The following is a 455839-nucleotide window of genomic DNA, read 5'->3' as shown; positions in this document are numbered from 1 at the left end:
GAGCGGCCGCCGACATCGCGCTGGCCGACATGCCGCCGTCCACGGCCACCGCGTTCAGCGCGCCGGTCTTGGAGGTCGACTTCTCCGTGTGGGTGGCGGCGATGGTGCGCAGGTAGTAGGTGGTCTTCAGGCCACGCAGCCATGCCAGCTTGTAGGTCTCGTCCAGCTTCTTGCCCGACGCGCCAGCCATGTAGATGTTCAGCGACTGCGCCTGGTCGATCCACTTCTGGCGGCGCGATGCGGCTTCCACCAGCCAGGTCGGCGACACTTCGAACGCGGTTGCATAAATGTCACGCAGGTCTTGCGGGATGCGGTCGATCTTGGCCAGCGAGCCGTCGAAGTACTTCAGGTCGGAGATCATCACCTCGTCCCACAGGTCGCGCGCCTTCAGGTCGCGCACCAGGTAGGCGTTGATCTCGGTGAACTCGCCCGACAGGTTGGACTTCACGTACAGGTTCTGGAAGGTCGGTTCGATGCAGGCCGACACGCCGATGATGTTCGAAATGGTCGCGGTCGGAGCGATCGCCACGCAGTTCGAGTTACGCATGCCGAACTTCTTGATACGGTCGCGCACCGGGGTCCAGTCCATCGCCGCCGAGGTATCCTGCTCCAGATAGCCGCCACGCTCGTCGGCCAGCAGCTTGATCGAGTCCTGCGGCAGGATGCCGCGGTCCCACAGCGAGCCTTTGTAGGACTGATAGTGGCCGCGTTCCTCGGCCAGCTCGGTCGAGGCCAGGTAGGCGTAGTAGCACACCGCTTCCATCGAGGTGTCGGCGAAGGACACGGCTTCGTTCGACGAGAACGGAATGCGCATCATGTGCAGGCAGTCCTGGAAGCCCATCACGCCCAGGCCCACCGGACGGTGACGCATATTGGCGTTGCGCGCCTTGTCGACGGCGTAGTAATTGATGTCGATCACATTGTCCAGCATGCGCATCGCGGTGCGGATGGTCTTCTTCAGCTTGACGTGATCGAGCTTGCCCTCCTTCATATGGGCCGGCATGTTGACCGAACCCAGGTTGCAGACGGCGATTTCGTCAGGACCGGTGTTGAGCGTGATCTCGGTGCACAGGTTGGAGCTGTGGACCATGCCCACGTGCGACTGCGGCGAACGGATGTTGCATGGGTCCTTGAAGGTGATCCATGGGTGGCCGGTTTCGAACAGCATCGACAGCATCTTGCGCCACAGGTCCAGCGCGGCGACCTTCTTGAACACGCGGATTTCGCCGGCGGCGGCCTTGGCTTCGTAGCCCAGGTAGGCTTTTTCGAAGGCCTTGCCGACCAGGTCGTGCAGGTCCGGGCAGTCCGACGGCGAGAACAGGGTCCAGTCGCCTTTTTCCATCACGCGCTTCATGAACATGTCCGGGATCCAGTTGGCGGTGTTCATGTCGTGGGTGCGGCGGCGGTCGTCGCCGGTGTTCTTGCGCAGGTCCAGGAACTCCTCGATGTCCATGTGCCAGGTTTCCAGGTAGGCGCACACCGCGCCCTTGCGCTTGCCGCCCTGGTTGACCGCGACGGCGGTGTCGTTGACCACTTTCAGGAACGGCACCACGCCCTGCGATTTGCCGTTGGTGCCCTTGATGTGGGCGCCCAGCGCGCGCACCGGGGTCCAGTCGTTACCCAGGCCGCCGGCGAATTTGGCCAGCAGGGCGTTTTCCTTGATGGCGTCATAGATGCCTTCTAGGTCGTCCGACACGGTGGTCAGGTAGCACGACGACAGCTGCGAACGCAGGGTGCCCGAGTTGAACAGGGTCGGGGTCGACGACATGAAGTCGAAGGTCGACAGCAGGTTGTAGAACTCGATGGCGCGCGCTTCGCGGTCCGATTCGTTCAGAGCCAGGCCCATGGCGACGCGCATGTAGAACGCCTGCGGCATCTCGATGCGGACGTCACGGACGTGCAGGAAGTAGCGGTCGTACAGGGTTTGCAGGCCGATGTAGCCGAACTGCAGATCGCGGTCGGCGACCAGCGCCTTGGCCAGGCGGGCCAGGTCGAACTCGGCCAGCTTGGTGTCCAGCAGTTCGTTGGTGATGCCCTTGGCGATGTATTGCGGGAAGTAGGTCACGTATTCGGCGGCCGCGGCGCCCTGCGCCACTTCCTTGCCGAAGACTTCCTTGCGGATCGTGTGCAGCAGGATACGGGCCGTCACTTGCGAGTAGGCCGGGTCTTTTTCCATCAGCGCGCGGGCGGCCAGGATGGCGGACTTGTGCAGCTCTTCGACCGGCACGCCGTCGTACAGGTTCTTCAGCGTCTCGGCCACGATGGCGTCGGCGTCGACGTGCTTTTCCAGGCCGATGCAGGCGGCGTTGATCAAGCCGGTGACGCGGTTCATGTCCAGCAGCTTGCGCTCGCCGTTTTCCAGCACGTGGATTTGCGGTGCGTTGATCGTGGCTGCGGCGCCTTGCGCTTCCTTGGCGGCGCGGCGCTCTTCCATATGCTTGGCGCGATACAGCACGTAGGCGCGGGCGACATCGTGTTCGCCGGAGCGCATCAGCGCCAGCTCAACCTGGTCCTGCACGTCTTCGATGTGGAAGGTGCCGCCCGATGGCTGGCGGCGCACCAGGGCGGTGACCACGCTGGAGGTCAGCTGTTCTACCAATTCGCGGATGCGCGCCGAGGCCGCGCCCTGGCCGCCGTTCACGGCCAGGAAGGCCTTAGTCACGGCGATCGCGATTTTCGACGGTTCAAACGCGACGACCGCGCCGTTACGGCGGATGATGCGGTAGTCACCGAGGTCGCTGGCGGCCGTGACCGGGCTGCTGGCGGTGCTCGCAGCGGCTGCTGGTACCAGCGCTGGATTGATGGTGATGTCTTGAGTAGATTGCATTTAAGCTCCCCGATAACAGCGTGCAGTCAGTGCTGCGCGACGTAATGTTGTATGAAAAAAGGCCAAAATGAAGCGACCTGCCAAACCTGCCTGGCCGGTTAAACTGCAATAAAATGGGTGGTGAACTGGCCTTGTCGGCTTATAAATAGTTTAAGAACCAGTGTCATGGGAACTACTATATCTAGTGATTAGTGCGAATCGATACACTGATTGTAGTGGTCAGATAATGGTAAGACAAGTGGAAATTTTGCCGTAAACGGCAATTTTTCTATTGACTTTGCGAAAGGCCTTTTGCGAAGCGTAGTCCGGCGCTAGCGCCCACTAACGCGGGCTCATCCGGTGCCTTTCGATTAAGCAGCGCCAGCCAGTTTTCACGGTACTTTTCCCAATCAAACAACGGTCCCGGATCGGTCTTCCGGCCCGGCGCGATGTGTTCGTGCCCCTGCACATCGGTCAGCCGATAGCGCGTTTGCAGCGCCACCGTCAGCGCCGCCAGCGCTTCATACTGGGCCAGCCCGAAGCCGCTGTCGTCGGTCCCTTCCAGCTCCACGCCGATCGAATAGTCGTTGCACTTCTCCCGTCCCCGGAAGGACGACACGCCCGCATGCCAGGCGCGCTCGTTAGCAGAAACATACTGCAGCACGCGGCCGTCGCGGCGGATGAAAAAGTGGCTCGACACCTTCAACCCCCGCAGGTCCGCGAACGAGGGGTCAGCATTATAGTCCAAACGGCCGGTAAACAGGTCGGACACGTGCGGGCCGCCGAAACGACCGCCCGGCAGCGAGATGTTATGGATCACCAGCAGCGTGATGTCGTCCGGGTCGGGACGGCAGTCGGCGTAAGGGCTGTCGTAGCGCAGCGCCGGCGTCCACCAGCCGTCCGGCCCCAATTCAGTCGCCAGTTCCGGCACCATCACGCCTCCGGCTCCTGGATGTTCAGCTTCTGCATCTGGTAGCGCAGCTGGCGGAAGCTGATGCCCAGCAGCTGGGCGGCCTGGGTGCGGTTGAACTGGGTCTGCGCCAGCGCCCGCAGGATGATGTCGCGCTCGATCTGGTTCAGGTAGTCGGGCAGGCTGCTGGGCAGCGCGTCGAGGTGCGGCAGCGCCAGCGCGCCGGCGGCGGGCGGCGCCTGCTCGGGCGACGGCGATGGCAGCGACGCCACGCCCGGCGCGGCGGCCTCGGTGGCGCCGAAGTGCGGCGCCGGCAGCATCGGCGTGGGCAGGGGCACGATGGCCTCGACCATGCGCGCGCCCTTCAGCGCCAGGTCCGCCACCTCGATCACGCCGTCGTTGGCGAAGGCCAGCGCCCGCTCCAGGATGTTTTCCAGCTCGCGCACATTGCCGGGGAAGGAGTAGGCGCGCAACGCATCGAGCACGCCCTCGCCCAGCCGCACCTGGTGTTCGAAGGTGCCCAGCCGCTCCAGGATGGCGCCGGTCAGCACGGCCAGGTCGTCGAGCCGTTCGCGCAGCGGCGGCAGACTCAGTTCGATCACGTTCAGGCGGTAGAACAGGTCCTGGCGGAAGCTGCCCTGCTCGACGCACTGCGCCAGGTTCTTGTGGGTGGCGCTGATGATGCGCACGTCGACCGGCTCCTCGGCGGTGGCGCCGATCTTGCGCACGCGCCGCTCCTGGATCGCCCGCAGCAGCTTGACCTGCATCGCCAGCGGCAGGTCGGCCACCTCGTCGAGCATCAGCGTGCCGCCGTTGGCCGCCTGGAAGAAGCCGTCCCGCTCATCGGCCGCGCCGGTGAAGGCGCCCTTGCGGTAGCCGAAGAACTCGGCCTCCATCAGCGCCTCGGGAATCGCGCCGCAGTTGACGGCGATGAAAGGCTTGCCCGCGCGCGAACTCTGGGCATGGATCTCGCGCGCCGCCAGCTCCTTGCCGCTGCCCGATTCGCCATTGATGGCGATCGGCGCCATCGAGCGCGCCAGCCGCGCGATCTGCGCGCGCAGCGCCTGGATCACGGCCGATTCGCCCTTCAGCCGGCTGGCCGGCGGCTCGGCGCCGGGCGCTTCGCCGGCCGGCGGCTCGGCGTTCAGCCGCAGCGCCGACTGCACCATCACCCGCAGCTGGTCCAGCGCCACCGGCTTGGAGATGTAGTCGAAGGCGCCGGCCTTGAGCGCGATGACGGCGTTGTCGGCGCTGCCGAAGGCCGTCACCACCGCGATCGGCGTGTTCTTATATGCGGCGCTCACTTCGCGCACCAGCTCCAGCCCCAGGCCGTCGGGCAGGCGCATGTCGGTCAGCACCAGCTGGTAGTCGCGTTCGGGCGTGGCCAGCAGGCCGCGCGCCTGCGCCAGCGTGGCGGCGCTGTCGACGTCCAGGCCCATTTTCAGCAGGGTCAGTTCCAGCAGTTCGCGCAGGTCGGCTTCATCGTCGACGACCAGCACGCGCGGCGCGCGTTGGGAACCTCTAGCACTCATCGAACAGCCTTTCTACGTCTGCGCCGGATGGGCGAAGGTGATCACAAAGCGCCCGCGCGAGCGGGGCGTCCCATCGGGGCTGGTTTTGATATCAAAACGATATTCGTAGTCCAGCCGCGCCTCGTTATTCAAACACAATTCGCGCGCCAGATACAGTCCCAGCCCGGTGCCCTTGCTGGATGTGGTGTAAAACGGTTCGAACAAATGGGCCCGCACTTCGGGCGAGATGCCGGGGCCATCGTCCTGCACGTGCAGCTCCATGCGCCGCGCCTTGTCGCTCAGCAGGTCCATGCGGATCGAGTCCGGCCCGCCGCTGGCGTAGCGCACCGCGTTGTTGAGCAGGTTGAGCACCACCTCGCGCAGGTGCAGCGCGTCGAAGCGCACCAGCGTGCCGGCCGGCGCCGAGGTGCCGATGATGTCCGGGGTCAGGCCGTGGGTCTCGACGAATTCGGTTTTCAGTTCGGCCAGGAAGACGTCCAGCGCCAGCGGCTCGCTGTGCGGCTGCACCTTGCGCGACAGCTGCAGAATGTCCTCGACCATGCGGTTGACCCGCGCCACGTTGTCGCCGACGATCTTCAGCAGCCGCAGGTGCACGGTGCTGTCGAGGTCCTCGCCCAGCAGCGCGGTGGCATGGCCGATGGCCGACAGCGGATTGCGCACCTCGTGCGCGATGCTGGCGGTGAGCCGCCCCATCGACGCCAGCTTCAGTTGCTGCGCCTGGTTTTCGATGCCGGTCACGTCCTGCAGAAAGATCACGCTGCGCTCGGTGCCCAGGCCGGCCGTGTTGACCGCCGCGAAGCGCACCTTCAGGTGCGCGGCCAGGTCGCGGCGCGCGCTCCATGCGGCCGTCACGTCCTGCAGCGCCGCCTCGGCATACGGCTTGATGGTGACGTAGGCGGTGCTGCGCGCGCCGTCGGCGCGCCACTCGGCATAGGCTTGCGCCAGCGGTGCCAGCGCGGCGGCGGCCGACAGCCGGAACTTCATCTCCGGGCCGAGCATGCCCAGCATCTGCTGCGCCGCCGGATTGCCGGCGAAGACCTGGCCGTCGGGATCGACCACCAGGATGCCGTCGCCGACGTTGGCCATCACCAGCTGGTTCACCGCCTGCTGCACGGTGATCTCCACGCCGCGCTGGATCGCCAGTTCCTCCTGGCCGATCAACTTGGCCGCCATGCGGTTGACCACGAACACCGCGGCGAAGAAGGCCGCGCCATACAGGCCCGCCTGCAGGTAGGGCTGGTCGCCGTCCAGCATGAACACATGCCAGGTCGATTCGGCCAGCATGAACAGCGCCACCAGCGCGGCGCAGAACAGCGACAGCATCAGCGGCGCCAGGATGGCCGAACCGGCCAGCGGGAACAGGTAGAGGATGGCCAGGCCGCTGCGCAAGCCGCCGCCGGCCAGGAACAGCAGCGAGATGATGGACAGGTCGCAGGCGATCTGCGACAGCAGCTGCAGCAGGAAGCGGCGCTGCCAGTACACCGCCGTCAGCGCGAACACGATCGCCAGGCCCAGGTAAATCAGGCAGATCTGCAGGTAAAGATAGGGGCCGGAGGCGCGCAGGCCGTGGTTGTCGAAGCTCAGGTAGACCAGCAGCACCAGCGCGATCACCACGCGGGTGGCGTTCAGCGTCTGCAGCGAGCGCCAGAAGGTTGCGCGCGATCCGGCCGACAGGGCTTGCAGGCGCGCGATCACGCGCGGGGTCCTATGCGCCCGGCAGCGTGGCGTGGGCCGCGCTGCAATAGTCGCGGCCGCGCGCCTGCACGGATTCCGATGCCGGATAGAAGATGCCGCAATGGGCGCATTGCAGCATGGCCTCGGCCTCGGCCTTGGCCTCGGCCACGACCTTTTCACGAGGCCGCGCGCCGCCGCCCGCAGGTTGCGGCGGTTCGCGGAACTGCTGCTGGTGGCGCTTCTGCGCCTCGCGGATCTTGCTGCGCACGGCGAAGATCACCAGGAACACCAACGCCAGCCAAAAGATAATACGGCTCATGCCCAACCCTTATGCAAAACCACTTCAAACACAAAACGGCTGCCGACATAGGCCAGCAGCAAGGTGGCGAAACCGGCCAAGGTGAAGCTCAGCGCGGTCTTGCCGCGCCAGCCGCGGAAACGGCGGCCCGCCAGCAGCGAGGCAAACAGCACCCACGACATCAGCGTAAACACCGATTTGTGGTCCCACTTGAGCGCCTGACCGAACAGCTGTTCCGAGAACACGATCCCCGACAATACCGTCAGGCTGAGCAAGGTGAAGCCGATGCCTATCATACGGAACAACAGCTTCTCCATGGTCAGCAGCGCCGGCAGCTGGTCCAGCGCGCCGGACAGGAAGCCCTTGCGCTCGGTGCCCGCGTGCAGGCGCTTTTCCTGCAGGGCCATCAACACCGCGTGGAAGGCGGCCACCGTCAGCGTGCTGTAGGCCAGCGTGGCGATGGCGATATGCCAGCCGAACAGGGGCGACTTGCCCTCCAGCGGAATCACGCTGCCGGGGAAGCCCACCTGCAGCGCCGCCGCCAGCGCCGCGTTCGGCATGACCAGGCGACGCAGGCCGTCCAGGCTGAAATTCTGGTTCTCTATCCAGTACGCGCCCACCGACACCCACAGCGCCGACGACAGCATGGCGGCGAAGCCGATGCGGATGGTGCCGGTGCCGGTGCCGGGCAGGCCCACCACCTCGGCCCACAGCCCGGCGCCGTGCAGCAGCCAGGCGGCGGCCGTCAGGCCGGAAATCAGCACGGCGCGGCGCGACGGCAGCGCCGCGCACAGGAGGTACAGCGCGATGGCTGCAAAGAGTAAGGAAGTCTGCATGTCCTTCAGTTTACACCATCGCTCAGTCGACGGCTGCCATGCGCAGCTCGTCGTTGTGATGGCGTTGCTGCTCTTCCATCACCAGTTGGCCCAGTTCGCGCTTGAGGGCGTTGAACTCGGCGGAGGCCGGATCGCGCAGGCGCGGCAGTTCCACCATCAGGTCGCGCTTGACGGTGCCGGGACGGTAGGTCATCACCACGATGCGGTCGGCCAGGTAAATGGCTTCCTCGATGCTGTGGGTGACGAAGATGATGGTCTTCTTCAGTTCGGCCCAGATGCGCAGCAACTCGTCCTGCAGGTTGCGGCGGGTCAGCGCGTCCAGCGCGCCGAACGGTTCGTCCATCAGCATGATCGGCGAGTCCAGCGCCAGCACGCGGGCGATGGCGACCCGCTGGCGCATGCCGCCCGACAGGTCTTTCGGGAACCGGTTGCGGAAGTCGGTCAGCGACAGCATCGCCAGCAGCTTGTCGACGATGGACTGGATCCCGGCCTTCGGCAGGCCCTTGATCTCCAGCCCGAAGGCGACGTTGTCGGCCACCGTCATCCACGGGAACAGCGCGTATTCCTGGAACACCATGCCGCGCTCCGGGCCGGGCGCCGTCACTTCCTTGCCGTCGGCGATGATGCGGCCGGAACTCGGCGGCGCGAAGCCGGCGATCGCGTTCAGCAAGGTCGACTTGCCGCAGCCCGAAGGCCCCAGCAGGCAGACGAACTGGCCCTGCGGGATCTCCAGCTCGATGTCCTTGAGCGCCACCAGCTGGCGCTCGGCGGTCTGGAATACCTTGCTGACCTTGGAGACAACGATGTGGGTAGCGCTCATTAGTTCTCCAGGCCGCGGTGCCAGCGCAGCAGATAGTTGTTCAGCTGGTTGACGGCGGTGTCGATAATCAGGCCGATCAGGCCGATGGTGATCATGCCGGCCATGATCTTGTCCGACCAGAAGTACTCGCGCGCCTCCAGGATGCGGAAGCCCAGGCCGTTGTTCACCGCGATCATCTCGGACACGATCACCACGATGAAGGCGGTGCCGATGCCGATCCGCACGCCCGACAATATATATGGCACGGCGGCCGGCAGGATCACCCGCAGGAACAGGGTGCTGCCGCTGGCGCCGAGGTTGCGCGCGGCGCGCAAATAGATGCTGTCGACCTGGCGCACGCCGGCGATGGTGTTCATCAGCACCGGGAAGAAGGCGCCCAGCACGATCAGGAAGATGGCCGGCGGATTGCCCAGGCCGAACCACAGGATGGACAGCGGGATGTAGGCGATGGGCGGAATCGGCCGCAGCAGCTGCATCAGCGGATTGAGCCAGGCGTACACGGTCTGGCTGGCGCCCATCACCAGGCCCAGCGGCAGCGCCAGCGCGGCGCCGATGGCGAAGCCGACCAGCACGCGGTACAGGCTGCCGAGGGCGTCGACGATCAGCTCGCCCGACACGGCCCACAGCAGCCAGCTGCCCTGCTCCGGGCTGTAGGGCTGGACCGGCAGCAGATAGGCGATCCAGCGCTCCAGCACCGCCAGCGGCGACGGCAGCATCTGCGGATTGACCCAGCCCTTCATCGACACCAGCTGCCAGATGCCGATCACCAGCGCCGGCACGATCAGGCCGACGCCGGCTTGCTTGGCGTTGAACTTGGCCATTTACTTGACGCCCAGGCTTTTCTTGGCGGCCTCCAGCAGGTCGGTCTTGACCCACTCCCTGGCGGCGGGCGGCTTGCTCATGCGGCCGACGCCGGTCTTGAACATGACGTCGGTAGTGATCTGGATGTGCTCGGGGGTGATGTCGTAGGAATACGGCGAGTTGCCGATGGCGTCGTTGAAATCGTCCTTGGTGATCTGGCCCTTGAACACGGTCTCGCGCACATACTTCTCGGCCACGGCCGGCTGCTCGATGAAGGTCCTGGTGGCTTCGACGAAGCAGCGCATGAACTTCTCGGCCAGCGGCCGCTTCTCTTTATAGAACTTCTCGGTCATCACCATGGTGCGCACCGGCTCGCCGATCGGGGTGTCGTAGGGCTTGAGGATCTCGTTGCCGTAGCCCTTGTTGATCGATTGCGAGGACTGCGGCTCGGAGTTCATCATGGCGTCGATGTTCTTGCCCAGCAGCGCCTGGTTCAGGTCGGCGTAGGCCAGGTAGATCAGCTGCACGTCCTTGCCCGGCTGGTCGGACGCGCTCAGGCCGGCCTGCTGCAGCTCGGCCAGCAGCAGCACCTCCTGGATGCCGCCGCGCGTGACGCCGACCTTCCTGCCCTTGAGGTCCTTGACGCTTTTCAGTTTGAGGTCGGCGCGGCCGACCAGGCGCGCTCCGCCCTTGGCGAAGCCGGCCACCACGAAGATGGGCGCGCCGCTGGCGCGGCCGGAGATGGCCGCCTCCGACGCGGTGGTGCCGACGTCGAGCTCACCGGCGATAATCCCCTGCATCACGTCCAGCCCCTTGGCGAACACCCGCTCCTCGACCTTGATGCCGCACTTGGGCGCGATCTCCTTGATATAGGAGACGGCGCCGTAGTGGGCGAACTTCAGGTTGCCGAGACGGACCACCTCCTGCGCCGACGCGGCGCCGGTGGCGGCCAGCATGGCGGCGATACTCAGAGCTTTGCCGATAGCGTTCAGATTCATCCATCTCTCCTGTCGTGTGTGGGGACGCTTGAAAGTGCAGATCATACCAAGCTACGGATGACTTGCCTATCGCCGTCAATCCTTCAGGTATTTGTCGTAAATGGCCCGGTAGCGCCCGCTCTTGTGCAGCTGCGCCAGGCCGGCGTTGAAGTCGTCGCGGATGGCGGCGTCGCGGAACACCGGGCGGTAGTCGCTAGGGTCGGCGCGGGTGAAGCTGTGCTCGTCCAGCGCCGGCATCACGAAGCCGGGCTGGCGCTGGCGCAGCTGGCGCGTGTAGTACTGGAAGATGATGCGGTCGCTCAGCACCACCTCGTAGCGGCCCAGCGCCAGCAGCTGCGGCTGCGCCTCCTGCCGGTTGCTCTCGACATAGTCGCGGCTGCGGACCAGCGTGCGCAGCCAGGCCGGGTAGCGCGCGGCCGCGCCGACAAAGGCGTTCACGCTGTGGCCCTGCAGGTCCTGCGGCTTGCGGATCTGCAGCTTGCGGCTGGCCAGCGTATAAAACACATTGTCGTAGATGACCGGCGCCGTGCCGTAGTGGCCGCCGTAGCGCGCCATGTCCTCGCCCACGTCCATCATGATGGCGTCGAGGGCGCCCGCCTTGAACGTCAGCGGAATGCGGCCCATGGGCAGGTAATGGGCCTGCAGCACATGGCCGCGGTAGGCCAGCGCCTCGCGCACCACCTCCACCTCGATGCCGGCGTCCTCGCGCACTAATATAAAGGGCGGCAGATTGTCGCCGAAGGCCATGCTGACGGTGGCGGCGCCGGCCGGCCCGGCCAGCGCCAGCATCGCGGAGAGGAAGAGGAGCGCTCTGTTCATGCGGCAAATGATAACAGGCTGTCGGCGCCCGCCGCCCGATGGGGTAAAATGACGGCCACTGTTCATTCCGGGTTCATCATGCTAGACAATCTTACCCAACGCCTTGCCAAGGTCGTTAAAACCATGCGCGGCGAGGCCCGCCTGACCGAAGCCAACACCGCCGAGATGCTGCGCGAAGTACGCCTGGCGCTGCTGGAGGCCGACGTCGCCCTGCCCGCCGTGCGCGAATTCATCGCCAAGGTCAAGGAAAAGGCCCTGGGCGAGGAAGTGATCTCCTCGCTGACGCCGGGCCAGGCCCTGGTCGGCGTGGTGCAGCGCGAGCTGGCCGCCATCATGGGCGCCGACCTCGGCCCCGAGGCCGCGCAGCTGAGCTTTGCCCAGCAGCCGCCCGCCATCATCCTGATGGCCGGCCTGCAGGGTGTGGGCAAGACCACCACCGTCGGCAAGCTGGCCAAGTACCTGAAGGAAGAAAAGAAAAAGAAAGTGCTGACCGTCTCGGCCGACGTCTACCGTCCGGCCGCGATCGCCCAGCTGCAATCGGTGACCAGCCAGGTCGGCGCCGACTTCTTCCCGTCCACCGCGCAGGACAAGCCGGTCGACATCGCGCTGGCCGCGCTGGACTGGGCGAAGAAACACTATCACGACGTGCTGATCATCGACACCGCCGGCCGCCTGGGCATCGACGAAGAGATGATGCAGGAAATCGCCGCCGTGCACGCGGCGGTCAAGCCGATCGAAACCCTGTTCGTGGTCGACGCCATGCTGGGCCAGGACGCGATCAACACCGCCAAGGCCTTCAACGACGCGCTGCCGCTGACCGGCATCGTGCTGACCAAGCTCGACGGCGACGCCCGCGGCGGCGCCGCGCTGTCGGTGCGCCACATCACCGGCAAGCCGATCAAGTTTGCCGGCGTGTCGGAAAAGCTGGACGGCCTGGAAGCGTTCGACCCGGCCCGCATGGCCAGCCGCGTGCTGGGCATGGGCGACATCATGGCGCTGGTGGAAGAGGCGCGCAAGGGCGTCGACACCAAGGCCGCGGCCGAACTGGCGGCCAAGGTCAAGTCCGGCGGCAAGTTCGACATGAACGACTTCAAGGCGCAGCTGGGTCAGATGAAGAAAATGGGCGGCATGGCCAGCTTGGTGGACAAGCTGCCGGCGCAGTTCCAGCAGGCCGCCGGCGGCGCCAACATGGACCAGGCCGACAAGCAGGTGCGGCGCATGGTCGGCATCATCGACTCGATGACGCCGCAGGAACGCGCCAAGCCCGAGCTGATCAAGGCCACCCGCAAGCGCCGCATCGCGGCCGGCGCCGGCGTGCAGGTGCAGGAAGTCAACCGCATGCTGACCCAGTTCGAGCAGATGCAGACCATGATGAAAAAGCTCTCGGGCGGCGGCATGATGAAGATGATGCGCTCGATGAAGGGCATGATGCCGGGCCTGCGCTAAGCTGGGGAAAAGCCTGCGTCACAGAGGGAAAAGCGCGCCGCCGCGGTGCGCCGCCCCGCGAAAGCCCGTGTTTACGTGGTGTTTCCGGGAAAAAACGCGAAAAACACTTGCATACTCGGTAAATCACCACCAATATTAGCCGGTGCGATCAATTGCGCAATTTTCCATGTGTTCGTTAAGGAGGCTCGAAGATGGCAACAGCCAAAAAAACCCCAGCAGCAGCACCAGCTAAGAAGGCTGCGGCCGCCAAACCGGCAGCCGCTAAGAAAGCAGCACCCGCAAAAGCAGCAGCCAAGCCAGCAGTGAAAAAAGCAGCCGCACCGGCCGCAGCGCGCAAACCGAACGCCGCCTTCATGAAAGCGATGACGCCATCGGCCACCTTGGCCGCCGTGGTAGGCGCCACCCCGCTGCCACGCACCGAAGTCACCAAAAAAGTCTGGGATTACATCAAGAAGCTCGACCTGCAGGATCCGGCCAACCGCCGCATGATCAATGCCGACGACAAGCTGAAAGCTGTGTTCGGCGGCAAAGCCCAAGTGTCCATGTTCGAAATGACCAAGCTCATTTCCGACCACCTGAAATAAGCGCAGCGGCCTGTCCAGCCGCGCCGGGATGCCGTCCTCGCTCACGCGATGACGGCATTTTTTATGTGCAAAAATGGGGTCAAGTCTGACATTCGGACACGGCCCCAGCCGTAGCGGCCGCTACGGCTGGGGCCGTGTCCGAATGTCAGACTTGACCCCATTTTCCTTCCAGTTGTTCCAGGCCGACAGCACGGCGTTCGGATATTCGGGCTTGCCGCGGCTGCCGTTGTAGCGGCCCAGCGCCAGGTAGAGGTTGCCCGACTCCATGTCGATGTACATGCGCAGGATGGCGCAGCCGTAGCGCAGATTGGTCTGCATATTAAACAGCGCGCTGCGGTTGCGGTCGCCGATCACATTGGTCCAGAACGGCATCACCTGCATATAGCCGCGCGCGCCCACCATCGACACCGCGTACTTGCGGTAGGCCGATTCCACCTGGATCAGGCCCAGCACCATGCCCGGCTCCAGCCCGGCGCGCCGCGCCTCGTACCACACGGTGGCCAGGAACTCGTTGCGGGTCTGCTCGTCGGGCAGCTTGCGCTTCAGGCGCGCCGACACCTGCGCCAGCCAGCCCTGGTAGCGCTGGCGTTCGGTCTCGGTGCGGAAGGTCGGCTGCGGCGGGGCCGCATCCTTGATGGCGTTCGACAGTGCCAGCCGAACCGAATCGGCCAGCGCTTCCTCCTTCTGGTTGCCGGCGTGGGCTGGCATCAGCACTAGCGCCAACAACCACCCACAAAGCCAGCTCCGTCGTTCTCGCGCACGCGGGAACCCATAGAACCTGTCCGCAGCAGCGAAGCATGGATTCCCGCTTTCGCGGCGGTCCGCCGCCGCGGAATGACGGCGGCTCACGATCACGCCGCCATTTTGCCTTTGATGAAGCTGACGATGTCGGCCACCGGCACGGCGGTCGCTTCGGTGTCGCGGCGGCCCTGGTATTCCAGGTTGCCTTCCTTCAGGCCGCGGTCGCCGATCACCACGCGGTGCGGCACGCCGATCAGCTCCCAGTCGGCGAACATGCCGCCCGGACGCAGGCCGCGGTCGTCGAGGATGACGTCGATGCCGGCCGCCTGCGCGTCGGCGTACAGCTTCTCGGTGGCTTCCTTGACCGCCTCGCTGCGGTCCATGCCCATCGGGCACAGCACCAGCTCGAACGGCGCCAGCGAGGTCGGCCAGATGATGCCCTTGTCGTCGAAGTTCTGCTCGATCGCCGCGCCCAGGATGCGGGTCACGCCAATGCCGTAGCAGCCCATCTGCAGTGGCGCCGGCTTGCCGTTCTCGTCGAGGAAGGTGGCCTTCATCGATTCCGAGTACGCCGTGCCCAGCTGGAACACGTGGCCCACCTCGATGCCGCGCTCGATCGCCAGCACGCCCTTGCCGTCCGGCGAGGCGTCGCCCGCCACCACGTTGCGCAGGTCGGCCACCAGGGTCGGCTCGGCCAGGTCGCGGCCCCAGTTGGCGCCGGTGTAGTGGAAGCCGGCGTCGTTGGCGCCGCACACGAAGTCCGCCATGTTGGCGACCGTGCGGTCGGCCACCACGGTGACCGGGGCCTTGGTGCCGATCGGGCCCAGGTAGCCGGGCACGCAGCCGTACACTTCCAGCAGCTCGGCCTCGGTCGAGAAGCGGTGCGCCGCCAGGCCCGGCACCTTGCCGACCTTGATTTCGTTCAGCTCGTGATCGCCGCGCAGCAACAACATGAAATACTGTTTAGCTACTTTACCGTCGGTCTCGGTCTCCACCGTCAGCGCGATGGTTTTCACCGTCTGCGACAGGTCCAGCTTGAGCAGCTGGGCCACCGTTTCGCACTTGGTGGCGTCCGGGGTCGAGGTCTTGGTCAGGGCCTGGGTCGCGGCCGGACGGGTGGCGGCCAGCGGCAGCGCCTCGGCCGCTTCCATGTTGGCGGCGTAGTCCGAGCTCTCGCAATACACGATGGCGTCCTCGCCGGTGCTGGCGATGACGTGGAATTCGTGCGAACCGGTGCCGCCGATGGCGCCGTTGTCGGCCGCCACCGCGCGGAACTTCAGGCCGAAGCGGGTGAAGATCGCCACATAGGCGTCAAACATGATCTGGTACGAGGCTTGCAGGCCGGCCAGGTCGCGGTCGAAGGAGTAGGCGTCCTTCATGGTGAACTCGCGGCCGCGCATCAGGCCGAAACGGGGACGGCGCTCGTCGCGGAACTTGGTCTGAATGTGGTAAAAATTCAACGGAAGCTGACGGTAGGATTTAATTTCCGACCGCACTACATCGGTGATCACTTCTTCCGAAGTGGGCTGGATGGCGAAATCGCGGCCGTGGCGATCCTTCACGCGCATCAGCTCCGGGCCCATCTTGTCCCAGCGTCCGGTCTCCTGCCACAGCTCGGCCGGCTGCACCAAAGGCATCAGCAGCTCAATGGCGGCGGCCTTGTTCATCTCTTCGCGGATGATGGCTTCGACTTTACGGATGACGCGCAGGCCCATCGGCATGTAGGTATAAATGCCCGAACCGAGGCGTTTGATCATACCGGCGCGCATCATTAACTGATGGCTGACGATCTCGGCGTCGGACGGCGCTTCTTTAAGCGTGGAAATAAAAAAACGTGAGGCGCGCATACGATGAATTCTTTTTAAAAAGAGAGAGTTATAATCAACCTAATTTTAAAGGATTAGCTGGCTGATGCGTCCATACTTTATACAAATGCGTTCAATTGATGCCTCTTCGGCCGTTTTCGTACCCCGAAAACCCAGCCGTAGCGCGGTTTTGTGGGCAAAAATATAAGCAGGGAGCTCGGTCGCAGAAAGTTTGAGGTGCAATATGCTCGATCGTGAAGGGTTTCGGCCCAACGTCGGCATCATCCTGCTAAACGCCCAGAACGAGGTGTGGTGGGGCAAGCGGGTGCGCGAGCACTCATGGCAATTTCCGCAAGGCGGCATCAAGTACGGAGAAACGCCGGAACAGGCGATGTATCGGGAGCTGGAAGAAGAGATCGGGTTACGGGCGGAGCATGTCAAAATCGTCGGCCGCACGCGCGACTGGTTGCGCTACGAGGTGCCCGACCACTTCATCAAGCGCGAGATTCGCGGCCACTACCGTGGCCAGAAGCAGATTTGGTTCCTGTTGCGCATGTGCGCGCGCGACAACGACGTCAACCTGCGCCTGACCGACCATCCGGAATTCGACGCCTGGCGCTGGCATGAATACTGGGTGCCGCTGGACGTGGTGATCGAATTCAAGCGCGACGTCTACCAGCGCGCCTTGCAGGAGCTGTCGCGCTTCCTGACCTGGCCGGCCAACGGCCACGACCGCCGGCACCACGGTTCGCGCTATCTGCGCCAGCCGCATCCGCCGCGGCCGAATCCGGAAGCGCCGGGCTCGACCTGCGGCACCGAGGCCCCGGCTCCGGCTGAAGCGGCCCCGGCCGCCGAGCCGCAAAAGAAGATCGGTTAAATGAAAACGGGACAGTCTGACTGTCCCGTTTTTTTTTGCGGCGCCGGCGTCAGACGATGCGGCAAGCCTCGTCGAACGCCAGGCGCGGCGCGCGCGGACGCAGCTTGGCGGGGTCGCCATAGCCGAGGTTGCACAGGAAGTTGGACTTGACCGTGCTGCCGGCAAAGAAAGCCTCATCCACCTTGGCGTTGTCGAAGCCGGACATCGGTCCGCAATCGAGGCCGATGGCGCGCGCCGCCAGGATCAGATAGCCGCCCTGCAGCGACGAGTTGCGGAAGGCGGTGGACTGGATCGCCGCGTCGTTGCCGGCGAACCAGGAGCGGGCGTCGACCGCCGGCGACAGCTGCGGCAGCTTTTCATAGAACTCCATGTCCATGCCGATGATGACGGTGACCGGCGCCGCCATGGTCTTGTCGGCGTTACCGGCCGACAGCGCCGGCCGCAGCCTGGCCTTGGCCTCGGGCGAGCGCACGAACACCAGCCGCGCCGGCGAGCCGTTGGCCGAGGTCGGCGCCCATTTCATCAGGTCGTACAGCAGCTCCAGCTGGGCGTCGCTGACTGCGCGGTCCAGCCAGCCGTTGTGGGTGCGGGCGTTGTAGAACAGGGTATCGAGGGCGGTTTGGTTGAGCATGGGCGATCCGTCAAGGTTAGGGAATTGCTATGATGGCAGGCGATCAGCGTACACATTTTAGCCAGCGGGTACAATGGCGGCATGTTTAATCCATCTTCCGACGACGTGCGCCGCTTCTTCTGCGAGACCTTCCGCAAGCAGCGCGCCAACGAAATCCTGACCCCGCTTGAAACCATGGCGGCCGACTGGGTGCGCCACCATCCCGAGTACCACGACGTGCTGAGCGACGTCGACGCCGCGCTGGCGCGCGACTACTCGGTCGAAGGCGCGCAAGCCAATCCGTTTTTGCATTTGTCGATGCACCTGTCGATCGACGAGCAGATCTCGATCGACCAGCCGCGCGGCATCCGCGACGCCGCCACCGCGCTCACGCTCAAGCTGGACGACGCCCACGCGGCGCAGCATGAAATCATGGAATGCCTGGGCGAGATGATCTGGAACGCCCAGCGCAACGGCATGCCGCCGGACGGCGACGCCTACATCGAAGCGATCAGGCGCCGCCTCAAATAACAATCGGGGGTCAAGTCTGACATTCGGACACGGCCTCTGCCGTAGCGCGCGCTACGGCAGAGGCCGTGTCCGAATGTCAGACTTGACCCCCGAGGTTTTAGCGGTGGACCGCCAGCGTGCCCGGCAGGCTGTGCAGGTAGGCCGCCAGGTCCTTGATGTCCTGGTTGCTCAGCGGCTTGACCTGGCCGGTCATGATGGCGTTGTTGCGGCCGTTGGCGCCGTCGCCGCGCTTGTAGGCGGTCAGCGCGTGCTCCAGGTAATCCTTGTGCTGGCCCGCCAGCTTCGGATAGCTCGGGTCGATCGGGGTGTTGAAATCCTTGCCGTGGCAGGCGAAGCAGCTGTATTTGTCGGCCAGCGCCTTGCCGGCGTCGATATTGCCGCCGGCGACGGCGGACAGGGAAACAGCGGAGCAGAACAGCGCGGTGATCAGTTTTTTCATGTCGTCGGTCCTCATTTCGCGGCGGTGGCGTTGACGGTCTGCTGCGAGTAGAACGCGGCGACGTCGGCGATGTCCTGGTCCGACAGGCTGCTGGCGATCCCCTTCATCGACGGATGCTTGCGGTCACCTTTTTGATACGCCTTCAACGCACTCTCGATGTACTTGGCCGACTGGCCGCCTATCATCGGCACCTGGAACACTTCCGGGAATGTGGCCTTGTAGCCGGGAATGCCGTGACAACCGATGCACATTTCTATCTTGGCCTTGGCGTTCTGGGCATTGCCCACGATGTCCGCCGCCGTGGCGAGTTGAGCAAGGCCTGCGAGCACGAGGAGTGCGGTGATTTTTTTCATGGTATTTGCAAGGTAAGTAATCGGATACTACCGCGGATGCAAAACTTGACTTTTGCACTATTAACCTGCGATTCTAACTCAAGACTTTACGCTACGCTACAGAGAATCATTGCCACAACAACACACTATCAAGCCCGCCCCGCCGAGCACCTCCTCTAACGAACTCCCCTATACTCTCGGCTATCCCCTTCTTTTTGAGACCGACTCGCATGCACGCCAAACAACGCTTTGAAGGTTCCGACCAGTACGTCGCGACCAATGACCTGAAACTGGCCGTGAATGCGGCTTTGACGCTGCAGCGCCCGCTGCTGATCAAGGGCGAGCCGGGCACCGGCAAGACCATGCTGGCCGAGGAAGTGGCAGCCGCGCTGAACATGCCGCTGATGCAGTGGCATATCAAATCCACCACCAAGGCGCAACAGGGCCTGTACGAATACGACGCAGTGTCGCGTTTGCGCGACTCCCAGCTCGGCGACGAGCGCGTGCGCGACATCCACAACTACATCGTCAAGGGCGTGCTGTGGCAGGCCTTCACCGCGCCCGAGCCGGTGGTGCTGCTGATCGACGAGATCGACAAGGCCGACATCGAGTTCCCCAACGACCTGCTGCGCGAGCTCGACCGCATGGAGTTCTACGTCTACGAAACCCGCGAGATGGTGCAGGCCAAACACCGCCCGCTGGTCATCATCACCTCCAACAACGAGAAGGAGCTGCCGGACGCCTTCCTGCGCCGCTGCTTCTTCCACTATATTAAGTTCCCGGACCGAGACACGATGGAACAGATCGTCGCCGTCCACTATCCGCAGCTGAAAAAGGAGCTGCTGGCGCAGGCGCTGCAGACCTTCTACGAGGTGCGGGAGGTGCCGGGCCTGAAGAAAAAACCGTCCACCTCGGAATTCCTCGACTGGCTCAAGCTGCTGCTGGCCGAGGACATCCCGGCCGAGGCGCTGCGCAGCAAGGACGCCAAGGCCATCGTGCCGCCACTGCACGGCGCCCTGCTCAAGAACGAGCAGGACGTGCACCTGTTCGAGCGCCTGGTGGCGATGAACCGGGCCAACCGATGATGAACCAGCTCGCCCGCCCCGCCGCCCCGATCGCCCCCGTCACGCTGGAACTGCACGGCGTGCGCCTGGAACCACTGGGCCCGCAGCACGCCGACGGCCTGCGCGCGGCCGCCCACGACGGCCAGCTGTGGACCCTGCGCGTGACCTCGGTGCCGGAGCCGGAACAGGTCGACGCCTACATCGCCACCGCGCTGGAGATGCGCCCGGCCCGGCTGGCGTTCGCCGTGGTCGACGTCGCCAGCGGCGCCGTCATCGGCACCACCAGCTACCACGACATCGTGCCGGCCATCGCCCGGCTGGAGATCGGTTACACCTGGTATGCGCGCAGCCATCAGCGCAGCCACGTCAACACCACCTGCAAGCTGCTGCTGATGACGCACGCCTTCGAAACCCTGGGCGCGGCGCTGGTGGGCCTGCGCACCGACAATTTCAACTTCGCCTCGCAGGCCGCGATCGAGCGGCTGGGCGCGAAGAAGGACGGCGTGCTGCGCCACCACGGCCTGCGCCGCGACGGCACCGTGCGCGACACCGTCATGTACAGCATCGCCGCCGGCGAGTGGCCCGAGATCAAGGCGCAGCTGCGCTACAAGCTGGCGCAGCACGGAACCCGCTGACATGCTGATCGATTTCTTCTTCGCCCTCAAGGACGCCAGGATCCCGGTCACGATCAAGGAGTTCCTGACCCTGCTGGAGGCGATGCAGCGCAACGTCATCGAGGCCTCGATGGACGACTTCTACTACCTGGCGCGCCTGACGCTGGTGAAGGACGAGGCCCACTTCGACAAGTTCGACCGCGCCTTCGCCCAGTACTTCAAGGGCATCAACGCCGCCTTCGAGAGCAACAGCGCGATCCCGCTGGACTGGCTGGTCAAGCGCATGCAGCGCGAGCTGAGCGAAGAGCAGAAGGCGCAGCTGGAGAAATTCGGCTACGACAAGCTGATGGACCGCCTCAACGAGCTGCTCAAGGAACAGAAGGAGCGCCACGAGGGCGGCAGCAAGTGGATAGGCACCGGTGGCACCTCGCCGTTCGGCAACGGCGGCACCAATCCCGAGGGCGTGCGCATCGGCGGCAAGGGCGGCAACCGCACCGCGGTCAAGGTGTGGGAGGCGCGCGCCTACAAGGACTACGACGGCGAACGCGAGATCGGCACGCGCAACATCAAGGTGGCGCTGCGGCGGCTGCGCAAGTTCGCGCGCCAGGGCGCCGAGGACGAACTGGCGCTGGACGCCACCATCCGCGCCACCGCCAACAACGCCGGCTACCTCGACATCAAGATGCAGCCCGAGCGCAAGAACAACATCAAGGTGCTGATGCTGTTCGACGTCGGCGGCACCATGGACGACCACATCGAGCGCACCGAGGAGCTGTTCTCGGCCGCCAGGACCGAGTTCAAGAACATGGAGTTCTTCTACTTCCACAACTGCGTCTACGACTATATGTGGAAGAACAACCGGCGCCGCAACTCGGAGCGCTTCCCGACCTGGGACATCCTGCGCAAATACCCGCCGGACACCAAGTTGATCTTCGTCGGCGACGCCACCATGAGCCCTTACGAGGTGCTGCAGCCGGGCGGCTCGGTCGAGTACAACAACCAGGAGGCGGGCAGCGCCTGGCTGGCGCGCTTCACCAACGCCTTCCCCAAGTTCGCCTGGCTCAATCCGGAGCCGGAGGGCGTGTGGCAGTACCGGCAATCGATCGCCATCATCCGCCAGTTGATGAACGATCGCATGTTCCCGCTGACCATGGACGGCCTGGAACGGGCCATGCGCACGCTGAGCAAATAAGCGCGCGACTAGCCGCGCGGCCTCAGGCCGGCAGCTGCAGGCGGTAGCCGACCGCCGTCTCGGTCAGCAGGTAGCGCGGCTGGGTGGGATCGGCCTCCAGCTTGTGGCGCAGGTGGCCCATGTAGATGCGCAGGTAATGGCCGTTCTCCGATTGCGACGGCCCCCACACGGCGCGCAGCAGCTGCGGGTTGCTCATCACGCGGCCGGCGTTGCTGACCAGGACCGCCAGCAGCCGGTACTCGGTCGGCGTCAGGTGCACATGCGCGCCGCCGCGCGTGACGCGGCGGTTCTGCAAATCCACCGCGACGTCGCCGAACTGGATCACTCCCGCGTGGTCGGCGGCCGGCTGGCGCTGGCGGCGCAGGGTGGCGCGCACCCGCGCCAGCAGCTCGCCCACGCCGAACGGCTTGGTCAGGTAGTCATCGGCGCCGGCGTCCAGCGCGCGGATCTTGTCGGCCTCGTTGACGCGCGCCGACAGCACGATCACCGGCACGCCGGACCACTTGCGCAAATCCGTCATGAAGTCGACGCCGTCGCCGTCCGGCAGGCCGAGGTCGAGCACCACCAGGTCGGGCTTGCGGGTGCCGGCGTCGATCAAGCCGCGCTGCAGCGTGGCCGCCTCGTGCACCTGCCAGCCTTCCTGCTCCAGCGCGGCGCGCACGAAGCGGCGGATCTGCGGTTCGTCCTCCACCAGCAGGGCGGTGGGCGGGGTGTCGGGTGTGGTCATCAGCTTCCTTCGGTTTCCGGTTCCGGCATGGCCGGCGGGGTGCCCAGCGCCAGCGTCATGACGAAGGCGGCGCCGCCCAGCGGCGACGGCGCGGCCTGTATCTTGCCGCCGTGCGCCTCGACGATGGCGCGGCAGATCGCCAGCCCCAGTCCCACGCCCGGCTTGGCCGACTCGCGCTCGCCACGGGTGAATTTCTCGAACACGGCTTCCTCGCGCCCGTGCGGCAGGCCGGGACCGTCATCATAGACCATGACGTCGATCCAGGCGCCGCGCAGTTCGGCGGCGATCTCGATGCGCGAGCCCGGCGGCGTGTACTTGGCGGCGTTCTCCAGCAGGTTGCACAGCACCCGCTCGATCAGCACGGCGTCAAAGCTGAGCAGCGGCAGCCCGGCCGGCAGCCGGGTGCGCACGGCGTGCCCCTGCAGCAGCGAGGCGCTGGCGCGCAGCGCGCTGCCGACCACCTCCTCCAGCGCCTGCCATTGCAGGTTGAACTTGATCTCGCCGCTCTGGATGCGCGCCATGTCGAGCAGGTTGGACACCAGTGCGCTCATGCGCAGCGCCTCGTCGTGCAGCAGCGCCGCCACCTCCAGCTGGGCCGGCGCCAGCGGCGGCCTGGAGCCGGCCAGCGATTCCGACAGGCCCACCAGCGAGGTCAATGGCGTGCGCAGGTCGTGCGACAGCGCCGCCAGCAGCGAGTTGCGCAGCCGCTCGGACTCCATGTTGACCAGCGCGTTCTGCGCCACCTCGATGTAGTGCACCCGCTCCAGCGCGATCGCGGCCAGCGCGGCGAAGGTGTCGAGCTGCTGGCGCTGTTCGGGGATCAGGATCCAGCGCCGCTGGCCCGGCTCGATCGCCAGCACGCCGCGGGTGCGCATCGGCGCCACCAGCGGCAGGTAGAAGATGCGGCTGGCCGGCAGGGTGTCGGTACCCAGGCCGGCGCTTTCGGCGCGGTCGAAGGCCCACTGGGCGATGCCGATGTCGAGCACCGTGCGGTGCACGCGGGCGCCGGCGTCGGCCTCGCGCGCGGCGGAAGGACGCGCCGGCGGCAGCAGGCGGCCGTCGGCGTCCGGCACCAGCAGCGTGGCGTGGGCGCGGAAAGCGCGCTGGATGAAGCCCTGGGTGATCTCGGAAATCTGCTCGGTCTGCAGCGCGCCGGAGAGCTCGCGGGCGAACTCGTACAGCGCGCGCGAGCGCTTCTCGCGGTGCGAGGCCACGCGCGCCTGGAAACGCAGGTCGGCCGTCAGGTGGCCGGTGATCAGGCCCACCGCCAGCATAACGACAAAGGTGACCAGGTACTGCAGGTCCGACACCGCGAAGGTGAAGCGCGGCGGCACGAAGAAGAAGTCGAAGCAGGCCACGCTGACGCAGGTGGCCAGTACCGACGGCCCGCGTCCGAAGCGCACCGCCACCAGCACCACCACCAGCAGGAACAGCATGGCGATGTTGGCCAGGTCGAGGTAGGCCAGCAAGGGCGTGGCCAGCAGCGCGGTGGCCACGCTGGCGCCGCTGGCGGCCACGTAGCCGAGCGTGCGCCTGCGCGCCAGCACCGGATCCGGCTCGCCGTCCGGGCCGCCGTCGGCGGCGCTGCCGGCGCTGGCGCCGTTGTCCGCGTTGCCGGCGTTGCGGCCGTTGCGCGCAGCCTCCTTGCTGGGCGCGCCGATCTCCACCAGGTCGATGTCCGGGCCGTAGCGCGCCAGCCGCTTGATGTGGGGCACGCGCCATGGCCAGGTCGGATGGGCGCGCCCCAGCACGATCTTCGACAGGTTGTGGCTGCGCGCATAGTCCACCGCGGCCCGCGCGATGTCGTGGCCAGACACCACGGCGGTGGTCGCGCCCAGGTCCTCGGCCAGCTTCAGCGTCTTGAGGATCTGTTCGCGCTGGGCGGCTGGCAGCCGTTGCAGCGACGGCGTTTCGATGTAGATCGCGTGCCAGCCGGTGCCCAGCTGGCTGGCCAGGCGCGCCGTGCTGCGCACCGTGTGCTCACCGCCCGGCCGCGGGCCGACGCAGGCCAGCAGCGCGGCGCCGGTCTTCCAGATGTCGCCGATCGACTGCTCGACGCGGTAGGCGCGCACATCGTCCTCGATGCGGTCGGCGGTGCGGCGCAGCGCCAGCTCGCGCAGCGCGATCAGGTTACCTTTTCGGAAAAAATTCTTCGAGGCGCGCTCGGCCTGCTGTTCCTGGTAGACCTTGCCGCCCTTGAGGCGCGCCAGCAGCTCGTCGGCCGGAATGTCGACCAGCACCACCTCGTCGGCTTCGTCGAACACCGTGTCGGGCACGGTCTCGCCGACGCGGATGCCGGTGATGCCGCCGACCACGTCGTTCAGGCTTTCCAGGTGCTGCACGTTGACCGTGGTGAGCACGTCGATGCCGGCGTCCAGCAGCTCCTCGACGTCCTGCCAGCGCTTGGGGTGGCGCGAGCCGGGCGCGTTGGTGTGCGCCAGTTCGTCCATCAGGATCAGCGGCGGCCGGCGCGCCAGCGCGCCATCGAGATCGAATTCAGCGAGCTGCCTGCCGCGATAGGCCACCTGCCTGGGCGGCAGCACGTCCAGTCCCGCCAGCATGGCCGCGGTCTCGCTGCGGCCATGGGTTTCCACCACGCCGACCAGCACCGGCTGGCCGTCCGCCTGCAGCTTGCGGGCGGCGGCCAGCATGGCGTAGGTCTTGCCGACGCCGGCCGAGGCGCCGAAGTAGATGCGCAGCTTGCCGCGCGCGGCGCGCCGCTCCTGCGCCTGCACCTGGGCCAGCAGCGCGTCGGGGTCGGGGCGCGGGCTATCGTTGGGGAACATGGACATCCGCCGATTCTACTGCTTCGGCACCGGTTTGGCCTGGTCCAGCGCCAGATTCAGTTCCAGCACGTTGACGCGCGGTTCGCCGAAGAAGCCGAAATACTGCTTCAACTGGTGGCGCTCGACCAGCGCCAGCACCTGCGCGACGCCGAGCTGGCGCGCGGCGGCGACGCGGCCGGCCTGGTAGCGCGCTGCGGCGACGCTGATTTCCGGATCCAGGCCGCTGCCCGACGCGGTCACCAGGTCGACCGGTATCGGCTGGGTGTTGGCCGGGTCGGCCGCCTTGAGCGCGGCGATGCGGCCCTTGACGGCCTCGATCTGGGCCGGATTGTTGGTGCCCAGGTTGGAGCCGCCGGAACCGGCGCCGTTGTTGGGCATCGGACCGGTGGCCGATGGTCGGCTCCAGAAGTACTGCGGCGAGGAGAAGGCCTGGCCGATCAGCGAGGAGCCGACCGCCTTGCCGCCGACTTCGACGATGCTGCCGGCCGCCTGCGCCGGGAAGGCGACTGCGGCGACGCCGGTGACGGCCAGTGGGTAAATGACACCGCAAAGCAGCGTCAGGGCGCCGAAGACAACCAGGGCGGGACGAATATGGGATGACATGACAACTCCAGAAAAATAGTTAGCCGGGAAACCGTCATTCCCGCGCAGGCGGGAATCCAGGCATTGCCTGAATTCCCTCCATGCCGAGCGTGCCCGGATGCTCGGCATGGGCTCCCGCCTGCGCGGGAGCGACGGGGTCACACGAGGTTGAACGCCGACAGCAGCAGGTCGATCGCCTTAATGCCGATGAACGGCAGGATGATGCCGCCGACGCCGTACACCAGCAGGTTGCGGCGCAACAGCGCGGTGGCGCCGATGGCGCGGTACTGCACGCCCTTGAGCGCCAGCGGAATCAGCGCGACGATAATCAGCGCGTTGAAGATCACCGCCGACATGATGGCCGACGACGGACTGGCCAGGTGCATGACGTCAAGCGCCTTCAATTGCGGATAGGTGCCGACAAACGCCGCCGGAATGATGGCGAAGTACTTGGCGATGTCGTTCGAGATCGAGAACGTGGTCAGCGAGCCGCGCGTCATCAGCATCTGCTTGCCGATTTCGACGATCTCCAGCAGCTTGGTCGGATTCGAATCCAGATCGACCATATTGCCGGCCTCCTTGGCGGCCTGGGTGCCGGAGTTCATCGCCACGGCGACGTCGGCCTGGGCCAGCGCCGGCGCGTCGTTGGTGCCGTCGCCGGTCATGGCCACCAGCCGGCCTTCGGACTGGTAGCTGCGGATCAGCTTAAGCTTGTCCTCCGGCGTGGCTTCGGCCAGGAAATCGTCCACGCCCGCCTCGGCGGCGATGGCGGCGGCGGTCAGCTTGTTATCGCCAGTGATCATCACGGTCTTGATGCCCATGCGGCGCAGCTCCGCGAAACGCTCCTTGATGCCGCCCTTGACGATGTCCTTCAGCTCGACCACGCCCATCACCCGGCCGCCGTCCACCACCACCAGCGGCGTGCTGCCGCGGCGCGACACATCGTCCACCGCGCGCGCCACCTCGGCCGGATAGGTCTGGCCGAGCGATTCGACGTACTGGCGCACGGTGTCGGCCGCGCCCTTGCGCACCGCACGTGCGGAACCCGGCTCGCCCAGGTCGATGCCGCTCATGCGGGTCTGCGCGGTGAACGGCACGAACACCGCATGCAGCGACGCCATCTCGCGCTCGCGGATGTTGAACTTCTGCTTGGCCAGCACCACGATGCTGCGGCCTTCCGGCGTTTCGTCGGCCAGAGAGGCCAGTTGCGCGACGTCGGCCAGCTGCTGTTCGGTCACGCCGGGCGCGGCGAAGAAGGCCGAGGCCTGGCGGTTGCCCAAGGTGATGGTGCCGGTTTTATCGAGCAGCAGCACGTCGACGTCGCCGGCCGCCTCCACCGCGCGGCCGGAGGTGGCGATCACGTTGGCCTGCATCATGCGGCTCATGCCGGCCACGCCGATGGCCGACAGCAGGCCGCCGATGGTGGTCGGGATCAGGCACACCAAGAGCGCGATCAGCACCGTGATGGTGATCGGCGTGCCGGCGCCGGCTGCTGCCACCGAGAACAGCGAGAACGGCAGCAGGGTCACGGTGACGATCAGGAACACGATGGTCAGCGCCACCAGCAGGATGGTCAGCGCGATCTCGTTCGGGGTCTTCTGGCGCTTGGCGCCCTCCACCATCGAGATCATGCGGTCGAGGAAGGTCTCGCCCGGATTGGCGGTGACCCTGACCACCAGCCAGTCCGACAGCACGCGAGTGCCGCCGGTGACGGACGAAAAATCGCCGCCCGATTCGCGTATCACCGGTGCCGATTCGCCGGTGATGGCGCTTTCGTCGACCGAGGCCACGCCTTCGATCACCTCACCGTCGATGGGGATCACGTCGCCCGCCTCGACCAGGATGTAATGTCCCTTGCGCAGATCGAGCGCCGGCTGCGGCATCCAGATGGTGCCATGCTTGGGGGTTACCAGCTTCTTGGCCGTGACGCTTTGCTTCAGGCTGCGCAGCGAGGCCGCCTGCGCCTTGCTGCGCCCCTCCGCCATCGCTTCGGCGAAATTGGCGAACAACACCGTGAACCACAGCCAGATGGCGGTGGCCAGGATGAAGCCCGGCCTCGCCTCGCCGGCGCCGGACAGCGACTGCAGGTACAGCGCGCTGGTGATGATGCTGCCGACGTAGACCACGAACATCACCGGGCTGCGCAACTGCGTACGCGGGTCAAGCTTGCGGAACGAATCGACGATGGCCGGCATCAGCAGCCCGGTATCGAACATCCGGAACTTGCTGGCGGGCGGAGTAATAGCTTGTGACATGTGGATTCCTTATTGAGCAAACAGCTGCAGGTGTTCGACCACGGGGCCGAGCGCCAGCGCCGGAACGTAATTGAGCACGCCGACCAGGGCGACCACGCCGCACAGCAGGCCGATGAACATCGGGCCGTGGGTAGGCATGGTGCCGGCGTTGGCCTCCAGCCGCTGCTTGCCGGCCAGCGAACCGGCGATCGCCAGAATCGGAACGATCACCGCGAAGCGGCCAAACCATATGGCCACGGCCAGCATGACGTTGTAGAACGGCGTGTTGGCGGACAGGCCGGCAAACGCGCTGCCGTTGTTGTTGGCGGCCGAACTGAAGGCGTACAGGATCTCCGAGAAGCCGTGCGCGCCGGGATTGGCGATGCCGGCCTTGCCGGCGTCGCACATGACGGCGATGGCGGTACCGGCCAACACCAGCGTCGGCGTGACCAGGATGGCGATCGACGTCATCTTCATTTCGTAGGCCTGGATCTTCTTGCCCAGGTATTCGGGCGTGCGGCCTATCATCAGGCCGGCGATGAACACCGCCATGATGGCGAAGATCAGCATGCCGTACAGGCCGGAGCCGACGCCGCCGAAGATCACCTCGCCGAACTGGATCAGCAGCATCGGGATCATGCCGCCGAGCGGCATGAAGGAATCGTGCATGGCGTTGACCGCGCCGCAGGAGGCGGCCGTGGTGACGGCCGCGAACAGGGCCGAGGCGCTGATGCCGAAGCGGGTCTCCTTACCCTCCATATTGCCGCCCGATTGCAGGGCGCTCATGGCCTGGTCGACGTGCAGCGTTTGCAGCACGGGGTGGGCCTGCTGCTCGGCGCCCAGCACGGCCACCGTGCAAGCCACGAACAGCACGGTCATCGCGCCCAGCACCGCCCAGCCCTGGCGCTGGTCGCCGACCATGCGGCCGAAGGCGAAGCACAGGCCGGCCGGGATCACGAAGATCGCCAGCATCTGCAGGAAGTTAGTCAGCGCGGTGGGGTTCTCGTACGGGTGGGCCGAGTTGGCGTTGAAGAAGCCGCCGCCGTTGGTGCCCAACATCTTGATCGCTTCCTGCGAGGCGACCGGGCCCATGGCGATGGTCTGCGTGGTGGCGGTCAGCGTTTCGGTGACTGGTTCGCCCTTGGCGTCCTTCAGCGGCTGGCCGTCGGCGCCCGCTTTGGGCTGGGTGTAGGTCACGGCGTCCAGCAGCTGCACATCCTTGTAGGCGGAGAAGTTCTGGATCACGCCCTGGCCGGTCATCACCACGGCCAGCACCAGCGACAGCGGCAGCAGCACATATAAGGTGGAACGGGTGACGTCGGCCCAGAAGTTACCGATCGATTTGGCGGAGCGCGACGAGAAGCCGCGGATCAGCGCATACGCCACGGCCATGCCGGTGGCGGCCGAGAAGAAGTTCTGGCAGGTCAGCACCAGCATCTGGGTCAGGTAGCTCATGGCCTGCTCGCCGCTGTAGCCCTGCCAGTTGGTGTTGGCGACGAAGCTGACGGCCGTGTTGAACGCCGAGTCGGGGCTGATATTGGCCATCGCCTGAGGATTGAGCGGCAGGAAGGCCTGCACGCGCTGCAGGGCATACACGGCCAGCGCGCCGACGCCGTTAAACAGCAGCAGCGCGATGGCGTAGGCTTTCCAGGATTGGCCTTCGGGTGCGCCGTCCTTGCCGGCGATGCCGGCGGCGCGGTACAGCAGGGTTTCGAATTTGGCCAGCCAGCCCATGCCGGGCACCGCGCCGCCGTTGCCGACGCGGGCCAGCAGCATGCCCAGCGGCCAGGCCAGCGCCAGCAGCGCGGCCAGGAAGGCCACCAGCAGTATGGTCGATTGCATGGTCATCACAGGTCCTCCGCTTTCAACAGGGCCACCACCAGGTACACCAGCAGGCCGGCTGCCGCGATCGCGCCGACCAGGTAGAAGAGGTTCATGGCCGGCCTCCCAGCTTGTCGCAGCCGATGGCAAATGCCACGGTCACGGCAAAAAAGACCACCAATGCGCCGATAAATACGATGTCCATCACACCCCTCACAGGTATTGTTTTGATACTGAGAAGGTTAGCGACCGGGGTCTAAAGATGGTGTAAAGACTTGGCGGCGGGGTGTAAACAAAGCGTAAAAATCGCCGGGGCGCGCCTGCTTCCAGTTGACTTTTGCCCCGCAAGGCCAGGCAGGGTCGGACCCCGTACGGGGTCCGACCCTTAAGCGGTACGGCCTGCGTATCGCTGAAAGCACACGGGTTCGCCGGTCAGAACACTTTGCTGATGGTCAGCTGCAGCGCGGTCTTGCCGAGGAATTTGCCGTTGGCCAGCGAAGCGTAGGCGGTCTTGTCGGCGTTGGTGCCAATTACTGCCAGCGCGCCGCTTACCACGCCGAAGTCCCTGGTGGCGCCGATCTTCCAGTCGCTGTAGCTGGCCGCGCCGTTGTGCTTGACGTTCTGGTGGCCGGCGTGCAGGTTGACCGTGTAGCCCTCGCCTACCTCGATGTTGGCGCCCAGGTCCAGATAACCGCTGTTCTTGCTGTCGACATAAGCAAACAGATTCGTCACCGAGTGCGAATACTTGATATAAGCCGGGCCATAACCCAGCTGACCATACACCTCGGTGGTGTTAGCGTTGGCCAGGCCACTGACATGCGACAGCCTGTTCGACGGATAAACATAGGTCAGCACGCCCACATCGTAGGACACGTCGGCCGTGACCTGCCCGCGTTGGCCGGCGTAGATATCCCACTCGATGTCGCCGCCACCTCCGCCGTCCTTGGTCCACTTGACGGTCGACAGCCAGGTGCCGGCATAGAAGCCGGTCGGGTTGTTGGTGTAGTCAAAGCCGCCTTGCAGGGCCGGTCTCAGGCGCGTCTGCGAAATGCCACGATGCGGTAGTCGCTGACCACTGCGGCGTTGAAACTGGTTTCATTGGCCGCCTTGGCGTAAGCGCGCGTGCCAGCAAAAGCAGCGACGACGGCTGCGGCGAGTATCAATTTCTTCATTTTGTGGCCCTTCTTCCAGTGGATGGATCAAGCGGCCAGCTTATCGACGGCGCCGTAAAAACGGCCTAAAAAGGCGGGCCGGCTCCGTAAACATCGTGTATAAATTGGCCCGCGCCGTTTTTTTGCCGCGATTACGCCCGGTTGAGGATAGAATACGCAAACGTCCGCATAAAACTGTACATAAACCCAGTATCGAAATTACAAGCTTGATCACGTATGGCCACTAAAAAACCAGTTTCCGACTACAGCGAAGCATCCATCCGGGTCCTCAAGGGCCTGGAACCCGTCAAGCAACGTCCGGGTATGTACACCCGCACCGAGAATCCGCTGCACATCATCCAGGAAGTGATCGACAACGCCTCGGACGAGGCACTGGGCGGTCATTGCAAAAACATTATCGTCACGCAGAACGCCGACGGCAGCATCACCGTCGAAGACGACGGCCGCGGCATCCCGGTCGGCCTGCATCCCGAAGAGGGCGTGCCGACGGTGGAAATCGTGTTCACCCGCCTGCACGCGGGCGGCAAATTCGACAAGGGTTCGGGCGGCGCCTACGCCTTCTCCGGCGGCCTGCACGGCGTCGGCGTGTCGGTCACCAACGCGCTGTCCAAGCGCCTGGAGATCACCGTCTGGCGCAAGGAGCCCGACGGCACCGGCCTGCACAAGCTGGCCTTCGAACACGGCGACGTGGTCGAGCCGCTGTCCTCCGTGGTCGCGCCGCGCGACGGCAAGAAGTCCGGCACCCGCGTCACAGCCTGGCCGGACGCCAAATATTTCGACTCCCCCGCCATCTCGCAGACCGAGTTGCAGCGCCTGTTGCGCTCCAAGGCCGTGCTGCTGCCGGGTGTGACCGTCACGCTGACCAACGCCAAGACCGGCGAATCGCAGACCTGGCAGTACAACGACGGCCTGCGCGGCTACCTGACCGAGGCGCTGGCCCAGGCCACCGACGGCGAGACCCTGATCCCGCTGTTCGAAGGCGCGCAGTTCGCCGGCCCGGACGCCGAAGGCTTCGCCGAGGGCGAAGGCGCGGCCTGGGTGGTGGCATGGACCGAGCAAGGCGCCGTGGTGCGCGAATCCTACGTCAACCTGATCCCCACGCCCAACGGCGGCACCCACGAATCGGGCCTGCGCGACGGCCTGTATGGCGCGGTGAAGAACTTCGTCGAGATGCACTCGCTGCTGCCCAAGGGCGTCAAGCTGCTGCCGGAGGACGTGTTCGCGCGCGTCTCCTTCGTGCTGTCGGCCAAGGTGCTGGACCCGCAGTTCCAGGGCCAGATCAAGGAGCGCCTCAATTCGCGCGACGCCGTGCGCCTGGTCTCGACCTATTCGAAGCCGGCGCTGGAGCTGTGGCTGAACCACCACGTCGACTACGGCAAGAAGCTGGCCGAATTGGTCATCAAGCAGGCGCAATCGCGTCTGCGCTCGCTGCAGAAGGTCGAGAAAAAGAAATCGTCCGGCGTGGCCGTCCTGCCGGGCAAGCTGACCGACTGCGAATCGACCGACGTCACCCGCACCGAACTGTTCCTGGTCGAGGGCGACTCGGCGGGCGGTTCGGCCAAGATGGGCCGCGACAAGGAATTCCAGGCCATCCTGCCGCTGCGCGGCAAGGTGCTCAACTCCTGGGAGACCGACCGTGACCGCCTGTTCGCCAACAACGAGATCCACGACATCTCGGTGGCGATCGGCGTCGATCCGCACAACGCGGACGCGGTGCCGGATCTGAGCGGTCTGCGCTACGGCAAAATCTGCATCCTGTCCGATGCGGACGTCGACGGCTCGCACATCCAGGTGCTGCTCCTGACGCTGTTCTTCAAGCACTTCCCCGGCCTGATCGCCAACGGGAATATCTGCATCGCCCGCCCGCCGCTGTTCCGCGTCGACGCGCCGGCGCGCGGCAAGAAGCCGATCCAGAAGCTGTACGCGCTCGACGCCGGCGAACTGGTGGCGATCGAGGACAAGCTGCGCAAGGACGGCCTGAAGGAAGGCGCCTGGTCGATCTCGCGCTTCAAGGGCCTGGGCGAGATGAACGCCGAACAGCTGTGGGAAACCACGATGAACCCGGACACCCGCCGCCTGCTGCCGGTGTCGCTGGGCGCCTACGCGCACGGCGAATCGTCGGCGCGCTTCAATATGCTGATGGGTAAAGGCGAAGCGGCCGCGCGCCGCGCCTGGATCGAAGAACACGGCAACGAAGCCGAAGCAGACATTTGACGCGTCGTTCCCGCGAAAGCGGGAATCCATACCGAGCCGGATTAGCCGCTCAGCATGGGTTCCCGCCTGCGCGGGAACGACGGGGAACCGATAACTAAAGCACCGCATATATCATGACTCAAGCAAATCTCTTTGACGAACCAGCGTCACCCGAAGCCGTCGGCAAGCAGGCCACGCCTGCGCAGCCAGCCCCACTCGCCCCATCGGCAGCGGCGCACAGCGCAGATGGCTGCGATGACGGCAGCAGCAACGACGGCAATGACAACGGCGGCGGTGGCGGCAACGGCGGCGGCGATGGCGGCGGTCCGCTGGGCGATGACGGCGACGGCGGCGACACGCTGACCCTGTCCACCTTCGCCGAACGCGCCTACCTCGACTACGCCATCTCGGTGGTCAAGGGCCGCGCGCTGCCGGACGTGTGCGACGGCCAGAAGCCGGTGCAGCGCCGCATCCTGTACGCGATGAACGAAATGGGCCTGAACAGCACCGCCAAGCCGCGCAAGTCCGCCACGGTGGTCGGCGACGTGCTGGGTAAGCTGCATCCGCACGGCGACCAGTCGGTATACGACGCCATGGTGCGCATGGCGCAGGACTTCTCGCTGCGCTACCCGCTGGTCGACGGCCAGGGCAACTTCGGCTCGCGCGACGGCGACGGCGCTGCGGCGATGCGATACACCGAAGCCCGATTGACGCCGATCGCCAAGGTGCTGCTGGACGAAATCAACCTCGGCACCGTGGAATTCCAGGCCAATTACGACGGCTCGACCGAAGAACCGTGCCTGCTGCCGGCGCGCCTGCCGATGGTGCTGCTGAACGGCGCCTCCGGCATCGCGGTCGGCCTGGCGACGGAAATCCCGTCGCACAACCTGGGCGAGGTGGCGCAGGCCGCCGTCGCCATGATCCGCAATCCGAAGATCTCGCACAGCGAATTGATGGCCATGATCCCCGGCCCGGACTTCCCGGGCGGCGGCCAGATCATCACCCCGCCGTCGCAGATCAGCGACATGTACGCATCCGGCCGCGGCAGCATGAAGGTGCGCGCCCGCTGGAAGATCGAGGAACTGGCGCGCGGCCAGTGGCAGGCGGTGGTCACCGAACTGCCGCCGGGCACCTCGTCGCAGAAGGTGCTCGAAGAGATCGAGGAGCTGACCAACCCCAAGATCAAGATGGGCAAGAAGGCGCTGTCGCCGGAACAGATGGCGCTCAAGTCGCTGATCCTCAATTCGCTCGACACCATCCGCGACGAATCGGGCCGCGCCGCGCCGGTGCGCCTGGTGTTCGAGCCGAAGTCGAAGAACCAGGACCAGACCGAATTCATGCTGCTGCTGCTGGCGCATACCTCGCTCGAATCGTCGGCCTCGATCAACCTGGTGATGATAGGCGGCGATGGCCGTCCGCGCCAGAAGGGCCTGACCGACATCCTGCAGGAGTGGATCGAATTCCGCTTCGCAACCGTCACCCGCCGCACGCAGTACAAGCTGGGCAAGGTCGACGCGCGCATCCACATCCTGGAAGGCCGCGAGACCATCCTGCTGAACATCGATGAAGTGATCCACATCATCCGCAATTCGGACGAACCGAAAGCGGCGCTGATGGAACGCTTCCGCCTGTCGGAGATCCAGGCCGAAGACATCCTGGAAATCCGCCTGCGCCAGCTGGCCCGCCTGGAAGCGATCAAGATCCAGCAGGAACTGGCCGAGCTGCGCAAGGAAAAAGGCCTGCTGCAGGACCTGCTCGACAACCCGTCGTCGATGAAGCGCGCCATCATCAAGGAAATCGACGCCGACGCCAAGACCTACGGCGACGCCCGCCGCACCCTGATCGAGGAAGCGCAGAAAGCCGTGGTCGAACAGAAGGTGGTGGACGAACCGGTCACCGTCATCATTTCGGAAAAAGGCTGGATACGCGCGCGCACCGGCATCGGCCACGACGCCGCGCAGTTCACCTTCAAGGCCGGCGACACGCTGTACGGCGCCTTCGAATGCCGCACGGTGGACAACCTGCTGGCCTTCGGCAGCAACGGCAAGGTGTATTCGGTGCCGGTAGCCGCCCTGCCGAACGCGCGCGGCGACGGCGTGCCGATCACCACCCTGATCGACCTGGCGCCGGGCGCCCGCATCCAGCACTACTTCGCCGGCACCGGAAGCACGCAGCTGCTGCTGGCCACCAGCGCCGGTTTCGGCTTCATCGCCAAGGCCGGCGACATGGTCAGCCGTATCAAGGGCGGCAAGGCCTTCATCACCTTGGAAGACGGCGACGTGCCGCTGCCGCCGGCGGTCATCGCCGACAGCGCCAGCGCGGTAGCCGTGTTGTCGGCCAATGCGCGCGTGCTGGTGTTCGGCATGGACGAGATGAAGGTGCTGACCAACGGCGGCCGCGGCGTGATCCTGATGGAGCTCGACGACAAGGAAACCCTGATCGCCGCCAAGCCTATCAGCCAGAAAGGCGTGATCGTGTCCGGCATCGGGCGTGGCGGCAAGGCGCAGGAAGAGCGTCTGTCCGCCTCGGCTCTGGCGGTCCACTTCGGCAAGCGCGCGCGCAAAGGCAAGGCGCTGGCGACCAGGATCAAGCCAACCTCGCTGACGCCGATCGTCTAAGATCGGTGCGCGAAAAAAAAGCCCGCTGGCTTCACGTCAGCGGGCTTTTTTCATGCTGCCTGCCGCTTAATGCTTGGCGGCGGCTTCTTTGACTTCGGCTGCCGTTTTGGCTTTGACGGCGTCGGTCTTGTTGGCGGCGATGGCTTTGTCGGCGGTCGCGTCAACGGTTTCCTTGATCGCCTTGGCGTCGGCTTTCACGGCCTTTTTGTTGGCCTTTTCTTCAGCCTTGGCGACTGCCTTGTCGCCCTTGGCTTCCGCCTTGGCTTTGTCTTCCGGATCGGCCTTGGCTACTTTTTCGTTGGCTTTGGCTTTTTCCACCTCGACGTGCGCAGCGGCGGTGTCATTGGTCTTGTTGGCTTTGGCAATGGCCTTGTCGGCCTTCTTGTCGGCCTTGACGTCGGCCTTCATTTCCTTCTGCTGCGCCTTGGCCACGTCCTTGTTGGCCTCATTTTCAGCCTTGACCACGGCCGGCGTCTGGGCCGGCGTGTTCTGGGCGTAGGCTGCGGTGGCGAACAGGCCGGCGATCAGGGTGGCGATTATCTTGTTCATGGTGATTCCTCTCAAAGTTCATCGGGATGCGTTGCTGGCATCCAGAATAGGTCGATGAGCTGAAGCACTCTGTACGGTATCGTACTTAACAAGAATTACTTGCCCGCCCCCGGGCGCGAGTACAAATCGATGATGGTGCCGATGGCGTCGGCGCAGACGGCGCAGAACTTCTCGCTGCGGTCGAACATAATGCACTGCATCTGCGGGCGGTAGTAGCCGCTGGCCTCATAGTTCGCACCCTCGAACGCACCCACCGTGTGGAAGTTCGGGTCCTTCGAGAACAGCGCGTTGGTCGATTCCAGGTCCTTGCGGAACAAGGCGCTCATCTCCGACTCCGGCCGGTTGGCCGCCCGCAGCGCGGCGCGCTCCTTCTGGTAGGCGCGCGACGCGGTTTCATACGTCTCCTTCGGCCATGGCGTCGGCAGCGGCGTGCCGTCCTTGACGAACTTCTTCCATTTCAGATTGGCCGGATCGCGCAGCGCGGTCGCATTCGGCTCCCAAGGCTCCTGGCGCGTGCCGTTCGACTGGTAGGCCACCGGCGAGGTGTAGTACTCGTCGGCCAAGCCGGCGAAGTGATGGCCGAATTCGTGCACGAACAGGTAGTTGGCCCAGTCGTTGTTGGCCGCCGCAGTGCTGAACTGGCCGAAGATGCCGCCGCCGCCGTAGGTCTCGTTGTTCACCAAAATCTCGATGAACTCATACGGCGCATACTGCGCCAGCTCGCGCAACGCGCGGTTGTCGGTGGTGAGCACATAACGCTCGCTGCCGAAGATGTCGTAGCGCGTGCCCAGCGGCGACGCGTGGTGCACGCCGGTCGAAGGACGCGACACGCCCGATTCCTCGGTCGGCAGCGCCAGCGCCCACACGTTGAAGTCCTTGGCGCGCTCCTTGAACGGCGAGGTGGCGAACAGGTGGTCGGCCAGCTTGCGCGCGGTCGCTTCGAACTTGGGCATGTCGGCCCTGGTGTAGCCATCGCCCAGGATCAGCAGGTCGACCTTGTCCGGCGACGGGCCGTTGACGCGGATGGCGATCGGCTTGGGCGCGGCCGCCATCGATGCGGGCGGCGTCTGCTTGCGCACCACGTCCATCGAGTCGGTGTCGACATCGGCGGTCCACACCACCGAGAAGGCGTTGCGGTCGTCGCGCTTCAGGATGCGCACACGCACCGGGCGGTCCGGCTTGGGAAAGCGCACCGACTCCTGGAAGCCGCGATTGGCGTGCGCCGCCTCGTCGGTGCTGCGCCATTCGGCGAACACGGTCGAAAAGCCGCGCGAGTACAGCAGCTCGCCGGTCTTGGCGTCCACCACCTCGACCATGTTGTTGCCGCGATTGGTGTCGTCGATGGTGCGGCGCATGTCGCCCGGCCACGGCAGCGGCTCGATCACCACGCGCTCCATCGCGTAGCTTTCGTTGAGCGCATTGCCGCTGTGGAGATAGTCGACACGGACGGTGGCCGGTTGCGCGGCCAGCGCGGGTACGGCGGCGACGGCCGATACGGCCGCGAAAGCAGCCAGCGCAAAGGATAAAAAGCGGCTCATGGTCATCCTGTGATCAAGTTACGGAGACCTCCATTGTAATCCGGGCAGGACACAGTGACGGGGGAGACCTGCACACTCCCTGCGTTGAAACCAGCTGTTTTTCCCGCCGGATTTTACTTATTTCTCCGGTTTTTACAGTGGCTGCCAAAAACAGTGGAAAGCTAGTTCTTCTGCACCAGCGACTGGCCGATGTCGAGCGGGCGGATGTCCAGCCGCATATTCAGGATCGAATAGCTCTGCGGCGCCGACGATGCATAGCCCACGCTGTCGCGCGTCTTGGAGAAGGTGAACTGGAAGCCCAGCTCCGGCAGCGGCGTATTGCGGCCGCTGGTGGCGATGCCGATCGCCTCGCTGCGGCGGTTGTTCATCAGGTTCTCCATCAGCTCGACCACCGCGTTCTTGCCCAGGATATCGGCCGAGAACACCGGCTCGCGCAGCATCGCCGCATGCGCCTTCAGCTTGCCGGCGGCCTTGGCCTCGGACAGTGTGAAGGTATGCGTGCCCAGGTCGTACTGGTCGCCCCGGTCCAGATAACTGATGACGGCATTGGAGACATTGAAGCCGGCGCTGGCCGGATCGGTGGTGGCGCGGGTCAGGTCGATCAGCAGCGCGCCCTTGTGGCCGACGATCTCCACCCGGCGCCGGCTGTCGACCACCATCGCCGTATTCTCGTCGATGCCCAGCCCGAACTTGTAGCCTTTCTTCAGCATGGCCGGGATCATGCGCGCGAAGCGGCCGCGCACCAACAGGTGCTGGTCGACGAACACGTCGTCGCCGATGAAGCCCAGCCCCGGCGCGATCTCCCTGCCCTCGGTCACGCCGCCGCGCAGGGTGGCGAACACCGTGTTCGGTGCGTAGAACATGGTGCTGCTCATGATGGCCGCGCCGGCGCTGCTGCCGGCCACCACGCCGCCATTGCGGTACAGCTCCCACACCGCGTCCAGCACCGCGCTGCGGCTGCCGTCCTCGCGCACCAGCGCCTGCGTGATGCGGGCCTGGTCGCCGCCGACGAAGAACACGCCGCCGGCGCCGCGCACCGCCGCCGCCAGTTCGGGGTCGTCGGCCGCCTTGCGGAAGTCGCTGTCGGCCAGCTTGACGGCCAGCGGCACCAGGAAGGCGTCGGCGCCGTACTGCCGCAGGAAGCCGACGATGGCCGCGCCCACCGGTGCCGGATCGGCGGCGGCCGACGGCAGCACCGCCACCCGCGCGCCCGGCCCGCCCGCCAGCTGAACGATGCGCTGCCAGACGTCGGCGTTATCCTGGCGCAGATTGCCGCCGATGATGACCAAGGAGCCCTTGGGAGCGGACGGCGGGGTGACGGAAGCGGCCAGCGCACCGCCCAGCGGCACGGCGAACATCAGCGCCGCCTGCAAACAATGCTTCAAGATTGACATCCGCATAACTCGCCTCGCTCAACCCCGCACGCCCTGGCCGACACGCATGCCGTACCACTTAGGGGTCGGCCCCCGGACGGGGTCCGACCCCGCCCGGCCCTGCGGGGTAAAAAAATGGGACGGCAAAGCCGTCCCACTCAATATACCCGATTTCGCGCCGCCGCTAGCGATAGCGGTACAGCGGCTGCTGCAGCTGGATGGGCCGGATATCCATGCGCAGCTTGAGCACCGAATACGCCTCCACCTCGGTCGAGCTGTAGCCGACACTGTTGATGGTTTTACTGAAGCGGAACTCGAAGCCCAGGTCCGGATAGGCGTCGCGCGGATTGCCGAAGGCGATGCCGATGGCTTCCTGCTGGGCGTTGTCGATCAGGTTGACCATCAGGTCCAGCACCGCGTTGTTGCCGAGGATGTCGTTGGTGAACACCGGCTCGCGCGTATCCGGCTGGTTGGGATCGAGCTTGTTGTCGGCCTTGTCCGGCGACGGCGTGAACTCGCGCGTGACCAGGTTGAACTTGTCGCCCCGGTCCAGGTAACTGATGGTGGCGTTGCTGATGTTGAAACCCTTAATGCCACGGTCCGTGATCGCCGCCGACAGGTCCAGCAGCAGCGCGCCGCTATAGCCGATGATCTCGACGTCGCGCCGGGCGTTGACCACCATCGCGCTGTTCTCGTCGATGCCCAGGCCGATCTGGTAGCCCTTCTTCAGCATCACCGGGATCATGCGGGCGAAGCGGCCGCGCACCAGCAGGTGCTGGTCGACGAACACGTCGTCGCCGATGAAGCCCAGGCCCGAGGCGATTTCATGACCCTCGTTGACGCCCTGCTTGAGCATGTCCAGGGTCGGCTTGGCGTCGTAGAACATGGTGGTGCTCATGATGGCCGCGCCGGCGCTGGAGCCGGCCACCACGCCGCCGTCGCGGTACACGTCCCACACCGCGTCCAGCGCGGCCGTGTGCTTGCCGTCCGGGCGCACCAGCGCCTTGGTGATGCGGGCCTGGTCGCCGCCGGTGAAGTAGATGCCGGTGGCCGAATGGATGGCCGCCACCACTTCCGGGTCTTCGGCCGCCTTGCGGTAGTCGCTGTTGGGCAGCGTCACGCCCAGCGGAATAAAGAAGGCCTGGGCGCCGTACTGATTGAGCTTGTTGACGGTGTTCTGGGCCGACTTCTCCGGGTTGATCGACGCCGAGCCGAACACGCCGATGCGCGCGCCCTTGCCGCCAGCCAGCTGCACGATGCGCTGCCAGACTTCGGCGTTGTCGGCCCGCAGGCCGCCGCCGATGATGACCAGGTTGCCCGCCGGCGGCGCCAGCACCGGTTTGGGCGGCGGCACCGCCTTGGCCGGCTTGCTGGACTTGGCCGGCGCCTGCGCCGCCTTGGCGGCAGACCCGGAACCAGCCACCTGCGCCGCGCACACGCCGCTGCCCGCCACGACCAGCAGCCATAGCATGACGAGACGCCGCAGCGTAAAACCTGTTAATTTCATGTTGCCCTTCCGATGAAAACCGGCGCCGCGCTCACGCGCGGCGCCGTCGATAATGCAGATGATACCAATCAATTACTGAATCCGGCTTAAAGCAGCATTACGTTACATTACTTGAAGGCGTAATTGGCGCTGGCATAGAAGCGGCGTCCGCGCGGATCGGTGTAGGTCGGATCATAGCCCGAGATGAAGAAGAAGGCCTGATTCGAGTACGGCGGCGCGGTGTTGAACAGGTTCTGCACCCCGGCGCGCAGCTTGAAGGCCTTGTTGACCTGCCAGGCGCCCGACAGGTCCCACAGCGAGTAGGCCTTCACATGGTTGGCCGCCACCACCGTGCCGTTATCGGTGTTGATCGCCGAGTTCTGGTCCTCATAGCCGCTCGAATAGGTGTTCGACAGGCTGGCCGAGTACGGGCCGAGGTCCCAGTCGAAGGTGACGGTATGGCGCCAGCGCTGCACCACGCCGTCGGTGACGAAGCGGCCCAGGTTGCTCAGGTAGGGATCGCCCACCGCGTTCTGGATCTTCGAATTGAGCACATAGGTGCCCGACAGGTGGCCGCCGAAGTTGCCGGCCCAGGTCTTCACGTCGCGGTAGTCCAGCGTCAGGTCCAGGCCCGTGGCCAGCTGCGCGCCACGGTTTTCCTTGTGCAGCTCGATGTAGTCTATCAGGCCGTCGTCCGTGCGATGCACCAGGTTGCCGTACTTGGCCAGGTTGCCGAGGATGACGTCGTCGCCGATCTCGCTGATCAGGTCGGTGCGCTTGATGTTCCAGTAGTCCAGCGTCATCGTCACCTGCTTGGACGGCTCGATCACCATGCCCAGCGAGTACTGGCGGCTGTGCTCAGGCTTGAGCTTGTCGTTCGAATAGCGGCGCGTGTTCCAGTTGTCGGCGCAGTCGGCCAGGCTGTTGTCCACCGTCGCGCAGTATTGCGGATCGGGCAGCGTGGCGGTGCTGCTGTAGATGGTCGGCCGGTACAGATCCGACATCGACGGCGCACGGAAGCCGCGTCCGGCCGAGCCGCGGAACAGCATGGTCTTGGTCGGCATGTAGCTCACGCCCACCTTCGGGCTGGCGGCGCCGCCGACCACCTGGTAATGGTCGTAGCGCGCCGACAGCTGCGCCTCCCACTGCTTGGTGAACGGCAGCAGCAGCTCGCCGTACACCGCCTGCACCGTGCGCTTGTCGCTGGTGGCGCGGCCGCCCTCGGGCGCGGCGTCGTTGTTGATGTTATCGCTCAGCAGCAGCGCCGACGGCGTGAAGTCGGTGCGCTCGTGGCGCACCTCGCCGCCCACCGCCAGCGCCGCCTCGCCGCCGGCCAGCGTGCCGACCGCGTGCGAGACCTTGAAGTCGACCGAGTCCATCACGCCGCGCGCATGGCGCACGTCGTCGTTGACCTGGATGGAGTTGAGCAGCGACACGCCGGCCGCGTCGGACGGGCCGAAGGGATTGATCACGCCGTCGTAGATGCCCTTGACCAGTTTGTCGTACAGCAGATAGCCGTGGGTGTCCTTGTCCTTGATGGTGTTGACGCTGTGGTTCAGCGCGACGTCGTAGTCAAAGCCGTTGGCGCTGCCGGTCAGGCCGACCACGAAGCGCTGGCTCTCGCTGGTCAACTCGCTGGTGCGGCGGCCGGCGTCGTTGAGGCGGATGCGCAGCTCGACATCGCCGACCACGTCGTCGTCCGCGCTGGCCTCGTCCGACGCCAGGTCGTACTTGGCCAGGCCCGGTATCTTCTTGTAGTTGATCGGCGCCCTCACGCGCGCCGTCGAGGCCACGTAGCTGGTCTTCGAGCGGCTCAGCGCGATCTCGGCAAACAGCTGGTTGTCGGGGTTCAGCTGCAGCACGCCGCGGCTCAGCAGGTTGACCTTGTCCGACTTCGGATACAGCTCGGTGTCGCCCATGTAGTTGTAGGTGCAGGCGTCGACCCCGCCGATACCGGCCGGCAGGTACAGATTGGCCGGCGCCGAGCAGCCCGGCACCGACAGGTTGATGGTGCGGTTGGTCAGCGGCTTGCCGTTCAGGGTGAAGCCGTTGTCGTTCAGGTAGTCGCGCTGGGCGCCGGTCAGGCGGATGTTGGCCGGCGAGGTATAGCCGGACAGCAGGTGCGGCAGGCGCTCCGGGATCTGCAGGTTGTTGATGAACTTGCGCTGCGAGGTGCTCAGCGCGTCGGTGCGCTGCACGTCCAGCACCGCAAACACATTGTAGCCCTCGCGGGTCAGGTCGCCGGTGCCGGCGGTCAGCGTGGCGGTGCGCTTGCCGGCGCCGCCCTCGTCGGTCTTGGCGCCGTAGGCGTTCAGCTCCAGGCCCTGGAAATCCTTGCGGGTGATGAAGTTGATCACGCCGCCGATGGCGTCGGTGCCGTACAGCGCCGAGGCGCCGTCCAGCAGCACCTCGACGCGCTGGATGGCGGCGGCCGGGATGTTGTTCAGGTCGACGCCGGTGTCGTCGCCGGGCGAGGCGAAGTTGGCCATGCGGCGGCCGTTGAGCAGCACCAGCGTGGACGAGGTGCCGATGCCGCGCAGGTTGGCGCTGTTGAAGCCGCGCTGGTCGTGGCCGTCGGTGATGCTGGCGCCGTCGGTCAGGCCGCCGACGTTGGCCGACACGCGCGCCATCAGCTCGGAGGCGGTGGTGACGCCGGCCTTCTCGATATCCTCGCGGGTGATCACCTGCACCGGCAGCGCGGTCTCCGACTCGATGCGGCGGATCGCCGAACCGGTGATCTCCACCTTCGGCATCGCTGCCGGATTGCCGGAGGTGGCCGGCGCGTCCTGCGCCAGCGCCGCCTGCCCCAGCAGGCCGGCTGCCACGCCCAGGCTCAGCGCCAGGCGCACCGCTCGCGCCATCGTGGAAACCCGCATGCTTTGTACATCACCCATGATTTTCTTTCAAAATGTTATATAAATGATTCTATTAAACAAACTGTACGCACATCGCCGGGAAAACTCAAGAAACCAGCCCTCCTTTCGCCGCGCGGCGATTTACTTTGTGAAAATAGTGCTACATACTCAATCTTTGTCGAAAAAGTCCTTCCTGCCATGCAAGTACACAAACATCCGCTGTCCGGACCGCACAGCAACGCCCACTTTGAACTGACCAGCCTGCATTTCGGCCGTCCCGGCGCCGGCAAGAAGGTCTACATCCAGGCCTCGCTGCACGCCGACGAGGTGCCCGGCATGCTGGTGGCGCAATACCTGCGCAAGGAGCTGGCCGCGCTGGAAGCGGCCGGCCGCATCGCCGGTGAAGTGATACTGGTGCCGGCCGCCAACCCGATCGGCCTGGCGCAGGCCATCCACGGCGCCGCCTTCGGCCGCTTCGACCTCACCACCGGCATCAACTTCAACCGCTCGTACAAGCACGTGGCGGACGACCTGAAAAAATCGCTGGACGGCCTGCTGGGCCAGGACGCCGACGCCAACGTGCGCCTGATCCGCGAGCATGCGCGCGCCTCGATCGCCGAATGGCAGCCGGCCACCGACGCCGACACGCTGAAGAAAGTCCTGATGACGATGGCCATCGACGCCGACATCGTGCTCGATCTGCACTGCGACAACGAGGCGGCGCTGCACATCTACGCCGGCACGCCGCTGGCCGAGGGTGTCGCGCCGCTGGCGGCCATCCTGGGCGCGCACGCGCTGCTGCTGGCCTACCAGGCCGGCGGCGAACCGTTCGACGAAGCCTGCAGCCGCCTGTGGTGGGACCTGGACCAGCACTTCGAAGGCCGCTATCCGATCCCCGCCGCCTGCCTGTCGACCACCGTCGAACTGCGCGGCGAAATGGAGGTGAGCTACGCCCTGGCCGAGCGGGACGCCGCCGGCCTGCTGCAATTCCTGACGTTGAAGGGTGTGCTGCAGGCGCCGGACGCCGCGGCCGCCGCAGCAGCGGCCGTGCTGCCCGCGCCGCTGTGCGCGGCCACGCCGCTGGAAGGCGTCGAGCCGCTGTACGCGCCGCACGCCGGCATCCTGGTCTACACCCGCGACCTGGGGGCGCGCGTGACGCCGGGCGACGCCGTGGCCGACCTGATCGACCCGGTCAGCGGCGAGACCACGGTGATACGCGCCGGCGTGGCCGGCGTGTTCTTCGCGCGCAGCGCGCACCGCCACGTGATCCGTGGCATGAACGTCGGCAAAGTCGCCGGCGCCCTGGCCTACCGTGCCGGCGATCTGCTGAGCCAATAAGATTGAACACGACATCCGATGACCACTAAAAAATTCAAGCTGCCGCACACCTTCGTCCTGCTGTTCATCATCCTGGCCCTGATCGCGGCGGCCACCTGGCTGGTCCCCGGCGGCAAATACGACACCCACCTGGTCAACGGCAAGCAGCTGATCGATCCGTCCAGCTTCCACTACATCGCCAGCGCGCCGCAGGGCGTGACGGCGTTGATGAAAGCGCCGATCAAGGGCTTCGTCGACGCCGCGCTGATCATCGGCTTCGTGCTGATCGTCGGCGGCGCCTTCGCCGTGCTGCAGAAGACCGAGGCGGTCGACTCGATGATCAAGTCGCTGGCGCGCGCGCACGACAGCTCGGTGTTCATCCAGAAGGCGCTGATCCCGGTGTTCGTCACCATGTTCTCGATCGGCGGCGCCACCTTCGGCATGAATGAAGAAGCCATACCGTTTATATTGATTTTCGTGCCGCTGGCGCTGGCGCTGGGCTACGACACCGTCACCGGCGTGTCGATCCCCTTCCTCGGCTCGCAGGTCGGCTTCTCGGCGGCGTTTCTGAACCCCTTCAACGTCGGCATCGCCCAGGGCATCGCCGGCGTGCCGGTGTTCTCCGGCTGGGCCTATCGTTTGATCGTATGGGTGATCGCCACCGCCATCACCATCGTGTTCCTGATGTGGTACGCGGCGCGCGTGAAGAAGACGCCGGAGCTGAGCCCGACCTACGCGCTGGACCTGGACAAGCGCCGCGAGCAGCCGCACGGCCTGGGCGAATTCCACGGCATGACCGGGCGCCACAAGCTGGTGCTGGCGATCTTCGTCGGCTCGCTGGCGGTCATGGTGGGCGGCGTGGTCGGCTACGACTGGTACATCGACGAAATCGCCGCGCTGTTCCTGACGATGGGCATCGTCATCGGCCTGGTGGGCAAGCTCGATTCGAACCAGATCGTTGAAGGCTTCATCCAGGGCGCGCGCGACCTGGTGGGCACGGCGCTGGTGATCGCGCTGGCGCGCGGCACCATGATCCTGGCGCGCGACGCCCACATCATCGACACCATGCTGCATGCGCTGATGCCGCTGGTGCAGTCGTCCAGCCCGATCTTCGCCGCGTGGAAGATGTTCGGCATCCAGACCGTGATCAACTTCTTCATCCACTCGGGCAGCGGCCAGGCCGCGCTGACGATGCCGATCATGGCGCCGCTGGCCGACCTGGTGGGCGTGACGCGGCAGACGGCGATTTTGGCGTTCCAGTTCGGCGAATTCACCACGCCGATGATCCCGACCTCCGGCATCACGGTCGGCGTACTGGCGCTGGCGCGCATCCCGTGGATCACCTGGGCCAGGTGGATGGTGCCGCTGCAGCTGATCTACGCCGCGCTGGCGCTGGCCCTGCTGGTGCCACCCTGCCTGATGAACTGGCAATAACGTCGCTCCCGCGAAAGCGGGAGTCCATGCTGAGCCAGCGTTCCATGGAGGGAGTTCATGCAGTGCATGGACTCCCGCCTGCGCGGGAGCGACGGTGGTCAGTTAGCGTAGATGTTGGGGAAATAGCGCTCCATCAGCGTCGCCGGCCGGGCCGGCGGCGTGAAGCCGAATTTTTCGTACAGGCCGTGCGCGTCGCCGGTCGCCAGCGTGAAGCGGCGCAGGCCCTGCAGGTCCGGGTGGCCCAGCACCGCTTCCATCAGCTGCTTGCTGTAACCCCGCCCCCTGAACTCCGGCAGCACGAACACGTCGACCAGGTTGGCGAAGGTGGCGCAGTCGGTCACCACCCGCGCAAAGCCTATCTGCCGCCCGTCCAGATAGGCGCCAAAGCACAGCGAATTGTCGATCGCCCGCTCCATCACCGCCAGCGGCATGCCGACCGCCCACGTCGACTGCTCGCTGATAAATTGATAAATCAGCGGCACGTCCAGATCCGCCTTGTTGGTGCTGATGTGCAGAGTCGTCATGATTTCGATGGCCAAAATAGTAATGTTGACATATTTTTGAGCAGCTTGCGGTTTATAATCGCTGCTGACATTAATTACCGCACACGCCTGCCCCACTATGACAGCACAACTTTCCAAAAAAAGCGAAGCCTGGTCGGCCCGTTTTAACGAACCCGTTTCGGACCTGGTCAAACGCTACACCGCCTCGGTCTTCTTCGACAAGCGCCTGGCCAAGGCCGACATCCAGGGCTCGCTGGCCCACGCCGAAATGCTGGCCGCGCAAGGCATCATCAGCGCCGCCGACCGCGCCGAGATCGAGCGCGGCATGGCGCAGATCTCCGCCGAGATCGAAGCCGGCCAGTTCGAATGGCTGCTGGACCTGGAAGACGTCCACCTGAATATCGAAAAACGCCTGACCGAGCTGGTAGGCGACGCCGGCAAGCGCCTGCACACCGGCCGCTCCCGCAACGACCAGGTGGCCACCGACATCCGCCTGTACGTGCGCTCGGCCATCGACGACGTGCTCGACCTGCTGGCCGCCCTGCGCGGCGCCCTGACCGACCTGGCCGAGAAAAACGCCGACACCATCATGCCCGGCTTCACCCACATGCAGGTGGCGCAGCCGATCACCTTCGGCCACCACATGCTGGCCTACGTCGAAATGTTCGGCCGCGACGCCGAGCGCATGGCCGACTGCCGCAAGCGCGTCAACCGCCTGCCGCTGGGCGCCGCCGCGCTGGCCGGCACCACCTTCCCGATCGACCGCGTGCGCGTGGCGCAGACGCTGGGCTTCGACGACGTCTGCCACAACTCGCTGGACGCCGTCTCGGACCGCGACTTCGCCATCGAGTTCACCGCCGCCGCCTCGCTGATCATGACCCACGTGTCGCGCATGTCCGAAGAGCTGGTGATCTGGATGAGCCCACGCGTGGGCTTCATCGACATCGCCGACCGCTTCTGCACCGGCTCGTCGATCATGCCGCAAAAGAAAAACCCGGACGTGCCGGAACTGGCGCGCGGTAAAACCGGCCGCGTGTACGGCCACCTGATGGGCCTTCTGACCCTGATGAAAGGCCAGCCGCTGGCCTACAACAAGGACAACCAGGAAGACAAGGAACCGCTGTTCGACACCGTCGACACCGTGGTCGACACGCTGCGCATTTTCGCCGACATGGCCGGCGGCATCAGCGTCAAGCCGGAGGCGATGCGCGCCGCCGCGCTGCAGGGCTACGCCACCGCGACCGACCTGGCCGACTACCTGGTCAAGAAAGGCCTGCCGTTCCGCGACGCCCACGAAGCCGTGGCCCGCGCCGTGCGCGCCTGCGACGACCTCAAGATCGACCTGTCCGAAATGTCGCTCGACCAGCTGCGCGCCTACTCCGCGCTGATCGACGACGACGTCTTCGCCGTGCTGACGCTGGAAGGCTCGGTGGCCGCGCGCGACCACGTCGGCGGCACCGCGCCCAACCAGGTGCGCAAGGCCATCGCCCGCGTGCGCGCGCAACTCGCCCAATAACCCACGTCGCTCCCGCGGAAGCGGGAGTCCATGCCGAGCATCCGCAGCCGCTCGGCATGGATTCCCGCCTGCGCGGGAATGACGGCTGCCCTGCCGACTCGGAGAGACAATATGGCGCGCCCGACGCTCACCTATCGCAAACCGCAACTGGGGCGCGACTACTGGGTCATGGACAATATCCTGCCGAACGCGCAGGAAGTGGCCCGGCGCTGCTTCGCCCGCGAGGACTGGGAGCTGGGCGCGCCGCACCGCCCCGAACCGTGGCCCGGCATGCGCAGCAAGGGCGCGCTGCTGCCGGACGAACTGGCGCAGGTGGAAGCCTGGGTCAAAAAGGTCACCGGCGCAAAAAAGCTGTGGCAGGAGGCCACGCCGCAAGGCAGCACCCTCAATCACAACTACGTGCAGCTGGTGGGCGGGATCGAATCCGGTCCGCGCCCGCACACCGATTCCTTAAAACTGTGCCGCTACGCCGCCGTGATCTACCTGTCGCCCGATCCGCTGCCGGCGGCCGGCACCTCGTTCTACCGCCTGCGCTACCCGGACGGCACCCTGGGCGGCAATTACTGCAGCCCGCCGCACGCCAACCTGCGCGAGGCGCTGGGCGTGACCAGCCTGCCGCCGCAGGCCTGGCATGAGGACCAGCGCGTCGACAACCAGTTCAACCGCATCCTGCTGTACCGCGCCAACCTGGTGCACTCGGCCAGCAGCTACTTCGGCTGCGACCACGACGACAAGCGCATGACCGCCGTGTTCTTCTGGATGGCCTGAACGCGCTTATTGCGTGACGATCTTCGACAAAACCGTGAACGCCGCGCCGGTCTGGTTCTGCTCCAGCAGGATGGTCAGCTCGGTGTAGGTGCAGATCATGTTGACCAGGTTGATCTTGTCCCAGGCCAGCTGCTTGAGGATGGCGTGATAGATGCCGGGTGTGCGGCTGGTGTCCGGATTCAGATGCAGCGTCACCGCGTTCAGGTTGTCCTGGCGCGCCAGCAGCCGCTCGCCGGCAAACACCTCCTCCACCATCGCCGTCAGCACGCGGCTGCAAATGACCATCACCTCGTTGACGCCGCGCGTGACCGTGACGAAGGAGCCGCGCATCGGCTCCGCCTTCGACAACAGCTGGCGGTGGCATTCGTTGATGCTGTCCGAATAGCGGTAGGTGTACTCGGTCAGCTCGGTGCGGGTGGTCAGCTCGCCGGTCTTCTGCGCCAGCGCGAGCGGCTGGTTGCTGGCCTGCGGCAGGCGCTCGGCCAGGCGGCGCAGCGCCATCACCACCGCCGCCTGGCCGACCGGCTTCCACATATCGCTTTCCAGCTGCGGCTGCAGCTGGCGCGCCAGCTCCGACAGGTTGATCAAATTGCGCCGCAAGCCTTCGATAAGGAAGGACGACTCCATGACGATGCGTTCTACTTTGGTAGCGATCGACAGCATACAAGCTCCCCTGTCCGCGCGCCGGCGGACAAAAACTGTACTGAATAGCAGGCGCTGGCCGCGCGACGCGCCTTGGTAGGCGTCCGGGCGGCGACGCGATCACGCTGCCGGCGCCCCGGATGGGGGCGCGGCGGCAGGCACGATGCGGCAAGCGGTGATTATTGGAGGTCGATGCTAAGTCGGTGGCGGCGCCGTGGTATGGGCGGCGCGCAGCGCGCGGGCGGAACTGACATTATGCGTTGGGTGTGCGGTCATCATTTTCTTCCTGTGGTTCCCGTTGCGCTTGTTACCAAGGGTCGTGCCCTGCGCTTTTTATAGGCCGGTCACGAACCATAATTCGAGCCGGCATCAACTAGTTTAATTCGCAATATTGGAACTTTGCAACCGCGATTTGCTGAAATTTTGGGCATAGTGTTGCGTAGCCGCCGAAAATAGAGGATGGGTTCTAGTTCGTTGCCGATATCAGACAAACCCTGCCTATCGTGCGCATTCATGCGGCTTACATCTGGTATGGCGCGTCCGGACGGACCGTTTGAGCACCGTGCGGCCGCCGCCGAAGGTGTCTCATTTCAGACATTTGTTTGCTCAGGTGACTAATTTCCAAAGTTTTTTGACTTCGTGATCGCGACAGGAATAGTGTCGCCCTACTCGCCGTTTTAGCCGCAAAAAAACGCCTGCCAGGTCAACCGCCGGTGCAGCGTCGGGAACGCCGAGGTGGCCACTATCCCGGCCAAGGCCGCACCTAGCGAAAACTCACAGACCCCATGGAGAAGAGATGAATTTACGTAAGACCCTACTTGCCGCATCCGTCGTCGCCGCACTGCCGATGATGGCCTCCAACGCAGCCCAGGCAGCGGCACAGCTGATGTCCGCCCCGGTAGCCCAGGCCTCTCCACAAGAGAGCGCAGGCCTGGTGGCCAAGCTCGCCGCGCTGGACAACCAACGCGGCCTGTCCGCCGACCATAGCTTCCGCATCGCCAGCCAGCACCCCGGCGTCGTCGGCGAGAAGATCACCCGCCTCGACCACACCTACAAAGGCCTGCGCGTGTTCGGTTCCGAATCGGTGGTGGTGACCAACAGCGCCGGCGACGTCATCAGCGAATCGGTGGCCGACCGCCGCGCCGCGCTGGGCGCCCCGGCCGCATCGAGCGGCGGCCGTTCGGCCACCGTCGCCCCGGCCGACTGGACCCCGACGCTGAGCGCCAGCGACGCCATCGCGCTGGTGGTCAAGGCTGTCGCGCCGAGCGGCACGCACCGCTGGGCGCCCAACGCCGAGCTGCTGATCTATCCGGTGATGAAATCGGTGCGCATCGCCTCGGCCCTGAACAAGTCGGAGGCGGCGCTCAACGCCATGGACCTGGAAGAAGTGGTCGACCACTATGAGCTGGCCTACTTCGTCAAGACGCGCATGGCCGACAAGGGCAAGCCGGTCTACTTCGACACCGTGGTCAACGCCAAGACCGGCGCCGTGATCGCCCAATGGAAGGCGCTGCAGACCGTGGTCGGCACCGGCAACAGCCAGTACAACGGCGTGGTGCCGATCCAGACCACACTGTCGGGCAGCACCTACAAGATGCTGGACTCCACGCGCGGCACCGGCGGCACCTACGGCGGCATGGCGATCACCGACGCCGCCCACAGCTCGGCCGACAATCCCAACGCCGGCGCCATCTACACCAACAGCACCAACACCTGGGGCGACGGCAAGCAGTACATCAACGGCGGCAGCGACACCAACGCCAACGGCCAGACCGCCGCGGTCAACGCGCTGTGGGGCCTGATGAACACCTACGACGGCCTGAAAAATGTGCTGGGCTGGCAGTCGCTGGACGGTAACAACACCGCCACCTACATCGCTGCCCACATCGACAACGCCTACGACAACGCCTTCTACGACGACGGTTGCAAGTGCATGTACATCGGCGACGGCTCCAGCTTCTACAGCCTCGGTTCGATCGACGTGATCGGCCACGAGATGTCGCACGGCGTCACCGCCTCGACCTCCAACCTGACCTACTCCGGCGAATCGGGCGGCTTGAACGAATCGAACTCGGACATCGGCGGCGAGATGATCGAGGCCTACGCCCGCAACGGCGGCACCGGCAACGTGATCCCGGCCACCGGCAACGACTGGATGATGGGCAAGGAGATCAGCAAAACCGGCCAGCCGCTGCGCTGGATGTACAAGCCGAGCAAGGACGGCAGCAGCCCGGACGCCTGGAGCACCACGCTGAAGAACCTGGACGTGCACTACACCAGCGGCCCTAACAACCGCATGTTCTACTTCCTGTCGCAAGGCTCGAACGCCAGCTCGACCAGCGACTACTACTCGAAATACCTGGTCAAGAGCCCGGCCGCCATGACCGGCATCGGCAACGACAAGGCGTTCCGCATCTGGTTCAAGGCCAACACCACCAAGTTCACCTCGTCGACCAACTACGCCGACGCCCGCACCAAGGTGCTGGCCGCCGCCACCGAGCTGTATGGCGCGGGTTCGAAGGAAGCCATCGCGGTGCAGCGCGCCTACGCGGCGATCAACGTCGGCGCCGACATCGACGAAACCGGCGCCACCGGCGGCGTGTCGATCACCACCCAGCCGTCCAACGTCAGCGTGGCTGCCGGCGCCACCGCCTCGTTCAGCGTCGGCGCGACCGGCGGAACCTCGCCGTACACCTACAAGTGGTACCGCAACGGCGCCGTCATCAGTGGCGCCACCTCGGCCACCTACTCGCTGACGGCGCAGACGGCCGACAACGGCGCAGTGTTCAACGCCGTGGTCAGCGACTCGTCGTCGCCGGTCAAGACCGCCACCTCCGGCAACGCCACGCTGACCGTCGGCTCCACCGGCGGCACCACCGAGCGCGTGACCAACGGCGGCTTCGAGTCCGGCGCCACCGGCTGGAGCGGCACCACCGGCGTGATCGGCAACTACAGCGGCCAGACCGCCTACGAAGGCACCATGTTCGCCTGGCTGGGCGGTAACGGCACCACCGCGTCCGAAACCATCACCCAGGCCGTGACCATCCCGTCGACCGCGACCTCGGCCACGCTGAACTTCGCGCTGCACATCGACACCGCTGAAACGGGCAGCACCGCCTACGACAAGCTGGTGGTGACCGTGAAGAACAGCTCCGGTTCGGTGCTGGGCACCCTGGCCACGTATTCGAATGTGAACGCGGCCAGCGGCTACCAGGTGCGCACCTTCAACATGCTCGCGTACAAAGGCCAGACCGTCACGCTGTCGTTCGCAATGAACGAGGACTCGTCGCTGCAAACGTCGTTCGTGGTGGACAAGGTCAGCCTGATCACCCAGTAAGGAGTGTGTAGACAGTCCCGCCTGACCCGACGGGGCTGTATTTGCCGGGGCGGCAGCCCATCGCCGCCTCGTTTTTTTTCGGTTGAGTGTTTAAGGCAGTACGCATGCAATGCAGTTCCATCTCCAAGTGCAGGGTGGGCCATCCGGCCCGCAAACCATAGCGATCGACGCCGCCAGCGAGGCTGACGCGATCCGCCAGGCGGCGCGCAACGGCTGGCGCGTGCTGGCCATCGGCAGTACCGGATCCACGGGTGCGGGGGCGCGCGCGCCCGCGCGCCTGAGCAAGCAGCCCTTCCCGCTGCTGCAATTCAGCCAGGAGCTACTGGCCCTGCTGGAAGCGGGCCTGAACCTGGGCGAAGCCATCGCCACCTTGCTCAACAAGGAAACCCGCGGCGGCGCGCGCGCCACCCTGGCCGCCATCCAGCGCTCGCTGCAACAGGGGAAAAGCTTCTCCGACACCCTGGCCGACTTCCCGGCCGTCTTCCCCGAACTGTATGTCGCCACCGTGCACGCGGCCGAGCGTTCCGGCAACCTGCCGGAGGCGCTGGCGCGCTTCGTCGGCTACCAGCTGCAGTTCGACGCCATCCGCAAGAAGCTGGTCTCGGCCGCGATCTACCCGACCATGCTGCTGGTGGTCGGCACACTGGTCACGCTGTTCCTGATGGGTTATGTGGTGCCGAAGTTCAGCGTGGTGTACGAAGGTTCGGGCCGCGAAATCCCATGGGCCTCGCAAATGCTGCTGTCGTTCGGCCAGACGCTGGCCGCGCATCCGTGGCTGAGCGCCGGCACGCTGGGCGGCGTGGTGCTGGGGGTGGCGTTCGGCCTCAGTAACGCCACCATGCGCCGCAAGCTGGCGCTGGCGGTGCTGCGCCTGCCGGTGCTGTCGGCCAAGGCCGCCGAGTTCCGCCTGGCGCGCTTCTACCGCGCGCTGTCGCTGCTGCTGCACGCCGGCATACCGCTGTCGAAGGCGCTGGCGATGAGCACCGCCATGCTGCTGCCGGAGCAGCAGGTGCAGCTGGTGCAGACGCGCCGCGCGGTGGAACAGGGGCTGCCGTTTTCCACCGCGCTGGAACAGAACGCGCTGGCCACGCCGGTGGCGCAGTCGCTGCTCAAGGTCGGCGAGAACACCGGCCGCCTGGGCGACATGCTGGAACGCTCGGCCAAGTTCCACGACGAGGAATTCGCGCGCTGGGTGGACTGGGCCTCGCGCCTGCTGGAACCTGTCTTGATGACGCTGATCGGCGTGGTGATCGGCGGCGTTGTCGTATTGATGTACATGCCGATCTTCGAATTGGCCGGGAGTCTGTCATGAACGCACGCGAACCGGCTGTCCTCAGCCCAGAGATGCTGCACAGCGCGCGCGCCGCCGCGATGGCGCAGGGCCGCCCGACGATGGCGGTGCTGCAGGAAGCCTGCGGCCTGACGCCGGAGGAACTGACCCGCCAGCTGGCCACCCTGTTCTGCTATCCGGCCTGGCCGATGAGCAGGCTGCAGGCCGCGTTGCCGGCCTTCGACCTGCTGTCCTACACCGACTGCGCGCAGCGCGATTGCGTGCTGCTGCGCGACGAGGAAATGTCGCCGGTGCTCGTCATCGGCAATCCCTTCGCCGAGGACACCCTGCAATGGGCCGGCTACGCCATCGGCTGCGCCTACAGCGTGGCGCTGGCCCATTCCGACGATCTGGCAGCCTACCTGGTGCAGCAGGAAAGCGTGCAGCAGGCCATGCAGGACATGATGGAAGACGGCAGCCACGGCGAGATGGCGGACCTGGACCAGACCATCGAGGACATCTCGCTGATCCGCATCAGCGAGGACAGCAGCCCGGTGGTCAAGCTGGTCAACTCCACCATCTACGACGCGCTGAAGTTCCAGGCCAGCGACATCCACCTCGAATGCGACGCCGCCAGCCTGGTCATCAAGTACCGCGTGGACGGCGTGCTGGTGCAGGCCGGCACGGTGCTGGGCCTGCAGATGGCCGAGCAGATCATCTCCCGCATCAAGGTACTGGCGGAGCTGGACATCGCCGAGCGCCGCGTGCCGCAGGACGGCCGCTTCAAGGTGCGCGTCAAGGGCAGCGAGATCGACTTCCGCGTCTCCATCATGCCCAACATCTTCGGCGAGGACGCGGTGCTGCGCCTGCTGGATCGGCGCGCGCTGACCGAGGCCGCCGCCGCCCTGCGGCTGGAAAGCTTGGGCCTGAACGACGACGCCATCGTGCAGATCCGCCGGCTGGCCGCCAAGCCGCACGGCATGCTGCTGGTGACCGGGCCGACCGGCTCCGGCAAGACCACCACGCTGTACGCCGCCATCACCGAGATCAACACGGGCCGCGACAAGATCGTCACCATCGAAGACCCGGTGGAGTACCGGCTGCCGCGCGTGCTGCAGATTCCCGTCAACGAGAAAAAGGGCCTGACCTTCGCGCGCGGCCTGCGCTCCATCCTGCGCCACGACCCGGACAAGATCATGATCGGCGAAATCCGCGACGACGAGACCGCGCAGATCGCGGTGCAGGCCTCGCTGACCGGCCACTTGGTGTTCACCACCGTCCACGCCAACAACGTGTTCGACGTGGTCGGCCGCTTCCTGCACATGGGCGTGGACCCGTACAGCTTCGCGGCGGCGCTCAACGGCATCGTCGCCCAGCGGCTGCTGCGCCTGAACTGCGAGCACTGCGCGGTGGACGTGGCGCCCGATCCGCAGGACCTGATCGACAGCGGCCTGGCCGCCGACGCCGTGCGCGACTGGCGCTTCAAGGCCGGCAGCGGCTGCGGCCATTGCCGCGGCACCGGCTACAAGGGCCGCAAGGCCGTGGCCGAAGTGCTGATACTGAACGACGCCATGCGCGAGATGATCTGCACCCGCGCCCCGGTCAGCCGCATGAAGGAGGAAGCGGCGACCATGGGCTTCCGGCTGGCGCGCAGCGCCGGGCTGGATCTGGTGCGGCAGGGAGAAACGACTTTACTGGAGCTGAACCGTGTCACTTATTGAACGTCTTGCCCTGCCCCTGCTGGCGCAGCGCCGCCTGCGCGTTCTGCTCGCGCCGCAGCAGCTGTTGTGCGTGATACGCAACGGCAGGCGGCTGGTGGAAGGCAGCGCGCAGCAAATCGCGGTCAACGGCGCCGGCGGCCACTGGCAGGCCGGCATCGATGCGCTGCGCGCGCTGTTGCAGCAGCCGGATATCGCGGCGGCCAGGCTGCCGCTGGAGATCAGCCTGTCGGGCCGCTGGAGCCAGCTGGTGCTGGCGCCGTGGAGCGACGCGCTGCTGTCCGAACCATCCGCCAGCCGCTTCCTGCAAACGCAGTTGGCGGCCCTGTACGGCGACAACGCGCGCGGCTGGAGCGTGGTCGGCGACGACGCGCCTTACGGCCATACACGCCTGGTCTGCGGCGTCGACAGCACGCTGCTGCAAGCGTTGAAGGATGTGGCCAGCGAATGCGGCCACGCCTGCCGCGCGATCGAACCGCTGCTGGGCACCGCCCTGCGCGCGCAGGAGCCGGCGCAACCGACGCGGCTACGCAAGGGCGCGGCAGCCACCACCGGAGCGCTGGCGCTGATCGAGCCTGGCCGCATCACCATGGCGGCGCTGCGCGACCAGCGCATCTTCGCCATCCAGTCGCAACCGGCCAGCGAGGCATGGCGGCTCGAACTGCCGCAAGCCTGGCAGCGCTGGACCCTGCGCGCGCCGGAACTGGCCGGCATCGAGCAGGTGGCCGTCACGGACCTGAGCGCGCTGCCGCCGACGGTTGCAGCCACGCCATCCACCGCCGCGCTGCATCTGGTGCCCGGCGCTCTACCCTCACGCTTCCACCTGACCACCAATCCGTTCGGCGACCAGGCCACCGTGGGCGCGACCGCAACGCGACAACCATCGCCCGTAGCAGCGCCGGAGGTGGCGGCATGACACGCCTGAACTTCCTGCCGCGCGCCGCGCAGCCGACCGGCTGGCGCCTTGCCCTGTTGGCTGTCGGCCTGCTGATGCTGCTGCCCGCCGCCGGCAACTGGATCTCGCAGCTGCAAACCGTCAAACGGCTGGAGGCCCGGCTGGAAGCACAATCGGCCGCCGCACAACCCGCGCGCTTGACGCGCCCCGCGCTGGCCCCCGCCCAGCAGCATGAGCTGGATCTGCAGGTCAAGGCGGTGGCCGAAGCGGTTCGTCAGCTCAACCTGCCGGTGACGCGGCTGATCAAGGCCATCGTCGCACCGGCCGACGTACGGGTGGCGCTGCTGGCACTGGACCTCAACGGCCAGCCGCCGCAGGACGGTGCCGACACCGCCGTCCCTTCCGGCGCGCTGAAGATCGCCGCCGAAGCGGAAACCGCGCAAGACATGATCAACTACCTGGCCTTCCTCAACCAGCAGCCGATGTTCCGCTCCGTGTACCTGGTCAAGCACGAGATGGCGGCCGGCGCCGGCGAACGGCCCTATCACTTTCAGCTGGAGGCCCAATGGCGCCAATGAAATCCGGCGCGCTGCCCAAGTTGAAGCTCGCGCCCAACCTCGCGCCGCGGCTGGCGTGGCAAGCGCGCCGCCTGTTGCGCCAGGCCGGTCCCGGAGCGGTGGCGGGCATCGCCTGCGCGCTGCTGGCCATGTTGGCGCAATGGCAGGCGACGCAACTCGACCAGCGCCAGGCCGCGTTGACGCGGCAGTTCAGCGCCGCCGCCCGCGCCGCCGCCATGCCGCACACGCCAGCGCCAACGGCAGCCGGCGGGGTCGCGGCTTTCTACGCCTACCTGCCCGCCCACGACGCCATCCCCGACCAGCTCAAGGAAATGGTGAAGGTGGCGCAGCAAAGCGGCATAACGCTGAATAAAGCGGACTACAAGCCTGAGCTGGACGCCAAGGCCGGCTTCCTGCGCTACCGCATCACGCTGCCGGTCAAGGCGGACTATGCGAGCGTGCAGACCTTCATCATCGGCGCGCTGCAAGCGCTGCCTACGCTGACGCTCGACTCGGTCGCCTTCAAGCGCGAGCAGATCGAGTCCGGCGAAATCGAGGCACGCATCCAGTTTGTGCTGCTGGTGCGGCAGGAGGCGCGGCGATGAGGAAAATCGTGATCGGCGCCGCCGCTGTCGCCACGCTGCTGGCCGCGTGGTTCGCGCCCGACCAGGACGGCGGCGTAGTCGGCCCCGCAGCCGCCACCACGCGCGACGTAGCGCCGGCCGCCGCCGTGCCGGTGTCAGCGCCCGTGGCCGTGGCCGCGCCGCCGGCCGACGCCGCCGGTGCGGACAGCATCGACCTGCAAATCCACCCGCGCGTCGCCGACGACGAGATGGGCAATGTCTTCGCCAAGCAAAGCTGGGCACCGGAGACGCCGAAGAAAATCATGATGGATCAAATGCAGGCGCAGCAAGCGGCGCAACAGGCCAGCGCGACATCCGGCCCGCCGGCCCTGCCCTTCCAGTTCATGGGCCGCTTCACGGACGAAGGCAAGACCGCCTACTTCCTGCAGGTCGACGGCCAGAACGTCGTCGCCCGTCCCGGCGAAAAAGTCAACGACAGCTACCTGCTCGACAGCGTCAGCGGCAACACGATGAACTTCATCTACCTGCCGCTCAACCAGAAACAAACCTTAGTCGTAGGGGACACCAATTGAAACCGACCGCCCACCGCCTGCACATCCTGGCCGTCACGCTGCTAATGAGCGCCTGCGCCGGCAGCCAGACCTTCAAGGAAGGCAATGCCCTGCTGGACGCAGGCCAGATCGATCAGGGCCTGGCCAAGCTAGAACAGGCTTCACGCGACGATCCGCACAACGCCGAATACCGCATCGTGCTGTTGAACCGCCGGCTCAAACTGGTCAACGCCATGAACAGCCAGGGCGACATGCTGCGCGCGAAAGGCCTGGCCGCAGAAGCGGGCGCGATGTACGAGCGCGCACTGGCGCTGGACCCAGCCAACCAGGTGGCGCGCCAGGGCAAGGCCGCTCTGGAGCAGGACCAACGCCAGCAAAAAATCACGGGTGAAGTGGAAGCGCTGGTCCAGCGCGGTGGCGACACCAACCTGGCGCAGGCGCAGGAACTGCTGCGGCCATTGCTGGTGGAACGTCCGAACCAGCGAGATCTGCTGCGCCTCAAGACCTTGGTCAGCGACGCCCAGACCCGCCTGCGCCCCGCCAGCGGGCGGCTGGCCATGGCCTACCGCAAGCCGGTCACGCTGGAGTTCCGCGACGCCCCCCTGCGCGCGGTGTTCGATTTCATCAGCAAGGTATCGGGCCTGAACTTCGTGTTCGACCGCGACGTCGATCCCAACCTGCGCGCCACCATCTCGGTGCGCGACACCAGCATCGAGGAGGCCATCGGCATGCTGTTGAGCGCCAACCAGCTGGAACAAAGCATCACCGGCGACCGCTCGATCACCATCTACCCCAACAATCCGCAGAAGCAGAAGGACTACCAGCAGCTGCTGGTGCGCAGCTTCTTCCTGGCGAATTCCGACGTGAAGACGGTGGCGTTCTCGCTCAAGACGTTGCTGAAGGCGCGCGACATCGTCACCGATGAACGCATCGGCACCATCATCATGCGCGACACGCCGGAGATGATACGCATGGCCGAACGCATCATCGCCGTGCAGGACGTGGCCGACCCCGAAGTGATGCTGGAAGTGGAAGTGCTGGAAGTGAAGCGCTCGCGCATCCAGGAGCTGGGCGTGCGCTGGCCCGACACCGTCGGCCTGACCCTGCTGGGCAGCGGCCAGTACGGCGCGCTCAACGTGGGCGACCTGCGCAAGATCAACGGCGGCACCATCGGCCTTGGCTTCGGCACCGTCACCATCAACGCCAACAAGAACGACACCGACAGCAATATCCTGGCCAATCCGCGCATCCGCGTGCGCAACAAGGACAAGGCCAAGGTGCTGATCGGCGACCGCGTGCCGGTCATCACCGTCACCACCAACAACGGCGTCAGCTCGGACAGCGTGAACTACGTGGACGTGGGCCTGAAGCTGGACGTGGAACCCAACGTCTACCTGGACGACGAAGTGGCGATCAAGATCAACCTGGAGGTCAGCAGCGTGGTCAAGGAGATCGTCAGCAAATCCGGCACCCAGGCCTACCAGATCGGCACCCGCAGCGCGGCCACCGTGCTGCGCCTGAAGGATGGCGAGACGCAGGTGCTGGCGGGCCTGATCAGCGACGAGGACCGCACCACAGCCAACAAGGTGCCCGGCGTTGGCGAGCTGCCGGTGCTGAGCCGTTTGTTCGGTACACAGAAAGACGATTCGACCCGCAGCGAGATCGTGCTGTCGATCACGCCGCGCGTGCTGCGCTCCATCCGCCGGCCGGAATTGTCGGCGGCGGAGTTCAACTCCGGCACCGAATCCGATATCGGCGGCCGCAGCCAGCTTGGGACCACGCTAGCCTCCGTGCCCGATACGGCGGCGGACATGGCGCCCACACAGCGCGACGCCGCGCCGGCCCTGGCGCCGGCCGGCTCCTCAATGAGCGGAACATCCGTGAGCGGGACATCCGGCATGACCGGGGGCGACATCCCGCCGGTACCGCCGGCCAAACCTGAACCGGTCAATCCCGTACCCTACACGCCGCCGAAGAAGGGCCAATAGCCATGCTGCGCAAGGCTCAACGCGGCTTCACCTTCATCGAGTTGATGATTACGCTGTCCATCCTCGCCACGCTGGCGATGGTGGCGGCGCCGATGGCGCAGGTGGCGCTGCAGCGCGAAAAGGAGCACCAGCTGCGCGCCGCGCTGATCGAGATCCGCGAAGCCATCGACGCCTACAAGCGCGCCGCCGACAACGGCCGCATCAAGCTGGCGATGGGCGAATCCGGCTATCCGAAAAAGCTGGAGGACCTGGTCACCGGCGTGCCGGACCAGCGCAGCCCGCGCAAGCAGAACATGTACTTCCTGCGCCGCATACCGCGCGATCCGTTCGCGCCGCCGGACGCCAACGGCAACGGCTTCGCCAGCAACGCCGCAAGTGGCGGCTGGGCGGTGCGCTCCTACGCCTCGCCGCCGGACAACCCGTCCGAAGGCGAGGACATATTCGACGTCAGCTCCCGCTCCGCCGTCATGGGGCTGAACGGCATCCCCCTCAAACAATGGTGACGCCATGAAGCGCAGAGGTTTCACGCTGGTCGAACTGCTGGTGGTGTTGGCGATCATCTCGCTGCTGCTCACCATCGCGCTGCCGCGTTATTTCAGCTCGGTCGACAAATCGAAGGAAGTGGCGCTGAAGGAGAACCTGCAAGTGCTCCGCAGCGGCATCGACAAATACTATGCCGACCGGGGCGAGTATCCCGCGGCGCTGGCGGACCTCGTCACGCAGCGCTACTTCCGCAAGGTGCCGATGGATCCGGTGACGGAATCGGCCACCACCTGGCAGCTGCTGCCCTCCGCAGATGCTGAAAAACCCGGCGTGGCCGACATCCGCAGCGGCGCCAAAGGAAAGACCCGTGATGGCATACCGTTCGAGCAGCTCTAGGCGGCAGCGCGGCTTCGCCTATCTGTGGACGCTGATGCTGGTGGCCTTCATAGGAGTCGGCCTGACCATCGCCGCCGACCTGTACGCGACCGCCATGCGGCGTGACAAGGAGCGCGAGCTGCTGTTCATCGGCCACGAGTTCCGCCACGCACTGGAGGCCTACAACAAGGCCAATGGCGCCGGCCAGTATCCACTGACACTGGATGAACTGCTGAAGGACCCGCGCTTCCCCAACGCCAAACGCCACTTGCGCCGCCTGTACAACGATCCGATCACCGGCAAGCCCGATTGGGCGCTGGTGCTGCAGCAGGGCCGCATCGTCGGCATCCGCTCGACCTCCAACCTGCGCCCTCTGAAACAAGAGAACTTCGACGACGACGACGCCGGCCTGGCCCAAAAGCCGCGCTACGCCGACTGGATATTCGCCTATCCGTATGACCTGTTCATCGTGCCGCAGAATGCGGAAGCCAAACGCTGACTTGTTGATCTTGGACAGAACCTCCCGCCCATCCGCGATCTAGCGTGATTCATCCGCCACGCGGAATCGGCGACATCATTCGATGTCAGCTGGAATGGTTGAAATTTGGAGGATGAGATGATCCTGCGTACACGCCTGCTCACCGTCACCACCGCCGTCGCCGCCGCGACGTCGCTGCTGACCGTCACCGCGACGCTCGCGGCAGACCAACTGATGGCCCCTCCGGTCGACACGCTCACGTCGCAGGACAGTTCCGGCCTGGTCGCGCAACTGGCGGCGATGGATGCCGCGGCCAGCGCGTCGCCGGACCTGGGCTTCCGCATCAGCAGCCTGCATCCTGGCGTGGCCGGACAGAAGATCGTCCGCGCCCAGCATACCTACAAAGGCTTGCGCGTGTTCGGCTCGGAGTCGGTGGTGGTCACCAACGCCGCCGGCAAGATCGTCAGCGTATCGAGCTCCGACCGGCGCGGCCAGCTGGCCGCCGGCCTGGCACCGTCCTCCATCAGCGACACGGTACCGACGCTGAGCGCCACCGACGCCATTACCGTATCGGCGAATTCCATCGCGCCGCGCGGCACCCACCGCTGGCCACCGAGCGCCGAGCTGGTGATCTATCCCATCGTGAAGACGGTACGCATGCCGTCAGCGGCGGGCAAGCCTGAATCCGAGCTCAATGCGCTGGACGTCGAAGAGGTGGTGGACAATTACCAGCTGGCCTACTACGTCAAGCTGCGCATGGCCGAAGACGGCAAGCCGGTCTACTACGACACCATCGTCAATGCCAAGACCGGCGCCATCATCGCGCAGTGGCAGGCGCTGAAAACGGTGGTCGGCACCGGCAACAGCCAGTTCAATGGCGTGGTGCCGATCAATACCTCGCAGTCCGGCAGCGGCTACCAGATGCTGGACGACACGCGCGGCATCGGCGGAAAATTCGGCGGCATGGCGATCACCAACGCCAACCACAGCTCCTCCAACAATCCCGATCCCGGCGCAATCTACAGCAACAGCGGCAATACCTGGGGCGACGGCAAGCAGTACATCGACGGCGGCAGCACCACCAACGCCAACGGCCAGACCGCCGCCGTCAACGCGCTGTGGGGCTTGATGAACACCTACGACGCCAACAAGAACGCGCTGGGCTGGCACTCGCTGGACGGGAACAACACCGCCACCTACATCGCCGCCCACGTCGACACGGCCTACGACAATGCCTTCTACGACGACAGCTGCAAGTGCATGTACATCGGCGACGGCTCCAGCTTCTACAGCCTGGGTTCCATCGACGTGATCGGCCACGAGATGTCGCACGGCGTTACCGCATCGACGGCGGACCTGACCTACTCCGGCGAATCGGGCGGCTTGAACGAATCGAACTCCGACATCGGCGGCGAAATGGTCGAGGCCTATGCGCGCGCGGGCGGCACCGGCGCCATGATCCCGGCCACCGGCAACGATTGGATGATGGGCAAGGAGATCAGCAAATCAGGCCAGCCGCTACGCTGGATGTACAAGCCGAGCAAGGACGGCCACAGTCCCGATGCCTGGAGCAGCTCCATCAAAAACCTGGACGTGCACTACTCCAGCGGGCCCAATAACCGCATGTACTACTTCCTGTCGCAGGGCTCCAGCGGCGATCCCGCTTCCGACTACTACAGCAAATACCTGGTCAAAAATCCCGCCGCGATGACCGGCGTGGGCAACGACAAGGCTTACCGGATCTGGTTCAAATCGCTGACCACCAAGTTCACCTCATCGACCAACTACGCCGACGCCCGCGCCAAGGTACTGGCGTCGGCGCAGGAGCTGTACGGGACAGGCTCGAAAGAGGCGATCGCCGTGCAGCGCGCCTATGCTGCGATCAACGTCGGTGCGGACGTCGACGAGACCACGACCGGCGGCGGTGCTACCGAGCGGGTGACCAACGGCGGCTTCGAGAACGGCAGCACGGGTTGGCACGGCAGCACCGGCGTGATCGGCAGCTTCGCCGATCAGCCGGCGTATGAAGGCACGCGCAACGCCTGGTTGGGCGGGAACGGCCGCACGGCGACCGAAACGCTGACCCAGGCGGTGACAATTCCAGCGGCCGCCACGTCGGCGGCGCTGAGCTTTGCGCTCCACATCGACACCGACGAAACCAAGCCTGCGGTTTTCGACCGGCTGGTAGTCACCATGAAGAGCAGCACAGGCGCGGTACTGCGCACGCTGGCCACCTGGTCCAATCTCGACGCCGCCGACGGCTACCAGGTCCGCAGCTACGACCTGATCGCCTACAAGGGCCAGACTGTGACACTGTCGTTCGCCATGCGGGAGGACCGCTCCAAACAGACCTCCTTCGTGCTCGACAAGGTCAGCCTGATAACGCAGTAATCAACGCAGGCTGACGAACACCGGGTTCGAATAGAACCACAGGCTGCGGTAGTTACGGTCGTTGATGTCGTTGAAGCGCGCCGTGTTGTCGGTGGTGCCGGTGCGCTGGTCCGCCAGCGGTTCGCCGTCCTGGGTCAGGCCGGCGACGTCGGTGCCGAGGTTGGTTCCGCGCAGGCGGTAGTACTGGTTCCTGTTGGCGGTGGTTTCGTAACTGATGCTGAAGTAGCCGTCCGCATCCACCTTCCAGTCCGCGCTGGTGAAGCGCTTCACCACGCGCGTGCTGGCGTTGGTGGCCACGCTGTAGGCGGCGCTTCCCGGCGTGGCCTTGGCGTTTACATCGCCGACGATCAGGTCGACATGATCGACCACCGGCTTAACGTTGGCGGCGGTGCCGCTGTCGACCGGCTTTTCGTAGTTGTTCTTGGCCGGCGACTTGAAGCGGATAGTGATCGTCAGCTTGTCGCCGCTGACGACCTTCAGTTCCCCGCCCATCTCCTTGCGGTCATCCTTGCTGGCCAGGTTGAAATCCAGCGCGTTGATCAAGTCTCCGTAGACCGAGAACATTTTGCCGGAGCGCAGACCTTGCAGCACGTCCTTGGCGGCGGGCTGGCCCTGGCCGCTGTTGAAGACGTAGTTCTTTGCATACTCGCCGGGGAAGTAGCCGCTGCTGTTGCCGCCAACGATTTTGAAGTGCGTGTCCGAATCGGTCAGGTTCCAGATGCGGCGACCTTCGCCGAGCAGAGCATCCCACGTGCCGCCTACCTTGGCGACGATGTAGTCAACGCCGCCGTAGGCGCGCAGCGGCGCGTTCTCCGGCGTGTAGGCGGCCGTGTAGCCGCCACGGTCCGGCTCCATCTGGTTTCCGACCATGCCTTCGATGGCGAACACGATGTTCGGCGCGATGTCATTGAAGCGGCGGAAGTCATCAATGGTGTAGCTGCCCTTGTTGCGCGATGGGTGGTTGACCACGGCGTAGCTGGTGTCCGGATAGTTGTCCTTCAACCAGCTGATGGCCTTCAGCGCGTCGTCGGCGGTGGCGTTGTAGCGCGTGGCGCCGTACTTGGTCTTCCACGCGGCGACATCAGCGGCGTCGAACAAAGCGGCATCGCGAGTGGTGAACAGGTATTCGAATTCCTTCATGCCCTTGGTGCTGGCGGCCAGTTTGTCGCTGCCCTCGAACAGGCCGATGCCGATGTGATCGTGGGTCGGCATATCCCATTCGAAGCCGGAGAAGATCAACTTGTCGGCGTAAGTGCCGGCCGCCTGCAAGGCCTGCACGCGCGGGATCTCGTAGCGCTCGACGCCGGTCGACAGCGGAATCGCCGCCGGCAGCGTCGCACCCTTCTCGTCGCGCGACGACAGGCGCAGGTGGTTACTGATCGCCATCCAGTCCAGGCCATAGGTGGTGAAGGCCTTGCCCAGCACCTTGTCCAGCGTCTGGCTCACATCGGTGTCGGGAGATTGCGTGGTATGGGTATGCAGGTCGCCGGCGATCCAGCGGCCGCTAGGCACCGGTGGCACGACGACGGCCGCTGGCTGGTCGCCGCCGCAGGCGACGGCGGTCAACAGGATGGCAATGGCGGTCGGAATCAGCAATTGGCGTGGACGAAAATGGGAGGCAAGCGACATGATAAATGAGTCCTGAAGTGGATGCGGAATTCGGCACACTAGCATTGGCGTATTACCTGCCTGTGACTTGGCGGCTAGCGTAAAACTGCTATGATCGTCGGCTGGCGCAGACCAGGATCCGCGCAGCCACGCAAATCAAACCAGGGATATAGAAATGACTATTGGCGGAAAAACCATGGAAGAGGCTTTGGCCTCGCTGTCCGACATGACCGTGGGCGCAGTCCCCATCGGCAAGGACGAACACCTCCAGCGCCTGGCGCGCGCGCAGGCTTACATGCGCGACCAGGGCATCGCGGCGATCTACGTCAACGCCGGCTCCAACATGACCTACTTCACCGGCACCAAGTGGCACGCCAGCGAGCGCATGGTCGGCGCCATCCTGCCGGCCAGCGGCGCGGTGGAGTACATCGCCCCCGCTTTCGAAGAGAGCACGCTGAAGGACTTCATGCTGGTCGAGGGTAACGTCAACACGTGGCACGAGCATGAGAGCCCATACCAGCTGTTCGTCGACACGCTCAAGCGCATGGGCATCGCGCCGGCGGCTGCGGGCGGCGTTGCGCCGCGCGTCGGCATCTGCGAGAGCGCATCCTTCTTCATCTACGACGGCATCCGTCCGCTGGCCGACGGCTACGCATTGGAAAACGCCAGCAAGGTCACGGCCCACTGCCGCACCCGCAAGTCCGCCAACGAGATCGCGCTGATGCAGCGCGCCAAGGACATGACGCTGGCCGTGCACGTGGCCACCGCCAGCATGCTGCGCGAAGGAATCACCACGGTCGAAGTGGAGGAGTTCATCAACCGCGCGCACCGCAAGGTCGGCGCTTCCGGTTCCTACTTCGTGATCGTGCTGTTTGGCGAGGCGACTGCTTATCCGCACGGCGTAAGCTATGTGCAAACGTTGCAATCGGGCGACACTGTGCTGATCGATACAGGCTGCAAACTGCACAACTACATTTCCGACATCACGCGCACCTATGTGTACGGCGACATCAGTGAGCGTCAGCGTTCGGTGTGGAACAGCGAGAAGGCGGCGCAGCTGGCGGCCTTCAATGCAGCGCAGCTGGGCGTACCGTGCGAGCAGGTAGACATGGCGGCGCGCCGTTCGCTGGAGGCGGACGGCTTCGGCCCCGGCTACAAGCTCCCTGGCCTGCCGCACCGCACCGGCCACGGCATCGGCCTCGATATCCACGAATGGCCGTATCTGGTCGGTGGCGACAAGACGCCGCTGGACGTGGGCATGTGCTTCTCGAACGAGCCGATGATCTGCATCCCCGGCGAATTCGGCGTGCGCCACGAGGACCATTTCTACATGACTGAAAATGGTCCGAAGTGGTTCACCGAACCCGCGCACAGCATCGACGATCCGTTCGGCCTGCGCAAATAAGGCAAAGGTGGCAGCGGTCTTTACTGCTGCCGCCGTTTCAGCGTTTGGTAGAAGTGCAGCGGTACGGTCACGGGGATCTCGTCGCCGTTCACGGCGCCGATGACGATGCGGTTGGAGTCCCAGCTTAGCCAGCGCGGGCCTTTGGGCTGGTAGATGCGCCCTTCCTGGCCTTCACCGGCAAGCACGAAGCCCGCCTGCTCGACGCGGCCAAGGAAGGCGATGCTGCCCGATGCCGTCACTGTGCCGCGCACCGGCAGCGAAAGGAACAACGACGGCAACATGCCACCCAAGCCGCCGAACACCACGTAAGGCAAGACGCCGGCCGGTCGCCACCATTCCAGCAATTGCACCGCCGCGAACAGGCAGACGATGATCCCCGACAGGATGGCCCAGTCGCGCGCGCTGCGCAGCGGGTTCATTCCGATCGAACGCCTGTTGATGGTACATGCCATGCCTGCCCTCCGTCGTTGTAAAGATAGCAGGCATTTTGCACCGGCGCTTGTGGAAAAGCCAGCCCTTGCCGGCTACCGCCAACTACCGCAGCGTTCAGCCGCGCTTCATTACCAAGGTCAGGATGTCGTAGCTGGCCACCAGTTCGTCATTCTGGTTGGTCACCTGCACATCCCACGCGACCACGCCCTGGCCAACGCCCTTGTCGTCGGTGCGGTTGCGGTCCACTTTGCGCTTGCAGGTCAGGCGCGCGCGGATGGTGTCGCCGATGGCCACCGGCGTGATGAAGCGCAGGTTGTCCAGGCCGTAGTTGGCCAGCACCGGACCGGGCGCCGGCGAGACGAACAGGCCGGCGGCGGCCGACAGCACGAAGTAGCCGTGCGCGATGCGCTTGCCGAACTGGGTGTCCCTGGCGGCGATGTCGTCGAAGTGCATGTAGAAGTAGTCGCCGGAGACCCCGCCGAAGTTGACGATGTCCGCTTCAGTCACGGTGCGGCGGTGCGTCAGCAGCGAGTCGCCCATTTTCAAATCTTCGAAGTAGCGGCGGAACGGATGGACTTCGCTTTCCTGCACTTTGGCGCCGCGCACGTATTCGCCGGTGACGGCGGCCAGCATGGTCGGCGAGCCTTGCACAGCGGCGCGCTGCAGGAAGTGGCGCACCGCGCGGATGCCGCCCAGTTCCTCGCCGCCGCCCGCGCGGCCAGGGCCGCCGTGCTTCAGCTGCGGCAGCGGCGAGCCGTGGCCGGTCGAATCAACCGACGCTTCGCGGTCCAGGATCAGCACGCGGCCGTGCGAGGCGGCGGCCATCGGCACGGCGTAGGCGGCGATGGCCGGCTCCTTGGTCACCAGCGTGGAAACCAGCGATCCCTTGCCGCGCGCGGCCAGCGCCAGCGCTTCGTCGATGCCGTTGTAGCTGATGATGGTGCTGACCGGGCCGAAGGCTTCGATGTCGTGCACGGCGTCGTTGCGCATGCCGTCGCGGCACAGCAGCAGCGTCGGCGAGAAGAAGGAGCCGTTGGCGACGCCGTCGCCCATCAGCTTGAAGCCGTCGCGTTCACTGAACAGCACCTCGTTGCCGCGCGCGAGCAGTTCGACGCGCTCGGCGACGTCGCGCTGCTGGTCCTTGGAGGCCAGCGCGCCCATGCGCACGCCCTCCACCGATGGGTCGCCGATGCTGACCTTGGCCAGGCGCTCGCGCAGGCGGGTGCCGACGGCGTCCACCATATTTTCCGGCACGATGATGCGGCGGATGGCGGTACATTTCTGGCCGGCCTTGCCGGTCATCTCGCGCGCCACCTCTTTGACGAACAAATCGAATTCGGCGTCGTCCGGCGTCACGTCCGGCGCCAGGATGGCGCAGTTGAGCGAGTCCGCTTCGGCGGTGAACGGCACCGAGTTGGCGATCAGGTTACGGTTGGTGCGCAGCTTGGCGGCGGTGTCGGCCGAACCGGTGAAGGTGACGACATCGGCGCCGCCCAAGCGGTCCAGCAGGTCGCCGGTGCCACCGATGACCAGTTGCAGCGCGCCTTCCGGCAGCAGGCCGGAATCGTTCATCATGCGCACCAGCGCTTCGGTCAGGTAGCTGGTGGCGGAGGCGGGCTTGCCGATGCACGGCATGGCGGCCAGGAAGCTCGGCGCGAACTTCTCCAGCAAGCCCCAGATCGGGAAGTTGAAGGCGTTGATGTGCACCGCCAGGCCGCCGCGCGGCACCAGGATGTGGGTGCCGGAGAAGCCGCCGTTCTTACCCAGCGCCATGGCCGGGCCTTCGTGCAGCACGTTCGACGACGGCAGCTCGCGGCTGCCCATGCTGGCGTAGGCGAACAGCGTGCCTGTGCCGCCTTCGATGTCGACCCAGCTGTCGGCGCGGGTGGCGCCGGTCAGGTGCGAGATCGCGTACAGCTCTTCCTTGCGGCTGGCCAGGTACAGCGCCAGCGCCTTCAGGCGCGCGGCGCGCTGCTGGAAGTCCATCTTCATCAACGCCGGCACGCCGGTCTTGCGGGCGTAGGTGACGGCTTCGTCGAAGTCGATCTTCTCGGCATGGGTGTGGTAGATCAGCGCGTTGTTCAAGGCGCTGTGCAGCGGCGCGGACGCTTCCGCGCCTATCCATCGGCCGCCGATCCAGCTTTGCAGGGTTGATGCCATGTTTATCTCCGTTCCTTATTTCGTTCGTTATGCTTGAGCGTTTTTATGCAGGTGCAGCGGCAGCGAGCTTTCCCACTCGATGCGCTTGCGGTCCGTTTCCACTTCGGTCAGCGCTTCCACTTCGCGCATGGTGTTCATGGAGCGTACCGCCAGTTCCTGGTACTGGCCGGTGCCCTCGGTCTTCCATTTGATCTCGTCGTCGCGCAGTTCGCGCGCCACCTTGGCCGGCGTGCCGACCACCAGGCTGCGCGGCGGCACCTGCATGCCGGCGCGGACAAAGCTCATCGCGGCGACAATGCTGTCGGCGCCGATGACGGCGTTGTCCATGACGACGCTGTTCATGCCGACCAGCGCGTTGCGGCCGATACGGCAGCCGTGCAGCACGGCGCCGTGGCCGATATGGCCGTCGCGTTCGACCACGGTGTCGCAGCCGGGGAAGCCGTGCATGACGCAGGTGTCCTGCAGGTTGGCGCCCTCTTCCAGGATCAGGCGGCCGAAGTCGCCGCGCAGCGCGGCCAACGGGCCGACGTAGCAACGCGGGCCGACGATGACGTCGCCAATCAGCACCGCGCTGGGATGCACGTAGGCGGTCGGGTGAACCACCGGGGTGACGCCGTTGATTTCGTAGACTTTGACCATATTCATTCCTCGTCGGAGTCATTCCCGCGCAGGCGGGAATCCATACTCAGCATGGACTCCCGCCTGCGCGGGAGCGACGTTATACGCGCTCGATTACCAGCGCTATCCCTTGTCCGACGCCGATGCACATGGTGCACAACGCGTAGCGGCCGCCGGTGCGTTCCAGCTGGTTCAGCGCCGCCAGCACCAGCCGCGCGCCGGATGCGCCCAGCGGATGGCCGATGGCGATGGCGCCGCCGTTCGGGTTGACGTGCGCCGCGTCGTCGGCCAGGCCGAGATCGCGCGTGACGGCCAGCCCCTGCGCGGCAAAGGCTTCGTTCAACTCGATGACATCCATCTGCTCGATGTTCAGGCCTACCTGCGCCAGCACCTTCTTCGATGCCGGCGACGGACCGAAGCCCATGATGCGCGGCGCCAGGCCGGCGGTCGCCATGCCCAGCACGCGGGCGCGCTTGCGCAGGCCGTACTGCTCGGCGGCGGCGGCCGACGCCAGCAGGATCGCGCACGCCCCGTCATTAACGCCGGAAGCGTTACCGGCGGTGACGCTGCCATCCGGCTTGACCACGCCTTTCAACTTGGCCAGCATCTCGACCGTGGTGTCCGGACGCGGATGCTCGTCGGTGTCGATGACCTTCGGATCACCTTTTTTCTGCACCAGCGTGACCGGCACGATTTCGTCCTTGAACACGCCGGCGGCATGCGCGGCGGCCCAGCGCTGCTGGCTGCGCACGGCAAACGCGTCCTGGTCGGCGCGGCTGATGCCGAATTCCTGGGCGACGTTTTCGGCCGTCTCCGGCATGCTGTCGATGCCATACTTGGCCTTCATCAGCGGATTGACGAAGCGCCAGCCGATGGTGGTGTCCTCGATCTTGGCAGCGCGCGAGAACGCGCTGTCGGCCTTGCCCATGACGAAAGGCGCGCGCGTCATGCTTTCGACGCCGCCGGCGATCACCAGCTGCGCCTCGCCGGCCTTGATGGAGCGCGCGGCGATGCCGACCGCGTCCAGGCTGGAGCCGCACAGGCGGTTGATGGTGTTGGCCGGTACATCGACCGGCAGCCCGGCCAGCAGCGCCGCCATGCGGCCGACGTTGCGGTTGTCCTCACCGGCGCCGTTGGCGCAGCCGTAGTAGACGTCATCGACCTTGGACCAGTCCACGCCGGGATTGCGGGCGATCAACGCGGCGATGGGCAGCGCGGCCAGGTCGTCGGCGCGCACGCCGCCGAGGGCGCCGCCGTAGCGACCGAATGGGGTACGGATGGCGTCACAGATGAAAGCGTCGTTCACGGAATCTCCTTAGGATTTAGGGCGCTGGTCGACCACACGGCGGGCCTTGCCCGTCAGCGTGCGTTCGATGCCGTTAGGCGCCAGCAGGCGTACCTTGGTGGTGACGCCGACATAGGTTTTGATGTGGTGCTCAAGCTCGCGCGACAGCGCCTCAACCTCGCTGTCAGCGACGCCGGGCCGCAACTCGGCCAGCACATCCAGCTTGTCGAGGTGGCCGTCGCGGCTGACCACCAGCTGGTATTGCGGCGCCAGTTTTGGCATCTTGAGTATCAGTTCTTCGATCTGCGACGGGAACACGTTCACGCCGCGAATGATCAGCATGTCGTCCGAGCGGCCGGTGATCTTGCCGATGCGACGCATCGAACGCGACGTGGCCGGCAGCAGCCGTGTGAGATCGCGCGTGCGGTAGCGGATGATGGGGAGTGCTTCCTTGCTCAGCGAGGTGAATACCAGTTCGCCCTCTTCGCCGTCCGGCAGCACTTCGCCGGTTTCGGGGTCGATGATCTCCGGGTAGAAATGGTCTTCCCAGATGACCGGGCCGTCCTTGCTCTCGATGCACTCACTGGCCACGCCGGGGCCCATCACTTCGGACAGGCCGTAGATGTCCACCGCGTCGATGCCGGCGCGCTGCTCGATCTCCTTGCGCATGGCGTCGGTCCACGGCTCGGCGCCGAAGATGCCGACCTTGAGCGAGCTGACTGCGGCATCAAGGCCCTGGCGCTGGAACTCCTCGATGATGTTCAACATATACGACGGCGTGACCATGATGATGGACGGCTTGAAGTCCTGGATCAGCTGCACCTGTTTTTCGGTCTGGCCGCCGGACATCGGGATCACCGTACAGCCCAGTCGTTCGGCGCCGTAGTGCGCACCGAGGCCGCCGGTGAACAGGCCGTAGCCGTAGGAGATATGCACCATGTCGCCGCGACGTCCACCAGCGGCGCGGATCGAACGCGCCACCACGTTGGCCCAGGTGTCGATGTCGTTCTGCGTGTAGCCGACCACGGTCGGTTTGCCGGTGGTGCCGCTGGAGGCGTGCACGCGCACCACCTGGTCCTGCGGCACGGCGAACATGCCGAACGGGTAGTTGTCGCGCAATTCCTTCTTGCCCGTGAAGGGGAACTTGGCCAGGTCGGCCAGCGTGTGCAGGTCGTCGGGATGGACACCGGCGGCGTCGAACACTGCGCGGTAGTGCGCGACGTTGTCATAGGCGTGCTTGAGCGACCACTTCATGCGCTGCAGTTGCAGCGCCTGCAGTTCGTCCTTGCTGGCGCGTTCGATCGGCTCCAGATCGGACGGCGCGGGGATGCGTTGAACCATCGGTATCTCCTCTTTACCCGGCGTGCTGCGGCACCGGCACGATATGGCCGCTGACGCGGTGCGATTTACCCCGGAACAGCGCAACGGTGCGGCCGTCCTGGTTGGTGACCTTGACGTCGTAGACGCCGCTCTTGCCGGCCAGCGCCTGCTCGCTCGCATCGGCGGTCAGCACGTCGTGCAGACGGGCCGGCGCGAGGTAGTCGATGGTGCAGGCGGCACCCACGGTGGTCAGGTTGTGGCTGTTGCAGGCGAAGGCGAAAGCACTGTCGGCCAACGTGAAGATGAAACCGCCGTGGCAGCTGCCATGACCGTTCAGCATGTCGGCGCGCACCGGCATCGACATGCGCGCGTGGCCGGGGGCGATGGCGTCGATCTTCATGCCCAGAGCTTGGGAGGCCGGATCGCTGTCGAACATGGCGGTGCCGACGGCTTGCGCCAGCGCCTGTGCTTCCTCGGCGTTGAGCGCGGGCGCGGCGGCCAGCGTGGCGGTCTTAGTCATGGAAACGCCCTCCCGAGGCTTGCTTGCGGCGCAGCAGCGGCGATACGCGGTAGCGGTCCTCGCCATAGCCTGCGGCCAGGTTGGACAGCACGGCGACGATCTGGCCGATGCCAACGGCGTCGGCCCAGGCCAGCGGGCCACGCGGATAATTGACGCCCTTCTGCATGGCGATGTCTGCGCCAAACGCATTGCACACACCCTGATTAACCGCGTCCGCCGCCTCATTGGCCAGCATGGCGACGGTGCGCATGACGGCCATGCCGGGCACATCGTCCAGCCGCGTGACGGTGAAGCCGGCCGCCTGGAACAGGCCGACCACGGCGTTGAAGGCCTCGGCCGAGCACTGGTCCGAGCAGCTGACGGCGATGCGCCTGGCGGTGGCGAAATCCAGCGCCAGGTCGAACAGCACCGTGTCCGGATGATGGCTGTCGTGCGCGCGCTGGGTGGCGCTGCGGCCGTCGGTCAGGTAGACGGCGGCGCCGTTGCAGTGGAAGGCCGGCGCGTCGTCGGTGCCGGCGGCGTGGCTGCGCGTTTCCGGCGTCTTGCGGTGCGAAACGTTGATGCCGGAGGCGCGCAGACGTGCAGCCAGCGCGTCGCAAACGGCGCCGCCGATCGCGTGCGACGGGCCGACCGCCGCACCCGGCTCGATGGTGTAGCTGACGAATTCCGGCTTCGGCTGCGCAGGCTCCGCCTGCGGTTGCGGCATTGCGGGGGCGGCATCGCCGTAGTGGTAGAAGCCACGGCCCGATTTACGGCCGAGGAAACCGGCGTTGACCATCTCCTGCTGCAGCACCGACGGCGTAAAGCGCGGATCGTTGAAGTAGGCGCCGAACACCGATTGCGTGACCGAGAAATTGACGTCGTGGCCGATCAGGTCCATCAGCTCGAAGGGGCCCATGCGGAAGCCGCCGCAATCGCGCATGACGGCGTCGATGGTGGCGGCGTCGGCGGCCTGCTCGTTGAGCAGGCGCCAGCCCTCCGCGTAAAACGGCCGCGCCACGCGGTTGACGATGAAGCCCGGCGTGGACTTGGCGTGCACCGGCTGCTTGCCCCACGCGGCGGCGGTGTCGTACACGGTCTGCGCGACGGCGGCATCGGTGGCCAGGCCGCTGATCACTTCGACCAGCGCCATCAAGGGCACCGGATTGAAGAAGTGCATGCCGACCAGCCGCGCCGGCATGCGCAGCCTGGCGGCGATGGCGGTGACGGAGATCGACGAGGTGTTGGTGGCGAGGATGCAGTCGTCGGCCACGATGGCTTCCAGGTCGGCGAACAGCCCACGCTTGACGTCGAGGTTTTCGACGATGGCTTCAACCACCAGCGCGGCATCGGCGATGTCGTTCAGCGTAATGGCCGCCTGCACGCGGGCGATGGAGGCGGCGCAGTCGATGGCGCTCATGCGCTCCTTGGCCACCAGCTTGTTCAGCGCAGCGGCGATGTCGGACATGGCTTTGGCGACGGCTTCCGGCCGGGTGTCGAACAACTTGACGGTGTAGCCGGCGACGGCCGCCACCTGGGCGATGCCGGCGCCCATGGCGCCGCTGCCGATGACGGCGACCGCGCGATCGGTGTGAAGAGCTGCCATCTTATTTCCCCTTGAATTGCGGTGCGCGCTTTTCCATGAAGGCGGCCACGCCTTCGCGGTAGTCGTCGCTGCGACCCAGTTCGCTCATCATTTCGCATTCCAGCGCCAGCTGCTGCTGCAGCGAATTGTGCGGGCTGCAGTGCAAGGCTTGTTTGGTGAAGGCCAGGCCCTTGGTCGGCGCGGTGGCGAAGTGGCGCGCCATGGCCTGCGTTTCGGTGGCCAGTTCGTCGTCCGGCACGGCCTTCCAGATCAGGCCCCAGGACTCGGCCTTCTCGGCGCTCAGTTTATCGCCCAACATGGCCAGGCCCATGGCGCGCGCGCTGCCGATCAAACGTGGCAGGAAGTAGGTGCCGCCGGTGTCGGGGATCAGGCCCAGTTTGCAGAACACCTCGACGAAGGACGCGGATTTGGCGGCCAGCACGATGTCGCAGGCCAGCGCGATGTTGGCGCCGGCGCCGGCGGCCACGCCGTTGACGGCGCAGATCACCGGCATCGGCAAGGCGCGCAGGGCCAGCACCAGCGGGGCGTAGTTCTTTTCCACCGAGTCGCCCAGGTCGACCGGGCGCGCGCCCGGCTCCACCGCGCGGTCCGACAAGTCCTGGCCGGCGCAGAAGCCGCGGCCGGCGCCGGTCAGCACCATCACGCGCACGCTCTTGTCGTGGCTGATCTTGTGCATGGCGTGGCGCACTTCCTCGTGCATGGCCTGGGTGAAGCTGTTGAGCTTATCGGGGCGGTTCAGCGTCAGCGTGGCGATGCCGTCGCTGATGTCGAAGAGGATGTTCTCGTAGTTCATGGCGTCTCCGGTGGGATGTCTTTATTCGGCCTGGTCGAAGTCGATGACGACCTTGTCGGTGATGGGAAAGCTCTGGCAGCTCAGCACATAGCCGCGCGCGATTTCGTAGTCTTCCAGCGCGTAGTTGACGTCCATGTCGACTTTACCTTCCAGCAGCTTGCAGCGGCAGGTCGAGCACACGCCGCCCTTGCAGGAGTAGCGCATGTCGATGCCGGCCTTGAGGCCCGCGTCGAGCAGCGATTCCTTGTCCTGGTCCATGGTGAAGCTGGTGGCGTTGCCGTCCAGGATAACGGTGACTTCGGTTTCCTGGCGTCCCGCCTGCGGGTCGACCGCGCGCGGCTTGTGCTGGTGCTTGGGGATGCTGGCGGCGAACAGCTCGATCTTGATCTGCGCCTTCGGCATGCCGGCTTCCTGCAGGGCCTCCGAGACGCCGAGCATCATGTCTTCCGGGCCGCAGATGAAGGCGACGTCGATGTCTTCCACCCACACCCAGTGTTTCAGGAATTGCGCGGCCTTCTCCTTGGTGATGCGGCCGTTGAACAATTCGATATCCTGCTGCTCACGGCTCATCACGTAGGCCAGCTTGAGGCGCTCCATATAGGTGTCCTTCAGGTCGGACAGCTCGTCCTTGAAGATCACCGACGACGAGGCGCGGTTGCCGTAGAAGAGCGTGAAGCGGCTGTGCGGCTCGGCCGCCAGCGTGGTCTTGATGATCGACAGGATGGGCGTGATGCCGCTGCCAGCGGCGAAGGCCAGGTAGTGCTTGCGATTGGCGGCGTCGAGCGGCACGTTGAAGTGGCCCATCGGCGGCATCACATCGAGCGTGACGCCGGGCTTGATGGTGTCGTTGGCCCAGCTGGAGAACAGCCCGCCCTGGGTGCGCTTGATGGCTACTCGCAGCGCGCCTTCCTGCACGGCGGAGCAGATCGAATACGAGCGGCGCACGTCTTCATCGCCGATCTGGGCGCGCAGCGTCAGGTGCTGGCCTTGCTGGAACTGGAAGCTGTCTCGCAGCTCGGGCGGCACGGCGAAGGTGACGGCGATGGTGTCGCGCGTTTCGTTGCGCACTTGCGAGACGGTCAGCGGGTGGAATTTGCTCATGATCTTTTTAGTGGCATTTGAAGTAGTCGAAGGGCTCGCGGCAGTCCAGGCATTTGTACAAGGCCTTGCAGGGCGTGGAGCCGAACTGGCTGGTGATTTCGGTGTGATTGGAGCCGCAGTTGGGGCAGGCCACCGTCAGGCGCGGCTGCGCGCGGCGCGAGATGGCGGCATGGGCGCCCGCTCCGGCGCGCAGGCCGCTGATGTCGATCACCTGCTGCGCCGGCGGGGCGATGCCGTAGCCTTGCAGCTTGGCCTTGCCCTCTTCGCTCATCCAGTCGGTGGTCCAGGCTGGGGAGAGCTGGTTTTGCAGGCGCACGTCTTGCAGGCCGTGTGCGTGCAGCGCGTCGGTGATGGCGTCGGCGATCACCTGCATGGCCGGGCAGCCGGAGTAGGTCGGCGTGATGGTGACGGTGCAGGCGCCGTCGGCTGCCAGCTGCACGTCGCGCACGATGCCCAGGTCGACGATCGAGATGACCGGGATTTCGGGGTCGGAGACCTCGGAGAGCCAGGCCCAGATTTGCTCGGCATGGGCTCCCGCGTGCGCGGGAGCGACGGTCTCGGAGGCGGTGGTCATCGCGGGCCTCTTACCAGGTGGCGCCGGGATAGGCGCGCTGCAGGAACTGCATCTCGGCCAGGATGTAGCCCAGGTGCTCGCTGTGGCGGCCTTGCTTGCCGCCGCTTTGCATCCAGGCGTCGGCCGGCGGCATGGTCAGCGTGGCTTCGGCCAGGATCTCGGCCACGTGCGCCAGCCATTGCGTGCGCAGGTCGACGGCGGCGGGCGCCACGCCTTCGGCCACCATCGCCTCGTCGATGGCGTCGTAGGCGAAGACTTCGCCGCTGTACATCCACAGTTCGTTCACGGCCGCCTGCGTCTTGGCGTGGCTGACGTCCGTGCCGTCGCCCAGGCGCACGATCAAGTCGCCGCTGCGGCGCAGGTGGTAGGTCACTTCCTTCAGCGATTTCTCGGCGATGGCGGCGATGCGCGTGTCGCTGCTTCGCGTCAGGCCGACGATCAGGAAGTAGTGCCAGGCGTCGAAGAAGAACTGTCGCACCATGGTGTCGGCGTAGTTGCCGTTCGGTTGCTCCAGCAGCAGGCAGTTCTTGAAGTCGTGGGCGTCGCGATGGTAGGCCAGCTTGTCCTCGTCGCGGCCGGCGCCTTCCAGCTCGCCCGCGTACTCGTACCACAGGCGGGTCTGGCCCAGCAGGTCCAGCGCGACGTTGGTCAGCGCCATGTCCTCTTCCAGCGCCGGGCCCTTGCCGCACAGCTGCGACAGTTGCTGGCTCAGGATCAGGGCATTGTCGCCCAGACGCAGTAAATAATTTACCTTGTTTTGCACGGTGAGCCTCGCTTACAGGTTCTTGACTTCTTCCGGCATCGGGAAGAAGGTCGGATGGCGGTACACCTTGCTGTTGGACGGTTCGAACAGCGCGCCCTTGTCGCCAGGGCTGCTGGCGACGATGTCCGCCGCGCGCACCACCCAGATGCTGACGCCTTCATTGCGGCGGGTGTAGACGTCGCGCGCGTTGTTGACTGCCATTTCGGCGTCCGGCGCATGCAGGCTGCCGACGTGTTTGTGCGCCAGCCCGTGCTGGCTGCGGATGAATACTTCCCACAGTGGCCATTCTTTGCTCATATCATCTCCTTGTCGTTCCCGCGCAGGCGGGAATCCATAGTACGTGGGCGGCTCGCAATCGGCATGAACTCCCGCTTGCGCGGGAGTGACGGCGATAGTCAGGCTGCTTTGGCGGTGGCGTGTTTATCGGCGTGCGCGACCAGCGCTTCGCGGAACCAGGCGCCGTCTTCCCAGGCCTTGACGCGGGTGCGCAGACGCTCGCGGTTGCACGGGCCGTTGCCCTTCAGGACGTTGTGGAACTCGCTCCAGTCGATGGCGCCGAATTCGTAGTGGCCGGTGTCGGCGTTGAACTTCAAATCCGGGTCGGGGATGGTCAGGCCCAGGTACTCGGCCTGGGGCACGGTCTGGTCAACCATGCGCTGGCGCAGTTCGTCGTTGGAGAACAGCTTGATGCGCCACTGCGCCGACTGCGCGCTGTTGACCGATTCCGCGTCGGACGGGCCGAACATCATCAGCGACGGCCACCACCAGCGGTTGAGCGCATCCTGCGCCATGGCCTTCTGCTCCGGCGTGCCGTTGGCCAGCGCCATCATGATGTCGTAGCCCTGTCGGGCGTGGAAGGATTCCTCCTTGCAGACGCGGATCATGGCGCGCGCATACGGGCCGTACGAGCAGCGGCACAGCGGGATCTGGTTGATGATGGCCGAGCCGTCGACCAGCCAGCCGATCGCGCCCATGTCGGCCCACGACAGGGTCGGGTAGTTGAAGATGCTGGAGTACTTGGCCTTGCCGCTGTGCAGGGCGGCCAGCAGCTCGTCGCGCGACACGCCCAGCGTCTCGGCGGCGCTGTACAGGTACAGGCCGTGGCCGGCCTCGTCCTGGATCTTGGCCAGCAGGATGGATTTGCGTTTCAGCGTAGGCGCGCGGGTCACCCAGTTACCCTCGGGCAGCTGGCCGACGATTTCCGAGTGCGCGTGCTGGGAAATCTGCCGGATCAGGGTCTTGCGGTAGGCGTCCGGCATCCAGTCCTTGGCCTCGATCCTGACGCCGTCGTCGATGCGGGCCTGGAAGGCGCGCTCGTCGGCGGCCATGTCGTCCGCCGTGCGGACCGTGCTCAGGCCCGTCTCCACCATTTGTGCATACATCGCTGTCTCCTCATCGCTGATGATCCATAATACGATACATATTTTGCTTTGACTACGTTTTTTTTGACTCAAATCATAAATCGGTATCCCATCGACAACGACGGTGAAATAAATGCTGCGCCGATGGTCAGGCAAAGTAAACTCTTGTTTGTGTGTATAGAAAGAGATGCCTGCCCATGAATTGCAACGACTGGATAACCGGATTTTTGGCCAGCGACCCGCCGCGCTCGAAGTCGCTGGTGGTGACCATCTTCGGCGACGCCATCGTGCCGCACGGGGGCATGGTGTGGCTGGGCAGCCTGATCGAGCTGCTGGCGCCGTTCGGCGTCAACGACCGGCTGCTGCGCACCTCGGTGTTCCGGCTGGCGCAGGAGGGTTGGCTGGGGGCGCAGCGCGACGGCCGCCGCAGCTCCTACGCGATCACGCCGCCGGCGATGGCGCGCTTCGTGCACGCCTACCGCCGCATCTACGCGCCGCTCAATGTACACTGGGACGGCAGCTGGACCCTGCTGCTCAACGGCGACGGCGCGCTCAACGCGGCCGAGCGCAGCGCGGTGCGCAAGGAGTTGCTGTGGGAAGGCTATAGCGTGATCGCGCCCGGCATCATGGGCCATCCGGCCGCCGACGGCCCTGCGCTCGACGAGCTGCTCAAGCGGCTGGGGGTGGCGGGCAAGCTGTTCGTGGTGCAGGGCAAGTCCATGCGCCAGGTCTGCGGGCGGCCGCTGAGCGAGCTGGTGGCCGACGGCTGGGATTTGAGCGGCGTGGCGCAGGGTTATCAACAATTTATCGCGCAGTTCGAGCCGCTGCTGGCGGCGGTGCAGGCGGCCGACGCGGAAGGCGGGCTGGCGCCGCAGCAGGCCTACATGGTGCGCACGCTGCTGATCCACGCCTACCGCCGGGTGCAGCTGCACGATCCGCAACTGCCGGTCGAGCTGCTGCCGACGCCGTGGCCGGGCGCGCTGGCCTACGAGCTGACGCGAGCCATCTACCTGGCCGTCTACGCGGCGGCCGAGCAGCACATCGACACCACGCTGCGCCGCGAGGATGCGGACGCCCCGGCCGCCGAGCCGGCCTTCTTCGACCGCTTCGGCGGGCTGGCTTAGCGCTGGCCCGGCGTCGGCGCGGCAACCAGCGGAAACGCGGCCGGGTCGCGCAGCGAGGCGACCGAGAGGTCGATGTCCAGCGTCGGCCAGTACAGGTGGTCTGGGCTGGGGCGCTGCACGTCCTCCAGCTGCGCCAGCGTGACGCCGGCGAACCAGGGAAAATCCACGTAGGCCGCGTACAGTTTTTCGTTGCCCAGATCGACCCAGAATCCGTGCGGCGAGATGTCGAGGATGCGGACGGTGGATGACTCATTGTGAGAAGTAGGTGCGCCAGACATTTTGCATCTCCTGTTGGTGCTCGGCGACAAACCGCGCAGCCGTTTGCAACTGCAGCGCCGACAGGCCGGTATGCCAGGCCAGCGCGACCTCCGGCTCCAGCCAGAATTTCGCCGTGCCGTCCGGGTGAGACACATGCACGTGCATCCGGGTTTCCTCGCGCGAGAAAAAGAAGTACCGGAAGCCGGCCTGGCGGAATAGTGTGGGGGTCATGGGGATTGTACTCCTGCGGCAGTCCCCTCAACTTAGCAAAGCCGGCACGGACGGCATTGCGCCGGCGCAGGCTGGGGGTCAAGTCTGACATTCGGACACGGCCTCTGCCGTAGCGGCCGCTACGGCAGAGGCCGTGTCCGAATGTCAGACTTGACCCCAGACGCTGTATCATGTCGCCACTGCGCCACAAGCGCAAACACACTTCTTACATAGAATTTACCGGGATTCAGCCATGTCTATCAAAATCAGCCAGCAATTCGACGCCGGCGCCATCGAGGTCCTGCGTGCCGACGATCCGGCCGCCATCGACCTCAACATCCGCAAGGACTCGCACGCCGACATCACGCAATGGTTTTATTTCCGCGTGCAGGGCGCGCAGGCCACGCCGCTGACGCTGCGCTTCCTTAACGCCGGCAGCGCCGCCTATCCGGACGGCTGGAAGGATTACCAGGCCGTCGCCAGCTACGACCGCGACAACTGGTTCCGCGTGCCGACCTCCTATGACGGCACCGTCATGACCATCAACCACACGCCGGAGTACGACAGCGTCTACTACGCCTATTTCGAGCCGTACTCCTGGGAGCGCCACCTGTCGCTGCTGGACAACGCGCAACTGTCGCCACTGGTCAAGCTGGTCGACCTGGGCAGCACCATCGACGGCCGCGACCTGAACATGCTGGTGATCGGCGATCCCGAAGCGGAGCAAAAGGTCTGGGTCATCGCCCGCCAGCATCCGGGCGAGACGATGGCCGAATGGTTTGTCGAAGGCATGGTCGAGGCGCTGCTGGACCCGGCCAATCCCTTCGGCCGCCAGTGCCTGAAGGAAGCGGTGTTCTACGTGGTGCCTAACATGAACCCGGACGGCTCGGTGCGCGGCAACCTGCGCACCAACGCGGCCGGCGCCAACCTCAACCGCGAGTGGCTGAAGCCGACCATGGAACGCAGCCCGGAAGTGTTCCTGGTCAAGAACAAGATGCTGGAAGTGGGCTGCGACCTGTGCCTGGACATCCACGGCGACGAGGGCCTGCCCTACGTGTTCGTGGCGGGCAGCGAGTCGCTGCCGGACTTCACACCGGACCAGGCCGAAGCGCAGCAATACTTCATCGACAATTTCCTGATCGCCAGCCCGGATTTCCAGGACGACCACGGCTACGGCGAAACACCGTACACCGACGAGACCCTGACCATGGGCTCGCCGCACATCACCCACGCCTTCGGCTGCCTGTCGCTGACGTTGGAGATGCCGTTCAAGGACAACGCCAACGATCCGGATCCGGACACCGGCTGGAACGGCGCCCGCAGCGCCGAGCTGGGCAAGGCGGTGTTGCAGCCTGTGCTGCAATCGCTGCTGGCGCAGCAGTAAGCCTTAGCTGAGCCCTTCCCTGCGGCGCGACAAAGTCGCCGCCGCAGGGAAAAATACACTGGACCTCATCGGCGCATCCGCGCGCCGCGACTGGAGGTTCAGCATGAATACCCTGACTTGGATACGCCGCGCCCTGTGGTTGATGGTGCTGCCGCTGTGCGCCTGCACCACGCCCTACCGCCCGCCGCAGCTGATGGATGCCGGCGCCACCTTCCCCGGCCTGATCGACCTGGCCGCGACCGCCGGCCGCAAGAGCGCCGATGTGCTGCTGGTGCACGGCATCTGCACCCACGACGCCAGCTGGGCCGGCGTGGTGGTGGCGCAACTGACGCAGTCGCTCACGAACGCCACCAGCAGCTCGTCCGCGCGCGCGGCGGGCGCAGGCGGCCCGCAGATTCAGATCGTCTCGTCCAACGTGGCGACGTCCGAAGGCAAGCTGCGCTTCGACGCATTGATCTGGTCGCCGCTGACGACGGGCCTCAAGCGCCAGTTGTGCTACGACCAGAGCGGCAAGTCATCCATCTGCGAAGGCGCGCCGCCGTTCGCGCCCACGCGCGCCCGCCTCAACGCGCGCTTCAAGGATGGTCTGATCGACGATTGCCTGCCTGACGCGCTGGTCTACCAGGGCGTGGCGCGCGACGACATCCAGCGCCGCATGCGCGATGCGATCCTGCAAGTGCTGGATGCGGGCGACGGCGCGCCCGATGTGCCGCTGGTGGTGATTTCGCATAGCATGGGCAGCAAGATCCTGTTCGACACCCTGCTGCGCATGACGGAGGAAGCGCCCGGCTCGCGCGCGGCGCTGGTGGCGCAGCGGGCGGTGGATCGCCTGCGCCTGCTGGTGATGGCGGCCAACCAGATTCCCTTGCTGTCGCTGGCCGATCAACAGGTCGCCGCGGCGCCGCTGATGCGGGGTGCGCCCGACAGTCTGCAACTGCTGCTGCAAAAACGGCTGACAGCAAACACCGCAGCCGCCGACAGGCGCCTGACCCTGGTGGCGTTCACCGATCCCAACGACCTGCTGTCGTACACGCTGCAAGCGGAAAAATATGCGCGCCAGGGCGTGACGGTCTACAACATCCTGGTCTCCAACGCGGACACCTACTTCGGCCTGCTGGAACGTCCCGACTACGCGCACCTGAACTACCTGACCAACCCGGACGTCGGCCGCCTGATCGCGTGCGGGCTGCCGTCAAGCGCGCTCTGCAAGCCGCAGTAGCGGGCGATCAGCCGCCGGCCACCACCATGTTTTCGATCAGGATGGAGCCGGTCTGCTTGGTGCCGCGCACCAGCACGTCCGCACCGACGGCGACGATCTGCGCCAGCATGTCCTTCATATTGCCGGCGATGGTGATCTCCTCCACCGGATACTGGATCACGCCGTTCTCGACCCAGTAGCCCGACGCGCCGCGCGAGTAGTCGCCGGTCACGTAGTTGGTGCCCTGCCCCATCAGCTCGGTCACCAGCAGGCCGGTGCCCATCTTGCGCAGCATGGCGGCGAAGTCGTCGCCCTTCTTGGTCAGCGACGAGGTCAGCGACAGGTTGTGCGAGCCGCCGGCGTTGCCGGTGGTCTTCATGCCCAGCTTGCGCGCCGAATAGGTCGACAGGAAATAACCCTGCACCACGCCATCCTTGACCACGTCGCGCTTGACGGTGCGCACGCCTTCCTCGTCGAACGGCGCCGAGCCGACGCCGCCGATCACATGCGGGTCTTCCTTGATCTGGATATGTTTCGGCAGCACCTGCTTGCCCAGCGAGTCCAGCAGGAAGCTGGACTTGCGGTACAGCGAGCCGCCCGAGGTCGCCTGCACAAAGGCCCCCAGCAGGCCGGCCGCCAGCGGCGCCTCGAACAGCACCGGGCAGGTGCGGGTATCGATGGTGCGCGCGTTCAGGCGCGCCAGCGCGCGCTCGGCCGCATAACGGCCGATCGCTTCCGGCGACGACATCTTCTTCGCGTCGCGCACCGAGGTGTACCAGTCATCGCGCTGCATCTTCGAGCCTTTGCCGGCGATCATCGCCACCGACAAAGTGTGGCGCGAATACGGATAGCCGCCGATGAAGCCGCGCGAGTTGGCCGCCACGAAGTGCGACTGCTGCACGTGCACGCCGGCACCTTCGGAATTGGTGACGCGCGGGTCGACCTCGAAGCCGGCCGCCTCGGCGCGCTGGGCCAGCGCCACCGCGTCGGCGGTCGAGATATCCCACGGATAGAACAGCTTCAGGTCGCGCGGCGCCAGTTCCAGCTGGTCGGCGTCGGCCAGGCCGGCGCAGTCGTCGTCCGAGGTGAAACGGGCGATGTTGTAGGCCGCCTCCACCGTCGCCTTCAGCGCGGACGGCGAAAAGTCCGAGGTGCTGGCGTTGCCGCGGCGCTGGCCGATGAACACCGTCACCCCCATGCCCTTGTCCTTGTTTTGCTCGATGGTCTCGATTTTGCTCTTGCGTACCGACACCGACAGGCCGCTGCCTTCGCTGATTTCAACGGCACAATCGGTGCCGCCCTGCTCCTTGGCGTACGCCAGCACATCGCGTGCGAGCTGCTTCAACTGGTCCTGGGTGTGGGTAAAATGGGTATCGCTCATGGGCTGTAATCTTCGGGTGGCCGCTAAAACAGGTATCATAGCAGTCGTTTACAGTTTACAGGTGCGGCCACGCGCCTGACAGAGAGTTAATATTATGGTAAATCCCAATCGCGGCAGCGGCGGCGTGGGCTTCAGCTCCACCGAATTCGAGCAAGAGTACGAACGTCCTTCCAAATCCGAGCTCAAGCGCCAGTCCGACGCCCTGCAGAAAATGGGCGAGACCCTGGTCGAGGCGGCGCGCGACCGCGTCAAGCGCGTCGCCATGCCCGAGGACGTGCGCGACGCCATCCTCGAATGCCAGCAGATCACCAACCACGAGGGCCGGCGCCGCGCGCTGCAATTCGTCGGCAAGAAGATGCGCACCCTGGACGAGGCCGAAGTGGCTGTGATCCAGCAGACCATCGACAGCTGGAAGGGCGCCTCCAAGTCCGAGACCGCCGCCATGCACGCGCTGGAACGCCGCCGCGACAAGCTGCTGGCCGACGACAAGGCGCTGACCGTGCTGCTGGCAGAGAATCCGGAACTGGACGTGCAGCACCTGCGCACCCTGATCCGCAACGCCCGCAAGGAACAGGCCGAGAGCAAGCCGCCTAAGGCCTACCGCGAGATCTTCCAGCTCCTCAAGCAGATCGAGTCCAAAAAGGGCAAGGCTGCCGCCGAGGTTGACGACGAAGACAGCGAGTCCGATGACGAGTAATGCAGACACCCTGGTGATCGGCCTGGTGTCGGTCTCCGACCGCGCCAGCGGCGGCGTCTACCAGGACCTGGGGCTGCCGGCCCTGCAGGACTGGCTGGCGCGCGCCCTGACCACCCCCTACCGTGTTGAAACCCGCCTGATCGCCGACGAACGGGCGCAGATCGAAGCCACGCTGACCGAACTGGTCGACGTCGCCCGCTGCCACCTGGTGCTGACCACCGGCGGCACCGGCCCGGCGCGGCGCGACGTCACGCCCGAAGCCACGCTGGCGATCGGCACCAAGGAGATGCCCGGCTTCGGCGAGCAGATGCGCCAGATCAGCCTGCACTTCGTGCCGACCGCCATCCTGTCGCGCCAGACCGCCGTGATCCGCGAAACCGCCGACCACGCGGCGCTGGTGCTGAACCTGCCCGGTCAGCCCAAGGCCATCGCCGAGACGCTGGGCGGCCTGAAGGACGCCGCCGGCGCCACGCTGGTGGGCGGCATCTTCGCCGCCGTGCCCTACTGCGTCGACCTGATCGGCGGCCCCTACATGGAAACCGACCCGGCCGTGTGCAAGGCCTTCCGCCCCAAATCCGCGCTACGCCCCCAACCCTGAGGACGCCCATGAGCACCCTGCTGCAAACCATCGAAAAAGAAACCGGCGCCAACCCGAGCGTGGCCATCATCTGGATGCACGGCCTGGGCGCCGACGCCAACGACTTTGTGCCCATGCTGCGCGAGCTGGACCTGCGCGGCCTGCCGCCGATCCGCTTCATCTTCCCCAACGCCGACACCATGCCGGTGACCATCAACAACGGCTACGTGATGCGGGCCTGGTACGACATCGTCGCCAGCGACCTGGGCCGCCAGGAAGACGAAGCCGGCCTGCGCGCCTCGCAAGCCAAGGTCGAGGCGCTGATCGAACGCGAGAAGGCGCGCGGCATCCCGGCCGGGCGCATCATCCTGGCCGGCTTCTCGCAAGGCTGCGCGATGACGCTGCAGACCGGCATGCGCCAGCAGGAGAAGCTGGCCGGCCTGATGTGCCTGTCGGGCTACGTGCCGATCGCCGCCAAGGCCGCCGCCGAGCACACCCAGGCCAGCCTGGCCACGCCGATCTTCATGGTGCACGGCCGCATGGACCCGGTGATCCCGGTAGCCCGCGCCGAACAGTCGCGCGACCTGCTCAAGCAGCTGGGCTATAACGTCGAATGGCACGACTACGCGATGCAGCACTCGCTGTGCCAGGAAGAAGTGGACCACATCAGCGCCTGGCTGAAGAAGGTGCTGGCCTAAGCCAGCGCCGCCGCCACCAGCGGTTCCAGTTCCGGCTGCGCGCGGTCGGAATTGGCCAGCTGGATCACCGACATGCGCAGTTGCGGCAGGCGCAGCAACAGCGTATTGAAACCCCACAGGCAGCCGCCATGGAACACCACGTCGTGCTCCTGGCGCCGCACCCACTCCAGACCGAAGCGGTAATCCGGCACCGTGCCGTCGGCCAGCGGCGACGGCTGCAACATCGCATGCAGCAAGCTGTCCGGCTCGGCCCACTGCCGGTGCCACGCGCGCTCCCACACCACCAGCTCCTGCGTGCTGGCGTACATGCCGCCGTCGCCCACCGTATTGGCATTGCCCAGATGCTGGCGGTAGCCGCCAGGCCGCTGCGGATCGGCTTCGTAGCTGCTGACCCGATGCGGCAACACGTTCTGGCGGTCGTCGTCAAAGCCCATGCGCGTGATCCCCAGCGGCAGCAGCAGCGTCTCGCGCAGGTAGCGCGCGGCCGGCATGCCGCTCAGGCGCTCGATCAGCGCCGCCAGCAGGATGTAGTTGCTGTTGCTGTAGCGATGCCCGGCGCCGCCGTCGACCGTGTCCATGCGCGCGATCACACGCAGGATGTCCGCGTTGTTGAAATAGTCCGCCTCGTGCCTGCCCGGCTGGCAGCGCAGGAACTGGAAGTAATCCGGAATTCCACTGCTGTGATTGAGCAGGCTGCGCAAGGCGAACGGCTGCTCGAAGCCGGCCAGCTCCGGCAGCAGCGCGCGCACATCGTCATCCAGCCCGATCTTCCCGGCGCGCACCAGCGCCAGCACGGCCGCCGCGGTGAACTGCTTGGACTCCGACGCCAGGTAATACGCCGACCGCGCCGACAACGGCACCGCCAGCTCCAGCGATGCCAGGCCATGGTGCAGCTCGAACGTCACCTCGCCATCGCGCACCACCAGCGCGCTGAAGCCCGGCCCGTCGGCGGGCAGCGTCGCCTGCAGGCGCAAAAAATATGCTCTCAGTTGATCCATCACTATCTCTTTGATCGTCAATCCGGCAGCGGCGCGGCCGCGGACGCCGGCACCGCCGTCTGCGCCGCGTTCATCACCATCGCCAGGAAGGTGTAGTAGCCGTTGATGCCCATCAGGTCCACCACCCCGTGCTCGCCGAAGGCCGCCAGCGCCGCCGCGTAGGTCTCGTCATCGACCCGCTGCCGCTGGTGCAGCTGCAGGCAGAAGTCGTGCACCAGCGCCTCGTCGGCCGCCATGCCGTCCGGCCGCCGGCGCGCCGCCACCGCCGCGATCACCTCATCCGCGATGCCGTACTGGCGCGCGATCGGCTCGTGGATCGCCCACTCCACCTGCTGGCTCCACTGGCGCGCCGTCACCAGGATCGCCAGCTCCGTCAGCCGCGTGCCGATCGCGCTGCGGTAGCGCAGGTACTCGCCCATGCGCTGCGCCGCCGCCATCAGCTCCGGGCTGCGGATCAGCGGCACGAACGGCCCGTACAAGGCCCCGCGCGGCCCGTCGATCACGGCTTGCGCCGCCACCTGCTGGGCCGCGCTCATGTCGGCAAACGGAATTGGTCCCAAACGGTCAATCATAAACAGTCACTCCTGCGGGCATACACGAAAATTATTCGCTCATGGTGCGGCATAGATCAATAGAACACAAGCCGATCACAGCTATCGTCTGCTCTTCGTCACCCCGACCGAAAGGACGCCATGAGCCACATCATCCACCGCAACCTGCGCCGCGCCCCGCCGCTGGCCGTCGGCGCCACCGGCCTGACGGTGCGCGACAGCCAGGGCCGCAGCTATCTCGACGCCAGCGGCGGCGCCGCTGTCTCCTCGTTGGGCCACGGCCATCCCGACGTGCTGGCCGCCATGCACGCCCAGATCGACCGCAACGCCTACGCCCACACGGCCTTCTTCAGCTGCGACGCCGCCGAGGAACTGGCCAGCCGCCTGGCCAACGATGCCCCCGGCGACCTCGATCACGTCTACCTGGTGTCGGGCGGTTCCGAGGCGATGGAGACCGCCCTCAAACTGGGACGCCAGTACTGGGTCGAAGCGGGCCAGCCGCAGCGCAGCCTGTTCATCGCGCGCCGCCAGAGCTACCACGGCAACACGCTGGGCGCGCTGGCCATCGGCGGCAATGAGTGGCGCCGCCGCCCGTTCGAGCCGCTGCTGATGGCGGTGCCGCGCGTCGCCCCCTGCTACGAGTACCGCGACCGCGCCGACGGCCAGAGCACCGCCGACTACACCGCCACCCTGCTGGCCGAAGTGGAGGCGACCATCCTCGAACACGGCCCGCAGAACATCATCGGCTTCGTGGCCGAGACGGTGGTGGGCGCCACCGCCGGCGCCGTGCCGCCCACGCCCGGCTACTTCCGCGGCGTGCGCAAGCTGTGCGACCAGTACGGCATCCTGCTGATCCTCGATGAAGTCATGTGCGGCATGGGCCGCACCGGCACGCTGTACGCGTTCGAACAGGAAGGCGTGCTGCCGGACCTGGTGGTGCTGGGCAAAGGCCTGGGCGCCGGCTACCAGCCGATCGGCGCCGTGCTGGCGCGCGCGCATGTGGTGCGGCGGCTGCGCGAAGGCAGCGGCGCCTTCCAGCACGGCCACACCTACATGGGCCACCCGGTGGCCGCCGCCGCCGCGCTGGCGGTGCAGAAGGTGATACAGCGGGATTGTCTGCTGGGCGCCGTCACGGTGCGCGGCGCCGCCTTCCGCCGCATGCTGCGCGAGGCGTTCGGCAACCATCCGCACGTGGGCGACATCCGCGGGCGCGGCATGCTGCTGGCGCTGGAGCTGGTGCGGGACCGCGACAGCAAGGAGCCCTTCGATCCGGCCTGCCAGCTGCATGCGGCGGTCAAGCAGCAGGCGATGGCCTGCGGCCTGATGGTCTATCCGATGGGCGGCACCATCGACGGCCGGCGCGGCGACCATATCCTGCTGGCGCCGCCGTTCATCGCCACCGAGGCCGAACTGGCGGAGATCACCAGCCGGCTGGCCGACGCCCTGGCGCGGGCGCTGGCCAGCGCCACCTGCACCCCGCCACCGTTAGAGGGGTCAGACCCCGTACGGGGTCTGACCCCGCGGCGGCTCGCCGTGCGGGTTTAGCGCGCCGTCCAGGCGATGACGTCCTGCTGCTGCTCGCCCAGGCCGGCGATGCCCAGCCGCAGGACGTCGCCTTTTTTCAGGAAGCGCTGCGGCTTGCGGCCCTGGCCCACGCCCGGCGGCGTACCGGTGGCGATCACGTCGCCCGGCTCCAGCGTCATGAACTTCGACAGGTAGCTGACAATCTGCGCCACCGAGAACACCATGGTGTCGGTGCAGCCGGTCTGCATGCGCTTGCCGTTCAGCTCCAGATACAGGTCCAGCTTCTGCACATCGTAGATGTCTTCCTGCGTCACCAGCCACGGGCCGACCGGGCCGAAGGTATCGCAGCCCTTGCCCTTGTCCCACTGCGGGCCGCGCTCCAGCTGGAACGAGCGCTCCGACACGTCGTTGACCACGCAATAGCCGGCCACGTATTTGAGCGCGTCCTCCTCGCTGACATACTGCGCGCGGGTGCCGATCACCACGCCCAGCTCCACTTCCCAGTCGGTCTTCTTCGAGCCTTGCGGCAGCATGATGGGATCGTCCGGGCCGGACAGGCAGGTGATCGCCTTCATGAACACCACCGGCTCCTTGGGAACCGGCATGCCCGATTCGGCCGCGTGGTCCGAGTAATTGAGGCCGATGCCGATGAATTTGCCCACGCGCGCCAGCGGCACGCCGTAGCGCGGATTGCCGCGCACCAGCGGCAGCGAGGCGTGCGGGATCTTCTCCAGCTTGCGCAGCGCCTTGGGCGCCAGCTGCGCCGCGTCGATGTCGGCGATCACGCCGGACAGGTCGCGCAGCTTGCCTTCGTCATCGATCAGGCCTGGTTTCTCTTTGCCGGGACGGCCGTAACGAACGAGTCTCATGGGGTTCCTAGGTTAAAAGCGGTGGGTCTGTGCCCGCCATTCTAACCGTAGCGCCCTTGCCTGAGCCATTTGTTGGCGATGATCTTGGTGCCGCTGACCACCGGCGCACCGCCGTGCAAGGTCTGCTTGTCCGGCTGGTGATTGAGGTCGGTGTTGAGGAACCACAGCGCGTTGCCCTTCTTCGGATACACCTCCAGCCCCAGGCCGGGGAACACCGTGCCGCCGCCCTGCTCCACGTCGCTCAGGTACAGGATGAAGGTGGCCAGGCGCTGGCCGCCACGCGCCAGGTGGCTGCGATGACCGCTGCTGTCCGGGTCCAGCCAGTCGTAATGCGGGCGGTACTCCTGCGTCACGCCGTACTTCTGCAGCTGGAACGGCTCGCTGCATTCGGCCGGCCAGTGCGCCAGCCCCGCCAGCCGCCGCTCGATGCGCTCGGCCACGTCGGCCTCGCCGCGCTGGATGAAGGCCATCTCGCTGGTGCGGCCCTCGTGCACCACGCTGGCGCCGTCGGCCTCGCCGGTCACGGTGGAGCGCGTGTAGCGCGTGCCGCAATGGGCGATGATGGCGTCGCACTCCTCGTCGCTGAGCACATTCCCCAGCAGGATGATCTGCGGCTGCTTCAGCACGAACAGCACTTCCACCACGCGGTCCGGCGCGGCGACCAGGTTGCGTTCCAGGTCGATGTACGGCATCTGCTGCGGCGCCACGAACACGCTGGCCTGCGGCGCCGGCGCATGCTCGGCCGCCGCGCGCAGCGCCAGCGCCTCGTCGATGGCGGCGCGCGCCACCGCCATGCTGTGCTGGCCGGAGGCCACCATGCTGTTGGCCATGTCCAGCGGGCTGCAGGCGCGCGCCAGGTTTTCCATGATCCAGTCCTGCCAGACGGCCGGCAGGGAGACAAAGACGGTGGTTGCAGTAGTCATCGTGCGATCGGAGGGCTGGTTGCCGGGCTGCCGGATTGGTGCTCGATTCTACCGGATTGCGCGCCCGCACCGCAGCGCCGCCGCGCGAATAACAACAGTCCGCGCAGCTGCAGCAGCACCAGCACCGCGAACGCCACCTGGTAGGCCTGCGCCGGATAGTGCCGCAGCACGTCCGGCCGCCAGCAGCCAAGCAGCAGCCCGAAGCCCGCCTGCACCGCGAACGCGCCCAGGAAGATCAACAGGTTCAGGCAGGTGGCGCCGCGCCCGGTCAGCGCGGCCGGCAGGCTTTGCGCGACGATCGCATACTCGATGCCGGTGACCGTGCCCACCAGCGTAAACAACACCGACAGCGGCTGGTAGCTGGGCGCCCAGTTGCACACAAAGCCCAGTTGCACCGCGATGAACAGCGCCACCCCGGCCGCCGCCACGCTGACCGGCGCCACGCCGCGCCGGCCGGCCCATTCGGTGATCATGCCGACCGCGATGGCGCCGAAGATCACCGCCGCCATGCCCAGGTACAGCAGGTAGGCCACCGCCGCCTCGGAGTAGCCGGCGACGTCGGTCAGCCAGCGGCCGATCCACAAGCCCTGGATGCCGAAGAACACCATGTGCGGCACCAGCACCAGCTGCGCCACCTCGCGGAAGGCCGGATGGTTCAGCACCTCGCGCAGCACCGTCAGGCTAGCCGGCCGCGCGGCGCCGGCAGACGCTGCGGCGGGCGGCGTGGCCGGCGCCACCAGCCGTATCAGCAGCGCCAGCGCGGCCGCCATCGCGGCCAGGCCGACAAACAGGCCGCGCCAGTCGGTGTAGTGCAGCGCCAGCCGCACCGGCAAGGTGGCCGACGCCGCGCCCAGGCCACCCGCCGCGATCAGGTAACCCTGCACCGACGGCAGCCGCGCCGGCGCGATCCAGGTCGATACCGCCTTCACCGCCGACATGAAGCAGCCGCCCAGCCCCAGCCCGATCAACGCGCGCGCCACCAGCAGCTGGGCGAAACCGTGGCCGCCGGAGAAGGCCAGCGCGCCCAGCGCCGCCAGCAGCAGCATGGGCGGCTGCACCCGCGCCGGCCCCCAGCGGTCCAGCGCCATGCCGACCGGCAGCTGCGCCAGCGCGAACGCCAGGAAGAAGGCGCTGGTCAGCAGGCCAAGCTGGCCGGGGCTCAGCGCCAGCGCCGCCATCAGCTGCGGCGCCAGCGTCGCGTTGACGGTGCGGATCAGGCTAGACAGGTAGTGGCCCAGCGCGAACGGCAGGAACACCAGCACGAACACCGCGCGGCCGGACATGGCCGCACCTACGCGGGACTGCGCGCGCCGCAGCCGGCCGCGCTGACGACCGCCGCGCCGCCGCGCTGCGCCTCGTCCTGGCGCGCCGGCATCAGCGGGATCACCTTGCGCTGGCCCGGCGGCTCGGCGCCGTACTCGCTGCGGCTGCCGCCCTCCTCCTCGAAGAAGAACTTGTCCTTGCCGAAGGCCGGCTTGAGCTCGTCCATCCAGGTGGCCTGCGGATCGAACCTGGCGTAGAACGGCTTGCGCACCCAGTCGGCGTTGCGGGCCTGCAGGAACTGCAAGGCAAACACCTTCTCGCCGCCGATGGTGACGATACCGTCGATCACCACCTTGCCGGGGAAGGCGCTCATCGACGGCCCGCGCACCGTGCGCGACAGGCCCGACACCATCTGGTAGGCCTGCTGGAAGATCTCGTGCGCGCGCGCCAGCGGCAGCTGGAAGTACTCGCGCGGGCCGGTGTCGCGCTCGACGAACATATAGTAGGGGATGGCGCCCAGCCGCACGCCGGTCTGCCACAACTCGGCCCAGCTGCGCGGGTCCTCGTTGATGTGGCGGATCAGCGGCCCCTGCATGCGCAGCGTGGCGCCGGTGCCGACGATGCGCTTGACCGCCTGCTGCGCGATCGCCGGCCGCAGCTCCACCGCGTGGTTGTAGTGGCCCATGATGGCCATGTTCTTGCCGCTGCCGACCACCCGCTCGAACAGGCGCAGCAGGTCGTCGGCGTCGCGGTCGGTGACGAAGCGCTGCGGCCAGTAGGCCACCGACTTGGTGCCGATGCGGATGTTCTGGATGTGCGCCAGGTCCGGCGCCAGCAGCGGCTCGATGTACGCCTCCAGCGAGCGCGTGTTCATGATCAGCGGATCGCCGCCGGTGATCAGCACATCGGTCACCTCGGGGTGCAGGCGCAGGTAGTCGGCCAGCTGGTGCGACTCCCTGGCGTCGAACTTCATGTCGTCCATGCCGACGAACTGCGGCCAGCGGAAGCAGAAGGTGCAGTAGGCGTGGCAGGTCTGGCCGGCGCTGGGGAAGAACAGCACCGTCTCCTTGTACTTGTGCTGCAGGCCCTTGAGCGGGGCGTCGTTCACGCGCGGCACGTTGTGCGTCATCTGCCCGGCCGGATGGGGGTTCATGCGCAGGCGGATGCGCCGCACCAGCTCCGTCAGCGCCTGCTGGTTGGCGCGGCCCAGCACCAGCTCGCGCAGCTGCGCGTAGTCGTCCGGCGCCAGCATGTCGCGGTGCGGGAAGGTCAGGCGGAAGATCGGATCGTCCGGGATGTTGCTCCAGTCGATCAGGTGGTCCATCACGTATTCATTGGTGCGGAACGGCAGCACGTGCGACACCACCTGCACCGCTTCCTGCAAATCGGGCGTCAGCCATTCCCACTGGCGGGAATTGGGGATGGTCTGGCGGATGAAGGGCTTGAACTTGGGCGCCTGGGCGGCGGCGCTATTCCAGGACGCTATCGGGGTAGAGGTCATCGCAGGTTCCTATCGCAATAAAAGGGGAAGGGGGGGAGCGGAAACTGCATGCTAGGCCGCCCGCCGGAACTGTGATTGCCGCAAATCAACTGACGCACGGAAATAGATTTTCCCTTGACGCCGGCGGCGTGCAAAATTGCCATACGGCCAGAACTTGCGGCAGCGCAATCCTCGCCCTCCACGCCGGCGTACAGTTCATGAGAGCAAGCCTGCCCGCCCCCACCACAAGGAACCGCCATGAGACACAACGCCCTGCTGGCCGCCGTCGCCGTCGCCGCCGCCCTGCTGCACGCCCCCGCCTTCGCCGCCGAGCCCATCGAAAAGGACGCCATCGCCATCGTGGAGAAGAGCGCCGCCTTCCTCAAGGCCCACGGCAAGGACGAATTGATCAGGAAGGTCGCCGCCAAGGATCCGGAATTCGTGCAGGGTTCGCTGTACGTCGACCTGCGCGACCTCGGCACCGGCGTCGTGCTGGCGCACCCCTTCAACCCCTCCATCGTCGGCAAGGACCTGACCGACGTGCCCGACGCCAGCGGCAAGAAATACCGCCGCGAGATCATCGAGCTGGCCGCCAAAAAAGGCCACGGCTGGGTCGACTACCAGTACAAGAATCCCGGCAGCGGCAAGATCGAACCCAAGACCACCTACATCCTGCGCGTCGGCGACGTGGTGCTGGAAGCGGGCATCTACAAAAAATAGCGGCGGGAGAGCACCATGCTGAGCAAACTGCGTATCGGTCCCAAACTGCTGCTGGCGCCCGGCCTGGTGCTGCTGCTGCTGGTCGTCACGGCCGCCGCCGCCTACTACGGCATGGTGCGGCAGAACGCCTCGCTGGAAAACCTGGTGCAGGTGCGCGCGGCCCGCCTCAGGACCGCCGCCGACGTCACCGGCGAAACCCGCTATGCCCACGCCCACATCTACCAGCTGCTGGCCTGGGTCAACGGCAGCTTCTCCCAGCCCCGGCTGGAGGCGCTGGCCAGGCAGATCAAGGCCGGCCACGCCAACATCGAGACCCAGCTGCGCCAGCTGGGCACGCAGGCCACGGCCGACGACAACGCCGCCGAGCGCAAGATCGTCGAGCAGACGCTGCAATCGCTGACCGCCTACCGCAAGGCCGTGCAGGACACCATGGAGATGGCCAGCATCGACCAGAGCATCGCCACCAACGCCATGGCCCACGGCGAAAAACAATTCCTGCTGCTGAACGAACAGCTGGCGCAGCTGTCGGCGCTGGAAAAAACCCTCAGCGAGCAGGCCTACGCGCGCGCGCGGGACGAGTTCCACACCCTCGGCACCAGCATGGCGGTGATGGTGCTGCTGTCGATCGCCTTGTCGATGGGGGTGACGATGGCGGTGCGCGGCGCCATGCTGCACGACATCCGCGCCATCGCCGACGTGGTGGTGGCGCTGGAGGCCGGCCGCCTGGTGGCCGGCCGCGGCGACAACCACGGCCGCGACGAGATCGCCGACACCGCCCGCATGCTGGACCACACCATGCACAAGCTGACCCGGATCCTGAGCGCCATCCTGGCGTCGGTGCAGGCGATCGACTGCGCCGCCCACGAAATCGCCAGCGGCAACCTCGACCTGTCGACCCGCACCGAGATGCAGGCCGGCTCGCTGGAGGAAACCGCCAGCGCCATGGCCAGCCTGACCAAGGCGGTGCAGGACAACGCCGCCGGCGCCCAGCAGGCCTGCCGGCTGGCGGCCGGCGCCGCCGACCTGGCCCGGCACGGCGGCGCCGCCGTGCACCAGGCGGTGCAGACCATGGCCTCGATCCGCGCCAGCTCGCGCCAGATCGTCGACATCATCGGCGTGATCGACAGCATCTCCTTCCAGACCAACATCCTGGCGCTCAACGCGGCCGTGGAAGCGGCGCGCGCCGGCGAACAGGGCCGCGGCTTCGCGGTGGTCGCCAGCGAGGTGCGCACGCTGGCGCAGCGCTCGGCCGCCGCCGCCAGGGAGATCAAGGCGCTGATCGCGGCCTCGGTGGCCACCATCGACAGCGGCAGCACCTCGGTGCACCAGGCCGGCGAGCGCATGGAGGCCATCGTCGAGTCGGTGCAGCAGGTCAACGACGTCATCGCCCGCATCAGCAAGGCCAGCGCCGAGCAGGCCCAGGGCATCGCCGAGGTCAACCAGGCGGTCGGTCAGATGGACGATGTGACGCAGCAGAACGCCGCGCTGGTGGAACAGGCGGCCGCCGCCGCCGCCAGCCTGCAGGAGCAGGCGGTGCAGCTGTCGCAGGCGGTGTCGGTGTTCAAGGTGGAGGCGCCGTCAGCGCATGGGCTTGCTCAAAAAGCGCGAGCCGGCCAGGCCGAAGCGCCACGGCAGCTCCATCGCCTTGCTGATGCCGATGCGCGGGCCGGCTAGCACGGCGACCCCGGCCCGCTCCGGCGCCAGCAGGGCGAACGGCGGCGCGTCCAGCGCCAGGTTGTTGTGCGCGCGCGTGACGCCCAGCGCCTGGCACAGCCGCCCCGGCCCCGAGCACAGCAGGCGCTCGTCGTCCAGCCCGCGCCGCTCGCGCATCTGCGCCAGCCCGGCCAGCGGCTCCAGCGCGCGGATCAGCACGCCGGCGCCGTGGCCCTCCTCGCGGCAGACGAAATTCAGGCACCAGTGCAAGCCGTGCGAGCGGTACACATAGCTGCGTCCCGGCGGCCCGAACATGGAAAAATTGCGCGGCGTCGGACCGTTGAAGCTGTGCGCGGCCGGCTCGGTGCGGTCGTAGGCCTCGGTCTCGACGATGCGCCCGCCCACGCCGTCCACCAGCAGGGTGACGCCGATCAGCTGCCGCGCCACCTCGGCCGAGGGCGCGCTGAAATCTATGCCGGCCAGATGTGTGTCCATGGCCGTATTGTAAATGCCAATCTGGCCTGGAAGCTCACGAAATCCGTGACAAATGATTATCGAATCGCCCCGTCAGGCGGGAATTAGCGACAAAATATGGCGGCCCCGGCAGAAATTCAGGATAAATTCATGCCCGCCGCCCGCGCTTGCGGCGATAATCAGGGTAAGCATGCCCAGCATGCGTGAGCGCACTGGTTTATAGTGCAGCATTGCATCGCCACCCGTAGCCCCTGAAGAACACAATGACGACAGTTGCAGCCCCAGCCATGCCAGTTGAAAACGCGGTGGAAGAAGCGCTGATGCGCTCCATCCGTATTCCTCCACGGCCCAGCCTGCTCGTCGACCTGCAGCGCGAGCTGGCCCAGCCGGATCCGTCGCCCCGCCGCATCGCCCGCATCATCGGCAACGACGTCGGCATGTCCGGCGCCCTGCTCAAGCTGGCCAACTCGCCGTTCTTCGGCGCCGCGCGCAAGGCCAAGTCGGTCGAACAGGGCATCAATTTCCTCGGCATCAACCAGTGCGCGGCCCTGCTGACCGGGCTGCTGGCGCGCCAGGCCATCGACGGCAAGGAAGCCGACCTGAACGCGTTCTGGGAGATCTCGGCGCGCCGCGCCCAGGCCGTGGTGTTCTTCTCGCGCAAGCTGCGCATCGCCCCGCCGGACATCGCCCACACCTTCGGCCTGTTCTGCGACATCGGCGTGCCGCTGCTGATGAACCGCTTCGCCGACTACGCCGCCACCTACGCCGACGCCTGCGACGACGCCGGGCAAGCCTTCACCGACATCGAGGATAATCGCTACAGCACCAACCACGCCGCCATCGGCTGCCTGCTGGCGCGCAACTGGGGGCTGTCGCCGGACGTCTCGTGGGCCATCCTGCTGCACCACGACTACCGCGTGCTGGACGACCCGGCCACCGACGACGCCGTGCGCTCGCTGGTGGCGCTGGCGCTGCTGGCGGAAAAAGGCATCGCCCGCTTCCACGGCGCCAACCTGTCCTACGAATGGGAAAAGGGCGGCGACCAGGCCTGCCGCCACCTCGGCCTGTCCGAGGATGAAACCGCCGACCTGCTGGACGAACTGCACGAAGCCTTCCACACCGAACGATAAGCGAACCATCAGAAACATGCCTAAAAATAAGCGCCCCGTACCGCGCAAATCCGCGAACTCCCCGGAACTGAAAGACGAGCAGCAAACCACCGAACTGTGCGCCCTGGCCCTGGACCTGGCCGACGGCGAGTTCAACGACGACATCGTGGCCGACAGCACCCGCGCCGAGCTGGCCCAGAAAGCGCTGGACTTCCAGCGCCTGCTACGCAAGCTGCTCAACCAGGGCAAGGACGAGGTGCTGTACGGCGCCATCGAACTGGCGCGCGACGAATCGCGCGACGGCTACCGCTACCTGCGCAACGCGGTCGAGGAAGGCGCGGCCAGCCTGATCCTGCGCCGCGAAGGCGCGCCCGAGATGGAGATCGACGCCTTCGCCATTCCGGTGTTCGTCCACAGCCAGGGCGGCCTCGACCCGGCCTTCGATTTCCAGGACGCCGCCGCCTACGAAGCCCTGCTCGACAGCTTCACCGACGCCGGCCTGGAAAGCAAGAACGCCAAGGTGGTGCTGGTCAGCCACGCCTACGACCTCGACCAATTCGAACGCGTCACCTACGGCCAGCTGCACGCCATGGTGCGCGAGGCGGCGCAGTCGCTGACCGAGAAAAAGATCGCCGCCGCGCCGGCGCTGGAGCGCAGCATGGCGGCCGGCTGGTCGGCCACCGGCTTCGGCGCGGACGACGCCGCCGTCGAGCTGCGCTTCCTGCTGGGCTTCGCGATGAAGCGCGCCGACGACGCCTTCTACAAGGTGCCGGCCAGCGAGAAGGCGGCCGACGCCTACTTCGCCCAGCGCGCCGGGCGCTACCAGAAATGGACCGAGCAGCACGCGCCGCTGGTGGCGCGCTGCCTGGGCCGCGGCCGCGGCGCGGACAACGCGCTGCGCCTGAACTTCCTGTACCAGGACCTGTTCTTCGGCGCCCGCGCCCAGGGCCAGGCCGAGTACGCGATGCTGCAACTGCTGTCCACGCTCAACCAGGCGATGGCCGGCCGCGCGCCGGACGCGCTGAACGCCGTCATCGCGCCGTCCGACGTCGACGACGAGATGGTGCTGCGGGTCCAGCTGCGCGACGGCGAGGCCGTGCTGGCCAGCGCCGACAAGCCGCTCGACCTCGGCGCCGACCTGGAGCTGGAGGTCGACGACCTGCGCGACGCGCTGGCCAGCATCGGCATCGGCGCGCTGCAGGTGGCGCTGCGCTTTGACGCCGACGGCCAGCCGCTGGAGCTGCGCCCGCTGGCTTGAACTTGCCGCAAATTCCCGTTTGACATAGCCCCACGAGCCGAGGATACTTTCCTCAAGCGGAACCCAGAATCCGCTGCCTGGTGCGGCGCCGGCTTGTGCTCCGCAGCAAAGGGAGACTCGTCATGAAAGCATGGGCCCTGACCGTGTGCGCCGCGCTGCTGTGCGGTTGCGCCGGGCCGTCGCTGACGCCGCGCGCGGCCGCGCCGATGGTATTCCACGATCAACTGTTCCAGCCGCCGGCGACGCCGGTCGACACTGCCCACGTGTTCGCCGTCAGCCCGGCGATGCGCGACTACCTGAGCCGTGAAATCGGCCACAACCTGGCGCACAAGGATCCCCGCCGCGAGCTGTTCGACGCCCTGTACCGCAGGGACAAGCTGCAGCTCGAATACGATTCGGCCATGACCCGCGACGCCGCGCAAACCTTCGAGGCGCGCGCCGGCAACTGCCTGTCGCTGGCCATCATGACGGCCGCGCTGGCGCACGAGCTCAACCTCGTGGTGCAGTTCCAGCAGGTCGAGGTCGAGGAAAGCTGGAGCCGCGCCGGCGACCTGTATTTCGCCAGCAACCACGTCAACCTGGCGCTGGGCCGGCCGCGCCTGTCGCACGGCGACATCTACAGCGTCGACCTGTCGAACGCGCTGACGGTGGACTTCATCCCCATTCCGCCCAAGGCGCGCGAAAACGCCAAGCCGCTGGAAGAGCAGACCATCCTCGCCATGTACCTGAACAACCGCGCCGCCGAGCTGCTGTCGCAGGGCAAGCTGGACGACGCCTACTGGTCGGCCCGCAAGGCGGTCGAGCAGGACCCGGGCTTCCTGAACGCCTACAACACGCTGGCCGTGGTCTACCAGCACCACGGCAACGTGGCCGACGCCGAGCGGGCGCTGCGCTACGCGCTGTCGCAGGCGCCGGACAACACCATCTTCCTGTCCAACCTGGTGCAGTCGCTGGCCGTCCAGCCCGGCCCGGACAAGCAGGCCGAGGCGGACCGGCTGCGCATCCGCCTGGCCCAGCTGGAACCCGACCCGCCCTTCCATTTCTTCAACCTGGGCCAGGCCGCCATGCAGGCCGGCGACTACCGCCGCGCGCGCGACCTGTTCGCGCGCGAGGTGGAGCGGGCGCCGGACTACCACGAGTTCCACTTCTGGCTGGCGCTGGCCAATTACCAGCTGGGCAATCTGCGCGAAGCGGACATCCACATGGTCAAGGCCCTAGCCAACAGCACCACGCGTGGCGACCACGACCTGTATTCGGCCAAGCTGGACCGCATCCGCGCCTATGAGGCGCACGCGGCGGGCAAATAGGCGTGCGCGATGGTATTCTGGCCGGGGCGCGGCCCCGGCCCGGCGCTTGACACATAGTTGCAAACACGCAACAATGCAAAATGTGTAAATCAAGCTGTGCTTACCCAAGGATACCGCCATGCTGAGACCCAGGTCCGTCTACCTTCTGCCACTCCTGCTGGCCGCGCTGCTGACCGGATGCGGCGGTGGCGGCGGCGGCAGCAGCGCCGATCCCGGCACCCCGGCCGTCTCGCCCGCCCTCAGCTTCAACCCCGACACCGTCCGCGGCAACATCAACGCCGGCACCTCGCTCACCCTCAACATCATCGCCACCGTGGCCAGGCCGGCCGACTTCGCCAACGCCAGCAGCGTGCTCGCCAGCGTGGTCGACAGCAACGGCGTGCTGCTGCCCAACGCCCAGCTGATACGCGACAGCGACACTCAGTACCACGCCGTGCTGCAAACCTCGCCGTCGCTGGCGGCCGGCAGCTACACCGGCAGCTTCACCGTGCGCCTGTGCCGCGACAGCGGCTGCGCCGCGCAATTCCCCGGCTCGCCGATGCTGCTGCCCTACAACCTGCAGGTGGTGCCGGTCGGCCAGCTGAGCTTTAGCGCCACGCCGGCCGTCGCGCTCGGCGGCACCGCCCACCTGGGCGCGGCCGCGCCGGCCGCGATCAACGTCGCCATCAGCAGCGAGGGCCGCAGCTGGACCGCCACCAGCGGCGCCGCCTGGCTCAAGCCCGGCGCCGCCAGCGGCAACGGCAGCGGCACGCTCAGCGTCGCCTTCGATCCGACCGGCCTGGCGGTGGGCGACTACAGCACCACGCTGACCATCAGCGCCAGCGACGGCCAGAGCGCCGTGCTGCCGGCCACGCTGTCGGTCCAGCCCAGCGGCCTGGTCACCGCCGGCAGCGTCACCTTCAACGCCATCAACGGCGCCCCGGTGCCCAACCAGGTGATCACGCTCGACACCGACGACCAGAGCAGCGCCAGCTGGAGCGCCACGGCCAACGGCGCGTGGCTGCGCATCTCGCCCACCAGCGGCATCACGCCGGCCACCGCGGTGCTGACGGTCGATCCCACCGTCGGCACGCTGGCCAGCGCCAGCTACAGCGGCAGCGTCGCCCTGAGCGCCACCGGCCAGGCCGGCCGCAGCCTGCCGGTCACGCTCAACCTGAGCCCGGCCACGCTGAGCGCATCGCTCAACAGCATCACCCTGGGCGGCCCCTACGGCCGCGATTTCAGCGCCAGCCCGAGCCTGGCGCTGAGCCTGAACACCGTCACCAACGCCTGGCCCTGGTCGTTCGGCACCCTGCCCGGCTGGGCCTCCGCCAGCGTCCTCGGCGGCAACGTCAACCAAGGCGCCAGCAACGTCGCCTTCAGCGCGCTGCCGGCCAACGCCGGCGTCGGCGTCACCTCGGCGCTGGTCAACGCCACCGCCCGCGTCAACGGCGACCGCGTGGTCGCGCCGGTGCTGCTGACGATTAACAAGGACCAGCACAAGCTGCTGCCGTCGGAGACCGGGGTCGCCTTCAGCGGCACGCCGGGCTGGAGCAGGCTGACCCGCACCCTGACCGTGCGCGACAACTACGGCAGCTTCGGCGGCATGAGCGCCGCCTCCAGCCAGAGCTGGCTGACGGCCGGCGTCAACGGCAGCAACCTGATCCTGACGGCCGACCCGACCACGCTGGGCGCGAACACGCTGAGCATCGCCACCGTCACGCTGACCCCGTTCGACACCGACGCCAGCGCGCCCGAGCCGATCCGCGTGGCGCTGTGGAAAGGCACGCGCACGCCGCAGGCCAACACCAGCACCGCGCTGACCTACACCAACGTGATCACCGATCCGATCCGGCCCTACGCCTACGCGCACAACGGCGGCGCCTACATCGACATCTACAACCTCTACAGCGGACAGAAGACCGGCACCATCACCGGCCTGGGCGCCAGCCTGGGCGACATGGCCACCAGCGCCAACGGCGACTACCTGTACCTGCTGAACCTGAGCAGCCACTCGCTGGTCACCATCGACCTCAACACCCAGGCGGTGCTGTCGCAGCAGGCGGTCGACGCCGACCAGTCGACCCGCCTCAAGGTGATACGCCCGAACGGCGTGGAAATGCTGGTGCTGAGCAACGGCGCGGCCTACCTGACGTCCAGCGGCGCCCGCCTCAGCCTGCCGCTGGCCGGCGGCGGCACGCTGGCCGCCAGCGGCGACGGCAACCGCCTGCTGCAGCAGGCCGAGAACGCCGCAGTAGTGGCCATCACCACGCTCAGCGTCGACTATGCCGCCCTCAACGGCGGCACCCTGTATCCGGCCAAGGTTCCGGCCGCCAGCCACGCCAACACCGGCACCCTGGGCCAGGACATCGCGGTCAGCCAGGACGGCACGCGGATCTACACCGCCAGCAGCACGCCCAAGCTGTGCAGCATTCTCAATCCGGTCGACCTGGGGGTGCTGGGCTACCTGGCGGCCGGCGACGGCACGCCCAACAACGTCAAGCTGGGCAGCGACGGCCGCATCTATTGCGGCGCCGCCGTCAAGGCGGCCATCAGCGATGTGTGGATGTACGACACCAGCGGCAAGCTGCTCAACCAGTTCAAGCTGTCCAGCGGCAGGCTGCTGCTGCCGCGCCAGCTGGCGGTGTCGGGCGACGGCCTGCTGTTGATCGGCATTACCGACGATGGCGTGGCCACCATCGTCCCGGTCGGGCCGTAGGCAGCCTCAGTAGCCGGTGCTGCGGCCGGCGATGACCGGCAGGTCGTCGTCGGTGGTCATGGCCCAGATCAGGCGGGCGATGGTCTCCGAGGCGATCACCGTGTGGTGGTTACCCTGCGCCATCAGCTTTTCGCGGATCTCGCGCCGCACGGCGGGGATGCCGGTCAGGTCGAACAGGATGTCGACACCGCTGCCCAGGGCGACGATCTGGTCCAGCGTCACCACCTTCAGGCCGGCGTCCAGCGCCAGCTGGCGGCCCGGCGTGTCGCCGCTTTCAGCCACGGCCACCAACTCCACGCCGCGCTCGCGGCGGCCCAGCATATTGCGCAGGAAAGCCGAGCCGATACGGCCCAGTCCGACGATGGCGATTTTCTGATTATCCATGTTGTCCCCAGCTAAGTTGAACTGCCTGAATTGAACTGCGATCGATACCCCTGTCAAAACTGTGTTAAAAGAAAGTATATTTAAAGCAAGCATAACCACGCTCCCCCGACAAGGCAAGCCGCATGCAACGCAACGACCAGCTGGACCACATTTTTTGGCACACCCTGACCGGCGCCCACGCCCGCCACGCCGCCGGCAGCGGCGGCGCGCGCCGCTACACCCAGGGCTTCTCCCCCATCGTCGCCTTCGCCGAGCCGGCGCGGCCGGACTTCGCCGCGCTGGCCGCGGTGTGCGCGCCGGGCGAGCCGTTTTACTGCGACAGCTGGCACGGCGCCGCCCCGCCCGGCTGGAAGATCGAGGCCGAGAGCACCATGTTCCGCATGGTCTGGCAAGGCGCCACGCCGGCCGCCGAGCCGGCGCCGGAAGCCCGGCAGCTGGGTCCGCAGCACGCGGCGCAGGCGCTGGAGCTGGCCCTGCTGTGCAAACCGGGCCCGTTCGGCATCCGCACCATCGAGCTGGGCGACTACTTCGGCTACTTCGACGGCGAGCGGCTGATGGCGATGGCCGGCGAACGCCTGCGGGCGCCGGGCCTGTGCGAGATCAGCGGCGTCTGCACCCACCCCGACTACCAGGGCCGGGGCCTGGCCAAACAACTGATACGCAAGCTGATCCGCCACCACGCGCGGCGCGGCGACACCTCCTTCCTGCACGTCATGCGCAGCAATGACGCGCACCAACTCTACCTGCGCATGGGCTTCGAGGATTACCTGGAGTCGGTGGTGCGGGTGATCTCGCGCGAGGAACCCTGAGATGCAGGCCTTGATCATCATCGACATGCAACAAGGCATGGCCAGCCCCGAAGCCGGCGTGCGCAACAACCCCGACGCCGAGCGCAACATCGCCGCCCTGCTGGACGCCTGGCGCGCGGCCGGCGCGCCCGTGGTCCACGTGCGCCACATGTCGCGCACGCCGGGTTCGCCGTTCTGGCCGGGCCAGCCGGGCGCCGAATTCCAGCCGCGCCTGGCGCCGCTGGCGCACGAACACGTGGTGGAAAAGAATGTGCCGGACTGCTTCGTCAACAGCGGGCTGGAGCGCTGGCTGCGGGTGCGCGGCATCGATCGCGTGGTGCTGGTGGGCGTGAGCACCAACAACTCGGTGGAAGCCAGCGCCCGCAGCGCCGGCAACCTCGGCTTCGCCACCCGGGTGGTGGCCGACGCCTGCTACGCCTACGCCAGGAACGACTACGCGGGCGCGCCCCGCAGCGCGGACGATGTACACTACATGGCATTGTCCAACCTCGATGGCGAATACGCCGCCATCGTCGACACCGCCTCCCTGCTGGGCACGTTCAAGGATAGCTAGCCATGCGCATCGCCATCGTCTCCGACATCCACGGCAACCTTGCCGCCCTGGAAGCGGTGGTGGCCGACATCCGCCACCAGGGCGTGGACGCGGTCGTCAACCTGGGCGACAGCCTGTCCGGCCCGCTGCTGCCGCTGGAGACCGCGCGCTTCCTGATGATGCAGGACTGGACCCACCTGGCCGGCAACCACGAGCGGCAGATCCTCGAGCTGCACCCCGGCTCCGGCGCGTCCGACGCCTACGCCCGCGCGCAGCTGACGCCGCGCGAGCTGGCGTGGATCGCCGCGCTGCAGCCGGCGCTGCAATACAACGAAGACGTGTTCCTGTGCCACGGCACGCCGACCAGCGACCTCACCGGCCTGCTGGAAACGGCCGACCGCCACGCCGGCGCCGCCGACATCGAACAGCGCCTCGGCCAGGTCGACGCCAGCCTGGTCGCCTGCGGCCACACGCACGTGCCGCGCAGCGTGCGCAGCGCGCGCGGACAGCTGATCGTCAATCCCGGCAGCGTCGGCCAGCCGGCGTATGCCGACGACCATCCCTACCCGCACGTCATCGAATCGGGCTCGCCCGACGCCCGCTACGCCATCGTCGAGCGCCGCCAGCAGCAATGGCAGGCGCAGCTGATCAACGTCCCCTACGACTACCGCGGCATGGCCGAACTGGCCTGCGCCAACGGCCGCGAAGACTGGGCCGTCGCGCTGATGACCGGCTATATGTCGGCCAAACAATAGGGCTGGGCAGATAATCGTGCGTGCGGGCGCGGCCAGAAGCGCGGCGATGGAAAAGCCCGCTGACAGTTGACGCCACGCCAGGACTTATGAAGATCGATCCCGCCATTGACACCTTGCTCGTAAAGCCGCCAAAGAAGTTCAAATATGCGGGACGCATCGTGGCTTTCGACCACAAACACCGCCATCCATCAGATCAAGGAGTGCCATATGAGTTCAAGGATGCACAGCAACTCATCAACGATTTCTTTGCTGACGTGGACCGCATACTGCAGGAGGTGAGAAGGTGATGAAACCAATTTTTATTGGCATCTTGTCGCAAGAGAAAATTCGCGAGCGCGTGCTCGCGATCGCACGCGGCAATTACAAACCGAAGCCGAACGAGCCCAAAGTCTGGTTCACCTCGATGAAATCGCTGGCGGAAGTCCTGAGCGATGAAAACCGGGCGTTGCTTCACGTGATTATGGAAACACAACCCGAATCCATCTCGGCATTGGCAGAGGCAACTGGCCGTAAACCAAGCAACCTGTCGCGCACACTGAAAACAATGTCCAACTACGGCATCGTGGAGTTGAGACGAGAGCGGAATCAAGTGCGCCCTGTGGCTAAAGCGACCGAGTTCCGCATTGTCGCTCATTGAATCTTTGGAGGAACCTGCTTCCGTTCAACTTGACACCCGGGTCGAATGCAGCGGCTGCTAACCTAGACGGGCGCGCTCCAGCGCTGGCCGATCTGGCGTACCGCTTCGGCCACGCCATTCTCGTGTCCCATCGCCTGGGCGATCGCTTGCGCGCGGACGGTCATGGCGGGCGTGCCGCGCAGCTGGCGGATTTGGGCCGCCAGCCTGGCAGGGCTCGCGCTGCGGCGCTTGAATGGCTTGCCGGCGATGCCCAGCCTATGCAACTCGCGCCCCCAGTGCTCCTGTTCGCTGATATGGGCGATCACCAGCGACGGCACGCCGGCCAGCGTGGCGGACTGCGTCGTGCCCGCGCCGCCATGATGCAGCACGGCGCAGCAGTGCGGGAAGATCTGCTGGTGCGGCGCGGTCGCGATGTAAAGGATCTGCTGGTCGGACCGGAAGCCGCAGGCCTCCCAGGCGTGGCATTGGATGATCGCACGACTGCCGGCCAGGCGCGCAGCCGCCGTCAGCAAGCGCAGCGCCTCAGTCTGGCCGGGCAGGTCCGCGGGCATCCAGCTGCCGAGGGTCATGTAGACCGGCGCGTCGCCGGCGCTCAGGAAGCTGGACAACGACACCGGCAAGGCGCCTTCCAGCTCGCAGTTCGGCCGGTCCAGAAAACCGCAGACCTGGATCGAGTCGGGCCAGTCCGGCTGGCGCGGGCAGATTTGCGGACTGACCGCGACCAGCGCAAGATCACGCGACACCCAGACTTCGGAAACCAGATCGCGCAGCGGCGGCATGCCGAGTTGTTTGCGCAGCCGGTCCGGATAATGCCGCAGCGTTCGATTGAGCATGGCCTTCGTCAGCCACCAGAACAGGCGATTGCCCGGCTTGCCCAGCATCCGCAAGCCGAGTGGATGCTGGTAGTCGCTGGGAACGGCCGCGTGCGTCAACAGCACGCTGACATAGGGCAGGCCCGCATGCTCCGCCGCGATCTGCAAAGGATGCATGAAGTAGTGACCGATCAGCAGGTCCGATTCGGCGCACAGGCTGCGGGCCGCTTCAAACATTGCGTCCTCGGCCGGAGCGAAGGCCATGCGCAGCAGGGCCGCCATCTGCTTCATGGGATCGCGGATCGTGTAGGCGGCATGGCCGATCTGCTCCGCCTCCTCGGCGCTGAACGCCAGCGAGTGCACGGTGATCTTCGCGCCTTGCGCCGAACGGACTCCTTCGTAAAGGCCCGCCTGCAGGCAGCAGATGACGAGATGGACCTCGTGCCCCGCCGCTTGCAGGCCATCGGCCAGGGCGAGGAAGGGACGGATATCGCCGTGCGAGCCCCAGGTCAGCATGCCTATCTTCATGGTTCAGCCTATTCGTTTTGAGAAAATTATAACGCCCCTTGCAGACAGGCGCCGAGCTGCCGCCACACATCGAGCTTGCGTTCAAAGCCTATGGTAGGAGCGGGGTCCCGAAGAAGCCGATAGCCCTCAAATGCGGCAACGAGCCTGCTGATGCCATGGTTCGCTTCATGCCGATGCAGAAACCAGCAAAAGCAATTATTATTTCGGACACCGAATTGAAGGCAACAGTGTCCACATCAAACTCCTATCTTCCACTATGCTTGGCTCCCTCGTCGATAATGTGCTGACCCGTATTTCAAAGCTACAGCCGAAGCGTCGGAATAGCGACGCCCTGCCAACCTTTCATGTCGTGACTTCCGTGGGGGCCGTTCGTGTGTACGATTCCGGGTCCACCAAGCCGTGCGTGGTTCTTGTGCCGGATGGCCCCAACGTCATCGAACACTGTGAAGTCCTGATCGACCTGCTCGTGCCACACTTTCGGGTGGTGTGCTTCGATATGCCCGGCTTTGGTTTCTCCTTTCCGCGTTTCTTCTACCGGCATTCCTTGGTTCAGGGCGCCAACGCCGTGTTAGGCGTTCTGGACAGGCTGGGAATCGATACTGCCACATTGGCGTTCAGCTGCGCCAACGGCTTCTATGCTCTGCAGGCGGCACGCATCGCGCCGGAGCGTATTACGGGGCTGGTCCTTTCTCAGACGCCCTCGCTGACCGCAATGCAGGCATGGACTTATCGGAACGTACCACGACCGCTGCGTGTTCCTGTCATCGGGCAGGTGGCCGCTTGGCTATTCCGGCGGCAGGCCGCACATCGCTGGTACGGCCGCGCGCTGCCGCAAACGACAGACCCGCAGTTCTTTAGGAAGACGGCGCATGAGGCACTTTCCGGCGGCGGGTGTTTCTGTTTGGCAGGGGTGGTCCAAGGGTTGATGCGCGAGAGCGGCGCGGCGCTAAATGCCATTGAAGTACCGTGCACGATCATTTGGGGAACAAAGGACCACTCCCATCGGGACACTGATCCGGACTCGCTTCGTGGACACATCCCACAGGCTGAGATCATCCACTTTGAAGACTGTGGGCATTTCCCCGATATCGAACAACCTGAACGTTACGCGTCGATTCTAACCGCTCGGATTGCACGATCCACCTGACTGGAGCTCGGTTCGCTGGTGCCGCCGGCTGCGTCCAATTATGCTGTACTACCAGACCGTTCGGTATTTTCAGCGCTCCACCGAGGCACTTAGCTGTTCCAGTCCGCGTCGCGCAACAGTGCCCAGCGTCCCAGTTTGCTGGCGTAGGCAAGTGTATACGCGGGACTGCTGGACGGCAGGTCAATCAAGCGCCAGCGCTGTTCATGCATGACTAACTGCTTGCGCCCGAGTCGGGACGCGGTTCCACCATTGAAGGCGATGACGCGGATGTTAGGAAAGTTCGCTAGCAGAGCAAGCAGATCGTTGTCATTGCGGTTGCGAATGTTGCTGTCAAGGCTACCACTGCGGTGCGCTTGGGCCACGACGTCCCACAAGCCAATGCCATGCGCGAGCAAGGTAGCCAGGCGAGTGCCGTAATCCATGCCGCGCAGGTCGGCGTTGATCACTGCGCCCGCCAGCTCCCAGAATTTGTTTTGGCGATGTCCGTAATACTGCTGCATATCCAGCGATTTGTCGCCCGGCAGGCTGCCCAGCACGAGCAAGCGCGTGCGCGCATCCACTACAGGCGCAAAGCAACGCTTCGTCATCAAGGGCAATTCCGCATCGGCGGGAGCGCGTCGGAAATCGCGCGGAAGGAGCGGTCAAAACGATACGGAATGTTCAGGTGGCTATCGACAAATTCCTCGTGCACGAACGGAACGTCCAGGCTGCGCAAGCGTTGCGCGAAGATGCGCGCCCCGTATTGCAGGTTGAATTCATCCAGCGTGCCGGCGTCGAGATAGAGCAGCCGCAAGCTGCGCAAGGCGGCAGCGTGGCGTTCGGCGATGTGCACGGGATCGCACGATAGCCAGCGCTGCCATACGGCCTCATGCAACTCGCCGGTATGCGTATCGAAAGGCAGCACGAAGCCCGGCGCCATGCCCGGGTCCGGCGAATAGCAGGCCGCCATCGCGATGGTGTTGACGGTGGCTTGAAAGCCGGGGTCGCGCGGACGGATGTCAGGCAGCCGCTCCACGAAGCCGGCCAGTCCGCCGTGGCGTTCCAGCACCGGCAGGCAGTGCGCAAACGCCGGCTTGTAGCACAGCTCGAAATACAGGTCGCCGCTGTGCGAGGCGGCCATGCTGAAGACATCGGAACGGCGCATCGCGAACATCAGCGCCCCGTAGCCGCCGGAGCTCTTGCCGGACACGGCGCGCCAGTCGCGCGTGGCGACGGTACGGTAACGAGCATCCACATGCGTAACGATTTCGTCGGCGACATAGTCCTCGTAACGCCCGGTCGCGCTGGAGTTGATGTACTGGCTGCCGCCGTAGCGCGTCAGGCAATCCGGCATCGCCACGATCATCGGGCGTATCTGTCCGCTGCCGATCAGGCGGTCCAGACGCCGGGACAAATTCTCGTCCCAGGCGGAATCGTTCAGCAGGGAGGCGCCACGCCCGCCATAGCCGGCCAGCACGTAGACGCTGGGATAGCGCGCGGCGCCCTCGTCATAGCCGGGTGGCAGGTAAATCGCCAGTTGCCGGCACGCGGGATCGCCCGCCGCGTTGTCCGCCAACAAGCGGCTGTCGATCGTGTCCCAGACTATCCGACCCGCGGGATACTGCGTACGCATCATATGTGTAGTTCCTCCTGTCGCTCAGCCAAGGCCACATTGTACCCAAGCGTCGCCGCGCCGCGATTCGGGTGTAGAATTTGCCGACGGCACGATCGTACTAAAAAAAACCGGAGACAGCCATGACGCAAGCGCGCACCATCGATACCCTGCTGGCCAAGTACAGCGAAAGCCATCTCAATCCCACCAACGAAGTGATCCACTTCATCTGCGTGCCCATCATCGTCTTCACGCTGCTGGGCCTGCTGTGGGCCGCGCATCCGCTGCTGGCGGTGGCGGTCACGCTGGCCTCGCTGGTCTACTACCTCAAGCTGTCGAAGCCGTTCGCGGTGGGCATGCTGCTGATGGCGACGCTGATGCTGGCCCTGCTGGCCGCCCTGCCCGAGCGGGCCATCCTGCCGCTGTCGCTGGCGATCTTCGTGCTGGCGTGGATAGGACAATTCATCGGCCACAAGATCGAAGGCAAGAAACCGTCGTTTTTCGACGACCTGCGCTTCCTGCTGATCGGGCCGCTGTTTGTGCTGGGTTTCCTGTATCGCCGGCTCAAGCTGGCGTACTAGTGGAAGCCCGCAAAGGCGAACAGGGTCTGGGCGGCACTGCGCATCTCTTCGTCGGCCAGCAACAACACCAGCACGGTGCTGACCGCGACATAGCCCAGCAAGCCGATGACTTTGATTTGCAGCGCGGTACTCATGCCGCTCTCCCCTTGGTTGATATGTCATTCCATCATACTTATACTTTCAACAAAATGCTCAAAATTTACTCAACGGAACGCAACTAAATCCGCGATCTGTTGCGCCGCAACAAAATCATAGCTGCCAGGCAAGGAATCGCCAGGGCGGCTATACTCATCCGATGTCCTCTCCACTCCTGTTCATCACTGCCTGCCTGATCTGGGGCTCCACCTTCTTCGCCATCACGCTGCAACTGGGCGAGGTCGCGCCCGCCGTCTCGGTGGTCTACCGTTTCGCGCTGTCGGCGGCCGTGCTGTTCGCCTGGTGCCTGGCGCGCGGCGACAAGCTGCTGATGCCCTGGCGCACCCAGCGCTGGATGTTTCTGCAGGGCTGCGCCACCTTCGGCCTGAGCTACATCTGCACCTACAGCTCCGAGCAATACCTGGTCTCCGGCCTGGTGGCCGTGCTGTTCGCGCTGATGGTGTTCTGGAATCCCATCCTCAACCGCATGGCCTTCGGCACGCCGGTCAGCTGGCGCACCTGGAGCGCCGGCGCGGTCGCCATCTGCGGCGTCACGCTGCTGTTCTTGCAGTCGATCAGCAGCGCCTGGAGCGAAATCCTGTCCGGCGACAACGGCCGGAATGGACAATTTCTGCTCGGCCTGGCGCTGGCGCTGACCGCCACCATCGCCAGCTCGGTCGGCAACGTGGTCGTGATCAAGGTGCGCGAGCAATCGTCCAACGTGCTGCTGACGATGGCCTGGTCGATGCTGTGGGGCAGCCTGCTGGTGGCGCTGTGGGTGCTGGTCAGCGGCCAGTCCTTCACCATGCCGGCCGGCCTGCCCTACTGGGGCGGGCTGCTGTACCTGTCGCTGTTCGGCTCGGTGATCGCCTTCGCCGCCTACTTCACGCTGATCCACCGCATCGGCTCGCACAAGGCGGTGTACATCGGCGTCGTCACGCCGGTCATTTCCGTCTTGCTGTCGATCCAGCTGGAGCACTTCCGCCCCGGTCCGCTGCAATGGGCCGGCATGATATTGTGCCTGTCCAGCGTCGCCTGGGCGCTGCAATCCGATTCCCCGTCCACCACAGAAAGCACCGTAGAAGCCTGATGACTACTTCCGACCTGACCATACGCCCGGCCCAGCCGGCAGACGTCGCCGCGATTTTCGGCATGATTTACGAACTGGCCGTGTTTGAAAAACTGGAACACATGGTGGTCGCCAACGAGGCCATGCTGCACGACAGCCTGTTCTGCGACAAACCGGTGTGCGAAGCGCTGGTCGGCGAGACCGACGGCGAAGTCGTCACCTTCGCCTTGTTCTTCCACAACTTCTCCACCTTCCTGTGCAAGAAGGGCCTGTACCTGGAGGACTTGTACGTCAAGCAGAGCCGCCGCGGCAAGGGCTACGGCAAGCAGATGCTGGTGGCGCTGGCGCAGCTGGCGGTTGAACGCGACTGCGGCCGCTTCGAATGGTCGGTGCTGGACTGGAACAGCAACGCCATCAAGTTGTACGAGAGCATGGGCGCCTCACTGTTGCCGGAATGGCGCATTTGCCGCGTCACCGGCGACGCGCTGACCCAAATGTCTCAAGGGTCTTGATATAGCGCAAGGCAAGGCGTGGTCAAGCTTGCAAAATGAATGTCGAACCCATCGTAGGAGACAGTCATGTTCAAATTGCCGCCCTTGCTCACCGTGGTCTACAAAGCCTGGCTGCGCGCCAGGCTGGGACGCTACACGCAGGCGCTGGAAGCCATCGCCGCCCAGCGCGAGAACGATTTCCACGCGGAACGCCTGCTGCACAAGGAAATGGTGCTGCTGCGCTCCAAGCTACACTCGCTGTGACGGCGCACGGCTGGCCAGCCGCTCCAGCAGCTCGAAGGCGGCCTGCGTCAGCAAGGCCAGCAGCGCCGCCGGGATCGCGCCCGCCAGCAGCATATCGTTGTCGTTCAGCGCCAGGCCGATGGTGATGCGTTCGCCATAGCCGCCGGCACCGATGAAGGCGGCGATGGTCGCCGTCCCCACGCTCATCACGGCCGCCGTCTTCACGCCTGCCAGTATCACCGGCAAGGCCAGCGGCAGCTCCACATGCACCAGCCGCTGCAGCGGCCGCAGGCCCAGTGCCAGCGCCGCCAGCCGCAGGCCGGCCGGCACCTGCAACAAGCCGGTGCAGGTGTTGCGCACGATGGGCAGCAGCGCATACACCACCAGCGCCACCAGCGCCGGCGCCGTGCCGATCACGCCCAACAAGGGGATCAGCAGCGCCAGCAAGGCCAGCGACGGCACCGTTTGCAGCACGCCCGTCAAGCCCAGCACCACCTGCCGCAGGCGCGGGAAGGCCGCCGCCAGCACACCCAGCGGAATGCCGACCACGCACGCCAGCAGCACCGCCACCAGCACCAGCGTCAGATGCTGGCGCGTCAGCGGCCACAGGTTCTTGTCGAAGATTTTAACCAGCAGACCATCACGTACCGGTGCTGCCTGCACGGTCTTGCCAACATCGGCGGATGGCGCGCCGGCGGCCAGCGGCTTGTGCGTCGCCAGCCAGTCGCGCGCCACGCTGGCGAAATTCTGGCCATCGATTTCGGCGGCGGCATTCATCGCGATCATGTCGGCCGCGCTGATGCGGCCCTCCAGCCGCGTGATCGCCTGCCACGCGGCCGGGAAGCGCCGGGGCGCATCGAGACGGTACAGCAGCATCGCGTCGTAGCGTGGGAAGTAAGCGCGGTCGTCCTCCAGCACGCGCAGGCCGTACTGGCGGATCTTGGCGTCGGTGGAGTAGATGTCGATGACGTCGACCTGGCGCTGCATCAGGGCCTCGTAGGCGATGCCGTGGTCCAGGCCTTCCGGCTGCTGCGGCAGGCCGTAGCGCTTGGCCAGTCCCGGCCAGCCGTCTGCGCGGCCGATGAATTCATGCGACAGGCCGAAGCGCAAGCGCGGCTGCGATGCCAGCTCGCTGAGTTTTTTCAGGCCATCCGGCCCGCCGCGCATGGCCAGCGCATAGGTGTTGTTGAAGCCCAGCGGCACCGCCACGCCCAGTCCCATCGCCGCCAGCTCGCGGCGGATCTGCTCCAGCGGCGCGGCCTGCGCATGCTTGAGGATTTCCAGGTCGATGGTGCCGAGGTATTCAGGATAGACGTCGATGCGGCCGGCCTGCAAGGCCGCCAGGACAATGGCGGTATTGCCCAGTCCTTGCAAGTGCTCGACCTTGGCGCTTGGTGCAGCCTGCGCCGCGGTCTGCGCCAGCACCTCGCCCAGGATATAGGATTCGGTGAAGCGCTTCGAGCCCACGTGCAGCGTATCGGCCGGCGCGGCGCACACCGCGCCAGCCCACAACAGGGCCAGAAAAACTAGCAATCGTCCTTGCACAGGCTCTCCGAAATGATGGTCATTCCGGAGAGCTTACCATCAAGCGCCTGCGCGCAGCATGGCCGCCTTCAAGGCCTGGCTCAACGTCTCGTAAGACTCCGACAGGTGCGCCTTGGCCTCGCGGCTCATCGGCTTGGCCATCGCGCCGCGGATATCGCGTTGCAGCGCCAGCGCGTTCTCGCGTTGCAGGCTGCGCGCATCGGCCGGCGTGATGGGCGAAGAGCGCAGCAGGATCGCGGTCAGGCGCTTCAGATGCTCGCGCTGCAGATTGCGGCGCATGCCGTTAATGTCCTTGCCGGTTTTCAGCTCGCTCCACACCGCGTCCTGCACGGTGGTGTACAACTCGTCGAGGCTGAGCGCCTGCTTGCGGTCGTCCAGCTTCTCCTGCGAATCGAGCAGGCGCACCGCCACCAGGTCGGACATCAGCTGGTCCAGCGCGCCGGACTGCAGCGACAGCACGCGGCCGCTGACCGACACGTCGGCCCGTCCATGCGATTCGAAATGGTCCGATCCCAGGCGGCTGATCATCGCCGGCGAGAACTGGAAGCTGTCCGACTTGAACAGGCTGTTGGTCAGCATCTGCAAGGCGGCCCGCTGGCGCGGCAGCGGCACCGGCGTGAAGGTGGCGCGGCCGGTGCCGGCGTGGTCGCGCAGATAGGTCACGCCGCCCACGTACTTGACCACCACCGGCATGGTGCGCGCAAACTGCTGAAAGCCGTAGTCGAAACTGCGGCGCAGTGTTTCATAACTCTCGCCGGGCTTCAGCGTGCGGCTTTGCAGACGGTCCCACAGCTCGCGCGAGATCGTCAGGCGGCGCTGGAAGTAAGCCAGCGGATCGCTGCCCAGGTCGAACACGTTCACATCGGGATCGGAATTGAAGCCGCCCGCATCCTGGTCGGTGCCGAAGGCCAGCAGCGGCTCGTTCGAGCGCGCGGCGATCTTCGCCAATTCCTCCTTCTCCTGCGCCGGCTCGATCGGCTTGTAGGCGTACTCGATGGCCCAGTAATCGTACGGCCCCAGCGTCGACGCCACGTACTCGCCCTGCTTCTCGCCCTTGAGCGACAGGTTGAACGGCGTGTAGTCCATCACCGATCCGGCCAGGCCGTTCTTCTTCGTGAACTCCGGATCCTGCAGCTGCTTCAGGCTGTAGATGGTCGACGAGCGGAAGTTGTGACGCAGGCCCAGCGTGTGTCCGATCTCGTGCATCACCAGCGAGCGTACATAGGCTTGCGCCACAGCGTCCGCCTCGGGGCTGCCCATTTCCAGTTCGCCGCGCACCTCCAGCAGGTCCATGGCAAAGCCCATCTCGGATGCCGATTCCTGCATGTAGTCGCAGCGCGCCTCCCGCCCTGGCATCGCCAACGGCTCCTGCATGGACATGACGTCCTCGCCGATCAGGCGGCGTGCGCCTCGTGCGAAGATGTCGGACATGCCGACGTCGGCATCGAGGATCTCACCGCTGCGCGGATCGACCTGCGTCGGCCCGACGGCGAAGCCGACATCCTTGCCGACGAACCAGCGCACCGACGCATGCCGTGCATCCATCGTATCGAAGCGGTCCTTCTCGGTCTGCTGCTTGACCACGATGGCGTTCTTGAAGCCGATGCGTTCAAACGCCTCGTTCCAGGCCAGGATGCCCTGCTTGACCGACTCGCGGTACTTCTCCGGGATATTCGCGTCGAGCCAGTAGACGATAGGCTGCTTCGGCTCCGACAGCGCCTGCGCCGGGTCCTGCTTCTCCAGGCGCCAGCGCTGGATGACGTGGCGCGACGTGGTCGGCGTCACGTCATCCGAATAGTCGTAGGTCGTGCTGACGAAATGGCCGACGCGATCGTCCGCGACACGGCCATGCATCGGCTGCGCCGGCAGCGGCATGAAGCTGTAGTAGAAGCCCAGGAACATGCTACGCGGGTCCGGCAGCGTGGACGGCGGCATGGGGATCGGCACCGGCGTGGTCGGCATCACCGCCGGCGGCGCCGCGATGCGGGGCACGAAAAAGTGCGCATTGACCTGGAAGCCCGTCATCGTCTCGTCGGAGCGGATGGTCTGGAAGCTGCTGTTGCGTGCATCCATCGCATACGGCATGCGGAAGGCCGCCTCCAGCCGCGTGGTGAAACTTGGGATATCGCCGAACAGCAGGATATTCGCCTCCACCAGGATCGCGTGGTTCTGCGGATTCGGGCCGCTGGCCACCGGCGCGATCGCCACCAGGCTGTCGGAGAACGCCTGCGACACCGCCAGCGCCTGCGGCGTGCCGGCCTTGGCGCCGTACTCGGTATTCTTGGCGATCATCTGCACCAGGTTGCCGAGGCGGTGAAACACCACCACCTGGCTCAGGCCCATCTGGCTGCCGTAGATACCGCGCTCACCTATCCCGTTCGGCATGTTCACGGTCATGAAGATTGGCCGGTCGAACTGGTCGGGGCGCAGCTCGATCCAGACTTTTTCCTCTTTCTGGTACAGGTTCAGGAAGCCCTGCACATGGGCGGCGCCGCGCACCACCTCGGCGTAGGGCTTGGGCGCGGCGGCGGCGGCCGCAATGGCGGCCAGGTTTGCGGCCGGCGGCACAGGGGCGCTGGCGGTGGCAGGTGCTTCAGGGGTGTGCGGTACGGGCGTGGGCGGCACCGGCTCCTGGGCCAGCGCCCGCGCGCCGAGCGTCAGCAGGACGGCGGCGCGGAGAGAGTTCAAGACAAACATGGATATCCTGTTACGTTAGAAGAGGCATCCCGGTACTGTAACCGAAACAACAACTAACGAAACAGAATTTCCCGAGGGTCCCCTCTAAACCTGCGGCGAACGCAACACCCCTGCATTGACCACGCCCCGGCAGGGATTAAGGCCGATGGCGTAGGACAGGTCGGCCGGCCGGGCGATGCGCCACAGCGCGAAATCGGCGCGCTTGCCCACTTCCAGGCTGCCGATCTGCTGTTCGCGGCCCAGCGCGCGCGCAGCGTGCAAGGTGCAGCCGGCCAGCGCCTCCAGCGGCGTCAGACGCCACAGGGTGCAGGCCATATTCATCGCCAGCAGCAGGGACGTCATCGGCGAGGTGCCGGGATTGCAGTCGGTGGCCACGGCCATCGCCACACCGGCGGCGCGCATGGCGGCCACCGGTGGCGGCGTGGTATCGCGCAGGAAGTAGTAGGCGCCGGGCAGCAGCACCGCCACCGTGCCGGCGGCGGCCATCGCGGCGATGCCGGCGTCGGTCAGGTGTTCGAGATGGTCGGCGGACAAGCCGTGGTAGCGCGCCACCAGCTCGGCGCCGCGCTGGTCGGACAGCTGCTCCGCATGCAGCTTGACCGGCAGGCCCTGCGCGCGCGCCGCCTGGAACACGCGCTCCGTCTGTTCATGCGAAAAGCCGATGCGCTCGCAGAAGGCGTCCACCGCATCGACCAGCCCTTCGGCGACCAGCGGCGCGATCATCGCGCACACCTCGGTGACGTAATCGTCGGCGCGGCCCGCGAACTCCGGCGGCAAGGCGTGCGCGCCGAGGAAGGTGGCGGCCACGCTGACCGGCAGCTCGCGGCCGATGCGGCGCGCCACGCGCAGCATGTTCGCTTCCGATTCCAGCGTCAGGCCGTAGCCGGATTTGATTTCCAGTGTGGTCACGCCCTCGGCCAGCAGGCTGCACACGCGCGGCAGGCTTTGCCGCAGCAGCTCGTCCTCCGACGCGGCGCGGGTGGCGCGCACGGTGGACATGATGCCGCCGCCGGCTCGCGCGATGTCCTCGTAGGTGGCGCCGTTGAGGCGCGCCTCGAATTCGTCGCTGCGGTTGCCGGCGTGGACGATGTGGGTGTGGCAGTCGATCAGGCCAGGCGTCAGCCAGCAACCGCCGCCATCGTGCACGGTGGCGGCCTGCATGCCCGGCGGCATTTCAGCCTGAGGTCCCAGCCACACGATCTTGCCATCCTTGACGGCGATGGCGGCATCGCGGATTTCACCGTAGCCATCGGCCATCGTGGCCAGATGCACGTTCGTAAACAACACATCCCACATGCTTTGCACTTTCTAGTTATTGATGATGTCGACCACGAACACCGTTGCGCTCTGGGCTTCCATCGACCACTCCTGCTCCGCCTCCAGCACCAGCAAGTCGTAGCGCACCATGGCGATACGTTCGCGCGCGCTGCTTACCGTCAGGCTTTCGCCATCGGCCAGGAACAGCAGCGTGGTACCGCTGCGGCGCTTGAGCGGCTCGGCGCCCCGCACCTCGCACGGCTCCAGCCGGTGGCGACAGCGGCCACGCCGCGTCATCACGTTGAAGTCGGTGGTCAGGCTGCCGGTGACGGTGGCGTGCACCGCCGCCTCGCCGTCGAACTCGATCAGCGGCTCGCTGGGGCTGAGCACAAAACGCTCTTCGCCGAAATCCAGCAGCACGCCGTCGCCGTCGACCAGCGCCAGCGACCGGTCGATGCCGGGAAAGGTGGAAAAAGGTCCGCTTTGAGAGATGGTCGCCAGGCTGACGCGCCAGTCGAATTCATCGAAGCCGGTGCCGGTGGGAGAGACGGCGATTTCCGTCGTGCTGCCGCCGCCGTTCTTCCACGGCGCGGGCCGCAGGCTTGCATACTGGATTAGCTGGGTCATCGGAACTCCCTCAGTTCGGCCAAGGTCTGCTTGAAGCGCGCAGCGATCGCCTGCTGCGCAACGTGCTGCTGATTGCGTACTACCCACTGGCCGCCGACCATGACGTCCTTGACCAGATTGTCGTTGCCGCAGAAGACGAAGCTGCCGAGCACCTCGTCCAGCGCCAATCCATACAGGTTCGGGTGCTGATCATCCAGCACGATCATATCGGCGCGGCGGCCCGGCGCCAACGCGCCCACCTGCCGTCCGCTGGCCTGGGCGCCGCCCTGCAAGGCGCCCTGCCACAGGAAGTCGCCGACATTGCGCTGCGCCGCCGACACCGCGATATTGCGGCGCTGGTGCTGCAGGCGCTGGCCGTATTCCAGCCAGCGCAGTTCTTCCACCGCGCTCTGCGAAATATGGCTGTCGCTGCCGATGCCGAACCGTCCGCCCACCGCCAGGAAATCCTCCAGCGGGAACAGGCCGTCGCCCAGGTTGGCCTCCGTGGTGGGGCACAGGCCCGCCACGGCGCCGCTCTGCGCCATCTGGTCCACCTCGTCGCGCATCAAGTGCGTCGCGTGGATCAGGCACCAGCGTTGATCGACGTCCACCTGGTCCAGCAGCCACTGCACGGGGCGGCGCCCGCTCCAGTCCAGCGACTGCTGCACTTCCTGCTTCTGTTCCGCGATGTGGATATGCACCGGACGGTCGTCCGGCAGCGTCACCAGCACCTCGTTAATCTGCGCCACCGACGCCGCGCGCAGCGAATGCGGCGCCACGCCCACTTCGGTTTGCGCATCCCGCAGGGGCTCCAGCGCCTCGATCACCCGCAGCACATCGTGCGGATCGGTCTTGAAGCGCTGTTGCTCCGGCTTCAAGGCGCTTTCGCCGAAGCCGGAATAACTATACAACACTGGCAGCATGGTGATGCCGATTCCCGCCAAACGTGCGGCGGCGATGACACGCTCCGCCGTTTCCGCGGGGCGCGGATACATGCTGCCGTCCGGCGCGCGCTGCACGTAATGGAACTCGCACATCGACGTGTAGCCGTGGCGCAGGCACTCGGAAAACAGCTGAGCCGCGATGGCCTCGATATGTTCCGGCGTGATGTTGCGCGCGAAGCGGTACATCAGGTCGCGCCAGGTCCAGAAGCTGTCCTTGGTTTCTCCAGCCTTTTCCGTGCGTCCGCCCAGCGCCCGCTGGAAGCTGTGCGAATGCAGGTTGATCATGCCCGGCAGCGCGTACTCCACCACCGGCGCGATCAGCTGCGCGCCGGCCGGCGCAACCACGCCGGCATCGACGCGAACGATGGTGCCGTTCACGTCCCACTCGACCAGCACATCCTCGCGCCAGCCCTCCGGCAGCAGCGCGTTGCGCGCGAACAGCCGGTTCATGTGCGCCCCCAGTCTGCGGCGGCCTGCGTCATCTGCCGCAGCAGGCCCTGCACCTGCTGCGCGCGGTCCTCGCGGTAGCCGTAGGGCGCTTCCTCATCCATATACGTCGACTGGCACATCTCCAGCTGGATCGCGTGCACGTTGTTGGCCGGCTGGCCGTAGTGACGGGTGATATGCCCGCCCTTGAAGCGGCCGTTGACGGCCACGCTGAACTGCTGCTGCGCCAGCGCGCGCGACACGATGGCGTCGCTCAGGCCCTGCGCACAGCTGTTGCCGTCGGCAGTGCCGAAGTTCAGGTCCGGCAGCTTGCCCTCGAAGAAGCGCGGCACCACCGACGCAATCGAATGCGCGTCCCACAGCACCACGCGGCCGTGCAGCGCCAGCAGCCGGTCCAGCTCCGCGCGCAGTTGATCGTGATACGGCTTCCAGTAGGCGGCCAGGCGGCGCTGCACTTCGGCCTCGTTTGGCGTATGGCCTTCGCGGTAAAGCGGTTCGCGGTGGAAGGTGTCGACCGGGCACAGGCCGGTCGTATCCTGGCCTGGATACAGGTTGGTGTTTTCCGGTGGCCGGTTCAGATCGATGACGTAGCGCGACCAGCGCGCCGACAGCGTCGACGCCCCCATCTCGCCGAGGAACTCGTACAGCCGCACCAGATGCCAGTCCGTATCCTGCTTGTCGACGGCGGCCGGCGTCATCGCCGCCGCCACGTCGTCGGGAATATCGGTGCCCACGTGCGGCATGGACACCAGCAAGGGAATACTGCCTGCTTTGAACTGATAGTCCATGACGTCTCCTCTTATGGATGCAGCGGCGTGAACAGACCTTTGCACGAAGCGCTCAACTCGCCGCGCATGACCATGCCCTTGGCCGCTTCGATATCCGGCGCGAAGAAGCGGTCGGCGTCGAAGAACGGCACCCTCTGGCGCAGCTGCGCATGCACGTGCTCCAGGTGCGGCGAGGTTTTCAGCGGACGATGGAAATCGATGCCCTGCGCTGCGGCCAGCAGCTCGATGCCGATGATGACGGCGGTGTTGTGCGCCATATCGTCCAGGCGGCGTGCGGCGTAGGTGGCCATGCTGACGTGGTCCTCCTGGTTGGCCGAGGTCGGGATCGAATCGACGCTGCCCGGATGGGCCAGCGACTTGTTCTCCGACGCCAGCGCAGCGGCGGTGACGTGGGCGATCATGAAGCCGGAGTTCACGCCCGGATCGCGTACCAGGAACGGCGGCAGGCCGGACAAGGTGGCGTCGATCAGCAGCGCGATGCGGCGCTCGGAGATCGCGCCGATTTCGGCGATGGCCAGCGCCAGCGTGTCGGCGGCGAAGGCCACCGGCTCGGCGTGGAAGTTACCGCCGGAGACCACCACCGACAGCTCGCCGTCCTTGAACAGCAGCGGGTTGTCGGTGACGGCGTTGGCTTCGATCAGCAGCGTGCGGGCGGCGTTGCCGATGATGTCCCAGCAGGCGCCCATCACCTGCGGCTGGCAGCGCAGGCAGTACGGGTCCTGCACGCGCTCGTCGCCGACCAGGTGCGAGGCGCGGATCGCGCTGTTGCTCACCAGTTGGCGATAGATCGAGGCGGCGGCGATCTGGCCCGGCTGGCCCCGCACCTCATGCACGCGGGCGTCGAACGGCGAGTCGGAACCCTTGGCCGCGTCCAGCGACAGCGCGCCGGACACCATGCCCGCTTCCAGCAGGCGCTCGGCCATGAACAGGCCATGCAGCGCCAGCGCGGTCGACACCTGGGTGCCATTGATCAGCGCCAGGCCCTCCTTCGCGGCCAGCACCACCGGCGCGATGTTGGCGGCTTTCAGTGCGTCGGCGGCAGGCATGACTTCGCCATTGACGCGCACGTCGCCCACGCCCAGCATCGCCAGCGTCATGTGCGACAGCGGCGCCAGGTCGCCCGAGGCGCCGACCGAACCCTTGGCCGGAATGGCCGGCATGATGCCGGCGTTGTACAGCGCGATCAGCGTGTCGATGATCAGTGGGCGCACACCGGAATAGCCGCGCGCCAGGCTGCCGATCTTCATCAGCATGATCAGGCGGCAGACGGCGTCCGACAGCAGCTCGCCGGTGCCGACCGAGTGCGACAGGATCAGGTTGCGTTGCAGCTGTTCCAGCTTGTCGTCCGGGATGCGGGTCTTGGCCAGCAGGCCGAAACCGGTGTTGATGCCGTAGGCCGCGTCACCCTTGGCGACGATGGCGCGCACGGCGGCGGCGGATGCTTCGATGACGGGGTAGGCTTCGGCGGCCAGCGACAGCGGACCGGCTGCGGTCCACACGGCGTGCAGTTCGGTCAGGGTCATCGCGCCTGGTTTCAGGGTCAGTGCATTTTTCATAGAGGTTCTCAAATTATTTAATCATGGGCAGGTTCAAGCCGTTGCGCTTGGCGCAGGCGATGGCCGTCTCGTATCCCGCATCGGCGTGACGCATCACGCCCGAGCCGCTGTCGTTGACCAGCACGCGCGCCAGGCGCTTGGCGGCGGCGTCGGTGCCGTCGGCCACGATCACCACGCCCGAGTGCTGCGAATAGCCCATGCCCACGCCGCCGCCGTGGTGCAGCGACACCCAGGTCGCGCCGCCGGCGGTGTTGAGCAGCGCGTTCAGCAGCGGCCAGTCGGAGACGGCGTCGGTGCCGTCCTTCATGCTTTCGGTTTCGCGGTTAGGGCTGGCGACGGAGCCGGTGTCCAGATGATCGCGGCCGATAACGATCGGCGCCTTCAGCTCGCCGTTGCGCACCATCTCGTTGAAGGCCAGGCCGGCGATGTTACGCTCGCCCAGACCCAGCCAGCAGATACGCGCCGGCAGGCCCTGGAAGGCGATGCGCTCGCGCGCCATGTCCAGCCAGCGGTGCACGTTGGCGTGGTGCGGGAACAGCTCCTTGATCTTGGCATCGGTCTTGTAGATATCCTCCGGGTCGCCGGACAGCGCCACCCAGCGGAACGGGCCACGGCCCTCGCAGAACTGCGGACGGATATAGGCTGGCACGAAGCCAGGGAAATCGAAGGCGTTCTTGACGCCATGGTCGAACGCCACCTGGCGGATGTTGTTGCCGTAGTCGACCACCTTGGCGCCCAGCGCCTGGAAGTCCAGCATCGCCTGCACGTGCACCGCGCAACCGGCGGTGGCGGCGGCCTTCAGTTCCTCGTGGCGGGCGGCGTCGTGCTGCGCGGTCTTCCACTGGTCCACGCTCCAGCCCTGCGGCAGGTAGCCGTTGATCAGGTCATGGGCCGAGGTCTGGTCGGTAACGATGTCGGGCACGATGCCGCCTGCTTTTGCGCGGCGCACCAGCTCCGGCAGCACGTCGGCCGCGTTGCCCAGCAGGCCGATGGAGATGGCGTCGCCATTGGCCTTGTGCAGTTTGATCATCTCCAGCGCCTCATCGATGCTGGCGGCCTGCTTGTCGAGGTAGCGGGTGCGCAGGCGGAAGTCGATGCTGCTCTGCTGGCACTCGACGGTCAGCGACACGGCGCCGGCCATGGTGGCGGCCAGCGGCTGCGCGCCGCCCATGCCGCCCAAGCCCGCGGTCAGCACCCAGCGGCCTTTGAGGTCGCCGCCGAAATGCTGGCGGCCCGCTTCGGCGAAGGTCTCGAAGGTGCCCTGCACGATGCCCTGGGTGCCGATGTAGATCCACGAGCCGGCCGTCATCTGGCCGTACATGAACAAGCCTTTACGGTCTAGTTCATTGAAGTGTTCCCAGTTGGCCCACTTCGGCACCAGGTTGGAGTTCGCGATCAGCACGCGCGGCGCGTCCTCGTGGGTCTGGAACACGCCGACCGGTTTGCCGGACTGGATCAGCAGGGTTTGATTGTCTTCCAGCTCGCGCAGCGAGGCCAGGATCTGGTCGTAGCATTCCCAGTTGCGGGCCGCGCGGCCGATGCCGCCGTAGACCACCAGGTGCTTGGGATTCTCCGCCACTTCCTTGTCCAGATTATTCTGGATCATGCGGTAGGCCGCCTCGGCGCCCCAGTTTTTACAGGTACGCTCCGCTCCGCGGGGGGCGCGGATTTCGCGGCTGGCGTCAAAACGTGGATCGCTGTCTAAATGGGTCGTCATGGTGGCTCCTGCTCCTGAGTGAGTGGGACCGGCCATGCGCGCAACAACACACGCACGGCCAGCGCATCCTCAAAGGATAAGTTGTATATACAACCAAGTCAATCAGTTTTTAAGCGGATCGGAGGGAACGAATAATTCCTGAGCTTGTCAAAAATGTCATCAGTCCTTGACATCTTGCCAGCATTCGCCGGCGCACGCTCACACGGAGCCTCAATATGGTTGCCTTGCCGATCAACCTGCAGAATCCGTTGCGCCATCGCACGATGCCAGCGGCTGACCGATCGCGCCGCCTAACGGACTGGCAGAGAGTCAGATAGACAAAATTCAGCGGGAATTGCTGGCTGCATGCCACCGCTACCGGAACAGACGCATCGGAGAATTCCTGAAGGAACTTGGCCTGACCGAGGGGCGCTCTACCGGCGTGCCCAAGATCTTGAAGGCCATGGCAGGCAACGGCTCGCCAGCGCCGCAGTTTGACACGGACGAGGAGCGCAGCGGGTGCTTGGTCAGACTGCCGGTTCACCCGTTGGCGCAATGGCCCGTTGATCAGTCCACCCCGGAAGTTACCCCCCAAGTTACCCCCAAGTTACCCCCAAGTTACCCCCCAAGTTACCCCCGAAGTTCGAAGCATCCTCAACTTGCTGGTGTCGGAATCGGCGCGTCAGCAACTTCAAGAGGCGCTGGGACTAAAGGACAGCAAACACTTCCGCAAGACATACCTCCTACCAGCAATCGCAGCAGGACTGGTGGAGATGACCCAACCCGACGCACGTCGCAGCCGGAGCCAGCGCTACCGGCTAACCCCGGCAGGCCAGCAATGGCTGACGCAGCACGCCGACGATTAATCCGCCCGCTTCTCTTTCTTGTACACCCGCTTGCCGCCCATCCACGTCTGCAGCACCTGCGTCTTGCCGATCTGCTCGGCCGGCACCTTGAACAGGTCGCGGTCGATCAGGATGAAGTCGGCCCACTTGCCCGGCTCCAGCGTGCCGATGACATTCTCCTGGTGCGCCGCGTAGGCCGCGTCCAGCGTGAAGCAGCGGAACGCTTCGGTCAGCGTCATCGCCTGGTTCTTGTACCAGCCACCGGCCGGCACGCCGGCGTTGTTCTGCCGCGTGACCGCCGCATGCAAGCCCTCGAACGGATTCGGCGACTCCACCGGGAAATCCGAACCGCAGGCGATGCGCGAGCCCTGATCAAGGAAGCTGCGCCACGCGTACGCGCCCTTGATGCGCTCATGCCCCACGCGCTGCTCGGCCATGTTCTGGTCCGATGTCGCATGGGTCGGCTGCATCGACGGGATCACGCCCAGCGCCTTGAAGCGCGGGATGTCCTCCAGCGCCACCACCTGCGCGTGCTCGATGCGGTGGCGCAGCTCGACGTTGTTATATTTCGGGATCAGCTGCGCGTAGGCGTCAAGGATCTGGCGGTTGCCGGCGTCGCCGATGGCGTGCACGTTGACCTGATAACCGGCCTTCATCGCCTTGTTCATCTTGGCCAGCATCTCGGCGTTCGGATAGAACAGCAGGCCTTTGGTCGACGGCATGTCGCTGTACGGCGCCAGCAAGGCCGCGCCGCGGCTACCCAGCGCGCCGTCCGAGTACAGCTTGACGGCGGCCAGCGCGTACACATCGTTGCCATAGGATTTGAGCGGACCGTCCTTGGACAGCTCGTCGAAATCTACCGTGGTGTCACCAATCATCGCGTAGACGCGGGTGGTCAGCTTGCCGTGGTCGGCGTAGTCGCGATACAGGTCGTCCTGCACCACCCGGATGCCGGCGTCGTGCACGCTGGTCAGACCGACCCTGGCCAGCGCGGCCAGCGCGTTGTCCAGCCGGGCGCGCGCCTCGTTGGGCGTGGCCAGCGGCACCACCTTGTCGACCAGCTCCATCGCCGCGTCCACCAGCACGCCGCTCGGCTTGCCGGAGGCATCGCGTTCGATCTTGCCGCCTTTCGGGTCCGGTGTATCCCTGGTGATGCCGGCCATTTCCAGCGCCTTGGTGTTGACCCAGGTGGCATGACCGTCCACGCGGTGCAGCAGCACCGGACGGTCGCCCACCACCGCGTCCAGCTCGGCGGCGGTCGGGAAGCGGCCCAGCTTCCATACTTCCTGGTTCCAGCCGAAGCCGATCAGCCAGGCGCTCTTCGGATGCGAGCGGCTGAACTCCGCCACCGTCCGCACCGCCCCGCCCAGCGAGGTGGCGCTGAACAACTCCGCGCCGGAGGCGATCTCGCCCAGCTCGAACACGTGGCCGTGGGCGTCGATCAAGCCTGGCAGCAGGGTCTTGCCCTGCGCGTCGATGTGCTCGGCCTTCGGCAGCCGGATCGCCGTCTCGCGCTCGCTGCCCACCGCGACGATGCGGCCCAGGTCATCGAAGGCCAGCGAGGTGAATCGCTGCAAGGTGCCGGCCGCGTTCAGCGTATAGCCGTTGGCGTGGTCGATGATGGTGTCGGCCTGCGCCAGCGGCAGGACGGTGGACAAAGCCAGACTGACGGCGGCGGCCAGCGGGGCGGGCGACAGGGATGTGCGCATCGAAAATCTCCATTCGGAAGCAAGAACAGAGTGTAGCGCACAACCTGCCGAACACAACGTTTAGAACAAGCCTTGCAACGAAACCGATAACAGGCGCGAATCGCCGAAGAACGGATAGCTGTAGTGCGACTTGTCCTTGCTGACGTCGTACTGCACCTTGAGCGCGGTGTTCTTGCGGAAATCCCAGCGCAGCGACAGATACTGCGTGTTGCGCGCCTCGATAGGCTCGTTGATGGTGGTGTAGCGCGAGAAGGTGTACATCGGCGTCCACGCCTCATACTGGTAGCCGACGCCAACCAGCGCGTACTTGTAGACGTTGTTGAGCCCCTTGCCCGCGTCGACCTGCTCATAGCGGTCCAGCTCGGACTTGACCAGCCAGTTCTTGTAGTCGACGTTGGCCGATAGCCCGGCGATGCGCGTGCTCTGGTTCTCGACGAAGAACACCTTGCCGGCCGGGCTGTCCTGCCAGGTGCTGTCCTTGTAGTGCATCAGCATGGCGCGCACGTCGAAGATGCCGTTGTTGGCCGACACATAGCCGCCCACCATGCTCTTCCACGATTCATGGGTCGGCGTGGCGTAGTAGATCTGCGTGTCGTAGGTGTCGTTGTGTTGGGTGTAGCCGCCGGCCCACATGTGGAAGGTGGCGGCCCAGTCGGACTGGCCCAGCTGCGTGCGGTAGCTGGCGTTGGCGCCCTGGTAGGCGTAGATCGGCCAGCCGTAGACGTCCGGCGCCGGCCGCACCCACGGATAGGCGTAGCCGATGTACAGGTAATCGCTGTAGTAGTACAGCGGAATGCGGAACTGGCCGGCCTGGAAGGTCCAGGCGGAATCGGCGGACGGCTGCCAGGTCAGATAGGCCCAGTCCAGCGTCGGCTTGAGGCCGTGGCCCGGGTTGTGCGCGCGCACCAGCACCTGCGCCGTGGCCGACAGCGTCGGCGAGAATTCCTTCTTCAGCTGGAAGCCGACCAGCGACTCCTGGTTGAATTGCCAACCCTCGCTGCGTTCGTAGACGGCCGCGTACTCCCAGTTCTGCACCGTGCAGGGACATTTCCACTGCATGTAATCCCACGGCACGCTGCTGCCCTGGGCCTTGCCGCTGAGCACGCGCGCGCCGGTCAGGTTGTAGAAGCCGGTCAGCTTAAGCGTGCCGTCGTCGGTCAGGTCGGTGGCGCCGGCCAGGCCGGCCAGCGCGGCCAGTGCCATCGCTATCAGTGTTTTTTTCATCGGGAGACTCCAGTAAGGGGAACAACACGCCAGTTCAAGGAACGATCGCCACGACCTTGACCGTGTCGTCCACCGCCGATTTTTCGATGTAGCCGATGGCGTTGACGTTGTCGGCCACGGCCTTCTTGACCTCGGCACTGTTCTTGTATTCCTTGGGAGCCTTGCCCTTGGCGGTGAAGACGATCTTGGACCAGATGGCCTCGACCTGGGCCGGCGATTTCTCCAGCACCTTCTTGCAGAACTCGGCGCGCAGCGGCGAATTTTCCGCCTGCTCCACCGGCGTGAACTGCACCGAGCCGCCAAGGAAGAACTGCGCCGCCTGCGACGGGAACATGCGGGTGGCGGGATTTTGCGGATTGACGATGATGACCAGTTCGGCCCGCGCCGTCAGCGCCGTGCCGGCCAGCGTCGCCGCCGCAAGCAACAGCGCCAGGCGCCGTCGGGAAAATAGCAATTGCAGATACATATCACCTCTCCGTCCTAGTCCATAAGGAAACTATCGCTGTGCGAATTCATTCTAGCTCACGCTCTTTTGCATCAAAGTAATTTTCGCAAGGTAAAGGTTTTCCTTCGCGGTGGTGTTTCGGCTGAACAACGCCTTGGCTTGCGGTCGTGGCCCGGCAAGCCGGTTACAATGCAGTCTTTGCCGCCCGATAAGCACCCCACGTGTCCAGCCGATTACTCTATCTACGCCTGCTGCAGCAATTCCGTCCCTATATGTGGCTCGGCGCCATCACCCTGTTCGCGGTCGGCATGGCCGCGGCCGCCGACGTACTGCTGATCCGCCAATTGCAAACCGTGGTCGACGCGCTGGCCCCCTCGCACAGCCTGGGCGCCCGTCCGGCGGTCGGGCTGCTGGCCGAGGTGCAGCAATGGCTGGGGCGCCTGCTGCCCAATGACACGGCCCATGCGGCGCTGTGGTCGATTCCGGCGGTGATCCTGGGCCTGGCCGTGATGCGCATGGTCTCCAGCTTCGTGGCCGAATACGGCGCCGCGTGGCTGAGCAGCCGGGTGCAGGCCAATCTGCGCGAGCTGATGTTCGCCCGCGTCATGCGCCTGCCGAACGGCTATTTCGACCAGTCCTCCACCGGCACCACGCTGTCGCGCGTGGCCTTCGACGCCGCCCAGGTGGCGCAGGCCGTCCTCACCGTGGTCAACGTCGCGGTGCGCGACTCGGTCGCCGCCATCGGCTACCTGGCCACGCTGTTCATCGTCGACTGGCAGCTTGCCCTGTTCTGCCTCGGGCTGCTGCCGCTGGTGGCCATCATCGTCACCTTCGCCGGCCGCCGCATGCGCCACCTGAGCAAGAGCGCGCAGGCCGCCATGGGCGACCTGACCAATGTGCTCGACGAGAGCATCAGCGGCCAGCGCGTGGTGAAGATCTTCGGCGGCCAGAAATACGAACAGGCCCGCTTCGACGGCGTGGTCAAGCTCAATCGCCAGCTGGCTGTCAAGCACGCGGCGACGTCGGCGCTCAACTCCGGCATCATCATGCTGCTGATCGGGATCACGCTGTCGTCGGTGATCTACTTCGCGCTGCTGCGCGCGCAGGCCGGCGCGCTGACGCCGGGCGCCTTCGTGGCCTTTATGTCGTCGCTGATGGCGATGCAGTCGCCGATCAAGAACCTGACCAAGATTAACGAGCCGCTCCAGCGCGGCCTGGCCGCAGCCGAATCCGTGTTCGGCCTGATCGACACCGAATCCGAAGCCGACACCGGCACCCGCACGGTGGAACGCGCGGTCGGCCGCCTGGCGCTGGAGGATGTGAGCTTCCGCTACAACGCCGATCCCGACGCCAGGCCGGCGCTGGACCGCGTATCGCTCGACATCGCGGCCGGCGAGACGGTGGCCCTGGTGGGCAGCTCCGGCAGCGGCAAGACCACGCTGGCCGGCCTGCTGCCGCGCTTCTACGACGTCAGCGCCGGCAGCATCAAGCTCGATGGCGTCGACCTGCGCGACTACACCATGACCTCCCTGCGCAAGCAAATCGCGCTGGTAAGCCAGGACGTGGTGCTGTTCAACGATACGCTGGCGGCCAATATCGCCTACGGCGATCCCGAGCCGTCCATGCAGCGCATCGAGGCTGCGGCCCACGCGGCCCATGCGCACGAGTTCATCGAGCGCCAGCCCGAGGGCTACCATACCTCGGTCGGCGAGAACGGCCTGCGGCTGTCGGGCGGCCAGCGCCAGCGCCTGGCGATCGCGCGCGCGCTGTACAAGAACGCGCCCATCCTGATCCTGGACGAGGCCACCAGCGCGCTGGACACGGAATCCGAACGGCTGGTGCAGGCGGCGCTGGAAGTGCTGATGCGCGGCCGCACCACGGTGGTCATCGCGCACCGCCTGTCGACCATCGAGAACGCCGACCGCATCGTGGTGCTGGATGGCGGCCGCATCGCCGAAGTGGGCAGCCACGAGACGCTGCTGGCGCAGCACGGCATCTACGCGCGCCTGTACCAGACGCAGAAGAGCGTTCAGGTGGCGTCGTGAAAGATCAATCCCAGCGTATGTCTTGAGCCGGCGCGGATGCGGCTCACGCCATGCCGCATGGCGACCCGGTAGACGCCGCGCGCACCCTGCGCCGGCCGGTGGTTGACGGGGAAGATCACCATGTCGCCGCGCTTCAGCGGCACCACCTCCACCCGCGACTGCATGCGCGGGCGCTGCTCGGTCAGCACGAACTCCCCTCCTTCGAAATCCTTGCCCGGTTGGCTGAGCAGTATCGCGGCCTGCAGCGGGAACACGTGCTCGCCGTACAGGTCCTGGTGCAGGCAGTTGTAGTCGCCGGCGCCGTATTGCAGCATCAGCGGCGTCGGACGCTGCTGGCCGGCGGCGTGGCAGCGCGCCAGGAAGTCGGCATGGTCGGGCGGGAAGCGCGCCTCCATGTCCATCAGCTCGTGCCAGCGGTTGGCGATGTCGGCCAACGGGCCATACAGCGATTGCCGCAGCGCCGAGATCATCGACGGCAGCGGATAGCGGAAGTACTGGTACTCGCCGCTGCCGAAGCCGTGCTGCGACATCACCACCCGGCTGCGGAACAGCGACGCTTGCTGGTACTGCGCCGCCGTGGCGATGCATTCGTCGGCGTCCAGCATGCCGGGGACGATGGCGTAGCCGTGCGCATTCAGCTCGTCGGCGATGGCTTGCCAGTCCAGCCCCGCCACGTGCACCGCGATGCCGGCCGCCGCGCCCACCGCCTTGCGGGCGTTGGCCAGCGCCAGCGCGTTGGCCGCGGCCTGGGCGGCTGCGGATACCGCGGCGTCAGCGTCCGCGCCTGCCGGCGGCGCCACCGTTGCGGCGGGCGCGAGCGCCACGCTCACCGGCAGCGTCTTGCGCGGCTTGCGCTCGGCCGCACCGCCGCCGAAATCGAACTCGCCGTTCTTCATTTGCCCGCCTCCCGGTCCAGCAGCGCGGCCTTGCGGTCCACGCCCCAGCGGTAGCCGGAGATCGAACCATCGTTGCGCACCACGCGATGGCACGGTATCGCCACCGCCAGCGCGTTCGCCGCGCAGGCTCCAGCCACCGCCCGCGCGCCCTTCGGCAGGCCGACCAGCTCCGCCAGTTCCGCATAGCTGACCGTGCGCCCGGCCGGGATCTCGCGCAGCACCTGCCACACGCGCTGCTGGAAGGCGGTCCCGCGCACGTCGAGCGGCAGGTCCAGGCCGATCTCCGGTCGCTCCACCATGCCGACCACGCGCGACACCACCTGCTCATATTCCGGCTCGGCGCCGATCAGCTCCGCCTTCGGGAAGCGGTCCTGCAGATCGCGCACCAGCACGTCGGGATCGTCGTCGATCAGAATCGCGCAGATGCCCTGCTCCGTGCTGGCCACCAGGATCGCGCCCAGCGAACAGGCGCCGATGGCGAAGCGGATCTGCGCGCCGCGTCCGCCGGCGCGGAAGGCGGTCGGCGTCATGCCCAGCACCGCCGGCGACTGCGCGTAGAACCGTCCGCTGGAGTTGTAGCCGGCCGCGTACATCGCATCCGTCACCGTGGCCTGCTGCGCCAGCCCGTCCTGCACGCGGCGCGCCCGCTGCGCGTTGGCGTAGGCCTTGGGCGTGATCCCCGTCACCGCCTTGAACATGCGGTGGAAATGGAAGCGGCTCACGCCCACCGCCGCCGCCAGGCTGTCCAGGTCCGGCGCCGCCTCGGCGTCGGCGGCGGCCGCGTCGATCAAGCGGCAGGCCTGCGCCACGATGGCGGCCTGGCGCTCGGCCAGCGGCGGCTGGTCCGGCTTGCAGCGCAGGCAGGGACGGAAGCCGGCCTGCTCGGCCGCCTCGCGGCTGTCGTGGAAGGCCACGTTCTTGCGCAGCGCCGGCCGCGCGCCGCACGAAGGCCGGCAGTACACGCCGGTGCTGCGCACCGAATACCAGAACTCGCCGTCGGCGCCGGCGTCGCGCTCACGCACGGCGGCCCAGCGCTGCTCGTCGCCCTGGTAGGCGGTCCGCGTAAGCTCTTTATTTGCTGTCTTGCCCATCTCAGACTCCATGATCGGATAAGGAATGCAGCCATCCTATCCAGCAGCGCCGGGCGACGCACTCCGGCTCTTGCTTTTGAATTGCAGATTGTACGTCGGACAAGCATGCGATGCTAAAATGTCCTCATGCCGCCAGCCAGGCGCGCCCTCGGAGAAACCGTTTGGACGACGAACCAACCCTGCAAGACAGTACCCCCATATTCCAGCGCATCAAGGATTACCTGATGGCGCAGATCGCCGCCGGCACCTGGAAGGAAGGCGACGTGATTCCGTCCGAACAGGCGCTGGTCAAGCAGTTCGGCGTCTCCCGCATGACCGTCAACCGCGCCGTGCGCGAGCTGACCGCAGACCAGATCCTGACCCGCCGCCAGGGCTCCGGCACCTACGTCGCGCAGCAGAAGTACCAGGCCACGCTGCTGGAAATCAAATCCATCGCCGACGAGATCCGCGCGCGCGGCCACGCCCACCGCAGCAGCCTGCAGCAGCTCGAGCGCGTCAAGGCCAGCGAGCTGATGGCCAAGCAGTTCGAACTGCCGGCCGGCCATCCGCTGTTCCACTCGGTGATCGTGCACTTCGAAAACGGCGTGCCGATCCAGGTCGAGGACCGCTGGGCCAACCCGCTGTGCGCGCCAGACTACATGGAGCAGGACTACGCCGCCATCACCCCCAACGAATACCTGATGAAGGCGGCGCCGCTGCAGGGCGCCAGCTACAGCATCGAGGCGCTGGCCGCGCCGCGCGACATCGCCGAGATGCTGGCCATCGACACCAAACAAGCCTGCCTGGTGCTCAAGCGCCAGACCCGCTCCAACGGCCTGGTGGCCTCCATCGCCACCATGTGGCACCCCGGCCACCGCTACCAGTTCGCCGGCAGCTTCACGCAGTAGCGCCGCCGGCCGTCATACTTTCCTTACAACTTAGTCGACTAAAAGCCAACCTTCGATGCTATAGTTGCCCGGCTACAGCATAAATATCGCCTTGCGGATTGAAAGGGAAGCTCTTGTCGCACCGCCGTCCCAGGTCCGGCCGGACCCTCTTCTGGCGCCGTCTACGCAGCCTGACGGCGGCTGCGCTCGTGCTGGCCGGTGGCTGCGATGGCGCGCTGGCGGCGGAGAAGGTCAGCATCCAGCTCAAATGGTCGCACCAGTTCCAGTTCGCCGGCTACTACGCGGCCCAGGACCAGGGCTACTACCGCGACGCCGGCCTCGACGTCGCGCTGCTCGAGGCGCGCCCCGGCAACGACCCCATCCAGTCCGTGCTCGACGGCCGCGCCCAGTACGGCGTCAGCAACACCTCGCTGCTGGTGGCGCGCGGACGCGGCCAGCCGGTGGTGGTGCTGGCCTCGATCTTCCAGCACTCGGCCAGCGCGCTGCTGGTGCGGCACGGCGCCGACGGCAAGCCGCGGCCCTGGCCCGGCAGCCGCGTGATGCTGGCGCCGAACAACGAGGAACTGACCATCTTCCTCAAGAAGCTGGGCGTGCGCCCCGACGGCCTGGTGCAGGCCACCCACAGCTTCAATACCGAAGACCTGCTCGAAGGCCGGGTCGACGCCATGTCGATCTACCTCACCGAGGCGCCATATCTGCTCGAGCGCAACAACGTCGGCTACGAGATCCTGACCGCGCGCGCGCTGGGCGACGACTTCTACGGCGACCTGCTCTACACCACCGAAAGCGAGCTGCGCGAGCATCCGCTGCGCGCGCAGGCGCTGCGCGACGCCACGCTGCGCGGCTGGCGCTATGCGATGGCGCATCCGGGCGAGATCGCCGACCTGATACGGGCCCGCTATCCCGAGCGCCACAGCCGCGAGCACCTGATGTACGAGGCCCAGCACACCGCGCCGCTGCTGGAGCAGGGCTTGATCGAGCTGGGCTACAGCAACCCCGAACGCTGGCGCGCCATCGCCCGCGCCTACAGCGAGCAGGGCATGCTGCCGGCCGACTTCAAGCTGGACGGCTTCCTGTACCAGCCGCGGGCCGGCGACAGCCTGTTGCGCTACATCGGCGCGCTGGCGGCGGCGCTGCTGCTGCTGTTGACGGCGGCCGCCCTGTGGCGCCTGCGGCGGCAGGCGGTGGCGCTGCGCGCGGCGCGCGCCGAACTGGCCGACGCCGAACGCCTCGCCGGCCTGGCGCTGGAGAGCACCGGCGAGGGCATGTGGGAATGGCGCCTCGACACCGGCGCGCTGACGCTGTCGCCGCGCTACGGCGCGCTGCTGGGCTACGGCGCCGGCGAGTTCGCGCCGACGCTGGAACAGTGGCTCAGCCACGTGCACCCGGACGACCAGGCGCGCCTCGAGCGCAGCATCCAGGACCACCAGGCCAGCACCTCCGAACTGGGCAATCAGATCTTCAGCGAGCACCGCATGCGCACCAAGGACGGCGGCTGGATCTGGGTGCTGGCGCGCGGCATGATCGTCGAGCGCGACGCCGCCGGCCGGCCGCTGCGCGCCACCGGCACCATGGCCGACATCAGCGAGCGCGCCGCCGCCGAGGAGGCGCGCATGTGCGCCGTGGTCGACGCCACGCCGGGCGCCATGCTGATCGCCGACAAGAACGGCCGGGTGCGCTACGCCAACCCGGCCTGCGCCCGCAGCTTCGGCTACGAGGGCACGATGGCCGGGCGCTCGGTCGAGCAGCTGGCGCCGGAGGCTATGCGCAGCAACGGCCGTACGCGCGAGCTGTTCTCGCGCCCCAACCTGCCGGGCCGGGTGCTGAGCGCGATCCGCGCCGACGGCAGCAGCTTCCCGGCGATGGTGCACATCGCCCCGGTGATGCTGGCCGGGCAGGAGCTGGTGGTGATGGCGCTGCGCGACATGACCCAGCGCCAGCGCGCCGAGGAGGCGCTGCACGCCAGCTCCGAGCGCTACCGCCTGATCGTGCAGACCGCCGCCGAAGGCATCTGGATGACCGGCGCCGACGACCGCACCAGCTTTGTCAACCCGACCATGGCGCGCATGCTGGACTACGACGTCGAGCAGATGCTGGGCCGCGCCATGACCGACTTCATGGACGACGACGGCCACGCGCTGCTCAAGCAGCACCTGCAGCGGCGCCTGGCCGGCGAGGCCTGCCAGGGCGACGTCTGCTTCCGCCGGCGCGACGCCAGCGTGGTGTGGTGCCTGCTGTCGACCACCGTCATCAACTCCGACGCCGGCCACTACGCCGGCACGCTGGCGATGCTCACCGATATCACCGAGCGGCGCCGCGCCGACAGCGCGCTGCGCAGCTCCAGCCAGCGGCTGGCGTCGATCTTCAACGCCGTCACCAACGGCCTGGTGATGATCAACGGCGACGGCTTTATCCTGGAAAGCAACGCCGCCGCCGCGCGCATGCTGGCGCACTCGCTGGCGGTGGACGGCGGCCGGCTGTGGCGCGGCGTGCGCGAGGACGGCTCGGCGTTCGACGTCCCCAGCCATCCGGTGCAGCAGGCCATCGTCACCGGCGTGTCGGTGCGCGACGTGGTGATGGGCGTGCGCCAGGCCAACGGCGAGGTGCACTGGCTGTCGGTCAACGCCGAGCCCATCCCCGACGAGCGCGGCGTGGTGCCGCTGGTGGTGGCCAGCCTGACCGACATCACCGACCGCAAGCGCGGCGAGGACCAGCTGCGCGAGCTGAACGAGCACCTGGAGGAGCGCGTGGCCATCCGCACCGACGAGCTCAACCAGGCGCGCATGCTGGCCGAGGAAGCCAGCCAGACCAAGGGCCAGTTCCTGGCCAATATGAGCCACGAGATCCGCACGCCGATGAACGGCGTGATCGGCATGGCCTACCTGGCGCTCAAGACCGACCTCGACCCGCGCCAGCGCGACTACCTGGAAAAGATCCGCTTCGCCGGCGAGCACCTGCTGGGCATCATCGACGACATCCTCGACATCTCCAAGATCGAGGCCGGCAAGCTGGAGATCGAGCAGGTCGACTTCGCGCTCGACCATGTGATCCAGACGCTGACCACGGTGGTCGCGCCCAAGGCCGCCAGCCGCGACCTGGAGCTGGTGTTCGACCTCGACCCCGCGCTGCCCAGGGTGCTGCGCGGCGATCCGCTGCGCCTGGGCCAGGTGCTGATCAACTACGCCAACAATGCCATCAAGTTCAGCGAGAAGGGCCGGATTGAGGTGCGGGTGCGCCAGGTGGTGGGCGACACCAACGGCTGCCTGCTGCGCTTCGAGGTGAGCGACTGCGGCATCGGCCTGTCGGAGGCCGAGATCGACAAGCTGTTCCAGTCCTTCCAGCAGGCCGACACCTCGACCACGCGCGAATACGGCGGTACCGGCCTGGGCCTGGCGATCTGCAAGCAGCTGGCGCAGCTGATGGGCGGCGAGGTCGGCGTGCGCAGCCGGCCGGGCCTGGGCAGCACCTTCTGGTTCACCGCGCGGCTGGGCATTTCCAGCGCGACGGTGCCGGCGCTGATCGACCGCGTCAAGGACGCCGCCGCCGAGCTGCTGGCCTCCTCGCGCAGCGCGGCCGTGATGGCCGCGCTCAAGCACGCCCGCATCCTGCTGGTGGAGGACAACACCTTCAACCAGCAGATCGCGCTGGAGATGCTGGAGGAGGTGGGCTCCTCGGTGTGCCTGGCCGCCAACGGCATGGAGGCGCTGGAGCTGCTGCGCCAGACCGCCTTCGACTGCGTGCTGATGGACGTGCAGATGCCGCTGATGGACGGCCTGGAGACCACGCGCCGCATCCGCGCCGACCCCAGCCTGGCCGACATGCGGGTGCTGGCCATGACCGCCACCGCCACCAACGAGGACCGGGTGCGCTGCATCGAGGCCGGCATGGACGACTTCATCTCCAAGCCGATCCAGCCGGCGCTGATGTACCAGACCATCGCCAACTGGCTGCCCGAGCGCGGCGACGAGGCGCCGCGCGAGGCGCCGGCGCTGCCGCCGCGGCCGTCCTTCAAGACCACGCTGGGCGGCGACCCGGCGGTGATCGACCTGTCGATCCTGGCCAAGCTGCTGGGCTATCATCCGCACAAGGTGCGCAAGTTCGCCTTCAAGTTCCTGCAGAACACCCAGGAAGGCCTGGGCCAGATGGAGCGGGCGCTGCAGAAGGGCGACCTGGCGCGGGTGCGCGAACTGGGCCACCGCCTGAAGTCGCCCGCGCGCACCGTCGGCGCGCTGGGCATGGGCGAGCTGATGCTGGAGATCGAGCAGCTGCCGGCCGACGCCGCGCCGGAAACGGTGGCGCCGTTCCTCGCGCGGCTGTGGGCGCTGCTGGAACAGATCACCGAACAAATCATGACCAACACCACTTTCGCCGACGACAACTAGGGCCGGGAAACTATCATGCGGGTAATGCTGCTGGACGACGACAACTTCATGCTGGAGGTGCTGGCCGATATGATCGCCGGCCTCGGGCCGCACCAGGTGCTGCGCGAAACCGACGGCCGCCGGGCGCTGGTGGAGCTGCGCCTGCGCCCGCCGGAGCTGCTGATCTGCGACCTGAGCATGCCGGCGCTGGACGGCATCGACTTCCTGCGGCTGGCGGCGGCGCAGCAATACCGCGGCTGCGTGGTGCTGCTGTCGGGCGTGGACGGCGCCGTGCTGAAAACCGCGGCCCGCCTGGCCGAGGCCCAGGGCCTGGCCATCCTGGACGCCTGCGCCAAGCCGCTGGCGGCCGAGACGCTGGCCGCGCTGCTGGAGCGCGCCGCGGCGCGCTGCCCGGCCATGCCCGGGCCGCTGCCGGACAACCATGGCCAATAGTTTGGATGGTTTCTACAATCTGCCGCACATTTTTTAAAAATGGGTTATTATTTACGCCATCCCCGCCTGCCGACCTTGTTGCCTTCCCTTCCAAGACATTGAATTCGCGCAATTGGCCACCATCTGCTGCCTGTAACCGGCAACGTTGACGGCGATTGCAGACAACATGGCATAATCCCCAGGCGTTATTGACCCACAGACCTCGATTGAGGAATATATGAGCGAAAATATCAAACACATCACCGACAATTCCTTCGACGCAGACGTCCTGAAATCCGACCGCCCGGTGCTGGTCGACTTCTGGGCCGAGTGGTGCGGTCCCTGCAAGAGCATCGCCCCGATCCTGGAAGAAGTGGCCAAGGAATACGACGGCAAGATCCTGATCGCCAAGATGGACGTCGACGCCAACCAGGCGGTGCCGGCCAAGTTCGGCATCCGCGGCATCCCGACCCTGATCCTGTTCAAGAACGGCGTGGCCGCCGCGCAAAAGGTTGGCGCCATGGCAAAAGGCCAGCTGACCTCTTTCATCGACAGCAATATCTAAGTAAGATAGTATTACGCTGCAAAAAAACGGCGCCGCGCCCGTGGCGCCGTTTAATAACATAGAGACAACCACGCAGTTCCCTCCCCTACCTTTACTTTCCCGTCACGGGACACTCAACACATATGCATCTATCTGAATTAAAGGCCCTACACGTCTCGGCATTGCTGGAGATGGCCATCGGTCTTGATATCGACAACGCGGCGCGTCTGCGCAAACAGGAGTTGATGTTTGCGATCCTGAAAAAGCGCGCGAAATCCGGTGAACAGATCTTCGGCGACGGCGCCCTGGAAGTGCTGCCGGACGGCTTCGGCTTCCTGCGCTCGCCCGACGCCAGCTACATGGCGTCCACCGACGACATCTACATTTCCCCATCGCAAATCCGCCGCTTCAACCTGCACACCGGCGATTCGATCGAGGGCGAGGTACGTACCCCCAAGGATGGCGAGCGCTACTTCGCGCTGGTCAAGGTCGACAAGGTCAACGGCGAATCGCCGGAAGCCTCGAAACACCGCATATTGTTTGAGAACCTGACGCCGCTGCACCCGAACGAGCCGCTGCGCCTGGAACGTGACATCAACGGCACCGAGAACATCACCGGCCGCATCATCGACCTGATCGCGCCGATCGGCAAGGGCCAGCGCGGCCTGCTGGTGGCCTCGCCCAAGTCGGGCAAGTCGGTGATCCTGCAGCACATCGCGCACGCGATCACCGCCAACCATCCGGACTGCACGCTGATCGTGCTGCTGATCGACGAACGTCCCGAGGAAGTGACCGAGATGCAGCGCTCGGTGCGCGGCGAAGTGGTCGCCTCGACCTTCGACGAACCGGCCACCCGCCACGTGCAGGTCGCCGAGATGGTGCTGGAAAAAGCCAAGCGCCTGGTCGAGATGAAGAAGGACGTGATCATCCTGCTCGATTCGATCACCCGCCTGGCGCGCGCCTACAACACCGTGATCCCTGCCTCCGGCAAGGTGCTGACCGGCGGTGTGGACGCCAACGCGCTGCAGCGTCCGAAGCGCTTCTTCGGCGCCGCCCGCAACATCGAGGAAGGCGGCTCGCTGACCATCATCGCCACCGCGCTGATCGAAACCGGTTCGCGCATGGACGACGTGATCTACGAGGAATTCAAGGGCACCGGCAACATGGAGGTGCACCTGGAGCGCCGCCTGGCCGAGAAGCGCGTCTACCCGGCGATCAACCTGAACAAATCGGGCACCCGCCGCGAGGAACTGCTGATCAAGCCGGACCAGCTGCAGAAGATCTGGATCCTGCGCAAGCTGCTGTACTCGATGGACGAGATCGAGGCGATGGAGTTCATCCTCGACAAGATGAAGGCCACCAAGAACAACGGTGAGTTCTTCGACATGATGCGGCGCGGCGGCTAAGGCTGCGACAATCATGCCAAACAGGCAACCTCGACGGTTGCCTGTTTGCGTTTACCCCGCACTGCGGCCACAGGGGGTCGGACCCCGTACGGGGTCCGACCCCGCGTCTCCGGTTTGCGGGGTGGACGGAAACCCGGTATAATCGCCGATCGCATCAATTTCAACTCTGGCAAGTGAGCGGCAATCGGGTCAAGAAGCGGGACCGACCGACGAAGTGCTGTTTGGCTACCTAACTAACCGAAGGCTACAAAATGAAACCAGAAATCCATCCAGATTACCGCGAAGTGGTGTTCCACGACCTGTCGTGCGACTTCAAATTCGTCACCCGTTCGACCATCCAGACCCGTGAAAAGATTGAGCACAACGGTAAGGAATACCCACTGGTCAAGATCGAGGTGTCGGCTGAATCGCACCCGTTCTACACCGGCAAGCACAAAATCGTCGACACCGCTGGCCGCGTTGAGAAATTCCGCCAGAAGTTCGGCGCCGTGGGCTCGAAGACCCAAGTCGCACAAGGCTGATTTTCGCCGCGATGAACAAAAAAGCAGCCTCTGGCTGCTTTTTTTGTTTGTTGGCCCTGCCGGTTTTCCTTCATACTCCCGTTCACCTCTCACTTGCACACCGATCGATGAAGCCAGTCCGTCTTCCCGCCGCCGCTACCCTGGCACTGCCGCGCTGGGCGCTGTTCGCCCTGGGCATGCTGTACATCCTGCCCGGCCTGATCGGCCGCGATCCGTGGAAGAACGACGATGCCGCCAGCTTCGGCATCATGTGGACCATGGCGCACGGCAGCTGGCAGGACTGGCTGTGGCCGAACATCGCCGGCCTGTCGATGCCGGACGAGGGCCCGCTGGCGTTCTGGCTGGGCGCGCTCGGCATCAAGCTGTTCGGCTGGCTGATGGGCGATGTGCTGGCGGCCCGCGTGGGCACCGTCGGCGTGTTCCTGCTGGGCGTGCTGTCGCTGTGGTACGCCACCTTTAATTTAGGCCGCCGGCAGGACGCGCAACCGCTGCGCCTGGCCTTCGGCGGCCAGCCCGAGCCGGACGACTTCGGCCGCACCCTGGCCGACGCCGCCGTGCTGCTCTACCTCGGCTGCCTGGGCCTGCTGCTGCACAGCCACGAGACCACCTCGGAGGCGCTGCAGGTGTCGCTGGTGGCGCTGCTGCTGTACCGCACCGTGCGCTACGTGGAAGGCCCGTCGCTGCGCAACGCCGCCCTCAGCGGCCTGGCGGTCGGCCTGCTGACCTTGACGCGCGGCTGGGTCACGCCGGTGTTCCTCATGCTGGCCCTGTTCGCCTGCACCCGTTTCCTCGACCAGCCCGCCATCCGCGCGACGCGCGACCTGGGCGCCACCATCGCCGTCGGCGGCGCCGTGGCCGCGCTGTGGCTGCTGCCGGCGCAGCTGCTGCAACCCTACCACCAGCTGCCGCTGAACGCCTGGCTGGCCTGGAACCTGGACCTGTTCGGCATGCCGAGCGCGCTGTCGCTCAAATTCTTCTTCCGCGTCGGTGTCTGGTTCTTCTGGCCGGCCTGGCCGTTCGCCGGCTGGGCCGTGTGGGCCTGGCGCCGCCAGCGCCGCGCGCTGCACATCGTGGTGCCGCTGGCCTTCGTCACCATGGGCGCGCTGCTGACACTGTTCAACGACCAGCCCGAGCAGGGGCAACTGCTGGTGCTGCTGCCGCCGCTGGCCATCATGGCCGCGTTCGGCCTGCTGACCATGAAGCGCGGCGCCATCAACGCCATCGACTGGTTCTCGGTGATGGCGCTGACCCTGTGCGCGGCCATGATCTGGGTGTTCTGGATAGCCAAGCTGACCGGCTGGCCGGCCAAGGCCGCCAAGAACGCGCTCAAGCTGGTGCCGGGCTTCCATCCCGAGCTGGGCTGGATCGCGCTGCTGGTGGCGCTGGCCGCCACCGCCGGCTGGTTCGCGCTGGTGCACTGGCGCATCTCGCGCCAGCCGGCCGTGCTGTGGCGCGCCGTGGTGCTGTCCTCCGGCGGCCTGATCCTGATCTGGATTTTGCTGATGACCTTGTTCCTGCCGGACGTCAATTACAGCAAGAGCTACGCCAGCGTGGCGCGCCAGATCGCCGACAAGCTGCCGCCGGGCACGCGCTGCATCGAGAGCAATGTCGGGCCGGCCCAGCGCGCCTCGTTCGCGTACTACGCGCAACTGCCGTTTGCCGGCGTCGAGGGCGGTAAGTGCGACCTGCTGCTGCTGCAGGACAGCATCAAGCTGCGCGACGAGCGCGAGATCCCGGCGCGCTACCGCAACCAGCAATGGCGCCTGCTGTGGGAGGGCCGGCGCCCGGCCGACCGCGACGAGCGCTTCCGCCTGTACCGCCGCGCCGACTAGTGCGCTTAAACGGGCGATGATGTTGTCGCCCGCCTCGCATTGCTGTTATGCTTTTCCGCAGAAAGCGGCCCAGCCATGCGACTTATTTTCCTGTCATTATTACTCGCGGCAGCCGGCCTCAAGGCCGGTGCGGCCACGCCGCTGACCATCGTCACCGAGCACGCCCCGCCCGCCAGCATGCAGGGCGCCGATGGCGTGACCGGCCGCGAGACCGACAAGGTGCGCGAGATGATGGCGCGCACCAACACCGCCTACACCATCGAACTGCTGCCGTGGAAGCGCGCCTACCTGATGGCGCAGCAACGGCCGCTCACCTGCGTGTACTCGACCTCGCGCACCGAGGACCGCGAAAAACTGTTCAAGTGGATAGGACCGACCGACGAGGCCGAATGGGCGCTGTGGGGCCGCGCCGACCACGAGTTCCCCTTGAAGACGCTGGAGGATGCGCGCCATCTGCGCATCGGCACCTACATCGGCGACGCCCGCGACGCCTGGCTGCGCAGCCGCGGCTTTCAGGTCGAGGCGGTCAGCAACGACCTGGCCAACCCGCAGAAAGTGCTGCTCAAACGCATAGACCTGTGGGCCGTGGGCATGCGCAATGGCAGTCCCGGGCCGAGCCAGTACGACTGGGTGGACAAGGTGGTGCCGCTGCTGGTGTTCAACCGGGTCAAGGTCTACCTGGCCTGCAACCCCTCAGTGCCGGATGAGCTGGTCATCCGGCTCAACGCGGCGCTGGCCGAGATGCGGCGCGACGGCACCATGTCGCGCCTGGAACGCAAGTACGAACACTGGACCCTGCCCAGATAAGCGCCATCAACGCTTGGCCATGACGATGGTGTTGGCCGGCAGCTGGGCCGTCATCGGCAGGCGCTCGTAGTTGCTGACGGTGAGGGTATCGCCCTCGTCCGCGAACACCATGCGCGAACCGTTGCGGGTGACGAATTCCGCCGGACCCACCGCGTAGATTTCCACCCGTGGCTGGCCGTTGATCTCGGTGTAGAAATGGCCGACCTGGCGCGTGAAGCGCATGGTCTCGCCATTGCTGAGATGATACGAGGACTGATAGTCGGCGAACTCCTGCGGCTCCATGTGGTAGCGCGTGGCGCTGATCTTCACGCTTTCACTGGCGGCCTCGGCGGAGGCGGAGGCCGGCGCGGCGGAGGCGACGGCGGCGATGGACAAAGCAGCGGCTACAGCCAGGCTCAACAGAGTGGTTTTCATGGTCTTACTCCAATCAATTTTTCAGGATGGGCAGCGTGCCCGGCAGGGGTTTTAACGACGGGCCATGACGATGGTCTGGCCGCTGGCCTTGGCCAGCGGCAGGCGGCCGAAGTTGGCCACGCCGACGTTCTCGGCTTCATCGCTGAATTCAAAGCGGGTGCCGGCGTCGCTGACGAACTGGTCCTTAGCGACCGGGAAGATTTCCACGCGCTGGCCCTTGTCGAGCTGGGCATAGAAGTGGGCCTGGCGCTGGCTGAATTTCAGGATCTGGCCGTTGGTCAGCTGATACGAATTTTTGTAGTCGGCGAAGTCTTCCTGCATCATATGAAAGCGGTTGTGGCCGCCTTTGATCTGCACGCTGGCGTCTTCCGCATGGACGGCGGGCATGACAGCGAAGGCAAGTGCGGCGACGACGCCGACGAGGGTGGTTTTCATGGTGTGCTCCGTTAAATTATCGAGTCGTTAAAACTGCCGGGGAGCCACCGCTGGCATCTCAAAGCAGCGGTAGACAGATGCAGATTAACAAAGACTTCGCGCAATATCCGGCGTATGCGACGGGCGGTAAATCCGCGTGCGCGAAGTGTAAAAAAACGCGACGAACGGAGGCCGCCACGACGCTGTTGCACGCCGCGCCTTTCTTTCAGCTCAGCCGAGACAAAGCGCCGCAGTCCCGCTATAGTTGTGGGGCAACATCCGGCAGCGCCCCACCTCGCGCGCCGGCCATTAGCGGCCTCGGCTGCTGCGCCCCAGCCCCGCGCCCAAGTCCGACCTCAGCCGCACAGTCTTATCCTGGATAGCGTTCATGTTTACTTTGTACAAATTACAAGCCGCCCTGCGCAACAACTACGTGCGCGCCGGGCTGGCCCTGTTGGCGCTGGCCGTGGCAGTCCTGCTGGGCTGGCGCGCCGACGTGCCGCAAGACCCGCAGCCGATGATGCGCTCGCAGGACATCGCGCAGATCACCGCGCTGCCGGGCCAGCGCCAGCGGCTGGAATACCTGCTGGTGGCGGCGCCGCTGTCGGAGGCGCCGCGCTATGTGTTCAAGCTGCGCGGCGATCCGCTGCTGTATGTGGTCAAGGTGCCGGCCACCACGCACCTGAGCCTGGAGCGCGAGGTGCTGCTGCGGCACAACCTGCCGTACGCAATCGCGCGCGACGACTACCTGGCCTCGCACCGCGCGGTGCTGCAGGACGAGGACGACAGCAAGCTGGCGCGCGCCGGCGGCTGGCTGCGACGCCACGCGGTCGACCTGCTGCTGGTGGGCCTGGTGCTGTTCGTGCTGCGCCACGGCCTGCCCGGCAGCGGCGTATCGGCCACCGTGCTCACCCCGGACCAGCTGGGCGGCAGCATGGACGACCTGATCGGCATGGAGGACATCAAGCAGGAGGTGCTGCACCTCGAGGACATGATCCGCAACCGCGCGGTGTACCGCCAGCACGACATCGACAAGCCCTTCAACGTCATGCTGACCGGGCCGGCCGGCACCGGCAAGACCAAGCTGGCCGGCTACCTGGCCAAGCGCCTGAACGTGCCGCTGATCCAGGCCTCGGCCTCGGCGCTGGAGTCCGGCTACATCGGCGGCGGCGCCAAGGCCCTGCATGCGTTACACCGCAAGGCGTGCGCCCGCGGCAGCTGTATCATCTTCCTCGACGAAGCCCAGGGCCTGTTCATGCCGCGCGGACGCGGCGACAAGAAATGGGAGGACGACACCGCCAACGCGCTGCTGGGCCTGCTCGACGGCGTGCGCAGCGACCAGGGCGCGGGCGTGATCTGGGTGGTGGCCTCCAACTTCGACGACGCCAGCTCGGCGATGGACGAGGCCATGCTGCGCCGCTTCTCGGTCAAGATCAACTTCCGCCTGCCCAACAAGGCCGAACGGCGCGAACTGCTGCGCGCCTTCCTGGCGCGCAAGGCCGAGGGCTGCGTGGCCTGGGACCGGCTCGACCTGGGCCAAGTGGCCGAGATCACCGCCAACCTCAGCCCGGCGCTGCTGCAGACCGTGGTCGACCGCGCCAGCATGATCGCCATCCAGGAGCAGGCGGCCATCGACACCGGGCTGATGTTCCGCGCCTTCGAGCGCGCCACCATCGGCCTGACCGACCGCGCCACCAGCGCCGAGAAGACGCGCCAGCGCGAGCGCGTGGCGCTGCACGAGCTGGGCCACTTCTTCATGCAGATCGACCCGTGGCTGCGCCAGGGCCTGACGCTGGCGCAGATCAAGGAGCGCTCGCCGCTGCTCAAGATCAGCACCGAGTCGGTGTCCAAGCTGGGCGCGCTGGGCTATGTGCTGTCGGCCTCGGACGACGTTGCGCTGCGCACACTGGAGGAGCTGGAGCGCGACGTGATCCAGCTGTACGGCGGGGTCGCGGCCGAGGAGCTGTTCTACGGCGCGCGCGGGATCTCGGTGGGCAGCCAGAACGATATCCAGAAAGCCACGTCCATGCTGGACATGATGGTCAACCAGTTGTCGATGTACTCACGTTCCAAGCTGGACTACAGCCAGTTCAAGCACCAGGAGCGCGACCTCGACCAGGTGCAGGCCAAGGCGGACGAGCTCTACACCTACACCCTGGGCGCGATCGCCGACTACCGCGTGGCGATCGACGAGCTCAAGGAGGTGCTGATGGAGCAGTACGTGCTGTCGAAGGACGCCATCTTCTCGTTGCTGGAACAGCGGCAGCTGGGCACCGCGCCGGCCGTGGAACTTGCAAAAATATAAATTTCCACATCACGGGTTGCGGCATGCAGGCAAATCAGTGATAATGCGGGTCGCGTTGCCGGGATGGCGTAGTAGCTGAGCTCCCTGGCAAGTCGTTGAAGTTTGGACGACACACCGGCCTCGGTGGTGAAATTGGTAGACGCAGGGGACTCAAAATCCCCCGCCGCAAGGCGTGCCGGTTCGATTCCGGCCCGAGGCACCAGAATTAAAGACAAAAGCACTGACCCCGTCAGTGCTTTTTTCATTTCCGCTTGCGGTAGCGGCGCCAATGCACATAAACGAGTGCCCATCCAATCTTCCGCAGCCATCGCCAAGCCTGGCGACGGGTTTTTTACATCTCAACTGACGGCACAGCGATGAATTCCATGCGCCAGTTGATCTCCCAATGCTCGCCGCCGTCGCCGGAGAAGGCCTGCTCCCAGCGCGGCGCGCCGCTTGCTGGCACGAGCCACTGGAAGCGTACGCGTATCGGCCGCCCCTGGTACACATCGTCGGCATAAAAGCTGCCGATACCATCTTTGAAGGTGCCGACCACCGGGACGTCCAGGCCCGCCGGGTGCCGCCCGTCTAGCCACCAGATCGACCAGGTGCCGCTGGCAGGATCGAAGGCGCGCAGCGTGACCGCGCGATACAGGCCATCCGGATGGTCCAGCACGTTGTCATCCACGTTCCCGGCGCCGCCCAGCAGCGCGCCGACGCGCATGCTGCCCTCGAAGTGCAGCCAGTCGTCGCAGCCGGCCAGCCGCTTCCTGAGCCAGGCGTGGCGGACGCGCCAGCTGCCGATGAGAAAATCGAAGTCGCCGCTGCCTGGTTTTGCTGTGTTGCTCATGGTGTTTCCTTTCAGTGGAGGGTGGTTGCCGGCCTCAGGCGATCTGGAAGTTGTGCTTGAGCGGCAGCGTGCGCATGCGCTCGCCGGTCGCCGCAAAGATGGCATTGGCCAGGGCTGGCGCGACAGCGGCCACACCCGGTTCGCCGGCGCCTCCGGGCGGCTCGTCGCTGTCGACAACGATCACTTCGATCTTCGGGCATTGCTGCATGCGCAGCAATTCGTAGTCGTGGAAGTTGCTCTGTTCGACCTCGCCGTTCTTCAGGGTGATCTCGCCGAAAAGCGCGCTCGTCAGGCCGAAGACGACACTGGATTCCAACTGCGCGGCCACCAGATCGGGATTGACAGCGATCCCGCAATCGATCGCGATGACCACCCGGATGATGGTCAGTTGCCGTTCCGGTCCGACGCTGGCCTCGACGACGTTGGCGACGTAGCTGCCATACGAATCGTGCACGGCAATGCCGCGAAACACGCCCGCCGCAGGCGGGGTCGACCACGCCGCCCGGCGCGCCACGGCATCGAGCACGCCCAGGTGCCGTGGCTGCTTCTCCAGCAGCGCCCGGCGGAACTGGTACGGATCCCGTCCCGCGGCAAATGCAAGCTCGTCGATAAAAGTCTCCACCCCGTATGCGTTGAAGGAATGGCCGACCGATCGCATCCAGGTGACCGGGACCCCGCAATCCGGGGTGTGCAAGTCCGCGTGGACGTGCGGCACCGCGTAGCGCAACTGGGCCACGGAGCCCTCGACGGAAAGGGCGTCGACGCCGTTCTTGACGATCGCATCCTTGAACGGCGTCGTGGCGCCAATCGACTGCACCACCACGCGGTTGGTCAGGGACGTCAGCTGCCCGCGCCCGTCGAGCGTTCCGGTGAACCGGGTGGCCGCCGCCGGCCGGTACGCGCCGCCGCGTATGTCGTCCTCGCGCGTCCAGATCAGCTTGATCGGCACCTTCAGCGCTTGCGCTGCCTTGCCCAGCATGACGGCCTCGCGCACGAAGTCATGCCCCGGATAGGAACGACGGCCGAAGCCGCCACCGGTCAACGTTGAATGCACGGTCACCTGTTCCGGCTTCAACCCAAGCAGGGCCGCTGCCACCTGCTGATTTCCGGCCGGCCACTGGGTACTCACCCACAGCTCGGCACTGTCCGGCTTGACCTCGATGGTGGCGCCCAGCGGCTCCATGGTCGCGTGCGTCATGTAGGGAAAATGATAGTCGGCGGAGATCGTTTTGGCTGCGACCTTGGCCGCTGCGGCGGGGTCGCCGACGGCGCGGGCGACGGTGCCGGGCACATCCAGCAGCGCCGCGTAGCGCGCCCGCTGCGTATCGCTGGACAGCCGCTCGCCCGACGCGGGATCCCAATCGACCACCAGCGCGTCGCGTCCCTTCTTCGCGGCCCAAAGGCCGTGCGCGACCACGGCCACGCCACTGGGAAGCTCGAACACGCCAACGACGCCCGCTATCGCCTTGGCCTGGGTCGCATCGAAGCCGCGCAGCTTGCCACCAAATACCGGCGCATGCGCGACCACCGCCGTGAGCAGGCCGGGCCTGTCGATGTCGATACCGAAGATGGCCGATCCATCGGCCTTCGCAGCCGCATCGATACGCCGCAGCGGTCTGCCGATGATCCTGAAATCCTTGCGCGTCTTTAAGGTGAGCTGTTCCGGCACGGGGATGCCGATCGCTTCATTGGCCAGCTCGCCGTAACTTGCGCTGCGGGTGCGCGTCGCATCGAACACCCTGCCGTTTTCCGTCCGCAGCGTGCTCGCCGCGACACCCCATCGCCTGGCCGCCGCGGCGACCAGCACCGCGCGCAAGCCGGCGCCGGCCCGGCGCTGAGGCATGAACTGCGCCACGGTCGTCAGGCTGCCACCGGTGAGCTGCGAGTGCGTCAGCGGATTGGCGAACGCCGGCATCGTCGGCGCCTGCTCCCAGCGCACGCGCGACCAGTCGGCATCCAACTCTTCGGCAACCAGCATCGGGAGAATGGTGGACACCCCCTGCCCCATTTCGGTGTGGCCCACCGTCACGGTGACCCAGTTGTCCGGCGTGATACGCACGAAGACGTTGGGCGCGAGCACGGGGTTTTCGGCGGCCACGGCGGCGCCGAAGCGGCCCGCGGCAGGCAGGAAGAAGCCCGCCAGCAGGCCGCCGCCCGCCAGCGCCGCCGTGGTCAGGAAGGTCCGCCGCGCGGGTATCAGGTCTGGAGAGGTCATGGCGCGCACTCCCGTTCAGGCCGCTGTCGCGGCCAATTGATGGATGGCCTGGCGAATGCGGGGATACATGCCGCATCGGCAAAGATTGCCCGACATGGCCTGGTCGATATCGACATCGGTCGGGCGCGGGATGGCGCCCAGCAGCGCCACGGCGGCCATGATCTGGCCCGACTGGCAGTAGCCGCACTGCGGCACGTTCAGCTCGGCCCACATCTGCTGCACCCGCCTTCCCAAACGGGAGTCCGCCATGCCTTCGATGGTGGTGATCTGGTGTGTGTCGATCACCCCAACCGGCGTCACGCATGAGCGCGTTGGCGCGCCGTCGAGATGCACCGTGCAGGCGCCGCACAGCGCGGCGCCGCAACCGAACTTGGTCCCGGTCAGCTTGAGCTCGTCACGCAGCACCCACAACAACGGCGTGTCCTCACTGGAGGCGATTGCACGGGTCTTGCCGTTCACATTGATTTTCACTGGCACTGCTCCTGTCGGTAAATTCAGCCGGGGATGGCGATGTGGGCGGCGTCGGAAAACGCGGTGTCCTGGCCGATCTCGCGCCACGCCGCCATTTCAAGCTCGGTGCTCGCGCGTTTGCTGTCCCACAGCCCGTAGGCGTCGGCGCCCAGCATCAGGCGCATGGGCGGCGCGCTGCTTTCGATCGCCCGTATCATCACCAGGGCGGCCCTGTGCGGATCGCCGGCCTGCTTGCCGCTATTCCCATAAAGGAACTGGCGCAGCGGTTCCATGAAGGCGTCATAGTCCGCGATGGGATTCGCCGGGCGCACGTTCGCATCGCCCGCGAATTCGGTGCGCAGCGCCCCCGGCTCCACCAGCGTGACGTGGATGCCGAGCGGTTTCACCTCATCATGCAAGGCTTCGGAATAACCTTCGAGCGCGAATTTGGCGGCGCCGTACAGGGCGAAGCCGCCGACGTTGACACGGCCGCCGATGCTGGTGACGTTGACAATGTGGCCGCTGCGCCGGGCGCGCATCTGGGGCAGCACTTCCCGGATCATCTCGGCGGCAGCGATGAAGTTGACTTCCATCTGGTCGCGAATCTGGTCGACAGAGAATTCCTCCGCAGCGCCCAGGCTGCCCCGTCCCGCGTTATTCACCAGAACGTCGATCCGGCCGAATTTCTCCACAGCCGCCTGCACGGCAGCCTGACGGTCTTGCGCCCGCGTGACGTCCATCCGCACGGCCAGGGCCCGGCCCCGGTAGCGATCAACCAGATCGGCCAGGGTTTCAATGCGCCGCGCCGTCAGCACGACTTGGTCGCCGCGTTCCAGCACCGCTTGCGCGAGCGCACGTCCAAGGCCGCTGCTGGTGCCTGTGATGAGGTAGGTTTTTTTCATGATTAATAAGCTCCATTGGGAGATTGGGCGCGCACTGCGCCGGGAGGTACGCCAATCAGACGCTTGAAGGCGCGGCTGAAGGAAGCTTCCGATTCGTAGCCCAGCCGCTGCGCCACATCGGCGACGTTCAACTGGCCGTTGCGCAACCAGGTGCCGGCGAGGTGCATGCGCCATTGCGCGAGGTAGCGCCCCGGCGACAGGCCGACAGCCGTGGTGAAGCGTTCGGTGAACGCCGAACGCGACAAGGCGGCCAGGCGCGCCAGCGAATCGACCGACCATATGTGGCCGGGTTGACGGTGGATCGCGGCGACTGCGCGTCCTATGCGGGGGTCGCGCACGCCCGCCAGCCAGCCGCTGGCATCGGCATCGTCGGCCTCGGCCCAGGCCCGCACCAGATGCGTGACCACCGCGTCCGCCAGGCGCGCCATCACGGTGGCGGAGCCGATCCGCCTGGCGGCCACTTCCGCCGCCATCAGCGCCAGCAGGGTGGGCAGTGCCGGGTCGGTCCGGTCGGTGCGCCGCACCACCACCAGTTCGGGCATGAGCTCGGTCAGCGGGTGCACCGCCGGCTCTTCGAATTCAACGGCGCAGCACACGATCAGGGTGCGCGCGCCTTCGCCGCCGGCGCGCATGTTGCGGGTGGTCGGACCGATGGCATCCTGGTCGAACTCCTGCAGCGGCCGCACGACCGAATCCGGATCATCCGCGAGGGCATGGCCGGTACCGCGCGGCAGGAAGGCCAGGTCGCCCTGCGCGAGCCAGACCGGCGGCCGGGATGGCAGGCGCAGGCAGCAGTCCCCTTCGACCACGAAATGCAGGCAGACGCCATCCTGGCGCGGCACCGCGACGCCCCAGGGCGCCGTCATGTCGGTGCGGCAGTAGGCTGCGCGGGTCAATCGCAAGTCCTGCAGCAGTGGGCTCAAATGATCCGAGGCCGTACTGGCCGCGGCTGCATGGAACAGGTCGGTCATGGGGTGCCCGCCCCGAACTTGCGCGTCGCCCAGGTGGCCGGCAGGGCCAGCGTGCACATCGCCAAACCCAGCAACACGACCGCGTAGACATCAAACTGCGCCAGCGCCCAGCCCCCCATCAGGGACCCGGCCGCGACGCCGGCGTTGATGGCCGAGGCGCTCAGCGACGCCGCCAGGTCGCCGCCGGGGCCGGCCTGGCCTACCACCCGCAGCTGGATGGCGGGGACCATGGCGAAGCCGACAACACCCCAGGCCGCCAGAATCAGGACCGCCATGAAGGGCATGTCGCCAAAGAAGTACAGGCTCGCCAGCACCACCAGCAGCAGGGCGTTGGCCGCCACGATGGTGGCGCTGGCGCTGCGGTCCGCCAGGCGGCCGCCGGCGAACATGCCGAACGCGCTGGCCACTCCGTACACCAGCAGGTAGACGGCGATCGATTTATCCGTCGCGCCGGTGACTTGCTTCAGGTAGGGGGCGATGTAGGTGAAGACGGCAAACTGCCCGCCCATCAACAGGGCCGCCACCACGAGCAGCGCCTGCACGCGCGGCGCCAACGCCGCGCGCGCCTGCCGCATGATGCCGACGGCGGGGCCGCTCTGGCGGCGCGGAACCGCCACCAGTGTCGCCCCCCACGCCAGTGCGCCGAGCGCGGCAATCGCCACGAACACAGCGCGCCAGCCCATCGCCTGCGCGACCCAGCTCCCCAGCGGCACGCCAAGCACGGTGGCAACGGCCACGCCGCCGAACACGACAGCCATCGCCTGGCCGTGCTGCCTGGCCGGCACCAGTTCCGCCGCGATGATGGAAGCAGCTCCCACGAACAAGCCGTGCATGGCGCCCGGCACGAAGCGGGCCAGCACCATCAGGCCAAATTGGCGCGTCACGATGACCACGACATTGGACGCGACAAACAAGGCCAGCGACAACGCCAGCACAAAGCGGCGTTCGTACTGCGTGGTCAGCGCGGTGGCCACGGGGCCGCCGATGGCGATCCCCAGCGCATAGGCCATCACCAGATGGCTGGCCCGGTCGATCGGGATCGCCAGGTCGCGCGCCATCAGGTCCAGCATGCCGACGACGACGAACTCCGCCGTGCCGAAGACGAAGGCGCTCAGCGCCAGCGCCAGCAGCGCCGCGCGCGTTCCAAGCCGCGCGTTCACGGCGCAGTCCGGGTGTAGACGGCGCGCGTCGCCAGCCGCTCTTTATCGCCGGGACGCGTGAAGTACAGCTCGATCGTGTGGCGGTCGTTGCTGTCGATGCGGATCAGCGTGCGCATGGGAATCGCTTTGCCGGCATAGGCCTCGCCAGCCACACCCTGGTCGGTGAAGACGCCGGTCAAGCTGATGGTGGTCTGCGGTCCGGAGCCGGCGGCACTGGCGTAGCTCATCATTTCCGAGTTGACCGCGTCGATCGTGATCCATTCGTAGCGCTGGTCCATATTGCCGTACCCGAGCCAGCCGCGCCGCCAATAGTGTTCGCCGTCCAGCTTGCCTTCGGTGGTGTCCTGCAGATAGCGACCGCCGCCCACCCATTCGCGGCGGGTCACGATATCGTCGGAAACCAGGGGCGGCTCGTCGTCCCGGCGGCCCAGCACGCCGTAAAGGCTCAGGCGTACACGCCAGCTGCCCGCCAGCGGCGCGATCGCCGCATGGCCGGCGCCAGGCAGCCCGCGGCTTAGCCAGCCCGGCATCGCGGCCGGCGCCGACGACGCTGCCGGGCTCCTGTCCTGCGCTTGAACGGCGGGAATCGCGGCGCCGAGGGTAGTGAGGATCAGCGCGACCGCGCGCCAGGTTTGCCTGTGAATCGTCATGTGCTTCCTTCGGATTGAATGAGTTGCGCGCATCGGAGGCGCGCAAAACAGTCTGCCAGCGAACACCGCGCCGCTCCATGGCCGATTGACCGGATTGCTGCGCCGTTTGTCTCACGCGACAGGCCCTGATGCGAGCAAGTCTAGGCTGGCCGGAGACGGCGCGCTGTTCCGCGATTGCGGTCGCGCGCTCTGGATTGCGGCGGTGGTGGGCGCCGTTAGAGCCGGCGCCGGAAGTCGGTGGGCGTGAGGCCCTGGTGCTTGCGAAACGCGGTGGCGAAGGCCGATGCGGTTTGATAGCCGACCGCCAGCGCGACCTCCAGCACCGAGAGCCGCAAGTCCGCCAGCAGTTCCCTGGCGCGCGCCATCCGCAGCGCCGTGAGCCATTGATGGGGGGCCTGGCCAGTGGCGCGCCGGAACGCGGTGCAGAAGTGGAACCGGCTCAGGCCGACAAACTTCGCAAGGTCGTCCAGGCGAACCTCCTGATCGAGGTGCGCCCTCAGGTAGTCGGTGGCCCGTTGAACCTGCCAATTCGGCAGGCCCCTGGGCCCGCGCGGATGCGGCTTGCCATTGGCGGAGGAATGGGCGCGAAGCAGATGAAGACTCAGCAAATCGATTGCCTGGTCGACGAACAGCCTGCTGTTCGCGCCCGGGTCGCCTGCCTCAAGAGCCAGGATGCCGAGCAGCCGGCCGGCAATCGGATCCTGGAAGGCGATGCGGTCCAGCAGTTGAACCGTCCCGGCGCCTGCCCCAAGCGCGTCGCTGCAAGCCTGCAGGTGAGCGTCCGGGAGATAGACGTGGGATACCTCAAGAGGGCCGCCATTTTTCCAGCTCGCCTCGTGGCCGCTGGGGATGAGGGTGATGGCACCGGGCCTGGCGATGGTGAACTCGTGTCGCCCGCCATCCCGCCACGCCATGGGTTGACTCGAACCATAGAAGGTGACGATGACGTTCTCGTGCATGGGCATCATGCGGTTGTGAAGCGGCCCATGGCACCAGCGCTGCGTCAACCGTGCGTCGCCGCGGCACTTTGCGTCGCTCAGTTGAGGACCCACGTCGAGTACGCGCCGCATTTCATCGAAGGCAGGGCGTCCGTCGCTACCCGCCGCTGCATATTGTTCCCGCATGGAAGCTCCTTCGTGGGGTTGCCTGTCATCATAGCTGCTGCCCGCGCCCTCCAACATCCGACAGGCTTGCGAAACAACAGCCATTGTGCCGTCCTCATGTAGTTTCCCGCTAAAGCGGCATAAGCCATATATAACATTATTCCAACTTCCATATTTTCGTTGCACGCATGCTATCGTAATTTCATGCAATCTCATCTTGACAAGATTGCATGGCCCGGTGCGGCGGGGGCCCGCCGGAATTCTTTCGATAGTTTGATGGAGGTGTAGAAATGGCTGTATCGTTTAAACCTGCTGTGATGTCCACCCTGCTCCTGGCCCTGGTCATGAGCGCCGGCGCGGCGTCGGCGAACCCGCTCAGCGAGAACTTCGACGGCGGCGTGCCGAGCGGCTGGAAGGTCGTCAACAATAGCGATCCGCTGGGCGACGCCAACTGGTTCCAGGGCGCCCCCATGGTGTTCAGCGCACAGCAGGGCGCGCCCGCTTCCTATCTCGGCGCCAGCTGGGCCAGCGGCAAGGATGTGGCGGCCATCAGCAATTGGCTGATCCTGCCGACCTCGACCTATCACAATGGCGACACGCTGTCGTTCTACACCCGCACCGTTGAAAACTCGATCTTCCCGGACCGCCTGGAAGTACGCTTCAGTAATGTCGGCGGCAGCAACGTCGGCAACGCATCCGACAGCGTCGGCTCGTTCAGCTCGCTGCTGCTGTCCGTCAATCCCGGCCAGGCCGCCGGCGTCTACCCGGCTGCATGGACCAGGTACAGCGTGACGCTGAGCGGCCTGTCCGGCGCCACCAACGGCGCCTTCGCCTTCCACTACTCGCTCGATGACGGCGGGCCGAACGGCACCCGCTCCAATTTCATCGGCATCGACACCTTGTCGATCACCGCCGTGCCGGAACCCAGCACCTACCTGATGCTGGGCGCCGGCCTGGGCCTGGTCGGGCTGGCGCGCAAGCGTCGAGCCAAGGCCGCCTGAGGGAAGACGCGCCCCCGCCATCGCTGTTGTCGTAGTTGATATAAATCATACTTATGATTGTTTAAATTTCTATATTTTTATTGCGTATATGCTATTGTCGGACCATGCGACCTCATCTGTACAAGGTCGCATGGCCCGGCGTGGCGGGGGCCTCGCCGGTATTCCCTAGATAATTCGATGGAGGTGTAGAAATGGCTGCATCATTTAGACCTGCTCTAAAATCCACTCTGTTCCTGGCGATGGCCCTGAGCGTGGGCGCCGCGTCGGCAAACCCGCTCAGCGAGAATTTCGACGGTGGCATTCCAGCCGGCTGGACGATTATCAACAATAGCGATCCTCTGGGCAGCACCGATTGGTACCAAGGAGATACCGACGTATTCGAGGCCCACCAAGGCGCGGCCAATTCCTATATCGCCGCTAACTACAACAACGGCGACGACGTGGCGACCATCAGCAACTGGCTGGTCTTGCCAACCTCGACCTACCATAACGGCGATACCCTGTCGTTCTACACCCGCACCGCCGACGTCTCATTCTGGCCCGACCGCCTGGAAGTGCGCTTCAGCAAGATCGGCGGCAGCAACGTCGGCAGCACGGCCGACAGCGTCGGCTCGTTCAGCTCGCTGCTGCTGTCCATCAATCCCGGCCAGGACATAGGCGGCTACCCGGAAACCTGGACCAGGTACAGCGTGACCTTGAGCGGCCTGTCCGGCGCCACCAACGGCGCCTTCGCCTTCCACTACTCGGTCGATAACGGCGGCCCGAACGGCGACAACTCCAATTACATCGGCATCGACACCCTGTCGATCGCCGCCGTGCCGGAACCCAGCAGCTACCTGATGCTGGGCGCCGGCCTGGGCCTGGTGGGCCTGGCACGCAAGCGCAAGACCAAAGCAGCTTAAGCGCCCCCCGCGCACGCCGGCGAAGCGGCTAGCCCCGCCGGCCCGTTGCGCTAGAATGACGGCATGCCTCCCGCCAAATCTCCCAAATTCCCCGGCCCGCTGACCGCGCGCGGCGCCGTGCTGGCCATCCTCATTTCCAACGCCGACCAGACCGGCGCGCCGCCGCTGCAGGGACGCACCTCGCTGGCCGCCATCGTCAAGACGCTCAAGCGCAAATACCACTGGCCGGTCGGGATCGACAGCTTCCCGTCCAACACCGGCGACGGCCGCGCCAGCTGGGCCACCGTCTACAGCCTGCCGCCCGCCGTCATCGCCAGGGCGCTCGACAACGGCGGCCGCGAATGGCTGGAACGGCGCCACGCCGCCAGAAGTGCGCCGTAACATCTGCTTACTCTGGAAACACTTTCTGCGTCACCAGCTTTGCTCTCCGGCCCGTTATATGGGCAAGCGCCACCGTGGCGCAACTCAGGAGAAAAAAAATGACGACCACCCCAACCACCCGCATCCACCCATTGATGGCCGTAGCCGCCGTGTCGCTGACGCTGGTCAGCCTGGTCGGCGCCGCGTCGATCGCCGGCCTGCTGCCAAGCTCGCACGCCACCCCTGACGCCACCCCGGTGGTCGCCAACGCCGCGCAGCCAACCGGCGCACCGCTGGCAGCCCAGCCTGCGCAGGAAACCCGTCCAGCCGTGGTGGAACACCGCACCGTGGTGCACCATGTGACGCCGCAGGTCCGCCACGTCAGCAACGGCGACGACAGCGTCCAGCCGGCTGTGGCCCAGGCCCCTGCGCCGGCGCCGGCACCGGTGGCGCAGAACAGCCCGCTCGGCATGGGCATCGGCGCGGTGGTCGGCGGCTTGATCGGCAACCAGGTCGGTGGCGGCAAGGGCAAGACCGCGGCCACCATCGCCGGCGCGGTCGGCGGCGCCTACGTCGGCAACGAGATCGCCAAGAAAAACTAACCCCATATGCCTATGCGATGCGCTTGCCGCGCCGCTTAGGGGGCAGCTCCCACCGGGAGCTGCGGGCGCAGCCCTCTCCAGACCCCGTACGGGGTCAGACCCCGCTTGGCGTTGGGGTCGCTTTGCGCCGGCTCAAGGCCGGATTTAGTTTCTCGCCGGAAAATATGGCATAATGCTTGCGCTCCCCCGCGCACACCGATTGCCATGAACACCACCCCCGACCACCACGAAGATTTGCAACATTTCTGGCACCAGCGCGTCAAGGCCAGCCGTTGGCTGATCGTCAAGACTTCGGCGCTGGGCGTGCTGGCGGCGCTGTGCGGTGTGCTGGGCCAGGGCTGGCTGGAGGACGCCAGTCCGCTGTTCCCCATCATCAGCCAGAACTACGGCGTCTGGCAGGCCGGCTATCTGCTGGCCTTGCTGGTGATCTTCCTGCTGTGGGCCGCCGCCATGCTGCAAAAGTTCAGCCTGCTGCGCAACAGCAAGCAGGGCCGCGACATGCAGCAGCGCATCGATGAATACAACGAGCGCGTCGCCCAGAAAAAGCTGGAAGCCCAACAGCGCCGCGAGCAGGAACAGAAGGGCAAGGAAACCGCCCCGTCCTTCTTCAAGACGTCCGCCCGCAGCGGCAAGTTCGACTACTGAGCTACTCGTAGCGCAGGCAATCCACCGGCAACAGCTTCGACGCCCGGCGCGCCGGGTAGAAGCCGAAGAACACCCCCACCAGGCTGGAGAAGCCGCACGCCACCACCACCGCCTGCAAGGTGATGAACACGTCGAACTTGCCGGTCGAGGTGATCGCGGCCGCCGCCCCGGTGGCCAGCATGATGCCGAACACGCCGCCCACCAGGCAGATCACCACGGCCTCGGTCAGGAACTGCAGCAGCACGTCGCGCGGCTTGGCGCCGATCGCCATGCGGATGCCGATCTCGCGGGTGCGCTCGGTCACCGACACCAGCATGATGTTCATGATGCCGATGCCGCCCACCACCAGCGAAATCGCGCCGATCAAGCCCAGCAGGGCCGCCAGGCCGGCGCTGATCTTCTGCGCGGTCTCGGCAAACGAGGCCAGGTTGTCGATGCGGAAATCGTCCGGCTGCTCGAACTTGATGTGGTGGCGGTCGCGCAGGGTCTCGTTGATGTCCTGGATGGCGTCCTGCAGATTGCCGCCGGACTTGCCCTGCGCCACCACGTAATGCACGTTGCCGGGGAAGGGCAGGCGCACCAGGTTGGCCGCCGACGCCGTGATCGGCACCAGCACATAGTCGGCCAGGTCGCCGCCGTCCACCTGCTTGCCCTCGCCGTACAGCACGCCCACCACCTGGAACGAGACGTTCTCGATGCGGATGTACTTGCCCAGCGGGTCGAGCTTGTAGAAGAACTGGTCGGCGATCTTCTTGCCGATCACCACCATGCGCGAGGCGGCGCGCACGTCGGCGTCGCTGAAGGCGCTGCCCTTGTCGATCTTCCAGCCGCGGATCTTGAACATGGCCGGCGTCACGCCGTGCACCGTCTTCGAGGCGTTCTCGTTGCCGACCGCCAGGTTGAAGCCGCCCTGCAGCACGCCCGCCGCGCCGGCCAGCGAAGGCAGCGCGTTCAGCGCCGCCGCGTCGGCCATGGTCAGGGCCGGCGCCGCGCCGCTGCGCATGCGCTGCTGCTGCGCGCGGTCGCCGCCGGGCGAGACGAACAGCATGTTGGTGCCCAGCTGCTCGAGCTCCTTGGCGATGAAGCGCTTCATGCTGTCGCCCACCGCCAGCAGCAGCACCACCGAGGTGATGCCGATGATGATGCCGAGCATGGTCAGCAGCGTGCGCAGGCGGTTCGCCATCATCGAGCGGGCCGCCTCTACCACTATCTGTAAAGGATTCATATCGTTTATACGGTTATGGGTTCGTGGCCCTGCGACATCAGCCGCAGGCCTTCGGCGGCGGGGCCGTCGTACAGCACGTGGCCGTCCTTGAGCCGCATCAGCCGCTTGCTGTAGGCAGCGATGTCCGGCTCGTGCGTGACCAGCAGGATGGTGATGCCGCGCTCCTCGTTGAGCTGCTGGAAGGAGCGCATGATCTCCACGCTGGTCTGGGTGTCGAGGTTGCCGGTCGGCTCGTCGGCCAGGATCAGTGGCGGATCGCCCACCAGCGCGCGGGCGATCGCCACCCGCTGCTGCTGGCCGCCGGACAGCTGGTTGGGCGTGCGCTTGGCGTAGTCCTTCAGGCCGACCCGCTCCAGTTCCACCAGCGCCTTGGCGTGCGCCTTCGAGCGCGAGACGCCGGCGTAGATCAGCGGCAGCGCCACGTTCTCCGCCACGCTCATGCGCTTGATCAGGTTGAAGCTCTGGAACACGAAGCCGATGGTGCGGTTGCGGATGGTGGCCAGCTCGGCGCGCGACAGGGTCAGCGTGTCGACGCCGTTCAGGTGGTAGCTGCCGCCGGTGGCCTGGTCCAGGCAGCCGAAGATATTCATCAGGGTCGACTTGCCGGAGCCGGACTGCCCCATCACCGCCAGGAAGTCGCCGCGCGGCACCGCCAGGTCGATGCCGAACAGGACCTGGGTTTCAACATTGCCGGAAAAATAGCTCTTGGTGACCTGGCGGATATCGATCAGCGGTTGCGGCGCCGTCACAGCTCACCCGGCTTCTCGTTGTTGGCGCGGGTGATCACCTTGTCGCCCTTCTTCAGCTCGCCGCCCACCACCTCGGTGTAGCGGAAGTTCGACAGGCCGATCTTGATGTCCCTGGCCACCGGGTTGTTCTTCTCGTCCATGGTGTAGATCTTGAACGAGCGCGCCAGCTCGCTCTTGGTGCGGAAGGCGGCGTCGTCCTCCTGCGGCGCCTCGGCCACGGCGGTCGCGCTGGCCGGGGCGCTGGCGCCGGCGCTGCCGGCCTTGGCCGCGGCGGCCTTGTCCTTCTTGGCCTGCTTCTCGATCTCCTCGTCGCTCAGGCGGAAGCGCAGCGCGGCGGTCGGAATGCGCAGCACCTGCTGGCGGTTGCCCACCAGCAGGCGCACCTGCGCCGTCATGCCCGGCTTGAGCAGCTCCTCGGTGTTGTCCACGTCCAGCACCACGTTGTAGGTGACCACGTTCTGCACCACGTTGGCGGCCAGCCGGAACTGGCGCATGCGCGCCTCGAACTCCTTGTCCGGATAGGCGTCGACCACGAAGCGGGCCGCCTGGCCATCCTTCAGCGCGCCGACGTCGGCCTCGGAGACGCTGGTGTCGATCTGCATCTTGGTCAGGTCGCGGGCGATCTGGAACAGCGTTGGCGTGGTGAACGAGGCCGCCACGGTCTGGCCCAGGTCCACCGTGCGCTTGATGATGACGCCGTCGATCGGCGAGCGGATCACACTGTTGTCCAGGTCGGCCTGGGCGCGCGCCAGCTGCGCCTGCGCCAGCTGGATGTTGGCCTGCGCCACGTCGACCTCGCGCTTGGACTGGTCCAGCGCCAGCGGCGAGATAAAGCTCTGCGTCACCAGCGTCTGGTTGCGCTGGTGGGTGGCCTGCGCCAGCCGCAGGCTGGCCCGCGCCGACGCCAGCTGCGCCTCGACCTGGCGGATCTGGGCGTTGAAGATGGTCGGGTCCAGCTTGAGCAGCACCTGGCCTTTCTTCACATGGTCGTTGAAGTCCGCCTTCAGCTCGCTGACCGTGCCCGACACCTGCGAGCCGATGTTGATCAGCGCCACCGGGTTGATGGTGCCGGTGGCCGTCACCGTCTGCGTGATGCTGCCGGTGTCGGCGGCGACCACGCGGAAGCGCGGCGCCTCGACCACCGGGGTCTTGCTTTTGGAATACCAGGCGGCGCTGGCGCCACCGATAACGAGCAGGCCGACGGCCAGCGCAATCTTCTTCTTGGTCAGGAATGCCATTGTCTCTACACGTCCCATAGGTGAGATCCGTCGGTATGCGGATCAGCTCGCCAAGTATATGGCGTTTTGCCAGGAATGCAACAAGGCAAGGATATTATCCCGGCATCCACCCTCCTCCACCTTTAGCCGGAGCCTCCGCCCACCCCGTTGCCCTATGTGCAAAGTTGCAGTCCGGGATTGCACGTATGGGCGTTCCCAGCGCGGAAATTCCACCCTACCATGAAGCACATCATCACTCACCAAGGAAGCCCATCATGTCCAGTCAAGCCAGCAATCCATCCCGCCGTAACGCCATGGTCGGCAGCGCGGTCGCCGCCGCGGCAGCCGCCCTGCCACTGGCCGCCGTCAGCAGCGACAGCCAGGCCGCCGCCGCCAGGGTGCAGAAAACCGTCAGCACCATCACCACCCGCGACGGCGTCGAGATCTACTACAAGGACTGGGGCCCGCGCACCGGCCAGCCGGTGATCCTGAGCCATGGCTGGCCGCTCAACGCCGACAGCTGGGAATCGGCGGCCTTCCACCTGGCCAACAACGGCTTCCGCGTGATCACCCACGACCGCCGCGGCCACGGCCGCTCCAGCCAGCCGTGGGACGGCAACGACATGGACCACTACGCCGACGACCTGGCGCAGCTGATCGAAACGCTGGACCTGAAGAACATCATCCTGGCCGGCTTCTCCACCGGCGGCGGCGAGGTGGCGCGCTACGTGGGCCGCCACGGCACCAAGCGCATCGCCAAGCTGGGCCTGATCTCGGCGGTGCCGCCGCTGATGCTGAAAACCGACACCAATCCGGGCGGCCTGCCGATGGAAGTGTTCGACGGCCTGCGCGCCGCCTCGGTCGCCAACCGCGCCCAGCTGTACCTGGACCTGGCCTCCGGCCCGTTCTACAACTACAACCGTCCGGGCGCCAAGCCGTCGCAGGGCATCATCGACGCCTGGTACGCGCAGGGCATGCAGGCCGGCCACAAGAACACCTACGACTCGATCAAGGCCTTCTCGGAAACCGACTTCCGCGACGACCTGAAAAAGTTCGACAAGCCGACCCTGGTCATCCACGGCGAGGACGACCAGATCGTGCCGATCAACGCCGCCGGCCGCGCCTCGGCCGCCATCGTCCAGCACGCCAAGCTGATCACCTATCCGGGCGCGCCGCACGGCCTGACCGACACCCACAAGGAACGCTTCAACGCCGACTTCCTGGCCTTCGCCAAATCCTGATACAGGCAGCCGCGGGTTATGTGATAAGGTTTCTGCTGTGCCAGTTCGCGACAGCGGAAACCTTATGAATATCAACACACTCCTGCAACTGTTCACGCCCCCCACCGATCCCTCGCTGATCCAGTATGGCAGCTACACGCCGCCGCTGGTGCTGCTCTCTATCCTGATCGCCATCTTCTCGTCCTGGATGGGCTTGCAGGTGGTGGCCCAGGCCCAGTCCAGCAAGAGCCGCAGCCTGCGCGCCATCATGCTGGCCACCGGCAGCCTGGCGCTGGGCTGCGGCGTGTGGGCCATGCACTTCATCGGCATGCTGGCGTTCAACCTGTGCACCGCGGTCGACTACGACCACACCGTCACCATGCTGTCGGTGCTGCCCAGCCTGGCCGCCTCCGGCATCGCCCTGTCCATCATCAGCCGCCGCCAGCTCGGCACCGGCTCGCTGCTGGTGGGCGGCCTGCTGGTGGGCGCCGGCATCGGCGCCATGCACTACACCGGCATGGCGGCGCTGCGCATGTCCTTCGACCTGTACTACGACCCGCTGATGTTCGGCCTGTCGATCGTGGTGGCCGTGGTGCTGGCCACGCTGGCGCTGTGGGTGCGCTTCGGGCTGCGCCTGCACACCCGCCTGCCGTCGAGCGTGCTGGGCGCGATCAGCGCCACCGTCATGGGCTGCGCCATCGCCGGCATGCACTACACCGGCATGGCGGCCGCGCGCTTCGCCGGCCGCCCGCTGCCCGGCGCCGCGCCCGAACAGAACAGCACCTTCCTGGCGCTGGCGATCTCGCTGATCACCATCGCCATCACCATCTTCATCATGTCGGCCAACGGCCTGCTGCGCTACCGCGAACTGTTCCGCCAGAAAAGCGAGAGCGAGGCCTGGATGCGCGCCCTGCTCACCACCACCATCGACGGCGTGGTCACCGTCGACCGCGACGGCCTGATCCACGAATTCAACGCCTCGGCCGAGCGCATCTTCGGCTGGCGCCGCGACGAGATCATCGGCCAGAACATCCGCGTGCTGATGGACGACGCCCAGCGCTCCGAGCAGGACGGCCTGCTGAACTACCTGCGCACCGAGAACTCGGCCATCCCCGGCCAGGGCAGCGAGGTGATCGCGCTGCGCAAGGACCGCAGCAAGGTGCCGATCCGGCGCGCGCTGGGCCACGCGCGGCTGGCCGAACGCGACCTGTTCGTGCTGTTCATCACCGACATCAGCGAGCGGCGCGCCATCATGCAGGCGCTGCGCGATAGCGAGCAGCAGTTCCGCTCGCTGATCGGCAACATCCCCGGCATCTCCTTCCGCAGCAGCCAGCGCTTCGACGCGCCGCCGGTGTTCGTCAGCGACGGCATCGAGCGCCTGGCCGGCTACCCGGCCAGCGACTTCGTCGGCGAGCACCGCAGCCGCACGCTGGGCAGCCTGATCGTGCCGGAGGACCGCGCCGGCGTCGAGGCCGAGATCAACCGCGCCGTCGCCGAGCTGAGCGTCTACCAGGTCGAGTACCGGCTGCGCCACGCCGACGGCCACGCCAGCTGGATGTGGGAGCATGGCGCCGTCACCCAGGACGAGAGCGACCCGGCGCTGCGCTGGATCGACGGCGTCATCCTCGACATCAGCGAGCGCCGCCAGATGGAGCAGGAGCTGCGCAAGGCCAAGGAGACGGCCGAGCAGGCGGCGGCCGCGCGCGCCAGCTTCGTGGCCAACATGAGCCACGAGATCCGCACGCCGATGAACGCCATCCTCGGCTTCACCGACGTGCTGCTGGACACCGCGCTCGACGACAACCAGCGGCGCCACCTGGACACGGTGCGCAAGGAGGGCCGCTCGCTGCTGCGCCTGCTCAACGAAATCCTCGACACCGCCAAGCTGGACAAGGGCGCGGTGGAGCTGGAGCCGGACGACTACAGCCTGCTGGGCCTGATCGACGAGCTGGCCTCCACCTTCGGCAGCAACGCCCGCAGCAAGGGCCTGGCCATCGACATCGTCTACGACCCGTCGCTGCCGGCCTGGCTGCACGGCGACGCGCTGCGCATGCGCCAGATCCTCGGCAACCTGCTCGACAACGCCATCAAGTTCACCGCCGCCGGCAGCGTCAGCCTGCGCGCCAGCGCGGCCCAGGGCCAGCTGGAGATCGCCGTGCAGGATACCGGCATCGGCATCGCGCCGGAGCGGCTGGAGGCGATCTTCGACCCCTTCACCCAGGCCGACCCGTCGATGACGCGGCGCTTCGGCGGCACCGGCCTGGGCACCACCATCAGCCGCCAGTTGGTGGCGCTGATGGGCGGCAGGCTGTGGGCCGAGAGCACGCCCGGCCAGGGCACCACCTTCCACCTGACCCTGCCGCTGGAGCCGGCCCGCCACGACGGCAGCCAGGCCGCCGAACGCACCCCCTATCCGCTGCCGCCGCTGCGGGTGCTGGCGGCCGACGACGTGCCGCAGAACCTGGAGCTGCTGAACCTGCTGATGAGCAAGCGCGGCCACACGCTGGAGCGCGCCGGCGACGGCGCCGCCGCGCTGCAGCGCTCGGCCGAGCGCCCCTACGACCTGATCCTGATGGACATGCAGATGCCGCAGATGGACGGCCTGGCCGCCACCCGCGCCATCCGCGAGCGCGAGCGCGCGGCCGGCGCGCCGGCCATCCCCGTCGTCGCCATGACCGCCAGCGTGCTGGCCGCGCACCGCGAGGCCGCGGCGGCGGCCGGCATGAACGGCTTCGCCTCCAAGCCGGTGGACTGGTACGCGCTATCGCACGAGATCGCCCGCGTGCTGGGGCTGCCGCCGCTGGAGCAGGCGCCGGCCGCGGCCGACGCGCCGGCGCGCGCGCGCGTGCTGAACCAGAAGACCGGCCTGCAGCGCTGGTCCGGCGACGAGCCCAAGTACCACCAGGCGCTGCACCGCTTCGCCACCGAATACAGCGACGCCGCCACCGCGCTGGCGCGCCTGCTCGGCAGCGACAGCGCAACCCGGCTGGCGGAAGCGCAGGCCGGCTGCCACAAGATGCGCGGCGTGGCCGCCAACCTGGGGCTGGAACAGCTGGCCGCCACCCTGGCGCAGACGGAAAAGCTGTGCGGTTCGCCGCAGCGCGAGGCCGGCGCGCCCACGCTGCCGACCGAGCTGGCGCAGCTGCAGCGCATGCTGACCGCGCAGCTGGACGCGGCGCTGAGCGCGATCCATGCGATCGAGACCCCGCGCGCCGCGCTGCAGGAACGTGAACAGGCCGGCGCCGCAGCCGCGCCGGGCTTCGACGCAGCGCGCGCGCACGCGGCGGCGCAGGCGCTGCTGCCCTCGCTGCGGCGCGGCGCCCTGGACGACGCCGCGCTGGCCGCGCTGGCCGGCGCCATGAGCGGTGCCGGCCTGTCGGCCGCGCTGGCGCGGCAGCTGGCGGCGCTGCACGCCGCACTCAACGATTTCGACTTCCCGCAGGCCCATGCTACGCTGCTGGAATTGGCCGACCAGCTGGCCAAGGAGAACTCATGAGCAAAGACCCCACCTCCGACCTGCCGCTGATCCTGGCCGTCGACGACGAAGCCAGCAACCTGCAGCTGCTGCGCCACATCCTGCAGGACCAGTACCGCCTGCTGTTCGCCAAGGACGGCCCGCGCGCGCTGGAACTGGCGCGCCAGGAGCAGCCGCAGCTGATCCTGCTGGACGTCATGATGCCCGGCATGACCGGCTACGAAGTATGCCGCCAGCTCAAGGCCGACCAGGCCACCGCCGCCATCCCGGTGATCTTCGTCACCGCGCTCAGCGACGCCAGCGACGAGGTGGTCGGCTTCGACGCCGGCGCGGTCGACTACATCACCAAGCCAGTCAGCCCGCCCATCGTGCGGGCGCGCGTGCGCACCCACCTGTCGCTGGTGCGCATGGACGAGCTGACCCGGACCCGGCTGGAAATCGTCCAGCGCCTGGGGCTGGCGGCCGAATACAAGGACAACGAGACCGGCCTGCACGTGATCCGCATGAGCCACTACTCGCGCATCCTGGGCCGCGCGGCCGGCATGAGCACGGCCGAGGCGGACGACCTGCTGCACGCGGCGCCGATGCACGACGTCGGCAAGATCGGCATCCCCGACAGCATTTTGCGCAAGCCCGGCCCGCTGGCGACGGCGGAGTGGAAGGTGATGCAGACCCACGCCGCCATCGGCGGCGACATCATCGGCCAGCACGCCGGCGGCATGCTGGCGATGGCCCACCAGGTGGCCATGACGCACCACGAGAAATGGGACGGCAGCGGCTACCCCAACGGCCTGGCCGGCGAGCAGATCCCGCTGGTGGGGCGCATCGTCGCCATCGCCGACGTGTTCGACGCGCTGACCTCGGCCCGTCCCTACAAGCCGGAATGGCCGATCCCGCAGGCGGTGGAATACCTGGAGCAGCAGCGCGGCAAGCACTTCGACCCCGAGCTGGTCGACCTGTTCCTGACGCAGATGCCGGCGCTGCTGGAAGTCAAGCAGCGCTGGGCGGAGCAGACCGCCGGCTGAGCCCCGTCGTTCCCGCGCAGGCGGGAACCCATACGGCGCGTCGGCCGAGGCGGTGCATGGATACCCGCCTGCGCGGGCATGACGAGGCTCAGGCCAGGCGCGCCATCACGCCCACCACGTGCTCGATCTGCGCGCCGGTATGGCCGGCGCTCATCGTGAAGCGCAGCCGCGCCTGGCCCACCGGCGCCGCCGGAAACTGCACCGCGTCGACGTGGATGCCTTCCTTGCGCAGCGCGATGGCGTAGCGCTGGCAGGTCTCGGCCTCGCCGATCAGCACCGGCAGCACCGGCGTCTGGGTCGACAGGAAGGTGTAGCCCAGCGCCTCCATCCGCTCGATGAAATAACGCTGGTTGTCCCACAGGCGCTGGCGCCGCTGCGGCTCCTCCCGCTGCAGGTCCAGCGCCGCCAGCAGCGCGGCCGCCTGGCCCGGCGGCGGCGGGCAGGAATAGCCGTAGGCCGAGCTGGTCAGGCGGATCACGTCCGCCACCTCGCGCTCCACGGCAACAAAGCCGCCCAGCGCGCCCAGCGCCTTGCTCAGGGTACCCATCTGCATGATGCACGGGCTATAGCAGCCGAAATGCTCGGACGTGCCGCCGCCGCTGGCGCCCAGCACGCCGGTGGCGTGGGCGTCGTCGAGGTAGAGCAGCGCGCCGTAGCGCTCGGCCAGCGCCACCAGCTGCGGCAGCGGCGCGATCGTGCCCTCCATGCCGAACACGCCGTCGCTGACGACGATCGGCGTGCTGCCGTCCGCCGCCCCCGCCTGCAGCAGCGATTCCAGGTGGTCCATGTCGCGGTGGCGGTAGTTGTAGCGCAGCGCGCCCGACATCTGGATGCCTTCGCGGATGCTGACGTGGTTGTACTCGTCCGAGTAGTAGGCGTACTTGTGGCGCTTGCGGGCGCGGTAGCCGTGCAGGCGCGCCAGCGTGGCCGCCTTGACGATGGACGACAGCACGCCGATATTGGCCATGTAGCCGGTGACGAACAGCACCGCGTCGTCCTTGCGCTTGAGGGCGCCGAGCCGCGCCTCCAGCGTGCGGTAGATGTCGGGCTCGCCGCCCGGCAGGCGCGACGCGCTGTGGCCCACGCCGTAGCGGTCCAGCCCGTCCTTGGCGGCCGCCACCAGGCGCGGATGGTTGGCCAGCGCCAGGTAGTCGTTGGTGCTGAACGACACCACGTCCTGCGCGCCGCGGGCCTGGGCGGCCGGGTGGACCGGGTGGTGCCTGAGCCAGTCGGCGATGTCGCGTAAGTCGTGCATGGGGAAGCCAGCCTGAGATGGTAACCCTCCATGCTAGCGTCCGCCGGCTTACCGCAGGCTTGCGGCCGCATTACCGATCGGATAGCAGCGCTAGGACGGCGCCAGCGGCAGCAGGATGCGCGCCACCAGGCCGGGCGCGCCGTCCTCCAGCAGCAGCTCGCCGCCGTGCGCCAAGGCGGTGGCGCTGACGATGGCCAGCCCCAGGCCGTTGCCCGGCAGGTGGCGGCTGCCGTCCAGGCGGTAGAAGCGCTGCGTCACCCTGGCGCGCTCGGCCGCCGGGATGCCGGGGCCGTTGTCGTGCACCGCGATCGAGGCCAGGCCGCCGTGGAACAGGCCGGCGCGCACATGGATGGCGTGGCCCGGCCCGGCGTACTTGATGGCGTTGTCCAGCAGGCTGGCGACGGCGCTGGCCAGCAGGTTGCGGTCGCCGTCCACGTACAGGTGTTCGGGCGCGTCCACCGTCAGGGTCACGCCGCCGTCCTCGGCGCTGGCCTCGTACATCTCGCCGATGTCGGTGGCGATGTGGCCCAGGTCGAGCCGCTCGAACAGCCGGCTGCGCATGCCCGACTCTGCCTCGGCGATCTGCAGCAGGCGCTCGAACAGCCGTATCAGCTCGTCGATGCCCTCGATGGCGTCGTGCGCCGCGCTGGACAGGCGCGGCACCGTGGCCTCGTGCCGCAGCGCCTCGTCGAGCTTGCTGCGCACGCGGCCCAGCGGCGTGCGCAGGTCGTGGGCGATGGCGTCCGAGACGTGGCGGATGCCGTCCATCAGCAGCTCGATGCGGTCCAGCATGCGGTTGATGTCGCGCCCCAGCAGCGCGAACTCGTCGCGCCCGCTGACCGGGATGCGCGAGCTGAGGTCGCCCGCCTCGATGTGGGCGGCGGTGCGGCGTATGGTGCCCAGGCGCCGCTCCACCACGCGCCGGAACAGCAGCGCGCCGGCCACCGTCAGCGCCAGCGAGACGCCGGCGCCGGCCAGCAGCGCGTGCCAGACCACGGCGCGCACCGCCTCCTGCTCGCTCAGGTCGCGCCCGACGATCAGCACGCCGCCGCCGTCCAGCGGACGCTGGTACAGCCGCGCCGGCGCCCGGTGGCCGCCGCGCATGACCACGGTGCTGACCAGGGCGGCGCCGTCGTCGCCGGCGTCGGCCGGCGGCAGGCCGGTGGCCGTCCGCGGCCAGCTGCCCAGGTTGCCGGCCAGCGGCTTGCCGCCGGCCGCCAGCAGCTGGAAGATTTCGCGGTCGCTGTCGATGCCGTCGTCCAGCAGGCGCCGCACCTCGGCCAGCAGCGCGCCGGGGGCCTGGCCGGCGGCGTGGGCCAGCAGGCGGTCCGACTGGGCGACGATGCGGCCGTCGATATCGCGGTCCAGCACGCCCACCGTGCCGCGGTAGAACACCGCCGACACCAGCACGATGGACACCATGCCCAGCAGGCCGTAGCCCAGCAGCAGCCTGGCGGCGATCGAGGCGCGCAGCGTGATCACGCCGGGCCGCCCCCGGCCGGCGGCCCGGCGTCCTCGGGCGGGGTCGGCCCCATGCGGTAGCCGACGCCGCGCAGGGTGTGGATCAGCATGACGGGGAAATCCTTGTCGACCTTGGCGCGCAGGCGGCTGATCTGGACGTCGATCACATTGGTCTGCGGGTCGAAATGGTAGTCCCACACCGATTCCAGCAGCATGGTGCGGGTCACCACCTGGTTGACGTTGCGCATCAGGTATTCCAGCAGCCGGTACTCGCGCGGCTGCAGCGTGATGGCCTTGGCGCCGCGCGTCACGCGCAGCGTGCGCAGGTCCAGCCTGAGGTCGGCCACCTGCAGCTGCGAGCTGTCGGCGCCCGGCGCACTGCGCCGCTGCAGCGCCTCGATGCGCGCCAGCAGCTCGGAAAAGGCGAACGGCTTGGACAGGTAGTCGTCGGCGCCGCCGCGCAGGCCGCTGACGCGGGCGTCGATCGAGGTCAGCGCGCTGACGATGATGACCGGGGTCTGCTTGCCCAGCGCGCGCAGCTTGTCGACGATGGACAGGCCGTCGATGCGGCCCGGCAGCATGCGGTCGAGGATGATGATGTCCCAGTCGTTGCCGACCGCGAGGTCGAGGCCGTCCGGTCCGTTGTCGCAGGAGTGGACCACGTGGCCGGCCTCGCGCAACCCCTTGCAGATGTAGTTCGAGGTGTCGGCTTCGTCTTCAATAACCAGGCAGCGCACGCGGGTTCTCCGGGATTCAGGGATGGTGCGGTATTCTAACCCGGGGCAGGCGGAGCAAGGTGAACTCCCGCCCGGACAACGTCGTTGCGTCGCACAGGGGGTGGCGCCGTCTTGGCAGCGTCATCTATGAGGACCGTCGGCGGGGCGCGGAGTTCGACCGCCATGATAGCCGCGCGCGCGCGCCGGGTACTTGCGCCAGATCAAGCCGCGCGCCGGCGGCCGGCCAGCTCGCGGTACAGCGCGTGGTAGTTGCGCGCCATGGTCTCGGCGGTGAACAGTTCCCAGTAGCGCGCCTCGGCGCGCCGGCCCATGGCGGCGGCGCGCTCGGGCTGCTCCCACAGCGTGCGCATGGCCGCGCCGAAGGCCCCCGGATCGTCGGGCGGCACCACCAGCCCGGTCTCCTGGTCGATATTGATGTAGGTGGTGCCGGTGCCGATCTCGCTGGAGATCATCGGCTTGCCGTACATCGCCCCCTCCAGCAGCGAGATGCCGAACGCCTCCGAGCGCAGGTGCGAGGGGAACACCATGGCGTAGCACAGCTCCAGCAGCGCCACCTTGTCGAGCTCCTCCACCGCGCCGACAAACATCACATGCGTCAGGCCGAGGCGCTGCGCGTGCTGCTTGAGCTCCTGCTCGATCGGGCCGGCGCCGACGATCACCACCGGGTAGTCCAGCTCGGCCATGGCGTCGAGCAGGATGTGCAGGCCCTTGTAGTAGCGCAGCACGCCGACGAACAGGAAGAAGCGCTCGCCGCAGCGGGCGCGCCACTGGTCCTTGAGCGCCTCGGACGGATGCGGATAGATGGTCTTGTCCAGGCCGTAGGTGATGGTGCGGGTCTTGTGCTCGAAGCGCTTGAGCACCGGCGACGAGGCCAGGTAGTTGGGCGAGGTGGCGACGATGGTGTCGATGCTGCCCAGGAAGCGGCGCTTGAGCGGGCCGTACACGCGCAGCAGGTTTTTCTGGCGCACGATGTCGGAGTGGTAGGTCACCACGCTCGGCTTGTCGATGCGCGCCATGAAGTGGGCCAGGTCCATGAACGGCCACGGGAAGTGGTAGTGGATCACGTCGGCCTCGCGCGCCAGGCGCGCCAGCTGGCGGATGGCGGCGAACGAGAAGCCGGTGGAGGCGATCTCGAAATCGAGCGGCATGCGGTGCACGGTGTGGCCTTCGAACTCGATCCGGTCCGGGCCGCGGTCGCGCGTCAGGGTCAGCACCTCGTTGCTGACGCCAAGGCGGCCGGTGCCCACGCACAGCTGGCGTATCACCTGCTCGATGCCGCCCCAGGTGTCGGGGTAGTAGGTCTTGTAGAAATGGAGGACGCGCATGGCAGCTTGTGTGGAACTTCAGTGATGCTTCAATTGGAGAGGACCTGGCGGTACACGGCGACGGTGCGGCGCGCCGCCGCCTCCCAGGTCAGTTCGAGCGCGCGGCGGCGGCCGGCGGCGATGCAGCGCTGGCGCAGCGCGTCGTCGCGCGCCAGCGTGGTCATCGCGGCGGTGATCTCCGGCACCGACAGCGGATCGAATTCCAGCGCCGCGCCCTGCGCCACTTCCGGCAGCGAGGTGGCGTTGGAGGTGGCCACCGGCACGCCGCTGGCGAAGGCCTCCACCAGCGGCAGGCCGAAGCCCTCGTGCAGCGACGGGAAGATGAAGGCGCCGGCGCCGGCGTACAGGTGGTGCAGCTCGGCGTCGTCGGTCAGCGCGCTGAGCCAGATGACGTTCTCGCCGCGCTGGCCGGCAGCCTTGATCTGCGCCACCAGCTCGTCGCTGAGCCAGCCGGGCGCGCCGACGATCACCAGCTGGCGCGCGGCGCGCAGCACCGGCGGCAGGGCCAGGTAGGCCTCCAGCAGGCGGCCGACGTTCTTGCGCGGCTGCAGCGTGCCGACAAACAGGAAGTAGCCGGCGTTGAGGCCGTAGCGCGCCAGCGTGGCGTCGCGCGCCTCGGCCGCCGGCGCCTCGAACCATTCGGGACGCACGCCGTGGTGCACCACGCTGATCTTGCGCTGGTCGACGCCGAAGTGTTCGACCAGCTCGCGGATCGAGTAGTGCGAACCGGTGATCACGTGCTGCGCGCGGCGCGCGGCCTGCACCTGCAGCCAGTTCTTCAGGCCGCGCAGGCGCGGCTTGCACCACTCGGGGTGGGCGATCGGCACGGCGTCGTGCAGCGTCGCCACCACCGGGCAATCCATGCGCACGATGCGGTAGTCGGTGGCGTGGAACAGGTCCAGCGGCGGCGCGTCCTGGTCCGCCAGGCGGCTGACGTTCATGTGCACCGACGACGGCAGCAGCAGGTTGCCCAGCGTCGCCAGCGGGAACGACAGCGGCAGCGCGCGGCCCACCGTCAGATGCCCGGCGGCGCCCGGCGCGGGGAAGGAAAACGGCAGCACCTCGGCGCCGGCCTGCGGCAGGTGCTCGAGCAGCGCGCGGCTGTACACGCCCATGCCGTCGAGCCGGCCGCCGGTCAGCGCCGGTTCGGCGGTGGTGGTGGACAGGCCCACGCGCAGCGCGCGCGCGGCCGTCGTTGGCGCCGCGCTCACGCCGTGTACATCCAGCGCAGCGTGTCGGCCAGCGGCACCGGCGCCAGCGGGCCGATCACGGACTGCAGGCGGCGGTTGTCGCCGACCAGGCGCACCACTTCATTGGCGCGCACGAAGGCCGGGTTGACGTGGACGTTGATGCGGTAGCCGGCGATGTCGGCCATCATGTCCAGCGCCTCGCCCAGCGAATACGCCTGGCCGGAGCAGATGTTGAAGGTCTGGCCGGCGGCGGCGGGGCCGGCCGCCAGCAGGCGGCGGTAGCTGCGCGCCACCATGCGCACGTCGGAAAAGTCGCGCCACACGTGCAGGTTGCCCAGCTCGATGTCGGCGGCGCGGCGGCGGAAGTGGCCGACGATCTTCGGCAGCAGGAAGTTCTCGTGCTGGCCGACGCCGGTGTAGTTCAGGGGACGCACCACGATCAGCGGCAGCTTGTCCCGCCACAGGCGCGCCATGTATTCCATGGCCAGCTTGCTGACGGCGTAGTCGTTGGCCGGCGCGGCCGGCACGTCCTCGCCGATCACGCCGACGTCGGTGTTGCCGTAGATGTTGGCGCTGGAGGCCAGCAGCACGGCCGACGGCTGGTGGTCGCCGGCGGCCAGCGCTTCGAGCAGGTTGCGGGTGCCGACCACGTTGACGCGGTAGATCTGTTCGACGTCGCCGTGGCCGACGAAGGCGATGCCGGCCAGATGGACCACCACGTCCGGGCGCACCTGGGCCACCACGGCGGCCAGGCCGGCGCGGTCGTTCAGGTCGACGGCGAACTGGCGCTCGCCGGGCGCGTGGCCGGGCGTGATGGTGCCGTACACCTCGTAGCCGGCGGCGGCCAGCTCCTGTTCGACATAGCAGCCGGTGAAGCCGGACAGCCCGGTGACCAGGGCGCGCAGACCGACACCTTCGGCGCCCTCCATGCCTTCAGCAGCCATGGTCGTCGCCTTAGAAGGAGAAGCCGGCTTTGTTGCGGCGCAGGTCGGCCTCGACCATCATCTGGCACAGCTGCTCCAGCGTGGTCTTGGGCTTCCAGCCCAGTTCCTTTTCCGCCTTGGCCGGATCGCCGATCAGCAGCTCCACCTCGGCCGGACGGTAGAACTTGGGATTGACGCGCACCAGCACCTTGCCGGTTTTCTTGCAGGTGCCGATTTCGTGGTCGGCCTCGCCGCTCCAGGCCAGCGCCACGTCGACCGCCTTGAACGCCATGCTGACGAAGTCGCGCACGGTCTCGGTGCGGTTGGTGGCCAGCACATAGGTGTCGGGCTGGTCGGCCTGCAGGATGCGCCACATGCCTTCGACGTATTCCTTGGCGTAGCCCCAGTCGCGCTTGGCGTCCAGGTTGCCCAGTTCCAGCACGTCGAGCTGGCCCAGGTGGATCTTGGCCACCGAGTCGGTGATCTTGCGGGTGACGAACTCGCGGCCGCGCAGCGGCGACTCGTGGTTGAACAGGATGCCGGAGCAGCCGAAGATGCCGTAGGATTCGCGGTAGTTCACGGTCATCCAGTGGGCATACAGCTTGGCCACGCCGTACGGGCTGCGCGGGTAGAACGGGGTGTCTTCCTTCTGCGGCACGGCCTGCACCTTGCCGAACATTTCCGAGGTCGACGCCTGGTAGAAGCGGATCTTCGGATTGACGATTCGGATCGCCTCGAGCAGGTTGACCGGGCCGACGCCGGTGATTTCCGCGGTGGTGACCGGCTGCTCGAAGGAGACGCCGACAAAGCTTTGCGCCGCCAGGTTGTAGACCTCGTCCGGCTGGGCGTTTTGCAGCAGGCGGATGTTGGAGCCGAGGTCGGTCAGGTCGTACTCGACCAGGTTGAGATTCGGATGCGACTGGATGCCCAGTTCTTCGATACGCCAGAAATTCACCGAGCTGGTGCGGCGATAAGTGCCCGTGACCTGATAACCCTTTTCCAGCAGCAATTCAGCCAGATATGCGCCATCCTGGCCGGTAATGCCCGTAATCAGGGCTCTTTTTGTTTTATTCATGGTGAATAGCAATCCAAATCATGGGTGACTTTACAACCCGGTATTGTAACAGAGCGCCTGAGTTGCACTTCTCACCAATTATGTCAATTACATCTTGTTACCGGCGGCCGCAGGGACCACTCAATTTCATTGAATTGGCAGCAATAAAAAGGCTGCGAAGGCGTTAATCCGGCGCGCGCAGAAAACGGTCCACGGTCTCGCGGATCTGGCCGTCGCGCTTCATGGCCCTGATGACGGCATTGAATTTGCGGATGAAGTCGTCGCGGTAGGGGAAGCGCGCGCTGTCGCGGGTGGTGAAGCCCAGGTAATCTTGCTCGGCGTTCAACTCGGCCACCTCGGTCAGGGTCGCTGGCGCCGGCGGTGGGAGCGGCGAGCATGACCAGACACCCCATCAGCAGGCATGCTCCCAGCGAAGGTGGCAAGGCGAGATAGCGCTGCATGAGGACTGATTATCGCCGCGTGATTTTTTACGGCAAGCAGTCTGTATCTGCAGCAGGTGTTGCGTTTAAAACATTGGGGTCAAGTCTGACATTCGGACACGAGCACAACCGTAGCAGGGCGTTACGGTTGTGCTCGTGTCCGAATGTCAGACTTGACCCCAGGGGGTTAGACTTTGCGCTGGGCCACCGCGTCGACCACGCACAGCGCGGTCATGTTGACGATGCGGCGCACCGTGGCCGACGGCGTCAGGATGTGCACCGGCTTGGCGCAACCCAGCAGGATCGGGCCGACCGCGATGCCGTTGCCGGCCGCCGTCTTGACCAGGTTGTAGGCGATGTTGGCGGCGTCGATGTTCGGCATCACCAGCAGGTTGGCGTCGCCCGTCAGCGTGGTGCCCGGCATCATCGAGTTGCGCAGCTTGGCGTCGAGCGCGGTATCGCCGTGCATTTCGCCGTCCACTTCCAGCGTCGGATCCATCTGCCTGACCAGCTCCAGCGCGGCACGCATCTTCTGCGCCGATTCGCTGTTGGACGAGCCGAAGTTGGAGTGCGACAGCAGCGCCGCGCGCGGCGACAGGCCGAAACGGCGCATCTCTTCGGCCGCCATCACGGTGATCGCGGCCAGCTCCTTGGCGTTGGGATTCTCGTTGACGTGGGTGTCGACCATCACCAGCTGGCGCTCAGGCATGATCAGCACGTTCATCGCGGCGTACACGCAGGCGCCGTCGCGCTTGCCCAGCACCTGGTCGATGTAGTGCAGGTGTAGCTGGGTGGTGCCGAAGGTGCCGCAGATCATGCCGTCGGCGTCGCCCTTCTTGATCATCATGGCGCCGATCAGCGAGTGGCGGCGGCGCATTTCCAGCTTGGCGTACTCCTGCGTGACGCCCTTGCGCGCGGTCAGCTCGTAGTAGGCCTGCCAGTATTCGCGGTAGCGCTCGTCGTGGTCCGGGTTGATGACGTCGAAGTCCACGCCCTGCTTGAGGCGCAGGCCGAACTTGGTGATGCGCGTTTCCAGCACGGCCGGACGGCCCACCAGGATGGGACGCGCCAGCTTTTCGTCGACGATCACCTGCACCGCGCGCAGGATGCGCTCTTCCTCGCCCTCGGCGTAGACAATGCGCTTGAGCTCGGAGGCGGTCTTCTTGGCCACCTGGAACAGCGGCTTCATGAAGGTGCCGCTGCGGTAGACAAATTGCTGCAGGCTGTCGGCGTAGGCTTGCAGGTCCTTGATCGGACGGGTGGCGACGCCGGAATCCTCGGCCGCCTTGGCCACGGCCGGGGCGATCTTGATCAAGAGGCGCGGGTCGAACGGCATCGGGATCAGGTACTCGGGACCGAAGGACAGGCTGCTGAAGCCGTAGGTGGTGGCGACGATGTCGGACTGCTCGGCGTGGGCCAGCTCGGCGATCGCGTGCACCACGGCGATTTCCATTTCGCGCGTGATGGTGGTGGCGCCGCAGTCGAGCGCGCCGCGGAAGATGTAGGGGAAGCACAGCACGTTGTTGACCTGGTTCGGATAGTCCGAGCGGCCGGTGCAGATGATGGCGTCGCCGCGCACGGCCTTGACGTCCTCCGGCAGGATCTCCGGATTCGGATTGGCCAGCGCCAGGATCAGCGGGTTGGGCGCCATGGCCTTGACCATTTCCTGCTTGAGCACGCCGCCGGCCGACAGGCCGAGGAAGATGTCGGCGTCGCTGATGACTTCGGCCAGGGTGCGGGCCGTGGTGTCGCGCGCGAAGCGTTCCTTGTCCGGGTCCATCAGCTCGGTGCGGCCCTTGTAGACCACGCCGGCCAGGTCGGTGACGTAGATGTTTTCCAGCGGGAAGCCGAGGTCGACGATCAGGTCCAGGCAGGCCAGCGCGGCCGCGCCGGCGCCCGACACCACCAGCTTGCAGTTGGCGATGTCCTTGCCGACGTACTGGATGCCGTTCATGATGGCGGCGCCGACGATGATGGCGGTGCCGTGCTGGTCGTCGTGGAAGACCGGGATCTTCATGCGCTCGCGCAGCTGGCGCTCGATGTAGAAGCACTCGGGCGCCTTGATGTCTTCCAGGTTGACGCCGCCGAAGGTCGGCTCCAGCGAGGCGATGATGTCGACCAGCTTGTCCGGGTCCAGCTCGTTGATCTCGATGTCGAACACGTCGATGCCGGCGAACTTCTTGAACAGCACGCCCTTGCCTTCCATCACCGGCTTGGCCGCCAGCGGGCCGATATTGCCCAGGCCCAGCACGGCGGTGCCGTTGGTGATGACGGCCACCAGGTTGCCGCGCGCCGTGTACTTATAGGCGTTGGCCGGATCGATGACGATTTCCTCGCACGGCGCGGCCACGCCCGGCGAGTAGGCCAGCGCCAGGTCGCGCTGGTTGGTCAGTTGCTTGGTCGGCGTGACGCTGATCTTGCCGGGCGTCGGGCACTCGTGGTATTCGAGCGCCGCGAGGCGCAATTGTTGACGAAGTTCTTCTTTTTTATCAGATGACGAATCCATGCTGTGCGGCCTTCCTGTTTGTACTGTCGGAAAGCTTCCGATTTTATCAGACCAATTCTTTCAATTAAGTAGGTATTTTCACCAACAGCTATGACGGATATCAGCATTATTTATGATTCGTGGCAACTAAAACCGAATTTTTGACGTTTTTAGCGGAATTAACCTATCAATTGCTCCAATATGATCAATTTTCGGCACCTATCAGTATTTTGTATCAACTGATGAAATTTAATTGAAAATGACAATTACCGCGGGCTGCGGCGGGCCGCCGGCCGGGCCGGTCTTCAGTACAATAGAGCAATGCTCTCAGAATTCGACCTCATCCAGGAATACTTCCAGCGCCCGCAACACGCCACCCGCGCCACGCTCGGCATCGGCGACGATTGCGCGCTGCTCACCCCCACGCCCGGCATGCAGACGGCCATCTCGTCCGACATGCTGGTCGAGGGCCGCCACTTCTTTGCCGGCGAGGACGCGGCCCGGCTCGGCCACAAGGCGCTGGCGGTCAACCTGTCGGACCTGGCGGCGATGGGCGCGCGCCCGGTCGCCTTCACCCTCGCGCTGGCGCTGCCGTCGGCCGAGCGCGACTGGCTGGCCGGCTTTTCCAGGGGCCTGTTCGCGCTGGCCGACGCCTACAACATCGAACTGATAGGCGGCGACACCACCAAGGGCCCGCTCAACATCTGCATCACCGTGTTCGGCGAGGTGCGGCCGGGCCAGGCGCTGCGGCGCGGCGCGGCGCAGCCGGACGACGATATCTGGATCTCCGGCACCCTGGGCGACGCCCGCCTGGCGCTGGCCGGCTACCGGCTGGAGCAGACCATGGACGCGGCCAGCCTGCTGGCGGCCGCGGTGCGCATGCACACGCCGACGCCGCGCGTGGCGCTGGGCATGCTGCTGGCCGAACAGGGCATCGCGCGCGCGGCGATCGACATCTCCGACGGCCTGGTGGGCGACCTCGGCCACATCCTCAAGCAATCGCGGACGGGCGCCACGCTGGACGTCGACGCGCTGCCGGCCGGCGCCGTGCTGGCCACGCGCGAGACGGCGCTGCGGCGCGCCTTCGCCGCCGCCGGCGGCGACGACTACGAACTGTGCTTCACCGCGCCGGCCTCGGCGCGCGCGGCGGTGCTGGCGGCGGCCGCCAGCGTGGCCACGCCGGTCACCCGCGTGGGCCGCATCGAGGCCGCGCCCGGCCTGCGCCTGGTGGACGCGGCCGGCGCCCCGCTCGACCTGCAACTGCACAGCTTTGATCACTTCACTTCCTGAAGCGCGGTGATGTCCTCGCCCGGCTGCCCCACGCGGCGGCCGCTGCCGTGCATCAGCCAGTAGTGGTGGAAGGCCAGGCGGATGTTGTCGCGCAGCTGGGTGTCGTCCCACGGCTTGGTGTAGAAGCGGTAGATGGCGCCGCGGTTGATCGAATCGAGCACCGCGTCCAGCCCGGTGTAGCCAGACAGGATGATGCGTATGGTCTCCGGGTACATCTCCTTGACCTTGCTGAGGAACTCGGTGCCGCTCATGCCCTGCATGCGCTGGTCGCACACGATCACCTGCACCGCGTGCAGCGCCAGCAGCTCGAAGCCCTCGCCCGGCGTGGCCGCCGTCAGGATCTGGTAGCCGTCGCGGCGGAACAGCCGGTGCAGCGAGGACAGCACGTTGACGTCGTCGTCGACGATCAGCAGGGTCTGCGCCGGCTGGCCGTCCTGCGCCGGGTCCGGCGGCAGGCTGTGGCCGGACAGCACCAGCGCCGCCATCTCGGCCGGCGCCACCGGCCGGCTGAAGAAATAGCCCTGGATCTCGTCGCAGCGGCTGCGCCGCAGGTATTCCAGCTGGGCGCGCGTCTCCACCCCCTCGGCGATCACCCGCAGCTTCAGGCTGTGCGCCATGCTGATGATGGCCTGGGCGATGGCCGCGTCGTTGGGGTTGGTGGTGATGTCGCGCACGAAGGCGATGTCGATCTTCAGCTTGTCGATCGGGAAGCGCTGCAGGTAGGCCAGCGAGGAATAGCCGGTGCCGAAGTCGTCGATCGCCACCTTCAGCCCCAGCGCCTTCAGGTTGGCCAGCACGCTGATGGTGCGCTCGGTGTTGGACATCAGCGCGGTCTCGGTCAGCTCCAGCTCCAGCAGCTCGGGCGGGACGTCGTGGCGCAGCAGCGCGCTGCGCACCGCCAGCTCCAGGTCGCCCTCGACGAACTGGCGGCTGGCGACGTTGACCGCCACCCGCACCGGCCCGACGTCGCTGCGCAGCCAGGCGCCGATCTGGCGGCAGGCGGCGTCGATGATCCAGGCGCCGACCCGCACGATCAGGCCGGTATCCTCCAGCACCGGCACGAACTCGGCCGGAAACACCAGGCCGCAGCCGGGCCGCTGCCAGCGCAGCAGCGCCTCGGCGCCGGCGATCTCGCCGCTGTGCAGGTTGACCTTGGGCTGGTAGTACAGCAGCAGCTCGTTGTGCTCGAGCGCGCGGCGCAGCGCCAGCTCCATGTCCAGCCGCGCCAGCACCTGCACGTTCATGCCGGCGGTGAAGAAGCGGTAGCCGTCGCGCCCGGCCTGCTTGGCGCGCTCCATCGCGGTGTCGGCGTACTTGACCAGGGTGTGCGGATCGGTGGCGTCGTCCGGGTACATGGCGATGCCGATGCTGGCGCTGAGCGCGGCCGGGTGGCCGTCCAGGTCGAACGGCTGGCGCAGCGCCTCGCGCACCTCGTTGGCGGTGTGCACCGCATCCTGCTGGTCGCGCGTCATGGTCAGGATCAGCGCGAACTCGTCGCCGCCCATGCGGCCCACCGTGTCGCGGATGCGCACGCACTGCACCAGCCGGTTGCTGAACTGGCGCAGCAGCTCGTCGCCCAGCGCCGCGCCCAGCGAATCGTTGATGTTCTTGAAGCGGTCCAGCGCGATGAACAGCACCACGATGCGCCAGGATTTTTCCTGCGCCAGCGCGACGGCGTCGGCCAGGGTCTGGAAGAACAGCGTGCGGTTGGGCAGGCCGGTCAGGCTGTCGTAGTGGGCCATGTGCTGCAGCAGCTCCTCGGCATGGCGGCGCTCGCTGATGTCGCGCGCCACGCCCAGCAGGATGGCCGGCTGGCCGGACCGCTGCAGCAGCTGCCAGTACAGCTCCACCGGCACCGCGATCAGGTCGCGCCGCATCAGTTCCAGCTCGATCATCTCGGGCGCGCGCGCCGGGCCGACGGCGGCGGCAAAGGCGGCCAGGCGCTCGGCCTGCTCGCGCAGCGCGGCCGGCGCGCCCAGGCCGATGCGGCTGGCGGTCTGGCCCAGCATCTCGCCGCGCGGATAGCCCAGCATGCGGCAGGCGCCGTCGTTGACGTCGACCAGCTCGGCGCTGGCGGCGTCGAGCAGGAAGATGGCGTCGGCGGTGGCGTCCATGGCGCTGCGGAAGCGCTGCAGCTCGGCGGTGCGCTCGCGCACGGTCTGCTCCAGCAGCGTGTTGTAGCTGCGCGTTTCGCGGTGCAGCAGGCGCACCTCCAGCATGTTGCGGATGCGGGTGAGCACCTCGACCGGGTCGAAGGGCTTGCTGACGAAATCGCGCGCGCCCAGCTCCAGCGCCTTGATCTTGTGGTCGGGCTGGGCGGTGACCACCAGCACCGGCAGCCAGGCCTCGGTCTCCAGCGGCCGGATCGCCTCCATCACGTCGAAGCCGCTCATGTCCGGCATCTGCAGGTCGAGGATGATCAGGTCGTACTGGTGTTCGGCGTGCCAGCCGGCCACCACGCGCGGATCGGTGGTGGAGCTGACCGTGGTGTAGCCGGTGGCGCCGAGCAGGAATTCCAGCAGTTCCACGTTCACCGGCTGATCGTCGACGATCAGGATGCTGGCGTTGAAGATGTCGGTCTGGCTGATCATGAGATGCGCCTCCGTAAGGTCCTCGGGGAGCCGGCGTGATGGCCGGTTCGGACCGCTTACTACTACCAAGCAAGCTTAACAGTTTGCCCAATTGGCGGCGCACGGCTGCGATGTCTGGGCAGCGGCGACCGGGCTATCCTTTGAGTGTACGCAAGTTCAAATCGGCGGTCTAATGTTTTCTGGCATGTTGCGATTCAGGCAAACCGGCGGCGCACCGCTGGCATCGATGGCGGCGCCCATGGTACAGTGGAAGCCAGCCCGCAGATCGCCGCAACAGAAGGAGAACTCCATGAATTCGAACAGCGACACCATCCTCGACCTGGCCGCACAAGTCGGCAAGTCCCTGCAGGCGAAGGGCCTGATCCTGGCCACCGCCGAATCGTGCACCGGCGGCGGCGTGGCCCAGGCCATCACCGAGATCGCCGGCTCGACCGCCTGGTTCGATTGCGGCTTCGTCACCTATTCTAACGCCTCCAAGACCGAGATGCTGGACGTGTCGGCCGCGCTGATCGCGCAGATGGGCAGCGTGTCCGAGGAGGTGGCGGCGGCCATGGCCACCGGCGCGCTCGGTGCCAGCAACGCCCACCTGGCGGTGTCGACCACCGGCATCGCCGGCCCCACCGGCGCCGTGCCGGGCAAGCCGGTCGGCACCGTGTGCTTCGGCTGGGCCAACGCCGACACCGTGCACACCGAGCGGCTGGTGTTTGCCGGCGACCGCAAGGCGGTGCGCGAACAGACCGTCATCCACGCGTTGCAGGGGCTGCTCCGGTTTATTGACTGACTGTGCGACTGAATTCGGGCCGGCGGTTGCCATACCGCCGCAAAACAATTACTCTCGACGCATTCGAGCGATTCTGGAGTGATTGATGCAAAATTCGGTACATTTTATTCTCCAAGGTAAGGGCGGTATCGGCAAGACCCTGGTGTCGACCATCCTGGCGCAGTGGATCGCGGGCAAGGACGAGACGCCATTGCGCTGCTACGACACCGACCAGGAGAACGCGACCTTCTCGCGCTACAAGGCGATGGACGTCAAGCATGTGCCGGTGATGACCGACAGCCGCACCATCGACCCCAAGCGCTTCGACGCGCTGATGATCGACATCCTGGAAGAGGACGGCAACTGCGTGATCGACAACGGCGCCAACACCTTCTCGCCGCTGATGGGCTACCTGATCGAGAACGACTGCTTCTCGCTGCTGCAGGAATCCGGCCGCAAGGTCTACATCCACACCATCGTCGGCGGCGGCGACACGCTGCACGACACCGCCATGGGCTTCGTCTCCACCGCCAAGTCCACCAACGTGCCGCTGGTGCTGTGGGAGAACGAGCACTTCGGCCTGCTGCAGTCGGCGTCCGGCAAGCAGTTCACCGAGTCGCAGACCTATGCCGACAACTCGGCCCGCGTGAAGGGCCGCATCGTGCTGTCGGCGCGCAACGCCGACACCTTCGGCGCCGACATCAAGAAGATGAACACGGCCCGCCTGACCGCCAACGAGGTCAAGGAAAGCGACAAGTTCAACCTGATGGAAAAGCAGCGCATCAAGGTGGTGTTCCGCGACCTGTTCGAGCAGCTCGACAAGGTGGAGTGGTAAGCCGCCATGGATCAGCACAAGCTGCGCAGCCTGGTCTTTGAAAAAACCGGCGTCAGGATCGACATCGACGATCCGGTGTTCGCGCTGGTGGCGCTGAACGAGGCGGTGCTGGCCGAGACGGTCGAGCGCCACATCGCGCTGATCGACGCCGCCTCGCAGGAGCTGGCGCAGCAGGCGCGGCTGGCCGGCGGACTGGCCGCGCAGCATGGCGGCGCCCGCAAGCCGGTGGTGCTGGATGCCACCAATGAGCCGGCCGCGGCCGGCGCCGACACCCCCTCGGCCTACGCGCCGGCGCCGGCCGCCGGCCCGGTGCGGCCGATCGCCACGCAGGCCACCGCCATCACGCCGCGCGAACTGCGGCTGCTGGGCGCGGCGGCCGGCGTCGCCGTGCTCAGCGCGCTGCTGGTGCTGGGCGGCCAGGCGGCCTTCTTCAAGCCGGGGCTGACGGCGGAGCAAAGCGCCGCGCTGGCCCGCGCCGACAAGCTGAACACGGCGATCCAGAAGCTGGACCCGAAGGTGCGCGAACAACTACAGGCCGAACTGCAAAAATAAGGAAGACGCATGCATTTTGAAGTACCCAAAGCCAAGGCCCTCAAGGAGTTCGGCGGCGAATATCTGATGATCGTGATCAGTATCGCCACCGCGCTGGCGCTGGAGCACGGCGTGCAGACGCTGCACCACCGCCACCTGGCGCACGAAGCCGCCGACAAGATCGAGGCCGAGATCCAGACCAATATCCACGAGCTCGACGACGCGCTGAACCACAACAACGATCAGCTGAAAAAAATCATGGCGGCGCGCGAGCAGCTGCTAGCCGGCATCAAGGACAAGGTCGATGGCCAGGTCCTGATCAAGCAGCTGCAGGAGCAGCACAAGCTGGGACTCAGCATCATGTCGCCGTCGTTGCGCCGTGAAGCGTGGGAAGTGGCCGTCGCCAGCCAGGCGGTCAGCTGGATGCCGCAGCAACAGCTGGAGCGCTACTCCGGCATTTACGCCAGCATGCGCGACGTGCAATCCATCAGCAGCAGCGGCAGCAACAACTTCCTCAATGGCGCGGGCATGCTGAACACGATCAGCGACATCCAGATGGGCGAAGGCGACCCCAAGGCCGCCTACCGCATGCTGTCGCAGATGATCAGCTCCTACTCCAGCACGGACGGCAACCTGCAGGAACTGCGGAACACCCTGGCCAAGCCCGCCAAGGACGCGCCGCATTCATAAGCCGCGCCCGGCGGCCAGCGAATTACGTACGATGACTTAGCAAGGCCAGTGCGTCCTGGAGCCGCCGCGCAAACGCCGCCGGCTGGACGCGGTCGCCGGACTCCTGGCCGCCGATCAGGCACAGGTGCGCCAGCCGGCCCACCAGGTCCGCGTCGACCAGGGCGCCGGCGCGCGTGCGGCAGGTGGTGATGGCGAATGTCAGCCGGGTCTGGTCGACGCGCTGCTGGTAGGACGCCACCAGCGGATCGTGGCGCGCCCAGGCCCGGATCGCGGTTTCCCGGCCCGGCTGTTTTTCGGCGGCGATGGCCAGGTAGCGCTCCAGCACATCCTCCAGCTTGCGGCCGCCGGCGGCATGGGCCAGCATGCGGTGCGCGTAGTCGGCTTCCCATGCCGACAGCAGCGCATGGACGAAATCTTCGCGGTTGCGGAAGTGGTGGTAGAACGATCCGCGCGTCACGTTCAGGCGGCGCGCCAGGCGCTCGGCCGAGATGCCGGCATCGCCGTCATGGTCCAGGGCATCGAAGCCCGCGGCTATCCAGTGGTCACGCGTCAGCACTCGTCTCACCTTGAAAACATACAGACTGTGTATGGTAGCACCGACGTCGCTAGACTGCGGCTTCCTGTCCTCAACCATGGAGCCGTCATGAAGACCATCACGCTGGTCGCCTTCGACCATTTCACCGACATCGACCTGTTTCTGATGTGGGATATCCTCGGCCGCAACCGCCACGACTGGCGGGTGCGCATCGTCGGCAAGCAGCGCCAGCTGCGTTCCGCCCACGGCCTGCAGCTCGCCACGCACGGCGCGCTGGACGAGGCGAACCGGGCCGACGTGGTGCTGTTCGCCAGCAGCAAGGAAGGCGTGCCGGCCGCGCTCGCGGACCCGGACTTCATGGCGGCGTTCCAGCTGGACCCGGGCCGGCAGCTGATCGGCTCCATGTGCGCCGGCTCGCTGATCCTGGCGCAGCTGGGCTTGCTGCCGGGACGGCGGGCCGCCACCCATCCCGAGGCGCGCGGCGCGCTCAGCGCGGCCGGGGTGGAGCCGGACGAGCGGCCGCTCATGAGCGCCGGCAACGTGGCGACGGCGGGCGGCTGCCTGGCCGCGCTGTATCTGGTCGGCTGGATGGTCGAGCGGCTGTTCGGCGCGGAAAAAAGCCTGGAGACGCTGCGGCCGGTCCTGCCGGCGGGCCAGTACGACCTGTATGAAAAGCTGATCGTGTCCAGCATCCGCCAGGGCCGCGACGACTAGGCCAGGCCGGCCAGCAGGTGCTCCCACAGCCGCGTGGCCACCGGGCCGTGGGCGGTGTCGCGGCGGCGCGCGATCACCAGTTCCAGCTCGCTCTCGCGGAAATGATGGCCGGCCAGCGACAGCAGCCGGCCCTGCGCCAGGTCCGCGTCCACCAGGTAGCCCGGCATGTGGCCCCAGCCCATGCCCTGCAGGATCACCTCGCGCTTCATGAACTGGTCGGCCACGGTGCAGCGGCGCGCGCCGTCCACCACAAAGTAGTCGCGCGGCGGGCTGTCGCGCGCGCTGTCGCGGATGATGCATTGCACGTAAGGCCGCATCATCTCGGGCGTGATGCCGGCGTGCAGCGGGAAGTCCAGGAAGCCGGGCGCCACCACCGGCACCAGCCGCACGCGCCGCCACGGCCGCGCCTCGAAGCGCAGGTCCGCTTGTTCGAGATGGTGGAAGATCAGGTCGGCCTCGCCGTTGTGCAGCCGCTCCCACGGTCCGGACAGAGCTTCGAAATGCAGGTCCAGCCGGGTGCCGGGGCACTGGGCAAAGAACTGACGCAGCAGGCCCAGCGTGGCCGGCAGCGGACACAGGTCGCCGATCACCACGGTCAGCCTGGCCTCCTCGCCCTGCGCGGCCTGGCGGGCCTGCATGGCCAGCTGGCCGGCGCTGTCGAGCAGTTGCCGGGCCTGCTCGACGAAGGCCTCTCCGGCGGCGGAGACGGCGACGCGGTAGCCGCTGCGGTCCAGCAGCGCCAGCCCCAGCTGGCGCTCCAGGCTGGCGACGGCGGCGAACACGCTGGGATGCGAGCGGTGCAGCCGCACGGCGGCCTTCTGGAAGCTGCCCAGCTCGGCCACCGCCAGGAAGCACGCCAGCTCATGCAAGGTGAAGCCGACAGTGTTCATAAATCCTACAGAGATAGACTGAATTATTCAATTTTATCCGAATGTGTTTCTCTCTACAGTGGTGCTTCCATCATTTACAGGAGCATCCCATGCGTGCCATACACATCACCCGATTCGGCGGCCCGGAACAATTGCGGCTGGTTGAGCTGCCGACGCCAGCGCCGGCCAGCGGCCAGGTGCTCATCCGCGTCCAGGCGTTCGGCCTCAACCGCGCGGAGAGCTATATGCGCCGCGGCTTGTGGGGCGAGGTCGCCCAGGTGACGGGCATCGAATGCGTCGGCGAGGTGGCCGAGGCGCCCGGCACCGGCCTGCTTCCGGGCCAGCAGGTGGCTGCCATCATGGGCGGCATGGGCCGCAGCATCAACGGCAGCTACGCCGAGTACGTGTGCGTGCCGGCCACCAATGTGGTGCCGCTGCGCTCCACGCTGTCGTGGGCCGAGCTGGCCGCCATCCCGGAATCGTACGCGACCGCCTGGGCCTGTTTGCACGACAACCTGGCGCTGCGTCCCGGACAAACGCTGCTGATACGCGGCGCCAGCTCCGCGCTGGGCCAGGCGGCCAGCAATATTGCGGCCCACCTGGGCGCGCAGGTGATCGCCACCACGCGCCGTCCGGCGCAGCTTGCGGATGTGCTGGAGAAGAACGGCGCGCGCCACATCGTCGAAGAGCGGCCCAGCCTGGCCGGCGTGGTGCGCGGCATCGCGCCCGGCGGCGTCGATGCGGTGCTGGACCTGATCGGCAACACCACCCTGCTCGACTCGCTGGCCTGCGCGGCGCGGCCGGGCGGCCGGGTGTGCCAGGCCGGCTTCCTCGGCGGGCTGGAGCCGCTGGCCAGTTTCCTGCCGCTGCAGCAATTGCCGCCCGGCGTGCAGCTGAGCTTTTTCGGCAGCTTCGCCTTCGGCACGCCGGGGTACGAGCTGGACCGGCTGCCGTGGCAAGAGATCGTCGAGCGGGTGGAGCAAGGCCAGTACCACGCCCGGCCGGCCAAGGTGTTTGCCTTCGACGACATCGTCAACGCCCACGCCTGGCTGGACGCCGGCGCCGGCCTGGGCAAGGCGGTGGTGCAGATCGCGCCATAGCCCGGCCCGCCAATCCGTGCTAACATATGAACACCTATTCACTTGTTAGCATTATGAGCTGCCAACACGACTATTCCGTTTGCGATCCCGCGATTGCCCAGCTGGCCGACCTGTTCCATCTGCTGGGCGATCCGACGCGCCTGCGCATCGTGCTGGCCTGCGTGACGGCGCCGATCGCCGTCAGCGACATCGCTTCCTCGCTGGAGCTGAGCAGCTCGCTGGTCAGCCACCACTTGCGTTTGCTGCGCGCGGCGCGCATTGTGAAGTCTGAGCGCCAGGGCAAGCAAGTGTTCTATTCCGCCGCCGACGCCCACATCAGCGGCGTACTCAACGATATGCTCGAACATATCGCCGAACCTTCCAACGGACACGAAGCATGAGCAAGCACCACGACCATCACGACCACGATCATGACCACGATCATGACCACGATCACCACGGCCATGACCACGGCCATGCGCCGGCCAAGGCCAAGGCGTGCAGCCACGATCACGGGCATGATCATGGCCACGGCCACGGCGGCCACCATCACCACCACGGCGACCCAAACACCATGGGCCGCGCCTTCGCCGTCGCCATCGTGCTCAACACGGCGTTCGTGGCGATCGAATTCTTCTATGGCTTCCTGGCCAACTCCACCGCGCTGATGGCCGATGCCGGCCACAACCTGTCGGACGTGCTGGGCCTGATGCTGGCCTGGGGCGCGGCGATCCTGGCCAAGCGCGTGCCGAACGGCCGCTATACCTACGGCCTGCGCAGCACCTCGATGCTGGCCGCGCTGTTCAACTCGATGCTGCTGATGGCGGCCTGCGGCGCCATCGCCTGGGAAGCGGTGCAGCAACTGGTGCATCCCGATCCGGTGGCCGGGTTGACCGTCTCGGTGGTGGCCGGCGTGGGCATCCTGGTCAACGGCTTCTCGGCCTGGTTGTTCATGTCCGGCAGCAAGGACGACATCAACATCCGCGGCGCCTACCTGCATATGGCGGCCGACGCCGCCATTTCGCTGGGGGTGCTGGTGGCCGGGGTGATCGTGCGCTACTCGGGCTGGAACTGGCTGGACCCGCTGGTCAGCATGGCCATCGTCGCCATCATCGTCTACAGCACCTGGTCGCTGCTCAAGCAATCGATGCGCATGATGCTGGCCGCCGTGCCGGACAACCTGGACCACTCCGACGTCGAACAATTCCTGCGCGCCCAGCCCGGCGTGACGGACGTGCACGACCTGCACATCTGGTCGATGAGCACCACCGAGAACGCGCTGACGGCGCAGCTGGTGACGCCAGCCGGCCATCCGGGCGACGCCGCGATGGACGCCATCAGCGCGCAGCTGAAGGCGCAATTCTCCATCGACCACAGCACGCTGCAAGTGCGCCTCGGCACCACCGCGCATGAGTGCAGCCTGCAGGAGCAGCCACACTAGGATATGCATGCGGGGTGCACCGCCCCGCTCCTTGTGGCAAAGTCCCGATTTTCTCTTCGATTTTCCCCTATTTTTTCAAGCATTGAGCTATTTCCGCGTTCCCCGGCCTAAATTGGGGAAAGCCGAAGAAAATAGGGGAGAAAATCGAATGAACGCCACAAGGGTGAGCAACTGCCCACCGATATCCTGCTCAAGCTGATCGAGAAACTGCGCCGCCGCTCTGAGTATTTTTGTAATCAGCAAGCGCCAATTGTAGTGTTTGCGCCAGGTCGTCGGAGTCTTGCCTCCAGACATAGTCCACTTCGGATTTCGTGATGACTACGGTGTATCGTTTATCTGCCCGTTGCCCATCCCATTTCAAAACCACGACCGCGCCGTCAGCTTGAACCTCGTCTATCGCCGGAAGAAATTGGTCGAGCATATAATTCCTTAGAAAGTTAAGCGGCTGCTTCTGGCTAAACTCAGCCCTCAAGCTTGGATGCGGGAGAATATTTCCCCTAACGTCAACTGATCGCTCCACATCGAATCCAGCTCCAGCGCATACCTCTCTCGAAGGACGGTTGCCAGCGTTTCGAGCTCCAGCGCGTCCGGCAGCCAACGACTCGGATACAAAGCCCGATAGATGTCCAGGATTTTGTCGTCCGGCCGGAATTTCAGCTTATCTTTATCCGCAAATGCGAACGCGGCTACGAATAGCAAAAGGAACGAACGGATTCTATTCGTTGATGCCATCGGAAACGTCTGCCGCCAGCCCCTCCCCTCACAACTGCGGGATCGGTAAGGCCGGGGCAGGTTAATCCGCCAGATTGGCATACAGCGCCGTGCTCAGATAGCGCTCGCCAAAGGACGGGATGATCGTCACGATGATCTTGTCCGCGTTCTCCGGCCGCCGCGCCACCTGCAGCGCCGCCCACAGCGCCGCGCCCGAGGAGATCCCCACCAGCAGCCCCTCCTGGCTGGCCGCCAGCCGCGCGGTCGCGAAGGCGTCGTCGTTCTTCACGCCGATGATCTCGTCGTACACCCTGGTATTGAGCACGGCCGGCACGAAGCCCGCGCCTATGCCCTGGATCGGGTGCGGCCCCTTGGTGCCCTTGGCCAGCATCGGCGACGCCTCCGGCTCCACCGCGATGCAGCGGAACCCCGGCTTGCGCGCCTTGATCACCTCGCCCACGCCGGTGATGGTGCCGCCGGTGCCGACGCCGGCCACCAGGATGTCCACCCGGCCATCGGTGTCGGCCCAGATTTCCTCGGCCGTGGTGCGGCGGTGCACATCGGGATTGGCGGGATTGTTGAACTGCTGCGGCATCAGGTAGCGCGGATCGCGCTCGGCCATCTCCTCGGCCTGGCGGATCGCCCCCAGCATGCCCTCGGCGCCCGGCGTGAGCACCAGCTCGGCGCCGTAGGCGCGCAGCAGCATGCGGCGTTCGCGGCTCATGGTGTCGGGCATGACCAGCGTGCAGCGGTAGCCGCGCGCGGCGCATACCATCGCCAGCGCGATGCCGGTGTTGCCGCTGGTCGGCTCGAGGATGATGGTGTCGGGACGGATCTGGCCGGCCGCTTCGGCCGCTTCGATCATGGACAGGCCGATGCGGTCTTTCACGCTATGGGCCGGGTTGCAGTATTCCAGCTTGGCCAGTACCTGGGCGGTGCTGCCCCTGGCCAGCCGGTTGAGCCGCACCAGCGGGGTGCGGCCTATCAGTTCGGTTACGTCGTTGGCTATCTTCATCAGGAACCTCCGAATGTGACGGAGGTTCCAGTCTACGCTGATTTGCGTCGATTATTTCACATCCACCAGCTCGACATCGAAGATCAGCGCGGAATTCGGCGGAATGCCGCTGCCCGGCGTCGGCCGCGAGCCGTACGCCAGTTCCGACGGAATAATCAGCGTGCGTTTGCCGCCCACTTTCATGCCCTGGATGCCCTGGTCCCAGCCCTTGATGACGCGGCCCGCGCCCAGCACGAAGTCCAGCGGCTCGCCGCGCGGGATCGACGAGTCGAACAGCTTGCCGTGCATGGCCTTGGCCAGCGGACGATACAGCCAGCCCGAGTAGTGCATATAGACGGTGGCGCCGGTGGTCGCTTCCTTGCCGGTGCCGATCTTGGTGTCGTTGATAATCAGCTGCTCGGCGGCCGGGCCGGGCGTGGCCGAACCCACCACCATCGGTGGCGGTGGCGGCACGTCGGCCGGCGCGACTGGCGCGGTCGGGGTCTGCGCCTGGGCCACGGAGGCCGCCAGCGCGCACAGCATTGCTACTAATACGGAACTACGCGTCATGGTTGTATTCTTTCGATGTGGTCTGTGGATAGCACGCTCCCCGTGCCAGCGCGCACCATGATAGCAAACCCGCTACGCCAGCTGGATAAAATCTATACCGTTTCGGCCGGCGCTACCGCAGGTTGCACGCTGTCGGCCAGCCTGCGCAGCACCTGGCTGGCGGCCACCATGCCGAAGGTGGCGGTGACCACCATGGCCGAACCGAAGCCGGCGCAATTGAGGCCGGTGACGCCGCCGGCGCGCTCGTCGCCGTCCACCGCGCACACCTCGCCCGTCTCCGGGAACTTCAGCCGCTCCATCGAGAACACGGCGTCGACATGGAACTTGGTCTTTTCGCCGCGCGGATAGCCGTACTGGCTGCGCAGCACCTTGCGCACCTTCTTCAGCAGCGGCTCCTGCTCGGTGCGGGCCAGGTCGCGCACGGCGATCTGGGTCGGGTCGGTCTGGCCGCCGGCGCTGCCGATGATGATCAGCGGCATATTGTGCTGGCGGCACCAGGCGATCATCGCGGCCTTGGCCTTGACGTCGTCGATGGCGTCGACCACGAAATCGTACCGGCCGGCGCCCAGCATCTGCTCCAGGTTGTCCGGCGTGACGAAGTCCTCGATCTGGTTCACCACGCAGAACGGGTTGATGTCGGCGATGCGCCCGGCCAGCGCGGCGATCTTGGCCTGGCCGACGGTGCTGCCCAGGGCCTGGATCTGGCGGTTGATGTTGGACTCGGCAACGTTGTCCAGATCAATCAGGGTCAGCCGGCCGATGGCGCTGCGGGCCAGCGCCTCGACGATCCAGGAGCCGACGCCGCCGGTGCCGACCACGCACACGTGGGCGGTGCGGAAGCGCGCCAGCGCGGGTTCGCCATAGAGGCGGGCGATGCCGCCGAAGCGGCGCTCGAAATCGACATCGTCGAATTGGGTGGGTGCTAGGGAGTTCATGCCGACATTTTAACGGACGCTGCCGCAAAAAATATTTTAGAATGACTTTCCCACCCAGCCAGAGCGCCCTCCCATGAGCATTTCCCTGCACGACACCGCCCCCGACTTCAGTCAACCGATAGCAGTCTTGAAACATTGCCACGACCGCATACGCAAGCAGCTGGAGACGCTGCAAAAACTGCTGGCCCACCTGCCCAAGCACGGCGCCGACGCCGAGGCGCAGAAAGCCGCCCAGGCGGTGCAGAAATATTTCAACCAGGCCGCCCCGCTGCACCACGAGGACGAGGAACACAACCTGGTGCCGATGCTGCAGGCCACCGCGCGCGACGCCGACGCCGCGCTGCTGGCCGAGCTGGTGCCCGGCATCCTGGCCGACCACCAGCGCATGGATCAAGACTGGCATATAATTAATTCGCAACTTGATCAAATTGCCAATGGACAAAACAGCGCCCTGTCGGCCGAGCTGGTGCAGCGCTTCTGCGACAGCTACGCAGCCCACATGGTGACCGAGGAAACCCATATCGCGCCCATGGCCAAGCGCCTGTTCAGCCCGGGGCAAATGGCGCAGCTGGGCAGCGCGATGCAGGTGCGGCGCGGCATCACGCCCGCCCTGCCCACCAGTCAGGTGCCGGAGCAGCAGCCGGTGCCGGTGGTCGAGGCGGTGGCCGACGGCGTGGTGCTGGCCGACCTGCGCCTCGATTACGGCCGCGCCAGCCTGACGGAGCAGGACGTGCTGGACGATCCGATCGCCCAGTTCGGCAAGTGGTTTGAAGAAGCCATGCGCGCCAAGGTCAACGAGCCGAACGCGATGAGCGTGGCCACGGTCGATGCGCAAGGCAGGCCCAGCTCGCGCATCGTGCTGATCAAGCAGTACGACGCACGCGGCTTCACCTGGTACACCAACTACGAGAGCCAGAAGGGCCGGCAACTGGGCGACAACCCGCACGCCGCGCTGCTATTCTTTTGGAGCGAGTTGGAACGCCAGGTACGGATAGAAGGCAAGGTCGTCAAGACCTCCGCCGAGGACAGCGACAAATACTTTTACAGCCGGCCGGTGAAGAGCCAGATCGCGGCGATCGCCTCGCAGCAAAGCGCGCGCATCGCCAGCCGGGAACAGATGGAAGCCAATTACGATGCGGCCGCCGCGGTCGGCGGCGAGCATCCGGTGCGGCCGGAACACTGGGGCGGCTATCGCCTCGATCCGGTGCGCATCGAGTTCTGGCAGGGGCGCCGTTCGCGCTTCCATGACCGGATCGTGTACGTGAAACAGGCAGATGGAAGCTGGGTGAAGGAGCGCCTGCAGCCGTAAGCGGAGCGTCCCGTCGCAACACACCAGACCATCGCTTGCGGTGGTCTTTTTATTCCTGGACTCGGAGGTGTGATTGTGTTCGTACAAAACCGTCTCAGTAGCTGGATCGCCGGCATCCGCCAGCAAATCGCGCTGCCGCTGCGCATCGAATTGTGGAACGGCCAGCATGTCGACTTTTCCGCCGAGGCGCCGCGCGTGACGATACGCCTGCCCAATGTGTCGGCGGCGCGCTACCTGCTCACGCCGTCGCTGTCCAACCTGGGCGCGGCCTATGTCGAGGGCGCGATCGAGGTCAAGGGGCGGGCGCACGACATGATCGCCATCGTCAACGCGCTGGCGCGCACCACGCTCAAGGCCGAGGGCAAGTTCGCCCGCATCGTGCGCAGCATGGGCCACAGCAAGCAGCAGGACGCCGAGGCGATCCGCTACCACTACGACGTCTCCAACGAGTTCTACCAGCAGTTCCTCGATCCGGCCATGGTGTATTCCTGCGCCTACTTCGAGGACGGCGACGAGGACCTGGCCACCGCCCAGGCCAAGAAGATCGACCACATCCTGCGCAAGATCGAGCTCAAGCCCAACCAGACGCTGCTCGACATCGGCTGCGGCTGGGGCGCGCTGGTGATACGCGCGGCGCAGCAGTACAAGGCGCGCTGCGTCGGCATCACGCTGTCGGACAACCAGTACCAACTGGCCAAGGAGCGCGTGCGGCGCGCCGGGCTGGAGCACCTGGTCGAGATCCGCCTGCAGGACTACCGCGACGTGCGCGGCCAGTTCGACCGCATCACCAGCGTCGGCATGTTCGAGCACGTGGGCGTCAAGCATTTGACCGAGTATTTCGCCGCCATCCACCAGCTGCTGGCGCCGGACGGCGTGGTGATGAATCACGGCATCACCACCACCGACCCGGACAACGGCGAGACACCCTACGGCGGCGGCGCCTTCATCGACAAGTACGTGTTCCCGCAGGGCGAGCTGGCGCACATCGGCCATGTGCTCAAGGCCATGCAGCAGGGCAAGCTGGAGGTGTCCGACGTGGAAAACCTGCGCCGCCACTACGCCCGCACCTGCGCCATCTGGACCGACAACTTCGAGGCCAACACGGAGCGTGTGCAGGCGCTGGCGGGCGACAAGCGCTATCGCATCTGGCACGTCTACCTGGCCGGCTGCAGCTATGCCTTCGAGCAGGACTGGATCAGCCTGTACCAGATCGTCGGCCGCAAGGCGGGCCAGCGCAGCGCGGCGCTGCCGTGGTCGCGCCGGCACATGTATCCAGCGCCGATAAACCCCGTCATTCCCGCGCAGCCCCGTCATTCCCGCGCAGGCGGGAATCCATACATCGCGTGATCGGCACCGCAGCATGGGTTCCCGCCTGCGCGGGAACGACGGGTCGGCTGCTTCAGGAGGATGGCGGCGCGGCCATGACCTCGACGCCGCCGGCGATCAAATCCTTCAGCGCCACGTAGACCTGCTGCAAGGCCGGCTCCAGCCGGCCGGCCGCCAGCTGCCACGGCTGGCCGGCATGCAGCGCGGCCGACAGCTGCTCGGCCAGCGCCACCGCGCGCGCCGCGCCGAAGTTGACCAGCACGCCCTTCAGGCTGTGCACCGCGCGCGTGCTGCGCGCCACGTCGCCCGAGGCCAGCGCCGCGCCCAGCTCCTGCCACAGCTGCGGGCCGTCGTGCAGGAACAGCGCGGCCAGTTCCAGCAGCAGCTCGGCGTCGCCGTCCAGCCTTTGCAGCGCGCCGCGCCAGTCCAGCAATTGCTGGCCGCTGTCCGGCTGGTAGCGCAGCAGCAGCTCGCGCAGCTGCTGGCTGTCGACCGGTTTGGCCAGGTAGTCGTCCATGCCGGCGTCCAGGCAGCGCTCGCGGTCGCCGCTCATGGCGCGCGCGGTCATGGCGATGATGGGCACGTGGCCGCCCTGCGCCGACTCGCGCTGGCGGATCTGGCGGGTGGCGGCCAGGCCGTCCAGTCCCGGCATCTGCACGTCCATCAGGATCAGGTCGTGACCGCCCTGGCCGGCGCGCTCCAGCACGGCCGGACCGCTGTCGACCAGGGTCACGCGGTGGCCCAGTTTTTCCAGCAGCCGCATGGCCAGCCGCTGGTTGACCGGGTTGTCCTCGGCCAGCAGCACGCGCAGGCCGCCGCGCGCGGAGGCAGGCGTGGGCGCGGCCGGAGGCATATCGCCCTCGCCCACCAGCAGGCCGCCGTCGTGGGCGCTGCGGTTCAGGTTTTGTCCCGGCGCCAGCACGGCCAGCGGCGGCAGGGGCGCGGCCTGCGCCACGCCGGTGTGGCGCAAGGGCACGATGAAGCTGAACACGCTGCCCTGCCCCGGCGCGCTGTGGACCTCCATGCGGCCCTGCATCAGGATCACCAGCCGGCGGCAGATCGCCAGCCCCAGGCCGGTGCCGCCGTACTCGCGCGTGGTCGAGCCGTCGACCTGGGCGAAGGCTTCGAAGATCATGTGCTGCTTTTCCGGCGGCACGCCGATGCCGGTGTCGCGCACCGCGAACACGACCTCGCTGCGGTCGTCGTGCCCGGCGCTGATGGACAGTTGCACCGTCACGCCGCCCTCGCCGGTGAACTTGATGGCGTTGCCGACCAGGTTGAGCAGCACCTGGCGCAGCCGGCCCGGATCGCCCTTCATCAGACGCGGCAGCTCCGGCGGTATCTCGGCCGCCAGCGCCAGCCCTTTCTGCCGCGCCCGCAGGCTCATGGCGCGCAGCGTGTCGCCGACCAGCTGGCGCAGGTCGAACGGCACTTCCTCGATGTCCAGCTTGCCCGCCTCGATCTTGGAGAAATCCAGGATGTCGTCGACGATGTGCAGCAGCGCGTCGGCCGAGGCCTTCACCAGCATCAGGTCGGCGCGCTGGTGGGCGTCGATGCCGGACTCCAGCACCAGCTCGGTCATGCCGAGGATGCCGTTCATCGGCGTGCGGATCTCGTGGCTCATATTGGCCAGGAATTCGCTCTTGGCGCGGCTGGCCGCCTCGGCCGACTCGACCGCGTGCTGCATGGCGGCGCGGGCGGCGCGCTGCTCGCTGATGTCGATGAAGTAGCCCAGCATGTAGGACAGCCCGCCGCTGTTGATGACCTTGCGGCTGACCAGCACGTCCAGCGGCGGATCGAAGGTGGCCATGCGGCGCTCGGTGGTGACCATGCGGCCGCTGGACCAGGCCAGCCGGTCTTCCTCGTGGGTGGCGGCGGCCCAGCGCGGCGAGGCGAATTCGTCGACCGTGCGGCCGAGGATCTCCGCCCGCGAGCGCTGGGTGAATTCCTCGAAGCGGCTGTTGAAGCGCAGGAAGCGGCCGTCGCGGTCCTTGAGGAAGATGGGGATGGGCAGCTGGTCGAGGATCTGCTCGGTCAATTCCTGCTGGTCGCGGGCGGCCTGCTCCTCGGCCGGCGCCCGCTGCTGCAGGTCGGCGTGCAGGTCGGCGTGCAGGTCCTGCTGCAGGCCGGCCAGGCGCGCGGTGCGCTGGTCGCGCCAGGTGCCGGCGTTGCCGCGCTGCTGGCGGTTTTCCTTGCGCAGCAGCGCGTTGGCCGAACGCAGCTGGTGCACCTCCGCCTCCAGTTCGGCCAGCGCGGCCAGTTGCGGCTCCAGCAGGCGCGCCAGTTCCTGCGCGTCCTGCACGGCCAGCGCTTGCCGTATCAGGGCGACGTGCAGCAGCGGGTCCATGGCCGCGTCAGGCCGTCTGCGCGGCGGCGCCGTCGTGCTCGTCGCGGAAGCGGGCGCGGATGGCCTGCACCTCGTCCCAGCGCTGCAGCAGCGCCTGCACGCACTGCGGATCGAAGTGGCCGCCGCAGTTGTCCAGCAGGTACTGGCGCGCGTCCTCCATGCTCCAGGCCCGCTTGTACGGCCGCACGCTGGTCAGCGCGTCGAACACGTCGGCCACCGCGACGATGCGGCCCACCAGCGGGATCGCCTCGCCGGCCAGGCCGCGCGGATAGCCCTGGCCGTCGTAGCGCTCGTGGTGGGTCAGCGCGATCTCCGCCGCCAGCCTGAGCATGCGCGCCTGGCAATCCTTGAGGATGTTGTAGCCGATCTCGGCGTGCTGGCGCATGACGGTCATTTCCTCCGGGTCCAGGCGGCCGGGCTTGAGCAGGATGTGGTCGGGCGTGCCGACCTTGCCGATGTCGTGCATGGGGGCGGCGTTGAGCACGTCCTGCTGCTGCGCCTCGGACTGGCCCAGCTGCTCGGCGATCAGCCGCGAGTAGTGCGCCATGCGCTGGATGTGGGCGCCGGTTTCGGGGTCGCGGTATTCGGAGGCGCGGCACAGCAGCATGATGGTCTCCTGCTCGCGCGCGCGCAGCTCGGCGGTGGCCTTGGCCACTTCCTCGGCCAGCCAGCTGGCGCGGTGCTGCAGGCTCAGCGTGGCGCTGCGCAGCGCCAGCATGTTGCGGGTGCGGGCCAGGAACTCCACCTTGTCGATCGGCTTGATGAGGAAATCGCTGGCGCCGTTCTCCAGCGCGCGGTGGCGCACGTCGACATCGACGCTGGCGGTGACCATCAGCACCGGCGGGCGCTGGTCGGGCGGCGCCTCGAGCCGGGCGATCAGCTCCAGGCCGTTCAGGTCCGGCATCATGTAGTCGACGATCAGCAGGTCGTAGGGATGGCGGTTGCACCAGGCCAGCGCGTCGCGCGCCGACTGGAAGCTGATCGTGCTCACGTCTTGCAGTTTATCGACCAGGCGCGACATCAGCACCAGGTTGATATGGGTATCGTCGACCAGCACCACCTTCATGGATGTCCCCTGCCTGTTTTATTTATTTTAAGCGCTGCGCATAGGTACTCTTGAACTTGTCCACCTTGGGCGCCACCACGAAGGCGCAATAGCTTTGCAGCGGATGCTGGCTGAAGTAATCCTGATGGTAGGGCTCGGCCGGATAGTAGCTCGAGGCCGGTGCCAGCTCGGTGACGATGGGCGCGTCCCACACCCCGGCCATCTGCGCGATCACCTGGCGCGCCGTGGCTTCCTGCTGCGGCGACTGGTAGAAGATCACCGAGCGGTACTGGGTGCCGACGTCGTTGCCCTGGCGGTTCAGCGTGGTCGGGTCGTGGATGGTGAAGAAGATTTCCAGCAGGTCGCGAAAGCTGATGACGGACGGATCAAATTGCAATTTCACCACTTCGGCGTGGCCGGTGCCGCCGGCGCAGACTTGCTCGTAGGTGGGGTCGGGCTGCTGGCCGCCGGCATAGCCGCACTCCACCTGCAGCACGCCCTTGAGCCGCGCAAACACCGCCTCGGTGCACCAGAAACAGCCGCCGCCCAGATACGCCGTTTCAAGCGCCGTGTCCGGCGCGGACTGACTCGTCATGACTGCCTCGCATAGAAGAATGCCCACGGGTTCACTGTAACGCAAACCAAGGCAATACGCTATCACGCGGTAAACTTTGGCATAATGGCTGAAAAGTCACAGGTCCACCATGCACACTCGTTCCCCCCGCGCCGCCCAGCGCCCCTTCGATACCAGCCATTTCCGCCAAGCGCTGGGGCAATTTGCCACCGGCGTCACCGTCATCACCACCCGGTTGGCGGACGGCAGCTTCCGTGGCCTGACGGCCAGTTCCTTCAACTCGGTGTCGCTGGACCCGCCGCTGGTGCTGTGGAGCCTGGCCACGACGGCCAACAGCATGCCCATCTTCACCGGCAATTCGCACTACGTCATCAATGTGCTGTCGGCCAGCCAGGCCCACCTGGCCAAGCAGTTCGCCACGCGCGGCATCGATCCCTGGCTCAACACCGAATACGAGCTCTCGCGCACCGGCCAGCCCATCCTCAAGGGCGCCTCGGCCTGGTTCGAATGCCACAACCGCAGCCGCTACCCGGAGGGCGATCACGTGATTTTCGTCGGCGAGGTCGAGCTGTGCGAGTTCTCGCCGTCGCCGCCGCTGATTTTCCACGGCGGCCAGTTCGGCAGCCTGGGCTAAAAACGGAAATTGGTGTCGCCATTTGAAAAGCCGTGACGGCGGCCCCGGCATAGAATGCCGGGCAGCCTTCCCACATTTTCATAATGAGAGACCACACATGAGCCAAGCCCGCGCCCAATTCCACTGGGATGACCCCCTGCTGCTGGACCAGCAACTGACCGACGACGAGCGCATGGTGCGCGACGCCGCCGCCGCATATTGCCAGGACAAGCTGGCGCCGCGCATCCTGGAGGCGTTCCGCCACGAGAAGATGGATACCTCGATCTTCCGCGAGATGGGCGAACTGGGCCTGCTGGGTCCGACCATTCCGGAACAGTACGGCGGTCCCGGCCTGAACTACGTGGCCTACGGCCTGATCGCGCGCGAGGTCGAGCGCATCGATTCCGGCTACCGCTCGATGATGAGCGTGCAGTCCTCGCTGGTGATGGTGCCGATCTACGAGTTCGGCACCGAGGCGCAGAAACAGAAATACCTGCCCAAGCTGGCCACCGGCGAATGGATAGGCTGCTTCGGCCTGACCGAACCCAACCACGGCTCCGATCCGGGCTCGATGATCACCCGCGCCAGGAAGGTGCCGGGCGGCTACGCGCTGAGCGGCGCCAAGATGTGGATCACCAACTCGCCGGTGGCCGACGTGTTCGTGGTCTGGGCCAAGGACGACGAGGGCGCGATCCGCGGCTTCGTGCTGGAAAAAGGCATGGCCGGCCTGAGCGCCCCCGCCATCCACGGCAAGTTCGGCCTGCGCGCCTCGGTGACCGGCGAGATCGTGATGGACAATGTGTTCTGCCCGGAAGAGAACGCCTTCCCGGACGTGCGCGGCCTGAAGGGTCCGTTCACCTGCCTGAACTCGGCACGCTACGGCATCGCCTGGGGTGCGCTGGGCGCGGCCGAAGCCTGCTGGCACACCGCGCGCCAGTACGTGCTGGACCGCCACCAGTTCGGCCGTCCGCTGGCCGCCAACCAGCTGGTGCAGAAGAAGCTGGCCGACATGCAGACCGAGATCACGCTGGGCCTGCAGGGTTGCCTGCAGCTGGGCCGCATGAAGGACGCCGGCACGGCGGCGGTGGAGATCACCTCGATGATGAAGCGCAATTCCTGCGGCAAGTCGCTGGACATCGCCCGCGTCGCGCGCGATATGCTGGGCGGCAACGGCATCTCCGACGAGTTCGGCATCATCCGCCACATGGTCAACCTGGAAGTGGTCAATACCTACGAAGGTACGCACGACATCCACGCGCTGATTTTGGGCCGTGCCCAAACTGGCATCCAGGCGTTCCAATAAACCCCGAAAACCAAGGGTCCGGAGAGGGCTGCGCCCGCATCTCGCCGTGCGAGATGCCCCCTTCGGGGTCTGACCCCGCCTCGGTTCGGGGTTCGCCGCTCAGGCGTAAAAAAAACCGCCGGGCTTCGCAGCCGCGGCGGTTTTTTTGCGTCCTGGGGTCTAGAAACCCTTGAAGTTGTAGCCGATGCTCACGCTGACCGCCAGCGGATCCAGGCGCACGTCCTGGGTCTGGCCGGTCGAGAAGTGCACCATAGTCTTGAGCTTGGTCTTGATGACGGTGGCGTCGACAAACCATTTCTCGTTGATCTTCACGGTGCCGCCGATCTGGTAGCTCATCGCCCACTTGTCGTCCAGCTTGAAGGTGGTGCCGGGGCCGCCGGTGTTGAGCAGCGCGGTCAGCTGGCCGGAGCCGGTCTCCTTCTGGAACATCGCATAGGTCACGCCCAGGCCCACGTAAGGCCGGAACATCGAGTTGGCCGGCAGGAAGCGGTACTGCACAAAGGCGGTCGGCGGCAGCACTTCCGCCGTGCCCAGCTTGCCCGTGCCCTGGATGGCGCCGGCGCCGATCAGGTCGTGCTTGTACGGCAGGCCCAGGTCCAGTTCGCCAGAGATGTTATCGGTCACCATGTAGGCGATCGCGAAGCGCGGCTTGGTGTCCGAGCCGACGTCGGCCTTGGTGCCCGGCAGCGCCGGCGCCGAGACGTCGCCCGAATCAACCTTCGGGGTGATCTTGTTGATGCCCAGCGTGCCGAGCCAGGTGCCGGCGGTCTGTTGCGCCGATGCGGCCGAGGCCACCGTCAGTGCGGCGGCCAGCGCCAGCAGTTTTACCGTGTTCTTCATATCGTCTCCTGATTTATTGTGTGATGAGTCCGGCAGCCGCCCGCCCGCGGGCCGCGGCTGCCTGCGACGACAGAATTACAGCCAGCCCTTGGCAACCATCTTCTCGGCCACAAGGCGGGCCAGCAGCAGGTTGTTGTACGGCGTCGGATGCAGCTTGTCGGCAAAGGCCCAATGGCTGACATCGCCTGTCTTGATGTTGCCGGCATTGCATATCAGCGAGCTCTCCAGCGGATTCTTGGCCGTGCTCAGGTCGCAAGCGGGATCCTTCACGTTGGTCAAGCTGTACTGGCCGGGATTGATCACCTGGTCGTGGCTGGTCGCAAACACATCGACCAGCAACACCTTGGGTTCCGACGCCAGGCCGGCGCTGAGCGTGGTGTTGAAGGTGTTGATCATGGCGTTGATCAGGGCCTGGGTCGATGCCGACTGCTCGTTGGCAAACGGCGTGGTGCCGAGGTCAGGAACGTTGTTCACGGTGACGTAGTTGGCGCCGTTGCCGATGATCTGGGTCTTGATCAGCGCGACCAGTTCGGTGGCGGCGGTGGCCATCGCAGGCACCAGCTCCGGACCATGGGCGGCCGCGTAGGCGTTGCCGGCGGCGGTGCCGTCGGCGGTCGCCTTGACGGTCATCGGCCCCCAGACGGCCTTATCCGCGACCGCCGCATTGCCCGGCTGGACAGCGGCGGCGCCGATGGCCGCCATGGTGATCGAATCCGGGGTGCTGCCCGGCTTGGCCGCTTCCGTCTGCGCGGCCAGGCCGATGGCGGCGGCGGCGGCCAGCGGATTGGTGGCGCCGGCGGCCAGCTGGCCGACCAGGCTGGTCACATAGGCCTGACCGCCGGCCGCGGTCGCATTGTCGCTCAGTACCGACAAGCCGCGCAGCGCGTCGTTGGCGCCGGCCATGACGAACACGATTTCATCGCCCTTGAACTTGCCGCCGACGGCCTTCAGGTGGTTGGCGATCTGGGTGGCCACCGGAATGGTCAGCGCGCCCAGCGAGCTGCCGGCCAGCTTGTTGCCCTGGCCGACAGGGTTGGTCACGCGGGAGCCGCCCTGGGCGTAGCCGTAGCAGTTGGCGTGGGCCACTTGCGGCACCGAGAAGCCTTTGGTGGCATCGCCCTCGAGGCCGGTCACGGCCGCGCAAGGCGCCGGCAGGCCCAGCTGGGCGGCCACCAGTTCGGTCCAGTTCTTGCCGGTCAGCGCTGGGGAAATGGCGGCGTTGTCGCCGTTGATCGTAAATTTGCCGCCCTTGAGCAGGGCTACCGTGCCGACGGCGTAGGAGCCGACGTCGGACAGGCTGTCGCCAAACGACACCTGGCTGCTGTACTTGTTCTTGACGGTTTGGTCGCCGGGTTTGGGATCGGTACCGCCGCAACCCGCAAGAACGGCCAGGGTCAATGCCGCAAGTGCAAATTTAGTATGACGCATGTTGTCTCCTAGAAAAAATCTTTTATAGTGTGATACGAACGGCCGTGCTATTCGCAACCCAACTAATATGCCAGCCTTATCCGCGAATGTATAGGGGAGCACATAAGGGACGTTTAAAAACCCGTTCATTTGTGGCTAAAAAGAACGATTGCTCGGCTGTATTTTCATAGAGACAACTGACTTCCAAATTGCTATCACCTGCCGGGGGCGGCGTCGAAGAAGTTTCTCGCTTCGCGCAGGCAGAACGGCGCCACCAGGCCGGCGTGATAAGTGTCGTTGACCGCCTTGTCGGCCGACGCCGACGAGCCCGTAGCGGCCAGCACGGAAAGGCGCAGCACCTGCTTGGCGGCGGCGAATTCGGCGCGCGTGGTGCGATACGGGACCAGCAGCGCCGAGTCGTCCACGTCCAGCACCGTCAGCAGGCCGGAAGCCATGCCGCGGGCGCTGAAGTAGCCGCTGGCGGCAACGGTATTGGCGAACGGCACCACCGGGTCCTGGTTGCCGCCGCACAGGAACAGCGGCACGCCCGGCGTGTAGGTGCGCAGGTCGTTCCTCAGCAACCATTTGCGCAGCGGCTGGGCCGGCGAGCAGGCCAGCGGCGCGGCGCGGCTGGCGTTGCAGGGATTGGCCTTGAGGTCGGCCAGGTAGCCGTTGCGGTAGCTGGTCTTCATCAGGTGGTCGGCGCCGAAAAAGGAGGCATAGCCCGGCGCCTGCGGCAGGGAATCCTGCGCGAACAGCACGTCGTTCGGCAGCTTGCCGGCCGCGACCAGGTCGCCCAGGCCCTGCGTGCCCGGCAGCAGCGTATCGATGCCGCCAGCGTATTTGGCTTCGTAGATATCGTCCAGGCTGTTGTAGATGGCGGCGCCGGCGCGCTGGCCGGCGTTGATCAGCATCGGCAGGAAGCCGCTGGAACCCATGGTCGGCGCACCGCCGTAGATGCCGTCGCCGAATTGCAGCAGCGCATACGGGCCGGACATCGGCGCCGCCGCCGTCACCGTGAATTCGCCGGGATACCTGGTCTGCATCGCGCGCTGGGTGGCCAGCGCCACGAAGCCGCCTTGAGAGTAACCGCTCACCATCAACCGGCCGGAGGCATTGGCGCTGATGCTGCCGAACACGCTGCGGGCGGCGCGCAGGGCATCGACCATGTCATTCGATTGCTGGTCGGCGTCGAGGTAGGGATGGTAGGCCAGCGAGGAGCCCGCATAGCCGGCGTAGTTCGGCGCCACCACGATGTAACCCTGGGTCGCGAACATCGCCGCCACCAGCAGCGCCTCGGTGCCGGCCAGGTTGCTCATGTCGGTGGTCTTCCTCGGCGAGGTGCCGTGTGCGTACAGCATCACCGGACGGGCGCCCTGGCAGGCCGCGTTGCTGCCGGACGGCACGATGATGGCGGTGCTGGCGTCGGTGTCGGCCGCCACCGAATCGACGGTGTGGTACTTGAGGGTGTAGGTGGTCACGGCGCAGGTCGGCGTACCGGTCATCGAGGTGCCCAGGGTGACGGAGGCGTCCACCAGTTTCTTCATGACGGCCGGATCGATGATGCTGGCCATGGCGCCGCCGCCGATGGCGGCCGGCACCAGCGTGGCGCCGCCGATGGGCACGCCGCGTAGCTGGACCGGCGGCTGCGTCACCACGTTGCCGCCGGTGCGGTCGCCGGACGAACCGCTGCCGCCTCCGCCGCAGCAGGCCAGCAGGACGACGAAGGAAATCAGGGAAAAACGGGCGGCTTTGAACATGGCGGTGGCCTCTGCTGGCGGGTCAAGGTGGCCGGTCTGTTTTAACCGGCGACACTTTAGCTTAGCAGAGACGCAATCCGGTGGCACCACCCTGTTGCGGTGCCCACACAGCTCATTTTTTCAACAGTGACGCGATGATACCGGCCGAGCCGAACACCGAGCGGCGCAGGCGGTCGTTGACGCCCAGCCACTGCGCGCCTTGCGGCGGCGTCTCCACCAGGATCAGGCCGGAGCCGGTCTGGTCCATGTCGCGCAGGGCCGCGTACAGACCGTAGGCGTAGCCGGCCGGATCGGCCGGCAGCATGCGCTGCGGCTGCGGCAACGCCGGCAGGGCGTGGCCGATGACCGCCACCTTGACGCCGCGCGCCTGCAGCTGCGCCAGCGCGGCCGTCAGCTCGGCCTGCGGCAGCATCGTCACGGGCGTGCGCGGCGCGTAGTGCGATTCCAGCGTGCCGGACGCGCGCGGGGCGGCCTGGTCCGGCGCGGCCGGCAGCGCGCCGATGACGTCGGCGATCTGCTGCGCGCTGATGTGGCCGGGACGCAGCAGCACCGGGCCGTGCGTGGCCAGGCGCGACAAGTCGACGATGGTCGATTCGATGCCGACCTGGCTGGCGCCGCCTTCGAGCACGGTGGTCAGCAGCGCGCCGCTGCAGGCTTCGCTGTCGGCGTCCTGCTCGTCGAGGCCGAACTCGTCGCGCACGTGCTGGGCGGTGGTCGGGCTGACGTTGCCGAACTTGTTGGCCGACGGCGCGGCCACGCCGCCCTTGCCGCCCTTGAAGGCGCTCAGCAAGGCGATCGCGACCGGATGCGACGGGCAGCGGATGCCGACCGTGTCCTGACCGCCGGAGACGGCGTCGGGAATGTGGCTGGCGCGTTTCAGGATCAGGGTCAGCGGTCCCGGCCAGAAGGCCGCCACCAGCTGGCGCGCTTCCTTGGGGATGTCGGTGACCCAGTAGTCGAGCTCGGCGCCAGGGGCGACGTGCACGATCACCGGATGGTCGTTGGGCCGGCCCTTGGCCTGGTAGATGCGGGCCACCGCCGCCGGGTTCTCGGCGTCGGCGCCCAGGCCGTAGACGGTCTCGGTGGGGAAGGCCACCAGGCCGCCCTCCTCCAGGATCGCCGCCGCCGCCGCGATGGCGGTGTGATCGGCTACCGCCGCGGGCTGCTGCTTCACGGCACGATGCCCAGGATGGCGCAGGCGGCGGCAAGCTGCTGCTGCGCCTGCGCCAGCGTCGGTGCGATGAAGGTCAGGTGCCCCATCTTGCGGGCGCGGCGCGGATCGTCCTTGCCGTACAGGTGCAGGCAGGCGCCCGGCAGCGCCAGCACCTGATCCCAGGCCGGTTCGCGCGGGTTGCCGTCACCTTCGTCCGTGTCGTCGGTGAACCAGACGTCGCCGAGGATGTTGAGCATCACGGCCGGCGAATGCTGGCGCACGTCGCCCAGCGGCAGCCGCGCCATCGCACGCACCTGCTGCGCGAACTGGCTGGTGACGCAGGCGTCCATCGTGTAGTGGCCGCTGTTGTGCGGACGCGGCGCCATCTCGTTGACCACCAGGCTGCCGTCGGTGAGCACGAAGAATTCGATGCACAGCACGCCAACATAACCGAGCTCGGCAACGATGGCTTGCGCCGCCTGCTGCGCCTTTTTGGCGCTGGCGTCGGACACGTTCGGGCCCGGCACGGTGGTGGTGAACAGGATGCCGTCGCGGTGGACGTTCTCGGCGATCGGATAGACCACCGATTCGCCGTCGGCGCCGCGCGCGGTCAGCACCGAGACCTCGTAGGCCAGCGGCAGCATCTTCTCCAGCAGGCAGGTCACGCCGTCCATGCTGTCGAAGGCGGCGCGCACGTCCTCGCGGCTGCGCACGCGCACCTGGCCCTTGCCGTCGTAACCCATGCGCACGGTCTTCAGGATGCCGGGCAGCAGCTCGTCGCCGATGGCGGCGATGTCTTCATGCGAGGCGATCACCTTGTGCGGCGCCGGCATCACGCCCGACTTGGGCGCGCAATCGACGAAGAAGCGCTTCTCGGCGATGCGGTCCTGCGCCACCGACACGCCATGCGCGTCCGGTGCCACAAACACCTGCTGCGCCAGGCGCGACAGGCTGTCGGCCGGCACGTTCTCGAATTCGGTGGTGACGGCCAGGCATTGCGCAGCCAGCGCGTCGAGGCCGGCGGCATCGCTGTAGCCGGCTTCCACCAGGCGCTGCGCGACCTGTCCTGCGGGACAATCGGCCGCCGGTTCCAGCACGGCCACTTGATAGCCCATGCTTTGCGCGGCCTGGGCGAACATGCGGCCGAGCTGGCCGCCGCCCATCACGCCCAGCCAGGCTGGCGGATTGGCGGCGGGCAGAAATGGTGAAAACAATTTACTCATTTATTCCAGCGGTAAAGTCATGGCCTTGGCGGCATCGGTTTGCGAGACGCGGAACGCTTCCAGCCGGTCGGCCAGCGCGCCGTCGGTGGCGGCGATCATGGCGACCGCCGTCAGCGCGGCATTGGCGGCGCCGGCTTCGCCGATGGCGAAGGTCGACACCGGCACGCCCTTGGGCATCTGCACGATGGACAGCAGCGAATCCTCGCCGCGCAGGTACTTGGACGGCACCGGCACGCCCAGCACCGGCACGATGGTCATCGCGGCCACCATGCCAGGCAGGTGGGCCGCGCCGCCGGCGCCGGCGATGATGGCGCGCAGGCCGCGCGCGCGGGCGCTCCTGGCGTAGGCGTACATCTCGTCCGGCATGCGGTGCGCGGAAATGACCTGGGCTTCAAACGGCACGCCGAACTGCTTGAGGATGGCGACCGCGTTCTGCATCACGTCCCAGTCCGACGACGAACCCATGATGACGCCGACCAGTGGCTTGTTCTGATCTGCCATGTTATGCCTTCAGCTTCTGGCCGGTCAGGCGCTCGATGGCCTCGAAGTACTTGGCCTGGGTCTTGTCGATGACGTCGGCAGGCAGCGCCGGCGCTGGTGCGGTTTTGCCCCAGGTCAGGGTTTCCAGGTAGTCGCGCACGAACTGCTTGTCGAACGACGGCGGCGACATGCCAGGCTGGTAGGAATCGGCAGGCCAGAAGCGCGACGAATCGGCGGTCAGCACTTCGTCCATCAGGTGCATGACGCCGTTTTCGTCCAGGCCGAATTCGAACTTGGTGTCGGCGATGATGATGCCGCGCGTGGCGGCGTAGTCGGCAGCGGCCTTGTACAGCGCGATGCTGACGTCGCGCATCTTGGCGGCCAGCTCGGCGCCGATGCGGCTTTCCATGTCAGCGAAGCTGATGTTCTCGTCGTGCTCGCCCAGGTCGGCCTTGGCGGCCGGGGTGAACAGCGGCTCAGGCAGCTTCTCTGCCTGTTGCAGGCCGGCCGGCAGCTTGATGCCGCAGATGCTGCCCGTGTCCTGGTAATCCTTCCAGCCCGAACCGATGATGTAGCCGCGCACCACCGCCTCGACCATGATCGGCTTGAGGCGCTTGGCGACCACGGCGCGGCCCTTGACCTGCTCGACTTCGTCGGCGGCGACCACCGATTCCGGCGCCACGCCGGTCAGGTGGTTGGGCACGATGTGGCCGAGTTTCTCGAACCAGAAATCGCTCATCTGGTTCAGGACCATGCCCTTGCCGGGGATAGGCTCGTTCATGACGACGTCGAAGGCCGACAGGCGGTCGGTGGTGACGATCAAAATCTTGTCGTCGCCGACAGCGTAGTTGTCGCGGACTTTGCCGTGGCCAAGGAGTGGCAGGGACTTGATGGAGGTCTGGTAAAGGCTGTTCATAGCGGGAGGTGGATAGACTAGCGGTATAGAAAAGCGAAAACCGGCGCAGGGAAAACCTTGCTAGCCGGTCAAGAGAGATGGACCGGTTCCCGAGAGAACCGATCCGTTCCAAAACAGAATTTTACTTCACAATCTGCGACAGCTCGCCGGCCTTGTAGCGCTCGGCCATTTTTTCCATCGGGATAACCTTGATCTTCGACGCCTGGCCTTCGCAGCCGAAGGCCTGGAAGCGCGCGCGCACGATCTGCTCGGCGGCGGCACGGGCCGGCTTGAGGAAGTCGCGCGGGTCGAATTTCGAAGGATTCTCGAACAGGAACTTGCGGGTGGCCGCGGTCATGGCCAGACGGATGTCGGTGTCGATGTTGATCTTGCGGACGCCGTGACGGATGCCTTCCTGGATCTCTTCGACCGGCACGCCGTAGGTTTCCTTCATGTCGCCGCCGAATTCGCGGATGATGGCCAGCAGTTCCTGCGGCACCGACGACGAACCGTGCATCACCAGGTGGGTGTTGGGGATGCGGGCGTGGATTTCCTTGATGCGGTCGATGGCCAGGATGTCGCCGGTCGGCTTGCGGGTGAACTTGTAGGCGCCGTGCGAGGTGCCGATGGCGATGGCCAGAGCGTCGCACTGGGTGCGCTGCACGAAGTCGGCGGCCTGGGCCACGTCGGTCAGCAGCTGTTCGCGGGTCATGGTGCCGTCGGCGCCGTGGCCGTCTTCCTTGTCGCCCTTCATGGTTTCCAGCGAACCGAGCACGCCCAGTTCGGCTTCCACCGTGACGCCGATGGCGTGCGAGAACTTGACCACTTCGCGCGACACTTCGACGTTGTAGTCGTACGAGGCGACCGACTTGCCGTCCGCTTCCAGCGAGCCGTCCATCATCACCGAGGTGAAGCCGGAGCGGATCGCGGCCATGCAGACCGCCGGCGACTGGCCGTGGTCCTGGTGCATGACGACCGGGATGTGCGGGTAGGCTTCGACGGCGGCGTCGATCAGGTGGCGCAGGAAGGCTTCGCCGGCATACTTGCGGGCGCCGGCCGAGGCTTGCATGATGACCGGGCTGTTCAGGGCGTCGGCCGCGGCCATGATGGCCTGCACTTGCTCCAGATTGTTGACGTTGAATGCAGGGATGCCATAGCCGTTTTCAGCGGCGTGGTCCAGCAGTTGACGCATGGATACGAGGGACATGGTAATACTCCAAACAATAAAAAAACCTGTCGCCGGCCCCCGTCATTCCCGCGCAGGCGGGAATCCATACTCAAGCTGCCATCGAGGCGCTGCATGGGCTCCCGCCTGCGCGGGAGCGACACAACCGGACTTATTTAGTAAATTCTCCAACCTTGACGATCTTCAGCGCATTGGTGCCGCCGACCTGGCCCATCGGCTCGCCCCAGGTGACGACGATCATGTCACCCTTCTTGGCGATGCCGTACTCGACCAGCAGATCCTCGGCCTGTTTCAACACTTCCGCGCTGCCCGCCTTCTGCAGCAGATTGTAGGCCTTCACATTGCGATACAGCGCCACTTTGCGCTGGGTCGTCACGCTCGGCGTCAGCGCGAAGATCGGCGTATCGATGTTGTGACGGCTCATCCACAACGCGGTCGAACCGGACTCGGTCAGGGCCACGATGGCCTTCACCGCCAGGTGGTGCGCGGTGAACAGCGCGCCGTAGGCGATCGACTGGTCGATCCGGGTGAAGGTCGCATTGAGGAAGTCGGCGTCGAGCTTGTTGTACTCGGACTGCTCGGCTTCCACGCAAATGGCGGCCATCATTTCCACCGTCTCGATCGGATAGCGGCCCGAGGCGGTTTCCGCCGAGGTCATCACCGCGTCCGTGCCATCCAGCACCGCGTTGGCCACGTCCGAGACTTCGGCGCGGGTCGGCACGGCGTTGAAGATCATCGACTCCATCATCTGGGTCGCGGTGATCGCCAGCTTGTTCGACTCGCGCGCCATGCGGATCATGCGCTTCTGCAGCGCCGGCACCGCCGCGTTGCCCACTTCCACCGCCAGGTCGCCACGCGCGACCATGATGCCGTCGGAAGCGTCGAGGATCTCCTGCAGCACAGGGATCGCTTCGGCGCGTTCGATCTTGGCGATCATCATCGGCTTGTGGCCGAAGGGCTCGCCGGCGATATTGGCCAGCTGGCGCGCCATTTCCATATCGGTCGCGCTTTTCGGGAACGAGATCGCCAGGTAATCGCACTGGAAACTCATTGCCGTCTTGATGTCTTCCATGTCCTTGGCGGTCAGCGCCGGCGCGGTCAGGCCGCCGCCCTGGCGATTGATGCCCTTGTTGTTGGACAGTTCGCCACCGATCTTCACGGTGGTGTAAATCTCATGGCCGACGATCTTGTCGACCACCAGCACGATCAGGCCGTCGTTCAGCAACAGCCGGTCGTCGGCGCGCAAATCCTGCGGCAGCGCCTTGTAGTCCAGGCCGACGCGTTCCTGGTTGCCCAGCTCGCCGTTTTCGCCCCATTTCGCGTCCAGGACGAATTTATCGCCGTTCGCAAGGTCAATCTTACCATTTTCAAACTTGCCGACGCGGATTTTAGGGCCCTGCATGTCGGCCATGATCGCCACTTCGCGGCCGCACTCGGCCGCCGCCTCGCGCACCAGGCGCGCGCGGTCGATGTGATCCTGGGCCTTGCCGTGCGAGAAGTTCAGGCGCACGACATCAACGCCCGCACGTATCATTTTGACCAGGACGTTGAAGTCAGTGGAGGCTGGGCCGATCGTTGCAACAATTTTGGTACCACGGGACATAGTATTCCTTGAGCGTTGGGTCATGCGAACAGTCTCCGCAAATGCGGCGGAGACCCGGAAAAGCTGCGCTGTTTGTGTTGCTAAGCCCCAAAATTTGTAGCAAAGCTACATATTTTTGGACCTTTCTCAGGCATTAACTGGATTTTACTGTTAATTTGCTACACCGCACGACCGTGCTTTTATACTTACTATTGTTCAGCCCTATTTACTGCGCCGCAGCACGCTGCGTCAAAATTTCCACTGCTGGCAGGGTCTTGCCTTCCAAGAACTCCAGGAAGGCGCCGCCGCCGGTCGAGATGTAGCCGATCTGCTCGGTGATGTTGTACTTGGCGATGGCCGCCAACGTGTCGCCGCCGCCGGCGATCGAGAACGCCTTCGAATTGGCGATGGCCAGCGCCAGCGTCTTGGTGCCTTCGCCGAACTGGTCGAACTCGAACACGCCGACCGGGCCGTTCCAGACGATGGTGCCAGCGGCGCCGATCTGCGCGGCCAGGATGGCGGCGGTTTGCGGGCCGATGTCCAGGATCATGTCGTCGTCAGCCACGTCAGCCACGGCCTTGATGGTGGCGGCAGCGGTGGCCGAGAATTCCTTGGCGCAGACCACGTCGACCGGGATCGGCACCTGCGCGCCGCGCTTGGCCATGATCTCGATGATGGCCTTGGCTTCGTCGACCAGCTCGTTTTCCACCAGCGACTTGCCGATGTTCAGGCCGACGGCCTTCATGAAGGTGTTGGCGATGCCGCCGCCGACGATCAGGTTGTCGACCTTGTCAGCCAGCGCCTTCAGGATCGACAGCTTGGACGAAACCTTGGAACCGGCCACGATGGCCAGCAACGGACGGGCCGGGGCGCCCAGCGCCTTGCCCAGCGCGTCCAGCTCGGCGGCCAGCAGCGGGCCGGCGCAGGCAACCGGCGCGAACTTGGCGATGCCGTGCGTCGACGCTTCCGCGCGGTGCGCGGTGCCGAAAGCGTCATTGACGTAGATGTCGCACAAAGCGGCCATTTTCTGTGCCAGTTCGTCGCTGTTCTTCTTTTCGCCCTGGTTGACGCGGACGTTTTCCAGCAGTACCACCTGGCCGGCCTGCAGGCCTTCCAGGCCGGCGCCGTCGACCCAGTTCTGTTTCAGCTCGACCGGCTGGCCCAGCAGCTCGGCCAGGCGCGCGGCGACCGGCGCCAGGCTGTCTTCCGGCTTGAACTCGCCTTCGGTCGGGCGGCCCAGGTGGGACGTGACCATGACCTTGGCGCCGGCGGCCGCGGCAGCCTTGATGGCCGGCACGGAAGCGCGGATGCGCGTATCTTCGGTGATATTGCCGCTATCATCCTGCGGCACGTTCAGGTCGGCGCGGATGAAAACGCGCTTGCCTTGCAGCGCATTCTGGGCGATGAGATCTTGCAGACGGATGAAGTTCAAAACAGCGGACATGGTTACCCAAAGGTCGAGTTGAAGAAAGAGCGCTATTTTACCGCAAGGACGGGGCGATTTATCTGTTATTAAAATACATGCATCAGCCGCAAAGCCGTGTAAAAGGCCATGCCGAACACAATTGTCTGCAACATATTGCGACGCAGCAAATAAAAGATCGTAGCGACAATTCCCGACACCAGTTTGAGATTGCTCAAATCGAGCAGCGGATGGCTGTTCACCAGGATCAGGTCCGGCGCCACGATGGCCGCCAGCGCGCAGGCCGGCGCGTAGCGCAGCATCTCCTGCACCCGCTTGGGGATGGTGATGTGGTGGCCGATCAGCCAGAACGAGCTGCGCGTGGCGGCGGTGGCCAGCGCCAGCACGCCGATGATGATCCAGATTTCCCAATCAGCCATGGGTTTTTCTCCATTTTTCGACGCCCTCTTCGATCGCCATCGCGGTCAGCATGCCGACCAGCACGGCCAGCAGCAGGCCCAGCTTGTACGGCAGCCCGGCCGCCAGCACCGACACCGCGCCGGCCACCAGCACGCCGCACAGCGCGGGACGGCCCACCATCAGCGGAACCATCACGCAGATGATGGCCAGCGTGCCGGCAAAGCCCAGGCCCCATTCGGCGGGCACGGCGCTGCCGAGGAAGATGCCGGCGATCGAGCCGACCTGCCAAGCGCCCCAGTTCGGGTACAGCAGGCCTTTGAGGTAGGACAGCTTGCCCACCTGCGGCGCCTCGCTGGGGTATTTGTGCAGAAACATGGCGACCGTCATGTCGCCGGCCACGTAGCCGAGCACGAAGCGCTTGCGCCACGACAGTTGGGCGAAATGCGGCGCCAGCAGGGCCGAGAAGATCACAAAGCGCAGGTTGACCACGACGGCGGTGGCGAAGATGACCCAGATCGGCGAATGCGAGGCGATCAGCGGCAAGGCCGCCAGCTGGGCCGATCCGGCGAACACCAGCATGGTCATGCCCAGCGCCTGCGGCACGGTCAATCCGCTCTTGACCATGGCGATGCCCACCACCAGGCCCCAGGCGCCGATGCCGAACAAGGTGGGAGTTCCGGTCTTGAGGCCTTCGCGCCACGAGGGTTCGTGGTGCTCGGCGACGTAGGGTGGGTGAGGGGCGCTGCTCAATTCGGTCATGTGCGTCATCGTGTGGCATTCCCGCCACATAGCAGGCCGCACCGGGGTTGTAGAGGCGCTATTTTACCGATGATTTTTGCTCAATGCGCGAATCCGTTAAAATCGTGGTTTTCCTCAGCCTTTCGGAGCACAAGAATATGACCAACGCCCACACGTCCGCCGCCACCAACGCCGTCGAGCTCGAAGGCAAGGACCTGCCGGCCCACTGCCCTAACCCGGCCATGCCGCTGTGGTCGTCCCACCCGCGCGTGTTCCTGGAATTCAACCACGACGGCATCGCCAAGTGCCCGTACTGCGGCACCGCCTACCGCCTGAAGCCGGGCACCGTCGTCGGTCACCACTAATATCATCGCCAGCCAGCGCGTCCCGGAGCCAGCATGCCCACCAAGCGAGTCAAGCAGTTGAACGGAAGTGCCGCCGAAGTTGAATCGGCTTTTTATGACGCGCTCAACCGCGCCGACCTGGACGCGCTGATGGCGCTGTGGGCTGACGACGACGAAATCGTCTGCGTGCATCCGGGCGGGCCGCGCCTGATCGGGCACGCGGCCATCCGCGCCTCGTGGGCCGCGATCCTGGAGCACGGCGGCCTGCACATCGTGCCGTCGCAGCTGCATGAGACCCATAACCTGATGAGCTCGGTGCACACCGTGGTCGAGGGCACCACCGCCGGCGGCGAGGCCGCGCACCTGGTCGCCACCAACGTCTACATCAAGACGCCGCGCGGCTGGCGCATCGTGCTGCACCACGTGTCGGTGGCGCCGGGGGCGGCGCCGGTCGACACCCCCAGCCAGATCCTGCATTAACCCCGCACGGCGGCAACCTGGGGTCAGACCCCGCGGGGTCTGACCCCGCCTTACCGGGGTGGCAGCCCGGCTCAATCAACGGACAGCAATGAACTATTCGGCGCCCTTCTGGCTCCCCTCGGGCCATCTGCAAACCATCTATCCCGCCACCTGCATCGCCAAGCCGGCGGTGCGGTTCCGGCGCGAACGCTGGGAGGCGCCGGACGGCGATTTCGTCGACGTCGATTTTGTCGACGGCCAGCCGGGCCGGCCCTTCGTGGTGCTGTTCCACGGCCTCGAAGGCTCGTCCGACAGCCACTACGCGCGGGCGCTGATGGCCGACGTGGCCGCGCGCGGCTGGTCGGGCGCGGTGCCGCATTTCCGTGGCTGCTCCGGCGAGCCCAACCGCGCGCCGCGCTTCTATCATTCGGGCGACGCCGCCGAGATCGACTGGATCATCCGCCGCCTGCACGGCCGCAGCAGCGGCAAGTTCTACGCCACCGGCGTCTCGCTGGGCGGCAACGCGCTGCTGCGCTGGCTGGGCGAATCGCAGCACCAGGCCGATTTTGTCGACGCCGCCTGCTCGGTGTCGGCGCCGCTGGACCTGGCACAGGGCGGCGTGTCGCTGTCGAGCGGCTTCAACATGCTGTACACGCGCATGTTCCTGCAGACGCTCAAGCCCAAGTGCATCGCCAAGCTCCAGCAGTTTCCCGGCCTGTTCGATCTCGACGCGCTGCACGCCGCGCGCGACCTGTACGCCTTCGACAACGTGGTGACAGCGCCGCTGCACGGCTACCGCGACACCGACGACTACTGGGACCGCGCCAGCGCCAAGCATGTGCTGGGCGACATCACCGTGCCGACGCTGGTGCTGAACGCAAAGAACGATCCCTTCCTGCCCGGCCGCCATCTGCCGCAACGGGCGGCGCCTAACGTGGTGCTGGATTATCCCGCCGAAGGAGGCCATGTGGGCTTTGCCGTCGGCGGCCTGCCGGGCAAGCTGCACTGGCTGCCGCAACGCCTGATCCAGTTCATGGAAGGCGCGACCGCCACCAACGACGCACTGGCCGAACAACATGGATGACATCGTCAAACAAGCGCTGGCCAAGTGGCCGAACGTCCCCCACTGCTACGGCTGGCTGGGTCTGGACGCGCGCGGCAACTGGCGCATGCGCGACGAACGCGCCCAGCACCTGAACCTGCCGGGCGATAAATTGCAGCACGCGGCGCTGGTCGCCTTCATCGTGCGCAACTACGCGGCCGACGAGCGCGGCTGCTGGTATTTCCAGAACGGTCCGCAGCGCGTGTATGTGCAGCTGGAGGCCACGCCCTACATCGTCCGCACCGATCCCGCGCTGGGCTGGGCCGTGCACACGGGCGCGGCGCTGGGGCCGGTCGAAGAAGCGGTGCTGACGGAGACTGGCGCGCTGGTCCTGCGCAGCGGCGACGTGGTGGCGCAGCTGGACGACCGCGATTTCGCGCACGTGCTGCCGATGCTGAAAATGAACGGCGCCGCCGTGGCCGACGAAGCGCTGCTGGCGTGGATGGAAGGCGCTGCGCCCGGCGCGCTGACGCTGGACGGCTTGGCCGTGCAGCGCGTGGCGGCCGCCGAACTGCCGGCGCGCTTCGGCTACGTCAGCGTACCGTCCGCACCGGCATAGGATTGGACTCCTGGCGCAGGCGGTCGAACGGATTGGTCGACGCCGGGGCGTCCGGGCCGCTGCGCATCTCCGCCTTGAACGCCGGGCGCGACTCGGCCTCGCGTAAATCCTTCTTGCCCTTCTCGCCCAGTTCCTCGCGGCGGCGCGCCTGCAGCTCACGCTCGCGCGCATCGATCACGGCCTGGTCGTAGAAGGAAGCGTCGGGCGACTTGCGCGCGTAGCTCAGCTGGTCCAGCGCCGACAGCACGCCGCCCTGCAACACATACGACTCCGCCAGCGCGATATGCTGCAAGGCCAGCTTGCCCTGCTTGGCATAGGCCTGCGCCAGCAGATCGTAGGCATCGGGATCTTCGCGGTACAGCTGCACCTGGTCGCGCAGATAGGTGGCCGCCTGTTCCAGCTTGCCGGCCGCGATCAGCGCCTCGCCATATTGATGCGCGATGCCGCGCGACAGCGGGAACTGCAGGTGCGCCGCCTCCGCCTCGGCCAGTCCCTTGTCGATCATGGCCTTGTTGTCCGGCTGCGCCAGCTTGATCTCGATCGAGGTGCTGACGAAGATCGAGTCCGGCGCCGGCCGCGCGGCCGCGCTGAAGGTGCCGGCGGCCGGTGGCTTGTCGAAGGTCGCGCGCGCCTTGTCGAGCCAGACCTGGGCCTGAGCGGTTTCGCCTTTTTTGAGCGACAGGAAAGCCATGCCGTACTGGCCGGCGGTGACCTGCTGGCGGTTTTCCTGCTGCATCTGGGCTTCAAAAAACACCTTGGCCTCTGCCAGGCCGGACGCGCTCGGGTCCTGCAACACGCGCGCGCGCGAACGCACCAGGTAGAAATCCAGGCTGTCCTGACGCTGCTTGTACGGCTGCTCGCGGATGCGGGCCTGGATGTCGGCGATACGCTCGGTGGTCAGCGGATGGCTTTGCAGATAGGCCGGCACCAGGTCGCTGTAGTTGCGGGTCGCGGTCTGCATGCGCTGGAAGAAAGCCACCATGCCCGAGGTGTCGAAGCCGGCCGCGCCCATGATCTGGAAGCCGATGCGGTCGGCCTCGCGCTCGGCGTCGCGGCCGAAGTTCAGTTGCCGCTGGATCGCCAGGCCCTGCCCAGCCGAGAACACGCCAAGGGCCGCGTCACCGCCGGCCTTGGAGGCCAGCGCGGCCAGGATCATCGCCGCCAGCGGGATCAGCGCGTCCTGCTTCTGCTGGCCGATCGAGCGGGCGATATGGCGCTGCGCCACGTGGCCGATCTCGTGGCCCAGCACCGAGGCCAGCTCGGACTCGGACTGCGCCGCCAGCAGCAGCGCCGAGTGCACGGCGATGAAGCCGCCGGGCAGCGCGAAGGCGTTCAGCTGCGGATCGCGCACGGCGAAGAAATAGTAGTCGAAATTGGCCTCGCCGCGCGCGCCGGGGCGGGCCGCCACCAGCGCATTGCCGAAGTTGTTCAGGTATTCGAGGATGGGGCCGTCGTCGAGGAAATCGTGGTCGCGGCGGATATCGCGCATGATTTCCTCGCCCAGCTTGCGCTCCATCAGCGGCGACAAGTCCTGGCGTTCGGTATCGCCGAGCGCGGGCAGGTTGGGGATTTTGGCGGGCGCCAGCACGTCTTGCGCCATCGCCAGCGGCATGGCAACCAGCAGCGCGGCGGCGACCAGGCGCATGCGCAGGGAGTGGGGGGAACATTTTGTATTCACGGTGATATGATACCCGCAACTTGGATGCCCACGCACGGCGTCCGCCGACGAATTATTTTGTTACGTTTTAAGCCCACCATGACCATCGAAAACGCCGCGCCCGCAGATCAACTGACCCACTTCGACGGCTCCGGCCAGGCGCACATGGTCGACGTCGGCGCCAAGGCCGAGACGCATCGCATCGCACTGGCCAGCGGCACCATCCGCATGAAGCCGGAAACGCTGGCCATCATCACCGGCGGCACGGCCAAGAAAGGCGACGTGCTGGGCATCGCGCGCATCGCCGCCATCATGGCCTCCAAGCGCACCAGCGACCTGGTGCCGCTGTGCCACCCGCTGGCCTTGACCCGCGTGACGGTGGATTTCGAGACCGATGTGGCCAATTCCAGCGTGCACTGCAAGGCCCAGGTCGAAACCTACGGCAAGACCGGGGTGGAAATGGAAGCGCTGACCGCCGTGCAGGTCGGCCTGCTGACTGTGTACGACATGTGCAAGGCCGTCGACCGGGGCATGGTCATGACCGATATCCGCGTGATGGAGAAGCACGGCGGCAAGTCGGGCGATTGGAGCGTGACGAGCTAAATGACCATACAAATCCTCGATAATATTTACTCAATAGTCTGCAGACCACCATGCTTTTGCTGATTGGACTCGTCGTCCCATTTCTGGTCTATATTATTATCCCAATAAAGAAAAAGTATCGCTATTGGGGTGCGCTGTTCGTCATCATTTCCTACCTTCTAGTTTTCTTACCCTCTCTTCGTCAGGATCATCGCCTTGCCAAGTATGGCGTGCAACAAACCGGCGTGCTGACGAATAAAAACTGCGACATAAAAAACAAGCAACGTATAGAGTACCGTTTTGTTGTCAATCAAAAGGAAGTGTCTGGAGCTGGAAAACCTGGTCATGGCAATCAACCGTGCGAAAACTTCAAAATTGGCGATCAGGTTTTCGTCACTTATTTAGCGGACGATGAAACGATCAATATTCCGGAGCGAAACATGGAGGACCATGTTTTCGCTTGGTCATTCGGTTTTTTTGCGCTGTACCTTTGTCTTCTATGGATTGGCAATGAACGAGAAAAGTTCAGAAAGAAGAGCAATCCATCCCAGTAGCTAATTAGCTGGGAGGAATAAAATGCAACGGTTCTCAGCGCAATTTTGGCCTCATGGTGCTGCTGCGCGACCAATCAACAACCCATCCTATTGTCTGATTGTTACCTTTGTTGGGTGGGTATATAATCAATGTCACCGAAGTAATCTTTTGACGTAGGCCTCACCGTACCCGCCTCGCGCATACGAGAAAGAATTTGAATGAGCAGCAACCCTCCACCGAGCGAAGCCAAGACTCAGGAATACGAATTCGAGCAAATGAACCTGCAGGTGGGTGGCAGGATACAGTTCATCACTCACCGCACCATCAAGCCGATCCAGCACTTCTCCACGCTGATCGGCTGGGTGAAGGACGAGTACATGATCGTCAAGGTTCCGTTCGAGAATGGCGCACCGATCGCCCTCAACGACGGCGACAAGCTGACCATCCGCGTCTTCTCCGGCGTCAACGTCTGCTCGTTCTCGTGCGTGGTGCAGCGGGTGTTCCCGCGTCCGCTGTTTTATGTCCACCTGTCGTTCCCGGTGTCCATCCAGGGCACCAGCCTGCGCGCGGCGATGCGCGTCAAGGTCGATATCCCGGCACAGGTCACCTCGCCTGTCGGCACCACCTCGGTGTTCCTGGTGAACCTGAGCGTCTCCGGCGCGCTGATCGAATCGGCCAAGAAGCTGTCCGACGACGAGGCCCACGTCGGGCTGTCGTTCTACCTGATCGCCCAGCCCGGCAACCGCCAGGTGCGCATCAATCCGAATGCCACCATTCGCAATATCAACGTGGTCAAGCCCGCCACCGGCGACAAGCCCGAGGTGTTCACCTACGGCGTGCAGTTCATCGACCTGGATCCGGTCCACTACACCATGCTGCAAAACCTGACCTACGAGGCGCTGATCGCCGACCGCCAGAAAATCGTCTGACCCTTCCCGCCGCAGGGACGAAAAAAAACCGGCCGAAAGGCCGGTTTTCTCGTTCAGGAGCTGAACATTAAGGAACTACGTTGTTCTTGGTCAGCGCTGCTGCCGCTGCGGTGTTGGTGACGGTGGTGGTGACGTTCCAGGTGACGTTGGCTGCACCGGCGGCGATGGTCGGGGTGTAGGTAGCGGTCAAGCCGTCGATGTTCTTGCCTACGCCGGTGGCGAAGGTTTCAACGATCACGCCGTCGGTAACGGTGGCGCCGGAAACTTCCTTGGTTGGGGTGAAGGTCGGTACACCTTTGGCGCCGGCGTTGCAGCCGGTCAGGTCGCCTCCACCTTCCTGGGCGCACAGCGACACCGCAGTCTTGATCGAGTCGATCGCGCCCTGGGCGTTGGCCATCTTGGCTTTCACGGTGTAGTCGCTGTACGCAGGAATCGCGACGGCGGCCAGGATGCCGATAATGGCAACCACGATCATCAGTTCGATCAGGGTGAAGCCGGCCTGGGCTTGTTTCTTCATCATTTTCATGGATTTCATTTTCGACTCCTGGGGTGTGTTGAACATCAAATTTGGTGGGACACTTAGCTATGAGCAATTGGTGTGCCACCCTGTTTTTGATGCCTAATTCCACAAAATATGCCAAAAACTGTCGCTTTGGGTCGCCTGGACTGCCGTTTTTTGTCAGTCCGCAGGCCGCAAATTGTCAGCCGGGGTCGCCGCTGACAAATATTGTCAGGCGATGCGGAAGGCCATCTGGGTTCCGCTGAGGTCGATCACGTCGCCGTGATTCAAACGCTGGGCTTGCTTGCCCAGGGCGATGCCGTTCACCAGCGGCGGCTGCGCGCCCTCCTGGTGGGTGATGCTGTAAGCGTCGGGCTGGCGGTGGATCACCACCACCTGCACGCCGGCGCGGCCGAGCGTGGTCTGCGGCTTGGTCAGCGCCATCTGCTTGCCGGCATTGTTGCCATTTAATACTTCGATGTGCGCCAGCACGGGCGCCGCCGCCATCATGGGCCGCACACCGTCGGCGATGAACTCGACCTGGAACTTGGCCATTTTGATCACATCCTGATGCTGCAGGAAGTGCTTGCCGATACGGTGGCCGTTGACGAAGGTGCCGTTGGTGCTGTGCAGGTCTTCCAGGAAGGAGTCGTCCAGGATGGTGACGATGACGGCGTGGTCGCCGCTGACGGCCGGATGCGTCAGCACAATGTCGTTGCGCGGGTGACGGCCGATGGTCATCCGCTCTTTGCTTAGCTGTACTTGCTGTTCCAGTTGTCCGTCGCGCGAGATGAGGATCTTCGCCAATCTGTTCTCCATTAAAAAGGGGAGCCGAAGCTCCCCCATTATTCCACATTCAAGCGGGCTGTAATTACAGCATGGCTTTCAGCAGACGCGCCATTTCGGACGGGTTCTTGGTGACAGTGATGCCGCAAGCTTCCATGATTTCCAGTTTGGCTTGTGCGGTGTCCGCGCCGCCGGAGATCAGCGCGCCGGCGTGGCCCATGCGCTTGCCTGGAGGAGCGGTAACACCGGCGATGAAGCCGACGACCGGTTTTTTCATGTTGTCTTTGATCCAGTAAGCCGCGTTGGCTTCGTCCGGACCGCCGATTTCGCCGATCATGATGACCGCGTCGGTATCAGGATCGTCGTTGAACATCTTCATGACGTCGATGTGCTTCAGACCGTTGATCGGGTCGCCGCCGATGCCGACTGCCGACGATTGGCCCAGGCCCAGCGCGGTCAGCTGACCGACTGCTTCATAGGTCAGGGTGCCCGAACGCGAGACCACGCCGATACGGCCCTTCTTGTGGATGTGACCTGGCATGATGCCGATCTTGATTTCGTCAGGGGTGATCAGGCCTGGGCAGTTAGGGCCCAGCAGCAGGGTCTTGGAACCTGCTTTAGCCATGCGGTCCTTCAGGGCCATCATGTCGCGGACAGGAATGCCTTCGGTGATGCAGATGGCCAGATCCATTTCAGCTTCGACAGCTTCCCAGATCGCGGCGGCCGCGCCTGCTGGCGGCACGTAGATCACGGACACGTTGGCGCCGGTTTCTTTTTTCGCTTCGGTGACGTTAGCGAAAATAGGGATGCCTTCGAAATCTTCGCCGGCTTTCTTCGGGTTCACGCCTGCGACGAAGGCAGCTTTGCCGTTCGCGTAGTCGCGGCAACCGCGGGTGTGGAATTGACCGGTCTTGCCGGTAATACCTTGGGTAACGACTTTGGTATCTTTATTGATCAGAATGGACATGTTGATTCCTTAATTAAGCTTGACCGGCAGCGGCGGCGACTACGCTCTTCGCTGCATCTTCCATGGTGTCGGCTGCGATGATAGGCAGACCGGAATCGGCCAGCATCTTCTTGCCCAGGTCTTCGTTGGTGCCCTTCATGCGGACCACCAGCGGCACGTTCAGCGACACGGCTTTGACCGCGGTGATCACGCCTTCGGCGATCACGTCGCAGCGCATGATGCCGCCGAAGATGTTGACCAGGATGGCTTTCAGGCCTGGGTTTTTCAGCATGATCTTGAACGCTTCGGTCACTTTCTCAGCCGTGGCGCCGCCGCCGACGTCCAGGAAGTTGGCTGGCTCGCCGCCGAACAGCTTGATGGTGTCCATGGTGGCCATGGCCAGGCCGGCGCCGTTCACCAGGCAGCCGATGTTGCCGTCCAGGGAGATGTAGGCCAGGTCGAATTTCGATGCTTCGACTTCCGCTGGATCTTCTTCGTCCAGGTCGCGGTAAGCGACGATTTCTGGTTGACGGAACAGCGAGTTGGCGTCGAAGTTGAACTTGGCGTCCAGTGCGATGACCTTGCCCGAACCGGTCAGGATCAGCGGGTTGATTTCGGCCAGCGAGGAGTCGGTTTCCCAGTAGGCTTTGTACAGGCCCTTCAGGTTGACGACGGCGTCGGCGATCGAAGCTTCCGGCACACCGATCTTGGCGGCGATGCCAGCGGCTTCAGCGTCGGTCAGGCCGATCGATGGATCGATGGCGATCGAGTGCAGCAGTTCTGGGTGGGACTCGGCAACTTCTTCGATGTCCATGCCGCCTTCGGAGGAAGCCATCAGCACCACGCGCTGCGATACGCGGTCGGTAACCATCGACACGTACAGTTCTTTCTTGATGTCCGCGCCTTCTTCGATCAGCAGGCGGCGTACTTTCTGGCCTTCAGGGCCGGTCTGGTGCGTGACCAGCTGCATGCCCAGGATCTGCTCGGAGAATTCTTTGACTTGTTCCAGCGATTTGGCGACTTTGACGCCGCCGCCTTTACCACGGCCACCGGCGTGGATCTGTGCTTTTACAACCCAGACCGGGCCGCCCAAGGTTTCAGCAGCTTTGACTGCTTCTTCAACGGACATGCACGGAATACCGCGCGGAACCGTCACTCCGTATTTTCGGAGGATTTCTTTGCCTTGATACTCATGGATTTTCATGCTGGCTTCCCTTCTGATGCTGATGTGTAAAAATCGGTTGATACTGCGAAATGTGTGAATCTAGTAAGCAGACATTGCTACGCGCCACCTGGTGCTGCTTTGGCCACCCAGCGCGGGTAAAACTGCGCCACTGCCCCGCCGTCGGTGCGCAGGGCATGGCATTTGTCGAGTTGAAACGGCTTCTGGCGCGGCACACCATGGTCTTCGGTAGCCGCGTCGTTGGTCGACCAGACATCGTTGGCGAACGCCTGCACCGCAGCCGTGGGCAGGATCTGCGCCAGTTCGGTCAGGTGGGTGCAGCCGGCGATGCCGGCCAGGCGTTGCTTGAGCTCGTGGCGGAAACCCTTCATCAGGTTCAGGCCGACGAGCTGTTTTTTATAATCGGGGGCAATGGTGTCGCAGTGGCCGGGATACGGAACGGCATCGGACGCGGCTTCGGCATCGACGATGTTCAGTTGCAGATCAACGGTCAGGCGCAGGTGCAGGTCATGCAGGGGCGTGCCGGCAGCGCGCGGACCGGAGGCCAGCACGGTGTCGATCACCTTGATGTCGGTGATATGGGCGTCAAGATCCCACAGTCCGTCATCGCGTGCATACGCTTGGACGGCAATTGCGCGCGTGTGCCGAAGCGCACGTCGGGTAACTGGGGTTGACAGGGACATAAGACCGATGCCGCTCTCGCGACAGAAATTTAGTAAGCAGCCATGTGCTGAATCGCACGTGTCCGCAGCTTCTACGGACAACTACCGCACCTGCGGCGCTGCAAAAACCCCAAAAGTGTAGCACATCAAGACCTCCAGTTGCGTCAGAACATAGCTTTTGGATGGAAATATGGGCGGTTTGAGCGTTTTATTACAAGAAATTCATACGTCTTATTTCAGTCATGGAAACATTGCATGGTGCGGCGCGGTAGTACCCCGCACGGCGGCAGGATGGGGTCAGACCAGGGTCTGGACAGGGGCTGCGCCCCGCATCTCCCATGGGAGATGCCCCCGGTGTCCGGGTTTGGGGTCGGCGCTCAATCGTCTTCCGGCGCGCCCTTCAGGGCGGTTTGCACGGCGCGCTGGGAAAATCCCCGTTGCAGCAGGAAGCGCATTTGCTTGTTGCGTTCCTGCGGATCGGCGGCCACGGTGCCGAACTTGCGGTTCCAGACGTCGACGCAGCGCTCGGTCTCGCCCTCGGCCAGGCCGGCCTTGAGTTCCTGCAGCTCCTCGCCCTTGATGCCGTGGCTTTGCAGCTCGGCGACGATGCGGCTGTTGCCGAAGCGGGCCGAGCGCCGGTGGATCAGCGCTTCGGAGAATCGCTCCTGCGACAGCCAGTTGTTCTTTTCCAGCAGGTCGAGCAGGGCTTCGACGTCGTCGCCCTCTTCCGCGTAGCGCGCCAGCTTGCGGGCCAGTTCCATGCGGCTGTGCTCGCGCATCGACAGGAAGCGCAGGGCACGTGCCTTCAGGCTGAGTTGCGGTGCTGCCATAAAACCCTCTGCGCAATGAGAAAACCACCGGCTGCATTCGCAGCACGGTGGTCGATCCGTCACTCCCGCGCACGCGAGAGTTAGAACGCATGCTCAGCATGGATTCCGCAGCGGCGGACCGCCGCTTTCGCGGGAATGACAGGCCTTACGCGGCGTCGGCCTTGTCGCCCTTGTCTGCCTTATCGGCCTTGTCGACCGATTTCAGCTTGACCACGGTGTTGTCGACGGCCAGCGGCGGCAGTGCGCGCACGCCCAGCGATTCGCGGACCTTGTTTTCGATTTCCCACGCCAGCTCAGGACGCTCCTGCAGGAAGATGCGGGCGTTGTCCTTGCCCTGGCCGACGCGCTCGCCGTTGTAGCTGTACCAGGAACCGGACTTCTCAACGATCTTCGCTTCCACGCCCAGATCGAGGATCTCGCCCTCGCGCGAGGTGCCGGCGCCGTACAGGATGTCGAAGTGCGCTTCCTTGAACGGCGGCGCGATCTTGTTCTTGACGACCTTGACCTTGGTTTCGTTGCCGATCACCTCGTCGCCCGACTTGATCGAGCCGGTGCGGCGGATGTCCAGGCGCACGGAGGCGTAGAACTTCAGCGCGTTGCCGCCGGTGGTGGTTTCCGGGCTGCCGAACATGACGCCGATCTTCATGCGGATCTGGTTGATGAAGATGACCAGGGTGTTGGTGCGGTTGATCGAGCCGGTCAGCTTGCGCAGCGCCTGGGACATCAGGCGCGCTTGCAGGCCCGGCAGCGAGTCGCCCATGTCGCCTTCGATCTCGGCGCGCGGCGTCAGCGCGGCCACGGAATCGACCACGACCATGTCCACCGAACCGGAGCGCACCAGCGCGTCGCAGATTTCCAGTGCCTGTTCGCCGGTGTCCGGCTGCGAGATCAGCAGCTCGTGCAGGTTGACGCCCAGCTTCTGCGCGTAGCCGACGTCCAGCGCGTGCTCGGCGTCGATGAAGGCGCAGGTGCCGCCCAGTTTTTGCATTTCCGCGATGGTTTGCAGGGTCAGCGTGGTTTTACCCGACGATTCCGGACCGTAGATTTCCACCACGCGGCCGCGCGGCAGGCCGCCGACGCCCAGGGCGATATCCAGACCGAGCGAACCGGTCGACACGACCTGCACGTCCTCGATCGGCGCGTTGGCGTCCATGCGCATTACGGAGCCTTTGCCGAATTGCTTTTCAATCTGGGCCAGCGCGGCAGCGAGCGCCTTAGCCTTTTCAGATGCAGGTACAACAGCTTTTTTATCGTCCATAATGTTCTTTCAACCAGTAGGTGGGTGCAAATTCGTCGGTACAGGCAGCACTGTATAAAAAAACAGTGCTTAATGCAAGCACGATTTTTAAACAATTTTGAGATTGCACAAAAACTCGCCGCCTTGCGCGAAATGAAACACAATAGAGATTTCTGTAGCCGGAGTGTCTTTTCATGCGAATTTTACTTGCCGAGGACGACAGCGTGCTGGCCGATGGCCTGACCCGCTCGCTGCGCCAATCCGGCTACGCCATCGATTGCGTCAGCAACGGCCAGGAGGCCGACACCGCCCTCTCGACCCAGGAGTTCGACCTGCTGATCCTGGACCTGGGCCTGCCCAAGCTGTCCGGGCTGGAGGTGCTGCGCCGCCTGCGCGCGCGCAACTCGCTGCTGCCGGTGCTGATCCTGACGGCGGCCGACTCGATCGAGCAGCGCGTCAACGGCCTCGACCTGGGCGCCGACGACTACATGGCCAAGCCCTTCGCGCTGTCCGAGCTGGAGGCGCGGGTGCGCGCGCTGACCCGGCGCGGCGCCGGCGGCGGCGCCACTGTGGTCAAGCACGGGCCGCTGAGCTACGACCAGGTCGGCCGCAGCGCCTACATCAACGAGCAGATGTTGGACCTGTCGGCGCGCGAGCTGGGCCTGCTGGAGATCCTGCTGGCGCGCAGCGGCCGCCTGGTGTCCAAGGAGCAGCTGGTCGACCACCTGTGCGAATGGGGCGAGGAAGTGAGCAACAACGCCATCGAGGTCTATGTGCACCGGCTGCGCAAGAAGATCGAAGTGGGCGGCATCCGCATCGCCACCGTGCGCGGGCTGGGCTACTGCCTGGAGAAATTCTCGGACGCCGCCAAGTGACACCAACCGCCTCATCGCCCGCGCAGCACGACCAGGCCGACGCCCTGGAGTACCAGCCGCCGGCGCCGGAGGCGGACAACGACATCCAGCACTCGCTGTTCGGCGAGATCCTGGACTGGATGCTGGCGCCGCTGCTGCTGCTGTGGCCGATGAGCATCGCGATCACCTACCTGGTGGCCAAGTCCATCGCCAACCAGCCGTTCGACCATGCGCTAGAGGACAGCGTCACCGTGCTGGCGCAGCAGGTGCGCGCGGTGGACGGCAAGGTCATCAAGAGCCTGTCCGGCCCGGCCCGCGACATCCTGCGCGCCGACGATGTCGACAGCGTCTACTTCCAGATCCAGGGCCCGCGTGGCGAACACATCGACGGCGACCGCGACCTGCCGCTGCCGCTCATCGACGAGGACGACAAGCCGCGCGGCAGCGTGCGCTTCCGCAACGACAGCATGCACGGCACGCCGGTGCGCGTGGCCTACGCCTACGTGCGGCTGCCGCACGACAGCGGCGACGAGCCGCAGCTGGCGCTGGTGCAGGTGGCCGAGACGCTGGAGAAGCGCGGCCAGCTGGCCAACGCCATCATCAAGGGCGTGATCCTGCCGCAGTTCATCATCCTGCCCATCGTGCTGGCCCTGGTGTGGTTCGCGCTGTCGCGCGGGCTGTCGCCGCTGGCGCAGCTGCAGGAGCGGATACGCGCGCGCAGCTCGGACGACCTGAGCCCGATCGCCTCCAACCAGGTGCCGGAGGAAATCTCGCCGCTGGTCAATTCGCTCAACGACATGCTGGCGCGGCTGTCGCTGTCGATCGAGATGCAGAAGCGCTTCATCGCCGACGCCGCGCACCAGATGCGCACACCGCTGGCGGGCATGCGCATGCAATCCGAGCTGGCGCTGCGCCAGACCGACCGCGGCGAAATCCACCGCTCGCTGGAGCAATTGGCCAAGAGCTCGGAGGCGGCCACGCGCCTGGTCAATCAATTGCTGGCCCTGGCGCGCGCCGAGAACCAGCCGCAGGCCGGCGCCGCCATGCTGCCGCTGGAACTGTCGGAGCTGGCGCGCAGCGCGGTGCAGGACTGGGTGCCGGCCTCGTTCGCGCAGCGCATCGACCTGGGCTACGAGGCGCCAAACGAAGCGGTGCAGCTGGTCGGCAACCCGACCATGCTGCGCGAGCTGCTGTCCAACCTGATCGACAACGCGCTGCGCTACACGCCGGCCGGCGGCAGCGTCACGGTGCGGGTGCGCCGCGACGAGGAGCACGGCTACCTGGAGGTCGAGGACACCGGGCCAGGCATCGCCCAGGCCGAACGGGCGCGGGTGTTCGAGCGCTTCTACCGCATCCTCGGCAACAAGGCCGAGGGCAGCGGCCTGGGCCTGGCCATCGTGCGCGAGATCGCCCAGCAGCACGGCGCCGAAGTGGATATCTACAACAATCCGCGCGCGCAGCAGTCCAAGCTGCCGGGCGCGCTGTTCCGGCTGACCTTCCCGCTGCCGCCGCCCCCGCCGGAAGCGGAAGAGGAGCCGCCGTACTATGGATAGTAATAAACCCACCGCCCCGCTCAACCGCGAGCAGCACTGGCGCAAGACGCGCCGCCTGTCCGCCATCCTGCTGCTGGTCTGGCTGGCGACCGGCTTCTGCGCCGCCTTCTTCGCCCGCGAGCTGGCCGGCCTGAGCGTATTCGGCTGGCCGCTGTCGTTCTACCTGGCGGCACAGGGCGCCTCGCTGGTCTACCTCACCATCCTGGCCGTCTACGCCTGGCGCATGCGCAAGCTCGACCGCGCCGCCATGCCGCCGCCGGAGCGCCGCGCGTGAAGGCCGGCCGCAGCTACTTCCAGCGCCTGCGCAGCTACTACCTGCTGTTCACGGCCGGCTTCGCCTGCTTCCTGGTGGCGCTGTCGGTGCTGGAGCAGGAAGGCATGTCGCGCACCTGGATCGGCTACCTGTTCATGTTTGCCACCATCGTGCTGTACGCGTCGATCGGCGTACTCAGCCGCACCTCCAATGTGCTGGAATACTATGTGGCCGGGCGGCGCGTGCCGGCCATGTTCAACGGCATGGCCACCGCCGCCGACTGGATCTCCGCCGCCAGCTTCATCAGCCTGGCAGGCGGCCTGTACCTGCATGGCTTCGACGGCCTGGCCTACATCATGGGCTGGACCGGCGGCTACTGCCTGGTGGCGCTGCTGATCGCACCCTATCTGCGCAAGTTCAGCCAGTACACCATTCCCGATTTCCTGGCCGCGCGCTACGGCGGCGGCGACGGCGACGGCCGCGGCGGGCGCGCGGTGCGCATCCTGGCGGTGGCGGCCACCATCATCGTCTCCTTCACCTACGTGGTGGCGCAGATCTACGCGGTCGGGCTGATCGCCTCGCGCTTCACCGGCGTCGATTTCTCGGTCGGCATCTTCCTCGGCCTGGCCAGCATCCTGGTGTGCTCCTTCCTGGGCGGCATGCGCGCCATCACCTGGACCCAGGTGGCGCAGTACATCATCATCCTGGTGGCATTCCTGATGCCGGCGGTCTGGCTGTCCGGCAAGCACACCGACAATCCGATTCCGCAGGTGGCCTACGGCAAACTGCTGCCCAAACTGAGCGCGCGCGAGAACGTGCTGCAAAATGATCCGAAAGAGGCCGAAGTGCGCGCCATCTTCCGCCAGCGCGCCGACGAGCTCGATGCCCGCATCCTGTCCCTGCCGGCGTCGTGGGAGGCCGGCCGCGCCGAGCTCCAGCGCGCGCTCGACCGCGTCAAGCTGCGCAACGCCTCGCTGCTGGAGATCCGCAGCGCCGAGCGGACCCTGATCGCCTATCCGAAAAGCGCCGACGAGGCCGCGCACGAGTGGGCCGAGGCGCGCGCGCAGAACCTGGCGCGCGCCGAGCCGATCACGCCGCACGCCACGCCCTACCCCGGCGATCCGGCCACCTCGGACATCAAGCGCAACAACTTCCTGGCGCTGGTGTTCTGCCTGATGCTGGGCACGGCCGCGCTGCCGCACATCCTGATGCGCAGCTACACCACGCCGTCGGTGCACGAGACCCGCGTGTCGGTGTTCTGGACGCTGTTCTTCATCCTGCTGATCTACCTGACCATCCCGGCGCTGGCGGTGCTGGTCAAGTACGACATCTACAGCGCGCTGGTCGGCAGCGACTATGCGCACCTGCCCAACTGGGTGTCGTACTGGGCCAATGTGGACCGGGCCAATCCGCTGTTCAGCATCAGCGACATCAACCACGACGGCATCGTGCAGCTGGCCGAGATCACCATCGACGCCGACGTGCTGGTGCTGGCCACGCCGGAAATCGCCGGCCTGCCCTATGTGGTGTCGGGCCTGGTGGCGGCGGGCGGCCTGGCCGCCGCGCTGTCGACCGCCGACGGCCTGCTGCTGGCGATCTCCAACGCGCTGTCGCACGACATCTACTACAAGCTGGTCGACCGCGGCGCCTCGACCCAGAAGCGGGTGACCATCTCCAAGCTGCTGCTGCTGGGCGTAGCCTTCATCGCCGCCTACGGCGCCTCGCAAAAGCCGGGCGACATCCTGTCGCTGGTGGGCGCGGCCTTCTCGCTGGCGGCCTCGGCGCTGTTCCCGGCGCTGGTGCTGGGCGTGTTCTGGAAGCGCGCCAACTACCAGGGCGCGGTGGCCGGCATGGCGACCGGCTTCGCGGTCTGCCTGTACTACATGCTGCACACCAATCCCACCCTGGGTGGCGGCGCGGCCGGCCAGTGGTTCCATATCGCGCCTATCTCGGCCGGCATCTTCGGTGTGCCGGCCGGGCTGCTGACGATGGTCGCGGTCAGCCTGGCCACGCCGGCGCCGGAGCGCCAGACCGGCGCGCTGGTCGACTACATCCGCGCCCCCGAACTTTAAAGATACACGGCAGATGTGGCGGATTTGATAACTTGGTGATATTGTGCCGACACCACTTATTCGAGACCGCCTATGAATTTCCGCATCATTCTGTTGCTGGCCTGCGCCATCGGCCACGCATATCCGCTTGCCCACGCCGCGGACCTGCCCACGCCGCCGTCCCGCCCGTCGGTCGAAGACTTCTTCGGCAATCCCGAATTCAGCGGCGCGCTGCTCTCGCCCAGCGGCAAATACCTGGCCGTCAAGGTCGGCTCCAAGGACAAGCGCGACCGCCTGGCCGTGGTGGAACTGGGCGCGAACACGGTCAAGGTGGTGGGCAACTTCAGCGACGCCGACATCGGCAAGTTCCAATGGATTAACGACGAGCGCCTGGCCTTCACCGCCGCCGACCACTCGCTGGCCCAGGGCGACCAGCGCTACGCGCCCGGCCTGTACGCCATCAACCGCGACGGCACCGCCTTCCGCCAGCTGGCCATGCGCAGCGGCCTGCCCTTCATCAGCAGCGGCTCCTTCAGTTCGCAGACACGCGAGCTACTGCCCTGGCATACCTTCATGCTGGACCAGGACGGCCCGCAGGATTCCGAGTATATGTACGTGCTCAACAAGAGTTTCAGCGGCCCCGGCCAGCTGGACCACGTCGACCTGCAACGCATCAACACGCTCACCGGCCGCGTGGCCAGCACCATCGCCCGGCCCGGCGACAGCATGAGCTGGCTGCTGGACAACAAGGGCGAACCGCGCCTGACCGTCACCATGAAGGACCGCACCATCGAAATCTGGTACCGCGATCCGGCCACCAACGCCTGGCGCAAGCTGACCGGCTTCGACGCCTACACCGGCGGCAAGGGCGCCTTCACACCGCTGGCGTTCGCGCCGAACGGCACGCTGTACGTGATCCTCCACAAGCACAGCGATCTGGCGGCGGTGCACAGCTACGACCTCGCCACCAACACCGTCTCCGACGAGCCCATCATCAAGCTGGCCGGCTACGACTTCCACGGCGAGCTGATCATGGACGAGCACAAGGTGCTGGGCGTGCGCTATCTGACCGACGCCGCCGGCACCCTGTGGTTCGATCCGGCCATGAAGGCGATGCAGGAAAAAATCGACACCATGCTGCCCAACACCATCAACCTGCTGACGCCGCCGTCGCGGCCGCAGGCGCCGTGGGTGCAGGTGCTGGCCTTCAGCGACGTGTGGCCGTCGCGCAGCTTCCTGTACAACCGCGACACCAAGGAGCTCAGCGCCGTCGGCTCCAGCTACCCGGCCATCCAGCCAACCCAGATGGCGCACAAGATCATGGTGCACTACAAGGCGCGCGACGGCCTCGACATCCCGGCCTGGCTGACCGTGCCGCAAGGCAGCGGCAAGAACCTGCCGCTGGTGGTGCTGGTGCACGGCGGTCCTTACATACGCGGCGGCGACCTGGCGTGGGAGCCGGACTCGCAGTTCCTGGCCTCGCGCGGCTACGCGGTGCTGGAGCCGGAATACCGCGGCAGCCGGGGCTTCGGCGTGCGCCACTACCGCGCCGGCTGGAAGCAATGGGGCTTGAAGATGCAGGACGATATCGCCGACGGCGCGCGCTGGGCCATCGCCCAGGGCACCGTCGATCCCAAGCGCATCTGCATCGCCGGCGCCAGCTACGGCGGCTACGCCACGCTGATGGGCCTGATCAACGACCCCGACCTGTACAAATGCGGCATCGACTGGGCGGGCGTCACCGACATCAACCTGATGCACGACGGCCACTGGGCCTATGTGTCAGACTTTTCGGACGGCTGGCGGCAGTACGGCATACCGGAGCTGGTCGGCGATCCGGTCAAGGATGCCGAGCAGCTGAAGGCCACCTCGCCGCTGCTGCAGGCGGCGCGCATCAAGCAGCCGCTGCTGCTGGCCTACGGCGGCGCCGACATGCGCGTGCCGCTGCCGCATGGCACCAAGTTCTACAACGCGGTCAAGCAGACCAATGCCAGGGTCGAGTGGATCGAATACCCGGACGAAGGCCACGGCTGGGCGCTGCCGAAGACCCGCTTCGACTTCTGGACCCGCGTCGAGAAATTCCTCGACAAGAATATCGGCGCAGGGGCCGCCCAATGAGCGCCGTCCGCAAACTATTGAGCCTGCTCGCGCTGGCGTCGGCCTGCCACGCGCAGGCGGAGCCGCCGCCGGTCAGCAGCTTCTTCAGCAATCCCGCCTTCAACGGCGCCATGCTCTCGCCCAGCGGCCGCTACCTGGCCGCCTTCATCGGCACCAACGACAAGCGCGACGGCCTGGCGGTGGTCGACCTGAACGACCTGAGCGCGCACATGGTGGCGCAGTTCGCCGATACCGACATCGGCCGCGCACACTGGGTCAACAACGAGCGCCTGCTGTTCAGCACGGTCGACAAGAGCGTGGCCCAGCGCGACATGCGCTTCGGACCCGGCCTGTACGCGGTCGACCGCGACGGCAAGCGCTTCCGCCAGCTGGCCAAGCGCAACAACCCGTTCTTCCAGAACGGCGACAGCGACCGCAACCTGCTGCCCTGGCACACCTTCATGCTGGACCAGGACGGCGCGCAGGACAGCGAGGAAATCTACGTCACCGACGCCGACATCCGCGGCGCCGGCATCCGCATGGCGTCGGACCTGCTGCGGCTGAACACGCGCACCGGCATCACCCACGCGGTCGAGCACCCCGGCGTGGCGCGCGGCTGGCTGCTGGACCAGCACGGCCAGCCGCGCGTGGTCGAAACACTGGACGAAAACACCGAATCCATCCGCTACCTGGATCCGGCCACCGGACAGTGGCGCACGCTGGCCAGCTTCAACGCCTACACCGGCGGCAAGGGCAGCTTCGATCCGCTGGCCTTCGGCCCGGACGGCACGCTGTACGTGACCAGCCGCGCCGGCCACGACCGCAGCGCCCTGTACCGCTACGACCTGGCCACCAGCAAGCTGGCCGAGCAGCCGATCGTGACGCTGGACGGCTTCGACTTCCGCGGCCACCTGATCGTCAGCAACAACCATCTGCTGGGCGTGCGCGTGCACGGCGACGCCGAGGGCACGGTCTGGTTCGACGCGACCATGACGGCGCTGCAAAAGACGGTGGACGCCATCCTGCCCGGCGCCATCAACCTGATCACCCCGCCCAGCCGGCCGGAAACGCCGTGGATGCTGGTGCAATCGTATTCGGACAAGCAGCCGCGCCGCACGCTGGTGTTCAACACCGAGACCAGGCACATGAGCGAGGTCGGCAGCCTGGCGCCGCAGATCAAGCCGGCCGAGATGGGCAGCCGCGAGCTGATGCACTACAAGGCGCGCGACGGCCTCGACATCCCGGCCTGGCTGACCCTGCCGCCGGGCGGCAAGGACAAGAACCTGCCGATGGTGGTGCTGGTGCACGGCGGCCCGTTCATGCGCGGCGGCAGCTGGAACTGGAACGCCGACGCCGAGTTCCTGGCCACGCGCGGCTACGCGGTGCTGGAGCCGGAGTTCCGCGGCAGCGTGGGCTTTGGCGAGGCGCATTTCCGCGCCGGCTGGAAGCAATGGGGCTTGAAGATGCAGGACGATATCGCCGACGGCACGCGCTGGGCCATCGCCCAGGGCACCGTCGATCCCAAGCGCATCTGCATCGCCGGCGCCAGCTACGGCGGCTACGCCACCCTGATGGGCCTGATCAACGATCCTGATCTGTATAAATGCGGCATCGACTGGGTGGGCGTGACCGACATCAACCTGCTGTACGACAGCGGCTGGCGCTACGCCTCGGATCTGCCGCAGGGCTGGAAGCAGTACGGCATGCCGGCGCTGATCGGCGACCGCGTCAAGGATGCGGCGCAGCTGCAGGCCACCTCGCCGCTGCGCCAGGCGGCGCGCGTGACGCAGCCGCTGCTGCTGGCCTACGGCGGCGCCGACGTGCGGGTGCCGATCACCCACGGGCTGAAGTTCTACGACGCGGTCAAGGCCGGCAATCCCAACGTCGAGTGGATCGAATACCCGGAGGAAGGCCACGGCTGGGCGCTGCCGAAGAACCGCATCGATTTCTGGACCCGGGTGGAGAAATTCCTCGACAAGAATATCGGCGCGCACTGAAAGCTACGCTATAGTCTCGTTGCAGCATACCGGTTCAACCTACACGGAGGAGCGCGCATGTCGTCGGGAAAAATTCTGGTCGCACAGGGAGGCGGGCCGACCGCCGTCATCAACCAGTCGCTGGCGGGGGTGGTGCTGGAGGCGCGCCGCTTCCGCGACGTCACCCGCGTCTACGGCGCGCTGCACGGCGTGCGCGGCATCATCAACGAGGACCTGGTCGACCTGACCCGCGAGACCAGCCACAACCTGGAGCTGGTGGCGGCCACGCCGTCGTCGGCGCTGGGGTCCACGCGCGACAAGCCGGACCTGGCCTATTGCGCCGAGATCTTCAAGGTCCTGCGCGCGCACGAGATCGAGCAGTTCTACTACATCGGCGGCAACGATTCGTCCGACACGGTGCGCATCGTCAGCGAGCAGGCGCAGCAGGCCGGCTATCCGCTGCGCAGCATCCACATCCCCAAGACCATCGACAACGACCTGGTCGGCAACGACCACACGCCGGGCTTCCCCTCGGCCGCGCGCTTCGTGGCGCAGGCCTTCGCCGGCGCCAACCTGGACAACGCCTCGCTGCCCGGCGTGTACGTGGGCGTGGTGATGGGCCGCCATGCCGGCTTCCTGACGGCCGCCTCGGCGCTGGGCAAGAAGTTTCCGGACGACGGCCCGCACCTGATCTACCTGCCCGAGCGCGTGTTCTCGCTGGAGCAGTTCCTGGCCGACGTCAAGGCCACCTACGCGCGCTATGGCCGCTGCGTGATCGCCGTGTCCGAGGGCATCCATGACGCGTCCGGCGAGCCGATCGCCAGCCTGCTGGCCAAGGAGGTCGAGCGCGACGCGCATGGCAACGTGCAGCTGTCGGGCACGGGCGCGCTGGCCGACCTGCTGTGCGACGAGATCAAGGCCAAGCTGGGCATCAAGCGCGTGCGCGGCGACACCTTCGGCTATCTGCAGCGCTCGTTCATCGGCTGCGTGTCGGACGTGGACCAGCGCGAAGCGCGCGAGGTCGGCGAGAAGGCGGTGCAGTTCGCCATGTGGGGCGGGCGCGACGGCTCGGTGGCGATCAAGCGCACCGGCTTTTACTCGGTCGATTACGAGCTGATGGCGCTAGCCGACGTGGCCGGCAAGACGCGGGTGATGGAGGACGAGTTCATCAGCGCCAGCGGCACCGACGTCACCGACGCGTTCCGCCTGTACCTGCGCCCGCTGCTGGGTTCGGGCATGCCGGACGCCTTCCGCCTGCGGCCATCGCCGGTGGAAAAAATTCTGAAGAAATAGGAGACGACGATGAGCATATTCCCACGCGGGCTGGTGCTGGCCATGCTGGCCATATTGGCAGGCAGCGCGCTGAGCGCCGCGGCGCAGAACGCCAACCAGCCACCGCCGCCGCCCGACGGCAGGCGCGGCCCGCCGCAGGAAGCGATCGACGCCTGCAAAGGCAAGGCCGAAGGCGTCAAGGTCACCTTCAAGGGCCGGCGCAGCGAGGACGTCAAAGGCGTCTGCAAAAAAATGCGTGAAGGCGTGGTGGCCGTACCCGAAGGCGGCATGCCGCCACCACCGCCGGACCAGCGCAAGTAAAGGCTTTATGTCCTTTGTGGAGGCGCGAAATTCCGGATGAATTCCTTTGCGTCCTCCACATGTTCATTCGCGGCGTCCTGAACCAGCTGCCAGCCCAGCTGGGATTTTTTATCGAACCCATGAGAGCCGTAATAGAGATTGCGACCGTGTTCGAATTTCGCCTTGGGATAACCCAGTTTGGCCGCGCATTCAAAAAAATACCCCGCCTTGAGTTCGTCCTTGCCCACCAAATCTCCGCTATCGTAGCAAACGCCGAGGGCATATAAGGCCGGCGCATAACCCAGCTCGGCAGACTTCTTCAAAAAACGAAGACTCCTCTCCTCAAATTGCTCGTCCGACTCCTCGCCGACGGAACTGAAGGTGGAAGCAAGGAACAAGGCCACAGGATCAGCGTCGGCCAGCAAGGGGGCGAGCAGTTGAGACGCCTCTGAAATGTCACCGCGATCCAGGGCCCAACGTGCCTTGGCAATTATTTTCGCCCTATCCATGAGGAATAACCCTTTCACCCTTGGGGCCGGTGCAACGACATTGCACATGATGCGTTGATTTCGCCCCCCAATTTCTCTTTCGCTGATTTTTCAGCCGATCTCTTCGCCTCGACCAAGGTCTTGGCTTTTCCTCTGGCGATGACGGACTGCTTGTTGCCTGTCGAATGGTTGTCGACGCACCGTCCATCTCTATTGGCCCGGCAATTGCAAACCCAGCCACCGCTCCAAGGCGCTGGATAGGGAATATGGCTTGCAGCCGTCTTAACCAAAGACGACTGAATTCCGTACGTTTTGGCCACCCAAAGCGCTATATCACCGGAATAGTTATAGTGCGTGCCCCGTTCATTGTCAAACGACAGGCGAGCAACCGGCGCCCCCAAAAAACCGGCCACGCTACAAGCACTCCCCTACCATCAAGCCGTTGACTGTCTTCTGATAGCAAAGCCATATGCCTACCCCGACGTATTCTTCCGTTGAAGACTTTACGCGGCATCTGAGATCACACATTGAAACGTATCGAAGATTGCGACGGCATTTTGATATGCTAATCGGCATGCACATCACGATAGGCGAGCATATCGAGCAGACGCTCTTCCTTGTCCGCATCGAAGCCGCAGGTGGCCTCAAAGCGCGCCGGGTTTTCGTAGGTGCCGAACAGCATGTCCCACCAGACGATGTCGCCGTAGTTATTGCGGTGGCGTCCGTAGTCTGCTGATGGCGGTCAAGCCGTGGGAGCCGCAAGCCTTTGAAGCCCTGCGCCGCCAGCCCGACGCGAGGCCGTTTGTCTGAGCGCCTGTGGCGGGCTTGACCGTACCGCAGGCGCGCGGGACGACTGCGCCGGTCAGGCAAACGACAGGTTGTCGAAGGTGGAGCTGTTCAACAACCGGTTGTCGTGCGACAGGACCTCCAGCCCGGTGAAGAGCGCGGCCGGCAGGTTGAGGCTGACGCTGCCCACCTGCCTCCAGTTCACGCCGTCCGGCGAAATGAAACCGGTAAAGACCGCACCCACCCGCGTCAGCCGGACCCAGTACGGCGCCGTGCATGCCACCGTGGCGAACTGGGTGCTGGCGTAGCCGTTGGCGCCGCGGTAGAGCATCTGCGCGCCGTGTCCGGGCGTGACCGTCATCGTCACGTGCGCCGCGTTGGCGTCCAGATTGGCGCGCATCATCACGCCGGATTTGGTCCAGGCATTCGTGTTGGGCTGGCTCGCCACACGCGCAGTGACCGTGCAGTCGCCATTGCGCAGCGACGCAGCAAAATGGAAGGCGTCCTCGGTGCCCCACATATCCGCGCCGCCGCCGGTCACCGTCCAGACACCGTTGTCCACACTGACGCTGCCCGGCAAACCCACTGCGCCGACGTCGGTGTCGACGTCGAACATCACCGCCGACGGTGCGGAGCTGCTTAAGGCCGCGATGCCGGCGGCGTCCATGGCGCCGTTGTAGATGCGGAAGTCGTCGATCATGCCGTTGAAGGTCGGGTCCGCGGCGAACTGCGAGCGGCCGAGCCAGTTCTGCGTCGTGTGGCCGATCTGGAATGGCGGGATGTGCATGCCGCCGGCGCTCTGCACCAGGGCGCCGTTCAGGTACAGCGCGCCGTCCGTACCGTGCAGCGTGACCGCGACATGCACCCATTGCGCGGCCGGCAGCGCGGCCTGGGCGTCGATCCGGTATTCGCCGTCGCCGCCGTTGAGCGAGGCAACGAAGCTCATCGTTCCGCGGTCGGTGCGTGGCGACAGGAACATATAGTGCTCGGTGTTGCAGCCGAAATCGAAGATCCGGGCCCAGGTCTGTCCGCCGTTCCAGTACACCCAGGCTGCGATCGTGAAGTCGCCGACCGTGTCGACGATGTTGGCCGGCAGGCTGGCGTGGGCGCCGCTGCCGTTGAGCGCCAGCGCGCCCGACTGCCCCGTCCGTCCGGCGCCCCAGGCCGCGCCGTCGGCCAGCGTGGCGGCGTGGCCGTGGCCGCTGGCGTCGGCGGCGGTGGTGCCGCTGCCTTCGTCAAATTTCAGCAGCGTATGCAGCTTGACGCCCGCGATCGCCACCGCCGCGTTCGACGCGGCCGATTCGCCGGACGGGGTGTTGGCCGTGACCACATAGTAGTAGGTGCCATCCGCCAAGTTGGTGTCGGTGTAGGTCAGCAGATCGCTGATGCCGGTGGCGACCACGGTGTAGGGTCCGCCCGGGATTCTGCCACGCTTGACGTTGTAGCTAGTCGCGTAGGCGCTGCCCCACCACGACAGCACGATCTGGCCGGCGGTGGTCACGGCGCTCAGGCCGCTCGGCGGCGCGCCCGCAGCGATCGGATCGCGGGTGAACAGCAGCGTGCCGTAACCCAGCTGGTCCCAGGTGCCGCCGGTCTGCGGATAGTGCCCGCCCCCTTCCAGCCCCATCCGTTGCACGAACAGCTGCGAGTAGGGGGCGGCCAGTCCCATGCGGTTGACGTAATGGTTGTAGATCAGCGCCCAGGCCGGACGCTGCAAGCCCTGGGCGCCGGTGGAGAATGTGGTGACGCTAAATCCCCGCACGGCATAGGGCGCGAACGGCACCGTGTAGTAGCTGGTCCCTGATTCGATCAGGTTGCCCTTGGCCACGTATTCGCAGCCGGCCAGCACGCGGTTATTGTCGTAGCCATACAGGTCGACGCCCTGGTTCCAGGCCATTTCGCAGAGGGTGGCAACCAATGCGACGCTCAGCGTGTTGTGTCCTTGGTCCCGCCCGGCCTCCTGGGTCTGGCCGAGATAGCCGGGGTGGACATAGTAGACCATCTGCGCGATGGCGCCGTTGCTCAGGCCCTCCTTGAAATAGGTCACCGCCTTGTCGAACTTGGCGCGATCGTCGCACAGCACCGCGATCGCCATGGCTGCGGCATACCCGCACAAGCCCCAGTTGGAGAACACCTGCAGGTTGGCATCTTCGCCTTGGACCATGGGATAAAACACGGTCAGCATCATCTGCTGGAAGGTGGCGATGTCGGCCGCCGCCCAGCCGGAATAGCCGCGCATGATCTCGGCGACGTTGGCGAACTCGTAGCCCTGCAATCCGGCGGCCAGGAAGCCGTCCCAGTGGCCGTCGGTGGTGTGGATTTCGGTGAGCGTGGAGCCCCAGGCGTTCAGGATGGCGACGGCGGTGTTGGCGGCGGCGATGTTGCCGGTGATCTTCCACTGCAGCGCGTTCAGGTAGGCGGCCATGATGTCCCACTGCAGATACTGGACGTTGTCGCCATGGACGCCATCGTTGCGGTAAACCACCGCTCGCGGATTGGGCTTCCAGGTGTTGCTGGCCAGGTTGTTTTGCAGCAGCAGGTTCCAGTCGTCTATCCACGGCGACGCCTTGGCGCCGACTTTCTGGCTCATGCGGTCGAAGTCGGCCTGGGTGTGCAGCAAGCCGGGATGGGCGAAGTCGCCGGAGGTGCTGACCATCGTGCCCGCCAGCAGCCGCGAGCCCGCCTGCGAGGGGGCCGTGGAAGCATCGCCACCGCCGCAACCGGACAGGCCCAGCGGACCAAAAGCGATGAGGCCGAAGGTACCGGCGCAAAACATGCGCCGCTCGGGGGAAAAGGGTTTTTTGGTGTGTGTCATGAGTATGCAGAGTGAGTGTGGTTCATGCATACCGGATCGACAGGAAATCCGCCGCGCCAGCGACGCGGCATCCTGCAGCACCTCGGCCTTGCGCCGATCCGGCCTGCCCCTTGCTGAGGTCTCGGACCAGGACGGCAGCCACGCGATCAGCGGGCCGATTATCGCAGGTGATATTGCCGCGCGGAAATGAATACCGGGGTCGCGGCCGGCGTTGCGCAAAATTCTTCCGCGCTTGCTGGAAAATATGACGGCCTCTCTTCGGTGGCATGTCGGGCTGGCAGCCCCGTTTCAGGAACGATGCGTCCATTCCGCTAAAACCTTCGCTATGCGAAAACGCCATAGGTGGCGTCAAAAACCTTATACCAGCTTAATGATTGACAGTAATAGACTTAAATTGCGCACTACTTCAATCGTCTGGAGGAGGCAGGCGAGATACATCGAACAGGTGCCGGAGACCTGTTGGACCCGGAAATATCGGGCCAGCAGCATTGGAGGGGCACTGCCCAAAAAAAACGACTAAGGGGAACAGTTAGATGAGACACGAAAATACAAAAACGATTAGAAAAACCATGGTGGCCCAAGCTTGTGCACTTTTAATGGCCGGGCCAATTACCGCGTATGCGCAGGAGGCCGGGACTGCCAATGCAGGCAAGGACACGGACGCCCCGGCCATCGTTGTCGTCACCGGTCAGCGAGCGGCGTTAAAGTCGGCGCGCGATCTCAAGCAGGACTCCAACCAGATCGTCGACTCGATCCAGGCAACCGATATCGGCAAGCTGCCGGACGTGAATACGGTCGAGTCGCTGCAGCGGGTCGCCGGGGTTCAGATCCAGCGCCGGTATGGCGAGGGCGGCACTGATTACGACCATCGCACCGAACCCGCGATCACCATCCGTGGCATTACCCAAGTGCGCAACTTGATCGACGGACGAGACTTCTTTACGGCCAACGGTGGCCGGGCACCGGACCTGGAAGGGCTGCCCTCCGAACTCATGGCCGGCGTGGATGTCTATAAGAACGCGGCATCCAATTTGATCGAAGGCGGGGTCGGCGGCGTAGTCAACATTCGTACGCGACTGCCATTCGATTCGAAAGAAGACCTCAACGTTATTACACTCAAGTCGAATTACTATGACCGGGTTCGTAAGTCTTCACCGTCGGTTTCGGGCCTGTTGAGCCGGCAATTCAATACGGGTGCTGGCCGCATGGGCATCCTGGTGAATGCAACGGGAAGCGAGACCTTCTATCGCCAGGATGCCGTTCTTCAGCAGCAGCAGCACTGTCTTACCGCAACGGTTGGGAAATGCTCGAACGATCCGACGAAAGCTCCCTCGGCGGCCAAGGCTGCGGCCTTTAATTCGATGCCGAACAAGGGGACTCTCTCAGAACTCTATGTGCCGACTTCCTTTGAGATGTACCAAGATTCGGGGAGCCGAAAGCGCGAGGGCCTGTCGGTCGCCTACCAATGGCAGGTGAACGACGACATGCTTTTCACGGCACAAAATCTCTATTCAAACTATAAATTTATCCGCCGCGGAGAATACATCTACGGCGACGACAAGAACAGCGACCCGCGCGCAGCGGCGGGCTCCACCTGGACTTGGGGAGCTGATGGCAGCGCTACGAGCGGTACGTTGGCGTCGCAAATTTTCTCGTCCTCCCGGTTCGACCAGGAAGTGCGCAATCGCACGAACTTATCCGCCGTGAACCTGAAGTGGCGCATCTCGGACAGGCTCAAGTCAAAGACTGATTTCGCCTATGAAACCGCCCACTATGACACTGAACGCAATGGCGACTCCATTAAGCTCTACGATAATGAAAGCAGAAGCGTCGCTAATATTCCCAATCTCAATCTGGCCTTCGATGTGCGCGGCAAGATCCCCAAATTTTCCATCGTCGATCCCGCCAACCCAAGCAACCCCTACGCATATTTTGGCAATCCAAAGAATTGGAATTATGAGTGGCTTGCGAATGGGGTAGACCGCGACAATCTGAAAATGTCGGCTCTTAGCCAGGATTTCGACTACGATATTGGCGATCACTTCTTCACCAAGCTGCACGCCGGCGTTCGCCTGGCAGACACCAAGGTAATATTGCGGGGCAATTGGAACAGCACCGGCGCCTGTAACGATACGGGCACCAATCCCAGCTGGGGGGCATGCCCGCTTATTCCAGTGGCGCAGCATCCGGATCTCGCCTACGCCGGGCCTGCCAGTAACTTCATGAAGCCGGGCATTGGTTTCCCTGTGGCGGTGTTCCCCGAGTACGCCAATCCCAACGCAAGCGTGTTCGATCGAACGGTCGCGACTTACGCGCAATTATTCGCCGGCAAGCCGAACTCCTATACGTTTGATACATCGTTTGCTCCTGGGGACATCAATGAGCAACATGAAAAGACGCAGTCCCTGTTCCTGACGGGCGACTTCGCCACAGAGGTATTCGGTTACGCACTCGATGGCACCGCCGGTGTTCGGGCAGTCAGGACCGATCAGACATCGATAGGCTTTATCCAGGATAGCACCGGGTCTCATGCGGTCTCTCTCAATAATCGCTACTCGAATATTCTCCCCAGCCTCAACACACGTCTGCACCTGAACGAAGATTTGCAGCTCCGCTTCGGCTATGGCAAGACGATGACGCGGCCAAACTTTGGCGATATGGCCGCCCATGTTCAGCTGAATCCGAACATCCCCTCGCAGCTCAACGCCAACGGACGTCCTACCGGTAGTTCCGGTAATCCGTTCCTGGAGCCGATGACCGCGACTTCGTATGATGTGACGGCGGAGGACTATTGGGGCACGTCCAATATGGCGTTCCTGGGTGCATTCAAGAAGGATATCAAGGGTTACCTCGCCAGCGGCATCGAACCGATGAACTTCGGTGGCGTCGTCTACGATATTGGAACCAACATCAATCTGGGTAAGGGTTCGGTAAAAGGCATTGAAGCTGGCTTTACGCAATTCTTTGATTTCCTGCCAGATCCGTTCAAAGGATTTGGCGTACAGGCCAACTATACCTACGTCGACTCAAAAGTTGAGCTCAGCCCTGGAGTCCTTATTCCCTTGCCGAAGTTGTCCAAGAACAGCTACAACCTGATCGCACTCTATGAACGCGGCCCGCTGCAAGCCCGGATTGCGTACAACTGGCGTTCCGCTTACCTTGACCAAATCAACGGTAGTGGGGTTTCTGGTGCAAACCAATATGCGACGCCCTATTCGTCACTCGATGCCTCGGTGAGCTATCAAATTAATAAAACCTTCACGCTTTCAGCGGATGCCGTCAATCTGAGAAACTCGATGTATCAGACGTATGTCGAGCGCCCTTCGGGCGGCTTGTTATGGCAACTCAACGACCGCCGGTATAGCGTGGCTCTGAAAGCAAGCTTCTAACATCCACGCAAGACTGATATGAACCAACGCGCCGCACGCCTTTCTGCGGCGCGTTTTTTTCCGCGTGAAGGAGTGTAATGGTCAAGGATAGATGGATTTCTAAAGTGGTGATACTCGGCGGTGGTACCGCCGGATGGATGACAGCGGCCGCGTTGTCCCACACATTTGGCCGGGCCGTCGAGATCATCCTGGTCGAGTCCGACGCCATAGGCACGGTGGGTGTTGGAGAGGCGACGATTCCGCCGATCCGCATGTTCCATCAAATGATAGGCGTTAATGAAGCCGAGTTCATGCGCGCCACCGGGGCGACGTTCAAACTAGGCATCGAATTTCGCGGCTGGCTGAAGGAAGGTTCAAAGTACTTCCACCCTTTTGGCTCGTATGGGGTGGAGCGCGACATTGGCTACTTCTTCCAATACTGGCTGCGCTTGAAGGACAAGGGGCAGGTTCCCGACTTTTCCGAATTCTCGCTATGTACCTTGGCAGCGAGAAGCAATGTATTTGCGCCCCCGTCTGAACGGCCAGGCGATCCGCTGCAGCATCTCCAGTCGGCCTATCACTTCGACGCTGGCCGCTATGCGAAATATTTGAAGGGGCTCTGCCTGGAGCGCGGGGTGTCGCACAAGATTGGCGACATGCTGACGGCGGAACGTGATTCTGAAAACGGGCATGTCACCGCTCTGAAGCTGAAGTCGGGCGAGCTGCTTTCCGGTGACTTGTTTATCGACTGCTCCGGAATGCGCGCAATGCTTATTGGGCAGGAGATGGGTGTCGAATATGAAGACTGGTCGCGTTGGCTGCCCATGAATCGCGCGTGTGCGGTGCCTTGTGAACAGAAGCTGGCACTGACGCCCTATACGATCTCCACGGCCCAGCCTTTTGGTTGGCAATGGCGGATACCTTTGCAACACCGCGTTGGTAACGGCGTGGTGTATTCGAGCGAATTTGCCACGGACGAAGCGGCAGAGCGGTGTCTGCTGGATGGGCTGGAGGGGAAGCCACTGGCCCCGGTCAACCGTCTCAAGTTCACAGCAGGAAGGCGTAGAACACCTTGGCACAAGAACGTGGTATCCATCGGGCTTGCCAGCGGGTTTCTCGAGCCGCTGGAGTCCACCAGCATTCATTTAATTCAATCCAGCATCCAGCGACTCATTCGATATTTTCCCGATGCGGGGTTTTCTCCGTTGTGTGCACAGGCTTTCAACAAAGACGCAATGCGGGAAATCGAAGATGTCAAAGACTTCCTCATCTTGCATTACCACGCTACTGAACGCGAAGACTCGGAATTGTGGCGCTACGTAAAAGCCATGCAGATACCGGACAGTCTGCGGGAAAGAATTGAGCTGTTCCGTGAGCGCGGACAACTGAACCTGGCAGCCGAAGAACTGTTCCCAAGCACGTCGTGGCATGCCGTCCTTTTGGGGCAAGGAATTCGACCAAGAACCTACATGCCGACGATGGCCCTGCAAGATGATGCGGTGCTCGCCGCTGCGTACAGCAAGCTTGAGCGCAACTTTAAACAAATCGTTTCGAGACTTTCGGATCATGCCGTCTACATAAAAGAAAACAAGCTTACCTCGGCAATGGAAACTCGCTTATGAAGTCCCGTTCACTATCGTTACCGTGTATGGCTTTCATGGCACTGTGTCTCCTTCGTAGCGGTGCGCATGCAGAAAACAAGGACGAAAAGTCGCTGAATGTGTCCGCGGTGGTTAACGTCGACTGGCGGCATCCGGGTCTTCCATTCGAAGGATGGGGAACCGCTCTGGCCTGGTTTGCCCATGTGAGCGGGAGATTCGCCGAGCCACATCGCACCCAGTTAGCCGACTTGCTCTATGGACGGGACGGTCTGGCACTCAATATCGCACGATACAACATTGGCGGCGGCAATGCGCCCGAGACAGCTTCGTATTTGCGGCTCGGTGCGGACGTTCCTGGATTCTGGCGCAAGCCGGGCGAGCGATCCGGGACAGATGAGTGGAATCCGGACTCCGAAGATGCCTGGGACTGGTCTGCAGATGCGGGACAGCGCTGGTGGCTTGATGCGATAAAAGCCCGCGTAGCGCCGCAGGACTTGATTCTGGAGGCGTTTTCAAACTCTCCGCCATATTTCATGACCCGCAGCGGCAAGGTTTCGGGGCACGTCAATGCGCTGGAGGACAATCTCGCTCCAGGTTTTGAAACTCAATTTTCGAGGTATCTGGCGCGAGTAACAGCTGAACTCGAGCGGCGGCATGGTATCCGTTTCAGAACACTGTCTCCGATCAACGAGCCCAATACGCCCTATTGGTTTTCCACGAACACGCAGGAAGGCGCTCACTGGTCGCCGGAAGCGCAGTCGCGCATGTACATTGCGCTGGCCCAGGTGTTGCGGGAAAACGGAATGCAGACAGAAATCTCCGGGCCGGACGAAACAAATCCTCAGACGCTCTTTGTTGATTGGGCTGGCATGTCCGCCGATGCGAAAGCTGTCATCCAACAAATCAACGTCCACAGCTACGAATGGATAGGAAAAAGTGGGGTCAGGGATATTGCGGAAACTTCCGGGAAAAGGTTGTGGATGTCCGAAACCGATTTATCGCCCGCCAATGTACGTGAAGACAGCAACGACATGCGTCCAGCCATCGCGCTGGCGCAGCAGATCATTACTGACATGAACAGTATGAGCCCGCGCGCCTGGGTTCTATGGCAAGCGATAGAAAACAGGTCTGCCGATCCCAAGAACAGCTCGAACTGGGGATTAATCAAGGCTGACTTTTCAAATCTGGAGCGACCGGAATATCAGCTCACTAAGAAATTCTGGGCGTTTGCCAATTTCACCAAATTCATCAGGCCAGGATATCGGTTCTTGAAATCCGATAACCCGGATACGTTGGTGGCCGAGAATCCGAAGACGCATGAAGTCGCCATAGTGGTAGTCAATCCAGGTATCGTTTCGCGCATGCTGGACATCCGGTTGCCCGATGCAAAAGGCGGCAAATTGACATGCCAAACTTTTATCACGCAGGCAGAAGACAGCCTCGCGAATTCGAAACCTGCATCATGCACCAGCAGGTTGTCCATACATTCGCGCCCGATGTCAGTGGTGACTGTCGTGGCGATGCCTAACGTCCTGAGGAGGAAATAAATGAGGTATTCCGCTATTTTGATGCTCGTGTGTGCAATCCCGGCGGTTTCGATCGCAGCACAGCCTATATCGCCGCGCTTCAGTGCCGATCCGTCCGCGCATTTTTTCAGCGATAAAGACCGGGGCCAGTTCTACGTGTACGCCACGGACGATGCGTCAAACTCCGGAAAATATTGGGACTCGACCAGTTGGCGCTTGTACACTTCGCCGGACAGTTTGAGCTGGACCGATGCCGGCATTCCCTTATCCGTGACGGTGTTCAAATGGGCCCGGTCCGATGCCAAGGCATGGGCTCCCGAAGTAGCGCATCGCAATGGAAAGTATTATTTCTATGCCCCGGTTGGAGGGGACAAGATCGGTGTGGCAGTTTCAGACCGTCCTGATGGCGGATACAGTGATGCGAGAACGACCCCGCTGGTCGACAAGGCACGCGACTCAAACGCTGGGGATGAACCTATCGATCCTGCTGTGTTCGTCGACAATTCCGGCCAAGCCTACATGTACTTTGGCACGCGTGTTCCCAAGGTAGTCAAACTCGGATCGGATATGACGAGTACCGATGGAGCGATCAAAAACGTGGTCATCCAGAATATGCCGGAAGGTAGCCAATACGGCGAGGCGCCGTTTTTGCACGAACACGCTGGCGTTTATTATTTCAGCTTCTCAACGGGGTGGCCAGGACAGATAGCCTATGCGACTGGCGGGTCGCCAATGGGACCATTCACCTACCGGGGTGTGATCATCGATTATCTGAAAATCTCGACCAATCACCACTCGATCGTCGAGCACGATGGGAAAAGTCTGGTGTTCTATCACGATAGCCTACTGCCCGGCGGGAATTCATATCGTCGCTCGATCACAACCGCTCCTCTGGAATACGCATCTGATGGCAGCATCCAGAAAATCGGGCTCGATCCCTCACAACTTGGTTCGAAAGAAAATCATTAAGAGCTTGGCGACTTACACCTACGGCGCCAGCGCCGGCAGCAGCGGTGTGATGTCGCCGTCGGACGGCAGCGGCGCCAGGTTCAGCAGGCGCATCAGCAGCGGGTAGACATCCACGTTGTCGAACGCCGGCAACACCACGCCCGGCTTGAAGGCCGGGCCGGCGGCGATGAAGATGGCGCCCATCTCCGGCGCCGCGTTGTCGTAGCCGTGCGCGCCACCCTTCATGCGCGCCATGTCGCCGAAGGTCAGCATCCAGCCGGTCTCGGCCAGGCAGAGAAAGGCCGGCACGCGCGCATTGTGTCCGTACGCCAGCCGCGCCGGCAGCTCGTCCTTGCGCCAGCACTGCATATGCTCCAGCGGCTTGAGCAGCGCCGCCGCCAGTTGCGCTTCGCGGCCGGGCATCGCTTCCATGCCGGCATACGGACCGCTGACCACCTTGCGGTAGCTGCCCTCCGGCAGCAGCCGGTCCATGCGCACCACGCGGTCAAGGCTCACCGGCGCCATGCCGTGATCGGAGACGACCACGATGTTGGCGTCCAGATGGCGCTTGGCCAGCCCGTCCAGCAGCTGGCCGACGGCCTGGTCCGCCACCGCCACGGCCGCCGTGGTCTGCTCTGCGGCGGGGCCGTAGGTGTGGCCGGCATGGTCGACATCATCCAAGTACAAGGTGGCGAAGCCGAGCGGCTCCACGTCCGCACGGCCCAGCCACGACAACAGCCGCTCGGTGCGCGCGGTGGCCGGCAGCTTGCCGTTGAACTGCGGCGCCACCGTCGGCCGCACGCCGTGGATCGCCGCCTCCGAACCGGGCCAGAACATGGTGCCGCTGCGGATGCCGTGCAGCTCGGCCGTCACCCACACCGGCTCGGCCTGGTCCCACCAGCGGCGGTCGGTGACGGCGGCCGGGTTGTCCAGGCTGAAGCGCGCGCCGGGGAGCGCCGCGTCCTCCATATTGTTGTCGACGATGCCGTGATGGTCGGGCCGCAGTCCGGTCACCAGCGTGTAGTGGTTCGGGAAGGTAATCGAGGGGAACGAGGGCCGCATCGCCACCGCCCGCGCACCGCCGGCGGCCAGCCGGTTCAGGTTGGGCGTGACGCCGCGCTCCAGGTAGTCGGTCCGCATGCCGTCGATCGACACCAGGATCGTCAACGGCGCGGCGTGCGCCGCCGCGCAGCAGCTGACGGCCAGCATGCCGAGAATTTTTTTAAAGGTCATAGGCGTCTCTTAACCCCGTGTGCTTTTTGCGATACGCGAGCCGCGCCGCTTAGGGGACGGACCCCGCATGGGGTCCGTCCCCGCTTGGCCGTGCGGGGTAAAAAAAAAGCGGACGACGCCGGGGCGTGGTCCGCTTTTCAGGAAAATAACTATCGCTTAAACAACGATGGTCTGGTGTTCGTCGCCGACGCGGGCGCGGATGGCGCCGATCGTGTAGACGGTCTCGCCGGCAGCTTGCAGCTGGGCGATGGCGGCTGCGGCGTTTTCTTTCGAGACGATGACGGTCATGCCGATGCCGCAGTTGAATACGCGGTGCATTTCAGCGTCGGCCACGCCGCCGTGCTGCTGCAGCCAGGTGAACAGCGGCGGCATGGTCCACGACTTGCCGTTCAGCTCGGCCACCAGGCCAGGCTGCAGCACGCGCGGGATGTTCTCGACCAGGCCGCCGCCGGTGATGTGCACCATGCCCTTGACTTCCATCGAGGCCATCAGCGCCAGCAATGGCTTGACGTAGATGCGGGTCGGCTGCATCAGCACGTCGGCCAGCCTGCGGCCGTGGAAGTCGCCTTCCAGGTCCGGCTTGGCCACTTCGATGATCTTGCGCACCAGCGAGTAGCCGTTGGAGTGCACGCCCGACGAGGCCAGGCCCAGGATGACGTCGCCCGGAGCGATCTTGGTGCCGTCGATGATCTGCGATTTTTCCACCGCGCCGACCGCGAAGCCAGCCAGGTCGTATTCGCCGGCCGGGTACATGGACGGCATTTCCGCCGTCTCGCCGCCGATCAGCGCGCAGCCAGCCTGCTCGCAGCCCTGGGCGATGCCCTTGATGACGTCGGTGGCGATGGCCACGTCCAGCTTGCCGCAGGCGAAGTAGTCGAGGAAGAACAGCGGCTCGGCGCCCTGCACCAGGATGTCGTTGACGCTCATGGCGACCAGGTCGATGCCGACCGTGTCGTGGCGGTTCAGCTCGAACGCCAGTTTCAGCTTGGTGCCCACGCCGTCGGTACCGGAGACCAGCACCGGCTCCTTGTACTTCTTGCTGATCTCGAACATGGCGCCGAAACCGCCCAAGCCGCCCATCACGCCTTCGCGCAGGGTGCGCTTGGCAAAAGGCTTGATCGCTTCGACTAAAGCGTCGCCCGCGTCGATATCGACGCCGGCGTCACGGTAGGACAGGGAAACATTAGAAGTTTGGCTCATGGTGTATTTCGCAGCGGAGGCGGTAAAATAGAAGGCGGAGACCTGTTTCGTATTAAAAAACTACGAAAATGCGCAAAAAGCAGCGCAATAACCCGGTCAATCCGCTATTTTATCAAAATGCCCCGTCCAACAGCCGTTTTTAACCATCTAAATCACTTTCCATGCCATTTCCCCTCTCGGTAGAGCAAAAGCAAACGGCATTCTGGGTAGCGGTCTGGGCGGCATTCTTCCTCTTGCTGGTCACTTTGGGCCCGGTGCTGACGCCCTTCCTGGCCGCCGCCATCATCGCCTACGCACTCAATCCGGGCGTCGATTTCCTCGACCACCTGCATCTACGGCTGGGCCGCCTGAAAATGCGGGTGCCGCGCGCGCTGTCGGTGCTGATCGTGGTGGTGCTGTTCTTCGCCGCCATCGCCGCGCTGGTGCTGATCGTGGTGCCGGTGCTGCAGAAGGAAATCCCCCTGCTGCAGGCGCAGATCCCCGCCTTCCTGGCCAAGGCCAACGACCTGCTGGGCCCCAAGCTGCAGGAAATGGGCGTCAAGGTGCGCCTCGACAGCGACGGTATCAAGAAGCTGGTGTCGCAGCAGATGGCCACCAGCGGCGACGAGATCTGGACCGCCGTGCTCAATTCGGCCCGCGTCGGCGGCACCGCGGTGCTGGGCTGGATCGCCACGCTGGTGCTGATCCCGGTGGTGCTGTTCTACCTGCTGCTGGACTGGCACCCGATGCTGGCCCGCATCGCCGGCGCCGTGCCGCGCCGCTGGATCAGCGCCACCATGAATATGGCCGAGGAGGTCGACACCCTGCTGGCCCAGTACCTGCGCGGCCAGCTGCTGGTGATGTTCGTGCTGGCGGTGTACTACTCGGCGGCGCTGGCGATCGCCGGCTTCGACGTCGCGCTGCCGGTCGGTATCATCACCGGCCTGCTGGTGTTCATCCCCTACCTGGGCTTCGGCCTGGGCCTGGTGCTGGCGCTGATTTCGGCGGTGCTGCAATTTACCGACTGGAGCGGCGTGATCGCGGTGGCCGGCATCTATGGCGCCGGCCAGGTGCTGGAGGGCTTCTTCCTCACGCCGCGCTTGGTGGGCGAACGCATCGGCCTCAATCCGCTGGCGGTGATCTTCGCCTTGCTGGCCTTCGGCCAGCTGTTCGGCTTTGTCGGCGTGCTGCTGGCCTTGCCCGCTTCGGCGGTGCTGATGGTGGCATTTAAGCATCTGCGCCGCCACTACCTGAGCAGCAGCTTCTATAATGCGTGACGTGGAACAGAAAAACGTTATGCAAAAGATTACAAACAGGCGAACGCCATGAAACAGCTGGTGCTCGATTTAGGCGCGGACCAGGCGCACAGCCTCGCATCGTTCGAGGTGGGACAGAATGCCGAAGCGGCAGCGCTGATGGCGCAGTTCGCCGACCGCACGTCGCGCGAGCACTTCGCCTACCTGTGGGGCGCCGGCGGGGTCGGCAAGACCCACCTGCTCAAGGCCCTGGCCAGCGCCGGCGGCGAGGCCGAGCAGCTGCGCGCGCGCTACATCTCGCCGTTTTCCATCGAGTCCGAATTCGTCTACTCGCCGGAGGTGGACCTGTACCTGCTGGACGACTGCGAGAAGCTGTCGCCGCTGGCGCAGATCGACGCCTTCGCGCTGTTCAATGAAATCCGCGCCAACCACGCCTTCATGGTGTGCAGCGGCGCGGTGGCGCCGGCGGTGCTGCCGGTGCGTGAGGACCTGCGCACCCGCATGGGCTGGGGCCTGATCTACCAGATCCACGGCCTGACCGACGACGAAAAGGTGGCCGCGCTGACCGCCGCCGCCACCGCCCGCGGCTTGACGCTGTCGCCCGGCGTGATACCCTACCTGCTGTCCCATTTTCAGCGCGACATGCGGTCGCTGTCGACGATGCTGGACTCTCTGGACCAATATTCCCTGGAAACCCAACGCCCGATCACCCTGCCGCTGCTGCGCGAGTGGTTGCAGGCGGAAGCTAAAGAATGACGAAGCCTGCATGAACCTAGCCTTATTTGACCTCGACCACACGCTGCTGCCGATCGACTCCGACTACGAGTGGGGCCAGTTCCTGGTGCGCATCGGCGCGGTGGACGCCGCCGAATTCGCCCGCCGCAACGATGAATTCTTCGCCCAGTACCAGGCCGGCACGCTGGACCCGGTGGAATACCTGGAGTTCTCGCTCGGCACCCTGGCCTCCTTCCCGCAGGACCGCCTGCAGGCCATGCAGGAGCAGTACATGGCCGAAGTGGTGCTGCCGGCGATCCGCCCGTCGGCGCGCGCGCTGCTGCAAAAGCACATCGACGCCGGCGACCTGGTGGCCATCGTCACCGCCACCAACCACTTCGTCACCGCGCCGATCGCCAAGGCGCTGGGCGTGGAGCACCTGATCGCGGCCATGCCGGAGGTGGATGCCGACGGCAAGCTGACCGGCAAGCTGCTCGGCACCCCGACCCAGGGCGCGGGCAAGGTCGCGCACACCAAGGCCTGGCTGGCGAAGATGGACAAGAAGCTGGAAGACTTCGGCACCGTCCACTTCTACAGCGATTCGCACAACGACCTGCCGCTGATGTCCATCGTCAGCCACCCGGTGGCGACCAACCCCAACGCCGCACTGAAAACGCACGCCACAGCCCAAGGCTGGCCATTAATTGACCTATTCAATGATTAAGAAACTGATCCGCAAAATCCTCGGCACCAAGAGCAAGGCACGCGACACCAGCACGCCGGTGGTGCTGGGCCCCGAAGCCCACGGCATCGATCCGCGCCTGCTGTCGTCGAACGCGGTGCGCGTCACCAGCACCCTGCAGGAAGCCGGCTACGAAGCCTTCGTGGTCGGCGGCGCCGTGCGCGACCTGCTGCTGGGCGTGAAGCCGAAAGACTTCGACATCGCCACCAACGCCACGCCGGAGCAGGTCAAGCGCCTGTTCCGCCGCGCCTTCATCATCGGCAAGCGCTTCCAGATCGTGCACGTGATGTTCGGCCAGGATTTGCTGGAGGTGACCACCTTCCGCGGCACCACGCTGGACAACGCGCCCAAGGATGAACACGGCCGCGTCCTGCGTGACAACACCTTCGGCTCGCAGGCGGAGGACGCGGTGCGCCGCGACTTCACCATCAACGCCATGTACTACAACCCGGCCAACCAGCAGGTACTGGACTATCACGGCGGCGTGGAGGACATCCGCGCCAGGACGCTGCGCATCATCGGCCAGCCGGAAGCGCGCTACCGCGAAGACCCGGTGCGCATGCTGCGCGTGGTGCGCTTCGCGGCCAAGCTCAAATTCACCATCGAACCGAATACCGGCGCGCCGATCCCGGTCATGGCTTCGCTGATCGACAACGTGCCTGCGGCGCGCGTGTTCGACGAGATGCTCAAGCTGTTGATGAGCGGCCAGGCACTGGCCTGCCTGCAGCAGCTGCGCAAGGAAGGCCTGCACCACGGCCTGCTGCCGCTGCTGGACGTGGTGCTGGAGCAGCCGCTGGGCTTCAAGTTCGTGACGCTGGCGCTCGATTCGACCGACGCCCGCATCCACGCCGGCAAAACCGTATCACCGGGCTTCCTGTTTGCGTCGCTGCTGTGGCACCAGGTGCTGGAGAAGTGGACCGCCTACCGCGCCGCCGGCGAGCAGACCATCCCCGCGCTGCACCTGGCCGCCGACGACGTGCTCGATTCGCAGACCGAGAAGCTGGCCTTGCAGCGCAAGATCGGTTCCGACATGCGCGACATCTGGTCGATGCAGCCGCGCTTCGAGCGCCGCAGCGGCAAGTCGCCGCACAAGCTGCTGGAGCACCTGCGCTTCCGCGCCGGCTACGACTTCCTGCTGCTGCGCTGCGCCTCCGGCGAGATCGACGCCGAACTGGGCGAATGGTGGACCGCGTTCTATGAAGGCGACGAGGCCACCCGCGAAGACCTGATCGCATCGGCCAACCAGCCTGCGGGCGCCGGCGGCGCCAAGCGCAAACGCGCACCGCGTCGCGGTGGCCGCAGCAAAGGCGGCGCCGAAGGCGGCAACGCTGGCGGCGCTTCCGGCGACGGCGGCCAGGGCGGCGGCGACTAAGCAGCGCCATCGCATCGTGAACAACATCAGCACCAACGGCAGCCCTTCGGCCGCGCTCACCGCGCAGCCGGATGATGGTGCGCCGTTCGCCTTCACCATCGCCTACATCGGCATCGGCGCCAACCTGGGCGACGCGCGCAGCAACGTGGCCGACGCGCTGGAGCGCCTGCAACGCCTGCCCGGCTGCACGCTGATGGCGGCGTCGGGCCTGTACCGCACCGCGCCGATCGACTCCAGCGGCGACGACTACATCAACGCCGTGGCCCGCATCGCCACCACGCTGGACGCCGAGGCGCTGCTGCAAGCGCTGCACGGCATCGAGCAGGCGCATGGCCGCGAGCGGCCCTACCGCAACGCCCCGCGCACGCTGGACCTGGACCTGCTGCTGTACGACGACCAGCAGATCGCCAGCGCCACGCTGACGGTGCCGCATCCGCGCATGACCGAGCGCGCCTTCGTGCTGGTGCCGCTGCTGGAACTGGCGCCGGCCATCCACATCCCCGGCCGCGGCGCGGCGCAGGACTATGCCGCAGCGGTAGCCGACCAGGGCATCAGCCCCATTATTTGACTCCCCAGCACGCGATAGTATTCGGGACTACACTATCGAGTTGCCATCACATCTTTAAAGGATTTCCCATGTCTGGTTATTTGCAAGGAAACGAAATGGCTGCGAGCCAAAAGCCTGCCGCCACCACCGCACCTGCACCGGCCAAAGCGGTCGCCAACAAGGCAGTCACCATACCCGCGCTGGCGACCCTGCGCGCGGCCGGTGAAAAGATCACCATGCTGACCTGCTACGACGCCAGCTTCGCCTCGCTGATGGACCGCTGCGGCGTCGAGATCCTGCTGATCGGCGATTCGCTGGGCATGGTCTGCAATGGGCACCAGTCGACGCTGCCGGTGACGGTGGCCGAAGTGGCCTACCACACGGCCGCTGTGGCGCGCGGCAGCAAGTCGGCGATGATCCTGGCGGACATGCCGTTCGGCGCCTACGGCACGCCGGAAACCGCGTACGCCAACGCCGTGCAGCTGATGCAGGCCGGCGCGCACATGGTCAAGCTGGAAGGCGGCGCCTGGCTGGCCGACACCGTGCGCTTCCTGACCGACCGCGCGGTGCCGGTCTGCGCCCACCTCGGCCTGACGCCACAATCGGTGCATCAGCTGGGCGGCTACAAGGTGCAGGGCAAGACCACCGAAAGCGCCGAGCTGCTGAAGGCGGACGCGTTGAAGATGCAGGCCGCCGGCGCCTCGCTGCTGGTGCTGGAGGCGATCCCCACGCAGCTGGGCAAGGAAGTGACGGAGCTGCTGGCGATACCGACCATCGGCATCGGCGCGGGCCCCGATTGTTCGGGTCAGGTGCTGGTGATGCACGACCTGCTGGGCGTATTCCCGGGCCGGAAGGCGCGCTTCGTGAAGAACTTCATGGAAGGCCAGACCAGCATCGACGCTGCCGTCACCGCCTACGTCACCGCCGTCAAGGACGGCAGCTTCCCGGCGCTGGAGCACTGCTTCTAAGGTCTTGTGGAATCCTGGCCGGCCAGCAGTAACTCGGCCTGATCCCAAGGCAGCCTGCGGCCGCTATCGCGCATGCGCTGATATGCGGCCGTGCCACCGTCTTTGAGATTTTCCCTGCTCGTACCATCTCCGTCACCAGCCAGAGCGTTCCGCATACTTCCACGCCCTCCGCTTCGGCGGCTGCACGCAAATCCTTGTCTCCAGTCAGCAGCGGGCATGCTTCCGCAGCCGCCAACGCCAGTGCAAGGAGATCGTTACGCCCCGGTCGCGGGTAGCGCCGTACGAGCATCATCGCGTTGGCCACCGCATCTGAGTCCAGCGTCATCGGCACCAAGCCCAAGTCGAGCAATCCGACGTGTTGCTCTTCCAGTTCTTCTACATACAGAACATCAGGTACGGCAAACCGATATTCCATACTGAACATCGGTGCCAACAAGCCGCCGACGTCCATATCAATCAGTATGTTGGCGTCACTGATAAGGAGCAGCATTGCCGCTTTCTAGTGATCGCATTTTACGAAAAGCGCTAATCGGCATACGCATCAATTCCGCCGCCTTGGATTCGCCGATGTAGTCCTCCGCCAGCGCGTGGAATATCAGCTGCTCGAAGACGTGGGGCTGCTCTACTGGATATGGTGCGCCAGGCTCCGTCAGATGCCAGCCCTTCAGACGGAACTGGCGTGCCTGCTCATCGCGCCATGCCGGACTAACGATGCCAAGATCGCGGGCGCGATACAGCAGGCCGCCCATGCTGAGGCCAAACTCCTCCTTCAACAAAGCCAGCTCCTTAAGTTCGATGAAGCTGCGCCGTGGCCCCAACTCTTGCAACGCGGACTGGCGCGGCACCAGGAAAGCGCCGGCAAACCGATTGCATGCCACCTCCTCATCAATGTGCTCGGCCAGACGCCCTGCCAGCATTAAATGTCCCAGCTCGTGTGCCAGCGTGAACCGCTGCAGGTCCCCCGGCCAGTTACGGCCAACCACGATCACGGGCATCTTGTGAACGGCAGCCGCCAAGCCATCAAATTTAGGGTCCGCATTGGCATCGATCATGAACACCCGGATGCCATGCGTCTCCAGCGCATCGATCAACTCAGGAATCGGCGCATAGCCCAGTGCCCACGCATTGCGTACTTGCTCGGCTGCGTCTTCGATCTGCGACAGATCAGATATCTTCTTCGGCAACCCGGCCACAGGAGAAAACTCTTTCAACGGAGGCGTCGGGAACAATGCCTCCAACTCGATGCGCCGCTCGATCTGATCGATAACCTCATGCTCGATGGCTTCCAGGCGCTTCTTGGGCAAGGAACTACGCTTGCGGTACTCGACGCGCTCCAATGCGACCGTCTCTGACCGGAAGAAATATTCGGTCCGAACCTGCAGCGCCTTCGCGAGTTTGAGGAGTGTGGCAGAAGTTGGTACGGCCAACTCGTCTTCGTACTTCTTGATCGCGGCATGAGACAAATCGACCTTGACCGCGAGTTCACGCAACGATAAGCCGGCCGCCTTACGCGCCCGGAACAGCCGTTGACCAATCATGATTTACCTCCAGAACCGTGCGATTGCGGTTTACATTTTCATTTATAATATACCATTTTGTAAACCATCGCTTAATCTGCGTCAAACGAATTCGGACAGGCAGGCGTCAAACGCCACCAGCAGTTGCTTGATGTCGCGCTCACCGGTAGCCGGGCAGACCAGCAGCATATTGTGGAACGGCGTGATCAGCAGGCCACGATTGAGCAGGTAGAGGTGGATGATCTGCTCAAGCTAGCCGTCCAGTATCGCTTGCGCCTGCGTGCCGTGTTGCGACGCGGTGGGTGTGAACTGGAATTCGGTGCGGGCGCCGATCCGGGTGACGCACCACGGCAGTTTGTGGCGCGCGCTCACGGCGCGCAGGCCTTCCGCTAGCTGGGCCGCCAGCGCGAACATGTGCTGGTAGGCGTCCGCCGTCATCACCTGTTCCAGATTGGCGCGCATCGCGGCCATCGCGAACATGTTGGCGCTTAGCGTGGTGCCGACGCCGGAGTGACCGGGGGGCGCATCGCGCTTGGCCCGCTCCACTCGCCGCGCCAGTTCTTCCGTAAATCCATAGCACCGGCTGCGGCGCGTGGCCGAACATGGCACCGGTGTCGCCGAGGCAGAAGTCGATGTATTCGTGGCCATCGGCGTCGCGGAAGCGCGCGCCGGAGGCCTCGCTCACCGTCAGCGCGAACGGCGTGGACCAGTCGTTCATCCAGTGCATCGGCACGCCGAACAGCAGATGCTGTGCGGCGTGCCCGGCCAATCGCGCCGATTCGGGATTGCGCGCGATGTAGCTGGCGCGCTCGGCGGCGGTCAGCGCTTGCGCGCGCGGCCAGTTCAATCCGTCGCGGGTGTCGGCCATGGTTACACCAGCAGCATCAGGTGCTCGCGCTCCCAGGAGCTGATCACGCGGCTGTAGGTGGCGAATTCAAGCTCCTTCACTTCGCAGAAGGCCTGGACGAACAGCTCACCCAGGATTTCGCCCAGCGGCTTGCATTCGCGCAGGCGCAGGATGGCGTCCTCCAGATTGCGCGGCAGCTGGTCGTGCACATGCTCGGCGCTGTCGGCGGTCGGCGCCGATGGCGTCAGGCCTTGCGTCATGCCGAGGTAGCCGCAGGCCAGCGTGGCGGCCATCGCCAGATAAGGATTGACGTCCACGCCCGGCACGCGGTTCTCCACGCGCCGGTTGAGCGGCGAGGAGTTGGGAATGCGGATGCCGCAGGTGCGGTTGTCGTAGCCCCAGTGGACATTGGTCGGCGCCGACATGAAGCGCGACAGCCGCCGATACGAATTCACATGCGGCGCAAACAGCAGCGTGGCCGCCGCCGCGTACTGTTCCAGCCCTGCGATATAGTTGAAGAACAAATCGCTGGCCTCGCCGTCGGCACGGCTGAAGATATTCGTACCGGTCGCGACATCCAATATGCTCTGGTGGATGTGCATCGCGCTGCCGGGCTCCGTCTCCATCGGCTTGGCCATGAAGGTGGCGAAGATCCCGTGCCGCAGCGCGGTCTCCCGCACCGCGCGCTTGAACAGAAACACGCGGTCGGCCAGCTCCAGCGCATCGCCGTGCGTGAAATTGATCTCCATCTGCCCCGCGCCCGACTCATGGATCAGCGTCTCCACGCCCAGCTCGTGCTGCTTGCAGAAGGTGGACAGCTCCAGGAAGAAGGGATCGAAATCGTTGACAGCATCGATCGAATACGACTGCCGGCCGGATTCCGTCTTGCCGCTACGGCCCAACGGTGGCGTCAGCGGCTCGTGCGGATTGCTGCTGCGCGCGACCAGATAGAACTCCATCTCCGGCGCCACCACTGGCTGCCAGCCGCGCTCCGCGTACAGCTTGAGCACCTTGCGTAGCACGGCGCGCGGCGACAGGCCGACCGGCGATCCGTCGAAGTCCTGGCAATCATGGATCACCAGCGCGACGTTCTCCGCCGCCCACGGCACCTGCCGCAGCGTGGCCAGGTCCGGCACGCAGATCATATCGGGATCGGTGGCGCCGACGTAAGGCAGGTTGTTGGGCTGCTCGCCGTTGACGGTGTTGAGCAATACGCTCTTGGGCAGGCGCATCTCGCCTTCGCTGAGGAACAAGTCCTTGGGCAGGATCTTGCCGCGGGCGATGCCGGTCATGTCGGCGATCACACACTCCACTTCGTGAATGTTGCGGTCGCGTAGAAAGTCCTTCATGGCCTGACTCATTGCTTACTCCTAGAAGCGGTCGAGATAGCGCTTGGTTTCCCAGGCGCTGACGTGTTGACTGTATTCGATCCATTCGGCGCTCTTCAGTGCCACAAACTCGTTGACGATCTCCGTGCCCAAGGCATCGGCCAGCACCGCGTCGGCCTTCAGCGCGGCCGCCGCGACGCCAAGGTTTTGCGGCAGCAGCGTCAGTCCCAGTTCCGCGCGCGCGGCATCGGACATTTCATACACGTCCTGATTGACAGGTTCCGCAGCTTCGAGCGCCCGGTCGATGCCGTCCAGCCCCGCCGCGATCACGCCGGCCAGCGCCAGGTAGGGATTGGCCGAACTATCCGGCAAGCGCCATTCGATGCGCTGGTAGACCACACGCGCGACCGTGGTGCGGTTGTTGTCGCCGTAGCCGATGAAGGCGGGCGCCCAGCTGGTACCGGACAGCGACTGCCCGCACATTAATCGTTTATACGAATTGACCGTCGGCGCGCACAACGCGGTCAGCGCCGGCGCGTGATGCAGCAGGCCCGCCATGAAGTGATAAGCCAGCGACGACAGGCCGAGATCGCGCCCGCCCGGTTCCCTCTCCTCGCCCAGCGCGAACAAGGGCTTGCCGGCGACATTCGCCAGCGACAAATGGAAATGCAGGCCGCTGCCGGGACGGTCGGCAAAGGGCTTGGGCATCATCGAGAACAGCATGCCCTCCTCTTCGGCGATATGCTGCGCCGCCATTTTGAAGAGCATGAAATTGTCCGCCGCCTTGAGCGCGTCGGCGTACTTGTAATTGACTTCGAACTGGCCGGTCGCATCCTCGTGATCGATCTGGAACACGCCCAGTCCGCACTGGTCCAGTGACGTCGTCAGCTTCTCGATGAAGCCGCGCCGGCGCAGCAAACTCCTGGTGTCGTAGGATGGCTTTTCCAGCGTATCGGCGGCTTCGGCGTCGTAGCCGTTGACGCCTTTCTGCAGCAGGAAGAACTCCGGCTCCAGTCCCGCGTTCAAGGTCCAGCCGCGCTGCGCCAGACGCTCGACCTGCCGGCGCAATACCTGGCGCGGGCAGGCATCGAAAGGCTCGCCGGCCACATGGCCGTCCAGCACCACGCGCGCGTAGCCTGGCAGCCAGGGCATGACCTTCAAGGTGGAGAGGTCGGCGCGGCCATAGTATTCGGAGCGTGGGCCGGTGCGCGGCAAGCCCGTACCCCATATCGACGGCCCGGAGAATCCGGCGCCCGGCGAGACAATATCGTCCAGGTTCGCCAACGGTATCAGCTTGCCCTTGGCCGCGCCGTGGATGTCCGTGAACTGGGCGAACACGAAGCGCACGCCTTTCGAGGCCAGCTCGCGCTGCAGCGCTTCCGTCGAACGGACCGCCGTGCTGTCTAGCCGATTTGTATCCATGTAGTTTTCAGCTCGGTGTATTTGTCGAATGCATGCAGCGATTTGTCGCGGCCATTGCCGGACTGCTTGTAGCCGCCGAACGGCACGGTGATATCGTCGCCGTCGTACTGGTTGACGTGCACGGTGCCGGCGCGCAGCGCGCGCGAAGTCTGGATCGCCTTGCTGATGTCGGCCGTCCACACGGCGGCCTGCAAGCCGTAGGGCGTGGCGTTGGCCTGCTTGACCGCGTCCTCCACGTCGGTAAAGCTCAGCACCGACAACACCGGCCCGAAGATCTCTTCGCGCGCGATGGTCATGCTGCTGTCGACCTGGTCGAACAGCGTCGGCTCGACGTAGTAGCCGCCGGTGTCGGTGCGCGCCTGGCGTCCGCCGGAGAGCAGCTTGGCGCCGCCCGACTTGCCGGTTTCGATGTAGCCCATCACGGTCTTCAATTGCGTCGCATCGACGATGGCGCCCATGACGGTGTTCTCGTCGAGCGGATCGCCGGGCTGGAAGTCCGGCATCATCGCCATCGCCTTTTCGAGGAAGCGGTCCTTGATCGACGCTTCCACAAACAGGCGCGAAGGCGCGTTGCAGCTCTCGCCCTGGTTGAAGTAGATGGAGCCGATGGCCGCCTCCACCGCCTTGTCGAGATCCGGGCAATCGGCGCAGACGATATTGGCCGACTTGCCGCCCAATTCAGTCCAGGCCCGCTTCAGGTTGGACTGCCCGGCCATCTGCAAAATCTGCTTGCCGACGCGGGTGGAGCCTGTGAAGCCAATGCAGTCCACGTCCATGTGCAGGCCCAGCGCGGCGCCGGCTTCGTGGCCATAACCCGGCAGCACATTGAACACGCCCGGAGGGATGCCCGCCTCCAGAGCGATCTCCGCCAGCCGCAGCGCCGTCAGCGGCGACTTCTCGGAGGGCTTGAGCACCATGCTGTTCCCGGCGGCCAGCGCCGGCGCGATCTTCCACGCGGCCATGATCATCGGATAATTCCACGGCACGATGGCCGCCACCACGCCCACCGGTTCGCGCGTGATCAGCGCCAGGCTGTTGGCCGCCGTCGGCGCGATCTCGTCGTAGATCTTGTCGATCGCCTCGCCGTACCAGCGCAGGCAGTTGGCGGTCGCGCCCACGTCCACGCTCTGGCTGTACTTGATCGGCTTGCCCATGTCCAGCGTTTCGAGCAGCGCCAGTTCGGGGCCATATTTCTGCACCAGGTCCGCAAACTTGATCAGCGTGCGCTTGCGCTGCGCCGGCGATTTTCCGGCCCAGCGGCGGTCTTCGAAGGCGGCGCGCGCCGCGGCCACCGCCAGGTCGACATCGGCGCCGTCGCACCGCGCCATCATGCCCAGCTTGCGGCCATCGATCGGCGACAGGTTTTCAAACTGCTGTTCGGATTTGGCCCAAACGCGCTCGCCGCCGATGAAGGCGCGGCCGTCGATTTGCAGGCTGCTCGCCCGCTCGTGCCAGGAAGTTGTCGTCATATTCGTCTCCACTTCAGGATTTACAGCCAGCCGCGCTGCTGGAGGTCGGCGTAGGTCAGGTCGAGGCAATGGCGGATCAGCGCAACCATCTCGTCAATCTGGGCGCAGGTCATCACCAGCGGCGGCGCGATGATCATGCGGTCGCCCACGGCGCGCATGATCATGCCGTTGTTGAACATATAGCCACGGCAGACCATGCCCACCGCCTGCTCTTCGTCGAAGGGCACGTTCTCGTGCACGGTCGCGCCTTTGACACGCACCAGGTTCAGGCCAGCGACAAAGCCGCAGCTGTCAGCATAGCCAACCAGCGGGTGATCCGCCAGCTCGGCAAAACGCTTCTTCAGATATGGCCCGGTCTCGTTGCCGACGCGCTCGACCAGCTTCTCGTCTTCGATGATGCGAATGTTCTCCAGCGCGGCCGCGCAGGCGACCGGATGACCGGAATAGGTGAAGCCGTGATTGAACTCGCCGCCCTGCTCGATCAGCACATCGGCCACCCGGTCGCCGACCAGCACACCGCCCAGCGGCACATAGCCGGAGGTGACGCCCTTGGCGAAAGTGATCAGATCCGGCTTGATGCCGAACAGCTCGGACGCGAACCACTTGCCCAGCCGGCCGAAGCCGCAGATCACCTCATCGACGATCAGCAGGATGCCGTACTTGTCGCAGATGCGCTGGATCTCCGGCCAGTATGTGGCCGGCGGGATCACCACGCCGCCCGCGCCCTGTATCGGCTCGCCGATGAAGGCCGCGACCTTGTCAGGGCCGACCTCCAGGATTTTCTTCTCCAGCCACGAAGCCGCCTCGATGCCGAATTCGTCCTCCGTCATACCGCGACCGGATTCCAGATAGTTCGGCTGGCCGATGTGCACGATGCCGGGAATCGGCAAGCCGCCCTGCGCGTGCATGCCGTCCATGCCGCCCAGCGACGCGCCGGCCACGGTGCTGCCGTGGTAGGCGTTGTGGCGGCTGATGATGGTATGGCGCTCCTTGTAACTCAACACGTCCCAATAGCGGCGCACCATGCGCAGATTGGTGTCGTTGCCCTCCGAGCCGGAGCCGGTGAAGTAGACGTGGTTGAACTGCGGCGGCGATATCTTCACCAGCTTGGCGGCCAGTTGCACCGCCGGGATGTTGGTAGTGTTGAAGAAGCTGTTATAGAACGGCAGCGTCTCCATCTGCTTGTACACCGCCTCCGAAATGCTGGTGCGGCCGTAGCCGACGTTGACACACCAAAGGCCGGACATGCCGTCCAATACCTTCTTGCCCTGCGAGTCCCACAGATAGATGCCCTCGCCGCGCACCATGACGCGCGCGCCCTTTTCGCCGAGCGCCTTGTGGTCGGTGAAGGGATGCATATAGTGTGCCGTATCCAGCTTCTGGATGGCGGCGGTGTCATACAGCTCCGGACGCGCGGCGGCTTTTACCGACGAGACCAATGCGGCGCTTGGCGCCAATGAATTGTTCGACATAATGACTCCTGTCTCAAAATGATCAGACGTGCAGCAGCAAGTGCTCACGCTCCCACGGGCTGATGACGGTCATGAATTCCTGGTGCTCCAGATCCTTGATGGCGGCGTAGACGTCGATGAAGCGATCGCCCAGCACACTGCGCAGCTTGTCCTCGCCACGCAGCAGTTGCAGCGCTTCCGGCAAGCCTTGCGGCAGTTCGACCATCAGGTCATAGGCGCTGCCGACGGTCATCGGCGTAGGCTCCAGCTGCTCGGTCATGCCGAGGTAGCCGCAGGCCAGCGTGACCGCCAGCGCCAGGTAGGGATTGGCGTCCGCGCCGATGATACGGTTCTCCACGCGGCGATCCTGCACGCCCGATTCCGGCACGCGGAAACCGACGGTGCGGTTATCCATGCCCCACTGGATGTTGATCGGCGCCGCCGTGTGGCGCACGATGCGGCGGTACGAATTGACGTAAGGCGCAACGATCGCCATCGCCGACGGCATATAGCGTTGCAGGCCGCCGATGTAGTGCTTGAAGATCGGCGCGGCCGAGCCGTCGTCGGCGCTGAAGATGTTTTTGCCGGACTTGATGTCGACCACGCTCTGGTGCACGTGCATCGCCGATCCCGGCTCGCCTGCCATCGGCTTGGCCATGAAGGTGGCGTACATATCGTGCTTGAGCGCCGCCTCGCGCAAGGTGCGCTTGAAGAAGAACACCTTGTCGGCCAGGCCGAGCGGATCGCCGTGCAGGAAGTTGATCTCCATCTGGCCGGCGCCGATTTCGTGAATCAGCGTGTCGACGTCGAGGTTCATCATGTCGCAGTAATCGTAGATGTCTTCGAACAGCGGATCGAATTCATTCACGGCGTCGATGCTGTAGACCTGGCGGCTGGTCTCGGCGCGGCCGCTGCGGCCGATCGGTGGTTTCAAAGGCAGATCGGGATCGCTGTTCTTGGCGGTCAGGTAGAACTCCAGTTCCGGTGCCACCACCGGCTTCCAGCCTTTGTCGGCATACAGCTTGAGCACGCGGCGCAACACGGAGCGCGGCGCAAAATCGACCAGGCGGCCGTCGGAGAAGTAGCAGTCGTGGATGACCTGCGCGGTTGGGTCGGTGGCCCAAGGCACCATGGTGATGGTGGTTGGATCGGCCTTCAGGATCATGTCGCGGTCGGTGGTGGAGATGGCGCGGTCGTAGCCCGCGTCTTCCACCGGGTAGTTGCCGGTCACGGTCATGCCCAGCACCGCTTCAGGGATGCGCATGCCGCGCTCCTGGGTGAACTTACCGCGAGGGAGGATCTTCCCGCGCGCCACGCCGGTCAAGTCGGGGACCAGGCATTCGATTTCGGTGACGCGCTTCTCGTTGAGCCACAGGTCCATGTCGGTATAAGTAAAATTTTCGCGGATTGCCATGGTTCTCTTTCTGTTTTAGCGTTGGTTTTTATATGTGCGACAGGCCTCGCCGAAGGCCTTGAACAATCTGACGGAGTCTGGATTCTCCGCCAGGCGCCACTCTGGATGCCACTGTACCGCGAGGGCGAAACTACGGGCGTCTGCCACGCGGTAGGCTTCCACCAGGCCATCGTCGGCGCGTGCTTCCGCGACCAGCGATGGCGCCAGTTGGGCGATGCCCTGGCCGTGCAGCGAATTGACCATGATTTCGGCAGCGCCGCCCAATATGCGCGCCAGTTGCCCCCCAGGCTCCAATCGCAGGCGATGCACGGCGGCGTACTGCTGATCCAGCGGCTGGTCCTTGCGCTCGCGGTGGTCGGCCATGCCGGCCACGTTGTGCACCGCCTGGTGCAGCGTGCCGCCCAGCGCCACGTTCACCTCCTGGAAACCGCGACAGATCGCCAGCAGCGGTATGCCGCGCTTGAGCGCCGCGCGGATGAAGGGCAGCGTGGTGGCGTCGCGCGCCGCGTCCTGCGGCAGCGAGGGGTCCTGCACTTCCTGCCCATACAGGCTGGCGTGCACGTTCGATAGTGAGCCGGTCAGCATGACGCCGTCGGCCAGCGCCAGCAGCGTTTCAAAATCGGTGGACGCGCCCAGGGCCGGCATGATGAGCGGAGTACAACCCGCTCCATCGGCCACTGCGGCGACATATTTGAACTGGGCTGTGTGGTTGGCGTGGGCGCCGATCTGGTTCACACAGGCGGGAATGATGACAATTGGGCTATTCATGGCTTCATCATATGCCCATTTTGGTATCATTGTGAGTTCCACTTGTTTAAATTTGATGGAACCACTTTGAACCGCATGCCGCCTCCGCCGACCTGATCGCAGCGGAAGTGCAAGCATGAAGCACATGCCCTGGCGAGAGCACGAGCAGGGCTACGTCGACTAGCCTTTGGCTGCGGCGGCGACCTGTTTCTGGCGCAGGCGCTCGCCGCGCGCCATGTAGAGGCTCGATCCGATCACGCCGATCGACACCACAAGAATGGTCAGCGCCGCCACCGCGTTCACCCGCGGGTCCAGGCCCAGACGGGCACGCGAGAAGATCACGATGGGCATCGTCGATGAGCCGGGGCCGGACAGGAAGGCCGACAGCACCACGTCATCCAGCGACAGCGTGAACGTCAGCAGCCACGCGGAACCCAGCGCCTGCGTGATGTTCGGCAGCGTCACCAGGAAGAACACCTGGAACGGACGGCAGCCGAGATCCATCGCCGCTTCCTCCAGCGACTTGTTCATCTCCTGAAGGCGCGACTGCACCACCACCGCCGCATAGGCCATGCCCAGCAGGGTGTGGCCCAGCCAGATCGTCACCAGGCCGCGCTCCGGGAAGCCGAACGCCTTCTGCACCGACACCAGCATCAGCAGCAGCGACAGGCCGATGATCACCTCCGGCATCACCAGCGGCGCGCTGACCATGCCCGAAAACAGCGTGCGGCCGGCGAAGCGTTGGTAGCGGTTCAGCACAAACGCCGCAAAGGTCCCCAACACCACCGAGCTGCAAGCCGTCAGCAGCGCGATGCGCAGCGACAGGCCGAAGCCGCCGATGATCTCCGTGTCCTCCATCAGCGCCGCGTACCACTGTGTCGAGAAGCCGCTCCACACCATGTCCTGGCGCGAGCTGTTAAACGAGAACACCACCAGTACCACGATGGGCAGGTAGAGGAACAGATAGCCCAGCGAAAGCCAGCCGCGCCCGAACCAGCGCTGCACGAAATTGGAATGTCCCTTCATGGGCGGGCCTCCTGCTCTGCCTTGTATTTATTGAAGATCGCCATCGGCACCAGGATCAGCAGGATCACCACCACCGTCACCGCCGACGCCAGCGGCCAGTCGTTATTGGTGAAGAACTCGTCCCACAGCTGGCGGCCGATCATCAGCGTTTCCGGGCCGCCCAGCAGCTCAGGGATCACGTACTCGCCCACCGCCGGGATAAACACCAGCATGGTGCCGGCGATGATGCCGGACTTCGACAGCGGCACCGTGATGCGCCAGAACGCCTGCATCGGCGTCGCTCCCAGGTCGGCCGCAGCCTCGAGGAAGCGCAGGTCCATCTTCACCAGATTGGCGTACAGCGGCAGGATCATGAACGGCAAATACGCGTAGACCATGCCGATGATGAGCGAGAACTGGGTGTTCATCAGGTGCAGCGGCTCGGTGATGAAGCCCATGCTGATCAGGAAGTGGTTCAGGATGCCGTTGTTGGCCAGGATGCCCTTCCATGCGTAGATGCGCAGCAGGAAGGAGGTCCAGAACGGCATCATCACCAGCATCAGCAGCACCGGGCGCACCGTCGGCTTGGCGCGCGCCATGAAGTAGGCGAACGGATAACCGATGATGAGGCACAGCGAGGCCGTGATAGCGGCGAACTTGATGGAGTTCAGGTAGGTGATCGCATACAGGTCGTCCTGCGCGATGAACAGGTAGTTGGAGATCTTGACCTTGAGCGTGATGACGCCGTCGGCCAGCGTCATCAAGGTGCCGAAGGGATTGCCGCCGGTGTCCGCCTCGGTGAAGCTGATGCGCATCACGATCAGGAACGGCACCAGGAAGGCGACCGTCAGCCACAGGAATGGCACGGCGATCACCACGTTGCGGCCGGTGATCCAGCGCCCGGTCAGCAGGTTCTTGAGAAAGTTCATGGCCGCTCCGCCTTAGCTGGTCAGCACGACGACGTCGGCACCGTCCCACCAGGCGTAGACGCGCTGGTCGCGCTTGAGCGCCGAGTCGTCATGGCGGGCGGCGTTGGTGCGCGAGACCTTCAGCACCATGCCGCTGTCGAGGCGCAGGTGGTACAGCGTCTCGTTGCCGAAATAGGCCATCGCCGTGATCACGCCCTGCACGCAGTTGTAGCCGTCCTCGCTGGCGTTGGCGCGCTGCGCCGCGGTCGGCGCCCCGGCCTGCACGGCGATTTTTTCGGGCCGCACCGCGACCGACACCGGCATGCCCACCGTGCCCGTGATGCCGTGGGTGACGTAGTGGCGGCCTTCCGTCGTTTCGACGATGACGTGGTCCGGCTCATCGACCGTCACGCTGCCGTTGAACATGTTCACGCTGCCGATAAAGTCCGCGACGAAGCGGCAGTTCGGCGTTTCGTAGATTTCGCCCGGCGCGCCCACCTGCAGGATGCGGCCTTCGCTCATCACGGCGATGCGGGTCGCCATGCTCATGGCCTCGTCCTGGTCGTGGGTCACCATCACGCAGGTCACGCCCACTTCCTCGATGATGCCGACCAGTTCCATCTGCGTGCGTTCGCGCAGCTTCTTGTCCAGGGCGCCCAGCGGCTCGTCCAGCAGCAGCAACTGCGGACGCTTGGCCAGGCTGCGCGCCAGCGCCACGCGCTGCTGCTGTCCACCGGAGAGCTGGTGCGGCTTGCGCTTGCCGTAGGCGCCCAGCTGCACCAGCGCCAGCATCTGCTCCACGCGCGCGGCGATTTCGTCCTTCGGAAGGCCGTCGCGGCGCAGGCCGAAGGCGATGTTGTCCCATACCGTCAGGTGCGGGAACAGCGCGTACGACTGGAACATCATGTTGATCGGGCGCTCGTATGGCGGCACGCCGACGATGTCCTTGCCGCCCAGCGTGATCTGGCCCTGGGTCGGCGTTTCGAACCCGGCCAGCATGCGCAGCAGCGTGGACTTGCCGCAACCGGAACTCCCCAGCAGCGCAAAGATCTCGCCCTTGTTGATCGCCACCGACACATCGTTGACGGCGCGGACGCCATCGAATTCCTTAACCAGGTTGCGGATCAGCAGGAAGGGTTCTCGCTCTTGGGTCATGTTATTAAAATATAAATGATATTAACGATATTATCGGAAAACCGTGGGGAACGGGCCGACCGCAGGCCGCGCGCTTGGTCGAACCCGTGATTATAAATGACGAAATCACACATGCAACAGCAGGTGTTCCCGCTCCCACGGGCTGATGACGGTCATGAATTCCTGGTGCTCCAGTTCCTTGATCGCTGTGTAGACGTCGATGAAGCGTTCGCCCAGCACATCGCGCAACCGGTCCTCGCGTCGCAGCAGCTCCAGCGCCTGCGGCAGCCCTTGCGGCAGCTCGAACAGATGGTCGTAGGCGCTGGCGGTAGTCATCGGGGTCGGCTCCAGCTGGTCCACCAGTCCTAGGTAGCCGCAGGCCAGCGTGACCGCCATCGCCAGGTAGGGATTGGCGTCCGCGCCGATAATGCGGTTCTCCACCCGCCGCTGTTCGACGCCGGAGATGGGAATGCGGAAGCCCACAGTGCGGTTGTCGATGCCCCACTGGATATTGATCGGCGCCGCCGTGTGGCGCACGATGCGGCGATAGGAGTTCACATACGGCGCCATGATCGCCATCACCGACGGCGTGTAGCGCTGCAGGCCGCCGATGTAGTGGCGGAAGTGGGCCGACGGCGATCCGTCCGCCGCGCTGAAGATGTTGCGGCCGGTGGCGGCGTCGCTCACGCTCTGGTGCACGTGCATCGCCGATCCGGGCTCGCCCGCCATCGGCTTGGCCATGAAGGTGGCGTACATGTCGTGCTTGAGCGCCGCCTCGCGCAAGGTGCGCTTGAAGTAGAAGACGTTGTCGGCCAAGGCCAGCGCATCGCCGTGCTGGAAGTTCAGGCCCATCTGGCCGGCGCCGGTTTCGTGGATCAGCGTGTCGACGTCGAGGTTCATCAGCGCGCAGTAGTCGTAGATGTCCTCGAACAGCGGATCGAATTCGTTGACGGCGTCGATGCTATAGACCTGGCGGCTGGTTTCGGCGCGGCCGCTGCGGCCCACCGGTGCCTTCAGCGGCAGGTCGGGATCGATGTTCTTTTCGGTCAGGTAGAACTCCAGCTCCGGGCCCACCACCGGCTTCCAGCCGCGGTCCGCATACAGCTTGAGTACACGGCGCAGCACCGAGCGCGGGGCGAAATCGACCAGCGTGCCGTCGGCGAAGTAGCAGTCGTGGATCACCTGCGCGGTCGGGTCGATGGCCCAGGGGACTTTGGTGATGCTGCCGGGGTCCGCGCGCAGGATCATGTCGCGGTCGGTGGAGGAGATGGCGCGGTCGTAGGCCGCGTTCTCGGTCGGGTAGTTGCCGGTGACGGTCATGCCCAGCACCGCCTCGGGAATGCGCATGCCGCACTCCTGGGTGAATTTGGCGCGCGGCAGGATCTTCCCGCGCGCCACGCCCGTCAAATCGGGCACCAGGCATTCGATTTCAGTGACTCGGTTCTCGTTGAGCCACTGGTCCATATCGGCATCGGAGAAGTTTTCACGGATAGACATGTTCGCTCTCTGTAGTCATGATCAAGCGATCGATAGTCTAATTTACCATGTTTACAACCTTTCTTCCTCCGCCTCCACGCGCGTCTGCACAAGTATCTTTTTAATCTCCGGCACGCAGGAGCCGCAATTGCCGCCGGCTTTCAGGCATGCCGTCACCTCCGGCACCGTTTTCAGGTCCTTTTCGATGATGGCGTTGCAGATCGTGTTGCGGCCCACGCCAAAGCAGGAGCACACGGTAGGACCGGTATCGGCGCCCTTCTCGACCGGCATGCCAACCAGCAGGCCGACGCGGTCGATCTCGCTGAGCTCCAGCTTGACGAACAGGCTGGCCAGCCAGGCGCGCGACGGCATGTCCTGGCGCGGCGACAGGAAAATGCATTGTTCGATGCGGTCGTTCACCACGTGCACGGCGCGGTAAACGCCGGCGGTGCGGTCTTCGTATTCGAGCCAGTCGGCGTCCAGGTCCGCGACGCCCAGCAGCTCGCGCGCCCAGCCGCCGAAGTCCTTGATGGTGTTACGTCCGGCCAGTTCGTAGCGGGCGAATTCGCGGCCCTGGATGCGCGTCCAATGGGCCACGCTGTCGAGATTCATCGCGGTCCGGCTCAGGATGAAGCCATGCCAGTTCACGCGGAACTGCTCGATGCGCACCGGCGTGTGCTTGAATTCCGGCTCGCCGGAAACCGGGTCGACCACCGGGTTGACCAGGGCGCCAACGCGCGCATCGGACGAGGTCTGACCCGACCAGTGGATCGGAATGAACACGCTGCCGCGCGGGATGCCGCCGCCGTGCTGCACGCGCGCCACCATCGCGCCCCATGCGGAGCTGACGCGCGCCAGTTCGCCCTCGCGCACGCCGTGCAGCAGCGCGTCCTGCGGGTGGATGTCGACGAAGGATTCGGCGATGTGATCGGCCAGCGTGGCGGATTTTCCGGTGCGCGTCATGGTGTGCCACTGGTCGCGCACGCGGCCGGTGTTGAGCGTCAGCGGGAAATCCTCGCAAATGGTGTTGGCCGGCGCGCGCGTGGCCGTGGCGATGAAGCGCGCCTTGCCGTCGGCATGGGCGAAGACGTTGTCCTTGAACAGGCGCGCCTCAACCTGCAGCTCGCCCGACGCGGTGCGGCGCACCGGCCACTGGGTCGGTTCCAGCTCGTCGTAGCCGCGTTGATTGAGACCGGCCAAGCCCGACATGTCGAAGGCGCGCGGCACGTCGCCGACGGCGTTGCGGAAGCCGCTCAGGCGCGCATGCTCGTCGAACACGCCCTCTGCGCCTTGGAAGTCGAAGCCGCTAAAGCCCATGCGCTGCGCGAACAGCGACAGGATCTTCCAGTCCGGCAGCGCCTCGCCCGGCGCCGGCAGGAAGGCGCGCTGGCGCGAGATGCGGCGCTCGGAATTGGTGACCGTGCCGTCCTTCTCGCCCCAGCCCAGCGCTGGCAGCAGCACGTCGGCATAGGCGTTGGTGTCGGTGTTCTGCATGATGTCGGTAGCGACCACCAGTTCGCACTTCTCCAGCGCGCGCCGCACCTGGTCCGCGTCCGGCATGCTGACCAGCGGATTGGTGGCGATCACCCACACCGCCTTGACCTTGCCCGCTTCAATCGCCTGGAACAGGTCGACCGCTTTCAGGCCGGGCTTGGCGGCGATGGCCGGCGAGTCCCAGAAGGTCTGCACCACTTCACGGTGGTCGGCGCGGTCCAGGTCCATGTGCGCGGCCAGCATGTTGGCCAGGCCGCCCACTTCGCGTCCGCCCATCGCATTGGGCTGGCCGGTGATCGAGAACGGGCCCATGCCCGGCTTGCCGATACGGCCGCCGATCAGGTGGCAGTTGACGATGGCGTTGACCTTGTCGGTGCCGGCCGAGGATTGATTGACGCCCATCGAGAACGCGGTAATGGTCTTGCGCGTGGAGGCGAACGATTCGTAGAACTCCATCAGCGCCGGCAGTTCGATACGGCAGATTTTCGCCACGGCGGCAGGATCGCGGCAATCGATGTTGGCCGTGTCCAGCGCCGCATCCAGGCCGTTGGTGTGATGGCCTACAAACGCCGGATCAACCGCGCCGATGCGCGCCAGGTAGCTCAGCAGGCCGTTGAACAGCCACACGTCCGTGCCCGCCTTGACCGGCAGGTGCAGGTCGGCCAGTTCGCAGGTCGCGGTGCGGCGCGGATCGATGACGACGATCTTCATCTCCGGCCGGCTTTCCTTGGCCTTGAGGATGCGCTGGAACAGGATGGGATGGCACCACGCGGTGTTGGAGCCGACCAGCACCACCATGTCGGCCAGTTCCAGGTCGTCGTAGCAGAGCGGCACCAGGTCTTCGCCGAAGGCGCGCTTGTAGCCGGCCACCGCCGACGACATGCACAGCCGCGAGTTGGTGTCGATGTTGGCGCTGCCGATGTAGCCCTTCATCAGCTTATTGGCGACGTAGTAGTCCTCGGTCAGCAGCTGGCCGGAGACGTACAGCGCCACCGCGTCCGGGCCATGCTCGGCGATGATGGCGCGCCAGCCGTCGGCCACCTTGTCCAGCGCGGCGTCCCACGATACGCGGCGCAGGCCGTCCGCATCGCGCACCTGCGGATACAGCAGGCGGCCTTCCAGCCCGATCGTCTCGCCCAATGCCGAGCCTTTGACGCACAGGCGGCCCTTGTTTGCAGGATGCAGCTTGTCGCCGGCGATGGCGAACGTGCCGTCGGCCATGGGCGTGGCCTGCACGCCGCAACCGACGCCGCAATAGGCGCAGGTGGTGCGTACTGCAAGATGGTCAGTGGACAGGTTCAAGATGCTTCTCGCTCAAATCATGCGGCGCGCGCGGACAGCGCTTCGCCAAACAACAGGTTTTGCCGGATCGGCGTAATGTCGGTGCGGTTTTGAATCAGGTTAAAGTACCACGGACCGTCCTTGACGTCGCCATACAGTACGGCGCCGGTGACGCGGCCATCCTTCAGTACCAGCCGCTTGTAGACGCCGCGCCGCGCGTCGCGCAGCACCAGGTCCTCGCTGCCTTCGCCACCGATGAAATCGCCGACCGAGTACAGGTCCACGCCGGTCACTTTCAAACGGGTCGGAGAGGTCTGCTGCACGTAGCGGCGCACGCCGGCGCCGGCCAGGTGGGCGCCGCAGACGCGCGCCTGGTCCCAGATCGGCGCCACCAGGCCGAAGGTCGCGCTGCGGTGCTGCACGCATTCGCCCACGGCGTACACGCGCGGATCGTAGGTTTGCAGCGTGTCGTCGACCACGATGGCGCGTTCGCAATGCAGGCCGGCGGATTTGGCCAGGTCGATGTTGGGGCGAACGCCGGCGGTCATCACCACCAGGTCGGCCGGGATCTCGCTGCCGTCCTTGAAGCGCACCGCGCGCACGCGGTCCGGACCGACGATTTCCGCGGTCTGTGCGCTCATCATGAACTTCAGGCCCTTGGCTTCCAGCGCCTTTTGCAGCAGCAGCGCGGCAGGCTTGTCGAGCTGCTGGTTCATCAGCGCGTCGGTCACGTGGATCACGGTGACGGACATGCCTTGGCGTTGCAGGCCGTTGGCCGCCTCAAGACCCAGCAGGCCGCCGCCGATCACCACCGCGTGGCGGTGATTGCGCGCCATGGCCAGCATGCTCTCCACGTCCTGGATGTCGCGGAAGGCCAGCACGCCTGGCAGCTCGTGGCCCGGCACGGGAATGATGAAGGGCTTGGAGCCGGTGGCGATCAGCAGGCGGTCGTAGCGCACTTCCAGCCCGGAGCGCGCGCGCACGATGCGCTTGCGGCGGTCGATGTGCTCGACCGGATCGCCGGCGTGCAGCGTGATGCCGTGCTGGACGTACCATTCGCGCGTGTTGAGCATGATGTCTTCCATGCTCTTTTCGCCCGCCAGTACAGGCGACAGCAGGATGCGGTTGTAGTTACCGTGCGGCTCGGCGCCGAACACGGTGATGTCGTACATGCTGGGCGCCAGTTTGTACAGCTCCTCCACCGTGCGCATGCCGGCCATGCCGTTGCCGATGACTACCAGAGATGGCTTCATTCAGTTACCCCTTCCACTGTCATTCCCGCGCAGGCGGGAATCCATACTTCGCATGCAGGCAAGCGTTCCATGGATTCCCGCGTACGCGGGAATGACGGAGTTGCGTTCACAGGCCGACCCAGACTTTGCCGCCGTCGATGCGGGCGGGATAAATGCCGACCGAATGCTCAGGCGCCTCCAGGCACTCGCCCGTTTGCAGGTCGAAGTGCTGTTTGTAGATCGGCGAGGCGACCACGATGCGTTCGCCCAGGTTGCCCACCAGGCCGCGCGACAGCACGGAAGCCTCGGAATTCGGATCGTAGTTATCGATGGCGAACACGCGCGCGCTGCCGTCGTCCACATGGAACACGGCGACCTGCTGCTTGTTCAACAGGGCGCATACGCCGGTGTTGGGCACGATCTCGTCCAGGTTGCAGACGGCGATCCAGTTATCGGTTTGAATATCGCGATGCATAAAGTTCTCCTCAAGCTGCCTTGACTGCGATCGGAATCACGCGCTTGCGCTCTTCCACGGTGGCCGGACGAATCTGGCCGCGTTCTTCCATGAACAACACGTTCTCGTCGCCCTTCTCGCTGTTGACGAAGTGACGGAAGCGCTTGCGGGTTTCAGGATTCTCGACGGCTTCCTTCCACTCGCATGCATAGGTGTCGACCACGTGCTGCATATCGGCTTCCAGTTCGGCGCCGATGCCCAGCTTGTCGTTGACGACGACCTGCTTCAGGTAATCCAGGCCGCCTTCCAGGTTCTCGCGCCACACGCTGGTGCGCTGCAGGCGGTCGCCGGTGCGGGTGTAGAACATCAGGAAGCGGTCGATGTACTTGACCAGCGTGGCCTTGTCCAGGTCCGTCGCCAGCAACTCGGCGTGGCGCGGCTTCATGCCGCCGTTGCCGCACACGTACAGGTTCCAGCCCTTTTCGGTGGCGATCACGCCGACGTCCTTGCCCTGCGCTTCGGCGCACTCGCGGGTGCAGCCCGATACGCCGAACTTGATCTTGTGCGGCGTGCGCAAGCCCTTGTAGCGGTTTTCCAGCTCGATCGCCAGGCCGATGGAATCATCGACACCGTAACGGCACCAGGTCGAGCCGACGCAGGATTTCACCGTGCGCAGCGACTTGCCGTAGGCATGGCCGGATTCGAAGCCGGCGGCGATCAGCTCTTCCCAGATCAGCGGCAGCTGCTCAACGCGGGCGCCGAACAAATCGACCCGGGCGCCGCCGGTGATCTTGGTGTACAGCTGGTACTTCTTGGCCACCATGCCGACCGCGATCAGGCCGTCGGCGGTGACTTCGCCGCCCGGCATGCGCGGCACCACCGAGTAGGTGCCGTCCTTCTGGATATTGCCGAGGAAGTAGTCGTTGGTGTCCTGCAGGCTGGCGTGCTCCTTCTTCAACACGAAGTCGTTCCACACCGACGCCAGGATGCTGGCGGCCAGCGGTTTGCAGACGTCGCAGCCAAGGCCCTTGCCATGCTTGGCCAGCAGGTCGCCGAAGCTCTTGATCTGGCCGACTTTGATCAGGTGGAACAGCTCCTGGCGCGAATAAGCGAAGTGCTCGCAGACGTGGTTGTTGACGGCCATGCCGAGCTTCTTCATCTCGGCCTTCATCACCTGCGTCACCAGCGGCACGCAGCCGCCGCAGGAGGTGCCGGCGTTGGTGCAGCTCTTCAATTCGCCGATGGTGGTGGCGCCGCCCGCCACCGCCGCGCACAGCGCGCCTTTCGACACGTCGTTGCAGGAGCAGATCTGCGCGCCTTCCGGCAGCGCGTCCACGCCCAGGCCTGGCTTGGCCGCGCCATCCGACTGCGGCAGGATCAGGAACTCCGGCGATTCCGGCAGCTCGATTTTGTTCAGCATCATCTGCAGCAGCGTGCCGTATTCGCTGGCGTCGCCCACCATCACGCCGCCCAGCAGGTACTTGCCGCAGTCGGAGACCACGATCTTCTTGTAGATCTGTTTGCGCTCGTCGGTGAACTGGTAGGAGCGGCTGCCTTCGACCTTGCCATGCGGGTCGCCGATGCTGGCCACGTCCACGCCCATCAGTTTCAGCTTGGTGCTCATGTCGGCGCCGGCGAATTCCGCCGCTTCGCCCAGCATGTGCTTGGCCGCCACGCGCGCCATCTCGTAGCCCGGCGCCACCAGGCCGAAGATCAAGCCGCCCCACAGCGCGCATTCGCCGATGGCGTAGACGTCCGGGTTGGAGGTGACGCAGTTGTTGTTGATCTCGATGCCGCCGCGTGGGCCGATGGTCAGGCCGCTCTCGCGCGCCAGCATGTCGCGCGGACGGATACCGGCCGAGAACACGATCATGTCCGCGTCCAGGTGGCCGCCGTCGGCGAACTCCATGCGGTGGGTGCCATCGACGCCGTCGACGATGGCGGTGGTGTTTTTACCCGTGTGGACGGTCACGCCCAGGTCTTCGATTTTCCGGCGCAGCACGCGCGCGCCGCCGTCGTCCACCTGCACCGCCATCAGGCGCGGCGAGAATTCGACCACGTGGGTTTCCAGTTTCATGTCGCGCAGAGCCTTCGCGCACTCGAGGCCCAGCAGGCCGCCGCCGATCACGACGCCGGTCTTGGAGCGATTGCCGCATTCGAGCATCGCTTCCAGGTCTTCGATGGTGCGGTAGACGAAGCAGTCCTTACGCTCCTTGCCCGGCAGCGGCGGCACGAAGGGGAAGGAGCCGGTGGCGATCACCAGCTTGTCGTAGTCCAGCACATTGCCGTCGGCGGTGGTGACGGTCTTGGCCTTGGTGTCGATGGCGGTGGCGCGGGTGTTCAGGCGCAGCACCATGTCGTCACGCTCGAAGAAGCCCGGCTTCACCAGCGAGAGGTCTTCCGCCGATTTACCGGAGAAGAACTCGGACAGGTGCACGCGGTCGTAGGCGGGGCGCGGTTCTTCGCACAGCACCGTCACCTGCAGATTGGGGGTGCCGCTGTTGGCCAGACATTCCAGGAATTTGTGGCCAACCATGCCGTGGCCGATAACGATAATCTTCATAATGTCCTCTTAGGCTGCCAGCTTGGCGGCGGTTTCGGTTTCTTCGACGGCGCTGCTGCTGAAGCGGGCGGCCAGCGCGCACAACGCGGATGCGGCGACGACGACGCCGAGGATGCTCAAGGTTTGCTGCACATTGCCCAGGCCTTTCATCAGGAAGCCCGCGGCCACGGCGCCGACGTTGCCGCCCGCGCCGATGATGCCGGCCACGCCGCCCAGGGCGCGCTTGTCGACGAAAGGCACGATGGCGTAGGTCGCGCCGCAGGCCATGTGGGTGAACAGGCCGAAGACCAGCATGGCGCCGATTGCCAGCGCGGCGCTGCCGGCGTTGGCGAACATCAGCAGGCCGACGCCTTCGCCCAGCATCAGCACGAACAGCAGCGTGACGCGGTTATTCAGATTGCCGGCGGCGGCGAATTTGTCCGACACCCAGCCGCCCAGCGCACGGGCGAACAATGCCAGCAGGCCGAAGCTGCCCGCCGCCATGCCGGCTTGGGCCAGCGTCAGTTTGAAGTGGTCGACGTAGTAGATCGCGGCGATGTTGTGGATGAAGATCTCGATGCCGAAGCAGGCACCGTAGGTGATGAACAGCATCCAGACGCGATAGTTGGCGGAAGCCAGCTTGAAACTATCCCAGCCACCTTTCTTGCCGCCTTCGATGGCGACACCGGCCGCACGCAGCTCGCTGAAGTTCCCTTGTGGGCAGTCCTGCGTAAAGCGGTAGTACACGCCCGCCATGACGATCATCAGCACACCCGGCACGAGCAGCGCGGCGCGCCAGCCCAGGGTTTCGCTCACGCCCAGCATGACCATGGCGGTCATCAGCAGCGGCATCACGGCTTGCGCCACACCGCCGCCTGCATTGCCCCAACCTGCGGCAGCGGCGTTGGCGGTGCCCACCACCTTAGGTCCGAACATTACCGAGGTATGGTACTGCGTAATGACGAAGCTGGCGCCGGCCGCGCCGATACCGAGGCGGAACAGCAAGAAGCTCTCATAGCTCTGCGCGAAGGCCACGCCGATCACAGGGATGGAACCCAGCAGCAGCAAGCCCGTATAGGTTTTGCGCGGGCCGAAATGGTCGCACAGCGGGCCGACCACCAGCCGAACGAGGATGGTAATGGCCACGGCTGCGATATTAATATTAGCGATCTGCGCGACGCTCAGGCCGAATTCACCTTTAATCACCGGCATCAGCGGCGCGCAGGCGAACCAGGCGAAGAAGCAGACGAAGAACGCCATCCAGGTCAGGTGGAACGCCCGCATCTGCGGCGTTGAGATCGAAAAGAGCTTGATGCTGGTAGCTTTGGTGGCCATTTTTTTATCCCGTTCAGAAAACAAAAAGGCGCCCGCACAACCAAGGTCACCTAAGACCGGGTTGGGCGGACGCCGTTGTCCTGCCAACCCGTCATTGGGTCAGCTGATGTATTCGGGGGGATCGCCGTTGATCCCTTAGCCTCTGTATTGCAAGAGCTGTGCCAGCCCGCAAACCGGCCTGCCACAGAGGGAGAAGCCCGCAGCGCGCCTGGATCGCACTGGGGCAGTGCTATGTTGCGGTGCACGATTGCACGCTATCGGTGCGCACCGGCGGTGCACCCGCAGTGCATTACATGCAAGCTTTCAAAGCGTTGAGATAGCGTTCGCTCACCGGAACCTGCGCCTCGCAGCGCAATGTAAGCAGGTAGCGGCCGTCACCGACTATCGATAAGCGCTTGATCTGGTCGCGGCGGACGATCGCCGCGCGGTGGACGCGCAGGAAGTCGTCGGGCTTCAGCAGCGGCTCCAGACGGCTGAGCGGTATGCGGTGCAGCACCTTGCGGGACGCCAGGTGCAGCTCGACGTAATTGCCGGCCGATTGGAGCCACAGCACCTCGGCCACCCGGATTTGCTCGATGTAGCCGATCGAGCGCACGCTGATCGCGTCGAGATAGCGGTCCGGCGCGAAGTCGACGTAGCCGCGCAAGGCGCTGCCATAGCCCTCGGACTGGCGGTAGCGCAGCATGTGGGTAGCCCATTCGACGGTTTGCGCCAGCCGCCTGTCGTCGATCGGCTTAAGCAGGTAGTCGAGCGCGTGGACTTCGAACGCGTCCACCGCATAGGCGTTAAAGGCCGTGACGAAGATGATCAGCGGCGGCGCGGGTAAGCGGCTCAACTCGCGCGCCAGCGCCAGGCCGGTTTCGCGTGGCATTTGAATATCCAGGAATATCGCGTCGACGCTGGCTGTCGCCAGCACGTTGCGGGCGGCGGCCGCGCTGTCGCATTCGGCCAGCAGTTGCCAGTCCGGATAGGATTCCATTGCCAACCGTAGATTCACGCGTCCTGGCGGTTCGTCGTCGACGATGATGTATGTGACTGGCATTTAATCCTGCACCGCGAGCGGCAAGCGGATCTCCGCAAAGAACCGGTCGCCGCGCCGCTCGGCGTGCAGCGAGGCGAGCGGATTGGACATCACAAGCCGCGCCCGCGTGTTTGCCAGTCCCAGTCCGGTGCCGGGATTGGGCGGCGCGTGGAGATTGACCGGATTCGAGACCGTAATCAGCAAATCCTCCGCTTGCCGCTCGAAGCGGACGCGGATATCGCTGTCGCCCGCGTGGCAATCCAGATCGTGGCGCAGCGCGTTTTCGATCAGGGGCTGCAGCAACAGCGGCGGGCATTGGGCTGCGTGCAGCAGCTCATCGTCGCAATCGATGCTGATATGCAGACGGTCGCCGTAGCGCAGCCGCTGCAAGTCCGTGTAGTCCTGGACGAATTGTAGTTCCTCGCCCAGGCTGACATGGTCGCGCAGGCTGGCCGACAAGGCATAGCGCAGCAGGTCGCTGAGGCGGTTGATACCGTTCAGCGACACCGCCTTGTCGCCGCCGCGGACCAAGGCGCTGATGGCGTTGAGCGCGTTAAAAATAAAATGCGGCTCAAGCTGCGCGCGCAGGGCCAGCATGCGCTGCTGCTCCAACGCCAGGGATAACTGCAGGTTCTCGGTGTGTGCCTGCTGCCAGGCGCGCTCGCGTGCCTTGGCCAGGCGCCAGTTGCCGATGGCGACGATGATGGCGAAGGTCGCGCTGCTCATGAACCAGCCGTAACGGCGCATCTTCACCAGCACCTGGCGCGCGTCCTCCAGGCTGCCGCCACGCACCCAGTCGATGTAAAACCACTGGAGCGGCTGGAACACCAGCACCATGGCGATGAACAATCCCACCACGTTTCGGCGCCGCTCGAACAATGCGGGCCATCGCTCCAGCGCCAGGCACAGGCCGGAGCTCAGCACCGCCATCGGCGCATACTCGGCGCACCATTTCAACCAGAGGTTCAGGAAGCCTTGTTCTGCATGGTCGTTGTGGTTCCCGAACGCGCCGACGCCGCTGATCGCCACCCACACCAGAACATTGAGAAGGATGGTTTTCGCCGCCGCCGGCCAAGGCGCACGCGGAATGACTAGGGAGGGTGCGGTATTCATCGGCAGCGAGTATAGCAGGCGGATATACGGCCAACAGCGGCAGCGGCGGAAGCTGTCACGCCGTGCCGGGATTTCGTCACATCGACGCCTGGCTGCCGGTCAGGCGGGTCCAGAATCGGCATCTCAACACAGGAAAAGGAAAGCCATGCCACTCAAGATGATCGCCAGGCGGATGCTCGCGCTCCTCGCTTGTCTACTTGCGTATCTCATCGTCGCCGCCGGTTGGGCGGCGGTGTCGCTCAGTGACCTTATGCCGGACATGCCGGCTACCCCAATCAGCTTGTCCCAGCGGCAGATAGAGATACTGCTCAAGGTTGAAGACCCGACGTTCTACCAGCACCCCGGCCTGAGCATCGCCGACGGCCAGGGCGTCGCCACGATTTCCTCCGCGGTGGCGAGCCAGGTATTCCTGTCGGGACGCAGGCTTGGCGGCGTTGAAGGCGCATTTCAAACACTTTACCGTGGCGTATTCGATTGCTGCAAACACGTGGACCTCGGGCGCGATGTCATGGCGCTGGTGTTGAACGCCAAACTGTCCAAGGATAAGCAACTGGCCCTGTACCTATCGGAGGTCTATATGGGAACCAATCACGGGGGACAAGTGAAAGGACTGGCGTCGGCAGCGCAGAGCTATCTAGGCAGGCCGCTGGAGCAGGTAACGGAGCTGGAGTTCATCGGTTTGGTGGCGATGATCAAGGCGCCGAATCAGTTTCACCCCATCCGCAACCCGGCCGCACACGCGCTGCGGACGGCACGCATACAGGCGCTGGTGGACGGCAAGTGCACGCCTGCCGGCTGGTTCGACACCTCGTACACGCAGTGCGTCAAGCACTAGCCCGAACCGGCTCGGCAAGCGACTGCCAGTCATCCGCGCAGCGCACCACGTCGCCGACGACGATGATGCTTGGGCTGCCAAGGCCACTGTCGCGCAGTGCCTGCGGCAGCTGGCCCAGGGTGGTCAGCAACTGGCGCTGGTTGTCGCGCGTGGCCGACTGCACCACCGCCACCGGCGTATCGGCCGCCGCGCCGCCCGCCAGCAGGCCGGCCTGGATCGCGTCCACGCGGGCCACGCCCATGTAGATCACCAGCGTCAGGCCGCTCTGCGCCAGCGCCTTCCATTCGGGCTCCGACTCGGCATCCTTGCCATGACCGGTGACGAAGGTCACGCCCTGGCTCCACGAACGATGCGTCACCGGTATGCCGATGCTGGTCGGCGCGGCCAGGCCGCTGCTGATGCCCGGCACCACATCCACCTCGATGCCGTGCGCGCGCAGCGATGCCCGCTCCTCGCCGCCCCGGCCGAACATATACGGATCGCCGCCCTTGAGCCGCACCACGCGATGCCCCGCGCGCGCTTCGGCAATCATCAGCCGTTCGATGAATTCCTGCGGCGTGGAGGCGCAGCCGCCACGCTTGCCGACCTGGATCACCCGCGCGGTCGACGGCGCAAAGTTGAGTATCTCCGGGTTGACCAGATCGTCGATCAGCACCACGTCGGCGCGCTCGATGGCGCGGACGGCCTTTAATGTCAACAGTTCCGGGTCGCCAGGGCCGGCGCCTACCAGGGTCACGCTACTCATCATGTTCTCCTTAACCTGCGGCGGCCAGCGCTGCGCTGATCATTTCGTCAATCTCGCCGCTGATGCTGGACAGTACGCCCGCCACCACCGAGAATTCCTTGCCCGCGTGCCCCGCCCGCGCCGCGACGATGCGCGCGTTGAAGGCCACCATGCGCGCCTGGCGGTTGATCGTTTCAATATCGGTGATCACGCCGCGCAGCTGCTTGCGCACCAGGCGCGCATTCAGCTTGGCCTGCTCTTCGTAGATGCCGGTGATCGTGTTGAGGATCGCCAGCGTCGGCGTGGTGATGCGCACCAGCTCCGCCAGCAGCTCCGCACTGCGCGACGATCCCTGCTCGATCGCGTTCAAGGTGCGCTCGCCCAGATCGGCGAAGGCAGTCAGCTGCCGGTCGCCGTCCGCCTTGCCGAAGTAGGCCTCGCGCAGCTCCGAACAGAACACGCCCGGCAAGCCATCCTTCTCGGCCAGCAGGGACTTGTTAGCGTTACGGAATACCGCCAGCGCCTCCCGTGCGATGGCCACACCCTCCGTCTGCCCCTGCGACGCCAGCAGCGCATACAGCACGATGCGCTGCGAGAGGAAGCGGCGGCGCCCCGACAGATTGATCATCGCGCCGAACATTTCGCCGGTCAGCGTTTTTTTGGCGGCGCCTTCCGGCGCCATGGGAGGGGTGGTCATGTCCATCAGGCGGCTTCCTTCGCGGGGTGGGCTTGTTTGCGGTACAAGAATTCCAGCACCGCCGTGCGGTACTCGCTGTAGCGCGCATCCTGCGCCAGCGCCACGCGGTCGCGCGGACGGTCCAGCTGCACGTCGACGATCTCGCCGATGGTGGCGGCCGGGCCGTTGGTCATCATCACAATGCGGTCCGACAGCAGCACCGCCTCGTCCACATCGTGCGTGACCATCACCACCGTCGACTTGGTGGCGGCGACGATCTTCAGCAGCTCGTCCTGAAGATGCGCGCGGGTCAGCGCATCGAGCGCGCCGAAGGGCTCGTCCATCAGCAGCACCTTCGGCTCCATCGCCAGCGCGCGGGCAATGCCGACGCGCTGCTTCATGCCGCCCGAGATTTCATGCGGACGCTTGGACTCGGCCGCCGTCAGGCCGACCAGCGCCAGCGCCTGCAAGGTGCGCTCGCGCAGCCGGCTGCGCGATTCGGTCTTGCCGAACACCCGCTCCACGCCAAGGTAGATGTTTTCGTAGCAGGTCAACCAGGGCAGCAGCGAATGGTTCTGGAACACCACCGAGCGCTCGGGCGACGGCCCGGCGATCTCGCGGTTGGCGCACAACAGCACGCCGTCCGTGGGTTTCAGCAGGCCGGCGATCAGGTTCAGCAAGGTCGATTTGCCGCAGCCCGAATGGCCGATCAGCGTGATGAACTCTCCCTTGCGCACCGTCAGGTCGATCTCGCGCAGCGCGTGGAACACGCCCTTCCGGGTGTGGAACACCATCTCCACGCCTTCGATGTCGATGAATTTTGGCTCGTCCATGATGGTGGTCCTTTAGTTGGATACTTGTTCGTAGGTGAAGGCGCGGGCCAGCGCCATCAGCGCCTGTTCCAGCATCAGCCCGACCACGCCGATGGCGACGATGGCGACGATGATGTGCGGGACATTGAGGTTGTTCCACTCGTCCCACACCCAGAAGCCGATGCCCACGCCGCCGGTCAGCATCTCGGCCGCGACGATCACCAGCCACGCGGTGCCGATCGACAGCCGCACGCCGGTCAGGATGTAGGGCAGCGCGGACGGCAGCAGGATCTTGGTCAGCACTTTCCACTCAGTCAGGTTGAGCACCCGCGCCACGTTCATGTAATCCTGCGGCACGCGCTGCACGCCGACGGCGGTGTTGATGATCATCGGCCAGATCGAGCAGATGAAGATCGACCAGATGGCGGCGGGGTTGGCGGACTTGAACACCAGCAGCCCGATAGGCAGCCAGGCCAGCGGCGACACCGGCTTGAGCAGGCTGATGATCGGCCCGAACATGCTGCCGATGAACTGCACGCGGCCGATCAGGAAGCCCAGCGGAATCCCCACCAGCGCGGCCAGGCCGAAGCCCACCGCCACCCGCTGCAGGGACGCCAGGATATTCCAGCCTATGCCCTGGTCGTTCGGGCTTTTGCTGTAGAACGGATCGGAGAACAGCTTGACCGCTTCCTGCAGGGTCGTCATCGGCGTCGGGAAGCTGGCGTTGTTGATGGTGATGATCTGCCAGACCAGCACCAGCAGCGCGGCGCCCAGCAATGGCGCGACGATCTTCATCACACCGGCCGATACCTGCTGCCGCGTGCGCGCCGACGCATTGGCGGCCAGCGGACGACGCGGACGGCGCACAGGCGCCGGCGCCGCGTCAACTTCTACAATCGCCGGCACGGGCGCGGCGCTTTCGGGTTGGAGCATGGCGTTCATCACATTCCCCTATCAGGCTTTGATCTTGAACGAGGCGGCGAACGCTTTCGGGTTCTTGCCGTCCCACACGGAACCATCCATCAGCTTCGAGGTGCGCAGCGGGCTTTTCGGCACCGGCGTCTTGGTCATCGCCGCGGCATCCTTGTACAAATCGATCTGGTTGACCGAGGTGGCCACGGCCAGGTAGTCCGGATCGTCCTTCAGCAGGCCCCAGCGGCGGTGCTGCGTCATGAACCACATGCCGTCCGACAGGTAGGGGAAGTTGACCGCGCCGTCGTTGTAGAACTTCATGTAGTTCTGGTCGTCCCAGGTCTTGCCCAGGCCATTCTGGTAGCGGCCCATGATGCGCTGGTCGATCGCGTCCTTGCTGGTGTTGACGTAGGATTTGTCGGCGATGACCTCGGCCATCTTGTTCTTGTTGGCCAGCGAGGCGTCGATCCATTTGCCGGCGTCGAGGATGGCAGCCATCATGGCGCGGCAGGTGTTCGGATACTTCTTGGCGAATTCCAGCGTCGAGCCGAGCACCTTCTCCGGGTGGTCCTTCCAGATGTCCTGGGTGGTGGTGGCGGTGATGCCGACGCCGTCCACGATGGCGCGGTGGCCCCACGGTTCGCCCACACAGAAGCCGTCCATGTTCCCGACCCGCATATTGGCCACCATCTGCGGCGGCGGCACGGTGATGACCTTGGCGTCCTTCATCGGGTTGATGCCGTTGGCGGCCAGCCAGTAGTAGAGCCACATCGCGTGGGTGCCGGTCGGGAAGGTCTGGGCGAAGGTGTATTCGCGCTTGTCGGTCTGCATCAGCTTGGCCAGCGACGCGCCGTCGACGGCGCCCTTGTCGGCCAGCTTCTTCGACAGCGTGATGGCCTGGCCGTTATTGTTGAGGCCCATGAGCACCGCCATGTCCTTCTTCTGGCCGCCTATGCCCATCTGTACGCCGTAAAGCAGGCCATACAGCACATGGGCCGCGTCGAGATCGCCGTTGGCCAGCTTGTCGCGCACGCCGGCCCAGGAAGCCTCTTTGCTCAGCACGAATTTGACGCCGTACTTCTTATCGAAGCCCAGCACCGAGGCCATCACCACCGACGCGCAGTCGGTCAGCGGAATGAAGCCGATCTTGATTTCTTCCTTCTCCGGCTTGTCCGAACCCGCCGCCCACACCCCACCCGTTGCCAATCCCAACATGCTTCCCCCCACTACCAGGCCTGCGCCATGAATGATTTGCCGACGCTTGGTGTTCACAGTGTGCGCATCGGATGGCAGGTCTTCCCCTGCTCGTGGCTTTTCATATTCCATCGCAAATCCCTCATGTAGTCAGCAGAACAAAACGGCAAAAAAAAAGTCTACCCAGCATGAACGGATTCATGAGTGTAGACGTCGTTGTCTGGTGGACCTCACCGCCGTTGGCGAGGTACATCAAGCGCACCGTTGCGCTTGCCTACAGGCTATGCAATGTCCATGCCAGCAAGTTTGCAGGGGAAACAAAGGGGGATGGGGCCGATGGCGGCGCCGCGTGGTGGCGCAGAAAACGCACCGCGATTGCGCGGTGCATCATTTTGGACCGGATTTGAAACGCCTGCTCAGCCCAATAGATCTTCGACGTCGATGATGCGCTGGGCCACCTCGGACAGCTTGAGGTTTTTGCTCATCGCCATGCTGCGCAGCTTTTGATAGGCCTGCTCTTCGCTGAAACGTTGGCGTTCCATCAACAGGCCCTTGGCGCGCTCGATGATCTTGCGTTCGGCCAGCTTGCTCTTGGTGTCGGACAGTTCGTCCAGCAGCTTCTGCTCGCGCTTGAAGCGCGCCAGCGCCACCTGCAGCACCGGCTTGATGCGGTCGCTCTGCAGGCCGGCCACGATGTAGGCCGACACGCCGGCCGCCATGGCGGCCTCCATGCTCTCGGTGTCGTCGCTCTCGGTGAACATGACGATGGGACGCCGCTCGTCGCGGGTGGCGATGACGATGTGCTCCAGCACGTCGCGCGCGTCGGACTCGGCGTCGACGATGATCATGTCAGGCTGCAGCTGGGCGATGCGCTCGGGCAGGTACATGTCCGGCGGCAGCGAGGCGATGATGTCGTAGCCCGCTTCGAGCAGGCCGATGCGCAGCGCGCGGGCCCGCTCGGCCTGCGCGCGCAGCGATTCGTCGTCCTCGTCGCCGGCGTGGATGATGGTGTTGACGACCACAATGCGTAAATGTTTCATGGTCATGGGGAGTATGGGGACTGGTTCACGACTCTTTTACAAGCAAGAATCAATCCAGTAAAAATCATGTACATGCACAGATTCTACGGCACAATGATCTCATCCTGCCAGTATCCCCGTCGCCGCGACGCCAAATGCGCGTCGCGGCGGCCGCTGCTCACTCGCCCGCGCGGACCCGCATCGCCTGCCCGGTGTACACCACCACGCGGTCCGGCTGCGCGGTTTCGGCGGCACCGGCGCCGTGCGCCTCGCCCAAGAACACCAGCTTGAACGTGCGCGATGCCGGCATGCGCGGCATGCGCGGCCACCAGCAACAAGGAATCTGGCGCACGCGATATTGGTTTCGATATCGCGCGCGTCCGCCGGCTTAGCCGATCTCGGCCTCGTACACGCCCAGGCGCTTGGCCACGCGCGGCGCCAGCTCGTGGGCGGCGGTGACGGTCATCCCCAGGTCGTGCAGCTTGCCGTCCTTCAGGCCATAGACCCAGCCGTGCACCGTGACGTCCTGGCCGCGGTCCCAGGCGTCCTGCACGATGGTGGTCTGGCAGACGTTGGACACCTGCTCCACCACGTTGAGCTCGCACATGCGTTCCGCGCGCAGCTTGCTGGTCAGGACATCGCCCAGGTAGCGCTCATGCTTCTGGTGCACGTCCTGCACGTGGCGCAGCCAGTTGTCGGCCAGGCCGACGCGGGTGCCGGTCATCGCCGCGTGCACGCCCTTGCAGCCGTAGTGGCCGACGATGATCACATGCTTGACCTTCAGCACGTCGATCGCGAACTGCAGCACCGACAGCGCGTTCAGGTCCGAGTGCACCACCACGTTGGCGATGTTGCGATGGACGAAAACGTCGCCCGGCGCCAGGCCCAGCAGCTCATTCGCCGGCACCCGGCTGTCCGAGCAGCCTATCCACAGGTATTCCGGCGAGGCTTGCTGCGCCAGGCGGTTGAAGAAGTCGGGATCGCGCTCGACTTCGGATTCGGCCCAGCGGCGGTTGTTGTCCAGCAGGTCGCGCAACGGGGAATTGCTGTTGTCCAGATCACTCATGATGCTCCTCTCGTACATAAGAAGACCGCCGGTCCACCCGGAAAGGGTGGCGCGGCGGTCCGATATTACCAAGACTGCGTGACGTCGCAGTTACTCAAAACCGTTACTCAAAAAAATCCTTCACCTTGTCGCGCCAGGTTTTGCTTTGCGGGCTGTGCTTGGCGCCGCCTTCGGTGGTCAGCTTTTCGAAATCGCGCAGCATGTCCTTCTGCTTCTCGGTCAGCTTGACCGGGGTCTCGACCGCCACGTGGCAGAACAAGTCGCCCGCGAAGCCGGAACGCACGCCCTTGATGCCCTTGCCCTTGAGGCGGAAGGTCTTGCCCGACTGGGTGCCTTCGGGGATCGTGAACGATACTTTACCAGACAATGTCGGTACCTCGATGTCGCCACCCAGGGCCGCCTTGGCGAACGAGATCGGCATTTCGCAATGCAGGTCGTCGCCCTCGCGCTGGAACACGCTGTGCGGCTTGATGTGGATCTCCACATACAGGTCGCCCGACGGTCCGCCGTTGGTGCCCGGTTCGCCGTTGCCGGACGAGCGGATACGCATGCCGTTGTCAATGCCGACCGGGATCTTCACTTCCAGCGTCTTGTTGCGCTTGATGCGGCCCTGGCCCGAGCACGCAGCGCACGGCTCGGGGATGATCTTGCCGGTGCCATGGCATTTCGGGCAGGTCTGCTGGATGCTGAAGAAGCCCTGCTGCATGCGCACCTGGCCGTGGCCGGCGCAGGTGGAGCACGTGACCGGCGAGGTGCCGGGCTTGGCGCCGGTACCGTGGCAGGTGTCGCACTTGTCCCACGACGGCACGCGGATGGTGGTGTCGAAGCCGTGCGCGGCCTGCTCCAGCGTGATCTCGAGGTTATAGCGCAAATCGGCGCCGCGATAGACCTGCGGGCCCTGGCTGCGGCCGCGGCCGCCGCCGAAGATGTCGCCGAAGATGTCGCCGAAGGCGTCGCCGAAGCCGCCGGCGCCGCCGCCGAAGCCGCCACCGCCGCCCATGTTCGGATCGACGCCGGCGTGACCGTAACGGTCATACGCCTCGCGCTTCTCCGGATTGGTCAGCATCTCGTAGGCTTCTTTGACTTCCTTGAATTTTTCTTCCGACTCTTTGCTATCCGGATTGCGGTCCGGATGGTATTTCATCGCCAGTTTGCGATACGACTTCTTGATCTCGTCTTCCGACGCGTTTTTGGCGACACCAAGTGTCTCGTAGAAATCTCGCTTTGCCATATTGTCGGCACCTTGCTGTATTTATACTGATGTACTGATTATGCGAAAAAGCCGAGCCGGTGCCGCATGGGCGACGACTCGGCTCGGCTTGTCGTTCCCGCGCAAGCGGGAACCCATGCTGACTGACTGCGGATGCTCAGTATGGATTCCCGCCTGCGCGGGAATGACGCCGGTGATTACTTGCTGTCTTTGACTTCTTTGAAGTCGGCGTCGACCACGTCGTCCTGCGGCTTGGCCTGCTCGGCGCCTGGCTGGGCGCCGCCTTCGGCACCGCCGCCGGCGGCAGCCTGCTGCGCCTGCATGTCAGCGTACATCTTCTCGCCCAGCTTCTGCGAGGCGGTCGACAGCGATGCCACCTTGGCGTCGATCTCGGCCTTGTCGCCGGCCTTGATCGAACCTTCCAGGTCGGTGATCGCGGCTTCGATTTTTTCCTTCTCGCCGGCTTCCAGCTTGTCGCCGTATTCGGTCAGCGACTTGCGGGTCGAGTGCACCAGGGCGTCGGCCTGGTTGCGCGATTCGGCCAGCTCCTTCACTTTCTTGTCTTCTTCGGCGTTGACTTCGGCGTCCTTCACCATCTTCTGGATCTCGGCTTCGGTCAGGCCGGAGTTGGCCTTGATCGTGATCTTGTTCTCTTTGCCGGTGGCCTTGTCTTTCGCGCCGACGTGCAGGATGCCGTTGGCGTCGATGTCGAAGGTCACTTCGATCTGCGGCGTGCCGCGTGCTGCCGGCGGGATGCCTTCCAGATTGAATTCGCCCAGGCCCTTGTTGCCGGCCGCGATTTCACGCTCGCCCTGGTAGACCTTGATGGTCACGGCAGGCTGGTTGTCGTCGGCGGTCGAGAACACTTGCGAGAACTTGGTAGGAATCGTGGTGTTCTTGTGGATCATCTTGGTCATCACGCCGCCCAGGGTTTCGATACCCAGCGACAGCGGCGTCACGTCCAGCAGCAGCAAGTCCTTGCGCTCGCCCGACAGCACGGAGCCCTGGATCGCGGCGCCAACAGCGACGGCTTCGTCCGGGTTCACGTCCTTGCGCGGGTCCTTGCCGAAGAACTCCTTAACTTTTTCCTGCACCTTGGGCATGCGGGTCATACCGCCGACCAGGATGATGTCGTCGATGTCGGAGACCTTGACGCCGGCGTCCTTGATCGCGGTGCGGCATGGCTCCATGGTGGCGTTGATCAGCTCTTCCACCAGCGATTCCAGCTTGGCGCGGGTCATCTTCAGCGTCAGGTGGACCGGCGCGCCGTTCGCCATGGCGATGTACGGCTCGTTGATCTCGGTCTGCTGCGACGACGACAGTTCTATCTTCGCGCGCTCGGCCGAAGCCTTGATGCGCTGCAGGGCGATCGGATCTTTTTTCAGGTCCAGGCCGTTGATCTTCTTGAACTCGTCGATGATGTAATCGATGATGCGCTGGTCGAAGTCTTCGCCGCCCAGGAAGGTGTCGCCGTTGGTCGACAGCACTTCGAACTGTTTTTCGCCATCGACGTCGGCGATCTCGATGATCGACACGTCGAAGGTACCACCGCCCAGGTCATACACGGCGATCTTGCGGTCGCCCTTGTCGGTCTTGTCCAGGCCGAAAGCCAGCGCGGCAGCGGTTGGTTCGTTGATGATGCGCTTGACGTCCAGGCCCGCGATGCGGCCGGCATCCTTGGTGGCCTGGCGCTGCGAGTCGTTGAAGTACGCAGGCACGGTGATGACGGCTTCGGTGACTTCTTCACCGAGGTAGTCTTCCGCCGTCTTCTTCATCTTGCGCAGCACTTCAGCCGAGATTTGCGGCGGCGCCAGTTTCTTGTCGCGCACGCCGATCCATGCGTCGCCGTTGTCGGCTTTCATGATCGAGTAAGGCATCAGGCCGATGTCCTTCTGCACTTCTTTTTCGTCGAACTTGCGGCCGATCAGACGTTTGACGGCGAACAGCGTGTTCTTTGGATTGGTCACGGCCTGGCGTTTTGCCGGCGAGCCGACCAGGATTTCACCATCTTCTTGGTAAGCAATGATCGATGGCGTCGTGCGCGCGCCTTCGGCGTTTTCGATTACCTTTGGCTGACCGTTTTCCATGATGGAAACGCAGGAATTCGTGGTTCCCAGATCGATACCGATAATTCTACCCATGATTTTTCTTCCTTATTTGCTAAAGTTCAGATGGTACTAATATGTGGAAAAGCTGTATGTTTTCAAGTGCTTAGTTCGGCGAAATCCGCAAATTACTTTGCTTGCGCCGCAGTCACGATGGCGGGACGCAGCAGGCGGTCCGCGATCATATAGCCTTTTTGCAGTACGGAAACTACCGTATTGGCTTCCTGGTCCGCCGGCACCACGGCCACGGCCTGGTGCTTGTTCGGATCCAGCTTCTCGCCCTGGGCTGGCAGGATCTCCAGCAGGCGGTTTTTCTCGAACGCCGACGACAGCTGCTTGAGCGTCATTTCCACGCCTTCCTTCAGCGATTCGACCGACGGCGTTTCGACTTTCAGGGCCATTTCCAGGCTGTCCTTGACCGGCACCATCGCCTCGGCGAAGCTTTCAACGGCGAACTTGTGGGCCTTGGCCACGTCTTCCTGGGCACGGCGACGGATGTTTTCGCCGTCGGCCTTGGCGCGCATGAAGGCGTCGTGCATCTCGGCCAGTTTCGCTTCGGTGGCCGACAGCTGCTCCTCCAGCGTAGGCTGGTCAGGATTCGATGGCGGGGCCGACGCAGCGGCTGCGGCCGCCTCTGGATTAGGTACGGCTTGGTTTTCCTGATCTTGCATCTATAGACTCCTACTATCGTATTTGTTTGACATTACGTTTCTTACCGCACTGGCAGCAAATGGGGCGATAACCTATCTTTTCAAGGGTTATTCTGCCCGTTATTTCATCACCGCTACCGCACGCCGCCCCCACAGGCGACTCATGTAACAGGCGTTACAAAACTTCGTCTGTGCAGGCTCTACTCTTTTGCACCGCAGCGGCTAAGATGTACTAAAGACAACCATCGCTGCAGTTTTTCCGGGAGCGCCTCGCCATGAAGTTGCCACTGATCGCAGCATCCATCCTGGTGTACATCGCACTGGCGACGGCATGGATCTGCTATGCCGACTATCCCTTCAGCCGGCTATTTTAACAGGCTGGCACTCGTCACCCGCAAGTGCTGATTACGCCGCCCGGGCGCAGTTGTGGCGAGATTGCATCTTTTCAGTCGGCGGCGCCCAGTTTCAGGGCGGCCGCCCGGCCGGTCTCCGCATCTTTCTTCACGTCATCAAGCTGGGCCGCAACCATCTGGGTCGGCCAGCCGATCATGTGCTGCTCGGCAATTTCCGCCATGGCGGCGATCCAGGCCGGGGTTTCGTTCAGGCAGGGGATGTAGTGGAACCCGTCGCCTTGGCGGCCGCCGGCCTGCTCGAACTCGTGCCGCACTTCCATCGCGATTTCCTCCAGCGTTTCCAGGCAATCGCTGATGAAGCCGGGGCACAGCACATCCACCCGCCGGACGCCGTCGCGCGCCAGCTGGGCAACGGTGGGCGCGGTGTACGGCTGCAGCCACTCGGCCTTGCCGAAGCGCGACTGGAAGGTGACCACGTATTGGTCGGGCGTCAGCTTCAGGGCGGTGGCCAGCAGGCGCGCGGTCTTCAGGCATTCGCAGTGATAGGGATCGCCCAGCATCAGCGTGCGCTTGGGCACGCCGTGAAAGCTCAGCACCAGCTTGTCCGGGCGGCCGTGGGCGTCCCAGTGCGCCTGCACCGACTCGCGCAGCGCGCGGATGTAGCCGTCGTGGTCATGGTAGTTGCGCACGAAGCGCAGCTCGGGGATGTTGCGCACCGTGCCGTAGTGGTCGAACACGGCGTCGTAGATCGAGCCGGTGGTGGTGCCCGAATACTGCGGATAGGCGGGCAGCACGGCGATGCGTTCGACGCCGTCGGCCTTGAGCTTGGACAGCACCTCCGGCAGCGACGGCGAGCCGTAGCGCATGGCCATCGCCACGGTCAGGTTCTGGTGGCCGCGTTCGCCGAGCGCGCCGCGCAGCAGCTGGGCCTGGGCGGCGGTGTGCACCTTCAGCGGCGAGCCTTCGCGGGTCCAGATCGACGCGTACTTCTTGGCCGACTGGCCGGAGCGGAACGGCAGGATGATCAGGTTGAGGATGAACCACCACACGGCGCGCGGAATCTCGACCACGCGCGGATCGGACAGGAATTCCTTCAGGTAGCGGCGCACCGCCGGGCGGGTCGGCGCGTCGGGCGTGCCCAGGTTGACCAGCACGATGGCGCTGCGGCCAACGGTGCCGTGCTTGTGGGGAGGTTCTTTTAAGAAGGTCATGTAGGCCAATGGCAGCGTGTGTAGGACAGCTTGCCATTATAGTTAGCCTAACGCAGCGATGGTTGGAAATCGGCGTCGCTGACCATGCCGAAGCCAAAGCCGTCCGCCAGCAGGCCGGCGATGATGGCGTCCAGGCTTTTCAGCGTGTTCGGGTGAATTTCATGCATCAGGATGATGCCGCCGCGGCGGGCGCGGGCGGCGGCCAGCACGTGGCCGACGTAATCGCTCATGAACTGGTGCGGCACGCCGCAGGAGATCGCCTCGCGCGCGTCGATGGCACCGGTGCGGTCGTAGGCCCAGTCGCAGGAATCGATGTGCCAGCCGACGATCTTGTAGCCATGCTCGCGCACCAGCTGGTTGGTCTCGCAGGTCGAATTGCCATACGGGTAGCGGAACAGCTTGGGGCCGTCGGTGCCGGTCAGGCTGTCGGTGCGCAGCACTTCGCCGGCCTGGCGGGCGGCGTCGATGTCGTGGAAGTTGGGATGGCTCCACGAATGGTTGGCGACAACGTCATGTCCGGCCGCGCGCACCCTGGCCACCAGCTCGGGATACTGCTGCGCCTTCTCGCCGATCATGAAGAAGGTCGCGTGGACCTTGTACTTCTTCAGCACCTCCAGGATGTTCTCGGTGCCGGGCGCGGTGGGGCCGTCGTCGAAGGTCAGCGCGACGCGGTTCAACGGCGGCGGCGTGGCGATGTCGGACTCGTAGCGGCAGCGGGTTTCCAGCACCGCCGGCTCCACGGTCAGGCGCTCGTTGAGGCGTTTGAAATGATGGTGGCGTATCGCCGCCGATTCGTCCTGCGGCGCGGTGGCCGCAGGCTGGATTGGTTCGGCGGCCAGCGCGCATTGGCTGGCTGCGGCCAAGAGCATGAACTGTTGTGCCGCGCGTTTGCAAGAGAGTTTGAAAGAAGTCATGCCGCCATTATAGTCAGGCCGGCGCCCAGGGATCGGTCAGGCACGCCATCCGGTCCAACCTGGCCCGCTTTGTCGCCAGCAGCACGCCATACCAGGCCATGCCCAGCGGCGCGGCGATGATCAATGACGCCCACCAGGGCATCGTCATGAGGCCAACAGCTCGCGCGCGTGCTTGCGGGTGGTGGCGGTGATTTCCAACCCGCCCAGCATGCGCGCCACTTCCTCGACGCGGGCTTTCGAATCCAGCACGTCGATGCGCGAGGCGGTCTTGCCGTTTTCCAGCGTGCCCTTGGCTACCTGGAAGTGCTGGCCGGCCTGGCTGGCCACCTGCGGCAAGTGCGTCACGCACAGCACCTGGCGCTCCTGGCCCAGGCGGCGCAGCAGGCGCCCCACGACTTCGGCCACGCCGCCGCCGATGCCGCTGTCGACTTCATCGAAGATCAGCGTCGGCGTGGTGGTGGCGTTCGAGGTGATCACCGAGATCGCCAGCGAGATGCGCGCCAGCTCGCCGCCCGACGCCACCTTGGCCAGCGGCCGCGGCGCCACGCCGGCATGGCCGGCCACCAGGAACTCGACCTGCTCCAGCCCATGTGCGCCCGGCTCGCCGGCGTTGAGCGCGACCTCGAAACGGCCGCCCGTCATGTTCAGTTCCTGCATCGCCCTGGTGACCGCGTCGCTCAACTGGCGGGCCGCAACGGCGCGCGTGGCGGACAGGCGCTGCGCCTGTTCCATGTACGCGGCCTTGAGTTTTTCCTCCTGCTTGCGCAGGCCTTCGATGTCGCTGGCGTCGGCGATCTGCGCCAGGCGCCCGGCGAGCTTGGTGTGCTCTTCCGGCAGCTGCTCCTCGGTGACGCGGAACTTGCGCGCCGCCGAGTGGATCGCGTCCATCCGCGCCTCCACCTTGCGCAGCCGCTCGGGATCGAGGTCGACCCGGTCCAGGTAATCGTTGAGCGCATACACGGCTTCCTGCAACTGGATGCGCGCCGGCTCGATCAAATCGACGATGGCCTGCAGGCCGGTGTCGATGCCGGCCAGCTTGCCCAGCTTCTGGTTGAGCGACGACAGCTGCGACAGGATAGGCTGCTCCTCCGCTTCCGAGATCACCGCCAGCGCCTCCTGCGCGCCCTCCAGCAGGCTGGCCGCGTGCGACAGGCGGCTCTGCTCATTGCTCACCTCCGCCCACTCGCCCGGCTTGACGGCCAGCTTTTCCAACTCGTTGACCTGCCACTCCAGGCGCTCGCGCTCATACAGCACGTTGGCGGCGTTGGTCTCGAACTCCTCCAGCTGCTTGCCCAGCGCGCGCCAGGCGCGGTAGGCCAGCGTCACCGCCTTCACGTCGCCGCCGGCGCCGGCCTGGCTGTCGAGCAGCACGCGCTGCGCCTCGGTCTTCATCAGCGACTGGTGCGCGTGCTGGCCGTGGATGTCGACCAGCATGTCGCCGATCTCGCGCAGCTGCGCCGCCGTCGCCGCGATGCCGTTGATGTAGGCCTTGCTGCGGCCGGCGTTGTCGATCACGCGGCGCAGCAGCGCGCCGCCCTCCTCCACCGCGAACTCGTTGGCGGCCAGCCAGTCGCGCGCCTGCTCGCTGAGCGCGAAGTCCGCCGTGATGTCGGCCTTGGCCGCGCCCTCGCGCACCACGCTGGCGTCGCCGCGGCCGCCCAGCGCCAGCGTCAGCGCGTCGATCAGGATCGATTTGCCGGCGCCGGTCTCTCCGGTGAAGACGGTGAAGCCGGCGGAGAATTCCAGTTCGATGGTGTCGACGATGACGAAGTCGCGGATGGACAGAGTACGGAGCATGGAAGCCTGGTGAGGTTAATTGAGTTTGCCTTCGGCGGAAGGATGTTCATTCCAGTGCAGCTTTTCGCGCAGCGTGTTGTAGTAGCTCCAGCCTTCCGGATGCAGGAAGGTGATCGAGTGCGGCGAGCGCTGGATGACGATCTGGTCCTGCGCGGTCAGGCTGGCGAAGGTCTGCATGTCGAAGTTGACCGAGATGTCGCGCCCGCGCACGATCTCCACCACGATCTCGCTGGACTCGGGCAGCACGATCGGCCGGTTCGACAGCGCGTGCGGCGCGATCGGCACCAGCACCACGCCGCCCAGACTCGGATGCAGCAGCGGCCCGCCGGCCGACAGCGCGTAGGCGGTGGAGCCGGTCGGGGTGGAGATGATCAAGCCGTCGGAGCGCTGGTTGTACATGAAGTGGCCGTCGACGTCGACCCGCAGCTCGGCCATGCCGGCGCCGGCGCCGCGCGAGACCACGACGTCGTTGACGGCCAGGCCGACGTGGATGGTTTCGCCGTTGCGCAGCACCCGCCCCTCGAGCAGCGTGCGGCGCTCGGCCTTGTAGCGGCCGGCCAGGATCTTGGGCAGCACGTCGAGCATGGCGTCGAGCGGGATGTCGGTCATGAAGCCCAGGCGGCCCTGGTTGATGCCGATCAGCGGCACGTCGAACGGCGCCAGCTGGCGCGCGATGCCCAGCATGGTGCCGTCGCCGCCCATGACGATGGCGGCGTCGCAGTGGGCGCCGATTTCGGTGGCGCTCATCACCTGCACATTGGCCATCGCAAAGCCCAGATGGGCGGCGGTCTGCTCTTCAAACACCGCCGTGTAGCCGTCCTGCTGCAGGAAATCGACCACGCTGCGCACCGATTCGGCGATGCCATCGGTATTCTGGCGCACGACCAGTGCGATGGTTTGATAAACGGCGTGCGTGGCGGTCATAAAAATCTCGGCAAAGGGGTGAGGTCGGCGACACGCAGCAGGGTAACCCATAACGCCGGCTTCTGCCATCACCCGCCCGCCTCACAACTGTACATTTAAACAGTATTTTGCGCAGTATAGTGTGCCGGCAGCCAGACTGCAAGGACCTCAGTGGCCACCGACGCTCATGATCCCGGCCATCATCGACAGGAACACCGCGATCCCGATCGCGATCGAATAAAAGGTCATCAGCGTGCCCCAGCGGAAGAACACGCCCCAGCGGCTGCCGCCGTACACGCGCCGCATGGCCCACGGCAGGTAGCCCAGCAGCCAGCACCACAGCACGAAGTTGACGAAGCCGAACGGCATCACCAGGATCACGCTGTAGACGAAGAAGGCGAAGGCGTTGGAGTGCAGCGCGAACAGCAGATGCTCGCCGAAGCGCCTGCCCGAGCCGAGGTACAGCACCTTGAGCATTAGCGCGAACACCGGCATCAGGCAGAAGATCGCATACGGCGCGTAGTGGTAGAAGCCTTCCGTGAAGACCTTGCCCTTCTCGTCGCCGGGCAGGTCTTCGAAGGCCTGCCATTTATGCTTGAGCGTCGGCCAGCGGTTGAGGAAATCGCCGTCCTTGTCCATCACGCTGAAGTTGAAGTTGCTCTTGCTGCGCGCCGCGGCGGCGGCGGCGTCCTCCTGCTTGAAGTCTTCCTGCATCGCGCTGATCGCCGTTTCGGCGGCGGCCTTGCCGCGCTGTTGTTCCGGCGTGAGCGGCTTGAGCGGCTCGGCCGCCTTGGCGGCCTGGCGCGCCGCATCCGCCGCCGTCGCGGCCGCCGCGGTCTCGGGCTTCTTTTCCTTGTCATCCGTGCCCGGATCGAAGCCGCTGGTGAGCTTCATCAGCGCGAAGAACACCAGGCTCAGCGTGAGGTACAGACGCAGCGGCTGCACGAAGCGCACGCGGCGGCCGCGGATGTATTCCAGCGTCAGCGCGCCTGGACGGAACAGCAGGCGCATCACCGTGCCCCACAGCTTGCCCTCCAGCGCCACGTAATGGCCGACGAACTCGTGCAGGAACTCGCGCGTGCTGGCGTGGTGCAGGATGGCTTCCTGGCCGCAGTTGGCGCAGTAGTGGCCGCTGAGCACCGCCTCGCAATTGGGGCAGTTGGCCGGCGGCGCGTGGGCGTCGTGTTGCGCAGTGTGTTCCTTATTCACAGCAGTGCTCATGCAAACATCCTGATCGATAGGGCGTGGAAAAAAGTGTACAAATGATAAACGACTTCAGCTGAGAGTTGTCAGCATTCAATGTGGCGACCGAGGAAAAAACAACTGGTTAAGATGGTTTTCAACCACAGGACACGGAGGATGCCATGAAAGATGCTCACGTCAACACCAACGCCAAGGTCGAGAACGACGGCGTCAAGCGCATGCCGCACGAGCGCGACGAGGCGCCCGATGCCCAGAACGTCAAGCCGCGCAACGTCATGAAGCAGGCCGCCAGCGACATCGAGCGCGGCCTGGTCGACACCGACCTGCACAACCAGCCCGGCGTGCAGCAGACGCGCGCGCCGGGGCCCAGGCCCGGCACCGCCCAGCCGCAACCCGGCAGCAAACGCGACTGAGCGGCGGTCCCGCATGAAAGCCGCCCTGGCCGCGCCTGCGGCCGCGCTCGCCAAGCTCGCCACCCTGGTCGCGCTGGTCGCGCTGGTCGCGCCGCTCGCGCTGGCGCAAAGCTACCCGACCGGCTACGGCCCCAATCCCGCGCTGCCGGAACCGGAGCGCTCGCTGATCCCCACCGTCAACGTGGCGCCGGCCGAGGCCTGGCAGGGCCAGGACCGGCCACGCAGCGCGCCCGGCTTCGACGTCACCGCCTACGCGCGCGGGCTCGACCACCCACGCTGGCTGTACGTCCTGCCCAACGGCGACGTGCTGGTGGCCGAAACCAACGCCCCGCCCAAGCCGGACGACAGCAAGGGCATCAAGGGCGCGATCATGAAGCATGAAATGAAGAAGGCCGGCGCGGTGGGCGCCTCGGCCAACCGCATCACGCTGCTGCGCGGGCTGGACGCCAGCGGCGCGGCGCACAGCCAAAGCGTGTTCATCGAGGGACTGAACTCGCCGTTCGGCATGGCGCTGGTCGGCGACAACCTGTACGTGGCCGATACCGACGCCATCCTGCGCTTCCCCTACCAGCAAGGGGCGACCTCGATCCGCACGCCCGGCGTGAAGGTGATGGACCTGCCGGCCGGCACCATCAACCACCACTGGACCAAGAACGTCATCGCCAGCCCGGACGGCAAATACCTGTACGTCACGGTCGGCTCCAACAGCAACGCCGGCGAGAACGGCATCGACGCGGAAACCGGCCGCGCCGCCATCTGGCAGCTGGAGCTGGCCACCAGCAAGTCACGCCTGTACGCGACCGGCCTGCGCAACGCCGCCGGCATGGGCTGGGAGCCGCACACCAAAGCCCTGTGGACCACGGTCAACGAACGCGACGAGCTGGGCGACGACCTGGTGCCGGACTACATGACCTCGGTGCAGGAAGGCGCTTTCTACGGCTGGCCCTACAGCTACTACGGCCAGCATGTCGACCGCCGCGTGTCGCCGCAGAAGCCGGAGCTGGTGGCGAAGGCGATCGCGCCCGACTACGCGCTGGGCGCCCACACGGCCTCGCTGGGCCTGGCGTTCTACGACGCCGGCCTGTTCCCCCCGTCCTACCACGGCGGCGTGTTCATCGGCCAGCACGGCTCGTGGAACCGCAAGCCGTTCAGCGGCTACAAGGTGGTGTTCGTGCCTTTCACCGACGGCAAGCCGTCCGGGCCGCCGCAGGATTTCCTGTTCGGTTTCCTCGACAACGCCGGCAAGGCGCACGGGCGCCCGGTCGGCGTGGCGGTCGACAAGCAAGGCGCGCTGCTGGTGGCGGACGACGTCGGCAATGTGGTCTGGCGCGTGGCGCCGCCGGCAAAAACGGCCGGCAAATAGCGGGGTGGCGGCAAAACGCATAGAATTCTGGTTTATCCGTTCCCATGAAAGACCACGATGCGTATCCTGCACACCATGCTGCGAGTCGGCGACCTCCAGCGCTCGATCGATTTCTACACCAAGGTACTCGGCATGAAGCTGCTGCGCACCAGCGATAATCCCGAGTACCAGTACACGCTGGCCTTCCTCGGCTATGGCGCCAACCCGGAGCACGCCGAGCTGGAACTGACCTACAACTACGGCCAGACCAGCTACGAGCTGGGCACGGCCTACGGCCACATCGCGATCTCGGCCGACGACATCGTCAGCGCCTGCAAGGCCGTCAAGGCCAACGGCGGCGCCGTCACGCGCGAGCCGGGCCCGGTCAAGGGCGGCTCGACGGTGATCGCCTTCGTCACCGACCCGGACGGCTACAAGATCGAACTGATCGAGCGCAGTTTCGACGGCCAGGGCGCCGGGCTCTAAAAAAAAACGCCGGCTCATCGCCGGCGTTCTGGTATTCCGCTGCGCGCTGCCTAGTGCGCCAACAGGGCGTTGATCGGCGCCAGGTCGTCTTCCTTCAGCGAACCGGCCGCCGACTTCAGGCGCAGGCCGTTCATGATGGTGTCGTAGCGGGCCTTGGCCAGGTCCTTCTGGGTCGAGTACAGCAGCTTCTGGGCGTTCAGCACGTCGATGTTGATACGCACGCCGACCTGGTAACCCAGCTTGTTCGAATCCAGCGACGACTTGCTCGACACTTCGGCCGCTTCCAGCGCCTTGACCTGCGCCAGGCCGCTGTTCATGCCCAGGTAGGCCGAACGGGCGTTCTGCGAGGCGGCGCGCTTGGTCGCTTCCAGGTCGTTGCGGGCCTTGTCTTCCAGCGCGATGGTTTCGCGCACCTTGCTGGTGACGGCGAAGCCGCTGAAGATCGGCACGTTCCAGCTGACGCCGATGGCGTTGTTGTTGATGCGCTGCTGGCCGGTGGTGTTCTGGTGCGTGGTGCTGGCGATCAGGTTGGCGGTCGGCATGTGGTTGGCGCGGTTGCGCTCGATCTCGCGCTTGGCGATTTCCACGTTCAGCTTGGCCGCCACCACGGCGTAGTTCTGCTCCTCGGCCGAGCTGACCCACGGCTCCACCGCGGCCGGCGACGGCGCGCTGATCGTCACGCCGGTGCGCAGCGGCGCCAGTTCGCCCGGCGCCTGGCCAACGATCACTTGCAGCGCGGTGTGCTTGTTGTCCAGGTCGTTGATGGCGGCGAATTCCTGCGCCACCACCAGGTCGTACGCGGCCTGGGCTTCGTGGGTGTCGGTGATGGTCTGGGTGCCCACTTCGAAGTTGCGCTTGGCCGAGGCCAGCTGTTCGGTGGTCGCCACCTTCTGCGCCTGGGTCGAGGTCAGGTTGTCCTGCGCCGTCAACACGTCGAAGTAGGCTTGCGCCACGCGGGTGATCAGGTCCTGCTGGGCCTGGGCGAAGGTGGCTTCGGCGGTGGCCTGGGCCAGCTTGCTCTGCTGGTAGGTCTGCCAGTTGCCCCAGTTGAACAGCGGCTGGCTCAGTTGCACGGTGTAGGAGTTGCTGTGGCTGTCGACGTCGGCCTTGGGAGTGTAGCTGCCGAACTGGAAGCTGGAGGCGTCGCCGCTGTTGCGCGTGTTGCTGCCGCTGGCCGAGATACTCGGCAGCAGGCCGGAGCGCCCCTGGGTGATCCGTTCCTGGCCGGCGGTCAGCGACGAGCGGGCGCTGGCATACGTGGCGTCATTGGCCAGCGCTTGCTGATATACCTGGATCAGGTCGGCCGCCTGTGCGTTGAGCGTCAAGAAGGCGCTGGTGATCAGCACGGCGATAAGGGGTCTCTGCATTGCGTTCTCCGTTGGAGTCATCAAAAAAGTTGATCAAATCAAAAACACACTACCTTCGCGCCGCGCTCGTTACTAGCGCCGCGGCGCTTAATACTTGGCCATCGTGCTGTCGACTTGCAGCGCCCAGGCGTGGATGCCGCCGGTCAGGTTGACCATCTTGCCGAAGCCGTTACGCTCCAGGAAGGCGGCCACCTGCATGCTGCGCGCGCCGTGATGGCAGATGCAGACGATGGCCGCATCCTCATCCAGGTCGTCTATGCGCGCCGGTATGGCATTCATCGGGATCTGCACCGAGCCGTCGATACGGCAGGTCTCGAATTCCCAGTTTTCCCGCACGTCCAGCAACATCGGGCTGGGCCGTGCATCGTCCGCCAGCCAGTCGGCCAGTTCCAGAGCGGTGATCTGCTGCATGCTGGTCCGCCCGCCTTAAAACTTGAACTGCGACGGCTGCGTGGCCGAGGCCAGCGGCTTGACGTCGGTCTCGAACAGCGTGCGCGTGTCGTAGCCCGCTTCGCCGGTGCGGGTGATCAGCTGCGCCTTCATCGCCGGCGACTGGCCGATGATGGCCGCCAGACGGCCGCCCACTTTCAATTGCTGCAACAGCGCTGGCGGCAGCTCCGGCAGCGAGCCGGTCACGACGATCACGTCGAACGGCGCGCCGTTGCTCCAGCCCTGGGCGCCATTGCCCAGTTCCACGGTCACGTTGGTGACGCCGTTGTCGGCCAAATTCTTTTCCGCCAGCGCTTTGAGCTCCGGCGACACTTCCACCGCCGTCACGTGGCGGCCCTTGTGCGCCAGCAGCGCCGCCAGGTAGCCGGAGCCGACGCCGATTTCCAGCACGCTCTCATGCTTCTTGACGTTGACGTCCTGCAGCAGGCGGGCTTCCACTTTCGGGTTCAGCATGGAAACGCCGCCCGGCAGCGGGATTTCCGTGTCCGCAAACGCCAGCGCCTTGTGCGCGGCCGGCACGAAATTCTCGCGTTTCACCACCATCAGCAGATCCAGCACACTCGTGTCCAGGACGTCCCAAGGACGGATTTGCTGTTCGATCATGTTGAAGCGGGCTTGTTCGATATTCATCTTATGACTCTGGTCGGATTAAATAATCCGTCATTTTATCGTTGAACTGGCATCGGGGCACATATTAACGATATGACGACGGGTTCGCGGGAAATTGCGACAGTCTGCAGTTTAAGGGGGTTGAACCTACCAAAATGGCAAGTTGGGCGCAAAACGCGGGCTGGGCGGCTCACGGCTGGGGCGCTTCCAGGCCGCGCAGGGAGACGTCGATCAGCGTCTCCATGAAGGCTTGCGGGTCGATCGGCGGCATCTCGCAGGTCGGCATGAAGGAGTGGGTCCACATCATCAGCATCAGCACCGGGGCCACCAGCACCGGCGTCATCACGGCCGGGTCGACCGGGCGGAACTCGCCGCGCGCGATGCCGCGCACCAGCACGCTGGCGATCAGGCCATTGCCGCGGGCGACCACGTCCTCGTTGTAAAACTGCGCCAGCTCGGGGAAATTATTGCCTTCAGTAAGCATCAGCTTGGTGATGCCAGCCAGGTGGGTGGCGCAGATCTGGCCCCACCACTTCATCAGGATGGTGCGCAGCAGCTCGGCGCTGGGGCCGTCGAACACGGCAGCTTCCTGCTCGGCCTCGCCGATGGCGTGCACGATGTTCTCGCGCACCACGGCCTTGAACAGTTCTTCCTTGTTGGCGAAATACAGGTACAGCGTGCCCTTGGACACGCCGGCGCGCCTGGCCACGTCTTCCAGGCGCGTGCCGGCATAGCCGCGCTCGACGAACTGGTCCAGCGCGGCGGCCAGCAATTCCTGCGGCCGCGCATCCTTGCGCCGCTCCCAGCGTGGCTTCGTGTCTTGAGGGGCTTGCATGGGTGTATTCAATTTAACTTACTTATAAGTCATTAATATAAGCGCAAGCCATCTCGACGTCAAGATTGAATCGTCAAGGCGAAGAACAAGGCGGGTAAGATGAGGGCTGACATTTCTCTTGTTAACCATGAACGATACTTCAAAATCAAAGCCGGCCGCGTCTGCGGTGGCGCAGCTGAAGGGGCTGGGGCCCAAGAGTTCGGCCATCCTGCGCGATGTGGGGATCGCGACTGTTGAGGAACTACGCGCGCGCGATCCGTTTCAGGTCTACGCCTTGTTAAAGGCCAGCCATCCAGGCACCAGCCTGAATTTTTTGTACGGCATCATCGGCGCCATTGAAGATGTGCATTGGCTCGAAATCAAGCTGGCTCGAAAAACCGAAATCCTGCTTCGCCTGGAGGAAATGGGGCTCGCGCCAAAATGAACGCATTGAGGACGCGGGACGGCCGCATTACTCACGGCCGCCCGCTCCCATCATGCTCGCGCTGATCAGTCTGGCTTAGCCGACGTCAACAGAGCGGCGTCGACCCAGCTCACCGGCAACTGCTCGTTGGCGCCGGTTGCGCTGCGCGCCACCAGTTCGATCAGCTTGACGCCGGCAACGTCCGCGCTCAAGGCCTGCGCTGGCTGGCCCCAACGCGAGGGCTTGCTCTTGGCCAGCAGCTTGCCGTCACCGTAAATCATGAAGGTGACGTCGTGCGCGCGGTCCGACGCGGAGTCGTCGACGCCCACCTTGGCGCTCAGGCGGCGGTAGTCCTGGTTGCGCACCTCCAGCCGGGAATTGGCCAGGATGCCGATGCCGGACGGGTACGTCGCGCCGGCGATCCGCAGGGGCTGGCCGTAAGGGGTGCTGTCGGCGCGCGCGCCGCCCCAGCCGGCGTACATCGGCCGTTCTCCCAAGCCCTTGGTGCCGGTCCAGCCAGCCGATGAGCGGAAGATCGTCGGATCGGCCTGCGGCCTGATCACGCCGTCAACGGCCGGATTCACGCTGCCCGGCTGCTCCGACAGATAGACGCCCTGCTCCAGCGCGCGCGTGCCCTGGACGCGGAAGATCCGCGTCTCGCGCGGCGCCACGCGCACCTTGGTTTCCTTGGTGAACGTCGTGTCCGCCTTGGTCCAGAGATCGGTCAGCGTGACCGGCGCGTCGCCGCGCAACTTGAGGTGCTCGGCCGTCAGGTCGGCGTCGATCGGCGCCAGGCCGCGGTTGAAGATCGCGACCGCCTTCTGGCCGGAGGCCAGCCGCTTGACCAGGATCTCCAGATCGTCGGCGTCATAGACCAGCGTGGCCTGGTTGCCGGCCGCGTCCTGGTTGACCGCGATGATGTCGGCATTGCCGACGATGTCCATCAGCGGCTGCGGCATGGTCCGCAGGTCGGCGCCCAGCATCAGCGGCGCGTTCAGCATGGCCCACAGCGCGAAGTGCGAGCGGGCTTCCACCAGATGGTTGGCGTCGAAGTCGCCCTTGCCGATGTACAGCATGTCGGGGTCGTTCCAGCTGCCCGGATGCCCATACAGCTCGCGCCGCGCCGCGCTGTCGAAATTGGTCAGCAAGCGGGTCCACGAGGGCGTGATGTCGTCGCTGGTGCGCGAGAGGTTGCCGTAGTTCTTGCCCCACGCGCGCACATCGGCCGAGCCCCACACGCACAGCGACAACAGGAAGTCGCCATCGGGCTTGTTGCGCCGCAGCGCCGCGTTAATCTGCGTGAACTCCGCCTGCACCGCCGGAATGTTGGAACGGCTCACCGACTCCAGGTCCAGCACCGGCGTCAGCGCGCGGTACTCGCCCGAGCGCACTTTCCCACTGTCGGCACCGTAGGCGCGCAGGCCGCAGCCATCAACCTTGATGAAATCGAAATTCCAGTCGGCGAAGAACAGCTTGATGTCCTGGTCGATATGGCCGTACAGACCGATCTCCCGCTCCAGCACGCTGCCCTTGGGCAGGTCGGTGCTGTCGCCGGAATAGGCCTGCGAACAGGTGTTGCGGCCGAGGTCGGAGTAAATGCCGGCCTTGAGCCCCATGGCGTGCAGCTGGTCGGTGAGGGGACGGAAACTGCTGGCGCCGCCCTTGGCCGACGACGGGAAACGGTCGGCCCGTATCACCAGGTGGCCGTCCGGGATCTGGCGGCGCGTCGCCCAGCCGTCGTCGATGTTGATGTAACGGTAGCCGCCGGCAGCCAGTCCGCTGTCGACGATGCGCTGGGCCGAGCCCAGGATCTTGGCCTCGTCGATATCGGTGCCGAACGCGTTCCAGCTGCTCCAGCCCATCGGCGGGGTCGACGCGCGGCCGGCGGTGTAGGCGCTCCAATGCGCGGTCGGCGCCAGTGGATCGGGCGCCGCCTGCGACGCGGCGTTCGCGCACAACAGGGTGATCAATGCCAGGCGTATCGACTGGCGTAATGGGTTTTGCACTTGCATCTGGGTCCTATTTATGTGAGGAAGTTGTCTCGATCTGGAAGGTGCCGACCGGCTGATCGTCGCCGCTGAACAGGTTCACGAACGGCGTGTCGGCCCAGGCATAGCGCACATGCGTGACGCCGGCTTTGGCGGCGCCGGGCAGCACGACGGTATCGCCGGCCACGCGTGCCTCGGCATAGCGGCAGACCTTGCCCGCGCAGACTTCGAAGCCGCTGACGCGATCGGACGAATACGTCACCAGGCTGCCGCCCGTGTCGCGGAAGGCAAGCACGATGTCCTTGCCGCTGCGCCGTGCGGACACCGGGTAAGGGCTGCCGGGGGCCTTTTCCTCGCCGTACGCGAGGGTGCGCGCCGCGCGCGCGAAGCGCTCGCCGACCACCGTCTTCTGGGTCGGATGGATGTCGAAGCGGTCGCCGACGTCGAGCGTGACGACGAGCGCCGCATGGGCGTCGTGTTCCACCGCGTCGGCCTGGGCGTCGCGCAGCTCGGCCCAGCTCGATTCGGTGGGCGCTTTCGCCGGCGTGCCGAACGACGGCAGCTGTGCGACCACGAAAGGCAGCGTCGGTTGGCCGAAGCGCTGGCGCCAGTCGCGCATCAACAGCGGCAGCAGCGTGCGGTATTCGTGCCCCGCGCCCGGGTTCGCGGCACTCTCGCCCGCGTTCGCTTCACCCTGGTACCACGCCGCCAGCTTGAATTTGGCGCCGACCAGCGGGGCGATCATGCCGTTGTACAGCATGGTCAGGCTGCTCGGCCAGTCCCACGGCGCAGGCGGCACGGCCTGGTTGCGCAGGACGCTGCCGCGCTGGACTTTCCAGGCGTCGGGCAGCGCGATGGTCTGGCCGTCCGCGGTGCCGATGGCGCGGCTGCCCGTCGAACCGGACAGGCCACCGCCCTGCCCTCCGCTCAGCACGCGCATGGCGATCACGTTGCGGCCCGGCTTGAACAGGCCGGCGGGCACGGCATACTCGCGCCAGATCCACGAGGTGCTGGTGCCGCCCACGCGCACGCCATTGACCCAGGTGCTGTCATAGGTGTCGACCGGGCCCAGGCGCAGCGTGTTGGCCGCCTTGGCCTGCGCCGCCGTCAGCGTGACGCTGGTGCGATACCACGCCACGCCGTCGAAGTCCTTGAAGCCGGCCAGGCCGCTGTCCTTCCACGAGCCGGTCGGGACCACGCTCGGCCACGCGGCGTCGTCGAACTCCGGCGCGGTCCAGGCGTGCTGCGCGGCCGCGGCGGGGTCGTGCGCGCGCCACCATACTTCGTTGCGCGCTTCCTCGGCGCGCATGCCTTCGGCCGCGTCGGCGCCGTATTGCGCGACGGCCGCGATGCCCGCCTTGTAGTCGTCGAAGCTGCCCAGCGACTCCGCGCCTATCCAGCCCTGTATCATGGTGCCGCCCCAGCTGGCGTTGATGAAGCCGACCGGGATCTTGTAGCCGGCCTGCAGCTTGCGCGCCATGTAGTAGCAGACGGCCGAGGCGTCGCTCACCGAGTCCGGCGTCAGCGGGGTCCATTGGACCGGGCCCGAAAGCTCGTCCTGCGGGACGGCCGCGCCGTGCTTGCTGATGTTCAGGTAGCGCATCTGCTGGTTGTCCGCGCCGTAGGTGGCGCCCATGGCGTTGGTCGACGCGCGCACGGCGAATTCCATATTGGACTGGCCCGAGCACAGGTAGACGTCGCCGACCAGGATGTCGGCGCGGCTGACCGTCTGCCCGTCCGCGCTCACGGTCAGCGCATACGGTCCGCCGGCGCCCTGCGGCGGCAGCTGGACCCGCCACTTGCCGTGCGCGTCCGCGGTGCCGGTCACGCTGCGATCGCCCAGCGTCACCGCCAGCGTGCGCCCGGCGTCCGCCGTGCCCCAGATGGCGATCGGCTGATCGCGCTGCAGCACCGCGTGGTCGGAAAACAGGCGTGCCAGGCCGAGTTCGGCCGCCTGCGCGGACAGGCAGGCGTGGCCGAGGGCAAGCGCCAGCAAGGGCGCGCTAATGCGTGTTGTTACCATCTTGATTCCTTATCGTTGAGACATCCGGCCAGCGTCCAGCGGCGGCACCGCGCTCGCTGGCCGGGTTGGTGGTCGTGCCGCTCAGTTGGTGTAAAGCATGCCGCGGCCGGTGCCGGAGAAGTAGATCCGTCCGTAGGTGTTCCAGTCGCCCGCGATCGCGCCGATGCCACCGTACTGGTGCGCGTCGTCGTTGAAGCGGGTCCAGCTGGTGCCGCCGTCGTCGGAGCGGTACACGCCCCACACGCCGTTCACCACGCCCACCACGTAGACCGCGGCCGAGTACTTGGCGCCGGGCGCTGCCTTGCCCAGCGCCATGGCGCTGGCGCCCTGCACGCCGTTGCTGGTGGCGAAGTTGCTGAGCTTGGCCCAGCTCGCCCCCGAATCCAGCGAGTGATACACGGTGTTGCCGTCGATCAGCCAGAGGTCACCCTCGGCGTTGGGGTTGGCCACCAGCGAGGTGGTCCACCAGCCATTGGGGGCCAGGTTGGCCGACACCGAGCCCTGGCTCAGCGTAAAGGTATGGCCGCCATCGGTCGAGACGTAGACCTTGCCCGCCGTGCCCCAGGTCGCGCCGCCCGAATCGTAGGCGTAGACCTTGTTCGGGTTCTTGCGGTCCGCCGCCAGGCGGTAGCCGCGCCCCCAGCCGGGCGCCACGCTCGGCAGCGGCGGCAGATTGGTCGCGGTCCAGCTCGCGCCGTTGTTGGTGGTGTAGGACGGCACCGAATTGGCCGGCGCCCAGACCGCCTGGTTGCGTGCGCTGACCGCGATGCTCGCTTCGCCGGTCGAGTTTTGCGCCACCCCGGCCGGCAGCGTGGCGAACTTCGCCCAGGTCTTGCCGCCATCGCCCGACCAGAAGCCGGTGCCGGTGCCGGACGAGTTGATCCAGCCGATGCCGGCGATGTAGAGCGGATCGGACCAGGCCATGTCGGCGGCGAAGCTGTTGCTCCAGCCGAGGCCGGGATTGAGGGTCGGCGTGGCCTTGAGGTCCGTGTCGACCCACATGCCGACGTCGCCCGAACTGTTGAGCAGCGTGTACGGCGCGCCGGCCGGCGGCGTGGCGATGGCCAGCACGGCGGTCTCCTCGATGCCGGCGACGCTGCCTTTCCAGGTCGGCGAGGCCAGGGAGGCGTTGCTGGTCTCGATGATGCCGCCGCCGTGCACGTGCAGGATGTGGTCGCGGTTGGACGGATCGATCTCGACATCGTCGACCCAGCCCGAGGCGGTTTCGCCCGTCGTGGTCGCCTCGATTTCGCGCCAGGTCTTGCCGGCGTCGTCGGACAGCTGGACGATCTGCTGGCCGTTCCAGTTGCCCCAGGAGTTGGTCACGCCCAGCGCGATGCGGGTGGTCGCGCCGGAGCCGTAGACGGACACGCCGCCGAGGCCGAAGTTGATGCCGTTACCCGGGTCCTCGCTCTTGAGCAGGGTCCAGTTGCTGCCGTCGAACTTGTAGAAGCGGCCGGGACCGCCGGCGCCCGGGCCCGCGTCCTTGGTGAACACCACATAGAACATGCCGTCGGCGGCGCGCACCATGTGCGGGATGTGGTAGCCGGACACCGGCGTGACGACCGGCGACCAGGTGGCGCCGCCGTCGGCGGACTTGTACAGGTTCGCGCTCAGGCCCGCCACATTGGCGTAGTCCGGGGCGACGGCGGCGTAGAGGGTCTGGGTGGCCGTGCCGCTGCCCTTGCTGCTGGTGTCGTACACCACCAGGTCGATGCCCATGGCGCCGCCCGCCGCACTGATCTGGTCCGACGTCATCTTGGCGGACGACAGCGACGTGACCTGCGCCCAGGTCTTGCCGGAATCCGCGCTCTTCCACAGGCCGGCCGTGCGCGAGCCGAAGAACAGCGTCGAGGGCTTGTTGGGGTCGACCATCAGGCGTTCGCCCATGGCCCGGCCGGGATTGTTGCCGCCCAGCGGGAACGGCAGGTCGACATGGGTCCAGGTGGTGCCGCGGTCGCTGGAGATGTACAGGCGGCCGTTGCCTTCAAACGTGTACATGCCGGTGGCCATGTAGACCAGCTGGTCGTTGTTGGGATCGAGGGCGATGCTCTCGATGCCGTGGAATCTGCTCTCGGCCGCGCCGAAGCCCAGGCCGTCGGTGATGGGGGTCCAGGACGACGTGGCCTGGTTCCAGCGGTAGGCGCCGCCGATGTCGGTCCGGGCGTACAGCAGGTTGGTGGCGCTTGGATGGTAGATCAGGCCGGTGACATAGCCGCCGCCGCCAAACTTCACGCTGCTCCAGGTGGTGGCCGTGGGGGGCGGCGTGCCGGTGCCGTCCGTCGTGCCCGGCGTCGTGCCCGGCGTCGTCCCTGGAGTTGTGCCCGTTGTGGTGCCTGGCGCGGTGCTTGGCGTTGTGTCAGGGCTGGTGCTCGCGGTTGCGCCGCCGCCACCGCCGCCACAGCCGGACAGAAGGCCCGCCAGCAGACCGGTCAGCAGCGCGGGGACGATGAAGTTATGTTTTTGAATCACGTTGGTCTCTTATATATAATAAACTATGCAGCATGATAAACTATAAGGCGCCACACAGGACGCCTCCGCCAAATGCTGCAGCGGCGCCTTGGCGGGGCCGCTGCAGCCGCATGGCTGCGTTGATGCCGGTGCCGATCAGTTGGTGTAAATCAGGTTCCGACCGCCACCGCTAAAGTAAAGGCGACCATAGGTGTTCCAGTCGCCCGCCATCGCGCCGACGCCGCCGTATTGGTGGTTATCGTCGTTGAAGCGCGTCCAGGTTGCGCCGGCATCGTCGGATTCGTAGATGCCCCACACGCCGTTCCGCGTCCCAGTCACGTACAGCGCGGCCGAGTACGTGCCGCCGGTCTTCGCCTTGCCCAGGGCAATCGTGCTGGCGCCCATCAATTTGGCCGTCGAGCCGCTGGCCGCGACCGATGTGAAGCCGCTCAGCTTGGTCCAATTGGCGCCCGAGTTGGTCGAGTGGTACACGGCCTCGCCGTCGGTCAGCCAGAGGTCGCCCTCGACGTTGGGGTTGACCACCATCGAGGTGATCCCCCAGCCGTTGGGGGCCAAGTTCGCCGACACCGAGCCCTGGCTCAGCGTGAACGTATGGCCGGCATCGGTCGAGACGTAGACCTTGCCCGCCGGCCCCCAGAACGCGCCGCCCGAATCGTAGGCGTAGACCTTGTTCGTGTTCTTGCGGTCCGCCACCAGGACGTAGGCGTTATTCCAGCCGGGGGCGGCCGGCGCCGGCAGGTTGGTCGCGCTCCAGCTGGCGCCATTGTTGGTACTGTAGGATGGGATCGAATTGCCGGGCGCCCAGACCAGGTTGTTGCGGGTCGTCACCACGATGCTCGACGAGCTGGCGCTCTGGTTGGCCTGCGCGCCGGCCGGCAGGCTGCCAAAGCTCGACCAGGTCACGCCGCTGTCGCCGGACCAGGAGCCGTAGGCGGTGCCGCTCGCGTTGATGGTGCCCTCGTTGACGATGTAGCTCGGGTCGGTCCACGACATGTCGGAGGAGAAGCCCTGGCTCCAGCCCTTGCCCGGGTTCCTGGTCGGCGTCTGCGTGAGGTCGGTCTGGACCCACATGCCGGCGTCGCCCACATTGTTGATGAGCTTGTACGACGCGCCGACCGGCGGCGTCTGGATGGACAGATTGCAGAGCTCTTCCAGGCCGGTGACCGCTGCGGACCAGCTCGGCGTGGCCGAGGAAGCGTTCCAGGTTTCCAGGATGCCGCCGCCGTGGACGTGCGAGATGTGGTCGCGGTTGGCCGGATCGATCTCGATGTCGTCCACCCAGCCGCCGGCGCTGGTGCCCGCGGCATGCGGCATGCCTTGCTCGATTTCGCGCCAGGTGCCGCCGCCGTTGTCCGACAGCTGGACCACCTGGCCGGAGCCCCAGGTGCCGGTCACGGCCAGGGCAATACGGGCGGTCGAGCCGGTGCCGGAGACCGACACGCCGCCGTAGCCGTTCGAGCTGTTGTTGGCGAGCAGGGTCCAGCTCTCGTTGAAGACCACGCCGCCGAACTTGTAGAGGTAGCCGGGACCGCCGGCACCCTGGCCGGAGCTCTTGTTGAACGCCACGTAGTAATTGCCGTCGTTGGTGCGCACCACGTGCGGGATGTAGTAGCCGGACACCGCGGCCGGGACCGCTACCGGCGTCCAGGACCAGCCGCCGTTGACGGACTTGTACAGGGTCGAGGTCAGGCCGGCCGCGTTGGCGTAGTCGGGCGCGATGGCGGCGTACATGATCCAGGTGGTCTGGCCGCCGCCCACGGACGAGTTGTCAAACATCAGGTGCTCGACGCCCTTCACACTGCCGCCCATGGAACCGATCTGGGCGTTCGTGAGGACGGTGGTCGACAGCCCCGTGACCTGGTTCCAGGTATGGCCCGAGTCCGTGCTCTTCCACAGGCCGGCCGTGCGCGAACCATAGAACATCGTCGACGGATTGGTGGGATCCAGCTTCAGGCGTTCGCCGATGGCCCGGCCGTCCTCGTTGCCGCCCACCGGGAAAGGCAGGTCGTAGTGCGCCCAGGTGTTGCCGCGGTCGGTGGAGGCGTACAGGCGGCCGTTGGTCGTGCCGCCGCCGCCGTCGCGCGTGTACAAGCCGGTGACCATGTAGACGACCTGGTCGTTGCCCGGATCGAGGGCGATGCTTTCCACGCCGTGGTAGTTGGCCTCGCCGCCGCCGAAGCCCACGCCGTCGGAGATCGGCGTCCATGACGAGCTGGCCGAGTTCCAGCGGTAGGCGCCGCCGACGTCGGTGCGCGCGTACTCGACGCCGGCGGAGGTGGGATGGTAGATCAGGCCGGTGACGTAGCCGCCGCCGCCGAACTTCACGCTGGAAAAACTGGTGGCCGCCACGCCGCCTTGGGCGAGGCGCATCGGCGCGCCGGCCTTGACGGCGCTGGCGGTGGTGGCGTTGTCGCCACCGCAGCCTGCCAGCAGACCGGCCAGCAAGGCCGGGATGATGAGATTGTGTTTCCGATTCATGGGTGTCTCCTCCAAAAAGGACGATTAGTGGGATTAACCGGCACGACGGAATTCCGTCGTACTGGCCCAGCCATTCGCCTGACGTCGTCCAGCGCGGCGAACGGTATTGCCATCGGCATACGTTGTGCCGAATATTGAATCTCTGTCCCTGGTACTTATATGGAGGAGGCCTGAGGCATCAGCGGATGCTGTACACCGCGCTGCCATGCGCCGGCAGCGTGAGCTCGATCCGGGTGGCCGCCGGGATCTTCGTCCCCGACCACAACTCCTGCGCCGCATGGCGGCCGTTGATCCCCAACTGCTTCCACGTCGCGCTCAGGCGCACGGGCTCGTCCTTAAGATTGAAGAAGGCGATGTGCTGCGCCGGCTTGCCGCGCGCACCACTGCGCGCCAGCCACACTTGCGTGCCGTCAAAGCTGGACGGCAGGGCCAGCGGATGGCTGTCCCAGGCGGTCTGGTTGATCGCGAGGATGGCGCGGTTGGTGATCAGCGAGCGCGTGTAGGGATCGAGCTTGGTCAGGTTGGTGCCCAGCATCAGCGGCGAGCGGGCCACCGCCAACAAGCTGAACAGCGAGCGCTGCTCGTCATGGCTGAGGCGCGACATGCGCGGCTCGCCCAGTCCCGGATTCGGCCCAAGCATGCCCAGCGGAAGCATGTCGGCGTCCGGCCAGGCGCCGGGGCGGACATACGGGTTCCATTTCGGCAGGTTGGCGAAGGCGACGTCGACGCCGCTCGGATAGTCGTCCGTGCCGGGCTCGTGATGGAAATGCCAGCCGTCCCAGATATCGTTCGAGATGCGCCACATCTGCGCGTTGCGCGAGATCTCGGCCGCATGCTCGAGCTGGGTCGGTCCCGGCGACAGGCTCAGCAGGATCGGCCGTCCGCTCTTCTTGATCGCGCTGACGATCTGGCCGATCTCGACGGACTTGTACGGGTGGTCCGCGATGCAGTCGACCTTGAGGAAATCGACGCCCCATGCCGCGTACAGCCGGATCACCGAATCGTAATAGGCCTGGCCCGCCGCGTTGTCGCGGATGCCGTAGTTGCCGTCGTCCCAGGGGCAGGCGTCGGCCGTGTCGGCCGCGTCGGCCGCATGGAAATCGCTGCCGGCGATCGCCGTGTTGCGCTCCACCGCGCCACGCGGAATGCCGCGCATGATGTGGATGCCGAACTGCAGGCCGAGGCCGTGCACCCAGTCAGCCAAGGGCTTGAAGCCGGCGCCGCCGGCCGCGGACGGGAAGCGGCCGGGGGCCGGCACCAGCAGGCCGTTGGCGTCGATCTGGAAATCGCTCTCGAGCCGCTTGTTGCTGGCCGGCGTGGCCATGTACCAGCCCATGTCGACCACGGCGTAGCGCCAGCCATAGTCCTTGAGCGAGGCCAGCACCTGGGTGTTGGCGCGGTAATCGGCTTCGCCGATGGTCAGGCCGTAGGAATCCCAGCTGTTCCAGCCCATCGGCGGGGTGGGCGCCAGATCCGCCGCGTGGACGGTGATAGCGCTAGCAAAGGTGGCGCAGCCAAACAGCATCGATACGCCCAGCGACCGACGCATCTGCGTCAGGATATTTCGGATTTGCACAGACAGTCCCCTAAACTATTTTTGATTTGTATTGGATGAACGAGGCGACAACCTCAGCATCACGATGTCCCGCGCCGGCACCGTCACGTTGAACGGCGTCGCGGTCGTGCCGGCCGCCCTGCCCGCCCACAGGTCGCGCAGCTCGTACACGGTCTTGGCGAAGTCGGCATTGCGAGCGCTGATATCGTCGCCGATGGCATGCTGGCGCCAGTCGTGCGCGACCTTCTTCGGCTCGTCGCTGCGGTTGAGAATGGCGATCGCCCAGTCGCCGTTCGCCAGCGGCTTGGCCCAGTATTCGATGCCGCGCTCCTTGATGAAGGCGAAGCCCTGGATGCCGAGCGGGTCCTGGTCGACCGCGATGACGTCGCGATTGCCGAGGATGTTACGGACCGCGGCCGGCATGCTCGGGACGTCGGCGCCGAAGATCAGCGGCGCGGCAAGCATCGCCCACATGCTGAAGTGCGCGCGGTTCTCTCCGGCCGTCGCCAGCAGGCCGACCTCAAGCATGTCGGGATCGTTCCACTGGCCCGGCTTGGCGTACTTGCGCAGCGTTTCCTGCTTGTCGAGGACGTTCAGCACGCCGAGCGAGTGCCACGAGCCATGGCCCACTTCGCATTCCCAGCAGGCCGCGATGTCGCCGCTGGTGCGCCACAGGTGGCCGACGTCGGCGGCCCATTCCCACGGCTTGTTGTCGCCCCATTCGCAGATCGAGAAGATCATCGGCCGTCCGGCCGCGCGGATGGCGTCGCGCATGGTGGCGTAGGCTTCGCGCGGGTTGCGCTGCGCCGGGCCGTCGCCGGTATGGCACCAGTCGTATTTCAGGTAATCGACGTGCCAGCGTGCATATTGCAGCGCGTCCTGGTATTCGTGGCCCTGGCTGCCCGGCCGCATGCCGCAGGTATGCGCGCCGGCGTCGGAATAGATGCCAAGCTTGAGCCCCTTGGCATGCAGCTCATCGGCGAGCGCCTTGATGCCGGAGGGGAAGCGCACCGGATCGGCCTGGATGTAACCGCTGGCGTCGCGTTCGCCGTGCCAGCAGTCGTCGATGTTAATGTAGATGTAGCCGGCGTCGCGCAGGCCGCTCTTGACCATGGCGTCGGCGGTCTCGCGTATCAGCTGCTCGCTGATGTCGCAGCCGAACTTGTTCCAGCTGTTCCAGCCCATAGGCGGCGTATCGGCGAGGCCGGGGAATTTCTGCGCCCACGCGGGCGACAGCAACAGTGAGAGGAGCAGCGCCGCAAGCAGGCGATAATACTTATGAGGTGTCATATCAGTTCAACATTTGGCGTCGGCGAGAAGGGGATGCCTTGTCGCAACGTTCACATTCAATTAATTTAGCGTTAATGAAGTGTAAGCTCAATTGTTTTGCCCTGTCAATCCAATTGACCGGGGAACTGCCGTCAGGACGGACGGATGGATGGGAGCTGGACGGCCGGCGTCTAGGGGCGACGGGTGGCTGCGACCAGCCGCGTCATGGTTGTTCGTTCGTTAATCCGGTCGTCGTGCCAGTAGGCACTGATGGCTTCGCGCATGGCCTGCTCGACGGCGGGCGGCACGGCCATGGAAATGCTGGGCACCAGCGTGTTGGCCTGCGCGGCGGAGTGGAACGCGGCGCCCGACAGCTTTGCGCAGCGATCGAACCTGGCCAGGTTCATGCCCAGGCGGGCCGGAATCGAGCCCTTGCTGAGGTTGAACTCCTCCTGGATGGCCGGCGACAGCAAATCCGCGGCAAAGTCCGTTTGCGCCTTGATCTTTGAAGCGCTGTCCACCTTGAACATCGCAAAGGCGTCGACGGCAAACGAGAACGCTTTCGCGGTGCCGGGGACCGGCACGCAGGCGAACTCCAGGCCGGCGCTGTTCTGCGCCTCCAGGAAGGCGGGCTTCACCCAGTCCCCCATCAACTGCATGCCGGCCTCGCCCTGCGCCAGCGCCGACGACGCCACGATCCAGTCCTGCCCCGAAGCAGTCGCATCGGTGTAGGCCTTGATGCGCCGGAAGGTCCGCAGCACCCGCTCCATCTCCGGCCCCGCCAGCACCTCCGGGTCCAGGGCCACAAACGCCTTGCGATAGAAATCGATGCCGCCGGCGCCCAGCGCGACGCTTTCGAAGAGGATGAAGTCCTGCCAGGGCTGACCGCCATGCGCCACGGCGATGTAGCCGGCCCGCTTCATCGCCTCGGCGGTGGCGAAGAACTCGTCCCAGCTGGCCGGCACCCGCGCGCCGGACTGCTTGAGAACGCGCAGATTAATCCACAGCCAGTTGATGCGATGAACGTTGATCGGCACCGCCACATAGCGCCCCTTGTACTTCATGGCATCGCTGATGGCCTTGGGCAGCACGGCGTCCCAATGCTCGGCCTGCGCCACCTCGTCCATATTGGCCAGCACGCCTTCGCGCGCCCACTGCTGGATCACCGGCGTCTTGATCTGCGCCGCGGAGGGCGGATTGCCCGACGATACACGCGAGCGCAGCAGCGAGAGCGGCAGGCCGTTGGCGTCGGCCGAGACCGTGAAGTCCTTCCAGGTGTGCCCCTGGCGCTGCAGCGCCAGCTTCAGCACCTCGGCCGACCTGGCGTCGCTGCCCACATCCCAATAGTGGAGCACCTCGATCTCGCCGGCGTGCGCGCCGGCGGCGCACCAAGCGCTCATCAGCGTCATCATCAACGTCATCATCGGCGCGATCAGGGCGCGCCATCCGGCAGCACATCGGGAAAAGAAAATCGCCATAACTTACGTCCGCAACGCTTGCGCCCGGCCGTCCACGGCACAGGCTGGTATGAACGCCACGTCAACGTGACTGAAAGGTTCGTATTGTAACGTAGTGCAGTATCCGTTAATATTGTGGCATGCAACTTTTACTCGCCGAAGACGACCCCATACTCGCGAACGGTTTGACTGCCCAGTTGAACGGCGCGGGGTTCACCGTCGAACATGCGCCGAACGGCCCGGTGGCGGAATACCTGCTGTCCAGGCACAATTTCGATATCGCCATCATCGACCTGGGCCTGCCCATGGTCGACGGACTCACCGTGCTCAAGAATTTACGCGCGAGCCGGCCCAATCTGCCGGTGGTGGTGCTCACGGCCCTGGATAAACTCGACAGCCGCGTGGCGGGCTTGAATGCCGGCGCGGACGACTACATGACCAAGCCGTTCGACTTCCCGGAACTGGAGGCGCGCCTGCGCGCCGTGCTGCGGCGCTCCCGGCAGGGCCCCTTCAATGGCGATGTGGTGATGGAGGGCCTGCATTTTGACCGGGCCGCGCGGCGCGCGGTCATTCATGGCGAATCGGTCGAACTCAGCCCCCGCGAGGCGACGCTGCTTGAACTGCTGCTGATACAGTCCGACAAGGTCGTCACGAAGGAGCAGATCGCCGCCGCCTGGGCTGGCGACGGCAACGAGGTCGGCGCCGGCAACACGGCGGAAGTCCACATCCACCGCCTGCGCCGGAAGCTGGAAGGTTCGGGCCTGGAAATCCGCACCGTCCGCGGACTGGGATACCTGCTGGCCGTCGAGCATGGCGATGGACGAGCAAGCTAAACCTGGCGTACTGCATCGTTTCCGCATCGCCCGCCGCAACCAGTCCCTGCGCCGCCAGCTGCTGATCTGGGTGCTGCTGCCGCAATTGGTGCTGTGGTTCGCGGGCGGCATCGCCACCTACCGCCTGGCGGTACGCTATGTCAATCAAGCCGCGGACGCGACCTTGTCCCAGGCCTCCCGGGCGCTGGCGCGGCGCGTCAAACCGATCGGCAGCGGACTGCTGATCGACTTCCCCCGCGCGGCGCAGGAAATCCTCGAGACCGATCCCAACGACCGTCTGTTCTACATGGTCAGCACGCCGCCCGGCCAATTCGTACTGGGCAACAACAGCATCCCCATGCCGCCGCAGGACATGCGGCCGCGCCTGAACGATCCCTATTTCTACGACGGCGAGATCAAGCCTCCCGAGTCTGCGGGCCACGGCGGCCCCGGGCCGGCGGTCAAGGTGCGGATCGCGGCCTTGTACCTGCCGCATGGCGAACCGGAAGGAAAACAGCAATGGATGCTGGTCCAGGTCGCGCGCAGCATGGCGCATCGCGAGGACATCTTCAAAATGATCCTGATCGATACGCTGCTCCCCCTGTCCGCCCTGATCCCGTTGATGACCATGATCGTCTGGGCCGGCACCGGCGCGGGACTGGCGCCCTTGCTGCGCCTGCGCAAGGAGGTGGAGGGACGTTCGCCGATCGACCTCGCGCCGCTGCACATCGCCTCCGCGCCGCAGGAAGTGCGGTCCCTGGTGCAGGCGCTGAATGAACTGCTGGCCTCGGTGAGCCAGAACGTGAACGCCCAGAAGCGCTTCATCGCGGACGCCGCCCACCAGTTGCGCACGCCGCTGGCCGGATTGAAAAGCCAGACCGCGCTGGCCATCGCCATGACCGAGGACCCGGCCTTGATCGCCAGGCTGAAAATGGTCGATCAGAGCGCCGCGCAAGGCGCCCACCTGATCAAGCAGCTGCTCATGCTGGCGCGCGCCGATCCCGACGTGGCGATGGACAGCGACATGGCGCCATTGAATGTGCTCGCCTTCGTACAGGAGATTGTCGCCGAGCTCGTGCCGCGCGCACTGCGCGCGCAGATCGACCTGGGCATGGACGACGACTCGCTGCCCGACGGCAGCGCGCCGCTGCAGATCAGGGCCAACGCCCTGCTGCTGAGGGAGGCGTTAAGCAACGTGATCGACAACGCCATCAAGTACACTGGCAGCGGCGGCGAGATCACCGTCCGGGTGCGGCCGGACGGCGACGAGGTCCTGATCATCATCAGCGACAACGGTCCGGGCATCGCCGAGGCGGACCGCGCCCGCGTGTTCGAACGGTTTGTGCGGGCCACGGACCAGGGTGAAGGATGCGGGCTGGGCCTGCCCATCGTGAAAGAGGTCGTCGCACAGCACGGAGGCACCGTGGCTCTGCGCGATGCCCAGCCGCACGGGCTGCAGGTGGTGCTGCGCCTGCCCGGACAGCCCGGCGCAACCACGCCATACCAGGGGATTGCCAAGGAATGAAGATACGTCGCTTACTGCTCTGGCTGGGGTTGATATGCCTGGCGGCCACCGTGCACGCAAGCACCACGGTCACCTGCGTCACCGAGGAAAACCGGCCGGTCAACTTTTTAGAAAACGGCAAGGTCACCGGCTTCAGCACCGAGGTCGTCGAAGCCGTCCTCAAGCAAATCAACGTGCAGGCCGACATCCGTATCCTGCCCTGGGCCCGCGCCTACGCGACGGCGTTGAACACGGAAAACGTGCTGATCTTCTCGATCATGCGCACGCCCGAGCGCGAGCATCTGTTCAAATGGGTCGGCGTGATCACCCCGCCCGACAGCTCCTATTTGTACGCCCTGCGCGCACGCGGCATCAAGCTCGACCATCTTGCCGACGCGCTGAACTACAACATCGCCACCATCAACGGCGACGCGCGCGAGCAATACCTGGAGTCGAAGGGCTTCGTCAAGGGTCGCCAGCTGCAAGGCAACGCCCAGCCGAAAACCAACTACGAAAAACTTAAGCTGGGCCGCGTCGACCTGTGGGCGATGAGCGACCTCATCGTCACTGACATCGTGCGGCGCGACGGCGGCGATCCGTCCAAGCTGCTGGTGCGGGCGCTGCAGTTGACCGAACTGGGCAGCGGCGGCAGCTACATGGCGTTCGGCCCGAAGACCGACGACCTGCTGGTCGAACGTTTTCGCAAGGGACTGGAAGCCATCAAGGCCAACGGCACGTTCGCGGCGCTGCAAAAGAAATGGTTCTAGCGCGGGCTAACTCGTATAGATGAAGCTGGTTTTGATCCAGATCAAGGGTTTTTCGGATCGTAGTTCATAGTATCGATCCTGGCAGAAACTTATAACGGAGATCAAAATGAAACAGTTTATTTCTAAAATTTCGCTGCTGGTGCTGAGCGCGCTGCTGGCCACCAGCGCCTACGCCGCGAGCGAGCGCGCCAATGCGGAAGACTGCGTCGCGCTGGTCAAGAAGGCTGTCGCCTACGTGAAGGCGAACGGGAAAGACAAGGCGTTTGCGGAATTCAACAATTCCAAAGGCCAGTTCGTCGACCGCAACCTGTACATCTTTGTCTACGATTTGAATGGCGTCAATTTGGCCATCGGTAACGGCAATGCCTCGAAGATGGTCGGCAAAAACCTGCTGGATATGCGCGACGCGGAAGGCACCTACATCATCAAGGGCTTCATCCAGACCGTCAAAACCAAGAACCAGGGGTGGTTCGACTACAAATGGCCCAACCCGGTCACCAAGGCAGTCGAAGAGAAATCGAGTTACATCGAAAAGGTGGACGACTACATCGTCGGCGCCGGGATCTACAAGCAATAGCTGCTGGACGGCCGCGCCGGCGTGCGTCGCCGGTGCGGCCGCTTGCGCGACCGAGGACCGGTCAGGCCAGGCGCGCCGCCAGTTCAGCCACGCGCTTGCCCAGCTGGCGGGCGGTTTCCAGGTCGCCGCTGCGCGGCGCTTCGTCCGCCGAGGCGTCCGACGGCGAGATCGCCAGCGCGCCGCCAAAGCCGGCGGTCCAGTTGACGTCGGCCGGGCCGTGCTCCTTTTTATTCGACGGCATCAGGCCGGTGCCGACCCAGACCTGGCTGTGCTGCATGGCCAGCGTCCAGAAATACTGGATCGTCGAGAACTTGTCGCCGTTGACCGAGGCCGAATTGGTGAAGCCGGCGGCCACCTTGTTCTTCCAGTTCTGGCCGAACCACGAGGCGGACGACTTGTCGGCGAACTTCTTGAACTGCCAGGCCGGGCCGCCCATATAGGTCGGGCTGCCGTAGATGATGGCGTCGGCCTTGCCGATGGCGGCCAGCGCATCCTCAGGCAGGTCGCCGTTCTGGTCGATCCGGAACACCTGCACCTCCGCACCGGCGACGCCGGCGGCGCCCTGCTGCACGGCCTCGGCCTGTTTGACGGTGTGGCCGTAGCCGCTGAAGTAGACGATCGCGATAGTGGTCATGAAATTCCTCAAAAAAATTAATCAACAAGGGGCCAGGCACCGACCTGGTTCAGCATGCCGAACCAGTCTTCCAGGTGCCAGGTATGAGTGATGCGGTCCGCCCCCAGATAATGAAACTCATGGATCGCAATTGCAATAGGCTTATTGGTAGGGGCGATGCCGAAAAACTCGCCGCGATGGGTGCCGGTGATCTGTGCGCGCACGGCGGCGCGGCCGTCGCGGCCGAAGATGTCGAGGATGGCGATATGCACGTCCGGGAAAGCGGCGCCGAACATGGCGACCACCGGCTTCATGCCGGCCAGGCCGGGCTGCTGGCCCGGACCGAGCGGCGTGTCCTGCCAGTCCGGCGTCAGCGCCTGGTCGAGCAGGTCGGGATTGCGCTCGTTGAAGGCGCGGTACAGGGTTTCGATGGCTTGTTGCTGGGCCGTGGTCAGGCCGTTGTCCTGCATGGTCATGATGGGTTTTCCGTAGCGGTGAATGACCCGGCCACTGTAGCAATCCGCCCCCACGCAAGTCCAATCGATAATGGATATGCAGTATCATCCACCGCATGGATTTACATGGCATAGACCTCAACCTGCTGGTCGCCTTCGACGCGCTGATCTGTGAACGCAACGTGACGCGCGCCGGCGTGCGCATCGGCCGCACCCAGCCCGCGATGAGCGCGGCGCTGGCGCGCCTGCGCCTGCTGCTGAAGGACGATTTGTTCGTGCGCAGCGCCACCGGCCTGCAGCCCACGCCGCGCGCGCTGGAGCTGGCGGGTCCGCTGGGCGAGGCGCTGGCCAGCATCCAGCGCACACTGGATTTCACGCAGGCCTTCGATCCGGCGCGCGCGACGGTGCGCTTCACGCTGGGGCTGTCCGACCATCCGGCCTTCGTCATGCTGCCGCCGCTGCTGAAACGGCTGGCGCGGCAGGCGCCCGGCGTCACGCTGCGGATCAAGGCCTACACCGCGCGCGAGGACGCGCTGGCCCTGCTCGACGCCGGCGAGGCCGACGCGGCGGTCGGCGTACCCGGTGGCAGCACGCCGCGCATCCCCACCCTGCCGCTGTTCGAGGAGCGCTTTGTGTGCGTGGCGCGCAAGGACCATCCGCTGGCGAACAAGAAGCTGACGCTGACACGCTTTCTAAGCTGCCAGCACCTGCTGGTGTCGCCGGAGGGCGACGGCGTCGGCCACGTCGACGTCGGGCTGGCGCAGCTGCAGCGCCGGCGCCAGATCGCCGTCACGCTGCCGCAGATGTACGCGGCGCCGGCCATCGTCGCCGGCGGCGACCTGCTGGCCACGCTGATGGAGGGCGTGGTGCGCGCCAGCGGTGTGGCGCGCGCGCTGGCGGTGCTGCCGCTGCCGCCGGAGCTGGACCTGGCGCCGGTGCCCTTCGTGCTGCACTGGCACCGCCGCAACGACGCCCATCCGGCCCAGCGCTGGCTGCGCGAGCAGATCGCGCTGGTGTGCCGCGAGCTGTATGGTAAAGGCGACGCACAGTAAGCCGCGCCGTCAAATTGGGCTACACTGTCGGTCACACCTTTCCGCCTCCGCCTCCATGCCCGAGAAGAACCTGCCCGAGCTGATCACCCTGAAGCGCCTGATCGACGAAGGCGGACGGCATCTGGAGGTCGGCACCTCCTGCACGGTGGCGATGGACGGCCGCCAGTTCCCGGTCTACACCATCGCCCTGGGCAACCCCAGCCCGGACGTGCCGGCGCTGGGCTTCTTCGGCGGCATCCACGGCCTGGAACGCATCGGCACCCAGGTCATCCTGTCGTTCATGGAAAGCCTGCTGGCGCGGCTGCGCTGGGACGGCACCCTGCACCAGCAGCTCGAATCGATGCGGCTGGTGTTCATGCCGCTGGTGAACCCGGGCGGCATGTGGCAAGCCACGCGCTGCAATCCGCAAGGGGTGGACCTGATGCGCAACGCACCCCTGAGCGCGGTCGACAAAGTGCCGTTCATGCTGGGCGGCCAGCGCTTCAGCCATCACCTGCCGTGGTATCGCGGCAAGGCCGGCGCGCCGATGGAGGCGGAAAGCCAGGCCGTGTGCGAACTGGTCGAGCGCGAACTGCTGTCGCGCCAGTTCAGCATGGCGCTCGACTGCCACTCCGGCTTCGGCCTGCGCGACCGCATCTGGTTCCCGCACGCGCACACCACGGCGCCGATCCCGCACCTGGCCGACATCGGCGCGCTGGAGCAGTTGTTCAGCCAGAGCTACCCGAACCACAACTACGTGTTCGAACCGCAGAGCCGCCAGTACCGCACCCACGGCGACCTGTGGGACTACCTGTACCTGAACGGCACCAGCTACAGCGAGCGCGTGTTCCTGCCGCTGACGCTGGAGATGGGCTCGTGGCTGTGGGTGAAGAAGAATCCGCGCCAGATCTTCGACCGCATCGCCATCTTCAACCCGACCGCCAGGCACCGCCTGCAGCGGGTGCTGCGGCGCCACCTGATCTGGTTCGACTTCCTGATGCGCGCGGCCAACAGCCACGGGCGCTGGATGCCGGAGGGGATGGCGCGCAAGGTCCAGCACCGGCGCGCGCTGGCGCAGTGGTACGACGCATGAGCAACTGGGTGCTGCTGCGCGGCCTGATGCGCGAACAGCGCCACTGGGGAAGCTTCCCCGGCCAGCTGGCGGCCGCGCTGCCGGATGCCCGCATCGTCACGCCCGACCTGCCCGGCAACGGCGAGCGTCACGCCATGCGCAGCGCCACGCGGGTGGCGCAGATGGTGGACCACTGCCGCCGCGACCTGCAGGCGCGCGGCATGCAGCCGCCCTACTCGCTGCTGGCGCTGTCGCTGGGCGGCATGGCGGCGGTGGCGTGGTCCAGCCGCTATCCCGGCGAAGTGGAGCGCTGTGTGCTGATCAACACCAGCATGCGGCCGTACAGCCGCTTCCACCAGCGGCTGCGCTGGCAGAACTATCCCTCCATCGTCCAGCTGATGCTGCGCGGCGGCGTCGAGCGCCAGGAGCGGCTGATCCTGCGCCTGACCAGCCGCACCGGCGATGCCGGCGCACGCGAAGCGCTGCTGCAACGCTGGCTGGCCTATCAGCGCGAATTCCCCGTCACGCGCGCCAACGCGCTGCGCCAGCTGTGGTCCGCCGCCCGCTTCCGCGCGCCCTCCACGCGGCCGGCCGTGCCGCTGCTGGTCCTGGCCGGCGCCGGCGACCAGCTGGTCGACCATCGCTGCTCGCTGCGGCTGGCGCAGGCGTGGGATGCGCCGCTGCTGGTGCACCCGGGCGCCGGCCACGACCTGCCGCTGGACGACGGCCCGTGGGTGGCGGCGGCCATCGCGAAATGGCTGGCCGAAAAAAAAGAGGCGTAAAATAACGCCCCTATGAATATTTCCCCGCCAGCCCTGGACTGCCGTCCCAACTGCGGCGCCTGCTGCACGGCGCCCTCGATCACCAGCCCCATCCCCGGTATGCCCGACGGCAAACCGGCGGGCGTGCGCTGCGTCCAGCTGGCCGACGACAACCGCTGCAAGATCTTCGGCCGTCCCGAACGGCCGGCCTTCTGCGGCGGCCTGCAACCGTCGGCCGAGATGTGCGGCGCCAACCGCGAGTCGGCCATGCTGTGGCTGGCCGACCTGGAACGCGCCACCGCGCCCGCTTAAGGCTTGCGCTTTACGGCTTGCGCTTTACGGCTTGGTATAGCTGTAGGTCAGCGAATACGCGCCGCCGGTGCCCGACGTGGCCAACGCGTAATAGTAGCCGGCAGCGGCGTTGTAGGAAATCGACGGACTCGATGCCGCGCCCGTGCCGGACGCCACCAGCGCCCAGCCGTTCGCTCCGTACTGGTACAGATAGAGCTGGTAGGTGGTGCCCACCTTGCCGGTCAGCTGCAGGCTGATGTTGCCAGCCGCCGCCTGGATCCAGCCCGGGTTCACATTGGGCACGTTGACGCTGCCGCCGGCCGCGATGGTGCCGGTCTGCGTCGCGCCGACGCCGCTGCTGTACTGCGCAAACACCTTGCTCGCCACGCCCTCGTTGACTGCATGCCACGGATAGCCCAGCGTGCGCATGCGCGAGTTTTCGGTCGGGCGGTATTTGCCGCTGGTGCAGTACTGCGCGCCCTGGAACACCCCCACGGTGCCGTTCGGATACACCCCGGCGCTGGTCGGCACCGGCGTGCTGGCCGAGATCAGGCCGCGCCACTTGACGCTGCGCGTGCCGTTCATCGTCACATCGGGCTCGCCCGGTTCGCCGTTCAGGCTGCAGGTGCCGTAGTCGTATTCGTCCGCCAGCGAGAACGCCGTGTGGCCGATTTCGTGCAGCGCGATCTCGATCGACTGCGTCGCCATCGACAGCGTCGCCACCTCGCCGCCGGAGCCGCCGTAGCGCGTGGAGTTGGCAACCACGATGATCACGTCGCGTTCATCCGGCGCCAGCACCGAGCCGACGACATCGTGCACCTTGTCGCTATCGACGCACAGCAGCCGGTCGATGTTGTAGCAGTTGAAGGCGGCGTCCAGCGCGGTGTCGCGGTAGATGCCCTTGTCCGGTTCGTCCACGCCGGACTGGTTGCTGGCCACGTCCACGCGCCGCACGTTCATATTGGCGCGGTTGGCGGCGAACAGCGGATCGGCCAGGAAGCCGTCGATGACCTTCTGCGCATCCGCATGCCACTTGTCCATCTCGGCGGCGGTGTAGCCGTCGCCAACGAACACGTAATCCATGCGCGAGGCGGCCGGCCCGGTGTTGAGGATGGTGGTCGCGGTGACGGCCGGGGCCAGCGCGGCGGCTCGCGCGGCGCGCGCAGTGCGCGAGGTGGCGGCCAGCTTGGCCAGCGTGGCGCGGTCGAAGTGCGCCAACGGCGCGGCGGCGACGGCGGCGCTCATGCCCCTGACGCTGGCAGTCTGCACCGGCAACACCTCGACGCTGGCGGTGGCGCTGTCGAATGGCAGCGATACTTCAAACGAGCCGTTCGCCTGGCGCACGGTGTCGGCGATGTCGATGGCGCCGGTCTTGGGGTTGAACGCCTCGACATGGCGCTGCTGGCCGGCGGCCACGGTGACTTCATGCAGGATGACGCCCTGCGCGTCGCGCGCGACCACCCGCCATTGCGCGCCGGGCGCCTGGCTGCGCACATCCGGCGTCAGGGCGAAGCTGCCGGTTTCCGCGTGGCGGACGCTGAACACGGGGCCGTTGCGGCCATCGGCAAAGGCCAGTCGCAGCGAGATATTGTCGGCGCTGGCGGCGCCGGCGGCCAGCAGCGCTGCCAGCGCCGCGGTGATGCGTAGGTAGGTCATGGTGTCTCCGTATTTTTTTAGTGGAGCACCGATTGTCACGCCGTCGCCGGCGGCACAGATGTGCAATGCGGCGCAACTTGCACAAACCTGCTGGCATCGTCGCCGGCTGTTGCGCCGCCGCTGCGGATCAGCGCAACATCACCAGTTGTCCCAGCATGCGCATCAATTCCGCCGAAAACTTCGGCTCCGGCTCCGGCGCCGGCGCAGGTGCAGGTGCTGGCACCTGGACAGGCTCGGCCGGTGTGCATACGCACGGTGGGCTTACGGTGTGGGTCTGGAACATGGCAACCTCCTGATTGAGTATGGCGCCGATATCGATAAATTCTTGCTCATGGAGTTTTATCAGCGTATGAGGTATATTTTCCTCGCTGTAGCGCCTGTGATCAAACGAGTAATTTTCGACCGATGAACAAGAAAAACTTAGCCTAAGCCCGACATGAACAAACCGCTGCGCTCCCTCTCCGGCCTGATCGACTTCGACTGCGCCGCCCGCTGGGGCAGCTTCAAGCTGGCCGCCCAGGAGCTGCACAAGACGCCGGCGGCGATCAGCCTCCAGGTCAAGCAGCTGGAGGCTGCGGTGGGTTTCGAGCTGTTCACGCGCCACCCGCGCCACATCACGCTGACCGAAAAAGGGCAGGAACTGGCGGCGGCCGTGGCCCGCTCGCTCGGCGAGCTGCGCGCCAAGGTGGTGGCGCTGCAGGACGGCGACGACGAGAAGATCCTGCGCATCTCCACCACGCATTCGCTGGCGATCAAGTGGCTGGTGCCGCGCATCCACCGCTTCACCAAGCTATACCCGGAGCTGGACATCCGCATCGATTCCAGCGACCGCCTGGTCGACCTGGAAGACGGCAGCACCGACGCCGCGCTGCGCTTCCATCCCATCGAGGACGGCGATCCCGAACTGCTGTTCCGCGAACGGCTGGTGGCGGTCTACAGCCCGTCGTTGCTGGCGCCCGGCCAGGAGGAGCTGACGCTGGCCGACCTGCAGCGCTTTCCGCTGCTGCATGAACACAGCAACGAGGAATGGATACAGCTGCTGCGCAAGAACAGCGCGCTGAAAGGGACCTACGATTTCTCGCGCAGCTACAGCAACTTCGCCGTGCTGGCGCAGGCGGCGCTGGCGGGACAGGGCATCAGCCTCGTTTCGTATGCGATCGCCTACGAGGACCTGCGCAGCGGCGCCTTGAAGCGGATCGCCTGCTTCAGCGCACCGTACAAGCGCGGCTACCGGCTGGCGGTCAGCCGCGGCAAGGAAGGCATGACCAAGATCGCGCGCCTGCGCGCCTGGCTGAAGGACGAGATCGACGAGATGCAACGCTCGCTGGATTGACGCCGGCTCCCGATTGCTCTACCTTGAACTAACCTCAACCGGCGCTCCCATGAATTCATACGTCAGACTCCTTGCCCTTCCCCTGCTTGCGACGCTGACGTTGTCCACGTACGCAGCCGATGCGGCCAGGCAGGAGCTGCGCTATGTGCAGAAGAGCGAGGAACGCCCCACCGCCGGCAAGCGTGAACTGAGCCGCTTCCAGGAGGCGCTGGGCGCCGCGCTGGCGCGGCAGATGGGCCGGCCGGTACGCTTTGTCTCGCTGCCGCGCAAGCGCATGATAGGTGCGCTGGAAAGCGGCGAAGGCGACATCCTGTGCGGCTACGTGCCGGCCTGGATCAAGGGAGATGTGTACTGGAGCCGCGCCTTTATCCCCACCTCGGAAGTGCTGGTATCGTCGAGCCGCGTGCCGGCGCCGCGCTCAATGGGCGAGCTGAAAGGCAAGCGCATAGGCACTGTGCTGGGTTTCCACTACCCGGAACTCGAGCGCAGCCTCGGCGCCGATTTCGTCCGCGACGACGCACCCTCCGCCGAGCTCGCGCTGCGCAAGTGGAAGGCCGGCCGCTATGACTATTTTCTGGCCGCCCGCAACATGATCGACAACCAGGCAGCCAAAGGCGCGCTGCCGGCCGGCTACCATCTGCTGGTGGTCAACGAGTATCAGTCGATGTGCGCGGTGTCCAGACAGGCCAACGTCAGCGTCGACGAAGTCAACACCGCCATCGACGCCATCGTCAAAAGCGGCGAACTGGCGCGCCTGCTGCAACTGCGCTAGCGCAAAAGCAGTTTTACCGCCCCCTCAAGGCGGATATCGTCGGAGGCGCTGCCGACCATCAGTTTGAAATCGCCGGCTTCGGCACCCCACACCAACTGGCTGTTGAAGAACGACAGCAGCTCGCGGTCGATGATGAAGCTCACGCGGCGCCGCTCGCCCGGCCGCAGATGGATTTTCTGGAAGCCCTTCAACTCCCTCACCGGCCGCACCACCGAAGCCACCATGTCGCGGAGGTACAGCTGCACGATCTCGGTGCCCTCGGTCTTGCCGGTGTTGGCCAGGTCGAACGACAGCGTGACCTGCTGCGACGGCGACATCTCCGCGCTGCTGATCGTCAGGTCCGAATATTTGAACCCGGTGTAGCTGAGGCCATGGCCGAAGGCGTAGCGCGGGCTGTTGACGGAATCGATATAGCCCGACTTGTAGACCACGTCCTTCTCGTCGGTGACGGGCCGGCCGGTGCTGGGCTGCGCGTACGACAGCGGAATCTGGCCGACGCTGCGCGGAAAGGTGATCGGCAGTTTGCCGGACGGGTTGTAATCGCCAAACAGCACATTGGCGACCGCGTTGCCGCCCTCGCTGCCGGGGAACCACGCGTAGACGATGGCGTCCGCCTGGTCGGCGATGGTGTTGAACACCAGCGGGCGCCCGGCCAGCATCACCACCACCACCGGCTTTCCGGTGGCCTTGAGCGCGGCGAACAGCTGCTCCTGATGGCCGGGCAGCGTGATGTCGGTGCGGGACTTGGCCTCGCCGCTCAAGTCCCAGGTTTCGCCGACGGCCAGCACGACCACGTCCGCCTTGGCCGCCGTGGCGACGGCGTCGGCAAAGCCTTCGGTGCCGGCGCAGCCCGCGCCGCAAGCCTGCGCGTAGCTGACCTGCGCCTTGCCGGCGTGGCCGCGGATGCCTTCGAGGATGCTGACCACGCGCGCGCGGTCGCCCTCCACCACCCAGCCGCCCTCCAGGTCGCGCCGCGCGTCGGCCAACGGGCCAATGACGGCGATGCGCTTCGCTTCGCGCGACAGCGGCAGCGTGCCGCCCTGGTTCTTCAGCAGCACCAGCGATTTCTGCGCCACGTCCAGCGCGGCGGCGCGGTGCGACGGATCGGCCAGCACCGCCTTCTCGCGCGCGGCGTCGGCAAAGCGGTAGGGATCGTCGAACAGGCCAAGCTCGAACTTCTTGTACAGAATGCGGCGGACCGCGTCGTCCAGCGTCTTCATTTCCACCTTGCCGGATTTGACCGACTGCTCAAGGTGATTGATGTGGGCGTAGCTCTCCATGTCCATGTCGCTGCCGGCGTTGATGGCTTTGACCGAGGCGTCGGCCAGGTCGCTGGCGTAACCATGCGGCACCATCTCGCGCACCGAGCCCCAGTCGCTGACCACGAAACCCTTGAAGTTCCAGCGGCCCTTGAGGACATCGCGCTGCAGGAAGCTGTTGCCGGTGGCCGGCACGCCGTTGAGCGTATTGAAGGAGTTCATGAACGTCGCCGCGCCCGCGTCCAGCGCGGCCTTGAACGGCGGCAGATAGACCTCGAACAGCTGCTGCTGGCTCATGTCGACCGCGTTGTAGTCGCGGCCCGCAATCGCCGCGCCATAGGCGGCGAAGTGCTTGGCGGTGGCCATCACGGCATCGGTGGAGCCCAGCCGCTTGCCCTGGAAGCCGTGCACCCGCGCGCGGGCGATGGCCGAGCCGAGGAAGGCATCCTCGCCCGCCCCTTCCATCACGCGGCCCCAGCGCGGATCGCGCGCGATGTCCACCATCGGTGCGAAGGTCCAGTGGATGCCGGCGGCGGAAGCCTCGCGCGCGGCGATGCGGGCCGACTGTTCGATCGCCTCCATGTCCCACGACGCCGACTCGCCCAGCGGCACCGGGAACACCGTATGGTAGCCGTGGATCACATCCTGGCCGAACAGCAGCGGAATATGCAGCCGCGATTGCAGCGCCAGCGCCTGGATCTCGCGCGTGTCGGCCACGCCTTTCACGTTGAGCATGGAGCCGACTTTGCCAAGACGGATATCGGCCAGCGTTGCGGCATAGTCGCTGCTGGCCGGACCGGTGACCAGGCGGCCGGATATCTGATGCAGCTGGCCGACCTTCTCCGCCACCGTCATCTGTTCCATCAGCGCGGCGACCTTGCGATCGATCTCCGCGTCCTGCGCGCGGGCCAACAACGGCAGCAAGGCCGCAGCTATGACAAGAGTGGTCTTTTTCATGGTCACTTGTATTGTTGCTGTTTTTGGTCGTAGTAAGCCTTCATTGTGTAGAAGGCCAGCTTTTTCTTGCCGGTTTCGGAGATCAGGCCCTTGCGGTTCCAGAAGTCCTGATAGTACGGGTGCGGCCGGCGCGGCGAACGGAAGTCCGTCAGCACCCACGGCGTCATGCCGCGCAGGCCGGGGATCGCATCGAGCATCTTGAACTGGTTCCGGTACAGCAGGTCTTGATACTCCTCGCTCCAGCGGGTGTCGTCATCGGCGTGCAGGCCGCCCAGTGCGTCGGCGCCGAATTCGGTGATCACCATCGGCTTGTTGTAACGGACCTTGAACGAAAACTTCAGCATCTCCTTGTTGTCGGACCAGTACCAGCCGGCGTATTCGTTAAAACTCGCGAGGTCGATCTTGTCGGCCAGCGGATCTTCCACCGTCACCTCGTTGTCCTTGCGGTGCACCTCCAGTGCGGCGGCGACCAGGCGGGTACGGTCCAGCGAGCGCACGGTGTCGGCCAGCTTGCCCATGAAGACATTGCGCGCATCGCTGACCGGCGTCTCGTTCCCGATCGACCAGATGATAACGCTGGCGCGGTTGCGATCGCGCGTGACCAGGTCGGTCAGCTGCTGGCTGGCGTTGGCGTAGACTTCCGGCTTCTCCCACGAGATGGTCCAGTACACCGGCACCTCGGCCCAGACCAGGATGCCCATCTCGTCGGCCAGCCTGATCATCTCCTCGCTGTGCGGATAGTGCGCCAGGCGGACGTAATTGCAGTTCATCTCCTTGGCCCATTGCAGCATCATGCGCATGTCGCCCTCGCCGCGCAGGCGGCCCGGTATCAACGGGTTTTCGTCGTGCAGCGAGATCCCGCGCAGGAAGACCGATTTCCCGTTCAGCAGCAGGTCCTGGCCGCGCGTTTCGATGGTGCGGAAACCGATGCGGTCATTCAGCCTGTCGGTCGCGCCGGCGATGGTGACGGTGTACAGCTTGGGATCTTCCGGCGACCAGTAGCGCATCCTGTTTGTCGCCAGCGGGATGCTGACCGCGGCGCGGCCGTCGGCGCCCGTGTGCACGGTGGCCTTGACGCCCGCTTCGGGGATGGCGATCGTCACGTCCTGCGAGCGCTGCGCGCCGGTCATCTGCACATAGCCTTCGATGCGCCCCATGTCGCCCTTGGCCAGCTGGATCTGGTAGTCGGCGATGTAGGTGTCCGGCGTCTCGGCCAGCAGCACATCGCGGGTGATGCCGCCGTAGTTCCACCAGTCGGTGTTCAGTGTCGGGATGTCGTCCTGGTGTCGGGTGTTGTCGGCCTTGACGATCACCGTGTTCTGGCCGTTCAGTAAAAGCCCCGTCACGTCGAACTGGAACGGCGTGAAGCCGCCCTTGTGGCTGCCGACCTTCCTGCCGTTCAGGTAGACGTGGGCCTCGTAGTTGACTGCGCCGAAGTAGAGGAAGTAGCGCTTGCCGTCCTTGGGCGCAGCGCGGAATTGCTGGCGCATCCAGACGGTGCCCTCATAGTTTTCCAGCTTGGCGTTCTGCGAGTTCCAGTCGCCGGGAATGGCCAGCGTCGGCGAGCCGTCGAAGCTGTATTCGACGGCTTCGGTTTTGTCCTTGGGCTTGCGATCGTCGTAGAAGCCACCGGAACCGGTGGCGGATTGGTCGAAGGGCTGGTGGCGATAATTGTAGTAGCCCGTCTCATAGGGATCGACGATGTAGTTCCAGCGGCCGTCCAGCAGCAGGTGGGTGCGGCCGTAGATGTTGTGCAGCGTGGGCGGCTGCTTCGCCGCCGAAGCAGCGATGCGCGCGCCGGCGGACGGCACCACCATCGCCTGGCCGGGGGCCTGGTCGTCCTGCGCCCATGCCGTGGACAGGCAGCCCACGACCAACAGCAGCTTTAATACACTACGCATTTTGTGTCCTCAATGGTACTTAATGGTACTTGATGGTCCATCTGATCGTCAGCGCTTTTGTCATCGTCAGCTTGCCGGTGCTGCAGGTGACGAGGGTCTTCATCGGGCCGTACGGCGCCATGTAATCCTTGCTGCCGTTGGTCGACGCCACCTGGCATTGCTGGAGGCCGGAGACGCTGTACTCGTCCACATCGCCTTTGGCGAAGGTGACGGTGCCGCCTTCGATGACCGGCTGCTCCGAGAAGGATGCGAAGTCCAGCGTGATCCTCTCCACTTCCTGCGTACCCACCGGCGTGTAGACATCGTTGCGGGTCAACCGTCCGTGTTCCAGCGTGTAGGTGGTTTGCAGCTTGATGCGGCCGTCCTTGACCGGGCTTCTCCCGCCCAGCTGGTCCAGCTCATCCTGGCGATAGCTGACGGTGTAGCGCTGGCCGGCCTGACTGGTCCTGATGTCCTTGATCCACGCCGTGCCGATCAACTGCGTACCGTCGGCCATGGTGAACTTCGGCAGCAGCTGCGGATGCGCGCTGCCGCTGTCGGCGATGCCGGAGACGATGCCCGGCGCGAACGGCAGCGGGTAGTACGGGCTGTTGTCATGTTGGCTGATACCACCGTTGACGATGTTCAGGCTGACGACGTGCTGTCCGTCGCGGAAGATGGTCAGCGCGCGGTCGTATTCTCCCTTTGCGAAGGTAGTAGTGCTGAACTGCGGACGGGTCTTGTCCAGCCATGCCTGCAGGTCGGCCTTGGGCGGCACGTCCGTCATGCCGGCCTCGTTCCAGGTATCGTTGGTGAAGATCAGCTGGTGCAGCAGCGAGAAGTTCTCGCCCAGGATGCGGTGCTTGCCGCGATAGCTGTCGGTGCGGCGGCCCTTGCCCCACATGTCCACCGAGTGCATCGAAGGGTCGTACCAGAAGTCCATGTAGCGGGCGGCGACGCGCGACGAGAAGGCATAGGCGTACTGCTTCTCTTCCGCCGTCAGCACATCCAGCCGGGCAGACACGGACAGGATCTCGACCAGCGCCGTCTCGCCATAAGGCCCGAGGCTGCGGCCGAAGCTGAAGCCGTCGCCGGCGGTGTTGCTGACGTTGAGCGCGATGTCGGCCGCCTTGCGCAGCAGGCCTTTCAGCTCCGGCGTCGGCTCCATGCCGGTTTCCAGGAAGCGCTCGCAGATCTCCGCGATTAGCAGGATGCTGTAACGGTCGAAGCGCCCTTCGCCGTCGGTCTCGTCGGAGAAGCCGAACTGGCCCGAGTACTTCTTGTAATGCGTGAGCATTTTATCGAGCAAAATCCTGCTGCCGCTGTCGTCCTCCCAACCCATCAACATGCGCAAGCGCGCGATGCTGAACGCCACGCCGTAGTAGTTGGTCGGCAGGTTGATCAGCTCATACTGAGGCACGGTGACGAAGCCGCGCCAGTCCAGCTGCTTGCGCAGCTTCTCCAGCGTGGCCGGGCTGACTGCCCGCTCCAGCAGGCCCGCTTGCTTCAGCCTGACCAGCGTGCCGATGTAGTAATAGATGCCCCAGGTGTGATTGTCCATGCCGACCGTCATATCGGCGATGTCGCGATAGTCGCGCAGCCGCTGCGGCAGCGCCGGATCGTCCTTGTCGCTGTTCAGCAGCACGTGGCCCAGGCCCGCCGCCACTTTACCCGGCAAGAATTTGTCGCCGGCCTGGAACGGCGCGTAGCCGTCGATGACGATGGCCTCCTTTTCCGCCACCAGTTTCCTGAAAAAGTAGTCCAGCTGCCGGTAGGCGTTGTCCTGCACGGTGCGGTTCATCGGCGCGGGCGCCTGCGCTACCGCGCCGCCGGCGGACAGCATGGCGGCCAGCGCGATCGCGGACAGACGGAATCGGGACGGAATCATGTGGTGGCAGACTCTTTTTGGAAAACGTTTAACCGATGTTATGTGATTTTTCCCGGGACGTAAAGCGTCATGTGAAAATCCGCGGCTAAACGCGGCTGGCGGTGGAGCCGCGCAGGATCAGCTGCGGCTCGATCATGCTGTATGCGGCGGCGGGCCTGCCTTCGATCCGGCCGATCAGCAGCTCCATCGCGGCGGCGCCCAATCGCTCGCTTTGCAGGTCGACGGTGGTCAGCGGCGGCGAGGTGTAGGCGCCGAACTGGATGTTGTCGAAGCCCGCCACCGAGATGTCGTCCGGCACGCGGAAGCCCAGCGTTTGTGCAGCCTTCATGAAGCCTAACGCCATCAAATCGTTGTAGCAGATCAGCGCATCGGGGTGGTCGGCGGCGAGCATGATGGCCGAACACACGCGCTCCCCTTCCTGCGCCGACGGCACGCCGGCGTCGTGCACCGCCAGCGGCAGGCCATGCACGGACAGGCACTCGCGGATGCCGGCCAGACGCTCCTCGTCGCGGCGCGACTTGGAGAAGCCCAGGTAGGCGATCCTGCGGTGCCCTTGCGCGACAAGGTGCCGTGCCAGCATGTTGGCGCCGCGATGATCGTCGCCCGCCACCCAGGGAATATCGTGCTGCGCCAGGTGGCCGAAGAACACCATCGGCTTCCCCAGCTCCAGCATCCAGTCCATCTCCGATTCCGGTATGCGCGAGATGACGAACATGCCGTCCACGCGGCGGCTCAGTGCCTCCAGCAAGGGACGTTCGCGGCCAGGGTCTTCGTCGGTATCGACCAGCAGCAGGTTGTAGCCGTGCTGCTGTGCCACACGGTTGGCGCCCTTGACCACGCTGGTGAAGTGCGGATTGGCCACGTCCAGCACCGACAGGCCGATGCTCTTTGTACGGCCGGTGATCATCGACGCCGCCAGCGGGTTGGAACGATAACCCAGGTCGGCGATGACCTGCGTGATGGTCGCCTCTACACCGGCCGAAAAGCGCTGGGCGCCGTTGACGAACTTGGACACGGTGGCGGTGGACACGCCGGCGGCGGCGGCCACATCGCGGATGGTGGGTACGGGTTTTTTCATCAGTTCAGTCAATCGATTTTTATTTTAATCGGCCACCCGGTCGATCTTAGCACGGCAAATCCGCCACAGTCCGCGCATTCATAGGCACGAAAGCGATTGACCTCGGAAATTTATTCGCTATACTTCCGATTAAACGTTTAACTACATCCCCTCAAATGACTACTACTTCCAGCGCAAAACCCTTCAAACGCATCCTCCTGACCGGCGCCGGCGGCGGCCTGGGCACCATCCTGCGCGAACGCGCCAAGGCCTGGGCCGACGTGGTGCGCCTGAACGACGTCAAGGACCTGGGCCCGGCGCGCGCGGGCGAGGAGATCGTCATCGGCGACCTGGGCGACCGCGACGGCGTGCTGGCGATGATGGAAGGCGTGGACGCCGTACTGCACTTCGGCGGCATCTCGGTGGAAGACAAGTTCGAGCCCATCATGAACGCCAACATCCTCGGCCTGCACCATCTGTACGAGGCGGTGCACAAGTGCGGCGTCAAGCGCGTGATCTACGCCAGCTCCAGCCACGTGGTGGGCTACTACGAAACCACTGAGCTGGTCGACGCCACCATGCCGCTGCGGCCCGACGGTTTCTATGGCGTGTCGAAGGCCTTCGGCGAAGCGCTGTCGCGCTACTACTACGACCGCTTCGGCACCGAGACCGTGTGCCTGCGCATCGGCTCCTCCTTCCCGGAGCCGAAGACCAGCCGCATGATGGTCACCTACCTGGCCTACGACGACCTGGTGGAACTGATCCGCTGCTCGCTGTTCACGCCGCGCGTGGGCCACACGATCACCTTCGGCACCTCGGACAATCCGACCAAATGGTGGGACAACAAGCACGCCTCGCACCTGGGCTATGTGCCCAAGCACAGCTCCAGCCAGTTCGCCGGCAATTTCCCCGACAGCGCGGCCTACCCGGCGCCGGGCGACGCGCCGACCATCTATCAGGGAGGCCCGTTCGTCACCGCAGGACCGATGTACAAATAAAAACTCAAATAAAACTCAACGAGACGCCCATATGAAACCCATGTATCTGCACGCCGCCGTGCTGGCCGCCTTCGCGGCGGCGCTGCCCGCGGCAACTGCCTACGCCGACGACGCGGCGGCCGCCATCAATCCGAAAGCGGTATTGAGCGCGATGGAACGCGTAGCGGACTGGCAGCTGGCCAACCCCAGCAAGCATCGCACCGACGACTGGACGCAGGCGGTGGGCGATACCGGTTTCATGGCCCTGGCGGGCATCTCGGGCGACCGCAAATACCGCGACGCCATGGTCGCCATCGGCGACAAGAACCAATGGAAGCTGGGCCCCAACCACTACCACGCGGATGACCACATCATCGGCCAGACCTACGCCGAGCTGTATCTGCAACTGCGCGATCCGAAGATGATCGCCGCCATGCGCGCCAGCTTCGATGACATCCTGGCCAACCGCCGCAGCGGCACGCTGGACTTCACCGTGCCGGGCAACCAGGAGCGCTGGTCGTGGTGCGACGCCTTGTTCATGGGGCCTCCGACCTGGCTGCGCCTGTGGGCCGTCACCGGCGACCAGCGCTACCTGGACTTCGCCGTCAGCGAATGGTGGGCGACGTCGGACTACCTGTACGACAAGGAGGCGCATCTCTACTTCCGCGACAGCAAATACTTCGACAAGCGCGAAGCCAATGGCCAGAAGGTCTACTGGGGTCGTGGCAACGGCTGGGTGATGGGTGGCCTGGTGCGCATGCTGCAATACCTGCCGGCCAAGCACCCCGCCCGACCGCGCTTCGAGCAGCAGTACCGGGAGATGGCGGCCCGGCTGCTGACGCTGCAACTGCCGGAGGGCCTGTGGCGCGCCAGCCTGCTGGACCCGGCCAGCTATCCGCTGAAGGAATCGAGCGGCTCGGCGTTGTACGCCTATGCCTTCGCATGGGGCGTCAACCAGGGCCTGCTGGATGCGAAGACCTACCAGCCCTCCGTGCGCAAGGTGTGGGGCGCGCTGGTGGCCAACGTGCAGGCCGATGGCAAGCTGACCCACGTGCAGCCGATCGGCCAGGACCCCAGATCGTTCGACGACGACGCCACCGAAGTCTATGGCGTCGGCGGCTTCCTGCTGGCCGGCAGCGAGGTGTATCGCATGGCGGTGCTGGACCAGGCCAGGCCGCGTATGGTCAGCGTAGCCAATGGCACCGATAGCCTGCGCGGCGACGAGCTGGTGGAAGTCAAGCCGGGATTCAAGGCACCTGTGGTGATGGATGCCGCGACGTCGGCGATCGTCAATTCGCAGGTGATCGGCAAGCAGCTGCTGTTCTCCGTGAACGTGCCGGCCGGCGACACGCGCCGCTACCTGCTGCTGCCCGCCGAACGCCTGGCCGCCGTGCCGCCGGCAGACGTGAAGACGCACGCGCGCTTCGTGCCGGAGCGGCTGGACGACTTCGCGTGGGAGAGCGACCGCACCGCGCACCGGGTCTACGGGCCGGCCATCATCAAGGACCCGAAGGAGCACCTGATCAGCAGCGGCGTGGACGTGTGGGTCAAGCGGGTGCGCTATCCGGTGGTGGACAAATGGTACAAGAACGGCGCCTATCACCAGGATGCCGGCGAAGGCCTGGACTACTACCACGTGGGCCAGAACCGCGGCTGCGGCGGCACCACCATCTACGCCGGTAACGCGCTGCATAACTCCTCCAATTTCCAGAGTTGGAAGGTGCTGGCCGACGGCCCGCTGCGCTCCGTATTCGAACTCGGTTTCGGCAAATGGGATGCGGGCAACGGCCGCATGGTCTCCGAGGTGAAGCGCTTCTCGATCGACGCCGGCTCCAATATGACCCGCGTCGAAAGCCGCTACAGCGCCGGCGGCAAAGGCCCGCTGACGGTGGGCGTGGGCATCGTGCAACGCGACGGCCAGGGCGAGTACGTGACCGACGCCGCCGGCGGCTGGGCCAGTTACTGGGAGCCGCAGCACGGCGACGACGGTATCACCGGCTGCGGCGTGATCCTGCCGGCCGGCGCCAGCGGCTACGCGGTCGCCGACGGCCAGCAGCTCACGCTCGGCATGGCCCGGCCGGGCAAGCCTTTCGTCTACTACTTCGGCGCGGGCTGGAACAAGAGCGGCGATTTCGCCGACGGCGCGGCATGGCAGTCCTACGTGCGCGATTACGCGCGCAAGGTGAAGGCGCCGCTGTCCGTGACCACACAATAAGTACGCAATAAGCACGCAATAATTTGCAGCACCGCCGGGAGTCCAAAAAAATCGCCGGCGTATTTTTGACCACAAGTGGAAGCGATTCCACATAGCAATTAATAAAAACTGGAGACTTCATGAAACCTGCCATCCCTGCGCTGCGGCCCATCACGGCCGCAGTCGCCCTAGCCCTGCCTCTGCTCGGCCTCAGCGCCGCCACCGCCCAGCAGGCCGCCCAGGCCGACACTGGCAAGCTGGAACAAGTGGTCGTCACCGCCAACAAGCGCGCCCAGAACCTGCAGGACGTGCCGGCCTCGATCACCGTGCTGGGCGACGCCGTGCTGCAACGCTCCAACGTGCGTGACCTGGAAGACATCCCCTCGCTGTCGCCGGCGCTGACGCTGTCCTACGGCAGCCAGCCGGGCAACTTCAGCATCAATATGCGCGGCATCGGCACCTTCTCGCTGGGCATCGGCATCGAGGCCGATGTCTCGGTGATCGTCGACGACATCCCGCAGGGCATGCAGGCCGGCGCCTTCAAGGACCTGGCCGACGTCTACCGCATCGAGGTGCTGAAGGGACCGCAGTCCACGCTGTTCGGCAAGAGCTCGATCGCAGGCGCGCTCAACATCACCACCAAGCCCATCGGCGGCCCGTTCAAGACCACCGTCAGCACCTACCTGACCGACGACCACGAATGGCGGGCCGGCGTCAGCGTCGGCGGCGCCGTCTCGGACACCTTGCGCCTGCGCCTGGCCGCCAGCAAGACCAGCTACCAGGGCACGCTCAACGACCTCAGCACAGGCGGCCACCTGAACGGCAGCAAGGGCGACAACCTCAGCGGCAAACTGGAGTGGAACCCGCTCGACCAGCTGACCGTCACGCTGACGCCGCACTACAACCGCACCGAGAAGTTCTGCTGCTCCAACGCCTACAGTTATATGTCGCCGGGCGGCATCTACCGCAACGCGCCGCAGCTGCCGGCCTCGCTGGTCCTGGCCGGCATCGCCATCGGCCCCGGCAACCGCGACGTGCGCAACGATTATCCCACCGGCGGCAAGTTCCACGACGCCGGCACCGGCATCAAGCTGGACTGGGCGTTCGACCCCAACGGTCCGCTGGCCGGCCACACGCTGAGCTCGATCTCATCCTACAGCCGCTACCACATGGACGACTACCAGGACAACGACAACACCGACATCGACATCCTGCCCTTCCTGCTGCTGCCCAACGGCCAGCCGACCGGCATGCACGGCGGCCTGTTCCAGCACGGCTCGTTCGACGTCCACTCGACCACCCAGGAACTGCGCCTGACCTCGCCGGACAAGGGCGCGCTGCGCTACGTCGCAGGCCTGTGGTACGGCAAGAACTGGCTGAACCGCGAGCTGACCAAGGAGCCGCTGATCCAGGCCTACGGCACCTCCTACGGCGCCGACGCCTGGAACACCAGCAAGGCCATCTACGGCCAGGGCTCGTGGGACTTCGTGCCGAACACCAGCCTGATCCTGGGCGGCCGCTACAACGACGAGGACACCGGCTACAACTTCCGCCGCTACACGGTGCCGCCGCAGGTGCACGCGCTGACCGAGTACTACCACAAGGAAGACAACGACAAGAGCTTCACCGGCAAGCTGGGCCTGGAGCACCGCATCAACCGGGACAGCATGGTCTACGCCATGGCCTCGACCGGCCACAAGGGCGTGGCCTACGACCTGACGTCCGGCTTCACGGCCGCCACCGCCAGGCTGCCGGCCGTCAAGCCGGAAACCGCGAAGAGCTACGAGATCGGCCTGAAGCAAAGCCTGCTCGACAACCGCGCGATGTTCAGCGTGGCGCTGTTCCGCACCAACTTCTCGAACTTCCAGCAATCGTCGAGCTTTTTCGACGCCGACGGCACCTACCGCACCGGCTTGAACAGCATCGGCGGCCTGCGCACGCAGGGCCTGGAGGCGGAAGGCAGCGTGCGCGTGACGCGCGAGCTGCAGCTGAACGGCAGCTTCGCCTACACCGAGGCCACCATCCAGTCCTTCGAGAACGGCCCGTGCTATAACGTGCTCAACGCCACCGGCACCGGCACGGTGATCGGGCCGGGCTGCGTGGTCAGTCCCAAGTACAACAACAGCAATGTGCAGAACCTGGCCGGCAAGACGCTGCCCAACGCGCCCAAGATCAAGGTCAACCTGGGCGGGCAGTACGACCTGGTGCTGCCGGCGCAAAGCTTCAACGGCTTCGTCGCGGCCACCACGCGCTACCAGAGTCGCACGCAGTTCTCGCTGAACCAGGATCCGATGACGGTGCAGGGGGCGTACAGCATCACCAACCTGAGCCTGGGCGTGAAGGACAAGCAGGACCGCTACAAGTTCACCTTCCTGATCAACAACCTGTTCGACAAGCGCTATGCGGCCGGCCTGAACAACGGCTATGCCAACAGCAACTGGAGCAGCAAGGCGCCCAATGTGCCGCTGGTGGTCAACACCACCGAGTGGCTGCCGCCGCGCGACTTCCAGCGCTACTTCGGCGCCCGCCTGGACATGACGTTCTAAAGCTTGCCTCTCCTCGCGACCTTGCCGTCCGGTCGCTCTTTCGCCCTCCGTCCGCACAGTTTCCCTGCGCGGACGGAGGGCATTTTTTTGCGCGCGCCAGCGGCTTCCTGCGGCGATATACTGGACGATTGGAGATAATTCAATGAAAGTGTGGCGCGATCTTGGCAAAGTCTTAATCGTGGCGGCGGTGTTTGCCGTCTGTTTCGACATGCTCGCCAAGGTCATTGGTCCGGACTCCCCCTGGCTCGGACTGCTGTTGATGTTCTACTTCATGGCGCTCGCCAACATGGCGGAACCTTTGTTTGCGGTCCGCATGCCCCAGGCGCTGCGGCCAGTGAATCCAAAGAACGGCGCCTATCGCTGGTTCGGGGTGGCCGCTTTCGGCGCGCTTGTCCGGAACACGCCTCTTCGTTATCTCAACGGTTCCGTCTATCTTGCGGACGGGCGGCGTAGCCTCGCCAAATTGAGCCGCCGGGCGGAGGTTTCGGAGGCAATCCACTTCTGGGCCGCGATCTGGCTTACGGCATATATTGCCTACACCTTGTCTCGTGGCCTGTACCTTGAAGCCGTCCTGTTTTTAATGGTGCAGCTTGTCGTCAACGTCTACCCCATCCTGCACCTGCGCATCGTTCGAGCGCGACTGGACCGGATTGATCGGAATAATGCCCTCCAGTGGTGAGGGAATGGGTTTATTCGGCATTTAATTGCAAGCGCTTGATGGCGCGGTTTTTTCCAAAGGTGGCGGACACCAGCAGTGACTTGCCACAGCGGGTGCGGTACAAGTAGGTGCGCTCTTCGCCGTCAACCGTGCGCCTCAACAGCTCAAGCGACTGCGGCGTCTTTTCCGGACAGCCACTCAGCAGCGACGCATCGGCCGCCGGGTCCACCGTCATCTTCGCGACTGCGGCGGCGACCTGCCTGGTCACCTCCGGCTCCGTATCTTCGATCGGCTGCGGCGCTTGCGCCATCGCGCAGCCGGACGCCAGCGCGATCGGCAGGAGCAGGGAAAACAGCCTGTGCATAAGCGGCCTTTCGCGGTTATTTGGAACCCATCTTAGCGCCGCGCGCGCCGCGCCGCCATGTCTCATTTTTAACAGTATCCGGAAAAATGTCTAATAACGCCCGATTTTACAAACGGCAAAAAGTCGTGGCTATACTCGTTTGGCACCCACAAGGCTCGCATACCGAATAACCCACTATCCATAGGAGTTCACGCAGCATGCGCCACTTCGCCCGTCCCCTGATTGCATCCCTGATCGTCCTGGCTTACGCGGGCTCCGCGCACGCCGGCAGCTATTCCGTCGACAACCTGACGCTGTACTCCGGCACCACCGCCGCCACGGCCGACGATGCGCTGCGACAGAACGCGGCCCAGTTCGGCCTGCCGGCCTCGCTGAACAACCTGGGACTGGTGAAGGTGCAGGAATCGCTCACCGGCAAGCACTACCACTACCAGCAGATGCTGCGCGGCCTGCCCGTGGACCGGGCCGAGATCATCGTCTCGATCGGCAAGAACGGCCAGCTGCAGAAGATCTTCAACGAAACCCGCCACATCTCCGACAAGGTCGACGCCAGCGCCGTCAACCAGCTGTACAACCAGGCCCAGATCACCGAAGACCAGGCGCTGGACAAGGCCTGGACCAATATGAAGGTGCAGCACCCGCTGGTGGCCGCCCCGTCCACCGAGCTGGTGTGGGTGACCACCAAGGATGGCGTGCAGCTGGCGCGCAAGGTGCGCATCGAGGCGCAGATGCCGACCGGCGGCTTCGTGCAGTTCCTGAACGCGCATGACGGCACCGTCATCGGCTCCTATTCCACCTCGCTGCCGCGCCGCGGCAAGCGCACGCTGGACGCGCGCGCCGAGCTGGCCGGCCCCGTGCTGGACCGCCACGCCGCCACCAAGGCGCTCAACGACAGCCAGGGCACGCATGGCCGCCAGGCCTTGCAGGGCGGCGCCGTGGCGGCCGTCACGCCGTCCGGCATCAACGGTTCCGGCTACGCCTTCGATCCCGATCCGCGCACGGTGCTCAACACCGACGCCCTGACCGACACCTCGCCCGCCTCCGCCTTCGACGCCGCCTACTCGACCAAGACCCTGCGCGACCTGACGGTGGCCAGCGGCGTCTACAAGCTGAGCGGCCCGTTCGTCAACATCAAGGACATCGAAGCGCCGAACACCGCGCCCAGCACCACCAGCAACGGCGTGTGGACGGCCAAGCGCGGCAACGACGCCTTCGACGACACCAACGTCTACTTCCACCTGGACCAGAGCCAGCGCTACATCCAGTCGCTGGGCTTCACCGGCACCAAGTCCATCATCAACCGTCCGCTGGACGTCGACACCAACGGCGTCAACGGCGACGACAACTCGCACTACAGCGGCGGCGCGGCCGGCTCCGACTACCTGGCCTTCGGCCACGGCTGCGTCAACGATAGCGAGGACGCGGACGTGATCCTGCACGAATACGGCCACGGCATCCAGGCCAACATCGACAGCAGCTGGAGCGGCGGCGACACCGGCGCCATGGGCGAAGGCTTCGGCGACTACTGGGCCGCGTCCTACTCGTACAGCACACCGAACGGCAAGATCTACCACCCCGAGTGGGCCTTCAGCTGGGACGGCCACGGCGCCTGCTGGGACGGCCGCCTGCTGAACCGCACCGACGCCAAGTACAACGCCAGCAAGACCTACGCCGCGCACCAGTCGGTGACCGAGGGCGGCGTGACGTTCCAGTCGGATGAATTGTGGTCGGCGCCGCTGTACCAGTCCATGGTGGCGCTGATCGCCGCCGGCAAGCCGCGCGCCAATATCGACCAGATCATCCTGGAGGCGCACTTCGGCCTGGGCAGCAACGTCAAGATGCCAGCCATGGCCACCGCCATCGTCAACGCCGCCAAGACGCTGTTCCCGTCCGACCTCAGCTACGCCAACACCTTCCAGGCCAAGTTCGAGGCGCAGAACATCCTGTCGTCGGTGGTCAGCGGCCCGACCATCAACGAGGTCGAGAGCAACAACACCACCGCCACCGCGCAGGCCATCACCACGGCCGGCACCACGGTCAACGGCACCATGAGCGCCTCGAGCGACGTCGACTACTATAAGATCGTGCTGCCGACCGGTAAAACGCTGGCCGTGACGCTGACCCCGAACGCCAGCTCGGACTACGACCTGGAGCTGTACAACAGCGCCGGCACCAAGGTCGCGTCCAGCGTCAACGGCACCGGCGCGGCCGACAGCGTCAGCTACGGCACCGCTGGCACGCTGTACGCCAAGGTGATCTACTACGGCGGCGGCACCGGCGCCACCAGCGGCAAGTACACGCTCAAGGCCAGCTGGTAAGCGCCCGCGGTCGAAATATCTTCCTTTCAACGCCCCGTTCCGGGGCGTTTTTTCGTTTGGCCGCCCAAAACCGCATTACGCTTGAGTGAGATTCAGAATCCGGGGCGGCGAACATGGTAAGCTTCGACCCCGGCGCTATGACAGCGCCCTCTTTCCCACCAACTAATTACTTACTTCATGGATATCGTTCTCGCTCTCAAAGCCCTGATCATGGGCCTGGTTGAAGGTTTCACGGAATTCCTGCCGATCTCGTCGACCGGCCATTTGATTCTGGCGGAGCACCTGCTGGGCTTCCAGGGCATGGAAGAAAAGATGAAAGTGTTCGAGATCGTCATCCAGGCGGGCGCCATCTTCGCCGTCTGCTGGGAGTACCGCGCGCGCATCGCCGCCGTGCTGACCGGCCTGGGCGACCCGAAACAGCAGCGCTTCGCGCTCAACGTGCTGATCGCCTTCCTGCCGGCCGCCGTGCTGGGCGTGCTGTTCAACAAGGCCATCAAGGCCAAGCTGTTCGCGCCGGTGCCGGTGGCGCTGGCCTTCATCGTCGGCGCCCTGGTCATCCTGTGGGTGGAAAAGCGCGAGAAGGCCAATCCGGCCATGGCCCGCATCAATTCGGTGGACGACATCACACCGATGGACGCCATCAAGATCGGCATCGCCCAGGCGTTCGCGCTGATCCCGGGCACCAGCCGCTCCGGCGCCACCATCATGGGCAGCATGATCTTCGGCCTGTCGCGCAAGGTGGCCACCGAGTTCTCGTTCTTCCTGGCGATCCCCACGCTGCTGGGCGCCACCGTGTATTCGCTGTACAAGGAACGCGCGCTGCTGTCGGCCTCCGACCTGCCGCTGTTCTCGATCGGCACCGTGGCGGCCTTCGTCTCGGCCTTCCTGTGCGTGCGCTGGCTGCTGCGCTATATCAGCTCGCACACCTTCACCGCGTTCGCGTGGTATCGCATCGCCTTCGGCCTGATGGTGCTGGTCACCGGTTACACCGGTATGATCGTCTGGGCCGACTAACATCTTTGCAGTAGAAACGAGTAGTAGCAATGGATCATCAGGAAAATAACGAGCGCGCCCTTCAGCTGCTGCAAACCGTGTTTGGCTACCCGGCCTTCCGCGGACAGCAGGCGGAGATCGTCGGCCATGTCAGCGGTGGCGGCGACGCGCTGGTCCTGATGCCCACCGGCGGCGGCAAGTCGCTGTGCTATCAGATACCCGCGCTGGTGCGCGACGGCGTCGGCGTGGTCATCTCGCCGCTGATCGCGCTGATGCAGGACCAGGTGGACGCGCTGGCCGAGGTGGGCGTGCGCGCCGCCTTCCTCAACTCCACCCAGACCTACGAGGAAGCTTCGCGCATCGAGCGCCAGGTGCGCATGGGCGAGATCGACCTGGTCTACGTGGCGCCCGAACGGCTGATGACGGAGCGCTGCCTGAACCTGTTCCAGGCATCGAAGATCGCGCTGTTCGCCATCGACGAGGCGCACTGCGTGTCGCAATGGGGGCATGACTTCCGGCCCGAGTACATCAAGCTGTCGGTGCTGCACGAGCAGTTCCCCAACGTGCCGCGCATCGCGCTCACCGCCACCGCCGACCAGCAGACACGCGCCGAGATCGTCCACCGCCTGCAGCTGGGCGACGCAATGCAATTCGTGTCCTCGTTCGACCGCCCCAACATCCGCTACCAGATCGTCGAGAAGGCCAACGGCCGCAAGCAGCTGCTGGACTTCATCACCACCGAGCATGGCGGCGACTGCGGCATCGTCTACTGCCTGTCGCGCAAGAAGGTCGAGGAGACCGCCGAATTCCTGAACGAGAACGGCGTGCGGGCCATGGCCTACCACGCCGGCATGGAGCACGCCAAGCGCGCGGCCAACCAGGCCAAATTCCTGCGCGAAGAGAACATCGTCATGTGCGCCACCATCGCCTTCGGCATGGGCATCGACAAACCCAACGTGCGCTTCGTCTGCCACCTGGATCTGCCCAAGAGTATCGAGGGCTACTACCAGGAGACAGGCCGCGCGGGCCGCGATGGCGAACCGTCCAGTGCCTGGATGGCCTACGGCCTGCAGGACGTGGTGCTGCAGCGCCGGATGATCGACGAATCCGAGGCCGACGAAACCTTCAAGCGCGTGCTGGGCACCAAGCTCGATGCGATGCTGGGCCTGTGCGAAACGCTGAGCTGCCGGCGCGTGCGCCTGCTCGATTATTTCGGCGAGCAGTCCGGCCCTTGCGGCAACTGCGATACCTGTCTGATCCCGCCGGTGTCCTTCGACGGCACGGTGCCGGTGCAGAAGCTGCTGTCGGCCGTGTACCGGGTCGACCAGCGCTTCGCCGCCGGCCACGTGATCGAAGTGCTGCGCGGGGTGGAGACGGACCGCATCAAGACCTGGCATCACGATTCGCTGTCGGTGTTCGGCATCGGCGCCGACCGCAGCGAGCAGGAATGGCGCGCCATCCTGCGCCAGGTGATCGCGCTGGGCCTGGTGACAGTCGACCATGAACAATACAGCTCGCTCAAGCTGACCGACGCCGCGCGGCCGGTGCTCAAGGGCGGGCAGAAGGTGCAGCTGCGCCAGTACCAGAAGCCGGTCAAGCAGAAGAGCGCCAGCCGCGCCTCGAAGGGCTATGTGGAGAGCGACCTGTCGCCGCGCGAGCAGGCCATCTTCGACAAGCTGCGCTGGTGGCGGGTGGAGACGGCGCGCGCGCACGACGTGGCGGCCTACATCATCTTCAACGACGCCACGCTGCGCGAGATAGCCAAGGCGCGTCCGACCACCTTGTCCGACCTGCGCGGCATATCGGGCGTCGGCGAGAAGAAGCTGGCCTCCTACGGCGACGAGATCGTCGCCATGATCAGCGAGATGGAATAAGCATGCAGCCGGCGGCCGTCTTTAATCGTTCGCTGTCGCAGTTGCGCGGCATGCTGGAAAAGGTAGCGGCCACCGGCGCCGGCATGATCACCGCCCGACTGCACGCGGAGATGCTGCCGTTTGCCTCGCAGGTGCGGGCCACCTGCAATTTTGCGCTGCGCGGCTGCTGCCCGCTCGCTGGCCTGGCGCCGGTGAGTTTCGACGGCGCGGAGCTGTCGATTGCCGCGCTGGCGCAGCAGATCGACGACACCATCGCCTACGTCGCCGCGATTCCCGCGCAGCGCTTTGACGGCGCCGCCGAACGCCTGTGCCATGACCGCGCCGGCTTTGCCGACATCGCCTTGCCCGGCGACGAATACCTGAACCTCTACATCCTGCCCAACTTCTACTTCCACTTCAGCATGGCCTACGCGATCGCGCGCAGCCAGGGCGCGGACATCGGCAAGCAGGACTTCGACGGCTACCACCTGTACGCGCCCGGCTTCTCGTTCGAAAAACCTACGCTGTAACGATGCCGCGGTAACGGCTGGGCGGCGCGCCGACCGCGTCGCGGAAGCGGTGGCTGAAGTGGCTCAGGTCCGCGTAGCCGCAGGCGTCGGCAATCTGCTGCAAGGGCTGGTCGGTGGTCTTCAACAGCTGGCGCGCATGCTCCACGCGACGCGCCGCGATCCATGCCGACGGCGGCATGCCGAACGATATCCTGAACATCCGCGCCAGGTGGTACTCCGACATGCACGCCAGCTGCGCCAGCATGCCCAGCGAGATATTCCGCCCCAGGTTCGCCTCGATGTAGTCGGCCAGGCGGCGACGCACCACCGGCGCCAGGCCGCCGCGCACGCGCTGCTGGTGCTGCGGCATCGATTGCGACAGCAGCAGATGGCTCAGGGTCTCGTGCGCCGTCTCGTTGGCGAGCAGCCGGCCGTCCGCGCCTTCCCACGACATGTTCGCCAACCCCGCGCACAGGCGGCCGATACGCTCATGTTCAAAGTAGGTGCGGTCGGCCAGCGTGATCTCGCGCGGCTCGCGGTCCAGTTCCACCACGGCGCGCCGCGTGAAGTGCTCGGGCAGGAAGTAGACGTGCAGGAAGCGCAGCGGCCCGCGCACCGTCCAGCTGGACTCGTGCCAGTCCGGCAGCGTGCACAGGCGCTCCGGCGCTCCGTACAGGCCGGGCAGCTCGTCACGCTCGGTGCGGTAGCCGCCGCCCATGTAGTAGGACAGCGTGTGGTGGCCCGGTTTGCTGTAGCTGGTCTCGGCGACCTCGGTGTCGCGGCGCCAGATGGCCACCGCCAGCTCGTCGCCCAGCCAGGCGAAGCGCTCCAGCACCGCGTCGGTTTCGGACATGGTGCGGAACACCGCGTGCGAAATCAGCCCCTCCGGCGCGCGGGCGGCGGTGGCATCGGTGGCGGCGGTGGCGTTCGAAGGGCGGGCTGGCACGGCGCGGGCATTCAGTATGAGTTGGCTTAAAGTCTAGCACGGAGCGCCCCCTCGCCGCCGGCGGCCGGCGAATTTGCGCAATTCCAGACAAGCGCCGCCCGCGCGCAGGCGGCATGCTGGCCGCATGAATATCTTCCTCTACCTGCTCACTGTCCTGATCTGGGGTACCACCTGGATCGCCATCACCTTCCAGCTTGGCGTGGTGCCGGCGCCGGTGTCGATCGCCTACCGCTTCTGGCTGGCCGCCGCCGTGCTGATGGGATTTTTGCTCGTCACGCGCAAGCCGTGGTGGCCGCCGCGCCAGGCCTGGCGCTACCTGTTCGCCCAGGGCCTGGCGCTGTTCTGCCTGAACTTCCTGTGCTTCTACTATGCCAGCCAGTGGATCACCAGCGGGCTGGAAGCGGTGGTGTTCTCCACCGCGCCGATCTGGAACGCCATCAACGGCCGCATCTTCCTCGGCCGGCCGATACGCCGCCAGGTGATGATGGGCGCCCTGCTCGGCCTGACCGGCATCGTGCTGCTGTTCGCGCCGCAAATGGCCGGCCACTGGAACGACAGCAAGGTGATGATCGGCCTCGCGCTGACCCTGGGCGGCACGTTGTGCTTCTCCTGCGGGAACCTGCTGTCGAGCCGCATGCAGTCGCTGGGCCTGACGCCGTGGCTGACCAACACCTGGGCCATGCTGATCGGCTCCACCACGCTGGGCGTGGCGGCGCTGGCGCTGGGCATGCCGTTCGCGCTGGAGCCGAGCACGCGCTACGTCGGCGCGCTGCTGTACCTGGCGATCCCCGGCTCGGTGATCGGCTTCACCGCCTACCTGTTGCTGGTCGGCCGCATAGGGCCGGACCGCGCGGCCTATTCCACGGTATTATTCCCCATCGTGGCACTGACCATCTCAACGATCTACGAAGGCTACCACTGGACGCCGACGTCCCTGGCCGGGCTGGCGCTGGTCCTGGCGGGGAACCTGCTGGCGTTCCTGCCGCTGGCCCCGCGCACCAAAGTGATGGGAGCCGCATAAAACAGGGGAACGCATGAACAGATACGTCGCCGCACTGGCGCTGACATTGGCGGCGTCCGCACAGGGCGCCGAGGCGCCGGCGGACACCGTCTACCGCAACGGCTACGTCTACACCGTCGACGCCAGGGACAGCGTGCAGCAGGCGCTGGCCGTGCGCGCCGGCCGCATCGTCTACGTTGGCGACAACGCCGGCGCCGTCGCGCTGACCGGCAAGGCCACCAAGGTGATCGACCTGCACGGCCGCATGCTGATGCCCGGCCTGATCGACGGCCATATGCATCCGCAATCGGGCGGCAGCCGTCTGCTCAACTGCAGCCTCGATTATGCGGCGCTGACCGTCGCACAATTCCAGTCGCGCATCCAGGCCTGCCTCGACAAGGACAAGAAGTCCGACGTCAGCCGCTGGCTGGTGGTGGTGAACTGGTTCCAGCAAGGGATGCTGCCCGACGGCGTGGAGACCACCGCCGCCACGCTCGACGCGCTGAAGACCGAACGCCCGGTCATCGTGCGCTCCTCGTTCGGCCACTCCTCGCTGCTCAATTCAAAAGCCGTGCAACTGGCCGGCATCAAGCGCGACACGCCCGATCCCGCCGGCGGCAAGATCACCCGCGACGCCAAGGGCGACGCCACCGGCCTGCTGGAAGACGCCGCGCAGGACATGGCGATGAACCTGCTGCCGCCGCTGACGGTGGCCGAGAACCTGGCCGCCTCCAAGGCCGCGCTGGCGGCGATGCGCAAGCAGGGCATCACCAGCTTCCTCGACGCCTACACCGACCCCGAAACCATGACCGCCTTCACCGACCTGCACAAGCAGGGCAAGCTGACGGCGCGCGCGCACTTCGCGGTGCTGATCGATCTGGATAAAGGCGCCACGCCGCAAAGCGCGGTGGCCGAACTGCTCAAGCAGCAGAAGCAGTTCGACCAAGGGCCGACGGTGGCGGCGCCGTCGATGCAGGTGCGCCACGCCAAACTGTTCATGGACGGCGTGATCTCCGCGCCGGCCTTCACCGGCACCATGCTGGAGCCCTACCTGGTCAACAAGGGCACGGCGGACCAGCCGGACTGGCAGCCCGGCCCCAGCACCGGCCCGGCCAGCTACTTCGCGCCCGAAGCGCTGAAGACCACGCTGACGGAACTGGCCAAGGCCCACATCGATCCGCACATCCACGTCGACGGCGACCGCGCCGTGCGCGAGTCGCTGGACGCCATCGAATACCTGCGCTCCACACCCGCCGGCAAGGACATCCGCCCGGCGCTGGCGCACGACGAAATCGTCGCCCCGGCCGACTACCCGCGCTTCGCCAAACTGGATGTGACGCCGGTGCTGTCCTTCCAGTGGGGGAAGCCTGCGCCCGACACCGTGGGTGCGCTGAAGGACTACATGGGCCCACAACGCTACGCCATCGTCGAACCGCAGGCGCTGCTGCTGAACGCCGGCGCGCGCATCGCCTATGGCAGCGACTGGCCAGTCGATCCGCTCGACGAATGGTTCGCGCTGAAGGTCGGCGTGACCCGCACCGCAGCGCCCGACGCCGGCAAGGAATACGCCGGCACGCTGGGACCGCAGCCCGGCATGCCGCGCGCCGCCGTGCTGCGCGCCATCACGCTCAACGCCGCCTACACGCTGCGCCAGGAGGCGCTGACCGGATCGCTGGAGCCGGGCAAGCTGGCCGACATGATCGTATTGGACCGGAATTTCTTCACCATCCCGGTCGAGGACATCGCCAACATCAAGGTGCTGCAGACTATGGTGGGCGGCAAAATTGTGTATCAGGCCAAGGGCATGCGTTAAGATGTCGGCCTTTAGATAAACTAGCCAGCCATGGAACTCGCCATCTCCCTGCTGATCATCGCCGTCACCGGCCTGGTGATCTACGCGATCATCAAGACCAATCCGGCCAAGCCGATGCCGCTGCCGGCGCGCCCCGCCACGCCCTACGAGCCCAAGCTGCCCGAAGACGCGCCCGCGCTGCACTGGTCCGACGATGGCCGCTTCCTGGTCGAGGTGGTCAACGAATCGCGTTACCAGGCCACGCTCAAGGCGCTGGCCGGCGACCATGGCGACCAGGCCGCCGCAACGCCCTACCTGGCCACGCTGGTGCCGGACGACGTCAATCCCTACGAAAGCGCCGCCGTTGCGGTCTTCCTCAACGGCCGCATGACGGGTTATCTGTCGCCCAAGGCATCGGTGGCCTTCCGCGCGCTGCTGAAGCACAAGGACATCGAAGGCCAGGTCACCAGCTGCGACGCCCAGGTGCGCGGCGGCGGCGTATGGCAGAGCGGCCACCTGGCCTATGTCGTGGTGCTGGACCTGGAGCAGCTGGAGAAGTGATGAAGGCGTTCACCTTGTCCCTGCTGATGGCGGCGGGTGCTGCATCGGCACAGCCGCTGGTGCTGCATTACGCGCAAAGCCCGCCGCTGCAATATGCGGACACGCGCGGCGTGCTGACGGGCCACGCCGCCGCGCCCACCATCGCCGCGCTCACAGCAGCCGGCATTCCATTTGTTGTGCGCCAGACGCCGGCCAAGCAGCAGCTGGCGCTGATGCAAGCGGCCGAGCAGGAACCCGCCTGCATGCTGGGCTGGTTGCAAACGCCGGAGCGCGAACGCGTCGGCAAATTCTCGGAAGTGGTGTATGAGGACAAGCGCCCGTTCGCGCTGACCTGGAGCGGCAACCCCGCCATGCATGACGAAGAGCCGCTGAAGGATACGCTGACCGACAAGCAGCTGCGCGTGGTGGTGCAGAAGGGCGCGTCCTACGGCGTGGCGATCGACCGCGGCCTGCTGCGCTACAAGACGCCGACCATCCCCAGCGCGGCCGACACCCAGCAGCTGCTGGACATGCTGCGCCGGCACAGCATTGACTACTTCTTCATCACGGAGGAGGAGGCGGAGGACGCGATCAAGGCTTCGGGCTATCCCGCCTCGCACTACAAGCGCATCTACTTCTCCGACCTGTACAAAGGCTACGAGCGTCGCCTGTGGTGCAGCAAGTCGGTGCCGGACGAGACGTTCAAACGCTTGAACGCGGCCATCGTCCGAAAAAACCCGCATCCCTAAGCGATACGCCAGCCGCGCCGCTTAGGGGTCGGACCCCGCGGGGTCTGACCCCGCCTGGCCGTGCGGGGGAGCAGCTTATTTCTTGGTGAAGACCAGGTCCCACACGCCGTGGCCCAGTTTCAGGCCGCGGTTTTCAAACTTGGTCAGCGGACGATAAGCCGGCTGCGGCGCATAGCCGTCGGCGGTGTTCTGCAGGCCCTCTTCCGCGCCCAGCACTTCCAGCATCTGCACCGCGTAGTCTTCCCAGTCGGTGGCGCAATGCAGGTAGCCGCCCACGGCCAGCTTCTGCACCAGCAGCTTGACGAACGGCGACTGGATCAGGCGGCGCTTGTTGTGGCGCGCCTTGTGCCATGGGTCCGGGAAGTAGATATGCACGCCGTGCAGCGAACCGTCCGGGATCATCTGGTTCAACACTTCCACCGCGTCGTGCTGGATCGCCTTCAGGTTGGTCAGTCCCTGTTCCTCGATCAGCTTGAGCAGGCTGCCCACGCCGGGTGTGTGCACTTCGACGCCGATGAAGTCCTTCTCCGGCATCACGCCGGCGATGTGCGCCGTGGTGCCGCCCATGCCGAAGCCGATCTCCAGCACCACCGGCGCCTTGCGGCCGAAGGCCTGCTCATAATCGAGCGGCGCCTTGGCGTATTCGATCATGTACTTCGGGCTCAACTCCTCCAGCGCGCGCGCCTGCGCGGTCGACAGGCGGCCGGCACGCGTGACGAAGCTGCGGATGCGGTGTTCGGTCGGGTCGTAGAGCATCGGCCGCGCTGGGCCGTCTTTTGGGGTATCGGAAGACATGGAATGAAGTGAGTCGATGAACAATGAGGCAGCATTATATCAGTCACCCTCGCAGTCACCCCCGCAGTCACCCCCGCAGCCACCCTCGCAGCCCCCTCCGCAGCCCCCCTTACCGCCGCTCCACCTCAGCTAGTGATTGACACTCCGTTTGAGTTGATGTCTAATCAAGGCAAGTGGCGTGAAATCGTTTTCAAACGTCAAAATGCCCTATTCCGCACCCGTTAAACCTCAAAACGACCTCACATGACCGATTTCACCCAATTCCCGCCCTCGTTTACCTGGGGCGTCGCCACCAGCGCCTTCCAGATTGAAGGCGGCGCGACCGCCGACGGCAAAGGCCCGTCGATCTGGGACACCTTCAGCCACACGCCCGGCAAAGTCATCGACGGCAGCAACGGCGACGTCGCCTGCGACCACTACCACCGCTACCCGGAAGACGTGTCCATCATGTCCGGCCTGGGCGTGGACGCCTACCGCTTCTCGATCGCCTGGTCGCGCGTGCAGCCGACCGGTAAAGGCGCCTGGAACGAAGCCGGCTTCGCCTTCTACGACCGCCTGCTGTCCGAACTGGAGGCCAAGGGCATAGACGCCCACGCCACCCTCTACCACTGGGACCTGCCGCAAGGCCTGCAGGACGACGGCGGCTGGCTCAATCGCGACACCGCCTACCGCTTTGCCGACTATGCCGCCGAAGTGGCGCGCCGCTTTGGCTCACGCCTGAAAACGATTGCAACCCACAACGAGCCGTGGTGCACGGCCAATCTGGGCTACGGCAACGCGCAGTTCGCGCCGGGCGTGGCGGACCTGAAGCAGTCGATCCAGGTATCGCACCACCTGCTACTGTCGCACGGGCTGGCGATGCAGGCCATGCGCGCGGTCGGCAGCCCGGCCAAGCTGGGCATCGTGCTCAATCAGTGGACCGCCGACGCGGCCACCGACAGCGCGGCCGACAAGGCGATGGCGGAATTCGAATACGCCCGTTCGGTGCAGTGGTTCATGGACCCCATCTTCAAGGGCAAGTACCCGGAACTGGCATTGCAAGGCCACGGCGACAACGCGCCGGTGATCCACGAGAACGACTTCAAGGACATCCAGCACAAGATCGACTTCCTGGGCGTGAACTACTACTTCCGCGCCTACTGCTCGGCCGAGACGCCGCCGCGCCAGCCGGAAGCGAAGCTGGGCACCACCGACATGGGTTGGGAGATCTTCCCCGACGGCCTGACCGAGCTGCTGCTGAAGCTCAAAGCGGAATACGAGCTGCCGCCGATCTACATCACCGAGAACGGCATGGCCAACCCGGACGTGATCGTCAACGGCGAGATCCCGGACGAGGCGCGCATCGATTTCGTGCAGCGCCACCTGAAGGCGCTGAACGACGCGCGCCTGCAAGGCGTGGACATCCAGGGCTACTTCCTTTGGAGCCTGCTCGATAACTTCGAGTGGAACTCCGGCTACGCCAAGCGCTTCGGCATCGTCCATGTCGACTATGCGACGCAGAAGCGCACCTTGAAGCACAGCGCGCACTGGTATCGCGAGTACCTGTTGAAACAAAGGCCGCAACGCACCGCGCACGCCGCCTGAAACAAGCGTATCAACCCCGCCGGCGCCGATGCCGGCGTTTTCCTTTCTACAGGCCATAGAGCCTGATGCTTTACACTCCGACGAGAACAACGAGGACGACATCATGCAAACCGCACCATCCGCCGTGCCACAAGAGCCGCAGGCTCCCGCCGCCAACCAACCTCCATCGCTATGGCGCGCCATGTTCGCGCGCGGCACGCCGATGCTGTGGGTCCCCAGCGGCTACTTCGCGATGGCGCTGACCTACATGATGCTCACCAGCGTCACCTCCATCATGTTCAAGAACCTGGGCATGGACAACGGCCAGGCCGCGCAGTACGCCAGCTACCTGATCCTGGCCTACACCATCAAGCCGCTGTTCGCGCCCTTCGTTGAAATGTACCGCACCAAGAAGTTCTTCGTGCTGTGCGCGCAGCTGATCATCGGCCTGGGTTTCGCCGGCGTGGCGCTGGCGATGTCGCTGCCGGACTACATGGTGGTGATGGTGTTCATGTTCGGCGTGCTGTCGCTGGTCGGCGCCACGCAGGACATCGCGTCCGACGGCGTGTACGTCACCTCGCTGGACGCCAAGACGCAGTCGCTGTTCTGCGGCATCCAGAGCCTGAGCTGGAACATCGGCCCCATCGTCGCCTCGGGCGGCATGGTGTATCTGAGCGGCTGGCTGCACACGAACTACTTCCATCACCAGGCCGGCGTGTTCGGACCGGAGTGGATCGAATCGTGGCGCATCATCTTCTTCATCGTCGCCGCCATCACCATCGTCGCGGCGCTGTGGCATATGCGCGTGATGCCGGACGGCGCCAAGGCGGAGAACGCGCCGAAGTCGGTGTCCGAAGCGGCCTTCATCCTCAAGGATTCCTTCGTCACCTTCTTCCAGAAGCGCGACGTGTGGATGATGGTGTCGTTTGCCTTCCTGTTCCGGCTCAGTATCGGGCTGCTGGAAAAGATCGGTCCCTTCTTCATGGTCGATCCGGTGGCGCAAGGCGGGCTGGGATTGTCGAACGAGATGCTGGGACTGATCTACGGCACGTATGGCCTGATCGCCGTGCTGCTTGGCTCCCTGCTGGGCGGGATCTTCGTCGCGCGGCGCGGCCTGCCGGCGACCTTGTTCGTGCTGTGCTGCGCGGTCAACATCCCCAACGTCACCTTCCTGTTGATGAGCATCTACCAGCCGCACGACCTGCTGATCATCAGCGCCGGCGTGGCGATCGAGAAGTTCTTCTTTGGTTTCGGTTCGGTGGGCTTCATGATCTACCTGATGCAGCAGCTGGCGCCGGGCAAGTACACCACTACGCACTACGCCTTCGGCACGGGCCTGATGGGCTTATGCATGATGGTCACCGGCATCGTCAGCGGCCACCTGCAGCAGGCCCTGGGTTATGTGCACTACTTCTGGCTGGTGATGGCCGCCACGATCCCGTCGTTCATCGTCACCTGGTACGCACCGTTCCATCACAAAGATTAAACCAGCAGGGCAGTAACGCGAAAGGCCGGCGTCATAAGGCGCCGGCCTTTTTTTTGCTCTTGCCGCGGGCATACGCGAGACGATTCCTATTTTTCCCGGCCGTACCTCACCGCGGTGAAATTATTTGCTTGCTCCGGGCGCAGGCGGCACGATAGTGACAACGACGCGCCCGTAGCGCGTCAGCGCCGGACTGCCCATATCGGTCACCTGAACGATGAAGTGCGCGGTCTCCGGCTTGCTCACCACTGGCGCCTGCCCCGAAACGGTATGATAATTTTCCGCATACCCCAGCTTGATCGGCTCCTTGTAGCTGCCGGCTTCGGGATACTGAAACCACAGGTAGCTCAAGTGATCCCCATCGGGGTCTGAGCTGCCGGCGGCGCTCAGCGTGAAGACTTCGCCAGATTTGATGGTCAGCCGATCGCCAGGGCTGAGCTTAACCACCGGCGGATGATTCGCCCCCTTGTACGGCTTGATGCTCCAGTCCATGCGCGCGGCGAAATCGTTCTGGAACTCTTTGCGCCAGCGCCAGATCGTCGTCCTGTACCCAGTGGAGACCTTATCGTGGGCGCGCACGGCGCGGCCGTAGTCGTTGTGAACAGTCGGCCTGTAACTGTCCACGGCGTTCGTCCAGATGGCATGCGGCTCTTGCAATACAGGTACGTTGCCGGTGAAACCTTCCGGGTTGGTCGTCTCCAACGCTGGCGTATAGAACTCGTAGCGCCCACCCCAGCCGCCCCAGTCCGGATGCTCGGGTGCGTTCAGGCCGTTAGGTATCAAGGACATGAAGGATGGCGAATCGCCCTCCATGCCAAAGGAGACATCCGGATACATCGCGCCCAGCGGTCCATGCCCCTGTTGGATATTCGCTGCGATCCAGTTGTTGCTCACCTCCGTGCTGTCGAAGCCCGGCTCGGCCGTGTGGATGCCAGTCCAGGTACCGTTGCCATACCCGCCGGGGCTGACGATATAAAACAGATCGGGAAACTTGGTGCGTATCCAGATACCGGAATCGTCCTGATCGGAGATCGTGTAGACGCGCAACTTGCTGATCAGGCGAGCGGCCTGCTCCGGCGTCCGGTCGTGGCCAATCCGATACAGCGCTTGAGCAAGGGTATTGACACCTCCCCAGACTGAAACCCAAAGCGGTCGCGCATCGTTTTTCTCCAGGGCCTGGATGATGGCGTCCGATCCCGGCGAGTCCTTGTCGTCGCCGACACCTTGCATGCCGTAGAGTTTCGAGCCGGAGCGCACCAGCGCCTTCAGTGCCTGCGCTTTCGGAAAACCCGGTTCGTGCTTCAGCAGATTGGGTTGTACTCGGCCGTAGGCGTCGATGATCGCGTGCATGGATTCCGGTGCGATACGCCACTTCTGATGCGTGGAGGTGGTGGCGACGATGCCTTCGATATCGATCTGGTTCGCGTACAGAAGCAAGCGCACGAGCGACTGGCTGTCATCGGGATCGGCCTCGATATCACTGAGGACAATCAGGCGTTGTTTGGGTTCGGCGAAACCTGGGGCCGGCACGCAAGCAAGTAGCGCCGCCAGCATCGCCGTGATTGGAAGTAATCGCATCGTCTCTGTATGGAGTTGGAACTGGGGGCCGGCTCGTTAGCAAATATTGTGATTCAAGAAGAACCCACGGACAATGGACAAAATCGCCAATGGGACTAATGATTTTCGATTGCCAGTTGGGCGGCAGGCGACGGGATGATGCCGCTAACCGCGATGAACCCAAAAAAAACCCCTCGACCTTGGCAGGAAGAGGGGTTGGAAGACCACTACAACAACACTGGGACTACATGAAAAACTCTGTGCCTAGAACGACTTGCCGACGTTGATGCCGAAGGTGCGCGGCGGCAGGTACTGCGCTTGCCACGGGCCGTTGGCGTTCATCGCGCTGGTCTTGATCTTCGCGTCTTCCGCGTTGCGGATATACGCGTCGAAGTACCACTTCGAATCGGCGTCGAAACGCAGGCCAAGGTCGGTGCGGGTGTAGGACTTCTGCTTGTCCGGCTCACCCAGATTGAACACGCTCAGCCAGCTGGCCGTCTCGTAGTGCGCGCTGATGCGCGGCACCAGCGTGCCATTGGCCAGCGCGAAGCTGTGCTGGTACATCATCTGCGCGCTGAACTTCGGCGAGTGCGGCATGGTGTTGCCGCTCACGTCCAGGCATGGATTGGTGATGCCGGGCGCCGTGCAGGCCGGCAGCACGTAGTCGTTGCTGCCGCCGACCAGGTGCTTCAGCGTGGCGTTGGTGTACGCCGCCGTGAACTGCAGCCGGTCTTCAGGCGTGATCTTGGCCGCGATTTCCGTCTCCAGGCCCCAGACCTTGGCGCCTTCGGCGTTGCTGGTGGCCAGGCCGCGGGTGCCGTCCGCATACGTCACCGGTGCGCTGAACTGGAAGCCCTTGAACTTCTCGTAGTAGGCCGAATTGTTCATCCTTACCGAGCCGCCCAGGAAGGTGCTCTTCGAGCCGACTTCGTAGTTGGTCAGCGTCTCGGAACCATAGGGCACGCCGCCGTCCTGCAAACCACCCGACTTGTAGCCGGTCGATACGCTGGCGTAGACCATGTTGTTCTTGTCGATCTCGTAGCTCACGCGTACCAGGCCGGTGAGCTTGTGGTCGTTGAACACGCCGTCGTTGTGCTGGTAGGTCGTGAAGCCGGTGCCGCCGCCCAGTGGATTCATCGAAGGGCTCACAGGAATCTGCGGCGCGTCCGGATTGCTCCAGCCGTTGTTGGTGCCGCCGATGTTCTTGCGCTCGTCCGAGGTGTAACGCAGGCCGCCGGTCAGGTGCAGCGCATCGCTCGCGTTCCAGGTGGTCTGGCCGAAGACGGACTTCGATTCCACGGTTTCCTTCGGCTGGATGAAGGAGCCCTGCCAGCCCACGGTGCCCTGCTGGGTGCCGTTCATGATCGGGATGTCGAAGCGGATGCCGTTGTCCTCATTGGCGTAGTACAGGCCAAGCAGCCAGTCCACATCGCGCTTGCCGGTCGACTGGATTTCCAGTTCGTGGCTGTAGTTCTTGTACTTGGACCAGACGGTGTTGTTGGCCTGGTAGCTGCCGTTGCTGGTGAAGCTGGTCGGGATATTGGCGCCGCCATCCTGGTCGAAGGTCGACGAACCGTTGAAGCGCGAGTAGCCGGCGATGTAGGCCAGGCTGATGTCCGGGTTGATCTCGTAGTCGACGCGGCTGCGCACCGAGTGCGAATCGCGGTGGACGCTAGGCGCGGTGTCGATCAGCGCCGACCAGAAATCCTGGCCCGCACGCGGCGTCTGCATCAGGTTCATGCTCGGCGTGCCGCGGTCCATATAGTGCTCATACGCGACGTTCCACTTCAGGCCAGCCATCGGCTTCCACAGGAAGCTCAGGCGCGCCGCGCTCTGGTCCTGCGCGCTGTACTTCTGGCCGTTGTTGACGAACAGGTTCTGGTTGATCGGCTGGAAGGCGATCGGATTGCCCGGATGCGCCTTGTTCCAGGCGGCGATGACCGGATCGGCCGCCGCGTGCTGCGAGGCGATCGACAGGTTGGGCGCGTCCTGGTAGCTGACGTAGCCGTCGTGCTGCTCGTGCACCACCGCCACGCGCATCGCCATGGTGTCGCTGATCGGGATGTTGACCGCGCCGCGCGCGCCCAGGCGGGCGTAGTTACCGTAGCCCATTTCAAAGTTGCCGGCGCTGCTGCCGATTTCAGGTTTCACCGTCTGCATGTTGACCGCGCCGACCGTCGAGTTGCGGCCCCACAGCGTGCCTTGCGGGCCACGCAGCACCTCGATCGCGTCCAGGTCGAACAGCAGCGCGGTCGCGCCTTCCGGACGCGGCGAGTAGATGCCGTCGACGAAGCTGGCCACTTCGGGATCGGCGTATTCGGTCTTGGCGCTGTCGTTGCCGATGCCGCGCAGGGTCATGGTGATCACGCCGTGGTCGCCCTGGCCGGTGGCGGCGAAGCCAGGCACCAGGTTGACCACGTCCTGCAAGGTCTGCACATGGTTATCGTCCAGCACCGCAGCGTTCAGCGCGGTCACCGCGACCGGGGTCTTTTGCAGCGAAGTGGAACGCTTGGTCGCGGTGACAAACACCTCGGTGATGGACGAGGAGCTTTTATCGGCGGCGCTGGCCGCGGCGGCGGACTGCTCGGCGGCCGGGGCTTCGGCCGGTGTCGCCGCGTAGGCGGTGACGCTGGTGCCGGCCATCAGGGCGAGGATGGCCAACTGGATCGGGGACGGCAAGCGCTTCCCGGACTGCGGTACGTGGACGTTCATAGGTCTCCTTTTGCGTAGCGATCGCCGGGGAGGGGCGGTGCCACATTTATCATCGTGGGTATCGATCTCATGTTGTTGAAATCGTTTTCAAATTCAGTGAAAACGTTTTCTCTATTTGTGAAATCGTTTTCATGGTACATAATTCAAATCACGGATGTCAATTTAAAAATTGCAGGGGCGTTGTTTTGCGCACCCTGCAGACGGAGACCGAACCAAGATGAAATCGATACCAACAGCAGTCAAAAACGTCCTGATCGTCGGCGGCGGCACCGCCGGCTGGCTCACGGCAGCCTTCCTGGCCCGCACCCTGGGCACCGGCGCCGGGTCTGGCACCAGCGAGAACAGCGTGCGCATCACGCTGGTGGAATCCAAGGAGATCGGCATCATCGGCGTTGGCGAAGGCACCTTCCCGTCGATCCGCGGTACGCTGGCCGCCATCGGCATCGACGAGGCGCGCTTCATCCGCGAATGCCACGCCACGTTCAAGCAGGGCATCAAGTTCACCGACTGGGTGCGCCCGCCCGGCATGCCCGGCAACGACCACTACTTCCATCCTTTCAGCCTGCCCAGCCAGCGGCCCGGCGGCCCGGAGCTGCTGCCCTACTGGCTGCAGGGCGCGGCCGCGCCGGGCGTGGGCTTCGCCGCCGCCGCCACCATGCAGAAGCGGGTGGCCGACGCCGCGCACGGCCCCAAACGCTTCAACGACGCCGACTTCATGGGACCGCTGAACTACGCCTACCATTTCGACGCCGGCAAATTCGCCACCCTGCTCAGCACCCACGCGCAATCGCTGGGCGTGCAGCGCGTGCTGGCCACCGTGGACCGGGTGGAGCTGGACGAACAGGGCGCGATCGGCGCGGTGCACACCAGGGAGGCGGGCGTGCTGACGGCCGACCTGTACATCGACTGCACCGGCTTCCGCGCGGCGCTGATCGGCGACGCGCTGGGCACGCCCTTCCGCAACATCAAGGACACGCTGTTCGTCGACCGCGCGCTGGCGATGCAGGTGCCCTACGATACGGCCGACGCGCCCATCCCCTCCTACACCATCGCCACCGCGCACGAGGCGGGATGGACCTGGGACATCGGCCTGCAACAGCGGCGCGGCATCGGCTACGTCTACTCCAGCCGCCACACCGACGACGCCCGCGCCGAACAGGTGCTGCGCAAATATGTCGGCCCGGCCGGCGACGACCTCAATCCGCGCCAGCTCAAGCTCAATGTGGGCTACCGCGAACAGCACTGGGTGAAGAACTGCGTGGCGGTCGGCTTGTCGGGCGGCTTCCTGGAGCCGCTGGAATCGTCCGGTATCGGCCTGATCGAAACGGCGGCCTACCTGGTCGGCTACCTGTTCCCGCACAACGGCGACATGGCGCCGGTGGCCAAGGTGTACAACGAAATGATGAAGGCGCGCTATGAGCGCATCGTCGATTTCGTCAAGCTGCACTACTGCCTCACGCAGCGCAAGGACAACGCCTTCTGGACCGACAACACCGACCCGGCCAGCATCCCCGAATCGCTGCGCGACAAGCTGTCCATGTGGCGCTGCCGCGCGCCGCACCGCATGGACTTCGTGGTGGACCTGGAGATGTATCCGCCGTCCAGCTGGCAGTACGTGCTGTACGGGATGGAGTATCCGACCGCGCAATACGCCAACGCCAGAACGCTGCCGCGCATCGACGAGGCGCGCAGGGAGTTCCAGATGATCGAGCAGATGTCGCAGCGCGCGCTGGCCGACCTGCCCACGCACCGCGCGCTGGTCGATCACTTCCTGCGGCGCGGCGAACGCAAGACCGCCTGAGCGGAATTTTCCGTTCAAAACGCGCCCAGCGTACGGGCGCGAACATACGCTCGCCAGTCCGCACCGCATGATGGTCTCCGCCACACCACTTCACGTCACAGGAGACATCATGCATACCCAACCATTACACGCCGGCGCCATGGCCAGCCACGAACTCGGAGACGGCTACGCCTCCGGGGTTTCGTGGGGAGCCGTGTTCGCAGGCGCCGCCGCGGCGGCCGCGCTGTCCTTCATCCTGCTGATACTCGGCATGGGCCTGGGCCTGTCGTCGGTATCGCCCTACCAGTACAACGCCGCGCCGCTGGGCACCGCCGCCATCGCGTGGATCGCCTTCACGCAGCTGGCGGCCGCCGGCATCGGCGGCTACATGGCGGGACGGCTGCGCGTCAAATGGGCCAGCGTCCATGGCGATGAGGTGCATTTCCGCGACACCGCGCACGGCCTGCTGGCCTGGGCGGTGGCGACACTGGTCACCGTGGCGGTGCTGGGCGGCGGCGTGCGGGCAGCGCTGGGCGGTGCCATCGACACCGGCGCCGTCTTTGCCAACGCCGCGGCGCCAGCCCTGGCGCGCGACAGCGGCCGCGGCAACACCTACTTCGCCGACATGCTGCTGCGCTCCCCCAATGGCGACGCCGCGACCGACGCGCAGCGCAACGAGATCAACCGCATCCTGGTGACCGACCTCCCGGCCGGCAAAATCAACGCCGACGATCGCAGCTATCTGGCACAGCTGATCGCCAAGCGCACCGGCCTGGCGCCGGCCGACGCCGAACAGCGCGTGGACCTGATCTACGCGCAGGCCACGCAGGCCGCCAACGACGCCAAGGCCAGGGCCAGGGCCGCCGCCGAGGAGGCGCGCAAGACCGCCGCCCATTCGGCCCTGTGGATGTTCGTCGCCCTGCTGCTGGGCGCCTTCGTCGCCAGTCTGCTGGCCACGCTGGGCGGCCGCAACCGCGACCACGCACGCGTCATCGTGCGCGCCCCTGTCTAACCGGAGAATATGATGCGCTCGATACTACTGCTGTTACTCGGCATTCCACTTCCCATCGTCATCCTGATCGCGCTGTTCGTTCGCTAGCCGGGCAGTCATACCGCCAGCGCCAGCTCGACGTTGATATTGCCGCGCGAAAGCTTGGAGTACGGGCAGGTCTGGTGCGCCGCGTCGACCACCGCCTGCGCCACCTCGCGCTCCAGGCCGGGCAGGCTGACCGTCAGGCGCGCCTGCAACAGGTAGGCGCCGCCGGCGGTGCCCAGGTCGACCTCGGCGTCCACCGCCAGGTCGGCCGGCAACTGCACCTTCATCGCCCGCGCCGCATGGCCCATGGCGCCAATGAAGCAGGCCGACCAGCCAGCCGCGAACAACTGCTCGGGATTGGTGCCCTGGCCGCTGCCGCCGGGCGGCGACAGCTTGATGTCCAGGCGGCCATCGCTGCTGCGGGCGCTGCCGTCGCGGCCGCCGGTGGTGTGGGTTTTGCCGGTGTAAAGCACTTGTTCGATCCTGGTCATGGTGGATGTCCTTAAAGTTGGTGGCTGGTTGATTTATATCGCATCCGATTCAATCGGATGAGATGAATAATATACGAGGCAAAATTAAAGTCAAGCAGTTCCGATAAAATCGCATCCGATGTATAATCCCGGCATCCCGACCAGAAGACATCGCCATGACCGCCCAAGCCCCCGCCCAACCCGCCGCCCGCAAGCTGGCCGACTTCCTGTGCTTTTCGGTCTACTCCGCCAACCTGGCGTTCGGCCGCGCCTACCGCCCCATTCTGGACGAGCTGGGGCTGACCTACACGCAATACATCGCGATCATCGCGCTGTGGGAACAGGATCACCAGACCGTGACCAGCCTGGGCGAGAAGCTGTTCCTGGAATCGAACACGCTGACGCCCATCCTGAAGAAGCTGGAAGCGATGGGCTATCTGCGCCGCGCGCGCGATCCGGGCGACGAGCGCCAGGTGCTGGTCAGCCTGACCGACGCCGGCCGCGCGCTGCGCGAGCGGGGCCTGGCGATGAACCTGATGGACGCCTGCGGCCTGTCGCCGGACGAATTCTCCAGGGTGCAACAAGCGGTCGCCACCCTGCGCGACAGCCTGATCAAGGCCACCGCCGGCCGCAATCCGGCCTAAACGATATAAACGGTTTATCCTGTATCGCGCGGTGCGCGGCGCCCGACTGGGTTGAAAACAACAGCGGTGAGAATGTGTGAGATTCTTCTTGCTGACGAGAAATTCCTGTTTTACACTAGCCTTACCGCCTCACCAGCCCCCTCACCCCGGGGCACCATCCGCCCCCCGGCCACATCTCCGCCGGAAACTCATAGACGCTGCCATGCCGCCCAGGTGTCGGCCAGGTCTGATTTAGTCTAGTCTACGGAGAATCAAGTGAACTCACTCAACAACCTCAAGATTGGCACCCGGCTGGGTTTCGGTTTTACCATCGTGATCGCGCTGCTGATCGCCACCGCCGTGATCGGCATCAGCCGCATCCACGCCATCAACGCCAACACCGACATCATCGTCCACGACCGCTACGCCAAGATCGCGCTGGCGCAATCCATCGAGAACGAAGTCAACCGCCAGACCCGGGCGCTGCGCACGGCGCTGATCGCCGGCGACAACGAGGAAGTCGCCGCCAGCGAACTGGCCAAGGTGAGCTCCTCCGCCCCGATCATCAGCGCCGCGCTCGACAAGCTGCAGCTGGTCATCCACACCGAGCAGGGCAAGGCCGCGCTGCAGGCCCTGATTGCGGCGCGCGCCACCTTCAGGGACCATGAGCACCACATGGTCGAACTGATCAAGACGAAACAGACCGATGCCGCCCGCGAGTATCTGATCAAGGAGATCCTGCCGCCGCAAACGGTCTACCTGAAAGCGATCGAAGTCTTCGCGGCGACCCAGGTGCAAGGCATGGAGGAGTTCGCCGCCGAAGCGAGCGCGCTGTCCGACAGCGGCGCCCTGCTGATGACCGTGTTCGCCGTGCTGGCCACGCTGCTGGCCGTGGCCACCGGCTGGCTGCTGACGCGCTCCATCGTCCAGCCGCTGCAGCAGGCGCTGCGCGTCGCCCAGACCGTCGCCTCGGGCGATCTGAGCACCCGCTTCGGCGCCTGCTCCAGGGACGAGGCCGGCCAACTGCTGCTGGCCCTGCAGGAAATGAACGACAGCCTGAAGCACATCGTCGGCCAGGTGCGCGCCGGCACCGAGACCATCGCCTGCGCCTCGACCCAGATCGCCACCGGCAACCAGGACCTGTCGTCGCGCACCGAGCAGCAAGCCGGCTCGCTGGAGGAGACCGCGTCGTCGATGGAGGAGATCACCGCCACCGTGCGCGAGAACGGCAGCAACGCCCGCCAGGCCAACCAGCTGGCGGTGTCGGCGTCGGACGTGGCGGTCAAGGGCGGCGCGGTGGTGGCCCAGGTGATCGACACCATGGGCGCCATCAACGCCTCGGCCAGGAAGATCGTCGACATCATCGGCGTGATCGACGGCATCGCCTTCCAGACCAACATCCTGGCGCTGAACGCCGCCGTCGAAGCGGCGCGGGCCGGCGAGCAGGGCCGCGGCTTCGCGGTGGTGGCCACTGAGGTGCGCAATCTCGCGCACCGGTCGGCCTCGGCCGCCAAGGAGATCAAGACGCTGATCGGCGACTCGGTCGAGCAAGTGGAGCGCGGCAGCGAGCTGGTCAACCATGCCGGCGCCACGATGGACGAGATCGTCGTCAGCGTCAAACGCGTGACCGACATCATGGCCAACATCGCCGCCGCCACCCAGGAGCAGGACACCGGCATCGAGCAGATCAACCAGGCCATCACCGAGATGGACGCCGTGACCCAGCAGAACGCCGCGCTGGTGGAGGAAGCCGCGGCGGCGGCCGAATCGCTGCAGAACCAGGCCGGCTCGCTGGCGCAGCTGGTCAGCTCGTTCAAGCTGGGCAGCGAACATGCGCCAGTGCACTTGGTCGCCAAGGCCAACGCCACGGCCAGGCACGGCGGCGGCGCGCAGCGCCTGGCGCTGGCTTGAGGGAGGGGTATTGCCGGTGCAAGCGGCTAGCCGCCGCTTGCATGCTTGACTGGAGCGGGTGAAGGGAATCGAACCCTCGTCGTAAGCTTGGGAAGCTCCGTGAAGAAACCAGCAATCATGTGGCTTTTAAGGCAGACTGCGCTCCCCAAAGCCGCATTTTTTGTCCGGTAGACATCTAGCTTTAACAGGGCAGGTATTGCACTTTGGGGAGAACTCAAAACGCCTTATTCGCATCCCTCGGCAATGCCCCACAGCACGCGCCTTGTAAACCTCTTTAGGAGTATGAGCTGAGCAAATGGGGGCGGCTCAAGTCCTGACGTATGTCAGGATGCCGCCGAAGGACGGCCCCCCCCCTGCCTCATGGGCGCATGTAGGAGCGTTTTGGCCGGTCGTCCCGGCCAGCGACGATGCGCTCAGCCCGAGGCCGTAAATCAAGGTTAATCCACGCGAATGGGGAATTTTCGTTATTTGTCACAATAATTTTAATAGCTCTGACTTGACCTGCCGGGCTGCAGTCAGGCGCAAGGTATAGGGCAACTCCTATTATTTTGCAAGGCGTGGGTCCGGCACCTTGTTAAGGTATGCCTCGACAAGGTCCCACGTTCGCGTAAATAGGTCAGCACGCTCTTGACCCGTAATCGGAACAAGCTCTCCATGTCTGACGCCTTCAGCAGCGATTCGAACTGGGTCGATTATGTCCTTGCCGATTCCAAGGAAATCACGGAAGCCATCCCATTGAGCTCCCTTTTCCTTGACGTCATTCACAGCCCCCCAATGTTGACGAAGCGACTCGATGGCTCGATAGCAATAGAAAGCCGTATCCACTGGATGCTGCATTGCCAAAGTCAGGTCCGTGAAGCAGCGATGTAAAATGAACCCCTTAGGTCCAGAAGCTTTTACAATCAGCTCCGTACATGCTTCTGATGAGAATTTTCCCTGCATCTTTTCGACAAGGCACGGGATATCTATTCCATAAACCCAATCGATATTTCCGTCTGGGGTTGTCACTCGAGTGATTTCCAGATTGTAAGCGTGGCCGAGCAGAAAACCCACGATAGCCAATTGATGCCGTACCACTGTTGACACCTCGTTGCGCAGATCAAGAATGTCCCACTCAAATGGACTTTTGACCCATACGGCAATCTGATTGTAAACCACACACACATTGACAGTTACATCACCCCTGGGGCAAGAGAGCAAAATGGGTTGGGCGGTAGGATGTCCGAAGCTGATCTGCGCACGCTCTGGCAATACAGCACCTGTTAGTTGATAGTTAAACATATACTCCTTCATGGACGTTGAGTTACTACACATTGACGGTGTTGCGGCGAATCGACTCCCCTACTCACAGCGTTACATCACACCAGAATCCGGTCGCGTACGGACCTGCCAAACCCCTGCGAAGGCATCAAGGGCCATTCCCTGGACAAGCGCATGATCTACATTACAGATGCGATGTATGACGCCGTATACTCGCAAGGCAGCGCCTCGCTGCGTGATGCGATGGACTTGGCTTACCTTACCGGCCAACGGCCGGCAGACGCGCTACGTATGTCCGAACACGACATCATAGACGGCTACCTGATCGTTACGCAGGCCAAGACGAAGCAGCCGCTACGCATCAGCATTGCGGGCAAGCTGGCCGAGCTGATGGCACGTATACACGCACGCAAGGCCACCCACAAGATCGTTACAGCGGGTCTGCTCACCAACACCAACGGCAAACGCCTGACGCCCGCCATGTTGCGCAATCACTTTGACGAAGCGAGGAAAAAAGCGGCTGCGGCCAACTCTGAAATGGCAGATACGATTATGGCCTTCCACTTCTACGACCTCCGCGCCAAGGCGGCAGACGATACCAGCGACCAACGCGGCGACCAGGCCGCCAGCGACTTGCTGGGTCATGGAAATGTGAAGACAACGCGACGCCACTACCTCCGACGCGGCAAAATCGTGGGGCCGACCAAATAACTTAGGCTCGGCACGATTAGATCTGTCGCAAGCAGACCTATTGAAGCTAAGGTAGTATGCGTATATACTAGCAAACCCCTGAAAGGGGCCGATACCCACTGGCTAACGTAGCTAAATCCTTGATAAATTGTCAGATTTAGTTGCATAACCTCAAGCAAAACGGTAGTGTATGTATATACACAGCATTACAAGGGTTGACATGCCGCCGCTAATAATTTCCACAGCAGTCAGGGTTAAGCTTGAGGTCAAACATAGCGTAACAGAGTCCGAGATTCAGCAATGCTTCTTCAACCAGGAAGGAAATAGCTTTGCCGACAATCGCGAAGAGCATAAGACAGACCCTGAGACCTATTGGTTTGTTGCCGAAACGAATCGTTGCAGAAAACTTAAAGTTGTTTTTATATTGAAAGATGGAAACATTCATATCAAGTCAGCATATGATGCAAACGCTAAAGATATAGCCTTATACGCCGAAATGAATTCACAGGGGTAACCGCCCTACGGCACGTCTACGCGTGTTGTGAAAATGGTTCACAAAGGAGAGGTACATGAAAACGGAGAAGATTGTCAGCAGCGCGGAAGCTTGGGAAAGTGGTGAGCTTGGCCGCAGCGCGGAACACGCGGTAGTCGCTCCACCGGGATTTGCGCAACAGGTTGATGATGCGCTTGGCATGCAGATGATTTCGATTCGTCTGCCAAAGGACTTGATCGATGAATTTAAGATAATCGCGCAGGTGCACAACCTCGGATATCAGCCGTTGATGCGTGATGCGCTGAAGCGGTTTGCCGAGGCTGAACTGAAGAAATTGGCGGTTCAATATGCCAATGAGAAGGCCGCAAAAGAGCAAGCCAAGGCAAAAGATGAACCTTGTGAGGAGTCTCCTGCCTCGCCTGCACGCCAATCAAAACGGGGAAAGCATCAGGATAAGCTGGCTGCTTAAGCACCCAGAGTGGAGTAAAAATGCCTGCATGTTGCAGGCATTTTTTTTGGCGGCTCACCTCGCCATCCATGAATTTTGGGGAGGAAGCCATTTTTTGGGGAGCAAATCAAACCCCAAATTTCGCGCATTCTCCTATGGAGCGGGTGAAGGGAATCGAACCCTCGTCGTAAGCTTGGGAAGCTTCTGCTCTACCATTGAGCTACACCCGCGTGCCTCGCATTCTACGCGGAATATCGCCCGGTTGACAATGTTGCGACGCGGTCTGCCTGGTCAGGCCGCCGGCTTGCCGGATTCCCGCGCATGGTGGCGGCACTGCTCGGCAAGCATCACGCGCTGGAAATCATCGCCGCTCAGAGGTTCCGAGAACAAATAACCCTGACCGAAATCGCATCCTGCCGCCAGCCACCACTCCTTCTGCTCTTGCGATTCGACGCCGTGCGCGATGACGCGCAAACCCAGCTTGTGCGCCATGGCCACCGTGGTTTCGACATACAGCCGGCCGTCGTGCGGGCCGCCGATGCCGCCGCAATCAACGCTGCTGATCTTGAGGAAATCCGCACCGCATTGCTGCAGGTTGGCGACCGACACCGCCCCTTCCCCCAGGTCGTCGATGATCACCGGCACCTGCGCATTCTGCAGGCTCTGCAGCTTCTCCCTGACCATCGCCGACGGCGACAGCAGCACATCCTCCTTCACTTCCACGCAGATGTGGCGCCGCGCATCGGCCAGGATCGTCATGCGGCTGTGCCAGTGCACGGGACAAATCTGCTGCTGGAATTCCTGCGGCGACATGTTGACGCAAATCGGCAGGGTGCTGCCCAGCAGCGCACTCCACTGGCGCGCGCTGGCCGACGCCTGCTCCAGCACCCAGTGGTCGATGTCGCCGATCAGCCCAATCTCCTCGGCCAGGTCGAGGAAATCGGCGGGACGCAACATGCCCCGCTCGGGATGGTGCCAGCGCAACTGGGCCTCGGCCATGGCGAGGCGTCCGCTGGCCAGGTCGACGACCGGCTGATATTGCACCTCGAACTGTTTTTCCGGCAGGGCCAGACGCAGCGCGTCGATCACCGCCTGGCGCGCCGAGGCCGCCTCACGCATCTCCTTGGTAAAGTAGCTGAAGCAATTGCGCCCGGCATTCTTGGCGTGGTACATGGCCTGATCGGCGTTGCGCAGCAGATCGGCGGACGTGGCCGCATCCTGCGGCAACAGCGTGATGCCAATGCTGCCGGAAATCCGCACTTCCTTGGCCTGCAACTGGAACGGCCTGGCCAGCTCGGCGATGATCTGCTGGGCCAGCACCGCCGTGTGGCCGACGTCGCGCACTTCGGGCAGCACCACGGTGAACTCGTCGCCGCCCAGCCGCGCCACCGTGTCCGAGTCGCGCACGCAGCTGGCGATGCGCAGCGCGCACTGCTTCAGCAGCTCATCGCCCATACCATGGCCCAGCTGGTCGTTGACGGCCTTGAAGCCGTCCAGGTCGATGAACATCAGCGCCAGCGGCAGGCCGGAACGGGCGGCGCGCCGGATTTCATTCTCCAGCCGGTCGAGGAACAGGCTGCGATTGGGCAAATCGGTCAGCGCATCGTAACTGGCGGAGCGCTTGATCCGGGCCTCGGTGCGCTTGCGCTCGCTGATGTCGCGTGCGCTGCCCGCCAGCGCCTCGATCACGCTGTTGCCGTCGACCACCGGCACCATCACGTATTCATAGGTGCGGCGCAGACCACCGTGCGAACAGGAAAACTCGCCGCCCTGCGGACATTTTTTCGACAGCAGCGTCGCCCCCGGAGCGCGCAGGCCGGCGGCCGCATCGCAGAGCGTGTACAGATTGCGGCCCACCAGCTCGCAGATTGGCAGGTTCAACAATTCGGCCAGGGCGTGATTGGCGTATTGCAGCTTGCCGTCCGTTGCGGCCACCCAGTGCAAATCCGGCGACGACAGCATCAGCGCGTCAAACAGGCGCCGGTTGCGCTGCTGGTCCCGGGTGAATCGCGCCAGCGACTCGCTCAGGGCCTGGTCCACCGCTTCATTGAAGCGCGTCAGCTCCGCCAGATCGATGGCGTTGTTACCGCGCACGGCATCCCACCGCCGCAGCACGCTGGCTCGCAGGGCGCGGTATTCGGCCATCGCATCGCTGGCGCTGAAGCCCTCGATCACGCGGCCGGCACCATGCCGCTCGGCCGAACTTTCCCTGATGGCGCGCGGCGCGCGGCCCTGCGCCTTTTCGGTCTGCTGGACAGCCGTTTGTTCCTGCTCGAGATCGGCGGCTATGTCCTCCAGAATACCGGCCGCGTGATCGCGCAAAGTCGTTCCATCCTTCAACGCGAGTGGGGCAATCTCCTTCGCAAACGCCTCCCATTCCTCAAGGATACTATTGGCATTATTGTTAATAAATTCGGAAAGCGTCATGTCATCCCCTGCAGGTTGAAACACGATTAGATAAGCCTTCCCCGCGCATGGTTCCATGCCTCCCCACAAAAACCATAGCATTTAAGAAATAGTTGATGCTTGAATCTGTTAGGATGCTAGCCACCTCGACAACCCATGTACAGGATCGCCCATGCGCAGCACATCCCCCGCGGCCGGCCGCGAGACCATCCTTGAAGACGGCAAGCCCATCGTCACCACCACCGACCTCCAGGGTCGCCTGACCTACGCCAACTCCACCTTCATCCACGCCAGCGGCTACGCCGACGAGGAACTGCGCGGCCGCCCGCAGGCCTCGCTCTACCACGCCGACATGCCGACCGACGTGGATGCCGACATGTGGCGCACCGTGTTGTCGGGCCAGCCGTGGCGCGGCCTGGTCAAGTACCGCTGCCAGGACGGCGGCCATTTCTGGTGCATCGCCAACGTCACGCCGGTGATCGAAAAGGGCAAGACCACCGGCTTCATGTCGGTGTGCACCAAGCCCAAGCGCGAACAGATCCAGGATGCCGAACAGCTCTACCGCAGCGTCAAGGGCCCGAATCCGGAAGGCATCCGCATCGTGCGCGGCGCCGCCGCCGCGCGCGGCTGGCGCCGCTGGGCCCAGGCGCTGCGCGACATCACGCTGGCGCAGCGCCTGGCCCTGTGCTTCGGCGGCATGGCGGTGCTGGGGCTGTCGATCGCCAGCCACGCCGTCTGGCCGTATGCGCAGAGCGCGCTGCACTGGCAGGCGCTGCTGATGGTGGCGCTGGCCCTGTACAGCTGGCGCAACCTGCACCTGGCGGTGGTGGCTCCGATCAAGGCCAGCATCGACGCCGCCCGCATCCTGGCCGGCGGCGACCTGACCACCCGCATGGCGGTCGACCGCCATGACGAGCTGGGCCAGCTGCAGGCGTTTGTGCGCCAGCTGAACCTGAACCTGGCCTCGATCCTGGTCGACATCCGCAGCAACTTCACGCTGACCCGCAGCACCACCACCCAGGTGCGCGCGGCCAATGCCGACCTGTCGGCGCGCACCGAGGCGCAGGCCGCCAACCTGGAGCAGACCTCGGCACACATGGGCCAGATCACCGGCACCGTCAGCCAGACCGCCGACAACGTCAACACCGCCAGCGGCGTGGCGAGCGAGGCGACCGCGCTGGCCGAACGCACCGGCGTCGCGGTCACGCAGGTGGTGGCCGCGATGAACGACATCCGCGCGTCCTCGAGCCAGATCGTCGACATCATCAGCCTGATCGACGGCATCGCCTTCCAGACCAACATCCTGTCGCTCAACGCGGCGGTGGAGGCGGCGCGCGCCGGCGAGAGCGGCCGCGGCTTCGCGGTGGTGGCCGGCGAGGTGCGCAACCTGGCCCAGCGCAGCGCCGCCGCTGCCAAGGAAATCAAGACCCTGATCGACGCCTCGGCCGGCAAGATCGCCATCGGCGCCGGCATGGCCAGCGCGGCAGGACAGGACATGGACGCGGTGATCGCCGCCATCGGAAGGGTGGCCGCCATCATGGGCGACATCAGCGGTTCGACGCGCGCGCAGAGCAGCGGCGTCAACCAGGTCAAGGACGCCATCATGCAATTGGACGAGGTCACCCGCCAGAACGCTCAGATGGTGGAGGAGGCCTCGGCCGCCACCGGCGTGCTGGACCTGCAGGCGCAGGCCGTGGCCAAGGCGCTGGAAGTGTTCAAGCTGCCGCCGCAGGGCAAGCCGGGCAAGTCGCCGGCCGGCCTGGCGCTGATCGCCTCGCACCAGGCGGCGCCGGAGCGCGCGGCGCCCCCGCTGGCCCGCCGCGCCTGACGCCGCAGGCGGGTAGCCGGGGGCCGGCCTGGGCCGGCCGCCGTGCTCAGTTCAGCAGGTTGAAGTCGGCGCGGTAGTAGTTGCCTTCCGGCCCGCTGCCGGCCAGTTGCAGATAGATGGTCTGCTTGCCGATGTTGGCGTGCTCGACTTCATAAGCGCCGCTGGCCAGCGACTGGCTGGCCGGCACCGCGAAGGTCAGCGAAAACTGGTCGCCGCGCGCGGCCTCGAAATGGCGCTTGACGCTGAGCAGCGTCATCGCCATCCCCCGGCTGCCCGGATACACATTGAAGCGCTCCTGCACCAGCGGCAGGTAGGCCGCGCTGCCGGCCACCGCCGGCACGGACGCGGCGCCGATGCTGGCGACGTCCGCCGTCCTGGCCTTGGCCAGCTCGGCCGCGCCGCACAGGCCGCTGCCGCCCAGCAGGCCGCCGGTGGCTAATACAAAGGTTCGCCGTTCCATGATGATTCCTTCACGATGATTAGCTGCGCGGCGGGAAGATGCCCTGCAACGCGATAATGAAATTCAGTTCCAGATAGGGCTGCACATTGTTGTGCGGCTGCCCGCCGCCGATCGACGCGGTCAGCACGGCGCCGCCCATCGGCAGCAGCGGCGCCGGGCCGATATACGGCGGCGTCGGCGAAATCGCCACCGCCAGCGTGTTGCCGCTCGGGCTGGTCGTGGTGGCCGGCAAGCCGGACGCCATCATGTCGTGTCCGTGGACCGGCGTCTGCGCGCCGCTCACGGTGGCGGTGGCGGCGCCGCCCGTCTCGCCCTGGAACCGCTCGGTCAGGCCGGCGCCGTGGCCGGCGCGCAGCGGCGCGCGCCGGCGCAGATTGGGCAGCGCGAAGGTGGTCTTGCCGTCGCCGCCGTATTGCGTGCCCAGCAGCGAGAACAGCGCGGTGTTCTGCGCGATCGGCAAAATCTGGCCATCGCAGGTGGCCCAGCCGGTGGGTGCGAAATTGCCGGCGAAGAGGCGAATTTCCGCAACAAAGGGATCTGCCATGGTGTCTCCTCAGAATTGGGATGGATAAATGCCGAACAGCGAAATGATGAACTGCACCGCCAGGTAGGGCGCCATATTGTCGTGCGGCTGGCCGCCGCCGCCGTCGCCGATGGTGCCGGCGCCCATCGCCAAGTTGGGGCCCGCCGTGCCGTACAGCTTGGGCTTGGCCGTTGGCGCGGCCGGCACCCAGCTTCTGTTGTCCGTGATATTGATCGCGCCGGTGGCCGGCGGCGGCACGGCCGTGCTGGCGCTGACCAGGTGGTTGTGTGGCGGGATCTGCGCGATGGTCAGGGTCACCTGCTCCAGCCCGCCCTTTTCGCCGATCAGGTACGACTGCGCGCCCAGCGTGCCGACGTGGACCGGCACCCGCCCGCTCAGGTCGGGCAAGGCGAAGGTCTCCTCGCCGTCGCCGCCGTACATGGTGCCGATCAGGCTGAACAGCGTGTCGTTTTCCGAGATGGGCATCAGCGCGCCGTCGCAGAACGCCCATCCGGCCGGGGCGAAATTCCCGGCGAACATACGAATTTCACCAATATATGGCATGGCCATGAATGTCTCCTGAAACGGTACGCTTAATTGTACGAAGGGAAAATGCCGACCAGCGCGATGCCGAACATGCTGGTGGCATAGGGCTGGCGGTTCTCATGCGGCTGACCGCCCCCGGCGTTGGCGACGCTGCCCGCCGCCAGCGTGGCGCTGCCATCGAAGCCATGGAAGACATTGACGCCACCGGCCGGAATCGAGCACAGGTAGTTGCCGCTGGGGCTGGTGGAGCGCAGCATGCTGGGATTGGTCTCGTTGACCGCCTGCATCGCGTGCGTATGCTGGGGCAGCTCCTGCGACGTCAGCGTGTGCATGGCCTCGCCACCCCGCGCGCCCGGCTGGGGGTTGTGCATGGGCATGCGCCCGCGCAGGTCGGGCAGCGCGAAGTTGGTCTGGCCGTTACCGCCGTACGTGGTGCCCAGGATGGCAAACAGCGCCTGGTTCTGGCTGATCGACAAGAGTTGTCCGTCACAACGCGCCCAGCCCTTGGGAATGTAGTTGAAACTGAACATGCGGATTTCGCCCAAAAATGGTTCAGACATGGTCGCTCCTGATGGCAAGAGATTGCCGCACCGGTGCGGCCGGGCGGCGGATGGAAAATGCGCCGTCGGACGACGGCGTTCAGGCAAGGGGAAGTGTCAGCCGCGTCGGCGGCGCTTGGCGCGGCCGGCCAGCAGCAGCCCGCCCAGCCCCACCGACAGCATCAGCGCGGACGAGGGTTCCGGCACCGCCGTCATCACCAGCGAGACGTTGTCGAGTTCGGTGTAGTCGTAGAGGTTGCGATTGGAGAACTGCAGCCAGGTCGACGACTTGTCGGTGCTCAGGTTGTTGATGACGTAGTGGGTCCAGTCGCCGCTGGTGTTGGTCTGGTGCCAGACCACGGCGCCGTTGAACAGCACCTGGGAATCGTTGACCGCCGGGGTCACGCCGTACGAACTGTCGAAGCGCTGCAGGTCGAATTCCAGGGTGTATTTGTAGCCAGCGTGGGTGGCGACCTGCTGGCCCAGCAGGCCGGCGCTGGCCGAGTTGCCATCCCAAAATACCGAGTTGAGCACGTTGGACAAGGGCGTACCGGAATAGTCGTAGCCGACCCATTGCAGCGACGTGTCACCACCCTGGGTCCAGAACGTCAGCCAGGGGTCGGAGAACTTGCCGTCGACGACCAAGTTGGCGGCAAAGGCGGATGGGGCGCCGAACACGGCGGCGCACAACAAGGCGGGCAATAACTTACGCATGGCTAACCTTCAAAAAGAATTGAGGATATGGCGAGCAACAGTGCGCGTATTTTACTGCAATAATTTCAACAAATTGTCATTATGATAGCAATAGGAAAAAATATTGCCAAAACCGTTGTTTTGTTGAAGTAACAAGTTATGAGCATATTGACAATTACTTTTCAGCGTACATCCAGCCTATGCTGCCGGCGCTGACGTTGTGGATGAGCAGGCGGCCGGCAGTCTCGGTCACGCCGGTGGTGACCGGCGCGGCGCCGCCCGGGTCCTGCAGGTCGGCGACGATGCGGCCGTCGCCGGTGAACGCCAGCACGTGGCCGTAGGGCTTGGGCTCCGGCCACAGCGCGCGCGGCACGCGCAGCATCAGCTTGCGCAGCCAGGGCTTGTCGGCCATCTTGTCGAGGTCGTTGCGCTGGCCGGACAGGCCCAGCCAGATGCGGCCGCCGGCGCCGCGCACCAGGTTGTCCGGATAGCCCGGCAGGTTATCGAGCAGCACCTGCGCCTGCGGCGACGTCACGCGCACGTCCAGTCCGGCGGCCGCGTCGACGGCGATTTTCCAGACCCGGTACTTGCCGCTCTCGCTCACGTACAGCCAGCGCTGGTCCTCACTCATCAGCACGCCGTTGGCGAAACTCAGGCCGCCGGCCACCACGCGCACGGCCTTGCTGGCGGGATCGTATTCCAGCACGCGCCCGGTGGACGACTGCTCCAGCACGTCCAGCATGGCCGCCTGCATGGTGTCGCGCCGCACCGGCGCGAAGCGCTGCGAGGCGTCGCTGAAATAGATCTTGCCGTTGGCCGCCACCGCCACGCCGTCGGCAAAGCGGATCGGCTCGCCGCCGACCTTGTCCGCCAGCACGCGCACGCCGCGGTCCGGCGCCACCGACAGCAAGCCCTTGACGGCGTCCGCCACGATCAGGTTGCCGGCGCCGTCGAAGTCCAGGCCCAGCGGCCGGCCGCCGGTATCGGCGTAGGTTTCCAGCGCGGTGCCGTCGGCGTTCATGCGCAGGATCTTGCCGCTGGCGACGCCGGTGTAGAGCCTGCCGTCCGGCCCGGCCAGCACATGCTCGGGCCCCACTTCACCGCCGAGCGGGATCTGCCGCAATCCAGCCAGGCGCTGGTTGACCGCGTGGATGCCGGTATAGCCCGGCGGTGTGGGCGCGGTCCAGCTGACCGGTTCGATGGCCACCGGCCACGGACTGAGATAGGCGGCGGCAAGCAATGCTGCAGACATGGAGATCCTGGCAATTTTTTTCATGACGCCCAGTCTACGCAATCCTGGCGCGGAATGGCAAAGCCTGTTTCACGCCGTGGCGCAGCTCAGCAAGTAAATCAGGCAGCCCGCGCCGGCGCCGGTTCCAGCAAGGGCTCCAGCGCTTCCAGCACGATATCGTGCAGCCGCTGCGCGGGCGAATTCAACTGCGCCTCCATGCGATGCAGGCGCAGGGCGATCATCGGCAGCGCCGGCAGCGCAAGGTCGTCCAGCGCGCTGAGCCGGGGCGGCAGGACCAGGCCGGTACGCACCGTCACGCCCAGGCCGGCGGCCACGGCGGCCCAGACGCCGCCCAGCCCCGGACTGCTGAAGGCGATCCGCCACGGGATGCCGGCGCGGTCCAGCGCGGCGGTGGCGATGCTGCGCATGGTGCATGGCGCTTCCATCATCACCAGCGGCAGCGGTTCGCCGTCGCGCAGCACGGCGGGCGCGTCCGCCGCGCCTATCCAGCGCAGCGGCAGCCGGGCGATCACCGGCGCGCTGTGCGAGGGCGGCACGAGGGCGGCGTCGCTGTCCCAGGCCAGCGCCAGGTCCAGCCGTCCGCCCGCCATCTGCGCCATCAGGTCCGCATTACGCGCCACCCGCGCTTCCACCCGCAGCCGCGGATGCACGCGCGCGAAGCGCCCCAGCACCTCGGTCAGCAGATGCTCGCCGAAATCCTCCTGCATGCCCAAGCGCACACTGCCGGCCAGCTCGGCGCCGCGCACCGCCGTGGCAGCCTCGTCGTTCAGTTCCAGCAGCCGGCGCGCATAGCCCAGCAGCGCCTCGCCGGCCGAGGTGGTCACCATGCCGCGTCCCTCCTTGCGCAGCACCGGCATGCCCAGCTGGTCCTCCAGCTTTTTCAGCTGTGCGCTGACGGCCGAGGTGGAGCGGCCCAGCCGGTCCGCCGCCTTGGCAAAGCTGCCCAGGTCCACGCCGGTCACAAAGGTGCGCAGCACGTCCAGGTCAAACGTAATCCGTCGCATGATCATCCCGATTTTCTGAACTGTTCGTCAAAATATTCCTGATTTTCAGGATCAAGATAGTCCTGTATCGTGGACCTGTCAAATCAAACAGGAGCAGACCATGGCGTCGACAGCGGGACAACAAAGCATGGGCAGCCACGCCCCCAAACTGGCGGAACTGACCGACAAGGTGCTGTTCGACGACGTCTGGCAGCGGCCGGGCCTGTCGCCGCGGGACCGCAGCGTCATCACCGTGTCGGCGCTGATCGCGATGAACCGTGTCGAGCAGCTGCCCTTCCATCTGCAACGGGCGCGCGACAACGGCGTCACGCGCGACGAGATCGCCGAACTGATTACCCATCTGGCGTTCTACTCGGGCTGGCCGACCGCCGCCTCCGCCATCACCGTGTTCAAACAACTGGAGGAAACATCATGCCTATGAGCCGCATCTCCCTGCTGAAAGGGAAAAGCCCCGAGTACCTGACCGCGCTGTCGGACAGCCTGCACCGCGCCATGGTGGAAGCCTTCAACGTGCCGCCGAAGGACCGCTTCCAGATGATCCACCAGCACGAGCCGCACGAGCTGGTCTTCGACCGCGACTACGAAAGCCCGTCCGGCCCGCGCTCCGACGACTTCGTGCTGATCAACATCACCATCGGCAAGCCGCGCAGCACCGAGATGAAGCAGGCCTTCTACCGCCGCCTGGTCGAGCTGCTGGCCGAGGCGCCGGGCCTGCGGCCGCAGGATGTAATGGTGGTGGTGTCGAGCTCGCAGGGCGACGACTGGTCCTTCAGCGGCGGCGCCCCGGCCGCCAGCCTGTGGAGGCCGGCATGATCGCGATGCAGTACAGCTTCACGCTGCCGGCCGACTACGACATGGCCATCGTGCGCGAGCGCATCGCCAGCAAGGGGCCGCTGCTGGACCAGCTGCCGCACCTGGCGTTCAAGGCCTATCTGTATGCCGAGCGCGGCGACGCGAAGGAGAACCTGTACGCGCCGTTCTACCTGTGGCACAGCGAGGCCGGCATGCATGACTTCCTCAACGGTCCCGGATTCGCCGGCGTGGCGCAGGCCTTCGGCTGGCCGTCGGTGCGCACCTGGACGCCGTGGCATGCCAGCGTCGGCGCCGCGGTGCGGCAGGCGCGCCACGCCACCCGCAGCATCGAGGCGATTCCGCCCCACAGCGACCTGGCGCAGCTGCGCCAGCGCGAAGAGCAGCACGCGCGCCACGCCCTCGAATGCGGCGCGCTGGCGGTGGTGATCGGCTTCGAGCCGGGCAACTGGAGCATCGTGCGCCTGTGCCTGTGGCGCGGCGAGCCGGCCCTGCCGCCGCTGCAGGGCGAGCAGCGCTACCGGGTCGGCCACGTGTCGGCGCCGGGACGGGACTAGCGCAGCAACAACAGCAGCGCGCCGCGCGGCTGGACGTTGGCCTGGGCCAGCATCGAGGCGCCGGCCTGGCGCAGGATGCTGGCGCGGGTCAGTTGCGCGGTCTCGCTGGCGTAGTCGGTGTCGCGGATGCGCGAGCGCGCCGCCGCCAGGTTGTTGGCGCCGTTCTCGGCGTTGCTGGCGGCCGCCGACAGCCGGTTGCTGGCCGCGCCCAGCTGCGCGCGGATGCTGCTCACCTCGTCAATCTTGCCGTCGTAATAATCCAGCGCGCTGCTGGCGCCGCTGGCGGTGGACAGGTCCTGCACCGGCTCGCCGCCGCTATACACATCCTGCAGCACCTCCACCGGCGGCCCGACCACCACCGAAGCCTGCCGGCCCGCGCTCAGGCCGGCGGCGCCCGGATTGGCGCCGGTGATGGACATCGAGTGCGGGCCCGGCCGCACCGCTTCGGTCACGGTGACCGTGCCCTTGTTCGCCCCCAGGCCCAGGCCCAGCGAGCCGGCGCTGCCGGGGTTGGATTCGGAGATGACGATATCGCGTCCGTCGGCTGCGCTGAGCGTGAGCGTGCCGCCGGTGGCGCTGGCCGTCACGCCACTGGCGCCGGCCGCCGCGCTGATGGCGCCGGCGGCGTTGGCGGCCCGGATCGCGGCGGTGTTGCCGGCGATGGCGCCGATGTTGACGCCGTTGATGGAAAAGCTGGACGCCGCCAGCGCGCCGTTGGCGGCGACCGCGCCGGACACCGTGGTGGTGGCGCTGGCCGTCACATTGCGCATATTGGCGCCATTGATGGCGGCCGCCACCGCGAAGGCGCTGCCGGCGCCCTGCCCCGGCTGCGCCCCGGCCGCCGACGCGCCCACCGCCACGCCGTTGATGACAAGATCGCCATAGTTGATCGCCGCCAGCACCGGCGTGCCGGTCGCGATGACCTGCTGCGGCGCGAGGTTGGCCGTTGCCAGGTTGGTACCGATCGGCACCAGCGCGGCCGGGATGGCCAGCGCCAGCGTCTGGTTCGCCTCGGCGCCGACCTGCAACTGCTGCGAGAACGAGCCGTCCAGCAAGCTCATGTTGTTATAGCGGGCGCCGGCGACGATGTCCACGTTGGACGCGACCAGCGCGTTCACCTCGCCCTGGATGGCGGCGCGGTCGGTCTTGCTGTTGGTGTCGTTGGCGGCCTGCACGGCCAGCTCGCGCATGCGCTGGAAATTTTCCAGCAAGCGGCCGGCCGCCCCATCCGCCACCTGGATCAGGGAAATGCCGTCGTTGATGTTTTGCCGCGCCTGGCGCAAGCCATTGATGCCCGCGCTCATGCGCTCGCTGATGGCCAGGCCGGCGGCGTCGTCGCGCGCCGAATTGATGCGCTGGCCGCTGGAGAGCTTCTGCAGACGCGCAGCCATCTCCTCGCCCGACAGCGCATAACTGCGCTGGGCGTTCAGGGAGGAGAGGTTGGTGTTGATCTGCATGTCGCCGATTCTCGATACCATCACGGAACGATGGTTGATGATTATCTAACGGCAACAATCGGCGGGACTTGAGTCGTCCGGCTGGAAGATTTAGCCCGGCAACAGCTCCAGCCGTTCGCGGGCCTGTGCCAGCTGGGCGCCGTCCATGCGGGCGGCGGTGTTTTTCAGATAACGTCCGGCGGCGGCATAACCGCTGCGCTCGGCCATCGCCAGCCACATCCACGCTTGCGCCAGATCGGCGCGCACGCCCTGGCCGACCATGAACATCAGCCCCAGGTTGAACTGCGCGCGCGCATGGCCCTGGTTGGCGGCCTTCAGGTACCAGTGGTGGGCCTGGGCGTAATCCTGCGCCAGCCCCTGGCCGTTGTCGAAGCGCAGGCCCAGCGTGAACTGCGCCAGCGCGTGGCCCTGCTCGGCCGCCTTGGCGTACCAGCCGTTGGCCTGGGCGCAATCGGGTTGCGGCCCGTCGTCCTTGTCGAACAGCAGGCCCAGGTTGTACTGGGCCGCCGCGTATTCCTGCTCGGCGGCGCGGCGATACCAGGCCATCGCCTTGCGGTCGTCGCGCGGCACGCCGCGTCCCGTTTCGTAGCGCAGGCCCAGGTCGAACTGCGCCCGCAGATGCCCCTGGTCGGCCGCCTTGCGGTACCAGAAGATCGCCTCCTGGTGGTCCTGCACCACGCCGTGGCCGGCGTCGTACAGCATGCCCAAGTGGTACTGCGCGCCGGGGAAGCCCTGCTCGGCCGCCTTGCGGTACCAGAACTGCGCCTGCTCGTAATCCTGCGCCACGCCCTGGCCGTGGTCGTAGCGCAGGCCCAGGTTGTTCTGCGCCGCCGCGTGGCCCTGCTCGGCCGCCTTGCGATACCAGTCCAGCGCCTTCTGCTCGTCGCGCGGCACGCCCTGGCCGTTGTCGTAGATCAGGCCCAGGTTGAACTGCGAGCTGGCGTGGTCCTGCTCGGCCGCGCGGCGGTACCACAGGATGGCCTTCTGGCTGTCCTGCGCGATGCCGTCGCCCTTGTCGAAGCGCAGCGCCAGGTTGAACTGCGCCGGCGCGTAACCCTGGTCGGCCGCCTTGCGGTACCAGGACATCGCCTGGCCCACGTCCTGCGGCACGCCCTGGCCGTTGTCGTAGCGCAGGCCGAGGTTGAATTGCGCGCGCGGATAGCCCTGCTCGGCCGCCTTGCGATACCAGGCGATGGCCTGCTTGAAATCCTGCGGCACGCCCTTGCCGGTGTCGTACATCATGCCGAGATTGTTTTGCGCGCCGGCGTCGCCCTGGTCGGCGGCCTTGCTGAACCAGTACATGGCCTTCTGCGTATCGGCGTCCAGGCCCTGGCCCTTGGCGTACAGCCAGCCCAGGTTGTACTGCGCGGCGGCATAGCCCTGCTCCGCCGCCAGCTGATACCACGCGGCCGCCTCCTGGTAATTCTGCTCGACGCCCTGGCCCTTCTGGTACATCACGCCCAGGTTGTACTGCGCGTGCTCGAGGCCGGACTGCGCGGCCTGGCGATACCAGACCACCGCCAGCTCATAGCTCTGCGCCACACCCTGGCCGTTGAAATACATGAAGCCCAGGCTGTGCTGGGCATTGGCGACGCCACGCTCGGCCAGTCCCTTGACGCGCAAGAACTCGGCGGTATAAGTGCTGCCGCTATTTGCGTCGGCTTCGTTGGGACCGTATTTCGTCATGCTGTCTTCTATGCTGCGTCAGGCCTGGATCGCGACCATTGCCGGTTGGTTGTCTAGGTTGGGCACCGCGTGCAGATGCGCCGAGGGCACCGCCGTCAGGCGGCCCTGGTCCTGCAGCACGTCCATGAAGCTGGCCAGCGAGATCGGGCGGTGGTACAGATAGCCCTGCATGGTGGTGCAGCCGTTGGCCTGCAGGTAGCGCGCCTGCACCTCGGTCTCCACGCCCTCGGCCACCAGGTGCAGGCCCAGGCCGCGCGCGATGGAGATGATCGCCAGGATCACCGGGTAGTGGCCGTTCTCGTCGTGGATCTCCTTGACGAAGGACTGGTCGATCTTGATCGTGTGGATCGGAAAGCGGTGCAGGTAGGACAGCGACGAATAGCCGGTGCCGAAATCGTCGATCGCCACCGACACGCCCAGCTGGCACAATTTGTTGAGCTGCTCGATCGCGTACTGCGGATTGCGGATGCAGATGTTCTCGGTGATCTCGACCTCGATCTGCGCCGGCGAAATGCCGTAGCGCGTCAGCGCGCCGCGCATCTTTTCGAAGAAGTCGCCGCGGTCCAGGTATTGCGGCGACAGGTTCAGCGACAGGCGGATCGCCTCGCCGCCGGCCGCGTTCCACTGCAGCAGGTCGCGGCACAGCGCGCCCAGCATCCAGTCGGAGATCGGCAGCATCAGGCCATTCTCCTCGGCGAACGGCAGGAACTCGCCGGCCGACAGCAGCCCGCGCTGCGGATGGTTCCAGCGCATCAGACCCTCGGCGCCGATGATGCGGCCGCTGGCCACGTCGACCTGCGGCTGGTAGTACATTTCCAGCTCGTTGAGCTCCAGCGCCTTGCGCAGGCTCTGCTCCAGCGCGATCTTCTGGTGCGACACGTCCAGCATCGAGTTGTGATAGAAGCTGTGGCCGTTCTTGCCCAGCGCCTTGACCTGGTACATGGCGATGTCCGCATGGCGCAGCAGCTCGTCGATGGTCTCGCCGTCACCCGGATAAATGGCGATGCCGATCGAGGCCGAGATGTGCACCTCGTGGCCGTCAAGGTCGAACGGCTTGTGCAGGCTCTCGAGGAATTTGTCGGCGATGGACTTGGCGTCCTGGCGGTCGCGCAGCTCCGGCAGCACGATGGTGAATTCGTCGCCGCCCTGGCGCGCCAGCGTATCGCCGCGGCGCAGGCAGTCCTTGAGGCGCTGCGCCACCTGCTGCAGCAGCTCGTCGCCCTTGACGTGGCCCAGCGTGTCGTTGACCAGCTTGAAGCGATCCAGGTCGACGAACATCACGGCCAATTCGGTCAGCTTGCGCTTGGCCTGGATCACGGCCAGGCCCAGGCGGTCCTTGAACAGCATGCGGTTCGGCAGGTCGGTCAGGATGTCGTGGTAGGCCTGGTAGGAGATCACTTCCTCGGCGCGCTTGCGGTCGGTGATGTCGCGCGCCACGCCGTAGGTGCCGAAGAACTCGTGCTTCTTTACCTCGTGGTCCGGGATGTGCATGCCGATCGCGTTGAGCGAAATCGTCATCAGCGTGTTGTTGAAGGTGCGCTCGATGCCGCTGCCGCTGTTGCACTTCAGGCGCAGCTCGACGTTGCGCGAGGCCCGCTCGTCGACGCGGCGCTCGTTGAAGGCGTAGCGCGCGCGCTCCTGGTCCTCGTCGTGCACCAGCACCGAGTAGTGGCGGCCTATCAGCTCCTCACGGGTAAAGCCCAGCAGCTGCTGCACACGGTCGTTCACGAACGTGAACTTGCCTTCGTGGTTCAGGGTGTAGATGATGTCCGGCGAGCTGTCCACCAGGTAGCGGTACATCTTCTCGGAGTTTTCCAGCTTGGAGGCGATGCGCTCGTTGTCGATGGCCAGGCGGCGCTTTTGCAGCGCGTTCTCCACCGTCTTGAGCAGCTCCTCGCGGCTGTAAGGCTTGCGCAGGTAATCATAGGCGCCGCGCTTCAGCGCGCCGATGGCGGCCTCGATGCCGACATCGCCGCTCATGACGATGACGTCGCCGTCGATCTCCTTGGCGTTGATGAAGTCCATGATCTCGTGGCCGCTCATGTCCGGCAGGCGCAGGTCGAGCAGGATCAGGTCGAATTTGAGCCTGGTCAGCTGCGCCAGCGCCTCGCTGCCGCAGGTCGCCGTCACCAGGTGGTAGTCGCGGTCGCGCAGCAGTTCGTACAGGGATGACAGCAAACGCGGCTCGTCGTCTACGAGCAGGATGCGCGGGCAGTTATCGTTGGAGAGGGCGACGGGGGCGTGGTCGTCCGGGTTGACAGCGGCTAGGCTGGCTGGGTTCAGGTTCATCATGGCCTTAAACTGAATCCATCACCCGCGTTTGCACGCCGGCGACTTGACTGGTGCTGCCACGGGCGGGCAGCAGGATTTCGAAGGTGGTACCCGTTTTACCGGAGCGGCAGGTGATCAGGCCCTGCATTTTTTTCACCAGGCTGTGGACGATGGACAGGCCCAGGCCGTGGTGTGCGCCTTCCTTGGTGCTGCGCACCGCGGAGAACAGATTGGCCAGCACCTCGGCCGACAGTCCGGGGCCGGTGTCGCTGACCACCAGCTCCAGGTAAAGCTTGCGTTCGCGGTTGACGTGACCGCGGTTCGAGATTTCGATCTTGCCACCGTCGGCCAAGGCTTCGACGGCGTTCTTGATCAGGTTGACCAGGATCTGCTTGAGCAGGTCGGCGTCGCCGTCGATTTCGGCCGGCTCCTCCTGCATGCGCACCACGATCTGCACCGAGGCCGGCACGAAATCGGTGGCGCGGAACAGGCGCAGCACGTCGTCCACCACGCGGCCGACATCGGTCACGCGCGAGGTCTCGGTGGGCTGCAGGTCGGCCAGGCCGTTGATCAGCTGTCCGACGCGGTCGATCTCCTCATTCAGGATGGACATCTCGCCCACCACCGGCTCGCGCTTGGCCAGCTTGCCGTCCAGGACCGACAGGTAGTTCTTGATGATCGACAGCGGGTTGTTCACCTCGTGCACCACGCGGCGCGAGGCTTCGCGGTATTCCTCGGCCACATGGGCGATCTGGCGCCGGGCGTGACCGCGCTCGCTGATCGCCGTCTCCAGCGCGGCGGCGGCCTGGGTGCCGAACGATTGCAGGAAGCGCTCGCGCTTCTGGAAGCTGGCCAGCTGCCAGGCCGGCGCGCCGCCGATCAACACGCCCAGGCAGCGCTGGTTGGCCACCAGCGGCAGGCACACCATGGCCTCGCTGCCGAGGATGCGGAACAGCTGTTCCTCGGCCACGTTCAGGGCCTGCTGCGAATTGCCCTCGCGGCTGATGAAGGTCAGCTTGCGCTGCGTCGCCGCCTCGGCCACCACGCCGCCCTTGTTCAGCGGGATGACGAATTCGGCCAGCCGCTGCGGCTGGTCGCCGGTGGTGGCACCGTGCAGCGCGTGGCCGGTCGGATTCTCCAGCAGCACCACGGCGTTTTCAAAATCGAACAGGATGCGCGCCGAGCGCGTCATCGCGTCCAGCAGGCCGGCCTCGCCCTGCTGGCGCGCGAAGGTCTGGCCCATCTCGGACACCAGCACCATATTGCGCACTTCCTCGGACAGCCGCTGCTGCACCGGATCGACCGCCGGCGCCGCATAGGCCGACGGCGTCGGGATATCGTCGGCGCCGGCCAGGTCGATGCCCAGGTAGGCGGCAGACTTTTCCACCTGGCGGGCGGCGCTGCTGACGATCTGCGCCAGCTTCTCGGCGTCCAGGCCGCACAGGTGGCCGGCCTCCTTGATGGCCTGCTCCTGGTCGTCGTGGAAGCACAGCAGGTGCGCCAGGCGCACCATGCGGATCAGCGGATGGGCCGACTCCAGGCGCGCGATCGGTTCATGGTGATACAGCACGCTGTCGGCCAGGAAGGAATCGAGGTGCCAGCGTTCGATCAGCCAGGCGCCCGCCTCCGAGTGGGTGATTTGCAGCGTGCGCTGTTCGACGGCGCACAGGTCCTCGTCGTCGCGCGCCATGAAGTTGAAGGCGTATTCCTTGGGCGCGGTGGCCAGCAGCGCCAGCCGGCCGACGTTGTGCAGCAGGCCGGCCAGATAGGCTTCCTCGACCTGCGGGTACTCCATCTGCCGGGCGATGTCGCGGGCGATGACGGCGGTGGTCAGCGAGCCTTTCCAGAAGCCGCGCAGGTCGGTGCTGCTGGAATGCGGGAAGCTGTTAAAGGTCTGGAACACGGATTCGCTGATAACCAGCGTCTTGATCATGTCGGTGCCCAGCGACACCAGCGACTGCTCCAGGCCGACCGCGCGCGCATTGCGGTGGTAGGCCGAGCTGTTGGCGACGGTGAGGATCTTGCTGGTCATCGCCGCATCCTTGGCGATCAGGGCGGCCAGCTCCGGCATGCCGGCGTCGTCGGCCTGCAAGTGCTCAATCAACTTAATGAGTATCTGCGGCATTGCCGGCAGACGGGCAATCAGCAGGCGATTGCGAATATCATGGTCAGGTTGATGCATCGTATCAAGCGGGGTCTGGGCCGGGTCCGTTGTGCAAAAATCGTGGGCAAAAAATAGCTACCAAAAAGTTATACTAACATAAAGTCTTGTAGTAACTTAACAGCAAGTAAGATTTCTTTCTAAACTAAGTCAATTTCCTGCCGTAAATAATTATCGACCCGGATGGCGTAGAAGCATGCTCCGGTAATAGCGCGACGTCAACCACAAAACGAGAGCAGAGGTACTAAATGCCATCTGTCCCGCGGCTAACCAGAGCACGGAGTGTGATAGGAAGGGGGCAATCACCCCCGCCACCAGCGCGCCGAGCAGGGTGACGGCGAAAGATTGGCAGGATGCCACCGTGCCGCGGATGTGCGGAAACAAGTCCAATGCCAGCAAGGTCGCCCCCGGCGCCACCACCGACATGCCGAAGGTGTAAACGAACATCGGCGCCACCGACCATGGCAGCGCCGGCGGCAGCAGCAAGTGGTAGGAAACGTTAAATATCGACGCCGTCATCAGGAAACAAAAGCCGATGCCTATCTGTCGCGAAAATGTCATCTTGCCGGCGATCCGGTTGGCCGCCAGCGCGCCGAGGAAAATCCCGCTCACCGACGGAATGAACAGCCAGCCGAACTGCGAGGCGCCCAGCCCCAGGTGGCGCGGCAGGAACACCGGCGCCGACGAGATGTACAGGAACAGGCCGGCGAAGTTCAAGGCCACCACGCCGGACTTCATGTGGAACAGCGGCGAGCGCATGATCTCGCCGTAGCTGCGCAGCAGGAAGCGCGGATTGAAGGGCTGGCGCTTTTCGCGCGGCAGGGTCTCCGGCAGCCGGCGGTAGCAGTAGATGAACAGCAGCACGCAGTAGCCCAGCAGCGCCAGGAAGATCGCCCGCCAGTCGAACAGCGTGACCACCCAGCCGCCCAGTATCGGCGCGATGGCCGGCGCGATCGAGAAGATCATCGTCACCATCGACAGCAGGCGCGCGGCGGCGGCGCCCTGGTACAGGTCGCGGATGATGGCGCGCCCCACCACCACGCCGGCGCCCGACGACATGCCCTGCAGGACGCGGAACACCCACAGGTAATGCACGGTATGCGCGGCGGCGCAGCCCAGCGTGCCGATGGCGAACATCGCCAGCGACACCAGGATCACGTTGCGGCGGCCGAAGGCGTCCGACAACGCGCCGTGCCACAGCACCATGCAGGCGAAGGACAGCATGTAGAACGTCAGGCTTTGCTGGACCTCGATCGGCGTGGCGTTCAGCGTGGCCTGGATATTCGGGAAGGCCGGCAGGTAGGCGTCGATGGAGAAAGGCCCCAGCATCGACAACGCCGCCAGCGTGGCGGCCAGCGCGCCGGCGCTGAGGACTTTCATGTGCGACGGAGGAGGTTCCGGCACCTCCGCGACGGGATCTGGGGGAAGATTGGCGGGAGGTGTAGGGAACATGCGGTGCTTTCCGGCTAGGCGCCGGCTTGCACCCGACCCGCAATTCAGAGGCAGGGGTCTGACCCCGAGGGGTCAGACCCCGCGTGGCCCTGCGGGGTCCGGGCGCGCGACGGCGCGTACTGCTTAAACTTCTTTAGGCTTGGCGGCTTCGCGGCGGTTAAAGCCCGCCACCATATCGAAGCGGAACAAACGGCATTCCAGCGCGCCGTTGAAGAAAGGCGTCTTGCGCGATTCCTTCAGGCGCAGCAGCTTGGGCAGGCCCAGGTCGGCCGTGAACAGGAACACCGTCCAGCCGGCGAAGCGCTGCTTCAAGGTGGTCGACAGCGCCGAGTAGAAGCTGCTCGCCAGTTCATCCTCCGGCAGCGTGCTGTCGCCGCGCACGCCGATACGCTCGCCGTACGGAGGGTTGGTCAGCAGGATGCCCGGCTGCTCGGTCGGCGCCTTCACTTCCTGCGCCTCGATCTGCTTGAGCGGAACGTCGAACATGATGCCGGCGCACTTCAGGTTATGGCGCGTCATCGCCACCATATCGCCCGAGATGTCGGAGCCGAAGATGGTCGGCGATGCCGGCAGCGGATTGGCCTTGATCGAATTCTTCATCTCGTTCCAAGGCGCCGGATCGAAGTCGTTGAAGGCTTCGAAGGCAAAGCGGCGGCGCGCGCCCGGCGGAATGCCCTGCACCATCTGCGCCGCTTCGCACAGGATGGTGCCGGAGCCGCACATCGGATCGAACAACGGCATGCCCGGCTTCCAGCCCGACACGCGCAGCAGGCCGGCGGCCAGGTTCTCGCGCAGCGGCGCGTCGCCGGTTTCCTCGCGCCAGCCGCGCTTGAACAGCGCTTCGCCGGAGGTGTCGAGGTAGATGATGAACTGGCGCGCGTCGAGGAAGCCGACGATGCGCATGTCCGGTTCCTTGGTGTTGACCGAAGGGCGCTTGTCGAACTGATCGCGGAAGCGGTCGCAGATCGCGTCCTTGATCTTCAGCGTGGTGAACTCCAGGCTTTTCAGCGGCGACTTCACGGCGGTGACGTCGACACGGATGGTGTGGTCGTAGGTGAACCAATCTTCCCACTGCTGCGCCAGCACCAGGTCGTAGATATCGTTCTCGTTCTGGTAGCCGGTGACGGCCATGCGCATCAGCACGCGCGACGCGATGCGCGAGTGCAGGTTAATGCGGTAGGAATCGAGCAGGTCGCCGGAGCAGTGCACGCCGCCCGGTACCTGGTTGTGCACCTTCATGGTGGTGCTCAGTTGGGCGATCTCGCCCAGTTCTTCGGCCAGCGCCGCTTCCATGCCGCGCGGGCATGGGCAAAAATAGGATGCCATAGGTGTACCTTTTGTCCGTTAATAAACCGCGCCGCCGTCGCCCCCGCGAAGGCGGGGGTCCATGCATGGCACGCTCAGCATGGGTCCCCGCTTGCGCGAGGACGGCAGTTTACTTCTGCATTGCCCGTTCCAGGAAGTCCAGGCGGTCCTGGCCCCAGAAACTCTCTCCATCCAACACATACCACGGCGAGCCGAATACGCTGGCTGCCGTCGCGTCTTCCGTATTGCGGTCATACTCGGCCTGCACGCTGGCCGTCTCCGCCGACTTGATCAGCGCCTTGCCGTCGAGGCCAAGGCTGCCGGCGATCTGCGCCAGCGTCTCTTCGTCGCCGATATTCTTTTCCTCTGCCCACAGCCCGCGCATGATGGCGAACGCCAGTTCCAGCGACACGTCCACGCCATGCGTCAAACGCGCGGCGATCACCATGCGGTTGGACAGCTCCGGCGACACCGGGAAAAACTTCGGCTGCGCATTGAGCGGAATGCCGAGGAACTCCGACCAACGCGTCAGTTCGAGCAGGCGGTAGGCCTGGCGCTGCGGCGCGCGCTTGGCCAGCGGCAGGCCGCCGGACACGCCGAACACCTTGCCCAGGTCAACCGGACGCACTTCCACCTGCACGCCGTGCTGGCGCGCCATGGCAACGAAACGCTCATGGCCCAGATACGTCCACGGCGAATGGGCGGCGAAAAAATACTGGCAGACTTTACTCATGATGCTCCGATCAATCAGAAGGGTTTGACCACAACCAGCAGCACGATCGCCAGCAGCATAAACACTGGCACTTCATTAAACACACGGAACCACTTGTGGCTGCGCGTATTGACGCCCTTTTCGAACTTCTTGAGGATGGGGCCACAGGCGTGGTGATAACCGATCACCAGCACCACGAAGAACAGCTTGGCGTGCAGCCAGTGCGGCATCTGCACGCCGTACTGCATCCACACCAGGATAGCGCCGAACACCACCGCGAACACCGACAACCACATCGAAAACCGATACAGCTTGCGCGCCATGACCAGCAGGCGCGCGGTGGAGGCCTTGTCGGTCTCCATCGCCAGGTTGACGAAGATGCGCGGCAGGTAGAACACACCCGACATCCAGGCGATCACGAAGAAAATGTGCAGCGCTTTAATCCAGAGCATAGGTCTCCTTATTGACGGATTTCGCCGTGACCGAACACGACGTACTTCAGCGAGGTCAAACCTTCCAGGCCTACCGGGCCGCGCGCGTGCAGCTTGTCGTTGGAGATGCCGATCTCGGCGCCCAGGCCGTATTCGAAACCGTCGGCAAAGCGCGTCGACGCGTTGATCATCACCGACGCCGAATCGACTTCGCGCAGGAAGCGCATTGCGTTCGTGTGGTCTTCGGTGATGATGGCTTCCGTATGCTTGGACGAGTAGTGGTTGATATGCTCGATCGCCTCGTCGATGCCGTCGACGATCTTCACCGACAGGATCGCGGCCAGGTATTCGGTCGACCAGTCTTCCTCGGTGGCCGCCACCAGGTGCGGATAACCTGCCGCGGACAGGATCGCCATCGCCTCGGGATCGGCGCGCAGCTCGACCTGCTTGGTCGCATACATCTTGGCCAGTTCCGGCAGCACCGCCGGCGCAATGGCGCGCGCCACCAGCAGCGTTTCCATGGTGTTGCAGGTGCCGTAGCGGTGGCACTTGGCGTTGAACGCGATGTCCAGCGCCTTCTTCATGTCGGCCTTGGCGTCGATGTAGACGTGGCAGATGCCGTCCAGGTGCTTAATCATCGGCACCGTCGCCTCTTCGATCAGGCGTGCGATCAGGCCCTTGCCGCCGCGCGGCACGATCACGTCCACGTACTGCGGCATGGTGATCAGCGCGCCGACCGCGGCGCGGTCGGTGGTGTCGACCACTTGCACGCCGTCCTCCGGCAGGCCGGCGCCCAGCAGGCCTTCCTTGACCAGCTTGGCCAGGGCGAGGTTGCAGTGGATCGCCTCCGAGCCGCCGCGCAGGATGGTGGCGTTGCCGCTCTTGATGCACAGGCCGGCCGCGTCCACCGTCACGTTGGGACGGGATTCGTAGATGATGCCGATCACGCCCAGCGGCACGCGCATCTGGCCGACCTGGAGGCCGGACGGGCGAAACTTCAAGCCCGAAATTTCGCCGATCGGATCGGGCAGCGCGACGATCTGGCGCAGGCCTTCCACCATCGTCGCGATGGCCTTGTCGGACAGCGCCAGGCGGTCCAGCATGGCCGGGGCCAGGCCATTGGCGGCCGCCGCGTCCATGTCGAGCTGATTGGCGGCGCGCAGTTGGGCGGCGTCGCGTTCGATCGCGTCGGCGATCAAGGTCAGCGCGCGGTTGCGGGTCGCGCTGTCGGCGCGGGCCATGGCGCGCGATGCCTTGCGCGCTTGCTGGCCCAGTTGTTCCATGTAGTGCTTGATATCCATCGTCATCCTTTGTACCGTCATTCCCGCGCAGGCGGGAATCCATAGAACGCCGGCGTGCACGCTCAGCATGGATTCCCGCTTCCGCGGGAATGACGTTCGTCAGCCGCGTGCGACTTTCAACGCCAGTTGCAGCATCGCGTCCCACGCGTCGCCGGCGTGCGCTTTGGCGCGCAAGCCCTTGATCATCTTGTCGACCTGCGCCGCATCCTTCATCGCCGCTTCCAGTACCGGCAGCGAGATGCGGCGCAGCGCCGGCTCCATCATGCGTTCCTTCGGTCCCCAGATACGATACTCCTTGAGCAGCGCACCCAGCGGACGGCCCTGCGCCATGCCCGCCTTCAGCTTGAGCAGCGTGCGGATCTCCTCCGACACGGCCCACAGCACCAGCGGCAGCGCCTCGCCCTCGCCCTTCAAGCCTTCCAGCATGCGTACCAGACGCGCCGGATCGCCCGACAGCATCGCCTCACTGAGCTTGAACACGTCGTAACGCGCCACGTTCAGCACCGCCTCGTGCACCTGCTCGTAGGTCAGCTTGCCCGGCTCGTGCAGCAAGGCCAACTTCTGTATCTCCTGATGGGCCGCGAGCAGATTGCCTTCAACGCGATCGGCGATGAAATCAATGCTCTGCCGGTCCGCGCTCTGCCCTTGTGCGGCAAGGCGCTGGCCTATCCAATTGGGTAACTGCGCCCGTTCAATCTGGGCGATGTCGATATACACCGCCGCCTGCTGCAGACTGGCGACCCAGGCCGCCTTCTGCGTCTGCCAATCCAGCTTGGGCAGCGTGATCAGGGTCAGGTTGTCCGGACTCAGATCTTTCACATAATTCTGCAGCGCCGCGCCGCCATCCTTGCCGGGCTTACCGGTCGGGATACGCAGCTCGATCAGTTTCTTGTCACCGAACAGCGACAGCGCCTGGTTGGACGCCAGCAGCTCGCCCCACTTGAAGCTGCGCTCCACGGTCAGCACATCGCGCTCGGAATAGCCTTGCGCGCGCGCCGCCTTGCGGATCTTGTCGGCGGCTTCCAGCGCCAGCAGATGCTCGTCGCTGGTGATCACGTACAGCTGGGACAGCGACTTCGTCAAATGGCCGTCCAGCGCTTCTAACCGCAATTGCATCGCGCGTCCTTACTGGATAGGCACGGCCGGCGCCGACGGCGTCAGCGCCGGCGGCGGCAGCGACACCTGCAGCGGCTTGATGGCCGCGATGCGGCGCATCATCTGCTGCACCAGGTCGGTCTGCATATCCTTGTACAGCAGCGCCTCTTCCTGCTCCTTCGCCAGCAACTGGGTTTCGTTGAAGTCGATGGGACGGGTCAGCAGGATCTGCGTGCTCGCCAGCAGCTCCTTGCCCTGCTTGTCCAGCACGCGGAACACGATGTTGTACGACAGCAGATACTGACGCACGCGGCCATTGCTGTTCAGCGACAGGATGGTCTTGCTGCGGGTTTTCTCGGGATTGGACAGCACCTCGATCACGCCGTCCGCATCCTTGGCCGCGTTGACGACGGTGGTGCCGCCGTTGGCGCGGATGTTGCGCTTCAAATCGATGGCCAGTGGCGACGCTTCCGGCAGTCCGACGTACATCGTCGGGAACGGCAGCGTGTAGTGGCCGCCGTCGCCGCGCAGATGGAAGCCGCAGGCCGACACGGTCAGCACCACGGCCAGCACCGCGGCACCCAACCGGGCGCGCCGGAACAACTCGGAAGTAGTCAGCATGTTTGAACCCAGTTAAACCACGATGTTGATCAATTTACCCGGCACCACGATGATCTTCTTAGGCGTGCCTTCGATGAACTTCTGCACCGCTTCGTTGGCCAGCGCCGCCGCCTCGATGCTCGCCTTGTCGGCGGTCTTGGCCACGACCACGCTGCCGCGCAGCTTGCCGTTCACCTGGATCATCATCTCGATCTCGGACTGCTCCAGCGCGGCCGGATCCACCTGCGGCCACTGCACGTTGAGGATGTCGCCGTGCGCCTTGGCGTAGCCCAGTTCTTCCCACAGCACGTGGGTGATGTGCGGAGCGACTGGGTTCAGCAGGCGCAGGAAGATCGCATAGCCTTCGGACACCGACGCGGCATCCGCATCCTTGGCCGATTCCAGCGTGTTCAACATCTTCATGCAGGCCGATACCACGGTGTTGTACTGGATGCGCTTGACGTCGTAGTCGGCCTGCTGCAGCACCTTGTGCAGTTCGCGGCGCAGGGTCTTGCCGGCGTCGGTGGTGGCGGTCGCGGTCAGCGGCGCGCCAGCGGCGGCGATGGCCTCGCGCTGCGCGTAGCCGAAGCCCCACACGCGGCGCAGGAAGCGGTTGGCGCCTTCAACGCCGCTGCCCGACCATTCCAGCGTCTGTTCCGGCGGCGAGGCGAACATCGTGAACAGGCGCGCGGTGTCGGCGCCGTATTGTTCGATCTGCGCGGCGGGGTCGATGCCGTTGTTCTTCGACTTCGACATCTTCTCGGTGCCGCCGATATTCACCGGCTGGCCGTCGGCCTTCGAGGTCGCGCCTTGCGGGCGGCCCTTGTCGTCCAGCGTCAGGTCGACGTCGGCAGGGTTGAACCAGGTCTTCTTGCCGGCCGCGTCTTCGCGGTAGTAGGTCTCGTTGAGCACCATGCCCTGCGTGAGCAGGTTGACGAACGGCTCGTCGAACTTGACCAGGCCGAAGTCGCGCATGATCTTGGTCCAGAAGCGCGCGTACAGCAGGTGCATGACCGCGTGTTCGATGCCGCCGATGTACTGGTCCATCGGCATCCAGTAGTCATTGCGCTCGTCGACCATCTTGTCCGAACCCGGCGAGGTATAGCGCATGTAGTACCACGACGAATCGACGAAGGTATCCATCGTGTCGGTCTCGCGGCGCGCAGGCTTGCCGCACTGCGGGCAGTCGCACTTGAGGAAGGCCTCGTATTTGTTCAGCGGATTGCCGGTACCATCGGGTACGCAGTCTTCCGGCAGCACCACCGGCAGGTCTTTTTCCGGCACCGGCACCACGCCGCAATCGCCGCAGTGGATCATCGGAATCGGCGTGCCCCAGTAGCGCTGGCGCGAGATGCCCCAGTCGCGCAGGCGGAAGGTGATCTTCTTCTCGCCCAGGCCCTTGGCTGCCATGTCGGCGGCCACGGCATCGACGGCTTCCGCGTAGCGCAGGCCGTCGTACTTGCCGGAGTTGGTGACGATGGAGATGTCCTTGTCGCCGTACCATTCCTGCCAGGCGTCGGTGGAGAACTCCTTGCCCTCGGCCTTGATGACCTGCTTGATCGGCAGATTGTATTTTTTGGCGAAGGCGAAATCGCGCTCGTCGTGCGCAGGCACGCCCATGACGGCGCCGTCGCCGTAGGTGATCAGCACGTAGTTGCCGACCCAGACCTCGACCTGCTCGCCGGTCAGCGGATGGGTGACGAACAAGCCGGTCGGCATGCCCTTCTTCTCCATGGTCGCCATATCGGCTTCGATCACGGAGCCCAGCTTGCACTCGGCGTTGAACGCGGCCAGTTCCGGGTTGGTCTGCGCGGCGTGGATCGCCAGCGGATGCTCGGCCGCCACGGCGCAGAAGGTCACGCCCATGACGGTGTCCGGACGGGTGGTGAAGACGTACATCTTGCCGTCCTGGATCAACTGGCCGTCGGCGCCCTTGATCTGATGCGGGAAGGCGAAGCGCACGCCGGTCGACTTGCCGATCCAGTTGGTCTGCATGGTGCGCACGCGCTCAGGCCAGCCTGGCAGCTTGTCGTCGACGTAGGCCAGCAGCTCGTCGGCGTAATCGGTGATGCGGGCGTAGTACATCGGGATCTCGCGCTTTTCGATCAGCGCGCCCGAACGCCAGCCGCGGCCGTCGACCACCTGCTCGTTGGCCAGCACGGTCTGGTCGATCGGGTCCCAGTTCACGGTGCCGGTCTTCTTGTAGATGATGCCTTTTTCCAGCATCTTCAGGAACATCCACTGGTTCCACTTGTAGTATTCCGGCTTGCACGCGGTCATTTCGCGCGACCAGTCGATCGCCAGGCCCATCGACTCCATCTGCTCGCGCATGTGGGCGATGTTGGAATAGGTCCACTGCGCCGGCGGCACGTTGTTGGCCATCGCCGCGTTTTCCGCCGGCATGCCGAACGCATCCCAGCCCATCGGCATGAGCACGTTGTAGCCGTTCATGCGCAGATAGCGGTACATCACATCATTGATCGTATAGTTGCGGACGTGGCCCATGTGCAGCTTGCCCGATGGGTAAGGCAGCATCGAACAGGCGTAATACTTCCCTTTCGGGAAACGCGGGTCGTGCTCGACGGCCTTGTAGGCGTCGATGGCTTTCCAGTGGGATTGAGCGGCTTTTTCTACGTCAGCGGGACTATATTTATCTTGCATGATGGTGTGCGGCCAATAAGTGTATATGAACCGGACATTATAACCCAGGGGGTCAGATACCGTCTTGAATGGCAAGCCCTTTCGATAAGTAATTAGGATCGAAAGGCTTGTCATTGCGTATCACCCCATAAATCAAGTGAGCCAGCTTGTGCATGACTGCCCCGATCACGGCTTTCTTTGCCATTCCGGTCGCGGCAAGCCGTTCGGCGAATTGCCGCAGGATGGGGTTATGTCGGCGCGCCACCAAGCTCGGCATGTACAGGGCAGCGCGCATTGAGGTGCTGCCGGTTCGACTGATCGTCGTTCGTCCCCTCAGCGAGCTTCCAGAGCTGCGTTGTTTGGGCGTTACCCCAAGAAAGGCAGCGAAGGTTTTCGCGCTGTCAAAGCGGCGAATATCCCCCAAATGCCCCAGTATTTTTGCCACGGTCGTCGTTCCGACGCCAGGTATGGTGGCGAGCAGATCGGCATCGTGCTTGAGGCCAGGATGGCGATCTATGTGATCGTCGATGTCGCCTTCGAGCTTCTCTATTTCTACGCTGAGCCAAGCGACATGCTGTCGCACATGCTGCGCGACGTCCTCCATCCCGCTGATGATCAATGCCTCCAACCGATTTTCTTCCTGCTGGCGAATGTCCTTCAAGGCTTGGACGCGCAGCGACCAAGCCCGCAACTGGCGCTGCTCCAGCGGCGGCGGACTCCAGGGCGCGGGCTTCATCGCGACGCAGTAGCGTGCAATCAGCCCGGCGTCGATCGTATCGTTCTTGTTGCGAATATTTTCGCTGTGGCCGAAGCCCTTGATGCAGACTGGATTGACCACGCTCACCACCAGCCCGGCCTGGTGGAGCGCCAATGCCAACGGCTCGGAATAGACCCCGGTCGCCTCCATGCAAGCATGCATTGCCGACAGGGGAACTTTGGATTTGGTGAGCCAGTCGACCATTGCCCGATGGCCTTCGGCGGAATTTTCCAGCACTTTGGTCTTGGTTTTTCCGTTGACCAGCAGTGCAATATCTAACTTCTTCTTGCTGACATCAATACCTACCGCTGCGCATATCGTATCCATTTTTGACCTTCCTCGTATGCGGGCTTACGCGCTGGCGCGATGGCCCCAGATACCGTTCGGACTTATCAAATGAAACAGGCAGAGGCACCTATCTGACCCACGTGCTCCACGGCACTAAGTCTGATCAGCGTCACTCCGCCTGGCCGCACCTACCTCCTTATTATCCGATGGAGATGCGGTATGCTCAATATACGAAGTCTGACATTCGGACACGGCCTCTGCTGCAATGCGGAAGAGGCCGTGTCCGAATGTCAGACTTGACCCCGGGTATACTGGGTGGATGTATTACCGCGAATATCCTCCCCATCCGGCGCTGGCGGCGCATGTCGAGTGCATGTGGGCCGCCTGCGCGCCCGGCGGCGCCCATACGCACCGGGTGCTGCCGGATAACTGCGTCGATATTCTCTGGCAGGACGGCGGCCAGCCCGGCTTCGCGGTCGGCATGATGAGCAGCGCCATCCTGGTCGCCAGCGACGGGCCGCTGCGGACGGTGGCGGTGCGCTTCAAGCCCGGCGCGGCGGGCGTCTTCCTGGCGGCGCCGCTGCATGCGCTGACCGACCAGCGGGCCGATATCGACCAGCTGTGGGGCCGCGGCGACGCCGAGCGGCTGGCCGATGCGCTGTGGACCTGCGAGCTGTCCGACCGCGAACGCATCGCCCTGATCGAGCATCAGCTGTTGCTGCGGCTGCGCGCGGCCGGCATGCCGGGCGATCCGGGCGACTTGCTGATCCGCCGCGCGCTGGCCGCGCTGGACGCCAGCGACGGCGCGCTGCGCATCGAGCAGCTGGCGGCGCAGCTGGGCGTCTCACGCCAGCACATGGCGGCGCTGTTCCGCGCGCGGGTCGGGCTGTCGCCCAAGCTGTATGCGCGCATCTGCCGCTTCCGCCGGGCCGCGGCCGCGCTCAAGGCCGCGCCGTCGCCGGACTGGGCGCAACTGGCGCTGGAATGCGGCTATTTCGACCAGTCGCACCTGATCCACGATTTCCAGGAGTTCGCCGGCAGCGCGCCGGAGCGCTTCCTGCTGGCAGCCTAGGCCTGGCTTCCATTTTTACAATCGCGCCGGCGACCGTTGTGCCAAGATGATGTTTTCAACATCTCTGTGGAGACAAGCATGATCAAGGGATTACGCACCGTGGCCTATCCGGTCACCGACCTGGCGGCCGCCAAGGCCTGGTACAGCAAGGTGTTCGATACCGCGCCCTACTTCGACCAGCCGTTCTACGTCGGCTTCAACATCGGCGGCTTCGAGCTGGGCCTGATCCCGGACGGCAAGCCGGGCCAGACCGGCAGTATGGTCTACTGGGGAGTGGACGATATCGCCGCCGAAGTCGAGCGCATCGTCGCGCTGGGCGCCACCGTGCACGGCGCCATCCAGGACGTCGGCGAGAGCATCAAGACGGTCGAACTGGCCGACCCGTTCGGCAATCTGCTTTGCCTGATCGACAACCCGCATTTCGATTTGACAGCGGTGCGCTAGCAGATGTGGCAGTATACGCGGCTCCGAAAATGAAAGAGGTCGCACCATGTCCCGCCGTAACGCCAATCTGATCAAGTCGCCCGAGCAAATCGTCCTGGCACGCGTCGCTGCCCAGCTGGCGGCCGACGTGCTGACCATGATCGCACCGCACATCAAGGCGGGCGTCAGCACGGCCTACCTCGACCAGCTGTGCAACGACTACATCGTCAACGTGCAGCAGGCGATCCCGGCCAACGTCGGCTATGGCGGCTTCCCGGCCACCGTGTGCAGCTCGGTCAACCACGTGGTGTGCCACGGCATTCCGGCGGCCGACCACATCCTCAAGGATGGCGACATCATCAACATCGACGTCGCCGTCATCCGCGACGGCTGGCATGGCGACACCAGCCGCATGTACTACGTCGGCGAGCCGTCGAAGTCGGCGCGCAAGCTGGTGGAGACCACCTATGCGGCGATGTGGGCCGGCATCCGCGCCGTCAAGCCGCGCGCCACCCTGGGCGACGTCGGCTTCGCGATCCAGACCATCGCCGAGAAGGCCGGCTACAGCGTGGTATTGGACTACTGCGGCCACGGCATCGGCATGGTGTATCACGAGGAGCCGCAGGTGGCGCACTACGGCCGTCCGGGCCAGGGCGTGGTGCTCAAGCCGGGCATGCTGTTCACGATCGAACCGATGATCAACGCCGGCAAGGCGGCGACCAGGGAATTGAGCGACGGCTGGACCGTCGAGACGCGCGACAAATCGCTGTCGGCGCAGTGGGAGCACATGGTGCTGGTGACCGAGACCGGCTTCGAGGTGCTGACCCTGGCCCCGGGCGAGACCGGCGCCAAGGCGCAGATCCCGAACGCGGTGCCGGCCGGGGCAGCCGCCGCTAGCGCAGCGTAAGCTTCAGGGCCGGCTTCTCGCCGTAGTCTTCGTAGCGCTCGTTGATGCCGGCCACGCAGTATGTCACCTCTTCCAGGATATCCGGCACGGCGGCCTTCATGGCCTCCGCGCCCGTGATGACGATGTCCAGCACCTCGTTCGGCTTCAGGCGGAACTTGCTCATGCCGTCCTCGTCGCGCAGGTAGCTCAGGCAATCGACCCAGGCGTCCATGGTGTTGCCGTAGCTGTCGGGGAAGCCCAGCGCGGCCTTGCAGGCGGCGTGGAAGCTGGCGAAATCGGTGATCGCCGCGCCGTTCAATTCTGCGGTTGCCATTATTTTTTCTCTTTCTGGGGGGGCGCCGAGCCGTCTGTGACGAAGCTCAGCTTGGTTAATCCATTCGACTGCGCGGCCGCCATCACCTGGGCCACCACTTCGTAGCGGGTGTCCTTGTCGGCGCGCAGTTGCAGTTCGGGCTGCGGCTCCAGCTTGGCCGCCTCGACCAGGCGCGCCTCCAGCACGCTCTGCTCGACCGGGTCGTTATTCCAGAAGATCTTGCCGGCGCCGTCGATCGACAGCGTGACCGTGGCCGCCTGCTGTGGATTGGCCTGGGCCTGCGCCTTCGGCAGGTCCAGCTTGACGGCGTGGGTGAACATCGGCGCGCTGAGGATGAAGATCACCAGCAGCACCAGCATCACGTCCACCATCGGCGTGACGTTGATGTCGGCCATCGGCCCCGGATTGCGGTGGTGGTTGAATGCACCAAAACTCATACTAGCTCCCAATGGGGTCAAGTCTGACATTCGGACACGAGCTCTGCCGTAGCGGTCCCGCTACGGCAGAGCTCGTGTCCGAATGTCAGACTTGACCCCCTCCGTTAGTCAGGTAGGCGTGCAGGTCGTGCGCGAAAGCGTCCAGCTCGGCCAGGGTCAGCCGGTTGACGCGGTTGAATCCGTTATACGCCAGGACGGCGGGAATCGCCACCGTCAGGCCGATGGCGGTCATGATCAGCGCCTCGCCCACCGGGCCGGCCACCTTGTCGATCTGCACCGTGCCACTGGCCGACACATTGGCCAGCGCATGGTAGATGCCCCACACCGTGCCCAGCAGGCCGACAAACGGCGCGGTGGCGCCGATCGACGCCAGCAGGGTCAGGCCGCCTTCAAGGCGGTTGGTGGATTGCTGGATCGCCACGCGCAGCACGCGCGTGACCTGGGCCGCATGGCCCATCTCGCCACCCAGCGAGGCGCGCCCGGCAGTCTTCAGCTGCGCTGCGCCCTGTTGCGCCAGCGGCAAGAACACTTGTTCGGGATCGGCCAGCGTCAAGGCGGCGACGCCGTCCTGCATCGACGGCGCCTCCCAGAACGCCTGCACGGCCGGCGCGCTGCGGCGGATGCGCCAGGCGGCGTAGCTCTTGGCCAGGATGAAGAACCAGCTCACCAGCGACATCGCCAGCAACACCAACGCCACGATGTGGCTGATGGTGTCGCCCTGTTCCCAGTAGCTGGCCAGGGTGAAGTGGTTGGGCATCATCAGTTCAGCGCCAGCACGTCGTTCATGTCGTACAGGCCGGTGGCCTTGTCGGCCAGGAAGCGGCAGGCGCGCAGCGAGCCGTGCGCGTAGGTGACGCGGCTGCTGGACTTGTGGCTGATCTCGATGCGCTCGCCGGTGCCGGCGAACAGCACCGTGTGGTCGCCAACGATGTCGCCGCCGCGGATGGTGGCGAAGCCGATCGACGACGGGTCGCGCTCGCCGGTCACGCCTTCGCGCGCGTAGACCGCGCAATCCTTCAGATCGCGGCCCAGTGCGTCGGCCAGCACTTCGCCCATCTTCAGCGCGGTGCCGGACGGGGCGTCGACCTTGTGGCGGTGGTGGGCTTCGATCACTTCGATGTCGTAGCCCACCGCCAGCGCCTTGGCCGCCTGCTGCAGCAGCTTGAGCGTGACGTTGACGCCGACGCTGAAGTTGGGCGAGAACACGATGGCGGTTTTCTTGGCCGCCGCCGCGATGGCGGCCTTGCCCGCCTCGTCGAAGCCGGTGGTGCCGATGATCATCTTGATGCCGTGCTCGGCGCAATACGCCAGGTGCTCCAGCGTGCCTTCGGGGCGGGTGAAGTCGATCAGGAATTGCGCGCCGGCCAGGCCCTTGGCCAGGTCCGATTCCACCAGCACGCCGGCCGGCTTGCCGAGGAAGGCGGCGGCGTCGCTGCCGACGTTGGCCGAGCCGGCGCGGTCCAGCGCGCCGGACAGGCGGGCGTCGGGCGCGTCGAGCACCGCTTCGATCAGGATGCGGCCCATGCGGCCGCCGGCGCCGGCGATGGCGATGTTCAGGTCTGTCATGCGTCTGTCCTCGTGCTTATTTCTTGTCGTTGTTCACCGTGACGCCAACCGGCGAGGCGGCGGCGTTGTCGCTGCCGGCCGGGATGGTCGCGGTATTGCCGACCGGACGCGCGTCCGGAACGCTCAGGTCCTTCTTGACCTTGGGCGCCGGGCCGGCGATGCGGGCGATGTAGTCTTTTTCGGTCGGCAGGTTGCCGCCCTCCCAGCGCGCCACCTTGCCATCCTTGTCGAAGAACACGATCACGCGGCTGGTGGTGATTTCGCCGTTGCCCTTGGCCATGCGGAAGGCGTAGTCCCAGCGGTCGGCGTGGAAGGGGTCGGTCAGCAGCGCGGTGCCGAAGATGAAGCGGACCTGCTCGCGCGTCATGCCGGTCTTCAGTTGCGACAGCATCTCCTCGGAGACGAAGTTACCCTGCTGGATGTCCGGACGATACGGCGAGAAGAACCACATGAACTTCTGCAGCTTGGTGATGGTGGTCGTTTGCGCGCCCTTGTTGGCGTCCAGCGTCGTGCCGGTTTCCTTCACGTCGGTCGATTTCTCGCCCAGCGTGGTGTTGGACGCGCAGCCGCCCGCGGCCAGCGCGACGCAAACAGCGCCGGCCAGCAGCGGCGCGCGGCGGGTGAAACGGTGCAACAAAGACTGCGATAAAGCCTGGGTGACGCGCATGGTTGTCCTCAATCTGATCGAGCGGAAGTGCCGAAAAACGCTATATCATAAAGCACAAGGTGCGAGATGGGGCTGCGCGGGCACGCCGGGAGTTCGCATTATCCAGCAAATCGCCAACTATGTCCTTGTTTTATAAAGATTAATTGTAAAACATTGCAAATGTAAATTTCACGCGGCGGGGCGCCTGCGGGCGCCGATGGTGCGGCGGCTGCCGGAGTGCGTTAAACTGTGGGCTAGCTATCGCAAACAACATAAGAGTCGCCACCATGAGCAACAATCCCACCGACCTGAAGGCCAGCGGCCTCAAAGCCACCCTGCCCCGCCTCAAGATCCTGGACATCTTCCAGAACAGCGAAGTGCGCCACCTGACCGCCGAGGATGTCTACAAGATTCTGCTGTCCGACAATATGGATGTGGGCCTGGCGACCGTGTACCGGGTGCTGACCCAGTTCGAGCAGGCCGGCCTGCTCAACCGCAACCACTTCGAGACGGGCAAGGCGATCTTCGAGCTCAACGAGGGTTCGCACCACGATCACCTGGTGTGCCTCGATTGCGGCCGGGTGGAAGAATTCTTCGATGAGGAAATCGAATCGCGCCAGCAGATGGTGGCCAAGGAGCGCGGCTTCCGCATCGCCGAGCATGCGCTGGCGATCTACGGCAACTGCACCAAGGCCGCCTGCCCGCACCGGCCGTAATGGGCAAGCCAGCTCAGCATGGATTCCCGCCTGCGCGGGAATGACGTCGTTCCCGCGCAGGCGGGAATCCATAGACCATCAATTGTGGCTGAGCGCGTTCGATAGCAGCTTGGCCGTGATGTCGACGATCGGTATCACCCGCTCATACGCCATGCGGGTCGGGCCGATCACTCCCAGGGTGCCGACGATCTTGCCGTTGGCCATATAGGGCGCGGTGACCACGCTCATCTCGTCCATCGGCACCAGGCTCGATTCGCCGCCGATGTAGATCTGCACGCCGCTGGCCTTGCTCGACACGTCGAGCAGCTGCATCAATCCCGTCTTCTGCTCGAACATGTCGAACATCTGCCGCAGCGACGTCATGTTCGACGACAGGTCGCTCACCGACAGCAGGTTGCGCTCGCCGGAGATGACCATGTCGTCCGAGCTGTCGGCCATCGCCTCGCTGCCCGCCTCCACCGCCGCCTGCATCAGGCGTCCCATGTCGTCGCGCAGCTGGCGCACTTCGCTTTGCAGCCGCGTGTGCACCTCGTCGAAGGCCAGGCCGCCGTAGTTCTGGTTGATGTAGTTGGCCGACTGCACCAGCTGCGCCGGGCTGTAGTCGACGTCGGTCAGCAGCAGCCGGTTCTGCACGTCGCCGGTCGGGCCGACGATCACCAGCAGGATGCGCTTCTCCCCCAGCCGCAGGAATTCGATCTGCTGGAACACCGATTCGCGCCGCGGACTGAGCACCACGCCGGCGAACTGCGACAGCGACGACAGCATCTGCGCCGCGTTGGCGATCATCTTCTGCGGCTGCGGCGCCTGCAGCCGCATGCGGCCCTCGACCGATTGCTCGTCGAGGTGCTGCACCGTCAGCAGGGTGTCGACAAAGATGCGGTAGCCGCGCGGGGTCGGCACCCGGCCGGCCGAGGTGTGGGGGCTGGCGACGTAGCCCAGCTCCTCCAGGTCGGCCATGATGTTGCGGATGGTGGCCGGCGACAGGTCCAGCCCGGAGAATTTGGACAGGGCGCGCGAGCCCACCGGCTGGCCGTCCGCGATGTAGCGTTCGACGAGGGCCTTGAGCAGGGTTTGTGCGCGTGGTTCGAGTTGCATGTTCATTCACTGATGGTATTTCTGCTTATTATGCACGCTCTGTGGCGGACGGGGGCCGCGGCGTGGCGTCAATGCCGCATTTGCCCGCGCAGCCATGCCAGAAGTGCGTCGAAACTGCCGCAGATGGCGTCCGGGACGATGCCCGCCTCCAGGTGCGCCGTGCTGTCGGTCCGGTTCATCCACACCGCGCGCAGGCCCGCGCCCTGCGCGCCCTGCACGTCCAGCCGCAGGTCGTCGCCGACGTAGACCGCGTCCTGCGGCGCCACCCCCATCGCCTCGCAGGCGGCCAGGAAGATGGCCGGATCGGGCTTGGCGCGGCCGAAGCGCGCCGAGGCCAGCACGGTCTCGAAATGGTGGTGCAGGCCGATGACTTCAAGATCGGCGTTGCCGTTGGTGATCACGCCCAGCCGCAGCATGGCCTGCAGCTCGGCCAGCGCCGGCAGCACGTCGGCGTACGGCGTGACGGCGTTGCGCCGCGCGCGGAAGTGGCGCATGGCGCCGTCGATGTGGGTGGCGTCGGCGCCGGCCTCGGCGAAGGCCTGCTCCAGCGCCACGCGGCGCAGCTGGTACAGGTCGATCGCCAGCTCCGGCCGCTGCTCCAGCAAGGCCATGCGGCGCGCGCGCAGCTCGGCCACCGAGTAGCGCTGCGTCACCTGCGGCGCGTGCGCGGCCAGCCAGGCGTGCCAGCTGGTTTCCGCCGCCGCGATCACCGGGGCGATCGGCCACAGGGTGTCGTCAAGGTCGAACAGCAGGGCGTGCGGGCGGCGTGGGGTCATGGCGGTCGGTCGAAATGGCGAATCCGTGTATTGTCGCACCGATCGCGGCAGGCGGATGGCGGGGCGGCGGCATGGTAAATTATCGCATTCCCCTGCTGGAGCCGCCGTGCCTTTGACTACGTTTGTGATGACTTGCCGCCGCTGGGCGCCGCCCCTGTTGACCGCCGTGCTGGCGGGCTGCGCCACCGTCGGCCCCGCACCGGCCACGGCGCCGGAATTTTCCTCCTTCGTGGTGCTGGGCGAGAACGGCGCCGCCGTGGCGCGCGTGCTGGTCGACGCCCCCGCCTGCCCCGACATCGTGATCGACCAGCGCCCGCAGGCGATGGCGCTGCGCGCGCCGGCCGCCACGCTGCCGCTGCGCAGCACGCCGTCGGCGCCGGCCGATTCCAAGCCGGCCGCCTTCCCGCTGCTGACCTGCGAGGCGCCGCTGCCGGCCGGCGCCGCCCACGCGAGCGTGCTGGGCCGGCCGCTGCCCTTGCCGGTCGCGGCGCCGCAGCGCATCGTCGTGCTCGGCGACACCGGCTGCCGCCTGCAAAAGAACAGTCACAGCTACCAGGCCTGCAATCACAGCGCCGACTATCCCTTCGCCGCCATCGCGGCCGCGGCGGCGGCGTGGCGGCCCGACTTGGTAATCCACGTGGGCGACTACCACTACCGCGAAAACGCCTGCCCCGACGGCAACGCCGGTTGCGCCGGCAGCCCGTGGGGCTATGGCTGGGACGCCTGGAACGCCGACTTCTTCGCGCCCGGCGCGGCGCTGCTGCGGGCGGCGCCGTGGGTCATGGCGCGCGGCAACCACGAGAACTGCCTGCGCGGCGGCCAGGGCTACTGGCGCCTGCTCGATCCGCGCCCGCTGCTGGCCGGCCGCGACTGCAAGCTTGCGGCCGACGACGCCACCGGCAACTACAGCGATCCCTACGCCGTGCCGATCGGCCAGGACACCCAGCTGCTGGTGCTGGACACCGCCAACACCACCTGGAAGGGCCTGAAGCCGGGCGAGCCGGGCTACGACCAATACCGCGACCTGTACCGCAAGCTGGACGCGTTGGCGCAGCGGGCGCCGCGCAACCTCGGCATCACCCACCATCCGCTGCTGGGCATGGGCGCCGACCGCAGGGGCGACGGCACGGCGCGGCTGCTGCCGGGCGATGCCGGCCTGCAGCAGGCGTTCGGCTCGCTCAACCCGCGGCTGCTGCCGGCCGGCATCCAGGCCATGCTGTCCGGCCATGTGCACCTGTGGGAGCAGGCCAGCTTTGCCAGCGGCCATCCGAGCCAGTTCATCTCCGGCTTTTCCGGCACCGCCGAGGACACCGTGCCGCTGCCGGAGCGCCTGCCGGACGGCGTGACGCCGGCCCCGGGCGCGGTGGTGGATCAGTTCAGCTCCTGGGTCGACGGCTTCGGCTTCATGACCATGGAGCGGCTGGGCGCCGACCAGTGGCGGGTGCAGGTGCACGACCTGCAAGGCCGGGTGCGCAACACCTGCCGGCTCGACGGCAGGCAGTCGCGCTGCGAGGTGGCGCAGGTCGAGGCGCGGGCCAATTAGGCGCAGCGGCGGCCGCAGGTGTCACAAGCTGTTACATCGCTTAGCGGCCCCGGCGTTACCAAATGCACTAAAATACGGCCCATTCCGTGTAAGATGCTGCACCCGCTGTTGCCGGGCCCTATTCGTTTTGGAGAGAGATTTTTATGAAAAGTTTGTATCTGCGTTCGGGCCTGGCCCTGGTGTGCGCCGCCCTGCTGAACGCCTGCGGCGGCAACAACGGCAACCTGGCCCTGTCCGGCACCGTCAGCGGCCTGACCAAGCCTGACATGGTGCTCAAGAATACCAAGACCGGCGAACTGCTGCCCGTCCCGGTCAATACCAGCACCTTTGTGTTCACCAAGCTGGCCGCGGTGGACGAGGAATTCAATATCATCGTCTCCACCCAGCCCACCGGCGGCAGCTGCGCGCCGGTCGGCACCAGCAACGTCGGCAAGGCCAACGCCTACACCTCGTACTCGATCGGCTTCACCTGCCAGGCCAACCCGTGGACGCTGGGCGGCACCGTGACCGGCCTCACCAGCAAGGGCCTGATCCTGGCCAACGGCGCCGACACCGTCAGCGTGCTGCCGGCGGCCACCGCCGGCGCGCCGGTCTCCTTCACTTTCGGCAACAAGGTCGGCGACGGCTCGCCCTACGGCGTGACCATCCTGTCCCAGCCGAAGGACCCGGCCCAGACCTGCACGCTGGCCAGCAACGTCGGCAACATGCCGGCCGGGGACTTCCTCGGCGTGACCGTCACCTGCCAGTAATCCCGGCGCCGGCCCACGACACCACGGCCGGCCCATCCGCCTTTTTTTGGAGTAATTGATGAAATTTTCGACTGTGAGCGCCGTAGCGGCGCTGATGCTGGCCGCCGCGCTGTCTGCCTGCGGTGGCAAGGCCCAATTCGCCGTGCAAGGCACCATCAACGGCCTGACCAACCCCGGCCTGGTGCTGGCCAACGGCAGCGACACCCTGCCCGTGGCAGCCGCTTCCGCCACGTTCGCGATGCCCCGGCAAATCCCTTACGGCACCGACTACAACGTCACCGTGCTGACCCAGCCTGCGCACCAGACCTGCCAGCCGGTCTCCGGCAGCTCCGGCTCGGCCGGCCACACGGTGTCGATCGCCGTGGTGATCAACTGCATCCAGAACAGCTATTCGGTGGGCGGCAAGTTCACCGGCCTGTTCCCCTACAGTGACGCCGTGCCGGCGACAGGCACCACGCCCGCCGTGGCCGCCAACCCGCGCACGGTGACGCTGCTGAACGGTTCCACCGGCGGCCAGATCGTGGTGTCGAGCGACTCGGCCTACGCCAACACCCCGGGCAGCGGCGAGTTCGCGTTTGCGCCGGTGGCGGACGGCTTCGCCTATGGCGCGACCATCCTGTATCAGCCGACCGACATCGACTGTACGCTGGCCAACAACACCGGCGTGGTCAACGGCGCCGTCGTCAGCAACATGATACTGAGCTGCAAACCGAAGTAAGGAGCGGGAAGCGCCGCGCGGCCTGCGCGGCGCGGCGGCGGCACAGTTATGCGTTTTGATGATGCAGGATATTCGAAAAATAAACTTGCGTTATATACCGCGCCGCAGCATACTTCACCTGTCTCCTCCACTTCTTGCAAAGGAATTGGATTTCAGCCCGCTTTCACCAGCGGGCTTTTTTTTTGCGCGGGGGGTCAAGTCTGACATTCGGACACGGCCTCTGCCGTAGCAACGCCTACGGCAGAGGCCGTGTCCGAATGTCAGACTTGACCCCCGCTTGTTTATTTGAGCAGGTTGGCCAGCGCCACGTACTGGGCCAGGCCGATGGTTTCCGGACGCATGGTCGGGTCGATGCCGGCTTCGACGATCTGCGCTTCGGTGAACATGCCGGCCAGGCAGTTGCGGATCACCTTGCGGCGCTGCGAGAACGCCTTCAGCACCACCGCCTCCAGGGTCGGGCCGTCGCACGCCAGCGGCTGGGCGACCGGGATCATGCGCACGATGGCCGATTCCACCTTCGGCGGCGGGTCGAACGCCTCCGGCGGCACCACGAACAACAGCGACATGTCGTAGCGCCATTGCAACATCACCGACAGGCGGCCGTAGGTCTTGCTGCCCGGCTCGGCCACCATGCGCTCCACCACTTCCTTCTGCAGCATGAAATGCTGGTCCTGCACCTGCGGCGCGAACGTCGCCAGGTGGAACAGCAGCGGGCTGGAGATGTTGTACGGCAGGTTGCCGACGATGCGCAGCTTTTGCCCGGCCGCCACCGGTATCGTGCCGAAGTCGAACTTGAGCGCGTCGCCGGCGTGGATGGTCAGCTTGGCCGGGTTGTAGGTCTTTTCCAGCCGCGCCACCAGGTCGCGGTCGAGCTCGACCACGTGCATCCGCTTCAGGGTGCGCATCAGCTGCTCGGTCATGGCGCCCAGGCCGGGCCCGATCTCGACCATGGCGTCGTCCGGCGCCGGCGCGATCGCCTCGGTGATGCTGGAGAGGACGTATTTATCGTGTAAAAAGTTTTGGCCGAAGCGTTTGCGGGCGACGTGTTTCATGGTTGTTCTGGTTGGAGAGGTGAGGAGGAGGCGGCCATGGCCACCGCGGTGTCGATCGCGGTGGCCATGCTGCCGCAGTCGGCCAGGCCCAGGCCCTTGGCCGCCAGGTCCAGCGCGGTGCCGTGGTCGACCGAGGTGCGGATCAGCGGCAGGCCCAGCGTGATGTTGACGCCCTGGCCGAAGGTGGCGTACTTCAGCACCGGCAGGCCCTGGTCGTGGTACATGGCCAGCACGCAGTCGGCGCCCTGCAGGTATTTGGGCTGGAACAGCGTGTCGGCCGGATACGGGCCGCTGGCGGCGATGCCGCGCGCCTGCGCCGCCGCGATGGCCGGCGCGATGACGTCGATGTCCTCGCGCCCCAGGTAGCCGCCCTCGCCCGCGTGCGGGTTCAGGCCGCACACCAGGATGCGCGGGGCGGCGATGCCGAACTTGGTTTTCAAATCATGGTCAATGATGTCGAGCACGCGCGCCAGCCCGTCCTGGCTCAGCGCGGCGGCCACGTCCTTCAACGGCAGGTGGGTGGTGGCCAGCGCCACCCGCAGCGGCGGCGGCAGCGGCTTGCCGGCCGGCGCCAGCGGCTGGCCCGCCAGCATCATCACCACCTGCGCGGTGCCGGTCTGGTCGGCGAAGTATTCGGTGTGGCCGGAGAACGGCACGCCGGCGTCGTTGATGGTGCTCTTTTGCAGCGGCGCGGTGACCACCGCCTCGAACCAGCCGGCCCGCACGCCTTCGATGGCGGCGTCCAGCGTGGCCAGCACGCTGCGGCCGTTTTCCTTGTCCAGCTTGCCGGGCACGACGTGGGCCGCCAGCGGCACGTCGATCACGCTGATGCGCTCCGGGCCGAACTGCGGCAGGCCGCCGTGGCGCACCGCCTGCAGCGACAGCGCCGACAATTTGATGTCGGGATCGATGTAGCTGGCCGTCATGGCCAGGAAGGCGGCGTCGCCCAGCAGCACGCAGTTGACGTCGTGGCGGCGCGCCCAGGCGGCGCGGATCGAGATTTCCGGACCGACGCCGGCCGGCTCGCCGACGGTGACGGCGATCGCCGGGCGGCCGCCGGTGGTGCGGCGGGCGGGACGCAGCGCGCTGCGCCCGGTGTGCAAAGTGGCGCTCACGCGTGCTCTCCCGGTGGCTTACTTGGCGGCGGCGGCGCCGTCGTCGGTGCGGTACTCAACGTAGGCGCGGTCGCGCACTTCGCGCTGCCAGCTTTCCGCCGCTTCCTCGACCTTGCGCTCGCGGATGGCCTGGCGCGCGGTGTTGCGCTCGCGCTCTTTCGAGACGTCGTCGCTCTTGCGCTCGAGCACCTCGATCAGGTGCACGCCGAAGCTGGTCTCGACCGGCTGGCTCACCTCGCCCACCTTCAGGTTGTTGATGGCGGCCTCGAACTCCGGCGTGACGTCGCCCGGATACAGCCAGCCCAGGTCGCCGCCCTTGGCGGCCGAGCCGTCGTTGGAGAACAGCCGCGCCAGTTCCTCGAACTTGGCGGCGTGGTTGTCGAGGCGCTCCTTGAGCTCGGTCAGCTTGCGCTTGGCGTCGGCCGCGCTCATGGTCGGCGTCACCTTGATCAGGATGTGGCGCACGTGCGACTGCTGCACCGCGGCCACGGCCTGCGCCTCGGCCAGGCTGCGGCGGTCGACCGCCTTCAAAATATGGAACGCGCCCACGCTCTTGATGATGGGCGTGACCTGGCCCGGCTTGAGCTTGCTCAGCGCCTCGGCAAACACCGGCGGCAGCCGCTCGGGCTGGCGCCAGCCGACCACGCCGCCCTGCAGGGCGTCGCTGGCGTCGGAATAGGTGGCGGCCATCTTGGCGAAGTCGGCGCCGGTGCGCAGCTGGCGCATCACTTCCTCGGCGCGCGCGCGGCGCTGGGCGATCACCTCGGCGGTGGCGTTGTCGGGGATGCGCACCATGATCTGCGAGATGTTGATCTCGAACTGCTCGGCGGCGGCGGCCTTCTCGGCGGCCAGGAAGCTGTCGACCTCGGCGTCGGAGATCTGGATCTTGCCGTCGACCTCGTGCTCGCGCAGGCGCTGCATGATGATTTCCTCGCGGATATCCTCGCGGAAGGCGGCGTACGGCGTGCCCTCCTTCTCCATCTGGTTGCGCAGGTCCTGCACGCTGAGCTTTTGCGCCTCGGCGATGCGGCCGATGGCGCGGTCGAGCTGCTGGTCGTCGACCCGCACGCCCATCTCCTTGGCCATCTGCAGCTGGGCGCGATCGACGATCATGCGCTCGAGCAGCTGGCGGCGCAGGTCGGCCGGGGCCGGCATCTGCACGTTCTGCGCCTTCATGCGCGCGGTGACGGACTTGATGCGGTTGGCCAGCTCGCGCTGGGTGATGACGTCGTCGTTGACCACCACCACGATCGAGTCGATCGCCACGTTGCCCGACTCGCCGGGCGGCAGGAAGCCCTTGGCGTCCGGCTTGGCGCTGGCCGCAGTGGCCGGCGTGGTGTTGAGCGCGGGCGCGGCGGCCGGGGCGCTGGCCGCCGCAGCCGGGACGGGGGCGGCCGGCGCCGGCTTCTTCGAAAACAGGCTGCAGCCGCCCAGGGCGGCCGTGCACAACAGGACTGCGAGGATTTTCATTTCGAACTTCATCTTAAGAACGCTCATGAGTCAGGTGTAAATGGATCAAAAAACGCCCGCCGGTGTTGCGGCGGCGGACGCCGGGGTGGCTGGCCTTAGCGGCCGTAGCCTTCGTTCAAACGCTGATAACCGGGGATGCTGTTCTTCATCGCCTCCAGCGGGCTGCCCACGCCCAGGTGCGACAGGCCGTTCAGTTCCAGCTGGAAGAAGATCGGCGTCGACGCCTTGGTCGAGGTGGTCACGAAGCGCTGCGCGCCCATGCGGAACACCCAGCAGTCGCCGTTGTACTCCAGCCCGACCAGGCTCTCGAGGATCTTCTTGTCCTGCACCGAGTAGCTGACCCGGCCGACGCCATACCAGCGCTGGAAGATCGGCCACTGGCTCGACAGCTCGATGTTCTTGAAGCTGCCGCGCAGGTAGCGGTAGCCGGCGTTGAGCACCTTCTTCTGGCCCGGCATCCACTGCACGGTGTAGCTCTCCGACACCACCCGGCTCTGGCTGGGGCTGTACTGCACGGCGCTGTCGAAGCCCCAGGTTTCCGAGATGCGGCCGGTGGCGGCCAGCAGCATGTCCGAGCGCGAGTCCACCACCGGGGTGGTCGAGGCCAGCTGCACGCGCTGGTCGCGGAAGTAGAAGCGCTGGCCAAACGCCAGGCGCAGCGTCTCGGCGCCGGCCGAGTCCAGGAAGCGCGACACCAGCGCCGCCGTCAGCTGGTTGGCGTCGCCGATGCGGTCCGAGCCGACGAAGCGGTTCTCGCTGAAGATCTGGCTGAAGTTGAAGGTGGCGGCGTCGGTGTCGAAGGTCGGGAACTTGCTCTGGTCGCGGTAGGGCGTGTTCACGTAGAACAGGCGCGGCTCCAGCGTCTGCGTCATGTCGCGCTGGCCGAGCTTGATGTCGCGCTCGAACACCAGGCCCGAGTCCAGCGAGAACGTCGGCACCACGCGCGACAGGTTTTCCGAGGCCTGCGTGCCGTAGCTGTCGAGCTGGTAGCTGGCCAGGTTGACCATGACCTTGGGCGTGACGAAGTAGCTGGGGCCGACGATCGGGTAGCTCAGCTGCGGGATCGCCACCAGCCGCGTGCCGTTGATCAGGCTCGGGTGGTAGAAGCGGGTCAGCTCGCTGTCGACGGCCCAGTCGAAGCCGCCGGCCACGTCGTACTGGGCCGCGTGGAAGTTGATCGCCGGCAGCCGGTCGTACGGGCGCGACACGTACAGCGAGGGGTCGACCACCGATTCCGGGTCCTGCAGCACCTGGTATTTCTGCACCCGCGCGGTCAGGGTCCAGAACTCGCCGTGGTAGTCGGTGCGCAGCTCGCGCAGCAGCTGGCGCTCGGTCGAGCTCGACACGGTCTTGGAAAAGTCGTTCGGATAGTTGTTGTCCGAGGCGGCGCGGATGCTCCAGCCGTACGACCAGTCCTTCGACAGGTCCTGGGCGTGGGTGCTCTTGATGGTCCAGCGGTCGGTCGAGCCGCCCGGCGTGGCCGGCACGTACTGCTTGTCGTGCGGCAGGTACTCGAGATAGGTCTCGCCCTGGTACAGGCCGCCGCTGATCTCGCCCAGGTAGCGGCCGTTGGCGCCCAGCTGGAAGCCGCGCCGCGGGATGATCTTGGGGTAGACCGTCAGATCGCGGTTGGGCGCGATGTTGAAGTAGTACGGCACGGTCAGCTCGGCCGCGCCCTTGGAGCCGAAGCCCGGCATCGGCGACAGCCAGCCCGAGCGGCGCGCGCCCGACAGCGAGAACGACATCGCCGGCGTGCCCAGGATGGGCACGTCCTTGAAATACACGATGGTCTTGCCGGCGGTGCCGACGTCGCGCCCGGAGTCCAGGTTCAGGGTGTTCGAGCGCAGGTACCAGTCCGGGGTCGGCCCCTGGCAGGTGCTATAGGTGCCGTTGACCACCACCGCCTCGTCCTCGTTGAGGAAGTTGATGCGCTCGGCCTTGCCCTGGGCGTGGTTGGCCTCCAGCTGGTAGGTCGGATTGAGCATATAGCCCTTGCCGGTGTCCATGTTCAGCTTGAGCTCGTCGCCGGTGAAATAGTCGCCGAAGCGCCAGATCCGCACATGGCCCTGGGCCTCGACTTCGTCCTCGACCTGGCGGTAGCAGGCGGTATCGGCCTTGACGCGGGTCTTGTCCTTGACCAGCTCGGCGTCCCGCTGCAGCGTGATCTCGCGCTCGGGACGGCCGCTGATGTCCTCGGCCTGGATGGTGGTGACGGCGTTCTTATCCTCCACCCGTGGCGCGCGCGCCTTCGGCGGCAGGCCCTGGGCGTAGCTGGGCACTGCGGCGGCAGTGACGAGGGCAGTCAGGGCGTAAGCCCAGCGTTGCGGGGTGGTGGGGGGGGCCGGAAGCCAGCGCATGCGACTCATGAAAAGAAGGGAGGAAACACCATAGCAGGCGATTTTTTGATTTGAATCCCTTATTATATGGGAATCTTCACCCAACACCGGTTTCCGGGCCCCGCTTAATGTCTTTATTACAGAATTTAACTTCCGATACATCGTCCGGCACCGCGCCCGACCTCCGCCTGGAACAGCTGAGCGCCTGGCTGGCCACCCTGGACGTGGTCGACGTCGCCAGCGCGCGCCCGGCCTCGGCCGACGCCAGCTTCCGCCGCTATTTCCGCGTCGATGTCTTATCGGATAAACAAGCCGCGCTGGGCGCCACCCTGATCGTCATGGACGCGCCGCCGGAACGCGAGAACGTGCTGGCCTTCGTCAAGCTTGACGAAATGCTCACGCACGCGGGCGTCACCGTGCCGCGCATCGTCGCCACCGACTACGAACAGGGCTTCATGCTGATGTCCGACCTGGGCGTGACCACCTACCTGCAGGTGCTGGACCACGACAACGCCTCGACCATGTACGCCGAGGCGCTGGAGGCGCTGGTCAAGTTCCAGCTCACCAGCGAGCCCGGCGTGCTGCCCGAGTACGACCGCGCCTTCATGCTGCGCGAAATGAACCTGTTCCCCGAGTGGTATATAGCCAAGCACCTGAACGCCACCCTGAGCGACAAGCAGGCCGCCGAGCTGCAGGCCGTGTTCGACGCCATCCTGGCCAACGTCACCGCCCAGCAGCAGGTGTATGTGCACCGCGACTTCCACTCGCGCAACCTGATGTGGATGGACGCCGGCAATCCGGGCGTGCTGGACTTCCAGGACGCGCTGTACGGCCCGATGACCTACGACCTGGCCTCGCTGCTGCGCGACGCCTACGTGCAGTGGGACGAGGAGCTGGTGCTGGACTGGGCGATCCGCTACTGGCAGCACGCCAAGTCGGTCGGCCTGCCGGTCAGCCAGGACATCGACGCCTTCTACCAGGACTTCGAGTATGCCGGCCTGCAGCGCCACCTGAAGATCCTCGGCCTGTTCTGCCGCCTGAACTACCGCGACGGCAAGGCCCAGTACCTGCACGACCTGCCGACCGTGATGGACTACGTGCGCAAGGCCGCCGGCCGCTACAAGGAGCTGCGGCCGCTGGTGCGCCTGCTCGACCAGCTCGAAGACACGCAGCCGCAAGTCGGCTACACCTTCTGAGGCGGCGCGCATGAAAGCCATGATCTTCGCCGCCGGACGCGGCGAACGGATGCGTCCGCTGACCGACACCACGCCCAAGCCGCTGCTCAAGGTGCGCGGCCGGCCGCTGATCGTCTGGCACATCCTCAACCTGGTGCGGGCCGGCATCACCGAGATCGTCATCAACACCGCCCACCTGGGCGCGCAGATCGAGGCCGCGCTGGGCGACGGCAGCCAGTTCGGCGCGCGCCTGCTGTACTCGCGCGAGAGCATCGCGCTGGAGACCGCCGGCGGCATCGCCACCGCGCGCCACCTGCTGGGCGAGGAGCCCTTCGTGGCGGTGTCGGGCGACATCTACATGCCCTACTTCGACTTCGAACAGGTCAAGGACGTGTTGCACGACAAGGACATGTGGGGCAACCCCTACCCGGCCGACCAGCGCGACATCTGCTGGCTCTACCTGGTGCCCAACCCGGACTTCCATCCGGAGGGCGACTTCGGCCTGACCATGTACTCGCTGACCAACGAAGGCTCGCCGAAATGGACCTTCGGCAACGTCGGCGTCTACCGCCCCGAAATGTTCGACGGCATCGCGCCCGGCGAGTACGCCAAGCTGGGACCGCTGATCCGCGCCTACGCCGACAAGAAGCAGGTCGGCGGCGAAGTCTACGAGGGCGAATGGCACAACCTCGGCACGGTGCAGCAGCTCGACCTGCTCAACGCGCCGCTGGCCATGCGCGCGCCGGCCGCCAGGGGCGTGCAGTGATGCCGGCCGGCCTGCAAAACCACGCCGCCCGCCGCACGCGCCTGCTGGCGCACATGCCGCCCGGCGCGGTGGCGGTGCTGCCGACCGCGCCCGAAGTCGCGCGCAACAGCGACAGCGAATACCTGTACCGCCACGACAGCTACTTCTACTACCTGACCGGCTTCGCCGAGCCGGAAAGCGTGCTGGTGATGGTGGCCGCGCGTGGCGAGACGCCGGCGCGCTCCATCCTGTTCTGCCGGCAGAAGAACGTCGAGCGCGAAATCTGGGACGGCTTCCGCCACGGCCCGGAAGGCGCGCGCACCGCCTTCGGCTTCGACGAGGCCCACGCCATCGAAGACCTCGACGGCGAGATCAGCAAGCTGCTGGCCGACGCGCCGGCGCTGTACTACGCGCTGGGCAGCGCGCTCGATGCGCAGGTCAAACTGTGGCTGGCCAACGTGCGGCGCATGGGCCGCACCGGCGTCACCGCGCCGGCCAGCGCGGTCGACCTGCTGCCGCTGCTGGACGAAATGCGCCTGTTCAAGGACGACGCCGAACAGGCCACCATGCTGCGCGCCGCCACCATCTCCTCGCAGGCGCACGCGCGGGCCATGCGCGCGTCGCGGCCCGGCATGTACGAATACGAAATCGAAGCGGAGCTGCTGTACGAGTTCCGCCGCAACGGCGCGCAGGCGCCGGCCTACAACTCCATCGTCGCGGCGGGCGCCAACGCCTGCGTGCTGCACTACAGCGCCAACAACGCGCAGAGCCGCGACGGCGACCTGATACTGATCGACGCCGGCTGCGAGCTCGATGGCTACGCCTCCGACATCACCCGCACCTATCCGGTCAACGGCCGTTTCAGCGCGCCGCAAAAGCGCCTGTATGAACTGGTGCTGGCGGCGCAGGCGGCAGCGCTGAAGGCCATCGCGCCCGGCCTGCCGTATTCCGGCGGCCACGAAGCGGCGGTGCAGGTGCTGGCGCAGGGCATGCTGGATATGGGCCTGCTGAACCAGAACGCGCACGGCAGCATCGCCGACATCATCGCCAACAAGAGCTATCAGCAGTTCTACATGCATGGCACCGGCCACTGGCTGGGTATGGACGTGCACGACGTCGGCCAGTACCGCGACACGGCGGCCGAAGGCAAGCCATCGCGCGCGCTGCAGGCGGGCATGGTGCTGACGGTGGAGCCGGGCATTTATGTGCGGCCGGCAGAAGGCGTGCCGGAAGAGTACTGGAACATCGGCATCCGCATCGAGGACGATGTGCTGGTCACGCCAGGCGGCCATACGATACTGAGCGCCGCCGCGCCGAAGACGGTCGACGAGATAGAACAACTGATGCAGTCGCAATGAGCACTCACAATCAAGCAGCACCCGCGCATGAAGGCGTGGACGGGGACGTGGGCAGCGGCGGCGCTCCGGCCTGCGACGTCGCCATCTGCGGCGCGGGCCCGGCCGGCATGGCGCTGGCCGCACTGCTGGCCCGGCGCGGCATGCCGGCGCAGCGCATCGCCCTGATCGACGCCAAGACGCTGGAGCAAGCCAGCAAAGACCCGCGCTCGATCGCGCTGTCGTGGGGCAGCCGGCAGATATTGGAGGAAATCGGCGCATGGCCGGTGGCGGCCACCGCGATCCATCAAATTCACGTGTCGCGCCGCGGCCAGTTCGGCCGCAGCCTGATCGACCGCGACGAGCACAAACTGCCGGCACTCGGCTACGTGCTTCGCTACGGCGATCTGGTGACGGCGCTGGGCGCAGTCTGCCAACGCGCCGGCATCGCCACGCTACGCCCCGCCCGCGTTGAAGCCGTCGACGAAAGCGCCGATGCCGTCGCGCTGACGATCACCGGCTCGGAGGTCAACACGATCACCACGGCAGCCATCGTCGTGCAGGCCGAAGGCGGCTTGTTCAGCGATCAGGAAAGCAAGACCCAGCACCGCGACTACCAGCAAACCGCGATCATCGCGCAAGTGCGCAGCAGCCGCCCGCTCGCGCATCGCGCCTACGAACGTTTTACCGAACAAGGCCCGCTGGCCCTGCTGCCGCAAGGCGAAGAATATTCGCTGGTCTGGTGCGTGCGCCCCGATACGGCGGCCCGCCTGCAAGCCCTGGACGACGCGGCCTTCCTGGCCGAACTGGGCGCCGCGTTTGGTGAACGCGTCGGCAGCTTCACGCACGCCTCGCCACGTCTGGCCTTCCCATTGGGCCTGAACGCCGACCCGCGCAGCACCGCGCGCACGGTCGCCATCGGCAACGCGGCGCAAACGCTGCATCCGGTGGCCGGACAAGGCCTGAACCTCGGCCTGCGCGACGTCGCCGTGCTGGCGCGCCTGCTGGCGCAAGGCGCGAATCCAACCATGCTGGCGCAGTTCACCGAACTGCGCCGCCAGGACCGCAACACCACCGTTCGCCTGACCGACACGATGGCCCGCATCTTCGCCAACGACTCGCCGGCGCAAGCGCTGCTAGGCCTGTCGCTGGCCGCCATCGACATGGTCGGCCCCGCGCGCGGCGTGCTGGCCGAGCTGATGATGTACGGCCGTCGTTGACCTGAGAATACACACAAGGGGTGCCCGCCCCATCTCCTTGTGGTAAACCTTCGCTTTCGGCTTCGCTTTTCCTCTCTTTTTCTCACCAAGCCTCACTTTTTGAACTTCCCCCGCTTTTTGCGATCTAACGTGAGTAAAAGCGAAGAAAAGAGAGGAGGAAAGCGAATGTTTACCACAATGAGCGTGCAGCTCCCACCCCATACCCTGCTCCGGCTGGTCGAGCAACTGCGCCGTGCCGGCGGCGTGCAGGACATCTCGGAAGCGATCAACGCCGCACTCGAATTCTGGCTCGACGCCAAGACCGCGCTACCGCCCGGCGCCGATCCGGCAAGCCTGCGCGGCTATCAATGGAAATCGCTATTTCTGCCGGAAGGCACGGTCCTGCGATCATGGAGCTACGGTGAGCACAACTACGCTTGCGTAGAAGGCGACAAGATCATGCACAAAGGGCAGTCCGTGTCACCCAACGAGTTTGCCCGCTCCTTCGCGCGCACCGCACGCAACGCGTGGTTTGACTTATCGGTGCGCCGTCCTGGCGACAAGCATTTCAAGATGGCGAACCTGCTGCGCAAAGAACAGGCGAAGCAGGAAAAAGAAAATGCGCAGCATACGCCGCCGACCGCGCTCGCTCCGCAGCCAACGCCAGCGACCGAACTGGCGCCAGCGCCGCCGGCTCCCACCCGAAACACCGACCGCGAACCGGGCTGGGATCTTCCAGAGCGGCGCAAATTCCGCTACCGCCTGGAAGACGTGGCCTATTAAGTGCGTTAAGTGCGCGTGATCGAAGCGCCACCGTCGACCAACGACGCGGTGCCGGTGACGAAGGAGGCATCGTCCGAAGCCAGGTACAGCACCGAGCGCGCCAGTTCCTCCGGCTGCGCCACGCGTTTCAGCGCATGCAGGTTCGTGACAAAGGAAGCCGCTTCCGGCGTGTTGTTCATATCGCGATACATCGCCGTATCGACTGCGCCTGGCAGCACCGCGTTCACGCGCACGCCTTGTGGGCCGTACTCCGAAGCCAGCGCCTGAGTCAAACCGATCAGGCCCGATTTGCTGGCCGCATAAGCCGCCACACCCGGGAAGGCAAAGCTATAGCCGACAAAGGTCGAAGTGAAGATCACCGAACCGCCGCCATGCTTGATCATTTCAGGAATTTGATGTTTGGCGCCGAGGAAAGCGCTGGTCAGGTTGGCGGCGATCGTCTCGCTCCAGCCCTGCTCCGAGACGCCGGTGGTAGCGCCCATTTCGCCCAGCGTGCCGGCGTTGTTGTAAGCGATGTCCAGCCGGCCGAACGCCTCGACGGCAGCGGCCACCAGTTGCGCATTGAACGACTCGGAAGTGACATCGCCAGCCAGCGCGATAGCCTGGCCGCCGTCGGCGACGATTTCCGCCACCAGCGACTCCAGCTCGGCCAGACGGCGCGCGGCAACGACAACGCGGGCGCCTTCAGCGGCAAACAGTTTGGCGGTAGCGCGGCCGATGCCGGACGATGCGCCAGTAACGATAGCGACTTTGTTTTGTAAGCGGTTCATGGTCAGACTCCTAGAGGTGGGTTGATGTAGCCATCGTATGCTTCATCAACCCCACCATCAATCAGCCAAACACCAACGAACCATTCACAATTTATGAATCAACCTTACTCCACAGCCTTGACCATGTCCTCGATGACCTTCTTCGCATCGCCGAACACCATCATCGTATTGGCCTGGTAGAACAGCTCATTGTCCAGGCCCGCATAGCCGGAGGCCATCGAACGCTTGTTGACGATGATGCTCTTGGCCTTGAACGCCTCCAGGATCGGCATGCCGGCGATCGGCGACTTCGGATCCTTGGCGGCCGGGTTGACCACGTCGTTGGCGCCCAGGACCAGCACCACGTCGGTCTGGCCGAATTCGCCGTTGATGTCCTCCATCTCGAACACCTGGTCGTACGGCACCTCGGCCTCCGCCAGCAGCACGTTCATGTGGCCGGGCATGCGGCCCGCCACCGGGTGGATCGCGTACTTCACGGTCACGCCCTTGTGGGTCAGCTTCTCGACCAGCTCCTTCAGCGAGTGCTGCGCGCGCGCCACGGCCAGGCCGTAGCCCGGAACGATGATCACGCTTTCCGCATTGGCCATGATGAACGAGGCATCGTCGGCCGAACCGGATTTGACCGGACGCTGCTCCTTCGAACCGCCAGCACCCGCCTCGGCCGGCGCGCCGCCAAAGCCGCCCAGGATCACGTTGAAGAACGAACGGTTCATCGCCTTGCACATGATGTACGACAGGATCGCGCCGGACGAACCGACCAGCGAACCGGCGATGATCAGCATCGAGTTATTCAGCGAGAAGCCGATACCGGCAGCGGCCCAACCCGAATACGAGTTCAGCATCGACACCACCACCGGCATGTCGGCGCCGCCGATCGGGATGATGATCAACACGCCCAGCACAAACGCGATCGCGGTCATGACCAGGAACGGCAGCCACGCAGGCTCGGTGCCGCCGGCGAAGCAGAACGCCAGGCCCAGGCCCACCATGACGATGGCCAGGATCAGGTTCAGCATGTGCTGGCCGGCGAAGCTGACCGGCGCGCCCTGGAACAGGCGGAACTTGTATTTGCCCGACAGCTTGCCGAACGCGATCACCGAACCGGAGAACGTGATCGCGCCCACAAACGTACCGATGAACAGCTCGATGCGGTTACCGAACGGCAGCGCCTCGCCCACGGCAGCGATGCCGAACGCGTGCGGCTCCGACACCGCGGCCACCGCGATGCACACGGCGGCCAGACCGATCAGCGAGTGCATCGCCGCCACCAGTTCCGGCATCTTGGTCATCTCGACCTTCTTGGCCAGCATCGCGCCGATGCCGCCGCCGACGATCACGCCCAGCGCCACCAGGCCCAGGCCCATGTCGCCGGAAGCGCCGGCCGCCGCGGCCGCCGTGGCTTCGGCCTTCAGCTTCAGGATCAGCGCGATGGTGGTCACGGCGGCAATCGCCATGCCCGACATGCCGAACGCATTACCGGTACGCGCCGTGGCCGGCGACGACAGCCCTTTCAACGCCTGGATAAAGCACACCGATGCGATCAGGTACATCATCGTCACCAGGTTCATGGAGATGAAATTCATGCGTGATCTCCTTTTTTCGCTTTAGGCTCTTTTTTCTTGAACATCTCCAGCATGCGCTGCGTGACCAGGAACCCGCCGAACACATTGACGGCGGCCAGCGCCACCGCGACGGTGCCGGCGACCTGGCCGATCACGCCCTCGGTCAGCGAGGCCGCCAGCATGGCGCCGACGATGATGATCGCCGAGACGGCGTTGGTGACCGCCATCAGCGGCGTATGCAGCGCCGGCGTCACGGTCCAGACCACGTGGTAGCCGACGTAGATCGCTAGCACGAAGATGATCAGATTGATGATGGTGTGGCTGACTTCCATGATTGATTCCCCTATTTATTATTTTCTAAGCAGCTCGCCGCCGGTGCACAGCAGCGTGGCCTTGATGATTTCATCTTCGCGGTCGATCACGAGTTTGTCTTCCTTGTCGATGATCAGCTTGAGGAAGTCCAGCACGTTGCGCGCATACAGCGCCGACGCGTCGGCCGCCACCAAGGTCGCCAGATCCGGCTCGCCGACGATATGCACGCCGTGCCTGACCACGGTTTTATTGAGCTCCGACAGCGGGCAGTTGCCGCCCTGCGACACGGCCAGGTCGACGATCACCGAACCCGGTTTCATCGCCTTCACCGTCTCCTCGGAAATCAGCACCGGCGCCGGACGGCCCGGGATCAGCGCGGTGGTGATGATGATGTCGGCCAGCTTGGCGCGCTCATGCACCAGCTCCGCCTGACGGCGCATCCAGTCGGCCGGCATCGGCCGCGCATAGCCGCCCACGCCCTTGGCGATTTCCTTCTCCTCCTCGGTCAGGAAGGGCACGTCGATGAACTTGGCGCCCAGCGACTCCACCTGCTCCTTGACCGGCGGGCGCACGTCGGACGCCTCGATCACCGCGCCCAGCCGCTTGGCGGTGGCGATCGCCTGCAGGCCGGCCACGCCCACGCCCATGATCAGCACCCGCGCCGCCTTGACGGTGCCGGCCGCGGTCATCAGCATCGGCATGAAGCGCTGGTAGGTGTTGGCCGCCACCATCACCGCCTTGTAGCCGGCGATGTTGGCCTGCGACGACAGCACGTCCATCGACTGCGCGCGCGTGATGCGCGGCACCGCCTCCAGCGCGAAGGCCTGCAGCCCGGCCGCCGCCATCGCCGCGTTGTTGTCGGCGTCGAAGGGATTCAACATGCCGATCACCACCGTGCCGGCGGGGATCAGCGCCCGCTCCTCCGCATTCGGAGCACGCACTTTCAACACCACCTCCGCAGCAAAGGCTTCCGCCGCGCTGCCGATCTGCGCACCGGCGGCCGCGTAGGCCTCGTCGGTGACCGACGCCGATAGTCCGGCGCCGGCCTGCACGATCACTTGATGCTTGGCCGCGAGTTTCTTGACTGTCTCAGGCGTTGCCGCAACCCGGGTTTCTCCCGGCCGCGTCTCGGCCGGTATGCCTACTCTCATGGTGCCTCCAAAGGATTAATAAACTGACTAGAATCTAACACGGATTGCCGGGACAGCATCGCCCCTCGATGGCCCCAGCATACTTAATATCTATTGATCAATAAATAGCGGATTTATCACATCATTTATTACTATTTATCATGAATTGCCGCTAAAACACTGAATTTCGCGCAAAGCAGCCAGTCAAACACGGATTAACACAACAAACCTTGCGATTTTTCAATACGAAGCCATCTTTCCGCGCAGGCGGGTTCAAACCAAATGCCCGGAACAGGCTAAAATGTCGGCTCTTTCAAGGATGACTCATGCCGCGTATCTGGAAACCCTCTGTTACTGTCGCCGCCATCGTCGAAAAAGATGGCAAGTTCCTGCTGATCGAAGAAGAGACCAGCGATGGCATCCGCATCAACCAGCCAGCCGGCCACCTCGACCCGCATGAATCGCTGGAGCAGGCGGTGATCCGCGAAACGCTGGAGGAAACCGCGCACGACTTCACGCCGACCGCGCTGGTGGGCATGTACATGTCGCGCTACACCTCCAACCGCACCGGCGAGGAAGTGACGTATCTGCGCTTCACCTTCTGCGGCGTGCCGGGCGCCAAGCATGACCGTCCGCTGGACGAAGGCATCCTGCGCACCATGTGGCTCACGCGCGACGAACTGGCCGCCTGCGCCGACCGTCACCGCAGCCCGACGGTGCTGCAATGCGTGGACGAATACCTGGCCGGGCGCCGCGCCCCGCTGGAACTGATACAAACCCACACCTCGGTGTACAAGGAAGCGGCAAACGCCGCGAATGGATGAAAGTAAGATGAGCAAGAAGAAGGTCGTGATCGGCATGTCAGGCGGGGTCGACTCCTCGGTCGCGGCGTGGATGCTCAAGGAACAAGGCTACGACGTGGTCGGCCTGTTCATGAAGAACTGGGAAGACGACGACGATTCCGAATACTGCTCCACGCGCCAGGACTGGATCGACGCCGCCAGCGTGGCCGACGTCATCGGCGTCGACATCGAGGCGGTCAACTTCGCCAGCGAATACAAGGACCGCGTGTTCGCCGACTTCCTGCGCGAATACCAGGCCGGCCGCACCCCCAACCCGGACGTGCTGTGCAACGCCGAAATCAAGTTCAAGGCTTTTCTGGACCACGCCATGCACCTGGGCGCGGACCTGATCGCCACCGGCCACTACGCGCGCGTGCGCGAGAACGGCGGCCGCCACGAGCTGCTCAAGGCGGTCGACCACACCAAGGACCAGAGCTACTTCCTGCACCGCCTGAACCAGGCGCAGTTGTCCAAGACGCTGTTCCCGCTGGGCGAGATCCCCAAGACCGAAGTGCGCAAGATCGCCGAGAAGCTGGCCCTGCCCAACGCCGCCAAGAAGGATTCCACCGGCATCTGCTTCATCGGCGAGCGGCCGTTCCGCGAATTCCTCAACCGCTACCTGTCGTACAAGCCGGGCCCGATGAAGACGCCGGACGGCAAGGTGGTGGGCGAGCACGTGGGCCTGAGCTTCTACACGCTGGGCCAGCGCAAGGGCATCGGCGTCGGCGGCATGAAGGCGTACAAGAACCCGGACGGCAGCAGCGACGCCTGGTACGTGGCGCGCAAGGACGTCGCCGAGAACACGCTGTACATCGTGCAAGGCCACGACCATCCGTGGCTGCTGTCGTCGACCCTGCGCGCCGACCAGGCCAGCTGGATCGCCGGCGAGGCGCCGTCGCCGCGCGCGATGTCGGCCAAGACCCGCTACCGCCAGGCCGACGTGGCGTGCGAGATCGCCCCGGAAGGCGATTCCGATTTCGCGTTGAAATTCATGGATGCCCAATGGGCGGTAACGCCGGGCCAGTCGGCCGTGCTGTACGACGGCGACGTCTGCCTCGGCGGCGGCATCATCGACAGCTCGACCTTCGCCGCCTGATCGGGCCACCACCCCGCACCGCAACTGCGGGGGTCAGACCCCGTACGGGGTCTGACCCCTTCGGGGTGGGGGTGCGGGGTCAAGCCTCGCCGGACTCGCTAGCGTCGACATCTGCCTCCCTGGCCAGCGCCGCGCGCTGGCGCTTGACCATGGCGATCACGGTATTGCGTATCGTATTGAGCACGGTGTCGGCCTTGAACGGCTTGACGATGAAACCGTTCACGCCCATCGCATGCGCGGCCTGGATGGTGGCCGCGTCGAATTCGCTGGAGACCATGAAAATCAGCGTCTTCGGCCAGTTGGTCTTAATCTCCCGCACGACCTCCTCGCCGTTCTCGATCTGCTCGCGGGCGATGCAAACGATGTGGGGATTATGTTTGATCAGCAGCGCCAGGCCGCTGGCGCAGGTGTGGGTCTGGCCCACCACGTCATAGCCGCCATCGAGCAGGACCGTGTTGAGCAGGCCGCGCGCGACGGCGCTGGTGTCGATAATGACCGCTTTTAACATCTTGCAAACCTTGTCTTAGTGGGCGCGCGCTCAGCTCTTGTCCCAAGCCAGCATATTCCAGGTCACGCCGACCCGCACGTCCGTTTTTAATTGCACTAGTTGTCTCGAAAGATACAGCATTTCGCGTTCTTTTCGTAGAGTTTCGCCCAGCGTGTCCTTTAGAATGCCGGCCCCGGCCATGATCCCGTCCAGAGTGCCGTATGTACGCAACAGTCGGGCCGCCTTCTTGACGCCGACCTTGGACACGCCGGGGATGGAATCGGTGGCATCGCCCATCAGCGCCAGCAGGTCCGGCAGCTGCGCCGGCGGCACGCCCCACTTCTGCTCGACCCAGGCGTGGTCGTGCCACTCGCCCTTGAAGTGGTCCCACACGCGGGCGCCCTGCGCGATCAGGCCGTGCAGGTCCTTGTCGGTGGAGGCCACGGTGGCCTCGCCGCGGCCGTCGGCCAGCCAGCGCAGCACCACGGTGCCGATCACGTCGTCCGCCTCCACCTCCGGCAGCGACACCACGTGCAGGCCGACGCCGCGCAGCTTGTCGTAAAAGCCCGGCAGCGCCTCGCGCAGCGGCGACGGCATCGGCGCGCGCGCCTCGCGGTAGCCGCTGTACAGGTCGTGGCGCCAGGTGCGGCCGCCGAAGTCGAAGGCCGGCAGCACATGGGTCGGCTCGTGCTCGTGCAGCAGTTTGCGGAAGGAGGACAGCGCGTGGCGCAGCGCGATCTCGGCCTTCTCGGCGCTATCGGGTTCGGGGCTGGCTTCGTAGACGCGGCGCACGATATTGAGGCCGTCGATGGCAAGGAGTCTACCCATGTTCAACATCTTCCGGGCTTGTTCAATCCATCATTTTACCCGACCATCGCCGTCATTCCCGCGAAAGCGGGAATCCATACACAGCAGACTGCGGACGCGACGCATGGATTCCCGCCTGCGCGGGAAGTCATTTCCCCCAGTGGGGGGAATGACAGGGCTACTTCAGCAGCTCGTACGGGCCGCCGCGCTCCAGCGCGCGCTGGAAGGCCGGGCGGCTGTGGATGCGCTTGAGGAAGGCCATCAGGTTCGGGCGCCGCTCATCCAGCCCGGCGCGCGCGGCGGCCGCCTCCAGCGGAAAACTCATCTGGATATCGGCCGCGCTGAACTCGGCGCCGGCAAACCACGGCGTCTTGTTCAGCTCAGCCTCCAGGTAATCAAGATGGGTCTCGATCTGCGGCTGGATATAGCCCGCCTTGACCTTCTGCGCGATACCGCGCGCGATCGGCTTGACGAAGAACGGCGCCGGACTGTTCTCGACCCGGTCGAAGATCAGCTTCATCAGCAGCGGCGCCATCGCCGAGCCCTCCGCATAGTGCAGGAAATAAGTCCAGCGGCGACGCTCCGCCGTGCCGGCCGGCGGCACCAGCCGGCCGTTGCCGTAGGTCTCGATCAGATATTCGGCGATCGCGCCCGACTCCGCCACCACCACGTCGCCGTCGGAAATCACCGGCGACTTGCCCAGCGGGTGGATGGCCCGCAGTTCCGGCGGCGCCAGCATGGTCTGCTTGTCGCGCTGGTAGCGCACGATCTCGTACTCCAGCCCCAGCTCCTCGAGCAGCCAGAGCACGCGCTGCGAGCGCGAATTGTTCAGATGGTGGACGACGATCATGGTGAGCTTCCCAAAAAAGAACGGCCGTACGCCGCAACGCCGCTAGCTTAGCATTGTTGCTCGCCTTGCGTGCCGCCCCTCCCGACAGACTGATGGATTCCCGTAAGAAACAGCAGTACACTGCCTCATCAGCCGCCCACCGGAGCACCCATGAATCTGTTTTCCCCGCGCTACCTGGTCTTCAACGCCGCCATCGTCACCCTGGCCGCCTCGCTGGCGCTGGCGGCGCCGTGGTGGATCCCGCTGACGGCCGCCGCGCTGACCGTGGTCGGCATCACCGACCTGCTGCAAACCAAGCGCGCGCTGCGCCGCAACTACCCGATCCTGGCGCACTTCCGCTTCTTCTTCGAATCGATCCGCCCCGAGATCCGCCAGTACTTCCTGGAAGACGACACCGTGGCCGAGCCGTTCTCGCGCAACCAGCGCAGCATCGTCTACCAGCGCGCCAAGATGGACACCGACAAGCGCCCCTTCGGCACCCAGCTCGACGTCTACGCCCCCGGCTACGAATGGATCAACCACTCGATCAGCCCCGCGCCCGAGCAGCACCACGACTTCCGCATCGAGATCGGCAACCACCCGGACTGTCCGCGCGCCCAGCCCTACTCGGCCAGCGTGTTCAACATCTCGGCGATGAGCTTTGGCGCGCTGTCGGCAAACGCCATCCTGGCGCTCAACGGCGGCGCCAAGGCCGGCGGCTTCATGCACGACACCGGCGAAGGCAGCATCAGCCCCTACCACCGCCGCAACGGCGGCGACCTGGTGTGGGAAATCGGTTCCGGCTACTTCGGCTGCCGCAACCCCGACGGCACGTTCTCCGAAGCGAACTTCGTCGCCAACGCCACCACGCCGCAGGTCAAGATGATCGAGCTGAAGATGTCGCAGGGCGCCAAGCCGGGCCACGGCGGCGTGCTGCCCGGCGCCAAGGTCACCATTGAAATCGCCACCACGCGCGGCGTGCCGATGGGCCAGGACTGCATCTCGCCGTCGAAGCACTCGGCCTTCAACACGCCGCTCGAGATGCTGGCCTTCATCGACCGCCTGCGCACGCTATCGGGCGGCAAGCCGACCGGCTTCAAGCTGTCCATCGGCCACCCGTGGGAATTTTTCGGCATCGTCAAGGCCATGCTGGCCACCGGCATCACGCCGGACTTCATCGTGGTCGATGGCGGCGAGGGCGGCACCGGCGCCGCGCCGGTGGAGTTCACCGACCACGTCGGCACGCCGCTGCAGGAGGCGCTGCTGCTGGTGCATAACACGCTGGTGGGCGCCAACCTGCGCGACAGGATCAGGATCGGCGCCTCGGGCAAGATCATCACCGCCTTCGACATCGCCCGCACCCTGGCGCTGGGCGCGGACTGGTGCAACTCGGCGCGCGGCTTCATGTTCGCGCTGGGCTGCATCCAGTCGCAGAGCTGCCACACCGACCGCTGCCCGACCGGCGTCGCCACCCAGGACCCGAACCGCCAGCGCGCGCTGGTGGTGCCGGACAAGACCCGGCGCGTGGCCAACTTCCATGAGAACACCTTGAAGGCGCTGGCCCAGCTGATCGCCGCCGCCGGCCTGACGCACCCGTCGCAGCTGAAGGCGCACCACCTGGTGCGGCGCATCTCGACCAACCAGGTCAAGCTGGCGTCGGCGCTGCTGCCCTACCTGGAGCCGGGTGAGCTGCTCGACCCCAGCCAGCTGTCGCGCCTGCCGCCGGTGTTCGGCCTGTACTGGCCGATGGCGCAGGCCGAATCGTTCAATCCACTTTGCTGAGATCGCCGGCGTGCGCTTGGCGATAAGCGTCTCCCAGCACGTCGGCCACGTAACCGCGCTTGACCGCCCACTCGCGCAGCACGGCGTTAATGCCCTGCTGCCAGTCGTCGCCCTGCCGCCTGAAGGCCTCGATGGTGTCGCGATCGAACTCAATGCTCAGCGTCACCGTCGGAGAGCCGGGCGGCGCCAGAAATCGGGTCCGCCAAGGACGAAATTGCGCCAACTCTTCCTCCGTCGGCGGCAACGCATCCGGGTCCGACAAGGCGGCCGCCATGATGACCGCATCTTCCTCTGGCGTCGGCGAAATAATTTCCGGTCTTTTGTATGACATAGCGCTTCTCCTCCCCTTGCCACATGCTTCATCTTATCCGCAAAGATTAAGAAATCAATCGCTATGCGGACAGATTAAACAGGCTGTGGCCGGCGCGTTTGCGCCGGCGCAGAGGAGAGCAGATCAGCGCTGCACGCGCAGCATGATGACGCGCTTGAGCGGCGCGGAGGAAGGCGCATCGGACGATACCGGCGGCGTGGTTTCGCAGGAATCGCAGCTGGCGCAGCCATCGCCGCAGCTCGATTTCGTGTTAAACAGTTTAGCCAGTTTATTCTGGTCGAAGCCGCGCCGCGACAGCACATACACGATCTGCCTGCGCAAGGCAGCCGGCAGATACTTGGTGCAGAAATGCGCCAGCGCCGCCACCACGATCAACCCCACTATCACTTGCTGCCACATGCTCAGCCTCCGATGAAGAACAGCGAAATACGGTAAGTCAGGAACGACGCGGTGTACGCCAGCGCGAACATATAACCGGCCATCATCAGCGGATAGCGGATGCTGTTGGTCTCGCGCCGCACCACGCTCAGGGTCGACATGCACTGCGGCGCAAACACATACCACGCCAGCAGCGACAAGGCGGTCGGCAAGGTCCACGAGCTGGCGATGATAGGCGTCAGCGACTGCGCCAGTTCCTCGCCGCTCTGCGACAGCGCGTACACCGTGCCCAGCGCCCCCACCGCCACCTCGCGCGCGGCCAGGCCGGGCACCAGCGCGATGCAGATCTGCCAGTTGAAGCCGATCGGCGCGAACACATATTCCAGGCCGCGCCCCAGCATGCCGGCCATGCTGTAATAGATGGCCGGATGCGTCGCCCCTTCAGGCGCGCCGGGGAAGGAACTGAGGAACCACAGCAGCACCATCAAGGTCAGGATGATGGTACCCACGCGCGACAGGAAGATCTTGCAGCGCTCCCACAGACCCAGCGCCAGGTTCTGCATGTGCGGCCAGTGATAGGCTGGCAGCTCCAGCATCAGCGGCTGCTTGTGGTTCGCGCCCATGGTGCGCTTCATGAAGTAGGCCACCGCCATCGCCGAGGCAATGCCGGCGAAGTACAGCGCGAACAGCACCAGGCCCTGCAAACTCATGAAGCCATACACCTCGCGCTCCGGAATGAAGGCCGCGATGATCAGCGCATACACCGGCAACCGCGCCGAACACGTCATCAGCGGCGCGATCATGATCGTCACCAGCCGGTCGCGCGGATTCTGGATGGTGCGCGCCGCCATGATGCCCGGGATCGCGCACGCAAAGCTGGACAGCAGCGGAATGAAGGCCCGCCCCGACAGGCCGACCCCGCCCATCAGCCGGTCCAGCAGGAAGGCCGCGCGCGGCAGGTAGCCGCAGTCCTCCAGGATCAGGATGAAGAAGAACAAAATCAGAATCTGCGGCAGGAACACCAGCACGCTGCCGGCCCCGCCCAGGATGCCTTCCACCAGCAGGCTGCGCAGCAGGCCATCGGCCATCGCGCCCTTCAGCAGGCCGCCCACGCTGTCGACGCCGGCCTTGATCATATCCATCGGCACATTGGCCCAGCTGAACACCGCCTGGAACACCAGGAACATCAGCACCGCCAGGATCACCGGGCCGAGCACCGGATGCAGCACCACGTTGTCGATCTTCTCGGTCAGGTTGCCGGTGTCGTGGGCGTCGCTGCTGACCAGCGCCAGGATGCGGCGCACCTCGCGCTGCGTCTCCTCCACGCCGACCGCGTCGATCGCCGCCAGCGGCTGCGGCTTGACCGCATGCAGCGGCAGCATCGCGTCCAGCGCGCGCAGCAGCGACTTCTCGCCGCCTGCCTGCACCGCCACGGTTTCCACCACCGTCATGCCCAGCTCCTGCGCCAGGCGGTCGGCGTCGATCACGATGCCGCGCTTCCTGGCCACGTCGACCATGTTCAGCGCCAGTATCATCGGCAGGCCGAGTCGCTTGATCTCCAGCACCAGGCGCAGGTTCAGGCGCAGATTGGTGGCGTTGACCACGCACACCACCACGTCCGGCGACTGCTCGCCCGCGCGCAGGCCGGCCACCACGTCGCGCGTGATCGCCTCGTCCGGCGTGTGGGCCGACAGACTATAGGCGCCCGGCAGGTCCAGCACGCGGAAGCCATTGCCGGCCGGCGATTGGAACGAGCCTTCCTTGCGCTCGATGGTCACGCCGGCGTAGTTCGCCACCTTCTGGCGCGCGCCGGTCAAGCGGTTGAACAGCGCGGTCTTGCCGCAATTGGGATTGCCCAGCAAGGCCACCATCGGTGTCTTGCCCAGGAGGGGCGCTGCCGGCGCCGCGATGTCTGCTGCACCCATGGATTATTCCGCCTGGATCGAGATCAGCGCCGCCTCGAAACGGCGCAAGGCGAACGTCGAGTTGCCGACCTTGATCGCCAACGGCTCCCCGCCCGGCATGCCGCGCTTGAGCATGCGGATTTTTTCGCCCGGCACGAAGCCCAGCTCCATCAGGCGGCGCGCCAGCGTGGCGCCATCGTCGGCGGCGTCGCCGGGGGCGATGTGTACCACGGTGGCGCTGGCGCCGACCTTCAGGGTGTCGAGGGTGATCAGGGGAGCTGCATGCGTCATGGCAAAGTCCGTTCAAATCGCCGCCCGGCCAGTGCCGCTGCGGCTTGCCGGCGAACTGCAAGATCGCGTTCTTGCCGGAAATAAGATACTAGCATTATAAACGGTAATGCGAATTACTTCTATTTGCGCTTGCATCTGGCTCAAAGTTGAGGCACTATACGATTAATGATAATGATTCGCATTAAGTAGCTAAGCAGCAATCATGTCAGTTCATTCTTTTTGTAGAGCCTAGCCAGAAGGTGCATCAATGATTGTATGTGTCTGCAACAACATATCTGATCGTGAAATCCGTCAAGCCGTGGAATTGGGATTGACGTCGATGGAAGAGTTACGCCGCGACCTGGGCGTGTCGACTTGCTGCGGCCAATGCTTTTCCTGCGCCGAAGAAATCCTGAACGAGCACCTGGCCGCCACCGCCGAGATCCAGGAAACCGTCCTGAAACGTCCAGTCTTCAGCAACTAAGATTACCTCGATGAACACCATGACCTATGGCCGCGCGGCGACGCCGGCGGCGGACGAGCGCGGCCTGGCCGCCCAGCTGAAATTGCAATGGCAGGCACGCGGCCGCAAGTTCGCGCCGCTGGCCGCCATCGTCCTCGGTCATGCGTTCGTGTTTTATATGTTCCAGTCGGGCATGCTGCACCAGGTCACGCGCGCCATCCTGCCGCAGGTGGTCAACATCACCTTCGTCGCCTCGCCGGAGCCGCTCAAGCCGGCCGCACCGCCGCCCAAGACCGTGCCCGTCGTGCACCAGGCGCCGGCCTTCATTCCGCCGGCCCCGCCGATTCCGCTGGTGAACGTGGCCCAGACCGAGCCCACCATCACCGTCGCGCCGCCGCAACAGCGCCCCAGCGAACCTGCTGCGGTCGCCGCACCGCCAGCGCCGCCGGCGCCAGCCCATGTGGCCGCGCAGTCCGGACCGAAAACCGTTTCAGGGGTTGAATACATCCGCGCGCCGCAGCCGGTGTACCCGAACATCTCGCGCCGCATGGGCGAGACCGGCATCGTCGTGCTGCGCGTGCTGATCGGCGAAAAAGGCCAGGCCGAGCAGGTGGTGATCCACAAATCGTCCGGCTCCAGCAACCTCGACGAAGCCGGCCGCCAGGCCGCGCTGCGCGCCCTGTACAAGCCGAACATGGAAGACGGCAAGCCGGTTCCCGCGTACGCGCTGGTGCCGGTCAACTTCCAGCTGGGCTAATCCTTCAGACGTCCAGCCTGCCCTCGACCGTATCGTCCAGGGTCTTGCCGATCACGGCGCCGATCAGCATCCGGACGCTGGCCACCGCCCTGCCGTGTTTGGTATCCCAATAGTAGCCGTAGGTCGGCGCGAACTTGATCAGCGTGATGCGCGGATCGTCCTCGCCGCCGGTGAACCAGGTCTTCATCGTAAAACTCCACAACTCCTTCAGCTTGACCGGATCGCGCAGCACCGTGGCGATGCCCTCCAGGTGCATGAACTCCGCCCGGCTCGACGCCTGGAAGTACAGGGTGGCGGACGGCTCGGCCGCCAGCTCCAGGTTCTTCAGGCTGTCGCTGGCGCTGACGAACCACAGATTGCCCTGCGCGTCGACCTGCAGGGCGGTCATCGGCCGCGCGTCGCCGGGGCCACCGGCCACGTCGTCGGTGCAAAAGAAGCAGCCTGGCGTGCTGTCGACAAAGTCGCGGATTTTTTTGACGGCGTCCTCGCCGATCAGATCCTGGTGATGGGTTTCATTGGTCGAGTCCATGACGGTGCTCTCCGGTAGGGGGAAGCATCGATACTACCCCTGACGGCGTCAACCCTCGGTGGCTTGCCTCACACATCGGCCCACATGCGCAGCAGGTTGTGATAATGGCCGGTCAGGTCCACCGTGATCTCGTTGTCGCCGTGCGCGGCGCGCAGCTTCTGGATGTTCTGATCGAGCTCGAACAGCATGCCGCGCCGGGCATCGTCGCGCACCATGCTCTGGGTCCACAGGAACGAGCTGACCCGCTCGCCGCGCGTGACCGGCGCCACCTGGTGCACGCTGCTCGACGGATAAACGATCAGGTCGCCCGCCGCCAGCTTGACCTCGTGCGTGCCGTAGGCGTCGCTGACGATCAACTCGCCGCCGTCGTACTCCTCCGGCTCGCTGAGGAACAGGGTCGACGAGACGTCGGCCCGCATCGCGTTGGCCGTGCCGGGCCGCATGCGGATGGCGCCATCGACATGCATGCCGTAATGCTCGCCGCTGGCGTAGCTGTTGAAGTACGGCGGCAGTATGCGCAGCGGCAGCACCGCCGCGAAGAACAGCGGATGGGCGGCCAGCGCCTGCGTGATGAAGGCGCCCAGCTCCTGCGCCAGCGGCGACAGCTCCGGCAGCTGGCGGTTGCGCTTGACCTGCGCGCTCTGCGCCCCGGCGGTGCCGCGGCCGTCCACCCAGTCGGCCTGCGCCAGGCGATGGCGGAACTCCTGCACCTGCGGCTTGGTCAGCACGGCGGGGATATGCAGCATCATGGGGGCGTCCTTTCGTATCGGCGATATGGGAATGTTAATTGTTTTCATTTGCGCCAACAATCTCAGTCCGGGGATATTGCTACACTTTCGCACAGCCTGCTGTGGGAAGCGCCCGGTTCGTGGCAAAATGTCAGTATTCCATCACCACTTGAGAAAGCCTCCCATGAAGGGCGACCCAGATGTCATCAAACTGCTGAATGCTCAGCTGACCAACGAACTCACGGCCATCAACCAGTACTTCCTGCACTCGCGCATGTACCGTCACTGGGGTTTCGAGAAGATCGCGAAGAAGGAATATGAAGAATCGATCGGCGAGATGAAGCACGCCGACAAACTGATCGACCGCATCCTGATGCTGGACGGCCTGCCCAACCTGCAAGCCATGCACAAGATCATGATCGGCGAGAACACCGAAGAGATGATCGGCTGCGACCTGAAGCTGGAAAAAGGCGCGCAGATCACCGTCAAGCAAGGCATCGCCGCCGCAGAGAAGGCCGCCGACTACGTGTCGCGCGACCTGCTGCTGATGATTTTGGAAGACACCGAGGAACACATCGACTGGCTGGAAACGCAGCTGGACCTGATCGGCAAGGTCGGCATCCAGAACTACCTGCAAAGCCAGATGAGCGAAGACTAAGCCGTCCTGGCTTCCTCTTCAAGCCGTGGGTTCGCCTGCGGCTTTTTTATTTTCACCGCCATCACGGCCAGCGCGCCGCACAGCATCAGGCCACCGGCCAGGCGGATCACGTTCTCCGGGTTCCCGCCCAGCAGGCTGCGGTAGTACAGCGGCAGCGTGAAGATCTGGATGATCATCGGGATCACGATGAACATATTGAAGATGCCCATGTAGACGCCGGTACGCTGCGGCGGTATGCAGCCCGCCAGCATCACATACGGATTGCCCATGATGCTGGCCCACGCCAGCCCGATGCCCACCATCGGCACGAACAGCAGCGCCGGCGTATGGATCATCGGTATCGCCAGCATGCCGACGCCGGCCAGCGCCAGACAGACGCTGTGCGTGACCTTGGGCCCGTGGCGGCGCGTGAACGGCACCAGCGCCAGCGCGCCCACGAACGCGATGAAGTTGTAGAACGCCCCCACCTGCCCCGCCAGCAGGCCGGCGTCGCGGAAGCCCTGCGAGGCCTGGTCGGTGGTGCCGTAGATGGTGGTCGACAGCGACAGCATGATGTACTGCCAATAGCAGAACATCGCATACCACTGGAACAGCTTGACCCACGCCAGCTGCTTCATCGTCGGCGGCATCTCGCGGATGGCGCTGGCGACGTCGCCCAGCGTGTGACGCCAGCCGGCCGGGCGCGCGCGGATCTGCGCCAGCTCCGCGCTGGTCAACGGGTATTCCGGCGTGGTCTTCAAGGTCCACAGCACCGAGGAAATCGAGAACACCGCGCCGATCAAAAAGGCCACGATGACGATGTGCGGGATATGGCTGCCGTTGACGGCGTCCTTGTTCATGCCCATCCACACCAGCAGCGACGGCGTCAGGTAGGCCAGCGTCTGTCCCAACCCGGTAAAGGCGCTCTGCGTCAGGAAGCCGACCGAATGCTGCGAAGGATCGAGCTTGTCGCTGACGAAGGCGCGGTATGGCTCCATCGTCACGTTGTTGGCCGCGTCCAGTATCCACAGCAGGCTGGCCGCCATCCACAGCGTGGGGCTGAACGGCATCGCCAGCAGGCCAAGGCTGCACAGGATGGCGCCGATCAGGAAGTACGGCGTGCGCCGTCCCCAGCGCGTGACCGTGCGGTCGCTCATGGCGCCGATCAGCGGCTGCACCAGCAGGCCGGTCATCGGCCCGGCCAGCCACAGGTAAGGTAGGCTGGCCTCGTCCGCGCCCAGGTATTTGTAGATCGGGCTCATGCTGCTCTGCTGCAGACCGAAACTGAACTGGATGCCGAAGAAGCCGATGTTCATGTTCACGATCTGCCAGAACGACAGCCGCGGCTTCATGCGACGGCTCCGGGCAGTACCGCGTCGCCGCGCCAGGCCGCGATCCACGGCTGGTAGAACGCTATATCGGCCGGCACCGCGCCGGAGATGCCGCAAATCGCGCCGGCAAAGGCGTTGGCGCGCGCCAGCGTCAGGCTGACAGGCCAGCCCTGCGCCTGCCCGAACAGGAACACGGCGGAGAAGGCATCGCCCGCGCCCACCGTGTCGACGATGCGCACCGGCGCGTGGCACTCCTGGTTGGCGATGACGCCGCCGTCGGCGCCGAAGTACAGCGCGCCGCGCTCGCCCAGCGTGACGATCAAGCCTTGCAGCGAGAAGATGCGCATCAGCGCCTGGCAGGCGTCCACCATCTCGGCGCTGTCGATCGCCTTGGTGCCCGGCTTGGTGTGGGTGTACCAGCTGAACAGATCCTTCAGCTCGTCCTCGTTGACCTTGACGATGTCCGCCAGGTGCAGCGACTCGAAGGCGCAGCGCTCCGTTACCTGGCCGTCGCGCACATTCAGGTCCAGGTAGCGCTGCGCGCCCGAAGCATCGAGCATCGCCCGCAACGCCGCACGCGAGCGCTCGTGCCGCTGCGCCATGGTGCCGAAGTAGATCGTGCCCGGCGCGGCCTGCGCCAGCGCCGCCAGCGCCGGCCCGGTCTCCACGTAATCGTAAGCCTGGTCGGGCAGGATGATGAAGCGGTGGCCCTGCGCATTGCGTTCGACCACCACGCGGCCGGTGGCCTCCTGCGGATCGATTTGCAGGCCCGCCTCGCTCATGCCGAAGCGTTCGAATTCGCTGCGCACCAAGGCGCCGTTCTTGTCGGCGCCGATGCGCGTGACCATCAGCGTCGCCATGCCGAAAGCCGCCAGATTGCGCGCCACATTGAACGGCGCACCGCCGACAACCTGCTCGGTGATGAAATCGTCGACCAGCGCTTCGCCGAATACGGCGATGGTTTGTTGGGTCATGCTTGTCTCCACGCCCTGTTTGGGCGATTCTATATTATTCGCGTTCCAGCCAGTACATCGCGTACGGTTCCAGCACCAGCGTGCCGCTGGTCGGCTGCTCCGCCACGCAATCGCGCCATCCGCCTTGCAGCGCATAGCTTTGCGGCTGGCCGGAGAAATTCATCAGCGTCAGGAAGCGTTCGCCGCGCTCCAGCGCCAGCATGCCGTCCGGCGCATCGGCCAGCAGGGTGCGCGGCGCGTTGGCCGCCAGCGCGTCGTGCCGGCCGCGTATGCGCACCAGCTTGGCCAGCGCCTGATGCATCGTCCCCGGCACGGTGGATACATCGTAGCGATGCTTCCAGCGCTGCTGGTCGAACACCGGCCGTTGCAGCCAGCGGCTGTCCATCGCGTGCTGCGGCCGATCTTGATAGCTGTAGTCGTTCTCCATCGCCAGCTCGTCGCCCATGTACAGCACCGGCAGCGCGCCGAAGCTCAGGGCCAGGCCGTGCAGCAGCAGCATGCGGCGCAGCGCCAGCGCGCGCTCCTCGTCGGTGCCGGCCGACTGCAGGCCGGTCAGCGAAGCGGCCATGCCGTTGCTGCCGTGCGCCGCGTTCGGATCGGTGCTCTGGAAGGCGGCGCCGATGGCGTAGCTGCCCTCCGCGCCGCTGAAGAAGCGCGCCACGCGCGCCAGCCGCGCGGCACTGTCGCCACCGTCGGCCGAGGCTTCCGCGCGCAGCACGTTCCAGCCGATGTCGTCATGGCAGCGCACGTAGCTGAGCCACGTCGCGGCGGCCGGCAGCGCGGGCGTGTTGCGTATCACTTCGCGCAGCACGCCGGTGCCCTGCTCCGCCAGCGCCACCCAGCCGGCCGCCATCAGGCTGCTGTGATAGGCGATGTGGCATTCGGGCGCCTCGGCGCTGCCCAGGTAGGCCGGCAGCTCGCGCGTCGGCACGATGGCTTCGGCCTTCAGCAGCACGCCCGGCGCGACGATGTCGACGATGGCCCGCAAGGCTTGCAGCAGCTGGTGGGCTTCCGGCTGGTTCATGCTGTTGGTGCCCTCGCGCTTCCACAGGAAGGCCGTGGAATCGAGGCGGAACACTTCGATGCCGCGATTGGCCAGGCGCAGCAGCGCGGCGGCCATCTCGGCGAACACCGCCGGGTTGGCGTAGTTCAGGTCCCACTGGTACGGGTAGAACGTGGTCCACACCCAGCCGCCCATCGCTTCCACATCGGTGAAATTGCCCGGCGCGACCTGCGGGAACACCTGGCCCAGCGTGCGCTCGTAGCGGTCCGGCATGGCGCGGTCCGGGAACACATGGAACATCGCGCGCGCCCCGGCGTCGCCGGCCTTGGCGGCCAGCGCCCAGGCGTGATCGTCGGCCACGTGGTTCAGGATGAAGTCCGAGCACAGGCTGATGCCGGTTGCGCGCAGCTGCGTGGTCAGCGCATCCAGATCGGCGTTGCTGCCCAGCGCGGGATCGACTTCGTCGAAACTGGCGACGGCGAAGCCGCCGTCGTTCTCGCCCGCGCGCGGCCGCAGGAACGGCAGCAGGTGCAGATAGCTGACGCCCAGTTCCCGCAGATACGGGATGCGCGCCGCCACGCCGTTCAAATCGCCGCCGAAGTTCTGCACGTAGGCGCAGTAACCCAGCATGCGCTGGCTGAGGAACCATTCCGGCTGCGCGGCGCGCTGCGCGTCGAGCGCCCGCAGTTCCGGCGGCCGCGCCGAGTACAGCGCGCCCAGCGACTCCATCAGATTGCCCAGCCACGCGTCGAAATCGGCGCGTTCGCCATACAGGCCGGCCAGCAGCCGGCGCAGCACCGGCTCCGCCGCCGCCAGCCGCTGCGCAGCCTGCGGCCGCAGCTCGTCGGGAAGGACCGTCAGCAGGCGGTCCGACATTACTTTAGAAGGCATAGGACAGGCTGACTTTCGCGGCACGGCCGGTGATGGAACGGGCGGCATGGCCGTCGCCTTCGACTTCGGTGTAACCGATCTTGTTGAACAGGTTATTCACGCTCAGCGACAGGGTCGCCTTCTCCGTCACGTGATAATTGACGAAGGCGTTCACCACCTGGTACGCCGGCAGCACGATGGTGTGCGCATCGTCGCCCCACGACTTGCCGGTGCCGATCACGCTGGCGCCGACGGTGGCCTGGCCGAAGGTGTAGGTCGGAGCGATCTGGTACACCACCTTGGCCTGGCGGCGCGGCGTGTTGCCGATCACCGCCACGTCGCCGGGCGCGGTGCCGGTGATCTTGGCGTCGGTGTAGGTCATGCCACCGGTGACGCGGAAGTCGCCCAGCGCATACGCGCCTTCCAGCTCCACACCCTTGGCATCATACTTGTTGGAGGTGCTGCGCTGCGTGGTCGCCTCGTAGTTGCTCTCGTCGGTCTTGGCCTGGAACAGCGTCACGAAGGTGCTGACGCCGCCGCTGCGCCACTTCACGCCGCCCTCGATCTGCTTGACGGTGTTGATGTTGATCGGCGCGCTGCCATCCAGCGGGGTGCCGAACAGGATGCGGTCCGCATTGAAGGCCACGCCATCGCTGACGCGGGCAAACGCCGCCAGGGTGTTGGTGATGCGGTAGTTGCCGCCGACCGAGTACGAGTTGTGGTTGATCTTGTAGTCCACCAGCTGCTGCGTGGCCGCATCGTAGCGCAGCGCGCCGCCGCTCATGGTGGCGATATTGGCCGTGCCGCTGGCGCGCTGGCGGTCCTGTCGCACGCTGGCGTCGATGTTCAGCGGACCGGTTTCATAGCCCACGTTCAGGTACGGCGACGTCAGTTTGTATTCCATGTCGACCGCGCGCGAGCAGCAGCCGCCAAAGGCCGGACCGACCAGGCCTGGCGTGCCGCTGGCCGTTTGCAGCAAGGCCGGCTTGTCGCCGCTGGCCTGCATCAGGTACTCGTTGAAGTTCCAGGTCAGCCCCAGCTTCTGCGTCGACAGGTACAAGCCGGCGGTGGTGGTCAGCTTGGAGCCGTCGGCCAGCTTGAAGGTCTTGGCCAGCTTGGTGTCGTTGAGCGTATTGCCGGCGTCGTCGATCGAGGTGTTGAACACCACGGCGGAGAAGGCGCGGCCATTGTAGGCCTTGCCCTTGTTCGGTCCCGTGGCGAACACATAGCTGCCGACCGTGCCGTTGTTGGCGGCGAAGACGCCGGTGAAGCGTCCGCTGTTGCTGGCGGTGCGGAACTTGTCGCTCAGGTTCCAGCCGTCGCCCAGGTCGAACGAACCTTCCAGGCCGACCGTATCGCTCTTCACTTTCAAGCCGTCGTTGACGTTGGTCGACACCGGCGTGTTGTTCTTGCTCAGCGCGACATCGCGCACCCAGTACGGCGAGTAGAACGTCACCTTGCGCGGATCGATGCCGGGGATTTCCTGGATCTGCTGGTTCACCACCTGCACCGGCACCGGCAGCGCGGTCGGCGATTTGTCGTCCACGTGCTTGAACGACAGGCGGATAAAGCCGTTATCCAGGTCGTGCGTGATATTGCCGCGGATCTGGCCGCCATCCTCGGTGCTCATGCCGGTGTTGCGCACGCCTTCGCCGGTGCGGTAGTTACCGCCGATGAAGAAGCGCGTCTTGTCCGAGATCGGCGCGCCGTAGTCGAAGTCCAGACGGGTCTCGTCGTAGCCCAGGCCGTGGCTGATGCCGATATGGCCGCCCTTTTCGTCGCCGGTCTTGGTGATGAAGTTGATGATGCCGCCCGGCGCGTTGGTTGCCAGCGTGGAGGCCGAGCCGCCGCGCACCACTTCCAGGTGGTCCAGCGTGCCGTCGATCTTGACGTAGCTGTCCGGCGTGATGAAGTTGAAGTCGCCCGATTGCAGCACCGGCAGGCCGTCTTCCTGGATCTGCACGTAGCGCGCGCCGCCGGCCGAGATCGGCACGCCGCGCACGGTGATATTGGCGTTGCCCTCGCCGCCCGACGATTCCGAGCGCACGCCCGGCACCGAGCGCAGCACCTCGGCAGCGCTCAACGGCGCGCTGTTCTTGATGGTGTCGCCTTCCAGGGTACTGATCGACACGCTGGTCTTCATCTTCGTGGAGCCGCCGGAGGTGCCGGTGACGACCACGCGCTCCATGTTCAGGCCATCGGCCGGCGCGGCCGGTGCGGCTTCCTGCGCCGAGGCGCTACCCATGTGCAGGACAGCCGTTGCAACAGCGGCAGCGATGCCGCCCAGTTTAAAGGTGCGTTGTTCCATAGTCGTCTCCAGATATTGTCGTTTTGATCTGCCGCTTAATTGAGCAGGTACGCCATTATTCCTCGGATTTCGATTTAATGCAATCGATTGCATAACGCTGCAAAAATATATTTAACTACCTTACTGTGCAGTCCATGCAAACGGTTGCATAAATCAGACAGAACTGTTGCGGACGATCAACTGGGTGGGAATTTGCAGCGAAGGCGCCGGGCGGCCGTCGACCAGCTCCAGCAGTTGGGACACCAGCGCGCGGCCGGCCTCGCGGATAGGTTGCTGCACGGTGGTCAGCGGCGGATGGAAGTAGCCGGCCAGTTCGATATCGTCATAGCCCACCACGGCGACCTGGCCCGGCACATCGTAGCCGTGCTGGCGCAGCGTGTTAATCGAGGTCATGGCCATCAGATCGCTGCCGGCGAACACCGCGTCGAACGGCACGCCACGGCGCAGCAGTTCCTGCACCGCCTCCTTGCCGCCCTCGGGCAGGAAGGACACCGACACCTGCAAGGCCGGATCGACCCGCATGCCGGCCCGCTCCAGCGCGCGGCACAGGCCTTGGTAGCGCTGGCCCACCTCGGGCAGGTTGATATCGCCGAAGAAGGCGATGTGCTTGCGGCCCTGCGCGATCAGGTGCGCGCCGGCCAGCTCGCCGCCGCTCACATTGTCGCCGCCGACGGTGCAGTACAGCTGCTGCGGCAATTGCGCGCCCCACACCACGATGGGCACGTGGCGCGCGGCCAGCTGGTTCAGTTGTTCATGATGGCGCCACTGGCCAATCAGGATGATGCCGATCACCCGGCCCGTATCGAACGGCGCGGCGGCCGCGTCCAGCTCCTCGGCGTCCACCCGCGAGACCAGCATGTCGAAACCCAGCTCGGTCAGCGCGTCGGCCAGGCTGCCCAGCATCGACAGGAAGAAGGGATCGGACAAATGCTGGCGCGTGGCCGAGTCGTACGGAATCACCACGCCGACGGTGCGGTTCTGCTTCATGCGCAGGTTCTGCGCGCCGATGTTGATGGTGTACTTGAGCGAGCGCGCCAGCTCCATGATGCGCACCCGCGTCTCCTCGCTCACCAGCTTGCTGCCGGCCAGCGCGCGCGACACCGTTGACGTCGACACGCCGGCCAGCCGCGCGATGTCGGCCATCTGCAGGCGCCGCTGCTGGGCGGAGCCGTCCGCGTCGGGCGGCGTGGTCTTGGGCATGGCTTATTGCGGCACGGTGTCTTTGAACGACTGGCGCTCGGCCAGCTTGTCGTACAGGCGCGCCAGGTTGGCGTAATCGTCGCGCCAGGCGATTTCCGGGAAGCGGAACGACAGCCAGCCCAGCGTGCAGCCCACGGCCACATCGGCCAGCGTGTAGTGGTTGCCGGCGCAGTAAGGCTGCTCGCCAAGCTTTGCCGACAGTGCCGCCAGGCCCAGCTCCACCTTGCGCATCTGGCGTGCGATCCATGCCTCGCTTTGCAGCTCGGGCGGCCGCTGCAGGCGTTCCAGGCGCACGATGATGGCGGCGTCCAGCATGCCATCCGCCAGGGCTTCCCAGCTTTTGATGTCGGCGCGCTCGCGGCCGTTAGTCGGCAGCAGCTTGCACACCGGCGTCAGCGTATCGAGGTACTCGACCATGACGCGCGAATCGATCATGACGTCGCCGTCTTCCATGACCAGGCTGGGCACTTTGCCCAGGGGATTCAGCTTGCCGATGGTGGTATCCGCAGCCCACACATCTTCCAATTCAAACTGGTAGTCAAGCTTCTTTTCAGCCAAGACAACACGAACTTTGCGTACATAAGGACTGGCGAGGGAACCGATGAGTTTCATAGAGGCTTAGAGTGGAAGATCAGGCTTCAGTATAACATCGGCGGCCTGGAGGCCGGCCAATGGTAAAATCTACCTTTGCGCAATTTTAACCCTGCCTCCTTCCCATCATGACCACTACTCCTTACTCCACGCTGTCGGCGCTGTCGCCGCTGGACGGCCGCTACGCCGGCAAAACCGACCTGCTGCGTCCCATCCTGTCCGAATCGGGCTTCATGCACCACCGCGTCAAAGTAGAAATCTCCTGGCTGCAAGCGCTGTCGCTGGCCGGTTTCGCTGAAATCAAGCCGTTCTCGGCCGCGGGCACCGCCCTGCTGGACAAGATCGCCAACGAGTTCACCGAAAAAGACGCAGCCCGCATCAAGGAAATCGAAGCCGTCACCAACCACGACGTCAAGGCCGTGGAGTACTGGCTCAAGGAGCAGGTCAAGGACGTGCCGGAACTGGTGGCCGCGTCGGAGTTCATCCACTTCGCCTGCACCTCGGAAGACATCAACAACACCTCGCACGGCATGATGCTCAAGGCGGCCCGCGACAGCGTCATGCTGCCGTCGCTGACCAAGGTCATCGCCCGCCTGAAGGAAATCGCCATCGACAACGCCGACGTGCCGATGCTCTCGCGCACCCACGGCCAGACCGCCAGCCCGACCACGCTGGGCAAGGAGATGGCCAACGTCGTCGCCCGCCTGCAGCGCGCCATCAAGCGCATCGAACAGGTTGAAATCCTCGGCAAGATGAACGGCGCGGTCGGCAACTACAACGCCCACCTGTCGGCCTACCCATCGTTCGACTGGGCGGCGTTCTCCCGGAACGTGATTGAGAAGCGCCTGGGCCTGGTGTTCAACCCGTACACCATCCAGATCGAACCGCACGACTACATGGCCGAGCTGTTCGACGCCTTCGCCCGCGTCAACACCATCCTGCTGGACCTGAACCGCGACATCTGGAGCTACGTCTCGCTGGGCTACTTCAAGCAGAAGACCAAGGCCGGTGAAATCGGCTCGTCGACCATGCCGCACAAGGTCAACCCGATCGACTTCGAAAACTCGGAAGGCAACCTGGGCCTGGCCAACGCCGTGCTCAAGCACCTGTCCGAAAAACTGCCGGTCTCGCGCATGCAGCGCGACCTGACCGATTCGACCGTGCTGCGCAACATCGGCGTCGGCCTGGGCTACACGCTGCTGGCCTACGACAGCTGCCTGCGCGGCCTGAACAAGCTGGAAGTGAACCACGCCCGCCTGGCCGCCGACCTGGATGCCAACTGGGAAGTGCTGGCCGAGCCGGTGCAAACCGTGATGCGCCGCTACGGCATCGAGAACCCGTACGAGCAGCTGAAAGAGCTGACCCGCGGCAAAGGCATCTCGAAAGACGCGCTGCGCGACTTCATCACCGGCCTGGCGATTCCGCAGGACGCCAAGGACCTGCTGCTGGCCATGACCCCGGCCAACTACATCGGCATCGCGACGGATCTGGCTAAAGCCATCTAAGCAAACCAAGCAAACTGTTCTACACTAGCCCCCGCGACCCACGTCCCGGGGGCTTTTTTTACCCCGCACCGCCAGGCGGGGACGGACCCCGTACGGGGTCCGTCCCCTAAGTGGGGCAGCAAGCGTATCGCTCACAGCACACGGGGTTGGCCACATCGCCAGCACACTTTGCATTTCTTTGGTATATTAGTCCTAACACGTACTATTTTCTGGAGCTCACGCTTATGCAACGCTATACCAAAACAGCAATGTTGCTGCACTGGCTGACCGCCCTGCTGATCATCGCCGCCTTCTTCCTCGGCCTGACCATGGTGGACATCCACGGCATCACGCCCACCAAACTCAAATACTATTCCTGGCACAAATGGCTGGGCGTGACGGTGCTGGGCGTGGCCGCCATCCGCCTGCTGTGGCGCAAGGCCAATACCCCGCCGCCGCCGCTGGCCAGCATTCCGGCCTGGCAGCACAAGGTGGCCGACGGCATGCACTACCTGCTGTACTTCTTCATCTTCGCGGTGCCGGTTTCCGGCTACCTGTACACCTACGCGGCCGGCGTGCCGGTGGTGTACCTGGGCCTGTTCCAGCTGCCGGCCCTCATCGAGCCGAACGCCGAGCTTAAGCCGATCTTAAAAACCGTTCACTATGTTCTGACCATGACGATGGCCGCCGCCGTCGTGGCGCACGCGCTCGCCGCACTCAAGCATCACTTTGTCGACCGCGACGCCACGCTGAAACGCATGCTGCCGTAATCCCCACCACATCACCGGAGCCAACAATGAAAACCATGAAAAAACTCGCCCTCGTCTCGATGATGGGTATCGCCCTGGCCGCCAGCGCCGCCGCGCTGAAGACCGATCCGGCCAAGTCGACCGTATCGGCCGTGTTCAAGCAGATGAACGTGCCGGTCGAATCCAAGTTCAAGAAATACACCGTCGCCATCGACTACGATGCGGCCAAGCCGGACGCCTCCAAGGCCACCGTTGAAGTCGAGACCGCCAGCCTGGACGTGGGCGACGCCGACATGAACAAGGAAGTGGCGAAGAAGGAATGGTTCAACTCGGCCCAGTTCCCGAAGGCGACCTTCGTCTCGACCGCGATCAAGAGCGCCGGCGCCGGCAAGCTCAACGTCACCGGCAAGCTGACCATCAAGGGCAAGACCGCCGACATCACCTTCCCGCTGACGGTCAAGGCCGACGGCGGCAAGCAAGTGTTTGAAGGTGCGCTGCCGATCAAGCGCCTGGCCTACAACATCGGCGAAGGCGAATGGAAAGACACCGGCATGGTCGCCGATGAAGTGACCATCAAGTTCCACGTCGTCGCCCAATAATTTTTCCATCGGAGACCGTTAGATGAAATTGCAAATCCTGATCGCCACGCTGCTGGCCGCCTCGGCCACGTCCGCCATCGCCGCCACCTACAACATCGACCCGACGCACACCTACCCGAGCTTCGAGGCCGACCACATGGGCCTGTCGGTCTGGCGCGGCAAGTTCGACAAGACCAGCGGCACCGTGACGATGGACCGCGCCGCCAAGACCGGCGCGCTGGACATCGCCATCGCGGCCGACTCGATCGACTTCGGCATGGAGAAGATGAACAGCCACGCCAAGACGGCCGACATGTTCAACGTCGAGAAATTCCCGACCATCAGCTACAAGAGCAAATCGTTCAAGTTCGAGGGCGACAAGCTGGTCGGCGTCGAAGGCGAGTTGACGCTGCTGGGCGTGACCAAGCCGGTGGCGCTGAAGGTGGACAAGTTCAACTGCATCATGCACCCGCGCTACAAGCGCGAAGTCTGCGGCGCCAACGCCGTGGCCGAATTCAAGCGCACCGATTTCGGCCTGAACTACGGCACCCCGGCCTTCGCGCCGGAGGTCAAGCTGGCGATCCAGATCGAAGCCATCAAGGCCGACTGATCTCGCAGCCCCCGCTTCAGCAACGAAACCACGCCCCGGCAACGCGGCGTGGTTTTTTTCATGGATCGGGTACATTAAGGGCTTCCCACAACCGTGTTCAGGAGAAGTCATGGCCGCGAAAAAAGTCGCCGTAGTGATCGGCAGTCTGCGCAAGGATTCGCTCAACCGCAAGTTCGCCCACGAGCTGATCGCGCTGGCGCCGCCGTCGTTGCAGCTGGAGATCGTCGAGATCGGCGAACTGCCGCTGTACAACCAGGACCTGGAGGAAAACGGCGCCACCGCGCCGCAGGCGTGGACCCACTTCCGCCAGCGCATGAAGGAAGCGCAGGCCGTGCTGTTCGTCACGCCGGAATACAACCGCTCGGTGCCGGCGCCGCTGAAAAACGCCATCGACGTCGGCTCGCGCCCTTACGGCAGCAGCATCTGGGGCGGCAAGCCCGCCGCCATCGTCAGCGTGTCGCCGGGCGCGACGGGCGGATTCGGCGCCAACCACCACCTGCGCCAGTCGACGGTGTTCCTCGACATGCCGCTGTTGCAGCAGCCGGAAGCCTACATCGGCGGCGCCGCCAAGCTGCTCGGCGACGACGGCAAGTTGAACAACGACAGCACCAGGGAGTTCCTGCAAAAATTCATGAACGCCTTCGCCGCCTGGGTCGACACCAACGCCACGAAGTCATGAGCGCATGATCAGCGCCTGATCACCGTTTGATCGCCGTGAACGCCAGGCCGGCCTCGGTCAGCACGGCCGGCCTTGCCATGGCGGCGGTCGGCCGCGCCCCGCGTTGCAGCGCCAGCAGCAGCGGCCTGTGATGGTCCGGCAGCAGCGCCAGATCGGCGCCCGGCAGGCGTTGCGCCAGCACGCCCGCCTGGTCCGCCGCCAGGTGTTCGCAACTGACGTACAGCCGGTAGGAAGCCCAGCTATTGCTCACCTCCAGCATGAATCCCGCCACGTTGGCCGTGCCCGGCTGTCCGGGCAGCGCCGTCACCCGCAGCCGCGTCTTGCCCTTGCGCAGATGCAGCGTATCCCAGCTCTGCATCGGATAAAACCGCGGCGCCCCGGCCGGCATCGGCGACAGCTGCGTCGACGCGGCGTTCGGCGCGGCGGCCACCGGCGCCGCCACGATCACCGGCAGCTTGCCCAGCGACGCCAGCGGCGCCACCCCGCCATACCGGCCGCTGCCGGCTGGCGTGACCAGCAACAGGTCGGCCGCCGGCCATTGCCGCACCGCCTCGACGCTGTAGGCATCCGCGTCGGCGCCCGCCGCCAGGATGCTCAGGCCCTGGAAGTGAATCAGCGCCAGGCCCTTGCCCGCCAGCCGCACGCGGCCCGCCTCGGTGGGCGGTGGAGGCGTGGCCGCGCCTTCCAGCTCGATCACATAGCGCGGCCCGATCTGCGCCAGTCCCACCTTGCAGCCCAGCGCCAGCAAGGCCACCACGATCAGCGCGCGCCATCCGTACCTGTTGCCCATCGCTCCCTCCCGGCCATATTCCAGTTCTCCAGTAGAGCACCAGCGCCGTTAAGTTTTCTTGAGGCAACACAAAAGCGACGCCCGGCTAGTCCGGCGCCGCTCAAAAATCGGGCACGAATGATACAATTCCGCCCTCGGCAGCGCGTTGCAGTGCTTATCCAGCGCGACGCGCCCACCCTCAACTCCCTCTGAGATCCAGACTGCCATGCACCCAGAAATGCCCACGCCTTACGAACAAGGCAATCAAAACCAGACCACCTTGTGGAGCGAATGCATCGCCTTCTACCAGGAGCTGGCGCAGCGCTTCCCGCAAGTGCTGCGTTTTGAACAGATCGGCACGTCCGACGGCGGCATCCCGGTGCATGCGGGCGTAGTCAGCGCGGACGGCGTGTTCGACCGCGCGCAGATCAAGGCCGAGGGCCGCACCGTCTTCTTCAACAACAACGGCATCCACCCCGGCGAACCCGAAGGCGTGGACGCCTGCATGGCCATCGTGCGCGACCTGTGCTTCGATCCGGCCCGCCTGGCCGCGCTGGGCAAGACCGTGCTGCTGTTCGTCCCGCTGTACAACGTCGACGGCGCGCTCAACCGCGCCAACACCTCGCGCGTCAACCAGGACGGGCCGGAGCAGTTCGGCTTCCGCGGCAATAGCCGTCACCTGGACCTGAACCGCGACTTCATCAAGTGCGACACGCTCAACGCGCAGCTGTTCAACCAGCTCGTCACCAGCTGGGACCCTGACGTGATGGTGGACACCCACACCTCCAACGGTGCCGACTATCCGTACACAATGACGCTGATCCACACCCAGGCGGACAAGCTGGGCTACGGCCTCGGCCCCTTCCTGCGCGAGACCATGCTGCCGCACATCTACGCGCAGATGGAAGCGAAAGGCTGGCCGACCTGCCCCTACGTCAACCCGGTGCAGGACACGCCGGACGACGGCATCGCCGAATTCCTCGAAGTGCCGCGCTTCTCGACCGGCTTCGCGGCGCTGCACCACGTGATCGGCTTCATGCCCGAGACGCATATGCTCAAGCCCTTCAAGGACCGCTACGAATCGATGCGCGCGCTGCTGGATGTGACGATGGCCTTCACCGTGTCGCACGGAGAGCAGATCCGCAAGCTGCGCGCCGACGCGCGCGAGCAGGCCGCCAACGCCAAGGAGTGGACCGTGAGCTGGAAGATGGACGAAGCGAATCCGTCGACCTTCCGCTTCAAAGGCTACGCGGCCAAGCGCAGCCCAAGCCTGCTGGGTGACTACATGCGCCTGTCCTATGACCGCAGCCAGCCATGGGAAAAGGACATCGCCTACTACAACAGCTTCGTGCCATCTGCCACCGTGCGCGCGCCGAAGGGCTATGTGATCCCGCAAGCCTGGCGCGAAGCCATCGAGCGCCTGCAATGGAACGGCGTGGACATGGCGCGCTTCGACGAAGTCTCCACCATCGAGGCGCAGTACTACCACATCGCCTCCGTCACCTCGCGCCCCAACGCCTACGAAGGCCATATGTACCACGACGTGGTGGAACTGGAAGCGCGCACCGGCAGCTTCACCGTGCAGCCGGGCGACTACTTCATTCCGCTCAAGCAGGCCAACGCCCGCTACGCCGTCGAAACGCTGGAGCCGCAAGGCCACGACTCCTTCTTCCGCTGGGGCTTCTTCAACAGCGTGCTGGAAAAGAAAGAAGCATTTTCCGACTACGTGTTCGAAGACCTGGCGATGGAGATGCTGGAAACCGAGCCCGAACTGAAAGCGAAATTCGAACAATGGAAGGCCGCCAATCCGGCGCTGCTGACCAGCCAGGACAAGGTCCTCGGCTTCATCTTTGAAAACGGCAAGCGCCACGCCGAGCCGGAATGGCGCCGCTACCCGGTGCTGTCCGTCTTCTAAACACCGCAACAACTAGCGTCATCCCATGCGCGCGGCGGCGATCCCGCGGCGCGCATGCCAGCTGCCCACAAGGCCAAAGCCATGCATTACGCACTCAACCTGCGCACCTTCTTCTACAGCCATTACTTTTACCTGGGCCTGCGCTTCGCCGCCGGCCTGGTCGGCGTCACGCTGATCACGCTGCAATTCGCCGGCATGGCCACCGCCATGACAGTCTGCATCGGCGCGCTCTGCACCGCGCTGATGGACATGCCCAGCCCCCTGCGCCACAAGTTCAACGAGATGAGCGCCTCGGTCCTGCTGTGCAGCGCCGTCACGCTGTTGATCAGCTTGTGCGCGCCGGTGCACTGGCTGCTGATGGTCATGCTGGTGGCGGTCAGCTTCCTGGCCTGCATGATGGTCGTCTACGGCAAGAAGTCGATGCCGCTGCAACTGGCCACGCTGTTCATCATGACCATGTCGATGGAACACGACCTGACGGTGCGCCAGTCCTTCATCCACACCGGCCTGTTCACCTTGGGCGCGGTGGCCTACCTGGCCTACGCGATGGGTATCTCGTGGATACTGCGCCACCGCATCAAGCAGCAGGTGCTGGCCGAGGCGCTGTTCGAGCTGGCCGCCTACATCGACATCAAGGCCGACTTCTACGACACCCGCTACAACCTCACCGAACAATTCAACAAGCTGGTACGCCATCAAAGCCTGCTGGCCGACCGCCAGCAAGCCTCGCGCGACCTGATACTGCGCAGCCACCAGAACAGCAAGGACGCCATCGTCGTGCAGACCCACGTCTGCATGCTCGACCTGTATGAACTGATCCTGTCGACCCACACCGACTACGCGCAACTGCGCGTGCACCTGGCCGATTCGCCGGTGCTCAGGACGCTGCACGACCTGGCCTACAAGGCGGCGCGCGATATCGAATCGGTGGCCTACGACATCACCCGCAAGAAGGCGTCCTACCCGGAGATCAGCTACGAGCCGGAACTGGCCGCCATCGAGGCGGAGCTGGCGGCCTTGCAGCAGCGCGTGGACGAAGGCAAGCCGACGCAGGAAGCGCTGGCCGTGCTGCGCGCGCAGCGCAACAAGATCCGCGCCATCATCAAAATGATCGGTGAGCTGCACCAGGCCAGCCAGAAGGCCTACGACACCACGCCGTTCTGGGTCGACGCCGACATGGGCCCCTTCCTGTCACAGCAGAAGTACGAGCTGCGCATGATCCTGTCGCACCTGCGCTTCGATTCGCCGATCTTCCGCTTCTCGCTGCGGGTGGCGATGGCGATCTCGGTCGGCCTGGCGGTGGCCTCGTGGCTGCCGTATGCGGCGCACAGCTACTGGATCGTGCTGACCATCGTCATCATCCTCAAGCCCAGCTTCAGCATGACCAAGCAGCGCCGCAGCGACCGCATCGTCGGCACCATCATCGGCTGCGTGATCACGGCGCTGATCATCAAGTACCTGAACTATCCGGCGGTGATACTGGGCTTCCTGATCCTGTCGACGGTGGCCACGCCGACCTTCATCTATGTGCGCTACCGCTACGCGGCCATCGCGGTCAGCATCATGATCCTGCTGCAGATGCACCTGATCGCGCCGGGCAACCACGACCTGATCGTCGAACGCCTGATCGACACCTTCGTCGGCGCGGCG

General features: G+C 65.4%; 413 protein-coding genes, 2 tRNA genes and 3 pseudogenes (2 of these 418 only partly in view). 173 read left to right on the top strand and 245 right to left on the bottom strand.

All coding sequences use genetic code 11. From position 1 onward, the window contains the following. From ACEN9O_RS13115 to ACEN9O_RS13070, 10 genes are all read right to left on the bottom strand, one after another. Positions 1-2827 carry the 5' portion of a ribonucleoside-diphosphate reductase subunit alpha gene (locus ACEN9O_RS13115; protein ID WP_495617968.1) on the bottom strand. The gene continues 128 nt to the left of window position 1, outside the view, so 2827 of the gene's 2955 nt are visible here — the first part of the coding sequence; its start codon is at positions 2825-2827; the stop codon falls past the left edge of the window. Positions 2828-3095: 268 nt separating this feature from the next. Continuing rightward, positions 3096-3740 carry a 1,6-anhydro-N-acetylmuramyl-L-alanine amidase AmpD gene (gene ampD / locus ACEN9O_RS13110; protein WP_495617967.1) on the bottom strand — a complete coding sequence of 215 codons (645 nt, stop codon included), beginning with the start codon at positions 3738-3740 and terminating at the stop codon, positions 3096-3098. After that, complete coding sequence (locus ACEN9O_RS13105; protein WP_495617966.1) at positions 3740-5248, bottom strand: sigma-54-dependent transcriptional regulator; 1509 nt, start codon at positions 5246-5248, stop codon at positions 3740-3742. Before ACEN9O_RS13105 ends, ampD begins: the two co-directional genes overlap by 1 nt. A 12-nt stretch (positions 5249-5260) precedes the next feature. Continuing rightward, entirely contained in the window at positions 5261-6943 is a 1683-nt protein-coding gene (locus ACEN9O_RS13100) for a sensor histidine kinase (protein ID WP_495617965.1), read from the bottom strand. A gap of 10 nt (positions 6944-6953) precedes the next feature. After that, positions 6954-7241 carry a PP0621 family protein gene (locus ACEN9O_RS13095; protein WP_495617964.1) on the bottom strand — a complete coding sequence of 96 codons (288 nt, stop codon included), beginning with the start codon at positions 7239-7241 and terminating at the stop codon, positions 6954-6956. Then, positions 7238-8056: a cytochrome C assembly family protein gene (locus ACEN9O_RS13090; RefSeq protein ID WP_495617963.1), complete on the bottom strand. Its 819-nt coding sequence runs from the start codon at positions 8054-8056 to the stop codon at positions 7238-7240. Before ACEN9O_RS13090 ends, ACEN9O_RS13095 begins: the two co-directional genes overlap by 4 nt. A 22-nt stretch (positions 8057-8078) precedes the next feature. Beyond that, positions 8079-8876, bottom strand: coding sequence for an ABC transporter ATP-binding protein (locus ACEN9O_RS13085; protein ID WP_495617962.1), 798 nt, complete (start codon positions 8874-8876; stop codon positions 8079-8081). Next, entirely contained in the window at positions 8876-9697 is an 822-nt protein-coding gene (locus tag ACEN9O_RS13080) for an ABC transporter permease (protein ID WP_495617961.1), read from the bottom strand. Before ACEN9O_RS13080 ends, ACEN9O_RS13085 begins: the two co-directional genes overlap by 1 nt. After that, entirely contained in the window at positions 9698-10675 is a 978-nt protein-coding gene (locus tag ACEN9O_RS13075; RefSeq protein WP_495617960.1) for an ABC transporter substrate-binding protein, read from the bottom strand. Positions 10676-10750: 75 nt separating this feature from the next. Further along, positions 10751-11494 carry a substrate-binding periplasmic protein gene (locus ACEN9O_RS13070; RefSeq protein ID WP_495617959.1) on the bottom strand — a complete coding sequence of 248 codons (744 nt, stop codon included), beginning with the start codon at positions 11492-11494 and terminating at the stop codon, positions 10751-10753. Positions 11495-11572: 78 nt separating this feature from the next. Between ACEN9O_RS13070 and ffh the strand changes: the two genes are divergently transcribed. Beyond that, on the top strand, positions 11573-12940 hold the full coding sequence (ffh, locus tag ACEN9O_RS13065; protein WP_495617958.1) for a signal recognition particle protein: 1368 nt from the start codon (positions 11573-11575) through the stop codon (positions 12938-12940). A 191-nt stretch (positions 12941-13131) separates the two neighbouring features. Further along, complete coding sequence (locus tag ACEN9O_RS13060; RefSeq protein ID WP_495617957.1) at positions 13132-13524, top strand: SWIB/MDM2 domain-containing protein; 393 nt, start codon at positions 13132-13134, stop codon at positions 13522-13524. A 120-nt stretch (positions 13525-13644) separates the two neighbouring features. Here ACEN9O_RS13060 and ACEN9O_RS13055 read toward each other — a convergent pair whose 3' ends face one another. Both ACEN9O_RS13055 and ACEN9O_RS13050 read right to left on the bottom strand, forming a co-directional pair. Beyond that, positions 13645-14232, bottom strand: a complete 588-nt coding sequence (locus ACEN9O_RS13055; RefSeq protein WP_495617956.1) for a lytic transglycosylase domain-containing protein — start codon at positions 14230-14232, stop codon at positions 13645-13647. A gap of 143 nt (positions 14233-14375) precedes the next feature. Further along, a complete protein-coding gene (locus ACEN9O_RS13050) occupies positions 14376-16112 on the bottom strand; it encodes a proline--tRNA ligase (protein WP_495617955.1) in 1737 nt (578 codons plus the stop codon). Positions 16113-16314: 202 nt separating this feature from the next. Here ACEN9O_RS13050 and ACEN9O_RS13045 point away from each other — a divergent pair, with 202 nt between their 5' ends. Then, a complete protein-coding gene (locus ACEN9O_RS13045; RefSeq protein ID WP_495617954.1) occupies positions 16315-16947 on the top strand; it encodes an RNA pyrophosphohydrolase in 633 nt (210 codons plus the stop codon). Between the two features lie 49 nt (positions 16948-16996). Here ACEN9O_RS13045 and ACEN9O_RS13040 read toward each other — a convergent pair whose 3' ends face one another. Beyond that, entirely contained in the window at positions 16997-17578 is a 582-nt protein-coding gene (locus ACEN9O_RS13040; protein WP_495617953.1) for a malonic semialdehyde reductase, read from the bottom strand. An 81-nt stretch (positions 17579-17659) separates the two neighbouring features. Here ACEN9O_RS13040 and ACEN9O_RS13035 point away from each other — a divergent pair, with 81 nt between their 5' ends. Next, on the top strand, positions 17660-18088 hold the full coding sequence (locus ACEN9O_RS13035) for a DUF1841 family protein (RefSeq protein ID WP_495617952.1): 429 nt from the start codon (positions 17660-17662) through the stop codon (positions 18086-18088). 97 nt (positions 18089-18185) lie between these two features. On the opposite strand, the gene ACEN9O_RS13030 is transcribed toward ACEN9O_RS13035, so the two are convergent. Together ACEN9O_RS13030 and ACEN9O_RS13025 are read right to left on the bottom strand one after the other, a co-directional pair. After that, positions 18186-18527 (bottom strand): c-type cytochrome, encoded by a 342-nt coding sequence (locus ACEN9O_RS13030; RefSeq protein ID WP_495617951.1) that lies wholly within the window; start codon positions 18525-18527, stop codon positions 18186-18188. 11 nt (positions 18528-18538) lie between these two features. Next, entirely contained in the window at positions 18539-18880 is a 342-nt protein-coding gene (locus ACEN9O_RS13025; protein ID WP_495617950.1) for a c-type cytochrome, read from the bottom strand. A 209-nt stretch (positions 18881-19089) separates the two neighbouring features. On the opposite strand from ACEN9O_RS13025, the gene ACEN9O_RS13020 reads away from it, so the two are divergent. From ACEN9O_RS13020 to ACEN9O_RS13010, 3 genes are read left to right on the top strand one after another with little or no spacing between them, the layout of a single operon-like run. Beyond that, on the top strand, positions 19090-19944 hold the full coding sequence (locus ACEN9O_RS13020; RefSeq protein ID WP_495617949.1) for an AAA family ATPase: 855 nt from the start codon (positions 19090-19092) through the stop codon (positions 19942-19944). Continuing rightward, complete coding sequence (locus ACEN9O_RS13015) at positions 19944-20558, top strand: GNAT family N-acetyltransferase (protein WP_495618468.1); 615 nt, start codon at positions 19944-19946, stop codon at positions 20556-20558. Before ACEN9O_RS13020 ends, ACEN9O_RS13015 begins: the two co-directional genes overlap by 1 nt. A 1-nt stretch (position 20559) precedes the next feature. Continuing rightward, complete coding sequence (locus ACEN9O_RS13010; protein ID WP_495617948.1) at positions 20560-21729, top strand: vWA domain-containing protein; 1170 nt, start codon at positions 20560-20562, stop codon at positions 21727-21729. Positions 21730-21751: 22 nt separating this feature from the next. Here the strand turns inward: ACEN9O_RS13010 and kdpE are convergent, their stop codons facing one another. The 7 genes and pseudogenes from kdpE to ACEN9O_RS12975 form a co-directional block, all read right to left on the bottom strand. After that, complete coding sequence (gene kdpE / locus ACEN9O_RS13005; RefSeq protein ID WP_495617947.1) at positions 21752-22456, bottom strand: two-component system response regulator KdpE; 705 nt, start codon at positions 22454-22456, stop codon at positions 21752-21754. Next, positions 22456-25242 (bottom strand): two-component system sensor histidine kinase KdpD, encoded by a 2787-nt coding sequence (gene kdpD / locus ACEN9O_RS13000; protein ID WP_495617946.1) that lies wholly within the window; start codon positions 25240-25242, stop codon positions 22456-22458. The genes kdpE and kdpD overlap by 1 nt, the downstream gene beginning before the upstream one ends. 15 nt (positions 25243-25257) lie before the next feature. Next, positions 25258-25845: a potassium-transporting ATPase subunit KdpC gene (kdpC, locus tag ACEN9O_RS12995; RefSeq protein ID WP_495617945.1), complete on the bottom strand. Its 588-nt coding sequence runs from the start codon at positions 25843-25845 to the stop codon at positions 25258-25260. Positions 25846-25982: 137 nt separating this feature from the next. Next, positions 25983-28079 (bottom strand): potassium-transporting ATPase subunit KdpB, encoded by a 2097-nt coding sequence (gene kdpB, locus ACEN9O_RS12990; RefSeq protein ID WP_495617944.1) that lies wholly within the window; start codon positions 28077-28079, stop codon positions 25983-25985. A 9-nt stretch (positions 28080-28088) separates the two neighbouring features. After that, entirely contained in the window at positions 28089-29906 is a 1818-nt protein-coding gene (kdpA, locus tag ACEN9O_RS12985) for a potassium-transporting ATPase subunit KdpA (protein ID WP_495618467.1), read from the bottom strand. Then, positions 29906-29995: a potassium-transporting ATPase subunit F gene (locus ACEN9O_RS12980; protein WP_495617943.1), complete on the bottom strand. Its 90-nt coding sequence runs from the start codon at positions 29993-29995 to the stop codon at positions 29906-29908. The genes kdpA and ACEN9O_RS12980 overlap by 1 nt, the downstream gene beginning before the upstream one ends. 316 nt (positions 29996-30311) lie before the next feature. Beyond that, positions 30312-31051 (bottom strand): annotated as a pseudogene (locus ACEN9O_RS12975) (TorF family putative porin). Between the two features lie 216 nt (positions 31052-31267). On the opposite strand from ACEN9O_RS12975, the gene ACEN9O_RS12970 reads away from it, so the two are divergent. Then, positions 31268-33265 (top strand): DNA topoisomerase IV subunit B, encoded by a 1998-nt coding sequence (locus ACEN9O_RS12970; RefSeq protein WP_495617942.1) that lies wholly within the window; start codon positions 31268-31270, stop codon positions 33263-33265. A 113-nt stretch (positions 33266-33378) separates the two neighbouring features. Then, entirely contained in the window at positions 33379-35862 is a 2484-nt protein-coding gene (parC, locus tag ACEN9O_RS12965) for a DNA topoisomerase IV subunit A (RefSeq protein ID WP_495617941.1), read from the top strand. A 66-nt stretch (positions 35863-35928) separates the two neighbouring features. On the opposite strand, the gene ACEN9O_RS12960 is transcribed toward parC, so the two are convergent. From ACEN9O_RS12960 to ACEN9O_RS12940, 5 genes are all read right to left on the bottom strand, one after another. Next, positions 35929-36411, bottom strand: coding sequence for a hypothetical protein (locus ACEN9O_RS12960; RefSeq protein WP_495617940.1), 483 nt, complete (start codon positions 36409-36411; stop codon positions 35929-35931). Positions 36412-36506: 95 nt separating this feature from the next. Further along, positions 36507-37949: an IgA Peptidase M64 gene (locus ACEN9O_RS12955; protein ID WP_495617939.1), complete on the bottom strand. Its 1443-nt coding sequence runs from the start codon at positions 37947-37949 to the stop codon at positions 36507-36509. 161 nt (positions 37950-38110) lie between these two features. Then, positions 38111-39349 (bottom strand): cyanophycinase, encoded by a 1239-nt coding sequence (locus ACEN9O_RS12950; protein ID WP_495617938.1) that lies wholly within the window; start codon positions 39347-39349, stop codon positions 38111-38113. A gap of 157 nt (positions 39350-39506) precedes the next feature. Continuing rightward, entirely contained in the window at positions 39507-40829 is a 1323-nt protein-coding gene (locus ACEN9O_RS12945; protein WP_495617937.1) for a cyanophycinase, read from the bottom strand. Between the two features lie 107 nt (positions 40830-40936). Beyond that, positions 40937-43702 (bottom strand): TonB-dependent receptor, encoded by a 2766-nt coding sequence (locus tag ACEN9O_RS12940; RefSeq protein ID WP_495617936.1) that lies wholly within the window; start codon positions 43700-43702, stop codon positions 40937-40939. Between the two features lie 159 nt (positions 43703-43861). Here ACEN9O_RS12940 and ACEN9O_RS12935 point away from each other — a divergent pair, with 159 nt between their 5' ends. Then, the gene (locus tag ACEN9O_RS12935; RefSeq protein ID WP_495617935.1) at positions 43862-45001 is read left to right on the top strand and encodes a succinylglutamate desuccinylase/aspartoacylase family protein; all 1140 of its coding nucleotides are present in this window, start codon (positions 43862-43864) and stop codon (positions 44999-45001) included. 18 nt (positions 45002-45019) lie between these two features. Then, on the top strand, positions 45020-46414 hold the full coding sequence (locus ACEN9O_RS12930; RefSeq protein WP_495617934.1) for a YfcC family protein: 1395 nt from the start codon (positions 45020-45022) through the stop codon (positions 46412-46414). 98 nt (positions 46415-46512) lie between these two features. Here the strand turns inward: ACEN9O_RS12930 and ACEN9O_RS12925 are convergent, their stop codons facing one another. Further along, positions 46513-46938, bottom strand: coding sequence for a GNAT family N-acetyltransferase (locus ACEN9O_RS12925; RefSeq protein ID WP_495617933.1), 426 nt, complete (start codon positions 46936-46938; stop codon positions 46513-46515). 97 nt (positions 46939-47035) lie between these two features. Between ACEN9O_RS12925 and argH the strand changes: the two genes are divergently transcribed. Together argH and ACEN9O_RS12915 are read left to right on the top strand one after the other, a co-directional pair. Further along, positions 47036-48433 (top strand): argininosuccinate lyase, encoded by a 1398-nt coding sequence (gene argH / locus ACEN9O_RS12920; RefSeq protein ID WP_495617932.1) that lies wholly within the window; start codon positions 47036-47038, stop codon positions 48431-48433. Between the two features lie 111 nt (positions 48434-48544). After that, positions 48545-49201 carry a DUF6445 family protein gene (locus ACEN9O_RS12915; RefSeq protein WP_495617931.1) on the top strand — a complete coding sequence of 219 codons (657 nt, stop codon included), beginning with the start codon at positions 48545-48547 and terminating at the stop codon, positions 49199-49201. Positions 49202-49207: 6 nt separating this feature from the next. Here ACEN9O_RS12915 and ACEN9O_RS12910 read toward each other — a convergent pair whose 3' ends face one another. Continuing rightward, a complete protein-coding gene (locus tag ACEN9O_RS12910; RefSeq protein WP_495617930.1) occupies positions 49208-49864 on the bottom strand; it encodes a hypothetical protein in 657 nt (218 codons plus the stop codon). A gap of 775 nt (positions 49865-50639) precedes the next feature. Here ACEN9O_RS12910 and ACEN9O_RS12905 point away from each other — a divergent pair. The 12 genes from ACEN9O_RS12905 (at position 50640) to ACEN9O_RS12850 (ending at position 64470) form a co-directional block, all read left to right on the top strand. Beyond that, a complete protein-coding gene (locus tag ACEN9O_RS12905; RefSeq protein WP_495617929.1) occupies positions 50640-53180 on the top strand; it encodes a M4 family metallopeptidase in 2541 nt (846 codons plus the stop codon). Positions 53181-53289: 109 nt separating this feature from the next. Beyond that, complete coding sequence (locus ACEN9O_RS12900; protein ID WP_495617928.1) at positions 53290-54492, top strand: type II secretion system F family protein; 1203 nt, start codon at positions 53290-53292, stop codon at positions 54490-54492. Beyond that, positions 54489-56171: a GspE/PulE family protein gene (locus ACEN9O_RS12895; protein WP_495617927.1), complete on the top strand. Its 1683-nt coding sequence runs from the start codon at positions 54489-54491 to the stop codon at positions 56169-56171. The genes ACEN9O_RS12900 and ACEN9O_RS12895 overlap by 4 nt, the downstream gene beginning before the upstream one ends. Next, positions 56158-57084, top strand: coding sequence for a hypothetical protein (locus ACEN9O_RS12890; protein ID WP_495617926.1), 927 nt, complete (start codon positions 56158-56160; stop codon positions 57082-57084). The genes ACEN9O_RS12895 and ACEN9O_RS12890 overlap by 14 nt, the downstream gene beginning before the upstream one ends. Continuing rightward, entirely contained in the window at positions 57081-57641 is a 561-nt protein-coding gene (locus tag ACEN9O_RS12885) for a hypothetical protein (RefSeq protein ID WP_495617925.1), read from the top strand. Before ACEN9O_RS12890 ends, ACEN9O_RS12885 begins: the two co-directional genes overlap by 4 nt. Further along, positions 57629-58225 (top strand): hypothetical protein, encoded by a 597-nt coding sequence (locus tag ACEN9O_RS12880; protein ID WP_495617924.1) that lies wholly within the window; start codon positions 57629-57631, stop codon positions 58223-58225. The genes ACEN9O_RS12885 and ACEN9O_RS12880 overlap by 13 nt, the downstream gene beginning before the upstream one ends. Further along, positions 58222-58776, top strand: coding sequence for a hypothetical protein (locus ACEN9O_RS12875; RefSeq protein WP_495617923.1), 555 nt, complete (start codon positions 58222-58224; stop codon positions 58774-58776). Before ACEN9O_RS12880 ends, ACEN9O_RS12875 begins: the two co-directional genes overlap by 4 nt. Further along, positions 58773-60743, top strand: coding sequence for a secretin GspD/PilQ domain-containing protein (locus ACEN9O_RS12870; RefSeq protein WP_495617922.1), 1971 nt, complete (start codon positions 58773-58775; stop codon positions 60741-60743). The genes ACEN9O_RS12875 and ACEN9O_RS12870 overlap by 4 nt, the downstream gene beginning before the upstream one ends. A 2-nt stretch (positions 60744-60745) precedes the next feature. Next, positions 60746-61246, top strand: coding sequence for a type II secretion system protein (locus ACEN9O_RS12865; RefSeq protein WP_495617921.1), 501 nt, complete (start codon positions 60746-60748; stop codon positions 61244-61246). Between the two features lie 4 nt (positions 61247-61250). Continuing rightward, positions 61251-61622, top strand: a complete 372-nt coding sequence (locus tag ACEN9O_RS12860; RefSeq protein ID WP_495617920.1) for a type II secretion system protein — start codon at positions 61251-61253, stop codon at positions 61620-61622. Next, a complete protein-coding gene (locus ACEN9O_RS12855) occupies positions 61597-62100 on the top strand; it encodes a type II secretion system protein (protein ID WP_495617919.1) in 504 nt (167 codons plus the stop codon). Before ACEN9O_RS12860 ends, ACEN9O_RS12855 begins: the two co-directional genes overlap by 26 nt. Before the next feature lie 117 nt (positions 62101-62217). Next, complete coding sequence (locus tag ACEN9O_RS12850) at positions 62218-64470, top strand: M4 family metallopeptidase (protein ID WP_495617918.1); 2253 nt, start codon at positions 62218-62220, stop codon at positions 64468-64470. Here ACEN9O_RS12850 and ACEN9O_RS12845 read toward each other — a convergent pair whose 3' ends face one another. Then, a complete protein-coding gene (locus ACEN9O_RS12845) occupies positions 64471-66099 on the bottom strand; it encodes a CehA/McbA family metallohydrolase domain-containing protein (protein ID WP_495617917.1) in 1629 nt (542 codons plus the stop codon). A 154-nt stretch (positions 66100-66253) separates the two neighbouring features. Here ACEN9O_RS12845 and ACEN9O_RS12840 point away from each other — a divergent pair, with 154 nt between their 5' ends. Next, a complete protein-coding gene (locus ACEN9O_RS12840; protein ID WP_495617916.1) occupies positions 66254-67483 on the top strand; it encodes a M24 family metallopeptidase in 1230 nt (409 codons plus the stop codon). Positions 67484-67503: 20 nt separating this feature from the next. Here the strand turns inward: ACEN9O_RS12840 and ACEN9O_RS12835 are convergent, their stop codons facing one another. From ACEN9O_RS12835 to paaA, 13 genes are all read right to left on the bottom strand, one after another. Continuing rightward, a complete protein-coding gene (locus ACEN9O_RS12835) occupies positions 67504-67935 on the bottom strand; it encodes a hypothetical protein (RefSeq protein ID WP_495617915.1) in 432 nt (143 codons plus the stop codon). A 94-nt stretch (positions 67936-68029) separates the two neighbouring features. Continuing rightward, a complete protein-coding gene (paaZ, locus tag ACEN9O_RS12830; protein WP_495617914.1) occupies positions 68030-70075 on the bottom strand; it encodes a phenylacetic acid degradation bifunctional protein PaaZ in 2046 nt (681 codons plus the stop codon). Positions 70076-70102: 27 nt separating this feature from the next. After that, complete coding sequence (gene paaY, locus ACEN9O_RS12825; RefSeq protein WP_495617913.1) at positions 70103-70714, bottom strand: phenylacetic acid degradation protein PaaY; 612 nt, start codon at positions 70712-70714, stop codon at positions 70103-70105. Positions 70715-70793: 79 nt separating this feature from the next. Beyond that, positions 70794-71999 (bottom strand): 3-oxoadipyl-CoA thiolase, encoded by a 1206-nt coding sequence (gene pcaF, locus ACEN9O_RS12820; RefSeq protein ID WP_495617912.1) that lies wholly within the window; start codon positions 71997-71999, stop codon positions 70794-70796. Positions 72000-72008: 9 nt separating this feature from the next. After that, on the bottom strand, positions 72009-73319 hold the full coding sequence (gene paaK / locus ACEN9O_RS12815) for a phenylacetate--CoA ligase PaaK (protein ID WP_495617911.1): 1311 nt from the start codon (positions 73317-73319) through the stop codon (positions 72009-72011). Positions 73320-73332: 13 nt separating this feature from the next. Further along, complete coding sequence (gene paaI / locus ACEN9O_RS12810) at positions 73333-73818, bottom strand: hydroxyphenylacetyl-CoA thioesterase PaaI (protein ID WP_495617910.1); 486 nt, start codon at positions 73816-73818, stop codon at positions 73333-73335. Then, positions 73811-75403 carry a 3-hydroxyacyl-CoA dehydrogenase PaaH gene (gene paaH / locus ACEN9O_RS12805; RefSeq protein WP_495617909.1) on the bottom strand — a complete coding sequence of 531 codons (1593 nt, stop codon included), beginning with the start codon at positions 75401-75403 and terminating at the stop codon, positions 73811-73813. The genes paaI and paaH overlap by 8 nt, the downstream gene beginning before the upstream one ends. Position 75404: 1 nt before the next feature. After that, positions 75405-76196: a 2-(1,2-epoxy-1,2-dihydrophenyl)acetyl-CoA isomerase PaaG gene (paaG, locus tag ACEN9O_RS12800; protein WP_495617908.1), complete on the bottom strand. Its 792-nt coding sequence runs from the start codon at positions 76194-76196 to the stop codon at positions 75405-75407. Positions 76197-76217: 21 nt separating this feature from the next. Then, complete coding sequence (gene paaE / locus ACEN9O_RS12795; protein WP_495617907.1) at positions 76218-77297, bottom strand: 1,2-phenylacetyl-CoA epoxidase subunit PaaE; 1080 nt, start codon at positions 77295-77297, stop codon at positions 76218-76220. A gap of 7 nt (positions 77298-77304) precedes the next feature. Continuing rightward, positions 77305-77871, bottom strand: a complete 567-nt coding sequence (gene paaD, locus ACEN9O_RS12790) for a 1,2-phenylacetyl-CoA epoxidase subunit PaaD (RefSeq protein ID WP_495617906.1) — start codon at positions 77869-77871, stop codon at positions 77305-77307. A gap of 10 nt (positions 77872-77881) precedes the next feature. Continuing rightward, positions 77882-78634, bottom strand: a complete 753-nt coding sequence (paaC, locus tag ACEN9O_RS12785) for a 1,2-phenylacetyl-CoA epoxidase subunit PaaC (RefSeq protein WP_495617905.1) — start codon at positions 78632-78634, stop codon at positions 77882-77884. Positions 78635-78646: 12 nt separating this feature from the next. Then, positions 78647-78931, bottom strand: coding sequence for a 1,2-phenylacetyl-CoA epoxidase subunit PaaB (gene paaB / locus ACEN9O_RS12780; protein WP_020701068.1), 285 nt, complete (start codon positions 78929-78931; stop codon positions 78647-78649). A 98-nt stretch (positions 78932-79029) separates the two neighbouring features. Then, on the bottom strand, positions 79030-80016 hold the full coding sequence (paaA, locus tag ACEN9O_RS12775) for a 1,2-phenylacetyl-CoA epoxidase subunit PaaA (protein ID WP_495617904.1): 987 nt from the start codon (positions 80014-80016) through the stop codon (positions 79030-79032). A 176-nt stretch (positions 80017-80192) separates the two neighbouring features. On the opposite strand from paaA, the gene paaX reads away from it, so the two are divergent. Further along, complete coding sequence (gene paaX / locus ACEN9O_RS12770; protein ID WP_495617903.1) at positions 80193-81119, top strand: phenylacetic acid degradation operon negative regulatory protein PaaX; 927 nt, start codon at positions 80193-80195, stop codon at positions 81117-81119. Here the strand turns inward: paaX and ACEN9O_RS12765 are convergent. Together ACEN9O_RS12765 and ACEN9O_RS12760 are read right to left on the bottom strand one after the other, a co-directional pair. Beyond that, positions 81116-81397, bottom strand: coding sequence for a DUF2442 domain-containing protein (locus ACEN9O_RS12765; protein WP_495617902.1), 282 nt, complete (start codon positions 81395-81397; stop codon positions 81116-81118). The two genes, paaX and ACEN9O_RS12765, sit on opposite strands and share 4 nt — an antisense overlap. Beyond that, positions 81369-81608, bottom strand: coding sequence for a DUF4160 domain-containing protein (locus tag ACEN9O_RS12760; RefSeq protein WP_495617901.1), 240 nt, complete (start codon positions 81606-81608; stop codon positions 81369-81371). The genes ACEN9O_RS12765 and ACEN9O_RS12760 overlap by 29 nt, the downstream gene beginning before the upstream one ends. 232 nt (positions 81609-81840) lie before the next feature. On the opposite strand from ACEN9O_RS12760, the gene ACEN9O_RS12755 reads away from it, so the two are divergent. Both ACEN9O_RS12755 and ACEN9O_RS12750 read left to right on the top strand, forming a co-directional pair. Continuing rightward, positions 81841-82971, top strand: coding sequence for a M14 family metallopeptidase (locus tag ACEN9O_RS12755; protein ID WP_495617900.1), 1131 nt, complete (start codon positions 81841-81843; stop codon positions 82969-82971). Between the two features lie 103 nt (positions 82972-83074). After that, on the top strand, positions 83075-84190 hold the full coding sequence (locus ACEN9O_RS12750; protein ID WP_495617899.1) for a hypothetical protein: 1116 nt from the start codon (positions 83075-83077) through the stop codon (positions 84188-84190). A gap of 7 nt (positions 84191-84197) precedes the next feature. On the opposite strand, the gene pmbA is transcribed toward ACEN9O_RS12750, so the two are convergent. Further along, entirely contained in the window at positions 84198-85550 is a 1353-nt protein-coding gene (gene pmbA / locus ACEN9O_RS12745) for a metalloprotease PmbA (protein WP_495617898.1), read from the bottom strand. A 94-nt stretch (positions 85551-85644) separates the two neighbouring features. Between pmbA and yjgA the strand changes: the two genes are divergently transcribed. The 3 genes from yjgA to ACEN9O_RS12730 are packed head-to-tail and all read left to right on the top strand — an operon-like array spanning position 85645 to position 87522. Beyond that, complete coding sequence (yjgA, locus tag ACEN9O_RS12740) at positions 85645-86247, top strand: ribosome biogenesis factor YjgA (protein ID WP_495617897.1); 603 nt, start codon at positions 85645-85647, stop codon at positions 86245-86247. Then, positions 86237-86845, top strand: coding sequence for a molybdopterin adenylyltransferase (gene mog / locus ACEN9O_RS12735; RefSeq protein WP_495617896.1), 609 nt, complete (start codon positions 86237-86239; stop codon positions 86843-86845). Before yjgA ends, mog begins: the two co-directional genes overlap by 11 nt. Positions 86846-86853: 8 nt before the next feature. Further along, positions 86854-87522 (top strand): alpha/beta hydrolase, encoded by a 669-nt coding sequence (locus ACEN9O_RS12730; RefSeq protein ID WP_495617895.1) that lies wholly within the window; start codon positions 86854-86856, stop codon positions 87520-87522. Here ACEN9O_RS12730 and ACEN9O_RS12725 read toward each other — a convergent pair. Both ACEN9O_RS12725 and ACEN9O_RS12720 read right to left on the bottom strand, forming a co-directional pair. Then, on the bottom strand, positions 87519-88520 hold the full coding sequence (locus ACEN9O_RS12725) for a serine hydrolase domain-containing protein (protein ID WP_495617894.1): 1002 nt from the start codon (positions 88518-88520) through the stop codon (positions 87519-87521). The two genes, ACEN9O_RS12730 and ACEN9O_RS12725, sit on opposite strands and share 4 nt — an antisense overlap. Before the next feature lie 17 nt (positions 88521-88537). Further along, positions 88538-89092: a carboxymuconolactone decarboxylase family protein gene (locus ACEN9O_RS12720; RefSeq protein ID WP_495617893.1), complete on the bottom strand. Its 555-nt coding sequence runs from the start codon at positions 89090-89092 to the stop codon at positions 88538-88540. A gap of 120 nt (positions 89093-89212) precedes the next feature. Here ACEN9O_RS12720 and ACEN9O_RS12715 point away from each other — a divergent pair, with 120 nt between their 5' ends. After that, positions 89213-90616 (top strand): aspartate aminotransferase family protein, encoded by a 1404-nt coding sequence (locus tag ACEN9O_RS12715; protein WP_495617892.1) that lies wholly within the window; start codon positions 89213-89215, stop codon positions 90614-90616. Here ACEN9O_RS12715 and ACEN9O_RS12710 read toward each other — a convergent pair. From ACEN9O_RS12710 to ACEN9O_RS12695, 4 genes are read right to left on the bottom strand one after another with little or no spacing between them, the layout of a single operon-like run. Next, complete coding sequence (locus ACEN9O_RS12710; RefSeq protein WP_495617891.1) at positions 90613-91464, bottom strand: fumarylacetoacetate hydrolase family protein; 852 nt, start codon at positions 91462-91464, stop codon at positions 90613-90615. The genes ACEN9O_RS12715 and ACEN9O_RS12710 overlap by 4 nt on opposite strands. A 41-nt stretch (positions 91465-91505) precedes the next feature. Further along, positions 91506-92387, bottom strand: a complete 882-nt coding sequence (locus ACEN9O_RS12705; RefSeq protein ID WP_495617890.1) for a 2OG-Fe(II) oxygenase — start codon at positions 92385-92387, stop codon at positions 91506-91508. After that, the gene (locus tag ACEN9O_RS12700) at positions 92384-93670 is read right to left on the bottom strand and encodes an MFS transporter (protein ID WP_495617889.1); all 1287 of its coding nucleotides are present in this window, start codon (positions 93668-93670) and stop codon (positions 92384-92386) included. The genes ACEN9O_RS12705 and ACEN9O_RS12700 overlap by 4 nt, the downstream gene beginning before the upstream one ends. Before the next feature lie 8 nt (positions 93671-93678). Beyond that, positions 93679-95151 (bottom strand): KamA family radical SAM protein, encoded by a 1473-nt coding sequence (locus ACEN9O_RS12695; protein WP_495617888.1) that lies wholly within the window; start codon positions 95149-95151, stop codon positions 93679-93681. A gap of 237 nt (positions 95152-95388) precedes the next feature. On the opposite strand from ACEN9O_RS12695, the gene ACEN9O_RS12690 reads away from it, so the two are divergent. Next, positions 95389-95850, top strand: coding sequence for a cache domain-containing protein (locus tag ACEN9O_RS12690; protein WP_495617887.1), 462 nt, complete (start codon positions 95389-95391; stop codon positions 95848-95850). A 15-nt stretch (positions 95851-95865) separates the two neighbouring features. Further along, on the top strand, positions 95866-97524 hold the full coding sequence (locus ACEN9O_RS12685) for a methyl-accepting chemotaxis protein (protein WP_495617886.1): 1659 nt from the start codon (positions 95866-95868) through the stop codon (positions 97522-97524). Here the strand turns inward: ACEN9O_RS12685 and ACEN9O_RS12680 are convergent. Next, entirely contained in the window at positions 97429-97998 is a 570-nt protein-coding gene (locus ACEN9O_RS12680; protein ID WP_495617885.1) for a DNA-3-methyladenine glycosylase, read from the bottom strand. The genes ACEN9O_RS12685 and ACEN9O_RS12680 overlap by 96 nt on opposite strands. 72 nt (positions 97999-98070) lie before the next feature. Beyond that, positions 98071-98208: a hypothetical protein gene (locus ACEN9O_RS12675; RefSeq protein ID WP_495617884.1), complete on the bottom strand. Its 138-nt coding sequence runs from the start codon at positions 98206-98208 to the stop codon at positions 98071-98073. A gap of 32 nt (positions 98209-98240) precedes the next feature. Between ACEN9O_RS12675 and ACEN9O_RS12670 the strand changes: the two genes are divergently transcribed. From ACEN9O_RS12670 to ACEN9O_RS12655, 4 genes are all read left to right on the top strand, one after another. After that, the gene (locus tag ACEN9O_RS12670) at positions 98241-99107 is read left to right on the top strand and encodes an HDOD domain-containing protein (protein WP_495617883.1); all 867 of its coding nucleotides are present in this window, start codon (positions 98241-98243) and stop codon (positions 99105-99107) included. A gap of 16 nt (positions 99108-99123) precedes the next feature. Then, positions 99124-100344 carry a DUF2863 family protein gene (locus ACEN9O_RS12665; RefSeq protein WP_495617882.1) on the top strand — a complete coding sequence of 407 codons (1221 nt, stop codon included), beginning with the start codon at positions 99124-99126 and terminating at the stop codon, positions 100342-100344. Between the two features lie 122 nt (positions 100345-100466). Beyond that, positions 100467-101651 carry a tetratricopeptide repeat protein gene (locus tag ACEN9O_RS12660; protein ID WP_495617881.1) on the top strand — a complete coding sequence of 395 codons (1185 nt, stop codon included), beginning with the start codon at positions 100467-100469 and terminating at the stop codon, positions 101649-101651. A 118-nt stretch (positions 101652-101769) separates the two neighbouring features. After that, a complete protein-coding gene (locus ACEN9O_RS12655; RefSeq protein ID WP_495617880.1) occupies positions 101770-104349 on the top strand; it encodes a BACON domain-containing protein in 2580 nt (859 codons plus the stop codon). A 6-nt stretch (positions 104350-104355) separates the two neighbouring features. Here ACEN9O_RS12655 and ACEN9O_RS12650 read toward each other — a convergent pair whose 3' ends face one another. Further along, a complete protein-coding gene (locus tag ACEN9O_RS12650; RefSeq protein ID WP_495617879.1) occupies positions 104356-104733 on the bottom strand; it encodes a Rossmann-fold NAD(P)-binding domain-containing protein in 378 nt (125 codons plus the stop codon). A 122-nt stretch (positions 104734-104855) separates the two neighbouring features. Between ACEN9O_RS12650 and ACEN9O_RS12645 the strand changes: the two genes are divergently transcribed. The 5 genes from ACEN9O_RS12645 to ACEN9O_RS12625 all read left to right on the top strand — a co-directional run bounded on the left by ACEN9O_RS12645 (position 104856) and on the right by ACEN9O_RS12625 (position 107466). Next, entirely contained in the window at positions 104856-105542 is a 687-nt protein-coding gene (locus ACEN9O_RS12645; protein WP_495617878.1) for a GNAT family N-acetyltransferase, read from the top strand. Between the two features lies 1 nt (position 105543). Next, positions 105544-106095: a cysteine hydrolase family protein gene (locus ACEN9O_RS12640; protein ID WP_495617877.1), complete on the top strand. Its 552-nt coding sequence runs from the start codon at positions 105544-105546 to the stop codon at positions 106093-106095. 2 nt (positions 106096-106097) lie between these two features. Then, positions 106098-106829, top strand: coding sequence for a metallophosphoesterase family protein (locus ACEN9O_RS12635; RefSeq protein WP_495617876.1), 732 nt, complete (start codon positions 106098-106100; stop codon positions 106827-106829). Positions 106830-106915: 86 nt separating this feature from the next. Beyond that, positions 106916-107116: a hypothetical protein gene (locus ACEN9O_RS12630; protein ID WP_495617875.1), complete on the top strand. Its 201-nt coding sequence runs from the start codon at positions 106916-106918 to the stop codon at positions 107114-107116. Beyond that, a complete protein-coding gene (locus tag ACEN9O_RS12625; RefSeq protein ID WP_495617874.1) occupies positions 107116-107466 on the top strand; it encodes an HVO_A0114 family putative DNA-binding protein in 351 nt (116 codons plus the stop codon). Before ACEN9O_RS12630 ends, ACEN9O_RS12625 begins: the two co-directional genes overlap by 1 nt. Before the next feature lie 62 nt (positions 107467-107528). Here the strand turns inward: ACEN9O_RS12625 and ACEN9O_RS12620 are convergent, their stop codons facing one another. Further along, a complete protein-coding gene (locus ACEN9O_RS12620; RefSeq protein WP_495617873.1) occupies positions 107529-108806 on the bottom strand; it encodes a glycosyltransferase in 1278 nt (425 codons plus the stop codon). Between the two features lie 256 nt (positions 108807-109062). Between ACEN9O_RS12620 and ACEN9O_RS12615 the strand changes: the two genes are divergently transcribed. Then, complete coding sequence (locus ACEN9O_RS12615) at positions 109063-109953, top strand: alpha/beta fold hydrolase (RefSeq protein ID WP_495617872.1); 891 nt, start codon at positions 109063-109065, stop codon at positions 109951-109953. An 89-nt stretch (positions 109954-110042) separates the two neighbouring features. On the opposite strand, the gene ACEN9O_RS12610 is transcribed toward ACEN9O_RS12615, so the two are convergent. Continuing rightward, positions 110043-110540, bottom strand: a complete 498-nt coding sequence (locus ACEN9O_RS12610) for a DNA-deoxyinosine glycosylase (RefSeq protein ID WP_495618466.1) — start codon at positions 110538-110540, stop codon at positions 110043-110045. After that, positions 110540-111568 (bottom strand): alpha/beta hydrolase, encoded by a 1029-nt coding sequence (locus ACEN9O_RS12605; protein WP_495617871.1) that lies wholly within the window; start codon positions 111566-111568, stop codon positions 110540-110542. The genes ACEN9O_RS12610 and ACEN9O_RS12605 overlap by 1 nt, the downstream gene beginning before the upstream one ends. 119 nt (positions 111569-111687) lie before the next feature. On the opposite strand from ACEN9O_RS12605, the gene ACEN9O_RS12600 reads away from it, so the two are divergent. Next, positions 111688-112125, top strand: coding sequence for an Mpo1 family 2-hydroxy fatty acid dioxygenase (locus ACEN9O_RS12600; protein WP_495617870.1), 438 nt, complete (start codon positions 111688-111690; stop codon positions 112123-112125). Here the strand turns inward: ACEN9O_RS12600 and ACEN9O_RS12595 are convergent. Then, the gene (locus ACEN9O_RS12595) at positions 112122-112259 is read right to left on the bottom strand and encodes a hypothetical protein (RefSeq protein ID WP_495617869.1); all 138 of its coding nucleotides are present in this window, start codon (positions 112257-112259) and stop codon (positions 112122-112124) included. The two genes, ACEN9O_RS12600 and ACEN9O_RS12595, sit on opposite strands and share 4 nt — an antisense overlap. Positions 112260-112420: 161 nt before the next feature. Here ACEN9O_RS12595 and ACEN9O_RS12590 point away from each other — a divergent pair, with 161 nt between their 5' ends. The 3 genes from ACEN9O_RS12590 to ACEN9O_RS12580 all read left to right on the top strand — a co-directional run bounded on the left by ACEN9O_RS12590 (position 112421) and on the right by ACEN9O_RS12580 (position 114084). Further along, positions 112421-113350, top strand: coding sequence for a DMT family transporter (locus ACEN9O_RS12590; RefSeq protein ID WP_495617868.1), 930 nt, complete (start codon positions 112421-112423; stop codon positions 113348-113350). Continuing rightward, positions 113350-113841 carry a GNAT family N-acetyltransferase gene (locus ACEN9O_RS12585; RefSeq protein ID WP_495617867.1) on the top strand — a complete coding sequence of 164 codons (492 nt, stop codon included), beginning with the start codon at positions 113350-113352 and terminating at the stop codon, positions 113839-113841. Before ACEN9O_RS12590 ends, ACEN9O_RS12585 begins: the two co-directional genes overlap by 1 nt. A gap of 66 nt (positions 113842-113907) precedes the next feature. Beyond that, entirely contained in the window at positions 113908-114084 is a 177-nt protein-coding gene (locus ACEN9O_RS12580; RefSeq protein WP_495617866.1) for a hypothetical protein, read from the top strand. On the opposite strand, the gene ACEN9O_RS12575 is transcribed toward ACEN9O_RS12580, so the two are convergent. The 8 genes from ACEN9O_RS12575 to hutU form a co-directional block, all read right to left on the bottom strand. After that, on the bottom strand, positions 114070-115608 hold the full coding sequence (locus tag ACEN9O_RS12575; RefSeq protein ID WP_495617865.1) for a glycine betaine ABC transporter substrate-binding protein: 1539 nt from the start codon (positions 115606-115608) through the stop codon (positions 114070-114072). The two genes, ACEN9O_RS12580 and ACEN9O_RS12575, sit on opposite strands and share 15 nt — an antisense overlap. Positions 115609-115647: 39 nt before the next feature. After that, the gene (locus tag ACEN9O_RS12570; RefSeq protein WP_495617864.1) at positions 115648-118305 is read right to left on the bottom strand and encodes a zinc-dependent metalloprotease; all 2658 of its coding nucleotides are present in this window, start codon (positions 118303-118305) and stop codon (positions 115648-115650) included. Positions 118306-118389: 84 nt separating this feature from the next. Next, entirely contained in the window at positions 118390-119601 is a 1212-nt protein-coding gene (gene hutI, locus ACEN9O_RS12565; RefSeq protein WP_495617863.1) for an imidazolonepropionase, read from the bottom strand. Between the two features lie 12 nt (positions 119602-119613). Continuing rightward, positions 119614-120189: a HutD/Ves family protein gene (locus ACEN9O_RS12560; protein WP_495617862.1), complete on the bottom strand. Its 576-nt coding sequence runs from the start codon at positions 120187-120189 to the stop codon at positions 119614-119616. Continuing rightward, positions 120186-121562 (bottom strand): formimidoylglutamate deiminase, encoded by a 1377-nt coding sequence (locus ACEN9O_RS12555; RefSeq protein WP_495617861.1) that lies wholly within the window; start codon positions 121560-121562, stop codon positions 120186-120188. The genes ACEN9O_RS12560 and ACEN9O_RS12555 overlap by 4 nt, the downstream gene beginning before the upstream one ends. Continuing rightward, the gene (hutG, locus tag ACEN9O_RS12550) at positions 121559-122347 is read right to left on the bottom strand and encodes an N-formylglutamate deformylase (protein WP_495617860.1); all 789 of its coding nucleotides are present in this window, start codon (positions 122345-122347) and stop codon (positions 121559-121561) included. Before hutG ends, ACEN9O_RS12555 begins: the two co-directional genes overlap by 4 nt. An 11-nt stretch (positions 122348-122358) precedes the next feature. Continuing rightward, a complete protein-coding gene (hutH, locus tag ACEN9O_RS12545) occupies positions 122359-123903 on the bottom strand; it encodes a histidine ammonia-lyase (protein ID WP_495617859.1) in 1545 nt (514 codons plus the stop codon). 13 nt (positions 123904-123916) lie between these two features. Then, positions 123917-125656: a urocanate hydratase gene (gene hutU / locus ACEN9O_RS12540; RefSeq protein ID WP_495617858.1), complete on the bottom strand. Its 1740-nt coding sequence runs from the start codon at positions 125654-125656 to the stop codon at positions 123917-123919. 298 nt (positions 125657-125954) lie between these two features. Between hutU and ACEN9O_RS12535 the strand changes: the two are divergent. Both ACEN9O_RS12535 and ACEN9O_RS12530 read left to right on the top strand, forming a co-directional pair. Beyond that, positions 125955-126098: pseudogene (locus ACEN9O_RS12535) on the top strand (ATP-binding protein); the annotation flags it as partial. Then, complete coding sequence (locus tag ACEN9O_RS12530) at positions 126094-126465, top strand: Fic family protein (RefSeq protein WP_495617857.1); 372 nt, start codon at positions 126094-126096, stop codon at positions 126463-126465. The pseudogene ACEN9O_RS12535 and the gene ACEN9O_RS12530, both read left to right, overlap by 5 nt. Here ACEN9O_RS12530 and ACEN9O_RS12525 read toward each other — a convergent pair. The 3 genes from ACEN9O_RS12525 to ACEN9O_RS12515 are packed head-to-tail and all read right to left on the bottom strand — an operon-like array spanning position 126462 to position 129843. Beyond that, positions 126462-128153 (bottom strand): amidohydrolase, encoded by a 1692-nt coding sequence (locus tag ACEN9O_RS12525; protein WP_495617856.1) that lies wholly within the window; start codon positions 128151-128153, stop codon positions 126462-126464. The genes ACEN9O_RS12530 and ACEN9O_RS12525 overlap by 4 nt on opposite strands. A 60-nt stretch (positions 128154-128213) precedes the next feature. After that, entirely contained in the window at positions 128214-129377 is a 1164-nt protein-coding gene (locus tag ACEN9O_RS12520; protein WP_495617855.1) for a hypothetical protein, read from the bottom strand. Positions 129378-129411: 34 nt separating this feature from the next. Next, on the bottom strand, positions 129412-129843 hold the full coding sequence (locus ACEN9O_RS12515; RefSeq protein WP_495617854.1) for a type 2 periplasmic-binding domain-containing protein: 432 nt from the start codon (positions 129841-129843) through the stop codon (positions 129412-129414). Between the two features lie 200 nt (positions 129844-130043). Between ACEN9O_RS12515 and msbA the strand changes: the two genes are divergently transcribed. After that, positions 130044-131867 carry a lipid A export permease/ATP-binding protein MsbA gene (msbA, locus tag ACEN9O_RS12510; protein ID WP_495617853.1) on the top strand — a complete coding sequence of 608 codons (1824 nt, stop codon included), beginning with the start codon at positions 130044-130046 and terminating at the stop codon, positions 131865-131867. Here the strand turns inward: msbA and ACEN9O_RS12505 are convergent. Further along, a complete protein-coding gene (locus ACEN9O_RS12505; protein ID WP_495617852.1) occupies positions 131852-132763 on the bottom strand; it encodes a 2OG-Fe(II) oxygenase in 912 nt (303 codons plus the stop codon). The two genes, msbA and ACEN9O_RS12505, sit on opposite strands and share 16 nt — an antisense overlap. After that, positions 132760-133866: a bifunctional DNA-binding transcriptional regulator/O6-methylguanine-DNA methyltransferase Ada gene (gene ada / locus ACEN9O_RS12500; RefSeq protein WP_495617851.1), complete on the bottom strand. Its 1107-nt coding sequence runs from the start codon at positions 133864-133866 to the stop codon at positions 132760-132762. The genes ACEN9O_RS12505 and ada overlap by 4 nt, the downstream gene beginning before the upstream one ends. Positions 133867-133964: 98 nt before the next feature. On the opposite strand from ada, the gene hutC reads away from it, so the two are divergent. From hutC to ACEN9O_RS12460, 8 genes are all read left to right on the top strand, one after another. Continuing rightward, on the top strand, positions 133965-134741 hold the full coding sequence (hutC, locus tag ACEN9O_RS12495; protein ID WP_495617850.1) for a histidine utilization transcriptional repressor HutC: 777 nt from the start codon (positions 133965-133967) through the stop codon (positions 134739-134741). Positions 134742-134854: 113 nt separating this feature from the next. Further along, on the top strand, positions 134855-139123 hold the full coding sequence (locus ACEN9O_RS12490) for a PAS domain S-box protein (protein WP_495617849.1): 4269 nt from the start codon (positions 134855-134857) through the stop codon (positions 139121-139123). Positions 139124-139138: 15 nt separating this feature from the next. Next, the gene (locus ACEN9O_RS12485) at positions 139139-139555 is read left to right on the top strand and encodes a response regulator (protein WP_495617848.1); all 417 of its coding nucleotides are present in this window, start codon (positions 139139-139141) and stop codon (positions 139553-139555) included. A gap of 217 nt (positions 139556-139772) precedes the next feature. After that, positions 139773-140099, top strand: coding sequence for a thioredoxin TrxA (gene trxA, locus ACEN9O_RS12480; protein ID WP_495617847.1), 327 nt, complete (start codon positions 139773-139775; stop codon positions 140097-140099). Between the two features lie 122 nt (positions 140100-140221). Further along, entirely contained in the window at positions 140222-141484 is a 1263-nt protein-coding gene (gene rho / locus ACEN9O_RS12475) for a transcription termination factor Rho (protein ID WP_116991848.1), read from the top strand. A 251-nt stretch (positions 141485-141735) separates the two neighbouring features. Next, positions 141736-142005, top strand: coding sequence for a type B 50S ribosomal protein L31 (locus ACEN9O_RS12470; RefSeq protein ID WP_161089897.1), 270 nt, complete (start codon positions 141736-141738; stop codon positions 142003-142005). Positions 142006-142112: 107 nt separating this feature from the next. After that, positions 142113-143837, top strand: a complete 1725-nt coding sequence (locus ACEN9O_RS12465; protein WP_495617846.1) for an ArnT family glycosyltransferase — start codon at positions 142113-142115, stop codon at positions 143835-143837. 75 nt (positions 143838-143912) lie between these two features. Next, positions 143913-144644 carry a substrate-binding periplasmic protein gene (locus ACEN9O_RS12460; protein WP_495617845.1) on the top strand — a complete coding sequence of 244 codons (732 nt, stop codon included), beginning with the start codon at positions 143913-143915 and terminating at the stop codon, positions 144642-144644. 6 nt (positions 144645-144650) lie between these two features. On the opposite strand, the gene ACEN9O_RS12455 is transcribed toward ACEN9O_RS12460, so the two are convergent. After that, positions 144651-145058, bottom strand: a complete 408-nt coding sequence (locus ACEN9O_RS12455) for a gel scht (RefSeq protein ID WP_495617844.1) — start codon at positions 145056-145058, stop codon at positions 144651-144653. A 51-nt stretch (positions 145059-145109) separates the two neighbouring features. Next, entirely contained in the window at positions 145110-145493 is a 384-nt protein-coding gene (locus ACEN9O_RS12450; RefSeq protein WP_495617843.1) for a gel scht, read from the bottom strand. A 367-nt stretch (positions 145494-145860) separates the two neighbouring features. On the opposite strand from ACEN9O_RS12450, the gene ACEN9O_RS12445 reads away from it, so the two are divergent. Both ACEN9O_RS12445 and ACEN9O_RS12440 read left to right on the top strand, forming a co-directional pair. Next, positions 145861-147777, top strand: a complete 1917-nt coding sequence (locus ACEN9O_RS12445) for an AAA family ATPase (RefSeq protein WP_495617842.1) — start codon at positions 145861-145863, stop codon at positions 147775-147777. A 117-nt stretch (positions 147778-147894) separates the two neighbouring features. Beyond that, positions 147895-147979 (top strand) — tRNA-Leu (locus ACEN9O_RS12440). A gap of 129 nt (positions 147980-148108) precedes the next feature. Here the strand turns inward: ACEN9O_RS12440 and ACEN9O_RS12435 are convergent. The 8 genes from ACEN9O_RS12435 to ACEN9O_RS12400 form a co-directional block, all read right to left on the bottom strand. Beyond that, a complete protein-coding gene (locus tag ACEN9O_RS12435) occupies positions 148109-148606 on the bottom strand; it encodes a DUF1579 domain-containing protein (RefSeq protein WP_495617841.1) in 498 nt (165 codons plus the stop codon). Positions 148607-148640: 34 nt separating this feature from the next. Then, the gene (locus ACEN9O_RS12430; RefSeq protein ID WP_495617840.1) at positions 148641-150821 is read right to left on the bottom strand and encodes a xanthine dehydrogenase family protein molybdopterin-binding subunit; all 2181 of its coding nucleotides are present in this window, start codon (positions 150819-150821) and stop codon (positions 148641-148643) included. A 15-nt stretch (positions 150822-150836) separates the two neighbouring features. Next, positions 150837-151292, bottom strand: a complete 456-nt coding sequence (locus tag ACEN9O_RS12425) for a (2Fe-2S)-binding protein (RefSeq protein WP_495617839.1) — start codon at positions 151290-151292, stop codon at positions 150837-150839. 23 nt (positions 151293-151315) lie between these two features. Then, positions 151316-152173, bottom strand: a complete 858-nt coding sequence (locus ACEN9O_RS12420; protein WP_495617838.1) for an oxidoreductase — start codon at positions 152171-152173, stop codon at positions 151316-151318. Between the two features lie 2 nt (positions 152174-152175). Further along, entirely contained in the window at positions 152176-153096 is a 921-nt protein-coding gene (locus ACEN9O_RS12415; protein WP_495617837.1) for an AraC family transcriptional regulator, read from the bottom strand. A 44-nt stretch (positions 153097-153140) separates the two neighbouring features. After that, a complete protein-coding gene (locus ACEN9O_RS12410; RefSeq protein ID WP_495617836.1) occupies positions 153141-154304 on the bottom strand; it encodes an MFS transporter in 1164 nt (387 codons plus the stop codon). After that, entirely contained in the window at positions 154301-154954 is a 654-nt protein-coding gene (locus ACEN9O_RS12405; protein WP_495617835.1) for a DUF1579 family protein, read from the bottom strand. Before ACEN9O_RS12405 ends, ACEN9O_RS12410 begins: the two co-directional genes overlap by 4 nt. 215 nt (positions 154955-155169) lie before the next feature. Beyond that, positions 155170-156078: a helix-turn-helix domain-containing protein gene (locus ACEN9O_RS12400; RefSeq protein WP_495617834.1), complete on the bottom strand. Its 909-nt coding sequence runs from the start codon at positions 156076-156078 to the stop codon at positions 155170-155172. A gap of 296 nt (positions 156079-156374) precedes the next feature. Between ACEN9O_RS12400 and ACEN9O_RS12395 the strand changes: the two genes are divergently transcribed. From ACEN9O_RS12395 to ACEN9O_RS12375, 5 genes are all read left to right on the top strand, one after another. After that, complete coding sequence (locus ACEN9O_RS12395) at positions 156375-157058, top strand: choice-of-anchor J domain-containing protein (RefSeq protein ID WP_495617833.1); 684 nt, start codon at positions 156375-156377, stop codon at positions 157056-157058. A 191-nt stretch (positions 157059-157249) separates the two neighbouring features. Next, positions 157250-157960 carry a choice-of-anchor J domain-containing protein gene (locus ACEN9O_RS12390; RefSeq protein ID WP_495617832.1) on the top strand — a complete coding sequence of 237 codons (711 nt, stop codon included), beginning with the start codon at positions 157250-157252 and terminating at the stop codon, positions 157958-157960. Between the two features lie 63 nt (positions 157961-158023). Next, positions 158024-158341, top strand: a complete 318-nt coding sequence (locus ACEN9O_RS12385) for a hypothetical protein (protein ID WP_495617831.1) — start codon at positions 158024-158026, stop codon at positions 158339-158341. A 98-nt stretch (positions 158342-158439) separates the two neighbouring features. After that, the gene (locus ACEN9O_RS12380; RefSeq protein WP_495617830.1) at positions 158440-158922 is read left to right on the top strand and encodes a glycine zipper 2TM domain-containing protein; all 483 of its coding nucleotides are present in this window, start codon (positions 158440-158442) and stop codon (positions 158920-158922) included. Positions 158923-159126: 204 nt separating this feature from the next. After that, a complete protein-coding gene (locus tag ACEN9O_RS12375; protein ID WP_495617829.1) occupies positions 159127-159567 on the top strand; it encodes a hypothetical protein in 441 nt (146 codons plus the stop codon). A gap of 1 nt (position 159568) precedes the next feature. Here the strand turns inward: ACEN9O_RS12375 and ACEN9O_RS12370 are convergent, their stop codons facing one another. The 3 genes from ACEN9O_RS12370 to ACEN9O_RS12360 are packed head-to-tail and all read right to left on the bottom strand — an operon-like array spanning position 159569 to position 162779. Next, positions 159569-160753, bottom strand: coding sequence for an ABC transporter permease (locus ACEN9O_RS12370; protein ID WP_495617828.1), 1185 nt, complete (start codon positions 160751-160753; stop codon positions 159569-159571). A 44-nt stretch (positions 160754-160797) separates the two neighbouring features. Then, positions 160798-161541 (bottom strand): ABC transporter ATP-binding protein, encoded by a 744-nt coding sequence (locus ACEN9O_RS12365; protein WP_495617827.1) that lies wholly within the window; start codon positions 161539-161541, stop codon positions 160798-160800. Further along, positions 161538-162779, bottom strand: a complete 1242-nt coding sequence (locus ACEN9O_RS12360; RefSeq protein ID WP_495617826.1) for an efflux RND transporter periplasmic adaptor subunit — start codon at positions 162777-162779, stop codon at positions 161538-161540. The genes ACEN9O_RS12365 and ACEN9O_RS12360 overlap by 4 nt, the downstream gene beginning before the upstream one ends. A gap of 254 nt (positions 162780-163033) precedes the next feature. Here ACEN9O_RS12360 and ACEN9O_RS12355 point away from each other — a divergent pair, with 254 nt between their 5' ends. The 3 genes from ACEN9O_RS12355 (at position 163034) to ACEN9O_RS12345 (ending at position 168478) form a co-directional block, all read left to right on the top strand. Then, positions 163034-163999: an alpha/beta fold hydrolase gene (locus tag ACEN9O_RS12355; protein ID WP_495617825.1), complete on the top strand. Its 966-nt coding sequence runs from the start codon at positions 163034-163036 to the stop codon at positions 163997-163999. Positions 164000-164063: 64 nt separating this feature from the next. After that, a complete protein-coding gene (locus ACEN9O_RS12350) occupies positions 164064-167474 on the top strand; it encodes an MHYT domain-containing protein (protein ID WP_495617824.1) in 3411 nt (1136 codons plus the stop codon). After that, positions 167471-168478 carry an HD domain-containing phosphohydrolase gene (locus ACEN9O_RS12345; protein WP_495617823.1) on the top strand — a complete coding sequence of 336 codons (1008 nt, stop codon included), beginning with the start codon at positions 167471-167473 and terminating at the stop codon, positions 168476-168478. The genes ACEN9O_RS12350 and ACEN9O_RS12345 overlap by 4 nt, the downstream gene beginning before the upstream one ends. 88 nt (positions 168479-168566) lie before the next feature. Here the strand turns inward: ACEN9O_RS12345 and ACEN9O_RS12340 are convergent, their stop codons facing one another. The 9 genes from ACEN9O_RS12340 to ACEN9O_RS12300 all read right to left on the bottom strand — a co-directional run bounded on the left by ACEN9O_RS12340 (position 168567) and on the right by ACEN9O_RS12300 (position 179369). Then, on the bottom strand, positions 168567-169733 hold the full coding sequence (locus ACEN9O_RS12340) for an aminotransferase class I/II-fold pyridoxal phosphate-dependent enzyme (RefSeq protein WP_495617822.1): 1167 nt from the start codon (positions 169731-169733) through the stop codon (positions 168567-168569). A 90-nt stretch (positions 169734-169823) separates the two neighbouring features. Further along, entirely contained in the window at positions 169824-171215 is a 1392-nt protein-coding gene (locus tag ACEN9O_RS12335) for a sensor histidine kinase (protein WP_495617821.1), read from the bottom strand. Further along, a complete protein-coding gene (locus ACEN9O_RS12330; RefSeq protein WP_495617820.1) occupies positions 171212-171931 on the bottom strand; it encodes a winged helix-turn-helix domain-containing protein in 720 nt (239 codons plus the stop codon). Before ACEN9O_RS12330 ends, ACEN9O_RS12335 begins: the two co-directional genes overlap by 4 nt. Positions 171932-172131: 200 nt before the next feature. Further along, positions 172132-173256 carry a glycosyltransferase family 4 protein gene (locus ACEN9O_RS12325; RefSeq protein WP_495617819.1) on the bottom strand — a complete coding sequence of 375 codons (1125 nt, stop codon included), beginning with the start codon at positions 173254-173256 and terminating at the stop codon, positions 172132-172134. A gap of 29 nt (positions 173257-173285) precedes the next feature. After that, entirely contained in the window at positions 173286-174467 is a 1182-nt protein-coding gene (locus ACEN9O_RS12320) for a glycosyltransferase family 4 protein (protein WP_495617818.1), read from the bottom strand. After that, positions 174464-175390, bottom strand: coding sequence for a GDP-mannose 4,6-dehydratase (locus tag ACEN9O_RS12315; RefSeq protein ID WP_495617817.1), 927 nt, complete (start codon positions 175388-175390; stop codon positions 174464-174466). The genes ACEN9O_RS12320 and ACEN9O_RS12315 overlap by 4 nt, the downstream gene beginning before the upstream one ends. 10 nt (positions 175391-175400) lie before the next feature. Then, positions 175401-176444, bottom strand: a complete 1044-nt coding sequence (gmd, locus tag ACEN9O_RS12310) for a GDP-mannose 4,6-dehydratase (protein ID WP_495617816.1) — start codon at positions 176442-176444, stop codon at positions 175401-175403. Between the two features lie 163 nt (positions 176445-176607). After that, on the bottom strand, positions 176608-176769 hold the full coding sequence (locus ACEN9O_RS12305) for a hypothetical protein (protein WP_495617815.1): 162 nt from the start codon (positions 176767-176769) through the stop codon (positions 176608-176610). Between the two features lie 281 nt (positions 176770-177050). Beyond that, on the bottom strand, positions 177051-179369 hold the full coding sequence (locus ACEN9O_RS12300) for an NADP-dependent malic enzyme (RefSeq protein WP_495617814.1): 2319 nt from the start codon (positions 179367-179369) through the stop codon (positions 177051-177053). A 300-nt stretch (positions 179370-179669) separates the two neighbouring features. On the opposite strand from ACEN9O_RS12300, the gene thiL reads away from it, so the two are divergent. Next, on the top strand, positions 179670-180638 hold the full coding sequence (gene thiL / locus ACEN9O_RS12295) for a thiamine-phosphate kinase (protein WP_495617813.1): 969 nt from the start codon (positions 179670-179672) through the stop codon (positions 180636-180638). Here the strand turns inward: thiL and ACEN9O_RS12290 are convergent. Continuing rightward, complete coding sequence (locus tag ACEN9O_RS12290) at positions 180623-183229, bottom strand: EAL domain-containing protein (protein WP_495617812.1); 2607 nt, start codon at positions 183227-183229, stop codon at positions 180623-180625. The genes thiL and ACEN9O_RS12290 overlap by 16 nt on opposite strands. A 289-nt stretch (positions 183230-183518) precedes the next feature. Here ACEN9O_RS12290 and ACEN9O_RS12285 point away from each other — a divergent pair, with 289 nt between their 5' ends. From ACEN9O_RS12285 to ACEN9O_RS12270, 4 genes are all read left to right on the top strand, one after another. Continuing rightward, entirely contained in the window at positions 183519-184010 is a 492-nt protein-coding gene (locus ACEN9O_RS12285) for a CinA family protein (protein ID WP_495617811.1), read from the top strand. An 85-nt stretch (positions 184011-184095) separates the two neighbouring features. Next, positions 184096-184824, top strand: coding sequence for a P-loop NTPase family protein (locus ACEN9O_RS12280; protein WP_495617810.1), 729 nt, complete (start codon positions 184096-184098; stop codon positions 184822-184824). A gap of 6 nt (positions 184825-184830) precedes the next feature. Next, the gene (locus tag ACEN9O_RS12275; protein WP_495617809.1) at positions 184831-185376 is read left to right on the top strand and encodes a hypothetical protein; all 546 of its coding nucleotides are present in this window, start codon (positions 184831-184833) and stop codon (positions 185374-185376) included. A gap of 9 nt (positions 185377-185385) precedes the next feature. Further along, positions 185386-186045, top strand: a complete 660-nt coding sequence (locus ACEN9O_RS12270; RefSeq protein WP_495617808.1) for a hypothetical protein — start codon at positions 185386-185388, stop codon at positions 186043-186045. A gap of 22 nt (positions 186046-186067) precedes the next feature. Here ACEN9O_RS12270 and ACEN9O_RS12265 read toward each other — a convergent pair whose 3' ends face one another. Beyond that, positions 186068-186601 (bottom strand): TetR/AcrR family transcriptional regulator, encoded by a 534-nt coding sequence (locus ACEN9O_RS12265; RefSeq protein WP_495617807.1) that lies wholly within the window; start codon positions 186599-186601, stop codon positions 186068-186070. Between the two features lie 87 nt (positions 186602-186688). On the opposite strand from ACEN9O_RS12265, the gene ACEN9O_RS12260 reads away from it, so the two are divergent. Continuing rightward, positions 186689-187294, top strand: a complete 606-nt coding sequence (locus ACEN9O_RS12260) for a DJ-1/PfpI family protein (RefSeq protein ID WP_495617806.1) — start codon at positions 186689-186691, stop codon at positions 187292-187294. On the opposite strand, the gene ACEN9O_RS12255 is transcribed toward ACEN9O_RS12260, so the two are convergent. Continuing rightward, positions 187291-188184, bottom strand: a complete 894-nt coding sequence (locus tag ACEN9O_RS12255; RefSeq protein WP_495617805.1) for a LysR family transcriptional regulator — start codon at positions 188182-188184, stop codon at positions 187291-187293. The genes ACEN9O_RS12260 and ACEN9O_RS12255 overlap by 4 nt on opposite strands. A gap of 89 nt (positions 188185-188273) precedes the next feature. On the opposite strand from ACEN9O_RS12255, the gene ACEN9O_RS12250 reads away from it, so the two are divergent. Genes ACEN9O_RS12250 through ACEN9O_RS12240 form a run of 3 tightly spaced genes read left to right on the top strand, consistent with a single transcriptional unit; the run spans position 188274 to position 190683 of the window. Further along, positions 188274-189263 carry a zinc-binding dehydrogenase gene (locus tag ACEN9O_RS12250; RefSeq protein ID WP_495617804.1) on the top strand — a complete coding sequence of 330 codons (990 nt, stop codon included), beginning with the start codon at positions 188274-188276 and terminating at the stop codon, positions 189261-189263. A gap of 53 nt (positions 189264-189316) precedes the next feature. After that, positions 189317-189643, top strand: a complete 327-nt coding sequence (locus ACEN9O_RS12245; protein ID WP_161093085.1) for an ArsR/SmtB family transcription factor — start codon at positions 189317-189319, stop codon at positions 189641-189643. Beyond that, complete coding sequence (locus ACEN9O_RS12240; protein WP_495617803.1) at positions 189640-190683, top strand: cation diffusion facilitator family transporter; 1044 nt, start codon at positions 189640-189642, stop codon at positions 190681-190683. The genes ACEN9O_RS12245 and ACEN9O_RS12240 overlap by 4 nt, the downstream gene beginning before the upstream one ends. 190 nt (positions 190684-190873) lie before the next feature. Here ACEN9O_RS12240 and ACEN9O_RS12235 read toward each other — a convergent pair whose 3' ends face one another. From ACEN9O_RS12235 to tcdA, 5 genes are all read right to left on the bottom strand, one after another. Further along, the gene (locus tag ACEN9O_RS12235; RefSeq protein ID WP_495617802.1) at positions 190874-191104 is read right to left on the bottom strand and encodes a hypothetical protein; all 231 of its coding nucleotides are present in this window, start codon (positions 191102-191104) and stop codon (positions 190874-190876) included. Between the two features lie 47 nt (positions 191105-191151). Next, on the bottom strand, positions 191152-191415 hold the full coding sequence (locus ACEN9O_RS12230) for a hypothetical protein (protein ID WP_495617801.1): 264 nt from the start codon (positions 191413-191415) through the stop codon (positions 191152-191154). Between the two features lie 61 nt (positions 191416-191476). Then, entirely contained in the window at positions 191477-192409 is a 933-nt protein-coding gene (cysK, locus tag ACEN9O_RS12225) for a cysteine synthase A (RefSeq protein WP_495617800.1), read from the bottom strand. A 51-nt stretch (positions 192410-192460) separates the two neighbouring features. Continuing rightward, the gene (locus ACEN9O_RS12220) at positions 192461-192931 is read right to left on the bottom strand and encodes an FKBP-type peptidyl-prolyl cis-trans isomerase (protein ID WP_495618465.1); all 471 of its coding nucleotides are present in this window, start codon (positions 192929-192931) and stop codon (positions 192461-192463) included. Between the two features lie 119 nt (positions 192932-193050). Continuing rightward, positions 193051-193893, bottom strand: a complete 843-nt coding sequence (gene tcdA, locus ACEN9O_RS12215) for a tRNA cyclic N6-threonylcarbamoyladenosine(37) synthase TcdA (RefSeq protein WP_495617799.1) — start codon at positions 193891-193893, stop codon at positions 193051-193053. Between the two features lie 73 nt (positions 193894-193966). Between tcdA and pdxH the strand changes: the two genes are divergently transcribed. Next, positions 193967-195202 carry a pyridoxamine 5'-phosphate oxidase gene (gene pdxH / locus ACEN9O_RS12210; protein ID WP_495617798.1) on the top strand — a complete coding sequence of 412 codons (1236 nt, stop codon included), beginning with the start codon at positions 193967-193969 and terminating at the stop codon, positions 195200-195202. A gap of 75 nt (positions 195203-195277) precedes the next feature. Next, the gene (locus ACEN9O_RS12205) at positions 195278-196549 is read left to right on the top strand and encodes a class I SAM-dependent methyltransferase (RefSeq protein ID WP_495617797.1); all 1272 of its coding nucleotides are present in this window, start codon (positions 195278-195280) and stop codon (positions 196547-196549) included. A gap of 52 nt (positions 196550-196601) precedes the next feature. Here the strand turns inward: ACEN9O_RS12205 and ACEN9O_RS12200 are convergent, their stop codons facing one another. Genes ACEN9O_RS12200 through msrA form a run of 3 tightly spaced genes read right to left on the bottom strand, consistent with a single transcriptional unit; the run spans position 196602 to position 200515 of the window. After that, positions 196602-198875 (bottom strand): ATP-binding protein, encoded by a 2274-nt coding sequence (locus ACEN9O_RS12200; protein ID WP_495617796.1) that lies wholly within the window; start codon positions 198873-198875, stop codon positions 196602-196604. A 7-nt stretch (positions 198876-198882) separates the two neighbouring features. Next, on the bottom strand, positions 198883-199941 hold the full coding sequence (locus tag ACEN9O_RS12195) for an HD domain-containing phosphohydrolase (RefSeq protein ID WP_495617795.1): 1059 nt from the start codon (positions 199939-199941) through the stop codon (positions 198883-198885). Positions 199942-199963: 22 nt separating this feature from the next. Beyond that, the gene (msrA, locus tag ACEN9O_RS12190) at positions 199964-200515 is read right to left on the bottom strand and encodes a peptide-methionine (S)-S-oxide reductase MsrA (RefSeq protein ID WP_495617794.1); all 552 of its coding nucleotides are present in this window, start codon (positions 200513-200515) and stop codon (positions 199964-199966) included. A 109-nt stretch (positions 200516-200624) separates the two neighbouring features. Here msrA and ACEN9O_RS12185 point away from each other — a divergent pair, with 109 nt between their 5' ends. Together ACEN9O_RS12185 and ACEN9O_RS12180 are read left to right on the top strand one after the other, a co-directional pair. Beyond that, positions 200625-201128 carry a flavin reductase family protein gene (locus tag ACEN9O_RS12185; RefSeq protein WP_495617793.1) on the top strand — a complete coding sequence of 168 codons (504 nt, stop codon included), beginning with the start codon at positions 200625-200627 and terminating at the stop codon, positions 201126-201128. A gap of 97 nt (positions 201129-201225) precedes the next feature. Continuing rightward, positions 201226-202410, top strand: coding sequence for an acyl-CoA dehydrogenase (locus ACEN9O_RS12180; RefSeq protein WP_495617792.1), 1185 nt, complete (start codon positions 201226-201228; stop codon positions 202408-202410). Between the two features lie 159 nt (positions 202411-202569). On the opposite strand, the gene ACEN9O_RS12175 is transcribed toward ACEN9O_RS12180, so the two are convergent. The 12 genes from ACEN9O_RS12175 to ACEN9O_RS12120 all read right to left on the bottom strand — a co-directional run bounded on the left by ACEN9O_RS12175 (position 202570) and on the right by ACEN9O_RS12120 (position 215517). After that, on the bottom strand, positions 202570-203250 hold the full coding sequence (locus ACEN9O_RS12175; protein ID WP_495617791.1) for an OmpW/AlkL family protein: 681 nt from the start codon (positions 203248-203250) through the stop codon (positions 202570-202572). 75 nt (positions 203251-203325) lie between these two features. Then, complete coding sequence (locus ACEN9O_RS12170) at positions 203326-204678, bottom strand: SGNH/GDSL hydrolase family protein (protein ID WP_495617790.1); 1353 nt, start codon at positions 204676-204678, stop codon at positions 203326-203328. A 194-nt stretch (positions 204679-204872) separates the two neighbouring features. Then, positions 204873-206417 (bottom strand): alpha/beta hydrolase family protein, encoded by a 1545-nt coding sequence (locus ACEN9O_RS12165; RefSeq protein WP_495617789.1) that lies wholly within the window; start codon positions 206415-206417, stop codon positions 204873-204875. Between the two features lie 112 nt (positions 206418-206529). Next, positions 206530-207591: an L-threonylcarbamoyladenylate synthase gene (locus ACEN9O_RS12160; RefSeq protein WP_495617788.1), complete on the bottom strand. Its 1062-nt coding sequence runs from the start codon at positions 207589-207591 to the stop codon at positions 206530-206532. Further along, positions 207588-208793 (bottom strand): 5-(carboxyamino)imidazole ribonucleotide synthase, encoded by a 1206-nt coding sequence (locus ACEN9O_RS12155; protein WP_495617787.1) that lies wholly within the window; start codon positions 208791-208793, stop codon positions 207588-207590. The genes ACEN9O_RS12160 and ACEN9O_RS12155 overlap by 4 nt, the downstream gene beginning before the upstream one ends. After that, the gene (purE, locus tag ACEN9O_RS12150) at positions 208794-209294 is read right to left on the bottom strand and encodes a 5-(carboxyamino)imidazole ribonucleotide mutase (RefSeq protein WP_495617786.1); all 501 of its coding nucleotides are present in this window, start codon (positions 209292-209294) and stop codon (positions 208794-208796) included. It lies immediately after the preceding gene. A gap of 1 nt (position 209295) precedes the next feature. Then, a complete protein-coding gene (locus ACEN9O_RS12145; protein WP_152841033.1) occupies positions 209296-210189 on the bottom strand; it encodes a phosphoribosylaminoimidazolesuccinocarboxamide synthase in 894 nt (297 codons plus the stop codon). Positions 210190-210310: 121 nt separating this feature from the next. Beyond that, a complete protein-coding gene (fba, locus tag ACEN9O_RS12140; protein WP_495617785.1) occupies positions 210311-211375 on the bottom strand; it encodes a class II fructose-bisphosphate aldolase in 1065 nt (354 codons plus the stop codon). A 130-nt stretch (positions 211376-211505) separates the two neighbouring features. Further along, a complete protein-coding gene (gene pyk, locus ACEN9O_RS12135; protein WP_495617784.1) occupies positions 211506-212957 on the bottom strand; it encodes a pyruvate kinase in 1452 nt (483 codons plus the stop codon). 205 nt (positions 212958-213162) lie between these two features. Beyond that, positions 213163-214380 (bottom strand): phosphoglycerate kinase, encoded by a 1218-nt coding sequence (locus ACEN9O_RS12130; RefSeq protein WP_495617783.1) that lies wholly within the window; start codon positions 214378-214380, stop codon positions 213163-213165. A 68-nt stretch (positions 214381-214448) separates the two neighbouring features. After that, entirely contained in the window at positions 214449-214778 is a 330-nt protein-coding gene (locus ACEN9O_RS12125; protein WP_495617782.1) for an AzlD domain-containing protein, read from the bottom strand. Next, positions 214771-215517, bottom strand: a complete 747-nt coding sequence (locus ACEN9O_RS12120) for an AzlC family ABC transporter permease (RefSeq protein WP_495618464.1) — start codon at positions 215515-215517, stop codon at positions 214771-214773. Before ACEN9O_RS12120 ends, ACEN9O_RS12125 begins: the two co-directional genes overlap by 8 nt. 137 nt (positions 215518-215654) lie before the next feature. Between ACEN9O_RS12120 and ACEN9O_RS12115 the strand changes: the two genes are divergently transcribed. The 4 genes from ACEN9O_RS12115 to ACEN9O_RS12100 all read left to right on the top strand — a co-directional run bounded on the left by ACEN9O_RS12115 (position 215655) and on the right by ACEN9O_RS12100 (position 217960). Beyond that, the gene (locus ACEN9O_RS12115) at positions 215655-215861 is read left to right on the top strand and encodes a zinc-finger domain-containing protein (RefSeq protein ID WP_117014229.1); all 207 of its coding nucleotides are present in this window, start codon (positions 215655-215657) and stop codon (positions 215859-215861) included. A gap of 33 nt (positions 215862-215894) precedes the next feature. Further along, a complete protein-coding gene (locus tag ACEN9O_RS12110; RefSeq protein ID WP_495617781.1) occupies positions 215895-216320 on the top strand; it encodes a YybH family protein in 426 nt (141 codons plus the stop codon). An 88-nt stretch (positions 216321-216408) separates the two neighbouring features. Further along, a complete protein-coding gene (locus ACEN9O_RS12105) occupies positions 216409-217383 on the top strand; it encodes a YheT family hydrolase (protein ID WP_495617780.1) in 975 nt (324 codons plus the stop codon). Beyond that, complete coding sequence (locus tag ACEN9O_RS12100) at positions 217376-217960, top strand: DUF2946 family protein (protein WP_495617779.1); 585 nt, start codon at positions 217376-217378, stop codon at positions 217958-217960. The genes ACEN9O_RS12105 and ACEN9O_RS12100 overlap by 8 nt, the downstream gene beginning before the upstream one ends. On the opposite strand, the gene ACEN9O_RS12095 is transcribed toward ACEN9O_RS12100, so the two are convergent. After that, positions 217935-219605, bottom strand: a complete 1671-nt coding sequence (locus tag ACEN9O_RS12095; RefSeq protein ID WP_495618463.1) for a beta-barrel assembly-enhancing protease — start codon at positions 219603-219605, stop codon at positions 217935-217937. The genes ACEN9O_RS12100 and ACEN9O_RS12095 overlap by 26 nt on opposite strands. A 111-nt stretch (positions 219606-219716) precedes the next feature. On the opposite strand from ACEN9O_RS12095, the gene moaC reads away from it, so the two are divergent. The 3 genes from moaC to ACEN9O_RS12080 all read left to right on the top strand — a co-directional run bounded on the left by moaC (position 219717) and on the right by ACEN9O_RS12080 (position 221662). After that, positions 219717-220220 carry a cyclic pyranopterin monophosphate synthase MoaC gene (gene moaC, locus ACEN9O_RS12090; protein WP_495617778.1) on the top strand — a complete coding sequence of 168 codons (504 nt, stop codon included), beginning with the start codon at positions 219717-219719 and terminating at the stop codon, positions 220218-220220. A gap of 50 nt (positions 220221-220270) precedes the next feature. Beyond that, on the top strand, positions 220271-220753 hold the full coding sequence (locus ACEN9O_RS12085) for a hypothetical protein (RefSeq protein ID WP_495617777.1): 483 nt from the start codon (positions 220271-220273) through the stop codon (positions 220751-220753). Positions 220754-220951: 198 nt separating this feature from the next. Next, positions 220952-221662, top strand: a complete 711-nt coding sequence (locus tag ACEN9O_RS12080; protein ID WP_495617776.1) for a flagellar brake protein — start codon at positions 220952-220954, stop codon at positions 221660-221662. A 67-nt stretch (positions 221663-221729) separates the two neighbouring features. Here ACEN9O_RS12080 and ACEN9O_RS12075 read toward each other — a convergent pair whose 3' ends face one another. The 7 genes from ACEN9O_RS12075 to recA all read right to left on the bottom strand — a co-directional run bounded on the left by ACEN9O_RS12075 (position 221730) and on the right by recA (position 227826). Beyond that, entirely contained in the window at positions 221730-222197 is a 468-nt protein-coding gene (locus ACEN9O_RS12075) for a pilin (protein WP_495617775.1), read from the bottom strand. A 195-nt stretch (positions 222198-222392) separates the two neighbouring features. Then, entirely contained in the window at positions 222393-222968 is a 576-nt protein-coding gene (locus tag ACEN9O_RS12070; RefSeq protein ID WP_495617774.1) for an FHA domain-containing protein, read from the bottom strand. A gap of 64 nt (positions 222969-223032) precedes the next feature. Then, positions 223033-223914, bottom strand: coding sequence for a succinate--CoA ligase subunit alpha (sucD, locus tag ACEN9O_RS12065; RefSeq protein WP_008452531.1), 882 nt, complete (start codon positions 223912-223914; stop codon positions 223033-223035). A 13-nt stretch (positions 223915-223927) separates the two neighbouring features. Then, positions 223928-225097, bottom strand: coding sequence for an ADP-forming succinate--CoA ligase subunit beta (gene sucC / locus ACEN9O_RS12060; RefSeq protein ID WP_495617773.1), 1170 nt, complete (start codon positions 225095-225097; stop codon positions 223928-223930). A gap of 77 nt (positions 225098-225174) precedes the next feature. Beyond that, complete coding sequence (locus tag ACEN9O_RS12055; protein ID WP_495617772.1) at positions 225175-225759, bottom strand: DUF2889 domain-containing protein; 585 nt, start codon at positions 225757-225759, stop codon at positions 225175-225177. 356 nt (positions 225760-226115) lie between these two features. Further along, a complete protein-coding gene (gene recX, locus ACEN9O_RS12050; RefSeq protein ID WP_495617771.1) occupies positions 226116-226568 on the bottom strand; it encodes a recombination regulator RecX in 453 nt (150 codons plus the stop codon). Positions 226569-226713: 145 nt separating this feature from the next. After that, a complete protein-coding gene (recA, locus tag ACEN9O_RS12045) occupies positions 226714-227826 on the bottom strand; it encodes a recombinase RecA (RefSeq protein ID WP_495617770.1) in 1113 nt (370 codons plus the stop codon). A gap of 173 nt (positions 227827-227999) precedes the next feature. Between recA and ACEN9O_RS12040 the strand changes: the two genes are divergently transcribed. The 8 genes from ACEN9O_RS12040 to ACEN9O_RS12005 all read left to right on the top strand — a co-directional run bounded on the left by ACEN9O_RS12040 (position 228000) and on the right by ACEN9O_RS12005 (position 238182). Further along, complete coding sequence (locus ACEN9O_RS12040; RefSeq protein ID WP_495617769.1) at positions 228000-228680, top strand: response regulator; 681 nt, start codon at positions 228000-228002, stop codon at positions 228678-228680. After that, positions 228677-230212 carry a sensor histidine kinase gene (locus ACEN9O_RS12035; RefSeq protein WP_495617768.1) on the top strand — a complete coding sequence of 512 codons (1536 nt, stop codon included), beginning with the start codon at positions 228677-228679 and terminating at the stop codon, positions 230210-230212. Before ACEN9O_RS12040 ends, ACEN9O_RS12035 begins: the two co-directional genes overlap by 4 nt. After that, positions 230205-230486 (top strand): DUF4212 domain-containing protein, encoded by a 282-nt coding sequence (locus tag ACEN9O_RS12030; protein WP_495617767.1) that lies wholly within the window; start codon positions 230205-230207, stop codon positions 230484-230486. Before ACEN9O_RS12035 ends, ACEN9O_RS12030 begins: the two co-directional genes overlap by 8 nt. Then, entirely contained in the window at positions 230483-232537 is a 2055-nt protein-coding gene (locus ACEN9O_RS12025) for a sodium:solute symporter family protein (RefSeq protein WP_495617766.1), read from the top strand. The genes ACEN9O_RS12030 and ACEN9O_RS12025 overlap by 4 nt, the downstream gene beginning before the upstream one ends. Before the next feature lie 72 nt (positions 232538-232609). Beyond that, on the top strand, positions 232610-234634 hold the full coding sequence (locus tag ACEN9O_RS12020; RefSeq protein ID WP_495617765.1) for an alpha/beta hydrolase family protein: 2025 nt from the start codon (positions 232610-232612) through the stop codon (positions 234632-234634). Further along, positions 234631-236610, top strand: coding sequence for a S9 family peptidase (locus ACEN9O_RS12015; RefSeq protein ID WP_495617764.1), 1980 nt, complete (start codon positions 234631-234633; stop codon positions 236608-236610). The genes ACEN9O_RS12020 and ACEN9O_RS12015 overlap by 4 nt, the downstream gene beginning before the upstream one ends. Before the next feature lie 57 nt (positions 236611-236667). Then, positions 236668-237882 (top strand): 6-phosphofructokinase, encoded by a 1215-nt coding sequence (locus ACEN9O_RS12010; RefSeq protein ID WP_444847216.1) that lies wholly within the window; start codon positions 236668-236670, stop codon positions 237880-237882. A 9-nt stretch (positions 237883-237891) separates the two neighbouring features. Further along, positions 237892-238182, top strand: coding sequence for a hypothetical protein (locus ACEN9O_RS12005; protein WP_495617763.1), 291 nt, complete (start codon positions 237892-237894; stop codon positions 238180-238182). A 5-nt stretch (positions 238183-238187) separates the two neighbouring features. Here ACEN9O_RS12005 and ACEN9O_RS12000 read toward each other — a convergent pair whose 3' ends face one another. Both ACEN9O_RS12000 and ACEN9O_RS11995 read right to left on the bottom strand, forming a co-directional pair. Continuing rightward, complete coding sequence (locus ACEN9O_RS12000) at positions 238188-238670, bottom strand: tetratricopeptide repeat protein (protein ID WP_495617762.1); 483 nt, start codon at positions 238668-238670, stop codon at positions 238188-238190. 841 nt (positions 238671-239511) lie between these two features. Then, the gene (locus ACEN9O_RS11995; protein WP_495617761.1) at positions 239512-242250 is read right to left on the bottom strand and encodes a LamG-like jellyroll fold domain-containing protein; all 2739 of its coding nucleotides are present in this window, start codon (positions 242248-242250) and stop codon (positions 239512-239514) included. A 533-nt stretch (positions 242251-242783) separates the two neighbouring features. Between ACEN9O_RS11995 and ACEN9O_RS11990 the strand changes: the two genes are divergently transcribed. The 4 genes from ACEN9O_RS11990 to ACEN9O_RS11975 all read left to right on the top strand — a co-directional run bounded on the left by ACEN9O_RS11990 (position 242784) and on the right by ACEN9O_RS11975 (position 249714). Continuing rightward, positions 242784-245639 carry a TonB-dependent receptor gene (locus tag ACEN9O_RS11990; protein WP_495617760.1) on the top strand — a complete coding sequence of 952 codons (2856 nt, stop codon included), beginning with the start codon at positions 242784-242786 and terminating at the stop codon, positions 245637-245639. A gap of 77 nt (positions 245640-245716) precedes the next feature. Further along, on the top strand, positions 245717-247240 hold the full coding sequence (locus ACEN9O_RS11985) for a tryptophan halogenase family protein (RefSeq protein WP_495617759.1): 1524 nt from the start codon (positions 245717-245719) through the stop codon (positions 247238-247240). 26 nt (positions 247241-247266) lie between these two features. Then, positions 247267-248766, top strand: a complete 1500-nt coding sequence (locus tag ACEN9O_RS11980; RefSeq protein ID WP_495617758.1) for a glycoside hydrolase — start codon at positions 247267-247269, stop codon at positions 248764-248766. After that, a complete protein-coding gene (locus ACEN9O_RS11975; protein ID WP_495617757.1) occupies positions 248767-249714 on the top strand; it encodes a family 43 glycosylhydrolase in 948 nt (315 codons plus the stop codon). A gap of 18 nt (positions 249715-249732) precedes the next feature. On the opposite strand, the gene ACEN9O_RS11970 is transcribed toward ACEN9O_RS11975, so the two are convergent. Continuing rightward, a complete protein-coding gene (locus ACEN9O_RS11970; protein ID WP_495617756.1) occupies positions 249733-250926 on the bottom strand; it encodes an alkaline phosphatase family protein in 1194 nt (397 codons plus the stop codon). A gap of 156 nt (positions 250927-251082) precedes the next feature. Further along, positions 251083-252126, bottom strand: a complete 1044-nt coding sequence (gene purM, locus ACEN9O_RS11965) for a phosphoribosylformylglycinamidine cyclo-ligase (protein ID WP_495617755.1) — start codon at positions 252124-252126, stop codon at positions 251083-251085. Between the two features lie 161 nt (positions 252127-252287). On the opposite strand from purM, the gene ACEN9O_RS11960 reads away from it, so the two are divergent. From ACEN9O_RS11960 to panB, 6 genes are all read left to right on the top strand, one after another. Next, a complete protein-coding gene (locus ACEN9O_RS11960; RefSeq protein WP_495617754.1) occupies positions 252288-253382 on the top strand; it encodes an AI-2E family transporter in 1095 nt (364 codons plus the stop codon). A gap of 48 nt (positions 253383-253430) precedes the next feature. After that, positions 253431-254117, top strand: coding sequence for a DnaA regulatory inactivator Hda (gene hda, locus ACEN9O_RS11955; RefSeq protein ID WP_116992108.1), 687 nt, complete (start codon positions 253431-253433; stop codon positions 254115-254117). 10 nt (positions 254118-254127) lie between these two features. Beyond that, entirely contained in the window at positions 254128-254799 is a 672-nt protein-coding gene (locus tag ACEN9O_RS11950; protein ID WP_495617753.1) for a histidinol-phosphatase, read from the top strand. Further along, positions 254792-256189, top strand: coding sequence for a polynucleotide adenylyltransferase PcnB (pcnB, locus tag ACEN9O_RS11945; protein ID WP_495617752.1), 1398 nt, complete (start codon positions 254792-254794; stop codon positions 256187-256189). The genes ACEN9O_RS11950 and pcnB overlap by 8 nt, the downstream gene beginning before the upstream one ends. 97 nt (positions 256190-256286) lie before the next feature. Next, positions 256287-256757 (top strand): 2-amino-4-hydroxy-6-hydroxymethyldihydropteridine diphosphokinase, encoded by a 471-nt coding sequence (gene folK, locus ACEN9O_RS11940; protein WP_495618462.1) that lies wholly within the window; start codon positions 256287-256289, stop codon positions 256755-256757. Between the two features lie 95 nt (positions 256758-256852). Further along, positions 256853-257704 carry a 3-methyl-2-oxobutanoate hydroxymethyltransferase gene (panB, locus tag ACEN9O_RS11935; RefSeq protein WP_495617751.1) on the top strand — a complete coding sequence of 284 codons (852 nt, stop codon included), beginning with the start codon at positions 256853-256855 and terminating at the stop codon, positions 257702-257704. Here the strand turns inward: panB and ACEN9O_RS11930 are convergent. From ACEN9O_RS11930 to ACEN9O_RS11835, 20 genes and pseudogenes are all read right to left on the bottom strand, one after another. Next, on the bottom strand, positions 257664-258194 hold the full coding sequence (locus ACEN9O_RS11930; RefSeq protein ID WP_495617750.1) for a PIN domain-containing protein: 531 nt from the start codon (positions 258192-258194) through the stop codon (positions 257664-257666). The genes panB and ACEN9O_RS11930 overlap by 41 nt on opposite strands. Then, positions 258175-259242 (bottom strand): helix-turn-helix domain-containing protein, encoded by a 1068-nt coding sequence (locus ACEN9O_RS11925; RefSeq protein ID WP_495617749.1) that lies wholly within the window; start codon positions 259240-259242, stop codon positions 258175-258177. The genes ACEN9O_RS11930 and ACEN9O_RS11925 overlap by 20 nt, the downstream gene beginning before the upstream one ends. Positions 259243-259323: 81 nt before the next feature. Next, positions 259324-260089: pseudogene (locus ACEN9O_RS11920) on the bottom strand (PLP-dependent aminotransferase family protein). A gap of 2 nt (positions 260090-260091) precedes the next feature. Beyond that, positions 260092-261429 (bottom strand): glutamine synthetase family protein, encoded by a 1338-nt coding sequence (locus ACEN9O_RS11915; RefSeq protein ID WP_495617748.1) that lies wholly within the window; start codon positions 261427-261429, stop codon positions 260092-260094. A gap of 9 nt (positions 261430-261438) precedes the next feature. Beyond that, positions 261439-262818, bottom strand: a complete 1380-nt coding sequence (gene glnT, locus ACEN9O_RS11910) for a type III glutamate--ammonia ligase (RefSeq protein ID WP_495617747.1) — start codon at positions 262816-262818, stop codon at positions 261439-261441. Continuing rightward, positions 262800-264287, bottom strand: coding sequence for an aldehyde dehydrogenase (locus tag ACEN9O_RS11905; protein ID WP_495617746.1), 1488 nt, complete (start codon positions 264285-264287; stop codon positions 262800-262802). The genes glnT and ACEN9O_RS11905 overlap by 19 nt, the downstream gene beginning before the upstream one ends. Before the next feature lie 20 nt (positions 264288-264307). Further along, positions 264308-265759 (bottom strand): aspartate aminotransferase family protein, encoded by a 1452-nt coding sequence (locus ACEN9O_RS11900; protein WP_495617745.1) that lies wholly within the window; start codon positions 265757-265759, stop codon positions 264308-264310. Between the two features lie 22 nt (positions 265760-265781). Further along, the gene (locus tag ACEN9O_RS11895; RefSeq protein WP_495617744.1) at positions 265782-267152 is read right to left on the bottom strand and encodes a glutamine synthetase family protein; all 1371 of its coding nucleotides are present in this window, start codon (positions 267150-267152) and stop codon (positions 265782-265784) included. Between the two features lie 15 nt (positions 267153-267167). Beyond that, positions 267168-267920 (bottom strand): gamma-glutamyl-gamma-aminobutyrate hydrolase family protein, encoded by a 753-nt coding sequence (locus ACEN9O_RS11890; protein WP_495617743.1) that lies wholly within the window; start codon positions 267918-267920, stop codon positions 267168-267170. A gap of 159 nt (positions 267921-268079) precedes the next feature. Continuing rightward, positions 268080-268925 (bottom strand): ABC transporter permease, encoded by an 846-nt coding sequence (locus ACEN9O_RS11885; protein ID WP_495617742.1) that lies wholly within the window; start codon positions 268923-268925, stop codon positions 268080-268082. Continuing rightward, a complete protein-coding gene (locus tag ACEN9O_RS11880; RefSeq protein WP_495617741.1) occupies positions 268922-269833 on the bottom strand; it encodes an ABC transporter permease subunit in 912 nt (303 codons plus the stop codon). Before ACEN9O_RS11880 ends, ACEN9O_RS11885 begins: the two co-directional genes overlap by 4 nt. A gap of 12 nt (positions 269834-269845) precedes the next feature. Then, positions 269846-270967, bottom strand: a complete 1122-nt coding sequence (locus ACEN9O_RS11875; protein WP_495617740.1) for an ABC transporter ATP-binding protein — start codon at positions 270965-270967, stop codon at positions 269846-269848. A 105-nt stretch (positions 270968-271072) separates the two neighbouring features. Next, positions 271073-272443, bottom strand: a complete 1371-nt coding sequence (locus tag ACEN9O_RS11870) for a glutamine synthetase family protein (protein WP_495617739.1) — start codon at positions 272441-272443, stop codon at positions 271073-271075. A 51-nt stretch (positions 272444-272494) separates the two neighbouring features. Beyond that, positions 272495-275218, bottom strand: coding sequence for a molybdopterin-dependent oxidoreductase (locus ACEN9O_RS11865; RefSeq protein ID WP_495617738.1), 2724 nt, complete (start codon positions 275216-275218; stop codon positions 272495-272497). Positions 275219-275235: 17 nt separating this feature from the next. Next, complete coding sequence (locus tag ACEN9O_RS11860) at positions 275236-276450, bottom strand: NAD(P)/FAD-dependent oxidoreductase (RefSeq protein ID WP_495617737.1); 1215 nt, start codon at positions 276448-276450, stop codon at positions 275236-275238. 106 nt (positions 276451-276556) lie between these two features. Then, positions 276557-276904: a nitrite reductase small subunit NirD gene (gene nirD / locus ACEN9O_RS11855; protein WP_495617736.1), complete on the bottom strand. Its 348-nt coding sequence runs from the start codon at positions 276902-276904 to the stop codon at positions 276557-276559. A gap of 10 nt (positions 276905-276914) precedes the next feature. Next, a complete protein-coding gene (nirB, locus tag ACEN9O_RS11850) occupies positions 276915-279446 on the bottom strand; it encodes a nitrite reductase large subunit NirB (protein ID WP_495617735.1) in 2532 nt (843 codons plus the stop codon). 9 nt (positions 279447-279455) lie between these two features. Next, positions 279456-280760, bottom strand: coding sequence for an MFS transporter (locus ACEN9O_RS11845; RefSeq protein ID WP_495617734.1), 1305 nt, complete (start codon positions 280758-280760; stop codon positions 279456-279458). Between the two features lie 289 nt (positions 280761-281049). Then, complete coding sequence (locus ACEN9O_RS11840) at positions 281050-281802, bottom strand: LytR/AlgR family response regulator transcription factor (RefSeq protein ID WP_495617733.1); 753 nt, start codon at positions 281800-281802, stop codon at positions 281050-281052. Beyond that, a complete protein-coding gene (locus ACEN9O_RS11835; RefSeq protein WP_495617732.1) occupies positions 281803-282894 on the bottom strand; it encodes a sensor histidine kinase in 1092 nt (363 codons plus the stop codon). A 145-nt stretch (positions 282895-283039) separates the two neighbouring features. Between ACEN9O_RS11835 and ACEN9O_RS11830 the strand changes: the two genes are divergently transcribed. After that, complete coding sequence (locus ACEN9O_RS11830; protein ID WP_495617731.1) at positions 283040-283729, top strand: transglycosylase domain-containing protein; 690 nt, start codon at positions 283040-283042, stop codon at positions 283727-283729. On the opposite strand, the gene cobA is transcribed toward ACEN9O_RS11830, so the two are convergent. From cobA to ACEN9O_RS11745, 17 genes are all read right to left on the bottom strand, one after another. Further along, positions 283719-284474 (bottom strand): uroporphyrinogen-III C-methyltransferase, encoded by a 756-nt coding sequence (cobA, locus tag ACEN9O_RS11825; protein ID WP_495618461.1) that lies wholly within the window; start codon positions 284472-284474, stop codon positions 283719-283721. The genes ACEN9O_RS11830 and cobA overlap by 11 nt on opposite strands. Before the next feature lie 10 nt (positions 284475-284484). Then, positions 284485-285156 carry a methyl-accepting chemotaxis protein gene (locus tag ACEN9O_RS11820; protein WP_495617730.1) on the bottom strand — a complete coding sequence of 224 codons (672 nt, stop codon included), beginning with the start codon at positions 285154-285156 and terminating at the stop codon, positions 284485-284487. Next, a complete protein-coding gene (locus ACEN9O_RS11815; protein ID WP_495617729.1) occupies positions 285156-285962 on the bottom strand; it encodes an ABC transporter ATP-binding protein in 807 nt (268 codons plus the stop codon). The genes ACEN9O_RS11820 and ACEN9O_RS11815 overlap by 1 nt, the downstream gene beginning before the upstream one ends. Before the next feature lie 12 nt (positions 285963-285974). Next, a complete protein-coding gene (gene ntrB / locus ACEN9O_RS11810) occupies positions 285975-286883 on the bottom strand; it encodes a nitrate ABC transporter permease (RefSeq protein WP_495617728.1) in 909 nt (302 codons plus the stop codon). A gap of 12 nt (positions 286884-286895) precedes the next feature. After that, positions 286896-288068: a CmpA/NrtA family ABC transporter substrate-binding protein gene (locus tag ACEN9O_RS11805; RefSeq protein ID WP_495617727.1), complete on the bottom strand. Its 1173-nt coding sequence runs from the start codon at positions 288066-288068 to the stop codon at positions 286896-286898. Positions 288069-288463: 395 nt separating this feature from the next. Next, positions 288464-289087 (bottom strand): ANTAR domain-containing response regulator, encoded by a 624-nt coding sequence (locus ACEN9O_RS11800; RefSeq protein WP_495617726.1) that lies wholly within the window; start codon positions 289085-289087, stop codon positions 288464-288466. 157 nt (positions 289088-289244) lie between these two features. After that, positions 289245-289418: a hypothetical protein gene (locus ACEN9O_RS11795; protein ID WP_495617725.1), complete on the bottom strand. Its 174-nt coding sequence runs from the start codon at positions 289416-289418 to the stop codon at positions 289245-289247. A gap of 36 nt (positions 289419-289454) precedes the next feature. After that, the gene (can, locus tag ACEN9O_RS11790; protein WP_495617724.1) at positions 289455-290132 is read right to left on the bottom strand and encodes a carbonate dehydratase; all 678 of its coding nucleotides are present in this window, start codon (positions 290130-290132) and stop codon (positions 289455-289457) included. Between the two features lie 103 nt (positions 290133-290235). Beyond that, positions 290236-291363 carry a molecular chaperone DnaJ gene (dnaJ, locus tag ACEN9O_RS11785; protein ID WP_117014047.1) on the bottom strand — a complete coding sequence of 376 codons (1128 nt, stop codon included), beginning with the start codon at positions 291361-291363 and terminating at the stop codon, positions 290236-290238. Between the two features lie 176 nt (positions 291364-291539). Further along, the gene (dnaK, locus tag ACEN9O_RS11780) at positions 291540-293483 is read right to left on the bottom strand and encodes a molecular chaperone DnaK (protein WP_495617723.1); all 1944 of its coding nucleotides are present in this window, start codon (positions 293481-293483) and stop codon (positions 291540-291542) included. Between the two features lie 92 nt (positions 293484-293575). Next, the gene (gene grpE, locus ACEN9O_RS11775; protein ID WP_117014049.1) at positions 293576-294118 is read right to left on the bottom strand and encodes a nucleotide exchange factor GrpE; all 543 of its coding nucleotides are present in this window, start codon (positions 294116-294118) and stop codon (positions 293576-293578) included. Positions 294119-294542: 424 nt separating this feature from the next. Beyond that, a complete protein-coding gene (gene hemH / locus ACEN9O_RS11770; RefSeq protein ID WP_495617722.1) occupies positions 294543-295661 on the bottom strand; it encodes a ferrochelatase in 1119 nt (372 codons plus the stop codon). A 47-nt stretch (positions 295662-295708) separates the two neighbouring features. Next, positions 295709-296530 (bottom strand): polysaccharide deacetylase family protein, encoded by an 822-nt coding sequence (locus tag ACEN9O_RS11765; protein WP_495617721.1) that lies wholly within the window; start codon positions 296528-296530, stop codon positions 295709-295711. Between the two features lie 58 nt (positions 296531-296588). Further along, on the bottom strand, positions 296589-296723 hold the full coding sequence (locus ACEN9O_RS11760) for a hypothetical protein (RefSeq protein ID WP_495617720.1): 135 nt from the start codon (positions 296721-296723) through the stop codon (positions 296589-296591). Then, positions 296720-298372: a DNA repair protein RecN gene (gene recN, locus ACEN9O_RS11755; protein ID WP_495617719.1), complete on the bottom strand. Its 1653-nt coding sequence runs from the start codon at positions 298370-298372 to the stop codon at positions 296720-296722. Before recN ends, ACEN9O_RS11760 begins: the two co-directional genes overlap by 4 nt. A 15-nt stretch (positions 298373-298387) precedes the next feature. Beyond that, positions 298388-299296 carry an NAD kinase gene (locus ACEN9O_RS11750; protein ID WP_495617718.1) on the bottom strand — a complete coding sequence of 303 codons (909 nt, stop codon included), beginning with the start codon at positions 299294-299296 and terminating at the stop codon, positions 298388-298390. Between the two features lie 147 nt (positions 299297-299443). Beyond that, positions 299444-300496 (bottom strand): DUF3667 domain-containing protein, encoded by a 1053-nt coding sequence (locus ACEN9O_RS11745; protein WP_495617717.1) that lies wholly within the window; start codon positions 300494-300496, stop codon positions 299444-299446. 143 nt (positions 300497-300639) lie between these two features. Between ACEN9O_RS11745 and ACEN9O_RS11740 the strand changes: the two genes are divergently transcribed. From ACEN9O_RS11740 to gloA, 3 genes are read left to right on the top strand one after another with little or no spacing between them, the layout of a single operon-like run. Further along, a complete protein-coding gene (locus ACEN9O_RS11740; protein WP_495617716.1) occupies positions 300640-300891 on the top strand; it encodes a hypothetical protein in 252 nt (83 codons plus the stop codon). A gap of 13 nt (positions 300892-300904) precedes the next feature. Beyond that, positions 300905-302254: a PQQ-dependent sugar dehydrogenase gene (locus ACEN9O_RS11735; RefSeq protein ID WP_495617715.1), complete on the top strand. Its 1350-nt coding sequence runs from the start codon at positions 300905-300907 to the stop codon at positions 302252-302254. 57 nt (positions 302255-302311) lie between these two features. Further along, the gene (gene gloA, locus ACEN9O_RS11730; protein ID WP_495617714.1) at positions 302312-302719 is read left to right on the top strand and encodes a lactoylglutathione lyase; all 408 of its coding nucleotides are present in this window, start codon (positions 302312-302314) and stop codon (positions 302717-302719) included. Positions 302720-302769: 50 nt separating this feature from the next. Here gloA and ACEN9O_RS11725 read toward each other — a convergent pair whose 3' ends face one another. The 4 genes from ACEN9O_RS11725 to ACEN9O_RS11710 all read right to left on the bottom strand — a co-directional run bounded on the left by ACEN9O_RS11725 (position 302770) and on the right by ACEN9O_RS11710 (position 305980). Next, positions 302770-304086, bottom strand: a complete 1317-nt coding sequence (locus ACEN9O_RS11725) for a TolC family outer membrane protein (protein WP_495617713.1) — start codon at positions 304084-304086, stop codon at positions 302770-302772. Positions 304087-304173: 87 nt separating this feature from the next. Continuing rightward, entirely contained in the window at positions 304174-304497 is a 324-nt protein-coding gene (locus tag ACEN9O_RS11720) for a rhodanese-like domain-containing protein (RefSeq protein WP_495617712.1), read from the bottom strand. Positions 304498-304512: 15 nt separating this feature from the next. Further along, positions 304513-305166 carry a protein-L-isoaspartate O-methyltransferase family protein gene (locus ACEN9O_RS11715; protein WP_495617711.1) on the bottom strand — a complete coding sequence of 218 codons (654 nt, stop codon included), beginning with the start codon at positions 305164-305166 and terminating at the stop codon, positions 304513-304515. A gap of 169 nt (positions 305167-305335) precedes the next feature. Next, the gene (locus tag ACEN9O_RS11710) at positions 305336-305980 is read right to left on the bottom strand and encodes a TetR/AcrR family transcriptional regulator (protein ID WP_495617710.1); all 645 of its coding nucleotides are present in this window, start codon (positions 305978-305980) and stop codon (positions 305336-305338) included. Between the two features lie 127 nt (positions 305981-306107). On the opposite strand from ACEN9O_RS11710, the gene ACEN9O_RS11705 reads away from it, so the two are divergent. Further along, complete coding sequence (locus tag ACEN9O_RS11705) at positions 306108-306404, top strand: TfoX/Sxy family DNA transformation protein (RefSeq protein ID WP_495617709.1); 297 nt, start codon at positions 306108-306110, stop codon at positions 306402-306404. A 65-nt stretch (positions 306405-306469) separates the two neighbouring features. On the opposite strand, the gene ACEN9O_RS11700 is transcribed toward ACEN9O_RS11705, so the two are convergent. From ACEN9O_RS11700 to ACEN9O_RS11670, 7 genes are all read right to left on the bottom strand, one after another. After that, positions 306470-308389, bottom strand: coding sequence for an NPCBM/NEW2 domain-containing protein (locus tag ACEN9O_RS11700; RefSeq protein ID WP_495617708.1), 1920 nt, complete (start codon positions 308387-308389; stop codon positions 306470-306472). Between the two features lie 13 nt (positions 308390-308402). Then, positions 308403-310394, bottom strand: a complete 1992-nt coding sequence (locus ACEN9O_RS11695; RefSeq protein WP_495617707.1) for a sialate O-acetylesterase — start codon at positions 310392-310394, stop codon at positions 308403-308405. Between the two features lie 81 nt (positions 310395-310475). After that, a complete protein-coding gene (locus ACEN9O_RS11690) occupies positions 310476-312866 on the bottom strand; it encodes a dockerin (RefSeq protein WP_495617706.1) in 2391 nt (796 codons plus the stop codon). A gap of 135 nt (positions 312867-313001) precedes the next feature. After that, positions 313002-315344, bottom strand: a complete 2343-nt coding sequence (locus tag ACEN9O_RS11685) for a WD40/YVTN/BNR-like repeat-containing protein (RefSeq protein WP_495617705.1) — start codon at positions 315342-315344, stop codon at positions 313002-313004. A 178-nt stretch (positions 315345-315522) separates the two neighbouring features. Further along, positions 315523-316920, bottom strand: a complete 1398-nt coding sequence (locus ACEN9O_RS11680) for a glycoside hydrolase family 27 protein (RefSeq protein ID WP_495617704.1) — start codon at positions 316918-316920, stop codon at positions 315523-315525. Positions 316921-316935: 15 nt separating this feature from the next. Next, complete coding sequence (locus ACEN9O_RS11675) at positions 316936-318189, bottom strand: glycoside hydrolase family 27 protein (protein WP_495617703.1); 1254 nt, start codon at positions 318187-318189, stop codon at positions 316936-316938. Between the two features lie 170 nt (positions 318190-318359). Beyond that, on the bottom strand, positions 318360-319646 hold the full coding sequence (locus ACEN9O_RS11670; protein WP_495617702.1) for an ABC transporter substrate-binding protein: 1287 nt from the start codon (positions 319644-319646) through the stop codon (positions 318360-318362). 119 nt (positions 319647-319765) lie between these two features. On the opposite strand from ACEN9O_RS11670, the gene ACEN9O_RS11665 reads away from it, so the two are divergent. The 4 genes from ACEN9O_RS11665 to ACEN9O_RS11650 all read left to right on the top strand — a co-directional run bounded on the left by ACEN9O_RS11665 (position 319766) and on the right by ACEN9O_RS11650 (position 323285). Then, positions 319766-320458, top strand: a complete 693-nt coding sequence (locus ACEN9O_RS11665; protein ID WP_495617701.1) for a response regulator transcription factor — start codon at positions 319766-319768, stop codon at positions 320456-320458. Then, positions 320442-321962 (top strand): sensor histidine kinase, encoded by a 1521-nt coding sequence (locus ACEN9O_RS11660; protein WP_495617700.1) that lies wholly within the window; start codon positions 320442-320444, stop codon positions 321960-321962. Before ACEN9O_RS11665 ends, ACEN9O_RS11660 begins: the two co-directional genes overlap by 17 nt. Continuing rightward, the gene (locus ACEN9O_RS11655; protein WP_495617699.1) at positions 321959-322708 is read left to right on the top strand and encodes a substrate-binding periplasmic protein; all 750 of its coding nucleotides are present in this window, start codon (positions 321959-321961) and stop codon (positions 322706-322708) included. The genes ACEN9O_RS11660 and ACEN9O_RS11655 overlap by 4 nt, the downstream gene beginning before the upstream one ends. Positions 322709-322814: 106 nt before the next feature. Then, a complete protein-coding gene (locus tag ACEN9O_RS11650; RefSeq protein WP_495617698.1) occupies positions 322815-323285 on the top strand; it encodes a cache domain-containing protein in 471 nt (156 codons plus the stop codon). Between the two features lie 61 nt (positions 323286-323346). On the opposite strand, the gene ACEN9O_RS11645 is transcribed toward ACEN9O_RS11650, so the two are convergent. After that, a complete protein-coding gene (locus ACEN9O_RS11645) occupies positions 323347-323919 on the bottom strand; it encodes a flavodoxin family protein (protein ID WP_495617697.1) in 573 nt (190 codons plus the stop codon). Between the two features lie 17 nt (positions 323920-323936). After that, complete coding sequence (locus ACEN9O_RS11640; protein ID WP_495617696.1) at positions 323937-324374, bottom strand: ester cyclase; 438 nt, start codon at positions 324372-324374, stop codon at positions 323937-323939. A 95-nt stretch (positions 324375-324469) separates the two neighbouring features. Here ACEN9O_RS11640 and ACEN9O_RS11635 point away from each other — a divergent pair, with 95 nt between their 5' ends. Genes ACEN9O_RS11635 through ACEN9O_RS11620 form a run of 4 tightly spaced genes read left to right on the top strand, consistent with a single transcriptional unit; the run spans position 324470 to position 327529 of the window. Then, on the top strand, positions 324470-325405 hold the full coding sequence (locus tag ACEN9O_RS11635) for a LysR substrate-binding domain-containing protein (RefSeq protein ID WP_495617695.1): 936 nt from the start codon (positions 324470-324472) through the stop codon (positions 325403-325405). A gap of 55 nt (positions 325406-325460) precedes the next feature. Next, positions 325461-326477 (top strand): M14 family zinc carboxypeptidase, encoded by a 1017-nt coding sequence (locus ACEN9O_RS11630; RefSeq protein ID WP_495617694.1) that lies wholly within the window; start codon positions 325461-325463, stop codon positions 326475-326477. Further along, entirely contained in the window at positions 326474-327238 is a 765-nt protein-coding gene (locus tag ACEN9O_RS11625; protein WP_495617693.1) for an alpha/beta fold hydrolase, read from the top strand. Before ACEN9O_RS11630 ends, ACEN9O_RS11625 begins: the two co-directional genes overlap by 4 nt. 12 nt (positions 327239-327250) lie before the next feature. Beyond that, on the top strand, positions 327251-327529 hold the full coding sequence (locus tag ACEN9O_RS11620) for a YkgJ family cysteine cluster protein (RefSeq protein WP_495617692.1): 279 nt from the start codon (positions 327251-327253) through the stop codon (positions 327527-327529). 24 nt (positions 327530-327553) lie between these two features. Here the strand turns inward: ACEN9O_RS11620 and ACEN9O_RS11615 are convergent, their stop codons facing one another. Both ACEN9O_RS11615 and ACEN9O_RS11610 read right to left on the bottom strand, forming a co-directional pair. Beyond that, complete coding sequence (locus tag ACEN9O_RS11615) at positions 327554-329164, bottom strand: M64 family metallopeptidase (RefSeq protein ID WP_495617691.1); 1611 nt, start codon at positions 329162-329164, stop codon at positions 327554-327556. A 127-nt stretch (positions 329165-329291) separates the two neighbouring features. Then, positions 329292-329447 carry a hypothetical protein gene (locus ACEN9O_RS11610; RefSeq protein ID WP_495617690.1) on the bottom strand — a complete coding sequence of 52 codons (156 nt, stop codon included), beginning with the start codon at positions 329445-329447 and terminating at the stop codon, positions 329292-329294. Positions 329448-329600: 153 nt separating this feature from the next. On the opposite strand from ACEN9O_RS11610, the gene ACEN9O_RS11605 reads away from it, so the two are divergent. Both ACEN9O_RS11605 and ACEN9O_RS11600 read left to right on the top strand, forming a co-directional pair. Next, complete coding sequence (locus ACEN9O_RS11605; protein WP_495617689.1) at positions 329601-330497, top strand: LysR substrate-binding domain-containing protein; 897 nt, start codon at positions 329601-329603, stop codon at positions 330495-330497. 100 nt (positions 330498-330597) lie between these two features. Continuing rightward, a complete protein-coding gene (locus ACEN9O_RS11600) occupies positions 330598-331269 on the top strand; it encodes a substrate-binding periplasmic protein (protein ID WP_495617688.1) in 672 nt (223 codons plus the stop codon). Here the strand turns inward: ACEN9O_RS11600 and ACEN9O_RS11595 are convergent. The 4 genes from ACEN9O_RS11595 to ACEN9O_RS11580 form a co-directional block, all read right to left on the bottom strand. Further along, positions 331266-333485, bottom strand: a complete 2220-nt coding sequence (locus tag ACEN9O_RS11595; RefSeq protein WP_495617687.1) for a glycoside hydrolase family 3 N-terminal domain-containing protein — start codon at positions 333483-333485, stop codon at positions 331266-331268. The genes ACEN9O_RS11600 and ACEN9O_RS11595 overlap by 4 nt on opposite strands. Before the next feature lie 2 nt (positions 333486-333487). Beyond that, positions 333488-335386, bottom strand: coding sequence for a glycoside hydrolase family 2 protein (locus tag ACEN9O_RS11590; RefSeq protein ID WP_495617686.1), 1899 nt, complete (start codon positions 335384-335386; stop codon positions 333488-333490). Positions 335387-335405: 19 nt separating this feature from the next. Further along, entirely contained in the window at positions 335406-337253 is a 1848-nt protein-coding gene (locus tag ACEN9O_RS11585) for a hypothetical protein (protein WP_495617685.1), read from the bottom strand. 85 nt (positions 337254-337338) lie between these two features. After that, entirely contained in the window at positions 337339-338331 is a 993-nt protein-coding gene (locus ACEN9O_RS11580) for a LacI family DNA-binding transcriptional regulator (RefSeq protein ID WP_495617684.1), read from the bottom strand. Positions 338332-338486: 155 nt separating this feature from the next. On the opposite strand from ACEN9O_RS11580, the gene ACEN9O_RS11575 reads away from it, so the two are divergent. The 4 genes from ACEN9O_RS11575 to ACEN9O_RS11560 all read left to right on the top strand — a co-directional run bounded on the left by ACEN9O_RS11575 (position 338487) and on the right by ACEN9O_RS11560 (position 344706). Next, positions 338487-339308 (top strand): NAD-dependent epimerase/dehydratase family protein, encoded by an 822-nt coding sequence (locus ACEN9O_RS11575; RefSeq protein WP_495617683.1) that lies wholly within the window; start codon positions 338487-338489, stop codon positions 339306-339308. A gap of 31 nt (positions 339309-339339) precedes the next feature. After that, complete coding sequence (locus tag ACEN9O_RS11570; RefSeq protein ID WP_495617682.1) at positions 339340-341502, top strand: glycoside hydrolase family 88 protein; 2163 nt, start codon at positions 339340-339342, stop codon at positions 341500-341502. A 119-nt stretch (positions 341503-341621) separates the two neighbouring features. Next, positions 341622-344027 carry a TonB-dependent receptor gene (locus ACEN9O_RS11565; RefSeq protein WP_495617681.1) on the top strand — a complete coding sequence of 802 codons (2406 nt, stop codon included), beginning with the start codon at positions 341622-341624 and terminating at the stop codon, positions 344025-344027. A gap of 142 nt (positions 344028-344169) precedes the next feature. Next, entirely contained in the window at positions 344170-344706 is a 537-nt protein-coding gene (locus ACEN9O_RS11560) for a glycosyl-4,4'-diaponeurosporenoate acyltransferase CrtO family protein (RefSeq protein ID WP_495617680.1), read from the top strand. A 10-nt stretch (positions 344707-344716) separates the two neighbouring features. On the opposite strand, the gene ACEN9O_RS11555 is transcribed toward ACEN9O_RS11560, so the two are convergent. Beyond that, on the bottom strand, positions 344717-345049 hold the full coding sequence (locus ACEN9O_RS11555; RefSeq protein ID WP_495617679.1) for a hypothetical protein: 333 nt from the start codon (positions 345047-345049) through the stop codon (positions 344717-344719). Between the two features lie 197 nt (positions 345050-345246). Here ACEN9O_RS11555 and ACEN9O_RS11550 point away from each other — a divergent pair, with 197 nt between their 5' ends. From ACEN9O_RS11550 to ACEN9O_RS11535, 4 genes are all read left to right on the top strand, one after another. Then, on the top strand, positions 345247-347367 hold the full coding sequence (locus tag ACEN9O_RS11550) for a M36 family metallopeptidase (protein ID WP_495617678.1): 2121 nt from the start codon (positions 345247-345249) through the stop codon (positions 347365-347367). A 177-nt stretch (positions 347368-347544) separates the two neighbouring features. After that, complete coding sequence (locus ACEN9O_RS11545; RefSeq protein ID WP_495617677.1) at positions 347545-348381, top strand: undecaprenyl-diphosphate phosphatase; 837 nt, start codon at positions 347545-347547, stop codon at positions 348379-348381. A gap of 29 nt (positions 348382-348410) precedes the next feature. Then, positions 348411-350234 (top strand): DNA helicase RecQ, encoded by a 1824-nt coding sequence (gene recQ / locus ACEN9O_RS11540; protein ID WP_495617676.1) that lies wholly within the window; start codon positions 348411-348413, stop codon positions 350232-350234. A gap of 2 nt (positions 350235-350236) precedes the next feature. Then, a complete protein-coding gene (locus tag ACEN9O_RS11535; protein ID WP_495617675.1) occupies positions 350237-350743 on the top strand; it encodes a DUF1993 family protein in 507 nt (168 codons plus the stop codon). On the opposite strand, the gene ACEN9O_RS11530 is transcribed toward ACEN9O_RS11535, so the two are convergent. Further along, complete coding sequence (locus tag ACEN9O_RS11530) at positions 350733-351668, bottom strand: helix-turn-helix domain-containing protein (protein ID WP_495617674.1); 936 nt, start codon at positions 351666-351668, stop codon at positions 350733-350735. The two genes, ACEN9O_RS11535 and ACEN9O_RS11530, sit on opposite strands and share 11 nt — an antisense overlap. A 124-nt stretch (positions 351669-351792) precedes the next feature. Here ACEN9O_RS11530 and ACEN9O_RS11525 point away from each other — a divergent pair, with 124 nt between their 5' ends. Genes ACEN9O_RS11525 through ACEN9O_RS11510 form a run of 4 tightly spaced genes read left to right on the top strand, consistent with a single transcriptional unit; the run spans position 351793 to position 355749 of the window. Next, the gene (locus ACEN9O_RS11525) at positions 351793-352689 is read left to right on the top strand and encodes a DMT family transporter (RefSeq protein ID WP_495617673.1); all 897 of its coding nucleotides are present in this window, start codon (positions 351793-351795) and stop codon (positions 352687-352689) included. A gap of 13 nt (positions 352690-352702) precedes the next feature. Continuing rightward, entirely contained in the window at positions 352703-354481 is a 1779-nt protein-coding gene (locus ACEN9O_RS11520; RefSeq protein WP_495617672.1) for an amidohydrolase, read from the top strand. Positions 354482-354511: 30 nt separating this feature from the next. Then, positions 354512-355021: a hypothetical protein gene (locus tag ACEN9O_RS11515; RefSeq protein ID WP_495617671.1), complete on the top strand. Its 510-nt coding sequence runs from the start codon at positions 354512-354514 to the stop codon at positions 355019-355021. Next, positions 355021-355749, top strand: a complete 729-nt coding sequence (locus ACEN9O_RS11510) for an ABC transporter substrate-binding protein (RefSeq protein WP_495617670.1) — start codon at positions 355021-355023, stop codon at positions 355747-355749. The genes ACEN9O_RS11515 and ACEN9O_RS11510 overlap by 1 nt, the downstream gene beginning before the upstream one ends. Before the next feature lie 75 nt (positions 355750-355824). On the opposite strand, the gene trmB is transcribed toward ACEN9O_RS11510, so the two are convergent. Then, complete coding sequence (trmB, locus tag ACEN9O_RS11505; protein ID WP_070270909.1) at positions 355825-356505, bottom strand: tRNA (guanosine(46)-N7)-methyltransferase TrmB; 681 nt, start codon at positions 356503-356505, stop codon at positions 355825-355827. Between the two features lie 282 nt (positions 356506-356787). On the opposite strand from trmB, the gene ACEN9O_RS11500 reads away from it, so the two are divergent. Together ACEN9O_RS11500 and ACEN9O_RS11495 are read left to right on the top strand one after the other, a co-directional pair. Further along, positions 356788-358128 carry a GH1 family beta-glucosidase gene (locus tag ACEN9O_RS11500; RefSeq protein WP_495617669.1) on the top strand — a complete coding sequence of 447 codons (1341 nt, stop codon included), beginning with the start codon at positions 356788-356790 and terminating at the stop codon, positions 358126-358128. Positions 358129-358231: 103 nt separating this feature from the next. Further along, complete coding sequence (locus ACEN9O_RS11495; protein WP_495617668.1) at positions 358232-359593, top strand: MFS transporter; 1362 nt, start codon at positions 358232-358234, stop codon at positions 359591-359593. Positions 359594-359713: 120 nt separating this feature from the next. On the opposite strand, the gene ACEN9O_RS11490 is transcribed toward ACEN9O_RS11495, so the two are convergent. Both ACEN9O_RS11490 and ACEN9O_RS11485 read right to left on the bottom strand, forming a co-directional pair. Continuing rightward, positions 359714-361168, bottom strand: coding sequence for a DUF1593 domain-containing protein (locus ACEN9O_RS11490; RefSeq protein WP_495617667.1), 1455 nt, complete (start codon positions 361166-361168; stop codon positions 359714-359716). A gap of 243 nt (positions 361169-361411) precedes the next feature. Then, complete coding sequence (locus ACEN9O_RS11485) at positions 361412-363859, bottom strand: TonB-dependent receptor (RefSeq protein ID WP_495617666.1); 2448 nt, start codon at positions 363857-363859, stop codon at positions 361412-361414. A gap of 217 nt (positions 363860-364076) precedes the next feature. On the opposite strand from ACEN9O_RS11485, the gene ACEN9O_RS11480 reads away from it, so the two are divergent. Together ACEN9O_RS11480 and ACEN9O_RS11475 are read left to right on the top strand one after the other, a co-directional pair. Continuing rightward, complete coding sequence (locus ACEN9O_RS11480) at positions 364077-365660, top strand: tryptophan halogenase family protein (protein ID WP_495617665.1); 1584 nt, start codon at positions 364077-364079, stop codon at positions 365658-365660. Between the two features lie 109 nt (positions 365661-365769). Then, positions 365770-366651 (top strand): hypothetical protein, encoded by an 882-nt coding sequence (locus ACEN9O_RS11475; RefSeq protein WP_495617664.1) that lies wholly within the window; start codon positions 365770-365772, stop codon positions 366649-366651. A 95-nt stretch (positions 366652-366746) separates the two neighbouring features. On the opposite strand, the gene ACEN9O_RS11470 is transcribed toward ACEN9O_RS11475, so the two are convergent. Further along, positions 366747-367166, bottom strand: coding sequence for an organic hydroperoxide resistance protein (locus ACEN9O_RS11470; RefSeq protein WP_495617663.1), 420 nt, complete (start codon positions 367164-367166; stop codon positions 366747-366749). 155 nt (positions 367167-367321) lie between these two features. Between ACEN9O_RS11470 and ACEN9O_RS11465 the strand changes: the two genes are divergently transcribed. Both ACEN9O_RS11465 and ACEN9O_RS11460 read left to right on the top strand, forming a co-directional pair. Next, the gene (locus ACEN9O_RS11465) at positions 367322-367789 is read left to right on the top strand and encodes a MarR family winged helix-turn-helix transcriptional regulator (protein ID WP_495617662.1); all 468 of its coding nucleotides are present in this window, start codon (positions 367322-367324) and stop codon (positions 367787-367789) included. A 255-nt stretch (positions 367790-368044) separates the two neighbouring features. Beyond that, positions 368045-369679 carry a methyl-accepting chemotaxis protein gene (locus tag ACEN9O_RS11460; RefSeq protein ID WP_495617661.1) on the top strand — a complete coding sequence of 545 codons (1635 nt, stop codon included), beginning with the start codon at positions 368045-368047 and terminating at the stop codon, positions 369677-369679. Positions 369680-370222: 543 nt separating this feature from the next. On the opposite strand, the gene ACEN9O_RS11455 is transcribed toward ACEN9O_RS11460, so the two are convergent. Next, the gene (locus ACEN9O_RS11455; protein ID WP_495617660.1) at positions 370223-370960 is read right to left on the bottom strand and encodes a DUF8168 domain-containing protein; all 738 of its coding nucleotides are present in this window, start codon (positions 370958-370960) and stop codon (positions 370223-370225) included. Positions 370961-371113: 153 nt separating this feature from the next. Between ACEN9O_RS11455 and ACEN9O_RS11450 the strand changes: the two genes are divergently transcribed. The 3 genes from ACEN9O_RS11450 to ACEN9O_RS11440 all read left to right on the top strand — a co-directional run bounded on the left by ACEN9O_RS11450 (position 371114) and on the right by ACEN9O_RS11440 (position 372591). Then, positions 371114-371650 carry a tyrosine-type recombinase/integrase gene (locus ACEN9O_RS11450; protein WP_495617659.1) on the top strand — a complete coding sequence of 179 codons (537 nt, stop codon included), beginning with the start codon at positions 371114-371116 and terminating at the stop codon, positions 371648-371650. A 199-nt stretch (positions 371651-371849) separates the two neighbouring features. Beyond that, positions 371850-372143: a BrnT family toxin gene (locus tag ACEN9O_RS11445; protein ID WP_495617658.1), complete on the top strand. Its 294-nt coding sequence runs from the start codon at positions 371850-371852 to the stop codon at positions 372141-372143. Positions 372144-372198: 55 nt separating this feature from the next. After that, entirely contained in the window at positions 372199-372591 is a 393-nt protein-coding gene (locus tag ACEN9O_RS11440) for a hypothetical protein (RefSeq protein ID WP_495617657.1), read from the top strand. A gap of 135 nt (positions 372592-372726) precedes the next feature. On the opposite strand, the gene ACEN9O_RS11435 is transcribed toward ACEN9O_RS11440, so the two are convergent. Next, positions 372727-372800: transfer RNA gene (locus tag ACEN9O_RS11435), tRNA-Gly, on the bottom strand. A gap of 61 nt (positions 372801-372861) precedes the next feature. Then, entirely contained in the window at positions 372862-374892 is a 2031-nt protein-coding gene (locus ACEN9O_RS11430) for a putative bifunctional diguanylate cyclase/phosphodiesterase (RefSeq protein ID WP_495617656.1), read from the bottom strand. A 256-nt stretch (positions 374893-375148) separates the two neighbouring features. On the opposite strand from ACEN9O_RS11430, the gene ACEN9O_RS11425 reads away from it, so the two are divergent. Next, positions 375149-376804, top strand: a complete 1656-nt coding sequence (locus ACEN9O_RS11425) for a methyl-accepting chemotaxis protein (protein ID WP_495617655.1) — start codon at positions 375149-375151, stop codon at positions 376802-376804. Positions 376805-376850: 46 nt separating this feature from the next. Here ACEN9O_RS11425 and ACEN9O_RS11420 read toward each other — a convergent pair whose 3' ends face one another. The 7 genes from ACEN9O_RS11420 to ACEN9O_RS11390 form a co-directional block, all read right to left on the bottom strand. Next, positions 376851-377264, bottom strand: coding sequence for a DUF6916 family protein (locus ACEN9O_RS11420; protein ID WP_495617654.1), 414 nt, complete (start codon positions 377262-377264; stop codon positions 376851-376853). Positions 377265-377283: 19 nt separating this feature from the next. Continuing rightward, positions 377284-377808: a phage tail protein gene (locus ACEN9O_RS11415; RefSeq protein ID WP_495617653.1), complete on the bottom strand. Its 525-nt coding sequence runs from the start codon at positions 377806-377808 to the stop codon at positions 377284-377286. 9 nt (positions 377809-377817) lie between these two features. Continuing rightward, positions 377818-378357, bottom strand: a complete 540-nt coding sequence (locus ACEN9O_RS11410; RefSeq protein WP_495617652.1) for a phage tail protein — start codon at positions 378355-378357, stop codon at positions 377818-377820. Positions 378358-378380: 23 nt separating this feature from the next. Next, positions 378381-378893 (bottom strand): phage tail protein, encoded by a 513-nt coding sequence (locus ACEN9O_RS11405; RefSeq protein ID WP_495617651.1) that lies wholly within the window; start codon positions 378891-378893, stop codon positions 378381-378383. 96 nt (positions 378894-378989) lie between these two features. Then, on the bottom strand, positions 378990-379586 hold the full coding sequence (locus ACEN9O_RS11400) for a PEP-CTERM sorting domain-containing protein (protein WP_495617650.1): 597 nt from the start codon (positions 379584-379586) through the stop codon (positions 378990-378992). A gap of 154 nt (positions 379587-379740) precedes the next feature. Beyond that, a complete protein-coding gene (locus tag ACEN9O_RS11395; protein WP_495617649.1) occupies positions 379741-380817 on the bottom strand; it encodes an SMP-30/gluconolactonase/LRE family protein in 1077 nt (358 codons plus the stop codon). Positions 380818-380915: 98 nt separating this feature from the next. Further along, complete coding sequence (locus ACEN9O_RS11390; protein ID WP_495617648.1) at positions 380916-381821, bottom strand: LysR substrate-binding domain-containing protein; 906 nt, start codon at positions 381819-381821, stop codon at positions 380916-380918. A gap of 100 nt (positions 381822-381921) precedes the next feature. Here ACEN9O_RS11390 and ACEN9O_RS11385 point away from each other — a divergent pair, with 100 nt between their 5' ends. Genes ACEN9O_RS11385 through ACEN9O_RS11375 form a run of 3 tightly spaced genes read left to right on the top strand, consistent with a single transcriptional unit; the run spans position 381922 to position 383188 of the window. Next, positions 381922-382242 carry a carboxymuconolactone decarboxylase family protein gene (locus ACEN9O_RS11385; protein ID WP_495617647.1) on the top strand — a complete coding sequence of 107 codons (321 nt, stop codon included), beginning with the start codon at positions 381922-381924 and terminating at the stop codon, positions 382240-382242. Beyond that, positions 382239-382634 carry a tautomerase family protein gene (locus tag ACEN9O_RS11380; RefSeq protein ID WP_495617646.1) on the top strand — a complete coding sequence of 132 codons (396 nt, stop codon included), beginning with the start codon at positions 382239-382241 and terminating at the stop codon, positions 382632-382634. The genes ACEN9O_RS11385 and ACEN9O_RS11380 overlap by 4 nt, the downstream gene beginning before the upstream one ends. Continuing rightward, positions 382631-383188 (top strand): DUF4865 family protein, encoded by a 558-nt coding sequence (locus ACEN9O_RS11375; RefSeq protein ID WP_495617645.1) that lies wholly within the window; start codon positions 382631-382633, stop codon positions 383186-383188. The genes ACEN9O_RS11380 and ACEN9O_RS11375 overlap by 4 nt, the downstream gene beginning before the upstream one ends. On the opposite strand, the gene ACEN9O_RS11370 is transcribed toward ACEN9O_RS11375, so the two are convergent. From ACEN9O_RS11370 to ACEN9O_RS11310, 13 genes are all read right to left on the bottom strand, one after another. Beyond that, the gene (locus ACEN9O_RS11370; RefSeq protein WP_495618460.1) at positions 383185-384666 is read right to left on the bottom strand and encodes a flagellin N-terminal helical domain-containing protein; all 1482 of its coding nucleotides are present in this window, start codon (positions 384664-384666) and stop codon (positions 383185-383187) included. The two genes, ACEN9O_RS11375 and ACEN9O_RS11370, sit on opposite strands and share 4 nt — an antisense overlap. Before the next feature lie 69 nt (positions 384667-384735). Then, on the bottom strand, positions 384736-386331 hold the full coding sequence (locus ACEN9O_RS11365; RefSeq protein ID WP_495617644.1) for an SEL1-like repeat protein: 1596 nt from the start codon (positions 386329-386331) through the stop codon (positions 384736-384738). Between the two features lie 18 nt (positions 386332-386349). Beyond that, positions 386350-388620, bottom strand: a complete 2271-nt coding sequence (locus tag ACEN9O_RS11360) for a putative bifunctional diguanylate cyclase/phosphodiesterase (RefSeq protein WP_495618459.1) — start codon at positions 388618-388620, stop codon at positions 386350-386352. Between the two features lie 7 nt (positions 388621-388627). Then, on the bottom strand, positions 388628-390727 hold the full coding sequence (locus ACEN9O_RS11355; RefSeq protein ID WP_495617643.1) for an HDOD domain-containing protein: 2100 nt from the start codon (positions 390725-390727) through the stop codon (positions 388628-388630). Positions 390728-390934: 207 nt separating this feature from the next. Then, complete coding sequence (locus ACEN9O_RS11350; protein WP_495617642.1) at positions 390935-392215, bottom strand: multidrug effflux MFS transporter; 1281 nt, start codon at positions 392213-392215, stop codon at positions 390935-390937. Between the two features lie 123 nt (positions 392216-392338). Next, positions 392339-393541, bottom strand: coding sequence for a THUMP domain-containing class I SAM-dependent RNA methyltransferase (locus ACEN9O_RS11345; protein WP_495617641.1), 1203 nt, complete (start codon positions 393539-393541; stop codon positions 392339-392341). A gap of 109 nt (positions 393542-393650) precedes the next feature. Beyond that, entirely contained in the window at positions 393651-394253 is a 603-nt protein-coding gene (locus ACEN9O_RS11340) for a 2-hydroxychromene-2-carboxylate isomerase (RefSeq protein ID WP_495617640.1), read from the bottom strand. A 14-nt stretch (positions 394254-394267) separates the two neighbouring features. Beyond that, positions 394268-394684 carry a CopD family protein gene (locus ACEN9O_RS11335; RefSeq protein ID WP_495617639.1) on the bottom strand — a complete coding sequence of 139 codons (417 nt, stop codon included), beginning with the start codon at positions 394682-394684 and terminating at the stop codon, positions 394268-394270. Positions 394685-394692: 8 nt separating this feature from the next. Next, on the bottom strand, positions 394693-395964 hold the full coding sequence (locus ACEN9O_RS11330) for a glutamate-5-semialdehyde dehydrogenase (protein WP_495617638.1): 1272 nt from the start codon (positions 395962-395964) through the stop codon (positions 394693-394695). A gap of 99 nt (positions 395965-396063) precedes the next feature. Next, positions 396064-397080, bottom strand: coding sequence for a DNA polymerase III subunit delta (holA, locus tag ACEN9O_RS11325; protein WP_161086789.1), 1017 nt, complete (start codon positions 397078-397080; stop codon positions 396064-396066). A 9-nt stretch (positions 397081-397089) separates the two neighbouring features. After that, positions 397090-397680: an LPS-assembly lipoprotein LptE gene (locus tag ACEN9O_RS11320; protein ID WP_495617637.1), complete on the bottom strand. Its 591-nt coding sequence runs from the start codon at positions 397678-397680 to the stop codon at positions 397090-397092. A 12-nt stretch (positions 397681-397692) separates the two neighbouring features. After that, positions 397693-400320, bottom strand: a complete 2628-nt coding sequence (leuS, locus tag ACEN9O_RS11315) for a leucine--tRNA ligase (RefSeq protein ID WP_495617636.1) — start codon at positions 400318-400320, stop codon at positions 397693-397695. Between the two features lie 52 nt (positions 400321-400372). Next, entirely contained in the window at positions 400373-401383 is a 1011-nt protein-coding gene (locus ACEN9O_RS11310) for an IS110 family RNA-guided transposase (protein ID WP_495612909.1), read from the bottom strand. A gap of 280 nt (positions 401384-401663) precedes the next feature. Here ACEN9O_RS11310 and ACEN9O_RS11305 point away from each other — a divergent pair, with 280 nt between their 5' ends. The 3 genes from ACEN9O_RS11305 (at position 401664) to map (ending at position 403746) form a co-directional block, all read left to right on the top strand. Then, on the top strand, positions 401664-402416 hold the full coding sequence (locus ACEN9O_RS11305; RefSeq protein WP_495617635.1) for a DUF6597 domain-containing transcriptional factor: 753 nt from the start codon (positions 401664-401666) through the stop codon (positions 402414-402416). 78 nt (positions 402417-402494) lie between these two features. Beyond that, positions 402495-402860 (top strand): VOC family protein, encoded by a 366-nt coding sequence (locus tag ACEN9O_RS11300; protein ID WP_495617634.1) that lies wholly within the window; start codon positions 402495-402497, stop codon positions 402858-402860. A 46-nt stretch (positions 402861-402906) separates the two neighbouring features. Beyond that, positions 402907-403746, top strand: a complete 840-nt coding sequence (map, locus tag ACEN9O_RS11295; protein ID WP_495617633.1) for a type I methionyl aminopeptidase — start codon at positions 402907-402909, stop codon at positions 403744-403746. Here the strand turns inward: map and ACEN9O_RS11290 are convergent. The 5 genes from ACEN9O_RS11290 to ACEN9O_RS11270 all read right to left on the bottom strand — a co-directional run bounded on the left by ACEN9O_RS11290 (position 403733) and on the right by ACEN9O_RS11270 (position 406729). Further along, a complete protein-coding gene (locus ACEN9O_RS11290; protein WP_495617632.1) occupies positions 403733-404059 on the bottom strand; it encodes a barstar family protein in 327 nt (108 codons plus the stop codon). The genes map and ACEN9O_RS11290 overlap by 14 nt on opposite strands. Beyond that, positions 404059-404496, bottom strand: a complete 438-nt coding sequence (locus ACEN9O_RS11285; protein WP_495617631.1) for an ExbD/TolR family protein — start codon at positions 404494-404496, stop codon at positions 404059-404061. Before ACEN9O_RS11285 ends, ACEN9O_RS11290 begins: the two co-directional genes overlap by 1 nt. 85 nt (positions 404497-404581) lie before the next feature. Then, positions 404582-405256 (bottom strand): MotA/TolQ/ExbB proton channel family protein, encoded by a 675-nt coding sequence (locus tag ACEN9O_RS11280; protein WP_495617630.1) that lies wholly within the window; start codon positions 405254-405256, stop codon positions 404582-404584. After that, complete coding sequence (dapB, locus tag ACEN9O_RS11275; RefSeq protein ID WP_495617629.1) at positions 405256-406062, bottom strand: 4-hydroxy-tetrahydrodipicolinate reductase; 807 nt, start codon at positions 406060-406062, stop codon at positions 405256-405258. Before dapB ends, ACEN9O_RS11280 begins: the two co-directional genes overlap by 1 nt. Before the next feature lie 16 nt (positions 406063-406078). Then, positions 406079-406729, bottom strand: coding sequence for an outer membrane protein assembly factor BamE (locus ACEN9O_RS11270; RefSeq protein ID WP_495617628.1), 651 nt, complete (start codon positions 406727-406729; stop codon positions 406079-406081). A 266-nt stretch (positions 406730-406995) separates the two neighbouring features. Here ACEN9O_RS11270 and fur point away from each other — a divergent pair, with 266 nt between their 5' ends. Then, positions 406996-407424: a ferric iron uptake transcriptional regulator gene (gene fur, locus ACEN9O_RS11265; protein WP_495617627.1), complete on the top strand. Its 429-nt coding sequence runs from the start codon at positions 406996-406998 to the stop codon at positions 407422-407424. 78 nt (positions 407425-407502) lie between these two features. Here fur and hrcA read toward each other — a convergent pair whose 3' ends face one another. Together hrcA and ACEN9O_RS11255 are read right to left on the bottom strand one after the other, a co-directional pair. Continuing rightward, a complete protein-coding gene (gene hrcA, locus ACEN9O_RS11260; RefSeq protein WP_495617626.1) occupies positions 407503-408519 on the bottom strand; it encodes a heat-inducible transcriptional repressor HrcA in 1017 nt (338 codons plus the stop codon). A 68-nt stretch (positions 408520-408587) separates the two neighbouring features. Beyond that, a complete protein-coding gene (locus tag ACEN9O_RS11255) occupies positions 408588-409295 on the bottom strand; it encodes an HAD family hydrolase (RefSeq protein WP_495617625.1) in 708 nt (235 codons plus the stop codon). Between the two features lie 106 nt (positions 409296-409401). Here ACEN9O_RS11255 and ACEN9O_RS11250 point away from each other — a divergent pair, with 106 nt between their 5' ends. The 3 genes from ACEN9O_RS11250 (at position 409402) to ACEN9O_RS11240 (ending at position 412305) form a co-directional block, all read left to right on the top strand. After that, on the top strand, positions 409402-410838 hold the full coding sequence (locus tag ACEN9O_RS11250; protein WP_495617624.1) for a metallophosphoesterase family protein: 1437 nt from the start codon (positions 409402-409404) through the stop codon (positions 410836-410838). A gap of 143 nt (positions 410839-410981) precedes the next feature. After that, a complete protein-coding gene (locus tag ACEN9O_RS11245; protein ID WP_495617623.1) occupies positions 410982-411587 on the top strand; it encodes a hypothetical protein in 606 nt (201 codons plus the stop codon). A gap of 58 nt (positions 411588-411645) precedes the next feature. After that, positions 411646-412305 (top strand): hypothetical protein, encoded by a 660-nt coding sequence (locus tag ACEN9O_RS11240; RefSeq protein ID WP_495617622.1) that lies wholly within the window; start codon positions 411646-411648, stop codon positions 412303-412305. A 281-nt stretch (positions 412306-412586) separates the two neighbouring features. Here ACEN9O_RS11240 and rsmA read toward each other — a convergent pair whose 3' ends face one another. The 4 genes from rsmA to ACEN9O_RS11220 form a co-directional block, all read right to left on the bottom strand. Further along, entirely contained in the window at positions 412587-413357 is a 771-nt protein-coding gene (gene rsmA, locus ACEN9O_RS11235; protein ID WP_495617621.1) for a 16S rRNA (adenine(1518)-N(6)/adenine(1519)-N(6))-dimethyltransferase RsmA, read from the bottom strand. Beyond that, positions 413354-414460, bottom strand: a complete 1107-nt coding sequence (pdxA, locus tag ACEN9O_RS11230; protein ID WP_495618458.1) for a 4-hydroxythreonine-4-phosphate dehydrogenase PdxA — start codon at positions 414458-414460, stop codon at positions 413354-413356. Before pdxA ends, rsmA begins: the two co-directional genes overlap by 4 nt. A 30-nt stretch (positions 414461-414490) precedes the next feature. Continuing rightward, positions 414491-415942, bottom strand: coding sequence for a peptidylprolyl isomerase (locus ACEN9O_RS11225; protein ID WP_495617620.1), 1452 nt, complete (start codon positions 415940-415942; stop codon positions 414491-414493). Positions 415943-416037: 95 nt separating this feature from the next. Then, positions 416038-418299 (bottom strand): LPS-assembly protein LptD, encoded by a 2262-nt coding sequence (locus ACEN9O_RS11220; RefSeq protein WP_495617619.1) that lies wholly within the window; start codon positions 418297-418299, stop codon positions 416038-416040. 107 nt (positions 418300-418406) lie between these two features. Here ACEN9O_RS11220 and ACEN9O_RS11215 point away from each other — a divergent pair, with 107 nt between their 5' ends. From ACEN9O_RS11215 to ACEN9O_RS11195, 5 genes are all read left to right on the top strand, one after another. Then, the gene (locus ACEN9O_RS11215) at positions 418407-419474 is read left to right on the top strand and encodes an aminoglycoside phosphotransferase family protein (RefSeq protein ID WP_495617618.1); all 1068 of its coding nucleotides are present in this window, start codon (positions 418407-418409) and stop codon (positions 419472-419474) included. Between the two features lie 10 nt (positions 419475-419484). Beyond that, on the top strand, positions 419485-420219 hold the full coding sequence (gene murU, locus ACEN9O_RS11210; protein ID WP_495617617.1) for an N-acetylmuramate alpha-1-phosphate uridylyltransferase MurU: 735 nt from the start codon (positions 419485-419487) through the stop codon (positions 420217-420219). Continuing rightward, entirely contained in the window at positions 420219-421556 is a 1338-nt protein-coding gene (gene pepP, locus ACEN9O_RS11205; protein WP_495618457.1) for a Xaa-Pro aminopeptidase, read from the top strand. Before murU ends, pepP begins: the two co-directional genes overlap by 1 nt. Continuing rightward, the gene (locus ACEN9O_RS11200; protein WP_495617616.1) at positions 421553-422752 is read left to right on the top strand and encodes a UbiH/UbiF/VisC/COQ6 family ubiquinone biosynthesis hydroxylase; all 1200 of its coding nucleotides are present in this window, start codon (positions 421553-421555) and stop codon (positions 422750-422752) included. The genes pepP and ACEN9O_RS11200 overlap by 4 nt, the downstream gene beginning before the upstream one ends. A 165-nt stretch (positions 422753-422917) precedes the next feature. Next, on the top strand, positions 422918-423514 hold the full coding sequence (locus ACEN9O_RS11195; protein ID WP_495617615.1) for a hypothetical protein: 597 nt from the start codon (positions 422918-422920) through the stop codon (positions 423512-423514). Positions 423515-423519: 5 nt separating this feature from the next. Here ACEN9O_RS11195 and ACEN9O_RS11190 read toward each other — a convergent pair whose 3' ends face one another. The 4 genes from ACEN9O_RS11190 to ACEN9O_RS11175 all read right to left on the bottom strand — a co-directional run bounded on the left by ACEN9O_RS11190 (position 423520) and on the right by ACEN9O_RS11175 (position 427309). Then, positions 423520-424284 carry an SDR family oxidoreductase gene (locus ACEN9O_RS11190; protein ID WP_495617614.1) on the bottom strand — a complete coding sequence of 255 codons (765 nt, stop codon included), beginning with the start codon at positions 424282-424284 and terminating at the stop codon, positions 423520-423522. Positions 424285-424388: 104 nt separating this feature from the next. Next, positions 424389-425867, bottom strand: a complete 1479-nt coding sequence (locus ACEN9O_RS11185) for an NAD(P)(+) transhydrogenase (Re/Si-specific) subunit beta (RefSeq protein WP_495617613.1) — start codon at positions 425865-425867, stop codon at positions 424389-424391. Further along, positions 425864-426178 carry a proton-translocating transhydrogenase family protein gene (locus ACEN9O_RS11180; RefSeq protein WP_117014135.1) on the bottom strand — a complete coding sequence of 105 codons (315 nt, stop codon included), beginning with the start codon at positions 426176-426178 and terminating at the stop codon, positions 425864-425866. The genes ACEN9O_RS11185 and ACEN9O_RS11180 overlap by 4 nt, the downstream gene beginning before the upstream one ends. Positions 426179-426196: 18 nt before the next feature. Then, on the bottom strand, positions 426197-427309 hold the full coding sequence (locus tag ACEN9O_RS11175) for a Re/Si-specific NAD(P)(+) transhydrogenase subunit alpha (protein WP_495617612.1): 1113 nt from the start codon (positions 427307-427309) through the stop codon (positions 426197-426199). 305 nt (positions 427310-427614) lie between these two features. On the opposite strand from ACEN9O_RS11175, the gene ACEN9O_RS11170 reads away from it, so the two are divergent. Both ACEN9O_RS11170 and mnmA read left to right on the top strand, forming a co-directional pair. Then, positions 427615-428112, top strand: coding sequence for an NUDIX hydrolase (locus ACEN9O_RS11170; protein WP_117014137.1), 498 nt, complete (start codon positions 427615-427617; stop codon positions 428110-428112). Positions 428113-428119: 7 nt separating this feature from the next. Beyond that, positions 428120-429226: a tRNA 2-thiouridine(34) synthase MnmA gene (mnmA, locus tag ACEN9O_RS11165; protein ID WP_495617611.1), complete on the top strand. Its 1107-nt coding sequence runs from the start codon at positions 428120-428122 to the stop codon at positions 429224-429226. Positions 429227-429305: 79 nt separating this feature from the next. Here mnmA and ACEN9O_RS11160 read toward each other — a convergent pair whose 3' ends face one another. From ACEN9O_RS11160 to ACEN9O_RS11150, 3 genes are all read right to left on the bottom strand, one after another. Then, entirely contained in the window at positions 429306-429734 is a 429-nt protein-coding gene (locus ACEN9O_RS11160; protein ID WP_495617610.1) for a response regulator, read from the bottom strand. Positions 429735-429764: 30 nt separating this feature from the next. Next, on the bottom strand, positions 429765-430541 hold the full coding sequence (locus tag ACEN9O_RS11155; RefSeq protein WP_495617609.1) for a 5'-3' exonuclease: 777 nt from the start codon (positions 430539-430541) through the stop codon (positions 429765-429767). A gap of 157 nt (positions 430542-430698) precedes the next feature. After that, positions 430699-431370, bottom strand: a complete 672-nt coding sequence (locus tag ACEN9O_RS11150; protein WP_495617608.1) for a glutathione S-transferase — start codon at positions 431368-431370, stop codon at positions 430699-430701. Between the two features lie 150 nt (positions 431371-431520). Between ACEN9O_RS11150 and ACEN9O_RS11145 the strand changes: the two genes are divergently transcribed. Beyond that, the gene (locus ACEN9O_RS11145) at positions 431521-433131 is read left to right on the top strand and encodes an FMN-binding glutamate synthase family protein (RefSeq protein ID WP_495617607.1); all 1611 of its coding nucleotides are present in this window, start codon (positions 431521-431523) and stop codon (positions 433129-433131) included. Here ACEN9O_RS11145 and ACEN9O_RS11140 read toward each other — a convergent pair. The 4 genes from ACEN9O_RS11140 to ACEN9O_RS11125 form a co-directional block, all read right to left on the bottom strand. Further along, positions 433115-433462 carry a BrnA antitoxin family protein gene (locus tag ACEN9O_RS11140; RefSeq protein ID WP_495617606.1) on the bottom strand — a complete coding sequence of 116 codons (348 nt, stop codon included), beginning with the start codon at positions 433460-433462 and terminating at the stop codon, positions 433115-433117. The two genes, ACEN9O_RS11145 and ACEN9O_RS11140, sit on opposite strands and share 17 nt — an antisense overlap. A gap of 123 nt (positions 433463-433585) precedes the next feature. After that, the gene (locus ACEN9O_RS11135) at positions 433586-433861 is read right to left on the bottom strand and encodes a DUF6587 family protein (protein WP_495617605.1); all 276 of its coding nucleotides are present in this window, start codon (positions 433859-433861) and stop codon (positions 433586-433588) included. 2 nt (positions 433862-433863) lie between these two features. After that, entirely contained in the window at positions 433864-435765 is a 1902-nt protein-coding gene (gene feoB, locus ACEN9O_RS11130) for a ferrous iron transporter B (RefSeq protein WP_495617604.1), read from the bottom strand. 3 nt (positions 435766-435768) lie between these two features. After that, the gene (locus ACEN9O_RS11125) at positions 435769-436035 is read right to left on the bottom strand and encodes a FeoA family protein (protein WP_495617603.1); all 267 of its coding nucleotides are present in this window, start codon (positions 436033-436035) and stop codon (positions 435769-435771) included. 247 nt (positions 436036-436282) lie between these two features. On the opposite strand from ACEN9O_RS11125, the gene ACEN9O_RS11120 reads away from it, so the two are divergent. Both ACEN9O_RS11120 and ACEN9O_RS11115 read left to right on the top strand, forming a co-directional pair. Further along, positions 436283-436498 carry a (2Fe-2S)-binding protein gene (locus ACEN9O_RS11120; protein ID WP_495617602.1) on the top strand — a complete coding sequence of 72 codons (216 nt, stop codon included), beginning with the start codon at positions 436283-436285 and terminating at the stop codon, positions 436496-436498. A gap of 10 nt (positions 436499-436508) precedes the next feature. Continuing rightward, positions 436509-437234 carry an energy transducer TonB gene (locus ACEN9O_RS11115; RefSeq protein ID WP_495617601.1) on the top strand — a complete coding sequence of 242 codons (726 nt, stop codon included), beginning with the start codon at positions 436509-436511 and terminating at the stop codon, positions 437232-437234. Between the two features lie 4 nt (positions 437235-437238). Here ACEN9O_RS11115 and ACEN9O_RS11110 read toward each other — a convergent pair whose 3' ends face one another. Both ACEN9O_RS11110 and ACEN9O_RS11105 read right to left on the bottom strand, forming a co-directional pair. After that, a complete protein-coding gene (locus ACEN9O_RS11110; RefSeq protein ID WP_495617600.1) occupies positions 437239-437763 on the bottom strand; it encodes a pyridoxamine 5'-phosphate oxidase family protein in 525 nt (174 codons plus the stop codon). Positions 437764-437831: 68 nt separating this feature from the next. Continuing rightward, a complete protein-coding gene (locus ACEN9O_RS11105) occupies positions 437832-438512 on the bottom strand; it encodes a Fe2+-dependent dioxygenase (protein WP_495617599.1) in 681 nt (226 codons plus the stop codon). Between the two features lie 163 nt (positions 438513-438675). Here ACEN9O_RS11105 and bfr point away from each other — a divergent pair, with 163 nt between their 5' ends. Beyond that, positions 438676-439149 (top strand): bacterioferritin, encoded by a 474-nt coding sequence (gene bfr / locus ACEN9O_RS11100; RefSeq protein WP_495617598.1) that lies wholly within the window; start codon positions 438676-438678, stop codon positions 439147-439149. On the opposite strand, the gene ACEN9O_RS11095 is transcribed toward bfr, so the two are convergent. The 6 genes from ACEN9O_RS11095 to ACEN9O_RS11070 all read right to left on the bottom strand — a co-directional run bounded on the left by ACEN9O_RS11095 (position 439146) and on the right by ACEN9O_RS11070 (position 447426). Beyond that, on the bottom strand, positions 439146-440480 hold the full coding sequence (locus tag ACEN9O_RS11095; protein ID WP_495617597.1) for an MFS transporter: 1335 nt from the start codon (positions 440478-440480) through the stop codon (positions 439146-439148). The genes bfr and ACEN9O_RS11095 overlap by 4 nt on opposite strands. Further along, positions 440477-441433 (bottom strand): PfkB family carbohydrate kinase, encoded by a 957-nt coding sequence (locus ACEN9O_RS11090; RefSeq protein WP_495617596.1) that lies wholly within the window; start codon positions 441431-441433, stop codon positions 440477-440479. The genes ACEN9O_RS11095 and ACEN9O_RS11090 overlap by 4 nt, the downstream gene beginning before the upstream one ends. 34 nt (positions 441434-441467) lie before the next feature. Then, complete coding sequence (locus tag ACEN9O_RS11085; protein ID WP_495617595.1) at positions 441468-443327, bottom strand: alpha-amylase family glycosyl hydrolase; 1860 nt, start codon at positions 443325-443327, stop codon at positions 441468-441470. Then, positions 443317-445614 carry a TonB-dependent receptor gene (locus ACEN9O_RS11080; RefSeq protein WP_495617594.1) on the bottom strand — a complete coding sequence of 766 codons (2298 nt, stop codon included), beginning with the start codon at positions 445612-445614 and terminating at the stop codon, positions 443317-443319. The genes ACEN9O_RS11085 and ACEN9O_RS11080 overlap by 11 nt, the downstream gene beginning before the upstream one ends. 153 nt (positions 445615-445767) lie before the next feature. Continuing rightward, the gene (locus ACEN9O_RS11075; RefSeq protein ID WP_495617593.1) at positions 445768-446814 is read right to left on the bottom strand and encodes a LacI family DNA-binding transcriptional regulator; all 1047 of its coding nucleotides are present in this window, start codon (positions 446812-446814) and stop codon (positions 445768-445770) included. A 3-nt stretch (positions 446815-446817) separates the two neighbouring features. Continuing rightward, positions 446818-447426, bottom strand: coding sequence for a glutathione S-transferase family protein (locus ACEN9O_RS11070; protein ID WP_495617592.1), 609 nt, complete (start codon positions 447424-447426; stop codon positions 446818-446820). Between the two features lie 107 nt (positions 447427-447533). Between ACEN9O_RS11070 and purB the strand changes: the two genes are divergently transcribed. The 5 genes from purB to ACEN9O_RS11045 all read left to right on the top strand — a co-directional run bounded on the left by purB (position 447534) and on the right by ACEN9O_RS11045 (position 451505). Further along, on the top strand, positions 447534-448910 hold the full coding sequence (gene purB, locus ACEN9O_RS11065; RefSeq protein WP_495617591.1) for an adenylosuccinate lyase: 1377 nt from the start codon (positions 447534-447536) through the stop codon (positions 448908-448910). Between the two features lie 224 nt (positions 448911-449134). Then, entirely contained in the window at positions 449135-449659 is a 525-nt protein-coding gene (locus ACEN9O_RS11060; RefSeq protein ID WP_495617590.1) for a cytochrome b, read from the top strand. 26 nt (positions 449660-449685) lie between these two features. Further along, positions 449686-450237 carry a YceI family protein gene (locus tag ACEN9O_RS11055; protein ID WP_495617589.1) on the top strand — a complete coding sequence of 184 codons (552 nt, stop codon included), beginning with the start codon at positions 449686-449688 and terminating at the stop codon, positions 450235-450237. 22 nt (positions 450238-450259) lie between these two features. Next, on the top strand, positions 450260-450826 hold the full coding sequence (locus ACEN9O_RS11050; protein WP_495617588.1) for a YceI family protein: 567 nt from the start codon (positions 450260-450262) through the stop codon (positions 450824-450826). A 109-nt stretch (positions 450827-450935) separates the two neighbouring features. Further along, a complete protein-coding gene (locus ACEN9O_RS11045) occupies positions 450936-451505 on the top strand; it encodes an NADPH-dependent FMN reductase (RefSeq protein ID WP_495617587.1) in 570 nt (189 codons plus the stop codon). Positions 451506-451524: 19 nt separating this feature from the next. Here ACEN9O_RS11045 and ACEN9O_RS11040 read toward each other — a convergent pair whose 3' ends face one another. Next, positions 451525-452295 (bottom strand): hypothetical protein, encoded by a 771-nt coding sequence (locus tag ACEN9O_RS11040; protein WP_495617586.1) that lies wholly within the window; start codon positions 452293-452295, stop codon positions 451525-451527. 205 nt (positions 452296-452500) lie between these two features. Between ACEN9O_RS11040 and ACEN9O_RS11035 the strand changes: the two genes are divergently transcribed. Both ACEN9O_RS11035 and ACEN9O_RS11030 read left to right on the top strand, forming a co-directional pair. Continuing rightward, positions 452501-454189, top strand: coding sequence for a M14 family zinc carboxypeptidase (locus tag ACEN9O_RS11035; protein WP_495617585.1), 1689 nt, complete (start codon positions 452501-452503; stop codon positions 454187-454189). Between the two features lie 81 nt (positions 454190-454270). Next, positions 454271-455839, top strand: the 5' portion of a protein-coding gene (locus ACEN9O_RS11030) for an FUSC family protein (RefSeq protein WP_495617584.1). 597 nt of this gene lie beyond the right edge of the window; only the first 1569 of its 2166 coding nucleotides appear in the window; it begins with the start codon at positions 454271-454273; its stop codon lies off the right edge, out of view.

The organism is Duganella sp. Dugasp78, assembly GCF_059491455.1.
Note: the sequence above shows the minus strand (reverse complement) of the source record. Positions and strands in the feature narration are given on the sequence as shown.

Coding starts and splice junctions, on each gene's coding strand:
- ampD (WP_495617967.1), bottom strand. CDS start 3,740: ATGGTGCCGGAACTGGCGACTGAATTGGGGCCGGACGGCTGGTGGACG.
- ACEN9O_RS13105 (WP_495617966.1), bottom strand. CDS start 5,248: ATGAGTGCTAGAGGTTCCCAACGCGCGCCGCGCGTGCTGGTCGTCGAC.
- ACEN9O_RS13095 (WP_495617964.1), bottom strand. CDS start 7,241: ATGAGCCGTATTATCTTTTGGCTGGCGTTGGTGTTCCTGGTGATCTTC.
- ACEN9O_RS13090 (WP_495617963.1), bottom strand. CDS start 8,056: ATGCAGACTTCCTTACTCTTTGCAGCCATCGCGCTGTACCTCCTGTGC.
- ACEN9O_RS13085 (WP_495617962.1), bottom strand. CDS start 8,876: ATGAGCGCTACCCACATCGTTGTCTCCAAGGTCAGCAAGGTATTCCAG.
- ACEN9O_RS13080 (WP_495617961.1), bottom strand. CDS start 9,697: ATGGCCAAGTTCAACGCCAAGCAAGCCGGCGTCGGCCTGATCGTGCCG.
- ACEN9O_RS13075 (WP_495617960.1), bottom strand. CDS start 10,675: ATGAATCTGAACGCTATCGGCAAAGCTCTGAGTATCGCCGCCATGCTG.
- ACEN9O_RS13070 (WP_495617959.1), bottom strand. CDS start 11,494: ATGAACAGAGCGCTCCTCTTCCTCTCCGCGATGCTGGCGCTGGCCGGG.
- ffh (WP_495617958.1), top strand. CDS start 11,573: ATGCTAGACAATCTTACCCAACGCCTTGCCAAGGTCGTTAAAACCATG.
- ACEN9O_RS13060 (WP_495617957.1), top strand. CDS start 13,132: ATGGCAACAGCCAAAAAAACCCCAGCAGCAGCACCAGCTAAGAAGGCT.
- ACEN9O_RS13055 (WP_495617956.1), bottom strand. CDS start 14,232: ATGCCAGCCCACGCCGGCAACCAGAAGGAGGAAGCGCTGGCCGATTCG.
- ACEN9O_RS13050 (WP_495617955.1), bottom strand. CDS start 16,112: ATGCGCGCCTCACGTTTTTTTATTTCCACGCTTAAAGAAGCGCCGTCC.
- ACEN9O_RS13045 (WP_495617954.1), top strand. CDS start 16,315: ATGCTCGATCGTGAAGGGTTTCGGCCCAACGTCGGCATCATCCTGCTA.
- ACEN9O_RS13040 (WP_495617953.1), bottom strand. CDS start 17,578: ATGCTCAACCAAACCGCCCTCGATACCCTGTTCTACAACGCCCGCACC.
- ACEN9O_RS13035 (WP_495617952.1), top strand. CDS start 17,660: ATGTTTAATCCATCTTCCGACGACGTGCGCCGCTTCTTCTGCGAGACC.
- ACEN9O_RS13030 (WP_495617951.1), bottom strand. CDS start 18,527: ATGAAAAAACTGATCACCGCGCTGTTCTGCTCCGCTGTTTCCCTGTCC.
- ACEN9O_RS13025 (WP_495617950.1), bottom strand. CDS start 18,880: ATGAAAAAAATCACCGCACTCCTCGTGCTCGCAGGCCTTGCTCAACTC.
- ACEN9O_RS13020 (WP_495617949.1), top strand. CDS start 19,090: ATGCACGCCAAACAACGCTTTGAAGGTTCCGACCAGTACGTCGCGACC.
- ACEN9O_RS13015 (WP_495618468.1), top strand. CDS start 19,944: ATGAACCAGCTCGCCCGCCCCGCCGCCCCGATCGCCCCCGTCACGCTG.
- ACEN9O_RS13010 (WP_495617948.1), top strand. CDS start 20,560: ATGCTGATCGATTTCTTCTTCGCCCTCAAGGACGCCAGGATCCCGGTC.
- kdpE (WP_495617947.1), bottom strand. CDS start 22,456: ATGACCACACCCGACACCCCGCCCACCGCCCTGCTGGTGGAGGACGAA.
- kdpD (WP_495617946.1), bottom strand. CDS start 25,242: ATGTTCCCCAACGATAGCCCGCGCCCCGACCCCGACGCGCTGCTGGCC.
- kdpC (WP_495617945.1), bottom strand. CDS start 25,845: ATGTCATCCCATATTCGTCCCGCCCTGGTTGTCTTCGGCGCCCTGACG.
- kdpB (WP_495617944.1), bottom strand. CDS start 28,079: ATGTCACAAGCTATTACTCCGCCCGCCAGCAAGTTCCGGATGTTCGAT.
- kdpA (WP_495618467.1), bottom strand. CDS start 29,906: ATGACCATGCAATCGACCATACTGCTGGTGGCCTTCCTGGCCGCGCTG.
- ACEN9O_RS12980 (WP_495617943.1), bottom strand. CDS start 29,995: ATGAACCTCTTCTACCTGGTCGGCGCGATCGCGGCAGCCGGCCTGCTG.
- ACEN9O_RS12970 (WP_495617942.1), top strand. CDS start 31,268: ATGGCCACTAAAAAACCAGTTTCCGACTACAGCGAAGCATCCATCCGG.
- parC (WP_495617941.1), top strand. CDS start 33,379: ATGACTCAAGCAAATCTCTTTGACGAACCAGCGTCACCCGAAGCCGTC.
- ACEN9O_RS12960 (WP_495617940.1), bottom strand. CDS start 36,411: ATGAACAAGATAATCGCCACCCTGATCGCCGGCCTGTTCGCCACCGCA.
- ACEN9O_RS12955 (WP_495617939.1), bottom strand. CDS start 37,949: ATGAGCCGCTTTTTATCCTTTGCGCTGGCTGCTTTCGCGGCCGTATCG.
- ACEN9O_RS12950 (WP_495617938.1), bottom strand. CDS start 39,349: ATGCGGATGTCAATCTTGAAGCATTGTTTGCAGGCGGCGCTGATGTTC.
- ACEN9O_RS12945 (WP_495617937.1), bottom strand. CDS start 40,829: ATGAAATTAACAGGTTTTACGCTGCGGCGTCTCGTCATGCTATGGCTG.
- ACEN9O_RS12940 (WP_495617936.1), bottom strand. CDS start 43,702: ATGGGTGATGTACAAAGCATGCGGGTTTCCACGATGGCGCGAGCGGTG.
- ACEN9O_RS12935 (WP_495617935.1), top strand. CDS start 43,862: ATGCAAGTACACAAACATCCGCTGTCCGGACCGCACAGCAACGCCCAC.
- ACEN9O_RS12930 (WP_495617934.1), top strand. CDS start 45,020: ATGACCACTAAAAAATTCAAGCTGCCGCACACCTTCGTCCTGCTGTTC.
- ACEN9O_RS12925 (WP_495617933.1), bottom strand. CDS start 46,938: ATGACGACTCTGCACATCAGCACCAACAAGGCGGATCTGGACGTGCCG.
- argH (WP_495617932.1), top strand. CDS start 47,036: ATGACAGCACAACTTTCCAAAAAAAGCGAAGCCTGGTCGGCCCGTTTT.
- ACEN9O_RS12915 (WP_495617931.1), top strand. CDS start 48,545: ATGGCGCGCCCGACGCTCACCTATCGCAAACCGCAACTGGGGCGCGAC.
- ACEN9O_RS12910 (WP_495617930.1), bottom strand. CDS start 49,864: ATGCTGTCGATCGCTACCAAAGTAGAACGCATCGTCATGGAGTCGTCC.
- ACEN9O_RS12905 (WP_495617929.1), top strand. CDS start 50,640: ATGAATTTACGTAAGACCCTACTTGCCGCATCCGTCGTCGCCGCACTG.
- ACEN9O_RS12900 (WP_495617928.1), top strand. CDS start 53,290: ATGCAGTTCCATCTCCAAGTGCAGGGTGGGCCATCCGGCCCGCAAACC.
- ACEN9O_RS12895 (WP_495617927.1), top strand. CDS start 54,489: ATGAACGCACGCGAACCGGCTGTCCTCAGCCCAGAGATGCTGCACAGC.
- ACEN9O_RS12885 (WP_495617925.1), top strand. CDS start 57,081: ATGACACGCCTGAACTTCCTGCCGCGCGCCGCGCAGCCGACCGGCTGG.
- ACEN9O_RS12880 (WP_495617924.1), top strand. CDS start 57,629: ATGGCGCCAATGAAATCCGGCGCGCTGCCCAAGTTGAAGCTCGCGCCC.
- ACEN9O_RS12875 (WP_495617923.1), top strand. CDS start 58,222: ATGAGGAAAATCGTGATCGGCGCCGCCGCTGTCGCCACGCTGCTGGCC.
- ACEN9O_RS12865 (WP_495617921.1), top strand. CDS start 60,746: ATGCTGCGCAAGGCTCAACGCGGCTTCACCTTCATCGAGTTGATGATT.
- ACEN9O_RS12860 (WP_495617920.1), top strand. CDS start 61,251: ATGAAGCGCAGAGGTTTCACGCTGGTCGAACTGCTGGTGGTGTTGGCG.
- ACEN9O_RS12855 (WP_495617919.1), top strand. CDS start 61,597: ATGGCATACCGTTCGAGCAGCTCTAGGCGGCAGCGCGGCTTCGCCTAT.
- ACEN9O_RS12850 (WP_495617918.1), top strand. CDS start 62,218: ATGATCCTGCGTACACGCCTGCTCACCGTCACCACCGCCGTCGCCGCC.
- ACEN9O_RS12845 (WP_495617917.1), bottom strand. CDS start 66,099: ATGTCGCTTGCCTCCCATTTTCGTCCACGCCAATTGCTGATTCCGACC.
- ACEN9O_RS12840 (WP_495617916.1), top strand. CDS start 66,254: ATGACTATTGGCGGAAAAACCATGGAAGAGGCTTTGGCCTCGCTGTCC.
- ACEN9O_RS12835 (WP_495617915.1), bottom strand. CDS start 67,935: ATGGCATGTACCATCAACAGGCGTTCGATCGGAATGAACCCGCTGCGC.
- paaZ (WP_495617914.1), bottom strand. CDS start 70,075: ATGGCATCAACCCTGCAAAGCTGGATCGGCGGCCGATGGATAGGCGCG.
- paaY (WP_495617913.1), bottom strand. CDS start 70,714: ATGGTCAAAGTCTACGAAATCAACGGCGTCACCCCGGTGGTTCACCCG.
- paaK (WP_495617911.1), bottom strand. CDS start 73,319: ATGGTTCAACGCATCCCCGCGCCGTCCGATCTGGAGCCGATCGAACGC.
- paaI (WP_495617910.1), bottom strand. CDS start 73,818: ATGACTAAGACCGCCACGCTGGCCGCCGCGCCCGCGCTCAACGCCGAG.
- paaH (WP_495617909.1), bottom strand. CDS start 75,403: ATGGCAGCTCTTCACACCGATCGCGCGGTCGCCGTCATCGGCAGCGGC.
- paaG (WP_495617908.1), bottom strand. CDS start 76,196: ATGAACTACGAGAACATCCTCTTCGACATCAGCGACGGCATCGCCACG.
- paaE (WP_495617907.1), bottom strand. CDS start 77,297: ATGAGCAAATTCCACCCGCTGACCGTCTCGCAAGTGCGCAACGAAACG.
- paaD (WP_495617906.1), bottom strand. CDS start 77,871: ATGACCACCGCCTCCGAGACCGTCGCTCCCGCGCACGCGGGAGCCCAT.
- paaB (WP_020701068.1), bottom strand. CDS start 78,931: ATGAGCAAAGAATGGCCACTGTGGGAAGTATTCATCCGCAGCCAGCAC.
- paaA (WP_495617904.1), bottom strand. CDS start 80,016: ATGTATGCACAAATGGTGGAGACGGGCCTGAGCACGGTCCGCACGGCG.
- paaX (WP_495617903.1), top strand. CDS start 80,193: ATGAATTGCAACGACTGGATAACCGGATTTTTGGCCAGCGACCCGCCG.
- ACEN9O_RS12765 (WP_495617902.1), bottom strand. CDS start 81,397: ATGTCTGGCGCACCTACTTCTCACAATGAGTCATCCACCGTCCGCATC.
- ACEN9O_RS12760 (WP_495617901.1), bottom strand. CDS start 81,608: ATGACCCCCACACTATTCCGCCAGGCCGGCTTCCGGTACTTCTTTTTC.
- ACEN9O_RS12755 (WP_495617900.1), top strand. CDS start 81,841: ATGTCTATCAAAATCAGCCAGCAATTCGACGCCGGCGCCATCGAGGTC.
- ACEN9O_RS12750 (WP_495617899.1), top strand. CDS start 83,075: ATGAATACCCTGACTTGGATACGCCGCGCCCTGTGGTTGATGGTGCTG.
- pmbA (WP_495617898.1), bottom strand. CDS start 85,550: ATGAGCGATACCCATTTTACCCACACCCAGGACCAGTTGAAGCAGCTC.
- yjgA (WP_495617897.1), top strand. CDS start 85,645: ATGGTAAATCCCAATCGCGGCAGCGGCGGCGTGGGCTTCAGCTCCACC.
- mog (WP_495617896.1), top strand. CDS start 86,237: ATGACGAGTAATGCAGACACCCTGGTGATCGGCCTGGTGTCGGTCTCC.
- ACEN9O_RS12730 (WP_495617895.1), top strand. CDS start 86,854: ATGAGCACCCTGCTGCAAACCATCGAAAAAGAAACCGGCGCCAACCCG.
- ACEN9O_RS12725 (WP_495617894.1), bottom strand. CDS start 88,520: ATGGATCAACTGAGAGCATATTTTTTGCGCCTGCAGGCGACGCTGCCC.
- ACEN9O_RS12720 (WP_495617893.1), bottom strand. CDS start 89,092: ATGATTGACCGTTTGGGACCAATTCCGTTTGCCGACATGAGCGCGGCC.
- ACEN9O_RS12715 (WP_495617892.1), top strand. CDS start 89,213: ATGAGCCACATCATCCACCGCAACCTGCGCCGCGCCCCGCCGCTGGCC.
- ACEN9O_RS12710 (WP_495617891.1), bottom strand. CDS start 91,464: ATGAGACTCGTTCGTTACGGCCGTCCCGGCAAAGAGAAACCAGGCCTG.
- ACEN9O_RS12705 (WP_495617890.1), bottom strand. CDS start 92,387: ATGACTACTGCAACCACCGTCTTTGTCTCCCTGCCGGCCGTCTGGCAG.
- ACEN9O_RS12700 (WP_495617889.1), bottom strand. CDS start 93,670: ATGTCCGGCCGCGCGGTGTTCGTGCTGGTGTTCCTGCCGTTCGCGCTG.
- ACEN9O_RS12695 (WP_495617888.1), bottom strand. CDS start 95,151: ATGACCTCTACCCCGATAGCGTCCTGGAATAGCGCCGCCGCCCAGGCG.
- ACEN9O_RS12690 (WP_495617887.1), top strand. CDS start 95,389: ATGAGACACAACGCCCTGCTGGCCGCCGTCGCCGTCGCCGCCGCCCTG.
- ACEN9O_RS12685 (WP_495617886.1), top strand. CDS start 95,866: ATGCTGAGCAAACTGCGTATCGGTCCCAAACTGCTGCTGGCGCCCGGC.
- ACEN9O_RS12680 (WP_495617885.1), bottom strand. CDS start 97,998: ATGGACACACATCTGGCCGGCATAGATTTCAGCGCGCCCTCGGCCGAG.
- ACEN9O_RS12675 (WP_495617884.1), bottom strand. CDS start 98,208: ATGCTGCACTATAAACCAGTGCGCTCACGCATGCTGGGCATGCTTACC.
- ACEN9O_RS12670 (WP_495617883.1), top strand. CDS start 98,241: ATGACGACAGTTGCAGCCCCAGCCATGCCAGTTGAAAACGCGGTGGAA.
- ACEN9O_RS12665 (WP_495617882.1), top strand. CDS start 99,124: ATGCCTAAAAATAAGCGCCCCGTACCGCGCAAATCCGCGAACTCCCCG.
- ACEN9O_RS12660 (WP_495617881.1), top strand. CDS start 100,467: ATGAAAGCATGGGCCCTGACCGTGTGCGCCGCGCTGCTGTGCGGTTGC.
- ACEN9O_RS12655 (WP_495617880.1), top strand. CDS start 101,770: ATGCTGAGACCCAGGTCCGTCTACCTTCTGCCACTCCTGCTGGCCGCG.
- ACEN9O_RS12650 (WP_495617879.1), bottom strand. CDS start 104,733: ATGGATAATCAGAAAATCGCCATCGTCGGACTGGGCCGTATCGGCTCG.
- ACEN9O_RS12645 (WP_495617878.1), top strand. CDS start 104,856: ATGCAACGCAACGACCAGCTGGACCACATTTTTTGGCACACCCTGACC.
- ACEN9O_RS12640 (WP_495617877.1), top strand. CDS start 105,544: ATGCAGGCCTTGATCATCATCGACATGCAACAAGGCATGGCCAGCCCC.
- ACEN9O_RS12635 (WP_495617876.1), top strand. CDS start 106,098: ATGCGCATCGCCATCGTCTCCGACATCCACGGCAACCTTGCCGCCCTG.
- ACEN9O_RS12630 (WP_495617875.1), top strand. CDS start 106,916: ATGAAGATCGATCCCGCCATTGACACCTTGCTCGTAAAGCCGCCAAAG.
- ACEN9O_RS12625 (WP_495617874.1), top strand. CDS start 107,116: ATGAAACCAATTTTTATTGGCATCTTGTCGCAAGAGAAAATTCGCGAG.
- ACEN9O_RS12620 (WP_495617873.1), bottom strand. CDS start 108,806: ATGAAGATAGGCATGCTGACCTGGGGCTCGCACGGCGATATCCGTCCC.
- ACEN9O_RS12615 (WP_495617872.1), top strand. CDS start 109,063: ATGCTTGGCTCCCTCGTCGATAATGTGCTGACCCGTATTTCAAAGCTA.
- ACEN9O_RS12610 (WP_495618466.1), bottom strand. CDS start 110,540: ATGACGAAGCGTTGCTTTGCGCCTGTAGTGGATGCGCGCACGCGCTTG.
- ACEN9O_RS12605 (WP_495617871.1), bottom strand. CDS start 111,568: ATGATGCGTACGCAGTATCCCGCGGGTCGGATAGTCTGGGACACGATC.
- ACEN9O_RS12600 (WP_495617870.1), top strand. CDS start 111,688: ATGACGCAAGCGCGCACCATCGATACCCTGCTGGCCAAGTACAGCGAA.
- ACEN9O_RS12595 (WP_495617869.1), bottom strand. CDS start 112,259: ATGAGTACCGCGCTGCAAATCAAAGTCATCGGCTTGCTGGGCTATGTC.
- ACEN9O_RS12590 (WP_495617868.1), top strand. CDS start 112,421: ATGTCCTCTCCACTCCTGTTCATCACTGCCTGCCTGATCTGGGGCTCC.
- ACEN9O_RS12585 (WP_495617867.1), top strand. CDS start 113,350: ATGACTACTTCCGACCTGACCATACGCCCGGCCCAGCCGGCAGACGTC.
- ACEN9O_RS12580 (WP_495617866.1), top strand. CDS start 113,908: ATGTTCAAATTGCCGCCCTTGCTCACCGTGGTCTACAAAGCCTGGCTG.
- ACEN9O_RS12570 (WP_495617864.1), bottom strand. CDS start 118,305: ATGTTTGTCTTGAACTCTCTCCGCGCCGCCGTCCTGCTGACGCTCGGC.
- hutI (WP_495617863.1), bottom strand. CDS start 119,601: ATGTGGGATGTGTTGTTTACGAACGTGCATCTGGCCACGATGGCCGAT.
- ACEN9O_RS12560 (WP_495617862.1), bottom strand. CDS start 120,189: ATGACCCAGCTAATCCAGTATGCAAGCCTGCGGCCCGCGCCGTGGAAG.
- ACEN9O_RS12555 (WP_495617861.1), bottom strand. CDS start 121,562: ATGAACCGGCTGTTCGCGCGCAACGCGCTGCTGCCGGAGGGCTGGCGC.
- hutG (WP_495617860.1), bottom strand. CDS start 122,347: ATGGACTATCAGTTCAAAGCAGGCAGTATTCCCTTGCTGGTGTCCATG.
- hutH (WP_495617859.1), bottom strand. CDS start 123,903: ATGAAAAATGCACTGACCCTGAAACCAGGCGCGATGACCCTGACCGAA.
- hutU (WP_495617858.1), bottom strand. CDS start 125,656: ATGGCCGGTCCCACTCACTCAGGAGCAGGAGCCACCATGACGACCCAT.
- ACEN9O_RS12525 (WP_495617856.1), bottom strand. CDS start 128,153: ATGCGCACATCCCTGTCGCCCGCCCCGCTGGCCGCCGCCGTCAGTCTG.
- ACEN9O_RS12520 (WP_495617855.1), bottom strand. CDS start 129,377: ATGAAAAAAACACTGATAGCGATGGCACTGGCCGCGCTGGCCGGCCTG.
- ACEN9O_RS12515 (WP_495617854.1), bottom strand. CDS start 129,843: ATGTATCTGCAATTGCTATTTTCCCGACGGCGCCTGGCGCTGTTGCTT.
- ACEN9O_RS12505 (WP_495617852.1), bottom strand. CDS start 132,763: ATGAAGAACGGCGAGTTCGATTTCGGCGGCGGTGCGGCCGAGCGCAAG.
- ada (WP_495617851.1), bottom strand. CDS start 133,866: ATGGAGTCTGAGATGGGCAAGACAGCAAATAAAGAGCTTACGCGGACC.
- hutC (WP_495617850.1), top strand. CDS start 133,965: ATGCTAAAATGTCCTCATGCCGCCAGCCAGGCGCGCCCTCGGAGAAAC.
- ACEN9O_RS12485 (WP_495617848.1), top strand. CDS start 139,139: ATGCGGGTAATGCTGCTGGACGACGACAACTTCATGCTGGAGGTGCTG.
- trxA (WP_495617847.1), top strand. CDS start 139,773: ATGAGCGAAAATATCAAACACATCACCGACAATTCCTTCGACGCAGAC.
- rho (WP_116991848.1), top strand. CDS start 140,222: ATGCATCTATCTGAATTAAAGGCCCTACACGTCTCGGCATTGCTGGAG.
- ACEN9O_RS12470 (WP_161089897.1), top strand. CDS start 141,736: ATGAAACCAGAAATCCATCCAGATTACCGCGAAGTGGTGTTCCACGAC.
- ACEN9O_RS12465 (WP_495617846.1), top strand. CDS start 142,113: ATGAAGCCAGTCCGTCTTCCCGCCGCCGCTACCCTGGCACTGCCGCGC.
- ACEN9O_RS12460 (WP_495617845.1), top strand. CDS start 143,913: ATGCGACTTATTTTCCTGTCATTATTACTCGCGGCAGCCGGCCTCAAG.
- ACEN9O_RS12455 (WP_495617844.1), bottom strand. CDS start 145,058: ATGAAAACCACTCTGTTGAGCCTGGCTGTAGCCGCTGCTTTGTCCATC.
- ACEN9O_RS12450 (WP_495617843.1), bottom strand. CDS start 145,493: ATGAAAACCACCCTCGTCGGCGTCGTCGCCGCACTTGCCTTCGCTGTC.
- ACEN9O_RS12445 (WP_495617842.1), top strand. CDS start 145,861: ATGTTTACTTTGTACAAATTACAAGCCGCCCTGCGCAACAACTACGTG.
- ACEN9O_RS12435 (WP_495617841.1), bottom strand. CDS start 148,606: ATGAGCAACACAGCAAAACCAGGCAGCGGCGACTTCGATTTTCTCATC.
- ACEN9O_RS12430 (WP_495617840.1), bottom strand. CDS start 150,821: ATGACCTCTCCAGACCTGATACCCGCGCGGCGGACCTTCCTGACCACG.
- ACEN9O_RS12420 (WP_495617838.1), bottom strand. CDS start 152,173: ATGAAAAAAACCTACCTCATCACAGGCACCAGCAGCGGCCTTGGACGT.
- ACEN9O_RS12405 (WP_495617835.1), bottom strand. CDS start 154,954: ATGACGATTCACAGGCAAACCTGGCGCGCGGTCGCGCTGATCCTCACT.
- ACEN9O_RS12400 (WP_495617834.1), bottom strand. CDS start 156,078: ATGCGGGAACAATATGCAGCGGCGGGTAGCGACGGACGCCCTGCCTTC.
- ACEN9O_RS12395 (WP_495617833.1), top strand. CDS start 156,375: ATGTCCACCCTGCTCCTGGCCCTGGTCATGAGCGCCGGCGCGGCGTCG.
- ACEN9O_RS12390 (WP_495617832.1), top strand. CDS start 157,250: ATGGCTGCATCATTTAGACCTGCTCTAAAATCCACTCTGTTCCTGGCG.
- ACEN9O_RS12385 (WP_495617831.1), top strand. CDS start 158,024: ATGCCTCCCGCCAAATCTCCCAAATTCCCCGGCCCGCTGACCGCGCGC.
- ACEN9O_RS12380 (WP_495617830.1), top strand. CDS start 158,440: ATGACGACCACCCCAACCACCCGCATCCACCCATTGATGGCCGTAGCC.
- ACEN9O_RS12375 (WP_495617829.1), top strand. CDS start 159,127: ATGAACACCACCCCCGACCACCACGAAGATTTGCAACATTTCTGGCAC.
- ACEN9O_RS12370 (WP_495617828.1), bottom strand. CDS start 160,753: ATGATGGCGAACCGCCTGCGCACGCTGCTGACCATGCTCGGCATCATC.
- ACEN9O_RS12360 (WP_495617826.1), bottom strand. CDS start 162,779: ATGGCATTCCTGACCAAGAAGAAGATTGCGCTGGCCGTCGGCCTGCTC.
- ACEN9O_RS12355 (WP_495617825.1), top strand. CDS start 163,034: ATGTCCAGTCAAGCCAGCAATCCATCCCGCCGTAACGCCATGGTCGGC.
- ACEN9O_RS12350 (WP_495617824.1), top strand. CDS start 164,064: ATGAATATCAACACACTCCTGCAACTGTTCACGCCCCCCACCGATCCC.
- ACEN9O_RS12345 (WP_495617823.1), top strand. CDS start 167,471: ATGAGCAAAGACCCCACCTCCGACCTGCCGCTGATCCTGGCCGTCGAC.
- ACEN9O_RS12340 (WP_495617822.1), bottom strand. CDS start 169,733: ATGCACGACTTACGCGACATCGCCGACTGGCTCAGGCACCACCCGGTC.
- ACEN9O_RS12325 (WP_495617819.1), bottom strand. CDS start 173,256: ATGCGCGTCCTCCATTTCTACAAGACCTACTACCCCGACACCTGGGGC.
- ACEN9O_RS12315 (WP_495617817.1), bottom strand. CDS start 175,390: ATGGCTGCTGAAGGCATGGAGGGCGCCGAAGGTGTCGGTCTGCGCGCC.
- gmd (WP_495617816.1), bottom strand. CDS start 176,444: ATGAATAAAACAAAAAGAGCCCTGATTACGGGCATTACCGGCCAGGAT.
- ACEN9O_RS12300 (WP_495617814.1), bottom strand. CDS start 179,369: ATGGATTCGTCATCTGATAAAAAAGAAGAACTTCGTCAACAATTGCGC.
- thiL (WP_495617813.1), top strand. CDS start 179,670: ATGCTCTCAGAATTCGACCTCATCCAGGAATACTTCCAGCGCCCGCAA.
- ACEN9O_RS12290 (WP_495617812.1), bottom strand. CDS start 183,229: ATGATCAGCCAGACCGACATCTTCAACGCCAGCATCCTGATCGTCGAC.
- ACEN9O_RS12285 (WP_495617811.1), top strand. CDS start 183,519: ATGAATTCGAACAGCGACACCATCCTCGACCTGGCCGCACAAGTCGGC.
- ACEN9O_RS12280 (WP_495617810.1), top strand. CDS start 184,096: ATGCAAAATTCGGTACATTTTATTCTCCAAGGTAAGGGCGGTATCGGC.
- ACEN9O_RS12275 (WP_495617809.1), top strand. CDS start 184,831: ATGGATCAGCACAAGCTGCGCAGCCTGGTCTTTGAAAAAACCGGCGTC.
- ACEN9O_RS12270 (WP_495617808.1), top strand. CDS start 185,386: ATGCATTTTGAAGTACCCAAAGCCAAGGCCCTCAAGGAGTTCGGCGGC.
- ACEN9O_RS12260 (WP_495617806.1), top strand. CDS start 186,689: ATGAAGACCATCACGCTGGTCGCCTTCGACCATTTCACCGACATCGAC.
- ACEN9O_RS12255 (WP_495617805.1), bottom strand. CDS start 188,184: ATGAACACTGTCGGCTTCACCTTGCATGAGCTGGCGTGCTTCCTGGCG.
- ACEN9O_RS12250 (WP_495617804.1), top strand. CDS start 188,274: ATGCGTGCCATACACATCACCCGATTCGGCGGCCCGGAACAATTGCGG.
- ACEN9O_RS12245 (WP_161093085.1), top strand. CDS start 189,317: ATGAGCTGCCAACACGACTATTCCGTTTGCGATCCCGCGATTGCCCAG.
- ACEN9O_RS12240 (WP_495617803.1), top strand. CDS start 189,640: ATGAGCAAGCACCACGACCATCACGACCACGATCATGACCACGATCAT.
- ACEN9O_RS12235 (WP_495617802.1), bottom strand. CDS start 191,104: ATGCTCGACCAATTTCTTCCGGCGATAGACGAGGTTCAAGCTGACGGC.
- ACEN9O_RS12230 (WP_495617801.1), bottom strand. CDS start 191,415: ATGGCATCAACGAATAGAATCCGTTCGTTCCTTTTGCTATTCGTAGCC.
- cysK (WP_495617800.1), bottom strand. CDS start 192,409: ATGAAGATAGCCAACGACGTAACCGAACTGATAGGCCGCACCCCGCTG.
- ACEN9O_RS12220 (WP_495618465.1), bottom strand. CDS start 192,931: ATGCTGTGCGCGCTGGCGGCCTCCGTGGCCCAGGCGCAGACCCCGACC.
- tcdA (WP_495617799.1), bottom strand. CDS start 193,893: ATGAACTCCCTAGCACCCACCCAATTCGACGATGTCGATTTCGAGCGC.
- pdxH (WP_495617798.1), top strand. CDS start 193,967: ATGAGCATTTCCCTGCACGACACCGCCCCCGACTTCAGTCAACCGATA.
- ACEN9O_RS12200 (WP_495617796.1), bottom strand. CDS start 198,875: ATGGACCCGCTGCTGCACGTCGCCCTGATACGGCAAGCGCTGGCCGTG.
- ACEN9O_RS12195 (WP_495617795.1), bottom strand. CDS start 199,941: ATGAAGGTGGTGCTGGTCGACGATACCCATATCAACCTGGTGCTGATG.
- msrA (WP_495617794.1), bottom strand. CDS start 200,515: ATGACGAGTCAGTCCGCGCCGGACACGGCGCTTGAAACGGCGTATCTG.
- ACEN9O_RS12185 (WP_495617793.1), top strand. CDS start 200,625: ATGCACACTCGTTCCCCCCGCGCCGCCCAGCGCCCCTTCGATACCAGC.
- ACEN9O_RS12180 (WP_495617792.1), top strand. CDS start 201,226: ATGAGCCAAGCCCGCGCCCAATTCCACTGGGATGACCCCCTGCTGCTG.
- ACEN9O_RS12175 (WP_495617791.1), bottom strand. CDS start 203,250: ATGAAGAACACGGTAAAACTGCTGGCGCTGGCCGCCGCACTGACGGTG.
- ACEN9O_RS12170 (WP_495617790.1), bottom strand. CDS start 204,678: ATGCGTCATACTAAATTTGCACTTGCGGCATTGACCCTGGCCGTTCTT.
- ACEN9O_RS12165 (WP_495617789.1), bottom strand. CDS start 206,417: ATGTTCAAAGCCGCCCGTTTTTCCCTGATTTCCTTCGTCGTCCTGCTG.
- ACEN9O_RS12155 (WP_495617787.1), bottom strand. CDS start 208,793: ATGAGTAAATTGTTTTCACCATTTCTGCCCGCCGCCAATCCGCCAGCC.
- purE (WP_495617786.1), bottom strand. CDS start 209,294: ATGGCAGATCAGAACAAGCCACTGGTCGGCGTCATCATGGGTTCGTCG.
- ACEN9O_RS12145 (WP_152841033.1), bottom strand. CDS start 210,189: ATGAACAGCCTTTACCAGACCTCCATCAAGTCCCTGCCACTCCTTGGC.
- fba (WP_495617785.1), bottom strand. CDS start 211,375: ATGTCCCTCGTATCCATGCGTCAACTGCTGGACCACGCCGCTGAAAAC.
- pyk (WP_495617784.1), bottom strand. CDS start 212,957: ATGTCCCGTGGTACCAAAATTGTTGCAACGATCGGCCCAGCCTCCACT.
- ACEN9O_RS12130 (WP_495617783.1), bottom strand. CDS start 214,380: ATGTCCGCTGTTTTGAACTTCATCCGTCTGCAAGATCTCATCGCCCAG.
- ACEN9O_RS12125 (WP_495617782.1), bottom strand. CDS start 214,778: ATGGCTGATTGGGAAATCTGGATCATCATCGGCGTGCTGGCGCTGGCC.
- ACEN9O_RS12120 (WP_495618464.1), bottom strand. CDS start 215,517: ATGACCGAATTGAGCAGCGCCCCTCACCCACCCTACGTCGCCGAGCAC.
- ACEN9O_RS12115 (WP_117014229.1), top strand. CDS start 215,655: ATGACCAACGCCCACACGTCCGCCGCCACCAACGCCGTCGAGCTCGAA.
- ACEN9O_RS12110 (WP_495617781.1), top strand. CDS start 215,895: ATGCCCACCAAGCGAGTCAAGCAGTTGAACGGAAGTGCCGCCGAAGTT.
- ACEN9O_RS12105 (WP_495617780.1), top strand. CDS start 216,409: ATGAACTATTCGGCGCCCTTCTGGCTCCCCTCGGGCCATCTGCAAACC.
- ACEN9O_RS12100 (WP_495617779.1), top strand. CDS start 217,376: ATGGATGACATCGTCAAACAAGCGCTGGCCAAGTGGCCGAACGTCCCC.
- ACEN9O_RS12095 (WP_495618463.1), bottom strand. CDS start 219,605: ATGCGCCTGGTCGCCGCCGCGCTGCTGGTTGCCATGCCGCTGGCGATG.
- moaC (WP_495617778.1), top strand. CDS start 219,717: ATGACCATCGAAAACGCCGCGCCCGCAGATCAACTGACCCACTTCGAC.
- ACEN9O_RS12085 (WP_495617777.1), top strand. CDS start 220,271: ATGCTTTTGCTGATTGGACTCGTCGTCCCATTTCTGGTCTATATTATT.
- ACEN9O_RS12080 (WP_495617776.1), top strand. CDS start 220,952: ATGAGCAGCAACCCTCCACCGAGCGAAGCCAAGACTCAGGAATACGAA.
- ACEN9O_RS12075 (WP_495617775.1), bottom strand. CDS start 222,197: ATGAAATCCATGAAAATGATGAAGAAACAAGCCCAGGCCGGCTTCACC.
- sucD (WP_008452531.1), bottom strand. CDS start 223,914: ATGTCCATTCTGATCAATAAAGATACCAAAGTCGTTACCCAAGGTATT.
- sucC (WP_495617773.1), bottom strand. CDS start 225,097: ATGAAAATCCATGAGTATCAAGGCAAAGAAATCCTCCGAAAATACGGA.
- ACEN9O_RS12055 (WP_495617772.1), bottom strand. CDS start 225,759: ATGTCCCTGTCAACCCCAGTTACCCGACGTGCGCTTCGGCACACGCGC.
- recX (WP_495617771.1), bottom strand. CDS start 226,568: ATGGCAGCACCGCAACTCAGCCTGAAGGCACGTGCCCTGCGCTTCCTG.
- recA (WP_495617770.1), bottom strand. CDS start 227,826: ATGGACGATAAAAAAGCTGTTGTACCTGCATCTGAAAAGGCTAAGGCG.
- ACEN9O_RS12040 (WP_495617769.1), top strand. CDS start 228,000: ATGCGAATTTTACTTGCCGAGGACGACAGCGTGCTGGCCGATGGCCTG.
- ACEN9O_RS12030 (WP_495617767.1), top strand. CDS start 230,205: ATGGATAGTAATAAACCCACCGCCCCGCTCAACCGCGAGCAGCACTGG.
- ACEN9O_RS12020 (WP_495617765.1), top strand. CDS start 232,610: ATGAATTTCCGCATCATTCTGTTGCTGGCCTGCGCCATCGGCCACGCA.
- ACEN9O_RS12015 (WP_495617764.1), top strand. CDS start 234,631: ATGAGCGCCGTCCGCAAACTATTGAGCCTGCTCGCGCTGGCGTCGGCC.
- ACEN9O_RS12010 (WP_444847216.1), top strand. CDS start 236,668: ATGTCGTCGGGAAAAATTCTGGTCGCACAGGGAGGCGGGCCGACCGCC.
- ACEN9O_RS12005 (WP_495617763.1), top strand. CDS start 237,892: ATGAGCATATTCCCACGCGGGCTGGTGCTGGCCATGCTGGCCATATTG.
- ACEN9O_RS12000 (WP_495617762.1), bottom strand. CDS start 238,670: ATGGATAGGGCGAAAATAATTGCCAAGGCACGTTGGGCCCTGGATCGC.
- ACEN9O_RS11995 (WP_495617761.1), bottom strand. CDS start 242,250: ATGACACACACCAAAAAACCCTTTTCCCCCGAGCGGCGCATGTTTTGC.
- ACEN9O_RS11990 (WP_495617760.1), top strand. CDS start 242,784: ATGAGACACGAAAATACAAAAACGATTAGAAAAACCATGGTGGCCCAA.
- ACEN9O_RS11985 (WP_495617759.1), top strand. CDS start 245,717: ATGGTCAAGGATAGATGGATTTCTAAAGTGGTGATACTCGGCGGTGGT.
- ACEN9O_RS11980 (WP_495617758.1), top strand. CDS start 247,267: ATGGCTTTCATGGCACTGTGTCTCCTTCGTAGCGGTGCGCATGCAGAA.
- ACEN9O_RS11975 (WP_495617757.1), top strand. CDS start 248,767: ATGAGGTATTCCGCTATTTTGATGCTCGTGTGTGCAATCCCGGCGGTT.
- ACEN9O_RS11970 (WP_495617756.1), bottom strand. CDS start 250,926: ATGACCTTTAAAAAAATTCTCGGCATGCTGGCCGTCAGCTGCTGCGCG.
- purM (WP_495617755.1), bottom strand. CDS start 252,126: ATGAGCCAAACTTCTAATGTTTCCCTGTCCTACCGTGACGCCGGCGTC.
- ACEN9O_RS11960 (WP_495617754.1), top strand. CDS start 252,288: ATGCCATTTCCCCTCTCGGTAGAGCAAAAGCAAACGGCATTCTGGGTA.
- hda (WP_116992108.1), top strand. CDS start 253,431: ATGAAACAGCTGGTGCTCGATTTAGGCGCGGACCAGGCGCACAGCCTC.
- ACEN9O_RS11950 (WP_495617753.1), top strand. CDS start 254,128: ATGAACCTAGCCTTATTTGACCTCGACCACACGCTGCTGCCGATCGAC.
- pcnB (WP_495617752.1), top strand. CDS start 254,792: ATGATTAAGAAACTGATCCGCAAAATCCTCGGCACCAAGAGCAAGGCA.
- panB (WP_495617751.1), top strand. CDS start 256,853: ATGGCTGCGAGCCAAAAGCCTGCCGCCACCACCGCACCTGCACCGGCC.
- ACEN9O_RS11930 (WP_495617750.1), bottom strand. CDS start 258,194: ATGCTGCTCCTTATCAGTGACGCCAACATACTGATTGATATGGACGTC.
- ACEN9O_RS11925 (WP_495617749.1), bottom strand. CDS start 259,242: ATGATTGGTCAACGGCTGTTCCGGGCGCGTAAGGCGGCCGGCTTATCG.
- ACEN9O_RS11915 (WP_495617748.1), bottom strand. CDS start 261,429: ATGAGTCAGGCCATGAAGGACTTTCTACGCGACCGCAACATTCACGAA.
- glnT (WP_495617747.1), bottom strand. CDS start 262,818: ATGGATACAAATCGGCTAGACAGCACGGCGGTCCGTTCGACGGAAGCG.
- ACEN9O_RS11905 (WP_495617746.1), bottom strand. CDS start 264,287: ATGACGACAACTTCCTGGCACGAGCGGGCGAGCAGCCTGCAAATCGAC.
- ACEN9O_RS11900 (WP_495617745.1), bottom strand. CDS start 265,759: ATGTCGAACAATTCATTGGCGCCAAGCGCCGCATTGGTCTCGTCGGTA.
- ACEN9O_RS11895 (WP_495617744.1), bottom strand. CDS start 267,152: ATGGCAATCCGCGAAAATTTTACTTATACCGACATGGACCTGTGGCTC.
- ACEN9O_RS11890 (WP_495617743.1), bottom strand. CDS start 267,920: ATGAATAGCCCAATTGTCATCATTCCCGCCTGTGTGAACCAGATCGGC.
- ACEN9O_RS11885 (WP_495617742.1), bottom strand. CDS start 268,925: ATGAAGGGACATTCCAATTTCGTGCAGCGCTGGTTCGGGCGCGGCTGG.
- ACEN9O_RS11880 (WP_495617741.1), bottom strand. CDS start 269,833: ATGAACTTTCTCAAGAACCTGCTGACCGGGCGCTGGATCACCGGCCGC.
- ACEN9O_RS11875 (WP_495617740.1), bottom strand. CDS start 270,967: ATGACCCAAGAGCGAGAACCCTTCCTGCTGATCCGCAACCTGGTTAAG.
- ACEN9O_RS11870 (WP_495617739.1), bottom strand. CDS start 272,443: ATGTCTATCCGTGAAAACTTCTCCGATGCCGATATGGACCAGTGGCTC.
- ACEN9O_RS11860 (WP_495617737.1), bottom strand. CDS start 276,450: ATGAAGCCATCTCTGGTAGTCATCGGCAACGGCATGGCCGGCATGCGC.
- nirD (WP_495617736.1), bottom strand. CDS start 276,904: ATGCATCGCGATATTCAAACCGATAACTGGATCGCCGTCTGCAACCTG.
- nirB (WP_495617735.1), bottom strand. CDS start 279,446: ATGAAGATTATCGTTATCGGCCACGGCATGGTTGGCCACAAATTCCTG.
- ACEN9O_RS11845 (WP_495617734.1), bottom strand. CDS start 280,760: ATGGCCACCAAAGCTACCAGCATCAAGCTCTTTTCGATCTCAACGCCG.
- ACEN9O_RS11840 (WP_495617733.1), bottom strand. CDS start 281,802: ATGCCAGTCACATACATCATCGTCGACGACGAACCGCCAGGACGCGTG.
- ACEN9O_RS11835 (WP_495617732.1), bottom strand. CDS start 282,894: ATGAATACCGCACCCTCCCTAGTCATTCCGCGTGCGCCTTGGCCGGCG.
- ACEN9O_RS11830 (WP_495617731.1), top strand. CDS start 283,040: ATGCCACTCAAGATGATCGCCAGGCGGATGCTCGCGCTCCTCGCTTGT.
- cobA (WP_495618461.1), bottom strand. CDS start 284,474: ATGAGTAGCGTGACCCTGGTAGGCGCCGGCCCTGGCGACCCGGAACTG.
- ACEN9O_RS11820 (WP_495617730.1), bottom strand. CDS start 285,156: ATGGACATGACCACCCCTCCCATGGCGCCGGAAGGCGCCGCCAAAAAA.
- ACEN9O_RS11815 (WP_495617729.1), bottom strand. CDS start 285,962: ATGGACGAGCCAAAATTCATCGACATCGAAGGCGTGGAGATGGTGTTC.
- ntrB (WP_495617728.1), bottom strand. CDS start 286,883: ATGAACGCCATGCTCCAACCCGAAAGCGCCGCGCCCGTGCCGGCGATT.
- ACEN9O_RS11805 (WP_495617727.1), bottom strand. CDS start 288,068: ATGTTGGGATTGGCAACGGGTGGGGTGTGGGCGGCGGGTTCGGACAAG.
- ACEN9O_RS11800 (WP_495617726.1), bottom strand. CDS start 289,087: ATGAAACATTTACGCATTGTGGTCGTCAACACCATCATCCACGCCGGC.
- can (WP_495617724.1), bottom strand. CDS start 290,132: ATGAGTGATCTGGACAACAGCAATTCCCCGTTGCGCGACCTGCTGGAC.
- dnaJ (WP_117014047.1), bottom strand. CDS start 291,363: ATGGCAAAGCGAGATTTCTACGAGACACTTGGTGTCGCCAAAAACGCG.
- dnaK (WP_495617723.1), bottom strand. CDS start 293,483: ATGGGTAGAATTATCGGTATCGATCTGGGAACCACGAATTCCTGCGTT.
- grpE (WP_117014049.1), bottom strand. CDS start 294,118: ATGCAAGATCAGGAAAACCAAGCCGTACCTAATCCAGAGGCGGCCGCA.
- hemH (WP_495617722.1), bottom strand. CDS start 295,661: ATGACCTTCTTAAAAGAACCTCCCCACAAGCACGGCACCGTTGGCCGC.
- ACEN9O_RS11765 (WP_495617721.1), bottom strand. CDS start 296,530: ATGCTCTTGGCCGCAGCCAGCCAATGCGCGCTGGCCGCCGAACCAATC.
- ACEN9O_RS11760 (WP_495617720.1), bottom strand. CDS start 296,723: ATGACGATGCCCTGGTGGGCGTCATTGATCATCGCCGCGCCGCTGGGC.
- recN (WP_495617719.1), bottom strand. CDS start 298,372: ATGCTCCGTACTCTGTCCATCCGCGACTTCGTCATCGTCGACACCATC.
- ACEN9O_RS11750 (WP_495617718.1), bottom strand. CDS start 299,296: ATGACCGCCACGCACGCCGTTTATCAAACCATCGCACTGGTCGTGCGC.
- ACEN9O_RS11745 (WP_495617717.1), bottom strand. CDS start 300,496: ATGAGCACTGCTGTGAATAAGGAACACACTGCGCAACACGACGCCCAC.
- ACEN9O_RS11740 (WP_495617716.1), top strand. CDS start 300,640: ATGAAAGATGCTCACGTCAACACCAACGCCAAGGTCGAGAACGACGGC.
- ACEN9O_RS11735 (WP_495617715.1), top strand. CDS start 300,905: ATGAAAGCCGCCCTGGCCGCGCCTGCGGCCGCGCTCGCCAAGCTCGCC.
- gloA (WP_495617714.1), top strand. CDS start 302,312: ATGCGTATCCTGCACACCATGCTGCGAGTCGGCGACCTCCAGCGCTCG.
- ACEN9O_RS11725 (WP_495617713.1), bottom strand. CDS start 304,086: ATGCAGAGACCCCTTATCGCCGTGCTGATCACCAGCGCCTTCTTGACG.
- ACEN9O_RS11720 (WP_495617712.1), bottom strand. CDS start 304,497: ATGCAGCAGATCACCGCTCTGGAACTGGCCGACTGGCTGGCGGACGAT.
- ACEN9O_RS11715 (WP_495617711.1), bottom strand. CDS start 305,166: ATGAATATCGAACAAGCCCGCTTCAACATGATCGAACAGCAAATCCGT.
- ACEN9O_RS11710 (WP_495617710.1), bottom strand. CDS start 305,980: ATGCAAGCCCCTCAAGACACGAAGCCACGCTGGGAGCGGCGCAAGGAT.
- ACEN9O_RS11705 (WP_495617709.1), top strand. CDS start 306,108: ATGAACGATACTTCAAAATCAAAGCCGGCCGCGTCTGCGGTGGCGCAG.
- ACEN9O_RS11695 (WP_495617707.1), bottom strand. CDS start 310,394: ATGGTAACAACACGCATTAGCGCGCCCTTGCTGGCGCTTGCCCTCGGC.
- ACEN9O_RS11685 (WP_495617705.1), bottom strand. CDS start 315,344: ATGAATCGGAAACACAATCTCATCATCCCGGCCTTGCTGGCCGGTCTG.
- ACEN9O_RS11675 (WP_495617703.1), bottom strand. CDS start 318,189: ATGACACCTCATAAGTATTATCGCCTGCTTGCGGCGCTGCTCCTCTCA.
- ACEN9O_RS11670 (WP_495617702.1), bottom strand. CDS start 319,646: ATGGCGATTTTCTTTTCCCGATGTGCTGCCGGATGGCGCGCCCTGATC.
- ACEN9O_RS11665 (WP_495617701.1), top strand. CDS start 319,766: ATGCAACTTTTACTCGCCGAAGACGACCCCATACTCGCGAACGGTTTG.
- ACEN9O_RS11660 (WP_495617700.1), top strand. CDS start 320,442: ATGGACGAGCAAGCTAAACCTGGCGTACTGCATCGTTTCCGCATCGCC.
- ACEN9O_RS11655 (WP_495617699.1), top strand. CDS start 321,959: ATGAAGATACGTCGCTTACTGCTCTGGCTGGGGTTGATATGCCTGGCG.
- ACEN9O_RS11650 (WP_495617698.1), top strand. CDS start 322,815: ATGAAACAGTTTATTTCTAAAATTTCGCTGCTGGTGCTGAGCGCGCTG.
- ACEN9O_RS11645 (WP_495617697.1), bottom strand. CDS start 323,919: ATGACCACTATCGCGATCGTCTACTTCAGCGGCTACGGCCACACCGTC.
- ACEN9O_RS11640 (WP_495617696.1), bottom strand. CDS start 324,374: ATGACCATGCAGGACAACGGCCTGACCACGGCCCAGCAACAAGCCATC.
- ACEN9O_RS11635 (WP_495617695.1), top strand. CDS start 324,470: ATGGATTTACATGGCATAGACCTCAACCTGCTGGTCGCCTTCGACGCG.
- ACEN9O_RS11630 (WP_495617694.1), top strand. CDS start 325,461: ATGCCCGAGAAGAACCTGCCCGAGCTGATCACCCTGAAGCGCCTGATC.
- ACEN9O_RS11625 (WP_495617693.1), top strand. CDS start 326,474: ATGAGCAACTGGGTGCTGCTGCGCGGCCTGATGCGCGAACAGCGCCAC.
- ACEN9O_RS11620 (WP_495617692.1), top strand. CDS start 327,251: ATGAATATTTCCCCGCCAGCCCTGGACTGCCGTCCCAACTGCGGCGCC.
- ACEN9O_RS11615 (WP_495617691.1), bottom strand. CDS start 329,164: ATGACCTACCTACGCATCACCGCGGCGCTGGCAGCGCTGCTGGCCGCC.
- ACEN9O_RS11610 (WP_495617690.1), bottom strand. CDS start 329,447: ATGTTCCAGACCCACACCGTAAGCCCACCGTGCGTATGCACACCGGCC.
- ACEN9O_RS11605 (WP_495617689.1), top strand. CDS start 329,601: ATGAACAAACCGCTGCGCTCCCTCTCCGGCCTGATCGACTTCGACTGC.
- ACEN9O_RS11595 (WP_495617687.1), bottom strand. CDS start 333,485: ATGAAAAAGACCACTCTTGTCATAGCTGCGGCCTTGCTGCCGTTGTTG.
- ACEN9O_RS11590 (WP_495617686.1), bottom strand. CDS start 335,386: ATGCGTAGTGTATTAAAGCTGCTGTTGGTCGTGGGCTGCCTGTCCACG.
- ACEN9O_RS11585 (WP_495617685.1), bottom strand. CDS start 337,253: ATGATTCCGTCCCGATTCCGTCTGTCCGCGATCGCGCTGGCCGCCATG.
- ACEN9O_RS11580 (WP_495617684.1), bottom strand. CDS start 338,331: ATGAAAAAACCCGTACCCACCATCCGCGATGTGGCCGCCGCCGCCGGC.
- ACEN9O_RS11575 (WP_495617683.1), top strand. CDS start 338,487: ATGACTACTACTTCCAGCGCAAAACCCTTCAAACGCATCCTCCTGACC.
- ACEN9O_RS11570 (WP_495617682.1), top strand. CDS start 339,340: ATGAAACCCATGTATCTGCACGCCGCCGTGCTGGCCGCCTTCGCGGCG.
- ACEN9O_RS11565 (WP_495617681.1), top strand. CDS start 341,622: ATGAAACCTGCCATCCCTGCGCTGCGGCCCATCACGGCCGCAGTCGCC.
- ACEN9O_RS11560 (WP_495617680.1), top strand. CDS start 344,170: ATGAAAGTGTGGCGCGATCTTGGCAAAGTCTTAATCGTGGCGGCGGTG.
- ACEN9O_RS11555 (WP_495617679.1), bottom strand. CDS start 345,049: ATGCACAGGCTGTTTTCCCTGCTCCTGCCGATCGCGCTGGCGTCCGGC.
- ACEN9O_RS11550 (WP_495617678.1), top strand. CDS start 345,247: ATGCGCCACTTCGCCCGTCCCCTGATTGCATCCCTGATCGTCCTGGCT.
- ACEN9O_RS11545 (WP_495617677.1), top strand. CDS start 347,545: ATGGATATCGTTCTCGCTCTCAAAGCCCTGATCATGGGCCTGGTTGAA.
- recQ (WP_495617676.1), top strand. CDS start 348,411: ATGGATCATCAGGAAAATAACGAGCGCGCCCTTCAGCTGCTGCAAACC.
- ACEN9O_RS11535 (WP_495617675.1), top strand. CDS start 350,237: ATGCAGCCGGCGGCCGTCTTTAATCGTTCGCTGTCGCAGTTGCGCGGC.
- ACEN9O_RS11525 (WP_495617673.1), top strand. CDS start 351,793: ATGAATATCTTCCTCTACCTGCTCACTGTCCTGATCTGGGGTACCACC.
- ACEN9O_RS11520 (WP_495617672.1), top strand. CDS start 352,703: ATGAACAGATACGTCGCCGCACTGGCGCTGACATTGGCGGCGTCCGCA.
- ACEN9O_RS11515 (WP_495617671.1), top strand. CDS start 354,512: ATGGAACTCGCCATCTCCCTGCTGATCATCGCCGTCACCGGCCTGGTG.
- ACEN9O_RS11510 (WP_495617670.1), top strand. CDS start 355,021: ATGAAGGCGTTCACCTTGTCCCTGCTGATGGCGGCGGGTGCTGCATCG.
- trmB (WP_070270909.1), bottom strand. CDS start 356,505: ATGCTCTACGACCCGACCGAACACCGCATCCGCAGCTTCGTCACGCGT.
- ACEN9O_RS11500 (WP_495617669.1), top strand. CDS start 356,788: ATGACCGATTTCACCCAATTCCCGCCCTCGTTTACCTGGGGCGTCGCC.
- ACEN9O_RS11495 (WP_495617668.1), top strand. CDS start 358,232: ATGCAAACCGCACCATCCGCCGTGCCACAAGAGCCGCAGGCTCCCGCC.
- ACEN9O_RS11490 (WP_495617667.1), bottom strand. CDS start 361,168: ATGCGATTACTTCCAATCACGGCGATGCTGGCGGCGCTACTTGCTTGC.
- ACEN9O_RS11485 (WP_495617666.1), bottom strand. CDS start 363,859: ATGAACGTCCACGTACCGCAGTCCGGGAAGCGCTTGCCGTCCCCGATC.
- ACEN9O_RS11480 (WP_495617665.1), top strand. CDS start 364,077: ATGAAATCGATACCAACAGCAGTCAAAAACGTCCTGATCGTCGGCGGC.
- ACEN9O_RS11475 (WP_495617664.1), top strand. CDS start 365,770: ATGCATACCCAACCATTACACGCCGGCGCCATGGCCAGCCACGAACTC.
- ACEN9O_RS11470 (WP_495617663.1), bottom strand. CDS start 367,166: ATGACCAGGATCGAACAAGTGCTTTACACCGGCAAAACCCACACCACC.
- ACEN9O_RS11465 (WP_495617662.1), top strand. CDS start 367,322: ATGACCGCCCAAGCCCCCGCCCAACCCGCCGCCCGCAAGCTGGCCGAC.
- ACEN9O_RS11455 (WP_495617660.1), bottom strand. CDS start 370,960: ATGTTTAACTATCAACTAACAGGTGCTGTATTGCCAGAGCGTGCGCAG.
- ACEN9O_RS11450 (WP_495617659.1), top strand. CDS start 371,114: ATGATCTACATTACAGATGCGATGTATGACGCCGTATACTCGCAAGGC.
- ACEN9O_RS11445 (WP_495617658.1), top strand. CDS start 371,850: ATGCCGCCGCTAATAATTTCCACAGCAGTCAGGGTTAAGCTTGAGGTC.
- ACEN9O_RS11440 (WP_495617657.1), top strand. CDS start 372,199: ATGAAAACGGAGAAGATTGTCAGCAGCGCGGAAGCTTGGGAAAGTGGT.
- ACEN9O_RS11425 (WP_495617655.1), top strand. CDS start 375,149: ATGCGCAGCACATCCCCCGCGGCCGGCCGCGAGACCATCCTTGAAGAC.
- ACEN9O_RS11420 (WP_495617654.1), bottom strand. CDS start 377,264: ATGGAACGGCGAACCTTTGTATTAGCCACCGGCGGCCTGCTGGGCGGC.
- ACEN9O_RS11415 (WP_495617653.1), bottom strand. CDS start 377,808: ATGGCAGATCCCTTTGTTGCGGAAATTCGCCTCTTCGCCGGCAATTTC.
- ACEN9O_RS11410 (WP_495617652.1), bottom strand. CDS start 378,357: ATGGCCATGCCATATATTGGTGAAATTCGTATGTTCGCCGGGAATTTC.
- ACEN9O_RS11405 (WP_495617651.1), bottom strand. CDS start 378,893: ATGTCTGAACCATTTTTGGGCGAAATCCGCATGTTCAGTTTCAACTAC.
- ACEN9O_RS11400 (WP_495617650.1), bottom strand. CDS start 379,586: ATGCGTAAGTTATTGCCCGCCTTGTTGTGCGCCGCCGTGTTCGGCGCC.
- ACEN9O_RS11395 (WP_495617649.1), bottom strand. CDS start 380,817: ATGTCTGCAGCATTGCTTGCCGCCGCCTATCTCAGTCCGTGGCCGGTG.
- ACEN9O_RS11390 (WP_495617648.1), bottom strand. CDS start 381,821: ATGCGACGGATTACGTTTGACCTGGACGTGCTGCGCACCTTTGTGACC.
- ACEN9O_RS11385 (WP_495617647.1), top strand. CDS start 381,922: ATGGCGTCGACAGCGGGACAACAAAGCATGGGCAGCCACGCCCCCAAA.
- ACEN9O_RS11380 (WP_495617646.1), top strand. CDS start 382,239: ATGAGCCGCATCTCCCTGCTGAAAGGGAAAAGCCCCGAGTACCTGACC.
- ACEN9O_RS11375 (WP_495617645.1), top strand. CDS start 382,631: ATGATCGCGATGCAGTACAGCTTCACGCTGCCGGCCGACTACGACATG.
- ACEN9O_RS11370 (WP_495618460.1), bottom strand. CDS start 384,666: ATGGTATCGAGAATCGGCGACATGCAGATCAACACCAACCTCTCCTCC.
- ACEN9O_RS11365 (WP_495617644.1), bottom strand. CDS start 386,331: ATGACGAAATACGGTCCCAACGAAGCCGACGCAAATAGCGGCAGCACT.
- ACEN9O_RS11360 (WP_495618459.1), bottom strand. CDS start 388,620: ATGAACCTGAACCCAGCCAGCCTAGCCGCTGTCAACCCGGACGACCAC.
- ACEN9O_RS11355 (WP_495617643.1), bottom strand. CDS start 390,727: ATGCCGCAGATACTCATTAAGTTGATTGAGCACTTGCAGGCCGACGAC.
- ACEN9O_RS11350 (WP_495617642.1), bottom strand. CDS start 392,215: ATGTTCCCTACACCTCCCGCCAATCTTCCCCCAGATCCCGTCGCGGAG.
- ACEN9O_RS11345 (WP_495617641.1), bottom strand. CDS start 393,541: ATGGCATCCTATTTTTGCCCATGCCCGCGCGGCATGGAAGCGGCGCTG.
- ACEN9O_RS11340 (WP_495617640.1), bottom strand. CDS start 394,253: ATGAGTAAAGTCTGCCAGTATTTTTTCGCCGCCCATTCGCCGTGGACG.
- ACEN9O_RS11335 (WP_495617639.1), bottom strand. CDS start 394,684: ATGCTCTGGATTAAAGCGCTGCACATTTTCTTCGTGATCGCCTGGATG.
- ACEN9O_RS11330 (WP_495617638.1), bottom strand. CDS start 395,964: ATGGATATCAAGCACTACATGGAACAACTGGGCCAGCAAGCGCGCAAG.
- holA (WP_161086789.1), bottom strand. CDS start 397,080: ATGCAATTGCGGTTAGAAGCGCTGGACGGCCATTTGACGAAGTCGCTG.
- ACEN9O_RS11320 (WP_495617637.1), bottom strand. CDS start 397,680: ATGCTGACTACTTCCGAGTTGTTCCGGCGCGCCCGGTTGGGTGCCGCG.
- leuS (WP_495617636.1), bottom strand. CDS start 400,320: ATGCAAGATAAATATAGTCCCGCTGACGTAGAAAAAGCCGCTCAATCC.
- ACEN9O_RS11310 (WP_495612909.1), bottom strand. CDS start 401,383: ATGGATACGATATGCGCAGCGGTAGGTATTGATGTCAGCAAGAAGAAG.
- ACEN9O_RS11305 (WP_495617635.1), top strand. CDS start 401,664: ATGTATTACCGCGAATATCCTCCCCATCCGGCGCTGGCGGCGCATGTC.
- ACEN9O_RS11300 (WP_495617634.1), top strand. CDS start 402,495: ATGATCAAGGGATTACGCACCGTGGCCTATCCGGTCACCGACCTGGCG.
- map (WP_495617633.1), top strand. CDS start 402,907: ATGTCCCGCCGTAACGCCAATCTGATCAAGTCGCCCGAGCAAATCGTC.
- ACEN9O_RS11290 (WP_495617632.1), bottom strand. CDS start 404,059: ATGGCAACCGCAGAATTGAACGGCGCGGCGATCACCGATTTCGCCAGC.
- ACEN9O_RS11285 (WP_495617631.1), bottom strand. CDS start 404,496: ATGAGTTTTGGTGCATTCAACCACCACCGCAATCCGGGGCCGATGGCC.
- ACEN9O_RS11280 (WP_495617630.1), bottom strand. CDS start 405,256: ATGATGCCCAACCACTTCACCCTGGCCAGCTACTGGGAACAGGGCGAC.
- dapB (WP_495617629.1), bottom strand. CDS start 406,062: ATGACAGACCTGAACATCGCCATCGCCGGCGCCGGCGGCCGCATGGGC.
- ACEN9O_RS11270 (WP_495617628.1), bottom strand. CDS start 406,729: ATGCGCGTCACCCAGGCTTTATCGCAGTCTTTGTTGCACCGTTTCACC.
- fur (WP_495617627.1), top strand. CDS start 406,996: ATGAGCAACAATCCCACCGACCTGAAGGCCAGCGGCCTCAAAGCCACC.
- hrcA (WP_495617626.1), bottom strand. CDS start 408,519: ATGCAACTCGAACCACGCGCACAAACCCTGCTCAAGGCCCTCGTCGAA.
- ACEN9O_RS11255 (WP_495617625.1), bottom strand. CDS start 409,295: ATGACCCCACGCCGCCCGCACGCCCTGCTGTTCGACCTTGACGACACC.
- ACEN9O_RS11245 (WP_495617623.1), top strand. CDS start 410,982: ATGAAAAGTTTGTATCTGCGTTCGGGCCTGGCCCTGGTGTGCGCCGCC.
- ACEN9O_RS11240 (WP_495617622.1), top strand. CDS start 411,646: ATGAAATTTTCGACTGTGAGCGCCGTAGCGGCGCTGATGCTGGCCGCC.
- rsmA (WP_495617621.1), bottom strand. CDS start 413,357: ATGAAACACGTCGCCCGCAAACGCTTCGGCCAAAACTTTTTACACGAT.
- ACEN9O_RS11225 (WP_495617620.1), bottom strand. CDS start 415,942: ATGAAAATCCTCGCAGTCCTGTTGTGCACGGCCGCCCTGGGCGGCTGC.
- ACEN9O_RS11220 (WP_495617619.1), bottom strand. CDS start 418,299: ATGCGCTGGCTTCCGGCCCCCCCCACCACCCCGCAACGCTGGGCTTAC.
- ACEN9O_RS11215 (WP_495617618.1), top strand. CDS start 418,407: ATGTCTTTATTACAGAATTTAACTTCCGATACATCGTCCGGCACCGCG.
- murU (WP_495617617.1), top strand. CDS start 419,485: ATGAAAGCCATGATCTTCGCCGCCGGACGCGGCGAACGGATGCGTCCG.
- pepP (WP_495618457.1), top strand. CDS start 420,219: ATGCCGGCCGGCCTGCAAAACCACGCCGCCCGCCGCACGCGCCTGCTG.
- ACEN9O_RS11200 (WP_495617616.1), top strand. CDS start 421,553: ATGAGCACTCACAATCAAGCAGCACCCGCGCATGAAGGCGTGGACGGG.
- ACEN9O_RS11195 (WP_495617615.1), top strand. CDS start 422,918: ATGTTTACCACAATGAGCGTGCAGCTCCCACCCCATACCCTGCTCCGG.
- ACEN9O_RS11190 (WP_495617614.1), bottom strand. CDS start 424,284: ATGAACCGCTTACAAAACAAAGTCGCTATCGTTACTGGCGCATCGTCC.
- ACEN9O_RS11185 (WP_495617613.1), bottom strand. CDS start 425,867: ATGAATTTCATCTCCATGAACCTGGTGACGATGATGTACCTGATCGCA.
- ACEN9O_RS11180 (WP_117014135.1), bottom strand. CDS start 426,178: ATGGAAGTCAGCCACACCATCATCAATCTGATCATCTTCGTGCTAGCG.
- ACEN9O_RS11175 (WP_495617612.1), bottom strand. CDS start 427,309: ATGAGAGTAGGCATACCGGCCGAGACGCGGCCGGGAGAAACCCGGGTT.
- ACEN9O_RS11170 (WP_117014137.1), top strand. CDS start 427,615: ATGCCGCGTATCTGGAAACCCTCTGTTACTGTCGCCGCCATCGTCGAA.
- mnmA (WP_495617611.1), top strand. CDS start 428,120: ATGAGCAAGAAGAAGGTCGTGATCGGCATGTCAGGCGGGGTCGACTCC.
- ACEN9O_RS11160 (WP_495617610.1), bottom strand. CDS start 429,734: ATGTTAAAAGCGGTCATTATCGACACCAGCGCCGTCGCGCGCGGCCTG.
- ACEN9O_RS11155 (WP_495617609.1), bottom strand. CDS start 430,541: ATGGGTAGACTCCTTGCCATCGACGGCCTCAATATCGTGCGCCGCGTC.
- ACEN9O_RS11150 (WP_495617608.1), bottom strand. CDS start 431,370: ATGATCGTCGTCCACCATCTGAACAATTCGCGCTCGCAGCGCGTGCTC.
- ACEN9O_RS11145 (WP_495617607.1), top strand. CDS start 431,521: ATGAATCTGTTTTCCCCGCGCTACCTGGTCTTCAACGCCGCCATCGTC.
- ACEN9O_RS11140 (WP_495617606.1), bottom strand. CDS start 433,462: ATGTCATACAAAAGACCGGAAATTATTTCGCCGACGCCAGAGGAAGAT.
- ACEN9O_RS11135 (WP_495617605.1), bottom strand. CDS start 433,861: ATGTGGCAGCAAGTGATAGTGGGGTTGATCGTGGTGGCGGCGCTGGCG.
- feoB (WP_495617604.1), bottom strand. CDS start 435,765: ATGGGTGCAGCAGACATCGCGGCGCCGGCAGCGCCCCTCCTGGGCAAG.
- ACEN9O_RS11125 (WP_495617603.1), bottom strand. CDS start 436,035: ATGACGCATGCAGCTCCCCTGATCACCCTCGACACCCTGAAGGTCGGC.
- ACEN9O_RS11120 (WP_495617602.1), top strand. CDS start 436,283: ATGATTGTATGTGTCTGCAACAACATATCTGATCGTGAAATCCGTCAA.
- ACEN9O_RS11115 (WP_495617601.1), top strand. CDS start 436,509: ATGAACACCATGACCTATGGCCGCGCGGCGACGCCGGCGGCGGACGAG.
- ACEN9O_RS11110 (WP_495617600.1), bottom strand. CDS start 437,763: ATGGACTCGACCAATGAAACCCATCACCAGGATCTGATCGGCGAGGAC.
- ACEN9O_RS11105 (WP_495617599.1), bottom strand. CDS start 438,512: ATGATGCTGCATATCCCCGCCGTGCTGACCAAGCCGCAGGTGCAGGAG.
- bfr (WP_495617598.1), top strand. CDS start 438,676: ATGAAGGGCGACCCAGATGTCATCAAACTGCTGAATGCTCAGCTGACC.
- ACEN9O_RS11095 (WP_495617597.1), bottom strand. CDS start 440,480: ATGAAGCCGCGGCTGTCGTTCTGGCAGATCGTGAACATGAACATCGGC.
- ACEN9O_RS11090 (WP_495617596.1), bottom strand. CDS start 441,433: ATGACCCAACAAACCATCGCCGTATTCGGCGAAGCGCTGGTCGACGAT.
- ACEN9O_RS11085 (WP_495617595.1), bottom strand. CDS start 443,327: ATGCCTTCTAAAGTAATGTCGGACCGCCTGCTGACGGTCCTTCCCGAC.
- ACEN9O_RS11080 (WP_495617594.1), bottom strand. CDS start 445,614: ATGGAACAACGCACCTTTAAACTGGGCGGCATCGCTGCCGCTGTTGCA.
- ACEN9O_RS11075 (WP_495617593.1), bottom strand. CDS start 446,814: ATGCCCAAGACCACGCCGCCCGACGCGGACGGCTCCGCCCAGCAGCGG.
- ACEN9O_RS11070 (WP_495617592.1), bottom strand. CDS start 447,426: ATGAAACTCATCGGTTCCCTCGCCAGTCCTTATGTACGCAAAGTTCGT.
- purB (WP_495617591.1), top strand. CDS start 447,534: ATGACCACTACTCCTTACTCCACGCTGTCGGCGCTGTCGCCGCTGGAC.
- ACEN9O_RS11060 (WP_495617590.1), top strand. CDS start 449,135: ATGCAACGCTATACCAAAACAGCAATGTTGCTGCACTGGCTGACCGCC.
- ACEN9O_RS11055 (WP_495617589.1), top strand. CDS start 449,686: ATGAAAACCATGAAAAAACTCGCCCTCGTCTCGATGATGGGTATCGCC.
- ACEN9O_RS11050 (WP_495617588.1), top strand. CDS start 450,260: ATGAAATTGCAAATCCTGATCGCCACGCTGCTGGCCGCCTCGGCCACG.
- ACEN9O_RS11045 (WP_495617587.1), top strand. CDS start 450,936: ATGGCCGCGAAAAAAGTCGCCGTAGTGATCGGCAGTCTGCGCAAGGAT.
- ACEN9O_RS11040 (WP_495617586.1), bottom strand. CDS start 452,295: ATGGGCAACAGGTACGGATGGCGCGCGCTGATCGTGGTGGCCTTGCTG.
- ACEN9O_RS11035 (WP_495617585.1), top strand. CDS start 452,501: ATGCACCCAGAAATGCCCACGCCTTACGAACAAGGCAATCAAAACCAG.